Origin of the sequence: Pseudomonas grandcourensis, from assembly GCF_039909015.1 — a bacterium.
GTDB classification, from domain to species: Bacteria; Pseudomonadota; Gammaproteobacteria; order Pseudomonadales; family Pseudomonadaceae; genus Aquipseudomonas; species Aquipseudomonas grandcourensis.
Map to the genome: position 1 here is coordinate 3,306,741 of NZ_CP150919.1, position 461,373 is coordinate 3,768,113.

General features: G+C 57.9%; 400 protein-coding genes, 4 tRNA genes, 9 pseudogenes and 2 riboswitches (2 of these 415 running past the window's edge). Of the genes and pseudogenes, 243 read left to right on the plus strand and 170 right to left on the minus strand.

Annotation, left to right across the window (positions count from 1 at the left end; all coding sequences use genetic code 11):
• A protein-coding gene (locus AABM52_RS14735) for a sensor domain-containing diguanylate cyclase (RefSeq protein WP_347912631.1) crosses the window boundary here: on the plus strand, positions 1–280 show its final stretch. Its footprint begins 1,280 nt before the window's first position; 280 of the gene's 1,560 nt are visible here — the last part of the coding sequence; its start codon lies off the left edge, out of view; the stop codon is at positions 278–280.
• A gap of 209 nt (positions 281–489) precedes the next feature.
• Here AABM52_RS14735 and AABM52_RS14740 read toward each other — a convergent pair whose 3' ends face one another.
• The 6 genes from AABM52_RS14740 to AABM52_RS14765 form a co-directional block, all read right to left on the minus strand.
• Positions 490–1,470: a peptide ABC transporter ATP-binding protein gene (locus AABM52_RS14740; RefSeq protein WP_347910579.1), complete on the minus strand. Its 981-nt coding sequence runs from the start codon at positions 1,468–1,470 to the stop codon at positions 490–492.
• The gene (locus tag AABM52_RS14745; protein WP_347912519.1) at positions 1,470–2,438 is read right to left on the minus strand and encodes an oligopeptide/dipeptide ABC transporter ATP-binding protein; all 969 of its coding nucleotides are present in this window, start codon (positions 2,436–2,438) and stop codon (positions 1,470–1,472) included. Before AABM52_RS14745 ends, AABM52_RS14740 begins: the two co-directional genes overlap by 1 nt.
• Before the next feature lie 10 nt (positions 2,439–2,448).
• A complete protein-coding gene (locus tag AABM52_RS14750; RefSeq protein ID WP_223516079.1) occupies positions 2,449–3,360 on the minus strand; it encodes an ABC transporter permease subunit in 912 nt (303 codons plus the stop codon).
• A gap of 10 nt (positions 3,361–3,370) precedes the next feature.
• Positions 3,371–4,381 (minus strand): ABC transporter permease subunit, encoded by a 1,011-nt coding sequence (locus tag AABM52_RS14755; RefSeq protein ID WP_347912520.1) that lies wholly within the window; start codon positions 4,379–4,381, stop codon positions 3,371–3,373.
• A 207-nt stretch (positions 4,382–4,588) separates the two neighbouring features.
• Positions 4,589–6,190: an ABC transporter substrate-binding protein gene (locus AABM52_RS14760; RefSeq protein ID WP_347912521.1), complete on the minus strand. Its 1,602-nt coding sequence runs from the start codon at positions 6,188–6,190 to the stop codon at positions 4,589–4,591.
• A 261-nt stretch (positions 6,191–6,451) separates the two neighbouring features.
• Complete coding sequence (locus AABM52_RS14765; RefSeq protein ID WP_347912522.1) at positions 6,452–7,018, minus strand: cupin domain-containing protein; 567 nt, start codon at positions 7,016–7,018, stop codon at positions 6,452–6,454.
• Positions 7,019–7,178: 160 nt separating this feature from the next.
• Here AABM52_RS14765 and AABM52_RS14770 point away from each other — a divergent pair, with 160 nt between their 5' ends.
• Positions 7,179–8,396, plus strand: a complete 1,218-nt coding sequence (locus AABM52_RS14770) for a Xaa-Pro peptidase family protein (RefSeq protein WP_347912523.1) — start codon at positions 7,179–7,181, stop codon at positions 8,394–8,396.
• A 531-nt stretch (positions 8,397–8,927) separates the two neighbouring features.
• Here the strand turns inward: AABM52_RS14770 and AABM52_RS14775 are convergent.
• On the minus strand, positions 8,928–9,347 hold the full coding sequence (locus AABM52_RS14775; RefSeq protein WP_347912524.1) for a hypothetical protein: 420 nt from the start codon (positions 9,345–9,347) through the stop codon (positions 8,928–8,930).
• 1,237 nt (positions 9,348–10,584) lie between these two features.
• Between AABM52_RS14775 and AABM52_RS14780 the strand changes: the two genes are divergently transcribed.
• From AABM52_RS14780 to AABM52_RS30550, 5 genes are all read left to right on the plus strand, one after another.
• Positions 10,585–10,965, plus strand: coding sequence for a hypothetical protein (locus AABM52_RS14780; RefSeq protein ID WP_347912525.1), 381 nt, complete (start codon positions 10,585–10,587; stop codon positions 10,963–10,965).
• Positions 10,966–11,541: 576 nt separating this feature from the next.
• Positions 11,542–13,350 carry a transposase family protein gene (locus AABM52_RS14785; RefSeq protein WP_347912526.1) on the plus strand — a complete coding sequence of 603 codons (1,809 nt, stop codon included), beginning with the start codon at positions 11,542–11,544 and terminating at the stop codon, positions 13,348–13,350.
• A gap of 237 nt (positions 13,351–13,587) precedes the next feature.
• Positions 13,588–14,490: a TniB family NTP-binding protein gene (locus AABM52_RS14790; RefSeq protein ID WP_347912527.1), complete on the plus strand. Its 903-nt coding sequence runs from the start codon at positions 13,588–13,590 to the stop codon at positions 14,488–14,490.
• Complete coding sequence (locus AABM52_RS14795) at positions 14,487–15,287, plus strand: hypothetical protein (RefSeq protein ID WP_347912528.1); 801 nt, start codon at positions 14,487–14,489, stop codon at positions 15,285–15,287. The genes AABM52_RS14790 and AABM52_RS14795 overlap by 4 nt, the downstream gene beginning before the upstream one ends.
• On the plus strand, positions 15,271–16,263 hold the full coding sequence (locus tag AABM52_RS30550) for a TniQ family protein (protein ID WP_367576119.1): 993 nt from the start codon (positions 15,271–15,273) through the stop codon (positions 16,261–16,263). Before AABM52_RS14795 ends, AABM52_RS30550 begins: the two co-directional genes overlap by 17 nt.
• 795 nt (positions 16,264–17,058) lie before the next feature.
• Here the strand turns inward: AABM52_RS30550 and AABM52_RS14800 are convergent.
• Positions 17,059–17,532 carry an XRE family transcriptional regulator gene (locus tag AABM52_RS14800; RefSeq protein ID WP_347912529.1) on the minus strand — a complete coding sequence of 158 codons (474 nt, stop codon included), beginning with the start codon at positions 17,530–17,532 and terminating at the stop codon, positions 17,059–17,061.
• A gap of 235 nt (positions 17,533–17,767) precedes the next feature.
• Between AABM52_RS14800 and AABM52_RS14805 the strand changes: the two genes are divergently transcribed.
• Together AABM52_RS14805 and AABM52_RS14810 are read left to right on the plus strand one after the other, a co-directional pair.
• Positions 17,768–18,175, plus strand: a complete 408-nt coding sequence (locus tag AABM52_RS14805; protein WP_347912530.1) for a hypothetical protein — start codon at positions 17,768–17,770, stop codon at positions 18,173–18,175.
• Between the two features lie 36 nt (positions 18,176–18,211).
• Positions 18,212–18,634: a hypothetical protein gene (locus AABM52_RS14810; RefSeq protein WP_347912531.1), complete on the plus strand. Its 423-nt coding sequence runs from the start codon at positions 18,212–18,214 to the stop codon at positions 18,632–18,634.
• An 81-nt stretch (positions 18,635–18,715) separates the two neighbouring features.
• Here AABM52_RS14810 and AABM52_RS14815 read toward each other — a convergent pair whose 3' ends face one another.
• Entirely contained in the window at positions 18,716–18,853 is a 138-nt protein-coding gene (locus AABM52_RS14815; protein ID WP_347912532.1) for a hypothetical protein, read from the minus strand.
• Positions 18,854–19,068: 215 nt separating this feature from the next.
• Here AABM52_RS14815 and AABM52_RS14820 point away from each other — a divergent pair, with 215 nt between their 5' ends.
• The 3 genes from AABM52_RS14820 (at position 19,069) to AABM52_RS14830 (ending at position 20,525) form a co-directional block, all read left to right on the plus strand.
• Entirely contained in the window at positions 19,069–19,284 is a 216-nt protein-coding gene (locus tag AABM52_RS14820; RefSeq protein ID WP_347912533.1) for a hypothetical protein, read from the plus strand.
• A gap of 153 nt (positions 19,285–19,437) precedes the next feature.
• Positions 19,438–20,166, plus strand: a complete 729-nt coding sequence (locus tag AABM52_RS14825) for a metallophosphoesterase (protein ID WP_347912534.1) — start codon at positions 19,438–19,440, stop codon at positions 20,164–20,166.
• A gap of 23 nt (positions 20,167–20,189) precedes the next feature.
• Positions 20,190–20,525, plus strand: coding sequence for a hypothetical protein (locus tag AABM52_RS14830; protein WP_347912535.1), 336 nt, complete (start codon positions 20,190–20,192; stop codon positions 20,523–20,525).
• Between the two features lie 376 nt (positions 20,526–20,901).
• Here AABM52_RS14830 and AABM52_RS14835 read toward each other — a convergent pair whose 3' ends face one another.
• The 3 genes and pseudogenes from AABM52_RS14835 to AABM52_RS14845 form a co-directional block, all read right to left on the minus strand.
• On the minus strand, positions 20,902–21,075 hold the full coding sequence (locus AABM52_RS14835) for a type II toxin-antitoxin system CcdA family antitoxin (RefSeq protein WP_223545296.1): 174 nt from the start codon (positions 21,073–21,075) through the stop codon (positions 20,902–20,904).
• A gap of 281 nt (positions 21,076–21,356) precedes the next feature.
• A pseudogene (locus AABM52_RS14840) lies at positions 21,357–21,512 on the minus strand (NYN domain-containing protein); the annotation flags it as partial.
• Between the two features lie 214 nt (positions 21,513–21,726).
• Positions 21,727–23,076: a hypothetical protein gene (locus tag AABM52_RS14845; RefSeq protein ID WP_347912536.1), complete on the minus strand. Its 1,350-nt coding sequence runs from the start codon at positions 23,074–23,076 to the stop codon at positions 21,727–21,729.
• A gap of 257 nt (positions 23,077–23,333) precedes the next feature.
• Between AABM52_RS14845 and AABM52_RS14850 the strand changes: the two are divergent.
• Positions 23,334–23,510: pseudogene (locus tag AABM52_RS14850) on the plus strand (DUF4113 domain-containing protein); the annotation flags it as partial.
• Between the two features lie 144 nt (positions 23,511–23,654).
• Here AABM52_RS14850 and AABM52_RS14855 read toward each other — a convergent pair.
• The 3 genes from AABM52_RS14855 to AABM52_RS14865 are packed head-to-tail and all read right to left on the minus strand — an operon-like array spanning position 23,655 to position 26,250.
• Entirely contained in the window at positions 23,655–25,280 is a 1,626-nt protein-coding gene (locus AABM52_RS14855) for a DUF2326 domain-containing protein (RefSeq protein ID WP_347912537.1), read from the minus strand.
• Positions 25,274–25,495 (minus strand): ABC-three component system middle component 7, encoded by a 222-nt coding sequence (locus tag AABM52_RS14860; RefSeq protein ID WP_347912538.1) that lies wholly within the window; start codon positions 25,493–25,495, stop codon positions 25,274–25,276. Before AABM52_RS14860 ends, AABM52_RS14855 begins: the two co-directional genes overlap by 7 nt.
• Positions 25,492–26,250: an ABC-three component system protein gene (locus AABM52_RS14865; protein WP_347912539.1), complete on the minus strand. Its 759-nt coding sequence runs from the start codon at positions 26,248–26,250 to the stop codon at positions 25,492–25,494. Before AABM52_RS14865 ends, AABM52_RS14860 begins: the two co-directional genes overlap by 4 nt.
• Before the next feature lie 425 nt (positions 26,251–26,675).
• Here AABM52_RS14865 and AABM52_RS14870 point away from each other — a divergent pair, with 425 nt between their 5' ends.
• Positions 26,676–27,443 (plus strand): hypothetical protein, encoded by a 768-nt coding sequence (locus AABM52_RS14870; protein WP_347912540.1) that lies wholly within the window; start codon positions 26,676–26,678, stop codon positions 27,441–27,443.
• Positions 27,444–27,523: 80 nt separating this feature from the next.
• Positions 27,524–27,889, plus strand: a complete 366-nt coding sequence (locus AABM52_RS14875; RefSeq protein WP_347912541.1) for a histone-like nucleoid-structuring protein, MvaT/MvaU family — start codon at positions 27,524–27,526, stop codon at positions 27,887–27,889.
• Between the two features lie 174 nt (positions 27,890–28,063).
• On the opposite strand, the gene AABM52_RS14880 is transcribed toward AABM52_RS14875, so the two are convergent.
• From AABM52_RS14880 to AABM52_RS14890, 3 genes are all read right to left on the minus strand, one after another.
• Positions 28,064–29,056 carry an LLM class flavin-dependent oxidoreductase gene (locus tag AABM52_RS14880; RefSeq protein WP_347912542.1) on the minus strand — a complete coding sequence of 331 codons (993 nt, stop codon included), beginning with the start codon at positions 29,054–29,056 and terminating at the stop codon, positions 28,064–28,066.
• A gap of 159 nt (positions 29,057–29,215) precedes the next feature.
• Complete coding sequence (locus tag AABM52_RS14885) at positions 29,216–29,620, minus strand: nuclear transport factor 2 family protein (RefSeq protein WP_347912543.1); 405 nt, start codon at positions 29,618–29,620, stop codon at positions 29,216–29,218.
• A gap of 78 nt (positions 29,621–29,698) precedes the next feature.
• Positions 29,699–30,556, minus strand: coding sequence for a sugar phosphate isomerase/epimerase family protein (locus AABM52_RS14890; RefSeq protein ID WP_347912544.1), 858 nt, complete (start codon positions 30,554–30,556; stop codon positions 29,699–29,701).
• 109 nt (positions 30,557–30,665) lie between these two features.
• On the opposite strand from AABM52_RS14890, the gene AABM52_RS14895 reads away from it, so the two are divergent.
• Positions 30,666–31,580, plus strand: a complete 915-nt coding sequence (locus tag AABM52_RS14895; RefSeq protein ID WP_218432236.1) for a LysR family transcriptional regulator — start codon at positions 30,666–30,668, stop codon at positions 31,578–31,580.
• Between the two features lie 156 nt (positions 31,581–31,736).
• Here AABM52_RS14895 and AABM52_RS14900 read toward each other — a convergent pair whose 3' ends face one another.
• From AABM52_RS14900 to AABM52_RS14920, 5 genes are all read right to left on the minus strand, one after another.
• Positions 31,737–32,768, minus strand: a complete 1,032-nt coding sequence (locus AABM52_RS14900; protein ID WP_347912545.1) for an alcohol dehydrogenase catalytic domain-containing protein — start codon at positions 32,766–32,768, stop codon at positions 31,737–31,739.
• A 196-nt stretch (positions 32,769–32,964) separates the two neighbouring features.
• Positions 32,965–34,053 carry a Gfo/Idh/MocA family oxidoreductase gene (locus AABM52_RS14905; RefSeq protein WP_347912546.1) on the minus strand — a complete coding sequence of 363 codons (1,089 nt, stop codon included), beginning with the start codon at positions 34,051–34,053 and terminating at the stop codon, positions 32,965–32,967.
• 81 nt (positions 34,054–34,134) lie between these two features.
• Positions 34,135–34,938 (minus strand): SDR family oxidoreductase, encoded by an 804-nt coding sequence (locus AABM52_RS14910; RefSeq protein ID WP_347912547.1) that lies wholly within the window; start codon positions 34,936–34,938, stop codon positions 34,135–34,137.
• A 351-nt stretch (positions 34,939–35,289) separates the two neighbouring features.
• Entirely contained in the window at positions 35,290–35,595 is a 306-nt protein-coding gene (locus AABM52_RS14915) for a Dabb family protein (protein ID WP_347912548.1), read from the minus strand.
• Positions 35,596–35,684: 89 nt separating this feature from the next.
• The gene (locus AABM52_RS14920; RefSeq protein WP_347912549.1) at positions 35,685–36,545 is read right to left on the minus strand and encodes an intradiol ring-cleavage dioxygenase; all 861 of its coding nucleotides are present in this window, start codon (positions 36,543–36,545) and stop codon (positions 35,685–35,687) included.
• A gap of 207 nt (positions 36,546–36,752) precedes the next feature.
• Here AABM52_RS14920 and AABM52_RS14925 point away from each other — a divergent pair, with 207 nt between their 5' ends.
• Complete coding sequence (locus AABM52_RS14925; protein ID WP_347912550.1) at positions 36,753–37,667, plus strand: LysR family transcriptional regulator; 915 nt, start codon at positions 36,753–36,755, stop codon at positions 37,665–37,667.
• 50 nt (positions 37,668–37,717) lie between these two features.
• Here the strand turns inward: AABM52_RS14925 and AABM52_RS14930 are convergent, their stop codons facing one another.
• The gene (locus tag AABM52_RS14930; protein WP_347912551.1) at positions 37,718–38,782 is read right to left on the minus strand and encodes a maleylacetate reductase; all 1,065 of its coding nucleotides are present in this window, start codon (positions 38,780–38,782) and stop codon (positions 37,718–37,720) included.
• 94 nt (positions 38,783–38,876) lie between these two features.
• On the minus strand, positions 38,877–39,260 hold the full coding sequence (locus tag AABM52_RS14935; protein ID WP_218432265.1) for a nuclear transport factor 2 family protein: 384 nt from the start codon (positions 39,258–39,260) through the stop codon (positions 38,877–38,879).
• Between the two features lie 776 nt (positions 39,261–40,036).
• Between AABM52_RS14935 and AABM52_RS14940 the strand changes: the two genes are divergently transcribed.
• The 15 genes and pseudogenes from AABM52_RS14940 to AABM52_RS15010 all read left to right on the plus strand — a co-directional run.
• On the plus strand, positions 40,037–40,891 hold the full coding sequence (locus AABM52_RS14940) for a sugar phosphate isomerase/epimerase family protein (RefSeq protein ID WP_347912552.1): 855 nt from the start codon (positions 40,037–40,039) through the stop codon (positions 40,889–40,891).
• 96 nt (positions 40,892–40,987) lie between these two features.
• Entirely contained in the window at positions 40,988–41,989 is a 1,002-nt protein-coding gene (gene iolG / locus AABM52_RS14945) for an inositol 2-dehydrogenase (RefSeq protein ID WP_347912553.1), read from the plus strand.
• Positions 41,990–42,181: 192 nt separating this feature from the next.
• Positions 42,182–43,444 (plus strand): sugar MFS transporter, encoded by a 1,263-nt coding sequence (locus tag AABM52_RS14950; RefSeq protein WP_347912554.1) that lies wholly within the window; start codon positions 42,182–42,184, stop codon positions 43,442–43,444.
• A 121-nt stretch (positions 43,445–43,565) separates the two neighbouring features.
• Entirely contained in the window at positions 43,566–44,291 is a 726-nt protein-coding gene (locus tag AABM52_RS14955) for an SDR family NAD(P)-dependent oxidoreductase (protein ID WP_218432272.1), read from the plus strand.
• 81 nt (positions 44,292–44,372) lie between these two features.
• On the plus strand, positions 44,373–45,326 hold the full coding sequence (locus tag AABM52_RS14960; RefSeq protein WP_347912555.1) for a sugar ABC transporter substrate-binding protein: 954 nt from the start codon (positions 44,373–44,375) through the stop codon (positions 45,324–45,326).
• 65 nt (positions 45,327–45,391) lie between these two features.
• Positions 45,392–46,345: a substrate-binding domain-containing protein gene (locus AABM52_RS14965; protein ID WP_347912556.1), complete on the plus strand. Its 954-nt coding sequence runs from the start codon at positions 45,392–45,394 to the stop codon at positions 46,343–46,345.
• 86 nt (positions 46,346–46,431) lie between these two features.
• The gene (locus AABM52_RS14970) at positions 46,432–47,994 is read left to right on the plus strand and encodes a sugar ABC transporter ATP-binding protein (RefSeq protein WP_347912557.1); all 1,563 of its coding nucleotides are present in this window, start codon (positions 46,432–46,434) and stop codon (positions 47,992–47,994) included.
• A 37-nt stretch (positions 47,995–48,031) separates the two neighbouring features.
• On the plus strand, positions 48,032–49,033 hold the full coding sequence (locus tag AABM52_RS14975; protein ID WP_347912558.1) for an ABC transporter permease: 1,002 nt from the start codon (positions 48,032–48,034) through the stop codon (positions 49,031–49,033).
• A 220-nt stretch (positions 49,034–49,253) separates the two neighbouring features.
• Positions 49,254–50,483 (plus strand): carbohydrate porin, encoded by a 1,230-nt coding sequence (locus tag AABM52_RS14980; RefSeq protein WP_347912559.1) that lies wholly within the window; start codon positions 49,254–49,256, stop codon positions 50,481–50,483.
• 421 nt (positions 50,484–50,904) lie between these two features.
• On the plus strand, positions 50,905–51,330 hold the full coding sequence (locus AABM52_RS14985; RefSeq protein WP_347912560.1) for an Rrf2 family transcriptional regulator: 426 nt from the start codon (positions 50,905–50,907) through the stop codon (positions 51,328–51,330).
• A 61-nt stretch (positions 51,331–51,391) separates the two neighbouring features.
• Positions 51,392–52,267, plus strand: a complete 876-nt coding sequence (locus tag AABM52_RS14990; protein ID WP_347912561.1) for an SDR family NAD(P)-dependent oxidoreductase — start codon at positions 51,392–51,394, stop codon at positions 52,265–52,267.
• Between the two features lie 437 nt (positions 52,268–52,704).
• Entirely contained in the window at positions 52,705–53,544 is an 840-nt protein-coding gene (locus AABM52_RS14995; RefSeq protein ID WP_347912562.1) for an NADH:flavin oxidoreductase, read from the plus strand.
• A 43-nt stretch (positions 53,545–53,587) separates the two neighbouring features.
• A complete protein-coding gene (locus AABM52_RS15000) occupies positions 53,588–53,821 on the plus strand; it encodes a hypothetical protein (protein ID WP_347912563.1) in 234 nt (77 codons plus the stop codon).
• Positions 53,822–53,833: 12 nt separating this feature from the next.
• Positions 53,834–54,736 carry an NmrA family NAD(P)-binding protein gene (locus AABM52_RS15005; protein ID WP_347912564.1) on the plus strand — a complete coding sequence of 301 codons (903 nt, stop codon included), beginning with the start codon at positions 53,834–53,836 and terminating at the stop codon, positions 54,734–54,736.
• Positions 54,737–55,034: 298 nt separating this feature from the next.
• Positions 55,035–55,337 (plus strand): annotated as a pseudogene (locus AABM52_RS15010) (histone-like nucleoid-structuring protein, MvaT/MvaU family); the annotation flags it as partial.
• Positions 55,338–55,514: 177 nt separating this feature from the next.
• On the opposite strand, the gene AABM52_RS15015 reads toward AABM52_RS15010, so the two are convergent.
• Entirely contained in the window at positions 55,515–56,687 is a 1,173-nt protein-coding gene (locus AABM52_RS15015) for an MFS transporter (protein WP_347912565.1), read from the minus strand.
• A 179-nt stretch (positions 56,688–56,866) separates the two neighbouring features.
• Positions 56,867–57,793: an alpha/beta hydrolase gene (locus AABM52_RS15020; RefSeq protein WP_027620514.1), complete on the minus strand. Its 927-nt coding sequence runs from the start codon at positions 57,791–57,793 to the stop codon at positions 56,867–56,869.
• Between the two features lie 120 nt (positions 57,794–57,913).
• On the opposite strand from AABM52_RS15020, the gene AABM52_RS15025 reads away from it, so the two are divergent.
• The 5 genes from AABM52_RS15025 to AABM52_RS15045 all read left to right on the plus strand — a co-directional run bounded on the left by AABM52_RS15025 (position 57,914) and on the right by AABM52_RS15045 (position 63,631).
• On the plus strand, positions 57,914–58,852 hold the full coding sequence (locus AABM52_RS15025; RefSeq protein ID WP_347912566.1) for a LysR family transcriptional regulator: 939 nt from the start codon (positions 57,914–57,916) through the stop codon (positions 58,850–58,852).
• Between the two features lie 654 nt (positions 58,853–59,506).
• Entirely contained in the window at positions 59,507–60,277 is a 771-nt protein-coding gene (locus tag AABM52_RS15030; protein WP_347912567.1) for an SDR family NAD(P)-dependent oxidoreductase, read from the plus strand.
• 75 nt (positions 60,278–60,352) lie between these two features.
• The gene (locus AABM52_RS15035) at positions 60,353–61,444 is read left to right on the plus strand and encodes a glycerol dehydrogenase (RefSeq protein WP_347912568.1); all 1,092 of its coding nucleotides are present in this window, start codon (positions 60,353–60,355) and stop codon (positions 61,442–61,444) included.
• Between the two features lie 47 nt (positions 61,445–61,491).
• A complete protein-coding gene (locus AABM52_RS15040) occupies positions 61,492–62,454 on the plus strand; it encodes a cyclase family protein (RefSeq protein ID WP_027620510.1) in 963 nt (320 codons plus the stop codon).
• Between the two features lie 160 nt (positions 62,455–62,614).
• Positions 62,615–63,631: a substrate-binding domain-containing protein gene (locus tag AABM52_RS15045; RefSeq protein ID WP_347912569.1), complete on the plus strand. Its 1,017-nt coding sequence runs from the start codon at positions 62,615–62,617 to the stop codon at positions 63,629–63,631.
• 18 nt (positions 63,632–63,649) lie between these two features.
• On the opposite strand, the gene AABM52_RS15050 is transcribed toward AABM52_RS15045, so the two are convergent.
• The gene (locus tag AABM52_RS15050; RefSeq protein ID WP_347912570.1) at positions 63,650–64,597 is read right to left on the minus strand and encodes a nuclear transport factor 2 family protein; all 948 of its coding nucleotides are present in this window, start codon (positions 64,595–64,597) and stop codon (positions 63,650–63,652) included.
• Positions 64,594–65,598: an LLM class oxidoreductase gene (locus tag AABM52_RS15055; protein WP_347912571.1), complete on the minus strand. Its 1,005-nt coding sequence runs from the start codon at positions 65,596–65,598 to the stop codon at positions 64,594–64,596. Before AABM52_RS15055 ends, AABM52_RS15050 begins: the two co-directional genes overlap by 4 nt.
• Before the next feature lie 353 nt (positions 65,599–65,951).
• Between AABM52_RS15055 and AABM52_RS15060 the strand changes: the two genes are divergently transcribed.
• The 8 genes from AABM52_RS15060 to AABM52_RS15095 all read left to right on the plus strand — a co-directional run bounded on the left by AABM52_RS15060 (position 65,952) and on the right by AABM52_RS15095 (position 75,894).
• On the plus strand, positions 65,952–66,488 hold the full coding sequence (locus AABM52_RS15060) for a 2,4'-dihydroxyacetophenone dioxygenase family protein (RefSeq protein WP_154861856.1): 537 nt from the start codon (positions 65,952–65,954) through the stop codon (positions 66,486–66,488).
• 82 nt (positions 66,489–66,570) lie between these two features.
• Positions 66,571–67,497, plus strand: a complete 927-nt coding sequence (locus tag AABM52_RS15065; RefSeq protein WP_154861855.1) for a LysR family transcriptional regulator — start codon at positions 66,571–66,573, stop codon at positions 67,495–67,497.
• Between the two features lie 390 nt (positions 67,498–67,887).
• On the plus strand, positions 67,888–69,276 hold the full coding sequence (locus tag AABM52_RS15070; RefSeq protein WP_154861854.1) for an MFS transporter: 1,389 nt from the start codon (positions 67,888–67,890) through the stop codon (positions 69,274–69,276).
• Between the two features lie 65 nt (positions 69,277–69,341).
• Positions 69,342–70,562, plus strand: a complete 1,221-nt coding sequence (locus tag AABM52_RS15075; protein ID WP_347912572.1) for an alpha/beta fold hydrolase — start codon at positions 69,342–69,344, stop codon at positions 70,560–70,562.
• Positions 70,563–70,954: 392 nt separating this feature from the next.
• Positions 70,955–71,917: a 3-hydroxyacyl-CoA dehydrogenase gene (locus AABM52_RS15080; RefSeq protein ID WP_223441440.1), complete on the plus strand. Its 963-nt coding sequence runs from the start codon at positions 70,955–70,957 to the stop codon at positions 71,915–71,917.
• A 50-nt stretch (positions 71,918–71,967) separates the two neighbouring features.
• Entirely contained in the window at positions 71,968–72,894 is a 927-nt protein-coding gene (locus AABM52_RS15085; RefSeq protein ID WP_223441443.1) for a 3-keto-5-aminohexanoate cleavage protein, read from the plus strand.
• Between the two features lie 109 nt (positions 72,895–73,003).
• Positions 73,004–74,371, plus strand: coding sequence for an MFS transporter (locus AABM52_RS15090; protein ID WP_223441446.1), 1,368 nt, complete (start codon positions 73,004–73,006; stop codon positions 74,369–74,371).
• The gene (locus tag AABM52_RS15095) at positions 74,368–75,894 is read left to right on the plus strand and encodes an altronate dehydratase family protein (RefSeq protein WP_347912573.1); all 1,527 of its coding nucleotides are present in this window, start codon (positions 74,368–74,370) and stop codon (positions 75,892–75,894) included. The genes AABM52_RS15090 and AABM52_RS15095 overlap by 4 nt, the downstream gene beginning before the upstream one ends.
• A gap of 66 nt (positions 75,895–75,960) precedes the next feature.
• Here AABM52_RS15095 and AABM52_RS15100 read toward each other — a convergent pair whose 3' ends face one another.
• A complete protein-coding gene (locus AABM52_RS15100; protein WP_347906535.1) occupies positions 75,961–76,938 on the minus strand; it encodes a GntR family transcriptional regulator in 978 nt (325 codons plus the stop codon).
• A 472-nt stretch (positions 76,939–77,410) separates the two neighbouring features.
• Here AABM52_RS15100 and AABM52_RS15105 point away from each other — a divergent pair, with 472 nt between their 5' ends.
• A complete protein-coding gene (locus AABM52_RS15105) occupies positions 77,411–77,980 on the plus strand; it encodes a gamma carbonic anhydrase family protein (protein ID WP_347906537.1) in 570 nt (189 codons plus the stop codon).
• A gap of 358 nt (positions 77,981–78,338) precedes the next feature.
• Here AABM52_RS15105 and AABM52_RS15110 read toward each other — a convergent pair whose 3' ends face one another.
• Positions 78,339–79,127 carry an SDR family oxidoreductase gene (locus tag AABM52_RS15110; RefSeq protein ID WP_347906538.1) on the minus strand — a complete coding sequence of 263 codons (789 nt, stop codon included), beginning with the start codon at positions 79,125–79,127 and terminating at the stop codon, positions 78,339–78,341.
• Positions 79,128–79,652: 525 nt separating this feature from the next.
• On the opposite strand from AABM52_RS15110, the gene AABM52_RS15115 reads away from it, so the two are divergent.
• From AABM52_RS15115 to AABM52_RS15145, 7 genes and pseudogenes are all read left to right on the plus strand, one after another.
• The gene (locus AABM52_RS15115) at positions 79,653–80,384 is read left to right on the plus strand and encodes a GntR family transcriptional regulator (RefSeq protein WP_347906540.1); all 732 of its coding nucleotides are present in this window, start codon (positions 79,653–79,655) and stop codon (positions 80,382–80,384) included.
• A gap of 133 nt (positions 80,385–80,517) precedes the next feature.
• On the plus strand, positions 80,518–81,807 hold the full coding sequence (locus AABM52_RS15120; protein ID WP_347906541.1) for an MFS transporter: 1,290 nt from the start codon (positions 80,518–80,520) through the stop codon (positions 81,805–81,807).
• A gap of 28 nt (positions 81,808–81,835) precedes the next feature.
• On the plus strand, positions 81,836–82,681 hold the full coding sequence (locus AABM52_RS15125) for an amidohydrolase family protein (protein ID WP_347906543.1): 846 nt from the start codon (positions 81,836–81,838) through the stop codon (positions 82,679–82,681).
• 156 nt (positions 82,682–82,837) lie between these two features.
• The gene (locus tag AABM52_RS15130; RefSeq protein WP_347906544.1) at positions 82,838–82,981 is read left to right on the plus strand and encodes a hypothetical protein; all 144 of its coding nucleotides are present in this window, start codon (positions 82,838–82,840) and stop codon (positions 82,979–82,981) included.
• Entirely contained in the window at positions 82,978–84,363 is a 1,386-nt protein-coding gene (locus tag AABM52_RS15135; RefSeq protein ID WP_347906546.1) for a gluconate:H+ symporter, read from the plus strand. Before AABM52_RS15130 ends, AABM52_RS15135 begins: the two co-directional genes overlap by 4 nt.
• Before the next feature lie 156 nt (positions 84,364–84,519).
• Positions 84,520–84,666, plus strand: a pseudogene (locus AABM52_RS15140) (histone-like nucleoid-structuring protein, MvaT/MvaU family); the annotation flags it as partial.
• A 146-nt stretch (positions 84,667–84,812) separates the two neighbouring features.
• Complete coding sequence (locus tag AABM52_RS15145) at positions 84,813–85,589, plus strand: SDR family NAD(P)-dependent oxidoreductase (RefSeq protein WP_129445174.1); 777 nt, start codon at positions 84,813–84,815, stop codon at positions 85,587–85,589.
• Positions 85,590–85,732: 143 nt separating this feature from the next.
• Here AABM52_RS15145 and AABM52_RS15150 read toward each other — a convergent pair whose 3' ends face one another.
• The 4 genes from AABM52_RS15150 to AABM52_RS15165 form a co-directional block, all read right to left on the minus strand.
• Positions 85,733–86,290, minus strand: a complete 558-nt coding sequence (locus AABM52_RS15150) for an NADPH-dependent FMN reductase (protein ID WP_347906547.1) — start codon at positions 86,288–86,290, stop codon at positions 85,733–85,735.
• 33 nt (positions 86,291–86,323) lie between these two features.
• Positions 86,324–86,764, minus strand: a complete 441-nt coding sequence (locus AABM52_RS15155; protein WP_347906549.1) for a cupin domain-containing protein — start codon at positions 86,762–86,764, stop codon at positions 86,324–86,326.
• Positions 86,765–86,943: 179 nt separating this feature from the next.
• Positions 86,944–88,059, minus strand: a complete 1,116-nt coding sequence (locus AABM52_RS15160; RefSeq protein WP_347906551.1) for an alcohol dehydrogenase catalytic domain-containing protein — start codon at positions 88,057–88,059, stop codon at positions 86,944–86,946.
• Between the two features lie 69 nt (positions 88,060–88,128).
• Positions 88,129–88,710, minus strand: a complete 582-nt coding sequence (locus AABM52_RS15165) for an amino acid synthesis family protein (RefSeq protein WP_347906553.1) — start codon at positions 88,708–88,710, stop codon at positions 88,129–88,131.
• Between the two features lie 124 nt (positions 88,711–88,834).
• On the opposite strand from AABM52_RS15165, the gene AABM52_RS15170 reads away from it, so the two are divergent.
• From AABM52_RS15170 to AABM52_RS15180, 3 genes are all read left to right on the plus strand, one after another.
• Positions 88,835–89,686 (plus strand): fumarylacetoacetate hydrolase family protein, encoded by an 852-nt coding sequence (locus AABM52_RS15170; protein WP_347906555.1) that lies wholly within the window; start codon positions 88,835–88,837, stop codon positions 89,684–89,686.
• A 40-nt stretch (positions 89,687–89,726) separates the two neighbouring features.
• Positions 89,727–90,287, plus strand: a complete 561-nt coding sequence (locus AABM52_RS15175; RefSeq protein WP_218534764.1) for a VOC family protein — start codon at positions 89,727–89,729, stop codon at positions 90,285–90,287.
• Positions 90,288–90,412: 125 nt separating this feature from the next.
• A complete protein-coding gene (locus AABM52_RS15180) occupies positions 90,413–92,059 on the plus strand; it encodes a bifunctional 3-(3-hydroxy-phenyl)propionate/3-hydroxycinnamic acid hydroxylase (RefSeq protein WP_347906557.1) in 1,647 nt (548 codons plus the stop codon).
• A 145-nt stretch (positions 92,060–92,204) separates the two neighbouring features.
• On the opposite strand, the gene AABM52_RS15185 is transcribed toward AABM52_RS15180, so the two are convergent.
• Positions 92,205–92,888: a GntR family transcriptional regulator gene (locus AABM52_RS15185; protein ID WP_218534767.1), complete on the minus strand. Its 684-nt coding sequence runs from the start codon at positions 92,886–92,888 to the stop codon at positions 92,205–92,207.
• Between the two features lie 425 nt (positions 92,889–93,313).
• Here AABM52_RS15185 and AABM52_RS15190 point away from each other — a divergent pair, with 425 nt between their 5' ends.
• The 13 genes from AABM52_RS15190 to AABM52_RS15250 all read left to right on the plus strand — a co-directional run bounded on the left by AABM52_RS15190 (position 93,314) and on the right by AABM52_RS15250 (position 110,454).
• Positions 93,314–93,730, plus strand: coding sequence for a heme-binding protein (locus AABM52_RS15190; RefSeq protein ID WP_347906559.1), 417 nt, complete (start codon positions 93,314–93,316; stop codon positions 93,728–93,730).
• 107 nt (positions 93,731–93,837) lie between these two features.
• Positions 93,838–95,490, plus strand: a complete 1,653-nt coding sequence (locus AABM52_RS15195; RefSeq protein WP_347906561.1) for a DUF1302 domain-containing protein — start codon at positions 93,838–93,840, stop codon at positions 95,488–95,490.
• Positions 95,491–95,514: 24 nt separating this feature from the next.
• Positions 95,515–96,867: a DUF1329 domain-containing protein gene (locus AABM52_RS15200; RefSeq protein ID WP_347906563.1), complete on the plus strand. Its 1,353-nt coding sequence runs from the start codon at positions 95,515–95,517 to the stop codon at positions 96,865–96,867.
• 88 nt (positions 96,868–96,955) lie between these two features.
• A complete protein-coding gene (locus AABM52_RS15205) occupies positions 96,956–98,080 on the plus strand; it encodes a YCF48-related protein (protein ID WP_347906565.1) in 1,125 nt (374 codons plus the stop codon).
• The gene (locus AABM52_RS15210) at positions 98,077–100,479 is read left to right on the plus strand and encodes an MMPL family transporter (RefSeq protein WP_347906567.1); all 2,403 of its coding nucleotides are present in this window, start codon (positions 98,077–98,079) and stop codon (positions 100,477–100,479) included. Before AABM52_RS15205 ends, AABM52_RS15210 begins: the two co-directional genes overlap by 4 nt.
• Positions 100,480–100,560: 81 nt before the next feature.
• Entirely contained in the window at positions 100,561–101,361 is an 801-nt protein-coding gene (locus AABM52_RS15215) for a TIM barrel protein (RefSeq protein WP_347906568.1), read from the plus strand.
• Between the two features lie 600 nt (positions 101,362–101,961).
• A complete protein-coding gene (locus AABM52_RS15220; RefSeq protein ID WP_347906569.1) occupies positions 101,962–103,083 on the plus strand; it encodes a Re/Si-specific NAD(P)(+) transhydrogenase subunit alpha in 1,122 nt (373 codons plus the stop codon).
• A 15-nt stretch (positions 103,084–103,098) separates the two neighbouring features.
• On the plus strand, positions 103,099–103,452 hold the full coding sequence (locus AABM52_RS15225; protein WP_347906570.1) for an NAD(P) transhydrogenase subunit alpha: 354 nt from the start codon (positions 103,099–103,101) through the stop codon (positions 103,450–103,452).
• Positions 103,449–104,885: an NAD(P)(+) transhydrogenase (Re/Si-specific) subunit beta gene (locus tag AABM52_RS15230; protein ID WP_347906571.1), complete on the plus strand. Its 1,437-nt coding sequence runs from the start codon at positions 103,449–103,451 to the stop codon at positions 104,883–104,885. Before AABM52_RS15225 ends, AABM52_RS15230 begins: the two co-directional genes overlap by 4 nt.
• A 147-nt stretch (positions 104,886–105,032) precedes the next feature.
• Positions 105,033–107,141 carry a methyl-accepting chemotaxis protein gene (locus tag AABM52_RS15235; RefSeq protein ID WP_347906572.1) on the plus strand — a complete coding sequence of 703 codons (2,109 nt, stop codon included), beginning with the start codon at positions 105,033–105,035 and terminating at the stop codon, positions 107,139–107,141.
• Positions 107,142–107,785: 644 nt separating this feature from the next.
• A complete protein-coding gene (locus AABM52_RS15240; protein WP_347906573.1) occupies positions 107,786–108,898 on the plus strand; it encodes a zinc-binding dehydrogenase in 1,113 nt (370 codons plus the stop codon).
• Between the two features lie 54 nt (positions 108,899–108,952).
• Positions 108,953–109,489 (plus strand): cupin domain-containing protein, encoded by a 537-nt coding sequence (locus AABM52_RS15245; protein ID WP_347906574.1) that lies wholly within the window; start codon positions 108,953–108,955, stop codon positions 109,487–109,489.
• Between the two features lie 59 nt (positions 109,490–109,548).
• On the plus strand, positions 109,549–110,454 hold the full coding sequence (locus AABM52_RS15250) for a transporter (RefSeq protein ID WP_347906575.1): 906 nt from the start codon (positions 109,549–109,551) through the stop codon (positions 110,452–110,454).
• 22 nt (positions 110,455–110,476) lie between these two features.
• Here the strand turns inward: AABM52_RS15250 and AABM52_RS15255 are convergent, their stop codons facing one another.
• The gene (locus AABM52_RS15255) at positions 110,477–111,154 is read right to left on the minus strand and encodes a GntR family transcriptional regulator (protein ID WP_347906576.1); all 678 of its coding nucleotides are present in this window, start codon (positions 111,152–111,154) and stop codon (positions 110,477–110,479) included.
• Between the two features lie 472 nt (positions 111,155–111,626).
• Here AABM52_RS15255 and AABM52_RS15260 point away from each other — a divergent pair, with 472 nt between their 5' ends.
• The 8 genes from AABM52_RS15260 to AABM52_RS15295 all read left to right on the plus strand — a co-directional run bounded on the left by AABM52_RS15260 (position 111,627) and on the right by AABM52_RS15295 (position 121,515).
• A complete protein-coding gene (locus AABM52_RS15260; RefSeq protein WP_347906577.1) occupies positions 111,627–112,574 on the plus strand; it encodes a 3-carboxyethylcatechol 2,3-dioxygenase in 948 nt (315 codons plus the stop codon).
• 78 nt (positions 112,575–112,652) lie between these two features.
• Complete coding sequence (locus AABM52_RS15265; protein ID WP_347906578.1) at positions 112,653–113,522, plus strand: alpha/beta fold hydrolase; 870 nt, start codon at positions 112,653–112,655, stop codon at positions 113,520–113,522.
• A 118-nt stretch (positions 113,523–113,640) separates the two neighbouring features.
• Entirely contained in the window at positions 113,641–114,435 is a 795-nt protein-coding gene (gene mhpD / locus AABM52_RS15270) for a 2-keto-4-pentenoate hydratase (protein WP_347906579.1), read from the plus strand.
• A gap of 33 nt (positions 114,436–114,468) precedes the next feature.
• Entirely contained in the window at positions 114,469–115,404 is a 936-nt protein-coding gene (locus tag AABM52_RS15275) for an acetaldehyde dehydrogenase (acetylating) (RefSeq protein ID WP_347906580.1), read from the plus strand.
• An 11-nt stretch (positions 115,405–115,415) separates the two neighbouring features.
• A complete protein-coding gene (gene dmpG / locus AABM52_RS15280) occupies positions 115,416–116,435 on the plus strand; it encodes a 4-hydroxy-2-oxovalerate aldolase (protein ID WP_347906581.1) in 1,020 nt (339 codons plus the stop codon).
• Between the two features lie 185 nt (positions 116,436–116,620).
• Positions 116,621–117,871 (plus strand): 3-(3-hydroxy-phenyl)propionate transporter MhpT, encoded by a 1,251-nt coding sequence (mhpT, locus tag AABM52_RS15285; RefSeq protein WP_347906582.1) that lies wholly within the window; start codon positions 116,621–116,623, stop codon positions 117,869–117,871.
• Between the two features lie 171 nt (positions 117,872–118,042).
• Positions 118,043–119,800 (plus strand): FAD-dependent monooxygenase, encoded by a 1,758-nt coding sequence (locus tag AABM52_RS15290; RefSeq protein ID WP_347906583.1) that lies wholly within the window; start codon positions 118,043–118,045, stop codon positions 119,798–119,800.
• A gap of 131 nt (positions 119,801–119,931) precedes the next feature.
• Positions 119,932–121,515, plus strand: a complete 1,584-nt coding sequence (locus AABM52_RS15295) for an aldehyde dehydrogenase (NADP(+)) (RefSeq protein WP_347912632.1) — start codon at positions 119,932–119,934, stop codon at positions 121,513–121,515.
• 490 nt (positions 121,516–122,005) lie between these two features.
• Here the strand turns inward: AABM52_RS15295 and AABM52_RS15300 are convergent, their stop codons facing one another.
• Together AABM52_RS15300 and AABM52_RS15305 are read right to left on the minus strand one after the other, a co-directional pair.
• Positions 122,006–122,215 (minus strand): hypothetical protein, encoded by a 210-nt coding sequence (locus AABM52_RS15300; protein ID WP_347906584.1) that lies wholly within the window; start codon positions 122,213–122,215, stop codon positions 122,006–122,008.
• Positions 122,216–122,658: 443 nt separating this feature from the next.
• The gene (locus AABM52_RS15305) at positions 122,659–123,438 is read right to left on the minus strand and encodes an IclR family transcriptional regulator (protein WP_090455766.1); all 780 of its coding nucleotides are present in this window, start codon (positions 123,436–123,438) and stop codon (positions 122,659–122,661) included.
• A gap of 214 nt (positions 123,439–123,652) precedes the next feature.
• Here AABM52_RS15305 and AABM52_RS15310 point away from each other — a divergent pair, with 214 nt between their 5' ends.
• Genes AABM52_RS15310 through AABM52_RS15325 form a run of 4 tightly spaced genes read left to right on the plus strand, consistent with a single transcriptional unit; the run spans position 123,653 to position 127,114 of the window.
• Positions 123,653–124,435 (plus strand): ABC transporter substrate-binding protein, encoded by a 783-nt coding sequence (locus AABM52_RS15310; RefSeq protein ID WP_347906585.1) that lies wholly within the window; start codon positions 123,653–123,655, stop codon positions 124,433–124,435.
• Positions 124,432–125,100 (plus strand): amino acid ABC transporter permease, encoded by a 669-nt coding sequence (locus tag AABM52_RS15315; protein WP_090455762.1) that lies wholly within the window; start codon positions 124,432–124,434, stop codon positions 125,098–125,100. Before AABM52_RS15310 ends, AABM52_RS15315 begins: the two co-directional genes overlap by 4 nt.
• A complete protein-coding gene (locus AABM52_RS15320; RefSeq protein WP_090455760.1) occupies positions 125,097–125,849 on the plus strand; it encodes an amino acid ABC transporter ATP-binding protein in 753 nt (250 codons plus the stop codon). Before AABM52_RS15315 ends, AABM52_RS15320 begins: the two co-directional genes overlap by 4 nt.
• Positions 125,846–127,114 (plus strand): FAD-binding oxidoreductase, encoded by a 1,269-nt coding sequence (locus AABM52_RS15325; protein ID WP_347906587.1) that lies wholly within the window; start codon positions 125,846–125,848, stop codon positions 127,112–127,114. The genes AABM52_RS15320 and AABM52_RS15325 overlap by 4 nt, the downstream gene beginning before the upstream one ends.
• A gap of 760 nt (positions 127,115–127,874) precedes the next feature.
• Here AABM52_RS15325 and AABM52_RS15330 read toward each other — a convergent pair.
• Together AABM52_RS15330 and AABM52_RS15335 are read right to left on the minus strand one after the other, a co-directional pair.
• Positions 127,875–128,117 (minus strand): annotated as a pseudogene (locus tag AABM52_RS15330) (AbrB/MazE/SpoVT family DNA-binding domain-containing protein).
• A gap of 62 nt (positions 128,118–128,179) precedes the next feature.
• A complete protein-coding gene (locus AABM52_RS15335; RefSeq protein WP_347906588.1) occupies positions 128,180–128,461 on the minus strand; it encodes a hypothetical protein in 282 nt (93 codons plus the stop codon).
• Positions 128,462–129,340: 879 nt separating this feature from the next.
• Between AABM52_RS15335 and AABM52_RS15340 the strand changes: the two genes are divergently transcribed.
• The 6 genes from AABM52_RS15340 to AABM52_RS15365 all read left to right on the plus strand — a co-directional run bounded on the left by AABM52_RS15340 (position 129,341) and on the right by AABM52_RS15365 (position 138,653).
• On the plus strand, positions 129,341–130,402 hold the full coding sequence (locus AABM52_RS15340; RefSeq protein WP_347912633.1) for a hypothetical protein: 1,062 nt from the start codon (positions 129,341–129,343) through the stop codon (positions 130,400–130,402).
• 553 nt (positions 130,403–130,955) lie between these two features.
• Positions 130,956–133,727, plus strand: coding sequence for a UvrD-helicase domain-containing protein (locus tag AABM52_RS15345; protein WP_347906589.1), 2,772 nt, complete (start codon positions 130,956–130,958; stop codon positions 133,725–133,727).
• 585 nt (positions 133,728–134,312) lie between these two features.
• The gene (locus tag AABM52_RS15350) at positions 134,313–135,212 is read left to right on the plus strand and encodes a hypothetical protein (RefSeq protein ID WP_347906590.1); all 900 of its coding nucleotides are present in this window, start codon (positions 134,313–134,315) and stop codon (positions 135,210–135,212) included.
• 181 nt (positions 135,213–135,393) lie between these two features.
• Positions 135,394–137,982 (plus strand): hypothetical protein, encoded by a 2,589-nt coding sequence (locus tag AABM52_RS15355; RefSeq protein WP_347906591.1) that lies wholly within the window; start codon positions 135,394–135,396, stop codon positions 137,980–137,982.
• A 230-nt stretch (positions 137,983–138,212) separates the two neighbouring features.
• Positions 138,213–138,482, plus strand: coding sequence for an antitoxin Xre-like helix-turn-helix domain-containing protein (locus AABM52_RS15360; protein WP_347906592.1), 270 nt, complete (start codon positions 138,213–138,215; stop codon positions 138,480–138,482).
• Positions 138,483–138,491: 9 nt separating this feature from the next.
• On the plus strand, positions 138,492–138,653 hold the full coding sequence (locus AABM52_RS15365) for an antitoxin Xre/MbcA/ParS toxin-binding domain-containing protein (protein ID WP_347912634.1): 162 nt from the start codon (positions 138,492–138,494) through the stop codon (positions 138,651–138,653).
• A gap of 313 nt (positions 138,654–138,966) precedes the next feature.
• Here the strand turns inward: AABM52_RS15365 and AABM52_RS15370 are convergent, their stop codons facing one another.
• Complete coding sequence (locus tag AABM52_RS15370; RefSeq protein WP_347906593.1) at positions 138,967–139,173, minus strand: hypothetical protein; 207 nt, start codon at positions 139,171–139,173, stop codon at positions 138,967–138,969.
• A 1,241-nt stretch (positions 139,174–140,414) separates the two neighbouring features.
• On the opposite strand from AABM52_RS15370, the gene AABM52_RS15375 reads away from it, so the two are divergent.
• Together AABM52_RS15375 and AABM52_RS15380 are read left to right on the plus strand one after the other, a co-directional pair.
• The gene (locus AABM52_RS15375) at positions 140,415–140,738 is read left to right on the plus strand and encodes an antitoxin Xre-like helix-turn-helix domain-containing protein (protein WP_347906594.1); all 324 of its coding nucleotides are present in this window, start codon (positions 140,415–140,417) and stop codon (positions 140,736–140,738) included.
• Positions 140,735–140,827, plus strand: a complete 93-nt coding sequence (locus AABM52_RS15380; RefSeq protein ID WP_224791233.1) for a hypothetical protein — start codon at positions 140,735–140,737, stop codon at positions 140,825–140,827. The genes AABM52_RS15375 and AABM52_RS15380 overlap by 4 nt, the downstream gene beginning before the upstream one ends.
• Before the next feature lie 327 nt (positions 140,828–141,154).
• On the opposite strand, the gene AABM52_RS15385 is transcribed toward AABM52_RS15380, so the two are convergent.
• Complete coding sequence (locus tag AABM52_RS15385) at positions 141,155–141,361, minus strand: hypothetical protein (protein ID WP_347906595.1); 207 nt, start codon at positions 141,359–141,361, stop codon at positions 141,155–141,157.
• A gap of 213 nt (positions 141,362–141,574) precedes the next feature.
• Between AABM52_RS15385 and AABM52_RS15390 the strand changes: the two genes are divergently transcribed.
• Positions 141,575–141,877 (plus strand): nucleotidyltransferase domain-containing protein, encoded by a 303-nt coding sequence (locus AABM52_RS15390; RefSeq protein ID WP_347906596.1) that lies wholly within the window; start codon positions 141,575–141,577, stop codon positions 141,875–141,877.
• A 118-nt stretch (positions 141,878–141,995) separates the two neighbouring features.
• On the opposite strand, the gene AABM52_RS30555 is transcribed toward AABM52_RS15390, so the two are convergent.
• Positions 141,996–142,358 carry an antitoxin Xre/MbcA/ParS toxin-binding domain-containing protein gene (locus AABM52_RS30555; protein WP_367576086.1) on the minus strand — a complete coding sequence of 121 codons (363 nt, stop codon included), beginning with the start codon at positions 142,356–142,358 and terminating at the stop codon, positions 141,996–141,998.
• A 450-nt stretch (positions 142,359–142,808) separates the two neighbouring features.
• On the opposite strand from AABM52_RS30555, the gene AABM52_RS15395 reads away from it, so the two are divergent.
• Entirely contained in the window at positions 142,809–143,333 is a 525-nt protein-coding gene (locus AABM52_RS15395) for a hypothetical protein (protein WP_347906597.1), read from the plus strand.
• A 130-nt stretch (positions 143,334–143,463) separates the two neighbouring features.
• Here AABM52_RS15395 and AABM52_RS15400 read toward each other — a convergent pair whose 3' ends face one another.
• On the minus strand, positions 143,464–143,772 hold the full coding sequence (locus AABM52_RS15400; RefSeq protein WP_256364988.1) for a hypothetical protein: 309 nt from the start codon (positions 143,770–143,772) through the stop codon (positions 143,464–143,466).
• A gap of 86 nt (positions 143,773–143,858) precedes the next feature.
• Positions 143,859–144,806, minus strand: a complete 948-nt coding sequence (locus AABM52_RS15405) for a site-specific integrase (RefSeq protein WP_347906598.1) — start codon at positions 144,804–144,806, stop codon at positions 143,859–143,861.
• Between the two features lie 178 nt (positions 144,807–144,984).
• Between AABM52_RS15405 and AABM52_RS15410 the strand changes: the two genes are divergently transcribed.
• The 3 genes from AABM52_RS15410 (at position 144,985) to AABM52_RS15420 (ending at position 149,966) form a co-directional block, all read left to right on the plus strand.
• The gene (locus tag AABM52_RS15410; protein ID WP_347906599.1) at positions 144,985–146,019 is read left to right on the plus strand and encodes a DNA-binding protein; all 1,035 of its coding nucleotides are present in this window, start codon (positions 144,985–144,987) and stop codon (positions 146,017–146,019) included.
• Between the two features lie 291 nt (positions 146,020–146,310).
• Positions 146,311–148,215, plus strand: coding sequence for an AAA family ATPase (locus AABM52_RS15415; RefSeq protein ID WP_347906600.1), 1,905 nt, complete (start codon positions 146,311–146,313; stop codon positions 148,213–148,215).
• Complete coding sequence (locus tag AABM52_RS15420; protein WP_347906601.1) at positions 148,212–149,966, plus strand: UvrD-helicase domain-containing protein; 1,755 nt, start codon at positions 148,212–148,214, stop codon at positions 149,964–149,966. Before AABM52_RS15415 ends, AABM52_RS15420 begins: the two co-directional genes overlap by 4 nt.
• A gap of 58 nt (positions 149,967–150,024) precedes the next feature.
• On the opposite strand, the gene AABM52_RS15425 is transcribed toward AABM52_RS15420, so the two are convergent.
• Positions 150,025–151,305, minus strand: coding sequence for a site-specific integrase (locus AABM52_RS15425; RefSeq protein WP_347906602.1), 1,281 nt, complete (start codon positions 151,303–151,305; stop codon positions 150,025–150,027).
• A gap of 1,188 nt (positions 151,306–152,493) precedes the next feature.
• Positions 152,494–152,956 (minus strand): annotated as a pseudogene (locus AABM52_RS15430) (cupin domain-containing protein).
• 217 nt (positions 152,957–153,173) lie between these two features.
• Here AABM52_RS15430 and AABM52_RS15435 point away from each other — a divergent pair.
• From AABM52_RS15435 to AABM52_RS15465, 7 genes are all read left to right on the plus strand, one after another.
• Positions 153,174–153,938: a hypothetical protein gene (locus AABM52_RS15435; protein WP_347906603.1), complete on the plus strand. Its 765-nt coding sequence runs from the start codon at positions 153,174–153,176 to the stop codon at positions 153,936–153,938.
• A gap of 28 nt (positions 153,939–153,966) precedes the next feature.
• Entirely contained in the window at positions 153,967–154,401 is a 435-nt protein-coding gene (locus tag AABM52_RS15440) for a hypothetical protein (protein ID WP_347906604.1), read from the plus strand.
• An 85-nt stretch (positions 154,402–154,486) separates the two neighbouring features.
• Complete coding sequence (locus tag AABM52_RS15445; protein ID WP_347906605.1) at positions 154,487–155,152, plus strand: response regulator transcription factor; 666 nt, start codon at positions 154,487–154,489, stop codon at positions 155,150–155,152.
• Positions 155,128–156,486 (plus strand): ATP-binding protein, encoded by a 1,359-nt coding sequence (locus AABM52_RS15450; protein ID WP_347906606.1) that lies wholly within the window; start codon positions 155,128–155,130, stop codon positions 156,484–156,486. Before AABM52_RS15445 ends, AABM52_RS15450 begins: the two co-directional genes overlap by 25 nt.
• 163 nt (positions 156,487–156,649) lie before the next feature.
• Entirely contained in the window at positions 156,650–157,717 is a 1,068-nt protein-coding gene (locus AABM52_RS15455; protein ID WP_347906608.1) for an alpha/beta hydrolase, read from the plus strand.
• A gap of 109 nt (positions 157,718–157,826) precedes the next feature.
• Entirely contained in the window at positions 157,827–159,317 is a 1,491-nt protein-coding gene (locus AABM52_RS15460; protein ID WP_347906609.1) for a DUF1214 domain-containing protein, read from the plus strand.
• Between the two features lie 151 nt (positions 159,318–159,468).
• Positions 159,469–159,795 carry a DUF1329 domain-containing protein gene (locus AABM52_RS15465; protein ID WP_347906610.1) on the plus strand — a complete coding sequence of 109 codons (327 nt, stop codon included), beginning with the start codon at positions 159,469–159,471 and terminating at the stop codon, positions 159,793–159,795.
• A 37-nt stretch (positions 159,796–159,832) separates the two neighbouring features.
• Here the strand turns inward: AABM52_RS15465 and AABM52_RS30560 are convergent.
• Positions 159,833–160,033, minus strand: a pseudogene (locus tag AABM52_RS30560) (NAD-dependent epimerase/dehydratase family protein); the annotation flags it as partial.
• A gap of 285 nt (positions 160,034–160,318) precedes the next feature.
• Between AABM52_RS30560 and AABM52_RS15470 the strand changes: the two are divergent.
• A complete protein-coding gene (locus tag AABM52_RS15470) occupies positions 160,319–161,089 on the plus strand; it encodes a DUF3313 domain-containing protein (protein WP_347906611.1) in 771 nt (256 codons plus the stop codon).
• A 60-nt stretch (positions 161,090–161,149) separates the two neighbouring features.
• On the opposite strand, the gene AABM52_RS15475 is transcribed toward AABM52_RS15470, so the two are convergent.
• From AABM52_RS15475 to tssB, 8 genes are read right to left on the minus strand one after another with little or no spacing between them, the layout of a single operon-like run.
• Positions 161,150–162,310 (minus strand): OmpA family protein, encoded by a 1,161-nt coding sequence (locus AABM52_RS15475; RefSeq protein WP_347906612.1) that lies wholly within the window; start codon positions 162,308–162,310, stop codon positions 161,150–161,152.
• Positions 162,311–162,339: 29 nt separating this feature from the next.
• Entirely contained in the window at positions 162,340–162,780 is a 441-nt protein-coding gene (tssE, locus tag AABM52_RS15480; protein WP_347906613.1) for a type VI secretion system baseplate subunit TssE, read from the minus strand.
• 3 nt (positions 162,781–162,783) lie between these two features.
• Positions 162,784–163,320: a type VI secretion system lipoprotein TssJ gene (gene tssJ, locus AABM52_RS15485; RefSeq protein WP_347906614.1), complete on the minus strand. Its 537-nt coding sequence runs from the start codon at positions 163,318–163,320 to the stop codon at positions 162,784–162,786.
• On the minus strand, positions 163,301–164,398 hold the full coding sequence (gene tssG, locus AABM52_RS15490) for a type VI secretion system baseplate subunit TssG (RefSeq protein WP_347906615.1): 1,098 nt from the start codon (positions 164,396–164,398) through the stop codon (positions 163,301–163,303). The genes tssJ and tssG overlap by 20 nt, the downstream gene beginning before the upstream one ends.
• Positions 164,362–166,131, minus strand: coding sequence for a type VI secretion system baseplate subunit TssF (gene tssF / locus AABM52_RS15495; protein WP_347906616.1), 1,770 nt, complete (start codon positions 166,129–166,131; stop codon positions 164,362–164,364). The genes tssG and tssF overlap by 37 nt, the downstream gene beginning before the upstream one ends.
• 23 nt (positions 166,132–166,154) lie before the next feature.
• Entirely contained in the window at positions 166,155–168,104 is a 1,950-nt protein-coding gene (gene tssA, locus AABM52_RS15500; RefSeq protein WP_347906617.1) for a type VI secretion system protein TssA, read from the minus strand.
• Between the two features lie 40 nt (positions 168,105–168,144).
• Positions 168,145–169,683, minus strand: a complete 1,539-nt coding sequence (tssC, locus tag AABM52_RS15505; RefSeq protein ID WP_347906619.1) for a type VI secretion system contractile sheath large subunit — start codon at positions 169,681–169,683, stop codon at positions 168,145–168,147.
• Positions 169,684–169,717: 34 nt separating this feature from the next.
• Positions 169,718–170,221, minus strand: coding sequence for a type VI secretion system contractile sheath small subunit (tssB, locus tag AABM52_RS15510; protein ID WP_347906620.1), 504 nt, complete (start codon positions 170,219–170,221; stop codon positions 169,718–169,720).
• Between the two features lie 457 nt (positions 170,222–170,678).
• Between tssB and AABM52_RS15515 the strand changes: the two genes are divergently transcribed.
• Positions 170,679–171,332 carry a hydrolase gene (locus AABM52_RS15515; protein ID WP_046043338.1) on the plus strand — a complete coding sequence of 218 codons (654 nt, stop codon included), beginning with the start codon at positions 170,679–170,681 and terminating at the stop codon, positions 171,330–171,332.
• A 63-nt stretch (positions 171,333–171,395) separates the two neighbouring features.
• The gene (locus tag AABM52_RS15520) at positions 171,396–172,724 is read left to right on the plus strand and encodes an OprD family porin (RefSeq protein WP_347906621.1); all 1,329 of its coding nucleotides are present in this window, start codon (positions 171,396–171,398) and stop codon (positions 172,722–172,724) included.
• An 8-nt stretch (positions 172,725–172,732) separates the two neighbouring features.
• Here AABM52_RS15520 and AABM52_RS15525 read toward each other — a convergent pair.
• From AABM52_RS15525 to fdnG, 7 genes are all read right to left on the minus strand, one after another.
• Positions 172,733–172,828, minus strand: a tRNA-Sec gene (locus AABM52_RS15525).
• Positions 172,829–172,860: 32 nt separating this feature from the next.
• Complete coding sequence (gene selB, locus AABM52_RS15530) at positions 172,861–174,768, minus strand: selenocysteine-specific translation elongation factor (RefSeq protein WP_347906622.1); 1,908 nt, start codon at positions 174,766–174,768, stop codon at positions 172,861–172,863.
• On the minus strand, positions 174,765–176,195 hold the full coding sequence (gene selA, locus AABM52_RS15535; protein ID WP_347906623.1) for an L-seryl-tRNA(Sec) selenium transferase: 1,431 nt from the start codon (positions 176,193–176,195) through the stop codon (positions 174,765–174,767). Before selA ends, selB begins: the two co-directional genes overlap by 4 nt.
• Before the next feature lie 51 nt (positions 176,196–176,246).
• Positions 176,247–177,173 (minus strand): formate dehydrogenase accessory protein FdhE, encoded by a 927-nt coding sequence (gene fdhE / locus AABM52_RS15540; protein WP_347906624.1) that lies wholly within the window; start codon positions 177,171–177,173, stop codon positions 176,247–176,249.
• 3 nt (positions 177,174–177,176) lie between these two features.
• On the minus strand, positions 177,177–177,842 hold the full coding sequence (locus AABM52_RS15545; protein ID WP_347906625.1) for a formate dehydrogenase subunit gamma: 666 nt from the start codon (positions 177,840–177,842) through the stop codon (positions 177,177–177,179).
• Entirely contained in the window at positions 177,839–178,774 is a 936-nt protein-coding gene (gene fdxH / locus AABM52_RS15550; protein WP_347906626.1) for a formate dehydrogenase subunit beta, read from the minus strand. The genes AABM52_RS15545 and fdxH overlap by 4 nt, the downstream gene beginning before the upstream one ends.
• Positions 178,775–181,840: a formate dehydrogenase-N subunit alpha gene (fdnG, locus tag AABM52_RS15555; protein WP_347906627.1), complete on the minus strand. Its 3,066-nt coding sequence runs from the start codon at positions 181,838–181,840 to the stop codon at positions 178,775–178,777. It abuts the gene before it with no gap.
• Between the two features lie 311 nt (positions 181,841–182,151).
• On the opposite strand from fdnG, the gene AABM52_RS15560 reads away from it, so the two are divergent.
• The gene (locus tag AABM52_RS15560) at positions 182,152–183,306 is read left to right on the plus strand and encodes a PatB family C-S lyase (RefSeq protein ID WP_347906628.1); all 1,155 of its coding nucleotides are present in this window, start codon (positions 182,152–182,154) and stop codon (positions 183,304–183,306) included.
• A gap of 28 nt (positions 183,307–183,334) precedes the next feature.
• Here the strand turns inward: AABM52_RS15560 and AABM52_RS15565 are convergent, their stop codons facing one another.
• Genes AABM52_RS15565 through AABM52_RS15575 form a run of 3 tightly spaced genes read right to left on the minus strand, consistent with a single transcriptional unit; the run spans position 183,335 to position 189,220 of the window.
• Positions 183,335–185,254, minus strand: a complete 1,920-nt coding sequence (locus AABM52_RS15565; protein WP_347906629.1) for a PAS domain S-box protein — start codon at positions 185,252–185,254, stop codon at positions 183,335–183,337.
• Between the two features lie 13 nt (positions 185,255–185,267).
• Positions 185,268–187,556, minus strand: a complete 2,289-nt coding sequence (locus AABM52_RS15570; protein ID WP_347906630.1) for an ATP-dependent DNA helicase — start codon at positions 187,554–187,556, stop codon at positions 185,268–185,270.
• Positions 187,553–189,220, minus strand: coding sequence for a VRR-NUC domain-containing protein (locus AABM52_RS15575; RefSeq protein WP_347906631.1), 1,668 nt, complete (start codon positions 189,218–189,220; stop codon positions 187,553–187,555). The genes AABM52_RS15570 and AABM52_RS15575 overlap by 4 nt, the downstream gene beginning before the upstream one ends.
• A 195-nt stretch (positions 189,221–189,415) precedes the next feature.
• Between AABM52_RS15575 and AABM52_RS15580 the strand changes: the two genes are divergently transcribed.
• Together AABM52_RS15580 and AABM52_RS15585 are read left to right on the plus strand one after the other, a co-directional pair.
• The gene (locus AABM52_RS15580; RefSeq protein ID WP_347906632.1) at positions 189,416–189,643 is read left to right on the plus strand and encodes a YgdI/YgdR family lipoprotein; all 228 of its coding nucleotides are present in this window, start codon (positions 189,416–189,418) and stop codon (positions 189,641–189,643) included.
• Positions 189,644–189,780: 137 nt separating this feature from the next.
• On the plus strand, positions 189,781–190,458 hold the full coding sequence (locus AABM52_RS15585; protein ID WP_347906633.1) for an MliC family protein: 678 nt from the start codon (positions 189,781–189,783) through the stop codon (positions 190,456–190,458).
• Positions 190,459–190,504: 46 nt separating this feature from the next.
• Here AABM52_RS15585 and AABM52_RS15590 read toward each other — a convergent pair whose 3' ends face one another.
• The 4 genes from AABM52_RS15590 to AABM52_RS15605 form a co-directional block, all read right to left on the minus strand.
• The gene (locus tag AABM52_RS15590; RefSeq protein ID WP_347906634.1) at positions 190,505–191,590 is read right to left on the minus strand and encodes a polyamine ABC transporter substrate-binding protein; all 1,086 of its coding nucleotides are present in this window, start codon (positions 191,588–191,590) and stop codon (positions 190,505–190,507) included.
• Positions 191,591–191,665: 75 nt separating this feature from the next.
• On the minus strand, positions 191,666–192,007 hold the full coding sequence (locus AABM52_RS15595; RefSeq protein WP_347906635.1) for a cupin domain-containing protein: 342 nt from the start codon (positions 192,005–192,007) through the stop codon (positions 191,666–191,668).
• 43 nt (positions 192,008–192,050) lie between these two features.
• Positions 192,051–193,457 carry an FAD-dependent oxidoreductase gene (locus tag AABM52_RS15600; protein WP_347906636.1) on the minus strand — a complete coding sequence of 469 codons (1,407 nt, stop codon included), beginning with the start codon at positions 193,455–193,457 and terminating at the stop codon, positions 192,051–192,053.
• Positions 193,458–193,507: 50 nt separating this feature from the next.
• A complete protein-coding gene (locus AABM52_RS15605; protein ID WP_347906637.1) occupies positions 193,508–194,323 on the minus strand; it encodes a helix-turn-helix domain-containing protein in 816 nt (271 codons plus the stop codon).
• Positions 194,324–194,589: 266 nt separating this feature from the next.
• On the opposite strand from AABM52_RS15605, the gene AABM52_RS15610 reads away from it, so the two are divergent.
• On the plus strand, positions 194,590–194,862 hold the full coding sequence (locus tag AABM52_RS15610) for a DUF1652 domain-containing protein (RefSeq protein WP_347912635.1): 273 nt from the start codon (positions 194,590–194,592) through the stop codon (positions 194,860–194,862).
• Between the two features lie 112 nt (positions 194,863–194,974).
• Positions 194,975–196,000: an IS110 family transposase gene (locus AABM52_RS15615; RefSeq protein WP_347906638.1), complete on the plus strand. Its 1,026-nt coding sequence runs from the start codon at positions 194,975–194,977 to the stop codon at positions 195,998–196,000.
• 322 nt (positions 196,001–196,322) lie between these two features.
• Here AABM52_RS15615 and AABM52_RS15620 read toward each other — a convergent pair whose 3' ends face one another.
• Positions 196,323–196,754 (minus strand): delta-60 repeat domain-containing protein, encoded by a 432-nt coding sequence (locus AABM52_RS15620; protein WP_347906639.1) that lies wholly within the window; start codon positions 196,752–196,754, stop codon positions 196,323–196,325.
• Positions 196,755–196,863: 109 nt separating this feature from the next.
• Positions 196,864–199,338: a UvrD-helicase domain-containing protein gene (locus AABM52_RS15625; RefSeq protein WP_347906641.1), complete on the minus strand. Its 2,475-nt coding sequence runs from the start codon at positions 199,336–199,338 to the stop codon at positions 196,864–196,866.
• Positions 199,339–199,617: 279 nt separating this feature from the next.
• On the opposite strand from AABM52_RS15625, the gene AABM52_RS15630 reads away from it, so the two are divergent.
• Positions 199,618–200,313 (plus strand): pirin family protein, encoded by a 696-nt coding sequence (locus AABM52_RS15630; protein WP_347906642.1) that lies wholly within the window; start codon positions 199,618–199,620, stop codon positions 200,311–200,313.
• Positions 200,314–200,410: 97 nt separating this feature from the next.
• On the opposite strand, the gene pgm is transcribed toward AABM52_RS15630, so the two are convergent.
• The 4 genes from pgm to AABM52_RS15650 form a co-directional block, all read right to left on the minus strand.
• Positions 200,411–202,057: a phosphoglucomutase (alpha-D-glucose-1,6-bisphosphate-dependent) gene (pgm, locus tag AABM52_RS15635; RefSeq protein WP_347906643.1), complete on the minus strand. Its 1,647-nt coding sequence runs from the start codon at positions 202,055–202,057 to the stop codon at positions 200,411–200,413.
• Between the two features lie 113 nt (positions 202,058–202,170).
• Entirely contained in the window at positions 202,171–203,571 is a 1,401-nt protein-coding gene (locus AABM52_RS15640) for a PLP-dependent aminotransferase family protein (protein ID WP_347906644.1), read from the minus strand.
• A gap of 40 nt (positions 203,572–203,611) precedes the next feature.
• Complete coding sequence (locus AABM52_RS15645; protein WP_347906645.1) at positions 203,612–205,102, minus strand: hypothetical protein; 1,491 nt, start codon at positions 205,100–205,102, stop codon at positions 203,612–203,614.
• A 553-nt stretch (positions 205,103–205,655) separates the two neighbouring features.
• On the minus strand, positions 205,656–206,678 hold the full coding sequence (locus AABM52_RS15650; protein ID WP_347906646.1) for a zinc-dependent alcohol dehydrogenase family protein: 1,023 nt from the start codon (positions 206,676–206,678) through the stop codon (positions 205,656–205,658).
• A gap of 270 nt (positions 206,679–206,948) precedes the next feature.
• Here AABM52_RS15650 and AABM52_RS15655 point away from each other — a divergent pair, with 270 nt between their 5' ends.
• From AABM52_RS15655 to AABM52_RS15730, 16 genes are all read left to right on the plus strand, one after another.
• Positions 206,949–207,863: a LysR family transcriptional regulator gene (locus tag AABM52_RS15655; protein WP_154859968.1), complete on the plus strand. Its 915-nt coding sequence runs from the start codon at positions 206,949–206,951 to the stop codon at positions 207,861–207,863.
• Between the two features lie 150 nt (positions 207,864–208,013).
• Positions 208,014–208,697 carry a GntR family transcriptional regulator gene (locus AABM52_RS15660; protein WP_347906647.1) on the plus strand — a complete coding sequence of 228 codons (684 nt, stop codon included), beginning with the start codon at positions 208,014–208,016 and terminating at the stop codon, positions 208,695–208,697.
• Positions 208,698–208,811: 114 nt separating this feature from the next.
• On the plus strand, positions 208,812–209,744 hold the full coding sequence (locus tag AABM52_RS15665) for a 4-hydroxyproline epimerase (RefSeq protein ID WP_347906648.1): 933 nt from the start codon (positions 208,812–208,814) through the stop codon (positions 209,742–209,744).
• A complete protein-coding gene (locus tag AABM52_RS15670) occupies positions 209,741–210,856 on the plus strand; it encodes an FAD-dependent oxidoreductase (RefSeq protein WP_347906649.1) in 1,116 nt (371 codons plus the stop codon). Before AABM52_RS15665 ends, AABM52_RS15670 begins: the two co-directional genes overlap by 4 nt.
• A complete protein-coding gene (locus tag AABM52_RS15675; RefSeq protein WP_007994312.1) occupies positions 210,849–211,085 on the plus strand; it encodes a 2Fe-2S iron-sulfur cluster-binding protein in 237 nt (78 codons plus the stop codon). The genes AABM52_RS15670 and AABM52_RS15675 overlap by 8 nt, the downstream gene beginning before the upstream one ends.
• On the plus strand, positions 211,082–212,338 hold the full coding sequence (locus AABM52_RS15680; RefSeq protein ID WP_347906650.1) for an FAD/NAD(P)-binding oxidoreductase: 1,257 nt from the start codon (positions 211,082–211,084) through the stop codon (positions 212,336–212,338). The genes AABM52_RS15675 and AABM52_RS15680 overlap by 4 nt, the downstream gene beginning before the upstream one ends.
• Positions 212,339–212,412: 74 nt before the next feature.
• Positions 212,413–213,162, plus strand: a complete 750-nt coding sequence (locus tag AABM52_RS15685; protein ID WP_033052353.1) for an AraC family transcriptional regulator — start codon at positions 212,413–212,415, stop codon at positions 213,160–213,162.
• A 245-nt stretch (positions 213,163–213,407) separates the two neighbouring features.
• Complete coding sequence (locus tag AABM52_RS15690) at positions 213,408–214,226, plus strand: transporter substrate-binding domain-containing protein (RefSeq protein WP_347906651.1); 819 nt, start codon at positions 213,408–213,410, stop codon at positions 214,224–214,226.
• A gap of 10 nt (positions 214,227–214,236) precedes the next feature.
• Complete coding sequence (locus tag AABM52_RS15695; protein WP_347906652.1) at positions 214,237–216,015, plus strand: aconitase family protein; 1,779 nt, start codon at positions 214,237–214,239, stop codon at positions 216,013–216,015.
• The gene (locus tag AABM52_RS15700; protein ID WP_347906653.1) at positions 216,008–216,673 is read left to right on the plus strand and encodes an amino acid ABC transporter permease; all 666 of its coding nucleotides are present in this window, start codon (positions 216,008–216,010) and stop codon (positions 216,671–216,673) included. Before AABM52_RS15695 ends, AABM52_RS15700 begins: the two co-directional genes overlap by 8 nt.
• 10 nt (positions 216,674–216,683) lie before the next feature.
• The gene (locus tag AABM52_RS15705; protein WP_347906654.1) at positions 216,684–217,334 is read left to right on the plus strand and encodes an amino acid ABC transporter permease; all 651 of its coding nucleotides are present in this window, start codon (positions 216,684–216,686) and stop codon (positions 217,332–217,334) included.
• Complete coding sequence (locus AABM52_RS15710) at positions 217,327–218,049, plus strand: amino acid ABC transporter ATP-binding protein (RefSeq protein ID WP_047530195.1); 723 nt, start codon at positions 217,327–217,329, stop codon at positions 218,047–218,049. Before AABM52_RS15705 ends, AABM52_RS15710 begins: the two co-directional genes overlap by 8 nt.
• Positions 218,050–218,086: 37 nt before the next feature.
• Positions 218,087–219,115, plus strand: a complete 1,029-nt coding sequence (locus AABM52_RS15715; RefSeq protein WP_347906655.1) for a proline racemase family protein — start codon at positions 218,087–218,089, stop codon at positions 219,113–219,115.
• Positions 219,116–219,240: 125 nt separating this feature from the next.
• Positions 219,241–220,158, plus strand: coding sequence for a dihydrodipicolinate synthase family protein (locus AABM52_RS15720; protein WP_347906656.1), 918 nt, complete (start codon positions 219,241–219,243; stop codon positions 220,156–220,158).
• A gap of 72 nt (positions 220,159–220,230) precedes the next feature.
• A complete protein-coding gene (abaF, locus tag AABM52_RS15725) occupies positions 220,231–221,625 on the plus strand; it encodes a fosfomycin efflux MFS transporter AbaF (protein ID WP_347906657.1) in 1,395 nt (464 codons plus the stop codon).
• 56 nt (positions 221,626–221,681) lie between these two features.
• Positions 221,682–223,262, plus strand: coding sequence for an aldehyde dehydrogenase (NADP(+)) (locus AABM52_RS15730; protein WP_347906658.1), 1,581 nt, complete (start codon positions 221,682–221,684; stop codon positions 223,260–223,262).
• 61 nt (positions 223,263–223,323) lie between these two features.
• Here the strand turns inward: AABM52_RS15730 and AABM52_RS15735 are convergent, their stop codons facing one another.
• Positions 223,324–224,331 (minus strand): Ldh family oxidoreductase, encoded by a 1,008-nt coding sequence (locus AABM52_RS15735; protein WP_347906659.1) that lies wholly within the window; start codon positions 224,329–224,331, stop codon positions 223,324–223,326.
• A 375-nt stretch (positions 224,332–224,706) separates the two neighbouring features.
• On the opposite strand from AABM52_RS15735, the gene mexE reads away from it, so the two are divergent.
• Genes mexE through AABM52_RS15750 form a run of 3 tightly spaced genes read left to right on the plus strand, consistent with a single transcriptional unit; the run spans position 224,707 to position 230,573 of the window.
• Positions 224,707–225,960, plus strand: coding sequence for a multidrug efflux RND transporter periplasmic adaptor subunit MexE (gene mexE, locus AABM52_RS15740; protein ID WP_347906660.1), 1,254 nt, complete (start codon positions 224,707–224,709; stop codon positions 225,958–225,960).
• Between the two features lie 12 nt (positions 225,961–225,972).
• Positions 225,973–229,152 carry an efflux RND transporter permease subunit gene (locus AABM52_RS15745; protein WP_223453878.1) on the plus strand — a complete coding sequence of 1,060 codons (3,180 nt, stop codon included), beginning with the start codon at positions 225,973–225,975 and terminating at the stop codon, positions 229,150–229,152.
• Positions 229,152–230,573, plus strand: coding sequence for a TolC family protein (locus tag AABM52_RS15750; RefSeq protein ID WP_347906661.1), 1,422 nt, complete (start codon positions 229,152–229,154; stop codon positions 230,571–230,573). Before AABM52_RS15745 ends, AABM52_RS15750 begins: the two co-directional genes overlap by 1 nt.
• 197 nt (positions 230,574–230,770) lie before the next feature.
• On the opposite strand, the gene AABM52_RS15755 is transcribed toward AABM52_RS15750, so the two are convergent.
• The 3 genes from AABM52_RS15755 to AABM52_RS15765 are packed head-to-tail and all read right to left on the minus strand — an operon-like array spanning position 230,771 to position 234,066.
• The gene (locus AABM52_RS15755) at positions 230,771–231,736 is read right to left on the minus strand and encodes an HlyD family secretion protein (protein ID WP_347906662.1); all 966 of its coding nucleotides are present in this window, start codon (positions 231,734–231,736) and stop codon (positions 230,771–230,773) included.
• A 4-nt stretch (positions 231,737–231,740) separates the two neighbouring features.
• Positions 231,741–231,941 carry a DUF1656 domain-containing protein gene (locus tag AABM52_RS15760; RefSeq protein ID WP_347906663.1) on the minus strand — a complete coding sequence of 67 codons (201 nt, stop codon included), beginning with the start codon at positions 231,939–231,941 and terminating at the stop codon, positions 231,741–231,743.
• Entirely contained in the window at positions 231,931–234,066 is a 2,136-nt protein-coding gene (locus AABM52_RS15765) for an FUSC family protein (protein WP_347906664.1), read from the minus strand. Before AABM52_RS15765 ends, AABM52_RS15760 begins: the two co-directional genes overlap by 11 nt.
• Before the next feature lie 215 nt (positions 234,067–234,281).
• Here AABM52_RS15765 and AABM52_RS15770 point away from each other — a divergent pair, with 215 nt between their 5' ends.
• Positions 234,282–235,337 (plus strand): tetratricopeptide repeat protein, encoded by a 1,056-nt coding sequence (locus tag AABM52_RS15770; protein ID WP_347906665.1) that lies wholly within the window; start codon positions 234,282–234,284, stop codon positions 235,335–235,337.
• A gap of 75 nt (positions 235,338–235,412) precedes the next feature.
• On the opposite strand, the gene AABM52_RS15775 is transcribed toward AABM52_RS15770, so the two are convergent.
• From AABM52_RS15775 to AABM52_RS15795, 5 genes are all read right to left on the minus strand, one after another.
• Complete coding sequence (locus tag AABM52_RS15775) at positions 235,413–235,790, minus strand: response regulator (RefSeq protein ID WP_007970583.1); 378 nt, start codon at positions 235,788–235,790, stop codon at positions 235,413–235,415.
• A 77-nt stretch (positions 235,791–235,867) separates the two neighbouring features.
• On the minus strand, positions 235,868–237,049 hold the full coding sequence (locus tag AABM52_RS15780) for a hybrid sensor histidine kinase/response regulator (RefSeq protein WP_347906666.1): 1,182 nt from the start codon (positions 237,047–237,049) through the stop codon (positions 235,868–235,870).
• Positions 237,043–237,636, minus strand: coding sequence for a chemotaxis protein CheB (locus AABM52_RS15785; protein WP_347906667.1), 594 nt, complete (start codon positions 237,634–237,636; stop codon positions 237,043–237,045). Before AABM52_RS15785 ends, AABM52_RS15780 begins: the two co-directional genes overlap by 7 nt.
• Complete coding sequence (locus AABM52_RS15790) at positions 237,633–238,466, minus strand: protein-glutamate O-methyltransferase CheR (protein ID WP_347906668.1); 834 nt, start codon at positions 238,464–238,466, stop codon at positions 237,633–237,635. The genes AABM52_RS15785 and AABM52_RS15790 overlap by 4 nt, the downstream gene beginning before the upstream one ends.
• Positions 238,466–241,957, minus strand: coding sequence for a response regulator (locus tag AABM52_RS15795; protein ID WP_347906669.1), 3,492 nt, complete (start codon positions 241,955–241,957; stop codon positions 238,466–238,468). Before AABM52_RS15795 ends, AABM52_RS15790 begins: the two co-directional genes overlap by 1 nt.
• A 246-nt stretch (positions 241,958–242,203) precedes the next feature.
• Here AABM52_RS15795 and AABM52_RS15800 point away from each other — a divergent pair, with 246 nt between their 5' ends.
• The 13 genes from AABM52_RS15800 to AABM52_RS15860 all read left to right on the plus strand — a co-directional run bounded on the left by AABM52_RS15800 (position 242,204) and on the right by AABM52_RS15860 (position 255,576).
• Positions 242,204–242,566, plus strand: a complete 363-nt coding sequence (locus AABM52_RS15800; RefSeq protein ID WP_347906671.1) for a response regulator — start codon at positions 242,204–242,206, stop codon at positions 242,564–242,566.
• A 74-nt stretch (positions 242,567–242,640) separates the two neighbouring features.
• A complete protein-coding gene (locus AABM52_RS15805; RefSeq protein WP_347906673.1) occupies positions 242,641–243,939 on the plus strand; it encodes a glycosyltransferase in 1,299 nt (432 codons plus the stop codon).
• A gap of 105 nt (positions 243,940–244,044) precedes the next feature.
• Complete coding sequence (locus AABM52_RS15810; RefSeq protein WP_347906675.1) at positions 244,045–244,935, plus strand: phospholipase; 891 nt, start codon at positions 244,045–244,047, stop codon at positions 244,933–244,935.
• 61 nt (positions 244,936–244,996) lie between these two features.
• Positions 244,997–245,902 (plus strand): AraC family transcriptional regulator, encoded by a 906-nt coding sequence (locus AABM52_RS15815; RefSeq protein WP_347906677.1) that lies wholly within the window; start codon positions 244,997–244,999, stop codon positions 245,900–245,902.
• 245 nt (positions 245,903–246,147) lie between these two features.
• Positions 246,148–247,458 (plus strand): sugar ABC transporter substrate-binding protein, encoded by a 1,311-nt coding sequence (locus tag AABM52_RS15820; protein ID WP_347906679.1) that lies wholly within the window; start codon positions 246,148–246,150, stop codon positions 247,456–247,458.
• 178 nt (positions 247,459–247,636) lie between these two features.
• Positions 247,637–248,536 carry a sugar ABC transporter permease gene (locus AABM52_RS15825; RefSeq protein ID WP_347912636.1) on the plus strand — a complete coding sequence of 300 codons (900 nt, stop codon included), beginning with the start codon at positions 247,637–247,639 and terminating at the stop codon, positions 248,534–248,536.
• Between the two features lie 8 nt (positions 248,537–248,544).
• Positions 248,545–249,375: a carbohydrate ABC transporter permease gene (locus AABM52_RS15830; RefSeq protein WP_347906681.1), complete on the plus strand. Its 831-nt coding sequence runs from the start codon at positions 248,545–248,547 to the stop codon at positions 249,373–249,375.
• A gap of 33 nt (positions 249,376–249,408) precedes the next feature.
• Complete coding sequence (locus tag AABM52_RS15835) at positions 249,409–250,512, plus strand: sn-glycerol-3-phosphate ABC transporter ATP-binding protein UgpC (RefSeq protein ID WP_347906683.1); 1,104 nt, start codon at positions 249,409–249,411, stop codon at positions 250,510–250,512.
• Between the two features lie 16 nt (positions 250,513–250,528).
• Positions 250,529–252,001, plus strand: coding sequence for a mannitol dehydrogenase family protein (locus tag AABM52_RS15840; RefSeq protein WP_347906685.1), 1,473 nt, complete (start codon positions 250,529–250,531; stop codon positions 251,999–252,001).
• A 74-nt stretch (positions 252,002–252,075) separates the two neighbouring features.
• On the plus strand, positions 252,076–253,581 hold the full coding sequence (gene xylB / locus AABM52_RS15845; protein ID WP_347906687.1) for a xylulokinase: 1,506 nt from the start codon (positions 252,076–252,078) through the stop codon (positions 253,579–253,581).
• Between the two features lie 6 nt (positions 253,582–253,587).
• Positions 253,588–254,532, plus strand: a complete 945-nt coding sequence (locus tag AABM52_RS15850; protein WP_347906689.1) for a carbohydrate kinase — start codon at positions 253,588–253,590, stop codon at positions 254,530–254,532.
• Between the two features lie 290 nt (positions 254,533–254,822).
• Positions 254,823–255,089, plus strand: a complete 267-nt coding sequence (locus AABM52_RS15855) for a DUF2790 domain-containing protein (RefSeq protein ID WP_347906690.1) — start codon at positions 254,823–254,825, stop codon at positions 255,087–255,089.
• Positions 255,090–255,180: 91 nt separating this feature from the next.
• Positions 255,181–255,576, plus strand: coding sequence for a hypothetical protein (locus AABM52_RS15860; RefSeq protein WP_347906692.1), 396 nt, complete (start codon positions 255,181–255,183; stop codon positions 255,574–255,576).
• Here AABM52_RS15860 and AABM52_RS15865 read toward each other — a convergent pair.
• Entirely contained in the window at positions 255,573–255,839 is a 267-nt protein-coding gene (locus tag AABM52_RS15865; RefSeq protein ID WP_347906694.1) for a DUF1652 domain-containing protein, read from the minus strand. The genes AABM52_RS15860 and AABM52_RS15865 overlap by 4 nt on opposite strands.
• A 279-nt stretch (positions 255,840–256,118) precedes the next feature.
• Here AABM52_RS15865 and eco point away from each other — a divergent pair, with 279 nt between their 5' ends.
• A complete protein-coding gene (gene eco, locus AABM52_RS15870) occupies positions 256,119–256,601 on the plus strand; it encodes a serine protease inhibitor ecotin (RefSeq protein ID WP_347906696.1) in 483 nt (160 codons plus the stop codon).
• 51 nt (positions 256,602–256,652) lie between these two features.
• On the opposite strand, the gene ilvA is transcribed toward eco, so the two are convergent.
• Positions 256,653–257,666 carry a threonine ammonia-lyase, biosynthetic gene (gene ilvA / locus AABM52_RS15875; protein WP_347906698.1) on the minus strand — a complete coding sequence of 338 codons (1,014 nt, stop codon included), beginning with the start codon at positions 257,664–257,666 and terminating at the stop codon, positions 256,653–256,655.
• Positions 257,667–257,913: 247 nt separating this feature from the next.
• Between ilvA and AABM52_RS15880 the strand changes: the two genes are divergently transcribed.
• Positions 257,914–258,249: a DUF2834 domain-containing protein gene (locus tag AABM52_RS15880; RefSeq protein WP_347906700.1), complete on the plus strand. Its 336-nt coding sequence runs from the start codon at positions 257,914–257,916 to the stop codon at positions 258,247–258,249.
• Between the two features lie 60 nt (positions 258,250–258,309).
• Here AABM52_RS15880 and AABM52_RS15885 read toward each other — a convergent pair whose 3' ends face one another.
• The 3 genes from AABM52_RS15885 to lpxO form a co-directional block, all read right to left on the minus strand.
• Positions 258,310–259,461 carry a PQQ-dependent sugar dehydrogenase gene (locus tag AABM52_RS15885; protein ID WP_347906702.1) on the minus strand — a complete coding sequence of 384 codons (1,152 nt, stop codon included), beginning with the start codon at positions 259,459–259,461 and terminating at the stop codon, positions 258,310–258,312.
• Positions 259,462–259,526: 65 nt separating this feature from the next.
• Entirely contained in the window at positions 259,527–259,874 is a 348-nt protein-coding gene (locus AABM52_RS15890; RefSeq protein ID WP_347906704.1) for a hypothetical protein, read from the minus strand.
• Between the two features lie 241 nt (positions 259,875–260,115).
• The gene (gene lpxO / locus AABM52_RS15895; protein ID WP_347906706.1) at positions 260,116–261,015 is read right to left on the minus strand and encodes a lipid A hydroxylase LpxO; all 900 of its coding nucleotides are present in this window, start codon (positions 261,013–261,015) and stop codon (positions 260,116–260,118) included.
• Positions 261,016–261,459: 444 nt separating this feature from the next.
• Here lpxO and AABM52_RS15900 point away from each other — a divergent pair, with 444 nt between their 5' ends.
• The 4 genes and pseudogenes from AABM52_RS15900 (at position 261,460) to AABM52_RS15915 (ending at position 265,919) form a co-directional block, all read left to right on the plus strand.
• A complete protein-coding gene (locus AABM52_RS15900; protein WP_347906708.1) occupies positions 261,460–262,548 on the plus strand; it encodes an acyltransferase in 1,089 nt (362 codons plus the stop codon).
• Positions 262,549–262,740: 192 nt separating this feature from the next.
• A pseudogene (locus AABM52_RS15905) lies at positions 262,741–262,986 on the plus strand (hypothetical protein); the annotation flags it as partial.
• Complete coding sequence (locus tag AABM52_RS15910) at positions 262,970–264,556, plus strand: ABC-F family ATPase (protein WP_347906710.1); 1,587 nt, start codon at positions 262,970–262,972, stop codon at positions 264,554–264,556. The pseudogene AABM52_RS15905 and the gene AABM52_RS15910, both read left to right, overlap by 17 nt.
• A gap of 166 nt (positions 264,557–264,722) precedes the next feature.
• Positions 264,723–265,919 (plus strand): MFS transporter, encoded by a 1,197-nt coding sequence (locus tag AABM52_RS15915; RefSeq protein WP_347906711.1) that lies wholly within the window; start codon positions 264,723–264,725, stop codon positions 265,917–265,919.
• A 604-nt stretch (positions 265,920–266,523) separates the two neighbouring features.
• Here the strand turns inward: AABM52_RS15915 and AABM52_RS15920 are convergent.
• Both AABM52_RS15920 and AABM52_RS15925 read right to left on the minus strand, forming a co-directional pair.
• Positions 266,524–267,561, minus strand: a complete 1,038-nt coding sequence (locus tag AABM52_RS15920; RefSeq protein ID WP_347906713.1) for a dienelactone hydrolase — start codon at positions 267,559–267,561, stop codon at positions 266,524–266,526.
• A gap of 168 nt (positions 267,562–267,729) precedes the next feature.
• Positions 267,730–268,341, minus strand: coding sequence for an FMN-dependent NADH-azoreductase (locus AABM52_RS15925; RefSeq protein ID WP_150757071.1), 612 nt, complete (start codon positions 268,339–268,341; stop codon positions 267,730–267,732).
• Positions 268,342–268,472: 131 nt separating this feature from the next.
• On the opposite strand from AABM52_RS15925, the gene AABM52_RS15930 reads away from it, so the two are divergent.
• Positions 268,473–269,381 carry a LysR substrate-binding domain-containing protein gene (locus AABM52_RS15930; RefSeq protein WP_347906716.1) on the plus strand — a complete coding sequence of 303 codons (909 nt, stop codon included), beginning with the start codon at positions 268,473–268,475 and terminating at the stop codon, positions 269,379–269,381.
• Positions 269,378–269,737 (plus strand): MmcQ/YjbR family DNA-binding protein, encoded by a 360-nt coding sequence (locus AABM52_RS15935; protein ID WP_046042067.1) that lies wholly within the window; start codon positions 269,378–269,380, stop codon positions 269,735–269,737. The genes AABM52_RS15930 and AABM52_RS15935 overlap by 4 nt, the downstream gene beginning before the upstream one ends.
• Before the next feature lie 11 nt (positions 269,738–269,748).
• Here the strand turns inward: AABM52_RS15935 and AABM52_RS15940 are convergent, their stop codons facing one another.
• Together AABM52_RS15940 and AABM52_RS15945 are read right to left on the minus strand one after the other, a co-directional pair.
• Positions 269,749–270,177, minus strand: a complete 429-nt coding sequence (locus tag AABM52_RS15940) for a DUF1294 domain-containing protein (RefSeq protein WP_347906718.1) — start codon at positions 270,175–270,177, stop codon at positions 269,749–269,751.
• Positions 270,174–271,004, minus strand: a complete 831-nt coding sequence (locus AABM52_RS15945; protein ID WP_347906720.1) for an undecaprenyl-diphosphate phosphatase — start codon at positions 271,002–271,004, stop codon at positions 270,174–270,176. Before AABM52_RS15945 ends, AABM52_RS15940 begins: the two co-directional genes overlap by 4 nt.
• A 294-nt stretch (positions 271,005–271,298) precedes the next feature.
• On the opposite strand from AABM52_RS15945, the gene pnuC reads away from it, so the two are divergent.
• The 8 genes from pnuC to AABM52_RS15985 all read left to right on the plus strand — a co-directional run bounded on the left by pnuC (position 271,299) and on the right by AABM52_RS15985 (position 277,524).
• A complete protein-coding gene (gene pnuC, locus AABM52_RS15950) occupies positions 271,299–271,862 on the plus strand; it encodes a nicotinamide riboside transporter PnuC (protein WP_347906722.1) in 564 nt (187 codons plus the stop codon).
• The gene (locus tag AABM52_RS15955) at positions 271,859–272,383 is read left to right on the plus strand and encodes an AAA family ATPase (RefSeq protein ID WP_347906724.1); all 525 of its coding nucleotides are present in this window, start codon (positions 271,859–271,861) and stop codon (positions 272,381–272,383) included. The genes pnuC and AABM52_RS15955 overlap by 4 nt, the downstream gene beginning before the upstream one ends.
• Before the next feature lie 354 nt (positions 272,384–272,737).
• Positions 272,738–273,175 (plus strand): hypothetical protein, encoded by a 438-nt coding sequence (locus AABM52_RS15960; protein WP_347906725.1) that lies wholly within the window; start codon positions 272,738–272,740, stop codon positions 273,173–273,175.
• A 1-nt stretch (position 273,176) separates the two neighbouring features.
• Positions 273,177–273,755 (plus strand): adhesin, encoded by a 579-nt coding sequence (locus tag AABM52_RS15965; protein WP_347906727.1) that lies wholly within the window; start codon positions 273,177–273,179, stop codon positions 273,753–273,755.
• A gap of 64 nt (positions 273,756–273,819) precedes the next feature.
• On the plus strand, positions 273,820–274,674 hold the full coding sequence (locus AABM52_RS15970; RefSeq protein WP_347906729.1) for a heme utilization protein: 855 nt from the start codon (positions 273,820–273,822) through the stop codon (positions 274,672–274,674).
• A 62-nt stretch (positions 274,675–274,736) separates the two neighbouring features.
• Entirely contained in the window at positions 274,737–275,417 is a 681-nt protein-coding gene (locus tag AABM52_RS15975; protein ID WP_347906731.1) for a C39 family peptidase, read from the plus strand.
• Positions 275,418–275,462: 45 nt separating this feature from the next.
• On the plus strand, positions 275,463–276,206 hold the full coding sequence (locus tag AABM52_RS15980) for a hypothetical protein (RefSeq protein WP_347906732.1): 744 nt from the start codon (positions 275,463–275,465) through the stop codon (positions 276,204–276,206).
• 46 nt (positions 276,207–276,252) lie between these two features.
• Positions 276,253–277,524, plus strand: coding sequence for a hypothetical protein (locus tag AABM52_RS15985; protein ID WP_347906734.1), 1,272 nt, complete (start codon positions 276,253–276,255; stop codon positions 277,522–277,524).
• A 60-nt stretch (positions 277,525–277,584) separates the two neighbouring features.
• On the opposite strand, the gene AABM52_RS15990 is transcribed toward AABM52_RS15985, so the two are convergent.
• The gene (locus tag AABM52_RS15990; RefSeq protein WP_347906736.1) at positions 277,585–278,910 is read right to left on the minus strand and encodes a sigma-54 dependent transcriptional regulator; all 1,326 of its coding nucleotides are present in this window, start codon (positions 278,908–278,910) and stop codon (positions 277,585–277,587) included.
• 341 nt (positions 278,911–279,251) lie between these two features.
• Between AABM52_RS15990 and AABM52_RS15995 the strand changes: the two genes are divergently transcribed.
• The 3 genes from AABM52_RS15995 to nhaB all read left to right on the plus strand — a co-directional run bounded on the left by AABM52_RS15995 (position 279,252) and on the right by nhaB (position 282,675).
• On the plus strand, positions 279,252–279,518 hold the full coding sequence (locus tag AABM52_RS15995) for a hypothetical protein (RefSeq protein WP_347906738.1): 267 nt from the start codon (positions 279,252–279,254) through the stop codon (positions 279,516–279,518).
• Positions 279,519–279,804: 286 nt separating this feature from the next.
• Entirely contained in the window at positions 279,805–281,094 is a 1,290-nt protein-coding gene (locus tag AABM52_RS16000; protein WP_347906740.1) for a hypothetical protein, read from the plus strand.
• Between the two features lie 78 nt (positions 281,095–281,172).
• Positions 281,173–282,675 (plus strand): sodium/proton antiporter NhaB, encoded by a 1,503-nt coding sequence (gene nhaB / locus AABM52_RS16005; RefSeq protein ID WP_347906742.1) that lies wholly within the window; start codon positions 281,173–281,175, stop codon positions 282,673–282,675.
• Between the two features lie 49 nt (positions 282,676–282,724).
• On the opposite strand, the gene zwf is transcribed toward nhaB, so the two are convergent.
• Together zwf and gnd are read right to left on the minus strand one after the other, a co-directional pair.
• Positions 282,725–284,248 (minus strand): glucose-6-phosphate dehydrogenase, encoded by a 1,524-nt coding sequence (zwf, locus tag AABM52_RS16010; protein WP_347906744.1) that lies wholly within the window; start codon positions 284,246–284,248, stop codon positions 282,725–282,727.
• Positions 284,245–285,225: a phosphogluconate dehydrogenase (NAD(+)-dependent, decarboxylating) gene (gene gnd / locus AABM52_RS16015; protein ID WP_347906746.1), complete on the minus strand. Its 981-nt coding sequence runs from the start codon at positions 285,223–285,225 to the stop codon at positions 284,245–284,247. Before gnd ends, zwf begins: the two co-directional genes overlap by 4 nt.
• 272 nt (positions 285,226–285,497) lie before the next feature.
• Here gnd and AABM52_RS16020 point away from each other — a divergent pair, with 272 nt between their 5' ends.
• Entirely contained in the window at positions 285,498–285,680 is a 183-nt protein-coding gene (locus AABM52_RS16020; RefSeq protein ID WP_347906748.1) for a DUF6026 family protein, read from the plus strand.
• Between the two features lie 201 nt (positions 285,681–285,881).
• Complete coding sequence (locus tag AABM52_RS16025; protein WP_347906749.1) at positions 285,882–286,091, plus strand: hypothetical protein; 210 nt, start codon at positions 285,882–285,884, stop codon at positions 286,089–286,091.
• 81 nt (positions 286,092–286,172) lie between these two features.
• On the opposite strand, the gene AABM52_RS16030 is transcribed toward AABM52_RS16025, so the two are convergent.
• The 3 genes from AABM52_RS16030 to zapE form a co-directional block, all read right to left on the minus strand.
• Entirely contained in the window at positions 286,173–286,664 is a 492-nt protein-coding gene (locus AABM52_RS16030) for a GNAT family N-acetyltransferase (RefSeq protein ID WP_347906751.1), read from the minus strand.
• 116 nt (positions 286,665–286,780) lie between these two features.
• A complete protein-coding gene (locus AABM52_RS16035) occupies positions 286,781–287,362 on the minus strand; it encodes a DinB family protein (RefSeq protein ID WP_347906753.1) in 582 nt (193 codons plus the stop codon).
• A gap of 26 nt (positions 287,363–287,388) precedes the next feature.
• The gene (gene zapE, locus AABM52_RS16040) at positions 287,389–288,507 is read right to left on the minus strand and encodes a cell division protein ZapE (RefSeq protein WP_347906755.1); all 1,119 of its coding nucleotides are present in this window, start codon (positions 288,505–288,507) and stop codon (positions 287,389–287,391) included.
• A 159-nt stretch (positions 288,508–288,666) separates the two neighbouring features.
• Here zapE and AABM52_RS16045 point away from each other — a divergent pair, with 159 nt between their 5' ends.
• Entirely contained in the window at positions 288,667–289,719 is a 1,053-nt protein-coding gene (locus AABM52_RS16045) for an aldo/keto reductase (protein WP_347906757.1), read from the plus strand.
• A 115-nt stretch (positions 289,720–289,834) separates the two neighbouring features.
• On the opposite strand, the gene speB is transcribed toward AABM52_RS16045, so the two are convergent.
• Both speB and AABM52_RS16055 read right to left on the minus strand, forming a co-directional pair.
• Entirely contained in the window at positions 289,835–290,794 is a 960-nt protein-coding gene (gene speB, locus AABM52_RS16050) for an agmatinase (protein WP_347906759.1), read from the minus strand.
• Between the two features lie 20 nt (positions 290,795–290,814).
• Positions 290,815–291,906, minus strand: a complete 1,092-nt coding sequence (locus tag AABM52_RS16055) for a polyamine ABC transporter substrate-binding protein (protein WP_347906761.1) — start codon at positions 291,904–291,906, stop codon at positions 290,815–290,817.
• A gap of 101 nt (positions 291,907–292,007) precedes the next feature.
• On the opposite strand from AABM52_RS16055, the gene AABM52_RS16060 reads away from it, so the two are divergent.
• The 3 genes from AABM52_RS16060 (at position 292,008) to AABM52_RS16070 (ending at position 295,327) form a co-directional block, all read left to right on the plus strand.
• A complete protein-coding gene (locus AABM52_RS16060; RefSeq protein ID WP_347906762.1) occupies positions 292,008–292,901 on the plus strand; it encodes a LysR family transcriptional regulator in 894 nt (297 codons plus the stop codon).
• 164 nt (positions 292,902–293,065) lie between these two features.
• Positions 293,066–294,172, plus strand: a complete 1,107-nt coding sequence (locus tag AABM52_RS16065) for an enoyl-CoA hydratase/isomerase family protein (protein ID WP_347906763.1) — start codon at positions 293,066–293,068, stop codon at positions 294,170–294,172.
• Between the two features lie 3 nt (positions 294,173–294,175).
• Positions 294,176–295,327 (plus strand): acyl-CoA dehydrogenase family protein, encoded by a 1,152-nt coding sequence (locus AABM52_RS16070; RefSeq protein ID WP_347906765.1) that lies wholly within the window; start codon positions 294,176–294,178, stop codon positions 295,325–295,327.
• A gap of 124 nt (positions 295,328–295,451) precedes the next feature.
• On the opposite strand, the gene AABM52_RS16075 is transcribed toward AABM52_RS16070, so the two are convergent.
• From AABM52_RS16075 to AABM52_RS16100, 6 genes are all read right to left on the minus strand, one after another.
• Positions 295,452–296,225: an enoyl-CoA hydratase gene (locus AABM52_RS16075; RefSeq protein WP_347912637.1), complete on the minus strand. Its 774-nt coding sequence runs from the start codon at positions 296,223–296,225 to the stop codon at positions 295,452–295,454.
• A 30-nt stretch (positions 296,226–296,255) separates the two neighbouring features.
• Entirely contained in the window at positions 296,256–297,383 is a 1,128-nt protein-coding gene (locus AABM52_RS16080) for an acyl-CoA dehydrogenase (RefSeq protein ID WP_347906767.1), read from the minus strand.
• 139 nt (positions 297,384–297,522) lie between these two features.
• A complete protein-coding gene (locus AABM52_RS16085) occupies positions 297,523–298,716 on the minus strand; it encodes an acetyl-CoA C-acyltransferase (protein ID WP_347906769.1) in 1,194 nt (397 codons plus the stop codon).
• Positions 298,717–298,728: 12 nt separating this feature from the next.
• Positions 298,729–299,490: an SDR family NAD(P)-dependent oxidoreductase gene (locus AABM52_RS16090; protein ID WP_347906770.1), complete on the minus strand. Its 762-nt coding sequence runs from the start codon at positions 299,488–299,490 to the stop codon at positions 298,729–298,731.
• Positions 299,491–299,506: 16 nt separating this feature from the next.
• Entirely contained in the window at positions 299,507–301,171 is a 1,665-nt protein-coding gene (locus AABM52_RS16095; protein ID WP_347906772.1) for an AMP-binding protein, read from the minus strand.
• A gap of 136 nt (positions 301,172–301,307) precedes the next feature.
• Positions 301,308–302,231 carry a carbon-nitrogen hydrolase family protein gene (locus tag AABM52_RS16100; protein ID WP_347906774.1) on the minus strand — a complete coding sequence of 308 codons (924 nt, stop codon included), beginning with the start codon at positions 302,229–302,231 and terminating at the stop codon, positions 301,308–301,310.
• Between the two features lie 84 nt (positions 302,232–302,315).
• On the opposite strand from AABM52_RS16100, the gene AABM52_RS16105 reads away from it, so the two are divergent.
• A complete protein-coding gene (locus AABM52_RS16105) occupies positions 302,316–303,224 on the plus strand; it encodes a LysR substrate-binding domain-containing protein (protein WP_347906776.1) in 909 nt (302 codons plus the stop codon).
• 9 nt (positions 303,225–303,233) lie between these two features.
• On the opposite strand, the gene AABM52_RS16110 is transcribed toward AABM52_RS16105, so the two are convergent.
• The gene (locus AABM52_RS16110; protein ID WP_007970091.1) at positions 303,234–303,488 is read right to left on the minus strand and encodes a hypothetical protein; all 255 of its coding nucleotides are present in this window, start codon (positions 303,486–303,488) and stop codon (positions 303,234–303,236) included.
• Positions 303,489–303,652: 164 nt separating this feature from the next.
• Between AABM52_RS16110 and AABM52_RS16115 the strand changes: the two genes are divergently transcribed.
• On the plus strand, positions 303,653–303,970 hold the full coding sequence (locus tag AABM52_RS16115) for a DUF883 family protein (RefSeq protein ID WP_347906778.1): 318 nt from the start codon (positions 303,653–303,655) through the stop codon (positions 303,968–303,970).
• Between the two features lie 119 nt (positions 303,971–304,089).
• On the opposite strand, the gene AABM52_RS16120 is transcribed toward AABM52_RS16115, so the two are convergent.
• A complete protein-coding gene (locus tag AABM52_RS16120; protein WP_347906779.1) occupies positions 304,090–305,130 on the minus strand; it encodes an Ldh family oxidoreductase in 1,041 nt (346 codons plus the stop codon).
• Positions 305,131–305,364: 234 nt separating this feature from the next.
• Here AABM52_RS16120 and AABM52_RS16125 point away from each other — a divergent pair, with 234 nt between their 5' ends.
• Positions 305,365–310,197 carry a DUF6543 domain-containing protein gene (locus AABM52_RS16125; protein WP_347906781.1) on the plus strand — a complete coding sequence of 1,611 codons (4,833 nt, stop codon included), beginning with the start codon at positions 305,365–305,367 and terminating at the stop codon, positions 310,195–310,197.
• A 215-nt stretch (positions 310,198–310,412) separates the two neighbouring features.
• Complete coding sequence (locus AABM52_RS16130; RefSeq protein WP_347906782.1) at positions 310,413–311,414, plus strand: FecR family protein; 1,002 nt, start codon at positions 310,413–310,415, stop codon at positions 311,412–311,414.
• A 57-nt stretch (positions 311,415–311,471) separates the two neighbouring features.
• On the opposite strand, the gene AABM52_RS16135 is transcribed toward AABM52_RS16130, so the two are convergent.
• Entirely contained in the window at positions 311,472–313,811 is a 2,340-nt protein-coding gene (locus AABM52_RS16135) for an acylase (protein ID WP_347906784.1), read from the minus strand.
• Between the two features lie 248 nt (positions 313,812–314,059).
• Between AABM52_RS16135 and AABM52_RS16140 the strand changes: the two genes are divergently transcribed.
• On the plus strand, positions 314,060–314,431 hold the full coding sequence (locus AABM52_RS16140) for a fe2+ zn2+ uptake regulation protein (RefSeq protein WP_347906786.1): 372 nt from the start codon (positions 314,060–314,062) through the stop codon (positions 314,429–314,431).
• A gap of 8 nt (positions 314,432–314,439) precedes the next feature.
• On the opposite strand, the gene AABM52_RS16145 is transcribed toward AABM52_RS16140, so the two are convergent.
• Complete coding sequence (locus AABM52_RS16145) at positions 314,440–314,628, minus strand: hypothetical protein (RefSeq protein WP_347906787.1); 189 nt, start codon at positions 314,626–314,628, stop codon at positions 314,440–314,442.
• Positions 314,629–314,785: 157 nt separating this feature from the next.
• On the opposite strand from AABM52_RS16145, the gene AABM52_RS16150 reads away from it, so the two are divergent.
• On the plus strand, positions 314,786–314,923 hold the full coding sequence (locus AABM52_RS16150; RefSeq protein WP_347906788.1) for a hypothetical protein: 138 nt from the start codon (positions 314,786–314,788) through the stop codon (positions 314,921–314,923).
• 7 nt (positions 314,924–314,930) lie between these two features.
• On the opposite strand, the gene AABM52_RS16155 is transcribed toward AABM52_RS16150, so the two are convergent.
• Positions 314,931–315,857, minus strand: coding sequence for a LysR family transcriptional regulator (locus AABM52_RS16155; RefSeq protein ID WP_347906790.1), 927 nt, complete (start codon positions 315,855–315,857; stop codon positions 314,931–314,933).
• 117 nt (positions 315,858–315,974) lie between these two features.
• Here AABM52_RS16155 and AABM52_RS16160 point away from each other — a divergent pair, with 117 nt between their 5' ends.
• A complete protein-coding gene (locus AABM52_RS16160; RefSeq protein WP_347906792.1) occupies positions 315,975–316,970 on the plus strand; it encodes an aldo/keto reductase in 996 nt (331 codons plus the stop codon).
• Positions 316,971–317,017: 47 nt separating this feature from the next.
• Here the strand turns inward: AABM52_RS16160 and AABM52_RS16165 are convergent, their stop codons facing one another.
• Positions 317,018–317,548: a hypothetical protein gene (locus tag AABM52_RS16165; RefSeq protein ID WP_347906794.1), complete on the minus strand. Its 531-nt coding sequence runs from the start codon at positions 317,546–317,548 to the stop codon at positions 317,018–317,020.
• 385 nt (positions 317,549–317,933) lie between these two features.
• Between AABM52_RS16165 and AABM52_RS16170 the strand changes: the two genes are divergently transcribed.
• The 7 genes from AABM52_RS16170 to AABM52_RS16200 all read left to right on the plus strand — a co-directional run bounded on the left by AABM52_RS16170 (position 317,934) and on the right by AABM52_RS16200 (position 323,008).
• Entirely contained in the window at positions 317,934–318,380 is a 447-nt protein-coding gene (locus tag AABM52_RS16170; protein WP_347906796.1) for a DUF411 domain-containing protein, read from the plus strand.
• Positions 318,380–318,814, plus strand: coding sequence for a YqaA family protein (locus AABM52_RS16175; protein ID WP_347906797.1), 435 nt, complete (start codon positions 318,380–318,382; stop codon positions 318,812–318,814). The genes AABM52_RS16170 and AABM52_RS16175 overlap by 1 nt, the downstream gene beginning before the upstream one ends.
• 85 nt (positions 318,815–318,899) lie before the next feature.
• A complete protein-coding gene (locus tag AABM52_RS16180; RefSeq protein ID WP_347906798.1) occupies positions 318,900–319,925 on the plus strand; it encodes an alpha/beta hydrolase in 1,026 nt (341 codons plus the stop codon).
• Positions 319,926–319,938: 13 nt separating this feature from the next.
• Positions 319,939–320,892 carry a D-2-hydroxyacid dehydrogenase family protein gene (locus AABM52_RS16185; protein ID WP_347906800.1) on the plus strand — a complete coding sequence of 318 codons (954 nt, stop codon included), beginning with the start codon at positions 319,939–319,941 and terminating at the stop codon, positions 320,890–320,892.
• Positions 320,893–321,155: 263 nt separating this feature from the next.
• The gene (locus AABM52_RS16190) at positions 321,156–321,698 is read left to right on the plus strand and encodes a tetratricopeptide repeat protein (protein ID WP_347906802.1); all 543 of its coding nucleotides are present in this window, start codon (positions 321,156–321,158) and stop codon (positions 321,696–321,698) included.
• A gap of 54 nt (positions 321,699–321,752) precedes the next feature.
• Entirely contained in the window at positions 321,753–322,247 is a 495-nt protein-coding gene (locus tag AABM52_RS16195) for an RNA polymerase sigma factor (protein ID WP_347912638.1), read from the plus strand.
• The gene (locus tag AABM52_RS16200; RefSeq protein ID WP_347906803.1) at positions 322,247–323,008 is read left to right on the plus strand and encodes a transcriptional regulator; all 762 of its coding nucleotides are present in this window, start codon (positions 322,247–322,249) and stop codon (positions 323,006–323,008) included. The genes AABM52_RS16195 and AABM52_RS16200 overlap by 1 nt, the downstream gene beginning before the upstream one ends.
• 47 nt (positions 323,009–323,055) lie before the next feature.
• Here the strand turns inward: AABM52_RS16200 and AABM52_RS16205 are convergent, their stop codons facing one another.
• The gene (locus AABM52_RS16205) at positions 323,056–324,357 is read right to left on the minus strand and encodes an ATP-binding protein (protein WP_347906804.1); all 1,302 of its coding nucleotides are present in this window, start codon (positions 324,355–324,357) and stop codon (positions 323,056–323,058) included.
• 4 nt (positions 324,358–324,361) lie between these two features.
• A complete protein-coding gene (locus tag AABM52_RS16210) occupies positions 324,362–325,063 on the minus strand; it encodes a response regulator transcription factor (protein ID WP_347906806.1) in 702 nt (233 codons plus the stop codon).
• Between the two features lie 293 nt (positions 325,064–325,356).
• Between AABM52_RS16210 and AABM52_RS16215 the strand changes: the two genes are divergently transcribed.
• The 5 genes from AABM52_RS16215 to AABM52_RS16235 all read left to right on the plus strand — a co-directional run bounded on the left by AABM52_RS16215 (position 325,357) and on the right by AABM52_RS16235 (position 332,026).
• Positions 325,357–326,514 carry an efflux RND transporter periplasmic adaptor subunit gene (locus tag AABM52_RS16215; protein WP_347906808.1) on the plus strand — a complete coding sequence of 386 codons (1,158 nt, stop codon included), beginning with the start codon at positions 325,357–325,359 and terminating at the stop codon, positions 326,512–326,514.
• Positions 326,515–326,529: 15 nt separating this feature from the next.
• Positions 326,530–329,628 carry an efflux RND transporter permease subunit gene (locus AABM52_RS16220; protein WP_347906810.1) on the plus strand — a complete coding sequence of 1,033 codons (3,099 nt, stop codon included), beginning with the start codon at positions 326,530–326,532 and terminating at the stop codon, positions 329,626–329,628.
• A gap of 179 nt (positions 329,629–329,807) precedes the next feature.
• Complete coding sequence (locus AABM52_RS16225) at positions 329,808–330,449, plus strand: DUF1345 domain-containing protein (protein ID WP_347906812.1); 642 nt, start codon at positions 329,808–329,810, stop codon at positions 330,447–330,449.
• Positions 330,450–330,525: 76 nt separating this feature from the next.
• Complete coding sequence (locus AABM52_RS16230; RefSeq protein ID WP_347906814.1) at positions 330,526–331,365, plus strand: AraC family transcriptional regulator; 840 nt, start codon at positions 330,526–330,528, stop codon at positions 331,363–331,365.
• Positions 331,366–331,417: 52 nt separating this feature from the next.
• Positions 331,418–332,026 (plus strand): LysE family translocator, encoded by a 609-nt coding sequence (locus AABM52_RS16235; protein WP_347906816.1) that lies wholly within the window; start codon positions 331,418–331,420, stop codon positions 332,024–332,026.
• Between the two features lie 21 nt (positions 332,027–332,047).
• Here the strand turns inward: AABM52_RS16235 and AABM52_RS16240 are convergent, their stop codons facing one another.
• Positions 332,048–334,243, minus strand: coding sequence for a fibronectin type III domain-containing protein (locus tag AABM52_RS16240; RefSeq protein WP_347906818.1), 2,196 nt, complete (start codon positions 334,241–334,243; stop codon positions 332,048–332,050).
• Between the two features lie 558 nt (positions 334,244–334,801).
• Here AABM52_RS16240 and AABM52_RS16245 point away from each other — a divergent pair.
• Positions 334,802–335,086, plus strand: a complete 285-nt coding sequence (locus AABM52_RS16245; RefSeq protein WP_347906819.1) for a LuxR C-terminal-related transcriptional regulator — start codon at positions 334,802–334,804, stop codon at positions 335,084–335,086.
• Positions 335,087–335,138: 52 nt separating this feature from the next.
• The gene (locus tag AABM52_RS16250; RefSeq protein ID WP_347906821.1) at positions 335,139–335,885 is read left to right on the plus strand and encodes a response regulator transcription factor; all 747 of its coding nucleotides are present in this window, start codon (positions 335,139–335,141) and stop codon (positions 335,883–335,885) included.
• A gap of 129 nt (positions 335,886–336,014) precedes the next feature.
• On the opposite strand, the gene AABM52_RS16255 is transcribed toward AABM52_RS16250, so the two are convergent.
• From AABM52_RS16255 to AABM52_RS16275, 5 genes are all read right to left on the minus strand, one after another.
• Positions 336,015–338,882: an autotransporter outer membrane beta-barrel domain-containing protein gene (locus tag AABM52_RS16255; RefSeq protein WP_347906823.1), complete on the minus strand. Its 2,868-nt coding sequence runs from the start codon at positions 338,880–338,882 to the stop codon at positions 336,015–336,017.
• A gap of 184 nt (positions 338,883–339,066) precedes the next feature.
• On the minus strand, positions 339,067–341,067 hold the full coding sequence (locus AABM52_RS16260) for a hypothetical protein (RefSeq protein ID WP_347906824.1): 2,001 nt from the start codon (positions 341,065–341,067) through the stop codon (positions 339,067–339,069).
• Between the two features lie 263 nt (positions 341,068–341,330).
• Positions 341,331–342,518, minus strand: a complete 1,188-nt coding sequence (locus AABM52_RS16265; protein ID WP_347906825.1) for a pyridoxal phosphate-dependent aminotransferase — start codon at positions 342,516–342,518, stop codon at positions 341,331–341,333.
• Between the two features lie 207 nt (positions 342,519–342,725).
• The gene (locus AABM52_RS16270) at positions 342,726–343,862 is read right to left on the minus strand and encodes a glycerate kinase (RefSeq protein ID WP_347906827.1); all 1,137 of its coding nucleotides are present in this window, start codon (positions 343,860–343,862) and stop codon (positions 342,726–342,728) included.
• 140 nt (positions 343,863–344,002) lie between these two features.
• Positions 344,003–345,124: a sugar diacid recognition domain-containing protein gene (locus AABM52_RS16275; protein ID WP_347906829.1), complete on the minus strand. Its 1,122-nt coding sequence runs from the start codon at positions 345,122–345,124 to the stop codon at positions 344,003–344,005.
• 170 nt (positions 345,125–345,294) lie between these two features.
• Between AABM52_RS16275 and AABM52_RS16280 the strand changes: the two genes are divergently transcribed.
• The 3 genes from AABM52_RS16280 (at position 345,295) to rarD (ending at position 348,834) form a co-directional block, all read left to right on the plus strand.
• On the plus strand, positions 345,295–346,605 hold the full coding sequence (locus AABM52_RS16280; RefSeq protein ID WP_347906831.1) for an MFS transporter: 1,311 nt from the start codon (positions 345,295–345,297) through the stop codon (positions 346,603–346,605).
• Between the two features lie 198 nt (positions 346,606–346,803).
• Positions 346,804–347,817, plus strand: a complete 1,014-nt coding sequence (locus AABM52_RS16285; RefSeq protein ID WP_347906832.1) for an aldo/keto reductase — start codon at positions 346,804–346,806, stop codon at positions 347,815–347,817.
• A 135-nt stretch (positions 347,818–347,952) separates the two neighbouring features.
• A complete protein-coding gene (gene rarD / locus AABM52_RS16290; protein WP_347906834.1) occupies positions 347,953–348,834 on the plus strand; it encodes an EamA family transporter RarD in 882 nt (293 codons plus the stop codon).
• Positions 348,835–348,959: 125 nt separating this feature from the next.
• Here the strand turns inward: rarD and hppD are convergent, their stop codons facing one another.
• Both hppD and AABM52_RS16300 read right to left on the minus strand, forming a co-directional pair.
• The gene (hppD, locus tag AABM52_RS16295) at positions 348,960–350,036 is read right to left on the minus strand and encodes a 4-hydroxyphenylpyruvate dioxygenase (RefSeq protein WP_347906836.1); all 1,077 of its coding nucleotides are present in this window, start codon (positions 350,034–350,036) and stop codon (positions 348,960–348,962) included.
• A 251-nt stretch (positions 350,037–350,287) separates the two neighbouring features.
• Positions 350,288–351,244, minus strand: a complete 957-nt coding sequence (locus tag AABM52_RS16300) for an EamA family transporter (RefSeq protein ID WP_347906837.1) — start codon at positions 351,242–351,244, stop codon at positions 350,288–350,290.
• Positions 351,245–351,321: 77 nt separating this feature from the next.
• Between AABM52_RS16300 and AABM52_RS16305 the strand changes: the two genes are divergently transcribed.
• From AABM52_RS16305 to AABM52_RS16315, 3 genes are all read left to right on the plus strand, one after another.
• Complete coding sequence (locus AABM52_RS16305; RefSeq protein ID WP_347906838.1) at positions 351,322–352,194, plus strand: LysR family transcriptional regulator; 873 nt, start codon at positions 351,322–351,324, stop codon at positions 352,192–352,194.
• Positions 352,195–352,306: 112 nt separating this feature from the next.
• On the plus strand, positions 352,307–353,839 hold the full coding sequence (locus AABM52_RS16310; RefSeq protein ID WP_347906840.1) for an EAL domain-containing protein: 1,533 nt from the start codon (positions 352,307–352,309) through the stop codon (positions 353,837–353,839).
• 234 nt (positions 353,840–354,073) lie between these two features.
• Positions 354,074–354,439 (plus strand): histone-like nucleoid-structuring protein, MvaT/MvaU family, encoded by a 366-nt coding sequence (locus AABM52_RS16315; RefSeq protein ID WP_008051761.1) that lies wholly within the window; start codon positions 354,074–354,076, stop codon positions 354,437–354,439.
• A gap of 162 nt (positions 354,440–354,601) precedes the next feature.
• Here the strand turns inward: AABM52_RS16315 and AABM52_RS16320 are convergent, their stop codons facing one another.
• Complete coding sequence (locus AABM52_RS16320; RefSeq protein WP_347906842.1) at positions 354,602–355,120, minus strand: DUF4946 domain-containing protein; 519 nt, start codon at positions 355,118–355,120, stop codon at positions 354,602–354,604.
• Positions 355,121–355,264: 144 nt separating this feature from the next.
• Here AABM52_RS16320 and gloA point away from each other — a divergent pair, with 144 nt between their 5' ends.
• Positions 355,265–355,786, plus strand: coding sequence for a lactoylglutathione lyase (gene gloA, locus AABM52_RS16325; RefSeq protein WP_007985492.1), 522 nt, complete (start codon positions 355,265–355,267; stop codon positions 355,784–355,786).
• 163 nt (positions 355,787–355,949) lie between these two features.
• On the opposite strand, the gene ahpF is transcribed toward gloA, so the two are convergent.
• The 3 genes from ahpF to AABM52_RS16340 all read right to left on the minus strand — a co-directional run bounded on the left by ahpF (position 355,950) and on the right by AABM52_RS16340 (position 359,280).
• The gene (gene ahpF, locus AABM52_RS16330; RefSeq protein WP_347906844.1) at positions 355,950–357,512 is read right to left on the minus strand and encodes an alkyl hydroperoxide reductase subunit F; all 1,563 of its coding nucleotides are present in this window, start codon (positions 357,510–357,512) and stop codon (positions 355,950–355,952) included.
• A gap of 127 nt (positions 357,513–357,639) precedes the next feature.
• On the minus strand, positions 357,640–358,203 hold the full coding sequence (gene ahpC, locus AABM52_RS16335) for an alkyl hydroperoxide reductase subunit C (protein ID WP_007975937.1): 564 nt from the start codon (positions 358,201–358,203) through the stop codon (positions 357,640–357,642).
• A 138-nt stretch (positions 358,204–358,341) separates the two neighbouring features.
• A complete protein-coding gene (locus AABM52_RS16340) occupies positions 358,342–359,280 on the minus strand; it encodes a site-specific integrase (protein WP_347906846.1) in 939 nt (312 codons plus the stop codon).
• Positions 359,281–359,458: 178 nt separating this feature from the next.
• Here AABM52_RS16340 and AABM52_RS16345 point away from each other — a divergent pair, with 178 nt between their 5' ends.
• Positions 359,459–360,469: a DNA-binding protein gene (locus AABM52_RS16345; protein ID WP_347906848.1), complete on the plus strand. Its 1,011-nt coding sequence runs from the start codon at positions 359,459–359,461 to the stop codon at positions 360,467–360,469.
• On the opposite strand, the gene gorA is transcribed toward AABM52_RS16345, so the two are convergent.
• The 3 genes from gorA to galU form a co-directional block, all read right to left on the minus strand.
• Complete coding sequence (gene gorA / locus AABM52_RS16350; protein WP_347906849.1) at positions 360,466–361,824, minus strand: glutathione-disulfide reductase; 1,359 nt, start codon at positions 361,822–361,824, stop codon at positions 360,466–360,468. The two genes, AABM52_RS16345 and gorA, sit on opposite strands and share 4 nt — an antisense overlap.
• 107 nt (positions 361,825–361,931) lie before the next feature.
• A complete protein-coding gene (locus AABM52_RS16355; RefSeq protein ID WP_347906851.1) occupies positions 361,932–363,446 on the minus strand; it encodes an MFS transporter in 1,515 nt (504 codons plus the stop codon).
• A 335-nt stretch (positions 363,447–363,781) separates the two neighbouring features.
• A complete protein-coding gene (galU, locus tag AABM52_RS16360) occupies positions 363,782–364,621 on the minus strand; it encodes a UTP--glucose-1-phosphate uridylyltransferase GalU (protein ID WP_007975949.1) in 840 nt (279 codons plus the stop codon).
• A gap of 290 nt (positions 364,622–364,911) precedes the next feature.
• Here galU and AABM52_RS16365 point away from each other — a divergent pair, with 290 nt between their 5' ends.
• Both AABM52_RS16365 and AABM52_RS16370 read left to right on the plus strand, forming a co-directional pair.
• A complete protein-coding gene (locus AABM52_RS16365) occupies positions 364,912–365,100 on the plus strand; it encodes a hypothetical protein (RefSeq protein ID WP_007985505.1) in 189 nt (62 codons plus the stop codon).
• Positions 365,101–365,236: 136 nt separating this feature from the next.
• A complete protein-coding gene (locus AABM52_RS16370; RefSeq protein WP_347906853.1) occupies positions 365,237–365,518 on the plus strand; it encodes a hypothetical protein in 282 nt (93 codons plus the stop codon).
• An 11-nt stretch (positions 365,519–365,529) separates the two neighbouring features.
• Here the strand turns inward: AABM52_RS16370 and AABM52_RS16375 are convergent, their stop codons facing one another.
• Together AABM52_RS16375 and AABM52_RS16380 are read right to left on the minus strand one after the other, a co-directional pair.
• Positions 365,530–365,760, minus strand: a complete 231-nt coding sequence (locus AABM52_RS16375; RefSeq protein WP_008053025.1) for a hypothetical protein — start codon at positions 365,758–365,760, stop codon at positions 365,530–365,532.
• A 72-nt stretch (positions 365,761–365,832) separates the two neighbouring features.
• A complete protein-coding gene (locus AABM52_RS16380; protein WP_347906854.1) occupies positions 365,833–366,189 on the minus strand; it encodes a hypothetical protein in 357 nt (118 codons plus the stop codon).
• Positions 366,190–366,390: 201 nt separating this feature from the next.
• Here AABM52_RS16380 and AABM52_RS16385 point away from each other — a divergent pair, with 201 nt between their 5' ends.
• The 5 genes from AABM52_RS16385 to ada all read left to right on the plus strand — a co-directional run bounded on the left by AABM52_RS16385 (position 366,391) and on the right by ada (position 369,542).
• Positions 366,391–366,693, plus strand: coding sequence for a DUF1883 domain-containing protein (locus AABM52_RS16385; protein WP_046038396.1), 303 nt, complete (start codon positions 366,391–366,393; stop codon positions 366,691–366,693).
• 37 nt (positions 366,694–366,730) lie between these two features.
• A complete protein-coding gene (locus tag AABM52_RS16390) occupies positions 366,731–366,898 on the plus strand; it encodes a hypothetical protein (RefSeq protein ID WP_347906856.1) in 168 nt (55 codons plus the stop codon).
• Positions 366,899–367,015: 117 nt separating this feature from the next.
• Entirely contained in the window at positions 367,016–367,720 is a 705-nt protein-coding gene (locus AABM52_RS16395; RefSeq protein ID WP_347906859.1) for a 2OG-Fe(II) oxygenase, read from the plus strand.
• A complete protein-coding gene (alkB, locus tag AABM52_RS16400) occupies positions 367,710–368,390 on the plus strand; it encodes a DNA oxidative demethylase AlkB (RefSeq protein WP_347906861.1) in 681 nt (226 codons plus the stop codon). The genes AABM52_RS16395 and alkB overlap by 11 nt, the downstream gene beginning before the upstream one ends.
• A gap of 87 nt (positions 368,391–368,477) precedes the next feature.
• Positions 368,478–369,542, plus strand: a complete 1,065-nt coding sequence (gene ada / locus AABM52_RS16405) for a bifunctional DNA-binding transcriptional regulator/O6-methylguanine-DNA methyltransferase Ada (RefSeq protein ID WP_347906863.1) — start codon at positions 368,478–368,480, stop codon at positions 369,540–369,542.
• Here ada and AABM52_RS16410 read toward each other — a convergent pair whose 3' ends face one another.
• Entirely contained in the window at positions 369,543–370,526 is a 984-nt protein-coding gene (locus tag AABM52_RS16410; RefSeq protein WP_347906864.1) for an MDR family oxidoreductase, read from the minus strand.
• Between the two features lie 179 nt (positions 370,527–370,705).
• On the opposite strand from AABM52_RS16410, the gene AABM52_RS16415 reads away from it, so the two are divergent.
• The 8 genes from AABM52_RS16415 to AABM52_RS16450 all read left to right on the plus strand — a co-directional run bounded on the left by AABM52_RS16415 (position 370,706) and on the right by AABM52_RS16450 (position 378,173).
• Positions 370,706–373,150, plus strand: a complete 2,445-nt coding sequence (locus AABM52_RS16415) for an autotransporter (RefSeq protein WP_347906866.1) — start codon at positions 370,706–370,708, stop codon at positions 373,148–373,150.
• Between the two features lie 101 nt (positions 373,151–373,251).
• Positions 373,252–374,319 (plus strand): nitronate monooxygenase, encoded by a 1,068-nt coding sequence (locus AABM52_RS16420; protein WP_347906868.1) that lies wholly within the window; start codon positions 373,252–373,254, stop codon positions 374,317–374,319.
• 124 nt (positions 374,320–374,443) lie between these two features.
• Positions 374,444–375,211, plus strand: coding sequence for a molybdate ABC transporter substrate-binding protein (gene modA, locus AABM52_RS16425; RefSeq protein WP_347906870.1), 768 nt, complete (start codon positions 374,444–374,446; stop codon positions 375,209–375,211).
• Positions 375,212–375,892: a molybdate ABC transporter permease subunit gene (modB, locus tag AABM52_RS16430; protein WP_347906872.1), complete on the plus strand. Its 681-nt coding sequence runs from the start codon at positions 375,212–375,214 to the stop codon at positions 375,890–375,892.
• A 3-nt stretch (positions 375,893–375,895) separates the two neighbouring features.
• Positions 375,896–376,975, plus strand: a complete 1,080-nt coding sequence (gene modC / locus AABM52_RS16435; RefSeq protein ID WP_347906874.1) for a molybdenum ABC transporter ATP-binding protein — start codon at positions 375,896–375,898, stop codon at positions 376,973–376,975.
• Positions 376,976–377,101: 126 nt separating this feature from the next.
• A complete protein-coding gene (locus AABM52_RS16440) occupies positions 377,102–377,323 on the plus strand; it encodes a hypothetical protein (RefSeq protein WP_347906876.1) in 222 nt (73 codons plus the stop codon).
• A 128-nt stretch (positions 377,324–377,451) separates the two neighbouring features.
• Positions 377,452–377,682, plus strand: a complete 231-nt coding sequence (locus AABM52_RS16445; RefSeq protein ID WP_007975977.1) for a hypothetical protein — start codon at positions 377,452–377,454, stop codon at positions 377,680–377,682.
• Between the two features lie 206 nt (positions 377,683–377,888).
• Positions 377,889–378,173 (plus strand): hypothetical protein, encoded by a 285-nt coding sequence (locus tag AABM52_RS16450; protein WP_347906877.1) that lies wholly within the window; start codon positions 377,889–377,891, stop codon positions 378,171–378,173.
• A 25-nt stretch (positions 378,174–378,198) separates the two neighbouring features.
• On the opposite strand, the gene AABM52_RS16455 is transcribed toward AABM52_RS16450, so the two are convergent.
• Positions 378,199–378,864, minus strand: a complete 666-nt coding sequence (locus AABM52_RS16455) for a TetR family transcriptional regulator (protein ID WP_347906879.1) — start codon at positions 378,862–378,864, stop codon at positions 378,199–378,201.
• 178 nt (positions 378,865–379,042) lie between these two features.
• Here AABM52_RS16455 and AABM52_RS16460 point away from each other — a divergent pair, with 178 nt between their 5' ends.
• Together AABM52_RS16460 and AABM52_RS16465 are read left to right on the plus strand one after the other, a co-directional pair.
• Positions 379,043–379,885: an NAD(P)H-binding protein gene (locus tag AABM52_RS16460; protein WP_347906881.1), complete on the plus strand. Its 843-nt coding sequence runs from the start codon at positions 379,043–379,045 to the stop codon at positions 379,883–379,885.
• A 92-nt stretch (positions 379,886–379,977) separates the two neighbouring features.
• Positions 379,978–380,172, plus strand: a complete 195-nt coding sequence (locus AABM52_RS16465; protein WP_347906883.1) for a hypothetical protein — start codon at positions 379,978–379,980, stop codon at positions 380,170–380,172.
• Positions 380,173–380,273: 101 nt separating this feature from the next.
• Here AABM52_RS16465 and AABM52_RS16470 read toward each other — a convergent pair whose 3' ends face one another.
• Positions 380,274–380,879 (minus strand): hypothetical protein, encoded by a 606-nt coding sequence (locus AABM52_RS16470; RefSeq protein WP_347906885.1) that lies wholly within the window; start codon positions 380,877–380,879, stop codon positions 380,274–380,276.
• A gap of 229 nt (positions 380,880–381,108) precedes the next feature.
• Positions 381,109–382,656 carry a phospholipase D family protein gene (locus tag AABM52_RS16475; protein WP_347906887.1) on the minus strand — a complete coding sequence of 516 codons (1,548 nt, stop codon included), beginning with the start codon at positions 382,654–382,656 and terminating at the stop codon, positions 381,109–381,111.
• A 267-nt stretch (positions 382,657–382,923) separates the two neighbouring features.
• On the opposite strand from AABM52_RS16475, the gene AABM52_RS16480 reads away from it, so the two are divergent.
• Entirely contained in the window at positions 382,924–383,745 is an 822-nt protein-coding gene (locus AABM52_RS16480; protein ID WP_347906888.1) for a DeoR/GlpR family DNA-binding transcription regulator, read from the plus strand.
• Between the two features lie 44 nt (positions 383,746–383,789).
• Here the strand turns inward: AABM52_RS16480 and otnI are convergent, their stop codons facing one another.
• The 5 genes from otnI to ltnD form a co-directional block, all read right to left on the minus strand.
• On the minus strand, positions 383,790–384,578 hold the full coding sequence (gene otnI, locus AABM52_RS16485; RefSeq protein ID WP_347906889.1) for a 2-oxo-tetronate isomerase: 789 nt from the start codon (positions 384,576–384,578) through the stop codon (positions 383,790–383,792).
• A gap of 21 nt (positions 384,579–384,599) precedes the next feature.
• Positions 384,600–386,060 carry an SLC13 family permease gene (locus AABM52_RS16490; RefSeq protein ID WP_347906890.1) on the minus strand — a complete coding sequence of 487 codons (1,461 nt, stop codon included), beginning with the start codon at positions 386,058–386,060 and terminating at the stop codon, positions 384,600–384,602.
• Between the two features lie 189 nt (positions 386,061–386,249).
• Positions 386,250–386,888 (minus strand): aldolase, encoded by a 639-nt coding sequence (locus AABM52_RS16495; RefSeq protein WP_347906892.1) that lies wholly within the window; start codon positions 386,886–386,888, stop codon positions 386,250–386,252.
• Complete coding sequence (gene otnK / locus AABM52_RS16500; protein WP_347906894.1) at positions 386,885–388,177, minus strand: 3-oxo-tetronate kinase; 1,293 nt, start codon at positions 388,175–388,177, stop codon at positions 386,885–386,887. The genes AABM52_RS16495 and otnK overlap by 4 nt, the downstream gene beginning before the upstream one ends.
• Before the next feature lie 10 nt (positions 388,178–388,187).
• Positions 388,188–389,093, minus strand: a complete 906-nt coding sequence (ltnD, locus tag AABM52_RS16505; RefSeq protein WP_347906895.1) for an L-threonate dehydrogenase — start codon at positions 389,091–389,093, stop codon at positions 388,188–388,190.
• Positions 389,094–390,369: 1,276 nt separating this feature from the next.
• On the opposite strand from ltnD, the pseudogene AABM52_RS16510 reads away from it, so the two are divergent.
• Positions 390,370–390,483: pseudogene (locus AABM52_RS16510) on the plus strand (integrase); the annotation flags it as partial.
• Positions 390,484–390,549: 66 nt separating this feature from the next.
• On the opposite strand, the gene AABM52_RS16515 reads toward AABM52_RS16510, so the two are convergent.
• The 8 genes from AABM52_RS16515 to AABM52_RS16550 form a co-directional block, all read right to left on the minus strand.
• Positions 390,550–390,636 (minus strand) — tRNA-Leu (locus AABM52_RS16515).
• Between the two features lie 195 nt (positions 390,637–390,831).
• Positions 390,832–390,905, minus strand: a tRNA-Cys gene (locus AABM52_RS16520).
• A 46-nt stretch (positions 390,906–390,951) separates the two neighbouring features.
• Positions 390,952–391,027: transfer RNA gene (locus tag AABM52_RS16525), tRNA-Gly, on the minus strand.
• Positions 391,028–391,090: 63 nt separating this feature from the next.
• Positions 391,091–391,651: a CDP-diacylglycerol--glycerol-3-phosphate 3-phosphatidyltransferase gene (pgsA, locus tag AABM52_RS16530; protein WP_008051977.1), complete on the minus strand. Its 561-nt coding sequence runs from the start codon at positions 391,649–391,651 to the stop codon at positions 391,091–391,093.
• Positions 391,652–391,683: 32 nt separating this feature from the next.
• The gene (gene uvrC, locus AABM52_RS16535) at positions 391,684–393,507 is read right to left on the minus strand and encodes an excinuclease ABC subunit UvrC (protein ID WP_347906897.1); all 1,824 of its coding nucleotides are present in this window, start codon (positions 393,505–393,507) and stop codon (positions 391,684–391,686) included.
• A gap of 2 nt (positions 393,508–393,509) precedes the next feature.
• Positions 393,510–394,151: a UvrY/SirA/GacA family response regulator transcription factor gene (gene uvrY / locus AABM52_RS16540; RefSeq protein WP_008015884.1), complete on the minus strand. Its 642-nt coding sequence runs from the start codon at positions 394,149–394,151 to the stop codon at positions 393,510–393,512.
• Positions 394,152–394,248: 97 nt separating this feature from the next.
• Positions 394,249–394,722, minus strand: a complete 474-nt coding sequence (locus tag AABM52_RS16545; RefSeq protein ID WP_347912639.1) for a GNAT family N-acetyltransferase — start codon at positions 394,720–394,722, stop codon at positions 394,249–394,251.
• Positions 394,722–395,480, minus strand: a complete 759-nt coding sequence (locus tag AABM52_RS16550; protein WP_347906899.1) for a carbon-nitrogen hydrolase family protein — start codon at positions 395,478–395,480, stop codon at positions 394,722–394,724. The genes AABM52_RS16545 and AABM52_RS16550 overlap by 1 nt, the downstream gene beginning before the upstream one ends.
• Before the next feature lie 628 nt (positions 395,481–396,108).
• Here AABM52_RS16550 and AABM52_RS16555 point away from each other — a divergent pair.
• The gene (locus AABM52_RS16555) at positions 396,109–397,188 is read left to right on the plus strand and encodes a 3-deoxy-7-phosphoheptulonate synthase (protein WP_347906901.1); all 1,080 of its coding nucleotides are present in this window, start codon (positions 396,109–396,111) and stop codon (positions 397,186–397,188) included.
• A 57-nt stretch (positions 397,189–397,245) separates the two neighbouring features.
• On the opposite strand, the gene AABM52_RS16560 is transcribed toward AABM52_RS16555, so the two are convergent.
• Positions 397,246–398,310 carry a hypothetical protein gene (locus AABM52_RS16560; protein ID WP_347906903.1) on the minus strand — a complete coding sequence of 355 codons (1,065 nt, stop codon included), beginning with the start codon at positions 398,308–398,310 and terminating at the stop codon, positions 397,246–397,248.
• Positions 398,311–398,645: 335 nt separating this feature from the next.
• On the opposite strand from AABM52_RS16560, the gene AABM52_RS16565 reads away from it, so the two are divergent.
• The 12 genes from AABM52_RS16565 (at position 398,646) to AABM52_RS16620 (ending at position 414,669) form a co-directional block, all read left to right on the plus strand.
• A complete protein-coding gene (locus AABM52_RS16565) occupies positions 398,646–399,524 on the plus strand; it encodes a triacylglycerol lipase (RefSeq protein ID WP_347906905.1) in 879 nt (292 codons plus the stop codon).
• A 107-nt stretch (positions 399,525–399,631) separates the two neighbouring features.
• Positions 399,632–399,913 (plus strand): peptidylprolyl isomerase, encoded by a 282-nt coding sequence (locus tag AABM52_RS16570; RefSeq protein WP_008051985.1) that lies wholly within the window; start codon positions 399,632–399,634, stop codon positions 399,911–399,913.
• Positions 399,914–400,048: 135 nt separating this feature from the next.
• Positions 400,049–401,917, plus strand: a complete 1,869-nt coding sequence (locus tag AABM52_RS16575) for an extracellular solute-binding protein (RefSeq protein ID WP_347906907.1) — start codon at positions 400,049–400,051, stop codon at positions 401,915–401,917.
• Positions 401,917–402,978, plus strand: a complete 1,062-nt coding sequence (locus AABM52_RS16580; RefSeq protein WP_347906908.1) for a microcin C ABC transporter permease YejB — start codon at positions 401,917–401,919, stop codon at positions 402,976–402,978. The genes AABM52_RS16575 and AABM52_RS16580 overlap by 1 nt, the downstream gene beginning before the upstream one ends.
• Positions 402,978–404,000, plus strand: coding sequence for an ABC transporter permease (locus tag AABM52_RS16585; protein WP_347906910.1), 1,023 nt, complete (start codon positions 402,978–402,980; stop codon positions 403,998–404,000). Before AABM52_RS16580 ends, AABM52_RS16585 begins: the two co-directional genes overlap by 1 nt.
• A gap of 14 nt (positions 404,001–404,014) precedes the next feature.
• Positions 404,015–405,592, plus strand: a complete 1,578-nt coding sequence (locus AABM52_RS16590; RefSeq protein ID WP_347906912.1) for an ABC transporter ATP-binding protein — start codon at positions 404,015–404,017, stop codon at positions 405,590–405,592.
• 64 nt (positions 405,593–405,656) lie between these two features.
• On the plus strand, positions 405,657–407,072 hold the full coding sequence (locus tag AABM52_RS16595) for a sigma 54-interacting transcriptional regulator (RefSeq protein ID WP_347906914.1): 1,416 nt from the start codon (positions 405,657–405,659) through the stop codon (positions 407,070–407,072).
• A gap of 285 nt (positions 407,073–407,357) precedes the next feature.
• On the plus strand, positions 407,358–408,749 hold the full coding sequence (locus AABM52_RS16600; protein ID WP_007974692.1) for a GntP family permease: 1,392 nt from the start codon (positions 407,358–407,360) through the stop codon (positions 408,747–408,749).
• Positions 408,750–408,756: 7 nt separating this feature from the next.
• Positions 408,757–409,530 carry a 3-hydroxybutyrate dehydrogenase gene (locus tag AABM52_RS16605; RefSeq protein ID WP_347906915.1) on the plus strand — a complete coding sequence of 258 codons (774 nt, stop codon included), beginning with the start codon at positions 408,757–408,759 and terminating at the stop codon, positions 409,528–409,530.
• 98 nt (positions 409,531–409,628) lie between these two features.
• The gene (locus AABM52_RS16610) at positions 409,629–411,584 is read left to right on the plus strand and encodes an acetoacetate--CoA ligase (protein ID WP_347906916.1); all 1,956 of its coding nucleotides are present in this window, start codon (positions 409,629–409,631) and stop codon (positions 411,582–411,584) included.
• 203 nt (positions 411,585–411,787) lie between these two features.
• Positions 411,788–414,325 (plus strand): PAS domain S-box protein, encoded by a 2,538-nt coding sequence (locus AABM52_RS16615; protein ID WP_347906918.1) that lies wholly within the window; start codon positions 411,788–411,790, stop codon positions 414,323–414,325.
• A 68-nt stretch (positions 414,326–414,393) separates the two neighbouring features.
• Positions 414,394–414,669, plus strand: coding sequence for a peptidylprolyl isomerase (locus AABM52_RS16620; protein WP_007898282.1), 276 nt, complete (start codon positions 414,394–414,396; stop codon positions 414,667–414,669).
• 178 nt (positions 414,670–414,847) lie between these two features.
• On the opposite strand, the gene AABM52_RS16625 is transcribed toward AABM52_RS16620, so the two are convergent.
• From AABM52_RS16625 to AABM52_RS16660, 8 genes are all read right to left on the minus strand, one after another.
• On the minus strand, positions 414,848–415,783 hold the full coding sequence (locus AABM52_RS16625) for a sugar kinase (protein ID WP_347906919.1): 936 nt from the start codon (positions 415,781–415,783) through the stop codon (positions 414,848–414,850).
• 126 nt (positions 415,784–415,909) lie between these two features.
• Entirely contained in the window at positions 415,910–417,127 is a 1,218-nt protein-coding gene (locus tag AABM52_RS16630) for an amino acid deaminase (RefSeq protein WP_347906921.1), read from the minus strand.
• 39 nt (positions 417,128–417,166) lie between these two features.
• Entirely contained in the window at positions 417,167–417,931 is a 765-nt protein-coding gene (locus AABM52_RS16635) for an IclR family transcriptional regulator (protein ID WP_347906923.1), read from the minus strand.
• Between the two features lie 133 nt (positions 417,932–418,064).
• Complete coding sequence (locus AABM52_RS16640) at positions 418,065–418,454, minus strand: RidA family protein (RefSeq protein ID WP_223443001.1); 390 nt, start codon at positions 418,452–418,454, stop codon at positions 418,065–418,067.
• A 29-nt stretch (positions 418,455–418,483) separates the two neighbouring features.
• Complete coding sequence (locus AABM52_RS16645; protein ID WP_347906925.1) at positions 418,484–419,278, minus strand: amino acid ABC transporter ATP-binding protein; 795 nt, start codon at positions 419,276–419,278, stop codon at positions 418,484–418,486.
• On the minus strand, positions 419,275–419,937 hold the full coding sequence (locus AABM52_RS16650) for an amino acid ABC transporter permease (protein ID WP_347906927.1): 663 nt from the start codon (positions 419,935–419,937) through the stop codon (positions 419,275–419,277). Before AABM52_RS16650 ends, AABM52_RS16645 begins: the two co-directional genes overlap by 4 nt.
• Positions 419,938–419,946: 9 nt before the next feature.
• Entirely contained in the window at positions 419,947–420,609 is a 663-nt protein-coding gene (locus AABM52_RS16655) for an amino acid ABC transporter permease (protein ID WP_032829783.1), read from the minus strand.
• 51 nt (positions 420,610–420,660) lie between these two features.
• A complete protein-coding gene (locus AABM52_RS16660) occupies positions 420,661–421,509 on the minus strand; it encodes a transporter substrate-binding domain-containing protein (protein WP_347906929.1) in 849 nt (282 codons plus the stop codon).
• Positions 421,510–421,881: 372 nt separating this feature from the next.
• Here AABM52_RS16660 and wecB point away from each other — a divergent pair, with 372 nt between their 5' ends.
• The 5 genes from wecB to AABM52_RS16685 are packed head-to-tail and all read left to right on the plus strand — an operon-like array spanning position 421,882 to position 430,309.
• Positions 421,882–423,033, plus strand: coding sequence for a non-hydrolyzing UDP-N-acetylglucosamine 2-epimerase (gene wecB, locus AABM52_RS16665; protein ID WP_347906930.1), 1,152 nt, complete (start codon positions 421,882–421,884; stop codon positions 423,031–423,033).
• A complete protein-coding gene (gene nrfB / locus AABM52_RS16670) occupies positions 423,030–425,204 on the plus strand; it encodes a cyclic di-3',5'-guanylate-activated glycosyltransferase NrfB (RefSeq protein WP_347906932.1) in 2,175 nt (724 codons plus the stop codon). Before wecB ends, nrfB begins: the two co-directional genes overlap by 4 nt.
• Complete coding sequence (locus tag AABM52_RS16675; protein ID WP_347906934.1) at positions 425,201–428,365, plus strand: phage receptor; 3,165 nt, start codon at positions 425,201–425,203, stop codon at positions 428,363–428,365. The genes nrfB and AABM52_RS16675 overlap by 4 nt, the downstream gene beginning before the upstream one ends.
• Positions 428,365–429,243 carry a DUF4434 family protein gene (locus tag AABM52_RS16680; protein WP_347906935.1) on the plus strand — a complete coding sequence of 293 codons (879 nt, stop codon included), beginning with the start codon at positions 428,365–428,367 and terminating at the stop codon, positions 429,241–429,243. Before AABM52_RS16675 ends, AABM52_RS16680 begins: the two co-directional genes overlap by 1 nt.
• Positions 429,227–430,309: a GGDEF domain-containing protein gene (locus tag AABM52_RS16685; protein ID WP_347906937.1), complete on the plus strand. Its 1,083-nt coding sequence runs from the start codon at positions 429,227–429,229 to the stop codon at positions 430,307–430,309. The genes AABM52_RS16680 and AABM52_RS16685 overlap by 17 nt, the downstream gene beginning before the upstream one ends.
• A gap of 73 nt (positions 430,310–430,382) precedes the next feature.
• On the opposite strand, the gene AABM52_RS16690 is transcribed toward AABM52_RS16685, so the two are convergent.
• The gene (locus AABM52_RS16690; protein ID WP_347906939.1) at positions 430,383–430,787 is read right to left on the minus strand and encodes a MerR family transcriptional regulator; all 405 of its coding nucleotides are present in this window, start codon (positions 430,785–430,787) and stop codon (positions 430,383–430,385) included.
• A gap of 76 nt (positions 430,788–430,863) precedes the next feature.
• Here AABM52_RS16690 and AABM52_RS16695 point away from each other — a divergent pair, with 76 nt between their 5' ends.
• Entirely contained in the window at positions 430,864–432,087 is a 1,224-nt protein-coding gene (locus tag AABM52_RS16695; protein ID WP_347906940.1) for an NADH:flavin oxidoreductase/NADH oxidase family protein, read from the plus strand.
• A gap of 146 nt (positions 432,088–432,233) precedes the next feature.
• Here AABM52_RS16695 and AABM52_RS16700 read toward each other — a convergent pair whose 3' ends face one another.
• From AABM52_RS16700 to cobW, 4 genes are all read right to left on the minus strand, one after another.
• Positions 432,234–432,779, minus strand: a complete 546-nt coding sequence (locus tag AABM52_RS16700; RefSeq protein ID WP_347906943.1) for a VWA domain-containing protein — start codon at positions 432,777–432,779, stop codon at positions 432,234–432,236.
• Between the two features lie 119 nt (positions 432,780–432,898).
• Positions 432,899–433,906, minus strand: a complete 1,008-nt coding sequence (locus AABM52_RS16705; protein ID WP_347906945.1) for an AAA family ATPase — start codon at positions 433,904–433,906, stop codon at positions 432,899–432,901.
• Positions 433,907–434,054: 148 nt separating this feature from the next.
• Positions 434,055–437,897, minus strand: a complete 3,843-nt coding sequence (cobN, locus tag AABM52_RS16710) for a cobaltochelatase subunit CobN (protein WP_347906947.1) — start codon at positions 437,895–437,897, stop codon at positions 434,055–434,057.
• A 3-nt stretch (positions 437,898–437,900) separates the two neighbouring features.
• The gene (cobW, locus tag AABM52_RS16715; RefSeq protein WP_347906949.1) at positions 437,901–438,971 is read right to left on the minus strand and encodes a cobalamin biosynthesis protein CobW; all 1,071 of its coding nucleotides are present in this window, start codon (positions 438,969–438,971) and stop codon (positions 437,901–437,903) included.
• A 102-nt stretch (positions 438,972–439,073) separates the two neighbouring features.
• Positions 439,074–439,287: riboswitch (cobalamin riboswitch) on the minus strand.
• A gap of 233 nt (positions 439,288–439,520) precedes the next feature.
• A riboswitch (cobalamin riboswitch) is annotated at positions 439,521–439,747 on the plus strand.
• A 120-nt stretch (positions 439,748–439,867) separates the two neighbouring features.
• On the opposite strand from cobW, the gene AABM52_RS16720 reads away from it, so the two are divergent.
• The 4 genes from AABM52_RS16720 (at position 439,868) to cobM (ending at position 442,018) form a co-directional block, all read left to right on the plus strand.
• Positions 439,868–440,059 carry a CbtB-domain containing protein gene (locus AABM52_RS16720; RefSeq protein WP_095941889.1) on the plus strand — a complete coding sequence of 64 codons (192 nt, stop codon included), beginning with the start codon at positions 439,868–439,870 and terminating at the stop codon, positions 440,057–440,059.
• A gap of 11 nt (positions 440,060–440,070) precedes the next feature.
• On the plus strand, positions 440,071–440,778 hold the full coding sequence (locus AABM52_RS16725; RefSeq protein WP_347906952.1) for a CbtA family protein: 708 nt from the start codon (positions 440,071–440,073) through the stop codon (positions 440,776–440,778).
• Positions 440,775–441,188 (plus strand): cobalamin biosynthesis protein, encoded by a 414-nt coding sequence (locus AABM52_RS16730; protein WP_347906953.1) that lies wholly within the window; start codon positions 440,775–440,777, stop codon positions 441,186–441,188. The genes AABM52_RS16725 and AABM52_RS16730 overlap by 4 nt, the downstream gene beginning before the upstream one ends.
• Before the next feature lie 83 nt (positions 441,189–441,271).
• A complete protein-coding gene (cobM, locus tag AABM52_RS16735) occupies positions 441,272–442,018 on the plus strand; it encodes a precorrin-4 C(11)-methyltransferase (protein WP_347906954.1) in 747 nt (248 codons plus the stop codon).
• Between the two features lie 70 nt (positions 442,019–442,088).
• Here cobM and nfuA read toward each other — a convergent pair whose 3' ends face one another.
• Entirely contained in the window at positions 442,089–442,673 is a 585-nt protein-coding gene (gene nfuA, locus AABM52_RS16740; protein ID WP_007912592.1) for a Fe-S biogenesis protein NfuA, read from the minus strand.
• A gap of 104 nt (positions 442,674–442,777) precedes the next feature.
• Complete coding sequence (locus tag AABM52_RS16745; protein WP_347906956.1) at positions 442,778–445,087, minus strand: fatty acid cis/trans isomerase; 2,310 nt, start codon at positions 445,085–445,087, stop codon at positions 442,778–442,780.
• A gap of 156 nt (positions 445,088–445,243) precedes the next feature.
• Between AABM52_RS16745 and metH the strand changes: the two genes are divergently transcribed.
• A complete protein-coding gene (metH, locus tag AABM52_RS16750) occupies positions 445,244–448,954 on the plus strand; it encodes a methionine synthase (protein ID WP_347906958.1) in 3,711 nt (1,236 codons plus the stop codon).
• Between the two features lie 150 nt (positions 448,955–449,104).
• On the opposite strand, the gene AABM52_RS16755 is transcribed toward metH, so the two are convergent.
• A complete protein-coding gene (locus tag AABM52_RS16755) occupies positions 449,105–455,755 on the minus strand; it encodes an NEL-type E3 ubiquitin ligase domain-containing protein (protein ID WP_347906960.1) in 6,651 nt (2,216 codons plus the stop codon).
• Positions 455,756–455,922: 167 nt separating this feature from the next.
• Between AABM52_RS16755 and AABM52_RS16760 the strand changes: the two genes are divergently transcribed.
• Complete coding sequence (locus tag AABM52_RS16760; protein ID WP_347906962.1) at positions 455,923–456,141, plus strand: DUF2970 domain-containing protein; 219 nt, start codon at positions 455,923–455,925, stop codon at positions 456,139–456,141.
• Between the two features lie 6 nt (positions 456,142–456,147).
• On the opposite strand, the gene AABM52_RS16765 is transcribed toward AABM52_RS16760, so the two are convergent.
• Complete coding sequence (locus AABM52_RS16765; protein WP_347906964.1) at positions 456,148–457,233, minus strand: ABC transporter substrate-binding protein; 1,086 nt, start codon at positions 457,231–457,233, stop codon at positions 456,148–456,150.
• Positions 457,234–457,756: 523 nt separating this feature from the next.
• Here AABM52_RS16765 and AABM52_RS16770 point away from each other — a divergent pair.
• Both AABM52_RS16770 and AABM52_RS16775 read left to right on the plus strand, forming a co-directional pair.
• On the plus strand, positions 457,757–459,415 hold the full coding sequence (locus AABM52_RS16770) for a nitrite/sulfite reductase (protein ID WP_347906965.1): 1,659 nt from the start codon (positions 457,757–457,759) through the stop codon (positions 459,413–459,415).
• A complete protein-coding gene (locus AABM52_RS16775) occupies positions 459,399–459,893 on the plus strand; it encodes a DUF934 domain-containing protein (RefSeq protein ID WP_150700630.1) in 495 nt (164 codons plus the stop codon). Before AABM52_RS16770 ends, AABM52_RS16775 begins: the two co-directional genes overlap by 17 nt.
• Before the next feature lie 52 nt (positions 459,894–459,945).
• On the opposite strand, the gene AABM52_RS16780 is transcribed toward AABM52_RS16775, so the two are convergent.
• Positions 459,946–461,373: the 3' end of a DUF6543 domain-containing protein gene (locus AABM52_RS16780; protein WP_347906967.1), read on the minus strand. The gene runs 2,460 nt beyond the window's last position; only the last 1,428 of its 3,888 coding nucleotides appear in the window; its start codon lies off the right edge, out of view; it ends in the stop codon at positions 459,946–459,948.

Here is a 461,373-nt window from a genome sequence, read left to right on the forward strand (position 1 = left end):
AGTCGCACGCTATGGAGGGGATGAATTCGTCATTCTGCTCACGGACATTACCAGCGCCGAGAGTGCTGAAAAAAAGGCGGAGAGGTTGTTTGAAGCCATCGCACAGCCAGTCATGACAACCGCTGGAGAGCGAACGCTCTCGTGCAGTATCGGGGTTTCGCTGTTTCCGGTTCACGGCCAGAGTCTCGACACTTTGCTCAAGGCGGCGGATCAGTCCATGTATGGCGTCAAACAATTAGGTCGCAAAGGCATTGCAATGACTGAAACGTTAGAGACCTGATCTGACGAAGAGATGATGGAATGCTTGCCGGCTGGTCTCGGGGTGCGGCAGGCGTTGATCACGCTGGAGGTACCGCATACATGATTGAAATTATGGGTTATGTCATATGTTCATAAGCGGGCCGTCTTCTTGCTCTGGGAGAGTACCGGCCGAATCGTTGGGCTTTGCGGCCAGTTACTGAGGGAGCGAGCAAGCCCGCTCCCACATTTTTATGCCGCGCCGTCGAGGAATTGCTCGGCGTAGTGGCAAGCCACCTGGCGGTTGTCGAGCAGGCGCAGGGCCGGCTCTTCAGTGCTGCAACGCTCGGTGGCGTACGGGCAGCGCTTGTGGAAGGCGCAGCCGGACGGCGGGTTCAGTGGGTTGGGCAATTCGCCGACGATCTTGATTTTCGGCTTGTTCGGATCCGGGTGGATGGCCGGTGTCGCCGACAGCAGTGCCTGGGTGTAGGGGTGAAGGGGACGGGAGTAAATGTCCTCTTTCGTGCCCATTTCCACCGGGCGACCGAGGTACATCACCATCACGTGGTCGGCCACGTGGCGAACTACTGCCAGGTTGTGGGAGATGAACACGTAGGCGGTGTTGAACTCTTGCTGCAAATCCATGAACAGGTTGAGCACCTGCGCCTGAATCGACACGTCCAGCGCCGAGGTCGGTTCGTCCGCCACCAGCACTTTCGGTTGCAGCATCATCGCCCGGGCCAGGGCGATCCGCTGGCGCTGACCGCCGGAGAACATGTGCGGATAACGCTGGTAGTGTTCGGGACGCAAGCCCACCTGCTTCATCATCGCCTGGACTTTCTCACGACGTTCCGCGGCGCTCAGATTGGTGTTGATCAATAGTGGCTCTGCCAGCTGATCACCGACTTTCTGCCGTGGGTTCAACGAGGCGTACGGGCTCTGGAACACCATCTGCACGTCTTTGCGCAGTTGCTTGCGCTGGGCCTTGTCGGCGCCGGCAACTTCCTGGCCGGCGATTTTCAAGGAGCCGGAGGACGGCTCTTCGATCAGGGTCAGGGCACGGGCCAGGGTGGATTTGCCGCAACCCGACTCGCCTACGACAGCGAGGGTCTTGCCGGCTTCCAGTTCGAACGACACGCCGTTGAGGGCGCGTACGGTGGCGTGACCCTTGAACAGGCCTCGGGACACCTCGTAGTGACGGGTCAGGTCGCGGGCGGTAAGAACGACGGCCATTACGCCACCTCCTGGTTCAGCGGGTAGAAGCAGCGAGCGAGGCTGTTGCTTTTCTGGTCAAGGGCCGGACGTTGTTGACGGCAGTTGTCTTTCACGTACGGGCAGCGCGGCGACAGCAGGCAACCCTGCGGACGGTCGTAGCGACCGGGAACGATGCCCAGCAGGGTCGACAGGCGCGCGGCACCCAGGCTGTGTTCCGGAATCGCCTTGAGCAGCGCTTCGCTGTACGGGTGTGCCGGGATGTCGAACAGTTGCGGCACCTGACCGACTTCGACCGCCTGGCCGGCGTACATCACGCACACGCGCTGGGCGGTTTCGGCCACGACGGCGAGGTCGTGGGTGATCAGCACCAGGCCCATGTTCTGCTCTTTCTGCAACGCCAGCAGCAGGTCCATGATCTGCGCCTGAATGGTCACGTCGAGTGCCGTGGTCGGTTCGTCGGCGATCAGCAGTTTCGGTTCGCCAGCGATCGCCATGGCAATCGCGACGCGCTGGCTCATACCACCGGACAGTTGGTGCGGGTAGGCGTCCATACGGCTGGCGGCACCCGGGATTTCAACTTTTTCCAGCAGTTCGATGGCGCGCTTGCGGGCGGCCTTGCCGGACATTTTCAGGTGCAGGCGTAGCACTTCTTCAATCTGGAAGCCGACGGTGTAGCTCGGGTTCAGCGCGGTCATCGGATCCTGGAAGACCATGGACAGGTCTTTACCGACGATCTGTCGACGCTGGCGATTGTTGAGCTTGAGCATGTTCTTGCCGTCGAAATTCAGGGCGTCGGCGGTGACGATCCCCGGATGCTCGATCAGGCCCATCAGCGCCATCATGGTCACGGACTTGCCGGAACCGGATTCGCCAACGATGGCCAGCACTTCGCCCTTGTCCACTTTCAGGTCGAGGCCATCGACCACTGGCGTGGCGGTTTTGTCGCCGAAGCGGACGTTGAGATTCTTGATTTCTAGCAGTGACATGGGAATCTCCTCAGGCGGCGTTCTTGAGTTTCGGGTCCAGCGCATCGCGCAGGCCGTCGCCCATCAGGTTGATTGCCAGCACGCTGAGCAAAATGGTCAAACCAGGCAGGCTCACCACCCACCAGGCGCGTTCGATGTAGTCGCGGGCCGAAGCCAGCATGGTGCCCCACTCAGGGGTTGGCGGTTGTACGCCAAGGCCGAGGAAGCCCAGTGCGGCGGCATCGAGGATCGCCGAGGAGAAGCTCAGGGTGGCCTGAACGATCAGTGGCGCCATGCAGTTGGGCAGCACGGTAACGAACATCAGGCGTGGCAGGCCGGCACCGGCCAGGCGCGCGGCGGTCACGTAGTCGCGGTTCAGCTCGCCCATCACCGCCGCGCGGGTCAGGCGAACGTAGGACGGCAGGGAGACCACGGCGATGGCAATGATGGTGTTGATCAGGCCAGGGCCGAGGATGGCGACAATCGCCACGGCCAGCAGCAGCGATGGCAGGGCCAGCATGATGTCCATCAGACGCATGATGGTCGGGCCGAGAATCCGCGGGTAGAACCCGGCGAACAGGCCCAGGAGAATCCCCGGGATCAGCGACATCACCACCGACGACAAACCGATCAGCAACGACAGGCGCGAACCATTGATCAGGCGCGACAGCAGGTCGCGGCCCAGTTCGTCGGTACCGAGCAGGAATTGCAGTTGCCCGCCTTCCAGCCAGGCCGGCGGGGTCAGCAGGAAATCGCGGTATTGCTCGCTCGGGTCGTGGGGGGCAACCCACGGGGCGAAGATCGCGCAGAAAATCACCAGCAGCATGAACATCAGGCCGGCGACGGCGCCTTTGTTCTTGGAGAACGCTTGCCAGAATTCTTTGTACGGAGACGGGTACAGCAGGCTTTGATCGACTGCTACCGATGGAATTGGAGTGGTCATGGTCATGATCTCAGCGCTGGTGACGGATGCGTGGGTTGGCAAAGCCGTAGAGGATGTCCACTACGAAATTGACCACAATCACCAGGCAGGCGATTAACAGGATGCCGTTTTGCACGACGGGGTAATCCCGGGCGCCAATGGCTTCGATCAGCCATTTGCCGATGCCGGGCCACGAGAAGATGGTTTCAGTCAGGACCGCACCGGCCAGCAGGGTGCCGACTTGCAGGCCGACCACCGTCAGTACCGGAATCAGCGCGTTACGCAGACCGTGCACGAACACCACGCGCGATGGCGACAGGCCCTTGGCCTTGGCGGTGCGAATGTAGTCTTCACGCAGCACTTCGAGCATCGAAGAACGGGTCATCCGCGCGATCACCGCCAGCGGGATGGTGCCGAGCACGATGGCCGGCAGGATCAGGTGATGCAGGGCATCGAGGAACGCGCCGACGTCATCGGCCAGCAGCGTATCGATCAGCATGAAGCCGGTACGCGGCTCGATGTCGTAGAGCAGGTCGATCCGCCCGGATACCGGGGTCCAGCCCAGGCTTACCGAGAAGAACATGATCAGGATCAGGCCCCACCAGAAGATCGGCATCGAGTATCCCGCCAGGGAGACACCCATCACCCCATGGTCGAACAGGGACCCTCGCTTGAGTGCCGCGATCACCCCGGCCAGAAGGCCCAGGATGCCGGCGAACAACAGGGCGGCCATGGACAGTTCCAGGGTCGCGGGGAACAGGGAAGTGAATTCGCTCCAAACGCTTTCACGGGTCCGCAGGGATTCCCCGAGATCGCCGTGGGCCAGCTTGCCGATGTAATCCAGGTACTGGGCATACAGGGGTTTGTTCAGACCTAGGCGTTCCATTGCCTGAGCGTGCATTTCGGGATCGACCCTACGTTCTCCCATCATGACTTCTACGGGGTCGCCCGGGATCATGCGAATCAACGCGAAAGTCAGCAGGGTGATGCCGAAGAACGTGGGGATCAACAACCCCAGTCGGCGGGTAATGAAACTCAGCATTTGGGTTAATCACTCCTTATTATTTTTCTAATGCCGGTCAGCGTGCTGGCCGTACCCAACAGTTCAGGCCTGCACGGGTAGAGGCTCCGGCTCGACGTTTCCCGGCGTGGCGATTGATTGTTTTGGTTGTCGCTGGTGAGGAAGTCCTCGCCGGTCTCGCGCCGGCTCGAGGAAGGCGAAGGGGGCCGCTTGGCCGGCCCCTGTCGCTCACTGATCGTTGTAGACGCCGTAGAAGCTGCTGAGTCCGAAGGGACTGATCTGGAAGTCCTGCACACTGGTGCGCATCGGCTGGTAGACCGTGGAGTGGGCGATCGGGGTCATCGGTACCTGCGCTTTGAGGACATGCTGCGCTTCTTTGTACAGCGCGGTGCGCTTTTCCACATCGGCGGTGGCCTCGGCGGCCTTCACCAGTTTGTCGTAGCCAGCATCGCACCACTTGGAGAAGTTGTTGCCGTTGACCGCGTTACAGGTGTAGAGGGTGCCCAGCCAATTGTCCGGGTCACCGTTGTCGCCAGTGAAGCCGATCAGCATGGCGTCGTGTTCGCCGGCGTGGCCGCGCTTGATGTACTCGCCCCATTCGTAGCTGACGATGTTGGCCTTGATGCCGATTTTGGCCCAGTCGGCCTGGAGCATTTCGGCCATCAGCTTGGCGTTGGGGTTGTAGGGGCGCTGCACCGGCATGGCCCAGAGGGTGATTTCTGTGCCTTCTTTTACGCCTGCAGCCTTCAGCAGCGCCTTGGCTTTTTCCGGGTTGTAGCCGGCGTCCTTGATGGTCTCGTCGTAGGACCATTGGGTCGGCGGCAGGCCGTTGACGGCCAACTGGCCGGCGCCCTGGTAAACGGCGTCGATGATGGCTTTCTTGTTTACCGCCATGTCTAGCGCCTGGCGTACTTCGAGCTTGTCGAACGGCTTGCGGGTGAAGTTGTAGGCGATGTAGCCAAGGTTGAAGCCTGGTTGACTGGGCATCTTGATGTTCTTGTCTTCCTGCAGCGGCTTGATATCGGCCGGGCGCGGGAAGGAGGTGATCTGGCATTCGTTCTTTTTCAGCTTTTGCATGCGCACCGAGGCGTCGGTGGTGATGGCGAAGATCAGATTGTCGATCTTCACGTCTTCAGGCTTCCAGTAATCCTTGTTGCCCTTGTAGCGAATCTGGGCGTCTTTCTGGTACTTGCTGAACACGAACGGGCCAGTGCCGATCGGCTTTTGGTTGATGTCCTGGGCCTTGCCTTCCTTGAGCAACTGGTCGGTGTATTCGGCCGACTGGATCGAGGCGAAGCTCATGGCCAGGTTCTGGATGAAGGCTGCGTCGACACCCTTGAGGGTGAACTTGACGGTATGGTCGTCGACTTTTTCGACCTTGGTGATGTTTTCGTTCATCCCCATGTCGGTGAAGTAGGGGAATTCGGTGGGGTAGGCCTTGCGGAACGGCATGTCCTTGTCGAGCATGCGGTTGAAGGTGAACAGCACGTCGTCGGCGTTGAAGTCGCGGGTCGGATTGAAGTAGTCGGTGGTGTGGAACTTTACCCCGTCCCGCAGGTGGAAGGTGTAGGTCAGGCCATCGGGAGAAACGTCCCAGCTGGTTGCCAGGCCCGGGATGACCTTGGTGCCGCCACGTTCGAACTGCGAGAGACGGTTGAATACGGTTTCGGCTGAGGCGTCGAAGTCGGTCCCCGTGGTGTATTGGCCTGGGTCGAAGCCAGCCGGGCTGCCTTCGGAGCAGAACACCAGGTTGCTGGCGGCGTGGGTGAAGCCGGAACCGAGGATCAGGCCGGCGGCGATCATGGTCTTGAGCGTGGTCTTTTTGCGCATGCGAACCTCATTGTTGTTATTTTTGAGGGCGGCAGATCAGGTAATCCATTCCTGGGGGGATGCACCTGACCCTGCGGCTTTACGGGCTGTAGGCTGCCTGTCATTTGCGAACAGGCAGCCGAAGGCCGACGTCCTGGCTCGGGCGGTAGCGCTGAAAGGGGGAGAGATGCTCGTGCCACCACCGGCCGAGGCAAAAATTAAGTCAATCTAAAATTAAATTCAACTTAAATTCAGTGATACTTACTTTTTTGAGGCGACCGGTCAGGCCGTGGGGTGATCGTCGAGCAGGCCCCCCATGGTGGTGACGACCAGGACTTCGGCAACATCGTCGCCAGAATTAGCGATGGAATGCTGCTTGGTGGAGTCGAAATGCACTGATCCCCCCGGGCCGAGCGGGTAGGTGTGGCCTTCGATGGTGTAGACGATTTGCCCGGAGAGCACATAGGTAAACTCTGCGCCTTCGTGGGAGATGAGCTCGGACTGGTAGCCCACCGCCATGGTCATCTTCATCGCGTTGATCAGGTTGCCGGGGAAGTTGCTGGACAGGCGCTCGTAGACCAGCGGCTGGCTGCCGATGGAGTACCGCACGCGCTGGCCCTGGTGGGAGTCGGGCTGGGGCTGGGCGGGCTGGTCGAACAGGGTGTTGAGCGGAACGCCCAAGGCATTTGCGATTCTCGCCAGCGAGGAGATGGACACGCCAGTGAGGTTACGCTCCGCCTGGGACAGGAAACTGGCTGTGAGGCCTGTTTCAGTGGCGACTTGGTTCAGGGTCTTGTTAGCGGCGCGACGGTGGCGGCGCAGCCGTTCCCCGATCTGTTCTGCGGTCATTGGCGTGGCTCGTGTTCTGAAAGGCGCCAGTATAGCGGGCAGCGCATTGTCGAAAAGGCTTTTCGCCTGATTGAAATTAAGTAGCACTGAAAATACGCATTGACGCGAGTTTAAGTCAGGCTTAAATTTTGAGCGCTGCAACATAACTCAGGAGAATGAGATGACAGTGGGTGTAGGTGGCAAAACTCCGGAACAGGCGCTGGCCGGCCTGGCGAAGATGACCGAGGGCATGCAGCCCATCGGCCTCGACGAATACCAGTCACGCATTGCCAAGGCCCAGGGCCTGATGCGAGAGCAGGGCATCGCCGCCCTCTACCTGAACGCTGGCAGCAACCTGTGCTACTTCACCGGAGTGAAGTGGAGCCCGAGCGAACGCATGGTCGGCGCCGTGCTGCCCGCCAACGGCCCACTGGCCTATATCGCCCCGGCCTTCGAAGAGGGCACCATCCGCGACTTCCGCGAAGTGGATGGGGTTATCCATGGTTGGCATGAGCACGAGAGTCCGTACCGCCTGCTGCTCGACATGCTCGCAGGAATGGGCATCGCCGCCGACGCAGTGGTGGGCCTGTGTCCGTCCCTGGCGTTCTTCATGTTCGACGCAATCCGCCGCCTCGGATCGGGCTTCGAGTTCGTAGACGCTTCTTGCGTGATAAGCCTGTGTCGCTATCACAAGTCCGCTACAGAATTGGCGCTGATGCAGCGCGCCAAAGACATGACCTTGCAAGTGCACAAGGCTGCCGCCAGCATCCTGCGCGCAGGCATCAGCACCACCGAGGTTGCCGAGTTCATCCGCGAGGCGCACCGCAAGGTGGGCGCGCCGGGCTCGACCTTCTGCATTGTGCTATTCGGCGAGGCCAGCGCCTTCCCCCATGGGGTGAAGCACGCGCAGGTGCTCAAGGACGGCGACATGGTGCTGATCGACACGGGCTGCCTGCTCCACGGCTACCAGTCGGATATCACTCGCAGTTACGTGTTCGGCACCCCGAGCGACCGCCAGCGCGCCATGTGGAACCTGGAAAAGGCCGCCCAGCAGGCCGCCTTCGACGCCGCGCGCCTGGGCGAACCCTGCCAGGTGGTGGATGCCGCCGCGCGGCTTAGCCTGGAAGCCGCCGGCCTCGGCCCGGACTACCAGTTACCCGGCTTGCCGCACCGCACCGGACATGGCATCGGCCTGGACATTCACGAAGGGCCCTACCTGGTGCGTGGTGACCAGACACCGCTGGCCGAGGGCATGTGCTTCTCCAATGAGCCGATGATTTGCGTGCCGGGCGAGTTCGGCATTCGCCTGGAGGATCATTTCTACATGACCGCCACTGGCCCGCGCTGGTTTACCCAGCCGAGCCATTCCTTAGACGACCCGTTCGGGTTGGAGGCCTGAGGGCAGGCGATTGTCCGAGGTGGCCAGCCATTGAGGAGGACTTGAGGTGGATTGCACACAGCCTTTTTAGAACAACCGCATGCGAAGCAAATGTCCTACGAATCTGTGTGCCGGTGAGGCAGGTATGCCAAACGACGGAGTTATCTGTCAGGGTCCGGTAGCAATCGCGATCGGGCCTGGCATCGATGATAGGGCTCTCAAACCGTCGCTCAATGACATCGGCGACGTCAGCAAAAACAATCTCAATGTTGGCCCGAGCGACTGAGTTCTGACGGGCTCGGGGAATGTATCGGGTGGCACACCAGGACAGGTACTGCTTCAACAGCCGCAGGTACTGAGAGCGGAGTAAGTTCGGGGTCATTCCTGGGCGCTTGATTCGTAGCATATGGTCGGACTCGGTACGATTGGTTCCAGACTGGAGGGAGCAGGGCAGTGCCCCCGCAATCCGCTGGCAGCGCGAGCGATTGCCGTTGCTGATGACAACGCTGGAAATGGTCGCTCCAAGTTTGCAGGCATTAGGGGAGATTTACTTTAGCTGGGTTCATCCTTGCAGGACGCGTCTATCTTTCCGGGCACCCACCGTGGGTACATCCAGTTGGCAATAAACCAGTCCTGCTGAAGGCTACCGTCTTTGGCAAAAATGTCTTTTCCTTCAGCCAGCTTGAAATCGAATGTTTGTAGCTCTTTACTATTTCCTGAGTACAGCGTTAGCTCGATGGCTGAGTGGGGACCAAAAAGCTTCGAAAAACTTTTATTCACTTCATCGACGAAGAAGTTTTCGGTGATGGTGAACGGGTCTTCAGGCGTCGGAACATGAATGTCTTTTAGTGCACCGCCTTCGAGCCACGCAGCCAAGCCAGGTAAATGAACGCTGTCTGATACCCTCAGCCAGACCGTTTCGCCAGGATCAATTTTGATGGGTGTATTCGCGTTGGGATCGTCCGTAAGCACGCACTGACCAAACACACCAGGGCGGCCAAGCGTAGCGGTGTCACTTTTGACTATTTTGATCTTCGCCGACGTTAGGTCCCATAGTTTCTGAGTTGGAACTGTACAAACACATCGTCTTGGCCTTCAGTGTTGACAGGGCTGATTCGGTAAGGCTTGAGCCTCGCTCGAACAACGCTCAACGAGCTGGTGTCATCTCCCCGTAGTTGGCTGATGAATGAGATCACGCTGGTGCTGTCACTGAGGAAGCCAACAACCGCTACCAGCACACCTACCGAGCAGAGCCTCTTCGCAGTCAAACTGGTTCTTATAGATCGCACCATGAATTTGAGTTTCTGAAGCAAAAGAATTTCCTTTCATTCTCTCGATTATTGGTTCGTAAGCCTCCGCCGAAGTCACCTTGCGTGACTCAGGTCGGCTTCCACCGGTACAGCAGCAGTTGGTTAATCTCGATTGCCCGCTGCGTCGGCAGACTTCGACGATTTACTCCCAACTAATCGCAGCACCTCCAGCGCTACGGACAATCCGCCTTTATCAGTACCGTGATTCCGAACCTGACGGTGGCAAGCCCCCACGAGGATCAGTTTTTTGGCTCGACGCCCTAGGGTGTCTCCGCATACCTCATATTCTGCGGTGTGGGTGATGCCTTCATTGAGTAAAGAGAGTTGTTGCACAATTCGACTCCTGATGGAAAAAAGAGCTGTGCGCAGGCACGATTAATTATGGCTCGAAAGAGGGGCCAAGCAGGCCGGTATTGAAGCACGGTTCAAGACATTTTGAATCGACGGAAACCATCTCCTGGTTAGTTTTCCAGAGGCATAGGGGAGGGGCGCTGGGGCAGCCGGTTGAATCTACAGCCAACAGCAGACATTCATCAATTTCGCTATCAAAGCAAGAGGGCCTAAGCCATCAAAACCCCCGCTTTGCTTAGTTCTCTGCTTGAAGCTGTTCCAGGATGAACCTTAGCCTTCGCAGCAGTTCGTCGCGCCGCTCAATGACGTCGGCGACATCTGCTTCAGCTTTGCCGATTCGGGCGACAAGGTTGTCGGCTTGACGGCCGCTTTGGAGCCGGATGGCGTCATTAATATTGAGGCCACGGCTTTTGATAGATATAGAAAGCCTGGATCGCACGCAGATGTGCCGCAGCCGTGTTGTGAGCGCAGCACCTTAGTGACGTCCAATCTCTCAATGGGCCATGTCCTTCGTGTTCATGGCGAGTCCTTGAATGAGGTGGCTGCAGATGAAGCTGATTCAGTGCCGTTTCTCTTCAGGTCAGCGTGTACCGCTGCTCGTGCAGATGCGGCAATCGATAATTAATGCGATCGACTGTAACCGACTGATATTTTTGGCTTTTTTTGTTTCGGAGAGTAAAAATGCGACTTTGTATGTTGAAAGTCGCATTTTTACTTCAGAAACATTAGGGGGAAGTGCATTTTTATTTGACGTGGATTGTATGAAAGTCGCATTTTGTTTTACAGAACCGCAGTTCGCATTGCTGAAACTAGCTATCGAGTCATTAACGTCTGTCGCTTTCATGGAAGTGTCAGCGTTTGTTAATCAATCGAGCTTCTATGACGATGCCCGGTACGTTCGGATAGGCGGTACGGACGAAACCGGATAGCTGAGGGCGAGTTGAGCGTGGAATTTTAGCGAGCAAACCGTACATTTAGTACTGCATGCACCTTCAGCGCTTAGCAACAACGCATATAAGCCCCAAAAATCAGGCAAAAAAACAATCATTTATTCGATTGCTTGAGGGCTTTTAAATCGAAATTTTCGATGTTTTTATGCGTAGGGCATGTGACTCTCAATAATTCCTCCCGCGATTATGCCAATATTTTCAAAAATATCAATCTAACCGATGCGTATCTCGCCGGACTCTCTACTAGGGCGGGGGATGTTTTGGCGTTCAATCAAGATATTTAACGATATATTGACCGGCCTTCACAATATATGGAAATTTAATGGAAAAAGTCGAAAATGCAACTTTTAGTGTGTTTGCCTGCTTTGACAGTTTTCAGTTTTGAGGTTTAACTGCGCCACCCAAACGATATTTGGGGACAAGGATTGACGGAATCGACTTAAGGCAACAAACGCTCTTTAAAAACTTGCGACGACAGACACCTATGCATGAATAAAAATTTTGATAGGAAGACATGCCGGGCCTAGATAACTAAAGTCAGAATAGGACGGTAGTATGACTGAGGCGACTGGTTTGGAAACTGATGCGCACACCACGACGATTTCAGTTCAAGCGCTCACGGAAGCGAGCGACCTTACAGAAGTCCAGCGGCACGCATTGGGAAGTGATCGTTTTGAAGTCGTTAAGAGATACTGGGACGGCGACCTGACCCCTGAAGAGGGAAGTGAAGCTCTAGGAATAAGCCGTTCCCAGTTTTTTCGCATTTGTGCTAAAGCCCGGGGAGCCCTGAACTACCTACAGGTGGTTCCAGGGAAGAGGGGACGAAAGGCTGACAAAATTGTGTTGCCTTATGAAGTAGAGAGAATGATCGAGGAGATGTATATCGAGCATTATCCCCAAGGCAAGACTTTTTCGGCAGTATGGGAAGCATGTCAAGTTGAAGGCGATCGTCGGAGGATTACACGACCGAGTTATTACTCTGTCTGTCGGTGGATTAAACAACGGCCTGAGAGAGAGCGGTATGAAATGGTCAACGGCGAAGAAGCTGCTGCCCAAAGATACGATTACCGACCAGGGTACAAAGAAACAAATCGTCCGCTGGAGTGGGTTCAAATTGACCATACGCCTGCAGATCTGCTGGTAGTCGACTCACTTGATAGAACCACCATTATTGGTCGGCCTTATTTAAGTTTTGCGATCTGTATCCATACAAGGGTGGTATTGGGATTTTATATCTCGTTTCTTCACCCTAGTGCAGTAACGGTAGCGAAGCTACTTGAGACTTGTGTCCTACCGAAGAATCGACTACTCGAAGCATGGAAATTACGTTCCGACTTATGGCCGATGCATGGCCTTCCAGAAGTTATCCACACGGACAACGCCAAAGAGTTTGTGTCTCAGGTATTTCAGTTGAACGCTAAAGACTTTGATATTGACGTTCAACAGCGCCCGATCGGCCAGAAGCACTTCGGTGGACATATTGAAAGCCTTATTGGCAAGCAGTCAATGAAATTACTTCATGCTCTGCCAGGAACTACAGGTGCAAATACAGTTGCGCGTAAAAAGCTAAAGAGTGAAAAGAGTGCTTGTGTAACAATTGAGCGTCTCAGGCGTTTAGTTGTCTTAGGGATTCATTCTTATCATGAAACAAAACATTCTGAGCTAAATGATCGCCCCGCAAGGATCTGGGAGAAATTCCAAGCTACGAAAAATGCACCCAGGATGTTATTGGAGTCAAAGCATGATAGTTTTCGTTATTGTTTCTATCCTGAAGTTCCAAGAAAGAAAATCACTACTGGAGGTATAGAGCTATTCAGAAGGTTTTATGATCATGCGGGCTTCGAAAGCTCTGTGCTGGAAGAAGTATTAGTTAAATATGACCCCTACGATATCAGTTACATAATGGTGTTTTTACACGGTAAGTGGATCAAAGCAACATGCAAACGAAACATTTTCGAACGCAGCAATGACTATGAATTATACCGTTGGGAGCGCCAACAAAAAGGTGAACGAAATGGGACAATGAGCGCCGCTGGTGCTGAGTCGAAAGGGCAGATATTTGATGAGGTAAAAGAAGAAAAAAGCCTAACTGCTCAAGCTAAAAGAAAGAGAAAACGCGTAAAAGGGGAAGAGGACTACCGAAAAGAGAATGAGCTGCTCGATAAAGCTGGCAATAAGCCGGAAAGCCATGCTCCTGGAAATAAAAAAACCTCTTCTGAGTTGAAACCAAAAGCTAAGAAAGAAATAGCGAAATATAAAAGCGACGTGAAAAGTAACGTCATAGATCTTAAAGCGATAATGAGTAAAAAACTTACGAACGAAACAGATGATGAAATTGTTATATACAATATGGACAGATTCTGAAACTGTTGTTGATTGGTGATTGAAGTAGACTCCATTAAGCACGAGCATTCTTGTGCGTCATTGTTTTTCATTCTCGAAATGTATTTTGGCCTGTCTGTCGTTGCAGTTGTTTTTTTGGTGCTCATTTATAAAGTCACCCGACATTAAGAAAAGCGATACTCATGTTGCTAATTTGGATTCCGGTATGGAATTCAAAGAGGGCACGGCGATTGATATTGACCAACAAAAGGTGAAATTTTGGAAGTTACAAATTATACACATGTGCACCATAGTCGACACCATCTTTTTGAACTTGATGATGAGGAGCGAATGTTCGCCTGTGCAATCGATTTCTGGGTTCCCCACCCTGATGGTGAGAAGATTATTTCCAGGGTAAAAATTGCAATGCGAATGAATAAAAAGACTGTAGCGCCTTGTATGTTGGTCACCGCGCCCGGAGGGGGTGGTAAAACTGCATTGATAGATGAACTGAAACACCGCAATCTCCAATTCGATGATAAGCTCCTATTTGTTACTATGCACCAAAGTCCGAACGGATACGCGTTGCGAGATTTAATCCTCCTAGAAATGGGATTGGGTGTAGGTCGTCGAGCGCGTCAAGGGGACAATATCACCCCTCTCATGCAACATATGATTAAAACTCAGAATATTCGCGGAATTGTTATTGACGAAGTGCATGATGCATTGACGTTGACTGAAGTTCAGCAACGAATCAACTTATCTTTGTTGAAAAATCTTTCTGGTTCGACCTACGGTCTTTCAGTTTTTGCATTCGGGGTACCGGCAGCGGCAGCTGTTCTCAGGCGCGACCCGCAACTGGCTCGACGGTACGCAGTGCACTCAATGACCGAATGGAAAAACGGCAAGGATTTCCGAAGCTTTGTGGGGACATATATCACGATGCTCCCCTTAAAAAAGCCAACGAATTTTAAAGACCAAAACCTGTTTCTCAAAATCATGCATGCAGGGCAGGGCATAACTGACAACATTGTAAAGATTCTTCAAGCATCTGCGATGATGGCGATCATGGACGGTAGCGAGTGCATTACACATCGACACATTGATGATATCGAAAAAATCATGAGTGAATTTAACTTTGCTTTGCGCGACGCAGAACCTGAAGGCATTGAAAGTGAATGACTAATACTAAGAAGGCTCGCATTGTGCTGGAGGGCCGACACGGCTTCCAGCACAGCTTATTAACTCAAAAAAAAGCACTTGATGAGCTTAATGTAGCAAGCCGAAGAAATAAGTGTGGAGGACTCGTTATTTTTTTTGGGGCTCCAGGATGTGGCGTCACGACAGTACTCAAACAGTTTAAATCAACATTAGAGCAAGAGCCGTTCTGGCCTCGATGTGAGCAGTTCAGTTCACGGGTAAGCCTGATAGATCATGTTCTGGATTGTGCAGGGTTGCGGAATGATTTTGATTATACATCCAGTGTCCCAAAATCTCTTATAGAGTTTTCATTTATTACTGGGCGGAGAACGATAATAATTGACGGGCTAGAAGATTATCTGTCTTCTAAATATAGCTATCCACAGCTACTTCCACACATCCATCGATTCGCGACCTGTTCAAATGGGTTTTTAGTAGTGGCTACCACTCAAGATAAAAAGCTATTTCAGAAATGCCGCGACTTAAATATTGATTTTAAGCAAGAAATTATCTTGGATGATGAGATTGGTCGGGAAGAATCTGAGCAATTTATAAATAATTTTTGGCGAAGTTGTAATGAATTTTTAGGTGAGAACTTATATTTAAGCAACGAACTCAGAACTTTCGCTTTGGGTGGTAATAATGGCACTTTGTCTTCGCTAATCGCACGCCTAGAAATACTCTACGCCGCAAAGACGATTGGTTTTGAGTTGAATTTTCATAGTTTCGCCGATTTTGAGACTTTTGAGTTGGGTGTGTGGAATGAGCTGTATTCCTGAGCCGGTAGTTGGCGAAAGCCTTAGCTCATGGATATTTCGTGTGCAACTTATAAAGCGCGAATACTTAGATTTAAGCTCATTCGATAAGTCGAATCCATTCACTGAGTTAGGGTCGAAGTCGGCTGAAAATGTAGACCCAGATGTCAATAGCTTAGACGCTTTGATTAATGATTTTAGCAGTACGTACGACGTGCCAAAATCATATTTGTTGGACAAATTTCAGCGTAGTACACAACCAATCATGGCGAAACACTACAGTTCCGCTTATTGCTATGAGTGTATAGCTAGCTCAATCCGCACTATTGGAGCTCCTCATATGAAGGTGGCATGGTGCTTTGCTCTAGCTCCAGTTTGCACAGTGCACGGAAAGGTATTAAACGATAGGCCAAGCTATAGTTCCAGTGTGGAGAGCTCACCTCGTCAGGTGTTTCTTTGGCATACTGAAAATTTATTCAGCAGCAAATTGAAATGGAGGGAGCGGGCTTCTTACGACGTGGTATCTGCATTGGCCTTGCGGGTTCAGAACTTGCATGAAAGTATTAGAGCGAGCGCTATTAACACAAAACGACAATGCATGATAGATAATTTTATACTCACGATAGTTCGTGCGTTACTGATGCCGTCCGTAAGTTGTTTTTATTCCAACAGATTTCAAAGTGAGACGCGTCTAGGAAACAATAATTCGTTTTCCGATAGCTGGTTTCGAAGCTTTTTCCATAATGTGTTTCTTGCTTCAGCCTCGGAAAGGGCTATAGCAATGTGTCTTACGGGCGTGTTACTGGGGTGGATAACCAACGAAGAGGCGGAGCTATTGCAACCTGTATACGATCGAGAACAAAATATAACGCAAAATATTTGGACGGTCTTTAAGAGTGATGCGAATATGCTGCACTGGCTCAAATTCGAACTATTACGAAATGAAACAGACTTGTTGAGCTTAGCGCAGCTTTCCAACAAGCCCGGAAGCTGGAAGTAATATGTATACATATCTAGTGCCTTATTATTTTAGGCCGGGCTGCCTAATACAAAAAAGCAATGAGCGATTTCCCAGTCCAGTAACTTTATGCCTTATTTTGGACTCGAAAACTGGAAGCATACTGAGTTGGTCATGCTCCTTAGATCACCCTAGTGTAAACTTATACATGCGCGCCTTATTATTGCTAAGAGGCGAGTACTCAGCTCTAGATTTGTCGTGCGAGGAAAAGAATGGACGCGCCTCTTTTTTTGAATCCGTAATGAGCTCAACCATGAAACGCACTCGTGGTATTGAAATGGATAAGATGCTTCCCTCGTTGGAATGGAAGAAATCGCGTAGAGTTTTAACATTTATAAGTGATATTAAATTTCAGGATTTATTTTTGCATCATTTCTACAATTGGCCAATTGACATGGTGAAAAGTCCTCAGTGCCTTGAGGAATTCTTATTTAAGTCTTTGGTCGCGCGGGCAGTTAGACGAACGAATGATGAGTGTGGTAGGGCGGGAAATGACTTGATTAGGCTTAATATATAAGCGCTGTGCGTCGTCTACTGGTATTTAAGCGATGTTGCGGAAGGCGGATATTTATTTAAGTGTTCAATAAGGCGCATTGATACTCCATGCAGATGGGGAAATGCTTGCAGTGAAATAATTCTGTGCTTCTACGCTTAACTTAAATATCAATATTCAAATTCAATTTAACTGTAAATTTGATGACTTAAGCGGCCGCTTTCAAACCGATCAAAGGAAAACGTAGACCATTTGGCTCACCGCGATTGCCCTCCCTGAAACTTCTACGACTTCCTCCAATACTCCCTCACCGACGTCAACGCCAGCCCCAACTGGGTCGCTGCCTCTTGCTGCGTCGCACCTTCCGCTTTGAGTGCCAGTACCGCTCTCTCATTATCTGCGTTTAGCGGTTTACCGCGTCCTCGTTTTATGAGGTTACCGTCAGCATCGAACTGGTCGCTGAGCACCTTCATGCCCCCTTCAGCTTCGAAGGCCGCCACGTCGATTAATGCACGACCAATTACGGTGAGTGGTTGCTCACCCTGGCGATGGGCAATGCACAGAGTAAGCATTGCGATGGGATCGAGACCAAGGGATTGCGCGAGCTCGTCAAATTGCTCGACGGTGATGCTGGTCTGCGCGTTCTCAAGCGCACTGACTTTGCGTCGGTGGGTCGCATCCGAGACGTCAGCGTACCTGGCGCGCCGAATGAGGCGGAGCGCCCGAAGCACAGCTGCAAATGCGGTTCTCAGTTCCATGACTTTCTCAAAAGTCAGGATATAGCCATAACTGAGGTTTACGAATAAACGTCAATATAGTGTATTATCCGTTTCGGCGGCGCCCCGGTGGGCCGCAAGCAGTGGTTTGAAGGCAGTAGGGCAGACCCCGCTATGAGCGTTGAGCCCGCGACACCCGTGGTGGCCCCCCCAGTTCAAGATCACCTTCGGGCCATCACTCGACGAAGCCAGCAGATGCATTTACGGAGATTTGAGATTGAGCGCAGATAAAAACGAAGGTTCTGAGGAGTTACTTGATGGCGACCCTGGCGTACCTCGCCAAGGAGTCGTGGATTCAGATGAAATTGTGATGGGGCTAGTGCAGGCACTCTATCCGCGCAAACCGTATTGCCTGGTTGAAGCTTGGACAATTTTCAAAGTCGACGTCAGCGAAGATGAGCTCAACAAAATCCACGCAGCAGGGCAGCTACCTCTAGTTTTGTTTGCTCACAATGTGCGCTTCGACAGCCAGCGTCGTTTTGATGTCGGGGACTGGATGCGCAGCACTTTTGCGACTTCGTTTGAGGAGGGATTCCTCTTTGAAACGAGGAACACTGTCTACGTGTTGTGCGGCCCGGGTCACGAAAAGTCAGCGAGCCTCAATTCAGTTCTTTCTTTTTTCTAGTGAGTAATGGCTCACCAATGGAAGCGGATGGTTTAGATGTTTGGCACAGATTTAATTGATAGGGCAGGGATCGTGGGTATGTTCGGCGAAGGCCATGCCCATTGGGTCAAAATTTCTCGATTGATCCGGACTCACTGGTATCACGTGGATGTGAAAATCCGCAATGAAGGCCGAATGACCTCTTTAGTTTTGATGGCGGGTGATGAAGCCGCGTTTGTAGACATCCTCAAGAAGCGTGGGCCTGATTTCGAGTTGACACAAGTGCAGGCAGTAATCCCAAAGTGGATGAACAAAACCAACACATGGAGCATGGAAGAGTTAACCGGATTATCGCTAGGTCAGGATAAGCACGGGATCCCTGTGTGCCTTTTGGAAGTGGCTAGCGGAGAAGTGTACACAGACGTTCATGATCCTCTGTTTCGTATCGACTCCTTAGTTGAAGTAAAAAAAATCTACTGAATCGGGGCTGGAACAATGTCAGGAAATACAGAGATCGAGTTTCATTCCAGACGCCTGACGGATTTCCATTTGCGCAGAATCCTACGTGCGTGCCAGCACCATTACGAACTTCCCATCACGGCTTACTTGAGCGACGTTTTCGTCTTCGGCAGCATGGCGGTCGGAGTCGTTTACGGTCACAGGGAAATCGGTCAATTCGGGCGTTTTGATGACGGGCATTTTTTGCGTACCTCCTCCATACGTTTTGTTAAGAAGGAAGGGCGGTTCTGGGTGCTTACAACGTTGGATGCCAGATACGTGATCGCGTCATTCAAGCGCTTGGATGGACGGCCAAGCTTCCGAGGCTTACTGGCGGGTATGAATGGGTCTCCTTTGCCACCAACTGTTCAGTGAGCTCAGGTCAGGCTCATGCAGCATGAAAAGCTGGATTTGCTATGGCTCAAGAAGACGACGATACCGTGTATTGCAATGTGCAAATGTCCCTGGCTCGTGGCAAAGAGCTGCTTCAGCTAGTAACAACGCTACGCGAATCAGGATCTCATCCGAACCTCGATTCTGTTTTCCATCGTATGCAATTTGAGCTGTCGATGACGATCGATATTGTTGAGCACCCACCGACATGGGGTGCTGGTGAACCTACGAAGCACTGATTAGCCCAGCCCATTGTTCGCTGCTTGTGGGAGATCCGGTGAAGCTAGGCGCTTACGCGAAGGGGCGATTTAATCGTAGCGGCGCATCTTGATCACGTGCCGCGGGCTTACATGTTTTCTGTCGCACCTCGCAAAAAGCCTAAGGACTCACAAATGAAGATTCACGTGCTCTCAGATCTACACCTCGAGTTTTCTGATTTCGTACCGCCTCCGAACGTCGCAGACGTGGTGATCTTGGCGGGTGACATACACACCAAGTGTCGTGGCGTGGAATGGGCAAATGAAACCTTCACATGTGAGGTTGTTTATGTCTGTGGAAACCATGAATTTTACGGCGGCCACATCGATCACACCCTGCGCAAAATGCGAGATGCCGCCGCACCCCACGTCCATGTCCTGGAAAACCAGGTGTGGATTCACAGCGAAATACGGTTTTTGGTCACAACGGGGTGGACTGATTTCACATCTACAGGCGACAAACTTGCAGCGTCGATGACGTGTGCAGCGTTTATGAATGATTTCAAGTTGATCAGGGCGAAAGAGAGTTTCCGCCGGCTGCGCCCAGCAGATGTGATTGAGCGAAATCGCGTCGCTTTCGACTTCTTGAAGCGCGAGCTCAGCAAGCCATTCAACGGAACAACCGTCGTCGTTACGCATCATTGTCCCGTCCCCGAAGTCGGCGGTGAAAAACATGATGGCCATCTCAGTGCAGCGTATTTCAACCGCTGGCATTCGCTTCTGCCATTAGCGGATGTTTGGATTTTCGGTCACACGCATCGAGCAGTGGATATTGAGTTAGGCGAATGCCGGATCATTTCGAATCCCCGTGGTTATCCAGGGGAAGAAACCGGATTTATTCCCGATTTGACCATAGAAATCTGATTGCTGAACGGGGGATAGACCAGATGCACTGGATCAAAACTTACGGCGCAGAGCTGTCTGACTTTAGGTTTTTCAAGCTGCCGAAGATCATAGAGCAAGCACGTGCAGCTATCGCTGATCCAGGCGTCGTTGGCTATTTGTTATGCGCATTGGAGCGTCCTCCACGGATGACTGGGCTTCTGTTTTGTGATCACGCTAGGGGCTTCCCGGAAGGGTTGCCAATCCATACGCAACCCATCGCTAATCGGCACAAGCGTGCTGGCTATGAAGTCGTGATTACAGTCGATGGCGGTATGTATGTCGTAGCCCACTGGCTTTATGAGAATGGCGCGTTAGACCGGTTTGATCGAGTTCACTGACGTCGATATCGAATGCCAAGAGGGTTGAGAGTTGGGATTCCCAAAGAGTGTGCTAGAGGCACAGAAAATTAATTTCGGTGTTCCGATCACCGGGTACCTTTGCTGTGCCGAAACTCAGTCTCCGTGCATGACTGGAGTCGTTTTTTCAGAAACGCGGGGTCGATTTGTAGACGGCGGGAGAATCCGCACTTCCAGGATCGAAAGGGTGTTCGAGCTCAAGGGATATCGGGTTTGCGAGACACGTAATGGTAGTAGGTACGTGATCTGCCACTGGTGGTACCAAAACGGTGCCTTGCCCCTGGTCGATATCATCCACTGACTTGATGCAGTCATGCCCTCGATGATGTGAGTGAGATCCGCTAGTGAAGCGATTGCTTCAAAAGCTCCGCACATTGTCGCTGAACACTCCAAGGGCTTCAACGTGTTGGTTGTAGGCGTCTAATTCCTCCCTGTTCTCTGCCAGCCATTGCTCTTGCCGCTCCGTACGCAGCGCCTCCGCTCGATTCCGCTCCATCATCGCAGAGAGGATAATGTCTTCCTGTTGGTGCATGGCCATCGCCTCTTCTGAATCGCTATGAACAAGATACCGGAAGCCGTGTTGCCGCAAACTGCTAACCCCCGGCGTTAGATTTTGGGCTCTGGTTTGTACTCGTCAAGCACGAAAACATGATGACTACCACGCATCCTCGTCCTGCATCACCTCTTGGTTAAGCTACTGCGTGACAAGGGCAGCAGCTTTCCGAAGGGGGAGTGTCCTTAGGCGCATATGGGCCTGAGCCGATGGAAGCAGCTCGCGCACGACGCATCAGTTTAAAATTCTGAGTCGGGATGGGGGCCAGTCCAGTCGCCGTAGATGCGCTTGACGCTGGCGACGCCGTACTTAGCAATTTCTTCAAACAGGCCTTCGACGATTGCTGCTGGGGCATTGTCGGCGTCGATCAACACTGCGAGGCGCTTCTGAGCGTTATTGGATGTATGCGTGGCCATGGTTCATCCTTGAGTGAAAGCCGTCACCTACCTGTAAACGAGGGGCTAATCTTGGCTTCGGTCGCTCGTATTCCCACCCACTAAGGGCCCGGATTAGCGCCGTAGCTGCCAGATTTAAAGTGTTCCAACTCGTCCCTCGGGTAACCTGTAATCCTCGCAGTAATCCAAGGTGTCGCGAGTCATTGAAAGGCGTAAGCATCTACAGCTCTTAACCTTACTTCCAGTCCAGGCCATCGACCGCGAACTCCAGCGTGCGATTGCCTTCCTGATAGAAGCTGGCCTCGATGTAAACCTTGTCTACCTTGCGCAACTCGCTTACGAAGTTGCTGTAACCCCGGATGAAAATGGACGTGCTGCTGTTGTCGTTGGGCTCTCCAGCTGAAAATTTCTTCGGTTTGCCGTTCCCGAACCGAACGGACACACTACAACCGTCGTAACTGTTGCACAGAAATTGCCCCTTTTGGATTTGCAGGATGACGTCCTGCCCCCATCGTGGGTGTTTGCGCAGCTGAAGCTGGGCCTGTTGCGTTCCACGATAGGGAAAGCCAAACGAAAGTCTATTTGTCGAGCCCAGGAGCGCTATGTTGATTGTCTTTTGGGTCATCGAATCTTGCACGTTCTCGTATGTCCAAGCCTCGCCACTCATCTTGCGTTGCTGAAACCCCTGAGCCTTCTTGACCTCATAAGAAGCTGCCGCGAGTTTATCCGTGTACTCCTTGTTGCCTGGGTATAGCGCCAGCAGGGCCTTATAGATCGTCTCCTGGCCGGCGTAGTCATCCTTTCCCAGTTGCGCGAGCTTGGCTTTTAGAGAGGCGGTCTGCTCGTCTCTGGCGATGTCCTTAACCTTTGCATCGACTTTAGCGAACATGGCGTCCACGTCGGCATCACCCAGACCCTTGTATTTTTGCAGCAGATTCCTAGCTTCAACGATTTTCTTCGCATCCAGTAACTGCTGAAACTGGGTAGTGATGGCTGGCTTGTTTGCAACCAAATAGTCCGTATCCACCTTCTTCTGCTCGACCTTCTTTTGAGCCGCTGCCGTCTCCGCCGCCTTACTTTCTGCGGTGATTTCATTCCTCACGTGATTGGAGAACAGGAGCATCCCTGCGACCCCAAGCACAACGGCGCCGATCACACGAACAGAGGGCTGGAGATCAAACTGAAACTTCGCCATGAGCATGTTACATAACGGTGGCAGCAACAAAATGGTCGCGATCATGAGTGGAATGGCAGCCACCGGAGCCTGGAAGATGACCGTAAGCGTCCAACCAGCGAAAAGTAGACCGAAGATCCAGTAGAGCAATGTGCCAATGAACGACTTGGCCTTATCAGCCAATGGCATAGGTTTAGGGCCAGCCGGTTGCACCGGAATATTGATCTTCGCCACGCCATCAGCCCGGGAGATCGGCTTCTCCTCAGGGGCATCCGTCTCGTCGATTTCGAAAAACATTGGGGTCGGCACTATCAATGGCGATGCGCAATGCGGACATTTGCCTTGCATGCCGGCCATCTCTTTCGAGACCTGAATTGGCTTGCCGCACTCATCGCATTTGAAATTGATCATGTTCATCCTTGAAAGGCACTAAACCTAGTACTTCAGACTAGGTGATGGCCATATGTCGGTCAATTGGAGCTGTTTTTGAGTCCGTTCCGAAGTGCTTACCCCCTCGGGCTTATGTATATGGTTCAGTAGGCGCTTACGCGAAGAAGCGACTGCTTTTCTGCCGGTGGCACACCGAAATCGGACTTGATACAGCGCTCACGGCCTCACGGCCTCACGGCTTCGTGGGCAACCTTCAGGATTTGCTCCCAAAGAATCCATCGGTCGCAATTGAGAAAGTCATGGGTGTGTTGGATTCCATCAATGAGCGATGGGGTAGGGGAACACTGCGCTTGGCTAGCGTGCCAACCAATCCTGATTGGGGGATGCGCCGGGAGATGATAAGCCAGAGCTACACCACACGTGTCGATCAGCTCTGGACGGTTTATTGCCGATAGCTCCCAGCGTGGGCTTGTGTCATGACAGCACATGGTGCCCATATCACTATAAGTCTCCCTGACCAGCGCATTCCGTTCCTAGAAGATACGAATGGTAGGGGCGTAGGGCTACTACCATTATTATTGTAGTAGGATGTTTCAGAACTACTCTGCTTGCACCTTGTTTTCCTGGGCACGCCAATCCTTCGTATAAAGAAGTTTCTCGGCGTTTAAATACACTACGGCACATGATTCAATAAGTAACTTTGCTGGTTTAGACTCTACGATCTCACCATCAAGCGAAATGAAGCTTTGCTGGGTCAAAGATTGATACACGTGCAGGACGTTCTCAATCGCTTTGTTCTCGACATTTTTGAATAGAATAGAGTCATGAACCAAGAATGGAATGGTCGTGTGCCTAAGTAGCGACGTATCTAGCAATATGAGGTTTGAATAGGCTTTGCCCGTGCCCGTATCTTTGGGTATTTCATAGCTATACTTTTCTGGTTTGAGCTCAAGTTTTGGTGAGGCTCGCATTTCGCCGTAAATGAAGTTAACTAAGGTCGCAATGTCTGTGTTTAAGCTGTCTTCTATTTTTCGCAGTATGCCAAGTTTGATTTCTTTGAGTTTGGCTTTGAGTTCTCTGGCGTCTTTCGTTAATTCGGCAAATTTATCGTACAGTTCATTCTCCTTGGAAAGTTTGGATAGCTCCAAGGAAATGTCGATTACTGAGTCTACGATGAACGCTGGGTTGCCAGAGTTCTTCAAGGCTTTTGCGATTGCTGCATTGCATTCGGCAATCTGAATATCGATCAAGCTTAATTGTTCGGTTAGCTCTTGTTCTTTAGCTTTGATCTCTTTTCGAAGAATGCGAGTCAGGCCGTTGTGGAATGACTCGATGGTATCCAGCTTTTCTAGATTGAGGGAGGGAATAATTTCAAGCAAGGGCTGGAAGCTTCGCTTGGAAATATTCTTGTTGTTCTCAAAATTGGCCTTGACCCGCTCATGCTCGCTTGCGAGGGACATCTTAATTTCGAGCAGTTGGTTTTTTTGTGTTTTCTGTTCCAGTACAGCTTCATCAATCAATTCGTTGATCGACACAGCCAGGCTGGAGATCTCATTTCTAATATTATCTAGGCGAATCTCGTGGTTCGCGATGTCTTCCTGATTCTTATTATATTTGGTTTTGGTAATCTTCGGGATGATGCTCTGTTTTGCAGCGGCGTTAAGTGATTTTTGCTCAGTAAGCAGTTTGGACTGACGGATCGACAGGTCTTCCAGCGGGCCGAACTGCTTAAAGACCTTGATCAGCCACTCGATACACTGAGATCCGCTCTCCTGAGTGAAGTTATGAAGCGGCCTCCTGACATCCAGGTTGTCTCGTCCCCAAACGCGCGTTACCAAGGACACGACGGATCTAAAGCTCAGATCTTCGATTTCGTTGGTGTAATGAAGCTGCAGGAATGCCAGATACTCAGAGGTACTCATCTCTCTTCTAGAGCCATCGGCTCCATGAACATGCAGCAGAGTCGGGGTGCCAGTATTTCTTTCAAAGATGTACTCTTTATCCAGACGCAGCTTGAAGATGTAGCTATGATGTCCCAATGCTTCAGGCACGTCTTTGCCGTGCGTTATAAGCGTATCTCCTCCATAGATGAAGTCGATAATTTTGAGAAGGGTCGATTTGCCGATCGAGTTGGAATTGACGCGATCTCCTACGACAATATTGAGCTTCTCTTTGAAAGTAATGCGTTTCTCGGTGAACCACTCGCACTCGATGTAGATCAGCATCTGGAAACAATCCCTGTCGTAAGGTTTACCTGAAGAACATTGCTCAGGTGCAAAACTTCAATGGCATAGAGGAAAAGTTCAATCGAGCCAATGGTTGAAGAGGTTTTTTTGTACAGCTCCCCAAGCGGGATAGGCTCCTGTACAGCGGCGTGAACTTTTTCCGCATGGCCTAGAGAGGATTCTGCAAACGGTATGAATTTATTCGGCGTGATCATTCGAAGATCTCGCAATTTTGGATGAAGAAGGAAGCGATGATTTCCGAGGCTTCGCTCGACTCAGATCCTGATCGGTGGCGTATCCATTCAACTATATTTTTGAATATTACTTGTTGGTTCTGGGTTTGCTTTTTCTGAAGCAGATAGTACGTCTTGACCTGAAGGGAAATCATGGTGGATGAGTCGGGCGACTCCGCCTCGACGAGCTGTAATTTCCTCCGAACGAAGGAAAAGTAATTGCTAACATTTTCCTTTATACGGTTTCTGGTCAGCCGAGTCATGGTGTCGTTGATTTTTGAGCTTAATTCTTTTGGCTCAAGGCTAAGCTCAATATCCGCATCGGAGACGTGTTCCAAGGCATCGATGATTTTTGCGATTTCATTCTCAATCGCATAGTCGTCCATCAGCTTTGATTGACGGTTTCGTTCCATGATTGAATGCTTGAGCGCGACCATTTCCCTATAGCCTTCGACTGTTCTCGGGTTGTCGAATTCAGTATGGCAAAGAATGCAAAGTGCTATGAGGTTGTCCGGATGATCCACGTTTTCGTGGAGTCTGAACTCATCTTTGAGAAGCTCTAGCTCTTTAGGTTTAGGATTCAGAGGATAAATATGCGCAAGCTCGTACTTTTTGTTTGATGTCTTGGCCTTCTCATACATCAGCGGTTTTCGACATTTTGGGCATTTGGCCGAAACCTCACCTACCAACATAATGTTGACGTTCCCGGAGAAACTTTTGCGATTGTTCGTGGACATGCTCTGTTCCTTGAGACCGAGGCGAGCAAAAATGAGCTTGAGTGGATGATAGCGTAATGAGATCGTTGCTAGAAGTGCCTGTCTGGCGAGCCTGGGGCGGTAGGAGGATGGATACTATTTGGCGAGCAGGCTTGGGCTAAGCGAAAGGCGGCCTTCGAGGCACGTTTACGAGAGAAGGATCTCGCGGCTCTTCATGCAGGCAGATGATGTCATCGACTGGTACATCCTGGCTTGTGAGTTTGGTTACGATATCCAACAGAGCGACTCCAGCAGCAAGCGGTTCTATCCCTAACCATCAAAGCGGCGATCATGCTGAGAATGGTCATTGATCCTCTATACCCTCGGTGATTCAAATTTTGCGAGTCCATGCTCACGCAGATGATGTTGTTTTGATACCGTGCTTGATTACCGACATGGAGCATCGAATGGACAAGCTTGTTGCTGATTATCTGCGGCCTTGGAAGGATGCACTTCCGGCCCTTTATGACTGGAGCTTTGACCACAACCGAGCAGCAATGGAGTTTGGTTTAAGCTTCGAAGGCGCCAACTCCTTCGAGAGAACACTGGAGCTGAAATCCGGGTTGCGTCAACTGATTAAGGAAACCGATTGCCATGCCGTGCACGGCCGGGTCGCGACCTATTTCATCAAGGTCTGGGGAGGGATCACCCGCTTCTCTAAGGTTGATGAAACACTGAGTCTTTTCGCCAATGTGAAAGGCAGTGCGGCTCCTCCGGCGGCCTACAATCCGTCATTTCAAATGATCAGCAGTTGGTCAAAGTGGGCTTCCATCGTTTGCCCTGATTGGGCGTGTATTTATGATGCTCGAGTCGCCTACTCCTTGAATGCCATCAATTATCTAGGCGGCGCCGAGTACCCTATTTTTCCTATGCCCGAAGGGCGTAATTCACGTCTGAAAATGTTGGATATCTCGACGCTGTTATTAAGCAAAGCGTTGCGGTGTTCGGCGCCTTCGGTTCATGGCGCTAGCGATCCAAAAGCAATTCGAAAAAAACATTTTATCTCGGAGCGCAATACCTACTCGACCTATCTGTCGTTGGTCAGCAACGTGAGTCAGGATCTCTGGGGTGATTCCAACCACATCCATGAGGTTGAAATGCTACTTTTTTCGCTGGCGGATGCAGACATTTATGCGGATGTTTTTAGCAGCCTCGTGAGCTCTACGGTAAAGTAATAAAAAAACGTCTTGTATCGTTTTCGCAAAACGCTATCAACTTGGTTCGAATGCACCATCAGCTATCCATCGGAGTCCCTATGTCAAAACTCGCAGAATTCCGCCAGCTCGAAAAACACCTAGCCGAACAGCTCGAAGCTCTCGAAGCCCTGAAAGGTGACGCTGGCCTGAAGAAAGAAATTGAATTCGAGACCAAGCTGCGCGCTTTGCTTGCTGAGTACGGTTACAGCCTGAAAGACGTGATCAACCTGCTTGATCCGAAGTCTGGTCGTCGCGCACCAGCAGCCGAGTCCAAGACCGGCACTCGTAAACCACGCCAAGTGAAGATCTACAAAAATCCGAACACAGGCGAAGTCGTCGAAACCAAAGGCGGCAATCACAAAACCCTGAAGGAATGGAAAGCGAAATACGGCTCTGACACCGTCGAGTCTTGGCTGACCAAGTGACTTTGGTTTGAGTACAAACAAGGGCCCATTAGAGGCCCTTTGTTGTAATTGAGCAGGACTCTTTGAATGAGGGAGGAGCGATTAGTCACTTAGTCGAGCCATTGCTAGCTGGCATATGACAGCTGCGACTGCGGCGCATATTTCAAGCTGTCCGTGCGTGAGGTCTTCATCGATTTAGCTTAAAAGATCGGCTATGGACTCTGCTGCAAGTTGGTAGGAGCGACAGCGGGCTTGTGGATCATAGATCCGGGCGTCGATCATGAGCTCGTCAGCCTTAGTGAATTCTAAGAACTGCACAAGGCCGCTACGGACGTCATCCGAGGTGCCTATTGCCGTGAATGTGAGCTCTTGCTCCAAGCTCCGGCGTAAATTCGGCGATATCCGTTCCATGAAGCCTTCTTCAGGTGCCGGTAATAGCGTTGGCTGACCTGTGTGAACCCCAGCCACCCATTTACGGTGGGAGCTCGCGATCATTTCAGCCTCTGCCCGAGTGTCTGCGGCGAACACGTTGATCCCTGCCATGACGTAAGGTTTGGAAAGATGGCGAGAGGGTTTGAATTTTTTGCGGTAGACCGATAGCGCTTCTTCAATCATCCTCGGTGCGAAGTGTGAAGCGAACGCATAGGGTAAGCCGAGCTCCGCTGCAAGGCTGGCGCCGTATGTGCTCGATCCCAGAATCCAGACTGGGATATTTTGGCCGGCACCTGGGACAGCTTGTACACCTTGATAACCTTTTCCTTCGAAGTAGTTGAGAATCTCTACAACGTCGTTTGGGAACTGATTCGGGTGCGCGTCTAATGATCTTCTAAGCGCTCGGATAGTAGCTTGGTCTGCCCCCGGTGCCCGACCTACCCCAAGGTCAATCCTGCCTGGGTAGAGCGTCTCCAAGGTACCGAATTGCTCGGCGACCATGAGTGGAGCGTGATTGGGAAGCATGATCCCACCCGAACCAATCCGAATTGACTTTGTCTGGGCTGCCAAGTGGCTCATCAGCAAGGTCGTCGACGAGGAACCTATCCCGGGCATGTTGTGGTGTTCGGCCAGCCAATATCTACGGAAGCCACATTGCTCGACATGCTGAGCCAGCTTTACCGAGTTCGCGTAGGTCTGCGCAAGGGTACTGCCGGTGTTAATAGGTACGAGGTCAAGAATGGAGAGAGCTGTCATGGTTTTCCCGATGTCTGAATGCTTACTTCAGTGTTGCAGTTGCTCTACCTGAGCAGCTACCTGTCCCAGCATGTGGGTGCTCGCAGCAGAGCTGCACCCGGCGTGGTTGGGAACGGCGAGTGCAAAATCCAAAAGTGCGAACCAATTCGATGGCGACAGTCATTGGGCCGCCGCTGCAACGCCGTAGGAGTCTTCGAAGAAGCGATAGCGAGTGATCAGATCGTCGATGACCTCAAACTCGATCGCAAACTCACTTGTGATCGTCTTACCGGTGCGCAGCACCTTGCACTCCAGCGAGCCGAGAGCGACGCCGCGCTCATGCTCGGCCATCACCGTGGTGATATCGAAGCTGATTGGCTGAAGGTATTGGCCGAAGTCTCGGTAAAACGCGGCTACCGCCTGACGACCTTTACGCTCTCCAACCCAAGGGGCGATATCTGGCGCGCCGGGGATGCTCCAATCCACGTCTTGGCTGAAACTCTCTGAAATCGATTCCGGGGTCTGACCAGCGGAAATTTTTGCGAACAAACCACGGATTGCTTCGAGGGTTTTTTCTGTGCTCATGGTTTCAGACTCCAATGATGGGAAGGCAAATGGCTTTCAGCTCTCGCAGAGCTGAAAGCCTGGCGTCACGACTCGGATTTACATATCGAACTGGCTGATGGTCGCCTGGAAGGCACGATTGGCCATGGTTTCCAGGGGCAGCTTGCGCTCGACGTCGGAAAGAATCTCCAGACCCCATGGGCCTTGGTAACCCGCCGCCTGGACTGCTTTGATGAACGCTGGTAAGTCGAATACGCCTTCACCTGGCAAGCAGCGTTTGTGAATGGTGTCCATCCACAGCGGTTCCACGGCATATTTGTGGGCATCGTTGAGTTCGATCGACTTGATAAAGCGTGCAGGGATTTTGGCTATTTCGCTGAAATCGACGCCGCCTCGGCTGAGGTGCCAGATGTCCAACAGAATTCCGCCGTTAGGCTGATTCGCGCCTTCCACAATGGCCAGGGCGGTCTCTACCGTGCGGACGTTACTGAAAGGCATGATCTCCAGCACGATGTTCACACCGACCTCTGCTGCTTGTTGGCAGAGCAAGGTGAACTCTTTGACCATCAACTTGATGTCTGCGACGTCTTCGCCAATGCCAGGGCCAATCTTGATGGAGCGAGCGCCCAGTTCTTTAGCTGCGTGAATCAGCTCTTGGCGCACCTTGTCCGACTGACGACGGCGCTCACCGCTGTGGTACCAGTCAACAAGGAACTCCAGCTCAACGTGTTTGATACCGTTGTCTTGAAGGATCTGCTTCATGGCCGGGAAGCCGATCTTGTCGACCGTATCCATCATCCCATTGTGAACTAGGCCGATACCTTTGAAGCCTGCGTTCGCGGCAGCCTCCATACGATCCTTGAAGGAAAATGGGCTGACTTCGCTTGGGCCCATCGGGTAAATATCGCCGGCAATTGTCCAGTAGGCTGCCAACAGTTCAATGTTTTGAGTAGTCATCTCGAATCCTCTGTATCTAGGTTGTGAATCAACGTGGGATCAGATTAAGGTAGAGATTCGGTGTGATAAACTACATAAAACTCCTTATAGAGTTGACTAAAGGTGGACAATGGCACAGGTCGAACAAGCCCTCAGTGGTGTCATGATTTTTGTTGCGGCAGCCCGTGCGGGAAGTTTTACCGTTGCGGCTGATCGCCTTGGCATCACTAAATCGGCGGTGGGGAAAAGCATCGCGAAATTGGAAGAGCGGCTCGGTTGCAAGCTGTTCCACCGCACCACTCGTAGCCTCGGACTCACGGTGGATGGCGAGGCTTACTTTGCTAGCTGCTCAGTGGCTTTGGACGAGATTCTGGCAGCGGAAGCGTTCTTGACCAGCCATCAGCAAACGCCCAGCGGACGCCTCAGGATCGATCTTCCTGCAGCCTATGGGCGAAGTATTGTCCTTCCAGTATTGCTGGACATCATCGACACCAATCCCGAGCTCAAGCTGACAGTGACCTTCACAGACCATGTGATCGATCTGATTGAAGAGGGCATTGATCTGAGCATTCGATTCGGAACGCTGAAGGACTCCAGCGGCCTCGTAGCGCGCCGTTTAACGGTTCAAAAGCAGATCATTTGTGCTGCGCCACGGTATCTTGAAAAGCGCGGCTGTCCTGAGTCACTGGAGGACTTGCAGAACCACAGCTGCATCGTGAATTACCGGAAAGGGCAGCGGCTGAGCTGGAGTGTTCTTGATAATGCTGGACAACTCACGAGGATCATTCCTCCGGGTACCCATGAAGTGGGTGACGGTGACGCGATCGTTGCCATGACAGTCGCTGGTCACGGCATCTGTCAGATGCCCAGCTCTCTGGTACGCGACCATCTCCAGGCTGGACGTCTGGTGCCAGTTTTAGAGCAATACAGCCCTGGAGATGTAGAAATTCATGCAGTCTGGCCACAGACGCGTCACCTGCTGCCCAAGGTTCGGCGGGTGGTGGACGAACTGGTGGTTCGAGCTGAACGAGGCGCGTTGGATTGATGTTTCGCGTCGATTGAATTGAAGGGCAATGAAGTTGGGATTTGTCGTGCGTTCAATGAAAGCCGACGGAATGGGATAGTGAGCTAACGGCCAGGTGATCGAGTGACGTACGCAAACGGATTTTTCGTACGACGTCGATAACAATCCAGTTCTACTTTACTCACCAGCAAACTGGATCAGGAACTTCGGAGCTGTTTGGCCTGACTCATTCATGCGTTCGAGCAGCGTCACCGCTGACTCAGGGGGAGCTATTTGCGCGATTAGCCGTTCCGGATCGATTTTCCCTCTGGCAAAAAGGCTGAGCGTTTCGCCATAACAATCAATGCCGTGCAAAATGCCATGAATTGTCAGATCTTTTAACGCAATGTCTGCCTGGTTCACATTCTTCGAAGGGGCGCTTGCAAGCCCTATAAGCGCGAGCCGAGCGCCCATATCAGCGATGTCGCACGCCAGGCTCATAGCCGACCCTGTGCCGGAGGTTTCGATGACAACGTCGTAGTTATTACGCTGAGCTTTTTTCGGGGACAGAACATGTGTTGCCCCCAGTTCAAGTGCAAACTGGAGTTCTGACTCAGCAAGACCAATCACATCGACTGTGAGGGCGGTCTGTTTTGCCACGAGCAGGCTCATAAGGCCCAAGGTGCCTGAGCCGATCACGGCGACTCTGTCAGCCATGTTGATCTGAGTGCGAGCACACGCGCTGTATGCGCTGACCATCGGTTCGGTAAGGGTGGCTGATTTCAACGAGACGTTACCGGGAACGACTGTTACCGCATAATCCGGGACTGCGATGTAGTCAGCAGCAGCTCCGGACATAAAACGCTGGCCAACTTCCTTGAGGTTTCGGCATTGTTGTCGTTTTCCTCGCTGACATCGGTCACATTTTAGGCATGGAACCATGCTGTGGCCGACCACGCGGGCACCAATTTGCGGGTGTTTGACGCCTTCGCCAACTGCAACCACTATGCCGGTGTATTCGTGTCCGAAGATAAACGGATATTGAATGTAGCCCTTTTCAATATAGAAACTGTTTCCCGAATACAGATGGGAGTCAGTGCCGCAAATGCCAACATACGCAGTTTTGACGATGATCTCTCCGGGCTTGGTTACCGGCGCGTCGACCTCACCCAAGTTGAGTTGAGAAGGGCCACTCATCAAGAGCGCTTTCATCTTGTGTTTGTTACACATAGCTACTCCATGTGTCGCGCATGCCTCTACTCCTCAAAGCGAGAGATTACGGATGCGCGAACCAGACTCGGGTGCGCACGCGACTTTTTTGCTTGAGCCTGCTGAGCTCAGCAGAGAAAAATACTGTTGTGCTCTCAATGAAAATAACCAGCATCTCCCTAGTCGTTACGAGCACGACAGGGAGTGAGGGGCTGATCTAACTGAGCAATACTTCTTGTCCGTGTTGGGCTGCCGACTCGAAAAGTGCTTCGAGGATCACGTTGATGTTGTGGGCCTGCGTGGCGGGGACTTGCGATGGCAATCCGTTTCTCAGAGAGTTGACGAAGGCTGCGGCCTCTCGATCGAAATACACCGGATTGCCAATCTCAGCGATCTCGGGCGAATACACTGTTTTGCGCACGGCCCATATCTCCGGGAAGCTTGTTTCGTTCCAGTGTGTCCATCCCTGCGGATGTCCGATTTTTCCGTCATGGTAGAGCTTGTAGGACGCAGGCATGGGCGTTGAGTGCATCACGCCATGTGTGCCATAAGCGGTGATATCCCAGCTCTCCGTCCATGGCATGGGATCCCAGGATGTGAAGTCGATCGTTACGATCTTGTCGTCATAGTTGAGCACTGCTGCGGCGGCGTCCTCACGCGCAGAGTCGCTCATCTGTCCTTCGAATTTGGTGATACGAGCGTTGACCGACTTGGGCATGCCAAAGTGGAGGAGAATGCGGTCAATCGTATGGCATCCGATTACGTAAAAAGCGCCACCAAGGTCACCTGGCTGCTTCATGTGATTCGTATCGGCCTCTTCATGTGAGCACCCGGCATGAGCACGCACCTGGAGAACCTTGCCTATTTCTCCGCTCTGCAAAACCTGCTGCATCTTCTCCACTGAAGGTGTGAACCTCCAGCAATACCCAACCTGGAACAGGTTGCCGGTGCGCTGCACCGCTTCTACGACCCGGGCGGTGTCTTCTGAGCGGCGCCCTGCTGGTTTCTCGCAGAGTACGGCTTTTCCTGCTTCTAGTGCTTCGATCGCCCAGTCAGCCATCAGATAGCTTTTCGGATGCACCAAGATGACGTGTACATTCGGATCGTTCAGGATTTCCTCTTTGCTGCGCGCTTGTAAACCGAGTGCGTCCACGAACGGTTCTAGCAGGGGGCTGTCATCATACGCGCCAAGAAATTGCACATTGGGCATGCGCTGAAAAGCCTTCACGCGCCCGGACGTATGGGGGTGGGTAATGCCTAGACACGCTACGCCTAGCTTGGTTTCGCTGGTGACTTTCTGTGACATTTTGGACTCCTCGTTGTATGCAATTACTGCCCCACCCTCTACCGGTGGGGCGATTCACTCCGTTGAGCTTGGAGGGTGAGGTCAAATCACCGAGCGGATGCTGCCGCCATCCACGCCCCAGACGCTCGAAGTCACGAAAGAGGCGAGGTCGGATGCCATGAAGACAATGACGTTTGCAACTTCTTCAGGCGTACCGAGACGGTCGAGCGGGAGTTGGCGAAGGGAGAGTTCGTGCTCGACGGCCAGTTGGGGTTCCATGCCATGAACTTTGCCCATGGTTTCGGCAAAGCCGCCTGACTTTGTCCAGAACGGTGTCCAGATTGGGCCTGGAGCTACCGCGTTTACACGGATGTGTGGGCCTTCACTGCGAGCCAGCCCCTTTGTGACCGCCAAGACAGCTGCTTTCGAGGCGGCATAGTCCAGTGGGCAGGGCTCTGGCTGTCTGGCGAGGTCGGATGCGTTATTGATGATCACGCCACTTTTTTGGGCTCGCATGATTGGTAGGACTTTGCGGCAAGCACGGACGTAGCTCATGAAGTTGAGTTGCATGGTTGCTTCCCAATCTTCATCGGTGAGGTCATCGAACATTCGCACCGCGCCCGATCCGACGTTGTTCACCAGGACGTCGACTTTTCCGCCATAGGTAGCGAGCACATGATCGATGCCCTCGTTCACGCCAGTCAGGGTGCTGAGATCGGCTTTCGCAACCGATACCGTAACACCCAGCGCTTCAGTGTCTGCTTTCAGCTCTGCGAGAGCGTCAGCGTCCCAATCCAGCAGGGCCAGATGGCTGCCTTCTGCGGCGAATGCGAGCGCGGTTGAGCGGCCGATTCCTTTTGCCGCACCGGTAATCAGAACGACTTTGCCAGCAAGGTTTGTTTTCATAATTGGATACCTTTTTAAGCCGGGAAATTGAGTGCAACGTGTTTACCAGATAGGAGTGCAAGCGTCAGTCAGGCTCCGGTAGCTCTAAGACAGAAATCCAGAGCGTGTATTCGGAAGCTGAGAAAGGCAGCGCTGTACTACCTCTGGTTGTCGACACCCTTCATGCTGCAACTTGACTGCGGCGCTGGTGGGGCATCGCTCCACCAAGTGCACAGCGCGGCACTAAAGAATCGGGCAGAGGGAGGTGCTCGTAGGGGGAGCGGTGTGTTCACGCGACTGTTCCAGATTCTTTTTATTTGATGGAGAAACTGAGTGGAAAGGCGTTGCCGCTGCACAAGGCAGCGTGAGCGCCTAGATGTAGTAATCCACTTGATGCCTTGTAATGCGCAAATTTCCGAGTTCCTCACGAACTCGAAGGTGAGCCGGATGACTTGCGTATCCCTCCAGTGCTTCCGCCGAGTCAAACTCGGAGTAAAGAACCACATCGCACGCATAGTCGATCTTGCTGATATCAACTCCGATTTCTAAGGTTCTCAAACCGGGGATTTCCGTCCGGATGCTTTCAAACGCAGACTTCAGTTTCTCGATATTGGTGGAGCGCTCCTGCTCATTTTCGCCACGCAGATTCCACATGACGATGTGTTTGATCCGTTGCATAGTCCTCTCCGAGGTGAATTAGATACTTAGAGCAAGGGCGGCCTGCAAAGCCGTGCAGGCCTGTGTCGGTTTGAAGTCGTTTAGCGTGGCTATGCGTGGTGCAGGATGAAATCGAAATCCAGGGTGTAATACTGAGAGTCGATTTGTTTGCCGTAAGGGTCTAGGCCGCTTTCGTGTGGAACCCATTCGGCAATAAGCGAAGAGCGCACGCCAAAAACAGCATCCGAGTCGAGGTAGTCGCCGCCTTCACGAAACACATGAGTGACGAGTCTCTGGAAACCTGGAGCGGTGATCATGAAATGCAGGTGGGCTGGACGCCATGGATGACGGTTCAACGCCTCCAGCATCTTGCCGACAGGGCCGTCGTGGGGAATTGGATAACACTCGGGCACGATCGACTTGAAGTGGTAGAGACCCTGTGCGTCCGCCTGGATGATTGCCCGGCCTTGGTAGTTATCCAGATCAGGCTTCTGGACGTCATAGAAACCAGCTTCGTCTGCTTGCCAGACTTCAATCGTGGCGTTGGGAATCGGGGTGCCATCGGTGGTTCGTACTTTGCCTTTGACGAACCAGGGTGTACCAGGCAGGCCACCACTGATGTCCTCCCCCAAATCGTAGTGAGGGGCATCGGCCACGTGAAAGGGGCCGAACACGGTCGCTTCGGTACACCCAGCAGGCTTCTTGTGGTTCTGTGCGGTGACAAGCGTGGACAACCCCAAGGTGTCCGAGAGCAAAATGAATTCCTGGCGAGTTGGGGTGCATATTTGACCGACTGCTGTCAGGAACTCGATACCCTTTTCCCACTCTTCCTCTGTCAGCTTGGTCTCGCGGGCGAACGCGTGAAGGTGCTGTACGAGAGACGTCATGATTTCGTGAAGTCGACGGTCTTCTGTGCCGCAGTTTCGCTCCAGAACGGCTCGGGTGATTGTCTGCTCATCTAGGTTTCGCATGGGAGTGCTCCCTGTATTTTTATTTGTGGTGGGAGAAGGAGGTGCTGCCAGCCTTCGCCTTTGGGAAACAGCCACGTGCTATGGGCAGAAGCTTGTTCCCGAATTCATTGGACTACGCTAAAGTGCTGAAAGGTGGAATAAAATACTCAAAATGAAAATCTTTATTTCACCTATGAAAAACCCAGCCACCTTTCGGGATATGTGCTGATGGATCGATTCACAGAGCTAGAGCTGTTTGTCCACACTGCGGAACTGGGTACGCTGAGCAAGGCGGCTGAGAAGCTTGATATTTCAAATGCCGCTGCAAGTCGGCATCTGGCGGCCTTGGAAAACAGGCTGAAGGTTCGTTTGGTCGAGCGAAACACACGGCGCTTATCGCTTACGAATGCCGGTCATGATTTCTATGCGCGGTGCAAAAACCTGCTCGCTGAACTTGGCGAGGCTGAGGCCACGGTGAGTGCGGCACTGGTTGAACCCACGGGCACACTGACTATAACCGCCACCATTTCTTTTTCCATGTTGCACCTCGCGCCTTTGGTTCCCGAATTCCAGCGCCTGTACCCGGGAATAAAGGTCAAGATCGTCGGGGCCAACCGTTACTACGACATTATCGACAGTGAAATCGACCTGGCGATTCGTGCACGGGAATTCGAGGCTGACTCCAGCATCACCATCCGCAAATTGGCAGATACAAGAAGGGTACTGGCGGCGTCACCCAAATACCTCAAGCGCAAGGGCGTGCCTGCCTCAGTGCAAGACCTCGCGAACCATGATGTGCTGATCTACAGCCTTGCTAACCATCCGAACACGATGGAGTTCAGCAAGGGGACTGAGCGAGAGACCATCAAGGTGCAACCTGCGCTGGAAACAAACGATGGGCAGATTGTGCGTGCTGCGGCCCTGGCGGGAGCCGGGATTCTTGTGCAGCCCAAATACATCGTTTATGACGACTTGGTGGCGGGCAGGCTGGTGTCTGTCCTAGATGATTGGGATCTCCCCCGGCTTACCATCAACGTGGCATTTCAGGATCGACGTTACATGCCGGCCAAGACGAGGCTCTTCATCGATTTTCTGTTGGATAACTTCAAGCGAAACGATTATGAGCGTTACTGGACTAGCTAAAAAAAACCTCGGCCCGCACCCAGCGACCCAGCCGAGGTTAAGGTCAACTTTTATTCGGGGCGTTTGCCCTCGTAAGCGTTCTGAAGCAACTGACGGATACCCTCACGCTCGATAGGGCGGGGGTTCCAGTAAGGATTGGACAGGGCGATTTCAGTTGCCCGGTCAAGGTCTTCTTCTGTCAGCCCCAGTTCGCGAAGAGTCATTGGGGCGCCGAGCCTCTCAGCCAGGTCGTACAGCGCTCCCCCCGCAGAGTTGTGCTTGACTCGCAGTGCTCGAACGATACGTGCGGCCGCATCCGGTGCTGCGCTGGCGTTGTACGAAATCGCATGGGGCAACACGACGGTGTGTGTTTGGGCATGAGGCAAGTTGAAGCTGCCGCCCAGTGTGTGACACAACTTATGGTGCAGTGCCATTCCCACGTTCCCCAACACGGTGCTGCACAACCAGGCGCCGTAGAGACAGTCGCTGCGGGCATCCAGATCATCTGGTGCTTTGGTCACTTGCTCCAAACCTTCAGCCATCGCCCGAATACCTTCCTCGGCGATGAGTGACATGACTGGATTGCCATCCTGTGCATAAAGGCCTTCAGCTGCGTGGGCAATCGCGTTCATGCCGCTCATTACCGACAGGCCAACAGGCAACGTTGCGGACAGTTCAGGGTCGTAAATCACTGTCCTTGGAAGGACGCGGGGATCCTTGCCGGTTTTCTTGATACCGTTTTCAGTGAGCCCATAAACGGGTGTCATTTCTGATCCAGCGTAAGTTGTTGGAATCGCCAGAATGGGTAACCCAGACTCAAGCGCAATGGCTTTGCCCAGACCTGTGGTCGATCCGCCACCGATTGCAACTGCGCAATCGGCTCCCAGCTCCCTGGCAATCTCTCTGGCTTCGCGTGCAGTCTCGATCGGCACGTGCATGACTGCTTTATCGAAAATGCCTGCGGCACGTTCGCCGAGGATTTTCGCAATGCGTTCAGCCTGATCACGCTGTTCCGGCGTGGAGAGTACGAGTGCACGACGAGAGCCCAAGCGATCGATTTCGGCCTCAAGTTGCTGTAAGGATCCTTTGCCAAAAATGACTCGGGCGGGCAAACCGGTATAGGTGAAATTCTTCATGATGGTGAATGGGTTCCTATCGATGGAAGGGGGGGGGCAGAAGCAGGTGGTGTGCGTGGCACCTATCGCTTTGTTTTCGCCGATGGGGCTGGCTTCAGCTCGGGATAGGGGTTGGCTGATAGGCAATCAGCTTCCACTCACCTTTACGCTGCTCCCAGACGGCGAGAGCCTTGTTACGTAGGGTTTTTGCGATGCCGCCCGATGTGATCTCGCCATTCATTTCACCGAATACGAGTGCGATGTCCCCGACCACCTTGATGCTTTGAATTGGGTGTTCGATGCGGTGGTAGACGTAGAATCCGTTCAGGCACTTGTTGAGGTAGCTCTCAAGCGTATCGACGACGCCGTTGGAGTGGGCATAGCTCAGGTCAGGATGTGCGAACGCACGGAATGCCTCGAAATCACCAGCCAGGATGGCGTCATAGCGTTTGTCTTCGAGTGCACGAATCAGATTTTCAACTTCATTATGGTTCTTCATGCTCGGCCTCTTTTGTATGGCGGGGCATTGAGCGAGTACTTGGAATGCCCCGCGTTGCGTTGCCGTCGGATAACCGTTGTCCTTCGGTCGACGCTCACAATCAAGCCTATATTTACAATCTTGGATATAAAACCTCTTGAATGGAATTCTTTATTTCATGGGTGAAATAATGCTTGTTCAATAAAGCAGTGTGTTCTCTATATCCGACTTACCGCCTATGTCAGAGGTGATTGTGGAAGGATAGGTGAGCTGCCCAGCAAGATTCACCAAGCAGATTCTTCCACTAGGTGGAAAAGAGATTTCTCTTTCTGGTCTTTTATACCTGAAAACGCATGTCTAAGATCGTTCCAAAATGACAGCCACCTAGGCTGCACAGAACAAGAACGGAGACTTAGCTATGCACTTTCTCCTTGCCCTATTTACGCACTGTCTCGCTGCTGCTTCGCTCTCCCTGAGCCGTTCGTACCGAGATCAGCAGATTCCGTTTGCAATCAAAAGCATGTCAATCGTGTTGACCGAGTGTTGCTCGACAGAGGGCGATTGTTCCCGCTTGCCAGCGCCTGATCGTAGCTCCTCTCCAATAGTCCCTTCATTTCTTTCGCAATCGCAGCGCTGGCGGCTAGCGATCGCTATGTCACCGCGCTTCGGTTGCGGTTTTTTCTCTGGAGTTTTGCCGACCTGGAGTTTGGCAGCTGCCAAGCACTCTGCCGGTACTGAATCCGCCCTTTGGTAGTGCAACTACCTAAAACACAGTAACTGCGTATCAGGAGATTTAAATGAGCAATCAAAATGTAGAACTGCTGGCGGCGTACTTCACGCTCTCGGGTGACGTGTACCCATTTGGCCCTACTGAGATCAGCCCGTTTGCATTCCGCGACCGTGTAGAGGCCGCTGCTGAGGCTGGTTACAAAGGTGTAGGCCTCATCCATGTCGATTTGATGTCCACCATCGATCGGATTGGCTTCCGGGAAATGCGTCATATCCTCGAAGCTAACGGCATCAAGCATGTTGAATTCGAATTCCTCACGGACTGGTACAAGGATGGCGAGCTGCGTCGTGCTTCCAACAAAATGCGTGCGGAGCTATTCAATGCCGCTCAGGAGTTGGGTGCACGCGCTGTTAAAACCGCGCCTGGCCTGAATGAAGAGCATGCCGATATTCCTCTGATGGTCGAACACTTCGCTCAGCTCAGTGAAGAAGCGAAGTCCTATGGCACTAACATCGTTTTGGAAATCATGCCATTCAGTAACGTGCGCACCATCGACACCGCACTGGCATTGGTGCAAGGCGCTAACCACGACAACGGCAAACTGCTGCTGGACATCTGGCACCTCGCTCGCGGCGGCGTTGACTTTGCCGACATCGCCCGTATCCCCGGCAAGTTCATCGGCTCTATCGAGCTGGACGACGCCGATAAATATGCCGTAGAGCCTCTGTGGCAAGACACCATCCATCGCCGCCGCTTGCCAGGCGAAGGTGTGTTGGACATTCCTGGTTTCATTAAGGCAGTCCAGGCCACTGGTTACACCGGCCCGTGGGGTGTGGAAGTGCTTTCCGAAGTGGTGCGCAAGTTGCCTCTCCAAGAAATGGCTCAGCGTACCTACGAAACCACCATTTCTCAGTTCAAGTAACGCGAGCAGATCTGCGTGTTGCTGCGCGGGGGAAAATGTCTCCCGCGTCCCTACCTAAAAATAACAGGCAGCCAGGCTGTCGAGGGAAGAACCATCATGTTACGTATTGCTGTTTTGGGTGCTGGACGTATCGGAAAAATCCACGCCGCCAACGTCGCTACCAATCCTCGCACCAAACTTGTTGTGGTAGCTGACCCGTGGAAAGAAGGTGTCGACGCGCTGGCTAAGCAACTGGGTTGCGAAGCAGCCTACGACTATGCCACGGCCGTTGATCGTGAAGACGTCGATGCAGTGTTTATCGGCACGCCTACAGAATTTCATATCGAGTTGATGCTCCGCGCTGTAAAGCTCGGCAAGCCAGTGATCTGCGAAAAGCCGATCGACATGGATTACGAACGCGCGAAGGCTGCTGTCGAAGAGCTCGAACGCCTCAATGGTCGTGTGATGCTGGCGTTCAATCGTCGATTCGACCCCGACTACCTGCGTCTTCGTCGTGCAATCGACGATGGTGAAATCGGGGTGGTTCGACAAGTCATCATCACCAGTCGTGACCCGGCGCTGGCTGCGAGGGCATACCTGGAATCGTCCGGAGGAATATTCCGTGACATGACCATTCACGACTTCGACATGGCTCGGAGCCTGCTTGGCGAGGAGCCAGTTGAGGTTTTTGCGGTCGGAAGCCGACTGGTCGATCCGTCGCTCGAATCTATTCCGGACTATGACAGTGTGATGGTGCTGATGCGTACCGCTTCTGGTCGCCAATGCCACATCAACTGTTGCCGTGAGGCCGTGTATGGCTTTGATCAGCGCCTGGAAGTTTCTGGTTCCAAGGGCATGCTGCTGAACGAGAACCATCGTTCGAACAGCGTCCGCCGTTTCGGCGCCGAGGCCACTGACGTGGCTGATCCTCTCCTCAATTTCTTCCTGGAGCGTCACGCCGACTCTTACAAGATCGAGCTCAACAGCTTCCTGGATGCGCTCGAAAGCAACAGTCCGATGCCAGCAACACCACGCGATGGTCTCTTGGCGCTTCGCTTGGCGAACTGCGCCACTGAGTCGGCTGAGACGGGCAAGGTTGTGCGGGTAGGGAACCACTAATCGTTCCAAGGCGTGAGCCCCAAACCCTGTACGGGGCTCCGCCTTACGGTGTACCAGGAACACAAAAGGATGCTTGAAGTTGACGTAGCAAAACGTAGTTGCAAGGGCTGTGGCATTTGGCCCTAGACCAGGATTTCAACATCGCCTGGCGTGCACTGATGACGGTTAACAAAACATATAAAGGTACCGGTCATGAACACAGATACTAAAGCCCTAACTGGGCTGGCCCATAACCACGAAAAGCTTTCCTCGACCAGACTAGCGTTTATTTTCGTGACAAGTTTATTTTTCATGTGGGGCCTCTCACATGGGCTTCTCGACGTGCTGAACAAGCACTTCCAAGACACCCTCCATATTTCTCGTGCGCAGTCAGGATTGGTTCAAACAGCTTACTTCGGGGCGTACTTCATCATTGCCCTGCCGGTCGGCCTGTTCATGGAGCGTTTTGGCTACAAAGCAGGGATTCTGGCAGGGCTTGCATTATTCGCCTTCGGAGCACTGCTGTTCATTCCGGCTTCGATGGTGGGAACATTTACGCCATTTCTGATTGCGCTGTTTGTGCTGGCCTGCGGTTTAGGCTGCCTGGAGACTGCCGCAAACCTATATGCGGCAGCGCTTGGCGATCCTGCAAAATCAGAACAACGTCTGACATTCGCTCAGTCCTTCAACGGTCTGGGTGCCTTCATCGGGCCGGTCATTGGTGGCGCGGTCTTCTTCGCCCCACCCGTTGAATTCAACGGCAGCCGCGTTGATCTGGTTTCGGTGACGTATGCGGTGTTGGCGATCATCGTGATGTTGATGTTCGTCGCCTTTGCTCGAATTAAACTTCCGGAAATTCGCAGCGAAAAAACCTCTGATGTACTGATCCCAAATGGGGGTGAAGTAAGCCTCTGGAAGAAGAGCAACTTTACTGGTGCGCTGGTCGCCCAGTTCTGCAACGTCGGTGCTTACGTCGGAATTGGTGCGTTCTTCATCAACTACGCGATTGATCACTGGCACGGAATCTCCGTTCAGAAAGCATCCTTCCTGCTTTCGCTCGGGATGCTCGCCTACATGATCGGCCGATTCGCCGGGACATGGGTAATGCGTTATGTCCCTGCACGTTCAATACTGATCCTCAACAGCTTGGTGAGCATGATCCTGTGCATCGTTGCCATCGCCGGAATTGAGCGGATCTCGATCTTCGCGGTCACCGCCATCTATCTCTTCATGTCGGTGATGTATCCAACGATCTTCGCGATGGGCATTCGGGGGCTCGGTACACAAACCAAGAAAGCCGGTTCGTGCCTAGTGATGACACTTGTGGGTGGTGCTTTCGTTCCACTGCTGATGGGGGCACTTGCTGATCACTTTGGGATTGCTACGGCGTTCTATGTACCGCTGGCATGTTTCGCTGTCATCGCGTGGTATGGGCAGAGCCAGAAACCCGTGACGGCGACCGGCAAAGCTCACTAACTCATATCTCCAGCAACGACGTGTAGTAGGCCCTGCATTGCAAGGCCTGCTGCAACGGATTCGGCTTGCCCGAAATTCTTGCAAGCTGGTGATTGGCAAGTTTCAGATTAGGAAAATCAACATGAAACGACTACACAGCAAAGTTGCGTTGGTGACTGGCGGTGGAATGGGTATCGGACGTGCGATCGCCGAGCTTTTCGCCGATGAAGGAGCCACCGTTATCGTTGGCGATGTGCACCAACCTGAGCCATACAAAAATGCAAGCGTCGTTGCCAAGCACTTGGATGTGTCAAAGCTGGAGGACTGGGAACGTCTCGTCGAAGAGGTAGTTCGTGAGCACGGTAAGGTTGATGTGCTCGTGAACAACGCGGGCTTGGTAGGTTCCTACCTTCCCATCGATGAGATCACCCTCGATGACTGGAATCGGGTCATCGATATCAATCAAAACGGTGTGTTCTATGGGATGAGAACCGTCATCCCGGTCATGAAGCGACAGCAAGCAGGCTCCATCGTTAACGTGTCTTCGATCTGGGGCATCGTCGGCGCCAGTGGTGTGTCGGCGTACCAGGCTAGCAAAGCTGCAGTGCGCATGATGAGCAAGAACGCAGCTCTGTCTTACGTGGCCAATGGTATCCGCGTCAACTCGCTGCATCCGGGGTTGGTCGAAACACCGATGATTGCTCGCCAAGCGGCTGATACCACCGCAGCCGTCGTCGCAGCGACGCCGATGGGGCGTGCGGCGGATCCCAAAGAAATTGCCTACGCGGCTTTGTTCCTCGCCAGTGATGAAGCGAGCTTCATCACGGGAGCAGAGCTCGTGGTTGATGGAGGATACACAACGCCCTGAGCGTTCTATTGACGTGCGCGTACTGCGACACGGGCAACTCCGTGCCGCAACTTTGATACCCATCTGAGGAGAACAAAAATAATGAAAACGCAGAAAGGTGGTTTGTTGTGCAGCGCTGTTTTGGCAGTAGGTTTGATGTTACAGCTTTCGCCGACAATGGCAGCCGGTGAGAAAATCGTCGTCAATTTCCAAACGTTATCCATTCCCTATTTTATCTACATGCATGAGCAAGCCTCTCAGGAAGCCAAGGCTCTCAATGTAGAGCTGCTTGTGCAGGATGCTCAGTCCTCCTCCACCAAGCAGTCCTCCGATGTCGAAAACGCCCTGACTCAAGGCGTCGATGCAATGGTCGTCGCACCCAATGATGTGACCGCCTTGGCACCTGCCTTGAACGAAGTACTGTCTGAAAAAGTACCCCTCGTGACAGTCGACCGCCGTGTCGAAGGAACTGATGCGCCAGTGCCCTACGTCACTGCGGACAGTGTCGCAGGTGGTCGTCTCATGGCCGAGTTGGTCACCTCCAACATGAAAGACGGCGCTCGTGTGGCGTTCATCGGCGGTACCGCTGGCTCATCGACAGCCATTGATCGCGCTAAGGGCGTCCATGAAGGACTCAAAGCTGGCGGGAAAAAATTTCAACTCGTGGCTGAGCAGTCAGGGGAGTGGGAGCGTGCCAAGGCCATGTCGGTGGCTGAAAACATCCTGACATCGCTGAGTGCAAACCCTCCAGATGCAATCATCTGTGCGAGCGGCGACATGGCGCTCGGGGCTGCGGAAGCCGTGCGGGCCATGGGGTTGAAAGGCAAGATCAAAGTCATCGGGTTTGACGCGTACCCAGAGGTGCTGCGTGCCATCCGAGACGGAGATATCGCCGGCATCGTGGAGCAAAGCCCGAGCAAACAAATCAGGACGGCCCTTCGCATGGCGGTGAAGAAAGTACGCGGCGAAGCAGAGCTCGAAACGATCATCGTTCAGCCATTCATGGTCACCCAGGAAAACCTGAGTCAGGCAGAACAATACAGCGCCATTCAATAACTGGCGGTTCTTCCTCCGGTAAATCCGACTGTTTGATGTACCTATGCAATTTAAGGAAATCGAGAATGAAAACGAACAATAAACGTCGAGTGCTGACTGCTGCATTGGCCACAGCTATTTTGATGTCGAACGCACCCGTTTTCGCCGCTGGCGAGAAGATTGCGGTGAGCTTCCAAACCCTATCAATTCCCTTCTTCATCTTCATGCATGAGCAGGCAGTGCAGGAAGCTAAAGCATTGGATATCAACCTCCTTGTCCAAGATGCCCAGGCTTCATCTTCCAAGCAAAGTTCCGATATCGAGAACTCGCTCACTCAAGGTGTTAAGGCTGTTGTATTGACTCCGAACGATGTCTCCGCGCTCGCACCGGCTATCAATGATGTGCTGGATGAGAGGGTGCCAGTTATCGCAGTTGACCGCCGTGTGGAGGGCACTTCCTCAACTGTGCCATTCGTAACAGCAGACAACGTGGCGGGTGGTCGAATCATGGGTGAGTGGGTTGTGAAGAACATGCCCAAGGGTGCCAATGTGGTACTGATCACCGGTCAGATCGGCTCCACCACCGCAATGGATCGAGCGAAAGGGGTACATCAATCGCTGAACGCAGCTGGTAGCAAGTTCAAGCTCGTAGCCGAACAATCCGGGGAGGCTGATCGTGCGAAGGCAATGTCGGTGGTAGAGAACATTCTCACCGCTTCGGCGGGCACTCCACCTGATGTGATCATCTGTTCCACCGGCGATATGACGCTTGGAGCAGTCGAAGCCGTGCGAGGTATGGGGCTTAGCAACAAGATCAAAATCATTGGCTATGACGCTTACCCTGAAGTGCTGAAAAGCATTAAGGCAGGTGAGATTACAGGCATCGTCGAGCAGAGCCCAAGCAAACAGATCCGCACTGCTCTACGTCTGGCTGTAGACAACATTCGTAATGGTACCAAGATCGAGTCAGTTACCGTCCAGCCGTTCATGGTCACTCAGGACAACCTGGATCAGGCCGAGCAGTTCAGCGCCATCAAGTAATCGACGAATAGTTTTTTTGTAGTCGATGCGGGAGGGAGCAAAGCTTCCTCCCAAGTTTGACGGATCTAGGTTCGGGAGGTATCTGCATGAACGATGTGCTGCTGCAAGTTCGCAATATCAAGAAAACCTTTCCGGGGGTTGTCGCGCTCAATGGCGTACAACTCGAAGTCGGAAAAGGTGAAGCACATGCTTTGCTCGGCGAAAACGGGGCCGGCAAGTCGACCATCCTAAAGATCCTGGCCGGAGCTCAGCCTGCGGATGCTGGCCAAGGTTCACTTGAATTCAATGGCCATGTGCTTGGGGAGCATGACACCCCCATGCGCCGCCAGGAGGTCGGCATCATTACGATCTACCAGGAATTCAATCTTATCGCCGACATGTCAGTTGCCGAGAACATGTACCTCGGTCGTGAACCGTTACGACGTGGCCTTGTTGACTGGAAGCAGATGTTCAGTGATGCGCAGCATGTTCTGGACGATCTTGGTCTGCACATTACGCCAAGGACAATGGTTCGGAAGTTGAGTGTGGCAGAGCAGCAAATGGTCGAGATCGCCAAGGCGCTCACCATGAATGCAAAGCTCATCATCATGGATGAACCAACGGCTGCGCTCAGTGGCCGTGAAGTAGACAAGCTGCACGGAATCATTGCAGATCTGAAGGCCAAAGGAATCAGCATCATCTATGTATCGCACAAGCTCAACGAAGTGAAGGCTTGCTGTGACCGCTACACCATTTTTCGTGACGGAGCCTACATCACCTCTGGCGACGTCGCCGACGTTAGTGTCGATGACATTGTTCGACTGATGGTTGGCCGGGATGTGGAGTTTGTGCGCAAACCGCTCACTGGAGCACCAGGCGAGGTGATGCTGAAGGTGCAAAGTGTTTCCAGAGCAGCAGGTGGTGGAGGTCACAGTCTTCATGCAACGCCATTGCACGACATGTCCATCGATGTGCGGGCAGGGGAAATTGTTGGCTTCGCTGGACTGGTGGGAGCAGGTCGCACCGAGTTGGCTCGTGTGATTTTCGGTGCCGACGGATGCGATGAAGGGATCATCTACGTCAACGGGCGCCAGGTCTCTCCGTTTCGATCTCCCCGAGAAGGTATCGCCGCTGGTGTCGCGCTAGTTCCTGAGGACAGGAAGCAGCAGGCCTGCTTTTTAGGTCACTCAATCCGTTGGAACATGAGCCTGCCGAGTTTGGGCGGATTACAACGCTGGGGCATGTTTATCGATGACCGGGCTGAAACCCAACTCATCCAGAACTACCAGAAGAAACTGCGAATCAAGATGGCTAACGACAGCGTGGCCATTGGAACGTTGTCTGGGGGGAACCAGCAGAAAGTGATCCTAGCCCGATGCATGGCGCTCAAGCCAAAGGTTCTCATCGTCGACGAGCCAACGCGCGGCATTGATGTAGGTGCCAAAGCTGAAGTTCACCAAGTTCTGTTCGACATGGCCCGCGCCGGCATCGCCGTGATCGTGATCTCCTCCGAACTACCTGAAGTCATGGCAGTGAGCGACCAGATTGTCACTTTCCGGGAAGGAAAAATAACCGGAGTTGTCTCGGCTGATGAGGCAACTGAAGAGCTACTTATGCAGCGCATGGCTCAAGGAGTGAGCTCATCGTTTTCGCACCAAGGCGTGGCCTGAACTGGTCGCACCGGCATCATCTATCGAGTAAACAAAAATGATCAAGCCAGCATCTAGTGAAACAGTCGTGGAACGCCGGAAAAAAATTGAGATGGTCGGATTCTTCGAGAAGTATGGAGTGCTGTTGTTCCTCATCGCACTTATTGTCATTTTCACCATCTACAACCCAATGTTCCTGTCTGCGCGGAACATCAAGAACATCCTTACCGAGGTCTCAATCTACGGGATCATCGGAGTGGGAATGACCTACGTGATTCTCACAGGGGGAATCGATCTCGCAGTGGGATCGCTGCTCGCATTCGCCGCTATTAGCGGTGCATTTCTAATGCAGGCATTGGGTGGCGACTTCTTCATGGGGTGGCTTGTTGCGATGCTGGCAGCGTGTGCTGTCGGCACGATGGCGGGCTACCTCCATGGCAAGGTCGTGACTCGGTTCGGCGTACCCGCATTCATCGTGACGCTTGGCGGTTTGACCGTGTGGCGCGGTGCGACACTCATTGTGAATGATGGCGCGCCGGTGAGCGGTTTCAATGAAGCCTTCCGCTGGTGGGGGAGAGGGGACGTACTGGGCGTACCAGTACCTGTCCTGGTCTTTATGGTTGTTGCTCTAGTGGGATACATCGCTCTGCGATACACCCGTTATGGCCGGCAGGTTTATGCGGTTGGCGGTAACCCTGAGGCAGCACGACTCTCAGGCTTGAGTGTTCAATCAGTTGTTCTGAGTGTTTACGTAATCACCGGCTTCCTCGCAGGGCTTGCGGGATTCTTACTCTCTGCCCGGCTTGGATCGGCTGAGGCAGTTGCCGGCTCAGGTTACGAACTGCGCGTTATCGCTTCTGTGGTAATCGGTGGTACCAGCCTGTTTGGTGGGTTAGGCGGTGTAGGTGGCACGATTGTCGGAGCTTTGCTCATCGGCGTGCTCATCAATGGACTCGTGATCATGAACGTGTCCGCGTATTACCAGCAAGTGGTGATTGGGATCATCATCGTGCTGGCGGTTGGCTTCGATACCTACGCCAAATCCAGAGGCAAATCCTAATTAGAGCAGTTCGCTGAGACTGCCAATTTGTATGCTCTAACTGGAGCTATTCGAGTGCCTCACTGACTGTCGGTGCCCGCGCTGACAGTTTCGGTTTCAAGCTCTCGTTCTATTACTGCAACTCAATAAAAAAGCCCACAACGCCGGAAGAGAAATCTTCCGGAGTGGGTTCGGCTGTCCCAAAAAAATCCATAAAAAAACAACAAGTGGAGAAAATAGCATGTCGTTCAACACCAAGGGAGCTGTCTGGTCTGTACTTGCAGTAGCGGTATTGCCGCTGTCTGCGCATGCGTTAGATTTCAGCGGCTATTTCCGCACCGGTGTCGGGAACTCTTTAGAGGGAGGCAATCAGTCTTGCTTTCAGCTCCCAGGGGCGCAATCCAAGTACCGGTTGGGTAACGAATGCGAGCAATACTTTGAATTCGATCTTCGGCAAGACCTGCTTAAGCTCGACGACGGTTCCGCTATTAGCGTCGAAGGTATGGCCCAGTTGTTCAACGAGTACGGCCATACACCGAGATTTACGGGGGACTATGGCTTTGCGCGAATGAACCAGATGTATGCCGAGTGGAGCAAAATGCCCGCTCTTAACGGAGGATCCTTTTGGGCGGGCCGCCGTTACTACAATCGAAACAGCATCGAAATGAGTGACTTCTTCTACTGGAACCAGAGCGCGAATGGCTTTGGGTTCGACCAGGTAGGCATCGGTGATCTCAAGTACAGCTACGTTTTCTCGCGCAAAGACAACCTGTTCCAAAAGGACTTCACCAACCGCCACGACTTCACAGTCGGTGGCTTCGAAACAAACCCAGGGGGTGGTGTGGAGCTGGGCGTGAGCTTCCTCGACAAGCCAAACAGCAGGGACGACTCTCACACTGGCTGGTCGGCTATCGCACAACACAAGCAGAAAGGGTTCCTGGGAGGGTTGAATACCTTTGCAGTGCAGTACGGACAAGGCCCGGGAACTGCATTGAGCTACACCGGCGACCCAACACTAGACAGCAGCAACCATAGTTGGCGTTTCGTGGAGTACTTTGACTGGCAAATGACCCAGCGATTTAGTGGGCAATTCCAAATCGTTTACCAAAAGGATACCCATCCTAATGAGGACGATGACCAGAGTTGGTTGTCGATCGGCGTTCGTCCTGTCTATGCGTTCACTGAGCAATTCAAGCTGAGCACCGAGGTTGGTCGAGATCAAGTGGATGCGCCCGGGGGGACGCGAAAATTGACGAAGTTCACCATTGCTCCAACCTGGTCGCCGGCCGGCCCAGGCTTCTGGTCTCGCCCGGAACTTCGCCTGTATTACACCTATGCCTCTTGGAACAAGGCAGCCCAACGTGCCGCGAGCGAAATGGCTGCTGGCTCAGCGCTCTCGGATAGTGGCGCCTTCGGTAATGCCCTTCATGGTTCGAACGTCGGCCTCCAGCTTGAGTACTGGTGGAAATGATGTGTCGTTCGCCCGCATTGCGTAGCTGACCGGAAGAAGTCCCACTAGGTCGATACCTCGGTGGGGCTTCGATTAAAGGGCTTATTTCGATTTGATGTCCTCCATGGCTACCGGATCTAGGCCTATCTAGGCGACATGTACGGTGACTTGGTTGCGGGTCTGACGGAGCGAACGGGCAGCGCCTCGTGCCAAAGGATTTTTTGGCCCAGCTCAATCAGGCGATACCCACCCAGGCGATTGAGAAGGGGGTATCCCTAAGCCGTCGGACATCGTGCGCTTGGAACCCGATACCGTGGTCGTGAGGCGGGCGAAGGCGCCTTTCTCGACCGTCAACACCTTAGCCGCTCCTCGTTTATCAATTCCTTCTCCTCGCCGCCGCGCGGATCTTGCTTCAATATGGATACTAATATAGTATCCGTCAATGGCTTCAGTAAATACTCAATTTTCGATTGCCGTCCACGTAATGGCGGCAATCGCACATCACGACGGGGTTTTCGCTTCGGAGATTCTTGCGGGCAGTGTGAATGCGAACCCGGTCTTCGTTAAAAGAATCCTCGTTAAGCTCTCGAAGGCGAAGCTGGCTAAGACGACTGTTGGCAAGTCGGGTGGTTACGGCCTGGCACGAAGCCCAGAAAATATTTCACTTTTAGATATCTACTCTGCGGTGAGCCCTCCAGATGCTTTTGCCATCCATAAGTATCCCGTAAGAAAGGAGTGTGTCATAAGCTCTAACATCAAAGAAGTTATGAGCGACGTCCTCGTCTGTACTCAAGAGGCCGTTTACCGGGAGCTGAGACAGACGACGTTGGCGGATGTGGTGTCCAAAATCAGAGCTAAGTCCGCTTAGCTTTTTTTTGCTCTAAACAGATACTTTAATAGTTTCCAATAAGCATAAAAAGGTACCCGAAATGACGCAATCGAACGAAGAGTCCCCTGTGATTACCAGCAGCGCAACCGAAACCGGAACCGGGCCCGCGATTGCAAGGCATGACAAAAATACGCCCACCGCGGTTCTCATCGGGGTGACCGGAGGGCTTGGTAACGCGCTGGCCAAGCTCCTCGCCGCCGAGGGCTTTCGATTGGTGCTCGCTGCACGACGAGAGCACGACGCCGCCGAGATAGCCGGCAAAAGCGACGGTTCGGCGATTTACGTGCGCGCGGACGTAACCGATCCAGCTAGCCTCGAGAAGCTGGCTGTAACAGCCTTTGAACACCTCGGCCGGATCGATGCAGTGGTTAACCTTGCAGGCATCTCGCCCCGCAAACCTATTGAAGACTACACGCTATCCGACGTCGACGATCTGCTCGCTATCAACGTGAAGGGGCCCATCTTCGTGACTCAGGCATTCCTGCCTGGGCTGCGCAAGCAAGCCAGCGACGGAGTGATTGTCCACATCGGTGGCGCCATGGATGGCCGGGTGGCGCTGCCGTTTATGAGCGCCTATGCGGCGACCCGCGGCGCACTGGCGAGCTACGTGCAAGGCGCCAATCGCGAGCTTGAAGGGACAAACGTATCCCTGTCGTTCTTCGGGCCCGCCCCCTCCAACACCGAGTCGGAGTCCCCGTTTTTCGACATGTGGAAAAAGATGGGCGTCGACCTATGCGAGCCTGATGAAGTTGCACGCGATATCCTCGCCACGATCCGCCAGCGACGTAAGGAGCATGTTATGGGTGGCGCGCTGCTCAAGATGATGACGCTCATGAACGCCATCTCTCCATCCGCTGCTGATGCGATAGGTCTGCGGAAATTTGGGAAGCTCATCAAGCAATATAGCCCGCGTTGATGATGAGCTTCGAACTTTATTCGGGGCGGGCAGAAGGGCTACGCTTCTCAGCCGTCCCTTATAACATGGCTTACCGCATGCAGTGCGGGTGTGCAAATTGTGGCTGCTTCTTACCGGCAAAGTCTAGGAAGGCACCTTTATGGGCGAAGAACTTTTGATCCATGAGATCAGGCGTGTGATTTCACCGAGAGCCAACTGCAATAATTCGCCCGCCTAAGATGCCTGAGCTTGCGACGATTGCAATAGCTCAACCGCCTTAAGCAGTTCCTTCCCGTTACAACCCGATACGCTAAAGCGCGAAAATCATTCTCGGCATTCCACAGCCTGGTCGCAGCCAACATATGGCTCCTATACAACTACAAGAGCCAAATGCCGAACAGGTGGGAATCTCGCATACGACCGATAACTCAATCGCTGACAAACGAATAGGATCCCAGGTGAACGAACAGTTTTTCCAGCCCTACACTTTCAACAACGGAGCGACGGTAAAAAATCGGCTCTTTATGGCGCCGATGACCAATGGGCAAAGTCATCCCGACGGACGCTTTAGCGAAGAAGAATTGAACTGGTTAACGACGCGTGCCCAAGGTGGATTCGGCGCGGTCATCACAGCCGGAGCTTCGCCCTACGAAGACGACCTTTACATAGAAGGGCAGATCGGAGCTTTCTCAGATTCTCACGAATATGGACTACGCCGCTTTGCCGACATGGTTAAGCGCGAGCAGGCGCTGTCGATTATTCAACTCATGCCCTCCGGAATGCGAGCAAAAGCCAAACTGAATAGAGGCAAACAGCCGGCGGGCCCAAGTGTCGTTCAACTTCCGATTCCTGATTTTGAGCAGCCTCGGGAGCTCAGCGAAGAACAAATCCACGCCATCCTTGATGCTTTAGTGGATAGCGCGCGGCGAGTGCATCGGGCTGGCGCCTCCGGAATCGAGCTACACGGTGCCAACGGCTACCTTTTTACCCAGTTTTTTAGCAAGGCCACGAACCTGCGAAAAGATAAATGGGGAGGCTCGGTGGAAAATCGCGCACGATTTCTACTCGAAGCCATGCGGAGAATCCGGGCCGACTTACCCAGCGACTTCACCATCGGAGTTAAGATTCTCGTCGAAGACTGGAACAACGGGCGAGGTTTCGACATTGACGATGGCTTGGAAATGATCCGGATAATGAACGATGTGGGGTTTACTTACCTGAATCTTTCGGCCATGAACGCTAAGGAAGTATCCTGGAAATATCCCAATCAAAAAGCAAACAAATCTCTCACGGGTTAGGAACGTTTTACGCAGCGACATTCCCGTGGTGGCAAGTGGATCGTTGTTAACGCCGCAAGAAGTTCAAGATGCGCTCAACGATGGTGCCGATATGGTTGCTTTGGGCCGTGCAGCGATATTAGCTCCGGACTGGCCGAAAAGGGCTGCTAGCCCTGACTTCGAAATTAAAAGTTTTCCTCTCACGCTTGAAGAGCTCTATGCGCTCGGAGTGTCACCGAAGTTTGTGCATGCGCTGCGAAATGGGCTTTCCATGTGGAAATTCATAAAAGAAAATTAGGAAGAGAAATCCATGAATATAAAGCAAAGTAAACCGCGAGTCTTGGTTATAGGTTCCAGTGGGCAAATAGGTAAGAAAGTTGTTTCCAATCTAGAAGGCAACCTTGACGTTGACGTTAGGATTACTTCCCGCAGGCTTGAGGATGTTCATCGTTTAAGCGGCGAGGGAAAGGACATCGTTCACCTTGATCTGGACGATCCCCGAACTTTCGGAGCCGCGCTCGCAGGCGTGGATCGAGTTTTCCTTTTAACCGGCTATACCGTAGCCATGCTTGCGCAGAGCAAGACGCTGGTGGACGCCGCCAGCAAAGCCGGTGTTGAGCATATCGTGCACCTCGGTGTTTTTGGGGAATGGGATTGCACGGGGCCAGCCTTTGCCTGGCATCAATTGGTTGAGGCCTATATTAAAACCAGCGGAATTTCTTGGACATTCCTTCATCCCAATATGTTTATGGAAAACATACTTACCCTTTGCTTAAAGGGTGACACCCTGACCACTTACTGGAACGAATATCGAACCGGCTGGGTTGCGGCGGCGGATATCGCTCTGGTTGCAGCTACCGCGCTCCAGGAGGGGCCGGCGAAGCACGCTGGAAAAGAGTACTGGCTTAGCAGCGATGTTGCTACTGGGCCTGAGCTCGCCAAACTTCTAAGCGAACTACTCGGAAAAGAGATTACCGCCAACGTCCTTGGCCCCGCAGAATTTCAGGCTATTTTCACATCGGCAAGTATCCCGGTGGAGTCGTGGTATGCAGATGGCGGCGTCGAGATCATGCGACAGGTAGTGGATGGGCGGATGGGATATCTCGGAAGCGTTCGGGATGATGTTCCGCATGTCACCGGAGAGCACGCTTTAACACTTAAGCAATGGATTCTTGAGCATCGGCAGGAGCTAATTTCGATCGTCGGGCACTAGGGATGTTGCAATCAACTTGCCGCTTGAGGAGAGCAAGTCGAAATTTTCTCGAACGCAGCGCTTAGGGATGCTCTGAAATAAACGGATGTTTCCGGCTAGGGAAGGGCACGTAGCGAATCTTGCGTCTCACTCAAGTTGCCTTGCATCATAATCACCCTACGACGCCCAAGCTGCATTTGGATATCGAGTAACAAACGCTCCTAGCTCCTGGCCAGCCTCACATATCTGCGAGATCCCATTGTGAACAAAATCGCCATTTTCTTTAAAGGGTGAGCAGCAGTGACATTTCGCTACAACGGAAGCGCTGAGCCTTAATGCTGGCTTGAAGAAAGAAATTGAATTTGAGACCAAGCTGAGTGCACTGCTGGGTGAATACAGCTACAGCCTAAAAGACGTGATCAACCTGCTTGATCCGAAGTCTGATCGACGTGCACCAGTTGCCGAGCCCCAAGCCAGTACTCGGACACCACGCCAGGTGAAGGTCTACAAAAACCCGAACACCGGCGACGTCGTCGAAACTAAAGGCGGCAACCACAAAAAGCTGAAAGAGTGGAAAGCTGAGCACGGCTCCGACACCGTAGAGTCCTGGCTGACCAAGTGAGTTTGGTTTGAGTACAAAAAAAGGCCCGTCGAGGGCCCTTTTCATTAGTGCTTTACCAGGGTGTTAGTTTCAGCAGTCAGCCCGCTGAGCCCCTGAAGCTTGTATATCGAAGCGGCATATTCCGCGCTGGCCGGCGTTCCCTTAAGGCTCAAGGCAATTGTAAGCCTCGGTCTACACTCAGCCATTATGCTGTTCGTGGCTGTGTTCGATTTTCCATCGAACACACAGCGCCAGAGCAATGAAGCATGCACCGATCCAACCTACGGCACTTACGCCTACGCGATCTATCAACAACCCAGTGGTGGCTGCACCGAGGCCGATGCCTAGATTTATCATTGATACGTTGATGGCGTTGATCAACTGACCAGCGTTCCCAGCCCTTTTTAGCACGTCGATTCCGATTAGCAGGCTGACACCAGCGTGGCTGCTGGCAACGACAATGACGGCGAGTGGTACAGCCCATGTGAGATTGCCAAACACTGACAGGGCGCACATGCCGACGGCCATGGTCACCAACGCCCGTCTGAACAGGGGCTCAAGATCGTCTTTCACACGTTTGGATAGGATCAAATTGCTCCCAATGTCTGCGACGCCGTAGAGACATAGGATCAGGGTGACGTTCATCTCACCGAAGCCGGTCTCCCGTTCCAAAAAGGTAGCCAGGAAGTTGAATACCGAGGCTACGCCAGCAAACATTAAGCATGAGCTGACCAAGGTCATTGAGACGTCAGGCTTGAAGGCTACACGCACGGTGTCGCGCAGGTTTTCTTTCTGTCGTGATTCCTCTGAGGGCCTGACCCAAATCCAGACGGCTAGCAAAGCCGCGCTGCTCAGCACCGTCATCATCCACATCGCCATCCGCCAGTTGGTAGCGTCTGCGAGGAGCTTGCCGACAGGGACGCCTATAACAGATGCGATTGAGATCCCCACCAGGACTCTACCAATCGCCATGCTTTCATTACGGCCTTGTGACAGTGACTTCGCGGCCAGTGCAGCGTTCGTCCAGAAAACAGCGACACCGATCCCACCCAGCACGCGACCAGCCAGAATTACGTAGTAATCGTTGAACGCTGCGGACATCCCATTCCCGAGAACCAATGCCAAGCAAGCAGATATGAGAAGGGATCGTTTCGAGGCCCGGTGTGCTAGCACACCAATGATTGGCGCGCTGATGCCCATGCCTAAAGCAAAAGCTGTCACGAGCCCACTCGCCTCACCGATAGTGATGGCCAGCGATGTTGCAATTTCAGGCAGTAAACCTGCGACGATAAATTCAGAGGAGAGCATTACAAATGCAGTGAAGGTCAGCGCATAGACCCTGGGGTTGATCGTGCTGCGGTCTTGTGTCATCGGAAAAACCATCTGCTGAGTTCAGTGGACACGACCTGCCAAGAAGGGGCGTTTGGTGAAATTTGCTCGGGTTGGGCAGGGCGCTTGCTCAGGTTCTCTGAATAGCCTGATGAAGCTTTTGTAGAAACAGGATGAGCAAAACCGCAACAGCCAGAAAGCTATCGCGGTTGTTCTGCGTTTTAGCGGTTAGCGTCGGCCAAGCCAGCCTCGATGAAGCGAACGGAACTCTCCATAGCCTGCTGACCTTCTGGCAGCATGGTGGCGTAGAAGTGCCAGGCGTGGAACATCGCAGGCCATACTTCCAGGTTGACGCGAACGCGGTTATCAGCCAGGTGAGTTGCAAGGCGCATTGCATCACTCAACATCAGCTCGTTCTCGCCGATCTGCACCAAGATTGGTGGAAGACCGGTGACGTCCGCGAACACAGGTGAGGCCAGAGGATGATTGGCCAATGTGTCGCCTAGGAATGCTCTGGCGAGGATGTCCAAGACAGGCTTGGAGTTCAGAGGATCCAGACCTTCACGGTTGCTCATGGAAGCACCGGTGTGTTCAAGGTTCGCCCATGGTGAGATGGAGGAGCCAACCGCAGGCAATGGAAGCCCTTTCGATTTAGCCGCGACCATGACGCTGACAACCATTGCGCCGCCAGCCGACTCGCCAGAGAACGCAATTTTGTTAGCCGGGATTTTCTGCTCAAGCAACCATTCGTAAGCGCGCAACGTGTCGTCGATAGATGCTGGAAACTTGTGCTCAGGAGCGAGGCGGTAGTCCGGCATGTACACACGAGCACCGAGCATTTTCGCGTAGTTGCCGCCGATACCGTGGTAGCCGTCTGGACGTCCTACAATGTAGGCGCCGCCGTGGATGTACATCACGACCGCGTCGGTTTTGATCTCGTCCGGAGTAACCAGTGTGCCGGGTACGCCACCCATGTCGACTGCTTCGAATTTAACGCCAGCTGGCGCTGGATTTTGCGCGAGCATTTTGGCGTAAGAGTCGCGGATGTCGCTCATTTTTGTGGTGGTATCGATTCCCTTAAGAACGGGTACCAGATCGCTAAGGCTATTGGCCCAGGTTTGGACGGCTGCTTGGACTTTAGTGTTCATAATGACCTCAATTGATCGTGGGAGTGGATTAGCTAATTGAGATACTATGCTTAGTATTGGGGAATAGGGTTCCCCATAACAGGTGCTAAGCCGCCCGAACGTTGAGACCACCGAGGCCGTATGGAACTCCATAACCTGAATGATATCGCCGCGTTTGTGAGCTCGGTAAACGCTGGAAGCTTCACTGCGGCGGCAAAACAGCTTGGCCTTACCCGCTCTGCGGTGGGGAAGTCGATAGTCAGGCTCGAGGCTCGTTTACAGGTACGTTTACTGAATCGCACCACTCGTAGTTTGAGCATGACCGATGACGGCCAGGTTCTTTATGAGCGCTGTGTGGGCGTTCTTCAGGATCTGGATGACGTGGAGGATGCCCTTGCGTTTCGTCGTTCGACACCCAGTGGGCGATTGCGGATGAGTCTGCCGGTTGCGCTGGGCAGACTTCATGTCCTTCAGCACATTGAGTGCTGTCTTAAGGATTGGCCCTCCCTGAGCGTGGATATCACCTTTTCTGACAGGCTGGTCGATCTGATTGATGAGGGATTTGATTTGGCCATGCGCATCGGGCCACCGAAGGAAGATTCTCGGTTGTTAACGCGCACTGTGGCCTACCAACAAATGATTACCTGCGCTTCCCCCAAATATTTGGCTGAGCATGCCGAGCCTAAAACGCCTGAGGATTTATCCGAGCACCAGTGCCTGCATTTCGTGAGCGGTGGGAGATTGCTTCCTTGGAATTTTCGCGTGAATGGTAGCTCTGTGTCCGTTACTCATGGTGGAAGGCTACAGATGGACAGTGCTGAGTCATTACACCAGTCAGCTGTAGCTGGCCTGGGTATCGCGACTCTTCCTTCCTACGTGGTGAACGACGATTTGAGGAGCGGCAAGCTAGTTCAATTGCTCGCTGGGTATGCAGAGGCCGCAGAGCCTATTCGGGTGATCTACCCTAGCAAGCGGCACCTATCTCCAAAAATTCGACTCTTCATCGATAAGCTCGTGGAGGCTTGGTCACCATGCCCACCATGGGAGCAGCATTCTGCGGAAGACATTCACTCTGCCTGAACCGTGAGCAAGGCCCGCGCGGCCAGTCGATACCTAGCATATTCATCGCGTATTCATCCCACTTGAGCATCGACTTCCAGGCGTGGGCACTGCGCCCGTATTCCGTGCACCTGCCAAAGGAGCCAGTGCCTCAGAGGCTTAGTGCGCCGGTGTTTTCCACATCCTCAGTATGATTGGCGCAGATGCTCATGACTGCGTTTCGTTGGAGCTATTGGCGCTCCTTGCGGGGGAAGTGACGGTGCAGACGCTTGACAGCGGTCAAATATCCGAATAAAAATGAAGCGCTTCATAAATATCTCTTTCGAGAATAAATACAAAAAATAGAGTCGTGAACAGATAATTGATTTTGTTGGCTTGTGGCCGCAGGCTATGATCATGAAACGATTCATATTTGCCGTTTTCCTAGGCAAGCCTGGAGATCATGATGGTCACTGCATCATTAGTCTGCGCTCGGTCAAGCACGCGGGCAGCCCTCGCCACTCTCTTATCTAAAGTCACCGACCGCTCCGGCACGGGGGCACTGGCTTCGCCACGCAAATCTCCTAACACCACCCGCTTACATGAGTCCGAAATTTTCGGTCAGCCAGTGCGGCATTGGACGCGTGTGAGCATCACCGCGTCTTGTTTCTGTTTTTTTAGCGCGGGGAATTTGGCATGACGAATCTTCGACATTCAGGACGCACAGTTCTCATTACCGGGGCGGGGGGAGGTATCGGTGCTGCGATCGCCCGGCTGTACTGCGAGGAGGGCGCGCGGGTTGCCTTGGTAGATTTCGACGAACAGTCAGTTTCGGAGCTTTTCCGGCAACTCATTGCTGCCGGACATGTGGTGGCCTGGGCGAAAGCTGACGTGTCAGATTTCGCTCAATGCAGTCGAGCCTGTGTTGAGCTTACCGAGCAGATCGGCCCGATCGACACCTTGATTAACAATGCAGGTATTTCACCCAAACACGAGGGCGCACCAGCGCCGATTTGGGAAATGGATCCTCAGGAATGGGATCGCGTCGTTGGCATCAACCTGACAGGCTCATTCAACTTGGTCAGAGCTCTCGCGCCAGCGATGGTCAAACACCGTTTTGGAAGAATAGTGAATATGTCTTCCGTTGCTGGCAGCGCTTATCTCCCTATCGTCGCGGCGCATTACAGCGCCACGAAAGCCGCAGTTATCGGTTTTACCCGTCACCTGGCAGGTGAGCTCGGGCCCTATGGCATTACGGCAAACGCGCTGGCTCCGGGACGCATCGAAACGCCGCTGCTAAAAACCGTTTCTGCGCAAGCGAACCAGGCAGTCGTTAATGAGACACCGTTGGGCCGTCTTGGAACGCCACTTGAGGTAGCTAAAGCAGCATGCTTTTTGACTTCAAACGACAGCGACTTCATCACGGGCCAAGTTGTGGATGTGGCGGGTGGCTGGTTGATGCGCTGATCCATCCGGGCTCGTATTCAACGTAACGATTTATCTCACAGTTTTTCAGCAGCGGGTGATGGCATGGTTCGAACAATGGGTTTTCCTGGCCGATACGAGCAAGGGCCAGGCGCACTAAAGCAGCTTGGCAGAATCCTTTCCGATATGGGGCAATCGCGCCCTTTGGTCTTGTGCGACGAGTTCGTCTCGAAGCATCTGTGGCCTGAGGTAGGGAATGCATTGTCAGAGCATGGCTTCGAGGCGAACAGTATCGTTTTTCCCGGTGAATGCACTAAAGCTGCAATTGCGTCTCTCTGTGAGCGATCAGCAGATTACAGGCCAGACACCATCATCGCTTTGGGCGGGGGTAAGACAATTGACACGGCTAAAGGGATGGCTGCTCAGCTTAACGTCCCCATTGTCGTATGCCCGACCATTGCTTCCAGCGACGCCCCAACCAGCCGTTTGATTGTGCTTTACGACCAAGCGCACAAGGTCGTTGGTGTCGAGTACCTGAACATGAACCCCTCTGCAGTAGTCGTGGACACCGAAGTGATTGTCCGTGCGCCTGCAAGGTTTTTCGCCGCAGGCATCGGCGACGCCATCAGCAAAAAGTTTGAGGCGCAACAATGTCAGTCTGCCGGAGGCAATAACTCATTTGGTACTCCAGCGTTGAACACTGCATTGCTGCTAACAGAGGCAGTGTTTAAGACGCTTATGACCTACGGGTACAGCGCTTACCAAGCAGTAGGCCGGCACGAGGTTAATGATGATGTCGAGCGGGTTGTTGAAGGAACCGTCCTTATCAGTGGCGTTGGGTTTGAGAGTGGCGGCTTGTCGCTAGCTCATGCGCTTGTGCGAGGTCTTACGGCAATTCCTGCGATTACTTCCATGCTGCATGGTGAGCTTGTCGCATTCGGGACGCTGGTGCAGATGTCCGTCGAAGAGCGCCCAGACTCAGAGATCCTAGAGGTCGCTCAGCTTCTGAATGATGTGAATCTTCCCGTCACCCTCGACGGCCTTGGCCAGACGTCTCCGTTTACCTCTGAGGAACTGGACATTGTCGTCCAGGCAACACTGGGTGCGGTGTACGCAAAAAATATGTCGCCAGCCCTTACGGCTGAACGACTCGTCCGAGGACTCGCTCGTGCTGACGAGCTGGGACAACGATTCGAACGTTTCAACTAACCGCTAAATGCAGCACAGCTAATCCAAGAATAAAAGAGGCTCAGAAAATGACAGACAAGACCGTTCCGCATATTCATGACTTGCTCAAAGACTCCCCTAAGAACTGGGGTAAGTGGGGCCCCGATGATGAGGTAGGCTCACTCAACTACCTTACAGGTATCGAAGTTCTCCAAGGGGTCAAAGAGGTCAAGCAAGGCAAGACATTTACTTTGCAGGTGCGGATGGCAGATCCTGCTGGTGACCCGGTCTGGCCTGGTCGCTCCCAGTCAAAACGCATGAATATCATGGATCGTGGTCACTACAACTGTGGCAAAGGCCCACATTTTCCGGGCTCTTACGAGTTCGCCGACGACGTGATGTTTTTTCATCTTCAAGGGTCAACTCAGTACGACGCCCTTGGGCATGTCTGGTACGACGATCAGATTTGGAATGGCTACAGCGCCGATACCACTATCGGTTCCCTGGCCAAGGCGAGCGTTGCTCCATTGGGTGAAAAAGGCATTGTTGGCCGAGGCATTCTGATCGACATAGCGCGCCACCGTGGTAAAGACGTGCTGGATGCAGGTGAAACGTTCAACCATGAGGATTTAATGGCTGCGGCCCGCGCTCAAGGCGTCTCTATCAACAAGCGTGACATTCTCATCATCCGCACTGGATGGATTGGCTCGTTTTATAAACGCGACCCGGAAGAGTTCTACAAAGACTTTATCGAGCCAGGCCTGACCTACAGCCCTGAGCTGGTGAAGTGGTTTCAGGAGATGGAAATTCCGAACATTGTCACCGACACCATCGCTAACGAAGTCACCGTCGATCCCGTGTCAGGGGTTGCGTTGCCGTTGCACAACGCACTCATGAGGAACTTGGGCATCACACTCACTGAGATCGCTCAGCTTGATCCTCTCGCTGAGGACTGCGCTGAGGATGGTCAGTGGACGTTTCTGTACACCGCAGCCCCTCTAAAGGTCGTTGGCGGAACCGGCGCTCCTGTGAATCCGATCGTCATTAAATAAGTGTCTTGCCTGAGGGCAGCAGAAACTCTGCTCTCAGGTTTTTCTCTCCAATTAACGGCTCCCGAACGGCAGGCTGTTGGCTTATCATCCTCTGCGCAAATCGAGGGCGTTCTTCTGATCGTCCTGTCTCCGCGCTACGATCGAGGATGCTGAATCTCCAATGAAAAAAATCGAGAAACCGAAGCTCAAGGATGTGGCTGAATTGGCGGGCGTCTCGATGGGGAGTGCTTCAAGAGCATTGGCTGTCCCGCACTTAGTGAAACCTGCAACGCTCGCCAAAGTACAAGCAGCTGTTCAAGAGCTCGGGTACGTGCGAGACGGGGCCGCGCGTGCTTTGGCATCCAGGCGTACGCACAGCATCGGAGCCGTTTTTCCTACTTTTAACAACCCAGCGTTCGCTGAAGCTGTCCAGGCCCTTCAGTTAAGGCTAACGGAGCTTGGGTATCACCTGATCATTTCTTCCCATGAATACGACCAGGCGCAAGAACTGGTAAACGTAAGGAACATGATTGAGCGGGGCGTCGAAGGCCTACTGTTGGTGGGTACTGAACATAGTCCTGAAATTTATGAAGCACTAACTGCCGCCCAATGCCCATTCATTCTCATGTGGTCACTTGATGGTGCTCACGACCATCACTGCGTGGGGTTCAGCAATGAGGAGGGTGGTCGATTGATAGCCAGGCACTTGCTTAGCCTTGGTCATCAAAGTATCGCCATGATCAGTGGAGTTGTTTCTAACAACGAACGGGCAAAATACCGTCTGAAAGGAATCACCGCTCAGCTACTCGAGTCAGGGATAGAGCTTTCAAGTGAACGGATTATTGAGCAGCCATTCACGATTGAGGGAGGGCGCGCCGGGCTGCGGATTGCTATGGAGCTTAACCCCAAGCCTACAGCCATTGTCTGCAGCACTGACCTCACCTGTATCGGAGCGTTGGCGGAAGCGCGCTCCATTGGGATCGACGTCCCCAAAGAACTATCAGTCAGCGGGTTCGATGATATCGAGTTCGCGGCTGCCTACGTACCAGCCCTGACGACCGTCAGGGTGCCGACTTCGAAAATTGGTATCAGCAGCGCCAACAACATCGTTGCGCTGATCGAGGGACGCCCACTTGCACGCCGCGAGCGCATACAAATCGAACTCGTCGTCCGAGATAGTACGGCGCCACGGCCTTAGAGCGTTTTCAGGAAGGGACTAAACTCTTGGTGCTTCATTGGCATTGAACCAGCCTGGGCGGTACTCGCTCCAGGTCAGTTGCCAGAATCCCTCATGCTTGCGACGAAGCCGCATCCGGTAATGCGCGCCATAGAGAGGCGTGCCATCTTGCGCGTGTGAGTTTCCCGGAATGATTCTGCCGACAATCATTTCCGCTATACCCTTTTCCTCGTCGGACTTGATCTCCAGCACGTCCGCGAAATGCTGCATCCACGGCCAGGGCCGACGAAACTCTTTGAAGGAGCCGATGATCGCGTGGCGCCCTTCAATAAGGCCCATCGGTTGAAAATCACCAGCGGCGTCGTTGGTAAAGCAATGAGCAAGCTGCTGCATGTCAGCCTGATCCAGCGCCCATGAGTAACGAGCGTAGGTTTCAGCAATACACTCCGCACTGGTCACCGAAGCCGTTGAGTCAGGGAAAGCAAGCCATGGCGAATTCAGCTCGCTAACGATGGTCGGGGCTGGGTCGCCAATCCTCCATCCGTCGTCACCTGGTGGAAGCTGCCAGTGAATTGCAAGCGAGTAGTCCCCGGTTACCCAATTCAAGGCAATCAGCACGCTGTCGAGGCGCCAGGTGCCTGCTGTCTTTTTCAGAGAGCCTGTGACAGTCATACCAAATCCGAGCGTGGCCGACTTTGTGGCTTTGCTGATATGGCCATAGGCGTAGAGACTGAAAGTGGCGTCGGTTTCTCCACCACCCACATAGTGATTGGTTGCCTTCACTGAAAAGCCATCAGCCTTGGCACGGTCTTGCTGGAAGGCTCTGACAATCTTGCGTCCACCCTCATGAGCGGACATGTGGCTTGTTACCAGCTGGCAATTGTCAGTGAACATATCCCCAGCAGATTCCCAATAACCGCTCTCCCAGGCTTCCAGAAAGGTGGCTATAACGCCCTTAATGTCGGTGCGATCACTTGAGCCGGTCACTGGGTCACCTGCGAGACAGGTTGGCCTATGGGAAAGTGTGGCAGGACATACTCAGCCATCTCCTCCAGGACATCAGCGGCTGGTCGCTGCAGAGGTTTGATATTCAGTGCGACGTGTGAAACACCTTCATCCTGTTGCCGTTTCCAGAGCTCTATCAGGGCATTACGTCCAATCCTGATGCCGTTGTAGCCGCGTTCCAAAGGAGTGGTTGGGTCTTTTGCCAGATCGAAAAAGGTAGCATAACCATAGGGTTTGAACGCACCACTCCGATTGGCTGATCGGAACTCCTGAATCAGAGCAGGGAGTCGACCAAAGTCACTCAGATGCCATATCCAGGCATCGGCATTATTTGCGATCCACTCAAGTGTTTGGCGGGCTCTGCCCACCACAATCATGGGGAGACGCGGGCCGACTGGCTTCGGCACCATATCCAGGAGGCCTTCCAATTGCCCGAAAAGTCGGGTCGAGGCAGTGGGGAAACTGTTCTCCGTCACTGTGCGTATGAGCTGAAAGCCTTCCCTGTATCGCTCTTCTCTCGTTTCAAAATCAATGCCGAAGGCAGGATATTCGATGGGGCGATCTCCGCTTGAGAGCCCCAGCATGAAGCGTCCACCGGTGAGCTGGTCAACCGACACAGACTGTTTAGCAACGATCAACGGCTCGCGCAGTGGAAGAACGATTCCTGTCGTTCCTAGAGCAATTTGTTTAGTTACGGCTGCCAAATATCCAAGGTAGACGAAGGGGTCGATCATCTGCCCGGTGTCACCAAAGCTTGGATCGTAGAAGGGCACGTCCCTCATCCATAAACTTGCAAAACCAGCCTCATCCGCGATTCGAGCAAGGCGCTGATGATCCTGCAAAGTAGGGAACGGCGAATTTGGGTAGCCTTCCAGAGGCATGATGTATCCGAAGGTGAGGCCTTCGGGCTGGAACACTCGCGAATAGGCCGGGTGAGCTGCAAGCTCGGGACTGAGCTCAAGGGAGGGGCTGAGAGAAGTCATTGCTAAACCTCATGATTTCAAGCCGATTACTAATGCATAAGCGGCTTTCAGATGAACAGGTCTGCATGGTAGTGAAGGTATTGGGGAAAATGTGTCCCCTCTGTTGGGGCGCGACCCACTGATGGCCTCTAGCCGTTGAATTAAATATCTGATGGGACAATCACTTGAACCCGTACGTAGAAGACGGTCTGGGATGAGTCGCAGCGTTCAACGGGATGAGCCTAATGCGCTGTGACGAGTGGTCACAGATGGTGTGAATTTCTGAGTATTCTCCTGTACGAGAGCATCACCTACTCTCACTCAGCGATTGAAATCCTGGCTCGCTCGCCAGTCACACGTTGAGAGAAATTATAATGAATACGCCCGTTAAACCTGATGAACTTGCCATTCCTTATGCTTTGCCGCAGGTGCCTTTCATGTCTCCAGACATGGTGCATCCAGGCGTTATGACCACTTGGCTCGAAGACGATAATCTCTGGGTGCCTGTCACCAAGTCAGTATCTTTCAAACCACTGCTGCTGAGCGTTAGCGGCGGGTACTACATCAACTTGCTCCGAGTGCGGCAGAGCGGGGTTTTGTCACGTCACCGCCACTCAGGTGCAGTGCATGCGATCGTGTTGAAGGGGCGTTGGTACTACCTCGAACACGATTGGGTTGCTGACGAAGGCTCCTTTGCATTCGAGCCGCCAGGGGAGACTCACACTCTGTTCGTCCCAGAAGATGTCGAAGAAATGATTACCTGGTTCCACGTTCAGGGTGGCTACACTTACGTCGACCCACAGGGTGTCGCGGTTGGCTATGAAGACGTTTTCACCAAGCTGGAATCTGCCCGCAGCCATTACAAAAATTTGGGCTTGCCGGACGATTATATCGAGCAGTTCATTCGCTGATTTTGGTTCAAAAAAACGCGCTACGGCGCGTTTTTTTGTGTAGATAAACAGGTGGATTCAGTCGCGTAAGGAGCGTACCGAAATGGATCAATACTCTCAAATGCTAGCCTTCATCTGGTCGACAGAGTGCGGAAGTTTTTCTGCTGCCGCCAGGGCGCACGAGATGACGCCTTCAGCCATCAGCAAACTAATTGCGAGGCTGGAAGATCGACTTCGAGTTCGTCTTTTCCAGAGAGGTTCTCGAGTCCTCACGCTGACGGAGGAGGGTGCTGCTTACCTACGCAGTGCGAAGGCGGTGGTCGAAGCGATGAGTGAGGCTGACTCCCTGGCAGAGGGACTTCCTTCAAGGGTCAGTGGCACGCTTCGCATCCACACGATGACCTCTTTTGCGAAGCAACAAATTGTGCCCTGGTTACCAGAATTTCTGGATACCTATCCGGGTCTTGATGTGGAAATTCAGTTAGGCGCTCAGTTCGTTGACCAGTTCGAACAAGGATTGGACATAGCCATACATAGCGGGATTCTTCCGAGCTCTTCCAGAATCGCGAAGAAGATCGGCGAGTGTGAGTGGTTGCTGTGTGCTTCGCCTGACTACCTGGAAAAGTATGGAACACCGCAGCAGCCACAAGACCTGATGAATCATCGATGCTTTACTTTCAGTTTTGCCAGCCCTTGGAACAAATGGGCCTTTATCCAGGACGGTCTGGGTGTTACGACCCCTGTGAAGCCCCGAGGATCGTTTACCCAAGGCGAACTGCTGAGGGACATGGCCAAATCAGGCGCGGGTATAGTCCGCCTTGCAGATTTCCACATAGGAAAAGACGTTCAGGACGGATCGCTGGTGCTCCTGCTTGACGAGTACAAAGCGGAGATCTTAGAGCCTATTTACCTGCTCTACTCAGATAGAAAGCATCTAAGTCCTCGCATCCGAGTTTTCATCGAGTTTTTTCAGGAAAAATGGATTAAGCATCCATGGAAGGTCGTGAGAGGACTACCCGAAGCGACTTGATAGCCACTACGGCCCCGCGCTTATCTTCACTCTACCTCCGCGCTAGCGTGCAACGTTGGCTCCTGCACAAGGGAGCCACTAATCCACCTCTCTGGTAATTTTCCCTCCTGCTCTGTGCCCAACAAATCTCTCAAAATCTGAGACCTATTCCCAAGTAATTACTTAGCCAAATGCTTCGCTGTTGCCTCTTTCATTTTGTGCCACTGACCTGTTCCTGGCGGTCACAGCAGGTGTGCTCTGCCAGCTATATTCAGCACTGAAATTGAGCCATAACCTCTGTCCATGGTGAGCAGTATGACGAGTGCTGATTCATCTCAGATGTTGGGGCTTACGTGTGAAAAACACCGATCCTCAGCCGGAGAATAAAAATAAATACCCGGAGATATCCCCATGGGATTTGCTCAAGACAAAATCGAAGCATTACCTGCGGTCAATCGTGTGCCAAAAGGAGCAGGTGCAGCCTCGTGGGGCGCGATGGCTCTTTTGTGGCTCGTGTATGCCATGGATGCCAACTCCCGCCAGATGTTCTTTATGGTATTGCCCTCCATCACCAGCGAGTTCAAAACAAGCGCTGAGCTGACTGGACTGCTTGCCGCGTTCATCACTATCGCTACATCTTTGATAGCCGTGCCTTGCATGATTTGGGCTGATAAAGGTGGTCAGGGATGGATGCGAAAATACCGCCACCTGCCAATCGTGATTGCTTACACGCTATTCACCTTTCTGACCGGCCTCAATTTCTTGACCGGCTCGCTTGGAGTGCTTGTCGCGCTGCAAGTGATGTCTCACGCATTTGGCGGTGCTGGCGAAGCCATCGAAGTCACCTCCTTGTCCGAGTGGTGGTCGAAGGAGCGCCGTGGTTTCGCCCTAGGACTTCATCACACCGGATACCCTTGGGGCACATTGATCGGTGGCTTGGCTATCAGTGCTCTACTCCACGCTTACGGCCCGGAAAATTGGCGCTTGGCATTCCTGCTGTTCCCTGTACCGATGATCATCATCTTTTCGGTCTACTGGTGGTTCAGTACGAAGAAGCGTTACGAGTCCTTTGTCGAACACGCTCAAGCCGTGGGTGAGACCCCTCCATCAATGGAAGCGGTACAGGGTGTGGTGGAGGTGCCCAAAGGCGCGTTCAAGTCTGCAATGAAAAATCCGAACATCTCCGCTATCGCTCTAATCTCGATGTTCGCAATCGTTGGCTACTTCGGCATCAGCTTCTGGCTACCTCAGTACCTGGCCTTTGTTGCCCATTACAACTTCGCAGAGGCGGCTGCTTACTCGGTGCTCTTCACGATCACCGGTGGTATCGGCCAGATCGTTTGGGGATGGATTTCAGACCGAGCAGGCAGAAAACTTTGCTTGGTGCTTGTTTTTGCATGGCTTGCGGTGGGCATGTACCTCTTCAAATACTCATCCGTCAGCCTCACTTGGCTTATTGCGATTCAGTTGTTTGCCGGGTTCGCGATGAACGCGCCCTACACGCTGCTGTACGCCATTGCGTTCGACTCTGCAAAGCAAGGCACGACCGGCCTGGCAGGCTCAATCGTCAACGTCGGTATTTACGCTGGTGGCTTCGGGCCTTTCGTGATTGGGATGTTCATCGGCGCAGGTGGTGGCTTTGAGCAGGCTGCGGGCTACAACTACGCGCTCTACTTTATCTCCGGCCTCATGGTACTGGCGGCCATCATCACCATTTTCTTCACCCGTGAAACTACCGGCTGGTTCCTCAAGTACGACAAGGCGCTGGTCTCGAAGCACTCTTGCAACATGGGTTTGTAACAAACCTGTTGCACCTGCACTTACAAGAAAATCCCCTTGGGGATAGCTAAAGCTAGGAGAAAGTCATGACCCTTATTAATGATGCCAAATGGTTGAGCCAGTTCGCCGACGAGTTAAACGGTGATGCTGATTGGACTGCAGCTGCTCGCTATTTCGATGGACGCATTCAATTCAAGCACAGCACAGGTTTCTCAACGCTTGCGGTTCTCGCCGGTAAAGTCGTTGCGGTTTACCCGGAAGGAAGCCCCTTGGGCGCGGACATCATCGTGTCTGGTTCTGATGATGAGTGGCAGCGCGTTCTTGACGGAAAGATCGACTGGTTTGAAGCGTTGTCCCCAGGATTGGGAAAACTTGAGCTTGAGGGCAACGTGGTCGCCGCATGGCAGTACGTAGATGTGATGGCTCGCGCGTTCGACGCAATGAAGCGAGTAGGAAAAACTGATACTAACCCACCAGTCTCCTATTCTCCCGGGCCGAAGCCGTCCGGCAAAGAGACGGTAGGACGGTATATTACCGTGGACGGAATTCGCGTTTACTACGAAGAGTCAGGGGAGGGGCGTCCACTCGTTTGCTTCCATGCAGCATCACAAGATTCTCTAATGTACAGGCACGTACTGGACGGTCTCTCAGATGAGTTCCGCGTCATTGCAATTGACGCCCCCGGGCACAGCAAATCAGAGCTACCCGAATCAGGCCCATTCCACAGTCTTACTCGCCATGCGGAGTTTAACGAGCATCTGATGGAGGCCTTAGGACTTGAAAGGCCAGCGATCATGGGATGCTCCATGGGCGGCAACCTAGTGCTGGAGTTGGGGGCACGTCGCCCCGATGCGTACAGCGCGATCATTTCAGCCGAGGGGGCAGATTTCACTCCAACGGTTTCCGAGTTCTTTCTTGATATGTTGCTCATGAACGGGCCAGAGATCATCGGTGCCTGGTCTCGTTCGATGACGGGAAATCGCACTCCACCAGATCGCGCGAGGGAGGTGGTGTGGCAGATCTCGCGCACCACGCCGCAGGTGATGAAAGGCGACCTGACAGGCTATGCGAACTTTGATCAGCGGCAACAAGTTGGAAAGATCAAAGCGCCTGTTTTACTTCTGCGCGGTGACGCCGATTGGTTGGTGTACCAAGAGAAGGTTGAGGAAACGGCATCTCGAATTCCTGGAAGTAAGATCGCCGTGCTCGCAGGTACTGGCCACTATCCAATGACTGAAAACCCGTTGGAGTTCTGTGACACGGTACGCGCGTTCCTTCAGGAAGCCGGACACGGTCACAAAAACTGAAAGACATGATTGAAAGGCCCGCTTGGAAGGCGGGCTTTCTGGCGTGTATTCAGCCTGCAGGTTGAGGGTCGAAAGAGACCTTCGCCAACCTGGGCGCAAGATACTTGGTCTTGCGCCAACCCTTGAGGCTCTTGCTTTCTTTGCTTAGCCGCTACCGCTACGCGCGCACTCAGCTGCCGCTGCTCAATTTCACCTAGATCCCTCTCAACTATTACCTCAGCGACCTCGCATTGCTCGTGAGGCCGATTGTCCGACACTCGCGAAAATTTCCTTGTGATCTGTGATCACACCGGATAGCATCAATTTCAGAGCGTACATCTGAGCGGCGGCAATATGTAAAACCTCGCTCGAACGATCACTCCTAACCATAAATACAAAAGTTGGAGAACATCATGCGAAGTACAACTACCTCTGCGACTGAGCGTGGCCCCGTTGCAATCGTTGGCGCTGGCCTGATTGGCAGAGCGTGGGCGATCGTTTTTGCTCGCGCAGGGCATCCGGTACGTCTGCACGACATGGATCTGCAGACGATGCAGAACAGCCATGCCTACATCGAAGCGAGACTCAATGAGCTCGCAGAATTCGATCTTCTCAATGACGCCCCCCTCACCGTACTTGCGCGCATTACGTGTGTTCCCGACTTGGCGGAAGCGCTACGTGACGTGGTGCTCGTGCAAGAAAACGTTCGGGAAACGGTGGAGGCAAAAATCGACATCTTCAGTCGAATGGATGCGCTGGCTCCCAAGGACGCGATTCTTGCGAGTTCAACCTCATGGCTACCGGCCTCTGAGTTCACCAGGGATCTGCCAGGTCGGGGTCGCTGCGTAGTTGCTCACCCTACCAACCCGCCTTACCTGGTTCCGCTGGTAGAACTGTGCCCTGCGCCGTGGACAAACTCCGAGGTCATGGTTCGAGCGCATGAGATCTACACCGCAGCCGGACAGAGCCCTGTCGTCCTGTCGAGGGAGATACACGGTTTCTTGCTCAATCGAGTTCAAGCCGCAGTCCTGAACGAATGCTTCAAATTGCACGAGGACGGTCTGGCCAGCTCGGAGGATATTGATCGGGTGCTGAAAGATGGACTCGCCCTTCGATGGTCGTTTATGGGCCCCTTCGAAACCATCGATCTCAACGCCCCTGCCGGCGTATCCGACTATGCCAAGCGCTATGGCCAACAAAACCGCGAGACGATCGGTTCTGAAAATGCTTTTGACTGGTCGGAATCAGCAGTTGCCCGAGTACATGACGAGCGTCGCCAAAAGCTTGAGCTCGAAGGAATTGCATTGCGTTCCGCCTGGCGTGACCGCCGCCTGATGGCCCTCGCTGCTCATAAGCGTCAAGCCCCAAATTCTTGACAGTTTTTCTTCATCCTGAACACCAAAATAAAAGTACCCAGGAGATCACCATGGCTCGTAAAGTCATTATCACTTGCGCGGTTACCGGCGCAATTCACACACCTTCCATGTCCCGTTACCTGCCGGTCACGCCAGGCCAAATTGCCGAAGCGGCGATTGGTGCTGCTGAGGCTGGCGCCTCAATTGTTCACCTACATGCTCGTAATCCAATTGATGGCAGCCCCTCTCAGGATCCTGAACTGTTCAAACAATTCCTCCCTGCTATCAAAGAGGCTAGCGATGTGGTGATCAACCTGACGACAGGTGGTGCACCGACAATGTCTCTTGAGGATCGACTTCGCCCGGCACATCAATTCAAACCGGAAGTGGCCTCACTAAATATGGGCACGATGAACATGGGTCTTTACCCAATGCTCAATCGGTTTAAGGAGTTCAAACATGCCTGGGAGGAACCTTACCTCGCTGGCAGCCATGATCGTATTTTCAAAAACACATTTACCGACATTGCTCACATCCTTGAGTCATGCAGTGAAAACGGTACCCGTTTCGAAATCGAATGCTATGACATTGGGCATCTCTATACCGCTGCACACTTCATTGATCGCGGCCTCATCAAACCCCCATTTTTGATCCAGTCGGTTTTCGGCATCCTGGGCGGTATCGGCGGTCACCCTGAGGACGTTCTACATATGCGGCGCACAGCTGATCGGCTTTTCGGGGATGACTATCAATGGTCGGTTCTTCCTGCAGGTAAGCAGCAGATGAGCATTGGCGCTCAATCAGCGACCCTAGGAGGACACGTGCGTGTAGGTCTCGAAGACTCGCTTTGGGACGGCCCAGGTCAATTGGCAAAAAGCAACGCCGATCAAGTCTTGCGCATGCGTAAGATTATCGAAGGTCTTTCTCTTGAAGTTGCGACACCCGATGACGCCAGGGAAATCCTGAAACTCAAAGGTGGCGATAACGTCAACTTCTAAGCGCGGGTACTCACCCCCTAAAGTCTATCTAGAGGATATTTTGATAATTAAAGGTCGCGGCACAACACCAGCGCCCTAGCAATTTATCCTCATGAGGAGAACATGAACCATGTTAGCTACGACCCATACAAAAACACAAAAGGGACAGTCGCTGAACGCTTTAATGTTTCGCAAGCTAATGCCGATGTTGGTCTTTGCTTACGTCATAAGCTTTCTGGATAGAACTAACATTTCACTTGCCAAAACCCACATGGCAGTCGACTTGGGTATTTCCGCTGCCGCCTACGGGTTTGGTGCAGGGCTCTTCTTCCTCAGCTATGCACTCATGGAAGTACCCAGCAACCTGATCATGCACCGGGTCGGTGCCCGACTCTGGATAACCAGGATCATGATCACCTGGGGGTTATTGTCCGCAGGCATGGCCTTCATCACCGATGAGACGACGTTCTACATCGCCCGTGCACTACTGGGGGCTGCTGAAGCGGGACTATTCCCGGGCGTAATGCTCTATCTGACCTATTGGTTTGGTCGGGAGCAAAGAGCACGAGCCAGCGGCTATTTCCTCATCGGAGTGTGTCTGGCAAACATCATCAGCGGCCCTGTTGGTGGGCTGTTGCTGCAGATGGACGGAATCCTGGGGTGGCACGGCTGGCAATGGCTATTCTTCATAGAAGGCATTCCAGCGGTACTCTTCTCCGTCGTCATCTGGCGCAAGCTTCCGGACGGGCCATCAACTGCAAGTTGGCTGTCCAGGGAGCAAGCCACTGAGGTAGAGCAAAACCTGAAGAAAGAACATGATGAAGAAATGGCGTCCGGCAATGTTGGCCATTCTTTCAAGGGCGTTCTTAAAATCCCTCAACTGTGGCTCGCCATCGCGGTTTACTTCCTCCATCAGATCAGTGTCTATTCGGTAATTTTCTTTTTGCCGGGCATCATTGGTACCTACGGAGGTTTGACGTCCGTACAAATAGGACTGTTGAATTCGATCCCCTGGATAGCTGCAGCACTTGGCGCAGCCTTCCTTCCAAAATATGCAACAACGCCGAAGTTATCTCGCAAGATCATGTTTGGAGGCCTGCTCCTGATGTCGGCCGGCTTGACCCTCGCCGCTTACACCTCGCCCTTGATCGCACTGATTGGATTTACGCTGACAGCGTCGATGTTCTTTGTTGTTCAGCCGGTGATCTTCCTCTTCGCCAGTTCAAGGTTGGCGGGCGCCGGTATGGCGGCGGGACTTGCGTTAGTCAATACCTTCGGAATTACCGGTGGTTTCTTCGGCCCTTCCTTGTTGGGTTTTGTAGAGCAGACAACAGGAAGTACCAAGAACGGACTCATCATTGTTGCAGCTCTCTTGACCCTCGCTGCATTCCTCAGCCTGAGGTTGCGTCAAGCACAGGAAACAACCACTAAAACTCGGGACAACATCGTATTGCCCCACGTGGCACCGTGCATTACTGAAAATTCGAGGATGAAATGAAGACCATCTCCCTGGCACTTAAACTCCACCCCAACGACAACGTTGCAATCGCACGCGCTCCTGTCTCCCAAGGAACGGTGGTCAGCGAATTCGGCAATATCGTGGTGCGCACCGATGTACCCGCAGCGCACAAGATTGCCCTTGCACATGTGAACGCAGGCGAAGCTGTTCTGCGTTACGGGCAAATTATCGGCTTTGCCACGCAAGCCATTGAGCCAGGCGATTACGTGCACACGCACAATCTTGAGATGGCGACGTTCGAGCGGGACTACGCGTTCGGCGAGGACGCCAAAATCGCCTCACCTGCCGCCGCTCCCGTCATGTTTCAGGGGTTCGTCCGAGCGGACGGTCGGGTTGCTACTCGAAACTACATCGGTGTCGTGAGCACAGTGAACTGCTCCGCGACAGTGACCAAAATGGTGGTTGAACACTTCTCGCGAAACGGTGCACTGGATGCTTATCCGAATGTGGACGGCGTGGTGCCGATCACCCACAGCTTCGGTTGCTGCATTGAACACAATGGCGAGGGGGTGAACCAACTGCGGCGCACGCTTGGTGGGTTCATCAAGCACGCCAACTTCGCTGGGGTGGTGGTCATCGGCCTTGGCTGTGAAGCCAATCAGATGGGTGCGCTGTTCATGGCCCAGGGCATCGAGACTGGCAAGCTTATCGCTCCCGTGGTTATCCAGGATGTTGGCGGAACCCGCAATGCAGCGGATGCCGCCATTGCCGCTGTGGAATCGATGCTGCCGGTTGCCAACGAGTGCCGGCGCGAGCCGGTCTCGGCCAGACACCTCACCGTGGCGCTCCAGTGCGGCGGTTCGGACGGGTATTCAGGCATCACGGCCAACCCCGCCCTTGGTGTTGCTGTCGATATGCTTGTAGCGCAAGGCGGAACGGCCATTCTGAGCGAAACGCCCGAGATCTACGGCGCTGAACACCTCCTCACTCGCCGTGCGGCAACCCGTGAGGTTGGCCAGGGTATCGTCGACCTTATCAAATGGTGGGAAAGCTACGCAGACCGCGAAAAAGGCAGTATCGATAACAACCCCACGCCTGGTAACAAGGCCGGCGGCCTGACGACCATTCTCGAAAAGTCTTTAGGCGCAGTTGCCAAAAGTGGCTCCTCAGCACTCATGGGCGTTTATCGTTACGCCGAGCCCATTACAGTCCGAGGCTTGGTGTTCATGGATGCGCCTGGCTATGACCCGATGGGAGCCACTGGCCAAATCGCCAGCGGCGCAAACCTCGTTGCGTTCACTACGGGCCGTGGCTCGTGCTTTGGTGCCAAACCTGCTCCATCGATCAAGCTCGCAACCAACACGAAGATGTACACCCGGATGAAGGATGACATGGATATTAATTGCGGGGACGTCATGGATGGCGATGCCACCCTTGAAACCAAGGGCAAGGAAATCTTCGACATGCTTATTCGCGTGGCGTCTGGAGAAAAATCTAAAAGCGAAGCGCTGGGCGTTGGCAACGAAGAAACAGTACCCTGGATGATCGGCGCTCAGATGTAAGAAACGAGCAAAAAAAGAGGCGCCCTGTAAACCAGAGCGCCTCGTTTTTATAGCTTGTCGGTAAAGTTAATGAGTTTCGACAGGCTTGATTGCATCGGCCACGATCAGCGCCCCGGTATTCAGGATAAATTCGGCGGCACTTTTAATGTCATTCTGCAGTGACTCGCAAGCAGCAACAGGGTCGCGCTTCTTTAAAGCATCAACCATCGCAGCGTGATGACTGGCTTGTACTCGCTGTACCACGCGTTCATTGCCTGATCGCAGATCATAATTGAGGATAGGCCCGATTCTTAACCACAGGGACTCAACGATCTGGAGCAGGATGGGCATTTCCGCCTGATTATAGATTGCGAAATGCAATTCTTTATTCAGTGCGATGAGTCGTGATTCATCGGGAGCGCTTTGTGCAAACTCTTTGCAAAATGCTTCGTGTATATCCTCTATTTCACGCAGCGCCTCTGCGCCAACCAGTTCCGCAGCGCGTGCCGCAGCCTGCCCTTCCAAATTCAACCGAATACTGGTGATTTCGCGGAACTGGCTGACCGTTAGTACAGGAACGCGAATATATCGATTTGCCGCCATTTCAAGCGCCTGCTCAGCGACCAACCTGTGTACCGCTTCGCGAACAGGCATAACGCTAACGCCAAAAGCATCCGCAATGGATCTGAGTGAAAGCTTCTCCCCGGGCATCACACGTCCACTTATCAGCAGATCACGCAGCTGGGAGTAAACGTCTGCACTGAGGGTCTGATGGATCGAGGGCGTTACAAGTGTGGATATGTTCATGGCGAGAATTATAGGCAGATTCACCCGGCCGGTATAGAAAAATAAGACATATGTGATCACAGTTTTAGAGAGCGCTAGAAAATCCGTAACAGACCGAATTTGGGCATCAGAACACTCACATTGCACCAGGAGTCCCGAAGCCTTCAAGTTTTCGACAGCGAGATCGGTTTGCGTCGTTTTTTCGGGTGGGTGAGTACGGAGCAGCATGTAATAGCTTGGTCGGCCTTTCTCCATACCGTCGAAAAGAATCTTGCGCACGATCATAAACCGTGATCACATATCACTAATAGCCCGGACTAAGTTTGAAAGCCGACTAGCATCGATCTACATAAAAATAAGACTGGAGAACGGTCATGAGCGCACTACGACAACCGGGGATTCACTTGCGCGGGCCCCGCCCGTTAAGTCCTATTGCCACATTGCTACGAAATTTTCTTCGAAGAATGCGCTCGCTCGACACCTCACTCCGATGCGTAACGTACTTGCACGGTTGCTATCTAGGAGAACTATCCCAATGGTCTCCAGGCTGGGGTGTGCACCAGGCAGAGCCCAGCCTCAAATGCAGCTGTCTCCCGGCTGTCTATTTGGAGCAGCAAAGGTTCGTGCAGCAGGACATGCCTGGAGCTGAAAAAGACCTAGCACCTAAAAAACTCGCAGCTGCTCATAAATCTACCGGCTCCGATATAACGGGTAAGCGTTTCATCCACATAGTTGAAAGGAGTGATCAGCAATGAAATACCGCTTGGAAGACCTAAAAGTTGACGCTCACCCAAAGAGTTGGGTGGCACCTACAGCTTCTGTCATAGGTCGGGTGCTCTTGGAGGAAGATTCCAGTGAGTGGTTCGGTGCTGTAATTCGCGGAGATAACGAGTTGATCACGATTGGTCAAGGATCGAATGTCCAGGACGGTGCCATCCTTCATACGGATCCGGGGTTTCCATTGACCTTGGGGAAGGATGTCACCATCGGTCATCAAGCCATGCTTCATGGATGTGAAGTCGGTGATGGCAGCCTGATTGGTATTCAGGCGGTCGTACTCAACGGTGCTCGAATTGGCACGAACTGCCTCATTGGCGCTAAAGCTCTCGTTACAGAAAAAATGGTTATCCCGGATGGGTCATTAGTGCTGGGCTCGCCTGCCAAGGTGGTTCGCGTACTCAATGAAGAGCAGCAAGCAGGACTACGCGCCAACGCACAGGGGTACGTTGTTAATGCAAGTCGTTTTTTGACAGAGCTTACAGAAGACGCCAGCGATTCGTTAACGATCGAAGCCCGCAGTCTTTATGGTGCGCGCGGATAATCAACACGGCGCGAAGTGCCAGACATTTTTCAGCACAAGGAACGGAGTGAGCAACTAAACTATGCTTCCCCGAAGTGGCTCTTGACGTAATTATCTATAACGACATTACGTTGGTAGTAGGTGTATTTGGTCTTTGTGGTATTCCAGAAGTTCTCATTGCCACCCTAGTGCCACGGGTACTGCGTTGTTCCTGGGCTCGGGCACGTACTGGATTATCGAACTGGTTAATCGGGTGGGATCCGGCGTTGTGGTTCAGTTTGGGTACGAAAGCAATATGCCATTCCCGATACACACGCTAAATAAACGGCTCGCCAGCAAGACTGCTGGCGAGCCGTTGTAGATCTATCGCGAAACTTGATCAGAGGTACTCGACATTACCGTCGATGCTGATCGCTTGACCTGTCACGTTGTGAGCGGCAGGAGAGCAGAGAAATAAGGCCATTGCTGCCACATCCTCGGGTGGAGTCATCCGGCGCAATGAGATTTTCTTCAACGTCTGTTGGAGCATCTCCGGCTCTGAAATTCCTAATTGCTTGGCGCGATCACTGATGACGCGATCCTGGCGAGGGCCTTCGACGATACCCGGTAGGAGTGCGTTGACTCGAATGTCTCTTTCGCCCAACTCCGCAGCCAGGGACTTCATCAACCCTACAATTGCCCATTTGGTCGCCGCGTAAGGAGTCCGCCAAGCATAACCTAAGCGTCCTGCGACGGATGAGATGTGAATAATGTGAGCATGTTCTGACTCAACCAACAGGGGAATAGCATGATGGGCGAAGCGGTACTGTGCATTGAGGTTTATGTCTATCGTCTGTTCCCACTCGACATCACTGATCCTTTCTATCCCGGCTGTCGGCCCTGCGATGCCAGCATTGTTTATCAGAACATCCAGCCCATTCGCCCACTCTCGTTGTATCTCAAAGACACGCTTAACCTCATCTGAATTAGAAACATCGGCCAGCGTAGCTAGCGCCTCAGGGTAGCGTTCACGAAATGCTGAGACTGCCCGCTCGCTGACATCACAAACATGCACTTTCGCCCCGATCTCGAGATAGGCAGCGGCAATTACTTCTCCGATACCAGCTGCTCCCCCAGAAATCAGAACCTTCAATCCGGAGTAGGGGGTGAGTCGTTTCAAAACGTTCATAGCTTCGTATCCTGTCTTATTTTTGTGTCGGACGTCCTTCCAAGTCACAAAGTATGACTCAAAAATGTATACATAGTGATATGTGATCACAGCAGGCTTGTCAAGGCAGGATCTATTTTGGCGAAGAGTGCTTGATTCCACTTTGGGATGTGGAGCGTCACTTAGGTTTTCAGTTGACGCAGACCTATGCACACGACGCTTAAAGAGTGGAAAGCAGAACACGGCTCCGCCACGGTTGAGTCCTGGCTGAGGAAGTGATTTTGGATTGAGTACAAAAAGGCCCATCAGGGCCTTTTTTGTTGCCTGGGTAAGGGCAGTTAAACGGCTTAATCTGCTTCGAGTTTTTGAAGGTATTGGTGCGGTAAGCATTGAAAATCACAGAGCTGGCTAGATGTGAGGTTGCCTGGGCAATGGCTCACCATTCGTCAGCACGGTGGCATGACCCTTCTTGACAGCCGAGTCGTCTGGGGAAATACTCGCTTTAAGATTCATATAGATGACTATATAACAAGGTGAATAAAGTCGATGAGTACTCTCCCAAGTGATACTCGCCTGCCGCTCTATCAACGCCTGCGCGACCAATTGGCTGAGCAGATCGCCAAAAATCGCTGGCGTCCTGGCGAGGCGATTCCTACCGAGGCTGCGCTTTCAGCGGAGTACGAACTTTCTACCGGCACGGTGCGCAAAGCGATTGATGCGTTAGTCAGTGAGGGCATTCTGGAGCGTCAGCAGGGGCGAGGGACTTTCATTCGTCGTCCACAATTTCAATCCTCTCTGTTCCGCTTCTTTCGATTTCAGTCTGCTTCTGGTGAGCGCCAGGTACCGGAGAGCCGCATCCTGTCAATCGAGCCCGTTGCCGCGCCCTCGGCCGTAGCCCAAGCGCTTGGGCTGCCCTCCGATGCACCGGTGATTCGCATTGTTCGTTTGCGTTTGCTGGAGGTTCAGCCAGTACTTGCCGAAGAAATCTGGTTGCCGCGCAGCCGTTTCCAACCCTTGCTTGAGACCGACCTCAGCCTGAAAGGGCCATTGCTGTATCCAATCTACGAAGACCTCTGCGGCCAGGTCGTTGCCTATGCCGAAGAGACCCTCACCGCCGAGTCGGTCAACGACGTACACGCACGCCTGTTGCAGGTGCCGATTAACAGTCCGGTGGTAGTGATCGAACGGCTGGCCCGTGATTACGCCGGTACGCCACTGGAGTGGCGTCGTTCTCGTGGCCACGCAGAGCATTTCCGTTACAGCGTGGATATTCGCTAGCGCCTGCCCGTGTAGTGAGTTGTTCAGCGGCGAATAAGTCGTCGCTGGTTTCCTGTTTGTTTGCCAAAACTGGCCCTGTAGCGGTGCGGTTCGCTCTCGGCTGCCTTACGTTCCACTTATAAGGATAAGAACCATGTTCAGCTGGTATCGCCAAGTCACTCCTCGGGAGCGCAAAACGTTTTGGGCCTGCTTCGGCGGATGGTCGCTCGACGCACTGGAAGTACAAATGTTTGGCCTGGCGATTCCGGCTTTGATCGGCGCCTTTGCCCTGACCAAGGGCGACGCGGGGCTGATCAGCGGAGTGACTCTGGTCACTTCAGCCATCGGTGGCTGGGTAGGGGGGACGTTGTCCGACCGCTACGGCCGGGTGCGTACGCTGCAGTGGATGATTTTGTGGTTCTCCTTTTTTACCTTTCTCTCCGCGTTTGTGAGCGGCTTCAACCAGCTCTTGATCGTCAAGGCGCTCCAGGGTTTCGGCATCGGCGGCGAGTGGGCAGCAGGTGCAGTATTGATGGCCGAAACCATCAATCCGCAGTATCGCGGCAAAGTGATGGGCACCGTACAAAGTGCCTGGGCCGTGGGTTGGGGGCTGGCCGTCGGAGTGTTCACACTGATTTATTCCTTCGTGCCGCAGGACATGGCGTGGCGCGTGATGTTCCTGGTCGGGCTGCTACCGTCGTTCCTGATTATCTGGGTGCGTCGTAATGTCGAGGAGCCCGACAGCTTCCAGCGTCTGCAAAAAGAAAACGCCATCCCGCAAAGTTTCTTCAAATCCTTGGCCGGCATCTTCCGCCCCGATTTGATCCGCGTAACGCTGTTCGGTGGTCTGTTGGGTTTGGGCGCGCACGGTGGTTACCACGCGGTGATGACCTGGCTGCCGACGTTCCTCAAGACTGAGCGCAATCTGTCCGTACTGAACTCTGGCGGCTACCTGGCGGTGATCATCTTCGCGTTCTGGTGTGGGTGTGTAGTCAGCGGCTTTTTGATCGACCGTATTGGCCGACGCAAAAACATCGTGCTGTTCGCGCTTTGCTGTGTCGTCACTGTGCAGAGTTATGTGTTCCTGCCGCTGACCAATACCCAGATGCTGTTCCTGGGGTTCCCGCTCGGCTTTTTCGCGGCCGGTATTCCCGCGAGCCTTGGAGCACTGTTCAACGAGCTGTACCCGGCGGATGTACGCGGTGCCGGTGTGGGCTTCTGCTACAACTTTGGCCGAGTGCTTTCAGCTGTGTTCCCGTTCCTGGTCGGTCACATGAGCGACTCCATGTCCCTTGGGTCTGCGATTGGTATCGACGCCGGGATTGCCTACGGCGTTGCGGTGATCGCGGCACTTTGTCTGCCGGAAACCCGTGGACGCAGCCTCGAAGCTTCGAGTGCATCGATGCCAGCAACGGTCAACGGCAACGAGAGTGCGCGGGCCTGATGCCCTTTACCTTCTATAGATGAACGCTATGACTGACACCTGTTCTACGCCGATCACCGGCATCGACTCCCATGCTCATGTGTTTAGCCGTGATCTAAATCTGGTCGGTGCACGGCGCTATACCCCTGATTACGACGCCACGCTTGAGCAGTATCTGACGCACTTGCACGCTCATGGTCTGAGTCATGGCGTATTGGTGCAACCGAGCTTTCTCGGCACCGACAATAGCTACTTGCTGGCGGCGTTGAGGCAAGCGCCGGATAAGTTGCGAGGCGTGGTTGTGCTGGAACCAGGCGTCAGTCGCGCCATATTGAATGACATGGATCACCTGGGCGTGGTCGGCGTTCGCTTGAACCTGATGGGTAAGGCGTTACCTGATTTTCGTAACAGTGCCTGGAGAGAGTTTTTCAGCCACATTGCTGATCTTGACTGGCATGTCGAGTTGCATCGGGAGGTAAAGGATCTGCCGGGACTGATCCATCAATTGACGCCGTTCGGTTTGAAGTTGGTGATTGATCACTTTGGTCGGCCGGATGCCAATTCGGGCGTCGATCAGCCCGGGTTTTGCGAGTTACTGGAGTTGGGATCGAAAGGTTCGATCTGGATGAAGGTATCGGGAATCTATCGTTTGGGAGGTACGCCGCAACAGAACATCAATTTCGCTCGAATGGCATTACCGCTGTTCGAACAAAGTTTCGGCCTTCGTCAGTTGGTGTGGGGCAGCGACTGGCCGCATACGCAGCATGAGCAAAGCATCGGTTTCGGCACCGTAGTCGATCAGTTGCAAGCCCTGGAGTGTTCGACGCAGGTTAGCTATTCGTTGCTGGTGCAAGCACCTCGAAGGTTATTCGGTTTTGCAAAAGGCGAAAGCTGAGACTTACGCCTGCATTTGCAGATGACCATTCATCTCACCCATTTAAACGAATACATACAGAACGTTCGAAGTGCGACGTTGCAGTAAAACCTACCGTGCCTCATCGAGAAGTTCTGTGTAATAGCAGCATATTCCAATTACAAGAGAGTAGATTCCATGAATACGTCACCCAATGCCGAAGTTGAAAGCATCCACACGACGTTTGGTTTATCGCGTGCGCTGACAGGCGTTACGGTTTCAAACTTCTCTTTCAAATCTGAGTTCAGTTTGAGCGCCAGCCCAACCGAGATCCTTTCATGACTCCTTTAGATATAGACCTCTTACTGACCGCATTGGTGAGCGTCCTGGTGCTGGTGGCGCTCATCGTGTCGCGTCTCAAAATGCACCCGCTCCTGGCCTTGCTAGTAGTTTCCGTTGGCGTTGGCTTTGCAACCAGTATGGAGCCAGAAACCATCGTCTCCCACTTGATCACCGGCGCCGGAAAGACACTGGGGGCAGTAGGGGTCGTAATCGCGCTTGGAGCGATGCTAGGCAAAATTCTTGCTGACGCAGGCGTCACAGAGCAGGTCGCCGAGGTCATCCTCAAGCGAACATCGGATCGGATGATACCTTGGGCCATGATGATGGTTGCATTTGTAATTGGCATTCCCATGTTTTTCGAGGTGGGCTTGGTGATCATGCTGCCACTGATATTCAGCGTGGCGCGAAAGCTGGAAAGCCAGGCTCGCTTCAAAGGTTCAGCGTATGTGTATGTGGGTGTTCCGGTGATTGCGGCACTTGCAGCCATGCACGGGATGGTACCGCCGCACCCTGGCCCCTTGACGGCCATCGCCGCGCTCAAAACCTCGGTTGGGCCCACAATGCTCTATGGCTTCCTTGCGGCTATTCCTGCAATGATTTTAGGCGGCCCGCTTTATGGCGCATTCATTTCGCCGCGCATGAGCACTCGGCCCGATCAGGTTTTGCTAGATCAGTTCACCCTAGCTGAAAAAGCCGACGGTCAACCAAGCACCAGCGTATGCCTTGGCGTGCTGGCAGCCTTGCTACCGGCGATCCTGATGCTGATTCATGCCGTCGCTGAGATGGTATTACCCAAGGGCAATGCGATCCTGAAAATGGCAAGTTTCTTGGGCAATCCCCTGATAGCCATGCTCCTAGGCGTGCTGTTCGCAGGGGCAAGTCTGGTACTCGTGCGGGGCGGCGATGCGGGGCAGTTGCGCGAATCCCTGGGCAAGAGCCTCAAGCCAATCGCCTCAATCATCATGATCATCGCCGGCGGTGGTGCCTTTCAGGAGCTGCTGACCAGCGCCAAGGTGGGCGATGCCATTGTGCACCTGACTCAGCAGTCTGCGTTCCCTCCGCTGATCTTGGGTTGGTTGATCGCGATGTTGCTCTCGGTATCTACCGGTTCTGCCACTGTAGGTATCGTTGGTGCTGCGGGCTTGCTGGCGCCGCTTGCAGGTGCTGATCCCAGCCTCAACCTGCCTCTGCTTGCCTTGTCCATAGGCTGCGGCTCGCTGTTCTTCAACTATGCGAACCATGCGGGCTTCTGGATGGTGAAGGAATCCTTCGGCATGACTATGGGCGAAGCCACCAAGACCATTTCGGTGGTTCAATCCATCGTAGCCGTGGTCGGTTTGATTGTGGTGTTGATGTTGAATGCGGCTGTCACGGTGATTTGAGTCAGGATCTGTTCGCAGGTAGTGACCCTGCCCGAGCGAGTTAGCCGAGGGTGGGAGATAGAGTTACGTTCCACAGGGTGTTTACCATCGAACTTGAATGCTCAGTGTTCGCTGGTAAGCATGGAGCGTTTTACTCGGCTCTAACCCTAAAGTGTCGGCACCCGTAAGCCACGCATGTTTAAGGTCTATAAAACCCCTCACACTGGCGAAGTCGTCGAAACCAAAGGTGGCAACCACAATCAACTGAAGGAATGGAAAGCAGAGCACGGTTCCGCGACCGTTGAGTCCTGGCTGACCAAGTGAGTTCGATTTGAGTACAACAGGGCCTCCGAAGGCCCTTTTTATTTGCAGTTTGTCGAAGTCAGCGACCAAATCCTCAACCGACGTTTCCGGCTATCTGCTAAACCTCCATTCGTGTGCTTCGAAAACCTTCAACAGAGGCAAGGATGATGAATTCAAGCTGGGCAGATCAGGTGGCGCTTGTGAGTGGAGCGGGCAGTGAGCTTGGAATTGGTATGGCAATTGCCCATCGTCTTGGGGCTCAAGGGGCCAAGCTGATCGTCACGGCAAGCAGCGCACGCATCAATGAGCGGGTTGCGGAGTTACGCGCCGCCGGCTTCGAAGCAGAGGGTCGACCGGTAGACTTAACTCAGGAAACTCAGGTTAGTGAATTCGTCGCTTGGGCTGAGGCCGTCTGGGGCCGCATCGATATTCTTGTAAATAATGCCGGTATGGCGATGCAAGGGAGTCCAGAACCGTTCGCCGAGTTCACGAATACGAGCCTCGAAACCTGGAATCTTTCCATCGCTAGAAATCTGACAACTGCGTTCCTGTTAACTCAAGGGGTGTTGCCTGGGATGCGGGCTAGAGGCTATGGCCGCATAGTAAACATCAGCTCAACCACAGGCACACGAGCCAGTAATCCAGGAGAGGCTGCTTATAGTGCAGCAAAGGCCGGAATGGTAGGGATGAACATGAGTCTCGCTCTTGAGGTTGCTCATCTAGGTATCACGGTGAATTCAGTTGCCCCTGGTTGGATAGCTACAGGGTCGAGCACTCCTGATGAAGTCAAAGCAGCACGCTCTACACCTCTTGGGAGAGCGGGTCGGCCAGAGGAAGTGGCCGCTGCCGTTGTATTCTTGGCTTCACCTGAAGCGAGTTACATCACAGGTGAGTTGCTCGTGGTGGATGGGGGCAATTGCTTGGTTGAGAACAAAGCTTATTAAGACTTTTTTAATCCCTTCTGCGACCGTTGAGTCCTGGCTGAGCAAGTGATTTTGGTTGGAGTACAAAAAGGCCCGAGAGGGCCTTTTTTGTTAAACACGACGAGTGAATAGACTTAGGTATTGGTATCGTCTCGGATAGCCTTCTACGAGGCTGCTTTGATTTCACTAATCAAGTCATCAACGGCGGCAAGCATGAACTCAATCGTTTTTTCATCAATGAATCTGCCGTCCTGGATCTTTTCATTGACGCCCGGAATGACTATCTGAGGGCCGCGAATGACTCTGGAAAGGGTCGCTGATAGCGTCTCTCTCAATTGTGCCTGGGCGCGCACCCCGCCAAGCACGCCTGGTGAAGACGTCATGATGAGCACGGGTTTATTTTTCAACGATGAGTTGAAGCCCGGGCGAGATGCCCAATCCAGTGCATTTTTCAGCACGCCGGAAGTACCGTAGTTGTATTCAGGCGAGCAGATGATCAAGCCATCGGCTTGTTCGATAGCATCTTTCAGCACCGCCACTGATGCAGGCAGCATCTGCGCTTCGAGATCTGAGTTGTAAAGGGGGATCTCATTCAGTGCGAAGAGACTCATGTCTACCTGATGGCCCAACCGATTGGAGAGGGTCTTGAGTACCGCTGTATTGGTTGATTGTGAACGCAGGCTACCTGAAATACCGAGTAGACGATGAGCGACGGTGGCCATAAAAATCCTTCAGAGAGATGGATAATCAAAAAACTACACGACCTGTTTCTTTGGAGATGACACGCCGATCATCACAAACAGTGCTCGGGCAATCCCCTCACTTTTGTTGCGCCATGCGTGTCGTGTGCCATTTTGTATAACGATGTCTCCCGCCTTTACGAGACGGCTTTGACCGTTATCCAGCTCCAGCCACATCTCGCCCTCCAGAATGATTCCGTAATCAATGGTGGCGGTGGTGTGCATGCCCGGATTTTCCGGTTCAAAGCTTTCGATCAAGCCAGGCAAAGCCGCCCCCAACTCTTCATAGGCCCGCACACCATCGACGGGGTTCTGCATCACCGAGTCCGGTGGGAAATCGAACATGGCGATGCTGGTGCCGCCCTGAGGAGGAATCAGTGAAGGGTTGCCTAGCGTGGGATCACGTTCCTGTTCGAGGCGTACCGGATTTGCTGGGGTCACCCACAACTGCGCCATGGCATGTCCAGGGATTGAGGCAAAAGATTGAGCTCTTGGGGCGTAGTCATCTGAAACGAACACGGAGTTCCCTTGTTCGTCGTGACCGGTCACGATTCTTCTTATCTTCATTTGGATTACTCAACGAGCAGTCAAAGAGGCAGCGAGGGAAGGGCGAACCGCTCCACTCGCTGCGTGCATCAAGGACAAATGACGTAGTTGCTGAAGCCGCCATGGCGGTTTTCGATACCGGTAATCGCGTTGTTGACGTCTTCTAGCTTGAAAGCCGTATTTTCAAAAAATGAAAGATCCAGCACACCGGACTCAACCATGTCAGCCATGGCTTGTCCTTGACCAGTGGTGAACCAGGCAGATCCACTGATCTGGATGTCGTTGTCCATGATCCAATGCAGGTCTATAGGGACTTCACCGGCGATAGCGCCAATGTTCACTAAGTGTCCGCCTCGATGCAGAGATTTGAGAGCTTGGGTCAGGCTTTCGTGCGGTGCGCCTGGGCCCAAGGCATCAATAACCACATCCACGCCCTCGCCATGCGTAACCTCATGGGCCCATTCGTTGGTAGGAATAGTACCGAGCGTGTGAATTTCAATTCGCCCAGGAGCTGCGAGGTCTTTCACCTTCTGGAACAAATCTTGATTGCGGGCAGTGCCGAGAATTTTACGAGCACCTAGAGCAAGCGCCAGGACGACGGCACCGAGACCAAGCGTCCCACTAATCCCGTTGATGAGCACGGTACTGCCAGGGCCAACATTCGCCTTGAGAAGCGCCTTGTAAGCGGTGCCCATGTAACCCAAGCGTGCAGCCGTTTCAAAACTGATATTGTCAGGCAGCTTGACCAAGCTGTATTGGGGCGCAGGGATGTACTCGCAGAGGCCGCCGTAAGGGTAATCCTCGAACATGCGGGGACTTTTTGGCGTGAAACCGAAGTAGCCGTTGAAGGTATAGGCAGTGCACGCAATGGTGTTGCCCGCACGGCATGCCCGGCAGGAACCGCAGTATCTGCCAGGGTTAACGTACACCCGCTCACCCACCTTGAAGTCGTAGACCTGAGCACCTACTGCTTCGACGACACCTGATGGGTCGAGCCCGAAAATGGCAGGAAGTTTCGGCAGCGGATTTTGAGGGAACCACTTAACCCAATTTGTCAGAATGTTGTGCAGGTTTGGGACGATCCCACATGCCTTCACCTTGACCAGCACCTCAGTAGGGCGGATTTCGGGTACAGAAACTTGCTCGATGACCATGGGTTTGCCGCCTTCGTACAGGCGTGCAGCGCGCATTGTTTTTGCAGTCATGATGTTCTCCAACACATATTGTTTTTGTAGTGGTACCTAACCTTTGGAGCACGCTTCAAATCTAAGGCACTAACGCAGTCCGTCTTCGCCCTTTACGTCGGAGGCAGCGAGACCGCCCAATCGTGCATGTATTCGTCCGCCTGTAGCCATGGCTAGGCCAAAGGCAATTTCGCCACGGCGAGGGCCATCCCATACAGTCATTTCAGCAACGCCGAAATGGCTACGAACGTATGCAGCTTGGATATGCCCTAGTGGGATCATCACTCGGCAGCCTGGGCCGCCAATAGTTTTGGCCGCAGGAACTATCGCCTTCGGGTTGCCTAGCGCTTCGCGCATTGCCCAGCCACCTGCTTCGTGCCATACGGCGCCGTGCTCTAACTCACCGTCTTCACCAACGATTGCGCCCTTGCCATAGGCCTGTACGTGTTTAGCTCCGCCCAGGGTTTGGATCAGTTGCTCCGACAGCTCTGCGCCTAAAGCTCGCAGTTCCTGCATAAACGGCAGCAAGTCTTCTACATACTTACCTGCGTAAGGATTGGCGACCACCGCGGTGGCTACTGCAATCCGCAGCGGGGCTGACAAACGAGGCCCGCCCTCGTGGAATACCTCTTCAACGTCCAGCTTGACCTTACGAACCATCACAAGCGACATGCGTAACCTCCAGAACCGAGAGCCTCATGGGCTCGCTATTTTTTAAACCGGCCTTTTGCATTATGCATTTAATGATGTATGGTGCAAGAAGTTAGTTTTTATGCACAAAAATAGGAGAGGCAAGATGAAGCTGATTTCGTACCGTAAAGAAGGAGAAGCCCATTTCGGTGCCGTGTCCGGTGACGGAGTGGTTGAACTGACCAACCGTTTCTCGGAAGTGCCAGATCTCGCGACTTTTCTGAGCAACCCGTCCTTGCTTCAGGAGGCGCGCAAGATTATTGATGCTGCGCAGCCTGACTACCCATTCTCGAGTATCCAGTTGGAATCAGTGATACCCAATCCTGGAAAGGTGATTTGCGTAGGCATTAACTATGTTGCTCACGCTGAAGAGGCGGGCCGAAAGGTCGGCGAGTTTCCAGTGATTTTTCAGCGTTTCGCCGAAACTCTTTTGCCCCACGGCGAACCACTGGTTAGACCTCAAGTCTCAGAGCAATTTGATTTCGAGGCCGAATTGGCGGTTGTGATCGGGAAAGGTGGTGCACATATCGATCCGGCGGACGCGATGGATCACGTTGCGGGTTACACCTGCTTCAACGATGCCAGCGTCCGCGATTGGCAGTTCCATACGCACCAGTACGGTATGGGTAAGACCTTCAGAAAAACGGGTGCTCTGGGGCCTTGGCTCGTTCCGGCATCGGAAATTTCAGACTACCGAAAGCTAGTTGTGCGGGGGGTACTTAACGGCGAGCAACTGCAGGAAGGCAGCCTTTCGGAGCTGGCATTCGACATTCCTCATTTGATTTCGTATGTATCGAAAGCGCTTTCATGGAACCCTGGAGATATTCTGGCAACTGGTACTCCGAGCGGCATTGGCTTCAAACGCAATCCACCGATTTTTCTGAAGCCAGGTGATGTTTTTGAAGTGGTGATTACTGAGATTGGCACGCTGTCGAATGGTGTTATTGACGAAGTCTAAGCGTTGCCCTCTACACAATCATAAAAACTGGAGGTTCCAAATGTCCGCATTACCTAAAATCAATTTCACCCACTCTGGTGTGTTTTGCGAAGACCTCGACCGGATGGTTGATTTTTACTGCCGCACCTTGGGTTTCATCGTAAGTGACAAGGGGGTCGCTTCTACAGGTCACCGTTTGTTCTTCATGACTCAGAACCCTGAGTTACATCATCAGGTCGTTCTCTTTGACGGAAAACCAGTCGACCTACCGTTCAACCCGATCAATCAGCTTTCGTTTCTCCTGGACTCCCTCGACGACCTGAAAACGTACTATCAATTCGCCAAGAAAAGCGGAATTGAAGGGATTGCACAGGTGGATCACGGCAACGCTTGGTCGATGTACTTCAAAGATCCTGAAGGCAATCCCATCGAAATGTATGTCGATGCGCCGTTCTACACCGCACAACCTTGCAAGGAACCGCTGGATCTCGAGATGCCGACTGAGGCTATCCTCGCCCAGACCGAGGCTATGTGTAAGCGCCGTCCCGGTTTCCAGACTCGCGAGCAATGGAAGGAATCCATACGGGCGAAGATCGAAGAGCAGCGCGTTCGTATCGGCTAATGACATTTGGAAGGGCTATATAGCCTGCTCCAATCAGTGGTCGTTGAAGCCTGGTTGATGGGGGCGCAAAAGTCTGCTCATCAACCAGAAGTCGCAGTAGAGAAAAACAAAAAGCGGAGTTGACGATGGACTACGATGTCATCATTGTTGGAATGGGGCCAGTGGGTGCTCTGTGCGCAAATCTCGCCGGCATGTGGGGGCTAAGCGCTCTCGTCGTGGATAAGTCCGAGACGGTGTACACCAACCCTAGGGCTATGGGTTTTGATCACGAAGTGATGCGTGTGTTCGGCAACATTGGGTTGGCCGATGACATTGCTGAGCATGTCATGCCGTATCGTCCTTCGGAGTACCGTACCACCGGTTCTCAGTTGATCAAACGCATTGACGCCGCCAAACCTCCCTATCCGCTGGGTTGGGCGCCTAACTATGTCTTCTCACAGCCCCCCGTCGAGCGCGCCCTACGCAGTAAAATTGCGGATATGAAGTCCGTCACCGTGGAACTCGGTTCAGAGGTTCTGTCGGTAGATTCCAAAGGTTCACAGGCGGTTGTTCGCATCCAGGCCAAGGATGGAACCGAGCGCACAGTCACTGCGGACTATGTGTTGGCGTGTGACGGAGGCACCAGTCCAATCCGTACCCGTCTAGGGTTGAAAATGGAGGATCTAGCCTTCGACGAGCCATGGCTCGTGGTTGACGTAATCCTCAACGAAGGGGCGGGCGAGCATCTACCAAAGACCAACGTGCAATTTTGCGAGTTGGCCAGGCCATGTACCTTTGTCGTCGGGCCGGGTCAGCATCGACGTTGGGAATTCATGATTAACCCTGACGAACAGCCGACGGAAATCTCACAACCCGAAGCGATCAAAAAGCTGATCGCCCGTTGGTTGCCTGAGGGCGACTATCAGCTGTGGCGTGCCTCTGCCTACCGATTCCATGCACTGATTCTGGAGCAGTGGAAGTCCGACCGGGTGTTTTTCCTCGGGGATGCAGCGCACATGACACCCCCCTTTCTGGCACAAGGCATGTGCCAAGGGATTCGCGACGCATTGAATCTGGTCTGGAAACTGGCGCTTGTTAAAGGAGGCCTAGCTTCTCCGGCGTTCCTGAATACCTACCAGACCGAGCGTATTCCCCATGTCCGCCAAACTACGATGGCGGCAAAAGAATTCGGTGGTGTCATTTGCGAGCGTGACAGCGAGAAAGCCGCTATCCGCGATGCGCGCTTGATTCAGCAGATGAAGGAAAACCCGGGAGGCACCATCAGGCAATCGCTGATTCCTGGCTTGAACCAAGGCTTCGTCGCCAATGTTCCACCTGCCGGCGAGCTGTTTCCGCAACCGATGGTCATCAACCATGCCGGCAAGAAGGCACTGCTGGATGAGTTTACCGGACAGTCCTTTCGAGTGGTCATTGCGCCAGGGTTCGACGCCAGCGCGCTATTAAGATGTCTGCGAAGTAGCCAATCGCTGAAAGGTCTGCCTATCCAGGTCGTTCGGTTAGTCAGTTCCCAACAGTCTGGCACACGCGCTGTTGATGATTACGAAGAGGTTGACGGCGTGCTGGCCGAATGGCTGGAGCGTCGTGGCTGCAATGTGGTCATCGTGCGGCCGGATCACTACGTTTACGGCGGGGCAGTCACTGTCGCCTGGGCGATGGAGATGCTTGAGGGCATGGAGCTTGCGTTGTGGTGCAAAGAACCTGAGCAGGCTCTGCAGAGTAGTGGCGGCGCTTGCGATAAGACTATCAGGTTTGCGCAAGCGATACCCTTGTAAGGAGCAGTACGCCCTTTGCTTCGTACTGCCCACGAAAGCAGTTGCGAGGTGAAGGGTTTTTTGTGGGATACGTTAAATGCAGCTGTCGATGACGCGTGGCAACGTCATCGAGCCGGAAACCCGAAACCAGTGGCAGGTCGATGATTTACTGAAGCGTAGCTTGTTGACGCTCGATGGCTTCTACGGTTCGACCCAAGGTGTTTTGGATGTGATCGCGTAAGAGCGTCACAGCTTTTGAGTCTCGTGCCAGAGCAGCATCCATCAACTCTTGATGCTCATTTCCCTTATGTCTTGGAGTGATCCGCTGCTTGGCGGAAAAGCGCCTGTAGCGCTCTGCTCTGTCGAATAGAGAGTCGATCATCTTTAGCATCAGCGGTGATGGACATGCCGCAAACAGCGCGAAGTGGAAGGCCTTATGCCGGGTAGACCACTCATCGTCGAGTGCGAGTACGCCACTTCCCAGTTTTTTCTCAATCAGATTCAAACGGTGAAACGCACCCAGTACATCGGCTTCCCAGGCATCGTCGCCAAACTGGATGGCATCACTTAGCGCTTCGCACTCGAGCAGGCAGCGCATCCGCGTAATGTCACGGAAGTCGGTAGTGGAGATCGGTGCGACCCTGAACCCCTTGTTGTCGCTGGCTTCTACGACACCGTCCTGGGTCAGTCGATTAAGCGCTTCACGAATGGGGGAGCTGCTGAGCCCATAGGTTTTGGACAGTTCGGCAACCTTGAGTTTTTCGCCCGGGGCCAGTTCGCAGCAAACAATCGCTTTTTTCATCTTCGTCAGCGCGACATCGATTAGCGGACTGCCGGGGGAGGTGATCATGGTCGGAGCTTCCTGGAATTTGCACTAAACGGATTTTATGCGCAAAACGCCATTTAGTGCAAATGGCTAATGCCTGAATTGCGCATAAATTTCCCCGCGCCGCAAGCATAAAATAGTTAGCGACTCTGCCGGACGCTCTAATTCGCCTTCTATCTCTACAGCGCCCACCTGTATCCCCTCCCGATTCTTTCCTTACCTCCTGAACGTTCCGTCGTTTGAGCCCCCAACCGGGTGGCACCGTATGCCGCCTCCACATCTCGCCCGTATCTACGCAACGAATACTTGCCCTCGAGAATCTTCTTGACTTTAAATTTGCCCAGGATTACGTTTTGTGCACAAAGACACATTAAGTGCATTAAACACGTTAATACGCATAGTTGTCTTGGCTTACATCGATCCCGAACCCAAGGTTCAAGAGGCGTGTGATGAAAACGAAGCGGGTTCTCGAGTTGGCGGACGCTGAATTGATGCTCTTGGCTGCCATGGAAAAAGCCACCAAGGAGAGCTGGAAGGTATCCATGGCCGTGGTCGATGAGGCGGGTTGCTTAATGACGTTCAGAAGACTTGATGGCGCATCCGTCTCGTCTGTCCAAACGGCCATTGATAAAGCCCGCAGCGCTGCAGTCACGCGCCGGCCAACCAAGTTTTTTGAGGAGATGGTCGCTGAAGGCCGATCCGGCGCTTCGAGGATTCACGGCGTCTTTGCCATCGAAGGCGGCCTTCCAATCGTTGTTGAGGGTGAAGTCGTAGGCGGGTTTGCCGTCAGCGGGTTGAAGTCGCAACTGGATATCGTCCTCGTGGAGGCCGGCTTGCAAGCATTGGCCGCGCATCTGGAACGATAAGGCGGGAAACAAAGGCGCTCGGAGCGTTATGCAGCACCCCGATGTATTCGCAGCCAATGCTGCGAGTGGATGACCTTTTACAAAAACAAAAAAACAGGAACATCTCCATGAAAACAGCCAACCAGCGGCTCTGCCCGTTGCCGGTTTCCAGCATCGCCTGCGCGATTAGCGCAACGGTACTGTTGGGCCTTTCAACGCCATCGCAAGCCTTCCAGATCGACACCGGCAATCCCGATCTTTCGGCGACCTGGGATAACACGATCAAGTACAGCAATGCGTGGCGGGTGAACAAGCTCGATAGCAAGGTTGCGGCCGGCCCTGGCACTTCCAACAGCAATCCCAACCTGGACGATGGCGACCGAAATTTCAGTCGAGGCCTCATCTCCAATCGTCTGGATGTCTTGTCCGAATTAGACATCAAATACAAGGACGTCGGGGCCCGCCTCAGCGCAGCGTCCTGGTACGACAACGTCTACAGCCATGACAATGATAACAACTCACCGGCCACCGCCAACTCCGTGAGCGTCGATCACGATCAGTTCACCAGTGACACTCGTCGCGTCCATGAAACGAGTACTGAAATCCTCGATGCCTTCGTCTATGGCTCGAAGGAAATCGGCAGTACCTCGTTGTCCGGGCGGTTGGGGCAGTTCACGCAAATCTACGGTGAAAGCCTGTTCTTTGGTGCCAACGGTATTGCCAATGCGCAGTCCACGGTTGATCTCGTAAAGCTGCAATCGGTGCCGGGGTCTCAGTTTAAAGAGATTCTGATGCCGACCAAGCAGGTGTCCGGTAACTGGCAGTTGAGCGATACGGTCAGTGTCGGTGCCTATTACCAATTTGAGTGGAATAAAACTCGTCTTCCTGCAGCAGGAAGCTATTTCAGCGGCGCGGATTTCGTCGGCGAGGGGGGCGAACGGGTATTTTTTCCTACTGGCCCGCTACTTCACGGCAAGGACATCGATGCCAAGGACTCAGGCCAATTTGGCGCTCAGGTGAAATTCGCTATCGAGGACTGGGAGTTCGGTTTATACGCCGCGAAGTATCACGAAAAAACCCCTGTATTTTACTTCCGGCCGGCTGCGCTTGTCCCCGGTGCAGATGACACGTTCATCAACGTTTATCCCGAGGATATCAAGGTGTTCGGGGCGAGTTTCAGCACCTTGGTCGGCGAAGCTAATATAGCCGGCGAAACGTCTATTCGCGTCGACACCCCATTGGCGGGAGTCGGCGGAACAATCATTACCGGACTGGATTCTGATAATGATTCCAACCCGGCGTACCCGATTGGCCGGTCGTGGCATGCCCAAGTGTCGATGGTCAATGTCTACGGCGGATCAGCACTCTGGGACGGCGCTTCTTTGATCGGTGAGCTTGCGTTTAACCGCCGGCTGAGTGTGACCAAAAATGCCGATCAGCTGGATCCCAACACAACGCGCGACGCCTTCGCGCTGCGGTTCACCTTTGAGCCTCAGTACTTCCAAGTCTTCCCCGGGGTCGACATTCAAGCGCCAGTCACCATCGGCTACAACCCATCCGGGCGTTCTTCAGTCACACCTCAGGCATTTGGCCCTGAGCACGGCGGGGATCTGACGCTAGGTCTCAAGGCGGATTACAAGAAGCAATGGTATGCCTCTCTGAGCTACACCAATTTCTTTGGTGAGGCAGGCCCGGTCATCAACTCATCCAACTCATACACCTTCCAGCAAAACATGAAAGACAGAGATTTCGTGGCGTTTTCGATCCAGCGAACCTTTTAAGCAAAATAAAGGCGGGCCCTGATAATGACAAAAATTAAACTGCTGCTGCTTTCCACCCTGTCTATCTCAATGTTTGCCAGCACCGCATTTGCGGCAGTGAGCCCTGAAGAGGCGGCGAAGCTAAAGACCACATTGACCCCAATGGGCGCCGAAAAAGCAGGCAATGCTGAAGGCTCCATTCCCGCCTGGACAGGCGGGTTGACGAAAGAAGTGGCAGGGGCGAAGTTGGGCGATATGCCGGCGGATCCATTCCCAGGCGAGAAGCCGGTGCTGCAAATTACCGCCAAGAACGCTGCACAGTACGCGGACAAGTTGAGTGAAGGCACGAAAGCCTTGCTGGCGAAATATCCCGACACCTTCCATCTGGATATTTACCCGACTCACCGTACAGCCGCGGCACCTGACAGCGTTTATCAAAACACCTTCGCCAATGCGACCCGTTGTAAGACGACCAGCAACGGAATGTCGGTGGAGGGGTGCTTTGGCGGCATTCCATTCCCGATCCCTAAAACCGGCAACGAAGTCATCTGGAATTTCCTGCTTCGGGTAGAAGCGGAATCCATTCAGATGGGGTATGCCAACGTCATTGGCAATGCTGACGGAACTCGAACGCTGGCCAGCCGTGGCGTCGAGAACTGGCAGTACCCGTATTACTACAAGGACGGCGCCGCCGATAAATGGTCGGGGCAATACGCGCTGCTGCGTTTCTTGACCAACGAACCACCGTTCAAAGCCGGCGAGTCGTTAGTTACACACGACAGCATCAACGCCCAAGAACCACGTGAAGCCTGGCAATACCTGGTTGGCCAGCGTCGCGTGCGTCGTGCCCCGACCGTGGGTTACGACACGCCAGACTTCGTGGCTTCCGGTGCTAACTACTTCGATGAGGTGCATGGCTTCATCGGTCACCCGGATCGCTATGACTGGAAGCTGGTCGGCAAGAAAGAGTTGTACATCCCATACAACGACAACAAATTCAACGCAGAAAAACGAGACGACGCCTTCGTGGCTAACCACCTCAATCCAGACAAAGTGCGGTGGGAACTCCATCGTGTCTGGGAGCTTGAGGCCACTGTTGCACCGGGCAAGCGCCATGCAGTGCCTAAACGCAAATTCTTCATCGATGAAGACAGTTGGACGGTCTCGCTGGTGGATGGTTACGACGCCGAAGGCAAACTGTGGCGTGTGTCCCAGGTGCTTCCATTCGTGGTGCCTTCCATACCGGCGGTGGTGGTGAAACCGGTTGTGATCTACAACCTGCAAGCCAAGACGTACAGCGTCGTACAGAGTCTGAACGGCGAAACCTATAGCGTCATATCACGCAAACCCGAGAACTTCTTTACCGGTAATTCGGTAGCGTCTGGGTCGGTGCGCTGAGCCTCGCAACAACTTTTTCAAACTTGTGTTCCATGGACGCGGTGTCACTGGCGCGGCGTCCACTGAACCGCATCATCGAGGCTCGCAAATGCGTAATCAAACACCAGGATTTATCGTTGGTCATCCGCTCAAGGCACTGCTGTTGAGCGCGTCGTTCGTGGCGGTGTTCCTGTGCACTTCAGCATCCGCACAAACCGATGGTTTGCCAATGCAACCATCGATCATCAGTTCAATGGCAGCCCAATCAGTCATGCTCAGCGTTGCGCGGGCCGGGCATCGCTTGGTAGCTGTCGGCGAACGTGGGTTCATCATTGTCTCCGATGACAATGGTACTAGCTGGTCGCAAGTCGGTTCCCCCGTCAGCGTGACGCTGGTCAAGGTTAGGTTCATCGACGATGTCGAAGGATGGGCCGTCGGACATGCCGGGATCGTCTTACACACCCGGGATGGCGGACTGAGCTGGAACAAGCAGTTGGATGGCGTCCAGGCGGCCGAAATCGAGTTACAGGAAGCCAAGCAGGCCACTGGAGGCTCCGACGACGCTGAAAAGGCGCAGGAGCGTTTAGCTCAAGCACAGCAACTCGTGGACGATGGCCCCGACAAGCCGCTGCTTGATCTTCTCTTCCTGGACGCCAAAAACGGACTGGTGGTGGGCGCTTACGGTCTGGCGTTTGTCACCCATGATGGCGGGTTTAGCTGGCAATCGATCCGTTCCCGTATCGATAACCCAAACGGATTGCATCTCTACAGCATCGAACGGGTGGGTGGGGATCTCTTCATCGCCGGCGAACAGGGCACTCTGTTGCGCTCAAGTGACGATGGGAAAACCTTCGAGCCGCTGGCGTCACCTTACGAGGGCACGACCTTCGGGCTACAGGCGACAAACAGCAGTTCCATTTTGGCATTTGGGCTTCGCGGAAAAGCGTTTGAGTCCAAGGATCGCGGCGATACCTGGCAGCCCCTCGACACCTTGCAGCCCGTCACATTGACCAGTGGATTGCGTCTTGCCGATGGATCGATGCTGCTCTCCGATGAGTCGGGAAGGGTGTTGCGCTTCGCGAATGGCGATAGCAAAGCGGCTGTCCTTCAGATTGCTCAACCCAGTTATTTCACAGGCATGGCGCAAGCTGCGAACGGCAACCTGATCATCAGTAGTGCACGCGGCATGCTGTCGTCCGCAGTTGCAGTGGACTCGCCGGAGCACGATCAATGAATAGCTATACACGTTCTGCGCAGCATCACACTATCCCTCAGCCGGATGCTTTCGACCCGTCCTCTGGCACCTTGGTTGAACGGCTTCTGTTCAATCATCGCAGCATCATTTTGGGCATTTGCGTATTGCTCAGTCTGATACTTGGCTACCAGGCATTGAGTTTGAAACTTAATGCCGCCTTCGAAAAAATGATCCCGACAGATCACCCTTATGTGCAGAACTACCTGAAAAACCGGGGCCAGTTGGGGGAGGGTGGAAACACCTTGAGGATTGCGATAGAGGCCAAACAGGGCAGCATTTTTGATGCTGCCTACCTTGAGACGGTCAAGAAAATCAACGATGAGGTATTTCTACTTCCCGGCGTCGACCGCTCATATATGAAGTCCCTGTGGACTCCGGCGACCCGTTGGATCGGCGTGACTGAGGAGGGGTTCGATGGTGGGCCAGTCATACCTGACGATTACGATGGTTCTGCCAAGAGTCTTGATCAGGTTCGTCAGAACGTTGATCGGTCGGGCGAAGTAGGTCGGCTCGTAGCCTCCAATTTCAAATCCAGCATCGTACTGTTGCCTCTTCAGGACACTACGTCGGACGACGGCAAACCTCTGGACTACAACGCGCTTTCCGGCCAGCTCGAACAGATCCGGGCCAAGTACGAAACCGACAACATCAAAATCCACATCACTGGCTTTGCCAAAGTGGTGGGCGATCTGATTGACGGCATGCGGCAGATGCAGCTGTTCTTCGCTGCGACATTGGTAATTTGCGGCATCGTGCTGTTCTGGTACACCCGTTGCGTACGCAGCACATTGTTGGTGTTGCTATGCTCGATTATCGCGGTTGTCTGGTTACTGGGATTACTGCCCACCTTGGGGTTTGATCTCGATCCATACTCGATCCTCGTCCCGTTCCTGGTGTTTGCGATTGGGTTGAGTCATGGCGCCCAGAAAATGAACGGCATCATGCAGGACATCGGGCGTGGAGCCGACAAGCTCGTGGCGGCACGCTTCACCTTTCGCCGGTTGTTTCTGACCGGGCTGATGGCATTGGTGGCTGACGCCGTAGGTTTCGCTGTGCTGATGATCATCAAGATTCCGGTCATCCAGGATCTGGCTATCGCCGCGACGATCGGCGTGCTGACGTTGATTTTCACCAACCTGATTCTGCTACCGATTCTGTTGTCGTACACCGGGGTCAGCAAAGCAGCTGCACAACGAGAAGCGGCGAACGACAAGTTCTCTCAGTTGGATGCGCATCATACCCGCCATCCATTTTGGGCATTTCTGGATAGATTTACTGAACGTAAATGGGCGAGCGGAGCAATCATCGTCGCCGTGATTCTAGGCGTCGCAGGCTTTGCGGTGAGCCTTCATGTGAAGATCGGCGATCTGAATCCCGGTGCACCGGAATTGCGTCCTGAATCGCGTTACAACAGCGATAACCGCTTCATGGTCAGTAACTTTTCCGCCAGTAGCGACAAGTATGTAGTGATGGTGAAAACGCCCCAATACTACTGCGCCAATTACCAGACCCTGGTGTCAGTCGATGCGCTGGAAGCGCAGCTTCAGCAGTTGCCGGGTGTTGTGTCCACGACGTCTTTAGCGGCACTGAGTAAGCAGGCGGCGGCCGGCATGAATGAAGGCAGCATGAGCTGGTACGAGATACCCCGTAACCAGGGACTGTTGAACGCGATTATCACCCGCGCCCCGCGAGAACTGTTCAACCAGAATTGCGATCTGCTGACGGTGTATGTCTATCTGAAGGATCACAAGGCGGACACGCTCACCAGCGTGGTTCAGACAGTCGAACAGTTCGCGGCGACCCATAACTCGGATCAGATCCAGTTCCTCAATGCGGCGGGCAATGCCGGCATCGAAGCGGCCACCAATATCGTGGTGAAGCGTTCGAACGTGCAGATGCTGTTCATGGTGTACGCGGCTGTCATCGCGCTGTGCTTCATTACGTTCAGATCCTGGCGTGCGGTCGTGTGCACGGTGCTGCCGCTGATGCTGACCTCCATTTTGTGCGAAGCCTTGATGGTCGGGCTTAACATCGGCGTCAAGGTCGCGACGCTGCCCGTGATCGCATTGGGGGTGGGTATTGGTGTGGACTACGCGTTGTACATCCTCAGCGTAACACTCACCAATTTGCGAAATGGCAGAAGCCTGTCAGAGGCTTACTACCTTGCGTTGCTGTCTACCGGGAAGGTCGTGGTGATGACAGGTATTACACTGGGCATTGCAGTGCTCACCTGGGTGCTGTCACCTATCAAGTTCCAAGCTGACATGGGCATCTTGCTCGGGTTCATGTTCATCTGGAACATGGTGGGCGCGCTGGTACTGGTTCCGGCACTGGCGCACTTTCTGCTCAAGCCAAAATCTTTTCCTGTAACAGCGTAATTTCCAAGCACGAGTGCGGATTCAGTAACGCTGAATCCGCTTTTCGTGGTGCAACTCAAACACAATGGCTTGATTAATTGAATGATCAAATATGCAGCAAACCTCACCTTGCTCTTCACCGAATGGTCTTTCGAGGATCGATTTAGCGCCGCGCGGGACGCAGGCTTTGAAGCCGTTGAGTTCAGTTTTCCACGAGACATGGCGGCAGCAAAAATAGCCGAACAGTTACGTCGCACAGGCCTTCAACAGGTACTGGCAACAATGCCATTGCAACCTGGCAGTAAGGGGCTGGCTGCTCAGTCTGGAAAGGCTGGGGACTTCCGTAAGGATTTTAACCTGGGACTCGAATATGCCGTGGAAGGAGGCAGTCCACTGCTTCACGTGTTATCCGGTGTGGTCGAGCAGACAAATTACGCTGCATCGAGTGGGCAATTTGTCGACAACATGAACTGGGCCATCGAGGAGGCCGCCCGTCATGACGTAAAGGTTGTGATTGAAGCCATCAATCAAATTTCAGTGCCTGGGTATTTTATTCGAACACTGGCGGGAGCCGTCGGTTGGACGCAAAGATTAGAAGGGCTAGGCCTGATTCTGGATCTTTATCATGCTGCGATGGAACGGCTGGATCCTCTTACTTGCCTCGATCTCTATCTTCCTCAATCCGTCTATTTACAGATCGCCGGATACCCAGGACGGCACGAGCCTAATATAGGTAATTTGAACCTACCTAGAGTTCTTGATTCGATAAATGCACATTCTTATACAGGCTGGGTTGGGTGTGAGTATCAGCCTGCTATTGGCACACTCGAAGGTATGAGCTGGCTTGATCGTTGTTTTGCGATTGAAGAAGGAACTGAGTCGCACAGTGATTTGATTCAGTGAGCGTCATCTCATGGTGAAAGGTCGAGCGCGGCAAAGCCTAAGGAGGGCCTAAGGAAATCCAGAGAGGGCTATCAAGAGAAATATCCTCAATGTGATATCGGCATGCTTGCATGCTAGCATTTATGTGATGCATCATCACAGCGCATAAAAATAATAGATCGTATGAGAGCTGCGCGGTTTCTGATCCTATTTAGCTGTATCAGCAAGGATTGTCTCACTCGCGAGACAACGGACTCGGCTAGCCACTCCTCACAAATTGTGTGAGTGGATCGTCTCTTCATGCGTTTCAGAGAGAACCTAAAGCGCTCCCATTGCGCCGTACAAGGTGTCTACAGATGACGTCTCACAAAGCTCGCTGCTTCACGACATTGATCAAGTCCTTACTGCATATTCCTCAGGGCGGAACGCTGAACCAGCATTGCATTGCCTCAGCAGTTCGCAATACCGCTCCAGCGTTCTACCCCCGTGGACTCCGGGGAATATTTGCCTAGCCAGGCCTGCTACTTCTCTCTGCTCCAGCTCACCTAAACCAGAAGGTATCTACGCAGCTGCTGTTAATCCGGCTGCATGGTGGATTCTTATATTAGTACGGAGATATACGTGAAAATCGGTGTTCCTCTCGAAACCCTGACGGGTGAAACACGGGTCGCTGCAACCCCGGAAACGATCAAGAAGCTGATAGGCCTGGGTCATAAGGTCACTGTACAAAGCGGCGCCGGCATTAAAGCCAGTGTTGTTGACAGTGCCTATGAAGCGGCAGGCGCAACCATTGGCAGCGCCAACGATGCGTTTGGTGCCGAGCTGATTCTCAAGGTAGTCGCTCCCAGCGATAGCGAGCTGACGCTGATTAAAAGCGGCACCGTTGTGGTCGGCATGCTCAACCCGTTCAGCAATGAAACCATTGCCAAGCTGGCCGAGTGCGGTATTACCGCGTTCGCGCTGGAAGCTGCGTCACGCACCTCCCGTGCGCAGAGCCTGGATGTGCTGTCCTCCCAAGCGAACATTGCCGGCTATAAAGCCGTGCTGTTGGCCGCTCACTACTATCCACGCTTCATGCCGATGCTGATGACCGCTGCCGGTACCGTGAAAGCCGCTCGCGTGCTGATCCTCGGTGCCGGTGTGGCCGGTTTGCAGGCCATTGCCACGGCCAAGCGCCTGGGTGCAGTGATCGAAGCCTCGGACGTACGCCCTGCGGTGAAGGAGCAGATCGAATCCCTCGGCGCCAAGTTCGTCGACGTGCCCTACGAGACCGATGAAGAGCGTGAATGCGCCGTCGGTGTCGGCGGTTACGCGCGACCCATGCCGGCCAGCTGGATGCAGCGTCAGGCCCTGGCCGTGCACGAACGCGCCAAACAGGCCGACATCGTCATCACCACCGCCCTGATCCCGGGCCGCAAGGCTCCGACACTGTTGAGCGCCGAAACCGTGGCGCAGATGAAGCCTGGCTCGGTGGTCATTGACCTCGCGGCAGCCCAAGGCGGCAACTGCCCGCTGACCGTGGCTGATCAGGTGGTCGTCGAGAGTGGCGTGACCATTTGCGGCCCGACCAACCTGGCCGGCACAGTCGCGGCAGACGCTTCGGCCCTGTACGCCCGCAACCTGCTGGACTTCCTGAAGCTGGTCTTCAACAAAGAAGGCCAGTTCGAAGTGAACCTCGAAGACGACATCGTCGCCGCGTGCCTGATGTGCCGCGACGGCCAAGTCATCCGCAAAAACGCCTAAGCAAGGATTCTGACTATGGAAGAGCTTATCTCCCCCGGTATCAACAACCTGATCATCTTCGTGCTGGCGATTTATGTCGGTTATCACGTGGTCTGGAACGTTACACCTGCACTGCACACGCCATTGATGGCCGTGACCAACGCCATCTCGGCGATCGTCATCGTCGGCGCCATGCTGGCTGCGGCGCTGACCGTCACGCCACTGGGCAAAACAATGGGCACCCTCGCGGTCGCCCTGGCAGCCGTCAACGTGTTTGGCGGCTTCCTGGTGACCCGGCGGATGCTGGAAATGTTCAAGAAGAAAGCGGCTTCAGCAAAAGCGCCGGCAGCCAAGGCCGCCGCAGTCAACGCTGAGGTGCAGCAAGCATGAGCATGAACCTGGTTACTTCCCTGTATTTGATCGCCTCGGTCTGCTTCATCCAGGCGCTCAAGGGCCTTTCGCACCCCACCACGTCGCGTCGCGGCAACCTGTTCGGCATGCTCGGCATGGGCCTGGCGATTCTCACCACGGTCGGCCTGATCTACAAGTTGGGTGCCGAACTTGCCCACGACGGTATCGTCTACGTGATCGTCGGCCTGCTGATCGGCGGCACCGCCGGTTCGATCATGGCCAAACGTGTTGAAATGACCAAGATGCCCGAACTGGTCGCCTTCATGCACAGTATGATCGGCCTGGCCGCGGTGTTCATCGCCATTGCGGCGGTCGTCGAGCCGCAGTCGCTGGGTATCGTTGCGCAACTGGGTAACGCGATCCCGGCCGGTAACCGCCTGGAACTGTTCCTCGGTGCCGCCATTGGTGCGATCACCTTCTCCGGTTCGGTCATCGCCTTCGGCAAGCTGTCGGGCAAGTACAAGTTCCGCCTGTTCCAGGGCGCACCGGTACAGTTCACCGGCCAACACAAACTGAACCTGTTGCTGGGCGTGGCCACACTGGCGCTGGGCATCACCTTCATGCTGACCGGCGACCTCAACGCCTTCGCCTTGATGCTGGCCCTGGCCTTCGTCATGGGTATGCTGATCATCATCCCGATCGGTGGCGCGGACATGCCGGTGGTGGTGTCGATGCTTAACAGCTACTCCGGCTGGGCGGCGGCAGGTATCGGCTTCTCGCTAAACAACTCGATGCTCATCATCGCGGGTTCGCTGGTGGGCTCAAGCGGTGCGATCCTCTCGTACATTATGTGCAAGGCGATGAACCGTTCGTTCTTCAACGTACTGCTCGGTGGTTTCGGCAACACGGCGGACGCGGCCGGCCCTGCTGGCTCGAAAGAAGCCCGCCCGGTGAAATCCGGTTCAGCTGACGACGCGACCTTCCTGCTGACCAACGCCGACACTGTGATCATCGTTCCGGGCTACGGCCTGGCCGTGGCACGGGCGCAGCACGCGCTGAAAGAACTGACCGAGAAACTGACCCATCGCGGCGTGACGGTGAAGTATGCGATCCACCCGGTTGCCGGTCGCATGCCTGGCCACATGAACGTGTTGCTGGCGGAGGCAGAAGTGCCTTACGACCAAGTGTTCGAGATGGAAGACATCAACTCCGAGTTCGGTCAGGCCGACGTGGTTTTGGTGCTTGGCGCCAACGATGTGGTCAACCCGGCCGCGAAGAATGACCCGAAATCGCCGATTGCCGGCATGCCGATTCTCGAAGCGTTCAAAGCCAAAACCATCATCGTCAACAAGCGCTCGATGGCCAGCGGCTATGCCGGTCTGGACAACGAACTGTTCTACCTCGACAAAACCATGATGGTCTTCGGCGACGCCAAGAAAGTCATCGAAGACATGGTTAAGGCGGTCGATTAAATCTATTGGCTAGGGATGGCCATCTATCTACTGCTCGCGCGCAAAAAAAGCGCGCGGCGGCCGAAACCTTCAGTGTTCAGGTCGTGTGCTCTAGTAGTTGTGAAAAACAATAGCTTCTTCAGACTCGTAAGCGAGCATGAGAAAATAATGAAAATAAAATCTCTTCAGTTGAGCATTATGTTCTACGCAGGATCCGCCATTCTCTCAGTAGTGGCTGCATTAGTGCTTTATGCGCTGATCTCTGGAGAGAAAACCCAGAACTGGGTTGGTGAGAAAACTAGAGAGATTTTGGGGCTTGAAGTTAAAGAGCACTTGCTAGGCCTTTCAAAGTATCAAGTTAGCCAAATTCAGAGGCAGTTAGATCAGCCAATTGAGGTTGCAAAAAATCTTGCAAGGGCCAATGTTCTGGCTGTATCCAAGCCTAGCGGTGATCGTGATGCAGAAGGAAAGTTGCTCAGTGATCTTGCTCTTGATGCACTCGTTCAAAACCCGCAGCTAGTGACCACCTACATAGCTTGGGAACCAAAAGGTATTTTTCAGCCAAATGCTAATAGTGGATTGAGCGAGCAAGAGCGTTTCTTGCCCTTGTGGTCTCGCGCGGAAGCCGGGAAATATAATCTTTCAAAGCTGTATTCTATGGAGAGTGAGGCGTTTCTGCCCACGGGCGTAAGAGAGGGTGAGTTTTATTTGTGCCCAAAGGAAAGTCGCTCTGCCTGTGCAACCGACCCGGTAATTTATACAATTAACGGAAAGTCGGTGCAATTGACTGCGTTTACCGCTCCAATCCTTATAAAGGATAAATTTAAAGGCATTGCTGGTGCATCGTTAGATCTGGAGTTCGTCCAAAAAATCCTTGAAAAAGCAAATCGTGAGTTGTATGGAGGGGTTGGTGAAATGGCCCTAATTTCCGGCAACGGCCGTTTCGTAGCTTACACAGCAGAGGCAAGTAAAGTAGGGAAATCTGCCAGCGAAACTTTTGGAGCAGAACTGGTTAGCTCATTTTCAAAGCTAAGCACTACAGATGAGAATTATAGCCTTGATAAAAGAGGAATGATTCAACTTGCACTTCGTTTTACCGTAGCTAACACCGCTACGAAATGGACGCTTTTGGTTCGGCTCCCAGAAGATGTCGTTTTCAAAAGCGTTAGCGATTTGAAAGGTCTCTTGGAGCAGCACTACGTTTCTGAAGCACGCTCGATGGGATTAGTCGGCTTGCTGGTGAGTGGCTTCGGAATTCTGATTGTTGGATTCGTGGCCCGTGGAATCGTTCGTCCACTTCAAAGCATGCTTGCGATGATAAAAAATATCGCTAAAGGGGAGGGGGATCTAACTCAACGGCTGAGTAGTTCGCGTGCGGACGAGTTAGGGCTTATTGCTCAAGAGTTTAATGTCTTTTTAGAGCAGTTGCAGAGCTTAATTATTAAGGTCATACGCTCAACTAGGATGATTGCTGACACAACTTCCGACGGTGCCGCTATAGCTGCGCAAACACATCAAGGGATGCTGAGTCAACAGAGTGATGTTGAGCAGATTGCAACAGCAATTAACGAGATGACCGCATCCTCGCAGGATGTCGCAGCAAATGCCATGAATGCTGCAAAAGCAGCGGGGCGTGCAGAACAAGCGGTAGGCGATGGAAAAGTTGCGATGGAGGATGCCGTCGCCGCTATTAACGCTCTCGCTATACGCATGGAGGACTCTGTTAAGACGGTGAAAGTACTCGAAGAAAGCAGCAATGATATAGGGGCTGTTGTGACTGCTATCCGTACTATCGCCGAACAAACCAATTTGCTTGCACTCAACGCTGCCATTGAAGCCGCACGAGCGGGTGATCACGGTCGTGGTTTCGCTGTTGTGGCTGATGAAGTTAGAAGCCTGGCGCAAAAAACCCAGCTTGCGACCGAGGAGGTTAGATTACTCATCGAGCGTTTGCAGGGTGGCAGTCAGTCGGTTACCCATTCAATGCTTGAAAGTCATACCCACACTCAATCATGTTTACAGCAAGCGCAGGTGGCCGCGCATTATTTCTTGGGCATCACGGCGTCCGTAAACATCATCAATGAGATGAATAATCAAATTGCTGCAGCAGCAGAGCAGCAAAGCCAGGTAGCTGAAGAGATCAATTACACGATAACTGGGATGGGGCAAATTACAGATCAAGTCGCCACAGCAGCTAAGAAGGCGTTGGAGTCAGGTTCAACCCTGCGTTCACTCTCCGAACAACAGTGCGACTTGGTTGCTCAATTCAGGGTTTGATTCGTCATTGCCCTCATTGCCCTCATTGCCCTCATTGCGGATGCTGACGGCTATTTTGTGCAATTCTAGTCCCCTGTGAGTTTCCAAAAAGGTTTCGACAACCGTGTGCCAGGCTCCGTCTGGCACGCTAGAACAGGGGCCGATTAAGTGTACGTCTCGCCATTTCAGATCCCCGTTGAACGTGATGTACACCACCCCGATGCCGTCGAGATGCTTGGGCTCGATTACCTCTCAGGATGTGCGCGGTTACGGCAATCTTGAGGCGGTTGAGCTGATAGACGAGGCTCGTCGCAAGGTAAGGTGAGACAAGGGGTGAGCGGTGAATTCATTCAAGAAAAAACACTTGCATGCTAGTATTTAAGTGGGCAAGATGATTCCAACAACAAAAAAATGGTGCAGCATGAAAATGTCTCCCGCAGCCCTGTTTTCCACTCCTGTCTTTCGCTCTGTTGGCCCTTTAGGGCTCAATCCCAAGAGCTCGACTTTCCACTGTTTGCTACCCCCCTGATATGCCTTTCAGAAGCACTCAGCGATGCGCATCTCCTTGCGAATCACCTAGCTGATCAACCCGAACATAAGTCAAATCCATTACATCTGCCGGTGGCGGGTGTCTCCGTGCACGCTCTCCTAATAAGGATAAAACCATGAGCAAAATGCAAGCTGCTCGACTTCACGAAGTCGGCCCAACCTTCACAATTGACCAGATTGACATTCCGTCCTGTGGCCCGACAGACGTCCTTGTTGAGGTGAAGGCCTGCAATGTCGTTCCAAACCTACGCAACGTCACTGCCCATTATCCAACCTGGTTTCCATACCTGCCTTTGCCGAAGCTTCCGGCCATCTATGGCCTGGATGCTGCTGGTGTAGTCAAATCAGTCGGTAGTCAGGTGCACAACGTCAAACCTGGGGACAGGGTTTATGTAAATCCGGGGCGTGGCTGTGGCTCTTGTCATTCGTGTCTACGTGGGCAGCATTTGAATTGCACCGCGTTCACGTTCCAAGGCTATTTTGGTTTTGGGCCAGGATCTCAACGAGTCTTCGAGGACTATCCATATGGTGGATTCTGCGAATACATGACTGTGCCTGTTAATAGCTTGGTCAAACTTCCTGAGGCTATTAGCTTTGAGCAGGGTTGCCGATTTGGCTACCTGGGCACTGCTTATTCCGCTCTTCGTAAGGCGAATGTCGGTGCTGGTCAAACCGTTTTGATCAGCGGTGCTTCAGGCACGCTGGGGCTTGGCGCGGTCATGCTTGCGCTCGCAATGGGCGCAACGAAAGTACTCGCCATGGCACGTAACCCTCAACTGCTGGAACGCGTCCGCCAGCTTGATCCCACTCGTGTCCACATACACTCAATAGGTGAAGAGTCCATCGAATCTTGGGTGCATGGGCATACCGATGATTTAGGGGCAGATGTATTTATCGACGCTATCGGGCCGGGTGCGCCGCATCAAATCAGCGTCGCTGGTATCCAGGCATTGCGTCGTGGTGGCCGGATGGTCGACATCGGTGGGATGTCGGAAGACCTTCCAGTGCCAATGTTCAAGCTAATGTGCTACCAGATCAGCGTAATTGGTTCGTTGTGGTTTTCTGTGGCGGAAGGTCAGGACATGGCTGAAATGGCGGCTGCTGGAACATTGGATCTAACGGTTTTTGATCAGGAAGTTTTCCCGCTGTCTCGTGTCAACGAGGCACTGGATGCGTTGGAAGATCGAAAGGGCGGTTTTACCAACGTCGTTGTCACTCCAGGGCACTAAAACTTTTCGGCGCCACGATTCAGTGGCGCCTCTTCTAAAGAAAGGCTGATCAACATGACTATCAGACGTCTAGTGACTGGAACTGTCGATGGCCGCTCAGTGATCCTGAGTGATGGAGCAGTACCTCGTCATCATCAATACCAGAGCATCCCAGGTTTTTCCACGGCGTTAGTATGGGCAACTTCCCCATCGAGTTCACATTTGGAAGCGGTTGATGATCCGATCACACCAGCTTCTTCTTATGTCCCTGCACCGGGTGAATCGCGTCTGTTGATCGTGACGTTCCCCCCAGACTCGGTATTTATGTCTGAGGATTTTGACCCGGCGGCCGCCTATGCAGAGCAACAGAAACAGCTGACAGGTTTGGTTGAGCATTTTGACCCTGAGAACCCCGGTATGCATACCACACCTACCATCGACTACGGCATTGTGCTCGAAGGCACTGTTTGGTTGGAGTTAGATGGTGGTGTTGTCGAAAAACTTGAGAAACATAACGTGATTATCCAACAGGGTAATGTTCATGCTTGGCGAAATCGCAGCGAACAACCAGCCACACTTGCCTTCATTCTAATCGGGTCTCGGCGAGACTGACTTAAAGAGCCAGCTTCTTCCGAAGAATCCACATAAAGAAAACAAAAATGAGATTGCTTATGAAAGCTCATGCTAGCGTGTGCCTGCTAATCGCTGCTGCCTCTTATATGGAGGTGGGTTTTGCTACTGAGAATGGCGACACTACGTGGCCGCTAGGGGTGCAAACCGTTGTTCCTGCTCTGATGCCTCCGCCTGGAGTTACCGAGTTCTATAGCTATACCGTGTATTATCACGCTGATAGCTTTAAGGATAATTCCGGAAAGTCGGTGGTGCCAAACTTCAAATTGGAAAACTTCGTTCAGGCGTTGAGGCTGGTTCATACTTGGGATTATCAGACTGACTCTGGGGTGCAATTTTCTAGCGGTATTATTGCTTCTGGCGGGCATATAAAAGTTAAGGCGGGCGGGCAGTCGGACGAGAAAACAGGAATGCGGCAAGCTTACATTACGCCGCTCAATGTTCTCTACTCACCTACGCCTGAACTGCATCTGTTAGGTGGTTTAAGCGTATTTGCGCCGCTGGGTGGCTATGATAAAGATGAACTGGCGAATACAACGCCTAACTACCTGACGTATATGTCAGAGTTTGCGCTAACATGGTTTCCACACCCTAACTGGGAGGTGTCGCTCGCACCAACGTACTCATTCAATCAGCGAAACAGAGACACAGACTATCGCTCGGGTGAAGTTTTTAATGTGGATTACATGGTTGGATATCGGTTTGAGTCTATGCCGAAGCTACAGCTGGGGCTCGCGGGTTACTACACCAAGCAAACCACAGATGACGACATCAATGGTGACCGAGTACCTGGAGGGAACCGCCTGGAAAAGTTTGCCGTAGGCCCTCAGCTGTTTTACTCCTTCGACCAAGCAACCGGTGTCGTATTGAAATGGTTGCATGAGACGAATGTTAAGAATGGCCCAATGGGCGACTCGATTTGGCTGGAAGCTGCTCTACCACTTTGAGTGATAATGACCGTCACTGCCCTCAGGCGGTGGCGGTCATTTCAATATTCTCAGGCGCTTGTAAGGCTTCGACGACGTGCCGTGAGACACTTTCTATATGTTTCATCGCGGCAATTTTAGAAATTTCACTATTGCGTGTCGTCAGCGCAGCAATAATTTCATCATGCTCATCTGTAACATCGTGCAGGTGGGCACCAAAACCGCAGCTTTGGACGATAAAAAAGTCGGAAAGCTCGAAGTTGGCCATTTGGCGTGTCGATACGATCGGTGATCGTGCCATAGCATGTAGAAGCCTATGAAAATCTACATTAAGGCGGCGGTAGCTATCTGATGCATCGCTGTGCGTAGGATTAATCTGCGCGATTTTCTCATTAAGCTCCTTCATCCTGGCAACCTCGGCAGGTGTTCCCCGCTCTGCTGCCAGACTGGCGATAAGCCCCTCTGTGTTCGCGAACATCTTATAAAAATCCGCTACCTCGTCGGCACTGGGCTGAACGACTTGGCAACCTACCTGCGCGATGATCTGCACAAAACCCCGCTCCTGGAGGCTGTTCAGCGCAGTCATGATGGGTTGCCGGCTTACCCCCGTAGACTCACTTATTTCTTTGACAAAGATTTTTTCGCCGAAGAGATACCGCCGGGTCAAAAGGCGTTGGAGAATTTCCTGATAGATCGCGACTTTCTTATTAGACGTATTCATAGGTCTTCGGAATATGTGGTGGTTTTTCGCCGAAACGGACTTCAGACGAGTCACTTTAGTAGGCAGAGCATTGATCTACAAGGATGAATTAGTCTTGAAGCATGACTGCAGAATTGACCAGTTGGCTACATAGAGATTGACATCTTGCATGCTAGCATGTGTTGCCAGTTTGCGACAGCATTGAGCTGGATGGTTTTGCTATCGGGTCGAGGCTATGCAGAAACCGTAGGTCGGAATGCAGAGTGAGTTGAGATCACTGCTGAAAATGCACTTGCATGCTAGCATGTGAGAGTGCATGATGATTTCACCAACAACAAAAGCGTACGCATAACGACGTGCTTCACTCCTAGGCCATGCCTGGGAATGGCAGGCCGCTGCAGCCAGCAAGCGCCGCATTGAATCCGAAGCCGTCGTTAATGTGCCCCGGGAGTGTTTTCACACCGCTCTCCAGCGCAGAACAAGGTGTATGGGTATGAGTGTTCTTTTGCATTGTCTGTCGCACACCCCTTTGGTCGGCCTGGTCGATCCAGCTCCTGCAGTGCTTGCAGAGATCGACGCCGATGTCGCTGCGGCCCGAGACCGAATCGCGCAGTTTGACCCAGAGCTGGTCATCCTCTTTGCCCCAGACCACTACAACGGTTTCTTCTACGACGTGATGCCATCTTTCTGCATCGGCACCGCCGCTGAAGCAGTAGGTGATTTCGGGTCTGTTGCTGGCACCCTCACGGTACCTATGGACTTGGCTGAGCAGTGCGCCAGTGCTGTTCTGGATTCAGGAATCGACGCTGCTGTGTCCTACCGGATGCAAGTCGACCATGGTTTTGCCCAACCTCTCGAGCTTCTGCTAGGGGGGCTAGATCGCTGCCCTGTCATTCCGATATTCATCAATTGTCTTGCTAAGCCCATGCCGAACTTCAAGCGTGTTCGGCTAATGGGCGAAGCGGTTGGTCGGTTCGCGTTGAGCTTGAACAAACGAGTATTGCTACTGGGCTCTGGCGGGCTATCCCATCAACCTCCCGTACCTGAGTTGGCTACGGCGAACCCGCGCATGAAAGATCGGCTGCTGGGTAGTGGGCGCAACTTGCCGCCAGACGAGCGTGAGGCTCGGACGCAGCGAGTGATCGAAGCCGCGTATCGATTTGTTGAGGATCAAAATTCCCTCCATCCATTAAACCCGGAATGGGATCAATACTTTCTCGACACCCTTGAGGCCGGGCGCATCGAGGAACTGGATGCGCTAGTGAATGACGAGCTATCGGCAGTTGCGGGCAAATCGACGCATGAGGTCAAAGCCTGGGTAGCTGCTTTTGGAGCGCTTTCAAGTTATGGGCGCTACCAAACAACTAATCGTTATTACCGAGAGATCCCGGAGTGGATTGCAGGCTTTGGTGCGCTTAGCGCTCACCCGACCAATCGCTGAACTACGTGTTGTAGCTCACGGAACCGGACTTTCATCAACGGGATTTTCCTGTCTTCTAATTAAATGAAGGAATACGAGATGACATCTACCAGCCAGACTTTTACCGAAGCCAACACCAGCAAGCTCGTTCGAATTAAAGAGGGCGATCTCGAATTTCAATTGCACTACAACGACGCAGGTGAGGGGAATGAGACCGTCATCATGCTTCACGGCTCGGGGCCGGGTGCCAGTGGCTGGGCCAACTTCAACCGGAACATCGACACCTTTGTCGATGCAGGTTATCGCGTCATCCTTATGGACTGCCCCGGCTGGAGTAAAAGCGATCCGGTCGTGTGCACGGGTTCACGCTCACACTTGAATGCGGTCGCTTTGAAGGGCTTCGTTAATGCGCTAGGGCTGGATCGCGTCCACCTCGTAGGTAACTCCATGGGTGGCCACACCGCTGTGGCCTTCGCATTGGACAACCCTGAGCGGGTAGGGAAGTTGGTCTTGATGGGTGGTGGTACCGGCGGGGCCAGTTCTTTTGTGCCAATGCCAACTGAAGGCATCAAACTGATCCAGGGCGTTTATCGCGAGCCAAACATTGAAAACCTCAAAAAGATGATGAAGGTTTTCGTCTATGACAGCAGCGCTCTGACCGATGAGCTTTTCCAGGGGCGTCTGGACAATATGCTGAGCCAGCGCGAACACCTGGAAAACTTCGTCAAAAGTATCGATGCCAACCCTAAGCAGTTCCCTGACTTCGGGCATCGGCTCTCAGAGATCAAGGCGCAGACGTTGGTTATCTGGGGGCGCAACGATCGCTTCGTGCCGATGGACACTGGTCTGCGGTTGATCGCTGGCATTCCAAACTCCGAGCTGCATGTTTTCAACGCTTGCGGACACTGGGCTCAGTGGGAGCATGCCGACAAATTCAATCGAATGGTGCTTGATTTCCTAACCCACTGATCGGGCTCCTGGCGCCGGCGGACTTCGGTTCCTCCCACTCCGGCGTTAGGCATGCCCGATACCCTCCAGGCAGGGTTTCGGGCTGAGCTTGTGCAGCGTGCAACTTTAGAGGTGAGTTATGAGTGTGACACAACAGACCTTGGAACAACTGGCCGGAGCCTTGCGCCAGGCCCAGATTAGCGGTGAGCCGATCGAGCCATTGCGCGACCGGATCGGTGAAGACAATGCCCAGGCTGCTTACAGCATCCAGCGCCTAAATGTCGCTCACGCGTGCGCCGAGGGACGACGAGTAGTCGGCAGGAAGATCGGCCTGACAAATAAGAAGGTTCAACAGCAACTAGGGGTAGACCAGCCCGATTTCGGCACTCTGTTTGCTGATATGTGTTTCGGCGACAACGAGACAGTCCCGGTCAAAAGTATTTTGCAGCCAAAGATCGAAGCTGAGATTGCTCTAATTTTGGAGTCAGATTTGCCTCGCATCGATACCAGTTTTGCCGATGTTATGGCTGCAACTGGTTGGGTGGTTCCAGCGTTGGAGGTGGTGGGTAGCCGCGTGCAGGGTTGGAACATTCGGTTTGTCGATACCGTTGCTGACAATGCATCCAGTGGATGCTTTGTACTGGGTGGGCCGGCTCGCCGCTTGGATGGCGTCGATTTGCGCGAAGCGACGATGCAGATGACCCGGAATGGTGAAGAGGTTTCCGCTGGTAGTGGAGCTCAATGCCTAGGGCACCCGCTCAACGCCGCGGTCTGGTTGGCGCGCACCATGGCTAGCTTGGGTGAACCGCTCAAAGCGGGAGACATAATTTTGACCGGGGCACTGGGGCCAATGGCGCCAGTTGCGGCAGGCGATCGCTTCGAAGCAACTATTAGTGGAATAGGCACAGTTGCGGTGGAGTTCAGTGCCGAGTGATCGGTCAGTTGCGAGCACACAGAGAATAAAACCATGAAAAAATTAAAAGTCGCAATCATTGGCCCAGGTAATATCGGCACTGACCTGATGATTAAGATCATGCGCAATTCCAAACACTTGGAAATGGGCGCGATGGTCGGTATCGATCCAAACTCTGACGGTTTGGCTCGAGCCGCTCGCCTAGGTATTGCGATTACTCATGAAGGTGTAGAAGGGCTGACGAAGCTGCCGATTTTTTCAGAAATCGATTTCGTATTCGATGCGACCAGTGCAGGTGCCCACGTAAAAAATGATGCCTTTCTTCGCAGTGTCAAACCAGGCATTCGTTTGATTGACCTGACACCAGCGGCAATTGGCCCGTACTGCATTCCCGTAGTGAATCTTGAGGCCAACCTGAAGGCCTTAAATGTCAATATGGTCACCTGCGGTGGCCAGGCGACGATACCAATGGTGGCGGCAGTATCGCGCGTGGCGAAAGTCCATTACGCAGAAATCATCGCATCTATCGCTAGTAAATCAGCGGGCCCTGGCACTCGTGCGAACATTGATGAATTTACCGAAACCACCTCTAAAGCAATTGAGGTCGTTGGTGGCGCTGCTCGTGGTAAGGCGATCATTGTGATGAATCCTGCTGAGCCGCCTTTGATGATGCGAGATACCGTATTTGTTCTGTCCGAAGCGGTTGATCAGGCACAAGTCGAAGCGTCTGTCGAGGAAATGGCTGCGGCGGTAAATGCCTATGTGCCTGGGTACCGTTTGAAGCAAAAAGTTCAGTTTGACGTTATTCCTGAAAATGCTCCGCTGAACATCCCTGGCCTTGGCAAATTCTCTGGTTTGAAAACCTCGATCTTTCTTGAAGTTGAAGGTGCCGCCCATTATTTGCCGGCGTATGCCGGCAATCTCGACATCATGACGTCTGCTGCGCTGGCTACTGCAGATCGCATGGCACAGTCGATGCTGAACGCTTGAGGAGAACCGTCATGACCATCGATTTGACAAAAAAACTCTACATCTCTGATGTGACCCTACGTGACGGTAGCCACGCTATCCGCCACCAGTACTCCATCCAAAATGTTCAGGACATTGCACGTGCGCTTGATCTTGCCAAGGTCGATTCGATCGAGGTTGCTCATGGTGATGGCCTTCAGGGCTCCAGCTTCAACTACGGATTTGCTGCGCATACAGACCTCGAGTGGATCGAGGCGGCGGCCGATGTGATCAAACACGCCAAGATCGCTACCCTGCTGCTGCCAGGTATCGGCACGGTGCATGATTTGAAGGCTGCTTATAATGCTGGGGCACGTGTAGTTCGGGTGGCGACACACTGCACGGAGGCAGACGTCTCTAAGCAGCATATTGAATATGCCCGCGAGCTGGGGATGGACACTGTGGGCTTTCTAATGATGAGCCACATGGTCGCGCCGGAGAAACTCGCCGAGCAAGCGAAGCTGATGGAAAGCTACGGCGCGACTTGCGTGTATATGGCTGACTCCGGTGGAGCCATGAACATGCAGGACATCCGTGATCGATTCCAAGCGTTCAAGGCTGTGCTTAAGCCTGAGACTCAGACTGGTATGCATGCACATCACAATCTGAGCCTCGGAGTTGCTAACTCCATCACTGCAGTAGAGGAAGGTTGTGATCGAATCGACGCCAGCTTAGCAGGCATGGGCGCAGGGGCAGGTAACGCGCCTCTTGAGGTTTTCATCGCGGCGGCAGAGCGACTCGGCTGGAATCATGGGACAGACCTCTACACCCTGATGGATGCTGCAGACGACATTGTGCGTCCACTGCAGGATCGACCTGTGCGCGTTGACCGTGAAACGCTCGCATTGGGTTATGCCGGTGTCTACTCGAGCTTTCTACGTCACTCCGAAATTGCAGCAGAAAAATACGGACTCAAAACCATCGATATCTTGGTCGAGCTTGGTAAGCGCCGAATGGTGGGTGGCCAAGAAGACATGATTGTCGATGTCGCGCTCGATCTTCTTAAACGATGAGTTTCTGGCCGCTTTTCACAGCGGCCATTCGATTCACCACATAGAACAATAACAATGGGTCAACACCATGAAAACGCTCCACGACTTTTTGGTGGGTGAGGATTCGCTCGTCCGCGATTTTCCTTGTAAAAAATTCTTGTCTCCCTGCAGCCTACTTGTTCGGTACTTAAACTGGAGGAGGCTCGATGAACATTTCCTCTGTCACCCATTCGCGGGTTCGACTTGTTACTACGATCATTCTTTGTTTCATGGTTGCACTTATGGAGGGTTTGGATCTCCAGGCTCCAGGTATCGCAGCTCAAGGAATGATGGCGGCATTTGAGATCGACAAGCTGCACATGGGCTGGATTTTCAGTGCCGGTATATTGGGCATGCTCCCGGGCGCGTTCATCGGTGGCCGTTTGGCGGATCATCTTGGCCGCAAGCGCGTATTGATGGGATCTGTTGCACTTTTTGGCATTTTCTCGTTGGTCACAGCAGTCGCCTGGGATTTCAACAGCCTTGTTGTTGCTCGCTTCCTGACCGGTGCTGGATTGGGAGCATCCTTACCAAACCTGATTGCTCTCACCTCCGAGGTTGCTGGTGCAAAGCTTCGTGGGACGGCAGTAAGCATGATGTATTGCGGTGTACCTCTTGGTGCTGCATGCGCCGCAATGATAGGTGTGAACGATTTTGGTGTGGGCTGGCAGTTGGTCTTTTACGTAGGTGGATTTGTACCGCTTTTGATCGTGCCGTTACTCGGTTTTTACCTGCCAGAATCTCAGGCCTATGAAAAAGCCACAGGGGAGGGCTTCACCTTACCTGCGCTGTTGTTCAAGGAAGGACGGGGCAAACCAACGACATTGTTGTGGGTTAGTTTCTTTTTCACTCTGATGGTTACCTACATTCTAATTAACTGGCTGCCCAGCCTACTTATCGCGCAAGGCTTCACCAGCAAGGAAGCGAGTTGGGTGGTGCTTTCTATGCAAATTGGAGCAGCAGTTGGAACACTTTTGCTTGGCGCGCTAATGGACAGGCTGCCGACCTGGGTGATGTCTGTGGTCATTTACCTAGGTATTTTGAGTGCGTTGGCTGCACTTTACTTTTCAGTATCGTTGGCGGCGATGGTGGTTGCTGGATTTATAGCAGGAATGTTTACCACCGGCGGGCAGAGCGTGCTCTACGCGTTGGCCCCGATGTTCTACCCAGCGCTTGGGCGAGTTACAGGTGTAGGTAGCGCGGTGGCTATTGGTCGCCTAGGAGCCATGAGTGGCCCTCTGGTGGTAGGGAAAATGTTGGCGATGGGCACCGGTACGGCAGGTGTGATGCTTGCTTGTGCACCAGGCATTGTCGTTGCCGCAATTTCTCTGTGCTTCCTGTCTGGCGCGAGGAAAAGTGCCGAAGATCAGCCCAAATTTGGCTCTGCAGCTAAGGCAGTTGTGCTCGGCGAAAGCTGATGAGAGGGGGGCAAACAATATTTACTGTGAATCACCTGCATGCTAGCATGCAAGATAATGGTTCAGCAGCGACAAGTTGACGCACCTGCCTGACGCTTGCCGAGGTGCAAGCGAGCAAATAGCTAAAGCCAGAAAATAACTACAAATCTGCGTTTGATGGAGATAACAAAAATGAACGATTCCAAGCAGTTCGATACCGACGTACTTGTGGTTGGCACTGGGCCTGCAGGCGCCACCACAGCCCTGGCATTAGCTACGTACGGGGTACGTGTTCGGGTCATCACAATGTTCAACTATCTAGCGAACTCCCCGCGGGCCCACATCACGAACCAGCGTGCTATGGAAGCCATGCGGGATCTCGGGGTGGAAGATGTCGTGCTAAAGCATGCGACCCCTTGGGAGCAGATGGGCGATACCCTAATCACTACAAGTCTCGCGGGTGAAGAAATCGCTCGTATGAGAACTTGGGGTTCCGGTGAAGCGCGAAAAGGTGACTACATTCTGGGCAGTCCATGCCCTATGGTAGATATTACTCAGCCGCTTATGGAACCGATTTTGGTGCAGCACGCGGCGGAAAGGGGAGCGCAGTTCTCTTTCAATACCGAGTACATGAGTCACGTCCAAGACGACGACGGCGTTACTGTCACGCTCAAGGATGTACTGAGTGGGCGCGAATATACCGTGCGGACTCAATATCTGGTTGGAGCTGACGGTGCCCGCTCCAAAATTGCCGAACACATTGGTCTCCCAATCGAAGGTGAGATGGCGCGCGCGGGGACAGCTTATGTGATTTTCAACGCTGACTTGAGCCGCTATGTTGCTCATCGCCCAAGCGTACTCCAGTGGATCGCAAATCCTGTGGCTGGTTTCGGCGAAATCGGCTTAGGTTTACTGCGGGCAGTACGGCCTTGGGATCAGTGGATCGCTGGCTGGGGCTTCGATATGTCCAAGGGCGAACCCGACTTCTCTCCAGCGCACGTGCTGGAACGCATTCGCACTCTTGTCGGCGATCCAGAGCTCGAAGTTGAAGTTGAGAAAAACTCGACTTGGTACGTGAATCAGGCGTATGCCACTTACTACTCAAAAGGACGCGTGCATTGTGGTGGTGATGCGGTGCATCGCCATCCACCTTCCAGCGGCCTGGGATCTAATACCTCTCTCCAAGATGGATTCAACCTAGCTTGGAAGCTTGCTTACGTAATTAAAGGCTACGCGGGTGAGGCACTGTTGGACTCATATTCACTGGAGCGAGCGCCGGTTGGTAAACAAATCGTGACGAGGGCCAATCAGTCTCGCGCCGACTACGCACCATTCAAAGAATGCTTCCGCATGAATCAGGAAACCGACACTGTCGAGAAGCTGCTGCAGCGGATGCGTGACCCTTCTGCCGAGGGTGTTCAAACTCGCGAGCTGCTACAAAAAGCCCTTGAACTCAAAAACTATGAATTCAATGCCCAAGGGGTTGAGCTCAACCAACGCTATGAATCCAATGCCGTAGTAGTAGATGAAAAGGCAGGTGAAGAACGCTGGTCACGTGACAAGCAGCTCTATCTGCAAGCCACTACACGCCCTGGTGCCAAAATCCCTCACGTGTGGCTGGTCGACAAAAATGGATTGCGTACCTCAACACTTGATGTGACGGGTAAAGGGAAGTTCTCCCTGGTTACAGGCTTGGCTGGTCAGGCATGGGTGGAAGCTGTTCGGGAGCTGAATTTGCCATTCCTCCGTACCGTGGTTACAGGTGCCAAGGGAACAGCCGATCCGTATTTCGATTGGCAGCGTGTCCGGGAAATCCATGAAGCCGGGGCCATCCTTGTTCGGCCTGACGGTTATATCGCATGGAGACAATCAGAAGCGGTATGGAGCGAGAGCGAAGCCTTGAATCAGTTGCGGAGTGCATTGGAAGGGATCCTCGACACTAGCCTCTGAATAAGGGTGGGGGCGTTCAAGCGTGACGCTCCCTTTCCCCATGGGGCTCAACTCCTATCTTCCGTGAAGGCGATATGCCTAGTCACATTCGCGTGACGGCTTTCGAGATCTTCAACCGCAGGAAAATATTGATGCCTATAGTTCTTGGTCAGCATTTCATTGGAGGCGGTCGCAGCGGTTTTGGCCAACCTCTGCATAAGAGTATCGATGCCACCACTGGTGAAGTCTTGCCTTACAGCTTCTACCAGGCGATCGACGCTGAAATCAATGCTGCTGCTCAGGCTGCAAAGGCAGCATTTTGTGAATTTCGCCAGATAAGTACGGTTCGCCGCGCGGAGTTCCTTGACGCCATTGCTGACGAGTTGGATCAGTTAGGTGATGATTTCGTTGCGATTGTATGTCAGGAAACTGCGCTACCAATTGCGCGCATCCAAGGCGAGCGAGCGCGTACGAGTGGCCAGATGCGGTTATTCGCTAAAGTCGTCCGCTATGGAGATTTCCTTGGTGTTCGCATTGACCAGAGCCTTCCAGACCGCAAGCCGATGCCCCGTGTCGACTTGCGCCAGTACCGAATCGGTATTGGCCCAGTAGCCGTGTTCGGTGCCAGTAACTTTCCGTTGGCTTTCTCCACCGCAGGAGGGGACACCGCCGCTGCATTGGCTGCCGGCTGCCCAGTTGTATTGAAGGCCCACAGTGGTCATATGGCCACAGCGGATATGGTGGGCTGCGCAATTGTCCGGGCTGCTGAGCGCTCCGGCATGCCGAAGGGCGTGTTCAATATGATCTTTGGTTCCGGCGTCGGAGAGGGGCTGGTGAAACATCCGGCTATACAAGCAGTAGGTTTTACCGGCTCTTTGGCCGGTGGCACTGCCCTATGTAAGATCGCCAGCGAACGTCCACAACCAATCCCGGTGTTCGCTGAAATGTCGAGCATCAATCCGGTGGTTTTACTCCCAGGTGCGTTGGCCGCTCGCGGTGTAACGATCGCGAGGGAGCTTGCTGCTTCGGTGGTGATGGGAGCCGGCCAGTTTTGTACCAATCCGGGCTTGGTTATCGGTATTCGCTCGGTTGAACTGGATGCCTTCACCGATATTCTAAAAGAGCATCTAGGTGCTCAGGCACCACAAACCATGCTTAATTCAGGTGGTCTGCGCAGCTACCGTCAGGGCGTGGAGCATCTGCTGTCGCACCCAGGTGTGACCCATCTTGCAGGCAAGACTCAGGAAGGTAAACAGGCCGAGGCTCAGCTATTCAAAGCCGACGTGAGTTTGCTGCTTAATGGTGATCTGTTGTTGCAAGAGGAGGTATTTGGCCCTACCACCTTGCTGATCGAAGTCGCTGATGACACCGAGTTGGAGGGCGCATTGCGGGCCTTGCGCGGCCAGCTAACGGCCACACTAATCGGTGAGCCGACCGACCTGAAGCGGTACCAGTGGCTGGTTCCTTTACTTGAAGAAAAAGTCGGCCGCATCTTGGTCAACGGTTACCCGACTGGCGTTGAAGTCTGCGATGCGATGGTTCATGGCGGCCCGTACCCGGCGACCTCCGATGCTCGCGGTACTTCAGTGGGTACTCTGGCGATCGACCGATTCCTGCGCCCTGTTTGCCATCAAAATTTTCCGGACGCTTTACTGCCTAAGGCCTTGCAGAACGCCAACCCACTCGGACTTAAACGTCTGGTAAATGGCATCTGGACTAGCGATCCCATCTTCTGAAACGGACGGGAGCTGACCTCGGATTTGGCATCAAAAATCAATAAGCCATCGCGTTGGTAAGTGCTGGATCTGCTGCCGACACCAAAAGCTGAAGCTACTAAGAAATTCAGAACAGAACTTTTCGCAGCCATCGACGCAATAGCTGCTGTAGACATTCAGCACCTTTATCGGTGCTGCGTGTACGTGACGTATAACCCATCACGGCGTGTTCCTTTGTGAAGTTAAACTTCCCTTCAATGGGGTCGGGCGGCAAGGTGATCCTTTGCTGCCTTTTTTTTCGGCTTCAGTAGCAAATCTCTGCAACCGAACTGGAGCCAGTTTTCGGAACAAGTTTTTAAGTATACCAGGAGAGTTTGTTTTTTCGGTGGCTGCCCTTTTTCTTCAAAGAGACGCGACCCGTGGTCAGCACTCTGCTCTCTCCACATCCGCTCGACTGGTCGGTAGTTAAGGGGGCGAACCAGTTGCTGTTCGACCTCACTGGCGATTGGCTTCACTCAGACGTCATAAGCACAGCAAGCGTCATGTTGATGAACACCTCATTCTTGCTGATTGTGTCCAAAGCACCACGAACGTTGCCGGCGACTTCCGCTGATCCACGCTGCTCAACCCAAAGCGTCAGCTCCATGATTGCGGCTTCGAGGGCGAGTTGGTTCTGATTGATCTTGAAGAGTAGGGAAGGGAGTAGGTCTGAATCCGACATGGGGATACCTCCATGGAAAGAGGTCAGCGTAGCAGGCTGGTGCTATTCCCGTTCTAGCTACCGGGCGATTAAGATCACCGCTTCCATTTTAGAAATCAGCTCTCTAAGCATCTGCATAAGGGCGAGCGAGATGCTCTGTCGGCAAAGTAGGAACATCCACGCACCAACGGTATCGAGTGTTCAGCACTGAGGAAACAGCATCCACCTCTGTCCTGACCCGGAACACATCATGCTTTCTAGCTGAACCTCCCTCTACAAAATCAACGACCTCTATCGCGTGGTGTCATCGCCTAGTGTGGTGGTCAATCACCTTAAATCTTGACTGTGTGGTGCGATCTCTGCTGAAAGCGCAGTTTTAAAGAAGCCGGCAACACGTACCGACTTAAACTTCGTAACTGGCTTCATTAAAAGCGCAGAAACGATCCCTCCCTGCCGCTTTGAGATCAATCTAAATTCCGCGCGGAGTTGGTCAACGCACGAGAGCATTGCAACAGCGCCGGTGCCAGTTGCCGCTCGGCATCCGCGCGGCTCCAGCGACTGGTAGGTGCTACCACATGCACCGCAGCTACCGGTCGGCCATTAGCGCCCAGCACAGGTGCACCGATGGTCATATCACCGAGAAAAAGTTCTTGGGTATTGACCGCATAACCTTGCTCGCGCACTTCCTCAAGAGACTCCAGGATCTTGTCGACCTGCGTCAACGTATGGCTGGTGTGAGCGATTCGCTGGCTATTTTCAATCAACACCAACGCTTCATCCTGTGGCAGCGCGCTTAAGTAAGCCCTGCCGGACGCAGTGCAATACATCGGCACGCGCGACCCAATCGGCATATGCACCGGCACAAAACCTGAGCTGACAAATCGCGCAATGTAGGTCATGTCGTAGCCCGCTGGCTCAGTAAGGCAGGAGGTCTCCCCGGTCAGGCGCGTCAGTTCGGAAAGGAACGGGTTGGCCACTTCAATCAGCGAATGGGCATCCAGGTAACTGAAGCCGAGTTCCAGCACACGTGGTGTCAGTTGGTAATGGCGTGTGCGGGAGTGTTTCCGAAGGTAACCAAGGCTTTCCAGAGTAAACACCATGCGTTGCGCGGAGCTTTTGGTCATGCCAGCGGCGTCAGCCACCTCTGCAAGGCTCATGCTACGGCGCTGTGCGCTGAATGCCTTGAGTACCGACAGGCCTTTTTCCAGGGATTGATTATGCAAACTGTTGCGTTCTTCGGTCATGGCCCACTCGTTGTCAGTTGGATCAACTCTCAGGAGATTTCTACACCACAAAGCAAAAATTGACCATTAAATATCGCATATCGATACGAATGATTCATTTAGCGCAATTTATCAATCGATATGCACTCCTGATTAATCGGAATGGCATGAGGCTTGCGATTGTTCTCTTGCCGCTAGCGGTACTGACAATCCGTTTTCCTTCTGGAGTAACCCGATGAACAGTCTTTCACACGTGTTTCGCCGCATTGCCTTCGGCCTATGCGCCACCCTTTGCGTGTCCACCGTGCACGCGGCCAGTGCGACCTCGTACAAAGTTGGTGCAACCGCCAGCGGTTCGCCGTTTACATTCCTTGATATCAAGAGCAACAGCATTCAGGGGGTGATGGTCGATGTTGCGCAGGCGGTAGGCAAGGCTGGGGGCTTCACCAGCCAGATCGAACAGACCAACTTCGCCGCGCTTATTCCTTCGCTAACGTCCGAAAAGCTCGACTTCATTTCCGCCGGCATGCTGAAAACCGAAGAGCGTAAAAAAGTCGTCGACTTCAGTAGCCCGGTCTACGCCTACGGTGAAGGCCTGATCATCAGCGCCGATGACAATGCCGCATACCCCGACCTAAGCCCGCTCAAAGATCAGGTCGTTGGTGTACAGGCCGGCACCATTTTTTACGACCAGCTCAACAAGCTCGGCATCTTCAAGGAGATCCGCACCTACGACTCCATTGGCGAAATGATCCGTGACCTGTCCCTGGGTCGCATCAAGGCTGCCGTGGGTGACCAGCCGGTGGTGGCCTACCAGATCCGGCAGAACCTGTTCAAAGGCGTGAAACTAGCCGCCGACTACAAACCCACCAATGTCGGCGAGGTTTGCCTAGTGGTGCGCAAGGGCGATACCGAAACCCTCGAGCGATTGAATCAGGCCATCGCCAGTATCAAGGCTGACGGAACCCTGGCAAATATCCTCAAGAAGTGGGGGCTTGATGCCCAGGTGAACCTATGAGCCCCACTGAATTCCTGCAAAGCGCCGTGGATTTTTTACCCATCCTGCTTCAGGGCGCCTGGGTGACTATCCAGATCACCGTGCTGTCGTTCCTCCTCAGCAGCGCGATCGGCCTGGTGTTGGCGCTGCTCAAGCTGTCACCGATCCGTGTGCTGTCGGTAACGGCGAGTACGGTGATCAACGTGATTCGCGGCCTGCCGATCATCGTGCAGCTGTTTTACATTTACTTCGTACTGCCGGACATGGGCGTTCACCTGACCGCCTTCCAAGCTGGGGTGATCGGCATGGGCATCGCCTATTCCGCCTATCAGGCCGAGAACTTTCGCACCGGCATCATCGCCGTGGAGCAAGGACAGCGCGAAGCCGCCGAAGCCTTGGGCATGCGCTCGGTACTGATGATGCGCCGCGTGATTCTGCCCCAGGCATTCCGTATCGCCTTGCCACCCTATGGCAACACCTTGGTGATGATGCTCAAGGACTCCTCACTGGTATCCACCATTACCGTCGCCGAGATGACGCGCCAAGGGCAATTGATTGCCTCATCCACCTTTCAGAACATGACTGTTTATACCCTGGTGGCTTTGCTCTACCTGCTGATGAGCCTGCCGTTGGTGTATGGCCTGCGCCGCATGGAACAGCATCTGAGCCGGAGGAAAAAAGCATGATCGAGATTCGCCAGCTGCAAAAACAATACGGCAGCCACCGGGTGCTGCACGGCGTAGACCTTGACGTCGCCAAAGGGGAGGTGGTGTGCCTGATCGGCCCCTCCGGCTCGGGCAAGTCCACGTTGCTGCGCTGCATCAATGCACTGGAAACCTACGAAGGCGGTGTTATCACCGCGTTCGGCGAAACCGTGCAACGGGGCAGTAAAACCGTGCACGCGCTGCGAAGCCGCATGGGCATGGTGTTCCAGCGTTTCAACCTGTTTCCCCATCGCACTGTGTTGGAAAACGTCATGGAAGGCCCGGTATACGTCAAGGGTGAGTCACCCAATCAAGCGCGTGCAGAAGCCTTGGCCTTACTGGAAAAGGTTGGTCTCTCGGCAAAGGCGGACGCCTATCCGGAACAACTTTCCGGTGGCCAGCAACAGCGGGTGGCCATCGCGCGCGCCTTGGCGATGAAGCCCGAAGCCATGCTGTTCGACGAACCTACCTCGGCCCTCGACCCTGAACTGGTGGGTGATGTACTGGCAGTCATGCGTACCCTCGCGGATGAGGGCATGACCATGATCGTGGTCACCCATGAAATGGGTTTTGCCCGCGAAGTGGCTGACCGCGTGTGCTTCCTCCATGGCGGTTACATCGTTGAAAGCGGCCCGGCGGAGCAAGTCCTGGGCAATCCGCAGCAGCCGCGAACCCAAGACTTTTTGCGCCGGGTACTGCATCCGACCGCCAGCACCCGGAGCCTGTCATGAAGTCACTATGGGCAGCGACGGCACCACCTGCCGTACCAACACCAGCATTGAGCGAGTCGTTGAAGGTGGATGTGGCGATTGTGGGGGCGGGGTATACCGGTTTGTCGACGGCCCTGCATCTGGCGGAGAAGGGTGTAAGGGTCTGCGTCTTGGAAGCTAACGAACCTGGTTGGGGTGCTTCGGGCCGTAATGGTGGGCAGGTCAACCCGACGTTGAAATACGATCCGGATCAACTGGTGCAAATGTACGGCGCTGAGCGCGCTGAACCATTGATCGACACCGTGTCGAGTTCTGCTGACCTGGTGTTCGATCTGATCAAGCGGCATGAGATTGATTGCGCGCCGATACGAAAGGGCTGGATGCAGGTTTCCTACTCGGACAAAGGCGTGGCCGGGCTGCATGCCCGGGCGGATCAGTGGGCCCGTCGTGGTGTGCCGGTGCAGTATCTGGATGCCAGCGCAGTGGCTACGCGCATGGGCAGTGAAGCCTTTGCCGGCGGTTGGCTGGATGGTCGAGCGGGGGCGATTCAGCCTTTGGCCTACGCACGCGGATTAGTACGCGCGGCGCTGGCAGCAGGTGTGCGGATTCACGGCCAGAGTGCCGTGACTGAGTTGCAGCGCCAGGGCTCTGGGTGGCAAGTGCAGACTGCCTGCGGCGCACAAGTCACGGCGGATCAGGTGGTACTGGCAACCAACGGCTACAGCAGCAACCTGTGGCCGGGGATGGCGCAGAGCATATTGGCCGCCAATAGTTTTATCGTCGCCACCAAACCGTTGAGCGGGTCGGTAGCCGAAAGTATTTTGCCAGGGCAGGAAACGGTTTCTACGTCGCAACGACTGCTGCTGTATTTCCGTAAGGATGCCTACGGTCGCCTGTTGATGGGCGGGCGTGGGTTGTTCAACGATCCCGCCGGGCCGACGGACTTTGCTCACCTTGAACGCTCGCTGGCATTGCTGTTTCCGCAGTTGGGGCCACTGGAGTTTGAGTATCACTGGGCTGGACGGATCGCGATCACTAGAGATTTCATGCCCCATGTTCATGAGCCGGCGCCAGGGCTGACTTTGGCGCTTGGATGTAATGGTCGTGGGATCGCTTTATGTACCAGCCTTGGTCAGCAGTTGGCTGGGCGCTTGTGTGATAACCGCGCGGCGTTTGCGTATCCGGTGTCGCCATTGCAGCGGTTACCATTACATGGACTGCAGCGCTTCTACATTGGCGCTGGGGTGGCTTGGTATAGCTTGTTGGATCGATTAAATGGGAGCTGAAGGAATCTCATTTATCAAGCTAAAAAACCGCGCCGATCTTGCCGTGCGGTGTGCGACGATCGGTAGGCGGAGCACGCGAAAAGCTAAGAAGCAAAAACCAATGTAGCCTGTGTCGTGGGAGTGCCTATGGAAGAGCTCCCACTGCTCAAATTTGAATGATTGGCGTCAGCATCGTTTTTCAAATTTGGCGGAAAATAAGTAATTGCATATGAGATGCCGTAGCTGTTCACACTAGGTGCTATGCAATGCCCGCGTTGCCAACTGCATCGGATGATCAGCATTCAATGTCGAGCAAACAGCGTCTGCCTCTGTCCTGACCCTGAAGACACCATGTTTGCTTGCTGAGCCGCCTTCTACGAGATCAACGACCCTGTATCGCTTGCTGCCATCCTCCAGTGTGGTGGTCTCAATCACTCTGAATCTAAGGTGCATGGTTGCTTTCCCTGCATGAGATTGATGTCCTACAAGTACCGGCAAAAGGAGACGAATTCAAGAACGGAACGGGCTTAAGCTGAGACAATTTATGACGGTGCACCATACCTCTCATCTCACGAAGTACGGCTTGGCAGTAGGTGCCGTGTTGAGCCATTTTTCTCTAGTCGATGCTTCGGGCCAGCAGGGCCCGGCTATCGCATCTTCGGGTAGGGCCCCGCTGAAGCGGAGTGTTAGAGATGGACACACCCTTGATCGAGTCAGCTCTCTCCATCACTGGCCGCAGGCGGCCTTCCGTGAGTGCCTAAAGGAAGCGCGTATTGCTGTCTCATTTCTCCTGGGCATCACCAGCCTGTCCGCTATCCCAGGCTTCAGTGAGCTCGACTATTCGATCCGCAATCTGAGGCGTTTTTGATAGGACTAGGCATCAAGTGTTGCCGACAAATTCTTCAATCAGATACACAGCGTCGCCGACATCCAGTTCCAGCTCTTGCAGTGCCTCATCGGGAATCCGGATTGCACCGTCACCATCCCAATCTTCGATGGTGATTTTCATAGGTGGATTTTTCACGTGCGATCTCCGTTGCTATGAGCCGGCAAGCCATTCCCGTCTGTAGATTCTCGGTGGCCCGTTTACAGATCCGAATAATCATCAAGCTTAAGGCTAGGAGCGCCTCCGTCCTCCGGTTCGCGCTCAGGCGTATGTATCACTCCAGCTTCGGCATCTACGCGCATCTGCTCAAGCTCTTTGTGAAAAGCTTTGTCCTGAACCGTGGGTTTGCTGGTGTACGGTTTTCGGTCAGGTACAGGCTGGGCTGCATAAGTCGTTACCGCGTCTGGGTCGTGCTGTAGTTTTTCTTGAACTTGCGATTCCAGCATTGCACGGAGCGCGTCTTTATCGGGACGGTTAAGCAATTTGTTACTCCTATTCGGAAGCCAGGCACTAGCTATTCGATTCGTACATTGAGCAGTTGGTGAGGGCAGGGCCGTTTTTATTTGTGGTTGCATCGCAGATTGGCAGTTATCTGGATTGCAGGTTAAGAATCCAGTAAGCCTACCAAGGCTTGGCGGCAACCGTTTGTGATGAAAATGATGTCATAGCTACAGTTTAGGAAGCAGTTTTCGAGATGACTGAAGTGGCCAAACATTCATCTGCCATTTTGCATGCATGCTCAGAGCCCAGCGAGCAGTCGCTCAAGCTGTTCTCGCTCCCAGGCGCTCAATAGCTCGACAGGATCAGCTCCGTCGCGCTGCCAGAGCTCAAGTGTCCCGACTCGGTCATCAGGTGACCTGCAGTACTCGCAGTAGTCCACGGTGTCACAGCCATTGAAGAGGGTGAGACCCCAGCCATCAGTGCTCACGGGCATGAGGCCATGATAGATCTCATTCCGTGAATGGATGGAGCTTCAATTCATAATTCGTTTGCCGAGCACGACGTCCGTCAGCAGTTGGCTAACCTCGCCGACCGGGAGGAGATGGGGGATTGTTCAAAGTGTTCTGCGCTCGGGTTATCGCACGCCCATAGCTGAGTTGCGGTGTGAAGTGGCGTTAACGAGGAGGTCGAACCTGCGGGCTGGGGTACATTTTGTGCTCCTGTGATCGGATAGATCAGTTGAGTGCAATTGCAGATACCGACTTCAACTGGCATCTCTAAGGTCGTCCAGATGTCACTCGCAATAGTAAGGACGCCCTAGACCAGATGGCATATCGAAGTGCTACCATCGTGCGTTTTGTCGCCATTGAATCCTTCGAAGATCCCGATGGCTTCCTAGGTCAACAAGGAGGTGCAAGTTGGTGCAGGTCATTACAGTGAATGCCCGGCTTCGTAGGGGCGTTCGTTCTTTTCAACAGGCTCTCATCGACCTGGCGGAGTATCGTGGAAACATAGAGTGGGCGTTTCCGAGTGGGGATAGGGCTCCATGCCGTACCTATGCCTTGGATACCGATCTCGGCGAAATGCTCTTCGCTGTTCCTCCTCCCTGGGATGGACGACAAGCGCACTTGTTCAAGTTAGGCTTCGAGGGCGGCACTCTCTCCCCCGATGCTGAGATCAACATTCCGGATGGCCTAAACCGCAAGGTCTCAGGTGTGTTGGTAGCAGATCCTGGCGGTGAAACTTTGATATGCCATCGTGGCACCTTCACAGCATTTCGTGGCCGGGTGCCTCGCGCGGACGCTTTCGAGCATTTCCAAGATTGGTTGATGCAGGTTGATGATAACGGCAGATCGGCAGAGGTAATTGCCGTTTCTTCAGCGAGCTCTCCCAGCATCGCGAATGACATTGCCGAGTTCCTGTTCAAGGTGAAGCAACTAAAGGAGCGGAGGAAGGCTGAGCTTGCAGATGCCGTTGACGATTCAACAGAGGTTATCGACGAAGACGACGAATCGGACGCGAAGTGGCGGGAGCAGGAAGAGTTCGAGGGCAGTAAGTCGTATACCCCAAACCAAGATAAATGCGAGTACCAGTATCTCCACGGCCCGCTTTGCAACGCTCTTCACCGCAAGCTAAATGAGCTTGTTGAAGGTCATGCCGAGCTCAGGGTTGGTAAGCATCGTGTCGACCTGGCGCTAGTAGATAGGGCTTCTGATAAGGCCAAGGCGATTTTTGAGGTCAAGACCAGCAGCTCGATGTCGGCACAGCTCTACACTGCTTTCGGCCAGCTTGCGTATTACCAACATCGCTTCGGTAATGCTGATACCAAGCTCTTCCTAGTGCTGCCAGCGAACACTGCATCCGACTTCGCAGCAGCGGAGTTCTTCACGCAGGCCAACATTCAGGTGCTATTCGGGGAAGGCGGGGCTTTTGAGAGCGCTGATGGCTCAAGGCTGGAAGTTATGCTGAGCAGCATCCTGTAACTGCATATGAGGCCGATCAGTCCCAGAAGGCCAGCTCGGTCTGCATCGAGCATGGCACAGTGGTGTTCTCGGAAGCTAGAGGTCTTCGTTGGGCGGCGGGAATGTAGATACCTCGAGCGTCATTCACCGTACCTCCAAGACGAGGTGCTTCGTCAGCGGTTGCTCAACATGATTCACCGGCTTAATTAGGACTCCAATGAATTGCGAATGGCGCGGGACGATATCCAAGGTGGTGCCATAAAGCTCGCGTGATCGGTCTCGCAGGATTTCTGTGTTCGCTCCTTCGGGCCAACGCGGCCCGGCTAAAACCTTGTTTTCTGGCACAACAGAAAACCGGCACGCGGCAATCCCACGCGGGAGTTGGAGCATCTCAGCCGTGTCGCAGAGGTGTTCAATATTTAGTGGCCAGACCGAAACCGTCATCGATCCTATGCGGAGATCAAGGCATCTTAACCGGAGGTTTTTTGCTTGAGCTAAAGGGCGAATTGGTAGCCGGTCATCGGAAGGATTTGGGCTCTGGTAAGCTGGCTTCTTTTAGACCGTGATCACCAGCATGACAACGCAATGGAAGCCATCTTGGTTAGGACGACTACTCACACGCTCGCAGCCGTGGCAGCTGACCCTCGAGGGCGACCGATTAATACTTCGTATCGGCGATCGGATTTATCCTCTCACGGCTGAAAATTTCGCCAGAGGCGGAATTAAACGTGGTCTGGTCTGGACGAATGTGACGGTGTTCGTCGGGCATAAGCTCAGGCTAGAGGGCCTTTCCAACTCTGAACAGCCAACCCTGAGCCAGGCGTTTATCCACCTGGAACAACTCAAGCATCAACGACTGTTCGAAGCGTACTACGCGAAAGTGACCCAGTGGCTTGAGGAGGTCGCTTGTGCGATAAAAACCGTAGATGCTGAGTGTCGTTGGCTCACTCACGACCTGCAGCAGGTGTTATTGGAATCTAGGGCATCGTTGGGTGTTAATGACGCAACGTTAGGTACGCTTTTCGCCCTTCCTGAGGTTCAGTCACTACTGGGAAGTAAAGCTTTCCGAGTGAAGTCCCATCTAGACGACTGGGCATCAAATTGGTCAGAGCGGTGGGATGCGCGCAATAAGCTGCATTTGGAGCGCGAGCTCGAAGCATGCGCGACCTTGTTACAGAAGGTCGAAAGCAGACCGCTCACCGATGAACAATCTCGCGCCGTCCTTTGTTTCGACAATCGTGTTCAGGTCATTGCCTCGGCAGGATCCGGAAAGACCTCGACCATGGTGGCCAAAGCTATCTACGCGGTTCACCGGAAGCTGGTCGCTCCCGCCGCTATCATCATGTTGGCGTTTAATAAACACGCAGCCACTGAGCTGAAAGCACGTGCTGCTGAGTCGCTTGTTCGCTTGGGAAAGGAAAACATCGTAATCAACGCGATGACCTTCCATTCTCTGGGGCTGAATATTATTGGAGGCGCAACCGGGAAGAAGCCTCACGTACCGGACTGGGCCTGTGAAACGCTTCCTGGACTCGAAAAGCTGGCGGAACTGATAGATGCCTTGAAGGATCAATCAGAAGCCTTCCGCACCAATTGGGATCTCTTTCGCCTTGTCTTCGGCCGCGATTATTCTTCAATGTCGATTGAAGATTTGTTTGAGGCCTTTGATAGCGAAGGGAATGCGCGCCTTGTCAGCCTGAATGGCGATCGTGTGGCCAGCCAAGAAGAACGCCTGATCGCCAACTGGCTGTTCTACAACGGCGTGGAGTATGCCTACGAGAGGCCTTACGAACACGACACTGCTACTGCGGAGCGCAGACAATATTTCCCTGACTTTTACTACCCGAAGATCAATCTATATCACGAGCATTTTGCGTTCGATGCCAACGGTCAGGCACCGGCACATTTCGAAGGCTACCTAGAAGACGCCAACTGGAAGCGAGCGCTTCACAAATCTAAAGGCACCCAGCTGATGGAGACCACGTCTCACCAGCTGAACTCAGGCCAGATATTCAATCATCTGAAGTTCGAGCTGACTTCACGTGGGATTACTCTCGACCCCAACCCTGATCGACCCCTACCTGATTCAGGGTTGGCGCCGATGGAGCACGTGGAACTTATAAAAGTGCTGCGATCGTTCATCACTCACTTCAAGAGCAACAGTCTCAACGAAAAGACGTTGTATGAGCGCCTCAATACCCTCCCGGTGAATGCATTCAAGTACCGCTACCAGATGTTTTTAGAGCTCGCTATTCCAGTCATCAGGGCCTGGAATAAGGCACTGCACATGGAGCGGGGCATCGATTTTGAAGACATGATCAATCTGGCTGCGGAACACCTCGAGCGTGGACACAAATCCCCTTATCAGCTTGTTATGGCCGATGAATACCAAGATGCCTCGCGTGCTCGTGCTCGCCTATGTCGAGCATTGGTCGCAGCGCCGCATCGCTTCCTGTTCGCGGTAGGGGATGACTGGCAGTCAATCAATCGCTTCGCCGGCGCTGACGTCTCTGTCATGACAGGCTTTCGTGAGTGGTATGGGCATGGCCAGGTTCTGCATTTAGAAACAACGTTTCGATGTCCGCAGGCAATTTGCGACGCCTCCAGTCGTTTTGTGTCCAAGAATCCTGCACAGCTGAGGAAGAATGTTGTTTCTGTAACACCCGCAGTTGGCCCGGCACTTCAGGCATTCCAGGTGTCAAGTCAGGGTGACGTGCGTGACGCAATCAGCCAGTACCTTGAGACCTTGTATACCGGTCTCTGCGATGGCTCAGTCCCGCAAAATCGTAACGGGAAGATCACTGTCTTCGTTCTAGGTCGCTACAAGAACGACAGGCAATACGTCCCTGAAGGATGGAGTCATCGGTACGGCGATCGGTTGGAGCTGCGGTTCAAATCGATCCATACATCCAAAGGTGACCAAGCGGATTACGTGATCCTTCCGGGAATGGTGGCTAAAGGTTTCCCTAACCTCAAAGGTGATGACCCAGTGTTTGGCTTGGTCATGCCTGAAGGGGACACCTTTAAGCACGGCGAGGAGCGCCGTCTGTTTTATGTGGCACTGACTCGGGCTCGTCGATCAGTCGCTATGTTCACCGTGTCCGGACGGTGCTCGCCATTTCTGGATGAATTGGTGAAAGATGGCGCAGTGACAATCACCGATATCAAGGGAGAAGCTGTCCAGGAGGATCGATGTCCGGTGTGCAAAGTTGGAGTCATCGTGGAGCGCAACGGAAAATATGGAGACTTCAAGTCCTGTTCAAATTTTCCACGATGCAAATTCAAGCCAAGACAAAATGCGTCTCCTCAACCTAAGCGGAGTGCCTACCGGTCTCGTAAGTTTTGAGGTTGATTGCCGTTCTAGTGATAGCCGTCTCCAATTCGTTCACTCGCTTTCGTGCCTGAGGTGACTGGTCAATTCTCGGCCGCGTGATGCGCCTTGCTGATCGAACATGTTTATCCAAAGTCATAGTGAATTATCAAAACGACACTGGTAATGTCCCGGCCACGTTCGTCAAACCATTAAGGGATGGAGGCGAAAATAGAAGCCCTAGAGGCGCGAACCTCCGAGGCTTCGTTTTTTCTACTCTGCTTGCACGCAGTCAATCAACAGATCACTTCACAGCGTGCTGACGTGACTGGCTTTCGGCGCAAATCGGCATTCGAATCGTCATCCTTGTTATGAGGTGACTGTGGTGGTGACGAGATAAAAACCCTGTCGATTCCACAATGAAACCCTCTGGCGCTTAAGTCGGCACACTGAGGAGCGAGATGCATCAAGTCATATGGATCAAAAAGTTCCTCAGATGCCTTGATGTCTAACTGCTATCATTGTATTCATGGGCAGCGTGTGGCCTTAAGCGGGTTTGTACGTTTCGGTAAGGCGTATGTTCTTTATCCTTAATATAATGCTTGTAAGTCAGGTTGATAGATGAAAGCAGTTCAGTGGACAGTATTTATTGATATGCTGGGGTTTTCTGAGATGAATTCCAAAGTTATATCGGATGTGCAGGCTCAAGATTTAATACAGTTCATGAGTTCTAATCTTTCTTTTATGGGGAACTACGAGAAGGAGGTAAAGACAAGATACGAGGGAGATCAAGGGTTCAATCTCTACGAATGGTATGATGTGAAGACAGCTTTTATCTCTGATTCTTTGGTCTTGACCTTTAAGCCGCGTCAGGTCGAAAGGAAGGAGCCTAGGGAGAAGGTTTTAATGCACTCGGCTAATGCCCTTATTCTCATCTGCTGGCGTTTAATGGAGTTAATGCAGAAATGTCTTGCAGAGAAGCGGATAATATTTAGGGGAGGAATTTCAACTGAGTTTTGTGACATAGACGGAAGCTTCGCGGTAGGGAAGGGATTGTCTTTGGCTCATCACGCGGAATCGAAAAAGGCCGTGTACCCTCGGTTAGCATTGGCTGATGATGTACTAGAGAATCAAGCTCTTGTTGAAAAAATAAAATGGCTTTATAGAAAAATGTATGGCCGTAATGGATTTATTCAGCGTGATGGTAGTGTGTGGAGTGTGAATATTCTACAGCTAATGTTAGCAAGTGCTGACCCTTCTACCCCTAGCGCGAAGTGGCAGATGAGAGATTATCATATTAGGGCTACAATAATTGAAAGTAGAAGAAAGGTTGAGGCGATGCTTCAGCATCAAAAAGAATTAGTTAGAGATTCTATTTCAGAAAATTTTTTACGATACAGGTCTAGTTACCAAAATCAATCCAAGCGGGAGCTTTATCGGAAAATACTTAAGAAGTATTTTTGGCTAAGACGTCACCATAATAAAGAAATACTTGGCAGTTTCAGTAGGTTCAAGATTTAGCTGATTCTAAGTCTGGTTGGTTTTTCGATGTCAGCAGACCAGCTATATTAAGTTATATTCGAAGCCCCGTGTCTTTTGGTCTTTGCGAGAAATAATCCCTTTCGAAAGGGGGGGATGGTTCGCAGGAACTGAACTCTGGAACTACGCTGTGGGCCACAGTGTTGCAGAGGGGGTTTTGTAAATGCCGAATGAGTCTGGCGCAGAACTGACGGGTCGATTGAGATCTAGGCCTTTACGGATAGCCTTTCTCGTCGAGCTAGGCGAGCATGCTGATCTGATGCTGGATGGAATATTCGCTGATTGCTATTCACGATGGGGCGGGCGGTTCAGTCTCATCGCTCCGTGCGCGGATGGCCAAATTGTTGCTGGTTACTGGCAGTGGTTGGAGACGTTTGATCCGGACATTGTCTACTCCTATATCGTTTTGAACGCTGAGGCTGTTCTTGAAGTTCACGAGCGCTTGGTTCCAGCTGACTACATCGTTCACCGGTTGGGCGACCAACCGAGATTAGATGTGCACGGCTTTCGGCCACAGTACCCGCCGGCGCTTTCCTCACTCTCAACCGTGTTTCGTCTTGCCCGGCATAGTCCATTGGCCGCCGGCCCAAAAGTCAAAATCATCGACACTTGGCATACGGAAAAGCCGAGCAGATTTTTGACAGACAATTTTGGTACCTATCACACGAGCGCGGCTACGGGGGTTTATCCAAATGACGCTCGTTCAACAGCTGGTCTACTGACGATTGTATCGGATGATTATTTTCATAACCGTGAATACGGGGTACCACGGGATCTTGATCGAGTCATATCCGAGGACATGGCCTTTTTTGAGTTTGTGAGTCGGCGTGTCACGAGCATGAGTATGTTGTCGTCGTTGTATGCAGCGCGCCTTCAGATCCGTGACGGTCGATGGAGTGATGGATTCAATTTAGTGATTGGTGACTCATTTGAGGACAGGCTCATGTTCTGGAATGCGAGGTTGCTGACTCCCGCATGGCTCGATGGTGACTTATGCTGCTTCCGACTGACACTCGATCAGTTAAAAGATGAGGACACACTGAGCCAGGTCGCCCATATGATCAACTCGCGGAATCATGTGAATGGTGGCGGCGGGGGGCAGTCGCAGCTTCGGGTACGTTCGGTGTCACATAGTATCGAAGAGCTTAATGAAGTCGTTAATTTGCTCCGGGCTGCAAAGGTTTGGAGTGCCCATGGGGCAGCTGAGGTCATCCCAGGCGGGCATGTTATTCCAAGCAATGAATCTCTCGAACATGCTCGTGAGTTGGCTCAATTTACAGACGGATCTCGAGGCGGAGGCTGGTATGAATTTCGGTGGAGACCGCCGGTTGCTCACCCTCCTGAAAGAGAACCAGAGCATTTGAGAGATGCGCCGCCGGGACAATTGTTTACTCTTGGCCTGTGGTCGCTCGATTTCAGCTTTGAGTTTGAGCTTGATAAGCCAAGATTGGCCCAAGACAACATGTGGATGCTCCCGAAACGATGGCGCATGGCGGACGCTTTTGTTGCCAAATTCGCAAGTCGTGGTTCAGCCCAGAACCACATTTCTCTTATGCCGCGTACGAGTAGGCACGGTCTTTTGACTGTATTTGCGGGATTCAACCGAGTGCTCGAGTCTGTGAGTGTGCCCTCTATAGGTAACGCTATGCGGAAAGCGTTGTGCTGGGATTCAGCGATGAGGCGTGTTGGCCCTAAGGATCCGCCTTGGCCTGCACAGAAAATTGCGTGGATGCGAAAGTCAAATGAGAGTCCCCATTTAGCTGGAGTCCTAGGGATGGCCGGAGGGCTGGCTGGCGCCAAAAGTCTTCTTCTGCATCCCTTTCTTCGGGATGTATTCGCCAGCATAGGGGGAACTCCGAATCTCGCGGATGGGGACTTCCTGGCAACTGCAAACTCCCTCGCGAAGCGCGCTCGGGGACGGCCGGTGTTCGATCTCCAACTTGAAAGTGAGCGTACGGCTTTAGCAGGGTTGATAGTGAAAGCTGCGCAATCAGTCAAAGCCCCCAGAATGTATTTGTCACTCGATTATCTGCGCAGTCATTGGAAAGCTCATAGAGAACGCTATTGGGCGGAAAATCCGTTACAACACAAAGGGGATGAAGAGGAAGCAGCAGAATGGGATGCTCGAGAGCAACAGGCCTTAGAGGATCGACTTGGTGAAATGCGAACACGTCGCATGCTTTTTCAAGGATACCCTTGGGTTTGTGGTACCTGTCAGCATCGTAACTGGACAGACTTCCAAGCTCTAACGCCGTCTCTTGAGTGTGATGTCTGTCGCACGGAAACGGATCTGCCTGTCGGGATACCATGGTACTTCAGGCCAAATGAATTCCTCATCGAAAGCCTTCGCTCTCATAGCGTGTTGTCGCTTGTTTGGACTCTTTCAGCCCTCCGTGAACGAGCGCACTCGTCATTCATGTATTTGGGGCCAACCTGTTTTGGCTACGAGAACGACTCCAAGAATTCTGATGCGGAAGCAGATCTTCTGGCTATCGTCGATGGCCAAGCAGTTCTTTGTGAGGTGAAGTCGGCATGGCGCAGTCTTCGGGCCGTGCACATCGAAGATTTTATCCTTCAGGCAAAGCGTCTCAGGCCAAATCTAGCAATCCTCGCCGTTATGGAGATTGGCAGTCGATTCGAAAAGGAGCTGAAAGCGGCAAGTGAGTTACTGAAGTTGGAAGGCATAAAGTTTGAGCTACTGACACCAGATAAATATGATGTCCAAGACGATCCGTATCTTGCTGGATACTGACCGTGAGGCAGCTACGTCACCTGGGAATTTCATTTCTGACTGCAAGTTAAAGAGGCAATGTCGTAACTTCGCGCAGTGAAGGTGGACTGAACAGACCTGCGGCCGCGATACGCTGCTTAGCTATCATTTCCGTGGTGTCGTAAAGGTAATTTCAATGCTTACTCAGCGCGCGAGTTCCTGTATCGACTGAAACTTTTCACCGTTCCGCCTGGCGCCTATGGATATGAGCAATGAAAATTGAATACCAGCCTGCTCCGTCCCTCTCGGATAGTATTTGGGAGACCGTGGGTTTGCCTGCGCGCGGAACAAGGTTGTATGGCCTTGTACACAAGGGCCTTCAATTCGAGTTACTAGATCAGGTGGCGAGCCTGCTCCAGGTGCAACGGACGGATATCTCCAAGGCGATCTGCATATCGCCCACAACGTTGGCACGAAGGATGAAATCTGGTCGCTTGAACACTGCTGAAAGCGATCGCCTGGTCGCATTAATAGCTCTGTAGGAAGAGGCCATTTCCCTATTCGAGAGGGATACGGTCGCTGCCGTAAAATGGATGAGCTCGCCAGTGCAAGGTCTGGGGCTGAAGCGGCCAATAGACATGTTAGGGACGAGGGCGGAAGTGAACGCTGTTTTGGATCTGATTGGTAGGCTCGAAAGGAGAGTACTGGTCTGAGGCGATCCGATATCGTATTCCGGATTTAGGTAATCCCAAAAAATGCGCTTGACGTAAGCTATAGAAATAAAGCAATTCTCAATTGCATAGAAGGCGAATCCAGATCGTAGCGTTTGAGGACGACAGCACGGATCGTAATGCATGCAAAAAAGTCCCTTAATTGGGACTTTTTTTGCCTTAAATTCGAGAATGAATTTGGCGCGGCCCTTGCGCAACGCACCTTAAGGTTGCTGAGCACGATGCCATTGCTGTCTTGCCATCGCTCCTTCGAGCCATAGGCTCGGCTGCTTGGACACTGAATGAACCGTAATGGTCATCGCACGAATCGCTTGAGTGACTGTCGATTCGCTATCACTTTCTCTCGAATCTCGTTGGGATCAATCGACATGCCGCCGTCTGGCGTAACGCGAAGAGATTTCAGATTGTTGAGAGAGACTATGAACGCGCGATCTCCCGCTTGCTCTGAGCTTGGTCTTTTGTCCTTGAAGAAAAGAGCCATGCATCGCTCGAACATTTTCATACCGCGCTCCGTTGTCCATGAACCATGGAACGCATCTTCAGCGATGGGCCGTAAAATGTCCTGGCTTTTTTCGGCCAGTCACTCGTGTGGCCTCAGCAGTCGAGCCCTTGTGCGCCTCGTGAGTGAGTCATTGGCGGTGGATGAAGAGCTCGCCATCGTCGACCAGGGCGGAGCACATGTGACGTCTTACTCACTCTCTTGCCGTGTGATACATGCGGCTCCAGCAGCCATGCTATTGATGGTCTGTAACGTAACTTTGTGCTTTGTAACGCTGCTTACGTTACAGCGCACAAATATACGTTACAGGCCCAGAAGGCGAGGGCACAGGCAAGCGGAGCGCGTGGGCGTGGTGATGGAAGCCCGAAGGGCCAAGACCGCCGCCTCGCGCCGGGCTTGGTTCACGACAGCCATCCCCCGAAGGGACACGCCACAACACAAAGCATCAGGAGCTTATCGAGCCGCGCGTTGATCATGCGTCCGAGGCGTCACACCTGAAGCGCAAAGATCATAAGTCCTACGCAGCGCCCTCTCGTCGTCGGAGCTGACACTTGAATGCGCGAAGATCGTTGACAGGAACCGCTTGCGCTCGACATTACCGAGCTCCGACCATACTCGTGGCTGACTTTGTATGTCCGGGACTGCAAGGCGATCCAGAAAATACTCTTCCAAGCTGTGCAGTCGTTGATGCCCATCGAGGAGGATTTCACTGTTCTCCGCCGCAGCTCCCCCCCGCGTAATCGCACCACTCATTGGTGAGATAGCTCCCCAGATCTGTGCCTGACCAGGCAGCAGCAATGAAGCGAGCCTTTTGCCCAACATTCCATACAAGCTCACGTTGCCAAGACGTAACGGGAATACCCATTACGAAGCGTGCTGCCCACGGGTACTTATCGTGAACAGATGAGGGGTCAGGGGCGCCGAGACATCCGCAGTACCGCTCAAATGTTCGCGTCGTAAGCCTTGATCGCTGCCGCCACTGACGGGTGGCTGCCCACGCAGGCTGCTTTTTCCGCAAAGAGCTCTGCCAACCGTCTCAACCAACCTACCTTCAATCTCACTACGTCATGCTCCACCTATCCGAGGGCGATTACCTTTTCCCATCCCCCAAGAGATCCGCAGCGCCCAATGTCGAGGCCCGCGTTGGCCGTGCTGTTATCCTCCTGGTCTCACGAAGAGAGCATCGAAGCGGGGCTTGTCACTCCGCATGGAGTTCGCACCACGAATAGATATGGATTTGAGAAGTGAATTTCGAATACCAACCTGGCCCATCAGTCTCTGGGAGTATTTGGGAAGCCCTAGGATTGCCTTCACGCGGAACAAGACTCCATGACCTCATTCACGAGGGTCTATCTTTTGAGCTACTTGATCAGGTATCGAGCCTACTGCAGATGCGGCGAGCGGATATCTCCAAGGCGATCTGCATGTCTCTCACAATGTTGGCGCGTAGGGCGAAAACAGGTCACTTGAACACAGCTAAAAGCGATCGTCTGGTCGCATTGATAGCTGTGTTTGAGCAAGCCCGTTTCCTATTTGAGAGCGTGCCGCCGCTGCGAAGAAATGGATGAATTCTTCAGTTCGTGGTCTTGGCTTGAGGCGTCCGCTCGACATGTTGGGGACTAGGGTGGAAACGAACGCGGTGTTCGATCTCATGTGACTATTAGAGATGAGAGTGCTTGTGTGAGAGTGTCCGTGCTCGTTTTTTGCGGCTAATCCTGAAATATGCGCTTAACGTAAATCATGTATGGATATACAGTTTTCTCAATGGCATAGACGGTGCCAATCCTGGTCGTAGCCTCTGGGGGACGCCAGCACGGATCGTGATGCAAATCGAAAAATGGGGCTTTTTTTTGCCTGAAAATCGAGTATGAATTTGGTGGCCCCTGCGCAATGCACCATAAGGTCGCTGAGCACGATGTAAGCTGTCCCGCCATCGCTCCTTCGAGCCAACGGCTCGGCCCAGCACACCAAATGAATCAAACGGTCATCGCACGAATCGTTTGAGTGACTGCCGATTCGCTATTACTTTTTCTCGAATCTCGTCGGGATCAATCGACATGCCACCCTCAGGTGTCACGCGCAGAGATTTCAGATTGTTGAGAGCAGCTATGAACGCGCGATCTCTCGCTTGCTCTGAGCTTGGTCTTTTGTCTTTCAAGAAAAGAGCCATGCATCGTTCGAACATTTTCATACCGCGCTCCGTTGCACATGAACCATGGAACGAATCTTCATCGAAGGGGTGGAAAATGTCCTGGCTTTTTTCGACCAGTCTCTAGTGTGACCTTGGCAGTTGAGCACGTGCGCTCCTCGTGTATGAGTAACGGAGGTGCCAGCGCTGATAAGCTGAATACCACACACGCAGGGTGAACTATGTCGGCTGCATTACTACACGAGAGCTCCTCAAATGAAGCCATCTGATGCCATTAAAGGTAAGGCAGATGAGATCAGAAAGATCATAGAGTCATACGGATTTGTGGCGCCCGGGATTTTTGGATCGACAGCGCGTGGAGAGGATCTCGAGGGAAGTGATCTCGACCTGCTAGCGACCATCCCAGAGGGCATGGCCGGTCTGATTTCGCTGTTTGACATCGCCGATATGCAAGATGAGTTCGAGCAGATGCTCGGAGTGGTTGTAGATTTCAATGTCGAAAACAACATGCCAGAAAGCTACAGGGCATCGATTGAGCCTGAGGTGATCAAGCTGTAGTGGGGCGTCATTGGCGTTCGATAAGAGCGAACCCTCGTCAACTCGAGACAGTCGTAGAGTTGAAAGCGTTGCGGTTGGTCGTTCTGCATTGAGCACCCGGCTGGCTCAACCGGACGCATTAAATGAGTGAGCGAGTAGCAGCCAAGTATTGGATAACTTGCTCGAGTCCTGTTCGGCATGTGATGAGATCACGCGGTCGACTACTCAGACCACGATTCCTGCTACTTAGCCAGATCTTTGCATTTTGCTCGGTTCCTACGAGCGCGAGCAATGACTGATACAACTCAACCAAAAGCAAGGCCCGGCTCCATGCTTCAGTGTTGGGTTGCGGTTCCTGTCCATGGCGTAGAAGCATTACCGGGGAAACATGCTCACCCAGGACGGCTGATAGCTCATCGTCATCAAGCCCCAGCCCTTCGCCAGCGCGGATAAATGCTTTGCCAGGCACACCGTTTTTAGCGCTCGATGTGACTGATTTCATGCTCCACCATATGGCCTGTGATCTGGTTTGTGATGACCGAATTTATTAACCCAACTCCATCGACCAGTATGGCCGCTTCTGACCCAAAATCGCACCATCGACAATAAGCATCTTGGCACCAGCAGCTAGGCGATCAATGGCCTGTAACGTAGTTTTGTGCGCTGCAACACTGCTTACGTTACAGCGCAAAAAGTTTCGTTACAGAGCGCGTCGGAAAGCAAGCGGAGCGCGCAGGCCGACGGCCGTAGGCGTGCGGATGGACGCCCGGAGGGCCAAGACCAGCGCCTTGCGCAAGGGCTTGGTTCACGACAGCCCACCCCTGAAAGGGGGACGCACAAACCACAACGATTAAAGCCCTTTTGATAAGCCACCAAAAATATTTCACTCTTTCGCTAAAGGTTTTCTTCAAAGCATCCGTTGTTATCTTTAACAGCAACGAAATGGTGATTTGTGAGCAAAACTGAAATGCAACCGGCAGTGTTTTTTGCGGAGCGCGAATTTACGTGCTGGCGAGAACGTGAGTGTAAAGACGTGTACCCGTGTCAGGTGTCCAGGCAGGGTAGTGATGGTGTGAGGCTGAAGCTAGATGATGTATCCATTAGGTTTTCAAAGGGCGTAGCGCAGGAAATTGCGCATTGCCTTAAAGATGCTTTTTTGGTGAATCTTGGTAACCAGGTGAACGTGTTATTTACGTCAAAGAAGCGTAAAAGTAAGTTGGAGAGAAAATTCCACAAAGACGTATCGGGTTGCTGGAGTTATAGGGCTGACGGACGATTCAAATATCAGCAGACGGAGAATGAAGTTTATTTCAGCAAGCTAGCCAAGATTCCGGGCGATACGATGGAGGAATTAGGAGTTTACACAGTTGAAGATGGGGGAATAGAACTCGTTTTTGACTTCATGTGCTATTCGTTCAGTATACAGGATGCTTTTTGGCTTGCTGAGAGTTTAATGGACGCCAACAGGTATGAGTGACCGGGTACCTTGGAAGCCATTTTCATCAGGGCAGATCGATAGCGGTATTGATCCTAACGGATCACTCCTGTGCCAGTGAAGGCTCGATACGCAGGTCTCGCAGCGTGTTCGATCAATGTCTGATGGTGGATCAGATACGACGAAGCAGTTCTTCTAACTGTCGATGCTCGTCAGGTAAAAGAAGCTCGACAGGATCTATGGCATCCCGTGAGCTAAAGTCGTACTTTCGGCCGTCAGGGCTGTAGCAGCTATCGCAATAGTCAAGCTCACCGCAATCTTCGAAAAACGTGATCACCCACCTATCTACTTCGACGGTCATCAATCCACAGTAAATCTCGTTCCATGTGATCTCTGTGATTCGGCGCATTGAGCGTGAACCGACAGTAACATCACGGAGTACCTGGTGAACCTCTTGAGCGGTGAGCAATCTTGTATCCATGGTGGGATAGCCTGAAAACTGTGACGATTGAAAACTCAAGTGTCTAGCCTAGACGGACTGTGCCAAACCGATATTGAAAGGCGACTTTAAAGGATTTCCACTTTGGGCGCTGATGGCTTCAATGCAAGGCCGCCAAAAGAGGAGCCCGCATCAACGTACCTCAGCGCTGACTTGATGTCCTTCCAGCCGACGTAGCCCATCAGCGACTTGATATCCCAACCATTAGCGGAAGCCCAAGTGGCAAACCCGCGCCGCATTGAGTGACTACTGTAGATGTCCGATGGCACACCCGCCTGCGCAAAGATACGACGCAGCATTGGGATCAGGCTGTTGGAGTTGATGCCCCCATCAGCAAGGTTGCCCCAGCGATCGATCTTTCTGAACACAGGCCCATGGGCAATGCCAGCCACGGTGATCCAGTTGATGTAAGCCTGGACTGGACACAGTTTCTTAAGGGCAGGAGTGTGGAAGGTCGTCCCCTGATGCTGTCGATCGCCTTTGGTGTAAGGCAAATAGAAGGTGATGCCGGCACCGGCTTCTGCTTGAGTATGCTCGACTTGTAGTCGTGCCAGTTCGTCCCCGCGAAACCCTCGCCAAAAACCAATCAACACCAAGGCTATGTCGCGTCGACATTTCATCACGCTTCGGTAGTCACTCCGCTCAGCCGCAAGACTCGCTTCGCGCTCAAGCCAGCTCACTGCCAGCTCTAGGTGGGTCAGGAGGAGAGGGGCCGCCTGTTTCTCCTGGGCCGGATGCAATGTCCGGATGCCCTTGAGCACCTGCCTCACGTTCGGCGTTTTTGTTGGATCAGGAAATCCCTGAGTGATGTGCCACTGAGCCAGTGCGGCCAGGCGCTGCTTTAGTGTGCTGATGGTGTGCTTGTCCGCGAACTCGGCCAGGTAGCGAACGATGCCATCGCCAGTCGCCGGCAGAAATCCTCCCCAGGTCACTTCGAAGTGTTCCACCGCGGCGCGGTAACTACGCCGGGTGTTTTCCCGCGTACCGGCCTGCAGGTACCGATCAGCCTTATTCATCTCGACCCTTCTACGCGAAACGTAAATTTTCCAGCGATGGAAATACGAAAATCTGCTTTATGATGCGATAAGCCCCCATTATTTGATCATATAAAAATGATTTTCGTGACTGTTTTTTCATCTAGATGTAACATGTAATTACACATTACGTTTACACTACGAAATCGTAGGAGAGGTCATGGCACGCGGCGGTATTAACAGAGCAATCGTCCAGATAGCACGAGATGCGCTGATTGCTAAGGGTGTAAATCCCAGTATCAACGCTGTGCGGGTCGAGCTTGGAAATACTGGTTCGATGACGACCATTGCCCGCTATCTAGGCGAACTCGAAAAAGTAGAGCCCCGGCCGAACGAGCGCCGCGAACGCTTGAGTGATGAGCTCAGCGGGCTGGTTGGCCAATTGTTAGATCGCTTGCTTGAGGAGGGCGCCGAGGAAGTAGCGAAAGCGCGAACTGAGCTCGATAAGCACCGAGTGTCAGTCAATGAACAGCTTGCGCAGGCACAAGCTGCCTTGGCGGATTTGCAGCGCCAGAACGATAGCCTTCAAGCAGCGCTCGACGTCCAGGCTGGCGAATTGAGTACGTGCCAAAGCAGCTTGCAATCCGAGCTCACGCGCAACGCTCGCCTAAGTCAAAGTTGTGCCGACCTGGAAGTGCGGGCGCACGAGAAAGATGAGCAGATTCGCTCGCTGGAAGAAAAGCACCTGCATGCTCGTGATGCACTTGAGCACTACCGCACGGCCGTGAAAGATCAGCGAGAGCAAGAACAGCGCCGCCATGAAGGCCAGCTCCAACAAATCCAGGTTGAGCACCGTCAGTTGCAACAGACACTTTCGATGAAACAAGACGAGCTTAGCCGCTTGAATCGAGACAACGAGCGCCTCCTTACCGACTCCCGCCAGCAGACCAAGCTTGTGACCACCCAAGGCGAGACCATCACGCGACTCACTGGTGAGCTCAATGCATTGGCCATCGCATCTGCTAGAGAGGAGGGGGCCAAAGAACAGCTTATCGAACAGCTTGCTCATTCCCGTGAAGAATCAGCCTCCCTGCGCGATTCCGTCACTCAGGTCGATACACGAGCCAAGAATGCACAGGCGCTGCTGGAAACGACTCAGCATGAGGTCGACCAGCTGCGGCAAAAGCTGAAGCAACTTCAACATGAAAAGAGTCCATCACGGAGTGAGCAAGCAGATGATCAGCGCCAAGAGTGATATGCATCGAGATGAACCACGTGCATCCGGATTCCGGGACACCCTTCAAAGGCTCAGGGAGCATGCGATTGCTGGACATCTGCAATTGCGAGCGGACAGGCCCTCGGGCGATAACTATTCGAAGGGTAGGGCTGTGGCGAGCTTGCGCGCGAGATGAACCAAAAAATAGTCTTGCGTGGTGAGAAAATTGTTCGCGAGGACGGCGGCTAGTTCATGTCGCCAGCATATTTGCGTCGTTGATCGCGTTGCGACGAGCACACCTCCAAATTTTAAGGTTAAGAAAGGATTCTCATGTATTTACGTACCTTAGACATTCATGGCTTCAAGTGCTTTGGCGAGCCTTTCACGATCGAATTCCACGACGGTCTCAATGTTCTCGTGGGCGAGAATGGAGCGGGCAAGACAGGCGTCATTGCTGCCGTCCGCCAGCTCTTCAATGACTCGGAATCCGGCAAACGTTTGATCAACGAACGAGATTTTCATCGTGGATTTCACCTGGCAGCTGTAGCGGCACCACGGATCGATATCCAAGCTACCTTTTCTGACCTGGATGAGAATGACACCATCGCTTTCAGGGATTGGTGTGGCAATCAAGAGGAAGCGAAACTCACGTTCACCGCGCTCAATCTCGAATCGCGGGGCCGATTCAAAAGCCAACTTTACGGCGGTTATGCACGGGCTACAGCGCTGGAAACTGAGACCCTTGATCTCATTCATTGCATTTACTTACCGCCTCTGCGTGATGCAGAAACAAAACTCCGAGATGGGCGCCAGTCCAGGCTAGCCCGACTTTTGAAGGCGCTCTGCCGCAAGGAGCTTGAAACAGCTCGTAAGGGTGGGAAACTTCATCCCTTGGAGGAACGAGTTGGCGCGTTCAACCAGGAGCTCTCCGAGAGCGACGAGTACGCCATCAAGCAAGCCAATGAACGAATTGGCAAAAGCCTGAAGGCAGCATTAGGAATGCACCTGTCCCAGAACACACTCATTCAGTTCTCGGAGGTGAGCTTCTCTCGTATCGTTGAAGGCCTGCGATTGCTCTACTTCCCGAACCTGGCCGCGGCCGAGGCTACCCAGTTTCGGTCTTTGGAAGAAAATAGCCTTGGCTACAACAACCTGCTCTACATTGCCTCCATTCTGGCTGAACTTACGTTGGAAGTGGAGGAGGAGCGGGGGGAGGAAACCTACCTGCGCCTTCTGCTGATTGAAGAGCCCGAGGCTCATCTACATCCCCAGCTTCAGATACGTCTCTTGAAGCACCTCAGCGCCGTGGCCAAAGAGAAAGGGATCCAGGTGATCATCACCACCCACTCGACGGTCATCTCATCAGCAGTATCGGTGGATCAGATCATCCACCTCTCTAACACGGATACTCCAATTGCGATTCCTCTGAGGACATGCGGCCTTCCAGAGCCCAGTCGGAAATTCATCGACCGGTGGCTCGATGTCACTAAATCCAATCTGCTTTTCTCCAAGGGTTCTATCCTGGTTGAGGGCATAGCTGAGGCGATGGTTATCCCGGAGCTGGCGCGCAGGGTGCTCGCTCAGTACGGCGACGGCAAGAACACACTTGAGGATTACGGCGTATCAGTAATCAACCTGGGTGGCATCTACTTCAAGCACTTCATGCAGCTGTTCTGCGACGTGACCGAGGAGAGCACAGGTGAAAACGTTCCGGTGCGCTGCGCCGGCTTGACCGACAAAGATCCACCCAAAACGATCAAAGTCGACGTTGAGGGTGGAGAGCGAGTGTCAGTTGATTACACGCCGCATGACGACGACTTAAGGGATGGCGAGAACCATGCTCTTGCCTACATCGCCAAAATTAGCCAGTCGCAGTTCGGACGTCTCTACGCAGGTAATTACAAAACCTTCGAGTACGATATCGCGATGGAAGGAGCGAACCTGCGGATGATGCTCTCCGTAGCCGCCGAGCTCTGGCCCGCTCAGGACGGAACCGTGGCTCCCGAGCTACGAGAAAGAGCGAAGCTGGCTTTTGACGAAATGAAAAGTCCCGAACGAGCAGGCCACGCGGCTGAGCTTCTATACCGCATCGACTCCACCAGTATTGGAAAAGGTATGTATGCGCAGGCATTTGCCGAGGAGCTGGAGAAGCAGGAAAGTGAGTTAGTCGTCCCGGCCTACATCCGTGAAGCTATCCTCTGGGCTTGCGGACTTGAGGAAGTCCCTGCCCAATGATTAAGCTGACTGACCAGCAGAAAGCCTATATTGGCGCACCTCTCGACCAGCATGTGTATCTCAACGCCTGCCCAGGCAGTGGCAAAACAGAGGTCGTCGCGGCCATGATGGCCAAGGTCGTTGAGGAGTGGACTGGCTTCCCTGCTGGGATAGCGGTTTTGACCTTCTCCAACAGCGCTACGGACGAGCTTAAGGATAGACTGGTACGGCACCTGGGAGAGCCGCTGGGCTTTCCTCATGTGGTGTCAACCTTCGACAGCTTTGTCCACTCGCGAATGGTCGCAAGCATCGCAAGCGAGGTTACTCAGTATCCAGGGAAGGAGGGGGATAGTCGGATCAGGATCGTGGAGAACAAGGCAGACATCTTCCACGCTCGCACCAAGATCTGTGGCCGTTCGATCTCCGCCTGTAAGTATAACTACGACTTGGAGACCAAAGGATTCACGTTCTCGACCGGCGAGCGGACTAGAGATACACAGCTCAACGCCGCTGCAATCACTAAGGTTGCTCGCGAAGACCTGATCGATACGAAGAAGCGTTTCTGGGCGGCAGGGTTCGCGACTTACAAAGATGTAGACATGATTGCCTTGGCGGCACTTCAGAGGCCCGCTCTTGCCAGCTATTTCCAGCGCCTGGCGAAGCGATTTCCGCTGGTCATTGTCGACGAGTGCCAAGACCTGTCAGCAGAGCAACTGGCGATGGTACGGAAGCTCCATGGGCTTGGCATTAAATTCCATTTCGTAGGCGATCTGAACCAATCGATCTACGGATTCAGAAAATCTAATCCGGACAATGTGAAGGCGCTCCTTGCCGAGCTCGGCTTCGCGCAGCTGCCACTTACAGCGAATTGGAGAAGCGGGCAATCCATCGTGGATCTCTGCAGTGACTTGCTGCAGATCGATCGCATCTCGGGTAACCCCGAAATCGCTCCAGTTAAGCCCCTTCTGCTCCAATATGCGAAATGTCCTTCAGAGCTTCTTCCGAGAATAATCGAGCTCACCAGTGGTTACAAAGAGGTTGTCGTTGTCGCTCGCGGGCACAGCACGCTGCAACGCTTCCGCAAGGGCGACAATTTCAAGGGCGTTGAAGTGCTGGCGCTGGCATGCGTCGCTGCCGGAAGCGGGAGCAAAGGGGAGTTGAACGTTGCGGTAGCGCTATTTGCCGAATGGTTCGCAGATAAGCTCTCCCTGCAAGTAACGAGATCAGGCCCCCATTGCCCGGTAGCGATCGAATCCAAGCTTGTCTGGCGGAAATTCATTCACAAATGCTTGAATCACTTGGTGGCCGCTGGCGCTGGTAACCTGGAACTGACTTGGAAACAGTGGGCAGTCGTCGCTAAACAAGCCATGCGATCACTCCCAGATCAGTCCTTCGTGTTAGCCGAAATCACAACACAGCTTTTGCCATTGAGAGATCTAGTCCTCAGGGCCCCCAAAAAACAAGGAGACACCTCACTCAGTTTACGTCTGAGCGAAGGTGTCGCTCAGCAAGCCTCTATAGACAGTTTGCGCTACGAGACCATCCACCAAGTTAAGGGCGAAACTCATGATGCAACAGTGGTCGTGTCGTCACTTCAAAAAGGGGTTCACCTTTCCCATTGGAAGGAGTGGCTCGCCGACCCGACATCCGAAGGAGCGAGGTTTGCTTACGTGGCGAGCTCACGTCCACGGCATATGCTCATCTGGGCGGTGAAGAAGTTGAAAGCGACGGAGAAAGAAACACTGGCTGGTTTGGGGTTCGAGTTCGTCTGAGAACCGGTGCCAGTTAACGCAAACGCAATGCATGACTGCATGCTTAGCGATTGAGGATTTAACCTCTCTCTTTCATTCCCAAACGCTTAATAGAGTGCATCCGCTCTTGGTCATGAGAGTGGTAATAAGTGTCTTGGGTAGTACTCAGGTTACTGTGGCGTAGATCTAGCTGCAGATCCTTGGCTTTGCGAAAGGGCGCATCGAAGGTCGCAGAGGTGTGTCTAAGCCAATGGGCTGACGCCGATCGCAGGCTGTTCATCTCATACGCCTCACGATCTTCTGATTTCATTTTGGCTAACGCATTGTCGAAGACGGATTGGAGGAGGGTACGCACTTGCCGTCCAGAAAGGCCCGACCTTCCATTTAGGGTCGTTAGCAAAGGTGTCTGCTCGTTTTCCTCAGGCAACTCCGACAATCCGAGGAATACACGGTAGCGTTTCAGGTGCTGATTGATGTATTCGTCCCGAACCGCAACTTTCCCAGCTTTATTTCCTTTGCCGATGACGTGGTACCACCAGTTACCCTCTGGATCCTGACGAAAATCTCCCATGCAGGGCTCCCAGTTAGCTCGTCCAACGAGATCGGAGATACGGAGGTACATAGCGAAAAGCGTGGCCAAGACGAAGAGGGTGCGTTCATGTCTCAATGGCTCGTCTTCTGCCATTGCCTCAGCCGTTTCAATAACGTAGTCCCACTGCAGAGGAGTCAGCGCCCGGTTCTGGCCATCTCCTACAAGGTTGCCTGTGTAATCTTGCCTGTTTTTAACCAACCTAAAAGGGTTGAGGCTAACCAGGCCATCCTCCGCTAGGAACTCATAGAAGGAGCTGCAAACCGAAAAGATCTGGCTCATGGTTCCTTTCGATGCTGCATAGGCTGGGATAGGGTCGATCTGCCGGCTATCTTTCTGATTCTTTTGGCTAAAGGGTTTCCAGTTAGGATTCGGTACTTCTGGAAACTCCACTGCGGTCTCAGGATCCTTGTTGGTGATGAAGCGGCCACGTGTCACATGGCCAATCCACTCTGAAGGTGGGTTTCGGCAAAATTTCAAATAGGCTTCGGCGTCTTGCCGCTTGAGCTGGAAGATTGATTTTTTTCTTACAATCAAAGCCCACAGAAGCAATCGTTCAACGTGAGTCCTATACGAGTTAAATGTTTGGTCGCTACTTTCATAGGTGCGTAAAAAAGAACGTACAGTCTGATAACCGGCAACTGCATCCAGGCCGCTATCGAAACTGCTTACATAGTTTCTCACGAATCTGATAGACGAACCTTCGCATGTAAAGTCCTGATCCAAGAAAGACTCAAAAGTTTCAAATAACGGTTTTGGCTCAGAAGGCATTTTGGTTACCGATTTCGACGTTTGAGAACTTCCAGTTCTGACAGTTACTGGAAGTTTGCAACTCCCCTCGCACGATGGGCTCGGAAGGTTGCGAGCAACGTAGACCCTAGCCCCTCGATCCAATTTTTTCAACACCATGTAGAAGCAAAAATATTTACTCGCCAGATTGACACTTTTGGACTTTTACATTAGCGCTCCTGAGAGTGTGTGTAATTATCTATATATTGCCACGAAAGTTTTCCGTCAAATTATTTTAGGTTTATTGCCACACCACCCAAACATATGGCATAAATTTAACAACTATATATTTATATGTGAATTGACAGCGCACGAATCAAGTCACCGGAAAGTCGCATCTTTATCTTCAAAGAAAGGTTCTGCGGATAGTCGCTTTTTTATTTGAAGATCACCGTAAGCCCCACTTTTAATGGGTTACGGAGTCGACGGTGGCAAATACCTGCCTGGAAAGTCGCGTTTTTATTTAATGGATCACCGAAATGTTTTCTTCTGAATAAAGTCTGCCTGGGACTAGGCTGCGCAATCAGAAGCAGTACGAATGCCAACGGATTCGGGCGTCTATGCGTTATTTGCGCGCCGGATGGGCGTTGCCGCGAGTAGCCCACTGGGCGGTGCGCCGCCGGGAAAGGCGCATCAAAGGCTTTAAAATAACGGTGCTGGGAAGTCGCAATATTTCGTTGAGCAAGCGGTATACCATTGTTTTACATAGATTTTTATACGTGCGTCCAGATCTGTTCGTCTAAGAGCTGTCGCACAATTCCTCGTCAGAGGTTTTGCTATTCCCTGAATGGAAGAATCATGAAAGTCTTTTAATTTCAGTAGGTTATAATTTTCACTCTTAGTGAGCAGTCGCATCATATCGTCAGAAAAAAGCGATCTCACAACTAGCAATCCTTACGCAGCCCAATGAAATCAATGGGTTCGGCGAAGAGACGTCTGGAGTCGCATCAAATAGCGATTGCCGCAGCAGACCGGAGATGCGGCGCAGTTGCCCATGCTTGTCCTTTTCATCTACGTTCAACTGTCAGAAGCGAGCTTGTCGAATCAAGGGGTTACGACGCTCATGAACATATCTAACATAGCCTCTGGTTTAACATAATATACATTACACGTAATACGATATTGCCAGATTGACCCCGACACACACAGATCTTGAAGCACGCAACCACCTCATCCTCGCGTCAGCTTTTCGATCAATGCCCAATGCTCGGGAAACTGCTGTCCGAGCTTTTGCCGGTCGCCCATTTCCATATCCTGCTGCGCCGTGCATCACCTGTGAAGCTTTCCAGATGCCGCCGGGCACGTGCAGCTGCAAGCATTGTGCGGCGAGAACATCGTGGCCCATCACGACGGTTTTCAATGTGCCGTCCGGAAAAATCAGCGTGTACTGAATCGGATCGCCCAGATGATAGTAATGAACGATGTCTGACTGGTTGAGATGGAAATGGCCTATCGGAGAATTCTGGGTCAATAGATAGAAAATCGACGTCATGCAATGCCGTTGACCACCCGCAGTTACAACCATGTTCTGGTCGTCCGATTGGTAGGTTCTGCGAAAGAATCCGCCTTCGATATGGGGCTCAAGGCCCAGGGCTTTGATAATTTCTCCAATTTTCAGGGTGCATTGAGTCATTTGTCGTGCGCCTCTCACTTGTGATTTTGGTAACACATTTGCAGTATTTGACGACATAACTCGACTAAATAGTGCTTTAGTCGAGTTAGCTTTTACTCTGGCTCGAAGCCGTACCAGAAATCCGGTCGACTTCCCTTCCCCTCAGTCTCAGCTAAGTTTCGATCCGTATCGTCTCCCTTGCGCAACTTCGGCGCTGCTCAGGAGAGGCAACCCGCCCATGAAACCCGTTACAGCCGGATGGCTCAACAAAGTACCCGAGGTGACGCTGTCATTCTGGGTGATCAAGATCCTGTCCACGACCGTGGGTGAAACCGGCGCGGACTTCCTCGCCGTCGATGCCGGCCTTGGCCTGGGCTGGACCAGCCTCGGCATGGCGACATTGCTGGCCATCGCCCTGTTCATACAGATGCGCAAAAGCGCCTGTTCGCCCTGGATCTACTGGCTGACCGTGGTGCTGGTAAGCATCGTCGGGACCCAGCTCACCGACATCCTGACCGACGTTCTCGATGTCAGCCTGTACACCAGCACGGCGGTGTTTTCTGTGTTGCTGGCACTGAATTTTCTGGTCTGGTACCGGATGGAGCACAACCTGTCGATCCGCGAGATCGTCACCCCGCGCCGGGAATGGTTCTACTGGACGACCGTGCTCTGCACCTTTGCCCTCGGCACGGCCGGCGGTGACCTGGCCACCGAGGCACTGGGCCTGGGTTTCACCCTCGGCGCCGTGATTTTCGCCGCGCTGCTCGCCGCGACCCTGGTGGCCTGGCGCCTGGGCGCCAATGTGGTACTGGCCTTCTGGATCGCCTACATCCTGACCCGTCCGTTCGGTGCTTCTCTGGGCGACTTGCTGACCCAGTCCAAGACCTACGGAGGCCTCGGCATGGGCGCCACCTGGACCAGCGCGATCTTCCTGTGCGTCATCGTCCTGTTGGTTGCTGTCGCGCAGATGAGCGTCGGCAACCGCAATTCCGTTACTGAGTAACCTTTAAATAGCCCATCAAGGAAACGTCATGCGCCCTTTTCAAAACATCATTCGACACGTCGCCATTGTCTCGTCGATCTTCCTCCTCAGCATTGCTGCCGGCTGCTCGAAGCCTGCCGACAAGCCTGCTGCGGGCACCCAGTCCGGTGCAATGAATGCACAAACCCAATCCGGTTCAAAACTGGGTGACCTGTCCGAGTTCCGCACCATCGCCGCCGACGTTGCCACGATCGTCGATAAAAATGACTTGCCGGGCGCGAAAGCCCGCATCAAGGACCTGGAGAGCGCCTGGGACTCCGCCGAAGCCGGTATCAAGCCGCGCGCCGCCAGCGACTGGCATGTAGTGGACAAGGCCATTGACCGCGCGCTCGACGCCTTGCGTGCCGGCAATCCGCAACAGAGCGATTGCAAAGCCCGCATGGACGAGCTGATGAAGGCCTTCGATTCGATGAAAGGCGCGTAATAACCGGGCGGACAAACGCCGGGACAGGTGCTTCAATACAGGCGCGACGGTCATGACCGCCGCGCCTTTTTTTTCGGAGCGGGACATGCGCATATTACTGGTCGAAGATGACCCGATGATCGGGGACGCCATCCAGGGCGCGCTGAGTGATGCGAGCTATGCGACCGACTGGGTGAAAAACGGCCTTACCGCACTCTCGGCACTGGAGACCCAGCCCTACGACCTGGTGCTGCTGGACCTCGGGCTTCCAGGCAAGGACGGGCTCGATGTACTCGACAGCATTCGCGCCCGCAACAACCCGGTGCCCCTGCTGATCATCACCGCCCGGGACAGTCTTGACGACCGCCTGCGCGGCCTTGACGGTGGCGCGGACGACTACTTGCTCAAACCCTTCGACATGGCCGAACTGTTGGCCCGTATGCGCGCCGTGCTGCGCCGCAAAGGCGGTAGCGCCCAGTCATTGCTGGACAACGGCGTGGTGGCACTGGACCTGGTGTCGAAACAGGCGAGCACTGCCGAAAACCCCGACGTGCAACTGTCCAGCCGCGAGTTCGCCCTGTTACAGGCCCTGTTGATCCGCCCGGGGGCGATCCTCTCGCGCAGCGAACTCGAGGACCGTCTCTACGGTTGGGGCAATGAAGTGGAAAGCAATGCCGTGGAGTTTCTGATTCATTCGCTGCGACGCAAGTTGGGCAACCATGTCATCAAGAACGTCAGGGGTATGGGATGGATGGTTTCAAAAAGCGCTTGAGCGACTCGGTGCAGGTACGGCTGTCGGTCGCACTGTCGCTGGCCATCCTGATCGTGGCGGTGCTGGCCGGGATATTCGCGTTCGTCTCCGCCCTCGACGAGGTCCACGAAATGCAGGACGAAACCCTGCGTCATGTGGCGGTCCTGTTCGATCGGCAACAGATGACACTGCACTACCCCGCCGCTGAAAAATTCGCCGGCGACGACGAAGAGTCCAGGGTCATCGTTCAATACTTGGCTGACAGCAGCAAAGCCGTCGGCAACAACGACGACAGCGTCCTGCCACTGCCCTTCCCCACGACGCTGGCCGATGGTTTGTCGACCTTGAGTATCGCCGGCGAAGACTTTCGCGCGCTGGTCAGGACCACTGCCCGTGGCGAGCGGATCGTTGTCGCGCAGGAGACGGGGGTTCGCGACAAGGAGGCACGCGAGAGTGCCCTGCGCAGCTTGCTGCCGTTTCTGATTCTGTTTCCGGTGCTGTTGCTGGTGGTCAGTGATCTGGTGCGCAAGCTGTTTCGCCCGATTGCCATTCTCTCCGGAGAAATAGATCGACGGGACAAACAGGCCCTGCACCCGATCAACGAACAACACCTGCCCACCGAGATCCGCCCTTTCGTCGTGGCCATCAATCGCTTGCTGGCGCGGGTTGCGCAGTCCATGGAAACCCAGCGTCGCTTCATCGCCGACGCCGCCCACGAACTGCGCTCGCCCTTGACAGCCCTGTCGCTGCAAGCCGAACGACTGAAAGCCACGCCCATGCCGACGCAAGCCGTCGAGCGCCTGCTGCCGCTGTCCCGCGGCATCGATCGCAGCAGAAAACTGATCGACCAGTTGCTGGCCCTGGCCGCCGCACAATCGAACGCCGAGCGACCGCAGGCCACGGTTTCGGTGCATGAGATCTATCGACAGGTACTGGAGGATCTGTTGCCACTGGCGGAGCGCAAGCACATCGACATCGGTGTTGAAAGCACCGAAGACGTGCAGGTCGTCATCAACGAAATGGACCTGCTGATTCTGGTGAAGAACCTGGCGGACAACGCGATCCGCTACACCCCAAGTGGCGGACGCGTCGACCTGTCGGTGGAGCAGGTGCAAGGCACCGTGATCTTTCAGGTCAAGGATTCCGGCCCTGGTATTACGGCCGATGAGCAGATGCGCGTGTTTGACCCGTTCTATCGCAGCGTGGGAACAGAGGAAGCAGGCTCCGGGTTGGGCTTGTCCATCGTCAGGGCCATTGCCGAGCGTACGGGCGCTCGGGTGCGCCTGGGTTTCTCGGATGAGACGAACAAGCGCGGCTTATGTGTCTCGATCGAGTTGAAAAGAAGCTCAGGTTAAATATCTATGTATCACCGTGTGTCAATGCGAGATCTTGATACACAGACTTTCAACCGGCCGACGATTGGACACAGGCCAGATACGTTGCCGCGTTTCAATGCAAGCAAGGTTTGAAGGGGCACAGACCGGACCCCTGACCCATGGCTGGTAATGGAGACATCCCATGAAGATGGCACTGCGCAACAGCAACACCGGCAAGACTCGCCGCCACCTGGTCGGCCCTTCGATTCTCGCGCTCACCCTGTTTGGCGTGCTCGGCGCGGCCCAAGCGCAAACGGCCGCCACCGCGCAGCCAGCGGCGACCCCTGCCGCCACCACGCAGGCGGCGCCCTCGCCGTTCGGCCCGCTCAAGCATGTCAACGCCGGGCTGCTGAACGTGGCGTACGCCGAAACTGGCCCGGCCAACGGGCCAGTGGTGATCCTGCTGCACGGCTGGCCGTACGACATTCACAGCTATGACGAAGTCGCGCCGTTGCTCGCCGCCAAGGGCTATCGGGTGCTGATGCCTTATGCGCGCGGCTATGGCGATACGCGTTTCCTGTCCGTAGAAACCGAGCGCAATGGTCAGCCGGCTGCGCTGGCCAGTGATGTCATCGACTTCATGGATGCCCTGAATATCAAACAAGCGGTGCTCGGTGGCTATGACTGGGGTGCGCGTTCGGCCGACATCGTCTCGGCGCTGTGGCCGGAACGGGTCAAGGCGTTGGTCTCGGTCAGCGGTTATCTGATCGGCAACCAGGCGGCCGGCAAGAACCCGCTGCCCCCCAAGGCGGAATTGCAGTGGTGGTATCAGTTCTACTTCGCCACTGACCGCGGACGCGCCGGTTACGAGAGAAACACCCATGACTTCGCCAAGCTGATCTGGCAACTGGCTTCGCCGAAATGGGCGTTCGATGACGCCACCTTCGACCGCAGCGCCAGGGCACTGGATAACCCGGACCATGTCGACATCACCGTGTTCAACTACCGCTGGCGCCTGGGCCTGGTCCAGGGTGAAAGCCGATACGAAGCGCTGGAACAGAAACTGGCCACGGCGCCGTCCATCAGCGTGCCGACCATCACCCTTGAAGGCGATGCCAACGGCGCACCGCACCCTGCCCCCGAGGACTATGCCAAGCGCTTTACCGGCAAGTACGAATTCCGGCTGATCAACGGCGGCATCGGCCACAACCTGCCGCAAGAAGCTCCGCAGGCGTTCGCCAAGGCGGTGATTGATGCGGATCATCTTTGAGGTCGATCTGACGTCCAAGCGCCTGCGCTGAGCAGCACCGGGGTAAAGATGAGCTATCTTGAAAGCGACTCACCTGCATCAGGTGACTGCCAACCAGTAAGGACGCTTCATGAATCGTTTACCCCGGCGCCATGCCCTCTTCGCCTTGACTTTCGTCAGTACGCTCACAGCCGCAGCGTTGTGGGGCACTCCGGCTTACGCAGCGCAAGCCACTGTCGCCGCTACGGCCGCCAGCCCAGTCTCGGGGCCTGTTGCCGGTACCCAAGTAACTGAACCATACGTACGCATGATGGCGCGCGAGGCGTATTTCTGGGGCTGGCCGATGGCCAATATTTTCAATCGGCGACAGGCGTTCAAAGACCTCCGTGAACCTGGCTTGATGGGCGGCATCGTACCCGTGGCCCCGATCAATCGGTTGTCGATGCTCAGCGACTACATCGACCCGGCCGAACGGCTGGTGGCCTGCCCGAACCAGGACGTGGTGTACGGTGCCGGCAGCATCGCCCTGGACATTGAACCGGTGGTGCTGCAAGTGCCGGACTTCGACGGCCGTTTCTGGGTGTATCAGGTGGTGGACCTGCGTTCGGACAGCTTCGCCGAACTGGGCAAAATGTATAACACCCAACCGGGTTTCTACCTGTTGGTCGGCCCGGACTGGAACGGCAAGGTGCCGCCCGGTATTACCCGGGTGTACCGGGCGCGCACGAACACCGGGTTCGTGATCCCGCGGGTATTCCAGGACGACACCGGCACCGACCGCCTGGCCGTGCAGGCGGCACTGGCCGGCATCGACATGTACCCACTGTCGCAATACGACGGCAAGGTCAAGAAACGCAACTGGAAGCAACTGCCGACATTCCCGGCCCAGGCTTCTGATGGCAGCGCCGAAACCAAATGGGTGGTCCCAGAGAAGTTCTTCGACGAACTGCCGGCCCTACTCAAGGACGCCAAGCCATTGCCGGGCGAAGAAGCCCGCTACGCACAAATGGCTGCCCTCGCGGCGATCGCCAAGGCCGACCCGCAACTTCGCGCCGCGATGATCGACGAGGCGAAAAAGGCCGACAAAGAAGTGATCGACCCGCTGTTGCAGTTCCGCAACTACGGCCTGCAATTGCCGAATCACTGGAGCACCGTGAGCAACGGTGCAGCGTTCGGCACCGACTATTTCACCCGTACCGCCGTCGCGCGCTCGAACATATTCGTCAATCAGCAAAAAGAGACCAAATACTTCTACCAGGACCTGGATGAGAACGGCCTGCGCCTCAACGGCCAGTACGGCTACAGCGTGACGTTCGCCAAAGGCAAGCTGCCGCCGGTCAAGGGGTTCTGGTCGCTGACGCTGTACAACGACCAGCACTTCTTCTCGCCCAACGAGCTCAAGCGCTATTCAATCGGCACAAAGAACAAATCCCTGCAAACCAACCCTGACGGCTCGCTGACTATCTACGTGCAAAGCGAATCACCGGGCAAGGACAAGGAAAGCAACTGGCTGCCCTCGCCTAAAGGCGCCGAATTCTCGCTGTACATCCGCGCCTACTGGCCGCAAGCCGATGCCCTCGACGGCGACTGGACTCCACCGGCGGTGGTGAAAACCAATTGAACAGGATCTGAAAAAAATGAGCGCCCAGGTGGCGCTCATTTCATTTGGGCTGCATGAAAACCCCATGACCCTGTGGGAGCGAGGGTGTCCCCCGGATTTTGCGTCCGACACAAATCAACTGTGGGAGCGAGCCTGCTCGCGATGGCGGAGGGTGAGTCGCTACCGTGCCGGTGGTTATCACTACTACCCCACGAAAATGGTGGTGCAGGCCAACGGCGAGTTCACCCCGGTGCGCCGTGACGTTTCGGTGATGATGGCGTCGGCAATGGGCAACCCGGAACCGAACCGCCTGTATTACTACCTGGGCAAGGTCACCTCGCCGGAAAGCGTGGCGGGCAGCCAGAACCTGGTGCATGAGCCGATCGACCAGACCACCGAGACGCACCTGGCCTGGACCTACAACCCGGGTCAGCGCCGGGTGCTGCGCGCACCGGAAATCTCCTATGACTCGCCAGCGACACCACCGCGGCCGTGTTGATGAACAATTCGCAACCCCTGGCATGTTCGGCCCATACCTGAGGCAGGGTCAGGTCACCCGCCACCACATCGTTCGCGGGGTCGGCAAACAGGTCCATGCCACGCACTTGCGCGCCCAGGGCCTTGTAGCGTTTGAGCAGTGCCTTGCCGATAAATCCGTTGGCCCCTGTGATGAATACCGAACGGGGAACCTCCGGTGTTTGCCCGCCCGAGCCAACGGGTATGTTTGCTTTCGTCATACGAGATCCTTGCGACGTGCCCAGGGCCGTCACGCTGATGGCTGTTATTAGAGTGAGGGATCAAGCAGATCCATGCCTAGCTTGATGCACCTTGGCCATGTGGATTGTCCATTTCGCGCCAATTTTCCATCAGTTCATGCCAGCGTGGTAATCCCGGCCCCCCCAATGTGCAAAGGTACGGCGTCGTTGCGAAAATAAACGCTGGTTTTCAGCGCATCTGGCCTACGCTTGAACCTGGAATTCGAACCCGCCAGGCCATCCATGATGGAACTAAGGAAGAACTGCATGAAAACACGCTTGAGTACCTTGACCCTCGGTGTCGCACTGATCGCATTGGCCGGTTGTTCCTCGACCTCGCAACCCGGCAGAAGCACTGACCTTGGAAAAGACCTGACCGGCTCCGGCTTCATGGAAGACGCCTACCCGAAACTCAAGGATGGCAGCGACGGCGAAGCACTGCGCCTGTACCGCAACCCGAAATACGCAGACCAGGCACTCTTTGCCCGATACAACAAAGTGATACTGGACCCGATCAAGCTGTATGGCGGGCCCAAGTCCAAACTCAAGGACGCACCGGCGAGCGACACCGCCGCGATTTCGCAGAACTTCCAAAAACTGGTGAGCGACCAACTGGGCAAGGACTACAAGATTGTCGAACAACCGGGGCCGGATACCTTGCGAATTTCGGTAGCGATCGTCGACGCCGAAGCGTCCGACTCCTCGATGAAAGCGGCGTCCTACATTCCCATTCCCCTTGGCCTGCCAGGCGCCAAGGCCGCGGCGATGCAAACGATGGTCCATACCACCGGCAAACCGCCGTTTTCCGGGCAAGTGACCATCGAGGGCAAACTCACCGATGCACAAACCGGCGAACTCATCGCCGCCGAGATCGACCGGCGCGTGGGTGCCCGCAAGCCGATCATCGGCCTGTTTGAAAGCAGCACCTACGACTCGTGGAGCGATGTCAACGAAGCTGGCCGCTACTGGGCCGAGCGCGTGCGCTTCCGGCTTTGTGAGCGACGTGGTGCGAGTAATTGTGTAGAGGCGACCGAATAGGTTCGCCAGGTACTGTGAATCGGATGTCGGCCTCCCCGACATCCGCTCCCGATGCAGGCTTCAGGTCGACGACAGACAGGCGCCCTTTTCCGGTACCAGACGAATATCGACACGACGGTTGGCTTCTCGCCCCGCCTCGGTGTCATTGCTGGCTATCGGTTGACTGGCGGCAGCCCCCCGAACGGCAAAGCAACTGGCCGGGATGTCACCCATGCGTTGCATCCAGTCGTGCACGCTGGCGGCACGGGCCTGGGACAGTCTGATGTTCTCTTCAGGATCGCCCGTGGCGTCACTGTGCCCGGTGATGACAATCAACAGGTCTGGCTGAGCCTTGATGTCGACCAAAGCATTGATCAGTACCTTGGTCGAGCCGGGCTTGAGCGTGGCACTGCCTGCCTCGAACAGTGACAGACTGCGCAGATGCACGGGTTCGCCGATGTCCTGCTTGTGCTGGAAAAAGGCCAGATGACGGGCCCCGCTCTCGGTAACCGAAATTGTCACCCAGCCCTGCCACCACAACCCATAAAACAGAGCCAAGGTGGTGGCCACAGCAGACACCCACAGACTGATACGCCGCGTTTTTTTCCTCTGCTTTGAACCCGACAAATCGGGCAGCGGCGGACTGGGGATGATCATCACCGGCATGAGATATTCAGGCACGTACTCCCTGATCGAAGGCAGCCCCGGTGCGCTCGACAAACGCCTTGCCTGCGTCCGCAGCAGAAGATTGCCGACTTGTTGACCCAATGCCTGTAGCGTTTGCGGAGCAATCAGCCCCCTGCATTCCAGGCGCGCGTTCAATCGGTCAAGCTCGGTGCCCAGCTGGACAAGCGCCGGCAAACTCCGTGAACTGATGTCCACACTCCGCAGCAAGGCCTGCAGTTGACCAAATAGCCAGGCCAGAATGTCCAGGCGCGCAGACTCCAGGGGTGGCCACACACCCGCCCAATCGCCGAGCAATGCCTCGATCAGTGACACCCCTTGCACTATGCCATCCAGCCCATGGCGTTGACCGTTTGCCAGCGCGAAAGCCGCAGCGCTTTGCAGATCCGCGCCATTTTTCTGGAACAACGCCAGGCACAACTGCTCTATCCGGCCCCAATCCACGTCCGGACACGCCGGATGGCTCAGATGGGCGAGTTCATTGCGAAGTGCGACAAACTCGTCAAAGTCCCGTGGATCACCACCTGCCCGCACATGAAGCCCAAACAATCCGGTCATTTCCTTTCCTTCTTTTTGCCTGTCCGATGTCACGGCGTCGACAGGTAGCTCTGCCGTTTGAGGTGACGCATGAGTACTCTGCCTTCAGGTGCCAGAGTGGTACCGAAGGTCACCCGTTTGCCGCCCTTGAGTTGCATGTCGAGGGCATACTCCAGATGGCCCGGCAGCACCTGTGCCAACAACTCGATGCTGACTGCGGCCAAACGCGGTTCGTACTTGAGCAGGGTCTTGCTCATCGTTTTCATCAGGTCATGGGCCGTGGCGGGCAATCCCTGCAGGATCACGCCCATGTCCGGCAAGCCGTAGTCCGGCAGGTGGCTGAGCGTGCCGGCGCGGCTATTGAGGATGCGTTGCAGATTGTCCAGCACCGAAAGGATTTGCTGGTCTTCTTCGCCGACTCGATACAGCTCCAGTTCGCCATCAAAATTCTGCAGGAGCATTTCGTACAGCGAAGGGTTGAGATCGGTCATTGCCTACTCCTTCGCCAATGGCCGTAATGCCAATCGGTTATCACCCAACTCGATCACCCGAGGCTGGTCGGGTTCAAGGTCATTGCGGGCCAGGGTCAGGCGCCAGGTGTTCATTCGGGTGTCCGGTTGACGGAACAGACCGACCACCGTGACGAACTTTGCGTCCCTGTTCATGGGCACGCTCAGTAACGCACCCTCGCCGGGCTTGATCACCACGGCATGCGCGTCCAGTAGATCGGCACTGAGTTTGCTGTCGCCATGGTTGAGCAGGCTGTCATAGCTGGCCTGGTCCACGGCTTTGCTGTCGCGCAATTGGTACACCCGCACCAGGGTCGGAACCGACAACGCACTCATGTCCGTTTCATCGGTGTTGTTCGCCGCTCGACCGGAAAAATCCAGATGCAGCGTCGTGACTTGCTTGTAGAACACAGCCCGTGCCGTCGAGGCGGTGCTGTCCGAGACGGCCTGGGTCAACCCGCAACCGCCGAGCAAGGTGCCCTGCGTCACCCATGCCAATGAATTACCCAGCGTACGCAACATGCTGTACCTCCCTGTTCCGTGGATTCTGCAAAAGGCCTTGGTAGCGACCAAGGTTGATGGTGATGGTGTCGGGCTGCGCGGTTTGACAGGTATCACTGCCCTGCGCCAATACGCCGGTCATGCCAAGCAATACCTGCGCATGGCCCAATACCGGTGCTGGCAGGCTGCGCATCGGTAGCTGCAACTGCAGCTGCGCAGTGCAGCGCCAGCCCAGGTACACGCGCAGCAACACCAGCAGGTCACTGTGCAACTGTCCCCCCGGCAACCAGCCGCTGGCCTCCCGGGTGTCCTCGGTGAAAAGCCCAAGGAGCAACTGGCTGTTGGCGTCGTGTCCGGTATGGCCCAGTGGCGTGCCTTGGGACAGGCTGACGGGGTGGCTTGTGGACAGACCGGCCGGTTGCAGCAAAGGGACTTTGCGAGGCCAGTGTGGAGTCACCCGCGCTCGTGTGTTCGGTGCCAGCAGCCTGACCAATGCGCTGATGCCTTCGGCGTTTCGGGTTGGCAGACGCATGACACTGAGCAACGCGAGAAAACGCGAAATCGGCGTGGCAATCCGCCCGGCGGTGCCGGGTATGCCGAGGCCGATCAGGCCGAGCAAACACTGCGAGGTCTTGTCGGTCGCGCCGGATTCGAATGAGGCCGGGTACGAGTACTTGCGCCAGATCCGGTAGAACTGGGTGAAGATCCGATGGTTGAAGATGTCGAGGAACGCTTCCAGTGCCTCGTGCCCTTCCCGGCGCTGGGCAATGTCGTCGACGAACGCCGTGGGCATTGGTGAATCGACACCGTACAGACCCAGCAAGCGGGTACGCACCGAGGCCGGGCGTTGCGGATGTTCCTCATCGATCTCGATGGACTTCAATTCGCCAGCCGGAAACCCCATGCCGGGATCCGGCCGAAACCGTACCGGATCATCCGCCACACGCGCGGTACTCCCCAACGGCGGATGCCCGGGCAACGACTGTTCCAGCAACTGACAGAAACGATAAAGACTGGCCTCGGCCACCCGCCCCTGCAGCGTTTGCAGCAAACCGCCGGCTTTCAACCGGGAATACGCTGACTGTGGTTCTCGTTCCATCGCAGGCACTTCCCGGTCGGTTGAAGGATCAGCGTGAGCTGGTTGAACAGATGAATGTCGGCATACAGGCCGAAGAAGCGATTGAGCATCTCGCCGAACAGGCTGATATCGCCTTCACCGCAGAAGCCGTTGGCGTCCAGGGTGACTTCGATATCCACCCCTCGCAGCAGAAAACCCTTCTCGAAACGCTGGATCAGGTGATGCCTGACCTCGACGATCGCTTCCAGGCGCCGCCGGTTCAGTTCACTGCCCGTCCAGTCATACAGCGCCAGAGTGCCCCGCAACACCTCGGCACTGTCGAGCATCGGCAGGAAGTTCGAACCCAGGTGGCTGAGCACCCGCCAATGGAAGCGGTCACGGTTCGGCGGATAGCACGGCAAGGTGGGTGCACACAGGTTGCGTACCCGCAAGCGGGACTGAGCATTCTGTGCGACGGTATCGAGCAGCGTGCTTTGCAGGGCCTTGCGCGGCAGTTGCCCGTTGGTACCCGTCAGTCGCAACGACAGGCCTTCACGCTGAAACAGCCGGTCCTGATCGAAGCCCTCGCCGCCCAGAATCAGCCAGGTGTCATGCAAACCATTGGCGCCCTGGCGCAAACGCGTATGGAAATAACGCTCTGGTGCCTCGTCGCGCAGCATGCCGCCCTTGTGGCGAAAACTGCTGAATGGCACATAGTCATGCCGCTCGGCGTTCTTCGAAGACGTGACCTGATCCACCGAATAAATCTCGGTGTGACCGTCCTGCAGGCGCATGGGGCGCAGCAGGTAGTCCGTTTGCAAGGGGGCGAGTTCCAGTGGGTCGGCTTCCAGCGCAAACAGATTGATCACCGGCACGGCATGCAGGCGAATGTGCTCGACACTCAGATCGAAGCCAAGGGGCCATGCCTCGCCAAGGACCACGTCCAGCTCGAACCAGGGTGTACCCGGCTGCAGCTTCAGGTGCTGCAGTCCGCAAAGGGTCACGAACATGAATTTTTCGCGGAACGTGAAGTACTCCAGCAACAACTGATAGCCGCTGAACGCGCTGTCGCCCTTGGGCCACAGACGATCTTCGTCGGCAAATCCCTTGGGCGCAAAATGGCCCTCCAGCGCCTGGCGATCCGACTCCCCCGCACATCGCACGTACAGCGCCTGAGCCTTGAGGGTCAGCGCCTGATGCAACGCGCTGGCCAACGCTGCATCGGCATTGAGGTACAGCGGCAGGTGGCTCAGATCGACCTGGCTCCAGTCGGTCATTGTTCCGCAGGCAAAGCGCAGGCGCAGCACCGAGCGCCCGTCCGGCTCCTGGGCATATCGTACAGACGCCATGGCCAGCGGGTGCAATGTCAGGTCCTGAGTGGTGGTGTAACTGCACCGGGTGCGTTGCGGTCCGATGGGCTGCGACAGCACTTCAAAGCCCTTGCCGATTCGTTCGCTGAGCTTCATCTGCGCGAAGTCCGGCGCCAGTTCGACAATCGACAACGAAGCGATGGTGCGCAGGTAATGGGGCCACAGCAGGCTGACCAGGCCTTCGGTCAACTCCGGCAAATCATCGTCGAGCTTTTCACGCAGTCGCCCCATGAGGAAGGCAAAACCTTCGAACAGACGCTCCACATAAGGGTCCTGCGCCCCTGGTTTATCCAGGTTCAGTTGCGCGGCCCGATCGGGGAACGCCTCTGCGAATTCCTTGCCGGCCTCGCGCAGGTAACGCATCTCCGCGTCGAAATACCGTAGCGTCAGATTTTCCGTGTTCACAAATACATCCTGATAAATGAGGTTCAGCCGCAGAGCACTGCGGCGCGTACCGGATCGATGGCTACCAGCGCCGCCAGCAACGCGTCCATGCGCCGGGCCAGAGCGGGTTTATCCGCGTCATTGCGTTGTGCTTTGAGGCGCAGCAATTTGAGCAGGCGGGCCTTGACCTCAAAGTTCAGGTCCGGCTCCCACTCCGCCAGGGCCTGGCGCTGGGCGATGGCATCCAGTTCACCCAGCAGGTGAATGGCCAGGTTGCTCTTGCCGTACTGCTCGGCCACCCGCGTCATCAACAGGCGCAGCAGCCAGCGCTGTCGGCCTGTGTGCACATCGGGCCGTGCGGCCAGCCAGGCCAGCGCCGCCTCCACCCCATCGCTGTCGGCTTGCGCCAGAGCCTGGGCTTCCAGGGACAGGATTTCGGTATCCGCATCGATGGCTGTCGTTGCCGGAACAGGCAACCACTGTTGGGACTGATTACCGCTGACATGCTGAGCGATCCACTCGCGAGTGGTCTCGTCGGCGAACGGTGTGCCGTCGCTCCAGCACAGGGCCTCCAGGCCCGGGAGACGCTCAAGGAACATCCCCAGGTCGCGCTTGGCCACATCGGCCCAGCTGTCCAGCGGCGCGGGTTGCTTTCTCAACGCCTGGTACACATACCACTGCAGATCCAGCCAGAAATGATTCACGCCCTCGGCGAACATTCCTTCAACCTGATCCAGCAGTTCCTGCCAGTTCTGCTGCAGGTGCAGTCGCTTGAGTTGTACCTTGTAGTCGCCACGTGGGGGGGCCAGACGGGTATTGCCATTGATGTCCTGAGGCGGCGGCTGATGCAGCGTGTCCCAGCGCATGCTTGTCATCAGCCGATGGGCCGCCAGCCAGCCCTGGGGTTGTTCACGCAGATAGCCCGCCAGGGCCCGGCCACTGTCCAACAGATCGCGCCCGGACTTGATGGCTGTGACACCCGGCACATCCGATGGGGTGTTTACTTCATGGCTGGCACTGTTCTGCGGCACCAGGGCATCCACCCCACCGGACTGCGCCAACCGTGCAGACAGCGCGGCATACAGCGCGCCCAGGGCCGGGCGCTGGTCCTGCGGCCAGGCGCCAAGACCCTGCTCCAGCCAGGCCAGCGCCGAGACCGTGCGCTCAGCTTCGCTGCGCACAACCTCCGGATACAGCGACAGGCTGTCCAGCACCTTGCTGCCGGCCAGCCACTCCAGGGCCATCTTGCGGCTGTTGGGCCGCACAGGCAGCACCTGCTGCGCGTAATGCCCGACCAGCGCGGCCAGCAGGCCAAGGCCATCGGCGAGCCCGACCTCGCCGTCTTTGTGCAAGCGGGCCCACAACTGGGTCAACAGGTTGTCCAGTTGGGTCAGCAAACCCGGGTGAGCAGCAAAGCTGAGAAGCGGCGGTACATAGCCCGGGTCGAGCATCCAGGCCCCCTGCCCGTCACGTGTCAGACGGGCAATCGGGCAAGTCAGGTAATCGGCGTTGTCATCGTTTTCCAGGCGCAAGCTCAAGGCATGCTCCAGCACCCCGATCGATTGCACCTCATCGCCGAACACGTCTTGAACCTGGCGCCAGTCCTGACGATAACGCATCGGTCGATCGGCCCTGCCCCCGTCGAACAGGCAGTTATTGCCATTGCCCTGTTCCAGCGGCAAGGCCAGCAACAGCGTGACGTTCTGACTGTCATCAGGCAGCTGCCGGGCCAACTCCAGCGCTGGAGGCAGGCGATCGACATGATCGGTATCGACCAGGGTACCGTCGGCCATGCGCAAGTGCAGCCTGGTCAGTTTGAGCTTGCCCAGGCGCAGCGCCTGCAGATCTACTTCCACTGTTTGTACACCCCAGGGATGTACCAACGACAGGTGCGCAAGGCACTCATTGGTCCAGGCTTCCCAGCGCGCCTGCTGCTGGAATTGCTGCGGAGACAGCAACGCCCCCGCGGCCCACAGGGGGCGGTCGATCTTCATGACATTCGTTCCCTACGAAATGACTCGGGTTTGAACAGGCTCAGGTTTTGGCCTTGGGCATCTGCGAAACCAGTGACAGGTTGACGTCCATGCCTTCCACCTGAAAGTGCGGCACGGCGTACAACTTGACGCGGAAAAAGCCGGGGTTGTCCTCGATGTCTTCCACCGTCACCTGCGCCTCACTCAGCGGGTGCGAAGCCTGCAAATCATCGCCGGGGTCGGTCATTTCGGTGACCAGCCCACCGATCCACTTGTTGAGCTCAAGCTCCAGCAAGCGACGATCCTTGGTGGTTCCGATGTTCTCGCGCTGGATCATTTTCAAGTAATGAGCGATGCGGGACAGGAGGAATATGTACGGCAAACGCGAGTTGATACGGCTGTTTGCGGTGGCGTCGGCGGTGTCGTACAGAGCGGGTTTCTGGCTGGAGTTGGCGGAGAAGAAACACGCGTAGTCGCGATTCTTGTAGTACGACAATGGAATGAAACCGAGGTTGGCGAATTCAAACTCACGTGTCTCGGGAATCATCACCTCCGAGGGGATTTTCACCTGATTGCCGGTGCCCAGGTCGTACAGATGAATCGGCAGGCCGGTGACCGCGCCACCCGACTGCGGGCCGCGGATCTGCACGCACCAGCCGTTGCTGATGAAACTCTTGACCATGTTCGCGGCAAACGCGAACGAGGCGTTGGTCCACAGATACTTGTCGTGGTCCGGCCCCTTGACGCTTTCGATGTAGTTGAAACTGCGCACGGCTATGGTGTCAGGACCGTAGGGCAGACGACCGAGCACCCGCGGCATGGTCAGGCCGATGTAGCGGGCATCGTCACTGTCGCGAAAGGCTTTCCACTTGATGTATTCCGCGCGGTCGAAGTAGTTGCCGATGTCCTTGATCGCAGCGACTTCTTCCATCGATTCCTTGCCGAAAAAAGCCGGACCGACAGAACCAATGAACGGCATGTGTGCCGCCGCCGCCACCTTGGAAACATTGCGCAGCAAGGCAATATCCCGAGGGCTGCGGTCGAATTCGTAATTGGAAATGGCCGCAGCAATCGGTTCGCCACCCGGCGTGTCGTATTCCCGGGTGTAGGTATGGAAATACAACCCGCTCTGGGCGATCTCCGGTGCGTCTTCGAAATCCTGGATCAAATGATCCTTGCTGACATCCAGCAACTCGATGCGAACGTTGCGGCGAAAATCGGTTTGGTCGATCAGCGATTTCACACCGCGCCAGGTCGACTCGACGCGCTGGAAGTCTGGATGGTGCATGACGGCATCGAGCTGGCGACTGATCTGCTCGTCCAACGATGCAATGTGCTCATCGAGCAGTGCTTTATCCAGACGCTCGACTTTTTGTGAAGACTGCTTGAGCAAGTTCAGGAAAACGCTGACGGCAGCGGTCACGCGCTCATCGGCAGAGGCCTCGGACAATGCTTCGTTATCCTGAAAGGAGTCGAAACCGGCCAACTCTTCTACTGGACTCAGATTGATCTTGCTGAACAAAGCGCTATATATACCCTGGCTTTCTTCAGACAACACTGTATCGCCACGCGATTGCGCGGAAGAATGTTCAACGGACATTTTTAGTATTCCTGTGAAGCGAACCGAAGGGAAATTAACGAACTTCTTTGGGAGCCAGGGCAGCCAGTTCGGCACGCAGTTCATCACTGAGCGCATCATCTTTGAGGATGCGCTCCAACTCGTGCCGAAAGGTCGCGTTGTCCAGCAGGTTCGACTTGAGATCGCGCAGCAGGTTGCGCATGGCCAACAGTGCGCGTAGCTGTGGAATCTGCCGCGCCACCTGTTCCGGCTCAAAGTCTTTCATGGCCCGGAAACTCAATTCCACAGTGGTGTCGCAGTGGTCATTGACCAGCGTGTTTTCCACCGCCAGCTTCAGGCTTGGGGAATACTCGGACAAAACGCTGTCGAAATTATTCTTGTCAATGTTCATTTTGTTTCTTGCGGACAGCGGACGCTGTTCCTTACCGTTGCTGTAGTCGCCCATCACCATCAACTTCAGTGGCAACTCGACTTTTTTCTGTGTGCCACCCGTGTGCAAATCGAGCTTGATATTGACTCGAGCCTTGGGCACTTCGTTTTGAAAACTACTTGCAGTCATCATTCCTCCTGACACCCGCGCAACAGTAAAAACCATCACGAAGATAAATAAGACTGGAATCCAGAACGGCGACCAACTCTATTCGCAGAGTTGCCATCCACAGCCCTTAAATTCCTTTTAATGCATAGAAGCCGTAACCCCGAGAGACAATTTTCGTCTCTCCGTCTATAAACGATGAAGCATCCGAAGTTAATTCTCCATCCCCTTGTGGCACTTTCGGACATTTCCCACAGGGTCAATCAACAAAAGAGAAGTTAATTTGTAGGACGAGAGCGAGATATTCAAATCTGGTCATGCCAACACACAATTTTTGCTATGAGTAATGGATCTCACTCCAGTCGATCTAGTCATAACCCAGCGGTGCACCTGTCATCAAAGACAGCACACCGATTCAATATTCCCGTCCCGATCTACGCAACCATGACGTCCTCACTCACACACCCGTAAGGACAGTGTCATGGCCATTGCAAAGGCAGTACCCGGCAAAACCCTGCTGACCCCGACCGATCACACCCTGATCATGATCGACCACCAGTCGCAGATGTCCTTCGCGACCAAGTCGATCGACGCCGTCACCCTGCGCAACAACGCCGCACTGGTGGCCAAGGCAGCGCGGGGCTTCAAGGTCTCGACCATTCTCACTACCGTCGCCGAGAAGAGCTTTTCCGGGCCGATCTTCGACGAAATCAAGGCCGTGTTCCCGGAACACAACGTGATCGACCGCACCAGCATGAACACCTGGGAAGACGAGCGCATTGCCGTGGAAGTCAACGCCATCGGCAAGCAAAAGATTGTCCTGGCCGGGCTGTGGACCTCCGTTTGCATTGTTGGCCCGGCGTTGTCGGCGATTGACCAGGGTTTCGAGGTGTATGTGATTGCCGACGCCTGCGGCGATGTCAGCACCGAGGCCCATGAAATGGCCATGCAGCGCATGATCCAGATCGGTGCCCGGCCGATGACGTCGCTGCAATACCTGCTGGAACTGCAACGTGACTGGGCCCGCAGCGAGACCTACGACGAAACGGTGAAAACCTCGATTGCCAACGGTGGTGCCTACGGTCTGGGCCTTATCTACGCCAAGACCATGTTTGGTGCATCCGAAGGCCATTAAGGTCCGTTGAAAAACCGGCGACTGCGTTCCCGACGCAGTCGCTGCCCCGGTGGTGACCCATTGATGATCCTTTCCCCACAAGACTCCAGGGCGGCCATTGCCCTGTGCTTCTGCCTATTGACTACCCACGCACTGGCCGAAGAATCGGCGAAAGAATCCGTAGGATTTTTCGAGGGTGCGACCCTCGGCGTGCTCAGCCGAAACTTCTATCTGAACAGCGACTATCGATCCCCCTCGCCGACCGGCAAAAGCTACAAGGCCGAATGGGCTCAAGGTTTCATCAGCGCATTTGAATCCGGTTTCACGCCGGGCACTGTTGGCTTCGGCCTCGATGCCCATGCCTTTGTCGGACTCAAGCTCGATGGCGGCAAGGGCCATTCCGGGACCGGATTGCTGCCGGTGGGCAGTGACGGTCGTAGCGAAAGCAACTACTCCAGCGGTGGCGGCGCGATCAAGCTCAAGGCATCGAACACCACCCTGGCGTTTGGCGAGATGGAGGTTGAATCCCCAGTGTTCGACACCGCGGACAAACGACTGCAACCGGAGTACGCCACCGGTTTTCTGCTCAACAGCCGCGAAATCGACGGCATGAACCTGCAGGCCGGCCACTTCACGGCATTCAAGAATCAGGACAGTGCTTCAGGCAAGGGCGACTTTTTCGGTTATGGCGCCAACACCGAGGCCGGCGGCATTTCGTTTGTCGGCGCCGACTTGTTTACCCAAAGCCCGGTCGGCGGCGCCCTGTATGCCTCGGATCTGACCGACACCTGGCATCAGTACTACGGCAACCTGCACTTCAAGCAGTCAGAAGTGTTCCTCGACGCCAACCTCTATCACACCCGGGACACTGGCCAGGCACTGGCCGGCGCCATCGACAACACCGCGTACAGCCTGTCCGGCAGATACACGCTGGGCGCTCACGGCTTCACCCTGGCGTACCAGAAAGTCGATGGTGATACGCCGTTCGATTTTGTCGGTGGCGACTCCATTTACCTCGCCAACTCGATCAAGTACGCCGACTTCAACGGCGCCCATGAACGTTCCTGGCAGGTTCGTTATGACCTGGACTTGGCCAACTTCGGGATACCCGGCCTGAAGTTCATGACCCGCTACGTCACCGGCGACCAGATCGACGGCACCCATGCACCGCAAGGCGGCGCCTATAACCCGTTCGACCCGGCGACCGGCACCTACGTGCCGCAACAAGGTGATGGGGGCAAGCACTGGGAGCGAGACATCGACCTGCACTACGTCGTGCAGTCCGGGGCGGCCAAGGGTTTGTCGTTGCAACTGTCCCATGTGTCGCACCGGGCCAACGCGGCGCAGGCAGGCGACGACATCGACCGGGTGTACGTGGTCATCCAGTACCCGTTGGACTTCGGGCCGTTCTGACCGGAAAATGGCGGAAGGCAGCCGGAGTCGAACCTGCCCGGGAACGGATGCCGTCCCCAACCGGGTTTGAAGCCCGGCCGCGCCACCGGGCGCGATTGCCTTCCTTGAAACCATGCCTTTGAATCATGTCCCTGAATCAGTGCTCTGTGCGCTGGGCCAACGCACTGTCCAGGCGAATCTGCCGACGATCTCCAAAGCGTCGGGTCAGGCCGATACGGTCGAAGTATTCCAATATCTGGATACTGCGCTTGCGCCCCAGACCCACCGCATCACGAAACGCCGCCACCTGGATCACCGGGTTGGCGTTCGCCAGTTGCAACAGCATAGCCGCCAATCGGTGAATCACGCTGTCGGTGTAAAACAGGTCGCGCACCACCTGGTGCATCAAGCCCAGGCGCGCCATTTTGCGCAGCAATGCGCGGACGGTTGCTTCGTCATGTCCCAGGTTGCGCACCCAGGGCGGGTCGAATCCAGCCTGTTCGAATAGCGGCTGCAATTGTAGCCACAGGGCTTCATCCTCTTCGCTCAAGCGCACCTGGTGCCCGGGCAGGTGCAACCACGGACCGCTGCTGGTGATGTCGCCGCTGGCCAACAACTCATCGAGCAGACTGATGAACGTCGGGCGTTCCAGCGTGCTGCCGGTGAATCGACGCAGGCGATCCCGGTCCGGGCCCATCTGATCCGGTTCGAGTTCATGGAAACGCGCGAGCTGGTCCACTAAAGGCGCCTTCAAGGCTTCCCAACGGCTGGCACTGAACAGCAACGCGCCCTGGCGGGTGTCGATCAGGCGCACATCAGCGGGCAACACCCAACTGCTGCGCGGTCGGTTGAATTGCCGCTCCAGGCGCTGCGGATCGAGCCCTGTGTCGCTATGGGCCAGCAATGCCGGCAAAACATTTTCCAGCCCGGCACTGTTCGCTAGCGCCCCCAGTTGAGCCAGACGTTCGGGGCTGCGGCGTTGCCGGGTGGGGGCAAACGGGTCGAGCACCCGACCGCCGCCAAGGGTGCGTTGAGCACTCTGGTCACGCAGGATCAACGGATCGCCCTTCACCGCATGCACCGCTGTATTGAGCAGCAGTTGCGCAAACATCCGTCCACCCGGCGCCAGGCAGGTGCCTTCCAGCAAGGCGACGCGCCCGGTCACATCCTGAGTGCCGAGGTGCACGTGCACCGGTTGAAAGTGTTCGAAGGCCCGGGGTTCGCCGGCAAGCAACTGCATGTCGATGTCCAGGCGCTGGGTGGGCGCATACAGGCCTTCGGCGAGTAACCAGTGGCCGCGATGGATGTGTTCCAGGGCCAGCCGTTCGGCACTCAGGTTCAACGCCACGCGCTGGCCGGCAAAGGCGTGGTCGGTGGCCTGGTTTTGCGCGTGCAGGCCACGGATGCGCACCGGTTTGCCTTGTGGCCCCAACAGCAGGGTATCGCCCACCGCGACCTGGCCGGACAGCGCCGTGCCAGTCACCACGATACCGGCCCCGGCCACGCTGAAGGCCCGGTCGATCGCCAGGCGAAAACCTCCTTCGGTGCTGCGTTGCTGAACTTCACGCTGGGCTTGCAGCAATTGTTGACGCAGGGTTTCGATGCCCTCGCCGGTCACGCTCGACAGCGCAATCAGCGGTGCATCGGCATACGGCCCGGGCGCCAGCAAGGTACGGATCTGCTCGCGCACGTCCTGTACCCGGGCGCTGTCGACCCGGTCGCACTTGCTGATCGCCACCAGTGCCCGAGGGATGCCCAGCAACTGGACAATCGCCAGGTGCTCGCGGGTCTGCGGCATCACCCCGTCATCGGCGGCCACCACCAGCAACACCAGATCGATACCCTGCGCCCCGGCCAGCATGTTGTGGGTGAAGCGCTCATGGCCGGGAACGTCGATGAATCCGGTTAGCTGCGCATCTGCCTCCAGCGCGGCATACAGGTAGCCGAGGTCGATGGTCATGCCGCGCTCGCGCTCTTCGCGGCGCCGGTCACCTGCCTGACCGGTCAACGCCTGGAGCAGCGCCGTCTTGCCATGGTCGATGTGCCCTGCGGTGCCGACAATCACCCTGCCCGGCCCTCCACCTGTAATTGATCAAGCTGCGCCAGCCATGCCGGTTCGTCGTCCAGTTGCCGCAGGTCCAGCCACAGGGCGTCATCGTCAATTCGCCCCAGGACCGCAATCGGCAAGCGGCGAAAGGCCTCTTCCAGCGTCAACAGCGAGCGCCCGCGCAAGCGCTTGGACGTAAGAGGACGCAGACACAGTGCTGCACTGGCCAGCCGCGCCACCGGTTGGCTGCCGCTGCCGATCATGCCCAGCGCCGGCATGGCGCTGATGCTCCAGCCGTCACCCAGCACTTGGGCCAGCGCTGGCAGCAAACGCTCGGCTTGGGCGAGGATATCGGCCTGTGGTCGGGTCAACAGGCGCAGGCTCGGCAAACGCTCGGCCAGTCGGTCCGGGTTGCGGTACAAAACCAACACCGCTTCCAGGGCGGCCAGGGTCATTTTGTCGACCCGCAGCGCACGCTTGAGCGGATTTTTCTTGATCCTGGCGATCAGTTCCTTGCGGCCGACAATCACCCCGGCCTGTGGTCCGCCGAGCAGTTTGTCGCCACTGAAGGTAACGATGTCCGCGCCATCGAGCAGTGCCTGACGCACCGTCGGCTCAGCCGGCAAGCCCCAGCGGGTCAAGTCCAGCAGACTGCCGCTGCCGAGGTCTTCGAGCAGCGGCAAACCGTGCTGGTGGGCCAGTTGCGCCAGTTCGGCGGTCGGCACGCTGGTGGTGAAGCCTTGGATGCTGTAGTTGCTCGCATGCACGCGCATGATCAAGCCGCTACGCGGGCCGATGGCCGCCTCGTAGTCGCGGGCATGGGTGCGGTTGGTGGTGCCGACCTCAACCAGCTTCACCCCGGCACGGGCCATGATGTCGGGGATGCGGAAGGCGCCGCCGATTTCAATCAGTTCGCCCCGGGAAATAATCCCTTCCTTGCGCGCGCCCAGGCTGTTGAGGGTCAAGAGGACGGCTGCGGCATTGTTGTTGACCACGGTCACCGCTTCGGCGCCGGTCAGTTCGCGGATCAAGTCTTCGATCAGGTCGTCGCGGTCTCCGCGCTTGCCGCTGCGCAGGTCGAATTCCAGGTTGAGCGGATAACGCGCGGCCATTTGCACCGCCTCGATCGCTTCCTCGGGCAACAGCGCCCGGCCGAGGTTGGTGTGCAAGACCGTGCCGGTGAGGTTGAACACCCGGCACACATGGCTGCGATGCTGGATGGCCAATCGCTCGCCGACCCTGCCCGCCAGCACCTCGGAGCTGACTTCCACAGCTTCGAGCAAACCCTGCCGTACCCCTTCGCGCAGCTCATCCAGCAATAGCCGCAAGGCGCCCAGCAAGGCGTGGCGCCCATAGCGCTCGGCCAACGGCCGACACGCCGGGTGACGCAACAGACTGTCGATGGAAGGTAGACGCAGGGGTTGGCTGGCACTGCGTGCAGACATCTGGCGCTCCTGAAAACGAATGACCCTCGCGCCAGAGTGTAGACGCTGCGGTTATTCGTCTCCCGGCGCCAGCAACAGATTGGGTGCCAGACGCTGATAACCGTCCTGGCTCAGGCGCATGTCGAGCATCAGGCTGGACAGGTCGGTCGATAACGCTTCGGCGTCCGCATCGTTCTCCAGATAGAGCAACTTCAGATAACAGTTACAACCGGGGCAGATTTCAGCGCGCAACGGCGCCTGGTTGGCGGCATGGCGATCATCTTCAAGGCTGAGGTATTCCAGGCCCTTGCTCTGCTCGCAATACACGCACTTGACCCGCACCACATGCCACTCGCAGGCGCACAGCGAACAGACCAGGTAACGCAAGCCGTTGTGCTTGCCACGATGGCGGATGACCCCGGCCATGGCCGGTGAGCCACAGGCCGGGCACTGGCTGAGACTGTCGCCGGCGGTCAGTGCCAGGTTCGGCGTACTCAACAGCCAGTGGCTCCAGGCTGTTTGCAGCGCCGCGCCGAGAAACGGCACCAACGCGGCCGGCAGCAGCGAATACTGGCCGCTGACCAAGGCTACCGCCCAGCTACGACGTTGCCCGGCACCAGCCATGCGCAAGGTGTCCACGGCGTCGGCCACGGCGGATTGCGGCGGTGCGTTATAGCGCTGCAACAAAGCATCGAGGTAAAGCTGCCAATCGTCTTCGCGCGCCAGGCTGTCGGCCGCGAACGGCGGCAAGCCGTGTTGCTGGCACAATTCGATGCGTTGTCGGTCGAGGGGTGCGCTTGAGGGCGGGTCGTCCAGCACCTGTTGCTGCACCCGGCACAACCCGGCGATCAGGCGCAGGTAATCGGCCAGCGGGTGCCCTTCGGCCAGGGTTTCCAGGCGCTGGGCGCGCAGGCTGAATAGGTTATGCGGTGGCATGTACAGAAACGGCGGCGAACTGGCCGCCGCTTCGATTTCTCCAGGTTCGAGGATGGTTGGCAAATGTCAGCCCTTTTTAGTGATCGGTCGCTCGGGAGCTTCGTCGCGGGTCTCATCTTGAGTCACTTGGCGATACCAGAGTTCGTGATGTTTCCTGGCCCAGCCGCGGCTGACCCTGCCGTGCAACATGGCGCTGACCGAGCCCTTGATCCAGATGCCGGCGTAGATGTGCACGATGATGCTCAGGATCAGCACGAAACCGGCCAGCGCATGCAGCAACATCGCCCAGCGTATCGTGGTGATGCCGAAATACTCGCTGAAGTACGCACGCCAGATCACCAGCCCGCTGAACAACAGCACCAGCATGCACAGCAGTAAAGTCCAGAACAGCAGCTTCTGCCCGGGGTTGTATTTGCCGATGGGCGGGACGCCCTCCTCTTCATTTTTCATCACCCGGTCGATGCGCTTGAGCCACAGGCGATCATTGGCGATGAAGTAGTTGGCGCGCCAGAAGCGCAGCACCAGGCCGAGGAACAGCAGGAACATCAGCACGCCCATGAACGGATGCAGGATGCGTGTCCATGGCCCGCCGCCGAACAGGTTGCTCAGCCAGAACAGCGCCGGATGGAACAGCGCCAACCCGGACAGCCCGGCCATGAGGAACAGAATCGCCACCAGCCAGTGATTGGTGCGCTGATTGCTGGTGTAGCGCAGGATCGTCTTGTTGCTCATGGCCTGCCCTCCCCACGGGGATCGAAGGTATGCACCGACGGATCGACTTCATGCACGGCGGTGTCCGGCGGCTGCGGATGTTCATCCTCTTCGACGATTTGCGGGCCGACGCGCACGTAGTGGAAGAACCCGGCCAGCACCGCCGCGCCCATGGCCAGCAGCGCTAGGGGTTTGCTGATGCCTTTCCACAACCCCACCAACGGACTGATCGCCGGGTGATCGGGCAAGCCGGCGTACAGCCTTGGTGTATCGGCGTGGTGCAGCACGTACATCACGTGGGTGCCGCCGACGCCTTCGGGGTCGTACAGGCCGGCGTTTTCAAAGCCCCGGCTCTTGAGGTCGACGATGCGCTCGGCCGCATGCTCCTTCATGTCGTCCTTGGAGCCGAACACGATGGCACCGGTCGGGCAGGTTTTCACGCAGGCCGGTTCCAGCCCTACCGCCACCCGGTCCGAGCACAAGGTGCATTTGTAGGCCTTGTGATCCTTTTGCGAGATGCGCGGGATGTTGAACGGACACCCGGTGATGCAATAGCCGCAACCGATGCAATGATCCTGATCGAAATCGACGATGCCGTTGACGTGCTTGATGATTGCCCCCGGGCTGGGGCATGCCGCCAGGCAGCCGGGCTCGGCGCAATGCATGCAGCCGTCCTTGCGGATCAGCCATTCCAGGTTGCCGGCGTCGGTCTCGTGCTCGGTGAAGCGCATCAACGTCCAGGTTTCTGCGGTTAGGTCTTGCGGGTTGTCGTAGGTGCCATGGTTATGGCCGACCTCGTCACGCAACTCGTTCCATTCCGAACAGGCGACCTGGCAGGCCTTGCAGCCGATGCATTTGGTGGTGTCGATCAGCTTGGCGACTTCCTCCATGCCGCGCACCGAGGGTGCGGGTGTGGTGGTGGCCGAGCGGGCAATGATGTCTTGGCTGGCCATTTAGACTTTCTCCACGTTGACCAGGAATGACTTGGATTCCGGGGTCTGGGTGTTGCCATCGCCGAGGAACGGCACCAGGGTGTTGGTCAGGTAACCGTGGCGCGTAAGGCCGGTAAAGCCCCAGTGCAACGGAATGCCGATCTGGTGCACCACCTGATTGTTGACCTGCAGCGGACGAATCCGCTTGGTCACCACGGCCACCGCTTCGATGAAGCCACGCTTGCTGCTGACCCGTACCTTATCGCCTGCGACGATGCCTTTTTCCTTGGCCAGCACTTCGCCGATTTCCACGAACTGCTCCGGCTGGGCAATCGCGTTGAGCTTGCAATGCTTGCTCCAGAAGTGGAAATGCTCGGTCAGCCGGTAACTGGTGGCGGCGTACGGGTAATCCTTGGCCACGCCGAGGGAGTCCCACACCGAATCGAAGATCCGCGCCGCCGGGTTGCTGGTGGCTTTCTTGTTTTGCGGGTGCAGCGGGTTGATGCCGATCGGCGTCTCGAACGGCTCGTAGTGTTCGGGGAACGGGCCTTCGTTCATCTTGTCGACGGCGAAGAATCGGGCCACGCCCTCGGGGTTCATGATGAACGGGTTCATTCCCGCTTCCGGCGGTACGTCGGCCTTGTAGTCCGGCACGTCGGTGCCGCCCCAGGTTTTGCCGTTCCACCACACCAGGCGTTTTTTCGGATCCCACGGCTTGCCTTGCGGGTCCGCCGAGGCGCGGTTGTAGAGAATCCGCCGATTGGCCGGCCAGGCCCAGGCCCAGCCTTGATGCTGGTGCATGCCGTACGGGTCATTGTTGTCGCGGCGGGCCATCTGGTTGCCCAGTTCGGTCCAGCTGCCGCAGAAAATCCAGCAACCGGACGCCGTGCTGCCGTCATCCTTGAGTTGACCAAACCCGGCCAGTTGTGAATTGCCCTTGATTGCCGCGCCCGTCGCGTCGGTGAAGTCCGTGGTGGCGTAGCCGTTGATTTCCTTGGCCAGTTCTTCAGGCGAAGGCTCGTCGGGGATTTTGTACGCCCACGACAATTTGAGCATCGGATCGGGGTATTTGCCGCCATTGGCCTGATAGCGCTGGCGCAAACGCAGGAACAGCTCGCTCATGATGCGGATGTCGGTGCGCGCTTCGCCGGGGCCGTCCGCGCCCTTCCAGTGCCATTGCAGCCAGCGGCTGCTGTTGACCAGCGAGCCGTCTTCTTCGGCAAAGCAGGTGGTGGGCAGGCGAATGACTTCGGTCTGGATCTCGGCGCTGTTCACGTCATTGTACGGCCCGACCTTTTGCCAGAACTCCGAGGTTTCGGTGGCCAGCGGATCCATCACCACCAGCCACTTCAACTTCACCAACGCCAGCATCACCCGGTTTTTGTCCGGCAGCGCCGCGATAGGGTTGAAGCCCTGGCACATGTAGCCGTTGACCTTGCCCTGGCCCATCAGGTCGAACACCTTAAGGATGTCGTACTGGGGAATGTCCAGTTTCGGCAGGTAGTCGTAGGCCCAGTTGTTCTCGGCCGTGGCGTTGGCGCCGTACCAGGCTTTCATCAAGCTGACGTGGAATTTGCCGTAGTTCTGCCAGTAGGACAGTTGCCCCGGGCGCAACGGTTTTTGCGTGCGTTTGACGATGTAGGCGTTGTAGTCCTGTTCGGCATCGCCGGGTAACGTGAGGTAGCCCGGCAGTGAGTTGGACAACAAGCCCAGGTCTGTCAGCCCCTGGATGTTGGAGTGCCCGCGCAAGGCATTCACGCCCCCGCCCGGCATGCCGACGTTGCCCAGCAGCAGTTGAACCATCGCCGCGCTGCGGATCATCTGCGCGCCAGTCGAGTGCTGGGTCCAGCCCAGTGCATAGAGAATGGTCATGGTCTTGCCCGGCGTCGAGCAAGTGGCGATCTCCTCCCAGATTTTCTGCATGGCATCGACCGGCATGCCGCAGATCTGGCTCGCCAGGTCGATGTTGTAGCGGCTGTAATGCTGCTTCATCAATTGATAGACGCAGCGTGGGTCCTGCAGGGTCGGGTCGACTTTGGCAAAACCGTCTTCACCGAGCTCATAGCCCCAACCGGATTTATCGGTATAGAGACGCTTGGCCGCGTCGTAGCCGCTGAAGATCCCGTCCTCGAAGCCATAGCCGGCTCTGACGATGAACGACACGTCGGTGTAGTTGCGCACGTACTCGTGCTGGATCTTGTCCTCGGTCAGCAGGTAATTGATCAGCCCGCCCATGAAGGCGATGTCGGTACCGGTGCGGATCGGCGCGTAATAGTCGGCCACCGAGGCGGTCCGGGTAAAACGCGGATCGACCACGATCAGCCGCGCCTTGTTGTGCGCCTTGGCTTCGGTCACCCATTTGAAGCCGCACGGGTGCGCTTCTGCTGCGTTGCCGCCCATCACCAGGACCAGATTCGCGTTGGCGATATCGGTCCAGGTATTGGTCATGGCACCACGGCCGTACGTCGGGGCAAGACTTGCCACCGTCGGGCCGTGTCAGACACGCGCCTGGTTATCGAACCCCAGCATGCCGAGACTGCGAACCACCTTGTGGGTGATGTAGCCGGCTTCGTTGGACGCCGCCGATGCCGCGAGGAAACCGGTGGTCAGCCAGCGGTTCACCGTTTGGCCCTGGGCGTTCTTCTCGACGAAGTTGGCGTCGCGGTCGGCCTTCATCAGGTCGGCGATGCGATCGAGGGCTTCATCCCAGGAGACGCGGGTCCACTCGGTGCTGCCGGGTTTGCGCACCTGCGGGTATTGCAGGCGGCCGGGGCTGTGAATGAAGTCCAGCAGGCCTGCGCCTTTGGGGCACAGGGTGCCGCGGTTGACCGGGTGGTCGGCGTCACCTTCGATGTGGATGATGTTTTGCGCGACATTCTTCGACGTATCGCCCTGGCTGTACATGATCAAGCCGCAACCGACCGAGCAATACGGGCAGGTGTTGCGGGTTTCATGGGTGTGGGCGAGCTTGAAGTGACGCACCTGTTCGGCAAAGGCAACCGTCGGGGCCATGCCCAACGCGCCCAGGCTAGAGCCTGCAAGGCCGATACCGGCGACCTTGAAGAACTGACGACGGCTGAGATCCATCGTGCACTCCTGATCAGGTGGAACCCGGAACATGGCCGGGCTTTTTTGAACAACCACGGTCGGGGCAGTCTGGCTGCCGACACTACAAACTGTAGTCAATGCTGTCGAATTCACCATGACAGCCGACTGTCGGGCGATTCCCCGATGCGAGCCAGGGCATCCAACCTGTGGGAGCGAGCCTGCTCGCGAAGAGGCCGGCAAATCCGGCATTAATGTCGACTGACACTACGCCTCGCGAGCAGGCTCGCTCCTACAGGGATTGGCGCTTATCATGGCAGCCATGTTTAACCCGGCCTTTATGAGATTTGCGCATGACTTTCGATTTTGATCAGGTGTTCGACCGCCATAACACCGGCAGTACCAAGTGGAGCCGCTACCCGGCCGACGTGTTGCCGATGTGGGTCGCCGACATGGATTTCGCCGCGCCGCCGGTGATCATCCAGGCCCTGCAAAAGCGACTGGAACACCCGATGGTCGGCTACAGCGTGGCCCAGGATGACCTGCGCGAGGCAATCGTTGCCGACCTCTGGAACAAGTACGCCTGGCGCGTCGAGCCCCAGGAGCTGATTTTCCTGCCGGGTGTCGAGTCCGGTTTCAACATGGCGTTGAAGGCACTGGTGCAGGCGCCACAGAACGTCGTGGTCCAGGTTCCAAACTACCCGCCGCTGCGCCATGCGCCGGGCCACTGGGGTCTGAACAAGGTCGAACTGAATTTCGATGGGCAAGCCGACGGCACCTACACCACGCCGCTCGATACCCTCAGTCAGTCGCTGCAAGGCGGTGGCGCACTGCTGCTGAGCAACCCGCACAACCCGCTGGGCAAGGCCTTCCCCCGCGCAGAACTGCAAGCCATTGCCGACATTTGCCTTGAGCACGATGCCTGGATCATTTCCGACGAGATCCACGCCGAGTTGTGCTTCGACGGTCGCCAGCACATTCCCATGGCGACCCTGAGCCCGCAAGTCGCCCAGCGCACCATCACGCTGATGTCGGCGAGCAAGGCCTACAACATCGCCGGCCTGAAGACCTCGTTCATGATCATCCAGGACCGTCACCTGCGCGAGAAGGTCAACCACGCGCGTTGCGGCATGGTCGACAGCGTCAATCCGCTGGGCATGGAAGCCACCCGCGTCGCCTACAGCGAAGCCGCGCCATGGCTGGCCGAGTTGAAGGTCTACCTGCAAGGCAACCGCGACTTCCTCGCCGAGGCCGTGCGCACCCGCCTGCCGGGCATCACCATGAACCTGCCGCAAAGCACCTACCTGGCATGGCTCGACTGCACGGCACTGGGGCTGGACGACCCGCAGCAGTTCTTCCTCGAACAGGCCAAGGTGGGTTTGAGCGCCGGCCTGGACTTCGGCGATGACTGCAAACAGTTCGTACGCCTGAACTTCGGCTGCCCACGCTCGCTGCTGGAAGAAGGCATTGCGCGGATGGAGCGCAGCTTGCGCCATCTCAAGGCCTGACCCGCCTCTGGCCCGCGCAACCGCCGCCTCACTTCATTGCCAGGGCAATGATTTCCACCAGGTTGAGTTGGGTAAAAGGTTTCGACAAACGTGGCAGACGCGCGGCAAAGCCTTCCAGCCGTTCGGCATAACCGGTGGCGAGGATGATCGGCACGCTCGGTCGCAAGAGACTGATGGCATTGGCCAGTTGCGCGCCACTCATCTGTGGCATGGCCATGTCGGTGATCACCAGATCGATCTCCGGTTCACAGCTGAACAGCTCCAGCGCCCTGGCGCCGGAAGCCGCGCTGATGACCCGGTGCCCAAGGTCCTCGAGCAGCAGGCTGGTGCTGGTCAACACCAGGCTGTCATCGTCCACCACCAGTACGCACAGCCCAGGCACTGTCACGGCCACCGCTTCGGCGACCGGTTGCACCGCTGCACCACGGGTCGCGACCGGCAACCAGAGTTCGGCGCTCGTGCCATGGTCCTTCCGGCTCTTGAGGATGAAGCGTCCGCCCAGTTGTTCAATCAAACCGTGAACCATCGACAACCCCAGGCCCGTGCCTTTGCCGACGCCCTTGGTGGTAAAGAACGGGTCCATCGCCGAGGCCAGCGTGGCTTCATCCATGCCCTCGCCGGTATCGGCAATGCTCAGGCAGACATAACGCCCCGCGGCCAGGGATGAGGCACCGTTGTCGGATAATTCCTCGGTCCTGGCATTGAAGGTGATGGTGCCGCCGTGGGGCATGGCGTCACGGGCATTGGTTGCCAGGTTCAGTACGGCCAGCTCCAGTTGATTGACGTCTGCCATCACCGGTTCAAGATCCTCGGGAAAGCGCGTTTCGATTTTCACCGAAGGCCCCAGGGAACTACGCAACAGCCCGGAAATGCCGTCCACCAAGGTCGGTATCCGCACCGGTTCCGACTTGAGCTCCTGGCGTCGGGCAAACGCCAGCATGCGCTGGGTCAGGGAAACCCCGCGCAAGGCACCCTGGGTGGCGTTGTCGATCAGGCGGGTTACTTTGGGATCGTCCGTCACACGTTTGCGCACGATTTCCAGATTGCCGAGGATCACCGTCAGCAGGTTGTTGAAGTCGTGGGCGATCCCGCCGCTGAGCTGGCCGATGGCCTGCATTTTCTGCGCCTGGAACAGGGCCTCACGGGTTTGCTCCAGCGCCTGCTGCGCCTGGGTGACTTCAGTGATGTCCCGGGTGATCTTGGCAAAACCGAGCAAGGTGCCGGTGTCACCCCGGATCGGATCGACAATGACATGGGCGAGGAACCGCGTACCGTCCTTGCGCACCCTCCAGCCCTTGTTTTCAAAGCGCCCTTCACGAACGGCGATGTCCAGCGTCCGTTGTGGCTCGCAGGCATCGCGATCCTCCGGGGTGTAGAACATCGAAAAATGCTGGCCAATGACCTCTTCCGGCAAGTAACCCTTGATGCGCTGGGCGCCCGGGTTCCAGTTGCTCACCCGTCCGTCCGGGGAAAGCATGTAGATCGCATAGTCAGTGACACTCTGCACCAGCAGGCGGAACTGCTGCTCGCTTTGCTTGAGGATTTCCTCGGCCATTTTGCGATCGGTCAGGTCCCGGGTGATCTTGGCGAAACCCAGCAAGGTACCCGACGGGTCGAAGATCGGATCGATGACCACATGGGACCAGAAATGCGTGCCGTCCTTGCGCACCCGCCAACCTTCGCCCTCGAAACGCCCTTCACGAATCGCCGTGTCCAGTGCCCGCTGGGGCAAGCCGGCTCGCCGATCGTCATCGGTGTAGAAGCGCGAGAAATGCTGACCGAGGATTTCCGCCTCCTCATAGCCCTTGAATCGCCTGGCGCCGGCATTCCAGCTGGTAATGACGCCGTCGGGATCAAGCATGTAGATCGCATAGTCAATCACCGCGTCGATCAATAGCCGAAAACGACCGTCTTCGATGGCACTGACCCTGGTTCGATCTTCGCTCATTGATCCCACCGCCTCATGGTTTCACTGGAGTATGGGTCATACCGGGATTTTGGAAAGCCCACCAACGCGGCAGCAACTGCCTGACCTTGCTCTCGCCAAAACGGTCGTCGATCAACATCACCACCCCTTGATCCTGTTGCGTACGGATCACCCGCCCAGCGGCCTGCACGACTTTCTGCACACCGGGATAAAGGTAGGTGTAGTCATAACCGGCACCGAAAATCGCGGCCATGCGCCGTTTCAGTTGCTCGTTCACCGGATTGAGCTGCGCCAGCCCCAGCGTGGCGATAAACGCGCCGATCAACCTGGCGCCGGGCAAATCGATGCCTTCACCGAAGGCCCCGCCCAGCACCGCAAAGCCGATACCCTGGCCGTCGGCGTGAAACTGATCGAGAAACTGCTGACGCTGCGCTTCGGCCATGCCTCGGGACTGCGACCACAGACTGATGTGCGGATGCTTCTCGGCCAGTAACTGCGCCACCTGCTGCAAATAATCGAAGCTGCTGAAAAACGCCAGGTAATTGCCGGGGCGCTCACTGAACTGCCTGGCGATCAAGTCCACGATCGGTTCCAGAGACGCCTGGCGATGTACGAACCGTGTGGAGATCTGGTCGACGATGTGCACTTGCAGTTGATCGGCGTGAAACGGCGACTCGACGTCGATGCATACGGTGTCCGCCGGTGTGCCCAGCAAATCGGCGTAATAGTGCCGGGGGCTGAGGGTCGCGGAGAACAGCACCGTGCTACGCGCGGCGGTCAGGCGCGGGCGGATGAACCCGGCAGGGACCACATTGCGCAGGCACAGCTGCGAGAGGTTGCGCTGGCGCTCGAGGTCGCGCTTGCTGATGTCGAACAGGAACTGCTCATCGAACAGTTCGGCCACCCGGCAAAAGTGCAGCATGTCGAAGTAAAACCCCTGCAATGCGCTGTCCATGCCTTGAGGGTGATCGTTGAGGTAGTCACCGATGCCGGCGCTGCACGATGACAGTGCCTGAAGCAGCTTTTCCGGCGCCTTGTCATAGGCTTGATAGGCGCCGGTTTGCGCATTATTCAGGGCGTTCCACTCGCGATTGACCCGCTGCAGCAGTTTTTTCAGCACTTCGGGTGCGGTTTTGCGCACGCCGTTGAAGGTCGCCTGATCGAGGCTGGCGCTGTACATCTGCCGGCCGCGCTCCACCAGGTTATGGGCTTCGTCGACCAGTACCGCGACCTTCCAGTTGTTGCCCTGGGCCAGGCCGAACAGCAGCGCGCTGAAGTCGAAGTAATAGTTGTAGTCGGCAACCACCACGTCGGCCCAACGCGCCATTTCCTGGCTCAGGTAATACGGGCAGACATCGTGCGCCAGGGCGACCTCGCGCAAGGCGCTCTGGTTCAACAGGCTCAGTTGGCTGGCCGCTTGCCGTGCGGCGGGCAGGCGATCGTAGAAACCCCGGGCCAGTGGACAGGACTCGCCGTGGCAGGCTTTGTCCGGGTGTTCGCAGGCCTTGTCCCGGGCGATCATCTCCAGCACCCGCAACGGTGGCGCATCGGCGCTGGCGAGTATCACTTGCGCGGCGTCCAGGGCCAGTTGGCGCCCCGGGGTCTTCGCCGTGAGGAAAAACACCTTGTCCAATTGCTGTGGCGCCAGGGCCTTGAGCATGGGGAACAAGGTGCCCAGGGTTTTACCGATGCCCGTGGGCGCCTGGGCCATCAGGCAGCGCCCCGTGCTGACGGCCTTGAACACCGACTCGGCCAGATGGCGCTGCCCCGGTCGAAAACCGGCATGGGGAAAGGCCAGGCCCTGGGCGGCCAGATTGCGCCCTTCTCGATGGGCGACTTCCTGTTCGGCCCATTGCAGGAACAACGCACAATGCCGTTCGAAGAATTGTTGCAGCTCGCTGGCATCGAAAGATTCGACCAGGCAGGTCTCCTTTTCGCTGACGATGTCGAAGTACACCAGCGCGAGGTTGATCTGTGGCAGATCCAGCTTCCGGCACATCAACCAGCCGTAGATTTTCACCTGAGCCCAATGCAATTGGCGGTGGTTGGCCGGTTGTTTGCTCAAGTCGCCGCGGTAGGTCTTGACCTCTTCCAGGCAGTTTTGCCCGGGGTCATAGCCATCCGCCCTGCCCTTGACCGTCAAGGTCTGATACTGGCCCTCAAGGGCGACTTCGCTTTGATAGCCCTCGCTGCGCCGCGAGGCCACCGTACGGTGCCCGACGATACCTTCCAGCGCGGTCGGTGACGGTGTGAAGCGCAGATCGAGGTCGCCGACCTTGGCGGTGAACTCGCACAGCGCCCGCACCGCAATGCTGTAGCTCAATCGTCCTGCTCCGCCCATTGCACGTAGCACACGGCGATCGGCATCTGGTGTTCATGGCAGAACTCCAGCCAGCGCAACTGGTTGTCCTGCAGGCGATCGCCCGGGCCCTTGACCTCAATCATGCGGTAGGTCTTTTGCTCCGGCCAGAACTGGATCAGGTCCGGCATGCCGGCGCGATTGGCCTTGATGTCCAGCAGGAGGCGGTTGAACCAGTGCTTGAGGTGCTCGGCCGGGAGGCAATCGAGGGCTTGCTCCAGCAACTCTTCGCTGAGCACGCTCCAGAACACGAACGGCGACTGCACGCCCCACTTGGCGGCATAACGTTCGCGGATGGTCTGCCGATAGCGCCCGTCGTCGAGCTCGGCCAGGCACTCCTGAAACAGTTCGGCCCGGCGGACCTGGAAGTCTTCGCTGAGCAGATCTACCGGCCCGCGCTGGAACGGGTGAAAAAACGCCCCCGGCAAAGGCGCGAAAATCGCCGGCCAACACAGCAGGCCAAACAGTGAATTGACCAGGCTGTTTTCCACGTAGTGCACCGGCGCCGACTCTTGCGCCAGATGCGCCTGAACGTAGTACTCCACCGATAACGCCGGGTCTGTCCTGGGCAATTGCAGGTCCAGGCGTAGCATTTCCCGGGGCGTTGCCCGCTTGATGGGCGGCCCGCCGAGCTTGCGCCGCAGGCGTGGCAGCACGCGGAGCAACTGCTGGTGTTCGGCGGCGCTTTCCGGTGCCTGCTCGGCCTGTACGGCCAGGTCCATGGCCTGCTCGAACTGGCTGCTGCGTTCCAGAACGCGAATGAGCCGCGCCCGCGCGCCGGGATAAGCGCATTCGCGGTACAGGTTCAGGGCCATGGAGAAATCCGCGATGCGTTCGCAGTACTGGGCCATCTGGAACAGCAGCTTGCCGCGCCGGCGTTGCAACCACGGATTATCCAGCGCCAGGCCCTTGATCCGTTCGGCCACCTCTTCCAGCGCTTCACCGGCCTCGAATTGTTGCTGATACGCGTGCAGGAGGACGCAGGCATCTACGTCTTCGCGACTGCGCAAGCCACGGGACTCGGTGCAGAACTCGACTTTTTCGTAGGTGTAGATACCCAGGTCGGCCAACACGAACTCCGACCAGTCCTGATACAGGTTGCCGAAAAACATCAGGCGCAGGCGATCGCACAATTGCATGATGGTCAGGCTGAACAGACGCTCGTCCAGGGTCGGGCACCAGTCGTTGAAGCTTTGCGCCTGGGGAAATTGCTCGCACAGCGCCAGCAACCAATCGGCTTTCTTGCCTTTGGGTTGATCGATTGCCGGACCAAAGGCCTGGAGGATTTCACCCTTGAGCAGCACCTCGAACAGCGCTTCGACCGTCAACGGCATTCGCTCATCGACCCAACCGAGCGCTAACAGCGGCTCGACGGCACAGCCGGTATCGCCAATTTCCTGGTAATGCAGTTTGCTCGCCCTGAAATGAACGCCCTTGCGCATGACCATTCTGACCAGCAACGCCTGCGATTCACGGGGCAACCGCTTAAACTCATTAATGAAGCGCTGCTCGTCGACGCTCAGCACATCGGCAAAGCGCTGTTCAAGCCAATCAAGCACTTGCATGAAGTTGTTCAAGTAATAGAACGGATCGTCGAGGGGATTTACGGTCACTGGAAAATGGGCCATGGCGATTGATACTGGTTATGCATACAGATACCAGTTCCACGCCGCGTGGCGCAATCGGAAAAGGATAAATGGCGGCGCTGTCCGGTATTTTCCCAACTCAGTAGAACTTTCTGCCCCCTGGCGGCACCAACCGCCATAGAAGTGCAGTGACAGCCTCGAGCTGATGGCGCTGCTTTAAACGTAAGGGAGGTGATCATGGACATCAAGACATTGGGCTTGCCCCTGGCTGCAGCGGCCCTGCTGGCGCTGGCAGGTTGCTCGACACCAACGGTGGTGACGCTGCAGAACGGTACTCAATACCTGACCAAAGACATGCCGAAAACCAAAACCAAGGACGGGTTCTTTGAGTTTGAGGACATTTCCGGTGCGATGGTGAAGGTCAGGGCCGATGAAGTGGCGACGATTCGCGAAGAAGAAGACTGACGTTTCTCCTGGCACGATGTGGCAGGTTTCGAGCACTGCTTTACACTCGATAGACCCCGTGCGACCGAATGACTGTGCAACGCTTCGACACAGGCGTTGCAATACGGGCATCACGCAAAGACTCAGGTGACGCCGAAATGAAAATGGTCATGCCACTTCTGGCCTCTGTGCTCGCCGTCAGCGCGTGCGTGACGGCGAACCTGTGTGACGCCGCCACAAAGGCAAAACCCAAGCCAAAGCCCTTGCCAACGTACAAAACCAGTTTCGATTGCGCCAACCCCCAGGCATCCGCCGAAAAGCTTGTCTGTCACGACGCTCAACTGGCGAGCATGGACCTGGAACTCAATCGTCTTTATCTGCTGGCGCTCACCGACGAACACTCAGTGCCGCGCCCGAATAAAGTCGAAATTGATCAGCGGTTCTGGACTGAGTCCCGTAACCAGTGTGATGGCGGGACTCAAGCAAAAGCGTGCGTCATCCGAAGTTATGCCGAACGTGCGTTCCAACTGCGCCAGGGTTCGGCCATTGCGAGAACCAAGGACCCAAGCCGGCTCACCGAAGGCCCGTTGGCTTATCGTTGCGCGGGGTTTAACGCATTGGTTGCCGCGACCTTCTTTAAGGTCGAGCCGGGCGTGGTGTTCCTGAAATGGGCGAACACCTCGGTGACGCTGAACCAGGTGCCCGACAATTCCGGAACCCGGTACACGGGAAAGGATTACAAAGGCAGCTTCAGCTTCTGGCAACTCGGCGATGACGTGTTTTTCCAGATACCCGGCTCCGGCCAGATGAGTTGCGCAGCCGAGCCGGCCGGCTGATAAGGATGGCAACGGGACGTCCTGTCCCGAATGCCTGACCAGGTTTTCAGCTACCGGTGCGAATCTTGTTCCACACTCGCGTGCGAATCCGGTCGATGTTCAATGGCATGGCTTCCAGGGCAAACAGCTTGCCCATCATTTCCGGGCTTGGGTAAACCTTGGTGTCGTTCTTGATGGCCGGGTCGATCAGGTTGTCGGCCTGTTCATTGCCATTGGCGTAATGCACATAATTGCTGATGCCGGCCATGACGTCCGGGCGCAGCAGGTAGTTCATGAAGGCGTAACCGGCCTTTTCATCCAGGGCATCGACCGGCATGGCAACCATGTCGAACCAGATCGCCGCGCCCTCCTTGGGAATCGAGTAGCCGATTTCGATGCCGTTCTTGGCTTCCCTGGCGCGGTTTTCTGCCTGCAGGATGTCACCGGAGAAGCCGACCGCGACGCAGATATCGCCGTTGGCCAGGTCGCTGGTGTACTTGGACGAGTGGAAATAGCTGACATACGGCCGCACTTTCATCAGCAGGGCTTCGGCCTTTTTGTAGTCTTCCGGGTTCTTGCTGTGATGCGGCAGCCCGAGGTAGTTCAACGCCGCCGGCAGCAATTCGGGGCCATTGTCGAGGATGGCCACCCCGCACTTCTGCAACTTCTGCATGTTCTCGGGCTTGAAGATCAGGTCCCAGGAGTCCACCGGGGCGTTGTCCCCCAGCACGGCCTTGACCTTGGCAATGTTGTAGCCGATGCCGGTGCTGCCCCACAGGTACGGAAAGCCGTGCTCGTTGCCCGGATCATTGGTCTGCAACGCCTTGAGCAACACAGGGTTGAGGTTCTTCCAGTTCGGCAGCTGACTCTTGTCGAGTTTCTTCAGCGCGCCGCCTTCAATCTGCCGGGCCATGAAGTGGTTGGACGGGAACACCACGTCGTAGCCGGATTTGCCGGTCATCAACTTGCCATCGAGGGTTTCGTTGCTGTCATAGACGTCATAGGTAACGTCGATGTCGGTTTCTTTCTGGAAGTTTTTCGTGGTGTCTGGCGCGATGTAGTCCGACCAGTTGTAGATCTTGACGGTTTCGGCGGCCTGACTGATCGATGCAACCAGCATCAGCGGGGCCAGAGTCAGTGTCTTTCGCAGCATGAGTCGATTCCTGTAGGTTTTTTTTGTTGGCAGGCAATCAAAGGATCAGCTTTCAAATTTCAAAGAATTGAAAACTCAGAAAATCAGAACGTAGGTCTTGCGCACGGTTTCCTGGATGTCCCAGATGCCGAGGCTGTTGGCCGGCAACATCAGTGCATCACCGGCTTCTATGTGCAGGGGCTCGGCGCCGTCCGGGGTGAAGGTGCAGCGGCCCTGGATGAAGTGACAGAATTCCTGGGCGACGATCTGCCGCCGCCAGCGCCCGGGGGTGCATTCCCAGACACCGGTCTCGACACCGTCGTCGCGTTCGACGCTGGTGGTCGACGCCACGGCCACGGGGGTACCCAGGGGCACGGCGACCGGATTGGATTCGTCCAGTTTCAGGGTTGCGGTGTTCTTGAATTGCGTGATGCTCATGGGAATACCTGTCGATGTAGCCTGTAGATGAAGAACGCGCCGTTTAGTGCATGAAACCTTCCATGAAACCGGCGACCCCGCTGGCCAGCTTGCGCCGCCAGGGCGCAGTGGCCGGGTTGGCCAGGGTCTGGTCCTCATGGACAAAGCTGCGGATGATCGCGTTGTAGCCGAGCCAGCGGATCGGCTCCGGCTCCCAGGCCCGCAGTGCGTCGAGGCCGCGCTGGGGGATGACCCACGGCTGGCGCACCAGATCGGTGTCGCGCCCCAGGATCAGGTCGGCCAGCGTGCGGCCCCCCAGGTTGCTGGCGCCAACGCCCTCCCCGCCATAACCGCCCGACAGGGCAATGCCGTTGGCCTGGTCGCAAAGCATGTGCGGCTGGAAGTGCCGGGACATGCCCAGGTTGCCGCCCCAGGAATGGGTGATCTGCACGTTCTTCAACTGCGGGAACAGCTCACCGAACAGATAGCGCCGCAGCTGTATTTCATCAGTGGTCAGATCGAAGTCGTGGCGCAGTTTGCCGGCGAACTGGTACCCGCCACGGGCGCCAAAGATCAATCGGTTGTCAGCGGTGCGCTGGCCGTAGGTGACCTGGCGACTGGCCTCGCTGAACGCCTGGCCACGACTCAGTCCGATTTCGTCCCAAGTGGCCGCCGACAAGGGCTCGGTCGCGACGATCAGGCTCTGCACCGGCATCTGGTAACGCCCCAATGGCGGCAGCGTGACGGAGTAGCCTTCCACCGCCGGCACCACCCAGCGACTACGCACCGAAGCTTTCGCCGTGCGCAGGCTGCCGGACTGCCAATGGGTGATCGGGCTGTTTTCGTAGATTCTGACGCCCAGGCGCTCCACCGCCCGGGCCAGCCCCCGTACCAGCTTGGCCGGGTGGATGGTTGCCACGTGCGGCGCGTAGATGCCGCCATAGGGTTTGGCGACGCGGATCTGTTGCGCCAGTTGTTCCGGGGTCAGCCAGCGATAGTGGCTGTCGTTGAGGCCCTGGCGGTGGAGATCGTCCAAGTAGTGACGCAGGCTGGCCTCCTGCTCCGGATAGCGTGCGGCGCAATACAGCACCCCGCCTTTACGGTAATCGCAGTCGATCCCCTCGCGTTCGAGGACAATCTCCACTTCATCCGGAATGCTGTGCAACAAATCGTAGGAGGCACGGCGATCTTCAGCCGACAGCTTGGCCAGCAGGCGATCTTCACCCAGCAAATTGCCCATCAGCCAGCCACCATTGCGCCCCGACGCGCCGAAACCGGCGGTTTGCGCTTCGACGATGGCAATGTTCAGGTCTGGTTTGTGCTGCTTGAGGTAGTACGCGGTCCAGAGCCCGGTGTAGCCCGCGCCGATGATCGCCACGTCGACATCCAGGTCCCGCTCCAGCGCCGGACGCGCCAACAGCGGCTCGTCGAGCTGGTCCATCCACAAACTGATAGTGCGCCATGCTGGCATGCAAGACTCCGCCACTCAAACTTCGATGGCGTCGATCCTAGTGCGTGGGCTCAGGTGCTGTCTTGCGCGCGTGCACGCAAAGAAATTTGTTTGACATAGGCCTTGGGGGACTGGCCGGTATGCTGGCGGAAACAGCTGTAGAACGCCGACAGCGAATTGAATCCGGCAGCGAAGGCCAGTTCATCGATGCGCAGTGGCGGTGTGGCGGCATCCAGCGCTGCCAGCAGATGTTGCAGGCGCGCCTGGTTGACGTAGCGGTAGAAGCTCTGGCCCAGCACCTGATTCAACAGGTAGGAAATCTGGTTGCGGCTGTAGCCACACTCCTTCGCCACCCGCTGCAGATCGAGTTCCGGGTCCAGATAAGGTTGTTGACCCTGGAAATACTGCTGCAGGTCATCGGCCATGAAGCTCAATTGGCGCGGCGACAGGCCGAGCCGGCTGACCGCCGGGCGCTGGTTGCTGGAAGCTTTGCTGCCGGGTTGTTCGTGCACCAATGACGCATATTCATTGACCCGCCAGATCAGCCCGTCCTTGACGGTGATCGCTTCGCTGGCGCGAAACGACGCAAGCCCTTCACCGCCACGCAGGGTGATGCGGTACTGAATGAACGCCGTGTTGCCGTCCAGTCGAATGCGGTCGGAATGCTCCAGCGCTTCATCCGGATCCCGGGGCATGCTGCTGCGCACGTACTCGCGCAATTCGGCCAGGCCCATGACCTTGTTCTGGAAGAAATCGTTGTACTGGACTTCGGGGTGATAAAGCGCCATGACGCCGTCCAGATCCCGGTGCTTCCAGCGCAAGTGATAGCGCATGACCGTCTCGCCCGTGGCCTGGGTTTGCAGCGGGCCATCATCATCGGCGTGCATTGAACATCTCGACGGGAAAACACCGAGCTTGCCTAACTTCCGTTTTGTCTTCAACGACTAAACCGATAATGGCGGGTGCCAGCAAATGGTCGATAATCGTGAGCTGGATCAAAAAAAACGCCGGCAATCGCCAAACGACCTGAAAACTCCACATTCTTTTCACATCCGGATGCTACTTTTAAAAACTGTCACTGGTTGAACCAATGAAGGTTCTTCCCTCCTACCATGAGCTAACGGACGCGCTCGATAATGAAGGCGGGCAACACATGAATAAAGGGTTTAGCAAGGTTACGTTTCCAAACGCCTGCCAGCTGATGCGCTGGCATTTTCATCCCATGGGTTTCGAGGCGAGCATGGACGCGCCGGGCAGCATGATTGCCCGTCTGTTTGATCGTGCCACTGGCGAGACCATGATCGCCGTTGCCGGTATTCCGTGCGCCACCGTCATGAATGCTGCGGATGTAGAACTAATAATCGAAGCGGTGGAGGATGAACTTGAAGCCTTCGTACCACCACGAGCCCTCAGGGTTTATGCCTGAAGGCTGAACGGCCACAAAAAAGCCCACGTCAGGTGGGCTAATGAGATGGTCACCCCCACACCCTGCGAGGGCTACGCTTTCGCAGGGTGTTTTGTTTTCGGAGGCCATCATCATGATCCAGTCAGCACTGATCGGTATCGATCTCGGTAAACATAATTTCCACCTTCACGGCCAGGATAAATCAGGCCACGAGGTGTTTCGCAAGAAGCTCTCTCGGACGCAGATGATGCAGCTTTTCGGCAACGTGCCGAGTTGTATCGTGGTGATGGAAGCCTGTGCGGGGGCGCATTTTGTTGCTCGTCAGCTAGCGGCAATGGGACACACGGCCAAGCTGATTTCCCCGCAGTTCGTTAAGCCCTTCGTCAAGGGCAACAAAAATGATTTCGTTGATGCTGAAGCGATCTGTGAAGCGGCTTCCCGTCCATCTATGCGCTTTGTGACGCCTAAAACCGAGTCCCAGCAAACCCTGTCTGTTCTGCATCGGATGCGCGAATCGTTGGTGCATGACCGCACAAAAACGGCTAATCAGATGCACGGTTTTCTACTGGAATTTGGCGTCAGCCTGCCCAGAGGCCTGGCAATCATGAAGCGTTTGACAAATGTCTTGGCCGAGCACGAATTGCCCATTCGTTTGACGGTGTTGCTGCAACGTCTGCACGATCACTTCGTTTACCTGGATGAGCAAATCAGGGCGCTGGATAAAGAGCTGGCGAGCCAACTGGCCGACGATGATCTGGGTAGTCGCTTACTGAGCATGCCATGTGTCGGCCCGATCACCGCCAGCCTGCTGGCTGTGGAAATGGGCGATGCCAAGCAGTACCGGCGCAGTCGCGATTTTGCCGCCTCAGTGGGACTGGTGCCCAGGCAGTACAGCACAGGCGGTAAGGCAAATTTGCTGGGGATCAGCAAGCGGGGTGACAAGCACCTGCGACAACTGTTGGTGCAATGCTCCAGGGTCTATATGCAGAGGCTGGAGCACCAGAAAGGGGCCTTGGCTGACTGGGTACGAGCCTTGCTCAGTCGACGACATTCGAATGTCGTGGCCTGTGCCCTCGCTAACAAACTGGCGCGTATCGCCTGGGCGATCGCGACTCACCATACGCAATATGAAGCAGGGCCAGACGCCTTGAACGCCTGACCCTGAGGTTGTTGCAGTACCACGACTCACCCTTCAGGTTTTGCGATAGCTGAACAACAGATGACGTGAACGGCCTACCGGCCTGGCGAAGATCCTGGCATAAAAATCGGCTTTAGAAGCCGATGGGCTTTTTAGGATCGTCAGGCGCGATTCTCATCGTGGCGCTGGGGCATGCCCCAAACAGACGCCGGATAGATTTAAGCAAGCCAACCACACCACCCGTTAATCAGTATTGCAAAAATGGGGGCGACCATAGATTTTTGTGGGTAATGTCAGGTGGGCGCACACGGGAACAAGCCGCTCACGCTTTAAATGGATGGTTTCAGCTGTGGTAGCGAACTACAACGCCCGAGTCATGCGATACACCTCCGATGACAATTTTGTCGTTTTGCAGTGTAACCGCAGTCGCACCGTCGGATTGAGTGCTCAAACGCGTCCGAGCCCATCCCAGGCCGTCATTGAAATCCGCATCCAGTTCGCCTGATTGATCAAAACGGGCAACGACGATGTCAAACATGTGCGAGTTCTTGTCTTTGTCTATTGCCCCGGCTACTACAAGTTTGCCGTCGGTTTGATGCAGGAACGCTCTCCAGACCGTGCTGCTTTTGGCCAACTGTGTGTTGAGTGGTTCTCCGGAGTTAAAGACAGGATCCAGATCACCCCTGTCGTTCAGCATCAGCAATTGGCCAATGTAGGGATCATGAATGGAACGCTCCCACAGTAGCCGGTGTTGTTGATAAATCCTGACCAGCACCAAGTCCAGTGGGAGCGAGCTTGCTCGCGTCAAGGCCGCATTGGGAGTACCAGGTTGAACTCAGCATGTTCGCTATCTGGCGAATGCCCATCTTGTCGAAGTATTGGGCTCAAGCAGAAACCTTGCCCTGCCGATGGTCGACAAAGAACGCCTTGCCCTTGCTGATCCGGTCGGAGGCCTTGGGCATGTTCGCGGCTTGGGTGTCTTGGGCATCGACGTACCAGTAGCAATGGCTGACGGCGCGGGTAATACCCACGTAGGCCAGCCGCAGGATCTCGTCCTTCTGGGCGTTGTCGTAGGGTTCACTGTCACCGGCCTTGCCCAGGCCCGCCATCCGGTAAACCTGATTCTTGTAGGGTGAACTGGTCAGGTGCTGGCAGTCGCCGAGCAAAAACACCGCATCGGCCTGGAGGCCCTTGGCGCTGTGATAGGTCAGTTGTTTGAGTCTGCGAGACTCATACGGCAAGCTAGAATCAACATTAACTACAGGCTTAATATGCTCTTCTATCAATGACTTATCGCTGCCTTTTCGATAAAGCATCAAGATCGAATCGCCCTTACGGTAATGCTCCATCAAGCGCTGGGCCATGCCTAGGTCATCACGATCGAGGACGTTCACCGGCAGCAACGCCTTGGGTTCTCCGCCGGCCTTGGCTTTCTTCCCGGCAATGGCCGGTGCTGCACGCACGATGTGCTCGGCAGCATCGATGATGTGCTGGTGGCTGCGGTAGTTGTCGCTGAGCATGACCTTGGTGGTGCTCGGCGACGGGAACTCCTTGTTGAACTCCATGAAGTAGGTCGGCGAACTGCCGCGCCACCCATAGATGGATTGCCAGTCATCGCCCACACACAGCAGCGAGGAACGCTGGGCTCCGCGCCCGACGTGCATGGCCGGCCCGCGACTGCGGATCTCTGCCAGGCTGGCCCTGATCCAGGAGACGATCTGCGGCGAGACATCCTGGAATTCGTCGATCATCAGGTGCGACAGCGGCCGCAGCAGCTCATCGCTGAGCAGCTTGAGATTCTCCGGCGAATGCTCGCTGAACAGGGCGAACATCCGGTTGTAGGTCATGATCGGCGGTTTTTGATCCAGCAAGTGATCCTCCAGCGCCCGCCAGTAAAGGCTCAAGGCTTCGAAGAAGAATCGGTCGGGATCGTCCTTGGCGAAACTCATCTGCCCCACGGCGCTTGGCACATCCAGGCCAAGGTTTTCGATAAACCCGGCGGCGGCGACAAAGCAATCGAGCAGCGGCGCTGAAGCGAGCTCGCCCTTGACCTTGTAATCGAAGCCCGGCCCGGCACTGGCATCGCCAGCGAGCGAGGCCAGGACACGTTTTGACGATTCGTAACTATCAAGCCATATCAATGGCTTACGGCAGAAAGCTTGAAACAGGGTGCGCTTTACTGCCCACTCTGCGCGCACCGTCAGCTTGGCGTTCGGTCGCGTGACCTGCGGGTTTTCCCGGGGATCGAACCCCAGCACCACCCAGGCATCCAGGGACGGGATGTAGCCGTGACAATGGAATGTCGAACCATTGATATCGAACGCCTGGCGACTCGGTTCGATGCCCTTGATGGGCCAGGCACCGGCGCGAATCCACAGGTCCTCAATGGTGTCGCACAGTTCTTCATCGCGTTTGGAGGCGAGCTCGGTCACACCCATGCGTTTCTGCACATCCGGGTGATCGCGCTCCAGCTCCTTGAGTTGCAGGGCATGCCGGGACAATGGCTTGATCAGCTCGCGAAAACGCTCATCGCTACTGTGCAGGCGGTGATAGCAAGCGTTGAGTTGCTGGCGTTGAGCGTCGTTGATGCGCAGATCGAACGGATTGCTGTCGGCCTCCTCGTCACCCTGTGCGGCCCGCAGGCTGAGGTTCTCGAAAGCCTGCAGGCGCTCGAAACCCGGAAGACTGCGCACCATCGGCAGGATCCGCGAGTGAAAGGTGCGCACCAGGTCCCGAGCCTCCTTGAAGCTGATCGCGCGGCCCCAGAGCGCAAACAGTTCGATCAGCTTGTTGATGAAGTCCTTGCGCGACTCACGGGTGAAGGTCACCACCGTCATCGAACTCAGCTCGAAGCCCAGGTACTGGGTCAACAGCAAGATACGCAACACCAGCGTGGTCGATTTGCCTGCACCGGCACCCGCTATCACCGAGGTGGATGGCGTATCGCTGAAGATCATTTTCCACTGTGCTGCGCTGGGTTGGGCATGGGCCGGCAACAAGCGGGCGACATCGGCCTTCATGCGCTTCTTCACCTCGGCGCTCAATGGCAAGCGCCAGTCGTCGAACAGCAGGTCATCGACATTCGGCGGTCGGTGTTCAGTGCTGCGCGAGTCGCGGATCAGCAGGACCTGCCGCCCCTCCTCCAGCCCTTCGAGCTTGCCCTCCTTGTAACCGTAGTCGACCCCGGCGCTGTGACCGCTGCGAAAGCCGTCCGCCTGGCCATGCAACCACGACGCACGATGCTGTGCGTGCAGGCGGGTCAGGCTGTAGCCGAAGAATCGGGCGAGCAATCGCTTGATCAGCGGCATCTCGGCCAGGGGGCGAAGTTCAGGCGGAAGATCGGGGGTGTGTTGCGGCACGCGGACTGACTCCAGGGTGTGAGGCTGTTGAGCGCTATGGTGTCTGCATTTGCCGTCGAGTTCTAGTCAATTGCTTATGACTCATTGGCTTATGCGATGAAGTGAAAGCTGGATGAGAAACTTTCGAGCTCGTTTTATATCAATCTATTCGATGGGAATGCTGCATTTTTTACGCTTTTTATCGATTGTTGCCTGCTGGATGATGGCCGTCATCACTCACCGGTCTCGCTTCGTGGCTCAGGCACCTGGCCCCATGACGAACCTTTTCTGGAGACGATCATGCTTGAACTCAAACCTTTCAACTCCCTCGGCGGTGCTCACCACGGCTGGTTGGATGCTCACCACCATTTTTCGTTCGCCGAATACTACGATCCCAAGCGCATGAACTGGGGCAACCTGCGGGTCTGGAATGACGACGTGATCGCTCCCGGCACCGGTTTCCCGCAGCACCCGCACCGTGACATGGAAATCATCACCTATGTCCGTGAAGGCGCCATTACCCACCAGGACAACCTTGGCAACAAGGGCCGCACCGAAGCCGGTGACGTCCAGGTCATGAGTGCCGGCACCGGGATCGCCCACAGCGAGTACAACCTGGAAGCGACGCCGACCCGGATTTTCCAGATATGGATCATCCCGAACGAGTCCGGCCTGGCCCCGTCCTGGGGCGCCAAACCGTTCCCGAAAGGCAACCGCGAAGGCTTTGTCACCCTGGCCAGCGGCAAGGAAGGCGACGATCAGAGCCTGCGCATCCGCGCCGATGCCCGGCTGGTAGCGGCCAACCTGAAAGCCGGCGAGTCTGCCGAATACCCGCTGGACAAGGGTCGTCGTGCGTACCTGGTACCGGCCACCGGGGTCATTGAAGTCAATGGGTTGCGTGCACAAGCTCGAGATGGTGTCGCGGTTGCCGAGGAGCACGTGCTGCGGGTGACGGCCATTGAGGACAGCGAGATTGTATTGGTGGATCTGGCTTGATCCGTTGAGCGCAATCGAATCGCAAAAAAAGGGGCGACCGTGAATGGTCGCCCCTTTTTTTGTGGCTTGCAGCGAACCCCTGTGGGAGTTACGTCGATTACTTCGCGGAAATGGCACCATCCACCAGCGTTTGCGCCTCGGCCACCAGTTGCTTGAGGTGGTCGTCGCTGACAAAACTTTCGGCGTAGATCTTGTAAATGTCTTCCGTGCCCGACGGACGCGCCGCGAACCAGCCGTTCTCGGTCATGACCTTGAGGCCGCCAATGGCCTGGTCATTGCCCGGTGCGTGGCTGAGGATGCTCTGGATCGGCTCGCCGGCCAATTGGGTCGAGGTGACCTGTTGCGGCGACAGCTTGCTCAACAGCGCTTTCTGCTCCGGATTGGCCTTGGCGTCGACCCGTACCGAGAACGGCTCACCCAGTTCATCGGTCAACGCACGGTATGCCTGGCTCGGGTCGCGGCCGGTGCGGGCGGTCATCTCGGCGGCCAGCAGGGCCGGAATCAAACCGTCCTTGTCGGTGCTCCAGACGCCGCCGTCCTTGCGCAGGAACGAGGCGCCGGCGCTTTCTTCGCCGCCGAAACCCAGGGAGCCATCGAACAGGCCGTCGGCAAACCATTTGAAACCGACCGGCACTTCGTACAGTCGACGGCCCAGGCGCTTGGCCACGCGATCGATCAGGCCGCTGCTGACCACGGTTTTACCTACGGCGGCATCGGCGCGCCATTGCGGACGGTTCTGGAACAGGTAGTCGATGGCCACGGCGAGGTAATTGTTCGGCGCCAGCAAGCCACCGGACGGCGTGACGATGCCATGGCGGTCGTGGTCCGGATCGCAGGCAAACGCCACGTCGAAGCGTTCTTTCAGACCGATCAGGCCTTGCATGGCGTGGCTGGACGAGGGGTCCATGCGGATCTGGCCGTCCCAGTCGACGGTCATGAAGCGGAAAGTCGGGTCGACCTCTTTGTTCACCACGTCCAGGTCCAGGCGGTAATGTTCGGCAATCGCCGACCAGTAGCGCACCCCTGCTCCACCCAGCGGATCGACACCCAGGCGCAGCTTGGCGTCGCGGATGGCGTCGAAGTCGATCACGTTGATCAGGTCGGCGACATAGGTGTTGAGGTAATCGTGACGATGGGTGGTGCCGGCCTTCAGCGCCTGTTCGTAGCTGATGCGCTTGACGCCAGCGAGCTTGTTGGCCAGCAGTTCGTTGGCCTTGGCTTCGATCCACTTGGTGATGTGGGTATCGGCTGGACCACCATTGGTTGGGTTGTACTTGTAGCCACCGCTTTGCGGCGGGTTGTGGGACGGCGTGATGACAATGCCGTCGGCCAAGCCGCTGGTGCGACCGCGGTTGTAGCAGAGAATCGCATGGGAAATGGCCGGCGTCGGCGTGTACTCGTCACCTTCGGCGATCATCACGGTCACGCCGTTGGCCGCCAGTACTTCCAGAGCGCTGGCGCCGGCCGGCGTGGACAGCGCGTGGGTGTCGATGCCGACAAACAGCGGGCCATTGATGCCTTGAGCCTCGCGGTACAGGCAGATCGCCTGGCTGATCGCCAGCACGTGCCATTCGTTGAAACTCAAGTCGAACGAGCTGCCCCGGTGCCCGGACGTGCCGAAGGCAACGCGCTGGGTCGAAATCGCGGCATCAGGCTGGCCGGTGTAATAGGCCGTTACCAGTCGCGGGATGTCGACCAACAGTTGTGCCGGTGCCGGTTTACCCGCAAAAGGACTGAGTGTCATGCAAAACCTCTGGAATAGAGTGGTTCAGGAATTGGGTCGCAGTTTACTGGCAGTTTGACCGCAACGCGATGGGATCGATCCAACACAGTGGAGGTTGTTATTTTTTGTCTCAGTCACTCGATTGATTCAAGGCGCAGTGCATCCCCCAGCAATCCCAGTGCGGCCGCCAGGTTGTGATCGCCGCCGAAGGTATGACTCAGGCGCAAATGCTGCCCGTGCAGACCATGGAGGCTGAACAGCTCGCCAGGCGCGATGACCACCTGATGCGCCAGCAGGCGCTGGAACACACGACGGACATTGACCCGTCGCAACGAACGCACCCAGACCGTTGCACCACCTTGGGGCTCGACGAAATGCAAGGCATCGCCCAATCGCTCCTGCAACAACAGGGTCATTTGATTCTTGCGTTCCTTGAGCAGCCGTCGCAGCACCAGCAGGTGCTGATCGATGCGACCGCTGCTGTACAAACGGGCGATGGCTTTCTGGCGAATCGGTGAAAGACGAAAGGAGCGCAGTAGAAAGTGCCGTTGCAGTTCAGCGCTCAAATGCCTTGAAAGCAGATAACCATAGGGCGCCTCAGGCCCGATGATTTTCTCGAAGGTGGAAAACACCATCAGCCGTTCAGGGTCCAGCAAGTCTCGAAAGCGCACGCCGCCCAGGTCGAATCCGAGCTCGCCATAACAATCGTTTTCCAGCACCCAACTGTCATGCGCGGCCAACAGCCGGGCAATGACCTGCCTGTTTTCGTCAGGCGCCAGGCTGCCACGGGGCATGTTCAGGGCCGATGACAGCATCACCAGCCTTACCGGTTCGGTATCGAGCAGCATTTCAAGGCGTTCCGGATCCAGGCAGGCATCGGCCTGCACAGGCAACTCGATCACCCGCACGCAGGCGGCTTGAAACAGACGCAGGATCGTCCAGTCGCACGGCGATTCGACCACCACCGTGGCGTCCTTCAAGCCCAGCACGGCAATCAGGATTTCCAGTACACCGCGCAGGTCGGCACCGATGTAGACATCGTCGGCATGCCAGTAACGCATGGGAGACGTGGTGTAGCGTGCTGCCAGAGCTGCGCGCAACTCCAGTTCGCCACAGGGTTGCGAAGGCGACTGCGGCTGGCGGGGATACTGGCGCAGCAACTCCCGCTCCAGCAGCAGCAACGGGCTGTCGAGCGGCTGCAACAACGCCGGTTCATCAGCACTCAGGACCAGCACCCCCGGGCGCCTGGCATTCACGTAGACCGCTTCGAGCAAGTCGCTGCCGCTGTCTTGCAGGTTGATCGAGGACACTGGCAATGCGTAGTAGCCGGACTTGGCCACCGAATAGACCCGCCCTTCTTTCTCCAGCAGCGAATAAGCGTACTGGATGGTCGAGATCGATACATTGAGGCGCTCCGCCAGATGCCGCAGCGATGGCAAGCGGATGCGCGAATCCCCTTCAGACTCGTTGATCAGGCTGACCAGGTATCGATAAACCGCCTGATAGGCGAAATCCGTTTCTCGTGGACCTTTCATGGGCGAAGGCCGTTTGCACTGACTGAAAATCCGTCCACGTTCAGTGACCCGCCGACCATTCATCCTCCAGCGTGATGCCGGCGTCAGGATCGTCCGGCGTATTTTGCGTCGCAGCCCTTTGGATAATTGCATCAGGCGCCCCACCTTCGCCTGCGGGCGTCCACTCCATGCGGTACAGCTGACCGATCAGGCTGACGGGCAATCCGCTGACATCAGTCATCCATTGCATGATCTGTTCGGCGACCGGGTGCCCCTGCATGGCCTTGTGCAACTCGGGCATGGCCACCAGCATGCCCGGATGGCACTGACGTAGAAAACGCTCGAGCCCCGCACCTTTTTCGATAAAGGGTGCAAACAACAGGCACACCAGTTGTGCTTCGCTCAGGCCCAGGTTCTTTTGTGCCTCGGCCGCCGCTCGTGCATGCAGTTCGGCCAGTGCCGCCGGATTGCCGAAGACTTCGATGGCCTGCTCGCACAATCGCTCGGGCAAGCGCTTGCGGCGCATCATCACCAACGCGCGTTGCAGGTATAGCTCAACACCGGATTCGTAATTGCGATTCTGCACGAAGCACGCATGCAACCCTCGGACGTGCGCCGAGATCGACGGGCTGACGAATTCGTTGTCGCTGATCTGCGCGGACAGTTCGTCTGGCTGGAAGCCGAGAAATTCAGTCAGCAATGGCCAGCGCTCTTCCAGGTTGCTGACCAGCAGGTCGTGAATGTCGATGCAGGCCGTACGACGACAGGTCTCAAAACGCTCTTGCGGACGCCACGGGGCCTGACCGTAATCGGCGTAGAACCCGTGATAACAGTCGCTGCCCAGTTCATCGAGCAATGTAAACAACCCCGCATAACCCGGCTCGCCCGCAGGCGAAGGCTTGAGTCCGGCATTGGTGGCGGCGCGTCTCAACCCGCCGATGAACACCTTCTGCTGACGCGGCGTGTCACTGATGAGCAAGGCGTCGACACCACCGTCCCAGCGAGCGATTTGTCCGTAGAACTCTCCCGTGGCCAGATAACCGTCATCCCACAGGTCGAACCCGTCGCGCCATTCCCGCCGATGGCCGATCATCAACAGATTCAGGCGGCTGGACTCGCGACCGGCGTCGGAGATCGGCGTCAGGTGGTTGAACGGCAAGACCTCACGATCATCGACCATCAACACCTCGACCCGGGGATCGTCATAGACAAACAACGCGCTGTTGGTCCGGTGCATGTTTTCCACGGCCGCGCAGTTTGCTCCGCTCAACCGTAACGAGGCGATGCGCAACTGGAATGTCGCCGGCGTCCGGGTGGCGATGGTCAACTGCGCAGCACGCAACAGCGCCAGGGTGTAGCAGTTGTCACGGGCTCCGGACTGGATCGCCAACACCTTGTAGTCGCCAATGCGCTCCATGCCCCCCGCCGCTACCGCCAGGCGCTGAATCAACAATTGCAATGCAGTGCGTTCGGCACGGGAGAAAAAACCCAGCAATCGCTGCAGCACTTGTTGATAGACATAGTTCATCGCTTGGTCATGGATGCTGGTCATCTTTATTTACCTGATACTCGTAAGTTCAATATCGTGCAGACAGCAAATCCCGTTGGACTGTCTGCGCGAATGGAGTCATGGACTTTATTGCCAAATGCTAACACTTGAATTTTCTTGAAATCATTTGAAACGATCGCAACACCCCCTCGACTTAACGACCAAGGTGAGGCTGAAATGCCCGGCTGGCATGGGTTTGTTCGTTTTAAACGGGAGTCCTAGGAAATATCCGACAACGTCCCACAGACACTTAATACAAAAAATAAGGAAGGAAGTTGTCGCCGCCTTTTTGGCAACTAAACAACAACCAACTAATTTGAAGATTTGCACCGATGGCGCACATTGAAAAGTTTCAGCCTGACACCCAGCCATGACTCATTCCTTGAGATGAAAGTAATCATTCAATTATCAGGGCTTAGTGGCTGATTAGAAGCTACAGATTACGGGCAAAAACCAGTTCAGTTGCTGGACCGGTCTGCGGATCGACGGGTTTCGGGGGGCGCAAACGAAAGAGTCCGTGTGGGCACGGACTCTTGGACAGGCTATTGAGTAACTATCAGGCCGGTTCGACCTGCAGCGCGACCCGTTCGCGACACGGGCATTCGTCCATGTAGCGATGCGCTTCGACAAACTCGGCAAACGGGAAGACCCGAGTCTTGAGCGGCAGCAGAACGCGGTCGGCGGTCAGTTGATTGATATCGCGCAAGGCACGTTGCAGTGCGGCCTGGTCCTGGGTGATGCCCAGTTCCGGTTTGCCCGTGAAGTTGCCGATGCAGTGCACGAAGAACTGAATGTTCTTCTGGAACGCTGCGCAGGCCGGGAAAGGCGTCTGGTTGCCACCTTGCAGGCCGTACAGCACCAGGCTGCCGCGAGGGGCCAGCACATCGCCCAGCAACGACATCTGCGGACCGCCCAAACCATCGAACACCACGTCCACGCCACGGTTATCGGTGATCTTGTTGATCCGCATCAGCAGATCTTCTTCCTCGGTGACGATCACTTTATCGGCACCCAACGACAGCAGGTATTCACGTTCCTCCGCTGTCTTGGTCGCGGCGATCACTCGAACACCCAAGGCCTTGCCCAGTTGTACGAACGAAGGTCCGGCGCAATGACTCGCGTCAGTCACCAGGGCGAATTGCCCGGGCTTGACCCGTGCCAGATCGGCATAGGCGAAATAGGCAATCAACAACGGCGTGTAGTGCACGCTGGCTTCAATCGGGCTGAGCACATCCGGATAACGGGTGACTGACGAGCGCGGCAGCACGATCTGCTCACCGTAGACCGGGTAGTCATTCGGGCTTTGGGCCGGAAAGCTGGCGACCTTGTCACCGACTGCCAGGTCATCGACGCCATCACCGACAGCGGTGACGATACCGGCCATCTCCTGGCCAAGGCCCGAAGGCAGACGGGCATGGGACGGGGCCAGGTTCTGGCGCCACAGAGTGTCAAACCAGCTGATGCCGATCGCCTCGACGCGCACCTGCACTTCGCCCGGTGCAGGCAGAGCCGTCGCATGCTCTTCGCATTTGAGCACCTCGGCTGGACCAAACTTGTGAAAACGGATCGTGCGGGACATCGCAAACCTCGCCAAATGAACCTCTAATGCCTTGAACTCTAGCTGGGCTTTCAACCCAACACTATCAGTGGCTATTAATAGTCGACATGCCTGTCATTGATTCCGCAGCGGCGGCAACATCGTCAAATGTCGTAAGAAACCGAAGCAGCCTATGTAGGAAAAACTGAATTACCCGGTGCAGAGTACCAGCCTTTCCCCGTAATATTCCTGCTGGCCATTGTTCTCATGTGGCCGCCCACGTCAAGTTTGCTGACTCTGCCAGGACTCCAGATGAATCGTAATGACCTGCGTCGTGTCGACCTGAACCTGTTGATCGTTTTCGAAACATTGATGCACGAACGCAGCGTGACCCGTGCTGCGGAAAAACTGTTCCTCGGCCAGCCAGCCATCAGCGCGGCGCTCTCGCGCCTGCGCGGCTTGTTCGATGATCCTTTGTTCGTGCGCACCGGCCGCAGCATGGAGCCGTCTGCCAGGGCGGTCGAGATCTTCGCCCTGCTCTCCCCGGCGCTGGATTCGATTTCCACCGCTGTCAGCCGTGCGGCCGAGTTCGATCCTGCCACAAGTACCGCCGTGTTCCGCATCGGCCTTTCGGACGACGTCGAGTTCGCCCTGCTGCCCATGCTGCTCAAGCGCCTGCGTGCCGAATCGCCGGGGATCGTGCTGGTGATACGTCGAGTCAACTACATCCTGATGCCGGGGTTGCTGGCCTCCGGCGAGATATCCATCGGTGTCAGCTACACCACCGACCTGCCGGCCAACGCCAAGCGCAAGGTGCTGCGCCGCAGCCAGCCGAAGCTGTTGCGCGCCGACACCGTGCCGGGGCCGTTGAGCCTGGATGATTACTGCGCTCGCCCCCATGCGCTGGTGTCATTCGCTGGTGACCTCAGCGGCTTTATTGACGAAGAACTGGAGAAACTCGGGCGCAAACGGCATGTGGTGCTGGCCGTGCCGCAGTTCAACGGGTTGAGTACCCTGCTCGCCGGAACCGACATCGTGGCTACGGTGCCGGACTACACCGCCGATGCGCTGACTGCCGCTGGCGGCGTGCGGGCTGAAGATCCGCCGTTGCCGGTGCGCAGTTTCGAACTGCATATGGCTTGGCGCGGGTCCCAGGATAACGATCCGGGGGAGCGCTGGTTACGGTCGCGGATTCAGATGTTCTTCGGGGATCCGGATAGCCTCTGAGAAGGCGGCGCAGGCCTGAATGAAAACGGGCGCCCTTACAGGCGCCCGTTTTGTTGTAGCGGGTTGCATGACCGTCATCGGGTACATCGACGTCGAACCGGGGAGGATCAGCAAAAGAATTTCGTATACCCTAGCGTTATCTCACTCCAAATGACCGCCGCCGTGAACCTACCCAAACTCAACGCACCCGACCTTGGTAACACGCCTTCGACTTCGGAAATCATCACCCGCCATCTGCGGGATGCCATTGTCGCCGGGCATTTTGCCGAGGATGAGCCGATCCGCCAGGACGACATCGCCCGCCAGTTCAATGTCAGCAAGATTCCGGTGCGCGAAGCCCTCAAGCGGCTGGAGGCCGAAGGGTTGGTGATGTTCCAGCGCAATCGCGGGGCGATGGTCACGCGGGTTTCCGATGCGGAGCTGGCGCAGATGTTCGAAGTGCGGATGTTGCTGGAGGACAAGATTCTGCGCCTGGCCATTCCGAACATGACCGAAGAGACCTTCGCCCGTGCCGAGCGCATCTGTCAGGAGTTCATCGGCGAGGACGACGTGGGGCGCTGGGCCGAGCTCAACTGGGAGCTGCATTCCTGCCTGTACGAGCCGGCGCAGCGACCGTTTCTGGTGAGTCTGATCCGTTCGGTCAACGACAAGCTGGAGCGTTATCTACGCATGCAGATGAGCTTGTCGGCCGGTAAGGAACGGGCCGATCACGAACACCGCGAGATCCTGGCGGCGTGCCGCGCCGGGGATGTGGACCTGGCGGTGAAGCTTCTGGACGAGCACATTGCCGGCGTCTGCAAGACACTGTTCGAGCACCTGCCCCACACCCACTGACCGCTGCGGATGCTGTGCCGATTTCGTCATCGACACAGACTAAATCCATCAAGCCGACACCCCGCCGCACGGGCCACTCTTGCGTTCACTCAACCGAATGGACGTGGCCCTCCCATGAAACGCATCTCTGTGATCGACTCCCACACCGGCGGCGAACCGACCCGCCTGGTGACCGCCGGCTTTCCTGACCTGGGCACCGGGAGCATGGCCGAACGGCGCAAGGTATTAGCCGAACAGCATGATCAATGGCGCGCCGCCTGTATGCTGGAACCACGGGGCAGTGACGTACTGGTGGGCGCCCTGCTCTGCACGCCGGTGGACCCCGGCGCCTGTGCCGGGGTGATTTTCTTCAACAACACCGGTTATCTGGGCATGTGCGGCCACGGCACCATCGGCCTGGTCGCGTCGTTGGCGCACCTGGGCAAGATCGGCCCCGGCGTGCACAGCATCGAAACGCCAGTGGGCACGGTGCAGGCAACCCTGCACGAAGACCACTCGGTGAGCGTGCGCAACGTACCGGCCTACCGTTATCGCAAGGCGCTGGCGGTGCAGGTGCCGGGTATCGGCCAAGTGGTCGGTGATATCGCTTGGGGCGGCAACTGGTTTTTCCTGATCGCCGAGCATGGCCTGCGGGTGGCCGGCGACAACCTCGAAGCGCTGACCGCTTACACCTTCGCCGTGCAGCAAGCATTGGAAGCCCAAGGCATTCGCGGTGAAGACGGCGGCTTGATCGATCACGTCGAGTTGTTCGCCGATGACGATCACGCCGACAGCCGCAACTTCGTGCTCTGCCCCGGCAAAGCCTATGACCGTTCGCCCTGCGGCACCGGCACCAGTGCCAAACTGGCATGCCTGGCGGCCGACGACAAGTTGCAACCGGGGCAGATCTGGCGTCAGGCCAGCGTCATCGGCAGCGAGTTCGAGGGTTCCTACGAACTGCAGGGTGAGCGCATCGTGCCGACCATTCGTGGTCGCGCGTTCATCAGTGCCGAGGCGAGCCTGATCATCGAACAGGACGACCCGTTCGCCTGGGGCATTCGTCCATGAACGAGGGTCAGGTGGCCGATGTGATCGTGATCGGCGCCGGCATTATCGGCGCTGCCTGTGCCCAGGCGCTGGCCCGTCGCGGCTTGCAGGTGCTGGTGCTGGATGCCGGCCTGCACGGCGCCACGGCCGCCGGCATGGGCCACTTGCTGGTACTCGACGACAACCCCGCCGAACTGGCCCTGAGTCAATATTCGTTGCAGCGCTGGCGTGAACTGGGCGCGGACCTGCCCGACAGCTGTGCCTACCGCTGCAATGGCACGCTGTGGTTGGCGGCGAATGCCGAAGAAATGGCGGTGGCCCACAGCAAATTCCTGAACCTGCAAGCCCAGGGCGTGGCTTGCGAACTGATCGGCGCCAATGCCCTGCGCCAGCGCGAACCGGAACTGAGCGAAGGACTGGAAGGCGGCTTGCTGATCAATGGCGACGGCATTCTATACGCCCCGGCGACGGCCAGATGGATGCTCGAAACACCGAACATCCGCCAGCGCCGGGCACGGGTCAGTGCGGTCGAAGGCAACCGCGTCTGTCTCGATGATGGTCACTGGTTGAGTGCCGATGCCGTGGTGTTGGCCAACGGTATTCAAGCCAACGAGCTGTGCCCGGAATTGCCCATCGAGCCGAAAAAAGGCCACTTGCTGATCACTGACCGCTACCCCGGCAGCGTCACCCATACGCTGGTGGAACTGGGTTACGTCACCAGTGCCCACAACGCCACGGGGCCGTCGACCGCCTGCAATATCCAGCCGCGCCCCACCGGGCAACTGTTCATTGGCGCCTCGCGGCAATTCGGCACCACCGACCCGCAGGTCGAAGGCTGGATGCTCGCGAAAATGCTCAAGCGTGCCGCCGAGTACATGCCGGGGCTGGCCCGGCTCAATGGCATCCGTGCATGGACCGGTTTGCGCGCCGCCAGCCCCGACGGCTTGCCGCTGGTGGGCCAACATCCTCAACGTCAAGGCCTGTGGCTGGCAGTCGGTCACGAAGGACTGGGCGTAACCACCGCCCCCGGCTCCGCCGATTTACTGGTGGCGCAACTGTTCAACGAAACCCCGCCACTGGCCGCACAACCTTATCTGCCCCAGCGTTTTCTCGGAGAACCGGTCTATGCCTGAATTGTTGCTGGACGGCCACGCCCTGAAAGTCGCCGAAGGCACCAGCGTCGCCGCGGCTCTGGCGCTGGCCAGCGACGGCTGCACGCGCACCTCAGTCAGCGGTCAGCGCCGTGCGCCGCTGTGCGGCATGGGCATTTGTCAGGAATGCCGGGTGACCATCGATGGCCGGCGTCGCCTGGCTTGCCAGACCCTGTGCCGTGACGGCATGCAGGTGGAGACCCGCCCATGAATGAATATGCTGATCTGTTGATCATTGGCGCTGGCCCTGCCGGGATGAGCGCCGCCCTTGCCGCCGCCCCCAGCGGCGCCCGCATTGTCATGCTCGACGACAACCCGCTGCCGGGCGGGCAAATCTGGCGCGACGGCCCTCAAGCCAACGTGCCCGGTCAGGCCCGGCGCCTGCACGAGCGTGTGGCGTCGTGCAACAACATCCGCCATCACGCCGGTACCCGGGTGATCGCCAACCCCGGCGCGAAGCAACTGCTGGTGGAAGATGACGCTCATGGCTGGTTGATCAGCTACGACAAACTGATTCTGTGCACCGGCGCCCGTGAATTGCTGCTGCCCTTCCCCGGCTGGACCCTGCCGGGTGTCACCGGAGCCGGTGGTTTGCAGGCGCTGATCAAGGCCGGTTTGCCGGTGCAGAACGAGCGCGTGGTGATCGCCGGCAGCGGCCCGCTGTTACTGGCCAGTGCCGCCACCGCCAAACAGCATGGCGCGCAAGTGCAACGCATCGCCGAACAAGCCAGCCGCAGGGCCGTCGCCGGTTTCGCCGCGCAACTGCCACGCTGGCCCGGCAAATGGCTGCAATCGTTCAGCCTGTTCGACCACCACTACCGCACCGCCACCCACGTATTGGCGGCGCTCGGCACCGACCGAGTGGAAGGCGTGCGCCTGCAACAACAAGGCAACATCGTCGAACTGGAATGTGATCGGCTGGCCTGTGGTTTCGGGCTGATTCCGAATATTCAGTTGGGTCAGGCACTGGGTTGCGCCATCGAAGATCAAGCCATCGCGGTGGATGCCTGGCAGGCCAGCAACCGCGCTGATCATTATGCGGCGGGCGAATGCACAGGGTTCGGCGGCAGTGAGCTGGCCTTGGTGGAAGGAGCAATCGCCGGCCATGCAGCGGTCGGCAATCTGGAAGCCGCCCAGCAATTGTGGCCGCGCCGGGCGCGCTGGCAGGGTTTCGCCAAGGCGCTGAACAGCGCGTTCGCCCTCGACCCGCGACTCAAGTCCCTGGCCCAACCCGACACCCTGGTTTGCCGCTGCGAAGACGTGCCCTACGCGGCATTGACCGGTCACTCTGACTGGCGCGAAGCCAAACTCGCCAGTCGCTGCGGCATGGGCGCCTGCCAGGGCCGGGTGTGTGGCGGCGCAGTGCAGCATTTGTTTGGTTGGCAGCCCTCAGCACCGCGCCCCCCCTTCAGCCCGGCGCGGATCGAAACCTTGATGTCCCTGGACGATACCCCGCCAGCGTGATGACCACGCCAGGGGTTTCGGCCACGCTGCCGAGTCTCTATGATCCCGGGGGTCACCCTCAGACCCTCAGCGCCATGTATCCCTCGCTCACCACCTTTAAACCTTGCGATCTGCCGACGCTGCTGAACAGCCTTCAGCCCATCGCGCCGTTGCTCGACACCCTGTCGGACGTGGTGTTTTTCATCAAGGACTGCGAGGCCCGCTACGCCTTCGTCAACCAGACCCTGGCCCGGCGCTGTGGTTTCAAACACAGGGACGAGCTGCTGGGGCGCACCGCCGAAATGGTCTTCCCGGAACGCTTCGGTCCGCTGTACACCGAGCAGGATCGACGAGTGCTGTCCAGCGGTCGCGAACTGGCCGATCAGCTGGAGCTGCATTTGTATTATGGCAATCAGCCGATCTGGTGCCTGACCCACAAACTCGCCTTGAAGGATGAACAGGGTCGAATCGTGGGCCTGGCCGGTATCTCCCGCGACCTGCAATCGCCGCAGTCGAACCATCCGGCGTTCCAGAAACTCGCCGCCGTGGATGCCCATATCCGCCGCCACTTCGCCCGCTCCATCAGCCTCGCCGAACTGACCGCCATCGCTGGCTATTCCGTGGCGCAATTGGAGCGGCACTGCAAACGGGTGTTCCAGCTCACCCCACGGCAAATGATTCACAAGGCGCGCCTGGAAGAAGGTTCGCGGTTGTTACTGCACACCGAGTTGCCGATCACCGAGATTGCCTTGCGCTGTGGTTACACCGACCACAGTGCGTTTAGCCGGCAGTTTCGGGCGTTGACCAGTTTGTCGCCGAGTCAGTATCGCGATAATCAGCGTTAGGCGGGAGATGAAGAGTGTTCCTTAAAGGTGCGCCCACACACCCATTGCTCCCATCTGTAACACTGCCATCGTTTGCCCAGGCTTCCACTCTCCCGCCCGTTGCTCCCCCGCAAGACCTCTACTTCGAGGCCTGACGATTTATTCACCGTCAGAACTGGAATCGGGCACGTTGATTGCTATTGTTAATATCGTATACGAAATCCCCAATACGATATTCAACAGCACTTCACATCAACGAGGCCTCTATGAAAAACCCCGCATTTGCCGTAGCCCTCAGCGCTGTTCTCAGTACTTCCTTTATCGCCACTGCCCAGGCCGACAAGCTCGACGACATCATTGGTTCGGGCAAGCTGCGCTGCGCCGTGACCCTGGACTTCCCGCCCATGGGCTTTCGCGATGCCAGCAACTCGCCGGCCGGCTTCGATGTGGACTATTGCCGCGACCTGGCGAAGATCCTCGGGGTCGAGGCCGAAGTGGTGGAAACGCCGTTCCCGGATCGCATTCCGGCACTGGTCTCCGGGCGAGCTGACGTGATCGTCGCGTCCACCTCCGACACCCTCGAACGCGCCAAGACCGTTGGCCTCACCGTGCCCTACTTTGCCTTCCAGATGGTGGTGCTGACCCGCGACGACACCGGCATCAACGGCTTCGACGACCTCAAGGGCAAAGCAGTGGGCAACACCAGCGGCACCTATGAGGCCATCGCCCTGGAGAAAGACGTGAAGAACTGGGGCTCGGGCAGTTTCCGAGCTTACCAGTCGCAGAGCGATACCCTGCTAGCCGTCGCCCAAGGCCACATCGATGCCACCGTGGTCACCAACACCGTGGCCGCCGCCACCCTCAAGTCGGGCAAATACAAAACCCTGAAAGTCGCCGGTAACGCCCCGTACGTCATCGACTACGTGTCCCTGGGTGCCAAGCGCAGCGAGTACGGCCTGCTCAACTACCTCAACCTGTTCGTCAACCAACAGGTGCGCACCGGTCGCTACAAGGAGCTGTTCGTTAAATGGGTCGGCACCGAGATCCCGCCGACCAACCTGACCGTGCCTCAGGTCTACTACTGAGATGTCCGGCATGCCTGGGCCAATTTCTCTGACCGGACGCAGCCTGGTGGCGGGCGCCGCGCAAGGCGCCCTGCTGTTCGCCGATGTCGGCTTGAGTTTCTGGGGCGGAGTCGATCCCTGCACGGGTGAAGTCATCGACCGCCATCACCCGCTCAGCGGCCAACACCTGGCCGGCCGCGTGCTGGCGATTCCCAGTGGTCGCGGCTCGTGCACCGGCAGCAGTGTGTTGATGGAACTGATCAGCAACGGCCATGCACCGGCGGCATTGGTGCTGGCCGAAGCCGACGAGATCCTGACCTTGGGCGTGCTGGTGGCGCAAACCATTTTTGCCCGTTCCCTGCCGGTGCTGTGCATCGGTCGGGAGGCCTTCGCCGCCTTGCGCGGCCAGGCCTTCGCCCGGGTCGAAAATACAACGCTGAGCCTGTTCGATCACCTGCCGGGCGACGCCTGGCAGGCGCTCGACAGCCCATTACCAAACTCTGACAGCACCGCCTCGATCAGTCTCACCCAGCACGATCGGGCCCTGCTCGATGGCCGGCATGGCAAGGCCGCGCAAATGGCCATGCAGATCGTCCTGCGTATGGCCGAACTGCAGGGTGCCGAGCACTTGGTGGATGTCACTCAAGCACACATCGACGGCTGCATTTACACGGGACCTGCGAGCCTGCGCTTTGCCGAGCAACTGGTGCAATGGGGAGCAAAAGTGCGAGTGCCCACCACCCTCAATTCAATTTCCGTCGACCAGCGCCGTTGGCGCGAACTGGGTATCGACCCGGCACTGGGTGAACCGGCCAGTGCCTTGGGCGATGCCTATATGGCGATGGGCGCACAGCTCAGTTTCACCTGCGCGCCGTACCTGCTCGACACTGCACCGAAGGCTGGCGAGCAAATCGTCTGGGCGGAATCCAACGCCGTGGTCTACGCCAACAGCGTGCTCGGTGCGCGCACCCTGAAATACCCGGATTACCTGGACATCTGCATCGCCCTCACCGGTCGCGCCCCGCTGATCGGCTGCCACCAGGACGCGCAACGCAAGGCCCGGTTGCAGATCGAATTGCCTGTCCTCGGTGAACTGGACGATGCCTTCTACCCGCTGCTGGGTTACCACATTGGTGCCCTGGCCGGCAGTCGCGTGCCGCTGGTGCTGGGACTCGAAAAACGCAAGCCGAGCCTGGACGACCTCAAAGCCTTTGGCGCGGCCTTCGCAACCACCTCTGCGGCGCCACTGTTCCACATCGCCGGGGTCACCCCGGAGGCCATTGACCCGGCGCATGTGCTGGATGCGGACACTTCCCTTCCCGTGGAAAAAATCCGTCTGAAGGACCTGCTACTGAGTTGGCGCGAACTCAACAGTGCTCGCGATAACCAGGTGGATGTGGTGTCGCTGGGTAACCCGCACTTTTCCCTCAGCGAGTTCGCTCACCTGGCGCGACTGTGCCAGGGACGACAAAGACACCCGGATGTGGTGCTTGCCATCACCTGCGGCCGTGCCGTGTTGGAGCAGGCCCGCGAGGCCGGGCACATCGCCGTGATCGAAGCGTTTGGCGCGACCCTGGTCACCGACACCTGCTGGTGCATGCTCGGCGAACCCGTCATCCCCCTGGCGGCTAAAACCCTGATGACCAACTCGGGCAAATACGCTCACTACGCACCGGGCCTGGTCGGCCGCAAGGTGCACTTCGCCAGCCTTGCCGAATGCGTCGACGCGGCCTGCACCGCAACGGCCAGCAGACGTTTGCCGGCCTGGTTACAACCTGCTGCCCTACTGGAGAGCCCTGCGCATGTTTGACTACAGTTTCCAATGGCGCTCCACCCTGCGCGCCCTGCCGGACATGCTTGCCGGTGCCATCGTCACCTTCGAGACCGCCGCGCTGTCGATGATCTTCGGCGTGCTGATCGCCTTGGCCCTGACGGTGATGCGCGAGGCCAAACACCCATTACTGCGCGGGTTCGGCAACGGTTGGGTATCGATTGCCCGCAACACCCCGTCGCTGTTCCAGATCTACATCCTCTACTTCGGCCTCGGTTCGCTGAACCTGCACGTCAGTTCCTGGTTCGCCCTGCTGGCCGGGATCACCTTCAACAATGCCGGGTATCTGGCGGAGAACTTTCGCGGCGGCCTCAAGGCCGTGCCTGACACGCAGGTGCGTGCGGCGCGTTCCCTCGGCATGAGTGCCTTCCAGGCCTACCGCATGATCATCGTCCCGCAACTGCTGCGGATCGTGTTCTACCCGCTGACCAATCAGATGGTCTGGGCAGTGTTGATGACGTCGCTGGGGGTGATCGTCGGGCTAAACAATGACCTGACCGGTGTGACCCAGGAATACAACGTCAAAACCTTCCGCACCTTCGAGTATTTCGCCATCGCAGCGGTGCTGTATTACTTGATTGCCAAGGCGATCGTCGCGGCAGCCCGGCTGATGGCCTGGCGGTTGTTCCGTTACTGAGGAGCTGTCCATGTTTTCCACCGATTTTTCCTCGAATGACCTGATGTTCCTGCTCAACGGTGCGTGGGTCACGATGCAACTGACGTTCTGGTCGATCATTCTCGGCTCCTTGGCCGGGTTGTTCTTCGGCCTGCTGCGGGCCTTGTTGCCACGGGCCAGCCTGCCGTTGGCCTGGGTGCTGGACGTGTTTCGCAGCGTGCCGCTGCTGATCCAGTTCGTGCTGTTCAACTCGCTCAAAAGCATCGTCGGTTTGAACATCAGCGCCTTTAGCGTCGGCTGCATTGTGTTGGGGGTTTACGCTGCGGCGTACTTCACCGAGATCGTGCGTGCCGGTGTGCTGGCGGTGCCGTTCACCGTGCGCCGGGCCAGCCGTTCGTTGGGGCTGAACTTCTTGCAGGACTTGCGCTGGATCGTCCTGCCGATGGCCACCCGAGTGGCGTTCCCCGGCTGGCTGAACCTGGTGCTCGGTGTAATGAAAGACACCGCGCTGGTGATGTGGATCGGCATCGTCGAACTGCTGCGCGCCTCGCAAACCATCGTCACCCGCATCCAGGAACCGTTGCTGGTGCTGTGCATCGCGGGCCTTATCTACTACGTCATGAGCCTGGTGGTCGCACGCCTGGGCGCTCGTCTGGAAAGAAGGTGGCAAGAAAATGATTGAGATCGACAACGTACATAAATCCTTCGGCAACCTCGAAGTGGTCAAGGGCGTCAACCTGACGGTGAACAAGGGCGAAGTGGTGTCGATCATCGGCGGCTCCGGCTCCGGCAAATCGACCTTGCTGATGTGCATCAACGGCCTGGAACCGATCCAGAAAGGCAACATCCGCGTTGACGGCGTCGAGGTCCATCACAGCGCCACCGACCTCAATCGCCTGCGGCAGAAAATCGGCATTGTGTTCCAGCAATGGAATGCCTTCCCGCACCTGACGGTGCTGGAAAACGTCATGCTCGCGCCGCGCAAGGTGCTGGGCAAAAGCAAGGCTGAAGCTGAAGAGCTGGCGGTCAAGCAACTGACCCACGTCGGTCTGGGCGACAAGCTCAAGACCTTCCCTGGCAAGCTGTCCGGTGGACAGCAACAGCGCATGGCCATCGCCCGCGCCCTGGCCATGTCACCGGACTACATGCTGTTTGACGAAGCCACCTCGGCCCTCGACCCGCAACTGGTCGGTGAAGTGCTGGACACCATGCGCATGCTCGCCGAAGACGGCATGACCATGGTGTTGGTGACCCACGAAATCCGCTTTGCCCGGGACGTGTCCGACCGTGTGGCGTTTTTCCGCAATGGGCTGGTACATGAGATTGGTTCGCCGGATCAGGTGATTGGCAATCCGGTGCATGCGGAGACTGCAGCGTTTCTGAAATCAGTGAAATAGCGACTGAGGCCTTCACAGGCGAAACAAGGAGCAAACCATGCGTTCATCAAAAGTCATTCATGTAGTCAGCTGCCACGCCGAAGGCGAAGTCGGCGACGTGATCGTGGGTGGTGTCGCCCCGCCGCCCGGCGCCACCGTGTGGGAACAGTCGCGCTGGATCGCCCGGGACGAAACCCTGCGCAACTTCGTCCTCAACGAACCCCGCGGCGGCGTGTTCCGCCACGTCAACCTGCTGGTCCCGGCCAAGGACCCACGGGCGCAGATGGCCTGGATCATCATGGAACCGGCGGACACCCCGCCGATGTCCGGCTCCAACTCGTTGTGCGTCGCCACCGTATTGCTCGACAGCGGCATCCTGCCCATGACCGAGCCGCAAACCCGCCTGGTGCTGGAAGCGCCCGGCGGCCTGATCGAAGCGGTGGCCGACTGCCGGGATGGCAAGGTGCAACGGGTGGAAGTGAAAAACGTGCCGTCCTTCGCTGATCGACTGGATGCGTGGATTGAAGTCGAAGGCATCGGCTCGCTGAAGGTTGACACCGCTTATGGTGGCGACAGTTTTGTGATTGCCGATGCCAAAGGCCTGGGTTTCTCCATCCGCCCGGATGAAGCGGCCGATCTGGTGGCGGTCGGGTTGAAAATCACTCGAGCGGCCAACGAACAACTGGGCTTCGTGCATCCGCTGAATCCCGAGTGGTCGCACATTTCCTTCTGCCAGATCGCCGCGCCCATCGTCAATGAGAACGGCATCGCCACCGGCGCCAATGCGGTGGTGATTCAACCGGGCAAGATCGACCGCTCCCCCACCGGCACTGGTTGCTCGGCGCGCATGGCGGTGTTGCACGCCAAAGGCTTGATGCAGGTTGGCGAGCGTTTTGTCGGCCGTTCGATTATCGGCTCCGAGTTCCACTGCCGCATTGATTCGCTGACCGAAGTCGCCGGCCGCGCCGCGATTTACCCGTGCATTTCCGGCCGGGCGTGGATCACCGGCACCCATCAATTGCTGCTCGACCCTAGCGATCCGTGGCCACAAGGCTATCGCCTGTCCGACACTTGGCCCGGCGCCTGATCACGCAATCCCTGAACCCCAGACCAACGGCCAGTAAAAACCCCTGAAAACCCAAAAAAGCACTAGCCGAGCATTGTCATTTTTAATATCGTATACGAAATACAATTAACGAACCGGAGGCAACAATGAGCAAGCGCATTAACTGGAGTGGCGTCTTCCCCGCAGTGACCACTCAATTCAACGATGACTTCTCCATCAACCTGGAAAAAACCCATCAGGTGATTTCCAACGTGATCCGCGACGGCGTGTCCGGCCTGGTGGTGTGTGGCTCGGTAGGTGAAAACACCTCGCTGAGCGCTGAAGAAAAAATCGCCGTGACTGAGGTCGCTGTCGATGCCGCCCGTGGTCGCGTACCGGTGATTTGCGGTGTGGCCGAGTTCACCAGCATACAAGCGGCCAAGGTCGCCAATGCCGTACGCCGGGTCGGCGTCGATGGCGTGATGCTGATGCCGGCGCTGGTCTACGGTTCCAAGCCGTTCGAGACCGCCGAGCATTACCGCTACGTGGCGAAAAACGCCGACGTGCCGCTGATGGTCTACAACAACCCGCCTATCTATAAGAACGACGTCACCCCGGACATCCTGATTTCCCTGGCCGACTGCGACAACGTGGTGTGCTTCAAGGATTCTTCCGGCGACACCCGCCGCTTCATCGACGTGCGCAACGAAGTCGGTGACCGTTTCGTGCTGTTCGCCGGCCTCGACGACGTGGTGCTGGAGAGCATCGCCGTGGGTGCCGAAGGTTGGGTCTCGGGCATGTCCAACGTGTTCCCGAAAGAAGGCGAAACCATCTTCCGCCTGGCCAAGGCCGGTCGTTTCGCCGAAGCCATGCCGATCTACGAATGGCTGATGCCGATCCTCCACCTCGATGCCCGTGCCGACCTGGTGCAGTGCATCAAGCTGTGTGAAGCCATCGCCGGTCGCGGCAGCGCCTTGACCCGTCCGCCACGCCTGGCCCTGCCGGAAGCCGACCGCGTATTCGTCGAGCAGATCATGGCCAAGGCGTTGGCCAACCGCCCGGAACTGCCGGACGTCGGTCTCTGAGTGATTGTCGGGCGGGCCTTTACTGGCCCGGCCCGGCTGCCCGTTTTTTGCGCCTAAACAAGGTACGTCAGCATGTCGAATCCTCAACACACGCAAAGCGCAACCACACCCTCGGGACTCAAACGCGTAGTGGCCGCAGCCATGGCTGGCACCGTCGCCGAATGGTATGAATTCTTTCTCTACGGCACCGCCTCGGCATTGGTTTTCGGCAAGCTGTTCTTCCGCCAGACCGACAACCCCATCGACGGCATCATCGCCGCCTTCGCCTTGTACGCGGTCGGCTTTCTCGCCCGGCCGTTGGGCGGTTTGGTATTCGGTCACTACGGTGACAAATTCGGCCGCAAACGCCTGCTGCAACTGAGCCTGGTAGTGGTCGGCATCACCACCTTCCTGATGGGTTGCCTGCCTGGCTTCGAGCAGATCGGTTACGCAGCGCCGGTGCTACTGGTGCTGCTGCGGTTGATCCAGGGCTTCGCTTTCGGTGGCGAATGGGGTGGCGCGATTCTGCTGGTCTCCGAACACTGCCCGGACAATCGAAGGGGCTTCTGGGCCAGTTGGCCGCAAGCCGGTGTGCCGGCCGGCAACCTCGTGGCTACGGTCGCCCTGCTGCTGTTGTCGTCGAACCTGTCAGAACAACAGTTCCTTGCCTGGGGCTGGCGCGTGGCGTTCTGGTTCTCGGCGGTCGTCGTGTTGATCGGTTACTGGATTCGCACCAGCGTCGATGACGCGCCGATCTTCAAGGAAGCCCAGGCCCGTCAGGCACAGACCAAACAGCAACAGCTCGGCGTGGTGGAGGTGCTGCGTCATCACTGGCGTTCGGTGCTGGTGGGAATCGGCGCACGCTTTGCCGAGAACATCCTCTACTACACCGTGGTGACGTTCTCGATTACCTATCTGAAACTGGTGGTGCACAAGGACACTTCGCAAATTCTGCTGCTGATGTTCGGCGCGCACCTGGTGCACTTTTTCCTGATCCCGCTGATGGGCTACCTGTCGGACATCGTCGGGCGCAAGCCGGTGTACCTGACCGGCGCGGTGCTCACAGCGTTCTGGGGCTTCATCGGTTTCCCGATGATGGACACCGGCAACAACTGGCTGATCATGGCCGCCATCACCCTGGGCCTGGCCATCGAGTCGATGACTTATGCGCCTTACTCGGCGCTGATGGCTGAACTGTTCCCGACCCACGTACGCTACACCGCCCTGTCCCTGTGCTACCAGGTGGCGCCGATCTTCGCCGGTTCCCTGGCACCGCTGATCGCCATCACCTTGCTCAACAAGTACCAGAGCTCGACTCCGATCGCCTGGTATCTGGTGGGCGCCGCGCTGATTTCCGTAGTGGCTGTCGGCCTGACCCGCGAGACCCGTGGCAAGTCATTGCGCCAGGTGGATGCCGAGTCGGCGGCGCGGGTTGCTGCGCTGGACCCAGCCCCGACTAGCCCACGCCGGGCCGATTCTCTGGCCTGAGTAAATCCCACAGAGGTTTTGTGTTGCTACCCCATTTTTCGACAGGAGCTTTTTTGATGTCTGAGATCCTTGGCCACAACTACATCGGCGGAGCGCGCAGCGCCGTCGGCGGCATCATCCTGAACAGCCACGACGCCAGCACCGGCGAAGCACTGCCCTACGCTTTCGTGCAAGCCACCGCGCAAGAAGTCGACGCGGCCGCTCAGGCCGCTGCGGCCGCTTACCCTACGTTTCGCAACTTGCCGGCGACGCGCCGGGCGGACTTCCTTGAAGCCATCGCCGCGCAACTGGATGCCCTGGATAACCAGTTCGTTGCCCTGGTGACCCGTGAGACCGCCCTGCCCAGCGCCCGGATTCAGGGCGAGCGCGGCCGCACCAGCAGCCAGATGCGTCTGTTCGCTCAGGTCCTGCGTCGTGGCGATTTCTACGGCGCGCGCATCGACCGTGCCCTGCCGGAGCGTCAGCCGCTGCCACGGGTTGACCTGCGCCAGTACCGGATCGGCGTCGGCCCGGTGGCAGTGTTCGGCGCCAGCAATTTCCCGTTGGCCTTTTCGACTGCCGGCGGCGATACCGCAGCGGCCCTGGCCGCCGGTTGCCCGGTGGTGTTCAAGGCCCATAGCGGGCACATGGCAACCGCCGAATGCGTGGCCAATGCGATTCTGCGCGCCGCCGAGCAGACCGACATGCCCAAGGGTGTGTTCAACATGATCTACGGCGCTGGTGTCGGAGAAGCGCTGGTCAAGCACCCGGCGATTCAGGCCGTCGGTTTCACCGGCTCGCTCAAAGGTGGCCGTGCCCTTTGCGACATGGCCGCCGCACGGCAACAACCCATCCCGGTGTTCGCCGAGATGAGCAGCATCAATCCAGTGGTGGTATTGCCCGAAGCCTTGCGTGCGCGCGGCGAGAAAATCGCCGGTGAACTGGTGGCATCGGTGGTCCAGGGTTGCGGACAGTTCTGCACCAATCCGGGGTTGGTCATTGGTATTCGCGGCCCTGAATGGACGGTGTTCACTGCGCGACTCAGCAACCTGATGGCCGAACAACCGGCGCAAACCATGCTCAATGCCGGCACCCTCGACAGCTATGAAAAAGGGTTGCGGGCCTTGCTCGAGCATCCGGGCGTGACGCACCTGGCGGGCCACGACCAGCAGGGCAATCAGGCGCGGCCGCAACTGTTCAAGGCCGACGTCAGCCTGCTGCTCAATGGGGATCCGCTGCTACAGGAAGAAGTGTTCGGTCCGACCACCATCATCGTTGAAGTGGCGGACAAGGTTGAGCTGCGCCAGGCGTTGAACAGCTTGCACGGGCAACTGACTGCGACATTGATTGGCGAAGCATCGGATCTTCAGTCCCATGCGGACCTGCTGATACTGCTGGAACAAAAAGTCGGCCGGGTACTGTTCAACGGTTACCCCACCGGGGTCGAAGTCTGCGATGCCATGGTCCATGGCGGGCCTTACCCTGCAACCTCCGACGCCCGTGGCACGTCGGTTGGCAGCCTGGCCATCGAGCGATTCCTGCGGCCGGTGTGCTACCAGAACTGCCCGGACGCCTTGCTACCCGATGCCTTGAAAAACGCCAACCCGCTGGGGATTGCACAGCTGGTGGATGGCTGCAGCCAACGCGACTCAATCTAAAAAACGCGCAAAGAACTGTGGGAGCGAGCCTGCTCCCACAGGATTGAGCACTTTGATTCAATCAGGCGAGCAAGGCCGTGAGGTCGTTGTACAGCGCCTCGGGAATTTGCACGCCTTCCACCTGGCTGCGTACCCGCGCCGCGTAACGTCGTTGCGACGGTAAGCGTGCGCCCTGCCCCTCAATGCCCTGGAACAACGTTTCGGCCCGGGCCAAATGTTCTTCAGTGGCGTCCCCCAGAAAGCGCCGAGGGTCCAGGGCGATGATCAACTCGCCATGGTACGGCGACGACTTGCTGCCCCCGTCGTAAGCCAACGACTCGGCACTGGTCAGGTCACCGATCAGCGGCCCGGCAATCAACTCCACCATCGCCGCCAGCGCCGAACCCTTGTGCCCGCCGAACGTCAGCATCGCGCCGCTGTCGAGCACCACGTTGGCGTCGGTGCTCGGCTGGCCGTGAGCGTCGACGCCCCAACCTTCGGGAATCGCCTTGCCGGCACGCCGGTGCAGTTCGATATCACCACGGGCAATCGCGCTGGTGGCGAAGTCGAACACAAACGGATCTTGCCCCGCACGCGGCCAACCGAAGGCAATGGGATTGGTGCCGAACACCGGCAGTCGTCCTCCAGCCGGCGCTACCCAGGCGTGGCTCGGATTACACGCCAGTGCCACCAGACCGGCAGCCGTCAGCTGCTCGATCTCCACCCACAGCGCCGAGAAATGTACACAGCGGTTGATGGCCAACGCCGCGATGCCGTTGGCCCGGGTTTTCTGCGCCAGCAACGGCAACCCCGCCTGAAACGCCAACTGCGAAAACCCACCGCCGGCATCCACCCGCACAATCGACGGCGCCTGGTCGATCACCTGTGGCTCGGCATCGGCTGACACCTTGCCGGCCCGCAGGGAATTCACACACCCCAGAATCCGGTACAAACCGTGGGAGGCACAGCCATCACGTTCGCCAGCAATCACCGTCGCCGCCACCGCTTGTGCATGGGCCAGATTAAAACCGTTGTGCAACAAGATCGATTCGGCCAACTCACGGGCTTCGATCAGGGTCAGTCGGATCATGGTCATCTCCTTGGACAGACCGGTCAGAGTGGTCTATCCGAGGTGTTATGGCTTGATGGGTTTGGGCATTGGCGGTGACGAAATCGGCACAGCGCAGGCAGTTTGACCCCGTTAAATCAGTGGCTGATGAGATCCAGTGTGGGAGCGAGCCTGCTCGCGAAGGCCGCACCTCTGTTTCAAGACTGATTGATGCTTTTGCGGCAACACAGAATTGCCATCGACCTGATTGATAGACCTCTGCGCAAGGCGCAAGCTAGAGGGCTGGCTTGGGCCTTATATCATTCCGAATGATAGTTACCTTCGCCCCATTCGATTCGTGAGATACAAACCCGCCGCGCATCATTCGCCAATCTCAACACATTGGCGGATGCATCCATGGAACAGTCACTCAAACATTTGCGCTTCCCGTTGGCTTTGTTGGCCGTAGTGGTGATCAGCGCTTGCGGCAAGGCCCCGGAAACCGCCGCCAGCATGCCAGCGGCCAAGGTCAGCGTGGCCAAGGTGCTGGAACAACCGGTCAACGAATGGGACGAGTTCACCGGCCGCCTCGAAGCGCCGGAAACCGTCCAGATTCGCCCACGGGTCTCCGGCCAGATCGATGAAGTGGCCTTCACTGAAGGCGCCTTGGTCAAGAAAGGCGACCTGCTGTTCCAGATCGACCCGCGTCCGTTCCAGGCTGAGGTCCGCCGCCTCGAAGCCCTGGTTGCACAATCGCGCGCCAACGCCACCCGCAGCGAAAACGAAGCCCAGCGCGGTGAGCGCCTGCGCACCAGCAACGCCATTTCCGCCGAGCTGGCCGATTCGCGCACCAGCGCCGCCCAGGAAGCCCGCGCCGCGGTCGGTGCCCTGCAAGCGCAACTGGACCTGGCCAAGCTGAACCTGAGCTTCACTCGTGTGACGGCGCCAATCAGCGGCCGCGTCAGCCGTGCCGAAATCACCGCCGGTAACCTGGTGACCGCCGACACCACCCCGCTGACCAGCGTGGTCTCCACCGACAAGGTGTACGCCTACTTCGACGCGGACGAGCGTGTGTTCCTCAAGTACACCGAACTCGCCCGCCAGGGCAAGCGCGGCGCCACCACCCCGGTCTACATGGGCCTGTCCAACGAGGACGGCAACCCGCACCAGGGCGTCATGAACTTCGTCGACAACCAGGTCAACCCGAAAACCGGCACCATCCGTGGTCGCGCCGTGTTCGACAACAGCGATGGCAGCTACACCCCGGGCCTGTATGCACGCCTGAAACTGGTGGGCAGCGGCACCTACAGCGCCATGCTGATCAATGATGAAGCCGTCGGCACTGACCTTGGCAAGAAGTTCGTACTGGTGATGGATGCCGACAACAAGACCGCCTACCGCGCGGTGGAACTGGGTCCGAAGATCGAAGGTCTGCGCATCGTGCGCAACGGCCTGAACAAGGACGACACCATCATCGTCAAGGGCTTGCAACGGGTACGCCCTGGCTCTCCGGTCACCCCTGAAGTGATTCCGATGGCCAGTGAACAGACCCTCGCGGCACTCGCACAACAACGCCAAGCGCTGGAAGCCAGCAACCTGCCCCAAGTCGCGCCTGCCAAGGTTGCAACGGGTACGGCTGTGAAACTGGCCGCCACGACCCCACGCGGTTAAGGGATTTTTACGATGAATTTTTCCCAATTCTTCATTTCGCGGCCGATCTTCGCAGCGGTTCTATCGCTGCTGATCCTGATCGCCGGTGCGATCTCGCTGTTCCAGCTGCCGATCAGCGAATACCCGGAAGTGGTGCCGCCGACCGTGGTGGTCCGCGCCAACTTCCCGGGTGCCAACCCGAAAGTCATCGGCGAAACCGTTGCCGCTCCGCTGGAGCAAGCCATCACCGGCGTCGAGAACATGCTGTACATGTCCTCGCAGTCCACCGCTGACGGCAAGATCACCCTGACCATCACCTTTGCCCTGGGTACTGACCTGGACAACGCGCAGGTGCAGGTGCAGAACCGTGTGACCCGGACCGAGCCAAAACTTCCCGAGGAAGTGACGCGCATCGGTATCACCGTGGACAAGGCGTCGCCCGACCTCACGATGGTGGTGCACTTGACCTCGCCGGACAAACGCTACGACATGCTGTACCTGTCCAACTACGCCCTGCTCAACATCAAGGATGAGCTGGCGCGCCTGGGCGGTGTCGGTGATGTGCAGTTGTTTGGCATGGGCGATTACTCGCTGCGTGTGTGGCTCGATCCGAACAAAACCGCTTCGCGCAACCTGACCGCGACCGATGTGGTCACAGCGATTCGTGAACAGAACCGTCAAGTGGCGGCCGGTGCACTGGGTGCGCCTCCTGCACCGAATGCCACGGCCTTCCAGTTGTCGGTCAACACTCAGGGCCGTCTGGTGTCCGAGGAAGAGTTCGAGAACATCATCATTCGCTCTGGCGACAACGGTGAAATCACTCGCCTCAAGGACATCGCTCGCGTCGAACTGGGCTCCAGCCAGTACGCCCTGCGTTCGTTGTTGAACAACCAGCCGGCGGTGGCGATCCCGATCTTCCAGCGTCCCGGTTCCAATGCCATCGAAATCTCCAACGAAGTTCGGGCAAAAATGGCCGAGCTGAAGAAGAGCTTCCCCGAAGGCATGGACTTCAGCATCGTCTATGACCCGACGATCTTCGTGCGCGGTTCCATCGAGGCGGTGGTTCACACCCTCTTCGAAGCGTTGATCCTCGTGGTGTTGGTGGTGATCCTGTTCCTGCAAACCTGGCGCGCCTCGATCATTCCATTGGTCGCTGTGCCGGTATCGCTGATCGGTACTTTTGCCGTGATGCATTTGTTTGGCTTCTCGCTCAACGCCTTGTCGCTGTTCGGCCTGGTATTGGCGATCGGTATCGTGGTGGACGACGCCATCGTGGTGGTGGAGAACGTCGAGCGGAACATCGAACTCGGATTGACCCCGGTCGAAGCCACCAAGCGCGCCATGCGTGAAGTGACCGGCCCCATCATTGCGACGGCGCTGGTGCTGTGTGCGGTATTCGTTCCGGCGGCGTTCATCTCCGGCTTGACCGGCCAGTTCTACAAGCAGTTCGCCCTGACCATCGCGATTTCGACGGTGATCTCGGCTTTCAACTCCCTGACCCTGTCGCCGGCCCTGGCCGCGGTATTGCTCAAGGGCCACGACGCGCCGAAAGACCGTTTCTCCAAGGTACTGGACAAGATTTTCGGTGGCTGGTTGTTCCGTCCGTTCAACCGCTTCTTCGAAAAGGCCAGCCATGGTTATGTCGGCACCGTTGCCCGCGTGATCCGCTCCAGCGGCATCGCCCTGCTGCTGTACGCCGGCCTGATGGTCCTGACCTTCTTCGGTTTCTCCAGCACCCCGACCGGTTTCGTACCCGGCCAGGACAAGCAATACCTGGTGGCCTTCGCGCAACTGCCGGATGCCTCGAGCCTGGACCGTACCGAAGACGTGATCAAGCGCATGTCCGACCTCGCCCTGAAACAGCCTGGCGTGGAAAGTGCGGTGGCCTTCCCTGGCCTGTCGATCAACGGTTTCACCAACAGCCCGAACGCCGGCATCGTGTTCGTGACCTTGAAACCGTTCGACGAACGTAAAGACCCGAGCATGTCCGCCGGTGCGATTGCCGGTGCCTTGAACGGCCAATACGCGAACATCCAGGAAGCCTACATGGCGATCTTCCCGCCGCCGCCGGTACAAGGCCTGGGCACCATCGGTGGTTTCCGCCTGCAGATCGAAGACCGGGGCAACCTGGGCTACGAAGAGCTGTACAAGGAAACCATGAACATCATCAACAAGAGCCACAACGTGCCGGAACTGGCTGGCCTGTTCACCAGCTACACGGTGAACGTGCCCCAGGTCGATGCCGCCATCGACCGTGAAAAAGCCAAGACCCACGGCGTCGCCGTCAGTGACATCTTCGACACCCTGCAGATCTACCTGGGTTCGCTGTATGCCAACGACTTCAACCGCTTCGGTCGCACCTACCAGGTCAACGTCCAGGCCGAACAACAGTTCCGCCTCGAATCCGACCAGATCGGCCAACTGAAAGTGCGCAACAACAAGGGCGAGATGATCCCTCTGGCGACCTTCATCAAGGTCAGCGACACCTCAGGTCCCGACCGCGTGATGCACTACAACGGCTTCATCACCGCTGAAATCAACGGTGCGGCAGCGCCCGGCTACAGCTCCGGCCAGGCCGAAAAAGCCATCGAGAAACTGCTCAAGGAAGAACTGCCCAACGGCATGACCTACGAATGGACCGACCTGACCTACCAGCAGATCCTGTCCGGCAACACCGCGTTGTTCGTGTTCCCGCTCTGTGTGCTGCTGGCGTTCCTGGTGCTGGCAGCCCAGTACGAAAGCTGGAGCCTGCCACTGGCGGTGATCCTGATCGTACCGATGACCCTGCTGTCGGCCATCACGGGGGTGATTGCTTCCGGTGGCGACAACAACATCTTTACCCAGATCGGTTTGATCGTATTGGTGGGGCTTGCCTGTAAGAACGCGATTCTGATCGTCGAGTTCGCCAAGGACAAACAGCTGGAAGGCCTCAACCCGCTGGCTGCGGTCCTGGAAGCTTGCCGCCTGCGTCTGCGGCCGATCCTGATGACCTCCTTCGCGTTCATCATGGGTGTCGTGCCTCTGGTGTTCTCCAGCGGCGCCGGTGCTGAAATGCGCCACGCCATGGGTGTGGCGGTGTTCTCCGGGATGCTCGGGGTGACCTTCTTCGGTCTGTTGCTGACGCCAGTGTTCTACGTATTGATCCGTAACTTTGTCGAGCGCGGCCAGGCACGCAAAGCCGCCAAGGCCGCCCTGAAGCTGGAGTCGCATTGATGAGTTTGAAAGCCTTCCTGCCGAGCCTGCTGGTACTGGCCCTGAGTGCCTGTGCCGTGGGCCCGGACTACAAGACGCCAACCACCGAGGCGGCCAACATCACGGCCGCCACCGATGGCGCCGCTGGCCAGAAGAACTTTGACCGCTCGCGTTTCGAAGGTATCTGGTGGCAACAGTTCGAAGACCCGACCCTCAATCAACTGGTGACTAAATCCCTGCAAGGCAACCGCGATTTGCGCGTCGCCTTCGCCCGCTGGAAAGCGGCGCGGGCGATCCGCGATGACGTCAGCAACGACGCCATGCCAACCATCACCAGCCGCGTCAGCAGTGACCTGGGCAAAGGCCAGATTCCGGGCCAGACCACCGACCGGGTCAACAGCGAACGCTATGACCTGGGCCTGGACATGGCCTGGGAAATTGATCTGTTCGGCCGCATCCAGCGCAACCTGGAGTCGGCCAACGCCGAGCAACAGGCATTCGAGGCCGATCTGTACCAGCTGCAAGTCACCATGATTGCCGAACTGGTGGATTCCTACGGTCAACTGCGCGGCGCGCAACTGCGGGAGAAAATCGCCCTGGCCAACCTGGAGAACCAGCAGGAGTCACGCAAGATCACCATCAGCCTGCGTGATGCCGGCGTCGGTGACCAGCTCGATGTGGAGCGCGCCGATGCGCGACTGGCGTCGGTCGAAGCCAGCGTGCCGCAATTGCAGGCCGAACAGATCCGGCAGAAAAACCGCATTGCCACCCTGCTGGGTGAGCGTCCGGACAAGCTGAGCGTGGACCTGAGCCCGAAAGACTTGCCGGCGATCGCCAAGGCCCTTCCGATCGGTGATCCGGGTGAACTGCTGCAACGCCGTCCGGACATTCTCAGTGCCGAACGCAAACTGGCCTCGGCCACGGCTCGAATCGGCGTGGCCAAGGCGGATCTGTTCCCTCGGGTCAGCCTCAGCGGCTTCCTTGGTTTTACGGCCGGGCGCGGTTCGCAGATCGGCTCCTCGGCGGCCAACGCCTGGGCACTGGGCCCGAGCATCACCTGGGCGGCGTTTGACCTGGGCAGCGTCAAGGCCCGTTTGCGCGGCGCCGACGCCGATGCTGAAGGCGCCCTGGCGACCTACGAGCAGCAAGTGTTGCTGGCCCTGGAAGAATCGGAAAACGCTTTCAGCGACTACGGCAAACGCCAACAGCGCCTGATCTCGTTGATTCGCCAGAGCGAGTCCAGCCGCTCGGCTGCCGACCTGGCGGAGATCCGCTACCGCGAAGGCACCGCCGATTTCCTCGTGCTGCTCGATGCCCAGCGTGAACGCCTGGCGGCCGAAGACACCCAGGCCCAGGCTGAAGTCGACCTGTATCGCGGCATCGTCGCGATCTACAAGGCCCTCGGTGGCGGCTGGCAGCCGGAGACGGTCGCGAGCAAGTAATACGGTTTTAAAGCGCTCCTTTGGTTGGCCGCAACCAACCAATTCCTTAGCCCTGCGTCTCATTCGGTCGCGGGGCTTTTTTTTGAATTCGCCACCAACCCATGTAGGAGCGAGCCTGCTCGCGATAGCGGTGTGTCAGTCGACATCATCTTCAAATGTGAGTCCGTCATCGCGAGCAGGCTCGCTCCTACAGGGGGTCAGTGCTGGTCCTTGGATTTGTGGTTTTCCTGGACGGTCACGGTAGCGGTAGTACCTGCACGCAAGTTGTTTTTACCGGCATAGTCGGCATCAATCTCGATCCGCACCGGCACCCGCTGCGCCAGTTTGATCCAGGTGTAACTGGGGTTGATGCTGGCCAGCAGCCGGCCGCCCGGCAGGTTTTCCCGGTCGGCGATGGCGAAGGCAATGCTCTGCACCTTGCCGCCGAAGGTTTCGCCACTCATCAACTCAATCTTGACCCGGTCACCCTCCCCGATCCGCGGCAACTTGGTTTCTTCGAAGTAACCGCTGACATAGAACGATTCACTGTCCACCAGCGCCAGCAACGGGCCGCCGGCCGAGGCGTAGTCGCCCTCCCGGGTCAGCAGATTGGTGACATAGCCGGTCACCGGGGAGACGACATGGGTACGCTGCAAGTCGAGTTCGGACTGGGTCAAGGCGGCAATGGCCAGTTGCACGTTGGCCTGGGCCAATACCAGGTTGGCCTGGTTACGCAGCAAGTCGGCCTGGGCCACCGACACATCGGTGTTGGCCTTTTCCCACTCTTCGCCGGAAATCGCCGAACGATCCTTGAGCGTGCGCCGCCGCTGCTCTTCGCTCTGACGTTGTTTGAGCAATGCTTCGCTGGCGCTAATCGCCGCCTGTGCCTGCCCGAGCGAGGCTTTCGCCACCTCCACCGCACGCTTGGAATGCTCCACCGCCAGGGTGTAACGCGCCGGATCGATCTCCAGCAGAGCCTGGCCTTTGTTCACATGCTGGTTGTCCTGCACGGCCAGGCTGACGATTCGTCCCGAAACGTCTGCGGACAAGGTCACCACATCGGCACGCACCCGGGCATCCCGGGTCCAGGGTGCGCGGGTGTAATGCTCCCAGGCGAACCAGCCGAGGATGAAGGCCAGCAGTACCACCGCCAGCGTCGTGAGTCGGGAAAGGATGTTCTTCAAGGCATCAGGCTCCCATGACCAGAATCAACGTGGCGCAGACGCAGGCGTACAGCGCGCCTTCGAACAACGCCTCGTGCCAGACAAACTGCAGAACGCCGAGGCGCCGCAATGTCCAGTCCAGCAACAGGAAAATCGGTATGCCCAGCAACAGTGCCTGAGCAATCGGGGGCAGGTAGGCACCTCCCACTTCCAGATCAATGGGCAAGGACTGGGTCTCCTTCAGGGCCTGAGGGTTGAAAGTAGCCGCGATAGCGTTCGACGAACGAGACCACGATCAACAGCGCCACGCGCATGCGGAACACCGACCACAAGCGCTCATGGACATCGGTATGCAGCGCATCCAGGTCGTCACCCAGGGTGTGCAGACTATCAAGTACCCGCGCCACTTCGACCCCGGGCCGGCCGGCGACCAGCCTGCCCGTTTCCCGGACCGTCGAAAACAGGCGACTTTGCAGATCCGGACTCAGCAGTGCGTTGTTCTGCCCCTGCTGCCTGAGCTGATTCAAGGCAATACCCAGCGCCATGCAGGCCAGGCTGACTTGAAACAGCTCGCGCGATTGTGGCTCCCGGGTTGCCGGCAGCAGCCCCAGCATCATGGTCAGGCGATCAACCATGCGGCTCTCGAAGGCAAACTGCTGCTCATCGGTCGCCGAGGTTTTCAGCAAGGCGTACACCTGCTCGCCGTTCTCTTTGTGGAGCCGGCGCATGCGCAAATCCGGCATGTACGGAAAGATCAGCGCATAGACACTCAAGGCCAGTACGGTCGCGCAGGTATAGGCCCCGGCAAACTCGAACCACTGGATGGCGGTGTTTTGCCCGATCCCTACGTTCAACGGGCCAAGCAACAAAAACGTCGTGAGCCCCAGGCCAATGCCCGTACCCGTGGTGGGGGGGCTGGCCAATCCCACTGCTACGGCGTAGAGCAAGGGCACCAGCAGCAAGGCAAGCATCTCGAAATTGCTGATCATCGGCACAAACAGGAACTGAAGGAGCGCCGAGGCCACCAGTGCCAGCCCGAATCCCCTGGCATAGCTTTGCACCGCCAGCAGCGGCCGGGGAAACGTCGACATCAGCGAGCACAGGATGCCCAGCAGCACCATCCCGCCTCGGGCACCGTCCCAGCCGGTTTCGATCCAGATCAGGCCTGCGATCAACAGTGCGGAAAAGGCCCGGATGGCGTTCATGGTCGCCAGGGTGAAGTCCAGGTGCAGCGGGTTTTCCCGCCCGCGATACATGCTGCTGGCCGGTCGCCCGCTCTGGATGGCGTCGCTCAATTCCAGAATCTGCTCAAGCTGCTGCAACAGACGCGCCTGTTCCCAGCGCAGCGACCATGCCAGCGAGCGCAAGGTGGCCGGCAGCGGCTCGGTCAACTGTTCGGCCCTGTAGGCCAGTTCATCAAAGCGTTGTTGCAGCGAGGTGAAATGGTGGCGCTTTTCACTGGACAGCGAACGCCCCTCTTGTGCCAGCTCATCGAGAAAGGCCAGTTCTTCGGCGCGCAGCCGTTGAATCTCTTCAGGCAACTCGCCCTCCCAGCGCTCGGTCAACAACAGCCGTTGGTGGCGCAAGGCGGTCAGCCGCGCGGTCAATAGCACCAGTTGGTTGCCCAACAGTTGCACCAGACCGTTGGCGCTGCGTAACCGTGGTGCATCGAAGTACATGTGTCGGCGCACGCCCTCCAGGCCGCTGATCTGGCCCAGCAACTGCATTTGCCGCTGCTGGAAGTCGGCTTCGCTCTCTTCGGTGCGGATGACGGCGCTGGCATGGGTGGCCAGCAACCGGGTGATTTGATCGATCCTGGCGAAGTAATCCCGGGCCACGGCCTCCGGCCTGGCGGTGAGCAGGCTGACCACGCACACGCAGGCAACCGCCAGCAAGGTTTCGGTGAGGCGGGTCACCGCCAGCAAAAAGGTGCCGTCCTGATCGGGGATCGCCAGCAACGCGATGACCACGGCGGTGTAGCCACTGAGCACGAATGCCCCGGAACTGGTGTAGCGCAGCAGCGTGCCACCAGCGGTGCACAGCGCCAGCCACAAGGCCAGGGTGGTGATGAACGGCAACGGTGCCTGGGGAAATATCGCCATGATTGCCACCGCTACGACCGCCCCCATGGTGGTACCGATGACTTGGCCAAAACTGCGGGCCAGCACCATGCCACCCAGTGGCTGGCTGATGATGACCACGGCCATGATCGACCACTTGGGCTGGTCCAGGTCGAACAAAAACGCCAGGTACAGGGTCAACAACCCGGCCGCGATGGTTCGCAGGGCAAACAGCAGCACCCCGGGCCCGGGGTTGAGCATGGCCTTGAAGTATTGCAACAACCCTTGCATGGGAACACTCGTCGAGACACCTCCAGCAAGCGTAGTCACTGCTGCGTGGCCTCGACAGGTTTTGCTGTCGACACCGCTTGCAGGCCCGTTGTTTGTCGGCTGAAGGGCTGTTCAACGGTTTGAATCGCGAGAGCACGTCGTCAAGGTTTGACTCAAGGCCGTGCCTGACCGAAGCTGGCGCCTTTGCAAAAGCTTGCCAGCTTCCGGATTCCTGCATGCCCAAGTCCCGCCGCATTCTGTTTATCAGCGTCTTCGCGCTGCTCGTCATCGGTTTTGCGTGGTTTTCCCTGCGCGATACCACCCCGGTGGTTCCCGAAGCCATCCAGCATGGCTACAGCGAAGCGCTGGCGGCTGCCCGTGCCGGTCAACCGGGTGCCGCGCGGGTGCTCTATCAGCAATTGGCCCGTCCGGACCTGTCCCCCAAGCGTCGTATCTGGTTGCATGCCGAACTGCCCAACTACCCAAGCTCGGTGGCCCTGAAGCTGGCGGATGCCGACTTGCAGAACGAGTCGCCCGACGTACGTATCGCGGCGATCAGGAGCATCAGCGGCCTGGTCCCGAACGGCCAGCGCAGTCTGCTGCTGGGACCATTGCTCGAAGACAGCGAACAAAGCGTGCGGCTGGAAGCCATCAACGCGCTGCTGGGGTTGTCCCCGGATGACCTGGGTTTGTATTTCGGGCCGCTGGAACAAGCCATCGATGCCTGGGAGCAAGTGCTCAGGAGCGAGCCGCAAAGCGCTGATAACCAATACCAGCTGGCCCGACTGCATTTGCACAACGCCGAACTCAAGGAAGCGCAACAGGCGCTGGACAACACCCTGCGCCTGGCGCCGGACAACCTGCCGGCGCTGGTGCTGCAAATCGAGGTACTGGATAAACAGGGCCAGAACGACGCCGCCCGGCAACTGTTGGCCAGGCAACTGCAGGCACAGCCCAACTCGGCCTACCTGCAACATGCCCTGGGGCTCTGGCTGCTGCATCACGAGCAAAGCGAATTCGCCCTGCTCGGCCTGTCCAAAGCCGTTGAACTTGAGCCAAACAACCGCGATTACCGCTACGACCTGGCCACCACGCTGCACGGTGAGCAGGAGCTCGAAGCGGCACAGAAACAGTTGCAGGAAGTCGTTCAGCGCCATCCCAACGATCGCAAGGCTCGGGTCCTGCTGATCAATTACTGGAAGGAAAGCGGGCAGCTGCAAAACGTGCAGATCCTGTTGGCCCAGCTCGAACAGATGAACCCCGATGATCCGGCGTTGCAACAAGGGCTTTAAGCCCGACTGAAATTTCGTTGAACCGTCGCGACCTGTTGACGGCGAAGGTCAGGGAGATGATCAGCGCCTGAATGCTCAGGAAAGCATGTCCTGCATCAGTTCCTGCAACTTGTCCAGATCGAAGGGTTTGTCCAGGATCGGCGCCTTGCGCGTGATCGGGCTGTCGGTCTCACGGATTTCCTGGGCATAGCCGCTGATGAAAATCACCTTGAGCTCTGGTCGCAGCTTCACGGCGGGCTCGGCGATCTGCACGCCGGAGATTCCTCCGGGCAGGCGGAAGTCGGTGATCATCATGTCCAGGTGCGGCTTGCTCGCCAGGATCTCGAAAGCCTGTTCGCCGTTTTCGGCCTGCAACACGCGATAACCCTCGCCCGACAGATAAGCGGACAGCACCATCAGAATCGAGGGGTCGTCCTCGACGACGAGTACTACATCTTGTGCATCTTCGCTCATGGGAAGCCTTTGTTCGGTCAATTGCTGCTGATACGACCGTGGGGTCGTTCAGAGGTTGCGTTTACCTGGCTGTTTTCCTACAGCGGCAGACAAACGCGAAACAAGGCGCCTTCGCCAATCCTGCTCTGGACGGTAATAGTACCGCCATGGGCGGCCACAATCTGTTCTGAAATAAACAATCCCAGGCCCAGCCCGGCGACGGCGTGTTTGGCCGATACCCGCTCGAACTGCTGGAAGATCCGTTTCTGGTTTGCCTCGCTGATGCCGATCCCTTGATCCTGCACATCCACCAGCGCCTGACCACCTTCACTGTAGACCCTCACCGAGATCGGGCTCTTGGCCCCGTAGCGCAAGGCGTTGGTCAACAGGTTGGAAATGACCTGTTCAATACGAAACTCGTCCCAGTTTCCGATCACCGGTTGCGCGGCGTCGAGCGAAACCGAGGCCTCGGCGGCGTCGAACTGCCGGGAAAAGTTGTGCAACACGTCATGAACCAGCGTCGAAAGGTCAACACGCTTCGGCCGAATCGACAACTTGCCGGTGCGAATGCGCGAGACGTCGAGCATGTCTTCGATCAAGCGAATGAGGCTTTTGATCTGCCGTTCGTCGCGGTCGACCATGGCATGCATCTTGTCCAGAGTGAAGGCGGCGGCGTTGTCCCGGGCCAGGTGCATCTTGCGCAGCTGGGTTTCAAGGATCAGGCCGTTGAGCGGCGTGCGCACCTCGTGGGCGACGATGGACATGAAGTCATCGCGCGTGCGCACCGCCTGCTCCAGTTCCAGCTGGGTATTTTGCAGTTGCTTGAGCAGGGTCTCCTGTTCGCGGCGACTTTGCTCAAGGGCCAGCACTTGCTCCTTCATCGCCTTGCTCTGGCGATACAGGTCGACGAACACACTGACCTTGCTCTTGACCGCCTGAATGTCCAGCGGTTTGTGCAGGAAGTCCACGGCTCCGCTTTCATAGCCCTTGAACGCATAGTTGAGCTCACGCCCGGCGGCGCTGACGAAAACGATCGGGATGTTCCTGGTTTTTTCCGTACCACGCATCAACTCGGCCAGCTCGAAGCCATTCATGCCGGGCATCTGTACATCGAGGATGGCCAAGGCGAATTCGTGTTGCAGCAGCAGGGACAAGGCTTCGTCGGCGGACAGCGCCTTGTAGACGATGCGGTCTTCACGCTTGATCAACGCTTCGAGCGCCAGCAGATTCTCCGGCAGATCGTCCACGATCAGCAGTTTGGCCTTGATATGACTCAACATGCGATTCGTTCCAGTTCGACAAGCAAACGGCCGATGCCGCGTACAGGAAGTATGTGATCCGGCTGATGCATCTCCAGCGCGGCCTGGGGCATGGTGGCGACCTGAGCCTCATGCGGGTCTTGCACGATGGTCATGCCGCCGCGCTGTTTGACCAGGGCCAGGCCGCGCGCGCCATCGCGGTTGGCGCCGGTGAGCAATACCGCAGCCAGATTGGCGCCGTACGCATCGGCGGCCGATTCGAACAGGTAGTCGATGGCGGGTCGCGAATGATGCACACGAGGCTCCAGGCTCAGGGAAAAGCTGCGATCCTGCTCCACCGACAGGTGATAACCGGGCGCGGCGAAATACAGCGTGCCGGCCTCGACCGGGGTCTTGTCGCACGCCTCCCGCACCGGCAGCGCAACCCGGCGGGAAAACACGTCCGCCAGATGGCTGCGGCGCTCGTCCGGCATGTGCAGCACGACAATGATCGGCAACGCGAAGCCTTCGCGCAGCGGGCCGAGGATGTTCAACAGCGCCTCGACGCCACCGGCGGAGGCGCCGATCACGATCGCTTCGATCGCCGGCAGGTTCGTTGCACTTTTCATGATTTTCGATAAATCCGTTCTTGTTTGACCAACGGCTCGAACTGATCGCCGAAGGCTGAGAAATCCGGGGTTTCCTTACTGCCCAGCACCAAAAAACCGCGATGGCAGAGGGACTCATGAAACAGTCCGAATGCCCGATCCTGAAGCTTTTTATTAAAGTAAATCAGTACGTTACGACATGAAATTAATTGAGTTTCCGAGAATACGCTGTCCGTCGCCAGGCTGTGATCGGCGAAGGTCACGTTCTCGCGCAGTGTCTTGTCGAAAATCGCGTAGCCATAGGCCGCCGTATAGTAGTCGGCAAACGAACTCTGGCCACCGGCCTGCTGGTAATTAGCAGTGTAGGCGCGGACGTTCTCCATCGAGAAAATCCCTTGCTTGGCCTTTTCCAGCGAGCGCGGATTGATGTCGGTGGCGTAGATGATCGTGCGGTCGAGCAGGCCCTCTTCGCGTAGCAGAATGGCCATCGAATACACCTCTTCACCGGTGCTGCATCCGGCAATCCAGACCTTGATCGAGGGGTAGGTTCGCAACAGCGGCACCACTTCCTTGCGGATGGCGAGGAAGTGCGAGGGGTCGCGGAACATCTCGCTGACCGGAATGGTCAGCAATTGCAGCAGTTGCATGAACGCAGCGGGATCGTGCAGGACCTTTTCCTGCAACGCCGAGATGGTACTGCACTCGAACTGGCTCAACGCATGGTTGACCCGGCGCTTGATCGAAGCGCCGGAGTAATCGCGAAAATCGTAGCTGTACTTGAGGTAGATCGCCTCGATCAACAACCGCAACTCGATTTCGCTGTTTCGCTCCCCTGAAAAATTGCGCTCCACTAGATCCGTTCCATCTTCGGCAGCCACACACGAATCAGCGAAAACAGACGATCCAGATCGATGGGCTTGGCCAGGTAATCGTTGGCGCCAGCCTGCAGGCAGCGCTCCTGATCGTCCTTCATGGCCTTGGCCGTCACCGCGATGATCGGCAGCTTGCGCCAGCGTGGGTCCTTGCGGATTTCAACGGTGGCTTCAAAACCATCCATCAGCGGCATCATCACGTCCATCAACACCAGATCGATGTCTTGCACCTCATTGAGTCGTTCAATCGCTTCGCGGCCGTTGCGGCCAATGACCACGACTGCGCCCTTATGCTCCAGTGCGCTGGTGAGGGCGAAAATGTTGCGCACATCGTCATCCACCAGCAGCACCTTGCGGCCCTCGAAGACCTTGTCGCGGCTGCGGGCGACCTTGAGCATCTTCTGCCGTTCATGGGACAACCGTGATTCGACTTTGTGCAGAAAAAGCGTCACCTCATCCAGCAACCGCTCCGGCGAGCGTGCGCCCTTGATGATGATCGAACGCGAATACTTGCGCAGTTCGGCCTCTTCATCGCGGGTCAGGTTACGCCCGGTATAGACGATGACCGGCGGAAAGGAACAGATGTCTTCGGTAGACATGCGCTTGAGCAGGTCATTGCCGAGCATGTCCGGCAGCTTGAGGTCGATGATCATGCAATCGAAGACCGACGTGCGCAGCAGGTCCAGCGCCTCCTGTGCCAGGCCAACGGCGGTGATCTCGATGTCATCGTCGCCGATCAGGCGGGCAATGCTGTCGCGTTGCAAGTCGTCGTCCTCGACCAGCAGCACGCGCTTGACCTTCTGGGTCAGCTTGGCCTCGAGGCGTGCAAACACGTCCTTGAGTTCCTCCCGGGTGGTTGGTTTGACCGCATAGCCAATGGCGCCCATGTGCATCGCCGCCTCGACCCGGTCCTCGACTGAAATCACATGCACCGGGATGTGCCGGGTTTCGGCGTGTTCCTTCAGGCGTTGCAGCACGGTCAGGCCGGAATGATCCGGCAGGCGCATGTCCAGCAGGATCGCATCGGGGATGAACGCCTTCGCCAGCTCGTAGCCTTCATCGGCGCCGTGGGCCACCAGGCACTGATAACCCAGTTCATGGGCCAGGTCGTAGAGGATATGCGCAAAGTTCAGCTCATCCTCCACCACCAGAATGCAGCGGCTGGTGAACGGCCCCTTGTTGCGATCGTCGTCGAAACGCGGAATGTCGACGTCGGCCACCAATGGCGACAACGTGGGCGGCAGTACACTTGGCACAGCCGCCACAGAAGCGATTCGCATCGGTTCGACAGGCTCTTCGCCCGGCTCCACGTACTGCTGCGGCAGGACCAGGGTAAACACACTGCCCTGCCCCGGTGTGCTGGTCACGCTGATGGAGCCGCCGAGCAAGGCCGCCAGGTCACGGGAGATCGACAAGCCCAGCCCGGTGCCGCCGTAACGCCGGTTGGTGGTGCCATCAGCCTGACGGAACGCTTCGAAGATGCTTTCGTGCTGATCCACTTCGATGCCGATCCCGGAATCGCGGATGGTGAACGCGATGCCGTCATTCGGCGCCGTGGCGACGGACAGGCCAACGCTACCGCTTTCAGTGAACTTCACGGCGTTGGACAACAGGTTCTTGAGCACCTGCTCCAGGCGCTGGCGGTCGGTGAACAGCATCGGCGGCGCACCGTCCTGCAAATCCACCTGGAAATCCAGCTGCTTGTCCGTGGCCAATGGCTGGAACAGACCGCGCAGGCCATCCACCAGCCGCGCCACGCTGGTGTTCTCCGGATGGATCTCCAGCTTGCCGGCCTCGACTTTGGAAATATCCAGAATGTCGTTGATCAGGTGGAGCAAGTCATTGCCAGCGGAGTAGATCGACTCGGCGAACTTGACCTGCTCGGCAGTGAGGTTTTCTTCCGGGTTTTCCGCCAGCAGCTTGGCCAGGATCAACGAGCTATTGAGCGGCGTGCGCAGTTCATGGGACATGTTGGCGAGGAATTCGGACTTGTACTTGCTCGAACGCTGCAGTTCTAGCGCGCGCTCTTCCAGCTGGATCTGGGCCTGATTGAGCTCGGTATTCTTCAGGTCCATGGCGTCGCGTTGCTCGGCCAATATTTCTGCCTGCTCGGCGAGTTGTTCGTTGGTCTGCTCCAGTTCCACCTGCTGGGTTTCCAGGTGCGCCTGGGACTCCTTTAGAATCCGCGACTGCTCTTCGAGCTCTTCGTTGGCGGTCTTGAGTTCTTCCTGCTGAACCTGCAATTCTTCGTTGAGTTGCTGGGTTTCAGCCAACACCTCCTGCAAACGCTGGCGATAGCGTGCCGCCTCGATCGAGGTGCCGATGTTGCCGGCCACCAGCTCAAGCAATTCAACGTCACGGTCCGTCAATGGACGCAGAAAGCCCAACTCGATAACGCCGTTGACCCGCTCGTCGTCACTGGTTGGCACCACCAGTACACTGCGGGGCAAACCGTCACCGAGACCGGAGCTGACCTTGAAGTAATCTCCCGGCACCTCATCCAGGCGAATCAGCCGTGCCTGCTGCGCCACCTGGCCGACAATGCCTTCATCGCTGTAGATCTGCTGTTCACGCTGCTCCTGTTCGCGAGAGAAACCGTAGGTGGCGATGCGCTTGAGGGCGCCGTGGTCTTCACGCACATAAATGGCCCCCACGGCGGTGCCCAGGTACTGCGCGCAGAATTGCAGGATGTTGCGACCGAGCATGTTCAGGCTCAATTGCCCCAGCACCTGCTCGGCCAGTTCGGTCTGGCCGTTGCGCAGCCAGGCCTGCTGCTCCAGGCGATGGGCACTGGCCTGTTGGGTTGCAAGGTTGGCGCTGTAGTTCTGCGACAGGGTCAACAAATCGCGGCGCCCGACATACGCCAGCAGCCCGCTGACCCCGGCGATGAACAACAGGTAGAGGCTGATGCTCATGATCGTGGTACGGCGCACGTCATCATTGCGCGATGCGCGCAACTGTTGCTCGGTGTCGATCACCGCCTCGAACTGCTTGCGAATTTCATCGGTCAGGCGTTTGCCGCGTCCGGCCTTGACCACGGCCCGATAATCGCCGCCACTGCGCTGCAAATCGATCATCGATTGCGCGTAGTTGGTCCACTCCTGCTGCAAGGCCTGCAACCGTAGCAAGCGATCGGTCTGCACCGGGTTGTCGGCGGTCAGTTCGAGCAAGGAGTTGAGCTCCACGGCGATGCGCGGCTTGGCGGTTTCGTAGGGATCGAGGAAATGTTCATCGCCACTGAGCAGGAAACCGCGCATCCCGGTTTCCAGATCCACGGTCAGCTTGACCGCTTCATTGGCGTTATTGATCACCCGGTCGGTGTGTTCCACCCACTGGATCGTCGACAGTAAATAGGTGATCAGCGACACGAAGAACACGGCGCTGATGAGACCCAGACCCAAAGGCAGGCTGATGTTGCGGCTCAGCAGTTTACGAAATCGTTGCTCATCAACCGAGGACGCTGGGGTCATGGGGCAGGCCTTGTCGAACTGTCGGAATGCAAGGAGTTTGCCCCAAAACTGGCACATTGATCCAATTATCTGACATGTTTGCGCGCAAGGTCCTAATTGCACTGCGCCCGCGTTATCCTTGCCTGGCCTGCGCCGACAATCCTTTTTCCATCGCGCAGGGAACTTGTCGGGATCCGCCACTTACTCATGCAAGTGGCCGGTGATTTCCAGCGCCCGGTAATGCCAATCTTTTTCGGGAATTCGACCATGTCATCTGCCAACGCCTCCACCATCCTCATCGTCGAAGACGATGCCATCGTGCGCATGCTGATCGTCGACGTACTCGAAGAACTGGAATTCAAGGTGCTGGAAGCCGATGGCAGCGAACAGGCGCTGGAGAAGCTCAAGGACAAGAACCAACACATTGACCTGATGATGACTGATGTCGGCCTGCCGGTCATGGACGGCCGCGAACTGGCCACCCTCGCCCGCACGTTACGCCCCGACCTGCCCATCCTGTTCGCCAGCGGTTATGCCGAAAGCATTGAAGTGCCTCAAGACATGCACGTGATCGGCAAACCCTTCTCCATTGATCAGTTGCGCGACAAGGTCAAAAGCATTCTCGAGTGACCCTGGACTGCGCTGTGGTTTAATGCGCGCCTTTTTCGCCTCCGCCCTGTCTTTGCTTCAAGGAATTTCCATACATGATTGAGCCCCGCGCAACCAAAGTCCTGGTCATTGGTTACGTCTGGCCCGAGCCCCGCTCTTCAGCGGCCAGCGGGCATGTCATGCAGATTCTCGAGGTTTTCCTGGAACAAGGCTGGGACATCACGTTCAGCAGCCCGGCAGGCTTCGGCGAGCAACGCGCAGACCTGACGGCGCTGGGTATCGGCGAAGTCCCCATCGAACTGAACAACAGCAGTTTCGACGCATTCATCAGCGAACTGGCGCCGGACATCGTGTTGTTCGATCAATTCATGATGGAGGAACAGTTCGGCTGGCGGGTCGAGAAGTATTGCCCAGATGCCTTGCGCGTGCTCGAAAGCTGCGACCTGCAAAGCCTCAGGCTGGGTCGGCACCTAAGCCTCAAGGAGCGCTTGAAGGCCAGTGACGACAACAATGACTTCAGCGACCTGTTCGCCCAGGCTTCGCGCGAAGAGTTCGAACACATGGCCGATACCGATCTGGCGAAGCGCGAAATCGCCTCCTTTTATCGTTGTGATCTGACGCTGATGGTTTCCGAAGTGGAAATCGAATTGCTGGTCGAGCAGTTCAGGTTTCCCCGCAATCTGTTGCATTGGTGCCCGTTGATGGTCGACCTGCCGACCCAACCGCCCGTGCCGTTTGAAGATCGCGCGCACTTTCTGCACATCGGCAACTTTCGCCATGCACCCAACTGGGATGCCGTGCTCTGGCTGAAAACCGCTATCTGGCCGCTGATTCGCGAGCAGATTCCCGGCGCTCAATTGCACATCTATGGTGCCTACACACCACCGAAAGCGACTGCCCTGCATAACCCGGCCCAGGGCTTTCATGTCATGAACTGGGCAGAAGACGCCCTGCAAGTCATGTCAGCAGCACGGGTCTGCATGGCGCCTCTGCGTTTTGGCGCGGGAATCAAAGGCAAGATTGTCGATGCGATGCTCTGTGGCACACCGAATGTGACGACGCCAGTGGGTGCCGAGGCGATGCATGGCGAAGAGGCATGGCCCGGTGCGGTGACCCGTTCGGCACGGGAGTTCGCCGATCATGCCGTGCAACTGCACAACGACAAGACGCGCTGGCTGGACGCCCAGGCGCACGGGCAAACCCTGCTTGCCAGCCGCTTCCGCAAATCCGTTCACGGCCCGGCCCTGATCCAGCGGCTGGTCGATTGCCAACGGGATCTGGCAAACATCAGGCGAGATAACTTTACCGGCAGCATGCTGCGTCATCACCAGCACAAGAGCACTCAATACATGGCGCAATGGATCGAGGCGAAGAACCGGCTTAATCAGGAGTAGCCCGCTCTCCTTGTGCAATACATAGTTACCACCGTAGCTGCGCCCAAGGGGGTAACCTGAGCGCTTCACACCCAATGGACGGGGTGTTTCGCACAAGGAATGGCCATGACCGGCAACACACGTGGTTTGCTCGACAAGCAAACCTGGATGAGCAACACCCTCGAGATCAATCAACTCAAACTCACCGATATCGTCTGGCCTGGCGTGCATAACGCCGGCATGGACAAGAAAGCGCCGAACTACGACGTCGTGACCGGCAACTGGACCGCCTGTCAGAACGACACGTTCTCCTGGCAACTGGCCAACGGCGCCCGCGCCTTCGACATCCGTCTGGGCTACACGGCCGGTGCGGCTCGATCGGGCTTCTACTTTCACCACAACGGCTATCGCTCGCATCGCGCCCTGGACGATCTGGTCGACGCGGTGCTGCTGTTCCTTGATCGAAACCCGGACGAATTCATCGTGCTGGACTTCCATCAACTGGCCGACGGCAAAAAACCTTTCGATCATGAACGACTCAATGACTGGCTCGTGCGTCGTCTCGGGCTGCGAGCCGTCCTTCCCGGTGACGGACTCAAAACAGTGGGAGAACTGAAAGCTGCGAGCCGGCATCGCCGGGTGATCATGGCGGCACCCGCCAGGCCTGAACTCGATGGCGAGTATTTCTGGCCACGCATCCCGCACAAATGGCGCGACAACACGTTCTCCGACCCCGTCGAACTGCAACGCTACATCGCGCAGACCCTGGAAGATGCGCCCTACGAAACCTTCCTCTGGTCACTGTCCGCGACCACCTACTCACTGCTGGGCGGCCCCGGGAATATCAAGCGGCAGATCAACGACTGGTTCAACACCACGGGAAACTGGGTGACCCGTTGCAGCATCATCAGCAGCGATTTTTTCGACGAGTCCGACATCGTCCGTTATTGCTGGAGCGCCACCAGCATGAAAGCGGTTTACGGCCGTGCCTTGCACGAACAGACGAACCGACGGTAGTAGCCTTAGCCCTGCGGCAAGAGGCATGATCCGGGCGGGATAACTACAAAAGCGCCCTGACATGACCCGCACCACCAGAGTCACCGATCCTTCCTACGAGTTGATGGACGACCACAACGGCTTGTCCATCATCTATCGCCAGCATGGTTTCCCCTGCCCGCTGGTGCGCTGGCATTTCCACAAGGAATACGAACTGCACCTGATCGTCGCCAGTTCCGGCAAGGTGTTCATCGGCGACTACATCGGCAACTTCTATCCCCAGACACTGTTTCTCACTGGCCCCAACCTGCCCCACAACTGGATCAGCCAGGTCGCCGAGGATGAAGTGGTGCCCAAGCGCGACATGCTGGTCAACTTCACCGACGAGTTGTTCGACAGCGGCTATCAGGTGTTCGCCGAACTCAAGGCCCTGGCACCGCTGCTCGAGCGCGCGCAGTACGGTATCGAGTTTCGCTGCAAGCACACCATCGCCAAGGCGATGGATCTGATGCAGCGCATCGCCGATACCACTGGTGTGACCCGTCTCGGGCACTTTTTCATTCTGCTGGAATTGCTTGCGGCCACCGACGACTACCAATTGCTCTCCGGCGCCACGACCCCGCAACTGGCGGACGAGCACAACATCGACCGCACCAACCGCGCGGTGGATTACATCTTCGCCCATTACGCACGGGACTTGACGCTGGAGGAAGTCGCCGAGCACCTGGGCATGAAACCGACTTATTTCAGCCGGGTTTTCAAGCAGGCCACCGGGCGCAATTTCATCGAATTCGTCAATCGCCTGCGCATCAGCAAGTCCTGCGAGTTGCTGGCTGATGGCGACAAGCCGGTGACTGATGTCTGCTTCGAATCGGGCTTCAACAATATTTCCAACTTCAACCGGCGCTTCCAGCAGCTCAAGGGCATGACCCCTTCGCATTACCGGCGGCTGGTGGTGCAGCGGTTGACAGAGCAAAACCTGGGTTAAAAATCAAATTCTGCTAAAAGCTATAAAACCTGTACGGATTCAATACCCCTCCCTCGCTGAAAAGCCCTGCCCTGCGTCCTCCATCCAAATATTCAGTGCAAAAAAGTATCGATCAAAGTGCGATGGATGATTTGTCTCGCCTGCCATTGAAGGATGTAATCAGCACAGATTCTTCCCTCCGCAGGAAGACACAAAAACAATAACTGTCCTTCTGTTTCCCGCCGGATGCAGAAAAGGAGTGCACGATGCAACCTTCGGTAAAAGCTCTGCTTGCCCTCACCTGCATGACCCTCAGCAGCGTCAGCCTTGGCGCGCAGACCCTGACCATCGCCACCGTCAACAACAGCGACATGATCCGCATGCAAAAGCTCTCTAGAACCTTCGAGGCCGAGCATCCGGACATCAAGCTCAATTGGGTGGTCCTCGAAGAAAACGTCCTGCGCCAGCGCCTGACCACCGACATCGCCACCCAGGGCGGGCAGTTCGATGTACTGACCATCGGCATGTACGAAGCCGCACTCTGGGGCGCCAAGGGCTGGTTGGAACCAATGACAGATTTGCCGACCAGCTATGCCCTCGACGACGTGTTCCCGTCGGTGCGTGAAGGCCTGTCGGTCAAAGGCTCGCTGTACGCCCTGCCGTTCTACGCCGAAAGCTCCATCACCTATTACCGCACCGACCTGTTCAAGGACGCTGGCCTGACCATGCCCGAGCGTCCGACCTGGGAGCAGATCGGTGAGTTCGCCGCCAAACTGAACAAACCCGAGCAGGAACAGTACGGCATCTGCCTGCGGGGCAAGGCTGGCTGGGGCGAGAACATCGCGCTGATCAGCACGGTGGCCAACGCCTATGGCGCGCGCTGGTTCGATGAAAAGTGGCAGCCGGAATTCAACGGTCCCGAATGGAAAAACGCGCTGAACTTCTATGTCGACACCATGAAGAAATCCGGCCCGCCGGGGGCATCGAGCAACGGATTCAACGAAAACCTGGCGTTGTTCAACAGCGGTAAATGCGCGATCTGGGTCGATGCCAGCGTCGCCGGCTCGTTCGTCACCGACAAGACCCAGAGCAAGGTCACCGATCACGTCGGCTTCACCTATGCGCCGCACCAGGTCACTGACAAGGGCTCGGCCTGGTTGTACTCCTGGGCGCTGGCCATTCCGACCAGTTCTAAGGCCAAGGACGCGGCGAAATCCTTCAGTGCCTGGGCCACGTCAAAAGAATACGGCGCACTGGTCGCGGAAAAGGACGGCATCGCCAACGTGCCGCCGGGCACCCGGGCCTCGACCTACAGCGAGGCGTACATGAGCGCCGCGCCGTTCGCCAGGGTCACGCTGGAGTCGCTCAAGGCCGCGGACCCGAGCAAGCCGGGCGCCAGGCCTGTGCCGTACATCGGCATCCAGTTGGTGACCATTCCCGAGTTCCAGGGCATTGGTACCCAGGTCGGCAAATCCTTCTCGGCGGCGCTGATCGGCCAGACCACGGTCGACCAGGCGTTGGCAGCGGCCCAGCAAACCACCGAACGCGAGATGAAGCGCGCGGGTTATCCCAAGTAACCCAAATCTCGCTCTCGCCTTCTGTGGGAGCGAGCCTGCTCGCGAAGAGGCCGGTACAACCGACGCATTTTCGTGACTGATAGAGCGCTTTCGCAAGCAGGCTCGCTCCCACAGTTGATCTTCATAGCCTGTACCCAATCGGTTCAACACCATGAATACATCAACTGCCAAAGCTCACATGGACATTGCCCAACCCCAGCGCAAAAGCCGCGTGACCAATCCCGGCTGGTTCCTGGTCAGCCCTTCGGTGGCCTTGCTGCTGTTGTGGATGATCGTACCGCTGGGTATGACCGTCTACTTCTCGACAATTCGCTACAACTTGCTCAACCCCGGCGAGAACGAGTTCGTCGGGTTGGAAAACTTCACCTACTTCCTCACCGACTCGGGCTTCCTGCCCGGCGCCACCAACACGCTGTTGCTGGTAGGCAGCGTGCTGCTGATCAGTGTGGTGTTCGGTGTGCTGATCAGTGCGTTGCTTGAGGCCAGTGAGTTTTTCGGTCGCGGCATCGTGCGGGTGATGCTGATCTCTCCCTTCTTCATCATGCCCACCGTCGGCGCGCTTATCTGGAAAAACCTGATTTTCCATCCGGTGTCGGGGATCCTCGCTTACGTCTGGAAGCTGTTCGGCGCGCAACCGGTGGACTGGCTGGCGCACTACCCGCTGCTGTCGATCATCATCATTGTTTCGTGGCAATGGCTACCCTTCGCGATCCTGATCCTGATGACCGCCATGCAGTCCCTCGACCAGGAACAGAAGGAAGCCGCGCGCCTGGACGGCGCCGGGCCCATCGCGATTTTCTGGCACCTGACCCTGCCACACCTGGCGCGGCCGATCGCGGTGGTGGTGATGATCGAAACCATCTTCCTGCTCTCGGTGTTTGCCGAAATCTTCACCACCACCAACGGCGGCCCCGGCTACGCCTCGACCAACCTCGCCTACCTGATCTACAACCAGGCGCTGGTGCAGTTCGACGTCGGCATGGCCTCGGCGGGCGGCCTGATCGCCGTGGTCATCGCCAACATCGCCGCGATCATCCTGGTGCGGATGATCGGCAAAAACCTGACCGACAAAGCCTGAGGCCTGCCATGACTCTTCAACAATACCGTCGCCTGCAAAGCCTGCTGCTCGGTACGCTGGCCTGGGCCATCGCGATCGTGATTTTCTTCCCGATCTTCTGGATGGTACTGACCAGTTTCAAAACCGAAATCGACGCGTTCGCCACGCCACCGCAGTTCATCTTCATGCCGACGCTGGAGAACTACCTGCACATCAACGAGCGCAGCGACTATTTCAGCTTTGCCTGGAACTCGGTGGTGATTTCCTTCAGCGCCACGGCCCTGTGCCTGCTGATCGCGGTGCCGGCCGCCTACTCCATGGCGTTCTACGAAACCCAGCGCACCAGAGGCACGCTGCTGTGGATGCTCTCGACCAAAATGCTGCCGCCAGTGGGCGTGCTGATGCCGATCTACCTGCTGGCCAAGAGTTTCGGCCTGCTCGATACGCGGATCGCGCTGATCGTGATCTACACGCTGATCAACCTGCCGATCGTGGTCTGGATGATTTACACCTACTTCAAGGACATCCCCAGGGACATCCTCGAGGCCGCGCGACTGGACGGCGCAACGCTGGCCCAGGAGATGCTGCGGGTGTTGCTGCCCATCGCCAAGGGCGGCCTGGCATCCACGGTGCTGCTGTCGCTGATCCTGTGCTGGAACGAGGCCTTCTGGTCGCTGAACCTGACCTCGTCGAAAGCCGCGCCATTGACCGCCTTGATCGCCTCGTACTCAAGCCCCGAAGGGCTGTTCTGGGCCAAGTTGTCGGCCGTCTCGACCCTGGCCTGTGCGCCGATCCTGATCTTCGGCTGGATCAGCCAGAAACAACTGGTGCGCGGCCTGTCGTTCGGCGCCGTGAAATAGCCCCCAAAGAATAAGCACAAAAGGAGCGCCACCATGGCCAACCTGAAAATCAAGAATCTGCAAAAAGGCTTCGAAGGCTTTTCCATCATCAAGGGCATCGACCTGGAAGTGAACGACAAGGAGTTCGTGGTTTTCGTCGGCCCGTCGGGCTGCGGTAAATCCACGCTGCTGCGGTTGATCGCGGGGCTTGAGGAAGTCAGCGACGGCACCATCGAGCTCGATGGCCGCGACATCACCGAAGTGAGCCCGGCCAAGCGCGACCTCGCAATGGTGTTCCAGACGTACGCCCTGTACCCGCACATGAGCGTGCGCAAGAACATGTCGTTCGCCCTCGACCTGGCCGGCGTGGCGAAAGCCGAAGTGGAGAAAAAGGTCGGCGAAGCGGCGCGCATCCTCGAACTGGGGCCGATGCTGGAGCGCAAGCCCAAACAACTGTCCGGCGGTCAGCGCCAACGCGTGGCGATTGGCCGGGCCATCGTGCGCAACCCGAAAGTCTTCCTGTTCGACGAGCCGTTGTCCAACCTCGATGCGGCCCTGCGGGTGCAGATGCGCCTGGAACTGTTGCGCCTGCACAAAGAACTGCAAGCCACGATGATCTACGTGACTCACGATCAGGTCGAAGCGATGACCATGGCCGACAAAGTGGTCGTACTCAATGGCGGCAAGATCGAGCAAGTCGGTTCGCCGCTGGATCTCTATCACCAGCCTGCCAATCTGTTCGTCGCCGGTTTCCTGGGGACGCCGAAAATGGGCTTCCTCAAGGGCAAGGTCACCCGCGTCGACAACCAGGGTTGCGAAGTGCAACTGGACGCCGGAACCCGCATCAACCTGCCCTTGAGCGGCAGGAATCTGAGCGTCGGCAGTGCGGTGACGCTGGGCATTCGCCCGGAGCATCTGGAGTTGGCCAAACCCGGCGACTGCACCTTGCAGGTCACCGCCGATGTCAGCGAACGCCTGGGCAGCGACACCTTCTGCCACGTCCGGACGGCATCCGGCGAAGCCCTGACCCTGCGCGTTCGCGGCGATCTGGCCAGCCGCTACGGTGAATCCCTGAGCCTGCATCTGGATGCGCAACACTGCCATTTATTCGATGCCGACGGCGTGGCGTTGACCCGCCCGCTGCGCGTCGCTGCCTGATTTCAGAGAGCCTGCGATGAAACTGAACAAACTCAACCTCAACCGCCTGGCCCCTGAAGTGGTCCTGCCCGCCTACGCCTTGGGCGAGACCCGCCAAGGCATCGCGCACATCGGCGTCGGCGGTTTCCACCGTGCCCATCAGGCGTACTACACCGACGCCTTGATGAATACCGGTGAAGGCCTGGACTGGGCCATCTGCGGTGTCGGCCTGCGCGCTGAAGACCGCCGTGCCCGTGACGATCTCAAGGATCAGGATTATCTGTTCACCCTGTTCGAACTTGGCGATCGCGACGACACCGAAGTGCGGGTGATCGGCGCCATCCGCGACATGCTGCTGGCCGAAGACGACGCCCAGGCATTGATCGACAAACTGGCCAGCCCCGAGATCCGCATCGTCTCGCTGACCATCACCGAAGGCGGTTACTGCATCGACGACAGCACCGGCGAGTTCATGGCGCACTTGCCGCAGATCCAGCATGACCTGGCGCACCCTGGCACCCCGATAACCGTGTTCGGTTTCCTCTGTGCGGCACTGGCCAGGCGCCGCGCCGCCGGCACAGTGGCCTTCACCCTGATGTCCTGCGATAACCTGCCCCACAACGGCGCCGTCACCCGCAAGGCTCTGCTGGCCTTCGCCGCCTTGCGCGACAGCCAGTTGCGCGACTGGATCGACACCAACGTCAGTTTCCCCAACGCGATGGTCGACCGCATCACGCCGATGACCAGCACCCTTCATCGCCTGCAACTGGCGGACCGGCATGGCGTGGACGATGCCTGGCCGGTGGTTTGCGAACCCTTCGCGCAATGGGTGCTGGAAGACCGGTTCGTCAACGGTCGACCGGCCTGGGAAAAGGTCGGCGTGCAATTCACCGACGACGTCACGCCCTACGAAGAAATGAAGATCAAGCTGCTCAACGGCAGTCATCTGGCGTTGACGTACCTGGGGTTCCTGAAGGGTTACCGCTTCGTCCACGAGGCCATGAACGACCCGCTGTTCGTGCGTTACATGCGCGCCTACATGGACCTGGACGTGACGCCACAGCTGCCGGCGGTGCCGGGAATCGACTTGAGCGAATACAAGAACACCCTGATGGCGCGGTTTTCCAATCAGGCGATTGCCGATCAGCTTGAACGGGTGTGTTCGGACGGCTCGTCGAAGTTTCCGAAATTCACCGTACCAACCATCAACCGCTTGATCGCCGATGGCCGCGAGACCAAGCGCGCGGCTTTGGTGGTGGCGGCGTGGGCGCTGTACCTCAAGGGCGTGGATGAACAAGGCGAGACCTACACGATTGCGGATCCGCGGGCGGCGTTCTGCCAGGCACTGGTGGCCGATGATGTGCTGATTACCCAGCGCTTGCTGGCGGTCGAGGAGATTTTCGGCACGCAGATTGCGCGCTCGCCGGAGTTTGTCGCGGCGTTCGAGTGGTGCTGCAACAGTTTGCGCGAGGTTGGGGTGTCGCGGACGTTGGAGCGGGTGCTGGCTTGAGGTCGGTGGTGTAGCAACTGCCGTCATCGCGAGCCTGCTCGCGATGAGGGTTTACTGATTTCCAAGGATCTTGCATGACAACCCGACAACTCTTCCTCGGCATCGATTGCGGCACCCAGGGCACCAAAGCCATCATCCTCGATGCAGCCAATGGTGAAGTGCTAGGCCTGGGAGCCGCCAGCCACAGCCTGATCAGCGGCCCCAATGGCCGTCGCGAACAGGACACCCGGCAGTGGCTGGAAGCCTTCGCCACCGCCACCCGTCGCGCCCTCCTCGCGGCCAAAGTCGATGGTCAGTCGATTCTCGGCATTGGCGTCTCCGGTCAGCAACACGGCCTGGTGCTGCTCGACGATCAGGGCAAGGTGTTGCGTGCGGCCAAACTCTGGTGCGATACCGAAACCACCCCGGAAAATGATCGACTGCTGGCCCACCTCGGTGGCGAAAAGGGTTCGCTGGAGCGCCTCGGCGTGGTCATCGCGCCGGGCTACACCGTCTCCAAGCTGTTATGGACCAAAGAGCAGCATCCCGAGGTGTTCTCCCGGATCGCCCGCATCTTGCTGCCCCACGATTACCTCAACCACTGGCTCACGGGCCGCAGTTGCAGCGAATACGGTGATGCCTCGGGCACCGGGTATTTCAATGTGCGAACGCGCCAGTGGGATGTGCAATTGTTGCGTGACATCGACCCCAGCGGGCGCCTGCAAGCCGCGCTGCCGGAAGTGATCGATGCCCACCAGGCGGTCGGTACCATTCTCCCGGACATCGCCGAACATCTGGGTATAAACCCGAAGGCCCTGGTCTCTTGCGGCGGCGGTGACAACATGATGGGCGCCATCGGCACCGGCAACATCCAGCCCGGTGCAATCACCATGAGCCTCGGCTCGTCGGGCACGGTGTACGCCTACGCCGATCAGCCGAACGTCGCCGCGGATGCCGCGGTAGCCACCTTCTGTTCTTCGAGCGGCGGCTGGTTGCCTTTGATCTGCACCATGAACCTGACCAATGCCACCGGCCTGATTCGTGACCTGCTGGAGCTCGACATCGATCAGTTCAACGAGCTGGTTGCCCAGGCGCCGATCGGTGCCGACGGTGTTTGCATGCTGCCGTTCTTCAATGGCGAGCGGGTGCCCGCCCTGCCCCATGCCAGCGCCGGCCTGTCGGGCCTGACCATGACTAACCTGACCCGGGCCAATCTGTGCCGCGCAGTGGTTGAGGGCACGACGTTCGGTTTGCGCTACGGACTGGACCTGCTACGCCACAATGGCTTACAAAACCGCAGCATTCGGCTGATCGGCGGTGGCTCGAAAAGTGCGATCTGGCGGCAAATCGTCGCCGACACCATGAATACACCGGTGATCTGCACCGAACAAAGCGAGGCCGCTGCCTTGGGTGCGGCGATTCAGGCGGCCTGGTGCGTCTCCCGGGCGAACGGGCGCGAAGACAACCTGGCGGATTTGTGCGAGCGCTGCGTAAAACTCGACCCGGCCAGTAAAACCCTGCCGGTCGCCGACAATGTACAAGCCTGTCAGCTGGCGTATGAACGCTATCAACAGCAAGTCGCAACCCTAATTAAAGAGTGAACAACTATGTACCTGGTGTGTGGCGAAGCGCTGTTCGATTTTTTCAGTGAAAACGACGCCAGTGGGCTGGCGTCCAAAGTGAACTTCAAGGCCATTGCCGGTGGCTCGCCGTTCAACGTGGCGGTGGGCTTGCGCCGCTTGGGCGTGGACGCGGCGCTGTTGGCCGGGTTGTCCACCGACTACCTGGGCCGGCGCCTGCTGCAAGTGTTGCAGGATGAGGGCGTGTGCCAGGACTACCTGCTGGATTTTGCCGCGCCGACCACCCTGGCAATGGTCGCCGTGGGGGCCAATGGCTCGCCGCAGTACAGCTTCCGTGGCGAAGGCTGCGCGGATCGACAGTTGCAACCGGAACACCTGCCGGCACTCGGGCCTGAAGTGCGCGGCCTGCATATCGGCTCGTTTTCCGTGGTGGTGCAGCCGATTGCCGACACGCTATTGGCATTGGTGCGCCGGGAGAGCGGCAAGCGCCTGATCAGCCTCGATCCGAACGTGCGCCTGAACCCGGAGCCGGACATCGACTTGTGGCGTAACCGGATCGCGACGCTGGTGGAGTTGGCCGACCTGATCAAGGTCAGCGACGAGGACCTGCATCTGTTGTACCCAGGCAAGGACCCGGCGCAGGTGATCGAAGGCTGGTTGCAGCACCGCTGTCAGCTGGTCTTCCTGACCCGGGGTGGCGCTGGCGCTAGCGTGTTCAGCCGGGCTCACGGTTCGTGGTCGACTCCCGCCTCTGCGGTAAAAATAGTCGACACCGTGGGCGCGGGCGATACCTTTCAGGCGGCGCTGATTACCTGGTTGACCGAACAGCAACTGGACTCGGTAGAGGGTGTGAAACAACTTGGCCGCGAGCAGATCGACCGCATGCTGAAGTTCGCGGTTCAGGCGGCGGCGCTGACGTGCAGCAAGACCGGGCCGGACTTGCCTTATCGCAAGCAACTGGATTTGCGCTGAGTGCGAGGGCCTCATCGCGAGCAGGCTCGCTGCCACAGGGTTGCGGGTGGTTCAAAGCATTTGTGTCCACCCTTGTTCGCAATGACTTTCCATCAGGCGCCCTATGGTCTTAACTGATACACAGGATCGCGCATCCGCGACAGGCGGTGTTCAGCCGGGTTAACCCTCGCTTAACCGTGCGATCCGACACTTCACTGGACCGCACGCCCTCAGACTGTTCTGACGCCCAGTGCGGCAAGTTCGACAAGCGACACATCGAACTGACATTCCGTCCGCACCGGAGATCGCTGATGAACACTCGCACCCTGCTGGTTACCGCCGCCCTCGCCTGCACCGCGTTTTCCGGTCTGGCTCAGGCCGATGACACCACCACCTCGCAAGCCGTGCCCTATCACTACGGCATGCCATTGCATGTCAGCAAAGTGATTTCACTGACCGAGCCAGACACCCTGGAGTGCAAAGTGGTGAAGGCCGAGATGAAGTACATCGATGACACGGGGAAACCCGCAGAAATTTCCTACCGCAAACTGTCCGACGCTTGCGAGAACCAGAGCTGACAGAAAAGTCTGATTTGGTACCTGGCGGTATTCCTTTGAGGGTTGCGGCGCTATGCTCTAGCGCCTCCCTCTCTGCCCGCAAGGATTGGCCATGCAGTTGTCGTTTCGCACGCTGTCGACGTTTACCGCCGCCTTATGTCTTTTGCTGAGCCTGGTTTGGGGCTTTGCACCGCAATGGTTATTATCGTTCTGGGATATCGAGTTTTCATTCGCGGCGGGATTGGTCGCGCGACGTACCGCCGTGCTGTTTGGGGCGTTGAGCGTGATCTCTTTTCTGGTTCGCAACGAGCCCCCTTGCGCAACCCGCAATGCGCTGAGCCTCGGCTTCGTCGTCGGCTGTTGGGGATTGGCTGTGCTGGGTTTTGTCGAATGGCTCGACGGCCATGTCGGGCCGGGCATTTTGCTGGCGGTCGGGGTTGAACTGGCGCTGGGCCTGGCGTTCTTCCAGACCCGGCGCGTGTCCGTCGAACTCGAAACAGCAGGCTAGAGCGCTTTGCCCAGCATGGAGTGCGGTTCGACCTCGCCGTGATGTTGTCTGGAACGCAGTTGGGCAATCAACTCGTTGATTTCCCGACAACCATTGAGCCCGGAGGCATCGATGCCTGTGACCAATAGATCGAGCTGATCGGTTTGCCCGTCTGCATAGACCTTGACGGTCATCGACAGGTCCGGTGACAGGGTGCACTGGCAGCGCTTGGGTAGAAAACTGCTTTCGATGATATTGCGAATTTCCAAGGCAGAAAGAAACATGGCGACTCCCTCCTTTGTGAGACTGCTCGACGATCTTTGCTTGCTCATTTGAAATCCCGGCAAGCTTCAAGGACAGCTACAGCATAAAACATACCCTGAACTTCGTTGTGCAGTTCATCGGCAATTCAAGAGTCCGGACGAGTTACCTGTAAAGCCTGTCATGCAATTTGCAATTATAGACCCTGGCGTCCCTGCAATTTGCGCACCGGGCATCCCGGGTTTGCATTCACTGCACATGACAGTGAAAATGCCGCCCTTCACTTCAAGCAAGGAGGCATCATGAATTCGTTGACCGTTAACGCTTGCACAGCGCTGTTCGCACTGGGGCTTGCCGGCGTAGCGCACGCCACCAAACTCGAAGACACCGCACCCTATCCGAAAGCAGAAAGCGGGTTTACCCGCCAGGTGATCCACCTCGCGCCACAGACTCGGGAGAACGACTTCCAGGTCGAGATCCTGGCTGGCAAGACCATGACTGTCGACTGCAACAACCCGCGTCTGGGCGGCATTCTCGAGGAGAAGAACCTCGAGGGTTGGGGGTATCCGTTCTATCGCCTGGAAAAAGTCATTGGCCCGATGAGCACGCTGATGGCCTGCCCGGCGGGCACCAGCAAGCAGGGTTTTGTACCGGTGGTCGGTGACGGTTTCCTGCTGCGTTACAACAGCAAGTTGCCGCTTGTGCTGTACGTGCCCAAGGACATCGAAGTGCGCTATCGGATCTGGTCGGCCTCGACCAAGGTCGAGAAAGCCGTGCAGGAATAACCCGGCCATCCGGCGGACGCTCGCGGTGCCCGCTGTCGACCGGCCCATGCATCATGCCGGGGTGCCACTCAACGCGGCGCGCTCGGCCACGTGCCCCAGGCTGTCGAAGTTGATATTGGCACCCGAGTCGATCGCCACCAGTGTCTGCCCCAAGGCACCGGTCTGTGCGACGTACTTCTTGATCCCGGCAACGGCCAACGCGCCGGAAGGTTCGGTGATCGAGCGGGTATCGTCGTAGATATTCTTGATCGCAGCGCAAAGCTCATCGTTGCTGACCGTCATTACCTCATCGACGCAAAACCGGCAGACCTCGAAACCGTAAGCGCCGATCTGCGCCACCGCCACCCCATCGGCGAAGGTGCCGACGCTCGGCAGCACGACCCGTTCGCCGGCATGCATCGCCGCTTGCAGGCACGCGGAATGTTCTGACTCGACGCCAATGATGCGAACTTCCGGCCGCAGGTATTTGACGTAAGCGGCGATACCCGCGATCAGCCCGCCGCCGCCCACCGGCACGAAGATCGCGTCCAGCGGCCCCTGATACTGGCGCAGGATCTCCATGGCCACAGTGCCTTGCCCCGCGATCACCTCCGGGTCGTCGAAGGGCGATACAAAGGTGCGACCGGTTTCCCCGGCCAGATCCAGTGCATAGGCCAGTGCAAACGGAAAACTTTCGCCGTGCAACACCGCATCGGCGCCGCGACTGCGTACCCCGATGACCTTGAGTTGCGGCGTCGTGCAGGGCATGACGATGGTGGCGTTGATCCCCAGTTCCCGCGCCGCCAGCGCCACACCCTGCGCATGATTGCCGGCAGAAGCCGTGACCACGCCACGAGCCTTTTGCGTCTCGCTCAGTTGCACCAGCTTGTTGTAGGCACCGCGGATCTTGAAGGAAAAGGTCGGTTGCAGGTCTTCGCGCTTGAGCAGGATCTGGTTGCCCAAGGCTTCGGACAAGGCCGGCGCCGGTTGCAACGGCGTGCGCACGGCTAGTTCATAGACCGGCGCGGCAAGGATTTTTTTGACGTAGTGTTCAAGCAGGCTTTGCTGGTCGGTCGTAAAACTCATGGTCGTCTCCTGACATTATTCGGGGATCGGGAGACAGAAAGTAAAAACCCGCCTCCAGGGCGGGTTGGGTGCTGCAGTCGTGAGCTAGCCCGCCAAATGAGGAATGGCGGTAATAATGCTTGGCTGGCAGCGCAATACGGTAGAAGTCATGGCTCGAAATTAGCCGTACGTTGATGGCAAGTCAATGGCAAGTTTGCGGTGGTCGCTATAGGCTACTGGTTCTATTCATTGCCCAAGGAAGGAAAACATGAAGGCCATCGCCCTGCCCCTTATCGCCTTGATCGCTTTTACCGGCTACACGGTTTCAGTGATGCTCCAGGCCGAACAATCGCTGATCGACTTCGGCATCAGCCTGATGTCACGCCCCAATACCGCGCAGGTGGTGATCGATCTTTACCTGCTGGCAACACTGGCGGGGCTCTGGATGTATCAGGATGCGCGAAAACGCGGGCAGTCGGTGGTTTCTGTGGTGCCTTATCTGCTGATCACCGCAGTGTTTGTTTCGATTGGGCCATTGTTGTATCTGGTGGTACGCGGGTTTCAGGATCAGAAGAGATCGGTTGCCGCGACTCGGCAGGTCTGACCCGTCCCAATGATGGGGCTTGACATTGCTATCGCGGCTGCAGAACTCGCCAACGGCAGGTTATTTCAAACCCACCTTGTATAACCCGCCGTTTTCCTCATCGGTCAATACATACAAGTAGCCGTCCGGCCCCTGCCGCACATCGCGGATGCGTTGTTTCAACTCCCCAAGCAAGCGCTCCTCGTGGATCACCTTGTCGCCATCGAACTCCAGGCGGATCAGCTCCTGACTGACCAACGCGCCGATAAACACGTTGCGCTGCCAGGCCTTGAAACGATCGGCATCGTAGAACGCCATGCCACTCAGGCCCGGGGATTTTTCCCAGACGTGGTTCGGGGCAACGGTGCCTTCGGCGGTTTCACCTTTGGCTTCGGGAATCGGTTGACCTGAGTAGTTGATGCCATGGGTCGCCAGCGGCCAACCGTAATTCTTGCCGCGCTCGATGATGTTGATTTCATCGCCGCCCAGAGGGCCGTGTTCGTTTTCCCACAGCGTGCCGTTCCACGGGTTGAGCGCTGCGCCTTGCGGGTTGCGTTGCCCGTAGGACCAGATCTCCGGGCGTACGTTGGCCTGGCCGACAAAGGGGTTGTCCTTGGGCACCGTACCGTCCGGGTAGATGCGAACCACTTTGCCTTGCAGCTTGTCGAGGTCCTGGGCGGTCAGGCGGTCGTTGTTTTCCCCCAGGGTCACGAACAGATAGCCGTCGCGATCAAACACCAGTCGCGAGCCAAAATGGTTGCCGACCGAGAGTTTGGGTTCCTGACGCAGGATCACCTGGAAATCCTTGAGCGCCGTCATATCGTCGGAGAGCCGGCCGCGGCCCACCGCAGTGCCGGCCTTGTCTCCCTTACCATCACCTTCTGCATAGGACAGATAGACCATCCGGTCCTGTTTGAAATCGGGCGACAACGCCACATCGAGCAATCCACCCTGCCCCTTGGCCCAGACTGTGGGGACGCCATTGAGCGGTGCCGACAGTTTGCCGTCGGCGGTCACCACCCGCAGGTTGCCGGGCCGTTCGGTCACCAGCATGTTTTTACGATCCGGCAAGAATGCCAGGGCCCAGGGGTGCTCAAGCCCCGTCACAACGGGCGTGACCTCAAGGGTGCCTTCTTCGCTTTTCATCGTCTGGGCCGGCGCTGCAAGCACAGGGACTGTGATGCTGATCAATGCGCCGGCACAGAGGGTTGCCAACAGGTTTTTACGCAACATGCAGGATTCCTTTTCTGATGAAAAAAGCTTGCTGAAAAGTAGCTGTCATACGTCATGCCTGCCACTCATCGGTTGCTGGTACCGGTCTCTCGTGGGGGTGGATTGGGAATGAATGTCGGTGGGCTGGCGGGCGCTGTCCGGTCGGGGTAGCGATTACCGATGCCTCCGTTGTCCAGCGTCGGCGGGCGCGGAACCGGCACGGTATTGGGCCCGCGTATGGCCGGGGCACTGGGTTGGGTGCCTTGCATGCTGTTGGGATTGGCCCGGTGAATCGGACTGTTGTAAGGATTGTTTCGGGTACTGCCCGGCAGGTTCTGGGCCAACTGCAACGAAGCAGAGACATCGGCCTGGACCAAAGGGCCTAGTACGCCACTCAAGGCCAGTGCAATGACGCCAAACACGTATCGGTTCATGGGGTGCCTCTCTGCGTCCGCGTGGATAAGGACTTCGATACCACGCTACGCCCGAGGTTCGGATTTGTTAACCAAAAACTCCCCGGCACAATGTAATACGACGTTGACCGGGCCTCTTCACGAGCAGGCTCGCTTGTATGTTTAGACTTGAAGGGGTGGGCATTCATGACATTTGTGGTTGGCTCAAAACCTGTGGGAGCGTGACTTGCCCGCGATGAGGCCTGCCGCCCGAACACCCGGCTCAGATCAGAATGAACACCACCAGCAACCCGGCAAAGATCGACCACTTTTCAAGGTAGTAAAGCTTGCGGTTGCGCTTTTTCAGGTCCTTGGCACGCAGGCGTACCTTGTAGACCTTGCTGAACAGTCGGTTGAGCCCGCCGGTCCGGTCCCCGTCCTCGTTCGGTGCGCCTGCCGCCGACATGACAGTGCGGCTGAACCAGCGATTGAATGCCGCAGCCCACTGATGCTTCATCGGCCGCTCGACGTCGCAGAACAAAATGATGCGGTTGTGCGGCGTGGTGTTCTCTGCGTAATGAATGTAGGTCTCATCGAACATCACCGCTTCACCATCGCGCCAATGGTAGTCCTGGCCATCGACATTGATATAGCAACCTTCAGCGTTGGGTGTGTCCAGTCCGAGGTGATAACGGTACGAACCTGCATACGGGTCGCGATGGCGCACCAGTCTGGAGCCCGGTGGCAACTCGGCGAACATCGCCGCCTTGATCGAGCCAATGCCCTGTACCAGTTCGGTGGTGCGCGGGCAGAGTTTCATGGCCGACGGATGGCTATCGCCGTACCACTTCAGATAGAAGCGCTTCCAGCCGGTCTTGAAAAACGAGTTGAAACCGACGTCATCGTATTGGTTCGAACGCTTGATCTCGCCGGCGCGAAGCAAGTTCTGGCCTTCGGCACGAATTTCTTCCCAGTGCGCCTGCAGCGGGCTCAGGTCGGGAAAGTCAGCCGGATCGAGATACGGTTTGTTAGGGATTTTCGAAAACAGGTAAAGAAAGCAATTGATCGGTGCCAGGAACGTCGAATGATCACTCAACTGGCGACCCAGCTTGTGGCGCACTCGGCCACGCAGGTGGACATACGCAATAGAGACAACGTAGATAACGGCAATGATCAGTTTCACGGAAATCGTCACACATCAGAAGTGAACAAATTGCTCTACCCTGCAGGTCAACGGTCCAGGGCCTTGTGTAGCGCATGAAAACGATACAGCGGTCCGGCGCCCGTCCTTGAGCACTGCCGAATGTCGGCAAAGGTGAAAGATGGCATTTTAGCCACCATCTGTAACCAATTGTTAGCTATCATCTGTGAAAATTTGCCCCTGCCGCGGTCACCCCGTCGCAGTGGCCTCGCTGCCTGATCGTAAAGGATCGAGATGAACTGGAAAATCTCGGCTCTCGCTCGGCTCGCAACACGCAACTCCCCAAGATTTATTTAGAGTTAACGGAAAACTCGATGAAAACATCTAACTTGAACTCCACCCGTCATACAAAGAAGTAGCAATATCATTCAAAATGCATAAAATCTCGAAAAAAATCGACCAACAGCGTGAAGCAGGACAAAAAAAATGAAGCTCTCTACCTTGCTGAGCAGGGACAATAATAATCTCGATATTTTCCGTGTTATAGCCGCGTGCATGGTTATTTATGGTCACGCCTATGCGCTCGTTCCGCACAGTAGTGCAGACACAGACTTCATTGCCCGACTTCTTAAATTCGATTACTCAGGATCACTCGCGGTAAATGTATTTTTCTTTCTTAGTGGATTGGTCGTCACTAACAGCCTCCTTTCAAAGCGGTCCCCCATAGACTTTATTATAGCCAGAGCGTTCCGCATCTGGCCGGCCTTGATATTCACAGTAGTGGTAACCGCTACGATAATAGGGCCAATAGTTACCACACTACCAATCGATCAATATTTTCAAGACCCCGCCACGCTTAAATATGTAACCAACAATATTACAATGTCTATTACTCATTCACTTCCAGGGGTGTTTGAATCAAATTTTTTCAAGTCTGCGGTCAATGGTTCACTATGGACAATACCCTATGAAATAGCGGCTTATACGACTCTTCTCGCGTTCTTCATGCTGGGAGCGTCCAAAAGCAAATGGATTGCAATTTCAATATTTTTGATTATTGCCGCCACTCCTTTTCTGCCAGAGTACCTTAAACTTTCATTTCTTCCATCTTCCAAATTAGCCGTCATGCTAGCTCCGTGCTTTGCTGCCGGTGCAATCCTTGCCTTACTTAAAGACCATATACATATAAATCTTCACGTCGCCTCGGGACTGTGGATCCTCTATTTCCTGATAAACAACTCCTCAATTGTTCCCTACCTGTTTTATTCCGCACTATTTGTTTCAATACTTTATCTTTCAAGCCTCACCCTCATAATCAAACTAAAAATGAAATCTGATATATCCTACGGGATCTATCTTTGGGGTTTCCCCGTCCAACAGCTTCTTGCAGCCTATTTTTCAGCGCAAGGCATTATATTCAACCAGATAAGTGCAATGATCATCTGCTGTATATTGGGTTACGCTTCGTGGATGCTGATTGAAAAAAACTGCTCGAAATACGGCTCAACGCTTGCGAAAAAACTCCATCGACTATCCACTCCCAAGACAGCAACTTGTACCACGCAGGAGCTTTAAAAAGGGTCCTATCAGGTCCGCCAATTGCCAACCAGTAAATCAGGGTGGAACCGATTTTCACTATGCTGCGCAACGAATGCATGCCAATGGTCTGATGAATCGCCAGGTTGACATCCGTTGCTCGTTGCTGCGCGTGTCGTCGAGGAGCGCCCCAATACCGGCGCTACCTCTAAACGGGCTGAGTTGCCTTATCGAGCGCCGTACAACTGCCGTCATACTTATGCGACAATATGCTCAAAGTCCAACCTGAACCCCGCATTCATCGCTCAGCAGCTTGGCCACAGCGTCCAAATGTTGCTGACGACCTATGCGCGTTGGCTCAACTCAAGCTCAGACTGGGGGAGCTGGAAACGCTCCAGAGTGGTATCGAATCGATATCAGGCAAAAAACACCAGCTCTAAATCATTGATAGGTAAGGTAATTGATCTCCACAGCTAACATCACTATGCAGTTCGGCGCCAAGCCGCTCTTCGAAAACGTTTCGGTCAAGTTCAACGGTGGCAACCGTTACGGCCTGATCGGCGCCAACGGTTGCGGCAAGTCGACCTTCATGAAGATCCTCGGCGACGACCTCGAGCCGTCCGGTGGCCAGGTCATGCTGGAGCCGAACGTGCGCCTGGGTAAATTGCGCCAGGACCAGTTCGCCTACGAAGAATTCACCGTGATCGACACCGTGATCATGGGTCACGAAGAGCTGTGGAAGGTCAAGGCCGAGCGCGACCGCATCTATTCGCTGCCGGAAATGAGCGAAGAAGACGGCATGGCCGTGGCCGAACTGGAAACCGAATTCGCCGAAATGGACGGCTACACCGCCGAATCCCGCGCCGGCGAACTGCTGCTGGGCCTGGGTATTCCCCTGGAACAGCATTTCGGCCCGATGTCCGAAGTGGCTCCAGGCTGGAAACTGCGGGTATTGCTGGCCCAGGCATTGTTCTCCGATCCTGAAGTGCTGTTGCTCGACGAACCGACCAACCACCTGGACATCAACACCATTCGCTGGCTGGAAACGATCCTCAAGGCGCGCAACAGCACCATGATCATCATTTCCCACGACCGTCACTTCCTCAACAGCGTCTGCACCCACATGGCCGACCTGGACTACGGCGAGCTGCGTCTGTTCCCGGGCAACTACGACGAGTACATGACCGCGGCGACCCAGTCCCGCGAGCAACTGCTGTCGGATAACGCCAAGAAGAAAGCCCAGATCTCCGAACTGCAAACCTTCGTCAGCCGCTTCTCGGCAAACGCCTCGAAAGCCAAGCAGGCCACTTCCCGCGCCAAGCAGATCGACAAGATCCAGCTGGCCGAAGTCAAGCCTTCGAGCCGCGTGAGCCCGTTCATCCGCTTCGAACAGACCAAGAAGCTGCACCGCCAGGCCGTGACCATCGAGCAGATGTCCAAGGGCTTCGACGGCAAGACCCTGTTCAAGAACTTCAGTTTCACCGTCGAAGCCGGTGAGCGCGTGGCGATCATCGGCCCGAACGGTATCGGCAAGACCACCCTGCTGCGCACCCTGATGAGCGAGCTGGCCCCGGACGCCGGTTCCGTGAAGTGGACCGAAAGCGCGGAGCTGGGCTACTACGCCCAGGACCACTCCCATGACTTCGAAGACGACATCAGCCTGTTCGACTGGATGGGCCAGTGGACTCAGGGCGAGCAGATCATCCGTGGCACCCTGGGCCGCATGCTGTTCTCCAACGACGAGATCCTCAAGTCGGTCAAGGTCATCTCCGGTGGTGAGCAAGGCCGTATGCTGTTCGGCAAGCTGATCCTGCAAAAGCCGAACGTTCTGGTGATGGACGAACCGACCAACCACCTGGACATGGAATCCATCGAGGCGCTGAACCTGGCGTTGGAAAACTACCCGGGCACGCTGATCTTCGTCAGCCACGACCGTGAGTTCGTATCGTCCCTGGCCACCCGCATCATCGAGTTGAGCCCTAACGGCGTGACCGACTTCAGCGGCACCTATGACGACTACCTGCGCAGCCAGGGTGTGGTGTTCTAAGGCAGCTACAGGCCTTTAGCTGCAAGCTTCAAATGAAAAGCCCTGTCCGTGTGACGGGGCTTTTTGCATTTAGAGGCTGCGATCTTTTAATCGTTAGCCTGCTTTCTTTTATCCCTACGCCGCGCCATGATGCAGATCTCCCACCGCCGCCCGCGAACGAGCTCTCATGTCTGCGCAGCAAGCCGCCCCCCAAAGCTCCATGGCGATCACCCTGCAGATCGTCTCCATCGTTTTCTATACCTTCATTGCGTTCCTCTGCATAGGTTTGCCGATCGCGGTATTGCCGGGTTATGTCCACGAACAACTCGGGTTCAGCGCTATCGTGGCCGGGCTGACCATCGGCTCGCAATACCTCGCCACCCTGCTCAGCCGGCCCATGGCCGGGCGGATGTCCGACAGCGTCGGCACCAAGCGCGCAATCATCTATGGCTTGTCGGGAATTGTGCTCAGCGGCGTGCTGACCTGGCTGTCTTCCCTGCTGCAAGGCTTTCCCTTGCTCAGCCTGCTGATCCTGATCGCCGGGCGCCTGCTGCTGGGGATCGCCCAAGGGCTGATCGGCGTCGGCACCATCAGTTGGTGCATGGGCCAGGTGGGCGCCGAGCATACCGCGCGGTCGATTTCCTGGAACGGCATCGCGTCCTATGGCGCGATTGCCATTGGTGCGCCGCTGGGTGTGGTCATGGTGCAACAACTCGGCTTCGCCAGCCTGGGCATTGCCCTGTCGCTGCTGGCCTTGGCTGCACTGGTGCTGATTCGCAACAAGCCTTCGGTGCCGGTGGTGCGCGGTGAGCGTTTACCGTTCTGGGCGGTGTTCGGGCGCATTGCGCCGTTTGGCGCAAGCCTGAGCCTGGCGTCTATCGGCTACGGCACCCTGACGACCTTTATCACCCTGTATTACGGCAATCGCGGCTGGACTGGTGCGGCCTACTGCCTGACGGTGTTCGGCGTGTGTTTTATTCTGTCGCGACTGCTGTTCATATCCGCCATCAGTCGTTTCGGCGGGTTCACGTCGGCCATTGCCTGCATGTGCATTGAGACGGTTGGCCTTGTACTGCTGTGGCTGGCACCGTCGACCGGGTACGCGCTTATTGGCGCCGGCCTGACTGGCTTCGGCCTTTCCCTGGTGTACCCGGCGCTGGGTGTCGAGGCCATCAAGCAGGTGCCCAACTCCAGCCGCGGTGCGGGCCTGAGTGCTTATGCGGTATTTTTCGACCTGGCGCTGGCCATCGCCGGCCCGTTGATGGGCGCAGTGGCGTTGAACCTGGGCTATGCGTGGATTTTCTTCAGTGCCGCGTTGTTGTCGGTGACGGGCCTGGGGCTGACTTTATTGCTGGCACGTAAATCCGCGAGCGCAACGAATTAAAGACACATCAAAAAGAAACAACAACCAATGCGTTTCAACTTACAACAAAGATTAAACACTCCGAACAGATTAATTCAAAGTGCTATCGTTGTTTAAATTATTGATAGAGGCAGAATCGCATGCGCTGAACTCACTTTAATTATAAAAGCAGGAGAACTAACATGCGTCTATTACCGCTGCCCCTTCTCGTTCCGCCTCTGTTGATTTCCCTTTACTCCAACGCACATGCGCAAGAGTCAGTACAGCAAATCTGTCACAACGGTGTCTGCTATGACATCAGCGGCCCCGGCGATGAGTGCTGCCCGTTCAGTATCGAGCAACTGAAGAGCAACACTCAGCGTCCGGAAAACCCGACAGAAGACCTTGCGAACAGTAAGGTATCACATTCAATTACAAACAAGACGACCACCCCGCTATAGGTTTGACCGTCCAAAAATCAGAAGTCCTATCCATATAAAGTGCCTGCTGAGCGCAGGTACTTTCCAGCTTTGAAAAAATCAGTCTCATTGTTTTTAAATCGGTTTTCGAACCATCTTCCCGAATTCAAACATGGGAAGATATTTTGCCGACAAGTCATTGAAAGCAGTGATCGCCGATCACAAGTTTACTGATCGGCAGTCTGCATCCCGGCCCGGGTCGCCCTGCCCAGGGTGCGCGAGAAGAACCTTCCGGCTTCAGAGCTCAGATTGCGGTGTATGTCTTGCCGATCGACACCGTCGGCATCGGTGCACAGCGCCGGCATGATCACGATCTGCTCGTCATTGCACGGTGCCATGAAAACGAAGTGCCCTGCCCCGGCCAGTAGCTTGAAGTCAGGCGCTGTCGGCAGTTTGCGCGCCAGTGCCGCGGCGTTCTTGTCGACAGCCACCAGCTTGTCGCCATCACCGCTGTAAAGCAGCACCGGCACATGCACATCAGCCAGGGTGTGGCGGCCGAACTTCAGGCTCAACGGCGCCATCAGCATCAAGGCGTGGACGCGAGGATCGGCCACCGGCTGCAAGTCGTCGCGGTCGACAATCAATTCGCCCTGGGTGTTGCAGGCATCGCGGTCATCCGGGCGCTCCTGACAGTATCGGCGCAGGCGATCCAGGTCCGGGGTCGCACCGGACAGAATCAATGCGGTCTCGCCACCGGCCGAATAGCCAATGACCCCCACCTGGTCGGCATTGACGAACGGCGACAGCATACGGTCGCCCAAGGTCGCGGTAATGGCTTCGGAAATCTGGATCGGCCGGCCGTACAGGTTACTCAAAGTACCGAGTCGGCTGTGGTCCCTGGAGTTGTCACCGGGGTGAATCACCGCCACCACGACAAAGCCTTTGCGCGCCAGTGACGTGGCAAGGTCGTGCAGGGCCAGGGGGGTGCCGGTGTTGCCGTGGGACAGCATCAGCATCGGGAACCGGCCGATGGCGACCTTGATGTCCTCCCCGGCTTCGACGGTGTAACCCTCGAGCTTGCTGGTGTGCTCCCGATCACTGGAAGGATAGAAGGCGATGGCGCGCATCGGCTGCAGGTCCAGCGGGTCGAGAAAAGTCATCTCATGGAAGCCGACGCTCCAGTGAGGATGCGGCGCAGGCGCGGCGTGCACTGTATTCAGGCTGCAGAGCAGGCAAATCAGTAAAGTTGCACAAAGACGCACCATGGGATGCCCCACCTTGTTACCGGACTTGAGACGTACACCCTGGACTGCATAAGTCGGGCCACAATCTGAAACGACCAGAAACAAAAAACTCCGTAGCTGGTACTTGCGTAACCAGAATACAGAGTTTTTTGGGCTTTACCTGAACGGTTGCTTACTTTTACGCAAGCCTTACGCAGCGGCGAACAACTGCTCGCTGATTTGTGCGTGGGCAGCACTCATGGCCTTGTTGCGCACGTCGTCACCGTAAGCCAGGCCTTCAGCGCGGACGATTTCGATGTCGGTGATGCCGATAAAACCGAACAGCAACTTCAAATACTCTTCGTGGGCAACACCGGTTGCCTGACCGGCGTGCATGCCGCCGGAGGTCGAAACGATCACGACTTTCTTGCCACCGCACAGGCCTTCAGGGCCGGCTTCGGTGTAACGGAAGGTCTGGCCGGCCACCGCGATGCGGTCGATCCAGGCTTTGAGTTGAGTCGGGATGGTGAAGTTGTACATCGGTGCGGCAATCACTACGGCATCGGCAGCCAGGAATTCGGCCAGGGTCGAGGCGCTCAGTTCGGCTTCGTGCTGTTGTGCGGCGTTGCGCAGTTCAGCGGTGGTGCCGGCGGCGACCAGGGTGGTAGCGGAGAAGTGGCTGATGGCGTCGGCGGCGAGGTCGCGGTAGGTCACCACGGCGGTTGGCTCGGCGGCTTGCCAGGCTTTGACGACTTCACCGCTCAACTGACGGGAAGCCGAGTTGTCGCCCAGGATGCTCGAATCGATATGCAGCAGTTTCATGTGGGATCTCCAAGTGAGGATCGCCCACAAGGGCGATCTGATGGGACTAATCCTACACACGAAACCAATAGCTGATTAGACAGTAACAATGCGATAGTTCGTCCCACAGATAGAACAATCGGACTCACATCATGCAAGACCTCAACGACCTGTATTACTTCGCCAAAGTCGTGGAAGCCGGGGGATTCGCGGCAGCCGGGCGTTTGCTGGGCATTCCCAAGTCCCGATTGTCACGGCGCATCGCCGAGCTGGAAGAACGCCTTGGCGCACGATTGCTGCAACGCACCACCCGACAGCTGAAGCTGACTGCCGTCGGCGAACGTTACCTCAGGCACTGCCAGGCGATGCTACTGGAGGCGGAAATGGCCGACGAGGCCGTGGCCAGCATGTCCAGCGAGCCCCGCGGGCGTTTACGAGTGTCCTGCCCGGTCGGGCTGGCCCACGAAATATTGCCGGGGGTGATCAGCGACTTTCTGGAACGCTTTCCGCAGGTCCAGCTGGAGGTGATGTTGCTCAACCGGCGGGTCGACCTGGTGAACGAAGGCATTGACGTGGCCCTGCGGGTACGGGAACTCGGCGACGAAGACCCGCTGCTGGTCACCCGCCGCCTGCGTCAGGCGCAGATGCTGATGGTCGCCAGTCCAGGCTTCCTCGTTGGCCGTGAGATCAACCATCCCGAGGACCTGAAAAGCCTGCCGGTGCTCGGCGCCCTGGAAGCCGACCGCATGGTGCACATCCGCATGCTGGATCAAAAAGGCAAAAGTTGTGAACTCGCGCTCGAAGCCCGGCTGGGCATCGATGACTTTATCGTGCGCAAGGCCAGCACCCTCTCGGGTCTCGGCTTTACGATGCTGCCCATGATGTATTGCGAACAGGAACTGGATAACGGCTCACTGGTGCAGTTGTTGCCCGACTGGTCGTTGCCCGGTGGCTGGCTGCAAGCGGTCTATCCTCATCGACGCGGAGTGATGCCGGCGGTACGTGCCTGGATTGATCATCTGGTCGAGTCATTCAATGCCTGTGGAGAACGAGTGTTATGAAAGCCGGACGGATGAGCGAAGAGGATGTCGCGAAATTCTGCCTTACCCTGCCCGGAGCGCGGGAAGACTATAAATGGGGAGGCGTGCGGGTATTTTCGATTGCCGGGAACAAGATGTTCGCCTTGCAGGGCCTGCGGGGTGATTCCCTGGCCTTCAAGGTCGACAAGGATCTGTTTCTCGGTCATTGCGACCGCCCGGGGATTCATCCGGCGCCTTATCTGGCGCGCGCCCAGTGGATCATCATGGAAACGCCCTACCCGCTCGGCAGCGAAGAACTACAGGGATTGCTGCGCCGTTCCCACCAATTGGTGGTCAGCAGACTGCCAAAGCGCACTCAAGTCGGATTGTTGCTTTAGGGCGTTCTTTATCAGAACAAGGCGAACAGGTGTGCGCCGAGGAACAGGTGATCGATCCAGAACACCTGGTGCATGAGCACGATGATCCAGAACACCAACTGGTACGAGACTTTGCGGGTTTTGTGCCGAAACGCTTGCTGGGCCAGCAAGGCACCAGGCCAGCCACCGGCGAACTCCAGCGCATGCAGGACATTCTCCGGCGTCCGCCATTGCTCGGCGCGGGCCTTGCGCTTGTCGCTCCAGTACAGAAAAAACGTCACGACGCTGCCGATGCCGTAGGCCGCCAGGGGAATCAACGACACCCCGTGCAGCCATGACGACACCGAACCCGACAGCGGCAACGCGCACAGGATTGCGAACACCAGCCACTTCAGCCGAGGATGGCGGATCTGTCCCCCGGGCTGGCGCCCGGGGTTATTGCGCGAGCTTGAGTCACTCACGGCTTGGCCGCGCTCCAGTCGACCCAGCCGAATTGCCAGGTCGCCAGGATGATCAGGCCGAACACAATGCGATACCAGGCAAACGCCGCATAGCTGTGGTTGGCGATGAACTTGAGCAGCCCACGGACCGCGATCATCGCGAAGACGAACGCTGTGATGAAGCCGATCGCGAACACCGGGAAATCCGCCGGGACAAACAGGTGGCGGTATTTATAGCCCGAGTACACCGCCGCGCCGACCATGGTCGGCATCGCCAGGAAGAACGAAAATTCGGTAGCGGTCTTGCGCGACAGGCCGAACAGTAACCCGCCGATAATCGTCGAGCCCGAACGCGAAGTGCCCGGAATCATCGCCAGGCACTGGGCGAAGCCGACTTTCAGGGCATCTTTCCAAGTGATGTCATCCACCGTTTCGGCGTGAACTTCATGCTGCCGGCGCTCGGCCCACAACATGATGAACCCGCCCACGACCAGCGCCGTTGCCACGGTGATCGGATTGAACAGGTACTTGTGGATCAGGTCGGCGAAGATCACGCCCAACACCACGGCCGGCAAGAACGCGATCAACAGGTTCGCGGTAAACCGCCGAGCGCCCGGCTGGGTCGGCAGGCCGATGACCACGTCGAAGATCTTGCGTCGAAACTCCCATACCACCGCCAGGATGGCACCCAACTGGATAATGATGTTGAACGCCATCGCCCGCTCGCCCCCGAAGTCGAGCAGGTCGGCCACGATGATCTGGTGGCCGGTACTGGAAATGGGCAGGAACTCGGTCAGTCCTTCTACAACCCCAAGAATCAATGCCTGAAAGGCGGTCCAAAGATCCATCAATCCCCCAAAAGGCTATGCGCGCCGGCATGCCCCGTCAGTATTTTTCAAAAGCTTGAATTGCGATCAGCGTAGCTGATTCCCCGCGCATCAAGGATCACCACAGAACCGTCAAAATCCTGTGAAAAAACAATCCTGATCCGGGTTTATCCGTGCGGGGCCGAAATCCTATCAGACAAGTCCGGTTGGCGCTGCCGCGTTTCGCGCGCCAATGAAGCACAGCCTGCTCCACGGGATTCCCGACGCCAATCCGGTTACAATCCGCCCCCTTTTCGCTTTTCCCAAGGAGCCTCCATGTCCGGGCTTGAACTGTTTGCCGCCGCCCTCGGTGTCATTGCCGTCTGGCTGACGGTCAAACAGAACCCCTGGTGCTGGCCCATCGGCCTGGTCATGGTGCTGCTCTATAGCTGGATCTTTTTTGAGGTGAAGCTGTATTCGGACATGTTGCTGCAAGTTGTCTATGCCGCCTTGCAGCTTTACGGCTGGTGGCAGTGGACGCGTGTTGGCGAAACGACCCATGGCCGCGATGTCAGTCGGCTCGATACCCGCTCCATGGCGTTGAGCCTCGCCATTGGCGCACTCGGCAGTCTGTTGCTGGGGGCGGCCATGGCCCACTGGACCGACGCGGCACAACCCTGGCTCGATGCAGCGCTCACCGGATTCAGCCTGGTGGCGCAGGTCTGGATGGCGCAAAAGCGTCTTCAGTGCTGGCCGCTGTGGATCGCGCTCGATATCATTTTCGTCGGGTTGTTCATCTATAAAGGCCTGTACCTGACCGCCACCCTGTACGGGTTGTTCACCGTTATTGCCGTGCTCGGCTGGCGTGAATGGCGCACCGATCCGGCGTTGCGCGCATGAAAATCCTGGTACTCACAGGCCCTGAATCCAGCGGTAAAAGCTGGCTGGCGGCCGAGCTGCAACAGCGTTTCGGCGGGGTTCTGGTCGAAGAATATGTACGCTGGTTCATCGAGCAGAATCCGCGGGACACCACCTTGGCCGACATTCCGGACATCGCCCGCGGTCAATTGGCATGGGAGGACGAAGCACGGGCGCAACGACCGTCTTTGCTCATCCTCGACACACACCTGCTGAGCAATATCCTCTGGAGCCAAACCCTGTTTGGCGACTGCCCCGCCTGGATCGAACAAGCGCTACTGGCCCGGCACTACGATCTACACTTACTGCTGTCGCCCGAAGACGTCGAATGGACGGATGACGGCCAGCGTTGCCAGCCCCGATTGAGCGAGCGCCAGGCATTTTTCGACCAGACCCTGGCCTGGCTGGAGCGCCACGCACAACCGGTTCAAGTACTGCACGGAGATTGGGCCGAACGCCGATTCCAGGCACTGGACGCCGTGACTCGATTGCTCGGTGCCTGACCGGCCTTTGGGGCAATTTCCCCACCTTCCCCCCTACCCCGAGGGAAAAGTGTCCGGTCCTGAAACACTCTCCCTGCCTTAAACCGCCCATTTCAGCGCCCCTCACCGTTTGATCATCGGATTGTTAAGGCATTGATACAACATCGCTGAAACCCTCGTTCCAGAGCGCTTTATCCGCATTTACGGTCTGCCTGCGCAGGGTTTCGTCTCACTTTTGAAACATTCTCGGCAAAGGGAATCCGGCCAGCATTCATAAGCCATTGAATTTACTAGACATTCAAAAACCGGCACAGCTTTCGCTCTCACCTTCATAAAGCCGACAAGGGTCAGCCCACATGAGAAGGTAACACCGTCGTGGGGATACTCAATAAACATGCCTTGACGTGCCTGCTGCTGATCGCGAGCGCTGCAGGCATGGTTTTCAGTTACGACGCTCTTGCCGAAGGCAACGGCGTCATCGTGCTTGATCGCTCCATTCACCCTACCCCAATCGGTCGCAGCGGCGGCAGAGATCCTAACCCCAACACCCTCAATACCAACCCATCGGCCCGCGTCATCGGCGAACTCAGCGACGCCGACATCGCCGGGGTCACCACCGGAACGGCCCTTAGCCACAGCAACGGGCAAAGCCTGGGTGGCCTGCAAGGCCTCAACGCCGTCACCAACCCCAACGGTATGCCCGGCATGTCCGTCGGCCACGGTGGTGGCAGTGGCAGCGCGATTTCCGGAACCATCAACCGCGCCATGAGCAGCGGCCTCGGCTCATTGGGCAAAATGGCGGGAGGTCAATGAGATGAGTCGATCCCTGCTGTTACTAGCCCTGCTCGGCTGCACCGGCGTGATGGCCGATTCGGGCGTCAGTTCGGTGAACACCGCCACCCTCCAGGATTCCGGTACTCAATACCGCGGCAACTTCAACATCAACCAGGCGGCTGGCGATCAACACCAGCAGGCCAACGTCCGCGCGATCGCCATTGACACCCAGGCCGGTGCGATCACCAGCGTCCAGCAGAAAATCACCACGCCTGCCAATCCGTCGATGGACGCGACGGCCACTATCGGCGGCGGCGCCTTCAGTAATGGCAACGGCGTACTGGGCGTCAACCAGGGCGCCGGGGCGAACAACCAGATGGCCAACGCCATGCGCGTCAGCATCAGCGCTGCACCGCAAGCCATCGACGATAGTGCCCTGTCTCAACAGAACGTGGCGTTGTTACCGAACTCGGGAGCAACTGGCACCCCAAATGGCAGTCGCCAGGTCGTGACAAGCGATCAGGCCTTCACCGGCAGCCTGGGCGTGATCCAAGTGAACCAGAGTGCCGGGGTGGGGAACCGAATGGCTAACACCCTTAGCATCCGGGTCGCTGACTGACCCCGATACAGTGCGATCAGGGAAGTCCCAACACTTGATCAACCAATGAGCACGGAGAAACACCATGAACCCGACAACTGCTCTCAAACCACTGGCTTTCGCTCTGGCAGCAGTGATGGCATTCGCGGCACAAGCAGCCGGTCTGGATGATCACGGGCAGGGCAGCGGCCAGGACAATGGACAAGGCAACAACCATCAGCCCAAAGGCCCGACGCTGGAGCAAATCATGCAGATAACAGCAGGTGCCGGGGCCGCCGTGCTGGACTCGCAGAAAAGCAAAGGCAGCAGCGCATTGAATCGGGACACCATGAACGACGCCAGAATCGACAACTCCCTCAACAACTCAAACGGCAACATGGGCGCCAACGTTGCAGCCGGTAACGGCAACCAGCAAGACAACGCCGCCGCCCTTGCCACGGCTGACGAAAGCTTCATCTTCGGCACTGCGGTCGCCGTCTCCAGCGCGACTCAGAAGAGCAACGGCAACACCGCCAGGAACTACTCAAACACCAACAACACAACGCTCAATAACGCAGGCAACAGCGGTTCCGGCAACATCGGCATCAACCTGACCACCGGCGACTTCAACCAACAGAAAAACAACCTGGCGATTGCCGTTTCAGGCGGTCGTGTAGCAGTAGCGGCGGCGGCAGCCAACCAAAGCACGTCCGGGCTGAACGTCGCCAACAACGCCCAAACGACAGATTTCGTAGCCGTGGGTGTATTGGGTCTGTCTGGCGTAACCACTCAACAAGTGATAACGCCAGAGGGCTGGAAACCCCCTGTCACCAACAATGCTTCGATAACGGGTTCGATGAACAGCTTCTCCGGCAACGGCGGAGCCAACGTATCGTCTGGTGTGGGCAACCAGCAAAGCAACTCGCTGTCCATCGCCGCGGGCTGCAAGTCTTGTCAGTAATCGCGATTGCAATGAAAGCCCCGGCGACGAGGCTTTCATTGCAGTCCCAAGGCGTATCGATCATGCGTAAGACTGTCCTTTTCGCCCTGCTCTGCCTGTCCGGCCTGACCCAGGCTGCACAGATGCCGGTTGCCGCCTTGCCGGGCGGCGTGCTGGTGTACAAGCACGTACAGAGTTTGCGCGAGCGCAAGTTCAGCGACATCGTCGAACAAAAGACCGATTTCAGCTGCGGCGCCGCCGCGCTGGCAACGATACTGCGCCAGGCCTATTGGCTCGACGTCGATGAGGAGCACATCATCAAGGGCATGCTGGCCACCGCAGACCAGGAGCTTGTGCGTACGCAGGGTTTTTCCATGCTGGACATGAAGCGCTACATTGAACGTATCGGCATGCGTGCCCGGGGCTACAGGATCCCGCCGGAAAGGCTCGAAGCCGTGACGATTCCGGTGGTGGTACTGATGGAAATTCGCGGCTACAAGCACTTCGTGGTGTTGCAGCGGGCGGACAAGAACTGGGTCTATATCGGCGACCCGGTACTCGGACACAAACGCTACTCTCATGATGACTTTGTCAAAGGCTGGAATGGCATTATCTTCGCTATCGTCGGTCCCGGTTACGACAAAACCAATGCGTTACGCAGTCCACCGGAACCGCTGACAGCCAAGAACAAGATGGATAACTTCAACCCGGTCAAAGATGCTGAATTGATGGATTTTGGCTTCATACAGAGCGACTTCTTTTAATCGCCAACAAGATGATCAGGGGGCAGGATGCTCCGGGAGCAGCAAATGAAAACCTCGTATTGGGTGGTCGCTGCCTGTCTGGCAGCGACCACTTCAGGTTTTGCTGAAGACTTCAGACCCATCGAAATCAAGGACCAGGAACTGGCCGAATTGCGTGGCCGGTATGTAATGCCGGGGCGGGTCATCAGCTTCGGTGTTGTCATGAGCAGTACCTGGCGCAATGCCAGTGGTGACCTGATCGGAGCCTCCAGCTCGATGCAGCTTCAAGCCGCAACGGTCAAACCCGAGTTCTATGTTTCAACCATCAAGCAATCCGGTCATGGCGGTTCGCCCAAATCGGGTAGCGGTCACGTGTCGGGGGGCGATGCGCTGAACACTTCCCGGGGCATAACCCAGGTCACACGGGCCGCAGGCGATGGCAACAGCGCAAACAACAACATCGCCATCAACGTCAAGGAGGCCAGCACGGCCCCTGCACTGGTGCCGAGCCAGGGCCAGGCGCTGATAGCCGGTCAAACCATTACCGGCAGCAATGCCGCAGGCAGTGTCGCCGTATCCGCGACCAGCGGTGGCGTTCAGATGGCCATTACCGCCAACAACAACCAGGGCACAAGCCTGCAACAAGTCGCCCAGGGCGGGTTGCTGCAAAACACCCGGTTGCTGGGCAGCAGCAATGTGGTCGACAACATGACTCAACTCAACGTAGTGCTCAACAATAATGGCCCGAGTGCAGGTGCATTGGACTTCAACCTCAATCAACTCGCTGCATTACGGACCATGGGGTATTGAACTACGCTGAGACTGGACCATTGGGCACAAATGGACGGTTTATTTCATGTACCGATCAGTAACACTGCGTGCAGTTGCATGCTTGAGTGCTCTACTACCAGCGGCTATGTTGCAGGCAGCAACTGACCCGGAAATGGAGGCTCTCAAGCAAGAGCTTCTGGAATTGAAACAACGATACGAAGTCCAGCAAAAAGCTCTGGCGGTGCTCGAACAACGGGTTCGCCAGGTCGAAGAGCAGCCCGCCTCGCCCCCTCCCAAACGACTGGCCAAGTCGCCCGCGGATCTCAAAGGCAATCCAGGGGTAGCCGCCGGGGGCAGCGGCAGTTCTTATGGACAATCGCTGGCCAGTGACTCGCAACCGGCGCAAAGCGTTTCGAACCTGTATGACGAGGCCAGCGGGTTCTTCGGCGGTGGCAAGTTCAGCGTCGAAACCGGGATAACCTACTCCCGATACGATACTCGCCAACTTGTCCTCAACGGTTTTCTCGCCCTGGACTCGATCTTCCTGGGCGCCATCAACCTGGACCGGATCAAGGCCGACACCTGGACGCTTGACCTCACCGGCCGCTACAACTTCAACAATCGCTGGCAGTTCGACCTGAACGTGCCAGTGGTCTACCGTCAGTCCACGTACCAGTCCGGCGGCGGCAATAACGGTACCGCAAACGTCACGACCGAAGACTCCGTCAAGCAAGACCCGACCATAGGCGACGTCAACTTCGGTATCGCCTACAAATTCCTCGACGAGTCGGTCAACACGCCGGATGCCGTGGTGACCTTGCGCGTCAAGGCCCCTACCGGTAAAGACCCGTTCGGCATCAAGCTGGTTCGGGTGGCCGATAACTCAAACCTGGCCGTGCCTGAATCCTTGCCTACCGGTAACGGTGTCTGGTCGGTTACGCCGGGGATCTCGCTGGTCAAGACGTTCGATCCGGCAGTGCTGTTCGGCAGCCTGTCCTACACCTACAACATGGAAGAGTCTTTCGACGACATCAGCTCCAACCCGGCGGTCAAGACACCGGGCAAAGTGCGCATTGGCGACAGCTTCCAGATTGGCGCCGGTATCGCGTTCGCCTTGAACGAAAAGATGAGCATGTCGTTTTCGGTCTCTGACCTTGTGCAACGTAAAAGCAAACTCAAGGAAGATGGCGGGGATTGGCAATCGGTGATCTCCAGCGATGCCAACGCCGGTTACTTCAACATCGGCATGACCATTGCGGCCACCGACAACCTGACCATCGTGCCCAACCTGTCCATCGGCATGACGGACGATGCCCCCGACTTCCAGTTCAGCCTGAAACTCCCTTACTACTTCTGATCCGAACAAAAACACCGCTGCAATTGCAATCGCAACGGTGTTTTGGATTGTGGCCGGGGTTCAGCGAATCTGGTGCTTGTGCAACAACCGGTAGAAGGTCGGTCGCGACACACCCAGTACTTTGGCGGCGACACTCAGGTTATCGCTGTGGCGATTCAATACATCGCACAACGCCTGGCGTTCGGCCCGGGACTTGTATTCTTCGAGGGTGCCCATCGGCGCGGCGATCCCATGCTGACTGATCAACCCCAGATCACGGGCCTCGATCTGCCGGCCTTCGGCCAACACCAACCCGCGACGAACGCGGTTGGCCAGTTCGCGAACATTACCTGGCCAGTCGTGTTTGCCCATGGCAATCAACGCGTCGTCGCTGAAACTGCGAGGGCGACGCCCGGTTTCATGGCTGTAGAAATGGGAGAAGTGGTTGGCCAGCACCGCCAGGTCGCCATGGCGCTCGCGCAGCGGAACGGTCGCCACTTGCAGTACGTTCAAGCGGTAATACAAGTCTTCGCGAAAGCGTTTCTTCTCGATGGCGGCTTCCAGGTCGACGTTCGTCGCCGCCAGTACCCGCACATCCACTGCAATCGGCTGACTGCCGCCGACCCGCTCGATGTGTTTTTCCTGGAGGAAGCGCAACAGGTTGGCCTGCAACTCCAGTGGCAGGTCACCGATCTCGTCGAGAAACAGCGTGCCACCGTTGGCGGCTTCAAACCGTCCGATCTTGCGTTGGTGCGCGCCGGTAAAGGCGCCTTTCTCATGGCCAAACAATTCGGACTGGATCAAGTGTTCAGGGATCGCCCCACAATTGATCGCGATAAAGGGTTTGCTGTGACGCTGGGACAGACGATGCAGGGTTCGTGCGACCAGTTCCTTGCCAGTGCCGCTTTCACCGCGAATCAATACAGGCGATTCGGTCGGAGCCAGTTTGCTCAGGAGTTTTCGCAGTTCACGGACAGGTTTGCTGTCGCCCAGCAATTCGTGCTCGGGCTGGTCAACATGCACGGTACCCTGCCCGCGCAACCGCGCCATGCCAAACGCCCGACCCAGTGTTACCTGAACCCGGTGCACGTCGAACGGCAAGGTATGAAAGTCAAAAAACCATTCACAGACGAAGTCACCGACATTTTGCAGTCGCAGTACTTCCTGATTGAGTACGGCTATCCACTCGGTGCCGCTGCGGCTGATCAGTTCCTTGACAGCCTCCGGGTGCTCAAGGTGCGAGGGCTGTAAGCGCAGCAAGCCTACGTCACAGGTTCGGTCAACGGCGTTCTCCAGCGTGCAGCTGTCAACGTCCCACCCGATATCGCGCAATCCAGGGAGCAGGCGATAGCAATCGTCACAGGGGTCAACCACTAACAAACGTCGTAAGGCAGGCGCATCGCTCATGACTGTTCCTTGGCGCCAAATTTACGAAATTTTATTAAAAACAGTCATTTGGCAGACCTGACTGTAACATTAGCAAGAATTTGACAGGCCCTTGTACTGTTTGACTATAGGGATGCGATAAAACCAGTTATAAGTTTCGATTATGTTAGTCACCTAACGACTCTTTCCTTTCATTCAGCTTTCAATGTCAGGCTCATTCTTGAGCCCGTGAAATAAAGTGGAAATTTCTTTTGATTGTGTGTGACCCGAACCCCGGTTGCGGGCATCAGTACAAGTAACCAGCTGAACGGTAAGCCCGACCGTCGGTCTATCACTTGATTGGGCATAAGAGAGAAAACCCTATGAACGCCCCGCTCCGTATCAACGAAGCACTTCTGATTGCCGACCGCGCATTTAAACCATTCAAATGCGTGGCCTGGGCTCCACAAGACGGTAATGGCGAACTTAGCCTGACCGTCATCGATCGCACCAGCACCAGCATTGGCCGCAAGCAGATCCCAAGCAGCGCCTATTCCGATCCCGCGCAACTCGAACAGCTGCTGGAACAGGCTCGCGCCGAATTGAGCGAGGAAGGTTACGCACTGCAATCGTGGTCGATGCCGCACTAATCGTTTTGCGGATTACTCCGGGGTAATCCGCGCCCTTTTCCTGTCTTTAGTTCGCAGATTTTTCTGGCCGTGCGCACTACTTGACACTGCTTAATTCGAACTTCGCATGCGCCTGATACTTTGCAGGCTCGCCATTGGTTCGAAAAGACACTGTTGTGGCACACAGCGACTCTCCGTCTGTGAGTTCTTGCAGTTGTGCATCTCCCCATTCAGGGATTGAATATTCTCCTTATCAAGTCGCCACCCAAACCTCTGGATCAGGACGACTCGCAAGGAGATGCGGTGCATGTCGAGCCAGTCCGCTTTTGCCTACCCCGCCACCCGGAACAACGCCGGGGCCCTCGACACTACGTTTGCCGCCAACGGCAAAACCCAGGTCTATTTCGCCGACAGCCTCTTCAGCCTGGCCCATAGCGTTGCGATCGATGCGCAAGGTCGCTTGCTGGTAGCCGCAAAAGTCGGCACGGCCGATGGCAACCGCTTTGGCCTGGCCCGCTTGCTCGCGGATGGTTGCGCAGACCTGACGTTCGGCAAACAAGGCAGTGTCATCGGGCAATTCGAACCGGGGTTCGAAGCCATGGCCACCAAGGTCCTGATCCTGCCTGACGGCAATATCCTGTTGGCCGGCCTGCAATACGAAAACGCGCACCGCACACTCCCGGCCCTGGCATTGCTGGATCAAGACGGTCGCCTGGTTCGAAGCTTTGGTGATAATGGCCGTCGTGTCGTGCGATTGCCTGGCGGTTTGTCCCTGGGCATGCGCGATAAATGGCTCCCTCCCGGTGTGCCAGGCGCTGAAGCCTGCGACATCGACGTACAACAAGACGGCCGGATCCTGATCCTGGCCAACCACCACTTCGAACTGGCCGATCACGTCGGCATGTTGATACGACTGGATGTCGAAGGCTCGCTGGACTGCTCGTTCAACGGCCGCGGCTTCGTGATGGTCAGGCATCTGCTGATGAATACCTGGCTCAGCAGCCTGACGGTACAACGTGATGGCCGAATCCTGGTCGGTGGATCGATCAACTTTCCCGAAGAAGGCTTGCTGGCACGCTATCACCCGGATGGGCGCCTCGACGACCGTTTTGCCGTGGATGGTTTCATGACTTTCAAGGCGCAAGGGCATGGCGCCCGGGTCAGCCGGGTGGTCCAGCAGAACGAAGGCGAAATCCTGTGTTTTGGCAGCAGTCGCGAGCCGATGCACTGCCTGACATTCAAATTGCACAGCAACGGCCGAGCCGACAGTCATTGCAACGGAGGACACCCCCAGCGGCGGGCAATCGGTTACAGCGGATGCCAGTGGACCGCCGCGCAGTTGCAGCCCGATGGCAGTGTGCTCACGGCGGGTGCCACCATCGGCGGCGTCGAAGCAGACTTCATTCTTGGGCGATGCCTGCCCAACGGCCTTCCCGATCGCCGTTTTGGCAAAGGCAGCGGCTATACACGCACCCGCCTCGGTCCCAGCCTGGATACAGCCACCTGTGTCGCCGCGCAAGCCGATGGAAACATCGTCGTGGGAGGCTATTCGCTGCACGGTAACTACAAGGCGGTCATCGCTCGCTTCCAGGGATAAAAACCGGCATTTTTCCTGTGCTTGATCTTCTGGCGCGCTTACGGCAAGTTGCGCGCTTCTCAAGACAAGGAGCAGCCGATGTCCGGTTCAATGGCCCAGGCGTTCGCGCACAACTTTCTCGGGCACTCGCCCCGTTGGTACAAGGCCTGCATCGTCGGCTTTCTGATTCTCAATGCCCTGGTGCTGTGGACCGCAGGCCCGGTGGCTGCCGGCTGGCTCCTGGTGCTGGAGTTCATCTTCACCCTGGCCATGGCGCTCAAATGCTACCCGCTGATGCCCGGCGGCCTGCTGATGATTGAAGCCCTGCTGCTGAAGATGACCACGCCCCAGGCGCTGTATGACGAGTTGCTGCACAACTTCCCGGTGATCCTGCTGCTGATGTTCATGGTGGCCGGTATCTATTTCATGAAGGACCTGTTGCTGTACCTGTTCTCGCGCCTGCTGCTCGGGGTCCGCTCCAAGGCCCTGCTGGCCCTGATGTTCTGCTTTCTGTCGGCCTTTCTGTCGGCGTTCCTCGATGCCCTGACCGTGACCGCCGTCATCATCAGTGCCGCCGTAGGCTTCTACTCGGTGTATCACCGCGTCGCCTCGGGTAACGATCCGCGTCAGGACAGCGAGTTCAGCGACGACCAACATCTGCCCACCCTGCATCAGGGTGATCTGGAACAGTTCCGCGCCTTCCTGCGCAGCCTGCTGATGCACGGTGCCGTGGGCACCGCGCTGGGTGGCGTCTGTACGCTGGTCGGTGAACCGCAGAACCTGCTGATCGGCCATGAAATGGGCTGGCACTTCTCCGAGTTCTTTACCCAGGTTGCGCCGGTATCCCTGCCGGTACTGGTTGCCGGGCTGGCAACCTGCGTCTTGCTGGAAAAGCTGCGCTGGTTCGGATACGGCACACTGCTGCCGGATAACGTCCGTGCCGTGCTGGCCAACTACGCCGCCGAAGACGATGCTGAGCGCACCACGCGCCAACGTGCAGCGTTACTGGTGCAAGGCTTTGCCGCATTGATTCTGATTGCCGGGCTGGCGTTCCACATCGCCGAAGTGGGTTTGATCGGCTTGATGGTGATCGTGCTGATCACCGCCTTTACCGGCATCACCGACGAACACCGCCTGGGCACCGCGTTCAAGGACGCCATGCCGTTCACCTCATTGCTGGTGGTGTTTTTCGCCGTGGTCGCGGTGATTCACGACCAGCAACTGTTCACCCCGCTGATCCACTGGGTGCTGACGCTGCCGGCAGACCAACAACCGGGCATGCTGTTCATTGCCAATGGCCTGCTGTCCGCCATCAGCGACAACGTGTTCGTGGCGACCATCTACATCACCGAAGTGAAGCGCGCCTTCATGGCGGGTGAGATGACCCGTGAGCATTTCGAATCCCTGGCCATCGCGATCAATACCGGCACCAACCTGCCGAGCGTGGCGACGCCCAACGGTCAGGCGGCGTTCCTGTTCCTGCTGACCTCGGCGATTGCACCGCTGGTGCGCCTGTCTTACGGACGGATGGTGTGGATGGCGTTGCCGTACACCGTGGTGATGGGGACATTGGGCTGGTATGCGGTGAGTTACTGGTTGTAACCCCCAACTCTGTGGGAGCGAGCTTGCTCGCTCCCACAGGAGATACGTGTTATCCGAGGCGGTGCCAGACGCGGCCGTCACGGGTGAGCAGCTCTTCGCCGGCCTTTGGGCCGTTTTCCCCGGCGGCATAGCGCTGCACGGTGGAATCCTGCTGCCAGGCATCCAGGAACGGCTGCACCGCGCGCCAGCCGTTTTCGATGTTGTCGGCGCGCTGGAACAGCGTCTGATCGCCCGTCAGGCAATCGTAGATCAGGGTCTCGTAGCCGGTGGACGGCTGCATCTCGAAGAAATCCTTGTAGGCGAACCCCAGCTCGATGTTGTCCATTTTCAGGGCCTGACCGGGACGCTTGGCCAGCAGGTCGAACCACATGCCTTCGTTCGGCTGGATCTGAATGCGCAGATAGGTCGGCTGCAGCTCATCGACCTCGGTATCGCGGAACTGCGCATAGGGCGCCGGCTTGAAACAGATCACGATCTCGGTGTCACGCACGCTCATGCGCTTGCCGGTCCGCAGGTAGAACGGCACGCCGACCCAACGCCAGTTATCGATCATGACCTTGAGGGCCACATAGGTTTCGGTATTGCTGTCCGGGGCAACGTTGTTTTCCTGGCGATAGCCCGGCAGTGCCTTGCCGTCGATCTCACCGGCGGCGTATTGGCCGCGCACCGAGTTGGCGCGGGCCTCCTCGACTGTCCATGGACGAATCGCGCCAACGACCTTGGCCTTCTCGCCGCGCACCGCATCGGCGCCAAACGCCGCGGGTGGCTCCATCGCCACCATCGCCAGCAACTGGAACAGGTGATTGGGCACCATGTCCCGCAGCGCGCCGGTGTGCTCATAGAAACTGCCACGGGTTTCCACGCCGACGGTCTCGGCAGCGGTGATCTGCACGTGGTCGATGTAGTGATTGTTCCAGAACGCTTCGAACAGGCTGTTGGAGAACCGGCTGACCAGGATGTTCTGCACGGTCTCCTTACCCAGGTAATGGTCGATGCGATAGATCTGCTTTTCAGTCATCACCTTGAGCAGGCAAGCGTTCAAGGCTTCGGCCGTATGCAGGTCGGAGCCGAAGGGTTTTTCGATCACCACCCTTCTGAAGGCCTCGGGGGTTTCTTCCAGCAAGCCGGCCGAGCCGAGACGGCGCACCACTTCACTGAAGAAACGCGGCGCGGTGGCCAGATAGAACACCGCATTACCGGTACCGCTGTCGGCGATTTTCGCCGCCAGCGCTTGATAAGTGCTGTCGTCCAGGAAATCGCCCTGGACGTAGCTGATGCCTTGGGCGAGTTTGGCCCACAGCGCCGGGTCAAGGGCTTGATCGCCCTTGCCGGTCCTGGTGGCCACCTCGTTACGGATGAAGTCTTCGAGTTTTTTCGCGAAGCCTTCATCGCTGATGGCGTTGTGGTCAACGCCGATGATCCGCAGTCCATTGCCGAGTAAACCGTCACGGCTGAGGTTGTACAGCGCCGGCATCAGCAGGCGCTTGACCAGATCGCCGTGGGCGCCGAACAGGAACAGCGTGGTTGGCGGCGCGGGTTCAGCCTTGGATTTTCTGCGGATCGCGTGGGTCATTTTTTCGAGGTCTCCACATGGCCGCCGAAGCCGAAGCGCTGGGCCGAGAGAACCTTGTCGCCAAAGGTACCTTGCCCACGGGAACGGTAGCGAGAGAACAGCGAGTTCGACAGCACCGGCACCGGCACCGCTTGCTCCATGGCAGCTTCGATGGTCCATTGACCTTCACCGCTGTCGGCCACGGACCCGGAGAAACCGTCGAGCTTCGGATCGCTGGCCAGGGCGTCGGCCGTCAGGTCCAGCAACCACGAGGACACCACGCTGCCACGGCGCCACACTTCGGCGATGTCGGCCACGTTCAGGTCGAAACGCTGGTCTTGCGGCAGGCTCTCGCTGTTTTTGGTCTTGAGAATGTCGAAGCCTTCTGCAAACGCCTGCATCATTCCGTATTCGATGCCGTTGTGGATCATCTTCACGAAGTGCCCGGAACCGGCCGGACCTGCGTGAATGTAGCCACGCTCGGCGCGATCGTCGTCGGACTTGCGGTCCTTGGTGCGCGGGATGTCGCCCAGGCCCGGAGCCAGGGTTGCGAACAGCGGGTCGAGGCGTTTAACGGTCTCGGCGTCGCCGCCGATCATCATGCAGTAACCGCGCTCCAGGCCCCAGACACCGCCGGACGTACCGACGTCGATGTAGTGCAGGCCTTTTTCCGACAAGGTCTTGGCCCGGCGGATATCGTCCTTATAGAAGGTGTTGCCGCCGTCGATGATGGTGTCGCCGGCTTCGAGCAAGGTGCTCAGGGTGTCGATGGTTTCTTCGGTCGGCGCGCCGGCCGGCAGCATGACCCAGACCGCTCGCGGTTTGGCCAGGCCGGCGACCAGCGCCGGCAGATCGGTGACGCCGGTGGAGCCCTCTGCGGCCAGGGCTTCGACAAAGGCGGTATTGCGATCGTAAACAACGGTGGTGTGCCCGTTGAGCATCAGGCGCCGCGCAATATTGCCGCCCATGCGGCCCAGTCCAATAATCCCGAGTTGCATGTGCTGATGCTCCCTACTACAAATAAATGTGTGTCAAAGGTTATAGCCCAACGCGACTCATGAGGTTAGTCCAGAGCGTTGGCGTGAAGTTTCCGGGCATTGTGCCCGATCCTGATGGATAACGTCGGGAATCAAACCGAAGACACAACGACCATGAAAAATAAAAAAGTTCCCTTCAGGGGCAAAAGAAATCAAAATTGGCGCCGATAGTAGGTCAGCCCCGGATTTCGAGGCGTACCTACAGTTGAGACACGCCATTTGCGAGGTGAGCAATGGGCACAGTACATACCGCACTGCCAGCACAAACTCTTTATGTCACTATCCGTCGCGATGAATTGCGCCAGTTGAAAGACGAACGCGATCAATTGAAACAGGAACTGGCGCAGCTGCGGCTGTTGCTGCAAGCCAATCAAGTGCAGCCCCTGGCTGTGGTGCAACGCGCCCCACTCGCCTGATTCCCTCCTTTGAAGCGGGAGCAGTCTGCACTGCTTCCGCGCCGGCTCGCGACCTTCTCCGAGCAGGCTTCCCGCGCTAGCCATGAAGGCCGTTGGTGAAGTTCATTCCCATTTAACGGATTCGGCGGATAATGCCATTTCGACACTGCTTCATTGATTCATGGACGAAAGGCATCCGACATCTGTAGTGGGAGGCAAACCATGAAACGCACCGCAATGATTCTCGCCGGCCTGATGGCCTTGGGCTCAACCAGCGCTTTTGCCGAAGGTGGAGCCGAACGCATGCGCTATTACTTCGAAAGCCTGCGACTGGCCCAGCAAGAAGCTCTGGGCCACCCTATCCAGAGCACTGAGCTGCGGGTTCCGGACGATCAAACCGCACAAATGACTGAAACCTACAGACCGAAATGATCCATGGTCTTTTGACTGCGACGCCAGCGTCGCACAAGACTGTCGGGCGTCCTGATGGGCGCCCTTTTTTTGCCTGTTGAATCAGAGACTCTTGATCCAGAACAGCATCTGTCCATGGGCCGGGTCGAACATGCCGGGGGCGAAACCGGCTTTTTCATAGGCCCCCTGGGCCACAGCGTTGCCTTCCAGCACTTCCAGGGTGAGCTTGCAGCAGCCGCGCTGACGGGCGATGTCCTCGACCTTTTGCAGCATCTTCTGGCTCAAGCCCAGGCCGCGAAATTTTTTCACCACCGCCACATCGTGCACATTGACCAGCGGTCGGCAGGCAAAGGTCGAGAACCCCTCGAAGCAATTGACCAGCCCGGCCGGCTCGCCACCGACAAAAGCCAGCACACTGAAAGCGTGGGGACGCCGGGCAAGTTCTGCCGGGAGTTGCTCCAGTACATTGGCCGGCAATGGCTGGCCGCCTCCCATCGGGTCCTCGGCGTAGTGGTTCAACACCAGACAAATAGCCTCGGCATGCACCGGATTGGTGTAACTGGCCTGAAGCACAAGAATTTCTGCGGAGTCCATTTCCATCCTCGATCACACATGAAGTAGCCCCCAGCATGCAGTCACGCTGAAGTGCCGGCAGACCATAGCGCGAGCACTGTGCCAACGACAATCGCAACCGCGTAAATCTTTGGCGCTCAGGCGCCCCAGATCAAGGCTTCAGTCCATCCCAACTCGGCATAATCCTCAGCCCGCAAGTGCGACTCACCGGCGCAGAAAAACTCGTCGAGTTGCGGTGGCTGGACCGAAGTACCGCTGAGCATGGCGTGAACCTGACCGCGGTGATGGATCTGGTGTTCAAACAAATGGGACAGCAGGCGCAAGCGACTGTCGTGTTGCGGGGTGTCCCGGGCGATGGTCACGATTTTGCCGAGGTCGGCGTCGCGCATCTGCTCGCAGTAGGCGATCAGCCGGCGGTCGACGTGGGCCTGCTCGCCAACCAGGTCCGACGCCATGAGACAGGGTTCGTCCTCCTTGAAAAACACCCGGCAATCGGGATGCGGGTCGTCGCCGCGCAGTTCGCGCTCCAGGGCGTCCACATAAAACCAGTCACAGGTCAGGATGTGGTTGAGGGTGGCGCGGATCGTGGGGAAGAAGCTGACCCGGGGTGCGCTCAGTTCCTGCGGGCTCAACTGACGCCAGGCCTTGGCCAGTCGGTGATTGGCCCAGGCATTCTGATAGGCCATGGTCAGCAAATGGTGCGACAGGGGCTGATTCATCTTCGCTGCTCCCGATCAAATCCCGATCAAACTTCGGCAAACCGCTGCAGTTGCATTTCCTGCAATCGACTGAGGGTGCGGCGGAACGGGAATTCCAGATAACCCTCGGTGTAAAGCGACGCCATTGGCACTTGCGCTTCAAGGTACAGCGGCACCTTGCGGTCGTAGCACTCGTCCACCAGGGCAATGAACCGTCGCACGCCGTCGTCATGCACCGACAACTGCGGCAACTCGCGATCCCCCGCGTCCACCCGCTCGACACCGTCCTCGGTGCCACGGGCAATGCGCCCGGCGCGCTTCTGTGCGCTGAGGTTGGGCACGTCACTCAACAGAATAGCGCCGTAGGTATCGCACAGGGCGATGAAATCCATGGCCGCGAAGGGTTGCTCGCACAGCGCGGCGTAACGGGTCCAGAGCACCGTCGGGCTGGCCTTGACCACCCCGAGGGAGCGGTAGCCGACCTCTATCGGCTCGCTCGATACCGACTGGCCGACGCTCAACACCTGGAACACTTCACCCAGCGCGCCCGGCCTGCCGGGCTCGGCCACCCAGTAGCGTTGCGTACCGGCCCCCGGATGCAGGCGATGGTCTTCCCCGCCATCCACCGCAATCACCTGCATGTGCTGCTTGATCGCCGCGATGGCGGGCATGAAACGGTCGCGATTGAAGCCGTCGGCGTACAACTGATCCGGCGGCAGATTGGACGTGCAGACCACCACCACGCCCTGTTCGAACATCACCTGGAACAGGCGACCGAGGATGATCGCGTCGCCGATGTCATTGACGAACAGTTCGTCGAAGCACAGCACCCGTACTTCTTCGGCCAGCTCACGGGCCAACGCCTTGAGCGGGTCGGCAGTGCCGGTCAGTTGAAACGAACGCTGGTGCACCCAGCCCATGAAGTGGTGAAAGTGCTGGCGCCGCGCCGGTACCCGCAGGCTTTGGTAGAACTGGTCCATCAACCAGGTCTTGCCCCGCCCCACCGGCCCCCACAGGTACACGCCGGAAATGGGCGAACGGCCTTCATGCAGCGCTTCGTGGCACTTTTGCAGGGCCCACACGGCATGTTCCTGGGCCTCGTCCTGGACGAAGCCCTTTTGTTCGATGGCATGCTGCCAGGCGCTTAAGGGGGAATCGATAGTCATGGGCGGCAGTATGCCATTGCGCATGGATAACGCGACCAGTGATCGGCGCTTTTATGCAGAAAGGAAAAGCGCCTTGACGCATTAAATTACTAGCATCATATTTGATAGATGTTATTGAAAATCTATTAATCCTTGTCGCCATCCCTCTGGAGTCATCCCATGCATTACAAAGTTTTCGGTCGTAAAACCGGCTTGCGTGTTTCCGAACTGGCGCTGGGCGCCGGTAACTTCGGTACCGGCTGGGGCCATGGCGCCGAGCGTGACGAAGCCAAGCGGATTTTTGATGGCTACCTGGAAGCCGGTGGAAATTTCATCGATACCGCCAACGGTTATCAGGGCGGGCAGTCCGAGGCCATGCTCAGCGAATTCATTGCCGCAGAACGGGACCGCCTGGTCATCGCCACCAAATACACCCTCGGGACTACACCGGCGGCCGGTATTTCCCACACCGGTAACAGCCGCAAGAACATGGTGCGCGCCGTCGAAGAAAGCCTCAAACGGCTGAAGACCGAACATATCGACCTGTTCTGGGCGCACATGAGTGATGGCGTCACGCCGATGGAAGAGATCCTGCGTGGTTTCGACGATCTGGTCAGTGCAGGCAAGATTCATTACGCCGGGCTGTCGAACTTCCCCGCGTGGCGCATCGCCCGTGCCGACCTGCTGGCCGAGGTGCGCGGTTTTGCACCGATTGTTGCGATCCAGGTCGAGTACAGCCTCGCCGAACGCACCGCCGAGCGTGAACAACTGCCGATGGCCGAAGCCCTGGGCCTGGCCGCGACTTTGTGGTCGCCACTGGGTGGTGGCTTCCTGACTGGCAAGTATCGCAACAGTGAGGGCGACAATCGCGCGAACAAACTCGGCGTGTTGATCCACGCCGAAAAAAGCGCCCGCGAAACCGCCCTGCTCGACACCTTGATCGATGTCGCCGCAGAACTGGACGCCAGCCCGACCCACGTGGCCATTGCCTGGTTGCGGGAAAAGGCCAAACGCTCGGCCACAACACTGATTCCGATCCTCGGTTCCCGGACCCGGGAGCAACTGGACGCCACATTGGGCGCGCTGAATGTGCAGTTGAGCACCGAGCAACTGGCACGACTGGACGGTGTCAGTGATGTGGCCAAAGGCGTGCCGCACGAATCCATTTCCGGTTCGTCCGCACGGTTCAGCGGGGGGCAGATCCTCGACCTGCCAATCGTTCCGGTGGCGTGACACCCATTAAAACTGTGGGAGCGAGCTTGCTCGCGATGGCGGTCTTGCATTCAACATCTCTGTTGGCTGGCAGGGCCTCATCGCGAGCAAGCTCGCTCCCACAGGGTTGGGTGTTTTACTTATCGACCTTATGTTTTGCCGCATACAGACACAGCATCTCCATCGCCAGCGTCGCCGCCGCCAGTGACGTGATCTCCGCGCTGTCATAGGCCGGTGCCACTTCCACCACGTCCATGCCCACCAGGTTGATCCCGCGCAGACCGCCGAGAATCTCTAGCGCCTGCACTGTGCTCAAGCCGCCGCACACCGGTGTTCCGGTACCCGGTGCGAACGCTGGATCAAGGCAGTCGATGTCGAAGGTCAGGTACACCGGGTTGTCGCCGACCCGCGCGCGAATCGCTTCGACAATCGCCTCGCAGCCACGGCGATGCACCTGCCGCGCGTCCAGCACCTGAAAGCCCTGGTGATCATCGTTGGTGGTGCGCAAGCCGATTTGCACCGAGCGCGACGGATCCACCAGCCCTTCTTTGGCCGCGTGCCAAAACATGGTGCCGTGGTCGATGCGCTTGCCCTCTTCGTCCGGCCAGGTGTCGCTGTGGGCGTCGAAATGGATCAGCGACAGCGCCCCGTGCTTGCGGGCATGGGCCTTGAGCAGCGGATAGGTGATGAAATGGTCGCCGCCAAAGGTCAGCATCGCCGTGCCGGCATTGAGGATGTGCTCGGCGTGGGCCTCTATCAATTCGGGCGTCGACTGCGGCGAACCGTAGTCGAAATCACAATCGCCGTAATCGATGACCGCCAGGTGATCGAACGGATCAAACGTCCACGGCCAGTGCCGTTCCCAGGCGATCCCGGCAGAGGCGGCGCGAATGCCCCGAGGTCCGAAGCGTGCGCCGGGGCGGTTGCTGGTGGCTGTGTCGAACGGCACGCCACTGACGGCCACATCAACGCCACGCAAGTCACGACTGTAGCGTCGACGCATGAAACTGGTGATACCGGCGTAGGTACTTTCGGCGGCCGTGCCGTACAGGCTGTCACGGGTAAGGGCTTGATCGTTCTGCATCGGGACGTCCATTGAAGGCTCCTTCTCTTTTCTTATTGGCGGCTACGGAAAGTGGTCCACAAGCGGGTGCGCTGGCGCATGTCCTTGAGGCTCATGCTGCGGTCGGCGTACAGCCGTTCCCGCACGTCGGCCAGCGGGTAGATGTCCGGATCGGTGCGCACCGCTTCATCCACCAGCGGCGTGGCGGCCTGGTTGGCGGTGGCGAAGAACAAGGTGTTGGTCAGTGCCGCGACGGACTCGGGGCGCAACATGAACTCGATAAAGGCGCGGGCGGCTTCGGGGTGCGGCGCATCCTTGGGAATCGCCAGGTTGTCCTGCCACACGAGGGTGCCTTCCCTGGGAATCCGGTAGGCGATTTCATAGGGTTTTTCGGCCTTGCGTGCCTGGTCGGCGGCCATGCTCGCGTCGCCGTTATAGGTCAGCGCCAGGCACACGCTGCCATTGGCCAGATCGCTGATCTGCCGCCCGGTGGCGACGTACAGTACGTTCGGCTGTAGCTGATGCAGCAACGCCTCGGCGGCTGACAGATCGTTCTTGTCCGTGCTGTAGGGATCTTTACCCAGATAATGCAGCGCCAGCCCGATCACCTCCTGGGGCGAGTCGAGAATGGCGATGCCGCAGTCCTTCAACTTGCTCGCGTACTCGGGTTTGAACAGCAGGTCCAAGCTGTTGAGCGGCACGTCCGGCAAGCGCTGCTTGACCGCCTCGACGTTCATGCCCAAACCCAGGGTGCCCCAGGTGTAAGGCACGCCATAGCGGTTACCCGGGTCGACAGCGGCGAGTTTTTCCAGCAAGTCCGGATCGAGGTTGGCGTAACCCTTGAGTCCTTCGTGGGGAATCGGTTTCAACGCCCCCGCCGCAAGACCCCGGGCCAGCACGCTGGAGGACGGCACCACCACGTCATAACCGCTGCCGCCGGTGAGCAACTTGGTCTCCAGTACTTCCGAAGAGTCGAAGGTGTCGTAGCGCACGTGGATCCCCGTCTCCTGCTCGAACCGTTGCAGGGTTTCGGGGGCCACGTAATCGGCCCAACTGTACAGATTGACCACCTTGTCCTCGGCCTGGGCCGAAATGGCGACGGCGAGCAACAGCGCGGGTAAACACAGCTTGAACATGGGAGCCATGACGAACACCTGACCAGAGGAAGTGGTGGCAGGATGCGTCGTCGGATACATTGGTGAAATATCAAGTTAATTAACCTGACTTTATGAAGGATTAATGTTTAATGCTCGGCCAACTCCACGATCTGGATCTGCAATTGTTGCGTCTGTTTGTCAGCGTGGTGGAGTGCGGCGGCTTCAGCGCCGCCCAGGGCGAGTTGGGGTTGAGCCAGTCGAGCATCAGCCAGCAAATGGCCAAACTGGAAACCCGCCTGGGCTATCGGCTATGCAGTCGCGGCAAAGGTGGGTTCAGGGTCACGCCCAAGGGCGAACAACTGCTCAGCGCCACCCGTGGATTGTTCCAGTCCATCGAAGCCTTCCGTCATCAATCCAACGGCGTGGCCGGGCGCTTGATCGGCGAAGTGCGCCTGGGCCTGTCCGAAGCCCTGGATCAATCGGTGCTGCAACGGGTGGCCGAGGCGATCCGGCGCTTCCGTGAACGGGACGAGTCAGTGCGCATCGAACTGATCAGCGCCATGCCCGGCGAAATGGAACGACTGCTGCTGCAACAGCGGCTGGACCTGGCCATCGGCTACTTCTCGCAAGTGCAAAGCGCGTTTGACTACCGCCAACTGTTCATTGAAACCCAGCATCTGTATTGCGCCCCCGGCCATCCACTGTTCACCAACCCGGCCCCCGACAATCAGGATCTGCAGACCTGCGACCGGGTCGATCACCCCTACCGTTTCCTGCGCAGTGACGAACCCTTCCAGGGCAAGTTGTGTTCGGCGCGCTCCGAACAAGTGGAAGGCACCCTCGCCTTCATCCTTTCCGGCAAGCATGTCGGTTACTTGCCCAGCCACTTCGCCCGTGGCTGGGAAGACAAGGGTCTGCTCAGGGCCGTGCGCCGAGGCGACATGAGTTTCGATGTCGCGTTTCATCTGGCCCGGCACCGGGCTCAGGTGGCCGGCGATGCACAAAAGGCGTTCGAAGAGGATCTGCTCGCAGCGTTTGCCTGAATTTGCCTTGGTCTAAGCTGTAACAATACCGGACACCGACATGCAAAAATGCACAGACAACCTGCACTTATCTAGGTTGTACAAGGCAAATTTGCACTGATACGATCCGCCATCGCTCGCGCGCGAGCATCTCGATAAAGAACAATAAAAGCAGGGAGTTAGTGATGACTGCTCAGGTTTTTTCTCCCGGGACTCAGTCCATGGATGCCATGCAGAACGAAGTGCTGGCCGAGGTTCGCAACCACATTGGTCACCTGACCCTCAACCGCCCCGCCGGCCTCAATGCCCTCACCCTGGACATGGTGCGCAACCTGCACCGCCAGCTCGACGCCTGGGCCCAGGATCCGCACGTCCATGCCGTGGTCTTGCGCGGTGCCGGGGAAAAAGCCTTCTGCGCCGGCGGCGACATTCGCTCGCTGCATGACAGCTTCAAAAGCGGCGACACCTTGCACGAAGATTTCTTCGTCGAGGAATACGCCCTCGACCTCGCGATCCACCACTACCGCAAACCGGTGCTGGCCCTGATGGACGGTTTTGTCCTCGGCGGCGGCATGGGCCTGGTGCAAGGCGCAGACTTGCGCGTGGTCACTGAGAAGAGCCGCCTGGCCATGCCGGAAGTCGGCATCGGCTACTTCCCGGACGTCGGCGGCAGTTACTTCCTGCCGCGCATTCCCGGTGAACTGGGGATCTACCTCGGCGTCAGCGGCGTGCAGATACGCGCCGCCGATGCGTTGTATTGCGGCCTGGCCGACTGGTACCTCGAAAGCGACAAGCTGGGCACGCTGGACGAAAAACTCGACCAGCTCGAATGGCACGACACGCCGCTCAAGGACCTGCAAGGCCTGCTGGCGAAAGTCGCCGTGCAGCAACTGCCCGATGCTCCGTTGAGCACACTGCGTCCGGCCATCGACCACTTCTTCGCCCAAGCCGACGTGCCGAGTATTGTGGAACAACTGCGCCAGGTAACGGTCGCCGACAGCCATGAGTGGGCCGTCACCACCGCCGACCTGCTGGAAACCCGCTCGCCGCTGGCCATGGCCGTGACCCTGGAAATGCTCCGTCGCGGACGCGAGCTGCCACTGGAACAATGTTTCGCCCTTGAGCTGCACCTGGACCGCCAGTGGTTCGAGCGCGGCGACCTGATCGAAGGCGTGCGCGCCTTGCTGATCGACAAAGACAAGACACCACGCTGGAACCCGCCCACCCTCCAGGCGCTGGACGCCGAACACGTGGCGAGCTTCTTCAGCGGTTTCGACGAAAGCGAGAGTTGAGCCATGCACGATATCGAATTGAGCGAAGAACAAGTCATGATCCGCGACATGGCCCGGGATTTTGCCCGCGGCGAAATCGCGCCCCATGCCCAGGCCTGGGAAAAGGCCGGCTGGATCGACGACGGTCTGGTGGCGAAGATGGGCGAACTGGGTTTGCTGGGCATGGTGGTCCCCGAGGAATGGGGCGGCACCTATGTCGACTACGTGGCCTACGCGTTGGCGGTAGAAGAGATTTCCGCCGGCGACGGTGCTACCGGCGCCTTCATGAGCATCCACAACTCCGTGGGCTGCGGGCCGGTGCTTAACTACGGCAGCGAAGAACAGAAACAGACCTGGCTGGCGGACCTGGCCAGCGGTCAGGTCATCGGCTGTTTCTGCCTGACCGAACCCCAGGCCGGTTCCGAGGCGCACAACCTGCGCACACGCGCCGAACTGCGCGACGGCCAGTGGGTGATCAATGGCGCCAAACAGTTCGTCAGCAACGGCAAGCGCGCCAAACTGGCGATTGTGTTTGCCGTGACCGATCCGGACCTGGGCAAACGTGGCATCTCGGCGTTCCTGGTGCCGACCGACACTGCCGGTTTTATCGTCGACCGCACTGAACACAAGATGGGCATCCGTGCATCCGACACCTGCGCGGTGACCCTGAACAACTGCACCATCCCCGAAGCCAATCTGCTGGGCGAACGCGGCAAGGGCCTGGCCATCGCCTTGTCCAACCTCGAAGGCGGCCGCATCGGCATTGCCGCCCAGGCGCTGGGCATTGCACGTGCGGCGTTTGAAGCGGCACTGGCTTATTCCCGTGATCGTGTGCAGTTTGGCAAAACGATCAATGAGCACCAGAGCATCGCCAACCTGCTGGCGGACATGCACATGCAGTTGAATGCCGCGCGACTGATGATCCTGCACGCCGCACGCCTGCGCACGGCCGGCAAACCCTGCCTGTCGGAGGCGTCACAAGCCAAGCTGTTTGCGTCGGAAATGGCGGAAAAGGTCTGCTCGTCCGCCATTCAGATTCATGGCGGGTATGGGTATCTGGAAGACTATCCGGTGGAGAAGTACTACCGGGATGCGCGGATCACGCAGATCTACGAAGGGTCGAGCGAGATACAGCGGATTGTGATTGCCCGCGAACTGAAGAACTACTTGGTGTGAAGGCCTAAAAGCATCGCGAGCAAGCTCGCTCCCACAGGTTCCGAGGGTGTACACAATATGTGTGAACGACCGAGAACACTGTGGGAGCGAGCTTGCTCGCGATAGCGTCAGCAGGAACGCCGCATTACTTACCTTGGAATTCAGCCTCACGTTTGGCAATAAACGCAGCCATCCCTTCCTTCTGATCCTGCGTCGCAAACGCCGCATGGAACACCCGGCGCTCAAAGCGCACGCCTTCGGCCAGGCTCACTTCAAAGGCACGGTTGACGCTTTCCTTGACCATCATCGCAATCGGCAACGATTTTTTGGCGATCAATGCCGCGACTTTCAGCGCTTCATCCAGCAGTTCATCGCTCGGCACGATCCGCGCGACAATCCCGCAACGCTCCGCTTCCACGGCATCGATAAGGCGACCGCTCAGGCACATTTCCATGGCCTTGGCCTTGCCCACGGCACGGGTCAGGCGCTGGGTGCCGCCCATGCCCGGCAACACGCCGAGGTTGATTTCCGGCTGACCGAATCTGGCGTTGTCACCGGCCAAGATGAAGTCGCACATCAATGCCAGCTCACAGCCGCCACCCAGGGCGAAACCATTGACCGCCGCGATCATCGGCTTGCGGCGGTTGGCCACGCGATCGCTGTCGCTGAACAGGTCGTCGATGTAGATCTGCGGATAGGTCAGCTCGGCCATTTCCTTGATGTCGGCACCGGCGGCGAAGGCTTTTTTCGAACCGGTCAGGACGATGCAGCCGATGTTCGAGTCCGCCTCGAAGCCATCGAGGGCCTGGTTCAGCTCGCTGACGATCTGCGCGTTCAATGCGTTCAGCGCTTGTGGACGGTTGAGGGTGATCAGGCCAACGCGGCCGTGGGTTTCCAGCAAAATCGTTTCGTAGCTCAGTTCTTTGTCGCTCACAGGGGGCACTCCTTCTTATAAATTGCGCGAAATGACCATGCGCTGAATATCGCTGGTGCCTTCGTAGATCTGGCAGACCCGCACGTCGCGGTAGATCCGCTCCACTGGGAAGTCGTTGAGGTAACCGTAGCCGCCAAGGGTTTGCAGCGCCGAGGAGCATACCTTTTCGGCCATTTCCGAGGCGAACAGTTTGGCCATCGACGCTTCTACCAGGGCCGGCTTGCCGCTGTCACGCAGGGCGGCGGCGTAGTGCACCATTTGTCGCGCCACGGCGATCTGGGTCGCCATGTCCGCCAGGCGGAAGGCCACGGCCTGGTGCTCGATGATCGGCTTGCCGAAGCTCTGGCGCTCACGGGCGTAGTCTCGCGCCGCTTCGAATGCGGCGCGGGCCATGCCCACCGATTGCGAAGCGATACCGACGCGGCCGCCTTCAAGGTTGGCCAGGGCAATCCTGTAGCCTTCGCCCTCCTCGCCCAAACGGTTGGCCAGCGGCACCTTCACGTCTTCGAAGAGGATCTGGCAGGTGTCGGACGCATGCTGGCCGAGCTTGTCCTCGACCCGCGCAACGCTGTAGCCCGGCGAATCGGTTGGCACGATAAAGGCGCTGATGCCGCGTTTGCCAGCGCTCGGATCGGTCACCGCAAACACGATCACCACCCCGGCATTCTGCCCGGAGGTGATGAACTGCTTGCAGCCGTTGAGTACGTAGTGATCGCCTTCCAGGCGGGCACGGGTTTTCAGGCCGCTGGCGTCGGAACCGGCCTGGGGTTCGGTCAGGGCGAAAGCGCCGAGCATCGCACCGCTGGCCAGCGGTTTGAGAAAGCGCTCTTTCTGCTCATCGGTGCCGTAGTTGAGAATCGGCACACAGCCCACGGAGTTGTGCACGCTCATGATGGTCGAGCAGGCGCCATCGCCGGCGGCGATTTCTTCCAGCGCCATGGCGTAGGCCAGGTAACCGGTGTCGCATCCGCCCCACTGCTCCGGCACCAGCATGCCGAAGAAGCCCAGTGCGGCCATCTCGCCGATGGCTTCCTTGGGAAAGCGATGCTCACGGTCCCATTCGGCGGCGAAAGGCTTCAGCCGTTCCTGGGCAAAGTCCCGGGCCATGTCGCGGATTTGTTGTTGGTCGTCATTGGGGATCATGGTGAATCCTTTGTTTGGTTCAAACGCAAAACCTGTAGGAGTGAGCCTGCTCGCGATGGCGGACTCACATTCAACATTTATGTGAGCTGATACACCGCAATCGCGAGCAGGCTCACTCCTACATGGGAAAGCGTCAGTTTCAGTAGAGGCATTCCACGGCCATGGCCGTCGCTTCACCGCCGCCGATACAAATCGCTGCAACGCCACGCTTCAGGCCTTTCTGGCGCAGGGCCGAAAGCAGGGTCACCAGAATCCGCGCACCGGATGCCCCGATCGGGTGACCGAGAGCGCAAGCACCGCCGTGCACGTTGAGCTTTTCGTGGGGAATTTCCAGATGAGTCATCGCCGCCATGCCGACCACGGCGAAGGCTTCGTTGACTTCCACCAGATCGACGTCATTGAGCGACCAGCCGGTTTTCTTCATCAATTTCTTGATTGCACCGATTGGCGCCACCGGGAACAGGCCCGGAGTGTCGGCGAACGCGGCGTGACCATGAATCACCGCCAAGGGTTTCAGGCCTTGTTTCTGTGCCTGGGACTGGCGCATCAGCACCAGCGCGGCGGCACCGTCGGAGATGGAACTGGAGTTGGCTGCGGTTACCGTGCCACCTTCGCGGAACGCCGGCTTCAACGAAGCGATCTTGTCCAGCCGGGCTTTTGGCGGCTGCTCGTCATTGCTGATCACCACCTGCTCTTTGCCGACCATCACCGTCAATGGCACGATTTCATCCTTGAAGCTGCCGTCCTTGATCGCCTGCTGCGCGCGGGTGGTCGAGGCAACGGCAAAGGCGTCCTGGGCCTCACGGCTGAAACTGTTGGTTTCGGCGCATTCTTCGGCGAAGGTGCCCATCAGGCGGCCCTTGTCGTAGGCGTCTTCGAGGCCGTCGAGGAACATCGAGTCCTGCACCCGGCCATGGCCCATGCGGTAGCCGGCACGGGCACGGTCCAGCAGGTAAGGTGCGTTGGACATGCTTTCCATGCCGCCGGCGACCACCACGTCGGCACTGCCCGCCACCAGCATGTCATGGGCCAGGATCGCCGCTTCCATGCCGGAACCGCACATCTTGTTCAGGGTGGTGCAGCGGGTCGATTTATCCAGCCCCGCGCCCAGCGCCGCCTGACGTGCAGGGGCCTGGCCAAGGCCTGCCGGCAGTACGCAGCCGAACAGCACTTCGTCGACAGAATCGCTGGCAACGCCAGCGCGTTCCACCGCTGCTTTGATGGCCGCCGCGCCGAGTTGCGGCGCGGTCAGGCTTTTCAGTTCACCCTGGAAACCACCCATCGGGGTGCGAACGGCGCTGACGATAACAATTGGATCGTTGGAGATAGTCATGACAAATCCTCCTTACTTGGCGGCCATGCGCAAGGCACCGTCGAGACGGATCACCTCGCCATTGAGCATGCTGTTTTCAATGATATGCCTGACCAGCCCGGCGTACTCGGCGGGTTTGCCCAGACGCGGCGGGAACGGCACGCCGGCGGCCAGGGAATCGCGGACTTCCTGGGTCATGCCGGCCATCATCGGCGTTTCGAAAATACCCGGGGCGATGGTCATCACGCGGATACCGAAACGCGCCAGCTCACGGGCCGCCGGCAAGGTCAGGCTGACAATCGCGCCCTTGGACGCCGAGTAAGCCGCCTGGCCGATCTGGCCGTCGTAAGCCGCGGCAGATGCGGTGTTGATGATCACGCCGCGCTCGCCGTCGGCATCCGCTTCGGTCTCGGCAATCGCCGCTGCCGCCAGGCGCAGCATGTTGAAGCTGCCGATCAGGTTGACGTTGATCACCTGGCTGAAACTGGCCAGCGCGTGTGGACCATTCTTGCCGAGAATCTTCTCGCCACGCACGATGCCGGCGCAATTGACCAGGCCATTGAGGCCGCCAAAGGCTTTGACCGTCGCCTGCACGGCGGCTTCGGCCGCCGCTTCGTTGCTGATGTCCGCCACCACGCTGTGCGCGCCAAGGCGCTGGGCCTGGGCTGCAACGGCTTCGGCGTTCATGTCCACCAGCATCACTTTCGCGCCAGCGGCGACCAGCACCTCGGCGGTGGCGGCACCTAGGCCGGAAGCGCCACCGGTGACGATAAAAATCTTGTTCTCGATCTGCATCATTGTTTCCCTGGATTCAAGCTGGAAGGTTCTTCGCCGCGGCCTCTTGAGCCTTGGCGATTTCCTGGTTGCGCAAGATAAAGCGCTGCAATTTGCCGCTTGGGGTTTTCGGCAATTCGCTGACAAATTCGATTTCACGGGGGTACGAGTGCGCCGCCAGACGCTTGCGTACGTGCTGGCGCAGTTCTTCGGCCAACTCGGGGGCGGCGCGGTATTGCGGGCTGAGCACGACGAACGCCTTGACCAGCTCGGTGCGCTCCGGATCGGGCTTGCCGACCACGGCGGCCTCGACCACGGCCGGGTGTTCGATCAACGCACTTTCCACATCGAAGGGACCGACCCGGTAGCCGGAGGTGGTGATCACGTCATCACTGCGACCGACGAAGCTGATGCTGCCGTCCGGGTTCCACTCGACGGTGTCGCCACTCAGGTAATAGTTGCCGACAAAAGCCTTGGTCGGCCCGCCTTCGTAGCCGGCGAACCAGCACATCGGCGACTGGCTGCGGTCGATGGCGAGGATGCCCGGCTGGCCAACGTCGAGTTCCTTGTAGTCGTCATCCAGCACCACGATGCGGTGGCCCGGCGAGGCAAAACCGGCGGCGCCCATGTGAATCGGGTGCTCAAGGCCGTGGTGGTTGCACAGCACCATGCCCAGTTCGGTCTGGCCGTAGTGGTCGTGGATGACCACGTCGAGGTTATCGGCGAACCAGCGGATCACTTCCGGGTTCAGCGGCTCGCCGGCGCTGCTGACGATACGCAGCCTGCCTTTGATCGACTTGGCGAATTCATCGCCGCCGGCAATCAGCAAACGGTAGGCCGTCGGCGAACCGGTGAGGTTGGTAATCCCGTATTTGTTGATCACACGGCAGGTGCTTTCGAGGGTGAACGGGCCATCGTAAAAAGTGATCGGATGTCCCATGGCCATCGGCCCGGTGACACCAAAATAAATGCCATAGGCCCAACCCGGGTCGGCGACGTTCCAGAAGGCGTCTTCCGGGCGCAGATCCACCGCGTCGCGGGTGTAGCTCTGGAATGCAACGATGGCCTTGAGCGGCACTGACAGCGCTTTCGACGGGCCGGTGGTGCCCGAGGTGAACATCAGCAGGAACGGATCTTCGCCGGTCATCAGCACCGGTTCACAGTCGGCGGAATAATTGGCCAGTTCGGCCCAGAAACTGAAGTCGCCATGCACCAGGCCCTGCCCTTTGGGGCCGGTGACGGTCACCGTGGTCGGGCAATCGGCGACTTCGGCAAGTTTCGGCCGGTTCACCGCATCGGTCACCACAACCTTGGCGCCAGAGCAGCTCAGACGGTGCTCGATGGCCTTGGGGCCGAACGCGGTAAACAGCGGTTGATACACCGCGCCGATGCGCCAGGTGGCGAACACGGTGATCAGCAGTTCGATATTGCGTGGCAACAGGCCGGCGACCTTGTCGCCTTTCTTCACGCCCTGGGCCAGCAGGTAGTTGGCGAAACGCGCGGCCTTGTCCTGCAAGTCGGTGAAGGTGTACGTCGCTCCGTTGCCGTCGCGTCCTTCCCAGAACAGCGCGATGCGACCCGGCAAGGCATGCCGGTCACAGCATTCGACACAGGCGTTGAGGGCCGTCAGATCGCCCGCGAGTGCGGCATCGACGGTGTGCTGATAATTGAACTGAGCAGTAGCAGACAAATAATCGCGCATTGCCAGAATCCCTCTGTGTTTTTTATTAGGTTGGGGGAACCGTAATCAACAGGGAAATACTCGCTCTGTGCGGGTTAGCGGGCAATGGTCAAAGTTATCAAGTTGCATGACTGCTTTGGCCAAAGCCCGCAGGGCATCAGGAGGTGAAGCGCACTCCGGGTTTGGCGCGCTCGTCCACGGTCAGTTCGAACACATCCGGCCGGGCGTAGTGCCCAACCACGTCATAGTCGTAGCGGGCGCGTACCAGGTCGTCGGTGTCGATTTGCGCGGTGAGCAACCCGGCGCTGTCGCGCAACGGTCCGGCGAGGATGTCGCCCATGGGGCCGACGATCACGCTGCCGCCGGCAATCAACGGCCGATCCGCCGGCCAGTTGGCGATGTCCAGGCCCAGGGTCTGTGGCGATTCCTGGACCTGACAGGCGCTGACCACGAAGCAGCGCCCCTCATGGGCAATGTGACGCATGCTGACCTGCCACATCTCCCGCTCGTCCACGGTCGGCGCGCACCACACCTCCACGCCCTTGGCGTACATCGCCGTGCGCAGCAGCGGCATCATGTTTTCCCAGCACACCAGCGCACCGACGCGCCCGACCTGAGAGTCGATCACCGGCAAGGTCGAGCCATCGCCCTTGCCCCAGATCAGCCGTTCGGTGCCGGTGGGCATCAGCTTGCGGTGCTTGGCCACCAGCCCGGCCGCCGGATCGAAGTACAGCGCAGTGCAGTACAAGGTGCTGCCGGCGCGCTCGATCACGCCGATCACCAGATTGGCGCCAGTGCGTGCCGACAGCGCCGCCAGCGCGTCGGTTTCCGCGCCGGGTACATCGATGGCATTGGCAAAGTAACGGGCAAAGGCTTCGCGCCCTTGCGGCAGGCGATAGCCCAATTGGGTGCCAAAACCCTCGCCTTTGGGATAACCGCCCAGCAGCGCTTCCGGCATCACCACTAACCCGGCGCCGGATTCGATGATCGCGTGTTCATAGGACAGGATCTGTTCCAGGGTTTCAGCCTTGCCACCGGGCAAGGCGCCGATCTGCAGGGCCGCAACGATTGATTTGGGCATCTTGGAAACTCCATTCGCATCAGGTGTTGCTCATTCTCCGGCGTCAGGCAATCATCAATAAAGACCGATTCACTGCTGAATGATATGAGCCAAATGAATATCACCGACGTCGACCTCAACCTGCTCAAAGTCTTCGAAGCACTGCACGAAGAGTCCAGTGCCAGCCGTGCCGCATTGCGCCTGGGTGTGACGCAATCAGCAGTCAGTGCGGCCTTGCGTCGGTTGCGCGAGGTGTATGGCGATCAGTTGTTCGTGCGCACCGGGCGCGGCCTGGCGCCCTCGCTCAAGGCCAATCAGCTCAAACCGGTGGTCAGCGATGCCCTGAACAAATGCCGGCAGAGCCTGGCGATGGTCGATCCGGCCGCGCAACAGTACGAAGGTCGCTCGGTCACTGTGGGAATGTCGGACGATTTCGAAATTGCCTACGGCCGGCGGCTGATCGAAGAAATCGCCCGGTGCGCGCCGAAACTGCGGCTGATTTTCCGCCAGACCCACAGCCAGATCGTCGCCCAGGCACTGATGGAGCGCAGCATTGACCTGGCGGTCACTGCGGGCGGGTTTGCCGAGCGGCTGCTCAGCCGTCAGGTGTTGGGGGAAGGTGGTTATCTGTGCCTGGTGGACCCGTCGAGCCTGGTCGAGGGCCAGCAGAGCATCGATCTTGAGGAGTTTGTGGCCCGCGAACACATTCTGGTGTCGTCCGGCGGTTTTATCGGGATTACCGACGAGGGATTGGCTGCACTGGGGCTTAGTCGAAGGGTGTGCGCCTCGACCACGCATTTTGCCGCGTTGCCCCATTTGCTAAAAGGCAGCCGGGCGGTGGCGACCATTCCGGCCCATGCCGCCCAATGCATCGCAACGCTCAGCGGGCTGGCGCTGCTGCCCTGCCCCTTGGCCCTGCCGCGCTACCCGATCGAACTGGGCTGGCGGACCAGCACCCAACTCGACCCGGTGCTATTGAAAGTGCGCGAGGCGATAGTCGCGAGCTTCGCCTGACGGCCGATGTTATTTGTTGGCCGCCATCAGGCGATTGACTTCACTGCGCACCATATTGGCGTATTCCGGCGGCGACATGCCGTCCAGCTCAGCGCGTACCCATTCCGCCCACTTGCCTTTGCGCTTGGCCCGTTCGCCAAACAACCGCGCGGCCTCACCCTTGGCCTTGCCCAGGTTGTTTTGCCAGAGTTCGAACAGACGGGATTTCTCGTCTTCAAGCGCAGCGCGCTCGGCGAGGGGTTTGTCGGCCAGATTGAAGCTCATGGGAATTTCCTGCTGCGTAAAATAGGCGACATCTTACACTGTAGGACGAAAGGTCCTGCGCCGGTTTTTCAGCAAGATGACCTCCCCGGGCAAAATAGCTGCAACTTTTCCGACGACGGCAGACTCCATTGTTCACTGTCCACCTACCTGCAAGGAGTACTTCAATGGCCCGCAAAACCGCCGCGCAAGCCGCCGAAGATCAAATCAAGGATCAAGCCTTCAGCGAACTTCAAACGCTGATCGAAGAGTCGGAAAAACTGCTGAAAAGCAGTGCCTCGCTGGTTGGAGAAGAAGCGGAGACCCTTCGCGGACAAATCGCCCTGAAACTCCAGCAGGCCAGGGATTCGGTGAGCAGCGTACGCGACCGCACCCTGCCCGCGGTCGAGGCCACTGAAACCTATATCGGCGGGCATCCATGGCAAACCGTGGCGATTTCCGCCGGGTTTGGTTTGGTGGTGGGGTTGTTGTTGGGGCGTCGCTAGGCATTCCGATCAAACACCGCAAACCCCTAGGGAGCGAGCTTGCTCGCGATGACGTCAGCCTGTTCAACTCAGATGTTGACTGGACTGCCGCTATCGCGAGCAAGCTCGCTCCTACAGGATCAGCCCCCCGCCAGCTCCCGCAAGTTCGCCAGCGTCCGGGCATCCAGTTCAATGCCGTTGACTTGCGACTTGGCGCGCTGATGATGACGCCGATCCCCCGGCAAACGCTTCAGGCCGACACCGTGCATTTGCCGCACCAGTTCCTGGCTGCGCTCGGCAAAACTCTGCCCCGCCGCTTTGTCCGGATCGATCACGATAAGCAACTGGCCAGTCCAGGGTGTCTTGGCGCCAGGGTGGTTCTTCCAGTCGAATTCGAAGGAAAAATTGCCGCCGGTCAGTGCCGCCGCGAGCAACTCGACCATCATCGACAACGCCGAGCCCTTGTGCCCGCCGAAAGGCAGCAACGCGCCGCCCTCGAGAATCGCCTTCGGATCCGTGGTCGGCTGGCCGAGGCTGTCCACGCCCATCCCTGCCGGCAAGCGTTCACCCTCGCGGGCGGCAATTTGCACGTCGCCATGGGCAATGGCACTGGTCGCCAGGTCGAAGACAATCGGTGCGCCATCGGCCCGCGGCGCAGCGAAGGCAATCGGGTTGGTGCCGAACAGCGGCCGGTCGGCACCGTGGGGCACCACGCAGGTCATGCTGTTGACCACGCTCAATGCCACCAGGCCTTCATCGGCGAAGGGTTCGACATCCGGCCACAAGGCCGCGAAATGGTGCGAGTTACGGATCGCCAGCACCGCGATGCCGGCACTTCGGGCCTTCTGCACCAATAACTCGCGTGCCGCCGCCAGGGCCGGCTGCGCAAAACCGTTATCGGCGTCGACCCGCACAAACCCTGAAGCCACATCTTCGACCACCGGAACGGCCTGGCCATTGACCCAGCCGCTTTGCAGCGTCGAAACATAACCTGGAATGCGGAATACCCCGTGACTGTGCGCGCCGTCGCGCTCGGCACCGGCGCAGTTTTGCGCCAGCACCCGGGCAACTTCGGCCGACGTGCCGTGACGCAGAAAAATCTTCTCCAGCAAAGCGCTCAGCGCTTCGAATGACAGGTGTGACGGGACCGCGGTAGTGGCGTGATCGTGTGGCGCAGACATCTGAAGCTCCAGACTAATTATTGGAGGGAACAACAGCGTAGAAAGACCCGCCGATTAACAACGCGCGGCGTGCGACCTGTCAACCTTTCGCTCAGGGACTGTGAGATATATCCCTGTCACGAACGCCCACGCCCCGTGCGTTATCTATTTACCACCCGCGTCAACGCACCGGCTTTTAGTCTCGATGCTCAATCCACAGGCGCCGTTAAGTGGCACCTTGAACGAGACTCGACGATGTCTACACCAGTAATTCCGCTGTTTTTCCCCGAGGCGCTGACGTCGCGCGGCCTCTGGAGAGAACTTGGCCAAACCCACGGGCTGACGCAAAGGGACTTCGAATGGTTCAGCCATATCGAACTGGCCACCCAGGCACTGCGCGATGAGCAGACGCCGCCCATGCTGGCTAAAAGAATCCTGCTGAAAATCCCCGGCCAGGAACCCATGGAGCTGGCCGGCTGCTTTGTGCTGACCGCGACGCCCGATGACAATGGCTTGATTTTCTACACCCCGTACGCCGGAATAAAAAAGTTCGCCAACCGTACGGACCTGACCGAACAGCTGGTGACGCAACTCAAGGCGGCCAGCGAAGACGACGACTTGTTGGCCTTCATAGCACTGTCTCGACGCAAGGCCGTGGTGGACGCCGCCGACATCGAACCGGTCTTTCAGAATATTGAAGGCGACGTGTTCGATGACCAGCGCAACACCCTCTCCAGCCAGCAGCGACTCAACGACCAGGCCGTGCTCGACGAATTGAAAGCGCTGCCGTCCCTGACCTCGATGCTCGACACATTGCTGAGTCAACAGCTGACGGCGTCGTTTCCCGGTCTGGATCAGCGCCAGGCCCACGTGAACTTCTACCTGGCAACAACACCAGAGAATGCAGACGAAAGTCATGCTGCGCGACCCTGGGTCAACTCCCTTTCCCTGAGTGAGGCCGTCCTGCTGCACTATCGCCATCAGTGTTGGCCCGCCGGACAGTCCCACGAATTTTCCCATCCGAAAAAGCCCCCGGCGACAGGCGACCAGTCACTCTGGGAAACCGCCGTTACGACAATCTCGCGCCACCTGGTCAGCTTGCTGGTCGGTCAACTCGAAGGTTACTGGGCTGCGCCTAGCGCCGATGGCGCATCCCGTCGCCAGTTCTTCGGCCAGGCAATCGCCGATCAGGCGCGAGTGCAACTGCTGCTCAGGCGCGAAGCCGGGATCATCACCCCGGAGCAAAGCCAGGATTTGCACGCGTTGGTCTCGACGGCCAGCCGGACGAACGAATCGATGACTGTCGAAACCGTGCGCCTGTGGGAGTACCAGGCCAATTATGTGGAGTTGGCCGGCTCGCTGATGGTCAGCGCCGGCAATGCGTTTCTCTACACGCCCACCGCAGGCCTGCAGGTGCTCGAGGACTATAAGGACTTGCTCGATACAGTGCTGAGCAAGTTCAGCGCGGCCGGTCACGAGGATGAGCTCTATGGCCTGCTGAGCCTGGAGGAGCGCCAGCGTTTCATTGGTTTTGACCGACCGAATGTGAGCGGCGAAGTGATTTCCGGTGCGATCTTCCCCAGGCTCTTCGACCGGATCATCAGCAAGCAGCTGCAAAACATGGAATATGCCCTGGAGGTGTTCCGTCACAGTGACGGCACCGTGGACATCCACGCCCTGTTCGACAAGGCGCTGGATATCCGCTCGATGATCAGCGAGCGACTGCTGACACTGACTACCGACGAACGCTGGAGCACTCGCCCCGTGTTATCCGGCGATCAGCATCCCTCCACCGTGCTGGCCGATACGGTGGAAGCTTTCGTCAAGACCTTCGACGACATCGAAACACAGATCAACGCAGATTTCTCGGCGCAACCGGTTGCTACGCTGGCCTTGCAGCGGGTCTATCTGGAAAACATGAAACCCCGCCTGGCCAATGCTCTGTCCGTTGGCCTGCGTGGCGAGGCCAGCCTGCGGGTACTCGGCGCGACACTGCGGGAGGCGGATCGGGCCATTGTCGAAACGGTCTTCAACTCGGACCAGCCCGACCGGCAAAACCGCCTGTCACTCAAGGGTTTCCGCCCCGATGCCTACTCGTTGACGCTGGAGCGCTCCGGTCAGAGCGATGTCCTGCCCCTGGCCCATTGTCTGCTGTTGACCGAGCGTGGCGGACTCGATCCCTCGCATTCCGGCCGGACGATCCTGTGGACACCCGCCAAGGGCCTGGAGGTCTTTGACACCATCGGTCGTGCAAGGCTGGAGCTGAACCGACGCCTGCTCGAACCACAACAACGCCTGGCGTTGCTGGAAAACCTCACTCCGGCCCAGCGCGTCTTTCACCAGCGCTACTCACTGGGACCGTTGCGACTGATTGAAGGGCCTGTATTGGAGTGGGTCGCGCAATCGTCCATCGAGCACTTTTTGGCCCGCTGCGAACACGTACGCACTTTCGATCTGAGCGACACGAAGCAGAAAAAAGCCCTTAAAGCCCTGACCACAACGGTGCTCAACACCAATTTGCGAAGAGCCACGTCGATTGCCCGGGCGATCAGCCAGCAGCAATCCCTGCCCGCCTGGCTGGGAATGGCTCCGCTGCAAGAGCAGCGACTGCACCTTGAACTGCTGGAGCAATACCGCAACAGCGTTGATGAGGACAAAGACTATTTACACGGAATCAACCCCCTCAAGTCGTATGTGCATGAAACACTGAAATCGTTGCTCGCCAGCCGCTTCCCCGCAACAGCACTAGACCCTGACACTATCGAAATCACCCCGAACCTGGCCTTGGTCGGCCCCGCCCAGAGCCTCACCGAGTTCGCCTTGCACCACGTCAACATTGCGCAAGGCACTGGGTTCAAAATCAGCTCGGCAACCACACAAGCCCTGCCCGAGGGGCTGGACCAGGCGGCTGTCCGCCAACTGTTGCTGTCATTGGACATCGCGCGAAACTACGCCAGACAGGTCACGGACAGCCTGTCGAATCAAGCGACCGATGTGGAAAGCAGGATGTTGCGCTTCGTCAAACAACTGCCCTGGCAACTTCTGCAACACGCCCACGAACTCAAACTGCAGCAACGGCTGTCCGACAGCGCTTTCGATTTGCTTCGGCAAGTGTTCAACATGCCGGACGCCATCGCCCGGGCGACTGTAGAAGGCGCGCACGCCATTGCCCGACCATTGGAACTGATCAAGACCAGCGGTGCCACCGCCGTCAAAGCGCTGGGCCTTTACCTGGTGGGGCCCGGCGAAGGCAAGGCAGGCCTGCAAATCCTCTATGCCCCTTACCATCCCGACGGTTCACCGTTCGTTGAGTTCGACAATGAGGCCGGCGTTGTCTCGGCGCTCAACACACCGGGGCCATTGCAGGACATGTTGCTGCGTCGCCTGCCGGACACTGAGCAAACAGTGTTTCGCAACCTGTTCAAGTCCACCGTCGGCCAGTCGAGCGAAATCACCCTCGCGTCCAACCCCATCGACGGCAACCTGCTCACTCATTTGTTCCATGACAACACCAGACTGCTGGTGAAGATGCTCGGCAGCCAGGCAAACGCTACCGCGCAGTCTGACTGGGAGGCTGTCAAGCACCTGTTCGGCTCCGGCATCGAGCTCGTTTCAGGCCTGCTGCCGGGCAAACTCGCGTATGTGCAGTTTCTGTGGAAGGCCTACAAGGATGCCCTGAACTCAGCCGAAGCCCTGCAGGACCATCACTGGACAACCGCATTGCGCGACTTTATTGCCGGCGCGGCACAAATCGCATCATTGGGCCGGTTATCGCTTGAAGGATGGGCCGAAAGCGCCCAGGCAACCGGCGAAGTTGTTGCTGAACCGGTTGCCACCCCCGTGATCGCGCAACCCTGGTCGCAGGTCCGGTCGACAGCGGTAATGCGTACCCGGCTGCAACCGTTCGAAACCACAGTTGAACTCAAGGACCTGGCGAAAAACAGCACCGACGGCACCTATGTCGAATCGGGCAGCCGGAAAACCTTCGCCGCCATTGCCGGCAAGGTGTACGGCGTGAACAAGACCGGAGCGGTCTGGAGAACGCTCAAAGGCAAGGAAGAAGGCCCCGTGTTGACGACTACGCCTGACAACCAACTGGTCATCGACCCGGATTCCCACACCATTCACTTCGGCAAAGTCGTCTCGAAAATGCACAATCGATATGCCAACGCCTATGTTGCCAGGGAGGTACTGAATATCGAGGCCCGGGGGATGGCTGAAATCCGGGCCAAACATCCCGATAAAGCCCGCATGATCGTGCAGGCCATCGACATGGCTCGTTATTACGCGTTCAACAGCCTGCACAACCTGGTGCAACTCAAGCAACTCGCCCCGGGCACACGGCTCGATACCTTCCTCAAACAGTTCTTTGATGTTGGTCAGGTCGACAAAGCACTGCTCGAAAAAATCAAACAGGCCATCGTCCCCATCTGCAATGCGCTGGTCGATCCCGATGAAGACTGGATGAACTCGCAACGCTTTATCGTGGGTTCAAGCCGGGACCCGGAGGACAACCTCGTCGCGTTTGTCGTGGACAAGGATCTACAGCGCAATGTGCATTTCACGGAAAAATTTTTCGATCAACAACTCGACTGGTACAAATCTTCTCTGACACAACCCTTCGATGTCGACGGCCACAGCCAGGCCGTGACCCTGATACACGAGTTCGCTCATTTGTTTTCCGGGGCCGTGGACATTGCCTACCTTGAGGCCAGGCTGCCGTTCAGCGATCTGGTAGCGTCGGTCACCGGGTATGGCGCAGCAAGGAAACAGTCTCAGCTGGACTTCCAGCGAGAAGCCTTGTCGATGGATACCCCAGAGGAGGAACTGTTCGCACGCTGGAACAGTGGACTGCAATCGTGGATCAGCCTGGATTCCATACCGAGCACTTACCACATCGGCAAGCACATTCTGCGACTGACGGGCAGCGAGACCATGGATAAGGCACGGGAAGCTTTTTTTAACGTGCAGGATTCGACGTTCCGAATCGACGTCATTTTGCACAATGCCGACTCGATCGCCTTCTTGATCTGCGAAATGGGCCGGCAACTGGACCCGGTACCGGTCGCTACGCCCCCTCAACCCTGATCCCGGCGTAACAACGCGTAGATCCCCGGATCTGCGCGCTACAGCGGTGTTTGATTTGATCTTTTTTTCACGCCCCCTGTGGATACTGCTTCCCGATAGCAGGTGCTCCAGAGGCGAGGCGTTGAAAAAAAACCACACATTGATGGTTAAATGCCATGACTGATGTTCTCGCAGACTTCCCCCAAGGTTAGAATGCAGGAAATCAGGAAGGGCCAATGACCGATCACACGCTCTCGGAAGCCGAATACGACGCCATCACCGATGCCGCTGCGCATTGGTGCATGCGTCTGCACGCCAGTGACTGCACCGAGCAAGAGCGCCAGGCGTTCGAGCAATGGCGTGATGCGCATCCGCTCCATGCCTTCGAGTACGAAGCGATGCTGGAGATCTGGGATGTCGCCGGCGACTTGCCCCGTCCCGAAGCTGTCGTGCCGCTGGTTCGCACTCAAGCCGAAAACCCGTGGCGCCGTCTGGCTATTGCAGCAACGGTGTGTGCCCTGGCACTGCCCTTGGCCGGTTATGGCGGCTGGCACCTGGGCTGGGTACCGAACGCGTACCAGCATTTCGAAGCGACCGACAATGTTCGAACGGTCACCTTGAAAGACGGCAGCCAGGTGGAACTGAACCTGGGCAGCGAGTTGACGTACAGCAACTACAAGGATCAGCGGCAAGTCACGCTGGAAAAAGGCGAAGCCTTCTTCAGGGTCAGCCATGACACCCGCCACCCCTTCGTGGTCAAGGCCGCCGAAGGCCGGATTCGCGTGACCGGCACCCAATTCAACGTCTGGATGTATGAAGACCAGGTCAAGGTCAACCTGATCGAGGGTTCGGTACTGGTCAGCAGCAACGCCGACCTGCAAGGCGACGGTTTGCGCCTTGACCCGGCGATGCAGGCCAATTATCGCCACGGCGACTTCATCCCCCGCATCAGCCAGACCTATGACAATGACAGCTCGCTGGCCTGGCGCCAGGGCAAGCTGGTGCTCGACGATCTGGCCCTGAGCGATGCGCTGCCCTTGATCAATCGCTATCTGGACAAACCGTTGATGGTGGCTGACAACAGCACCGGCTCGATCCACATCGGCGGCATCTACAACATCAAAGAGATCAACGGTCTGGTGAAATCCTTGCCGCGGGTGCTGCCGGTCTACCTGACCCGCAACCAGAACGGCAATCTGGTGGTCAACGCGATTCCGCAGTCATCCCCGAAAAGCTGAAAAGGCCGCGACCCTTGCGGGTAGCAGCCTTCAGCGTTCATGCAAAACTCCACTTCCTTACTGCGCGGCCACCTTGGCACCCTGCTGGCGGATCGTCTGCACCTGATAGTCCGGATCGGACAGGATCTGTTGCTCGGTGAAAGGCAGCACGCTCCATTGCTTCCTGGAAAATGCCTGCGTCTGGTCCCGTGAATACTTCGAGGCCGGGTCGCTGGACAACGAGAACGCCAGCAGCCCTTTGGCCTGCGGTCCGTTTTCATCGAAAGTCACCACTTGCAGGTAACTCGTGCCACTGACTACTTCGCGCTTACCGTCGCTGCGCGGCACGCTCTGGATGGCGTTGTAGACCCCCAGCGCGCCCGGCCCGCCGTGGATTGGCGTCTGTTGTCCGCCGCTGCTGACCACCTGGATATCGCCCCAACGACTGTCCGGCTTGAGGCCTGCCGCCTTGACCTGTTCAGCCGAAGCCAGCATCGCTGCCCTTAGCGCCTTTGCCACCTGCGGGTGATCGACTGCGATTCCACGCGGGGTACGTTGCGGATCCTGCGGATCGAATGCCACACGCCATACGTCCGGCACTGGCTCCAGTGCCTCCATGACATTCTGGAAGTGCACAAAACCCAGACCGCTGCCCAGGTTGGCGTTGCGGTCCCAGGCCTTGAGGCTGGCGCACAGTGGCGTGAGGGTTTTGGCATCGGCACCGAGATCCGCCGCGCAGAATTGCAGCAGGTCCGGCATCACTTGATTCGCCTGATAAACCTGATCGTCCATGACCATGTGTTGTAAATCCGCCGCCCCGACCTGGGTCAGCGTACTCAATCGGTCCAGGGCAAAGCGTGAACGCAGCCCCAATGGCTGGCTGTCCTGGCTGATCAACGGCGAATAGCCGGTCAGCGGTTGCGCCGGGTTGGCCATCCATGCCGAGTCGTTGGAATGCTGGACAAAATCCTTGCGCAGCAACTGCGGCAACTTGTCCGACGCATAGATCCCCTGTTGTGGCGCCTGCGGGTCGATGTCCCAGGCGCAGGCGCTGTTGGAGCCGTCGAGAATGATCATCTGCACGCCCACTCGCGGATCGCTGCATTGCGCCAGCTTGTCGACGCTGACGTTGGGCACCACCGAGAGGTTCATGTACAGCGTCTGCCCCTGGTCGTCCGCCGCCAGCGTGTTGACCCACGGAATGCCCTGGATCTTGTGCACCGAGGCCTGGAAGTCCTTGAGGTTTTCAGCGCGGTTCATCGCGTACCACTGCTGCAGAACGCGGTCGTTATCCAGATTGGCATCGCGCAGGCTGTAGGCGTACTGAGGATCCCAATCCAGTTTTCCCGGCCATTGCACCACCGGACCGAATTTCGAGCTGTAGACCTCGTGGGAAATCGCCCGGGCCTGCCCGTCCGCCTGCCTGACGTTGACGGTCACGGTCTGCTTGTCCATCGGCAAGGACTGGCCGTCGAGCAGGTAACGGGTCGAATCCTTGGGGTCCAGTTGCAGGCGATACAGCGTGAAATGCCTGGACGAGTCCACGGTGTGGGTCCAGGCCAGATGTTGATTGAAACCGATGTTGATCACCGGCAGGCCGGGTAACGCCGCGCCCATCACGTCCAGTTTGCCGGGAATGGTCAGGTGCATCTGGTAAAAGCGCATGCCGCCCACCCACGGAAAGTGCGGATTGGCTAGCAACATGCCGCGTCCGTTGAAGGAACGCTCGCTGCCGACCGCGACGGCGTTGCTGCCCCGATCCAGGGCAAAGCGCTGCATCCGTGTGGCGGCCATCTGGAACGCTGACTGTGTGTTCGACGCCTGGACCACGGCCTGAGGTGGCGTGGCACCGGCCAGGGCTTCGGCAAACTGGCCGACGCCACCTTCGACCAACAGGCGCCGGGTCAGCTTGACCAGGTCCGACGTCGTGATGTCGCGCACCCAATCGCCCTGGCACTGCGGCGGCAAACCCTGGGCGCGACGCTCGCTCAAGGAGCGGTTGTACCCCGCCACATAGCCTTCGACCAGCTCACGCACTTCGGGGGTCTGGGCCTGCCAGAAACCGGCGACGGCTTGCGGGGTGTTCAGCCAGGTGAAGAACACATCGCTGACCAGGTTCTCCCGCTCTTCGATGGTGAACTGATCCGGCCCGAAGTACCGCGAACGTTCGCCGTTGACCGTAGTGATTTCGTTGGCCAGCAGGCACAGGTTGTCCTGGGCATAGGCATAGCCGATGCCATAGCCGAGTCCACGCTCGTTGTCGGCGCGGATGTGCGGCACACCGAAACCGGTCCGGCGGATGTCCGCGCTCGTTGGCGCAGGCGTACCGCTCGCGCTTGCCGCAAGGCTCAGCCCCAGGCTCAACCCCAGAGTCACACCCGCCAGGCTCAACCTGGCTAACTGGCTGGAAATAATCACGCTCGCTCCTGATCGAAAATTCGATGGCCACGGCTGCGCATACCCACGCGCGCCGGGCCTCCCTGTAGGGACGAAGCTCACCACAAAAATTTAGGGATTTACTGCGCAGCGGACCACGGACTGACAGGTTGATCACGCGATGGCGACAAATTTTCTACATTCGAGCCTTCATGATTCGGACTGCTCATACGTTCAGTCCTGTAAGAGCGCCCATTTTTTCCTGATCAGGCTCTGAAAGGAGTTTTGCAATGTACAACTCGCAACTGCCAACGGACGGTAGCAACGCGCCAAAGGGTACTTCCATGGAAGTCGGCGTATTCGAGCCGCGTATCGATCGCCACGGCAACGAGCGGATCCGGGTCCTGCTCAAAAGCTTTGGCCTGCGAACCAGTCTGATCCGCCTGAAAGTCATCGACGCCCTGCTGACGGCCGCCGAAAACGACCGCAGCCTTGGCGTGCGTGGCGTGCACAGCCAATTGCTGGACCTGGATATTCCCTTGTCCTTTCTCAGCGTGCGTGAAGTGCTAAAGCGCTTGTGCAGCGAAGGCGTGATTGTCCTCAACCCCGACAAGAGCTACAGCCTGCATCCACAGGCTGCTGCCATCCTGCGCAACCGATGATCGAATGATCAGGGCTTGACCTTGCGGCGCATCACGCCATTGATGACTACCACGATCACCGCCACGCCAATGGCGATGTACTGGAACAGTTTTTCGCTGATGACGCCGGTGTTCTGCAACCAGGAAAGGCCAAACATGATCCCCAGCACCACCAGGGAGATCAGAATCGAGTATTTCAAACGTTGCGACTGAGTCATTGCGGGTTTCCTGAATCTGTAAATGTATCCGGTTTGTATCGACGCCCATGCCAAGTGCTTACCCTGTTTCGGGAATAAGCGGCTACAAGCGGGGTCTCATGTTACAGCCGATGAAGAGTTTTAGCTTCATTGCGGCGATAACCATGAGGACTTTCACATGTTGCGTCGAATCACATTGCTGATTCCCCTGCTTGCCATCCTGACCCTGAGCGGTTGCATTGTTTTCCCCCACGGGGGCTGGCATCACGATCACTATGACAACCACGGCAGACCGGGTTACTACCAGCATCGCTAACCGCTGCTCAATGTCCTGAATCCTTTCGGTAAAAGTCATTGCCCGGCTGGGCACACAGCTCCACCAGCCAATCGACGAACACACGCACCCGCCGGGACAACTGGCGGTGCGGCGGATAAAGCGCCGTCATCGGCATGCCCGGTGGCGGCACTTCCTTCAGCACTTCACACAAACGCCCCTCCTCCAGCTGCCGCGCCACGTGATAGTACGGCGTCTGCACCAGGCCATATCCCGCCTCGCACGCTGCCAGATAGCCATCGGCACTGTTGACCGCCACCTGCTTGGGCAGGTCGACCGACCGCACCTGGCCATCCACGACAAACTCCAGCCCAAAGCGTTTGCCACTGTTGCTGGAGACGTACTCGACCATCCGGTGCCCGCGCAAGTCATCGAGCGTATGGGGGGCTGCATGTCGCTGCAGGTAGTCGGGGCTGGCACAGGTCACCTGATCCAACACCACCAGCGGCCGCGCCACAAGCGAATCGTCCAGCGGCGCACCTCCGCGCAACACACAATCGACACCTTCGCGAATCAGGTCCACCGGCCGGTCATTCAGGCCGATTTCCAGCTCGATCAAAGGATAGCGGGCGGTGAATTGCGGCAGTGCCGGAATCACAATCAAACGCCCCACGCCCGCCGGCATGTCCACCCGCAGCAACCCCTTGGGATTATGGCGTGCGGCACTGAACACCGCTTCGGTCTCTTCCAGGTCCGCCAGCAAGCGCACGCAACGTGGGTAATAGGCCGCGCCATCGAGCGTCAGGCTGATCTGCCGCGTGGTGCGTTGCAGCAGTTGCACCCCCAGGTGCGCCTCCAGTTGCTTGATCAGGATGGTGACCGAGGCCCGGGGCAATTGCAGGCTGTCGGCGGCCTTGGCAAAGCCGCCCAACTCGACGATTCGGGTAAAGACGCGCATGGCGTTGAAACGGTCCATTGCTGGCTCCACCGGCTGATTATTTAGATTTAACGAATAGTGATAGCTGTTTTAGCCGGTTTATCTTGTTTCTGTCGAGACGAACAATGGTGATTCATTTCACAGGGAGCTGATTTCATGCACATACGTCAATTGGGAAAAAACGGTCCGCAGGTGTCGGCTATCGGCCTGGGCTGCATGGGCATGACCGACTTCTACACCACCGGCACGGATACCCGCGAAGCCACGGCCACCTTGCATCGCGCGCTGGAACTGGGCGTCAACCTGCTCGATACCGCCGACATGTACGGCCCGCACTCCAATGAAGAACTGATCGGCAAAGCCATTGCCGGCAAGCGCGACCAGGTGTTCCTGGCCAGCAAGTTCGGAATCGTCCGCGACCCGGCCAACCCCACCGCCCGGGGCGTCAACGGTCGGCCGGAATACATTCGCCAGTCCATCGACGGCAGCTTGAAGCGCCTGGGCGTGGACACCCTCGATCTGTATTACCAGCACCGAATCGACCCGCAGGTGGCCATCGAAGAAACCGTCGGCGCCATGGCCGAACTGGTCAGTGCCGGCAAGGTGCGATACCTGGGATTGAGCGAGGCCTCGGCGGCGACCCTGGAGCGGGCGCACAAGGTTCACCCGATCAGTGCATTGCAAAGTGAGTATTCGTTGTGGAGTCGCGATCAGGAAGAAAACGGTTGCCTGGCGGCCTGCCAGCGCCTGGGCGTAGCCTTTGTGCCTTATAGCCCGTTGGGCCGGGGGTTTCTGACCGGCGCATTGAAAAGCCCGGATGATTTCGCGGCCGACGATTACCGCCGCTTCAGCCCGCGTTTCCAGGGCGAGAACTTCGCGAAAAACCTGCTGCTGGTGCAACAGGTACAAGCGCTGGCGACAGAAAAAGGCGTGACGGCAGGCCAACTGGCGCTGGCGTGGGTGCTGGCCCAGGGTGACTACCTGATTCCGATTCCGGGTACCAAGCAACGTAAATACCTGGAAGAAAACGTGGCCGCTCTGGAGGTGACGCTGAGCGCCGAAGAACTGCACGCGCTGGAAGCGATCTTTCCGGAAAATGCCACCGCTGGCCTGCGTTATCCGGAAGAAGTCATGAAACTGCTCGACCGGTAAGGGGCACCGGCCCGCTCTATGAACTGAGTGGGCCGAGCAACATGGCGTCAGGCCTCTTCCGTGAGAACACTGTCTGGCCTCACCATGGGGCCGTTGCTCTTGCCGTAAATTTCCAGATTTTGCAGTACGTAAATCGCTCTTTTGAACTCTGGAACCAAGTAGTTGGCGTACTTGTTACCCTTCACATTGTTGTGCTGAATATTCTCCAGTTGAGTCGCGAAATATTCCAGCGCATTGAACTTCGCGTCAGGATCCTTGATGCCAAACCGGTCGAACTTGTCACCGGCATTGCTCAGCGTGACCGCCGTAACATCGCTGATCAGGCCACGCTCTTTCAAAAAGACACTGATACTACCCATGGATTTGACTGAAATATTAGTAGGATCAAAACCCTTCATCTGCTTGCGCAACTTCATCTTGTCCATCTTGACTGTATCCAGCTCAACTGGATTGTTGCCCACCAGGTCAAGCATCTGCCTGACCTTGACGTTCTGGTGAACAGGGTTTGACCTGCTGGCGGTATCTCGAACCAGCAGGCCCGCTTTCGCGGTCCAGGCGCCGGTATATCCGATAGTCATTGAAAACTCCTTGTTTGACCAAGTTAGGAGGTCAGGAGTATCGGCCGAAGTACTTGAGGCGACCAAACCTTTATTCAGAGCTTTAACAAATTTCGTACAATTAAGATACATATTGTAAAACTTCTTGTTTATTGGGCATTGGCACATCAAAGAATGGTCTTTCAGACTTTTCTTACATGGCGACTAGTTGGCTTTCATCAACACCGATACTTACCCTCGGCATTTCAACCTGACGATTTTGTAATGTGCCCTTCATCTGCCTGACAGCGTTGGTCAACTATCATCGAATGGCACACCTTTGTAGCAATTAGAAACACTCCTTGAATGCCTGATCCATTAAAATGGTCAAAATGCGTTTTTTTGCCCGTTAGCCGAGACAAATCCCATGCGAAACCCTCTGCGTCTGATCGCCCTGAGCGCCCTGTTCTTGTCCTCCCTGGCCCAGGCCGCCGACCTCATTCCGATCGAGGTTCATCGCGACGCCAATTGTGGCTGCTGCAAAAAATGGATCACTCATCTGGAGGCCAATGGCTTCAAGGTCGAAGACCACGTCGAAGCCAACATGAGCGAGTTCAAGCAACAGCACGGCGTGCCGCCGCGCCTGTCGTCGTGCCACACCGCGTTGATCAACGGCAAATTCGTTGAAGGTCATGTCCCGGCCGACCAGGTCCTGGCCTTGAGCAAGCGCGACGATCTGCTGGGCGTCGCGGCCCCTGGCATGCCCATGGGTTCGCCCGGCATGGAAATGGACGGCATGAGCGATGCCTATCAGGTCATCGGCCTGAAAAAGGACGGCACTGACGTGGTGGTTGCGGACTACCCCGCCCATTGATGTCCGGCGCGTACTTCGGGCTGTTTTTCGCGGCATTCGGTGCTGCCACGCTGCTGCCGTTGCAATCCGAAGCGGTGCTGGTCGGATTGCTGCTCAGCGATCGTTATTGGCTCTGGGCACTGCTGGCGGTGGCAACGTTCGGCAACGTTCTGGGCTCGCTGCTTAACTGGTGGCTGGGACGCGGGATCGAGCGGTTCCGCGACCGACGCTGGTTTCCGATGAGCCCCCGGCACCTGGAGAAAGCCCGGCTTCATTACCAGCGCTACGGCCATTGGTCGTTGCTGCTCAGTTGGCTGCCGGTGATCGGCGATCCGCTGACGCTGGTCGCCGGGGTCATGCGCGAGCCGCTGGGACGCTTCCTGCTGATCGTCACCCTGGCCAAAGGCGCCCGCTACGGCGTGCTGGCCATGGCGACTTTGGGCTGGATGGGTTGAACCATCGAGGGCGGCGGTTGCCTGTGTTTAATGCCGCCCTAATCGAGTCGATCCAGCATCGGCGGATTTTCCACGGAGCCCTCTCATGTCGCGCCCCTTCTCCCGCTGGTTACCCAGCCTTTTACTGACCGCCGCCCTGCCCGTCATCGCCCTCGCCGAAGGACCGGCATACGGCCCTGAGTTGCAGGGTTTCGACTACCCCTACACCCTCAAGCACTTCGCCTTTGAGTCCCAGGGCCAATCCCTGCAAATGGGTTACATGGACGTCGCCGCCCACGGCAAGGCCAATGGTCGCAGTGTGGTGCTGATGCACGGCAAGAATTTCTGCGGCGCCACCTGGGACGGCTCGATCAAAGCCCTCAGCGACGCCGGCTATCGGGTCATCGCCCCGGACCAGATCGGCTTCTGCACCTCCAGCAAACCGGCGCACTACCAGTACAGCTTCCAGCAACTGGCGACGAATACCCAGCAATTGCTCAAGGCCCTGGGTATCCAGAAAGCCACCCTGCTGGGGCATTCCACCGGCGGCATGGTCGCCACTCGCTATGCCTTGCAATACCCCGAACAGGTCGAGCAACTGGCGCTGGTCAACCCCATCGGCCTGGAAGACTGGAAAGCCCTCGGCGTGCCCTATCGCACGGTGGATCAATGGTACGAGCGCGAACTCAAGCTCAGCGCCGAGGGTATCCGCAACTATGAACGCAGCACCTATTACGGCGGGCGCTGGAAACCGGAGTTCGATCGCTGGGTCGACATGCTCGCCGGCCTGAACAAAGGCCCGGGGCACACGCAAGTCGCGTGGAACTCGGCGCTGATCTACGACATGATCTTCACCCAACCGGTGTACTACGAATTCCAGAACCTGAAGATGCCGACCCTGCTGTTGATCGGTACGTCCGACACCACCGCCATCGGCAGTGACATCGCCCCGCCCGAAGTCAAGGCGAAGATCGGGCACTACGATGTCCTTGGCAAACAGGTGGCCCAGTTGATTCCCCAGTCCACACTGGTCGAATTCCCGGGCATGGGCCATGCGCCACAGATGGAAGAACCGGCACAATTCCACCAGGCCCTGCTCGCCTGGCTGAACAAGACCAACCCCGTGCGTTGAAGAGGAAAGGCTGATGCCTGTGCAGATTGCAGTGCTTGATGATTGGCAGGATGTGGCGCGGGACGTGGTGGACTGGTCGGCGCTGGATGGCGTCGGGCAGGTGAGTTTTCTCCATGACTACCCCGCCGACAACCAGACCCTGGCCGAGCGCCTTGCCGGGTTCGAGGTGATCTGCGTGATGCGCGAGCGCACCCGGTTCGATGAAGACCTGCTGCGGCGCCTGCCGAAGCTCAAACTGCTGGTGACCGGCGGCATGCGCAATGCGGCCCTGGACCTGAAAGCCGCCGCCGCGCTGGGCATTCAGGTCAGCGGCACCGACAGCTACAAACACGCCGCGCCGGAACTGACCTGGGCGCTGATCATGGCTGCGACCCGCAACCTGGTAGTCGAAGCCAATGCCCTGTGCGCCGGCCAATGGCAACAAGGCCTGGGTGGCGACCTGCATGGCAAGACACTGGCCATCCTCGGTCTGGGCAGCATCGGCCAGCGTGTCGCGCAGTTCGGTCAGGTGTTCGGCATGCGCGTCATCGCCTGGAGTGAAAACCTCACCGCCGAACGTGCGGCGCAAGTCGGTGTGACCTGTGTCAGCAAGCAGGAACTGTTCGAACAGGCCGATGTGCTGTCGGTGCACCTGGTGCTCAGCGAGCGCAGTCGCGGTCTGGTGGACGCCCAGGCACTGGGCTGGATGAAACCCACGGCGCTGCTGGTGAACACCGCTCGCGGCCCCATTGTCGATGAAGCGGCGCTGATCAAGGCCCTGCAGAAACAACGGCTGGCCGGTGCCGCCCTGGACGTCTTCGAGCAGGAACCGCTGCCCGCCCACCATCCGTTCCGGACCCTGGACAATGTATTGGCGACACCCCATGTCGGCTACGTGAGCCGGCAGAACTACCAGCTGTTTTTCTCGCAAATGATCGAGGACATTCAGGCCTGGTCGGAAGGCGCTCCGATTCGTCTGCTGGGTTGATACTCCAATGTGGGAGCGAGCCTGCTCGCGATAGCGGTGTATCAGCCGACATCAAAGTTGAATGACACTCCGCATCGCGAGCAGGCTCGCTCCCACAGGGATCTTCAGTGCACACAACGCTGCGCTATGTGCTTTCCTTGAAAACACCGCCAGTACGTAACGAATAATTGTTCATGCTGCGGTGTTCTCATCACATCAACCTTACGCTGCGTCTGGCGAGGCGCGACTTGATCCGAAACCCATGAACCTGTGGAGCAAAGCCCATGAATATTCGTTTTGCTGTTCTGATGACCCCAGTGTTGCTGAGCGTTGCGTTGTCCGGCTCCCTCGCCATGGCCAACGGTGGTGGTGGCGGTGATGATATGCCCACCAGGCCCAGCTGCCCGAAAGGTCAGGTGCTGGATACCCGATCGCAGCGGTGCGTCAAGCAGACCAGCAACCTGGTGCCGGACGAAGACCGCACCAACTATGCCTATCAACTGGCCAAGGACGGGCGTTATGAAGAAGCCCTGGCCCTGCTCGACACGCTGAAACAGCCAAATACCGCAAAAGCGTTGAACTATCGCGGCTACGCCACGCGTAAACTGGGACGTACCGATGAAGGCATCGGCTATTACCTGCAATCGGTGAAACTCGACCCGCAGTACGCGCAGGTCCGCGAATACCTCGGCGAAGCCTATGTGGTCAAAGGCCGGCTGGATCTTGCACAGGAGCAACTGCAGCAGATCAAATCCATCTGTGGCAGTACTCAATGCGAGGAGTACCAGGACCTGGCCGAAGCCATCAACGGTTCATCGAAAACCTGACAACACGACCGGACGGAGGTCGCCATCGCCAGCGATCAGGCTATACGAACGGAACTGAACCAGCATCTGGCGCGTTTATGGCGCTACGGCCTGCTGTTGTCCCGGCAACGGCATGTCGCCGATGACCTGGTGCAAGCCACGTGCGTGCGGGCGCTGGAACGGGCCGCGCAATACGTGCAGGGCACGCGCATGGACCATTGGCTGCTGAGCATTCTGCATTCGATCTGGCTCAACGAAGTCCGCGCCCGGCGGGTGCGCCAGGGTCAGGGTCAGGTAGACGCCGATCAGGCCTTGTCGTTCGATGGTGAATCCGTGGCCCAGACCCACGTGTTGGCGGCACAGGTCATCCGCCGCGTCGATGCCTTGCCCGAGGCCCAGCGCGAAACGGTGTTTCTCGCCTATGTCGAAGGCTTGTCCTACCGCGAAGTCGCCGAGGTGTTGCAAGTGCCCATCGGCACGGTCATGAGTCGCCTGGCCGCCGCTCGGGCGAAACTGGCCGAATACCCACCGTTGCACACGGTGCCCACCCCTAACCGAGGAGAACATTGATGAACGCGATACCCTCGGACGAACAACTGGTAGCTTACCTCGACAACCAACTCGATACCGAGCAGCGAGCGCGCGTCGACGCGGCCGTCAGTGCCGACCCGATGCTCGGCCTGCGCCTGCAGTGGCTGGATCGCAGCAGCTTGCCGTTCAAGGACGCCTACGATGAACTGGCCCGGCAGGCGCCGGTCGATCGCCTGCAAGCCATGCTCGCCACGATGCCCTCACCCGCCCGCCCCGGGCTCAGTCGACGCTGGTTCCTCGCCGCCGCGGCCGGGCTATTGGCCGGCGGCGTGCTGGCGGACCGCTTGTTCCTCGGCTGGCAAGCGAGCCGGCAGACACATAACTGGCGCGGCCTGGTGGCCGATTACATGGCGCTCTACGTGCCGGAAACCCTGGATCACTTGCCCGGCGATGAAGCCGCGCAACGGGCACAACTGCGCACCATCGATGCGCGTCTGGGCCTCAACCTCGCACCGGCAAAACTGAGCCTGCCCCGTGCCGAGTTCAAGCGCGCGCAAATCCTCGAGTACGACGGTGCGCCCATCGCCCAGATCACCTACCTCGATCCGGCGCACGGCCCCATGGCGCTGTGCGTCACCCGCTCCAACAGCGGCAGCCGCCATTTCGCCCGGGAACAGCGGCGCGAGCTGAATATCGTCTATTGGGCCGACATGGAACACGCCTGGATGCTGATCGGGCATCAGCCGATGGCGGATCTGGAGGAGATGGCGAAGCTGTTGCGCAGTCGCCTCAGTACCTGAGAAACCTTGGCTCAACGCAGGCGCTGCACCAGCGCCTGCAAAGCGCGTCAGGCCGAAGCCGGCAACCACAAGCGAAACCGCGCTCCGCCCAGCGGCGAGGCTTCCACCGTCAGCGTGCCGCCCTGGGCCTCCAGTGCCCGGCGGCTGATCGCCAGTCCCAGGCCGAAACCACCCGTGGCGCGATCGCGGCTGCGGTCGAGGCGGTAGAAGGGTTCGAAGATCCGCTCGCGCTCGTCGTCCGGAATGCCAATGCCGTCATCGTCGACCCAGATCTCACAACCGCCGGCATAGACCTGCACCCCGATCTGAATGCGCTTTTCGCAGTAGCGCATGGCGTTGCGCAGCAGGTTCTGCAAGGCGCGGGCGGTCAGGCGCGGGTCCAGGCTGAAGCGTTCGAACTGGCCGTGGAGCAGCACGTCGATGACGATTTCCGGGGATTCCTGTTCTTCGTCGACGCTGCCGAGAATGCTGTCGATGAACTCATCCAGCGACACTCCGACCTGCTCCGGTAGCCGTGCCGGGTTTTGCAGGCGGCTGTAGGACAGCAGCTCCAGCACCAACTCATCGAGTTCCCGAATGTGCGCCACCAGGCTCTGCAGGCGTTCGCGGCTGGCCGCCGGCAAGTCGTCGGACAGGGCCAGCGCCAGGCCGAAGTCCAGGCGCGTCAGCGGCGTGCGCAATTCGTGGGACACCGCATTGAGCAAGTCCCGCTGCTGGTTGAGCAGGTTCTCGATGTCGCCGGCCATGGTGTCGAACACACTGGCCAGGCTGCCGATGTTGGAATTCGGGGAGATTTGCGTGCGCTCGCCCAAGTGACCCTTGCCAAAGCGTTCGGCCGCGCCCTTGAGGCGCTCCAGGTCACGCCAGTGCGGGCGCAGCCACAGCAACAGGCACGCGAGCATGGTCGCGCCGATCAGGACGTTGATGCTCCAGTACAACAGGTTGACGTCCAGCGGGTCCGGTGGCACGACCATTTGCACCACGGTGCGCTCATTCAGCGGCGCGACCGCCAGCGTGCGCCAGCCCCAGTCGCCCACGTGCACGACGTTCTCGCCGCGGCGCAAGCGCTGCTGTTCATCAGGGGTCAGGCTGCTGTCGTCATTGCTGCTGAGCACGATGTGCAGAGGAGAGAAGTCCTTGTCCATTTCAGCGGCCAGGGCCGGCCACTGTTCGGCTGGGACCCCGTGAAACTGTTTGACGATCAGCGTTTGCAGTCCTCGCGAGTAATCGAGGTTGTAGGTGACAAAGCGCTCGTGGAACACCTTGACCACCAGATCCGGCACCAGGTAAATCGCGGCGCTGAACGAGACGATGGTCACCAGGTACAAACGAAAGAGGATTCTGAACATCGGCTCAGCATTCCCACTCGGAACGGCTGAACAGGTAACCCTTGCCCCACACGGTCTTGATCTTGCGCGCCTCGCCGGCGTGGTCGTCGAACTTGCGTCGCAGCTTGGAAATCGCCACGTCCACCGAACGGTCGGTGCCATTGAATTCGATGCCGCGCAGGCGTTGCAGGATCTGGTCGCGGCTCAGTACTTCGCCAGCATGCCGGGCCAGCACCACCAGCAGGTTGTACTCGCCGCTGGACAGTTCCACCAGCTGATCGCGCCAGGTCACGGTGCGCTCGGACAAGTCGATGCACAGGTTGCCCATCAGAATGCGGTCGTTGGCGGTCTGCGGCTCGCTGAGGCTGCTGCGGCGCAGCAAGGTCCGCACCCGGGCCAGCAGCACCCGTGGCTCGCAGGGCTTGGTGACGTAGTCGTCGGCACCCATTTCCAGGCCCAGGACCTGGTCATGGCTGTCGTCGCGGGCGGTGAGCATCAGGATCGGCAAGCTCGCCGAATCGGCGCGCAGCAGGCGACAGACTTGCAGGCCGTCGAGGCCGGGCAGCATCAGGTCGAGGATCACCAGGTCCGGCGGATTGAGCCGCGCACGTTCGCGCACATGGTCACCTCGACCGATCACGCTGACGGAATAACCGTTGCGTTCCAGGTAGCTGGCAATCAGTTCGGCGAGGGCGGTGTCGTCTTCGACCAGGAGGATGTTGGGCATGGGGTGTTTCCAGAAAGTGCTTTAGCGTCTGTTCCGGCCTCTTCGCGGGCAAGCCCGCTCCCACAGGGATTTGAGGTGAACACAAATGATATGAACACCACCGACCACTGTGGGAGCGGGCTTGCCCGCGAAAGCAATCTGTCAGGCGCAATAGAAATCAAGGACTGCAGGATATACGCCCTGACCCACACCTGAGTAAAACCCTTACACAATTTCACACAGCACCAACAAAGCTTCACCGCTACCCTCGCCTTCGCCCAGTAGGATGCTGGGGGTCTTTATTGGGGTATGACATGTCGAAGAATCTGCTTGCCAGGCTCAGCCTGATTGCACTGGCGTTGGCACTGGCCGCGTGTGACAAGTCCTCGAATGCCGAGGAACAGGCGCCGCTGGCCACGGTTCGCATCGAAACCATCGAAGCGCGGCCACTGACCATCAGCAGCGAACTGAGCGGGCGCATTGCCGCACCGCGCATGGCCGAAGTGCGTGCCCGCGTGGCTGGCGTGGTGTTGCAGCGCACCTTCCGTGAAGGCAGCGACGTGAAACAGGGCGATGTGTTGTTCCGCATCGACCCGGCGCCGTTCAAGGCTGACCTGGACAGCGCCGAAGCGGCGTTGCGCAAGGCCGAAGCCAACGCGTTCCAGGCCCGGCTGCAGGAGCAGCGCTACGCCCGGTTGATCGACGACAAGGCCATTAGTGGCCAGGACTACGACAACGCCCGGGCCAACGCCCGGCAGAGTGCCGCCGATGTTGCCGGCAACAAGGCCGCAGTGGAACGCGCCCGCTTGAACCTCGGTTACGCCACCGTCACCGCGCCTATTTCCGGGCGTATCGGTCGCGCGCTGGTCACCGAAGGCGCGCTGGTCGGGCAGAACGAAACCACGCCGCTGGCATTGATTCAGCAACTGAACCCGATTCATGCCGACCTGACCCAGTCCACCCGCGAACTCAATGAACTGCGCCGCGCCTTCCGTTCCGGTCAGTTGCAGCAGGTCGGCCAGGACCAGGCCAAGGCCACGCTGATCCAGGATGACGGCAGCCTCTACCCGCTGCCGGGCAAGATGCTGTTCAGCGACATCACCGTCGACCCGGGCACCGGCCAGATCATCCTGCGCAGCGAGTTCCCCAACCCCGACCTCGACTTGTTGCCCGGCAGCTTCGTGCGCGTACGCCTGGAACAAGCGGTCAACCAGCAGGGTATCAGCGTGCCGCAACGGGCCATCCAGCGCGACAGCGCTGGCATCGCCCAGGTGCTGCTGCTCGACGCCGAACAGCGGGTCGGCCAGCAACCGGTCGAACTGGGCGCCGTGCAGAACGATCGCTGGATCGTCACCAGCGGCCTGAAGGCAGGCGACCGCATCGTCATCGAGGGCCTGCAGCACGTCCGCCCCGGCGAGAAAGTGCAGATCGACGACACCCCTCTTCCACTTGCCCAGGCGACTGGTCAGTAAGCAGGACGCTTTTTTATGCCGCAGTTCTTTATCGACCGCCCGGTGTTCGCCTGGGTGGTTGCCTTGTTCATCCTGCTGGCCGGTGCGCTGGCCATTCCGCAACTACCGGTGGCGCAATACCCGGATGTTGCGCCGCCACAAATCGAAATCTACGCCGTGTACCCGGGCGCTTCGGCGCAAACCGTGGACGAGAGCGTGGTCAGCCTGATCGAGGAAGAGCTCAACGGCGCCGATCACCTGTTGTATTTCGAATCCCAGAGCAGCCTGGGCAGCGCCACCGTCAAGGCCACCTTCCAGCCGGGCACCAACCCGGAACTGGCCCAGGTGGATGTGCAGAACCGCCTGAAAGCCGTTGAGTCTCGCCTGCCGCAAGCGGTCATCCAGCAAGGTTTGCAGGTGGAGAAAGTCTCCTCCGGTTTCCTGCTGCTGATCACCCTGACCTCCAGCGACGGCAAGCTCGACGACGTGGCGCTCAGCGATTACCTGGCGCGCAACGTGATGAACGAGGTCAAGCGTCTGGACGGCGTCGGCAAGGCGCAGCTGTACGGCGCCGAGCGGGCGATGCGGATCTGGATCGACCCGCAGAAACTGCTCGCCTTCAACCTGACGCCGGCGGACGTCAACACCGCCATCGTCGCGCAAAACGCCCAGGTATCAGCGGGCAGCATCGGCGATCTGCCGACCCGCACCACCCAGGAAATCACCGCGACCATTCTGGTCAAGGGCCAGTTGTCGACCCCCGAAGAGTTTGCCGACATCGTCCTCAAGGCCAACCCGGACGGCTCGACCGTGCGCATCAGTGATGTGGCGCGGGTCGAAATCGGTAGCCAGGAATACCAGTTTTCCACGCGCCTGAACGGCAAGCCGTCCACCGCCGTCGCGGTGCAGTTGTCACCCGGCGCCAACGCCCTGAACACCGCGACCCTGGTACGGGCGAAGATGGATGAGCTCAAGCGCTACTTCCCGGCGAACGTCGAGTACTCGATCCCGTACGACACCTCGCCTTTCGTCAAGGTCTCGATCACCAAGGTGGTTTACACCCTCGGCGAGGCGATGCTGCTGGTGTTCGCGGTGATGTTCCTGTTCCTGCAAAACATCCGCTACACGCTGATCCCGACGCTGGTGGTGCCGGTGGCGTTGATGGGCACCTTTGCGACCATGCTGGCGCTGGGGTTTTCGATCAACGTGCTGACCATGTTCGGCATGGTACTGGCGATCGGCATTCTGGTGGACGACGCCATCGTGGTGGTGGAGAACGTCGAGCGCATCATGGCCACCGAGGGCCTGTCGCCCAAGGAAGCCACGCGCAAGGCCATGAAGCAGATTACCGGGGCCATCATCGGCATCACCCTGGTGCTGGTCGCGGTGTTCATTCCGATGGCGTTCATGCAGGGCTCGGTCGGGGTGATCTACCAGCAGTTCTCGCTGTCGATGGCCACCTCGATCCTGTTCTCGGCCTTCCTCGCCCTGACCTTGACCCCAGCCCTGTGCGCGACGCTGCTCAAGCCGATTGCCAAAGGCGAGCGCCATGAAAAGTCCGGATTCTTCGGCTGGTTCAACCGTCGCTTCGAACAACTGACCGACCGTTATCAGGGCTGGGTCGCCTACGCGTTGAAACGTACCGGGCGCTACCTGCTGATCTACGGTGTGCTGCTGATCGGTCTGGGCCTGGCCTTCAGTCGCCTGCCCTCCTCGTTCCTGCCGGTGGAAGACCAGGGTTACACCATCACCGACATCCAGTTGCCGCCGGGGGCGAGCAAGAATCGCACGGTGCAGGTGGCCGAGCAGGTTGAAGCGCACAACGCCGGCGAGCCGGGTATTCGCGACAGAGTGGTGATTCTCGGATTCAGCTTCTCCGGCAGCGGGCAGAATGCGGCGCTGGCGTTCAGCACACTCAAGGACTGGTCCGAGCGTGGCAGCGACGACTCGGCGGCTTCGATTGCCGACCGGGCCAACGTCGCCCTCAGCCAGATCAAGGACGCAGTGACCTTCGCCGTGCTGCCGCCGCCCGTGGATGGCCTGGGTACGTCCAGCGGCTTCGAGTTCCGCCTGCAGGATCGCGGTGGTCTCGGCCATGAGAAGTTGATGGAAGCCCGCACCGGGTTACTCGCGGCGGCGGAAAAAAGCCCGATCCTGATGAACGTGCGCGAAAGCGCCCTGGCCGAGGCACCGCAGGTGCAATTGGTGGTCGACCGCAAGCAGGCCAACGCGCTGGGGGTGTCCTTTGCCGACGTCGGCAACGTGCTGTCCACGGCCGTGGGCTCTGCCTACATCAACGACTTCCCCAATCAGGGGCGGATGCAGCGTGTCGTGGTGCAGGCCGAGGGCGACCAGCGCAGCCAGGTGGAAGACCTGCTGAAAATTCACGTGCGCAACACCCACGGAAAAATGGTGCCCTTGTCGGCCTTCGTGCAGGCCAAGTGGACCCAGGGCCCTGCGCAGTTGACCCGCTACAACGGCTACCCGGCGATCAGTATTTCCGGTGAACCGACCCCGGGCCACAGCACCGGTGAGGCCATGGCCGAGATCGAGCGGCTGGTGGCGCAAGGCCCGGCGGGCCTGGGCCAGGAATGGACCGGGCTGTCGTTGCAGGAGCGTTTGTCCGGCAGCCAGGCGCCGATCCTGCTGGGGCTGTCGCTGCTGATTGTGTTCCTGTGTCTGGCGGCGTTGTACGAGAGCTGGTCGATCCCGACCTCGGTGCTGCTGGTGGTGCCGCTGGGCGTGCTCGGCGCGGTGCTGGCGGTGACCTTGCGCGGGATGCCCAACGACGTGTTCTTCAAGGTCGGACTGATCACCATCATCGGCCTGTCGGCGAAGAACGCCATCCTGATCATCGAATTCGCCAAAAGCCTGTACGACGAAGGCCACGACCTGATCGACGCCACCCTGCAAGCGGCACGCCTGCGGTTGCGGCCGATTGTCATGACCTCCCTGGCGTTCATCCTTGGCGTGGTGCCGCTGGCGATCGCGACTGGCGCCAGTTCGGCGAGCCAGCAGGCCATCGGCACCGGGGTGATCGGCGGGATGATCACGGCGACACTGGCCGTGGTGTTCGTGCCGGTGTTTTTTGTGGTGGTGATGAAGCTGGTGCGCAAACGCCACAAAGCCCATTAACCAACACCACAAACCTTGTGGGAGCGAGCTCGCTCGCGATGGCTGACTATCAGTTACATCATCGTCGACTGACACACAGCCATCGCGAGCAAGCTCGCTCCCACAGGAGGCCTCATTGATTTCAAGATCGGGGTCACCTGGGCTAAGGTGATTGCACAGCCCCAATCCATCGAGCCTCCATGATCTTCCTCGCACGCACCCACCCTCGCCTGTCCGCCGCCATCCTCATTGGCATCGCGATAGGCTTTCTGGTTCCGGCCGATTCGCCCATCAACAAGATCCTCATCGGCTGGAATGCCGGCGTCTGGATCTACCTGCTGCTGATGCTCTGGCTCACCGTGCGTTCGAAAGCGCCTGACGTGAAACGCATCGCCGAAATCGAAGACGAAAACGCCGGGCTGGTGCTGGCGCTGGTGTGCATTGCCGCACTGGCCAGCCTGGCGGCCATCACCTTCGAACTGGCCGGCAGCAAAGACCTGGAAACCACGCGCAAGCTTTTGCATTACGGCTTCACCGCCCTGACCGTCATCGGTTCATGGCTGTTGATCGGGGTCATCTTCAGCCTGCATTACGCCCGGCTGTATTACATCTGGGACGGCAAGGAACCGGCGCTGCGTTTTGCCGAAGGGCTGACGACCCCCAACTACTGGGACTTCCTGTACTTCTCGTTCACCATCGGTGTGGCGGTGCAAACCTCGGATGTCGGCGTCGCCACCCGGGGCATGCGCAAGATCGTGTTGGCCCAGTCGTTGATCGGTTTTGTGTTCAACACCGCCATTCTCGGGTTCTCGATCAACATCGCCGCCGGACTGTTCGGCTGAAGACTGCACAAACGTTCTAGGCATCACCCTCGGTGCGGGCGTTAAATAGTTCGGCAATCCGCCCCACAGGTGCAGCATGACGTCTCACAACTGGATCGACCTGGCCCAGGATGCCGACACCGGCATCGAGACCCTGCGCGCGCATTTCGAAGGTCACGCCTATGACCCGCACTGGCATGACAGCTATCTGGTGGGCGTCACCGAGCAAGGCGTACAGCAATTCAATTGCCGACGGGCCAAGCACCAGAGCACGCCGGGCAAGGTGTTTCTGCTGGAGCCCGGTGACATCCATGACGGCGAAGCGCCGAACGCTGACGGTTTCACCTATCGCATGCTGTACCTCGACCCGCAGTGGTTGCAGCGCGAACTCAGTGCCGTGTTCGATCACGCCCCCGACAACAGCCAGCTGAGCTTCGCCGCCACCCTGGCCAGCGATGCGCGTCTGGCACAGGCCACCAGCCTGGCGTTTGAAACCCTGCATCGCGGTGAACTGAAGATCGTCCGCCAGACCGCCCTCGACGGCTTGCTCGAACGCCTGACCAGCCACTTGCACTGGCGCGCCCGCGATGGCCAGGACCCGCGTCTGCCGCGGGTGGCGCAGAAAGCCCGGGAATACCTGCATGCCAACGCGCAATACGACATCGGCCTCGATCAACTGGCCGCCGTCACCGGCGTCGACCGCTTCCGCCTGACCCGCGCGTTCAAGGCGGCCTATGGCATGGCGCCCCACGCGTATCTGGTGCAATTGCGCCTGGCCACGGCGCGGCGGATGCTGGCCCGTGGCGAACAACCGGCGGCGGTGGCGATGGCGCTGGGCTTTGCCGATCAAAGCCATCTGGGGCGCTGGTTCATGCGCGCCTACGGCCTGACGCCCGCGTTGTACCGCAAGCGATGCTCAAATCTTCCAGACAGGTAATACCGGCAATTGTGAAGATCAGCGTACTGATCTTCACCGGAGTCTGCCTGCGATGCCTTCCACTTTCCCGACCTTGCTGCCCTTTCTGCTATTCGCCTTTGTCGCTTCGATCACTCCCGGCCCGACCAATATTCTGGTGCTGAGCAACAGCGCCCGATTCGGTCTGGCCGCTGCGGTTCCGATCATCCTTGGCGCCTGCGCCAGCGCCGCGATACTTGTGTTTTTGGTGGGTACAGGTGCCGGTGCTTCATTGACTCAATGGCCCCTGCTGCAAACGATCATGCAGTGGGCTGGCGTGGCATGGCTAAGTTATCTGGCCTGGCAAATCTATCGCGCCCCTGCCGTTGCCATTGCCACTGCGCAGGCCGAGCAGCGCCTTGGCTTGCTCGGCGCGGCCGGCCTGCAATGGATCAACCCGAAAACCTGGATGATGGCGCTGGCGGTGGTCAGTGTGTTCGCCGGGGTGGGTGAACACCGGTTTGCGCATGTGCTGTACCTGTCCCTGGCGTTTTTCCTGGTCTCGCTGCCCTGTCTCGGGGTTTGGGCATTGCTCGGCGCGGGTTCCAGTCGTTGGTTGCGTTCACCCCGCGCGATGCAAGGGTTCAATGGCCTCATGGCGCTGTTGCTGCTGGGTTCGGCGTGGTTGAGTGTAATGTTGTGATCTGGGAGGCCAGGCCTCACTCTAGGGTTTCGGCAAGACCATGACGTACACCCAATCCGACACAACACCTGCTGCAAAACGACTGCACACGGCGATGTTGAGTGGCAATCCGGGGATCAGGTTGAACAGAGTATGTTCCGGCTGGGTAACGTCGGTTGGCTTCCAGAGCACGCTGACCCGGTAGCCAATCGGCGAAGGGCCCGATGGCGCGTCCCAGGCAATGGAGACCCTGCGGCTTTCATTCGCCGTGACGTGTAGATTGCGTGGTGAATTTGATGTATCGCCTGTGGCGAATGTCGCGGTCGCCGGGGCAGACACCCCTCCTGCTCCACTGCGCGCCCGGACCTCTACGCGGTAAGTCTTTCCGGGCTCCAACGACGAGAATGTGTATTTCATTTCACGGGTTGCACCAACGAACGAACCATCGCAGGCAACCAGGTAATCGGCCACGGCCACGTTGCCGGCCGGGATCGACCATGCCAGCGTTGCACCGGTGCCCGTTATGCCGCTAACTTGCAAAGAGGATGGCGTGTCCGGACACGCACCGATCATACAATCGACTGGCGATGAAACGTTGTTCCCGCCTGCACGTGCCCGAACCGAAAACCGGTACTGGCGAACGGCGCTCAAGCCGGATATTTCACACGGCGGTCGCGCCACGTTGATGGTCGCGATGCCAGCACCGGATACCTCATAGCCCACGGCATTGGGACACAAATCGCACCTTTCGTAGGAATCGTCCCAACTGAGCAATACGGTTGTGGCGGTGTCGCGAGTGCCCCTCAAGTTTCCGGGCGCGCAGATGCGGACGCCATCGTAGGCCGGCGTGTTGAATCGCTTCGACACGAACCCGGAGAAATAGTCGCCCAAGCCGTATTGCCCGATGCCTTTGGCCCGCACCTTGGCTTCATACCCGCTCTGCTCGATCAGCCCGGTGATCAGGCAGGTGCTTTCGGTTTGCGTCATCAGAAGCTGATTGCCCAGATAAATCTCATATTGCGTCTGTGTCGTGTAATCGGCATTCGCACGCCAGCTCAAGCGCGCTGAATCATCAGTGAGTTCTTCGACAGACAGGTCTTGAGGGGCCTGAAAAGTTGGGGTCGACGCACTGGCCAGGGAGGGTTCGGATTCACCACTGGCATTGGTTGCACGCACCTCAATGAAATAACGAGTTTCAGGACGCAGGCCTTGAAAGCGATGGTTCATGTACGGCGTGGCTTGCGTAGCGAAAACCTCGCGTTGCGCAGTTTCGATTCCGATGCTGACCAGGTAACCGGCCGATTGCGGCGGGCCCCAAACGATAGTGACAGCATCATGGGTGGTGACGACGTACAGGCTGCCAGGTTTGGGAGGCAGTGGCGGGCCATCAAGGGTCTTCTGGGTGATACGTGCCGGGGATGACTCCCCGTTGTGGTTACGAGCGCTGACCTCGATAAAATAAAGCGTGTCTTTGATCAGGTTTTCCAGCGGATGCCGCAATAGCTGCGTGGTCAGCGTCGTCACGGGACCACCGGGTTCTACGCCGAAACGGATCACATAGTCGACCGCACCGATGGAGGCAGACCACTCTACGGCCATCGCTGAAATGGAGGGAGTCGCTCGCAGCCCTCCTGGCACTGTGGGCACCTGCAACGTCTGTTGGGTTATGCGCGCCGGAGCCGAGTCGCCGACATTGTTGGATGAACGAACTTCAAAGTAATACAAGGTGCCCGCGCTCAATCCATTGAACGTGTACGCCATGCTCATGGTTGTTTCGTTGCGAATCACCGGTCCGCTGGGTGCATGGCCGTAGCTGAGTTTGTAGATGGAAGCGTTCGCGGGGCCGGACCAGGTCAATGTGATGGTGTCCTTCGTAGGCGCAGCGGCGAGATTCGTCGGGCTGGCCGGCAACGAGGATGCGGGTTTGGTGGTGGCTTGCACATCCTTGCTGCCGGGAGAGACCTCGCTACCCTTGAGCCCGAAGGCTTTTATCGTGTATCGAGTATCAGGATTGAGGCCGGTGATGACATAGCGTAATGAACTGATCGGGACATCGAACCCGCCGACCATCCCCCCTTCTGTCTCCCACAGCAATCGAGTACCGATGTGCCCGCCGCCGGCCATGTAACCCCAAATGACACTGATGGACGACTCTGATTGCGGGGTCGCAGCAATAATGACCGGAAGAGCAACATATGTCAGTTGCGGCAAGGCGGATGGGTGTTCACGGTCGACCACAGCACAGTCCTCAGGCAATGGTTGTCATGCCTGCCATTAGTTACTGTTTGCCGTTACGGCACCACTGACAGAACTGTTAGTGCAACGCCTGGGTTTTTCTACTATTGGCAACCCGAAGCCGCTGCAGATCAATCGCAACAAACCAGCACGCACCTGACAGACGTTCAATTCGACGGACGGGCATTACACCGCAGGCGGGGTCGGACTGTGCCCAAGCGCTTTTTTTGCCCATGCTTTTTTCGGCTCACCCGCTGGTGTCCACGACAAAAAAGCCCGTCCAATCAAAAAATTACCACCAGATACGTAGGCTTCATGAGGACGGCGATGTCTCCTACAAATCAGGATGCATTAGCCGACAGTGTTTTCGCCGGATCTCGACTAAAGTCGACCACCTGTAATTTCTGACAGGTTCCATGAGGGTTTTATCGCGCTATAAGGGGGTCGTGCCTACAGCCCTTTATCGGTGGTTGTAGGACGGCCGCGCGAACCACACCTTCATGCAGTAGGAGGATTCCGCCGCGCCCACGCCGTCAATGATGATGAATGGGAGATTCAATTATGTATCGCACCAATTCCGTGTCAGTTCGATCATCGCCAACTGCTGTCAACCTCTTGCCCCGGGAGAGCAAGCCACCGCAAGCGATCAAACTCACCACCCGGGAAAAGGAAATCCTGCAGTGGAGCGCCGCCGGCAAGTCGTCATGGGAGATCGGCCAGATCGTCAGTTGTACCGAGGCCGGTGTGAATTATCACTTTTGCAACATTCGCCGAAAATTCGGTGTGAGATCGCGCTGGATCGCCATGGCCATGGCGCTGGAGCAGGGTTTGATTCATATGCCTTGAACCGGTGTCTCCACAGCGGTCCGCGTGCCATCGCCCTCTGTTGAGACATTTCATGAACCCGCATCAAACGCCTCATTGCTCAACGCCTTCTCCCCCCAGCGACAGTGCCTGTGACGATACACCCGTATCGTACGGGCACCGCCACGGCAGCCCGCTACGCATCATCCTCGCGGACGATCACCCGGTGGTGCTGGCGGGAGCCGAACTCGCCCTGTCCACACCGACGCCACCAGCGCTCTCGATTGTGGCCAAAGCCCATAACGCCAAAGAGCTGATCGGGCTTTTGCAGCACACCCCCTGCGACCTGCTGATCAGCGACTACTCGATGCCCTACGCAGGCTTGCCCGATGGACTGGCCTTGATGGGTTACCTCAAGCGCCACTTCAGCCATATCCCGATGATCGTGATGACCACGCTGCGTAACCCTTCACTGTTGCAAGCGCTGCTCAACACAGGCGTTGGTGGTTTGTTCGACAAGCGCAGCCCCCTGAGTGAACTGAAGCGGGCGGTGCAAACGGTGGTCAAAGGGCGTCTGTATGTGTGTCCAACCTTTGCCACTTTACTGGAAACCCACGCCTTGCCCGCCAGTGGCACACGCCTGCCGCTGGCCAGCCTTTCCGAGCGCGAACTGGAGGTGGTGAGGTTGTTTGTCCAGGGCTTCTCCGGACGGCAGATTGCCGCGCAGTTGAATCGCAGCGAAAAGACCATCAGCCGCCAAAAAAGAACCGCCATGGACAAGTTGGGACTTGACCATGACGGTGGGTTGGTTGAGTTTGCGCGGGTGAGTGGGTTGGGGTGAGGGTTTGTTATTAATCAGCCTGACAATTTGCCATGGTTAATATGTAATGGCTGGCAAAAAACTGGATGGCTGCCAGCACTTTCGGTGCCATCCAGTTTAGTCGGACATATAAATACGCGTTGTTGCTTATCATCTATAGCCAGGCGCCTGATGAGCTCGCTTATTAGATTTTGATTTACCTCCGGCATTAGCATTCGTCCGATTAGCCAAAAACATCTGATTTTGTCGATATTGATAATACTCTTGAGCTCCTTTTCCCCGGATAGCGCCAACAATTACGTCGTACTCGAGCGCTTCAATTTTTATATCCATTGACGACTCTTTGGTAATGCCCAGTTTTCCGACATTATTTCGCGCGAAGTCATACAAACTCCGAGCATTATTCACATCAGAGTCCGCATTTGCTAAATGGCCGCGCATATCAGCTACAAAGTCACTATCAACATGTTTTTCATTGTAGCTCGCTACATACACTGGATCTTTGGACCGCTGCTGCACATCCCATTTAACTATTTCTTGCTGCCTTGCACGCAACCTGACCATCTTTTCCAACCGAACAACATCTTTGCTGCCGAGCGGGCGAACCGATGCTGCACGATCTTTATTGTTTTTCAACAAATCTGTTGGCACACCTTTTTTGACAGCCTGCGTAGTAGTAGGTCTAAGCACCCGAAGAAAATTGCCAAACGCTGAATGCCCATCCGGATCCGCACTCAAAACCGGCTCCCCCTCACAATACGTATACGCATTCACCCCACCCTCCCCAAACGGACTGAAACTGTCCGGGCTATGAAACTTCATCAGCCGAGGGTTATAGGCACGGTACCCATTACCCAACAGTTGCCAGCCCGTTTGCGGCTCGCTGAATTCGCCGTTGTAACCCAAACCCGCGCTCACCGGCTGTTGCGCACTGGGGTGACCATAGGGCGTAAACGTAACGTGACTGGCCCCGCCGCTGGCGACCTCACTCAGTAACGTATTTTTCTGATCAGCGACCAGCATCAACGACTTTGGGTCAGCACCTGCCTGGTGCTCGGCGAGCACAACTCCATCGCCGCGCAGGAAGCTTGTGCTGTTGCCACCCTGTTTAAGACTGGTCAGTTCACCGTCTGCAGTCAGGCCATTGTCCAGGTCATAACTCTGGCCCTGGATCACCACGCCCGACAATTGCGTGTACGGCTCGACAAAGTAGTCATCCGCCAATTTGATATGCCGCCCGAACTCCAGGGACGCGCCGACACCATTGGTGTCGTAACTGCCCTTGGTTTTGCTGCCGTCACTCAGATGCACATCGGATTCGTTCTGGAACCGGTTGAATTTCAGCACGCCGTCAAAGTAGTAACCGGTAGGTTCATCCAGCCAGGTGGTGTAAGCACCGAGGTAGTAGCTGTCGACCGTACCGCTGGAACCACGAGTGAGGTTGAGATCGGATTTACTGTAGCCACCCAGCAATCCCACCAGCCATTGCCCGTCGCCCGCCGGCAACGGCGCATCGGCACCGAAGGAAAGACCGTGCTGGGTTTGCTGGTAAGCCGCACCGTTCCCGCTGTCGACATCAAACTTGTTGCCGTAGGCGCGCACCCAACCTCCGGCCTTGCCTCCGTCCATTCGCACTTCACCCATGCGACTGCGCAAAGTGGTGAGCTCGCCATACCAGACGGTGGGTGCGGTGTTGAACAGCGCCAGTACCGACGCGGTCCCCGGGCTGATCGTCCGAGTCAGGGTGTTCAAGTACCAGTCGTTAGTGCCTTGCTTGATCAGGTCATAGGAGAACGCCCCCAGGTCCACCGGCCCGCCCAGAAGGGAGAAACTGGCATCACCGCCACCGATATGAACGACCGGCATGGCACCGGCGGCCACGGGCTCAAAGCCACTGGCATCAATGCTGACGCTGTGGTTGCCGGTGGCAGTGCCAGTGACGGTCAGGGTATCGACCTGGCCAAAATTGGTGTGCATGTAGAACGTACCGCCCTCACCCGACAGACTGCCCACCGACAATTTGAAGAATTCGCCAGGGTTACCGAACTGTACACCACCGCCATTGAGCGCCAGGTTTTCAACGCTGCCGTCCCCGACCATCACCCAGCGGGCATTGCTGTTGACAGTCAGTTGGTTGACGTTCTCGAGCCTGCCGGTCAGGGTCGATTGGTTTTGCAGGGTGATGTTGGCCGTTGCGCCTGCACCTGCGACGACATCGCCCACCAGATGGCTGTTGTCCACGGTCATGTTGGCGGTGGATGTGCCTTTGATTTCCAGGATGCGCCCGTTGCCACCGACCAGGGTGGAGCCGTTGTTCACCTCGATCGTGGCCAGGATCGGCGCCAGGCCAAAGTCATTGACGACAATCGCCGCGCCGGTTTGACCTTCCACGCGGGTGCCGTCGAGTGCCAGGCGACTGGGCGCTCCGGCAACACCACCGGGTAAAAAGAGTACCCCTTGGGCACCTCCGCGGATCGTGCTGGCCGTTGCCGAAACATTGCCGGTGGAAAGCTGAACACCCGAACCGACGGCACTAATACCGGTGACCACGGTTCGTGTCAGGGTCAGATCCCCCTTGGCCCCAACCTCAATGCCAGTGGTGCCTCCGGTGATGACGCTGTCCGCAACCGTAGCCCTGGATCCCACAGGTGCCGCAGCGAGAGAGCCCAATGACAGACCTGCCCTGCTTCCGGTAACGGTGCTGCCGTTGATCGTTGCGCTGCTATTGACCAACTCGACACCAATGCTGCTGCCAGCCGACGTCACCGTCGAACCGTTCAGGATCAAGGAGGAGCCTGATTCGGCCCGAATTTCTTTGGTCGTTGCACCGTCGGCGATCAGGCTTGCCTGATTTCGCAGCAGGTATTGGTCGGCGGCAACGCTGCCATCAATCGCCTGCGCCTCTCCATCAATGATTTTTGCCCATGAGTGTGTGCTAGCCAGCAACAAGGGCAGGAGTGTCATCCACTTCAGTGAGGCCGAAAGAGGATGTAGGGCAAAGATACGTTTAGGATTCATAAGCACCGCAAAATAAAGGCGTTGATTTGAGTCCGTCAGGGTCGATGGTTTAGCCCTACAGACAGTGGCGGCGAATTTACCCAGAGCGTTCGGATGCGTCTGTAGGATTAATCCCAAGCATCGACTCACTCAATAACAGGCAGCAGGAAAACCGCCTCCTCCTGCTACCTGTTATTGAATGATTTCAAGGTCTGGGAATTTTGCAGTGGTCGTTACCCGGGCCACCGGCAGATTCAAATACGGCAACGATAACGCTGACCGGGTCGGATGACACGGGCGTGCCGCGAACGTCGATGGAGTACTTCACAGTGCCCTTCCCCCCACTGATGGGGGGTCTAAAGGTAGGTTTCAGGCATTTTTCATAAGGAACATACCAATCGATGCCGTTCGCTTGCTGTTGATCAGAAACGGTCACCGTCTCCTCGTGGTCGGTGTCGGCTATTACCGTGGTGCCGTCGTATTCGTAGGTCTGCCACTCCAGTTCGACATCTACGCCGGCTTTCAGGTAAGTCGACGCAGGTATATGTACGAAGATCCCATATTCAGTACTTCCCGGAGCTTTCAACCTCAGGCTGTTGCAATTGGCTACCCCGAAAGGAAAAACTGCATCGGGAAACTCTGGTTCGGGCAGATCGACGATCTCCACAAGAACGTCAATGGTGGTGCGCTTTGACTCCTGAGGGTTGGCAAAACCGGCGCGCGTCAGCGTGTAATGCAACGGTAAGTCATTCATGACTGGGATGGGCTCGATGTCACCCCACGGAATGACGAACTCGATATCTTCATTGGGGCCTTCAGTCCCGTCGACAACATAAGGGTTTTCGGACGAGGTGACGGCAACACCATTGTAAAAAAGCGTCAGGGTATCGCCGACTTCAGGGTCGTCGAACAATTCGATGGACGCTGTTGCATCCTTGCCGATATCGCCCACAGTCAATTCGGTACTGCTACCACTTGAACTCAAGAAGGCGATTAAATTCAGATTCGGATTGATCGGGTCCGGATCCGGGTTGACCGGCCCTGGGATCGCGAAGTCCGTATTGACTGCAATGGCCCCTGGCGAAGCGTAGGGGTAGTCGCCCCTCAAAATCTTGTAGTCCACATTGACCGGTTGCACATGAGTGGCCGAGTTGAAGTCATACTCCTGCGCCATATGGGACCAGGGCACCGTGATAGTCAGAGGAAATGGCAAATGTACGCCGACAGAAGTCCGGGCGAGTTCCCTCGTCCCCCACTTCACCAGGATGCCGTCATCGTTGTTGTACCCGGTGTACGACTCGATATGGACCTTGGTTGGAAAAGCGGCGTCGGCCCGATCAATTACGCCATCGACGGCTAAAGGCACTGTGCAAGGCTTCAAGGCACTGGGCAGCGTGCCCAATGCAACCTGCACCGTAGCCGGTAGCGACAGTTCACCACGGTTGCCTGCCTTGTCTACCAGAATGGCCACTGCATATTGGGTTTTCGAGCCATAGGCCCTGACAGCAGCCGCAGGTACCAGCACCTTGCGATCTGCAGGCATCGCCTGCGAAAGCACGATAAAATCCGTAATATCGTCCGTCGGCAACGGCACTCTATCCAGCCAGGCGACGTGAACCTGAACTTCGGCCCTTTTCGTCTCGATAAAATCCGGGATCACACAAAAGACGCCGTTATCGCGCGTTAAAACAGCATCGGTGATCACCGGTTTTTCAACGATATCGATCACTGCGTGTGGCGGGTCCGCCCAGAGCGGTCCGGTTCTGTCGACGGTTACCGGGGCCGATGGGGATTCTCTGTCATTCAGGTCATTCCAGTTCTTTACCCGGTAACGAAATTGAAACTTACCCTCATAGTCTTTGAAAATATCAAGAGGGATCTCCCTTGGCAGGGGAAAGGCGCTATCAGGCAGATCATCAGGCCCGGGAACATCTTCTGGAGTACCGACACGCACCCACTCGGGGGAACTTGAAAGCTGACATTCCAGTGTCAAAACATTTACCAGCCCTGAAACAGGAGGCCGTTCACTCCACAATGGAATTGAAACTTTCAACGGTGCGCCAAGTTTGTCTTTGTGGATCAACCCGTCAAGATCCCCGGACATGACGTCTACAACAGTGGGGACTATTAGATCCGCGACAAAGAACTGCTCACGATAATTGGCCCGCACCTGCTCAGCCGTTGGTTTTTCAAATGAACTTGCCATGCTTATCTCTCCAAAATCGTTTCAGTTCGGCCATGAACCGACTCATGACCTTCAAAACTTTTCTGGCAGTCCAACGCATGGCTCAATCACTGCAAAGCACTCTGTCGTTCTGCCCGGTCATGAGACCTGGGCAAATTAAGCGCCGGTTATCTAAAACGCGATACTGTCAAAGTTGACAGGTACAGGCCGGTTTACGCTACCGTCTGGCGGAAACTTGCAAGAACTGGCACGACCCTGATGCCCCCAAAAACTGAACGACTGCGCTACGCCCGCAACCCCTCGAGCAAGTCCGTCACACACAGGGAAATACGTCGGCAGGCGTCCGCCAGCTTCTGCCGGTCCACCACCAGACCGATGCGAATGTGCCCCGCCGCACTCGGCCCAAACGCTTCGCCTGCCAGCACCGACACGCCATAGCCGTCCAGCAACCGCTCGGCAAAATGCTGGGCCGACAACCCGGTCTGGCGCACGTCGACCATCACGAACATGCCGCCATCGGGGCGAATCGCCCGGATGCCAGGGCACAGATCCAGACTGGCGCACACCAGATCGCGACGCTGGCGATATTCCTCTCGCATCTGCGCCACGTGCGGCAGGTTTTCATCCAGCGCCAGTTGCGCGGCGTTCTGGATGAAGTCCGGAATGCCGAACAGCATGCACAACGACAGATTCACCAAATGTTCACACAGCGATTGCGGCCCGATCACCCAGCCCACCCGCCAGCCACTCATGGCGTGGGATTTCGACAGGCTGTTGATGGTCGCCGTGCGTTCGGCCATGCCCGGTAAACTCGCGGGGCTGATGTGTTCTCCCTCAAACAGCAGTTCGCTGTAGACCTCGTCGCTGATCAACCACAGGTCATGGCGAATGCACAATTCGGCCAGCGCTTTCCAGGCCTTCATTGGCAGGCTGGCGCCGGAGGGGTTGTTCGGGCTGTTGAGCAACATCGCGCGGGTGTTCGGCGTGATCAGTGCCGCGACATCGGCCGGATCGACCCGAAAGCCGTTCTGCGAACGCACCGGCACCGGCACCACTTTCGCCCCGCAGGCACCGAATACGCCTTCGTAGGTCACGTACATCGGCTCGGCGACGAGCACTTCGTCCCCCGGGTCGAGCAGGCATTGCACGACCGAATACACCGCGCACTGCGCCCCGGGGAAGACGATTACGTGCTGCGCATCCACTGCCTGGCCGCTGCGTTGGCGATGATGCCGGGCGATGCTGTCGCGCAAACCCTGGCTGCCGCGCACCGCCGGGTAGTGGGTGTCGCCGGCCAGCAAACTGTCGATGGCCGCGTGCACGATGGGTTGTGGGGTGTCGAAATCCGGGTCGCCGATCGACAGCAGCAAGACATCGACACCCTGCTCGCGTAGCACCAGCGCTCGATCGTGAATCTGCCAGGCCGCCGCTCCGTCACCGGCGATTCGTTGGGTCAAGGCTGAGTAGCGCATGGCGTTCTCCTGTCGCGCGTATTCCTGGCCACAACCCTATCTCAAATCGCGCAATACGGCACCTCGATCGCCGACATAGTAGGAATGGATGAACCTGCAGGAGCGAGCTTGCTCGCGATAGCGGTATGTCAGTCAGCATTGAAGTCGCTGACACGCCGTCATCGCGAGCAAGCTCGCTCCCACAGGGATTGGGGGGTGTTCGAAGAGTCAGCGACTAGCCACCCGCCAGACCCGCGCCACATCGGTCGCCCGCTCACGCAGCAAACGTGGCGCCTCGGCACAGGCCTGCTCCAGAGTCATCGGCCCGCTCGCCAGGGCAAACGCAGCGTCGATGCCATGCTCGTACAGTGCCTGATAGCCCTCGCCCAACGTGCCGGCGATGACGATGACCGGCACGCCATGTTCCCGGGCGACCCGCGCCACACCAAAGGGCGTCTTGCCGCGCAGGGTTTGCGCATCGAAACGCCCTTCACCGGTGATCACCAGGTCGGCGCCTGCAACGGCGTCGGCCAGACCCACCAGTTCGGCGACCACTTCAACACCCGCCTTGAATTGCGCACCAAGGAACGCCTTGGCGGCAAACCCCAGGCCGCCCGCCGCGCCACTGCCCGGTTCGTCGCGCACGTCGTGGTTCAAGGCTTGCGCGCAATGGTCGGCAAAGTGCCCCAGTGCGCGGTCGAGCTGCTCAACCTGCACGGGCGAGGCGCCTTTTTGCGGGCCGAAGATCGCCGAGGCACCGTGGGGGCCGCACAGCGGGTTGTTGACGTCGGCGGCGATGTCGAAGCGCACCTGGGCCAGACGCGGATCGATGTCGCTCAGGTCGACGCGGGCCAATTGCGCCAGGGCGAGGCCGCCTGGTGAGAGCGTCTGCCCCTGGGCGTCGAGCAATTTCACGCCCAAGGCCTGCATGGCACCGGCGCCGCCGTCATTGGTCGCACTGCCGCCAATCGCCAGGATCACCCGCTGCGCACCGGCATCCAGTGCGGCGCGGATCAATTGCCCGGTCCCGAAGGTGCTGCTGATGCACGCATCCCGCTGCGCCACCGGAACCAATTGCAAACCGCTGGCCTCGGCCATTTCGATGATCGCGGTGTGGCTCTGCGGCAACCAGCCCCAGGTGGCTTCCACCGTGGCGCCCAGCGGCCCGCGCACCAGGGTGCGGCGCTGCTCGCCTTCGCACGCGGCGAGGATCGACTCGACAGTCCCTTCCCCACCGTCGGCCATCGGGCATTTGATCAGTTGGGCATCAGGCCAGACCTGGGCCAATCCCAATGCAATGGCATCGGCCACGCCTTGGGCGCTGAGGCTGTCCTTGAACGAGTCGGGGGCGATCACGATTTTCATGGGAATTCTCCAGTTCCAATGCCCACATGCTGCCAGCCGCCATGAACAATAACGCCGGGCCGCTGCACAAGCGGTTGTGAGGATTATTGTTCATTTCCACAAAGCCCGTGGCAGACGCGTTACCTGTGGGATTTTGTCGCTCACGAAATTGAGTCTGACTCGGGCAGCAGTTGCACGCCCAGATACAACGCCAGCATGCCGTCCAGTCGCAACGGGTCAACCCCGCTCAGCTCGGCAATCCGCTCCATGCGATAGCGCAGGCTGTTGCGATGGATGCCCAGTGCATCGGCGCAGGCCTGGCTCTGGCCGTCGTGTTCGCACCAGCTGCGCAGGGTTGCCAGCAACTGGCCGTTGTTGTCCTTGGCAATGACCTTGCGCAGCGGATTGAGCAGTTCGTCGAGGGCGTCGTCGTTGCGGTGGCGCCAGAGCATCACCGGCAGCCGATAGCGATTGAGCGTCAGCAATCGGGAACGCGGCAATACTTCGCGCCCGTAGGCCAGCAAGTCACCGACCCGGCGATAGCAGCGGCGCAAGCCCGAAAGTCCATCGGCCTGCCCACCCACGGCAATGCGCAGGATGTTCCAGCCCAGGCCGTCGAGTTTGTCCAGCAAGCGCTCGTTCTCGACCGTCTGGCTCGCCGGCCGGCACCAGAGCAACGAGGTCTTGGCCGAGCTCACGCACCAACTGTCGGGGTGACGCGACGTCAACCAGGCGCTGAGTGCCTCGACGGTTTGCCCTGGCGCGTGCTCAAGGCCCAGTTCGAACAGGTACGGCACCCGGGTCATCTGGGGCTTGAGGCCCAACTGCTGCGCTTCATCGACCAGTCGCGGAGCATCCCCGGCTTCGCTGAGCAACAACGCCAGCAGATCATCGCAGCGCTGGCGTCGCCATTGTTGTTCGGCCTGCTGATTGCGCTGGCCCACCAGCATTTCGGCGGTCATGCGCACCAGCTCGCCGTAGGTGCGCAGTTGCTCGGGTTCCCCGGTGATGCCCAGTACGCCGATCAGGCGCTGGTCGAGCATCAGCGGCAGGTTGATACCCGGCTGCACGCCCTTGAGATGAATCGCCGTCTGCGCATCGATCTCCACCACCCGGCCATTGGCCAGGACCAGTTGCGCGCCTTCATGCCGGGTGTTGACCCGCTCCGGCTCACCGCTGCCCAGGATCAAGCCCTGGCTGTCCATGACGTTGACGTTGTACGGCAGGATGGCCATCGCCCGGTCGACGATGTCCTGGGCCAGGTCGTGATCGAGTTCGAACATGCAAGTGATCCTTGAAGACAGTGATGGAACGGGTTGTTCACCCGCACAGGCCTTGGTAACAAACCCTGTGCTCAGGCACAAAGACAGCCACCCTGAGGGTGGTCGAGACTCTCTGGGCGATCAACGTTACCCTTTGCATCGCAAAAAATCATAATAAAGAGAGAGCCGCCATGACACAGAGCGCCGTAGCGTCCGACGCCATCGCTGACGACAAAAACGCCGTCTACAAGCGCATTACCCTGCGCTTGATCCCCTTCATTTTCATCTGCTACCTGTTCAACTACCTCGACCGGGTAAACGTTGGATTTGCCAAACTGCAGATGCTCGACGCGCTGAAATTCAGCGAAACCGTGTACGGCCTCGGCGCCGGCATCTTCTTTATCGGTTACGTGTTGTGTGGCGTGCCAAGCAACCTGGCGTTGACCAAATTCGGCCCGCGGCGCTGGATCGCGCTGATGATGATTACCTGGGGAAGCCTGTCGACCTGCCTGCTGTTCGTCACCACGCCGACCGAGTTCTATACCCTGCGCCTGTTCACCGGCGCGGCCGAAGCCGGGTTCTTCCCCGGCGTGGTGTTGTATCTCTCGCAGTGGTTCCCGACCTTCCGCCGTGGTCGCATCATGGCGCTGTTCATGTCGGCGATCCCGGTCTCCGGCCTGCTCGGCAGTCCGTTCTCCGGCTGGATTCTCAATCACTTCGCGGCAGGCCATGGCGGTCTCGCCGGCTGGCAGTGGATGTTCCTGCTGCAAGGCATTCCCACCGTCATCCTCGGCGCACTGGCTTACTTCCTGCTCAGCGACAGCTACGCCAACGCCAAGTGGCTGACCCCCTTCGAGCGCTCGGTGCTGGAAGCCGACCACGCCGAAGATCTGGCGAACAAGCCGAAAACCACCACCGATTCGCTGCTGGCGGTATTCAAGAACCCGGCGATCTGGGCCTTCGGCCTGATCTACTTCTGCATCCAGAGTGGCGTGTACGCGATCAACTTCTGGCTGCCGTCGATCATCAAGAACCTGGGCTTCAGCGATAACCTGATGATCGGCTGGCTCAGTGCGATTCCGTACCTGCTGGCCGCGGTGTTCATGTTGATGGTTGGCCGTTCGGCGGACCTGCGCCAGGAACGTCGCTGGCATTTGGTGGTGCCGATGCTGATGGGCGCGCTGGGGCTGCTGATCGCGGTGAACTTCGCCGCCAACCCGGCGATCGCGATTCTCGGTCTGACCATCGCCACCATGGGCGCTCTCACCGGCCTGCCGATGTTCTGGCCGGTGCCGACCGCCCTGCTCAGTGCGGGTGCTGCGGCCGGCGGCCTGGCGCTGATCAACTCCATGGGGCAGATGGCCGGCTTCCTCAGCCCGTACCTGGTGGGTTGGGTCAAGGACAGCACCGGTTCGACCGATGCGGCGTTGTATTTGCTGGCGGGCGTGATTGTCTGCGGCAGTTTGCTGGCGTTGCGCATGACCCGTACCCTGCGTGCCTGATCAACACCCATTTCCCCTGTAGGAGTGAGCCTGCTCGCGATAGCGGTTTCACAGTCAACATGGATGTTGGCTGATACTCCGTCATCGCGAGCAGGCTCACTCCTACAGTTGATTGGAGTGTGTCTGAGATTTGCGTTTGCTCCCGGCAATCGTTCTGGTATCTGATTGAGCCTTTCCCACTGGTAAAAGGATTTGCTCATGAGCTACCGCACGCTGGGTCATTCGGGTCTGCAGGTGTCCACCCTGACCCTGGGCACCATGATGTTCGGCGAACAGACCAGCGCCGAAGATTCCCTGCGAATCATCGACAAGGCCTGGGACCAGGGCATCAATTTCATCGACACCGCCGACGTCTACACCAACGGCCGTTCCGAGGAAATCGTCGGCGAGGCCATCGCCAGCCGCCGCCATGAATGGGTGCTGGCCACCAAGGTCGGCTTCGGTCCCGTGGACGGCGTCCCCAACCGCAGCGGCCTGAGCCGCAAGCACCTGTTCAACGGCATCGATGCCAGCCTGACGCGCCTGGGCACCGACTACCTCGACATCTATTACCTGCATCGCGAAGACCACAATACGCCGCTGGAGGTCACGATCTCGGCCATCGGCGATCTGATTCGCCAAGGCAAAATCCGCTATTGGGGCCTGTCCAACTACCGTGGCTGGCGCATCGCCGAAGTCATTCGCGTGGCCGACAAACTGGGCATTGACCGGCCGGTGATCAGCCAACCGCTGTACAACATCGTCAACCGCCAGGCTGAAATCGAGCAGATCACCGCGGCGCAAAACTACGGCCTGGGCGTGGTGCCCTACAGCCCGTTGGCGCGCGGGGTGCTCAGCGGCAAATACGCACCGGATGTGAAACCTGATGCCAACAGCCGAGCCGGACGCCAGGACAAACGCATCCTGGAAACCGAATGGCGCGTCGAGTCCCTGCGCATCGCCCAGCAGATCCAGCAATACACTCAGGAGCGCGGCGTCGGCATCGTCGAGTTCGCGATTGCGTGGGTGCTGAACAACAGCGCCGTGACCTCGGCCATTGTCGGGCCGCGTACCGAAGCGCAGTGGGACGCCTACACTAAGGCGCAGGCGGTGAAGATCACGGCCGAGGACGAGGCGTTCATTGATTCGCTGGTGACACCGGGGCATGCGTCGACACCGGGGTTCAATGATGCGAGCCATTTTGTGTCGGGGCGTAAACCGCGCACTCCTTGAATCAACACATAACCCATTGTAGGAGCGAGCCTGCTCGCTCCTACAGTTGAGCCGTGTTGATTGATTGGTCAATATTCGACGCGAAAACCACGTATCCTCCGCCCCCCGTTTCACCTTCAACCTCGCGAGGACAGCTTGTCTAAAGGTATCGCTCTATCGGTTTCAGCCTCGGTGCTGTTTGCCGTCATGTATTACTACACGTCGCTGCTCACCCCCTTGAGCGGCGTGGAAATCTTCGGTTGGCGCATGCTGCTGACCGTCCCGTGCATGACCGTGTTCATGGTGGTGTCCGGGGAGTGGAAGCGCGTGCTGGAGATCGTTCGGCGCGCCATGGCCAATCCGAAACTGATAGGCGCGCTGATCGCCTCTTCTGCCCTGCTCGGTGTGCAGCTGTGGCTGTTCATGTGGGCACCGTTGAACGGCTACAGCCTCGACGTATCACTCGGCTATTTCCTGCTGCCGCTGACCATGGTCCTGACCGGGCGCCTGGCCTACGGCGAACGCCTGTCCTATCTGCAAAAAGTCGCCGTGGTGTTCGCCTGCCTGGGGGTGGTCAACGAGGTGTATCAGATCGGTGGTTTTTCCTGGGCGACCTTGCTGGTCTGCATTGGCTATCCGACCTACTTCGTCCTGCGCAAACGGCTGGCGGCAGACAACCTCGGCGGTTTGTGGCTGGACATGGCCCTGACCCTGCCGGTGGCGTTCTGGTTCGTCCAGAGCGGTGCGCAAGGTTTCGGTGTGTTTGAACAGCATCCATGGTTGTCGCTGTTGATCCCGATGCTCGGCGTGATCAGCGCGTCGGCACTGGTGGTCTACATCATTGCCAGTCGCCTGTTGCCGTTCAGCCTGTTCGGCTTGTTGAGCTACGTCGAACCGGTGCTGTTGCTGGGCGTGGCGCTGCTGCTGGGAGAAAGCATCAAGGCCGGCGAATGGCTGACCTACATCCCGATCTGGATGGCGGTGCTGGTGCTGGTGTTCGAAGGGTTCAAGCATCTGGTGCGGCAACGGCGACCTTAAGCACACCCAAAACAAATGTGGGAGCGAGCTTGCTCGCGATTGCAGTGTGTCAGTCAACATTAATGTTGAATGTACAACCGCTATCGCGAGCAAGCTCGCTCCCACAGGTTTAGCGTTTAGATCAGTTAGTCGGTGGAGAGAACACCACGACGAACCTGGTCACGCTCGATGGATTCGAACAGCGCCTTGAAGTTGCCTTCGCCGAAACCGTCGTCGCCCTTGCGCTGGATGAACTCGAAGAACACCGGCCCCATCAGGGTTTCCGAGAAGATCTGCAGCAGCAGACGCTTGTCGCCCGACTCGGACGAACCGTCCAGCAAAATGCCCCGCGCCTGCAGTTGATCCACCGGCTCGCCGTGGTTCGGCAAACGGCCTTCGAGCATTTCGTAGTAGGTCTCCGGTGGCGCGGTCATGAAGCGCATGCCGATGCTTTTCAGGTGGTCCCAGGTCTTGATCAGGTCATCGGACAGGAACGCAACGTGCTGGATGCCCTCGCCGTTGAACTGCATCAGGAACTCTTCGATCTGCCCGGCGCCCTTGGACGACTCCTCGTTCAGCGGGATGCGGATCATGCCATCGGGTGCGGTCATGGCCTTGGAGGTCAGGCCTGTGTATTCGCCCTTGATGTCGAAGTAGCGGATTTCGCGGAAGTTGAACAGCTTCTCGTAGAAGTTGGCCCAGTAGGCCATGCGACCGCGATACACGTTGTGGGTCAGGTGATCGATGATCTTCAGGCCGGCACCGACCGGATGGCGGTCGACGCCTTCGATGAACACGAAGTCGATGTCATAGATCGAGCTGCCTTCGCCGAAACGGTCGATCAGGTACAGCGGCGCACCACCGATGCCTTTGATCGCCGGCAGGTTCAGTTCCATCGGGCCGGTTTCGATGTGGATCGGCTGGGCGCCGATTTCCAGGGCACGCTTGTAGGCTTTTTGCGAATCCTTGACGCGAAACGCCATGCCGCACACCGACGGACCGTGCTCGGCCGCGAAGTACGAGGCGACGCTGTGGGGTTCGTTGTTGAGGATCAGGTTGATCGCGCCCTGGCGATACAGGTGCACGTCTTTGGAACGGTGGGTGGCCACCTTGGTGAAGCCCATGATCTCGAAGATCGGCTCCAGGGTGTTCGGGGTCGGCGATGCGAGCTCGATGAATTCAAAGCCCATCAGGCCCATTGGGTTTTCGTATAAATCTGCCATGGTCGGCGCCTCATCATTTTTTTATCAATTAACAAAGGTTAGTTGTAAGCAATGCTGAGACCGGTGGGTGGCGCACAGGAGATGCCCCGCACACTGCGGGCGAGAAAGTCACCGTAGATCAGTTGAAACCCGAATATCTTCATTTTCGACCCAAGGCTCTTGCGGGCGAGGCTTCTGCTGCCAGAAGACGATTATTATTGTATGCGTAACCCGATTCTACACAGCGTAAATCAGTTTGTCCGCCTTCTGTATCAAATCCCCTTTTTCCATGCCCGCGCAAGGGGTTTGTTGCAGAGGAAAATCCCCGCCAGTATCAGCCCGCCACCCAGGCACATGGCCAGCGTCAGCGGCTCATCCAGCAGCAGCGCGCCAAGGATCACCGCTGTCAACGGGTTCAAGGCAATGAACACCCCGGAACGGGTCGCGCCGATTTTGCGAATGCCGTCGTAGTAGCCGATGTACGCCAGCGCCGAACCCAGCACGCCGAGGTACAAAAGGCTCATCCATTGCTGCGCACCAAGCTGGGCGATCGCGGCGACACTCACCTCGCCGCGCACGATGCAGGTGATCCAGAGCATGCCGGTGCCCAACAGGATCGACCAGGTCACCGTTTGCACCGGTCCCAGGCTGTGGTTCAGCTCTTTGGAGCACAGCGAGTAGACACCCCAGCCGAGGACGCAACCGAAAATCAGCAGGTCGCCGAGCCAGGCACTGGTACCGGCATCGACACCGCCGGCCAGTAGTTGCGGGTCGCGACTGACGATCACCATGCTCGCCCCCGCCATGCCGATCGCAATGCCGACGACTTTGGCCCGGTTCAAACGCTCCTTGAACAGCAGCCAGGAAGCCAGGCCGATCACCGCCGGATTCAGCGCCACGATCAAGGACGCCCGTGAAGCGTTGATGTAGTGCAGACCGTAAAAGAAGCACAGGTTGTAGAAATAGATCCCGAAAAAGCCAAGCAAAAGCAATTGCAGCCATTGCCGGGGGCTGGGCCGGACCAGCGGTGTCCGCGCCATGCGTATAAACAGCAGCAACGCCACGCTGGCCAGCAGAAACCGCAGGCTGGCCGCCAGTAACGGGCTGAGGCTACCGGCCAGATAACGCCCGGCGACGAAGGTACCACCCCACACCATGGTGACCGCCGCCAGTTTCAGATACACCGGCAGATCCGAGGGTTTTGCCAGGCTTTGCTCACAGATCGTCATGGATTCCAGGACCGGATGTTCGATAGATGCCTTATCATTCGGCTAATACCCAGTCATCGTAAAATGAGCAAAAACTCATGACCCTCACCCAACTGGAGATTTTCTCCCTGGTCGCCGAACTCCAAGGCTTCACGGCAGCGGCCAATCGCCTGGGCATTTCCCAATCGGCGGTGTCCCATGCCTTGAAGTCCCTGGAACTGGAGTTGGGTGTCGAACTGTTGCGTCGGCATCATTCCCAGGTCGAATTGAGCGACATTGGCCAGCAGTTGTTGCTGCGCGCCCGGGCGATGCTCGGCCTGGCCAATACCCTGCGCCAGGAAGCGGCCGATGCGAGAGGCATGAAACGCGGCACGCTGCGCATCGGCTCCTTCGGCCCGACCTCATCGATCAAATTGTTGCCGTTGATTCTGCAGCAGTACCGCGCCGCCCATCCCGGCATCGAAGTGCATATCGACGAAGGCCCCGACCGCCAGGTGCTCCAGTGGCTGGAGGAACGGCGGATCGACATAGGCTTTGTGGTGTTGCCCGAGGAGCGTTTCGACACGGTCGCGCTGATCGAAGACCAGATGGTCGCGCTGCTGCCCGCCGGCCACCCGCTGGCGGTTCACGACAGCCTGAGCCTGAAGGACCTGTGCGATTTCCCGTTCGTGCTGACCGAGGCCGGTTCTTCGGAGCTGGTTTCACGCCTGTTCACAGCGGCCCGACTGACGCCCAACATCCGTTATCGCTGCTCGCAGCTGATCAGCACTCTGGATGTCGTCGCTCGCGGCGACGCAGTGACAGTGGTTGCCGAAGGCTCATTGCCCGATCAGGTTGACCGCCGCTGGGTGAAAAAACCGCTGTCGCCGGTGGTGTTGCGCCAGGTCGGCCTGGCGGTGCTCGATCGACGCCAGGCATCACCCGCGACGCTGGCCTTTATCAAACTGGCCGAAAGCCTTGACTTGCGTTGAGCGGCATAACCGCCAACGGCCAACTATCATGGCCCATACCCGAACTCTTCATGGGAGGCGTTTTGCCCTGCCATCAATTGAGCGCCTTACTTCTTCGTGACAGGACTCGCGAATGCCGCTGAAAGCCAAAACCCGCAGTTTTAGAAAAAGAATTGCGGTCACCCTGATCAGTGGCTTGCTCCCGGTACTCCTGGGGGCCGCCATTCTTTACATGCAAGCAGGGCATGCGCTCAAACAGGAGACCGAACAAACCGCCGAAGAAGCCATTCGCCAGTTCGACCTGATGCTCGACAACACCGCCCAGGCCGCCCGTGAATTGCTACCGCTGGCGGGGCAAAGTTGCAGTGACGTCAAACTGGCGCTGCGCGAGCAGGTCACCCGCCGCCCCTTCGTGCGCTCAACCAATCTGGTGTGGGACAACAACCTCTATTGCAGCTCTCTGTTCGGCGACTACCAGGAGGCGGTCAACCCCGGTGACTACACCCAGGGCGCCTTATGGCTCATGAGCGGCAATCCGGTAACGCCCAACACTGCCTTGCTGGTGTACCGCCTGAGCGAAGGAAAAAAAGGCGCGCTGACGACCCTCGATGGTTATCACTTGAGCAATATCCTGCGCCTGATCGGCCGCAAGACCTTGCTGTTGCTGCAAGTTGGCCCTGACTGGTTGTCCGCCGACGGCAAGTTTCATACCGGCGCTGTGCCTGAGTTGCCCGTTGCGCAAAGTCGCTTGACCTCCGGGCACTATGCGTTTGCCGTGGAAGCCGGTTTCCCCGAAGGCGAAACCTGGCGATACATGAGCAGCGAGTATCCGCCGCTGTTCAGCCTGCTGATTTTCTTCGGTGTGATTGCCGGGGCAATCGGTCACTTCCTGCAAAAGCGCTCATCGTCACCCTCCCATGAAATGCAGCGGGCACTGGAAGCTAAAGAGTTCATTCCGTATTTCCAGCCCGTGGTGCAGGGCGACAGCAAAAGCTGGTCCGGTGCTGAAGTGCTGATGCGCTGGCAACATCCGAAGGAAGGCCTGGTGCGTCCGGACCTGTTCATTCCGTTTGCCGAGCACTCCGGGCTGATCGTACCGATGACCCGCTCGCTGATGCGACAAACCGCCGCCCTGCTCGCTCCGCAATCGGCCAGCTTCAACAAGCCGTTTCACATTGGCATCAACATCACCGCCAGCCATTGCCAGGACCTGGAACTGGTCAAGGATTGCCGCGAGTTCCTCGATGCGTTCGAACCGGATTCGATCCATCTGGTACTGGAACTGACCGAGCGTGAACTGATCGAGCCCACGGCCATTACCCTGCAACTGTTCGAGCAACTTCGCGAACTGGGCGTGAAAATCGCAATCGACGACTTCGGCACGGGCCACTCAAGCCTTGGCTACCTGCGGCAGTTCAATGTCGATTTTCTGAAAATCGACCAGAGTTTTGTCGCCATGATCGGCGTCGACACACTGTCGAGCCACATCCTCGACAGCATCATCGAACTGGCGGTCAAACTCGACCTTGCCCTGGTGGCCGAAGGTGTCGAAACCCGCGAGCAGAGTGATTACCTGAGCGCTCACCAGGTCAACTTCCTGCAAGGTTATCTGTTCGGCAAACCCATGCCCGGCGCGGAATTCATTAGTGCATTAAGCGACCATTAACTCGCGAATTTAATCGCCAAAACAAACGATTAGCCGCACCAATTTGAATCAAAACACTACTGACGTTACATGAAGAAAAAGACAGGATTTACTCTTGGCCAATTAACTACTACAATTTTTCATGCCTGCGCTAAATTGGCAGGTGAGCCACTATCACCGAGTCGCTTCAAGGCTCTTGGCTTATAGCTTTGTTTGCGGTTGGTATCAGCCAAACACACTATTGGAGTAAAGATATTGTCCAGACTCGCTGAATTTCGTGCAGCCGAAAAGGCCCTTCAAGAACAGCTCAAGCAGTTGGAATCCCTGAAGAACGATGCCGGGCTCAAGAAAGAAATCGAATTCGAAGAAAAGCTCCAGGGCTTGATGAAAACCTATGGCAAGAGCCTGCGCGACATCATCGCCATTCTCGACCCTAACCCGGCAAAATCCGGCCTGCTGCAGGCAGCAGCCCCTAAAACCCGCCGCGCTCGTGTGGTCAAGGTTTATCAGAACCCGCACACCGGCGAGCTGATTGAAACCAAGGGCGGCAACCACCGCGGCCTGAAAGCCTGGAAAGAACAGTACGGTGCAGCCACCGTTGATTCCTGGCTGCGCGGCTAACTCTCGCGGCGAAAAAAAGCCCTGCTCATGCAGGGCTTTTTCATGGGCCATCTAAAAACCGAAGGCGGACACTGCACAATTATCTGACTGACACCAACTTTGTGCTTAATCCATTTGGATATCTAAAATTTTCTTCATGCATCGAAAAAGCACTGTCGCTTACTAAAGTTTCAAGCTGTTACGGGCTGCGTCTATTTCACCTTGGCTCGCCTTATAAGCCTCGGCCTGCCCGGCGTAGGAAAGAACATAGGCCTTATCGGCATCCACTGCGGCCACCAATGTTTGCGAAAGCACATGCCTGCCGTTTTGCGTGATGGTGCAGGTTGTTTCCAGCGCGGCCAATCGACTCAAGGTAGTCGAATGAATGCGCGTGCAGACACTTTGATACCCGCCCTGAAAGAAGTCTTTTTGAACCGACTTGCGCATCTCCAGCAATACGCCTTCGAGGTTGACCTGGTGATCGCTTTGCACCGGGCTCATGGTCAGTTCCATCACCATAAGCGGCAATCCATTCTGATCATTTTTCACCGCCCGCTGGCGACTGACCCCCGACGTCGATTCGGGCACTTCCTCGACTTGCCAGCCTTGCGGCCAGCTGACTGCTGGCGCATCGGCACGAGCAACGCCAGCCAGCGAAAACACACTCAGCAGGATGAACAGCAGGTTACGGAATCGAATCATTGCAATGGGCGCTCAAGGATCAAGCCGTAAAGTCTGGGCCCAGGCCGGCTGTCAGGCAATAGCGGACTGTTTGGGTTTGGCGATGTCCGAACCCTTGCGTATCATTGTCGCCATTCGTTAGCCCACATATTTCCCGGAGGGCCCATGAGCCTGCACGAATTGAACACCTTCCCCGGCGTCACCGCCCAACCGGACGCCGCTACACAGAAATTCGTCTTCAACCACACCATGCTGCGGGTGAAGGACATCACCAAGTCCCTGGACTTCTACACACGCATCCTGGGTTTTACCCTGGTGGAAAAACGCGACTTCCCGGAAGCCGAGTTCAGCCTGTATTTCCTGGCGTTGGTGGACAAGAACCAGATCCCGGCCGATGCCGCCGCGCGCACCGAGTGGATGAAATCGATCCCCGGCATTCTGGAGTTGACCCACAACCACGGCACCGAAAACGATGCGGATTTCGCCTACCACAATGGCAACACCGACCCCCGCGGTTTCGGCCACATCTGCATCTCGGTACCGGACATCGTCGCCGCCTGCGCACGCTTTGAAGCACTGGGCTGCGATTTCCAGAAACGCCTGAGCGATGGCCGCATGAAGAGCCTGGCGTTCATCAAGGACCCGGACGCCTACTGGGTCGAGATCATTCAGCCAGCTCCACTGTAGGAGCGAGCTTGCTCGCGATAAACGCGAGAACACCGCGGGGCACTTGCCAACCAGCGTTATCGTTGACGACCATCGCGAGCAAGCTCGCTCCTACATAAGTAATGTGCAAGACACAAAAAACCCCACGATCACTCATGGGGTTTTGTGTTTTCAGCGCCAGGATTTATGCCGGGGCGGAAGTCCGGATCAAGTGATCGAAAGCGCTCAGGGAAGCCTTGGCACCCTCACCCACTGCGATCACGATCTGTTTGTACGGCACCGTGGTCACGTCGCCCGCGGCAAACACACCCGGCACCGACGTTTCACCACGCGCGTCGACGATGATCTCGCCACGGGGCGACAACTCGATGGTGCCTTTGAGCCAATCGGTGTTGGGCAACAGACCGATCTGCACAAAGATCCCTTCCAGTTCCACGCTGCGCAATTCGTCGCTCTGACGATCCTTGTAGCGCAGGCCGTTGACCTTCTGGCCGTCGCCGGTGACTTCAGTGGTTTGCGCACGGGTGATCACGGTGACGTTCGGCAGGCTGAGCAACTTGCGCTGCAATACCGCATCGGCACGCAACTGCACATCGAACTCCAACAGCGTGACATGGGACACGATACCGGCCAGGTCGATGGCCGCTTCGACGCCAGAGTTGCCGCCGCCAATCACCGCCACGCGCTTGCCCTTGAACAGCGGGCCGTCGCAGTGCGGGCAGTACGCCACGCCTTTGTTGCGGTATTGCTGCTCACCCGGCACGTTCATTTCACGCCACCTTGCGCCGGTTGCGAGGATCACGGTCCTGGCCTTGAGCTTCGCGCCGCTGGCGAAGTGGACTTCGTGCAACTCACCCGCTTTGCCAGTGATCAATTTGTCGGCACGTTGCAGATTCATGATGTCCACGTCGTACTGCTTGACGTGTTCTACCAGGGCCACGGCCAGTTTCGGACCTTCGGTTTCCTGCACCGAGATAAAGTTCTCGATGGCCATGGTGTCCAGCACCTGCCCACCAAAACGTTCGGCCGCAACACCGGTGAGAATGCCTTTACGGGCCGCATAGATCGCCGCCGAAGCACCGGCCGGACCGCCACCGACCACCAGCACATCAAAGGCATCCTTGGCGCTGATTTTTTCGGCCTGGCGTTCGATACCGCTGGTGTCGATCCTGGCGAGAATTTCTTCCAGGCCCATGCGGCCCTGGCCGAAGTTCACACCGTTGAGGTAGATGCTGGGGACCGCCATGATCTGGCGCTCATCGACTTCAGCCTGGAATAGTGCACCGTCGATGGCGACGTGGCGAATGTTCGGGTTCAGTACCGCCATCAGGTTCAACGCCTGGATCACGTCCGGGCAGTTCTGGCAGGACAGCGAGAAGTAAGTCTCGAAGTTGAACTCGCCCTTGAGCGAGCGGATCTGTTCGATCACTTCGACACTGGCCTTGGACGGGTGACCACCGACTTGCAGCAGCGCCAGCACCAAGGACGTGAATTCGTGGCCCATCGGGATGCCGGCGAAACGCAGGCTGATATCGGCGCCCGGGCGATTGATCGAGAACGACGGCTTGCGTGCATCTTCGCCGTTGTCGAGCAAAGTAATCTGGGTGGAAAGACTGGCAACGTCTTTCAACAGTTCGAGCATTTCCCGGGATTTCGCACCGTCGTCGAGAGAAGCAACGATCTCGATCGGCTGGGTGACCCGTTCCAGGTACGATTTCAACTGGGCTTTAAGATTGGTGTCCAACATACGGGCGATTTCCTTGAATTCTTGAGACAAAAAAACGCCCGAGCGAATCTCGCCCGGGCGTTTTTATTGGGCGGTGCAGCTTGCTTAGAAGGTGCGGAAGTCCGCCCTGATGAAGCGCGTCACAGACTTAGATCTTGCCGACCAGGTCCAGGGACGGCGCCAGAGTGGCCTCGCCTTCTTTCCACTTGGCCGGGCAAACCTGGCCTGGGTGAGCGGCGACGTACTGGGCAGCCTTGATCTTGCGCAGCAGCTCGGAAGCGTCACGGCCTACACCGCCATCGTTCAGTTCAACGATCTTGATCTGGCCTTCAGGGTTGATCACGAAGGTGCCACGGTCAGCCAGGCCTGCTTCTTCGATCAGCACGTCGAAGTTGCGGGAAATGGCGTGGGTCGGGTCGCCGATCATGGTGTACTGGATCTTGCCGATGGCTGGCGAAGTGTTGTGCCAGGCAGCGTGGGCGAAATGGGTGTCGGTGGAAACGCTGTAGATCTCGACGCCCAGCTTCTGGAACGCGTCGTAGTTGTCGGCCAGGTCTTCCAGCTCGGTCGGGCAGACAAAGGTGAAGTCGGCCGGGTAGAAGAACACCACAGACCACTTGCCTTTGAGGTCAGCGTCCGAGACTTTTACGAAGTCGCCATTTTTGAATGCGTCAGCTTTGAACGGTTTAACTTGGCTGTTGATGATAGGCATCGTTGACTCTCCGTCAGGGGTTAAGAAGTTGATGGAGAGAACTTTACCCACTCGACGGACGGTTGGCTCATTGGCAAACCTGATGCTGCTGATTGGCTTTCGCTATTAGCCAGCAGTATTAATAGAAGAAAACGATATCTAGGGTGAAACGGGCTTTTCCGTGATGCGCGCCATGCCGAGGAACGGACTGGCTTCGATGTAACGCATGGCCGACTTCATGTCCTTCCATCCCACATAACTCATCAGCGACTTCAGATCCCAGCCACTTTGATGCGCCCAAGTGGCAAATCCGCGACGCAAGGAGTGACTGGTGTAAAGCTCACCGGCGATACCTGCTCGCGCCAACGCCTGACGCAATAACGGAATCACGCTGTTGGCGTGCAACCCCTCCTCGCCCACATGCCCCCAGCGATCGATGCCACGGAACACCGGCCCGCGCACCAGCGCCGCCTCGGTAATCCAGTCGATATAAGCCTGCACCGGACACAAGCGTTGCAAGGCCGGTGTCTGATAGGTCTTGCCGAGGTTGTCGCGATCACTCTTGCTGCGCGGCAGATAGAGGCTGATACCAGAACCGGCGCTGGCCCGCACATGTTCCACCTGAAGCCGGCACAACTCATCACTGCGAAAGCCGCGCCAGAAGCCCAGCAGAATCAAGGCCATGTCGCGCCGGGCCCGCAGTAGACCCGGTCGGTCGCCTGCAGCCCTGGCGACTTGCACTTCTTGCTCCAGGCAACTGACCACCTGCTCCAGATGTTGAAGCTGCAAGGGCTCAGCTTGTTTTTCCTGGGCCGGGTGCAGCGCGCGAATGCCCTTGAACACCTTGCGCACCACCGGCGCCTTGGTGGGATCGGCAAAGCCTTGGCTGTTGTGCCACTGCGCCAATGCCGACAAGCGCAGTTTCAACGTATTGATCGACAACACTCCGGCATGGGCCACCAGGTAACGCGCCACGCTGTCGCCTGTGGCCGGCAGAAAACCGCCCCACGTGACTTCGAAGTGCTCGATGGCAGCCCGATAACTACGACGGGTGTTATCGCGCGTCGCCGCTTGCAGGTAACGATCCAGCTCAGTCATGGGGTCAACTCTTGAATTCATACCGCTTTGACGGGTCAAAAACCGGTACTGGGTGTATCACACGGGGTAATACCAGTATATCCCGTGTCAGTTACATCAAGCATTTAACTTTATAAATTGAATGGTACAATGTGTATTTACGTGGTACGTACCACATCATCAAAACCCGGGAGATCTCATGGCACGCGGCGGTGTAAATAAAGCGGTGGTTCAAGCCGCTCGGTTGGCGATCCTCGCCCGCGGCGAAAACCCCAGCATCGATGCCGTACGCATCGAGATGGGCAATACCGGCTCGAAAACCACGATTCATCGCTACCTCAAGGAACTCGACGACAGGGTCGAACCTGTCGAAGCGCCGTCGGAACCGATCGACGACGAACTGATGGCGCTGGTGGCGCGGCTTGCACAAAGACTCAAGGAACAGGCGCAGGAACCCATCGACCAGGCGCGCACACAGTACGAGGACCAACGCAAGGCGCTGGATAACCAGCTCAGTGAAGCGCAGGAGGCCAACAGCGAACTGCACCAGCAATACGAATTTCAAAGCCTGGCGCTGACTCAGGAATCCGAGGCCCTGCAAGAAACCCGCGCCATGCTGCAAACGGAGCAGACCCGCAACGCCGGGTTGAACCAGGCACTGGCCGATTTCGAATTGCGCTTGAAAGACAAGGACGAGCAGATCCGCTCCCTTGAAGAAAAACACCTGCACACTCGCGACGCCCTGGAGCACTACCGCAATGCGGTCAAGGAACAGCGCGAACAGGAAATGAGTCGCCACGAAGGCCAGGTGCAACAGCTACAGATGGAACTGCGCCAGGCACAACAAAGCGCACTGGTACGCCAGGATGAAATCACCCAGTTGCACCGCGACAACGAACGCTTGCTGACTGAAAACCGCGGCACTCTGCGCGAGCTGAGCCTGCTGCAAGAACAGCTAAAGCAAAGCAATACCCGTCAGGATCAGTTGCTGGAACAGGCCACCCGCGTCGACGGCGAGCGCACCCTCCTCCAGGAACGCCTGCGCGTCGCCTTGTTGGAAAGCCAGGCACTCAAACAGAACGTCGACGAGCAGTCGCAGCTCAACAGGTCACTGGAAATGGATCTGGCCAAGACCCGAACGGATCTGGAAGAACGCGTGCGTCTGGCCGCAACCCTTGCGGCAGCGGCAGACGCAACGAAGGACGCTTAACCGGCGACCGGCGTACGCATGGTGACGAACTCTTCGGCGGCCGTCGGGTGCACCCCGATGGTTTCGTCGAAGTCGCGCTTGGTGGCGCCGGCCTTCAAGGCAATCGCCAGGCCCTGGACGATTTCACCGGCTTCCGGGCCGACCATGTGGCAACCCAGGACCTTGTCGGTCCTGGCGTCCACCACCAGTTTCATCAACGTGCGCTCCTGGCATTCGGTCAGGGTCAGCTTCATCGGCCGGAAACGGCTTTCGAAAATCTGCACCTCGTGGCCGGCTTCGCGAGCCTCTTCCTCGGTCAACCCGACGGTGCCGATGTTCGGCAGGCTGAACACCGCCGTCGGGATCATCTTGTAATCCACCGGACGATACTGCTCTGGCTTGAACAGGCGTCGTGCAACCGCCATGCCTTCAGCCAGGGCCACCGGAGTCAGCTGAACACGGCCGATCACATCGCCCAGCGCCAGGATCGACGGTTCGGCGGTTTGATAAAGCTCATCGACTTCGACAAAGCCTTTCCTGTCGAGTTTGACCCCGGTGTTTTCCAGCCCCAGATTGTCCAGCATCGGACGACGCCCCGTGGCGTAGAACACGCAATCGGCTTCCAGCTGGCGACCATCCTTGAGCGTGACCTTCAAGCTGCCATCGGCCTGCTTGTCGATGCGCTCGATGTCGGCGTTGAATTGCAGGTCCATGCCGCGCTTGGTCAATTCTTCCTGCAAATGCTTGCGCACGGAACCGTCGAAGCCGCGCAGGAACAACTCGCCGCGATACAGCAGCGTGGTCTTGGCACCCAAGCCGTGGAAAATCCCGGCAAACTCGACCGCAATGTAACCACCGCCCACCACCAGCACACGCTTGGGCAGCTCTTTGAGGAAGAACGCCTGGTTGGAACTGATGGCATGCTCGTGCCCCGGAATCTCCGGAATCTGCGGCCAGCCGCCGGTGGCGATCAGGATGTTTTTGGCGGTAAAGCGCTCGCCATTGATCTCGACCTGATGCGGGTCGACGATCTTCGCGTGCCCTTCATGCAAAGTCACACCGCTGTTGACCAGCAGGTTGCGATAAATGCCATTGAGGCGATTGATCTCGCGATCCTTGTTGGCGATCAGCGTCGGCCAGTCGAACTGCGCTTCATCCAGGCCCCAGCCAAAACCGGAAGCCTGCTCGAAGTCTTCGGCGAAGTGCGCACCGTAGACCAGCAATTTTTTCGGCACGCAGCCGACGTTCACACAGGTCCCGCCCAGGTAGCGGCTCTCGGCCACGGCCACTTTCGCGCCGAACCCGGCGGCAAACCGCGCAGCCCGCACACCGCCGGAACCGGCACCAATCACATATAGGTCAAAATCGTAGGCCATTTTCAATCTCCTCGGCAGGCCAACAGCATACCTGCGGACGGCCGCTGAGCAAGCATTGTGCTGAAATGCTCGGGCCGTGCGATGCGCTGCCCAATCTTCGTTTTCGATCAATGCCCCTCTGCAGATAGCGCTTTCGATGTCCGCAGAGTGCGCCAAGCAATCAAAATCGCCATGAGTGCCAAGCCGAATGTCACCCACGAAACCAAACCGATTCCACCTTCGAATGCCCTTCCCGCCTGCGCCATCAATTCCCTTGCTTGATCACCCGACAAGTCTGCCGCCACATGATAGGCGCCAGACAGCGTCTCACTCGCCAGCATCATCTGCACTTCGCTCAGGAACCCCGGAAGCTGCAATGCACCGCGATAGTAGGCAGTGACGACACCGCCGAGCACTGTCGTCCCCAAAACCACACCCACTTCATAGGCCGTTTCGCTAATGGCAGACGCGGCGCCCGCCTTTGCCGGTGGTGCGGCTGACAAAATCACATCATTGGATACCGTCGCGATCGCGCCCACGCCAATGTTCAGCAAGGCAAAAGCCACCACTAGAACGGTCAGGCTACTGCCCATGCTGGCGACCAGCAAAAACGCCGCTCCAGCAAACGCCATCAAAATCGGTATCAGCACATGTACCTGTAATCGCTGTGCGACAGGCACGACCGCCATCCCCACTACAATCGCCATGACCTGACCAGGAATCAACGCGAGGCTAGCACTCAAGGGCGACATCTGAAGAACGATCTGCAGGAACTGAGTGGTAAAGAATACGAAGCCGACGAGAAACGCGAGACTCATCAAATTGATCGCGACAGAGCCGCTAAAGGTGCCACTGCGGAACAGAGTCAGGTCCATCAGCGGCACTGGCAGACGTAACTGTCGACGCACAAACATCCAGCCCGCAACTGCGCCTACTGCAAACGCTGTCAGCGTCATCCAGTCGATACCATAACTTGCGCTGTGTTTAATGCCATAAACGATGGCACCAAGGGCAACCATCGATTGCAGGATGCTAAGTGGATCCAGCGGCCCTGAAGCATCTCGCTCGGATTCGGGCAACAACATTGGGCCCAATATCAGCAGCGGCACCAACACGGGCACCGCCAACAGGAAAATCGCCCCCCAACTGAAGAACTCCAGCAATACACCGCCCACCAAAGGACCGAGTGCCGAACCTACTGTCAATGTCGTTGCCCAGATCGCGACTGCCAACCTGCGTTCTTCTCGGTCCTCGAACACCGAACGTATCAACGCCAATGTCGAGGGCATCAGCATTGCACCGAAAACGCCCATACAAGCTCGCCCGGCAATCAGTTGCGCGGCGGTATCGGAATACGCGGTTAGCACCGAAATAATGGCGAAACCCAAAGACCCGACCAGTAACAACTTACGATGACCGACTCGATCTCCCAGACTACCCATCGACACCAGCAACCCCGCCAATACCAGCGAATAAGCATCAATCATCCACAACTGCTGGCTAGCGCTCGGACGCAGGGCCTCAGCGATCTTTGGCAACGCGAATCCAAGTACCGTATTGTCAATTGTTACCAGCAGTACCGGTAGCATCAGTACGCTTAGAGCCAACCACCGTTTTAGGGTCACGCTTCCTGTTAACGCCATTCACGAAACTCCATTTCCTCATAAACCCCAGCGACTTTAAGCGCGCCCTTGACGTGACATGAGTCACGCCGAGCGAACCGGCTCTGGTACATCCCACTTAATACAGAGGTTTTTAGCCGCAACAATCATCGTTTGCGCCGGCAATTAACAAATCAGGATTTTCTTTCGCAAATCCTACCGATGGATGTCAGGCGATACCTACCTTTCGTTCCCCTGCATAACTGAGTCCGCACAAAAGCAAACGCCCCGAACGAAGTCGGGGCGTTTGCTTGATCCCTCACCTGTGTTTTTTACACAGAACGAAGTTCGATTTCCAACACGAGCAACTCAGGCGATCAGTACGCCTTGCCCGTCTTGTAGAAGTTCTCGAAGCAGAAGTTGGTCGCGTCGATGTAGCCTTCGGCGCCGCCGCAGTCGAAACGCTTGCCCTTGAACTTGTAGGCAATCACGCAACCATCCTGCGCCTGTTTCATCAGGGCGTCAGTGATCTGGATCTCGCCGCCTTTGCCTGGCTCGGTTTGTTCGATCAGGCTGAAGATGTCCGGCGTCATGATGTAACGACCGATGATCGCCAGGTTCGACGGGGCATCTTCCGGCTTTGGCTTCTCGACCATGTTACGCACGCGGTACAGGTCGTCACCAATCAGGTCGCCGGCAATCACACCGTACTTGCTGGTTTCTTGCGGGTCGACTTCCATGATCGCGACGATGGTGCAGCGATACTGCTTGTACAGCTTGACCATCTGCTTCAGTACGCCGTCACCTTCCAGGTTGACGCACAGGTCATCCGCCAACACCACGGCGAACGGCTCGTCGCCGATCAGTGGACGGCCGGTCAGGATCGCATGACCCAAACCTTTCATTTCAGTCTGGCGAGTGTAGGAGAACGAGCACTCATCCAACAGGCGGCGGATGCCGACCAGGTATTTCTCCTTGTCGGTGCCCTTGATCTGGTTTTCCAGCTCGTAGCTGATGTCGAAGTGGTCTTCCAGGGCGCGCTTGCCGCGACCGGTGACAATGGAGATTTCGTTCAAGCCGGCATCCAGTGCTTCTTCGACGCCGTACTGGATCAGTGGCTTGTTCACCACCGGCAGCATTTCTTTGGGCATGGCTTTAGTCGCTGGCAGGAAGCGAGTACCGTAACCGGCTGCTGGGAACAAGCATTTCTTGATCATAAAAGTCCTTGAAAGGGCTGTGTGTACGAGTTTCGGCGCAGTCTAATCAGGCGGCGTGCACCTTACAATGCCCCCGCGCTGGCTAACTGATGCCAACATAGAGAATTATTCTGGCCGATAGTTCCCTGCGGGGTTGAACAGCTGATTGCGCAGCCTCTTATGCATAGCAGAGACTTGCGTAAATGCACGGCTTTCGACTGCCCGCAACGGACCACCATACGCCCATCGGCACCCCTTGAGTGCGTTTGGCGGTATCATGGCGCGATTGAACCAGACAACGAGGCAAGTAGATGTCGGCAGTAAAAAGCGTCAACGGATTCCTGATCAACCAGGAGAAGGACGGTCAATGGTGGGTGGCCAGTGTCGCCGGTGAAAATATCGCCGGGCCTTTCCCTTCCGAAGCCCTGGCAATCGAAGTGGCCTCGGTGCTGGAGCTTGAGCACCCGGAACCCAAGCGACGCGGCAAGGACAAGAGCTGATCGACGCCCGATCCGAAAGCCCTGCCACAGCGTAGGGCTTTTTTATGAAAAATGAAAAAGAAGTGGCCTTTGGCTATAACCTTTTGCATGGAACGCTGTCTCAGCCTTAGCCCACCCCCCTGACGATGATCAAGCCATGAATAAAATTTTGCCTTTGCTAACGGTATTGGCCCTGAGCGGCTGCGCAACGTCGGAACCAACCTACCTGGCCAACGGAGAGCAAGGTCTGTCGATCGACTGCTCCGGGGAAGCCAACTCCTGGGCTGCGTGCTACGAAAAGGCCGATGCGTCCTGCGCGGGCACCGGCTACAAGATTGTCGGGACCGATGGCACCCCCGCGCTCAAGGAGAGCGAAAAGACCCTCGGCGCCGACGTCGGCAACTACAAGAGCCGCAGCGTTGTGGTGATCTGCAGGTAAGGCACCGCGCCCTACATGTGGATTTCGGCGAATTTGATTCCGAGCCCGCGCACGGTATCGATCAGATCATCAAGGCGGCTGAAGGACTCGACTTCATCATTGTCATCCACCAGGAAATAGCTGCGCCCGGCGCTTTTCTTGAAAAACACGATCCATTCCCCCAGCTCCGCCGGGTTCTGAATCACGTGGGTGGCAGAGATCAAACCCTCTGCATGGCGCTCCCGGACCTGCTCTCGCTTCATGTTCGACTCCAGAAATGACGATGCCGCCAAAGCAGGGCTTGGGCGGCATCGGTGCTGATGGTCGATAGTCTATCAGCCGGAAATGCACTCGTTGGCGGCATTCTGTACGTCCTTTGGCCGCACCGGGACATTGGACATGCTCTCGTGCAGCTTGATGCTGCTGCCGCCGGAGCGTTCTTCAATGTCAAACACGGCGGACGGGCCGGAGGAGAACTTGAGCGGTACGATCACACGCACGCCATCCTTGTGCGGCTGGATTTGCAAGGCGCCACGGCTGGCGGCCAGCTTTTCGCTCAGGCATTGCGCGTATTCATGGGGCTTTTTGCCGGAAATCACGTTCATCGTTGGCAAGGACTCGTTGATTTGCGAGACGTTCGCGCAACCACTGATCGACAATGCCATCGGCAACAACCACAAACCCCACTTCATACCAAACCTCCGATAAAGAAGCTCGGACAGCGCAACTGCGATTTTTCTCCGAGACAAACTGCTTTATCGCTCATCAAATGTGAAATAAGCGTTTTTAATTGTCGAAGCGGCCGGATAATAAGGTGTTCGGGCTGATAAACTGCGCCATTCGCCCATGCTATCGTTTTGATTTTGTAGAAAAAGCCCTTCTGGAGGCGCCTCATGAAATTTATCCATCAGCGCGAGCACCTCAATGAAGACGACATCGTCGTCATTCAATGCTCCCAAATGTGCAACATCCGCTTGATGAACGACGCCAACTTCCGCAGCTTCAAGAATGGCGGCCGTCACACCTATCACGGCGGTGCATTCGACACGTTTCCGGCCCGCATCACGGCCCCTAGCACCGGTTTCTGGAACATCACGATCGACACCGTCAACCACCGCGCTATCAGCGTGACGCGCAAACCCACCCTGACGCACTCGATCAAAATCATTCGCCGCTCCAGCACGAAACTGAGCTGATCAGCGAACCCGATACACAAGACAGGCAGATACAACCGTGGCCCAAACGACCAAGTACGTCATCAAATACAAACTCAACGGTGAGCGCCGCTTCGAGTTTGCCCAGCTTGAAAACGGCACCCCGGAAGAAGCCAAAGCGGCGCTGGATGCCATTCATGGGCAGGACGACGTCATCAGCGACATCAGCGTCAGCAAAGCGCTGTAACCCGATCCGGAGCGACAATCGACGTCGCCTCCCGTTCGCAGTTCGACCGCAAGCACCGGAGTGCCGGCTTAATCCTTGCCTTGCAGACTGGCCACCTCAACAACAAGAGGCCCGGCAATGAGCGAGCAATATCTGGACAGGCTGGACTGGCCCCGGCTGGAGCAGCAACTTGATCAGGACGGTTACGCCGTCATCCCGTCACTGCTGAGCCACAAGGCTTGCGGGCAGGTCAGCGCCTTGTACCCTCGAACCGAACTGTTTCGCTCCCACGTGGTGATGGCTCGCCACGGGTTCGGCCGAGGCGAATACAAGTATTTCAGCTACCCGTTGCCGGAACTGGTGGCCCGCTTGCGCAGCGCGCTCTACCCACGACTGGTGCCCATCGCCAATCGCTGGCATGAACAGATGGGCTTGCCGGTGCGCTTTCCTGAAGCCCATCCCGCCTTCCTCGAACGCTGCCATGCCGCCGGTCAGAACCGTCCGACACCCTTGTTGCTGCAATACGGTCCGCAGGACTACAACTGTTTGCATCAGGATCTATACGGTGAGCACGTGTTCCCGCTGCAAGTGGCGATTCTGCTGTCAGACCCGGATCAAGACTTCACCGGCGGCGAATTTGTCCTGACCGAGCAGCGCCCGCGCATGCAGTCACGCCCGATGGTCATCGGCCTGAAGCAAGGTGACGGGTTGATCTTTGCGGTCAACCAGCGGCCGGTCAAAGGGACGCGCGGTTACTACCGTGTGACCCTGCGTCACGGCGTGAGTCGCCTGCACAGCGGCAAACGACATACCCTTGGAATCATCTTTCACGATGCGTCATGAGCCCATGAATCCGCTGACTTTCGATCTGTTTGCCGATACGGAGCCCGAGCAACAGCCCAGGCGCGAGCAGATCGCCGAACAGTCCTACGTGCTCAGAGGCTTCGCCCTGCCCTGGCTGGAGCGTTTTCTGCCTGCCCTGGAAGAAGTGCTGGCGGCCGCGCCGTTTCGGCAAATGGTCACACCCGGCGGTTTCACCATGTCGGTCGCCCTGAGCAGTTGTGGCACATTCGGCTGGACCACGGACCGCAGCGGTTATCGGTACACCCGCGACGATCCACAAACCGGTCGGCCCTGGCCAATGATGCCCGAGGTGTTTTTCCAACTGGCACAAGCGGCGGCACTGGCAGCGGGTTTCGCCGATTTTGCACCGGACTCCTGCCTGATCAACCGCTACATTCCCGGGGCAAAAATGTCATTGCATCAGGACAAGGACGAACATTCCTACGCCGCCCCCATCGTTTCGGTATCCCTGGGTTTGCCGGCGACGTTCCTGTTCGGCGGATTTGTACGCAGCGACAAAAGTCAGCGCGTTCCCCTGCTCCATGGCGACATCGTGGTCTGGGGTGGCGTGGATCGCCTGCGTTATCACGGTGTGCTGCCGATCAAGGACGGCCATCATGCGAAACTCGGTGAACAACGCATCAACTTCACCTTCCGTACCGCCGGATAAACACTTCGAGTTTGACCGCAAGCGCCGGAGTGTGTGGCAATTGCCCCATGGTTAATGTGCAGGCAACCCCTCAATGGACGTGACGCCATGACAACCCAATCGACCAAGATCACCATCGAAAACGATCCGCGCTGGGCCGCCGTGGTCGCCCGCGATCCCAAGGCTGACGGGCAGTTTGTCTATGCCGTGAAGACCACAGGTATCTACTGTAATCCCAGCAGTCACGCGCGCTTGCCCAAGCCCCACAATGTCGAATTCTTCGAAAGCGCCGAACAGGCCCGGGCCGCGGGTTATCGTCCGAGCAAGCGTGCGACGAAGGATCAGAGCGAACTCGCCGCGCAGCATGCCGCCACCGTGGCCGCCGCGTGCCGCCAGATCGAAAGCGCCGAAACGCTGCCTGCGCTGGGCGAATTGGCCGATGCAGCAGGCCTGAGCAGCTTCCACTTCCATCGCGTGTTCAAAGCCGTCACCGGCCTGACGCCCAAGGGCTACGCCGATGCCCATCGCTCACGCAAGGTACGCGAACGGCTGGCGGACGGCGGCTCGGTGACCGATGCCCTGTATGACGCCGGCTTCAACTCCAACAGCCGTTTTTATGAAGCGGCAGACCAACTGCTGGGAATGAAACCCGGGGACTACCGAGCGGCCGGTCAAAACAATGACATTCGTTTTGCCGTCGGCCAGTGTTCGCTGGGCGCGATTCTGGTGGCGCAGAGTGAGCGCGGAGTCTGCGCGATCCTGCTGGGCGATGATCCGCACCAACTGGTCTGTGATCTGCAAGACAAATTCCGCCGCGCCAACCTGATAGGTGCCGATCACGAGTTCGAGCAATTGATTGCCAGGGTCGTCGGCTTTATCGAGGCGCCGGCCATTGGCCTGGATTTACCGCTGGACGTACGCGGTACGGCGTTTCAGGAGCGTGTCTGGCAAGCGCTGCGGGAGATTCCCGTGGGCAGCACTGCCAGCTACGCCGATGTCGCCCAGCGCATCGGTCAACCAAAAGCCGTTCGCGCCGTGGCACAGGCCTGCGGGGCGAACAGCCTGGCCGTGGCCATCCCTTGCCATCGCGTTGTGCGCAGCGATGGCAATCTGTCGGGCTATCGCTGGGGTGTCGAGCGCAAACGGCAGTTGCTGGAGCGTGAGTCGCAGTGATCAGCGGTTCACATCCACCACCACGCGCCCGCGCAACTGCCCGGCCAGCAAGCGCGGCGCGGCGTCGATGGCTTCGCTCAAGCCGATTTCGTGACTGATCAGCGGCAACAGGTTGAAGTCCAGATCCTTGGCCAGGCGATTCCAGGCCTCCACGCGCTTGGCTTTGGGCTGGGTCACGCTGTTGATGCCGGCCAGGGTCACGCCGCGCAAAATGAACGGCGCAACGGATGCCGGAAAGTCCATGCCTTGGGCCAGACCGCAGGCCGCGACGGTGCCATTGGCCTTGGTGCTGGCGCACGCGTTGGCCAGGGTGTGGCTGCCGACCGAGTCGATGACAGCCGCCCAGCGCTCCTTGGCCAACGGCTTGCCCGGCTCGGACAAGGTCGCGCGATTGATGATTTCGCTGGCGCCCAGTTGCTTCAGGTAGTCGTGCTCCGAAGTCCGTCCGGTGGACGCGACCACCCGGTAGCCGAGCCTGCTCAGCAAGGCAATGGCGAAACTGCCGACGCCGCCGTTGGCGCCGGTCACCAGAATGTCGCCCTGCTCGGGCGTCACGCCGTTGTGCTCCAGCGCCAGAATGCACAGCATGGCCGTGTAGCCCGCCGTACCGATGGCCATCGCCTGGGCAGCGGTAAACGCCTTGGGCAGTGGAATCAGCCAGTCACCGTTCAGGCGAGCCTTCTGCGCCAATCCGCCCCAATGCCCTTCGCCCACACCCCAGCCATTGAGCAGGACCGGGTCACCGACCTTGTAGTCCGGATGCCCGCTGGCTTCGACGACACCGGCCAGGTCGATGCCCGGCACCATCGGGAATTTGCGCACCACCGGACTGCTGCCGGTAATCGCCAGGCCATCCTTGAAGTTCAGCGTGCTGTAGGCAACACGCACCGTGACATCGCCCTCGGGCAGCTGATCGTCCTGGATCTCTTGCAGTGTGGCCCGGTAACCGCTGTCGTCTTTGTCGATCAAAATACCTTTGAACATTACGGCCTCTCAATGGAATCAGTCTGGTGGTGGAGCCATTGAAATAACACATGGCAACGGATTGCCGTACCCGACTTTAAGCCAATCAGGCAAACCGCCGAGCGTTTTGATTGACGGCGGCTATGCTTTTTCGCAACCTTGAAATGCCGCAACAAACTGTCTTGTCGATGGAGCTGACAATGCCTAAACTGCGTTTATTCACCGTATTACTGATGCTTTGTCTGGTTCCGCTTGCCGGCGTCCAGGCAGCAGAACAACCCGTCCAACCTCCCGCGAATCAGGCCCCGACCGCCCCTAGCTGGCCACAGGTGCTGGCTGCCGGCGACACCAAATTGACCATCTACCAGCCACAACTCGACAGTTGGGACGGTTACACCCTGCACGCGCGGGCCGCCGTGGAGGCCACGGGTACCGATGGCAAATCCACCTACGGCATCGTGCAGTTCAGCGCCCACACTCTCGTCGACAAGGCCACTCGCTGGGTGGCGCTCGATCAGTACACCATCACCAAGGCCGATTTCCCCGATAGCGCAAGCAAGGCTGACAGCTGGGTCGCCGCGGTGAAGCAAGACGCCGAGAACCGCACGAAATCCATTTCCCTCGACCAGCTCGAGGCCGCGCTCGGCGTCATCGCCGCCGAAAAGAAGTCCAGCAGCGAGCCGCTGGAAAATACCCCGCCGACCATTATTTCGTCCGAGGTACCCGCGCTGCTGGTGTACATCGATGGCGAACCGGCCTATCGCCCCGTTGACGGCACCTCGCTGCAGCGGGTGATCAACACCCGGCCGTTGCTGCTCAAGGACGCACAGGGCAAGCATTACCTGCATGTGTTCGATGGCTGGATGGTGGCGGACAACCTGGGCGGACAATATGCGCCACTGCCCTCGCCTTCGGCCGAGCTGGAGAAGGCCAAGAAAGCTGCGATCCAGGGCCGACAGGTAGACCTGCTGACCGGCCAGAGCGATCCGAAGGACAAGATACCGACGCTGGCCAAACCGCCGATTCCGCAGATCCATATCGCCACGGTGCCAACCGAGCTGATCGTCACTGACGGCGCGCCGCAATGGCAGCCGATCCAGAACACCAAGCTGCTGTATGTGACCAACACCACCGGGCATATTTTCAAGGAGATCGGTGACCAGGACAGTTACGTGCTGATCTCGGGGCGCTGGTTCCGCGCCGGTGACATGAAAGGCCCCTGGACCTTTGTGGGGGCAGACAAGTTGCCGGCGGACTTCGCCAACATTCCCGATGACAGCCCCAAGGAAAACGTAAAGGCCTCGGTGGCCGGCACGCCCCAGGCCAAGGAAGCGGCCATTGCAGCGACCATTCCGCAGACCTCGGCGATCAAGAAGAGCGAAGTGAAAATGAGCAAGCCGACATTCGACGGCGAGCCGCAACTCAAGGCCATCAAAGGCACGCCTTTGCAATACGTGGTCAACAGCCCGATGCCGATCATCATGGTCGATGCACAAAGCTGGTACGCGGTGGAGAACGGTATCTGGTTCGTGGCCACCTCGGTGCAAGGCCCCTGGACGGCCGCCTCGTCAGTGCCGGCGGTGATCTATTCGATTCCGCCCAGCTCACCGATGCACTACGTCACTTACGTGAAAGTCTACGAAGCCAGTGGCGATACGGTCGTCGTCGGTTACACGCCGGGGTACCAGGGTTCGACGCTGGACCCTGACAGCGGCGTGGTGGTGTATGGCACCGGTTATCCCTATACGCCGTGGGTAGGCACTGTTTGGTATGGCCCACCGGTGACTTATGGCTTTGGCGTGGCGATTCGCTACACACCCTGGACAGGCTGGACGTTTGGCTTCGGTTTCGGCTGGAGTTGGGGCGGCAGCACGGTCGCCGTGGGTTGGGGCTGGGGCGCCTATCCGTGGTGGGGCAATTACGGCTGGGGTTACGCCTGGGGGCCGCATCTGTACCCTGCGCCAATGCCTTGGGGCGGTGCCGCTTACGGCTATCATGGCGGCGCCGTCGCCTGGGGCCCCGGTGGCTGGGCCGGCACGACCGGCAACATCTACCGTCAGTGGGGCGACCGCGCTTCGGTCAGCCGCTACGGCGGCGGTTACAACGCCTGGACCGGCAATCGCTGGGCCGGCCAGGTCGGCGCCTCCTACAACTCGCGCACCGGCATCGCCGCGGCAGGCCAGCGCGGCGCGGTACATAACGTCTACAACGGCAACTATGCCGCCGGCCGCAGCGGTGTGGCCGTCGGCCCCGACGGCGGTGCCATCGCCGGCCAGCATGTGACCGCCGGCAACGTTCGCACCGGCACCCAGGTCACCGCCAATCGCGGGGCCGTCTACAACCCCAATACCGGCAACACCACCCAGTACGGCGGTATCCATGATCGCAACGGCGGCGTGGCGCATGTCGGCGACAACGTGTACGCCGGCCACGATGGCAACGTTTACAAGAGGACCGACAGCGGCTGGCAATCGATGGTCCAGGGCGGTGCAACCCGCCTCGATTCCGCCAACACCGCCCAGGTCCAGAATCTCAACCGGGAATACGATGCGCGCTCCTCCGGTAATGATCGCTTCAACAGTTATCACGACTCGTCCCGGTTCATGAATCACTCCTTCGGGGGTGGCGGCTTCCACCGACGCTAAAGCCTTATCCGCTGAAAAGACGACTGGCCTTGCGCCAGTCGTTGCGTTACAAATTCTGTTCTACCGTCCCTGCCCGGATCCAACGTCGGAGAACACAGCACATGAACCAATGGCCAGATACCCGCATTCTTGACCTGCTCGGGATCGAACTGCCGATCATTCAGGGGCCCATGGCCGGTGCCACCAACTCGTCCATGGTGATTGCCGCCTGCAAAGCCGGCGGCCTGGGCTCGATGCCAGCGGCGATGCTCAGCACGGATCAACTGCGCGAAGAGCTCAAAACCATCCGCCAACACACCCGGCGCCCGATCAACGTCAACTTCTTCTGTCATCAGCCGCCTGCTCCGGATGAGCAACGCGCACAGGACTGGAAAAACCTGCTGCAACCCTACTACCAGGAGCTCGGCATCGACTTCGATGCGCCGACGCCAGTGTCCAACCGGGCGCCGTTCGATAACGCGGCCTGCGAAGTGGTCGAAGCGTTTCGCCCGGAAGTGGTGAGCTTTCACTTTGGCCTGCCGGAAAAATCCCTGCTCGACCGGGTCAAGGCCACCGGTGCGAAAGTGCTGTCCTCGGCCACCACCGTCGCGGAAGCCGTGTGGCTTGAGCAGCACGGCTGCGATGCAATCATTGCCATGGGCTACGAAGCCGGGGGCCATCGCGGGATGTTTCTCAGCGATGACCTGAGCAGTCAGGTGGGGACTTTCGCCCTGGTGCCCCAAGTCGTCGATGCGGTGAAAGTGCCGGTGATTGCCGCCGGCGGCATCGCTGACGCCCGAGGCGTCGCCGCCGCCTTCATGCTCGGCGCTTCGGCGGTACAGGTGGGTACGGCGTACCTGTTCACGCCTGAAGCCAAGGTCAGCCCCTCCCATCACAAAGCCTTGCGCACTGCCAGGGAAAGCGAGACGGCCGTCACCAACGTGTTCACCGGTCGACCGGCCCGGGGCATCCTCAATCGGGTGATGCGTGAACTGGGCCCCATGAGCGCCAAGGCTCCGGCCTTCCCCCTTGCCGGTGGCGCGCTGATGCCGTTGCGGGCCAAAGGTGAAGCGGACTTCAGCAACCTCTGGGCCGGCCAGGCCTTTACCCTCGGCGTCGATTTGACCAGCGAGGCACTGACTCGAAAACTGGCTGAAGAAGGATTAGCGAGGCTGCTAGGTCGCTCCTGAGCATCAGTTTCGTTAAAATTGTATACAATTCAGCGACAACACATTCAGTTCAAAGGCATTTCGCTATATATTTAAGTACATAACGATTCACCCCTGCCGCAATTGCCTTTGACGGAGCCGTTTCATGACCATTCGTGCCTCACGCTTTGCCCCGACCTGCCTGGCGAGCCTTCTCGCCGTATTCGCCTTGGGCTCAGCCCAGGCGGACGAAGTCCAGGTTGCTGTCGCCGCCAACTTCACCGCGCCTATCCAGGCCATCGCCGCTGATTTCGAAAAAGACACCGGCCATAAACTGGTCACATCCTTTGGTGCCACCGGCCAGTTCTACACCCAGATCAAAAACGGCGCGCCGTTCGAAGTGTTCCTCTCGGCAGACGACAGCACCCCGAAAAAGCTTGAAGCCGAAGGCGACGCCGTCAAGGGTTCGCGCTTCACCTACGCCGTCGGCACCCTGGCGCTGTGGTCGGCCAAGGAAGGCTACGTCGATGCCAAGGGCGATGTGCTGAAAAAGAACGAGTTCCAGCACCTGTCCATCGCCAACCCGAAAGCCGCGCCTTATGGCCTGGCGGCGACCCAGGTGCTGGCCAAGCAAGGCCTGACCGACAAGGTCAAGGACAAGATCGTTGAAGGCCAGAACATCACCCAGGCCTACCAGTTCGTCTCCACCGGTAACGCCGAGCTGGGTTTTGTCGCCCTGTCGCAGATCTACAAGGACGGCAAGATCACCAGCGGTTCGGCCTGGATCGTTCCCGCCAGCCTGCACGACCCGATCAAGCAGGACGCGGTGATTCTCAACAAGGGCAAGGACAACCCGGCCGCCAAGGCACTGGTTGACTACCTCAAGGGGCCGAAAGCGGCAGCTGTCATCAAGTCCTACGGTTACGAAATCTAAATGTCGCTATCGAGTGCCGATTTTTCCGCCGTCTGGCTGACCCTGAAACTGGCGTCCCTGACGACCGTCATCCTGCTGATTGTCGGCACTCCGATTGCGTTATGGCTGTCGCGCACCCGCTCCTGGTTGCGCGGCCCGGTCGGGGCGATTGTCGCCCTGCCCCTGGTACTGCCACCGACGGTGATTGGCTTCTATCTGTTGCTGGCCCTCGGCCCTCACGGGTTCCTGGGCCAGTTCACCCAATCACTGGGCCTTGGCACCCTCACATTCAGTTTTGCGGGGCTGGTCATTGGTTCGGTGTTGTATTCGATGCCGTTTGTGGTCCAGCCGCTGCAAAACGCTTTTTCCGCGATTGGCACGCGCCCGCTCGAAGTGGCCGCGACCTTGCGGGCCAACCCCTGGGACACCTTCTTCAGCGTGACGCTGCCCCTGGCCCGCCCGGGTTTCATTACCGCGGCCATTCTCGGTTTCGCCCACACCGTCGGCGAGTTCGGCGTGGTGCTGATGATCGGCGGCAACATTCCCGAGAAGACCCGCGTGGTCTCGGTGCAGATCTACGATCACGTCGAAGCCATGGAATACGCCCAGGCCCATTGGCTGGCCGGGGCGATGCTGGTGTTCTCGTTTGCCGTCCTGCTGGCGCTGTATTCCAGCCGTAAAACCAAAGCGGGCTGGAGCTGATCGATGATTCAAATGCGTCTGAAATTACATTATTCGGGCTTCGCCCTGGACGTCGATCTGCAACTGCCGGGCCGTGGCGTCACGGCGCTTTACGGCCACTCCGGCTCGGGCAAGACCACTTGCCTGCGCTGCATCGCCGGCCTGGAACGGGCCGATCAAGGTTTTATTCAGGTCAATGATGAAGTCTGGCAAGACAGCGACAACAGTATCTTCATCGCTCCGCACAAACGCGCACTGGGCTACGTGTTCCAGGAAGCCAGCCTGTTTCCTCATCTGTCGGTGCTGGCCAACCTGGAATTCGGCCTCAAGCGCATTCCCAAGCCGCAGCGTCGGGTCGACATGGCCCACGCCACCGAGTTGCTGGGTATCGGCCATTTGCTGGACCGGCACCCGCAACACCTTTCAGGCGGTGAGCGACAGCGCGTCGGCATCGCCCGCGCCTTGCTCACCAGCCCGAAACTGCTGCTGATGGACGAACCCCTGGCGGCGCTGGATGCCCAACGCAAAGGTGAAATCCTGCCCTACTTGCAACGCCTGCACGACGAACTCGACATCCCGGTGCTGTACGTCAGCCACTCCCAGGATGAAGTCGCGCGGCTGGCCGACCATATCGTGTTGCTCAGCAACGGCAAGGCACTGGCCAGCGGCCCGATCGGCCAGACCCTGGCACGCCTCGACTTGCCGCTGGCAATGGGGGATGACGCCGGTGTGGTGATCGAAGGTCGCGTCAGCGCCTATGACGCCGACTATCAATTGCTCAGCCTGCAACTGCCCGGCACCACCCTCGACATTCGCGTGCCGCATACGCCAATGGACGTGGGCCAGGCACTGCGCTGCAAGGTTCAGGCGCGGGATGTGAGCCTGAGCCTGGACAATGCCGGGCACAGCAGCATTCTCAATCGCCTGCCGGTCACCGTGGTCAGTGAAATGAACGCCGACAACGCCGCCCATGTGCTGATTCGCCTGGACGCTGCGGGCACGCCGCTGCTTGCGCGGATCACGCGTTATTCCCGTGATCAACTGAACGTCCATCCTGGCCAGCCACTCTGGGCGCAAATAAAAGCGGTCGCGGTGCTGGCGTAAACCCGAACGCACGGCTGCACCGGGCAGAGGTCAGCGCCTGAACCGACGAATTGACCTGGCTATTTTTTGCACGATCAGCAATGGCTTCTATAGTTGAACTGAACACGAATCCGCTGCGGAGACGCCATGGAAGACATTTTCGTCGTGAAGCGTTGCAACAAGATCATCATTCATGGCCGCCGCGAGGGTGAATATGAGCACCTGCCGCCGGATGCCACGGTCTGGTATCGCATTGCCGATACCCGCACCCAAGGCTTCATCGGCGATGGCTACGAGGTTGAAGAGGACGCCGTGCGTGTTTGCCGTCAGTTGAACGCTAAATCACAAGTGACAGCCCGACAAAGTTGAGGAGTGTCACCCTTTTTTAACGGGTCTATACTGAAATGGCTGAAGGATCAGTAACCCATTCGGCAGAAAGCTCGCTCCCGGCGGGCTTTTTGCTGCCACACCAGGTTTCTTGAACGGAGGTGTCTCCCATGTCCGAAAAAGAGTCCATCACCACCCTGCTCACCTTGCTGGACTCCCGTCAGGCCCGCCTGGCCGCCGCCTGCAAGGAAATCGCCGACTGGGTCGATCATCAAGGCGGACACCCCACCGCCCTCAGAATTCGTGATCGCCTGAACGACATCGAAAAGGACACGCCGCTGATCCGACACACGCTGTCGTCTCTCCAGCCTGTCGATCGACCTCTGCCTCGGTTCAGATGATCCGTCACGGATTCGCGGTGCGAGGACAGGCCCGATTCGGGCAGCATGATCGGTGACACTGACGTCTCCGAACCTTTGGCTGCCTGCTGGATTTCCATCCTTTCTCACAACCCGGCCTGGTGTCGGGATTTTTGTTGCGCAAAACCAATCGAACGTCCCCGCTCACGTGGAGTCAACCGCTCACACGTCGCGAAGGAGACGTTCCAATGGTCACTCATTTCAAAGTCAGCGGGCACCTGGCCTGCGGTCACCATGGCAACAACCTCGTATCGACCCGCGAACTCAATCGGGTGAAATGCAGAAGTTGCCGAAACACCGACGCCTATAAAGAAGCCCGCAAGGCTGAACGCAACGCCGCCCGCCGCGCAGCACGCAAAGCCAAAGCCATGCACACCGCCAATGACTGGCGTTCAGCCTGGACCGAGCGACTGACAGTGATGGCCGGCCTGCAACGACTGCCCCGTGGCTTTGGCGGCCAACCCTTCGTTTAGGGAAACAGAACCAACCGCCAGGCTTTTACAGCGAGTCGATGTTCCTGCGCGCGGGCTCCATGATCTCGCGCAGGGACATGCGCTTGAACGCCTCGACCAGCGCTCGTCCCTCCTCGGGAGCACAAGTGACAGCCAACCGCATGGTCGCCTCCCCCAGGTGCCAGATCAAAAACGCGGACTCCTCGACCTGCTGTTCGTCGCAATCGGGATACACGCGAAGCATCGCCTGGGCCAGCAGCGCTCCGGCAACCCGACTCTCCCCCAGTTCCAACTGTAACAACTGCTTGTCGGCCTGCATGCCGGACCAGATGTCCCGCATCACCGGTGTCGCCATCACGATCTCGTAATACAGATCCAGCAACTGCGAATAGGCAGCCTGCAAACCCCGGGCGTCCTGGACGGCCTCCATTGCCTCTGCAATGCAACGACGGCTTTCAGTGTTGTAGCGCTCGGCCAGCGTACGAATGACAGAACTCTTGTCGGGGAAATACTGATAAAGGGAACCGATCGAGATCTCGGAGCGCTCGGCGATTTCACTCATCTTGAGTTGGTCGCTGCCCTTGTCCGCGATCAATTGAGTCGCCATCGCCAGAATCCGCTCCTGACGATCGCGGCTGCGCTGTTGCGTGGGATTGCGTCGAACCGCTTCTGCAGCAGGCTGTTCGAGGGTATCAGGGGGCTTTTTGCGCACGAGTGAATTTCCCGACCAATAACGTGACATGTACTCACCTTAGCATCGCCACTCCCTACGCCCAACAACAGATACCACACGTCGGGGAATTCGCTTTGACGGGTTGACGATAAAACATGAGCATCTATCATTTTTTAAACGTGAGCATCACTCACATTAACCGATGGAGATGAACGCGATGAAAACTGCCCAACCAATCACGCTGGTCCTCGGCGCTACCGGCAAAACCGGACGGCGCATCACACAACGGCTCGAGGCCGCCGGCCTGCCCGTTCGCCGGGGTTCCCGCGACGCCAATCCACCCTTCGATTGGGAGGATCGATCAACCTGGGATGCCGTGATCGATGGCGTTCAATCCGTCTACATTTCCTTTCAGCCGGATCTTGCCGTTCCAGGCGCCCTTGAAACCATCCAGGCATTCACCGACCTGGCGGTGAAAAGCCGCGTCCGCAAACTGGTCTTGTTATCCGGGCGTGGCGAAGTAGAAGCGCAACAGGCCGAACGCGTCGTACAGGACAGCGGGATCGACTGGACGATTCTGCGGGCCAGTTGGTTTTGCCAGAACTTCAGCGAGGCACACTTTCTTGAACCCCTTCTGCAAGGTGAACTCGCACTCCCCGTCGGCCAGGTCGCGGAACCCTTTGTCGATGCAGAAGACATCGCCGAGTGTGCCGTCGCGGCACTGACCCAACCCGGGCACATTGGCCAGCTCTATGAACTGACCGGCCCTCGGGCGCTGACCTTTGCTCAGGCCGTGACCGAGATTGCCGGCGCCACCGGTCGCGACATCGAATTCGTCGCCGTACCGCCAGACGCCTATCGACAGGCAATGGAACAGGAACAACTTCCCCCGGCGTTGATCGATCTGGTGTTGTATCTCTTCACGACTGTGCTGGACGGTCGCAACACCCCCGTGGCCGATGGCGTACAGCGCGCACTGGGACGCCCGGCGCGCGACTTTGGCGACTACGTACAGCGCACTGGCGCTACGGGCATCTGGGGCAATGGCCGTCCGACGTAAAGCAGTGGCGGGAACCCGCTTCGTCGACTAGGGTTTTGGGCGTATCGAAGTGCGGTGCCTTTATTGGCAGGAGCCTGATCAAGGAGGAACCCATGTCACTCAATCGTAGTGCCGAACAAACCTACCGCCAGTGGTCGACCCCGATCCTGTTGGAACTCAAGGAGCGAGAACATCAGATGGACCCGTCAGACCGCCAGGCATTGAAAAACGTACTGTTGGAAAGAAGGCAGATCGATACCGGCAACCCGGCCGGCAGCGATCGCCGCAAGGCAGACCCAGCGTCCTGAAAAGCATCAGGCAACCACGATCAAGATAGAAATGAAGCAGAAACAAACAAGGGCTTGCATCCGCGTTCGCTTGCAAGCCCTTGATCCTCGATAACGCCGCGCTAGAACCACCCGCTACGATCATCATCCAGTTCCTGGCGACATTGCTTGAGCTGGGCGCTGTAGATCTCTGACTGCTTTTGTACTTTCTCGGCAACCTGCATCAGCCAAGGTTTGTTTCGATAGGTATTGCGGCTAAAGCCCCCACGCCCCTCGTGATACGCCAGGTACTGATTGTAGGTGTCCCATTTGGAGATTCCGAGCTGACGCTGGGTGCCAGTGGTGTACCAACCGATAAACATGATCGCGTCGTCGAAGCTGTCACGCGAACCACCGTTGCCCGTATTGTCCCTGTACTCACCCCACACTGGGTCTTGAGCCTGCGCATAACCGTAGGCCGAACTGACTCGCCCCCAGGGGATGACCCAGAGCAGGTAGTCACGAGGTGGCAATGCGTCCGCCACGTAGCTGCTTTCCTGCTTCATGATCGCCATGGCCACATGCAGAGGTGTCCCATATTCACTCTGCATTTGCAGCGAGTCCTCATACCAGTCGGGATACTCACGGTAGATACTGCAAAGATTGCCTTGGTCTTTTGGCGTCGTAGTCGTGCAACCCGTTAAAAACATAATCAACAAAGCCAACAGCAGAACTTGTCCTTGTTTCATTCATTACCCTCAAGAATAAGGGCATAGGTACCCTCCATTTACTGCAAGGAGCCTGAGTCAGGCAGGTGCAGGCAAAAACGTCAGAAGACATCCGGCTTGACCGCGTCACCCTTATCGAGAGGCTTCTTTGTAAGTCCCTGTTGCACGGCAACCTGACGCAAGCCCTGAGCTCTGATTGAATGCTCACAGCCGTGGGCGTGAGAACAGAGGCTGTACGCCAGATTTCGATCTAGAGCATTTTCTCCAGGCCGATCTTGTCACTGAGCCAGGCCTTGAAGCTGCGCCATATGCCGCCGGGCTCCTTACGCAAGGTATGCAGGCGATCGTCGTCCTCGGTGAGCCAGACGATTTCGCCGTTTTCCAGTCGGGCCTGGTAACTCATGGCCGGCGCCATGCCCTCAAGCGCCAGTTGGCGCACCTGGCCGGCCAGTTCGGGGCTATCGACCAGCACCCCGACTTCAGTGTTCCAGAATACTGAACGCGGGTCGAAATTGAACGAGCCGATGAACACTTTCTGCTTGTCCAGGATCATGGCCTTGGTGTGCAGGCTGGAATCCGAGCCACCACTGAAGCCAAACGAAGAGCTGCGGCCGGGATCGTCCGGCTGGCGCCGCAGCTCATAGAGTTTCACGTCATGTTCGAGCAGAGTCTTGCGATACGGTGCATAGCCGCCATGCACCGCCGGCACATCGGTGGCTTCCAGTGAGTTGGTCAGCAGGCGCACATCGACGCCGGCATCGGCACGCCCCAGCAGATAGTCCATGCCCGGCTTTTGCGGGACGAAATAAGCCGAGATCATGATCAACTCGTTATTGACGCCATCGAGTTCAGGCCGCAGTTGTGTGGCCATCAACAGCCCGCGGTCCGGTTCGCCGTCGGCCAGGACCTTGCTCGGAGCGTCCCACATAGCCTTGTTATGGGCCCAGATCAGTTGCTTGCGCCAGGTCTCGAATTGCGGTTGAGTCTGGTAGGTCATGAGATGGTTGTACAACACCTTGCTCTCGATGCGTGAAGTCTGGAGCGATTGCTCCAGGCGTTGACGGCTCTCGAGCAAGTCTTGTGCTGTTGGCTTGTGGAGCAGGAAGTCACTGATCGGCTGGCTCAAGGCACTGTTCCAGTACTGATCGAAGCTGTGCCCCAACTGCTCGGCGACTGGGCCGATGCACAGCAGGTCCATGTCGGTGAAGTTCAGATCCGGCTTGGCGTCGAAATATTCATCCCCCAGGTTACGTCCGCCGACGATGGCTGCACTGTTGTCGGCCAGCCACAGTTTGTTGTGCATGCGTCGGTGTTGTTGGGAAAGATCAAGCAGACGCCCCATGGTTCGAGTGACCACAGTGCTGCGCCCCAGCTGCAAAGGGTTGAAGACGCGGATATGGATGTTCGGGTGCACCGCCAGGGTAGCGATGACTTCTTCCTGGCCGTCGCTGGCCGTGTCATCGAGCAAGATGCGTATCCGTACGCCGCGATCTGCTGCCAGCAGCATTTCACGCACCAGCGCCCGGGTGCTCAGACCGTTATGCACGATGTAGTACTGCAGATCGACGGATTTCTGCGCATGGCGGATCAACTCGGCGCGCGCCCGGAATGCTTCACTGCTGTTGGGCAGCAAGCGAAAACCCGAGCGCCCCTCGTGCGCGGCGGCCTGAGCCTGGATCGAGCGCCCGAACGCCGAATCGCTGGCGGGTATCGCCTCGCTGAATTCGTGGGGCAAGCGCGTGGTGGCGCAGCCGACGAGCAGCAGCGCGAACAGCATGGCGCAGAGGAACCGGGACATGGGCAAGGACTGCTCCTCAACCTCGACGGGTGTGGTTTTGCACTCGGCATCCAGCCAGTACTGGCTGCCGAGAACATGCTGCCCTCGGTAATCTGCACGACTTGTTCCAGTAAAGCCCGTTTCAGGCAGCGTGTCGAAATTTCCCGGCAACTGCGCCCGGAGCATGAAACCGCCCCGGTGCCTCGTCGCGCTACTGATCCGACGGCAGATTCGCTACTATGTTTACCCGCCTTCCCTGTCTGCGGATTTATTCATTCTGGAGCCCGAATGCCTAGTCAAAAGGACATCGCCACCGAAAGCGGCGCACCGATGATCCCTGAACAGCGCCGTGAGTTGATGCTGCGACAGTTGCGCAAGCACCAGGTGCTGAGCGTTCATCAATTGATGGAAATGTTCGACTGCTCGCACATGACCATACGCCGCGACATCGCGTTGCTGGAGCAGGAAGGTCGTGCTTACTCGGTAACTGGTGGGGTGCGGATCGCCAGCCAGTTGCACAGTGAGCCCAGCCATCAGATCAAGGCGGTGGTCGAGTTACCGCAGAAGCAGGCCATGGCCAGGCTCGCTGCCCGGCTGCTGCATGCCGACATGACGATTTACCTGGATGCGGGAACCAGCACGCTGGAAATCGTCCCCTATATCAAGGCGCTGTCCGGCATGACCGTGGTGACCAATGACTTCGGCATTGTCCAGGCACTGATCGAAGCCCCCCATGTCACGGTGATTCATACCGGCGGGCAGCTGGATCACTCCAATCAATCGTGCGTGGGCGGCCTGGCGGTTGCCACCTTGCGTCAGGTGGTCACCGACATCGCGTTCATATCCACCAGCTCATGGGATTTGCGTCGCGGCCTCACCACGCCTTCGGCGCTGAAGGTGGAGGTCAAGCAAGCCGCGATGCAATCGGCTTCGCAAGTGGTGCTGGTGGCCAGCAGTTCGAAATATGGCACCTTCAGCATGTACAGGATTGCCGGGCTCGAGCAGTTCGACATCATCCTCAGCGACGACGCATTGACCGCTGCTGCGGCCGACGGCATCCGCAAGCAGGGTGTCGAACTGTTGCTGCCGGCTGACAACACACCGGCGTGAAACGACGGGCTCCTGCATCCAGTGGAGCCCGTCGCTACCCTCCCCTATAGCGCCCGCGCTTTCCAGTCGCGCAACCACTGCAAGCCGGCGGACGTATTGCCTCGCGGCCGATATTCGCACCCTACCCAGCCGTCATAACCCAACTGGTCGATCAGCTCGAACAGATAGGGATAATTGACTTCCCCCAAGTCCGGCTCATGCCGATCCGGCACGCCGGCGATCTGGATATGACCGATACCCTCGAAGTCGCGACGCAGTTTAGTCGCCAGGTCGCCCTCGACGATTTGGCAGTGGTAGCAGTCGAACTGAACCTTCAGGTTACTGGCGCCCACTTCCTTGCAGATGGCCTGGGCCTGATCCTGGCGGTTGAGGAAAAAGCCAGGCATGTCTCGCGTATTGATCGGTTCGAGCAATACGGTGACACCTGCCTTGGCCGCCTGGGCGGTGGCGTAGGCGAGGTTCTCCAGGTACACGCCGTGATGCCGCGGGCGATCGCTCTCCGACGGCAACAGCCCGGCCATCACATGGATGCGTGAATTGCCCAATACGCCGGCGTAATCCAGGGCACGATCAAAACCGCTACGAAATTCACTCTCCCGACCCGGCAACGACACCGTGCCCCGCTCCCCCTCAGCCCAATCACCGGGCGGCGCGTTGAACAGTGCCTGCACCAGGCCGTTGTCGCTCAAGCGTTGCTTGAGCTCTTCAGCGCGGTAGTCGTAGGGAAACAGATACTCCACCGCTTCGAAACCGTCAGCGGCCGCGGCGGCGAAGCGATCCAGAAACTCATGTTCCGGGTAGAGCATGCTGAGATTGGCAGCAAAACGAGGCATGGTAGCTCCTGAGATAAAGGGTTAGACAAAGGGCCAGATCAGCAGGGTAATACAGAAACCCAAGGTGCCGAGCAAGGTGGTCATCACTGTCCAGGTGCGCAGACCGTCGGCCACATTCAGGCCTGACAGCTTGGTGAAGATCCAGTAACCGGCATCATTGATATGGGACATGGCCAACCCGCCACCGCCCATGGCCAGGCACAGCAGGGCCATGTGGTTCGGGGTGAGGTTGAGGGTCGCAATCAGCGGGCTGATGATGCCGGCAGTGGTCACCAGCGCCACCGTGGTCGAGCCCTGCACCGCGCGCAACAGCATGGTCAGCACAAAGCCCAGGGCCAGCACCGGCAGACCGGTGGTGCGCAGCATGTCGGAGACCACGGCACCGATTCCGGTATCCACCAGCACCTTGCCGAATACGCCACCGGCACCGGCAATCAGGATCACCATGGCGACACCCGGCAAGGCCGACCCGATCACGTCAGACACCTGAGTGCGGCTCCAGCCCCGGCGCGAACCCAGCAGCCAGGCACACAGCAAGGTGTCGATCAGCAGCGCCACCAGCGGCGCACCGAGCACGGTCATGACGCCGCGAAGAGTCGATTCGGCAGGCAGCAACGAGGTAGACAGCGTCCCCAGCAGAATCAGAATGATCGGCAGCAGGATCAGGCTGACGATCAGGCCAAAACCCGGTGCGGGTGCCTGCGGCAGTTTGGAAACGATGCTGCTGACGGACTCTTCCAGGCCCATGTGTGATACGGCTTCAGCCGCTCGCTCAACGCTCTTGTCGTTGCCATTGGACCAGGCCGCCAGATCCTCGTTGGTGACATGCGGGCCATAGACCTCGGCACGAATGTCGTCGGTCATCGGGTAGGCCCGACGGGTCATGCGCCCGGCCACGCGGTAGCCGACATAGCAAAGGAACGCGGTGAGCGGCAACCCGAACATCAGCACGCGGCCCAGGTCCGCGCCCAATTGGCTGGCAGCGGCCACTGCACCCGGGTGCGGCGGCAGAAAGGCGTGCACGGTCAACAACGCAGCACACATCGGCAACGCAAACACCAGCAGCGGCTTGCGCGCACGCCGGGCAATACCATAGGCCAACGGCATGAGGATGATCACGCCGACCTCGAAGAATACCGGCACCCCGACCATGAAGCCGGCAATCGTCAACGCCAGGGGCGTACGCCGATTGCCGAAACGGGTGATCAGCGTCTTGGCCAGCGCCTCGGCACCGCCGGAAAGCTCGATGATCCGCCCGATCATCGCGCCCAGGGCAATGATGATTGCGATATGACCCAGGGTCTTGCCCATGCCGCCTTCGATGGTGGCAACCAGATCGGCCGGTTTCACCCCGGCCACCAGCGCCACCAGAATGCTCACCAGCATCAAGGCCACGAAGGGCTGGAACTTGTACTTGAGCACCAGGAACAACAACAGCGCGATGCCTGCCCCGGCGGTAATCATCAGGATTAACGGGCTCATTTCACAAACCCTCCACGCCGGGTAAATGAAAGGGTGCTGCCACTGGATCTGAACATGCCGCAGTGAAGGTGAGTCATGCTTGGATTTCCTGTTGTTATTGTTTTTTCAGGCATGCCGGGGCAGTCGAGAGTCCCTGTGCGTCTCCCGGGTAGTGCCTGTGTTATCGATCTGTCGTGTTAAGACAATGCGTTACCAGTGCGCACCAAAGGTTGTTCGCAGTTCGTCCAGCGCCACCTGATCCAGCGGTTCAGGCTTGGGATTGCTCATCAGCCAGAGCCGTGCGGTTTCCTCGAGTTCTTCCAGGGCGTAGCTGGCCCTGGAGACCGAACTCTCCCAGACCACCGGCCCCAGCCGTTCGAGCATCACGCCGCGAACGCTGTTGGCCAACAGGGCGACCTGTTCGGCAACCTTCGGCGAACCGGGTCGCTGGTAGGCAATCAACGGGATATGCCCGACTTTCATGACCTGATACGGCGTCAGTGGCGGCAGAATGTCGTCCGCCTGCCAGACACCGGCCAGCGTCAACGCCACCAGATGGGTGGAGTGGGTATGCACCACGCCGCCGACACTCGGGTTGCGGTCGTAGACCTGGCGATGCAACGCCAGCGTCTTTGAAGGCTTGTCACCGGACACCCATTCACCCGCCAGATTGACCTTGGCGATGGTTGCCGGATCGAGACGCCCGAGACACACATCCGTCGGCGTGATCAACCAGCCGTCATCCAGGCGTGCGCTGATATTGCCGGCGCTGCCGACGGTGTATCCGCGCTGGTAAAGGCTGCGGCCAACCTCGCAGATTTCTTCGCGCAGGGCGTTTTCGTTACTCACTGAGCACCTCCCGCGAGTTGGTTCAAGGCTTTGCTGAAGAAGTCGCGGCCACCGAAGTTGCCCGATTTGAGTGCCAGCGCCAAAGGTTCCTCGGTACTGCTGACGGTCGCCGGTACACCCGGATCAATCTGCGAGCCGATCTGCAACAGCTGTACACCCAGCGCCTGAACCACAGCACCCGAAGTTTCTCCGCCGGCGATCACGAAGCGGCGCACGCCACTCTGGCGCAAGCCCTGTGCAATTTCGCCAAAGGCGTTTTCCACCAGGCTACCGGCCTGCTCGACGCCCAGTTGCTGTTGCACCAACTTGACCACTTGCGGTGAGCTGGTGGCGTAGATCAATACGGTTTTCTCGTTATCACGGGCGAAGGCCAAGGCTTGCGCCACCACCGGTTCCCCTGCCGCCAAGGCCAACGGATCAATCCGCAAAGCCGGACGGCCGGCTTCGAGCCAGGCCGCAACCTGCCCATTGGTGGCGATCGAAGCACTACCGGCCAACACCACTTCCCCGCCGGACACCGCCGGAAGTTTCGAGGCGTCGAGGTCGCGCAACTTGCCTGCGCGACGGAAGTTTTCCGGCAGGCCGAGGGCCAGCCCCGAACCACCCGTCAACAACGGCAGATCGGCGCAGGCGGTACCCAGGGTGTACAGATCACTGTCCGACAACGCATCGGCGATGGCCATGCCGACACCTTGAGCCCTCAGCTCGGCGATTCGCGCCCGCACCTGCTCAGCGCCCAGGGCAATCGTGTCGTAGCGCAACAGGCCGACATTCAGACGGGTCTGCGATTGCAGGACGCGCACCAGATTGGCATCGGTCATTGGCGTCAGCGGATGGTTCTGCATGCCCGACTCGCTGAGCAATTGATCCTGCACAAACAAGTGACCGCGAAAGATCGTCCGGCCATTCTCCGGGAATGCCGGGCACGCAAGGGTAAAGTCGCTACCCAGTGCGGCCAGCAGTGCTTCGCTGACCTGGCCGATATTGCCGGCCGCGGTGGAGTCGAACGTCGAGCAATATTTGAAAAAGATTTGCTCGCAACCTTGTTCGCGTAACCAGGCCAGCGCGGCAAGTGACTGCTCGACGGCTTCGGCGACCGGCGTGGTACGCGACTTCAGGGCAATGACGATCGCATCAGCATCAAGCCCGGCCGCCACTTCCGCGCTCGGGATGCCAATGCTTTGCACGGTGCGCATACCGCCGCGTACCAGCATGTTGGCAAGGTCCGTGGCGCCGGTGAAATCGTCGGCGATGCAGCCCAGCAACGGGCGTGCGGTGGAGGTAGTCATGGGGTGTTCCTCAAACAGGCTCAGGCTTGGCAGTCGGCAATTCGATGCCCGGGAAAATCTTGATCACCGCCGAGTCGTCCTCACGGCCGAAGCCGGCACTGGACGCCTGCATGAACATCTGGTGAGCGGTGGCCGACAGCGGCAACGGGAATTTACTGGCCCGGGCGGTATCCAGCACCAGGCCCAGGTCCTTGACGAAAATATCCACGGCGGACAACGGCGTGTAGTCAGCCTTGAGAATGTGCGGCACGCGGTTTTCGAACATCCAGGAATTACCGGCGCTGTGGGTGATCACCTCATACAGCGCATCGGCATCGACCCCTTCACGCAGGCCCAGCGCCATGGCTTCGGCAGAAGCGGCAATATGCACCCCGGCGAGAAGCTGGTTGATGATCTTGACCTTCGAACCCAGGCCATGGACGTCACCCAGGCGATACACCTTGCCGGCCATGCCAGCCAGGATCGCCTCAGCCTTGGCGTAGGCGTCGGCCGGGCCCGAGGTCATCATGGTCATCTCGCCAGCGGCAGCCTTGGCCGCGCCACCGGAAATAGGTGCATCCAGATACTGCAGGCCCAACGCAGCCAGGCGCTGACCAAGGTCCACGGCGTAAGTCGGAGCAACTGTGGCGCAGCCGATCACCAGGCTGCCCGGCCGCAGAGAGGCCACGGCACCACCCTCACCAAACAATACGGTCTCGGTCTGCTCGGCGTTGACCACCACAGTGATGATCACGTCACACTCAGCGGCCATATGCGACGGTGACAGGCAAGCCACACCACCCTCCCCGGCGAACTGTTCTGTTACGGCAGTGCGCACATCACAGGCATGCACATTAAAACCGCTGCGCAACAATGAGCGGGCAATGCCCAGCCCCATCGCACCCAGACCGACTACACCGACATTCTTGTTATTCATGGGGTACTCCAGTGGAAAGCAGCGACTGCCGCCTGCGAGGCACAGACGTTGGCCGCGTTGTGAATAGGGCTAGACAGAATCAGCACCGTGCGGACCAACCAGCTGAGGGGCGCTGTGATTCAGGACGCGAGTCGGGTTCTCATTGAACATCAAGGCCATCCTGTTTTTGTCGTGTTATCAGGTTGTCATACCGGCTGGTACAGATCATCTACCAGTGATCCGATTATGTGAAGTATTTTTTATTAATAACATTTTTTAACATCGCTTTGTCGCGCAGGAACGCGATACGGCCTCCCTGCGGATTACAAGCGGTCGGGGCGCAAAGCGTGGCTCGTGCTGAGTGATGCGGGACTGGCTCGGGAGACCGGGAACAGGATTAGATCGACGCGCATGGTGGTCATGGATGCCGGGCAGCCGAAGACCACTGGCGTGCTCAGGAACAGGTTTTATGACGCTAGGGAGGAAGCCGTTAGCGGATTGCGGAAAGGATTTTTTGATTGCGGAAAAAACTAAGGGCCTGCATGAGGTATCTCACGCAAGCCCTTGATATTCATGGTGCCCGAAGTCGGAATCGAACCGGCACGCCCTTACGAGCGGGGGATTTTAAGTCCGCTCAATATCTTCATATAACTCAATAACTTAAACGAATATTCCTGCCTCAATTCTTTCCGAGGCACGCCGCCATAAGCCTTATACCTAGTGGTTTGAGATTTTTTTGCGGCATCTTCTCGAGGTCGTGTCGAGATATGGCAAAAATCAGGACATACGTTCTGTAACACGATGAATTACAGGTTGATTTTCAGGTTCTTACTTTCTGGTCATCCACCGTCTGGCTAGATGTCTACTTCAGCGCCAAGTCCAGGCCGGGGTCCATGACGCTCTATAATTTAGTGTAGGGGGACCGTCGGAGGTGGCGCTATGCGTATCTTCAAGCAGCCCTGCTCCTGATCGCAGGGCTTTTGGCAAGCAGCCTCTCCCTGGAGGCAACCAGCGGTGGCAGCCCAGGTCAAAATCCTCACCCGGCTTTTATGGTCAGTGGGCAGCCACAGCAATGCGGGCAATTCCACCATTCCCACACGGGCCCGTTTCATATGGGAAACCGGCATTTCGTACCAATGAACAACCAGCATTTCGTACCAATGGATAACCGACACTTCATACCGATCCACCGGATGGACAGCTTCAAGGTGATCAGGGGGCCCGGGGTCAGCGATCAGCCCTTCGGTTCCAGGCACGTTCACTTTGTGCGCCACTTCGATCCGCGGACGGGGCAGTTTCTGAGTCAACCGGCAACATCCGGGAGGTAATGGACCAACTTGGTCACACCACCGTAGTGATGACTGAGCAATACATCCGCAACCGCAAAGGGAAGAAGGTGACGTCTACAAAACAGGAATTGCGGCAAGAAAAAACTAAGGGCCTGCATGAGGTATCTCATGCAAGCCCTTGATATTCGTGGTGCCCGAAGCCGGAATCGAACCGGCACGCCCTTACGAGCGGGGGATTTTAAGTCCCATGCGTCTACCAGTTTCGCCATTCGGGCGGTAGCGCGGTGAAGCGTCCAGGTTTTGCCAGACAACGATCCGGCAGTTCTGACGCTTGTGCAGCAGAGGTGGAAATATATACATCCCGCCCCGGTGAAGCAAGTTCGCAAATACCCTTTTCAAGACTAAATCTTGCAGGCCATTGCAAATAAAAAAGCTCCGTAAATCATAGATCTACGGAGCTTGTTTATTAGTGGAGGCCGAGGTCGGAATCGAACCGGCGTAGGCGGATTTGCAATCCGCTGCATAACCATTTTGCTACTCGGCCTCAAAACATTTGCTGTCAGTAGCTCGACATCAAATGCGTACAAACTTGGAGCGGGAAACGAGACTCGAACTCGCGACCCCGACCTTGGCAAGGTCGTGCTCTACCAACTGAGCTATTCCCGCGTCTTGGTGTGGCGCATTCTATAGAATCCAGAAGCCCCGTCAACCCCTTGATTCAAAAAAGTTTTATTTCTTTTCAACGTCGGTCTTCAGATGTGGCCAGGCAGCCCGCAGGTACTGGACCATCGACCACAAAGTCAGGCCAGCCGACACCATCAGCAAGGTGTAGCCCAGCAAGACCCAGAAACTGAAATCCTTGGGATTGGCCAGCAGGATCACCAGCGCCAGCATTTGCGCGGCGGTTTTCCATTTGCCCAGGTTCGATACGGCGACGTGGGCACGAGCGCCCAGTTCGGCCATCCATTCGCGCAGTGCCGAGACGACAATCTCACGACCGATGATCACGGCGGCTGGCAGCGTGAGCCACAGGTTTCCGTGTTCCTGCACCAACAGGACCAATGCAACCGCAACCATCAGCTTGTCGGCAACCGGATCGAGGAAAGCCCCGAACGGTGTGCTTTGTTCCAGGCGGCGGGCCAGATACCCGTCCAGCCAGTCGGTCGCGGCAGCGAATGCGAAGACCGAGGCGGAGGCCATGTAGCTCCACTGGTAAGGCAGGTAGAACAGCAAAATGAAGATCGGTATGAGCAGAACGCGTAGAACGGTAATCAGATTAGGGATATTCATCGGCACAACTGGCTACGAGGTGAGGGGGCATTCTACTCGCTGTGCAGATTTGCATAAATCAACTCTGCGAGCTTTTTACTGATCCCGGGGGCTTTGGCAATTTCTTCGATGCTTGCACGAGACAGCTCCTGCAATCCACCAAAATGTTTCAACAAATCACGCCGACGTGTGGGTCCGACGCCAGCGACGCCTTCCAGTGTAGACGTCCGGCGGGTTTTTCCACGCCGGGCGCGGTGCCCGGTAATGGCAAACCGGTGGGCTTCGTCGCGAATCTGCTGGATCAGGTGCAGCGCGGGCGAATCGCCGCGCAAGGTGAACTCATGTGCAGCGTCGTTCAGGTACAGGGTTTCGAAACCGGCCTTGCGCGTTGCACCTTTCGCCACACCCAGCAGAATCAGGTCAGGCACGGCCAGTTCATCGAGCACGTCGCGGGCCATGGACAACTGACCTTTACCGCCGTCCACCAGCAGGATATCCGGCAGCTTGCCCTCCCCGTCCTTCAGTTTGCTGAAGCGTCGGGTCAGCGCCTGGTGCATCGCCGCGTAATCATCGCCGGGCGTAACGCCCTCGATGTTGTACCGGCGGTAATCGGCCTTGATCGGACCTTCGGGGCCGAAGACCACGCAGGACGCCACCGTCGCCTCGCCGCTGGAGTGACTGATGTCGTAGCACTCAAGTCTCTGTGGAGGCTCATCCAGCTTCAGCACCTCGGCCAGCGCATCGAAACGCGCCGTAATGTGCTGACGATTCGCCAGGCGCGCACTCAGTGCCTGCTCGGCATTGGTCACCGCCAATTGCTGCCAGCGCGCCCGCGTACCCCGCACGCGATGGCTGATGGTCAGTTCACGACCGCGCAACTCGTCGATGGCGGCGATCAGTGTAGGAAAGTCATCGTGGACCACATTGACGATCAGTTCGCTGGGCAAGTCGCGTTCAGGGCTGCTGATGAAGTACTGACCGAGAAACGCGGCCATGACTTCAGAAACGTCTTCCTCAATACCGACCTGAGGAAAGAAGTTCTTGCTTCCCAGTACCCGCCCGCCCCGCACGCTGATCAAGTGAACACAGGCGCCACCCGGGTTGACGAAAGCGGCAATCACATCGACGTCCCCGGTCCCGCCTTCCATGCTCTGTTGATCCTGGACCCGGCGCAGTAACGCAATCTGGTCCCGCAACTCGGCTGCTCGTTCGAATTCGAGATTGATCGCCGCCTCTTCCATCCCGGCGGATAACTCGTCGGTCAGTGCATTGCTGCGACCTTCAAGAAACATCACCGAATGGCGCACGTCTTCGGCGTACACCTGGGGCTCCACCAGCCCGACACAGGGCGCCTTGCAGCGTTTGATCTGGTATTGCAGGCAAGGGCGCGTGCGGTTCTTGTAATAACTGTCTTCGCATTGCCGAACGAAAAACGTCTTTTGCAGCAGGCTCAGGCTTTCGCGGATCGCACCGGCGCTCGGGTAAGGCCCGAAGTACTTGCCCTTGGCCTTTTTCGCGCCGCGATGAATGCTCAGGCGCGGAAACTCTCCGTCGGAGAGAAAGACGTAGGGGTAGGATTTATCGTCGCGCAGCAGGATGTTATAGGGCGGGCGCCATTCCTTGATCAGCGTCTGCTCAAGCAACAAGGCTTCGGTTTCGTTGGCGGTGATCGTCGTCTCGACCTGGGCGATACGCGCTACCAGTGCGGCGGTCTTGGGGGCAAGCCCGGTCTTGCGAAAGTAACTCGACAGGCGATTTTTGAGGTTCTTCGCCTTGCCGACATAGAGCAACCGCGCTTCGCTGTCGAACATGCGGTACACGCCAGGGCGCCCGCTAACGGTCGACAGAAAGGCGCTCGGATCAAAGGTGTCGTTCATTTTCAGAGGCTGGCGTCGACCATGCCATGACGAACCGCCAACAGCGTCAACTCGACATCACTGCTGATCGAAAGCTTTTCGAAGATGCGGTAACGGTAGGTGTTCACGGTTTTCGGGGACAGGCACAATTTGTCGGAAATGATCTGTACTTTCTGGCAGCCGACGATCATCAGCGCGATCTGGATTTCCCGCTCCGACAAGGCATCGAAAGGCGAATCGTTGGTGGGCTGGAAGGACTTGATCGCCAGTTGCTGGGCAATTTGCGGGCTGATGTAGCGTTGCCCGGCGAACACCAGGCGGATGGCCTGGACCATTTCCGGCAAACCTGCCCCCTTGGTCAGGTACCCGGCCGCACCGGCCTGCAACAACCGCGTCGGAAACGGGTCCTCCTCACACACGGTCACCGCGACGACCTTGATATCCGGATGACTGCGCAATAATTTGCGAGTGGCTTCAAGGCCGCCGATACCCGGCATCTTGACGTCCATCAGCACCACATCGGGTTTCAGCTCACGCGCCTTGAGCAGGGATTCCTCACCTGACTCGGCCTGGCCGACTACTTGCAGGCCATCGATGTCAGCCAGCATTCGTGTAATGCCTGTACGAACGAGATCATGGTCATCGACTACTAGCACCCTAATCAAGCAGACACCTCGCGATATGGTCTTATTGGGTTGCCAGACACCTTAGCAAAAAGCATCTGGCAGACCTAGCGGAAAGCGTCAGATTAAAAGTTTCAATTCATCTTGAAAGGCTTGTCGCAAGCGTGTTGCAGCGATCCAGGCCGGGGATATCCAGCTGCATCCTCAGGAAACACTCGTCCTTGCCTACCACCCTCAATCCCTTGCGCTCGTACAACGTTCGCGCCGGGTTGTTTTCGAAAACCGTCAGGCGCAACGCCGGGCGCCGCTCCTGGCGCGCCAGTGCCAGTACCTGATCGATCGCCCAGGATCCGGCGCCCTGCCCACGAAACGCTTCGACGATATGCAATTCGCGGATATACAAGGCTCTGGCGTCACGGCTCAGGCTGACATAACCCAGCACGTTGTCGCCCGATGCAATCACGCGGTTGTCCCGCCCGGCCCAGGCCACGTCAAACGCTTCGTCCTGCCACAACAGGTCATGCTGTATGTAGTATCGCAGCATGCCTCTACAGGTCAGTTCGCGGACGAATTCGAGGTTATCCTGTGTTGCCGGGCGCCATTGGCGCTCCATCATTCCAGCTCCACCGCCAATACCTCCCCGGTCCAGCCCAAGGGATTACGCCGGGCAACCACCATCAGGTTGCCAGTACCGGAGGCGGCCGCAATCAGCGAACCGTCCGGCGCCCACACTGCGCTACGTCCTGCCGACTCCCAACCGCCCGTTGCACCGCCATGGTTGGCCATCAACACCACCATCGAATGGCCAGCAGCGTAGCCCTGCAACAAGGCGGTATCCGGGTCGTAACCTTTTGCCGTGATCAGCACACCAGCGGCATATATGCCAGCGCCTTTCAGTGCAGCCATGGCCGCATGATCGGCATGGTTGAAATCGGCGCACACTGCCAACGCAATCGTGTCGGCACCAATTGTCAGCGGCTCGCCCCCCGTTCCCGGCGCAAACGCCTCCTCCTCCCCCGGATGCAGATGCTGTTTGCTGTAGACCCCGAGAGAGCCATCGGCGCCGAGTATCAGCGCGCCAATCAGCACCGGCGATGTGTCCGTCAGCCGAATCGGCATGCCGACGACGGCCGTCACGCCGACTTCCCGGGCAAAATCACGTAGCGGCTGAAGTACGGCCGCGTCCGGCGCAATCGCCAATTGCGCCGCAAGCCCCCGTTCGTAGCCGGTCAGCGACAATTCAGGGAACACCAGCAATTGCACGCCCTGCTCCGCAGCCGCCTGCATGAAACGTTGATGTCGGGCGATATTGCCGGCGAGATCTCCAGCGATGGAGATCGATTGGGCAGCGGCGAGGGTGAGTGCCGTCATGGTGCGTCCTTGTGACGATGTGTTTTTTATTGAGGCGCAGAGTGTGTCACAACCTTCCGAGCGCTCAAGCGATAGAAAGCGCCGTCGTTAGCCGATAGCATTTTCTGATTGAATGTGCGTACCGGCCTCTAGTAAGCTCGGACCATCCATCGGAGACAGACCATGTTCAACGCCCTCTTACAGCTTCGTACCGCCAGCGCCCCGCGCTCGGTTGCGGCTGCCCGGGTGAACGACGGTTGTGCTCCGGTCAGCTTTTATTTTGGGTATTGGTTTAGCCACTGGCGCGCCTGATACCCACACGGCGCCCACTTTAAACGGGTCGCCACCAGAGAATTCTCAACCCCCGGTCGGCCTCCCGACCGGGGGTTTTGTTTTTTCAGCCCCAACACTTTTAGCGACACACCAGACATTCAGAGGATTCAACACATGAACTACGCCACTTATTACCGTTACGACAGTTTTACCGCCTGGCGATTTACCACCCTCCGCTCGGGACAGCCTGCCGCCTCCGATCGGTCACCCACAGGTGGCAAGCACACACGCGCAGCCAATCCGGCCAATTGTCGAACACCCCAGTAGGGCCGAGCGCGCGGGCACGAACCCGCCGCCAGCCCAGGAAGCCTTGAATATGAACTCGTCCGTCTCTGCACTGCCGCTGTCCACCTTGAGCCCTGCCAATGAAGCGCTGACCCTGCGCCTGCCCAGTTCATCGCAACTTAAACAGCAATTGCCCCTCAGCAACGCCCTGACCCGGCAAGTCGCCGACCACCGCCAGGCGGTTCGCGCGATCCTCAACGGTGAAGATTCCCGCCTGCTGGTCATCGTCGGCCCCTGCTCGATACACGATCCGAAATCGGCCCTCGAATACGCCGGCAACCTTGCCCGCCTCGCCGCCGAAGTCAGCGACGAAATGCTGCTGGTGATGCGCGCCTACGTCGAAAAACCCCGCACCACGGTTGGCTGGAAAGGCCTGGCCTACGACCCGCACCTCGATGGCAGCGATGACATGGCCGCTGGCCTGACGCTGTCCCGCGAGCTGATGCGCGAAATGCTCCGCCTGGGTCTTCCTGTTGCCACTGAACTGCTGCAACCGATGGCCGCCGGCTACTTCGACGATCTGTTGAGCTGGGTGGCGATCGGCGCCCGGACCACGGAGTCGCAGATCCACCGGGAAATGGCCAGCGGCCTGGGCATGCCGGTAGGGTTCAAGAACGGGACAGACGGCGGTGTCGGCGTCGCCAGCGACGCCATGCGTTCCGCCGCCCATCCCCATCGCCATTTCGGTGTCGATAGCCAGGGACATCCAGCGATCATCCAAACCCCAGGTAATGCGGACACCCACCTGGTATTGCGCGGCGGCCATCGCGGGCCGAACTACGACAGCGCCAGCGTCGCCCAGGTGAACAGCGACCTGACCAGACTGAGGATTCCGGCTCGAATCATGGTCGATTGCAATCACGCCAACAGCGGCAAAGACCCGTTGCGCCAGCCAGCCGTGTTCCAGGATGTACTTGAACAGCGTCTGCAAGGTGATCGTTCGCTGATCGGCATGATGATCGAGAGTCATTTGTTCGAAGGCTGCCAGCCGTTGAGCTCGTCATTGAAGTACGGTGTGTCGGTAACCGATGGTTGCCTCGGTTGGGCCGGGACAGAACAACTGTTGCTTGAAGCGGCAGACCGGCTGCGAGCGTCAAACAACGCCCGATAATCGGCATCATCCGTGCGCCCTCCGGTCTTCATGGAAGGACTGGAGGGCAAATGGCAGTCAATGCCCCATCAGGGACTGCACTTGAACCAGTGTCACCCCCGATTGCTGGCGGGTGCCGTCAAGGCGCTCGGCTAAACAGGAAACACGAATCGCGGAATCTCGATGTTCCCTCCAGAACGGGTAGGGAACGATGAACACCAACGGCTCGCCCGCGTTGTCCCGGGTTACTTCACGGTCGTCACCGTGATTGAAATTCTCCCCCTCGCATGTCAGGTAAATCCGTTCTCCTTTTTCAGCGCTGACGTTTTCGATGATGACAGTCACGCCATCCTGCGCATCATGCAGATCCACCCAACCTTCGTTGGCTTCCAGTACAGTGGGTGCTCGCAATGGTCGCCGCTCCAGGATGCCGATCATCAGTGCCGTTACTTCAGAGTAACGAGGCCCCTGCCCTGCTTGCTTGACGCAATAGTCGACGGACACGGAGGAGCCCAGATTGAGCGCAATGCACTCCGGGCTGACCCAAAACGACAGTTCCTCCCCCACCGCGAAGGACTCGACCTTGAGTGCATCACTGTAACTTGCTTCGGCCGAAACGCCGGCCCAGGTCAGCAACACCCAGTCGCCCGCCGCCATGCGCGCATAGGGCTTGATCGTAACGATCGCCCCTTCCTTCACCCAATCCGGATCAAGCGTTCTGCCCACCGCATCGTTCACCGTCGCGGGCAACAGCTCGCATTGAACGTCACCGACACTCAGTTGCAATCGCTGAGAATGCACAGGCTCGGCCAATCGGACGCTCGTGAGTGAGTAACCGATTTCCAGTGAACCACCCTCAAGCGCCGCGATATGTGCGCTACCTACGGCAAAGATTATCTCCTCGCCGACCCGGTCCTCACTGACAAAACGCGCCACATGGTGATTGCAGGCGAGGCCATCGGCATCCAGCCCCGTCCAATTCAATACCAGTTTGTCGCCGCAGGTCATGCCTGGATAAGGCTGGATCCTGATGACGGCTTTTTTGTCAGAGGGGTTCAGAACGCCGTTTTGCGCCTGCTCAAGCATGGGAGGTGGTAATGGTTGCTGCACGAGATTCAAGGTGTCGGGTTCATAAACAGTCATTCATTCGCTCCATTCCCTGGAATACACACCGGTCGGTTGGCCGGCTCCGGACGGCTATTTAACCTCAAGGCAAACAGTTGTGATGTCGGCCTCTCACTCTGGCCCGCTCGGAAAATCGATACATGCAAAGTAGGTCTTTGATCAGCAGCAAGCTGATTGCAGCGAAAACTCCACGAATTATTCCGACTAAGGCTTCAGCCACTCTTGAGCATTCGCACTTGTTCTATTCCGTTTTCCGCAAGTTTCGGCGGACTTTTCATACATCGCGCCAACCTCGAGTGTTTTAGAGTGAAGCGCCATGCAGTCCCAATGAACTTCTGCGTAAAGGTATGAACATGCAAAGGAATGCAAGCACTCGTTACCCAATACTGCTGGTCCACGGCCTTTTCGGCTTCGAAAAAATCGGCAAGTTCGAACTCTTTCACGACATCAGGCAGGCGCTGAGGAACGCCGGAGCCCGGGTGTTCGTTCCCCACTTGTCGGCCATCCATGACAACGAAGTACGCGGCGACCAATTGCTCGCACAGATCGAGCGGGTACTGGAAGGAACCGGTGCACGCAAAGTCAACCTCATAGGTCATAGCCAGGGCGCACTGACCGCACGTTATGCCGCAGCGATTGCGCCACACAGCGTGGCGTCGGTCACCTCCGTCAGCGGGCCGAACCATGGTTCGGAACTGGCCGATTTCCTGCGCAAGGCATTGACACCGGGCAGCCTGCCGGAACATGTGGCCGAGACGGTGGTGACCCTGTTCGCCGACTTCCTCGCGACCTTGAGCGGCAATCAGTATCAACCGCGGAACGCCATTTCCGCGCTCAATGCCCTGACCACCGAAGGCGTAGGCGCATTCAACGACAAATACCCCCAAGGACTGCCCACCACCTGGGGCGGCAAGGGCTGCGAACAGGTCAACGGTGTTCGTTACTACTCGTGGAGCGGCGTGCTGGCGTCGAATGTTCTCGAAGAAGGGCTCTACGCGCTCGATCCGCTCAACGCCTTTTGCCGGGCCCTTTCCGGTTATTTCGTCACGGAAAGCGAGAACGACGGTCTGGTCGGTCGCTTCAGTTCCCACCTGGGCACGGTTATCCGGTCCGACTATGCGCTGGATCATCTGGACGCCATTGGCCAGCCGGCCGGTCAACTGCGCACAGGTGTCGACCCGATTGATCTGTATGTCCAGCATGCCAGGCGCTTGAGGGGCGCCGGCCTTTGAGGTGTCACCTGCCGTGGATCCCGCGCGGAACGGAACTTTGAGGAGAAATCGCTCACTGAATCCGGTAGGCTCAGCACTTTATCGAGTATTGAAAGGAGTATTTTCCCATGGCTAAAGCCACTGCCCGTCACATCCTTGTTGCCTCCGAAGCCAAGTGCAACGAACTCAAGGCCCAAATCGAGGCTGGCGCCGATTTCGCCGAAGTTGCCAAGGCAAACTCCACTTGCCCATCCAGCCGCCAGGGCGGTGACCTGGGTTCGTTCGGTCCGGGCCAGATGGTCAAGGAATTCGACACCGTGGTCTTCAGCGCACCGCTCAACGTGGTCCAGGGCCCGGTCAAGACCCAGTTCGGTTTCCACCTGCTGGAAGTGACCAGCCGTCAGGACTGATCGACGCCTGAGCTATTCACACGACGGCCCGCCTATTGGTGGGCCGTTGTGTTTGTGATGCGCAATACGGCTGGCGAGGGACGCGCCGCTAGCGTACAAATTGTCGTTAACGACCACCCGGCTCTAAGGCTGACAATGCGACTGGCTTTCCCTACCTTGCTGTTCACGGCCGTGGCCCTGCTGATGGGTGTCTCGGGGGTGCATGCGGCACCGCAACCGGCAATGACCGTGTACGGCGAACCGGCGAAATACCCTGCCGGTTTCAGTCATTTCGCCTACACCAACCCGCAGGCCCCCAAGGGAGGCACGATGCGGCGCTCAGCGATCGAAATCGGTCAGTTCGACCATGTCTTGCCCTACATCGACAAAGGCATCGGCGTCACACAGATCGACGGCTTGCTCTACTCACCACTGGCCCAGCGTTCGCTGGACGAGCCTTACACCGTGTACGGTCTGGTGGCGGAGAAGATGGAGCGCTCCGAGGACGGCCTGTCCCTGCGCTTTTACCTCAACCCCAAGGCGCGTTTTGCCGATGGCAAACCCATTACCGCCGAAGACGTGCGCTACACCTTCGACCTGCTGATGACCCAGGGCAGCCTGCGCTACCGCACCCAGTTCGCCGACGTCAAAGGCGTCGAAGTGGAATCGCCACTGACCATCCGCTTTGATTTCAAGAACAACGAAAACCGCACCCTGCCTCTGGATATCGCAACCTTGCCGGTGTTTCCCGAACACTGGTGGAAGAGCCGCGATTTCGCCGGTGGCGGCGGCTATGAAGCGCCGTTGGGCAGCGGCCCCTACAAAGTCGGCAAGATCGATTCGGGGCGTAGCATCACCTTCGAGCGCAATCCCGACTGGTGGGGCAAGGACCTGCCGGTCAGCCGTGGCCTGTACAACTTCGATCATTTCAGCATCGAGTACTTTGGCGATACCGACGTGGCGCGCCAGGTCCTGCGCGGTGGCGCCTTTGACTACAATCGCGAATTTTCCGCCACCGGCTATTCCATCGGCTACGACAGCCCGGCCCTGAGCGACGGGCGCCTGCAAAAGGCCCACCTCGCCACCGAGGCGCCGCAGCCAGCCCAAGGTTTTGTGTTCAATCTGCAAAAGCCCATGTTCCAGGACCGTCGTGTGCGCCAGGCGCTGGTGATGCTGTGGGACTTCGAGTGGAGCAACCGGCAGATGATGCGCGACATGTACATCCGCCAGCAGAGCTTCTTTTCCAACACCGACCTCGCGGCCCGGCAACTGCCGGATTCCGGTGAGCTGGCGATTCTCGAACCGCTGCGCGGGCAGATTCCCGACGAAGTCTTCACCCAGGTGTTCGAAGCGCCGAAGACCGATGGCAGCGGCGTGATTCGCGACAAGCAGTTGCAAGCCCTGGACCTGCTCGAACAGGCCGGCTGGAAACCCGATGGCGACCAACTGGTCAATGCCGATGGCGAGCCGTTGAGCTTCACCTTCCTGGTCAGCCAGAACGGCATGGACCGCCTGCTGTTGCCCTATAAACGCACGTTGAAACAGATCGGCATCGACCTGAACATCCGCCGCATCGACTCGTCCCAGTACGTCAACCGCCTGATGAGCCGCGACTACGACATGATCGTCACCGGCTACCCGGTCACCACCTCTCCGGGGGGCGAACTGGTCAATTACTTCGGTTCGGCGGCGGCCACCGACCCAGGTTCCAACAACTACATGGTGTTGAAGAACCCGGCGGTGGACACCCTGATCACCGGGCTGATCCGCGCCAATACCCAGGCTGACATGCTGCATTACGCCCATGCCCTGGACCGGGTGCTGCAATGGAACTACTACTGGATTCCCAACTATTACCCACCGGGCACCTCGACGGTGTGGTGGAACCGCTTCGGTATCCCGAACGTGCAAGCGAGCAATGACGAAGCCGTCGAGAGCTGGTGGGAGATGAGCACCACGCCATTGACCAACCAACAGATGACGGCCGAGCGTATCAGCCGTGGCAAACCCGGAGGGCCGCACTGATGTGGGCTTACATATTGCGGCGCCTGCTGCTGATCATTCCGACGCTGGTGATCATTCTCCTGGTCAACTTTGTCATCGTCCAGGCGGCGCCAGGCGGGCCGGTCGAACAGGCCATCGCGCACCTGCAAGGCATTGGCGGCGCCGCGGTTGGCGGCAGTTCCAGCGAAGCCATGAGCGGCAAGTCCCGGTCCAGTCGCGGGCTCGATCCGCAACTGATCAAGGACATTGAAAAACAGTACGGCTTCGACAAGCCGGCACACGAACGCCTCTGGCTGATGCTCACCAGCTACGCGCGCCTGGACTTCGGCAAGAGCTTCTTCCGCGGCGCCACTGTCACCGACCTGATCCTCGAAAAAATGCCCGTGACCATATCCCTCGGGCTCTGGGCGACGCTGATCACTTACCTGGTGTCGATTCCCCTGGGTATCCGCAAGGCCGTGCACCATGGCAGCCATTTCGACATCTGGAGCAGTACCGCGATCATCATCGGCTACGCCATGCCGGCGTTCCTGTTTGCGATGTTCCTGATCGTGGTCTTTGCCGGCGGTACTTCGCTGAACTGGTTTCCGGTTCGCGGGCTGGTCTCGGACAACTTCGAATCACTGTCGACCCTTGGCAAAGTGGCCGACTATTTCTGGCATCTGGTGTTGCCGGTGACTTCGCTGGTGATCGGTGGTTTCGCCACACTGACCATCCTGACCAAGAACTCGTTCCTCAATGAAATCACGCGCCAGTACGTGGTCACCGCCCGGGCCAAGGGCTTGAGTGAACGACGGGTGCTCTATGGACACGTGTTCCGCAACGCCATGCTACTGGTGGTGTCGGGCATTCCCCAGGCCTTTATCAGCGTGTTTTTTGCCGGCTCCCTGCTGATCGAGGTGATCTTCTCCCTCGACGGCCTGAGCCGCATGAGCTACGAAGCGGCGGTATCCCGAGACTATCCGGTGGTGTTCGGCTCGCTGTTCATCTTCACCCTGTTCGGCCTTCTGATAAAACTGGTCGGCGACCTCTGCTACACCCTGGTCGACCCGCGTATCGACTTCGCCGCGAGGAACGCCTGATGCTCAAGCTTTCACCGCTGGCCCGTCGCCGCTTCGAACGCTTCAAGAAAAACCGTCGAGGCTGGTGGTCGCTCTGGCTGTTTATCGGCCTGTTCCTGATGACCCTGGGCGGAGAACTGATCGCCAACGACAAACCGCTGATGGTCAGCTATCAGGGCCAGTGGTACTTCCCGGTCTTCAAGCGCCACACCGAACAGGCGTTCGGCGGGCAACTGCCGTTCCAGGCCGACTACCGCAGCGACTACGTGCAGAAACTGATCAAGAAGGACGGCGGCTGGCTGCTGTTCCCACCGATTCCGTTCAGTGACGACACACCCAACTACGACCTGAACACACCCGCCCCCAGCCCGCCCACCAGCGTCAATTGGCTGGGCACCGACGACCAGGCGCGGGACGTTCTGGCCCGGGTGATCTTCGGTGCCCGGGTATCGATCCTGTTTGCCCTGATGCTGACCTTTGTCAGTGCCCTGATCGGCATCGCCGCCGGGGCCCTGCAAGGCTATTACGGTGGCTGGGTGGATTTGCTCGGCCAGCGTCTGCTGGAGGTGTGGTCCGGGTTGCCGGTGCTGTACCTGCTGATCATCCTGTCAGGCTTCGTCGAGCCGAATTTCTGGTGGCTGCTGGGGATCATGGCGCTGTTTACCTGGCTGGCCCTGGTGGACGTGGTGCGCGCCGAGTTCCTGCGCGGGCGCAACCTGGAATACGTCAAGGCCGCCCGCGCGTTGGGCCTGACCGACCGCAAGGTCATCGTGCGGCACATTCTGCCCAACGCCATGAACGCGACCTTGAGCTACCTGCCGTTCATTCTCACCGGGGCGATTTCCACCCTGACGGCGCTGGACTTCCTCGGCTTCGGCATGCCTGCGGGCAGCGCTTCCCTGGGCGAACTGATCGGCCAGGGCAAGCAGAACCTGCAAGCGCCGTGGCTGGGGCTGACGGCGTTTTTCACCCTGGCGCTGATTCTTTCTTTACTGGTGTTCATTGGCGAAGCCTTGCGCGACGCCTTTGATCCGCGCTCTTGATTCGGAATGTAGAGATGACCAACCTGATCGAAATCCGTGACCTCAGCGTGGCCTTCAGCGGCCAGACCGTGGTGCGCAATCTGTGCCTGGACATCCGCCCCGGCGAGTGCCTGGCGCTGGTGGGCGAATCGGGCTCGGGCAAGTCGGTGACGGCCCACTCGATCCTGCAACTGCTGCCGCAAACCGATACACAAACGACGGGCAGCATCCGCTATCGCGGCCAGGAACTGGTGGGCGCCGATACCGGCAAGTTGCGACAACTGCGCGGCAATCGCATCGCGATGATCTTCCAGGAGCCGATGACCTCCCTCAACCCGCTGCACAGCATCGAAAAACAGATCGGCGAAACGCTGCTGGTGCACAAAGGCCTGGCGGGCAAGGCGGCACAAGCGCGGATCCTCGAACTGCTGCACCTGGTGGGCATCCAGAAACCCGAGGAACGCCTCAAGGCCTATCCCCATCAATTGTCCGGCGGGCAGCGCCAGCGGGTGATGATCGCCATGGCCCTGGCGTGCGAGCCGGAGCTGTTGATTGCCGACGAACCGACCACCGCACTGGATGTGACGGTGCAGCGCAAGATCCTGCTGCTACTCAAATCCCTGCAACAGCGACTGGGTATGTCGCTGCTACTGATCAGCCATGACCTCAATCTGGTGCGCAGCATCGCCCAGCGGGTGTGCGTGATGAAGGCCGGGGAAATCGTCGAGCAGGCGGCTTGCGAAACCCTGTTCACCGAACCCAAGCACCCTTACAGCTGCGTATTGCTGCACGCCGAACCCGAGGGCGAAGCCTTGCCCCGGGACGAGCGCGAAAACGTACTGGAGGTGGACAACCTGCAGGTGCGGTTTCCCGTCGGTGGCGGCTTGTTTCAGCGCAAGACCTGGCTGCGTGCCGTCGATGGCATCAGCCTGAATATTCAGCGCGGCAAGACGCTGGGCATCGTCGGTGAGTCCGGTTCCGGCAAGTCCACGCTCGGCCAGGCGATCCTGCGTTTGCTCGACTCCGAAGGCGGTATTCGCTTTCAAGGCCAGGCCCTGGACGGCCTGACGCAAAAACAGCTACGGCCGTGGCGCAAGAAGATGCAGGTGGTGTTCCAGGACCCCTTCGGCAGCCTCAGCCCGCGAATGTCGGTCGCACAGATCATCAGCGAAGGCCTGGAAGTGCACAGCCAGTTGAGCACTGAAGAGTGCAACGCCGAAGTGATCCGGGCACTGACCGAAGTCGGCCTTGACCCACAAAGTCGCCATCGCTATCCCCACGAATTTTCTGGCGGCCAGCGTCAACGCATCGCCATCGCCCGGGCACTGGTGCTGAAACCGGCGTTGATCCTGCTCGACGAACCGACCTCGGCGCTGGATCGCACGGTGCAGAAACAGGTGGTCGCCCTGCTCCGCCAGCTTCAGGAAAAACACGGGCTGACCTATCTGTTCATCAGCCATGACCTGGCGGTGGTGCGCGCCCTGGCCCACGACATGATCGTGATCAAGGACGGCAAAGTGGTGGAACGCGGCGCCAGCCATGAGGTGTTTGACTCACCGCAGCATCCGTACACCAAGGAGTTGTTGGCGGCGGCGATGTTGGGGCAGGCATAATCTGGCCGTTGGACCGCATCGCGAAGAGGCCGGCACAGACAAAACATAATCAGGATCAGCCCCCATGAACACCACCGAAAGCCTCAAGGACTACCAGCGCGTTCGCTTGCTGGCGATCCGTTCGTTGTTCGAAATCATCGAGCAATCGAGTGAAGGCACGGTGATTGTCGACCGCGATGCCAACATCGTCTGGATGAATGAGCGCTATGCCCGGCGCTTCGGACTGCAATCGGCCGAAGGCGCGATCGGCAAGCCCTGCGAAAGCGTAATCCCCGGCAGCCTGCTGCGTGAGGTGGTGCGCACCGGTCGGCCGATTCTGCTGGATATGCAAGACACCCCCAAAGAGCCGCTGGTGGTGATGCGCTTGCCGATTCACGACGATGCCGGTGTAGTCATCGGCGCCATCGGGTTCGCCCTGTTCGACGAATTGCGCAGCCTGTCGCCGATGCTCAAGCGCTACATGAGCATGCAGGAAGAACTGGCCTCCACCCGCTCGCTGCTGCGCGCGCGGCAGACCAAGTACAACTTCGCCCACTTCATCGGCACCAGCGCCGCCAGCCTGGAAGTCAAACGCCGCGCCCGGCGCAGTGCGAGTACCGAATCGCCAGTATTGCTGCTCGGCGAAACCGGCACTGGCAAGGAGTTGCTGGCCCAGGCGATCCACAATGCCTCGCCCCGTGCGCACAAGGCGTTTGTCAGCATCAACAGCGCGGCGATTCCCGAGTCGTTGCTGGAGGCCGAATTCTTCGGCACCGCCCCCGGCGCGTTTACCGGTGCCGACCGCAAGGGCCGCGCCGGCAAATTGCAGATCGCCCAGGGCGGCACGCTGTTCCTCGACGAAATCGGCGACATGCCTCTGCCACTACAAAGCAAACTGTTACGGGTGCTTCAGGAAAAGGAATTCGAGCCGGTGGGCTCCAACGAGGTGATCCAGAGCGATGTGCGGGTGATTGCCGCGACCTCCACGGACCTGGAAGCAGCCATCAAGCGCGGCGAATTCCGCGCCGACTTGTACTACCGGCTCAACGTGCTGCCGATCCAGGTTCCGCCCCTGCGCGACCGCCTCGATGACGTGCCGGCGCTCAGCGAAGCCATTCTCGAAGAACTGCGCAGCCAGCATGAACTGCACCACGAAGCCCTGGAACTGTTGGGCCAACACGCCTGGCCGGGGAACATCCGGGAACTGCGCAATGTGCTGGAACGGGCCGCGCTGCTCAGTGATGACTTGCGCCTGACGACAGCGGATATCCGCGCGGCGATTGGTACGTTCACGCCGGTGGAGCGCGTGGCACCCTTGACCATCGAACCGCTTGCCCATGAGACGTTCAGTGCAGCGCGGGAGCGATTTGACCGGCAACTGATCGAAACCACCCTCGCGCAATGCGGGGGCAAGGTGGTTGATGCGGCGGCGCGACTGGGGCTTGGCCGGTCGACCTTGTACAAGAAGATGGTGGCGTTGGGGATTGTCGAGTCTCAATAAGGAGACATGCATCTCCATTGTTAGACAGACCTTCGCGAGCAGGCTCGCTCCTACAAGAGACGACACTCTACTGATCAACTCGGTCAACTGTAGGAGCGAGCCTGCTCGCGAAGAGGCCAGCACTGCCAAAGAAAGTCTCAAACCAGAGACAGAAACACCCGGCAAACTCACAGAACTTAAAATATATTCTTATATTTCAATAACTTAACCATCTGGCACAAAACTCGCTATACGCCTCTCCCACCAGGCTTCACCCAACAAAAATAACAACCCAGGAGACACACCATGAGTGTGATCATTGCCTTGGCAGCCCTCGCGCTGCTGATGCTGGCTGCCTATCGTGGCTACAGCGTTATCCTTTTTGCCCCGATTGCCGCCCTCGGCGCTGTCCTGCTGACTGACCCGTCTGCCGTCGCCCCCGCTTTCACCGGGGTGTTCATGGAAAAAATGGTCGGCTTCATCAAACTGTATTTCCCGGTGTTCCTGCTCGGCGCGGTGTTCGGCAAGCTGATCGAACTGTCCGGTTTCTCGCGCTCCATCGTCGCGGCGGCCATTCGCCTGCTCGGCACCCGCCAGGCGATGCTGGTGATTGTGCTGGTCTGCGCCCTGCTGACCTACGGCGGCGTATCGTTGTTCGTGGTGGTGTTCGCGGTCTATCCGTTTGCCGCTGAAATGTTCCGCCAGAGCAACATCCCCAAGCGGCTGATCCCGGCGACCATTGCCTTGGGCGCATTCTCGTTCACCATGGACGCCCTGCCCGGCACGCCACAAATCCAGAACATCATCCCCAGCACCTTCTTCAACACCACCGCCTGGGCGGCGCCGTGGCTGGGGGTGATCGGCACGATCTTTGTGTTCTGTGCCGGCATGCTGTTTCTCCAGCGCCAGCGCAACAAGGCCCAGCGTGCCGGTGAAGGCTATGGTTCGGACCTGCGCAACGAGCCGGAAACCGCCGCCGACCTCAAGTTGCCCAACCCGTGGCTGGCGCTCTCGCCCCTTTTGGCGGTGGGCATCATGAACCTGCTGTTCACCCACTGGATTCCGCAGGTGTACGGCAAGACCCACAGCCTCGCGCTGCCGGGCATGGCCGCGCCGGTGACCACGGAAATCGCCAAGCTCACGGCGATCTGGGCGGTACAGGCCGCCTTGCTGGTCGGCATTCTCATGGTGCTGGTGTTTGGCTTCCAGGCGATCCGCAGCAAACTCGCCGAAGGCAGTAAAAGTGCGGTCAGCGGTGCGTTGCTGGCGGCGATGAACACGGCCTCGGAATATGGTTTCGGTGCCGTGATCGCGTCCTTGCCCGGCTTTCTGGTATTGGCCGACTGGCTCAAGAGCATTCCCAACCCACTGGTCAACGAAGCGATTACCGTGACCCTGCTGGCCGGCATCACCGGCTCCGCCTCGGGCGGCATGAGCATCGCGCTGGCGGCGATGTCCGAGCAGTTCATCAGCGCCGCCCATGCGGCGAACATTCCGCTGGAAGTGCTGCACCGGGTCGCCGCGATGGCCAGCGGCGGCATGGACACTCTGCCGCACAACGGCGCGGTGATTACCCTGCTGGCGGTCACCGGGCTGACCCACCGCGAAGCCTATAAAGACATTTTCTGTATTACGCTGATCAAGACCCTGGCGGTTTTCGTGGTGATCGGCACTTTCTACGCCACTGGCATTGTGTGAGGTATTCATGACGACTCTTTCGGGCAAGACCGCACTGGTCACCGGCTCCACCAGCGGCATCGGCCTGGGGATCGCCCTAAGCCTGGCCAAGGCCGGGGCCGACCTGATCCTCAACGGCTTCGGCGATGCCTCCCAAGTGATCGCCCAGGTGCAACAGTTTGGTGGCAAGGTCGGCCATCACCCGGCCGATGTCAGCGATCCGGCACAGATTGCCGACATGATCGCCTACGCCGAGCGCGAGTTTGGCGGCGTCGACATCCTGGTCAACAACGCAGGCATTCAACACGTGGCTGCGGTGGATGAGTTCCCTGTTGAACGCTGGGATTCGATCATTGCCATTAACCTGTCGTCGGTGTTCCACAGCATTCGATTGAGCCTGCCGGGCATGCGTGCCAAGGGCTGGGGCCGGGTGATCAACATTGCCTCGGTGCATGGCCTGGTGGGCTCGGTGGGCAAGTCAGCCTATGTCGCCGCCAAGCACGGGGTGATCGGCTTGACCAAGGTGGTCGCGCTGGAAACCGCGACCACCCAGGTCACCTGCAACGCGATTTGCCCAGGCTGGGTATTGACGCCGCTGGTGCAGAAGCAGATTGATGATCGTGCCGCCAGTGGGGTTGACCCGCAGCAGGCGCAACACGATTTGCTCGCGGAAAAGCAGCCATCGCTGGAGTTCGTGACACCGCCGCAATTGGGTGAACTGGTGCTGTTCTTGTGCAGCGAGGCCGGCAGCCAGGTGCGGGGTGCGGCATGGAATGTTGATGGTGGGTGGTTGGCGCAGTGACTGTCGTTTGCTTTTGTGGCGAGGGAGCTTGCTCCCTCGCCACAAAAGCCTGCTCCACATCAGCCTGTGTGAAGGCATAAAAAAAGAAGAGGCAAACCATGTCCGACATCCTCTGGCAACCCGACGCCAAACGCATTGGCAAGACCCGCATGGAGGCCTTTCGGCGCTTCGTCAATCAGCGGCATCATCTCAAGATCGACGACTACCCTGCCCTGCACCAGTGGTCCATCGATCAACGCGCGGACTTCTGGCAAGCCATCGTCGATTTCTTCGACATCCGCTTCCACGAACAACCCGACGCCGTGCTGCTCGAAGGCCCCCGGATGCCCAGCGCCCAGTGGTTCCCCGGCGCAACGCTGAACTTTGCCGAACACCTGCTACAGCGTCGCGACGATGCGATTGCCGTGATAGCCGTTGGCGAAAACGGCCGGCGTGAACATTTGACCTGGGCCGAACTGGCCGAACAGGTCGCCGGTTTCCAGAATGGCTTGATCGCCGCCGGCGTCAGTGTGGGTGACCGGGTCGCCGCGTGCATGCCCAACACCTGGCAAACCCTGGTGGCCATGCTCGCCACCACCAGCCTTGGCGCCATCTGGTCATGCTCTTCGCCGGACTTTGGCACCCAAGGGGTGGTTGACCGTTTCGGCCAGATCGAACCGAAAGTGCTGGTGACCTGCGCCGGCTATCGCTATGCCGGCAAAGAGATCGACCAGACCGCCAAGGTCAACGAAATCCTCGAACGCCTGCCGTCATTGCAGCAGTTGATCGTCGTGCCTTACACACGTCCACACGCACACATCGAAGAATTCCGCACCCAGGCCAACGTGACGCTGTGGGACGATTTCTACGAACCCGGCGGCGAACCGGATTTCGTCCCGGTGCCCTTCGCCCATCCGCTGTACATCCTCTACTCCAGCGGCACCACCGGCGTGCCCAAATGCATCATCCACAGCACCGGAGGCGTGCTGCTGCAACACGTCAAGGAACACGGCCTGCATGGCGATCTCGGCCCCGGTGAACGGCTGTTCTACTACACGACCTGTGGCTGGATGATGTGGAACTGGCTGGTGTCGGCGCTGGCGACAGGCAGCTCCGTGGTGCTGTACGACGGCTCGCCGTTCCACCCCGAGCCGCAACGCTTGATCGACCTGCTCGACGACGAACGCATCTGCGTCTTCGGCACCAGCCCCAAATACCTCGCGACCCTGGAAAGCTGCGGTATCAAGCCGCGAGAAAGTCACGACCTGGGCAGCCTCAAGACATTGCTCTGCACCGGCTCGGCGCTGTCGCCGAACAGTTACGACTACGTCTATCGCGACTTCAAGGCTGACGTGTGCCTGGCCTCGATGTCCGGCGGCACCGACATCGTCTCGTGCTTCGTCAACGGCAACCCGATGTCGCCCGTGCGGCGCGGCGAAATCATGGGCAAGAGCCTGGGCATGGCCGTCGAAGTGTGGAACGACGAAGGCCACCCGGTGATCGGCGAAAAAGGCGAGCTGGTCTGCACCCGGCATTTCCCGGCGATGCCCATTGGCCTGTGGAACGACCCCGATGGCGAGAAACTGCGCCAATCCTATTTCAGCCTGTTCCCCGGCGTCTGGGCCCAGGGTGATTACGCCGAACAACTGCCCCATGGCGGGATGATGATCCATGGTCGCTCCGATGCCGTGCTCAACCCCGGCGGCGTGCGCATCGGCACGGCGGAAATCTATCGTCAGGTGGAGAAAGTCCCCCAGGTGCTCGACAGCGTGGCCATTGGTCAGCATTGGCAGGATGACGTGCGGGTGGTGCTGTTCGTACGCTTGCGCGACGGGCTTGAACTGGACGAGGCTCTGCAACAGCAGATCCGCGAGACGATTCGCGCCAACACCACGCCGCGTCATGTGCCGGCTAAGATTGTCGCGGTGACCGACATTCCCCGGACCATCAGCGGCAAGGTCGTCGAGTTGGCGGTGCGCAACGTGGTGCATGGGCAGAAGGTGAAGAACACCGATGCCCTGGCCAATCCCGAAGCGCTGGAACAGTACCGAAACAGGCCCGAACTCCTGGATTGAAACAAGGCAACTTGTAGGAGCGAGCCTGCTCGCGATAGCGGAGTGTCAGTTGACATCAATGCAAATTGACCCGACGCCATCGCGAGCAAGCTCGCTCCTACAGGGTACTGTGTCGCCTACCGCTCACCCTGACGGGGCCTTCACAATCGACCACCTGTGCAAGAATAGACGCCAGCTATAGCGAATTGGCGCAGGACACCCAGATGAACGCAACACCAACCGCCAGCGATGCCCAGGCCTTGATCGCCCGAATCGACTGGGCAAGCAGCCCGCTGGGCGCTGCCAGCACTTGGCCACAAAGCCTGCGAACCGCCGTGGATATCGTCATCCACTCACCGATGCCGATGCTGCTGCTATGGGGCCCGCAACTGACGCAGATCTACAACGACGGCTTCGCCCTGCTCGCCGGGAGCAAACATCCACACGCCTTCGGCCAACCGACGCACCTGATCTGGCCAGAGTTGCAAGACTTTACCGACCCGATCTACAGCGCCGTCCTTCAAGGTCAGGTGCGAACCTACAGCGAGCAGCGCTTTACCCTGCAACGCGGGGGCCGGGAGTCTGACGTCTGGCTCGACCTGACCTACAGCCCGATCCGCGACGAAAGTGCCGAGGTGTCCGGGATCCTGGTCACCGCCATCGAAACCAACGAACGCCGACGCATCGCCCTCGAACTCGAACAGCGCTCGGCGGCCAGCCTCAAGGCCCAGCGTGAAACCGAGGAGCGCCTGCAACTGGCCCTCGCCGCCACCGATGCGGTCGGCACCTGGGACTGGGACATCAGCGAGGACCGTTTCATCGCCGATGCGCATTTTGCCCAGTTGCACGGCATCGACCCGGCCATGGCCAGTCAGTTGCCGATCACTGAATACCTGCACGGTGTACACCCCGAAGACCGCGCCCTGATCGCCCGCAGCATCAAGCATTGCATCACCCACGGCAGCGAATACGCCGAGGAATATCGCCTGTTGCAAACCGACGGCCACATGCGCTGGGTGTTTGCCCGCGGTCGCTGCTACAAAGATCACCACGGCCGGCCGATGCGTTTCCTCGGCGCCGCCCTGGACCTGACCGAACGCAAACACACCGAACAGGCCCTGCGCCAGAGCCAGACCGAGCTGCAACTGATCATCAATGCCATGCCGATCCTGATCAGCTACGTCGACCGCGAAGAACGCTTTCGCCTGAACAATGCGGCGTACCTCGACTGGTACGGGCTGACGCCGCAAGAGCTTTACGGGCGAACCATTCTTGAAGTGATTGGCGAAGAAGCCTATGCACTGCGCGCGCCGTACATCACTGAGGCACTGTCCGGCCGGCCCTGCTGCTTCAGCATCAGCACACCGCACCGCGACGGCAGCATCCGCCAGGCCTTGATGAATTACCTGCCACGCCACGGCGCGGATGGCGCGGTGAACGGTTTCTACATCTTTGTGATCGACGAAACCGAACGCAAAAAGACCGAAGAAGCCCTGCGCAACCTCAACGAAACCCTTGAAGAACGGGTTGGCGCCCGCACCCGACAGCTGGCCGAGGCCAACGAGCGCCTGCAAAACGAGATGTTCGAGCGCGAACGTGCCGAAGACGCCCTGCGCCATGCGCAGAAAATGGAAGCGGTCGGCCAGCTGACCGGCGGCATCGCCCATGACTTCAACAACATGCTCACCGGCATCATCGGCAGCCTCGACCTGATGCAACGCTACATTGCCGACGGCCGCGCCAGCGAGATCGGCCGGTTCACCGAGGCGGCCGTGTCCTCGGCCAACCGTGCCGCCGCCCTCACCCATCGCTTGCTGGCGTTCTCCCGGCGTCAGTCGCTCAACCGCAAGCCGCTGAACCCCAACGAGTTGATTCATTCGCTCGAAGACTTGTTCAGGCGTACCAAGGGCGACCACATCGAACTCAAACTGCAACTGGCCGAGGACATCTGGCGGGTCAGCACCGATGTCAGCCAGCTGGAAAACGCCTTGCTCAACCTGGTGATCAACGCCCGGGACGCCATGCCCGAAGGCGGCGAGTTGCAGATCGAAACCGCCAACCTGTACCTCGACGGCAACGACATCACCACCCTGGAACCGGTCAAGGCCGGTGACTACGTGATGATTGCCGTCAGCGACAACGGCACCGGCATGACGCCCTCGGTGCTGGCCAAGGCATTCGACCCGTTCTTCACCACCAAGCCCATCGGCCAGGGCACCGGTTTGGGCTTGTCGATGATTTACGGTTTTGCCCAACAAACTGGGGGCCACGTCAGCCTGTTCAGCCTGCCCGGACGGGGCACCAGCGTGCGTTTGTACCTGCCGCGCCTGCATTCGAACGAGCCGGAACAAGTCCTGTCGCCCCTCATCGGCGAGGCACCGGCGGCGATTGCCGGCGAAACCGTGATGCTGGTCGAGGACGATGCAGCGGTGCGCATGCTGGTGCTGGACCTGCTCAAGGAGCTCGGTTACCGCGCCCATGAAGCCAAAGATGCCAAGGGCGCCCTGCCGGTACTCGAGTCGGACCTGCGGGTGGACCTGCTGGTGACCGACGTGGGGTTGCCGGGCATGAACGGCCGCCAACTGGCGGAAATCGCCCGCCAGCACCGTCCCGAACTGAAGGTGCTGTTCATGACTGGTTACGCCGAAATCGCCGCTGAACGCCAGGGCTTCCTCGAAGAAGGCATGGACATGGTGGCCAAGCCGTTTTCCATCGACCTGCTGGCCAACAAGATTCGCACGATGATCAGTCAACCGGACTGAGTTGAGGCATAATCGCGCGCCCCCCGCTGCCACCCACATAGCCACCACCGTTGCAAGGTAACCGCCACATGAAAGCTCAAGCCCGCCATATCCTGGTGAAAACCTCGGAAGAAGCCGAGCAGCTCAAACAACGCATCGCCAAGGGCGAAGCGTTCGACGTGCTGGCCAAGAAGTATTCGACCTGCCCATCGGGCAAGCGCGGCGGCGATCTCGGTGAAGTGCGGCCAGGGCAGATGGTCGGCGTGATCGATGCAGTGATCTTCAAGAAACCGCTGCGGGTGGTGCACGGGCCGATCAAGAGCAAGTTCGGGTATCACCTGGTGCAGGTGTTTTACCGGGATTGAGTGGCTGATCAGGCCCCTGTGGCGAGGGGGCTTGCCCCCGTTCGAGTGCGCAGCAGTCGCAAACCCTGCACACTCGGTGTGTCATCAAAATCAGATCCAGCAGGTTTTGGGGCTGCTTCGCAACCCAACGGGGGCAAGCCCCCTCGCCACAAAAGCTCCCTCTCCACAGATAATGGATTCAATCCCTTGGAATCAGCGCCCCCGGCACCTGAATCACCCGGCTCGCCAACAGATGCCCGGCCTCGGCGGCGTCCGCCGGGCTGCCGCCCTTGAGCCGCGAAGCCAGATACGCGGCGCTGAAGGAATCCCCCGCCGCCGTGGTGTCGACCACCCGCTCGACCTTCTGCGCCGGCACCTCGAATGACTCGCCATCACAACGAATCAGGCACGCTTGGGCACCGCGCTTGAGCACCACTTCCGGCGTACCGATCTGCTCGTACGCGGCAAACACCGCGTCACAATCGGCATAGCCAAACAATGCCTGTTCGTCCTCCACCGTCAGCAACGCCAGGTCGACATGTGGCAGCACACGGCGATACGCCGCCTGTGCCTCCTCGACCGATGCCCACAGCCGTGGCCGGTAGTTGTTGTCGAATACGATCCGCGCATCGCGCTGGCGGGCTTCGATCAGGGTTTCCAGCAGTTTTTCCCGGCCTTGCGCGCCGAGTACCGCCAGAGTGATGCCGCTGAAGTACAGCACGTCGTAATCCGGCAGCGCAGCGAGGATCGGCGCGGCGGCCGGGGTGGTGAAGCAATCGCGGACTGCGGCTTCGTTGCGCCAGTACAGAAAGCGCCGCTCACCGGCGGCGTCAGTCTGGATGCAATACAAACCCGGCAGGCGCCCAGGCAGACGCTGGACCATGCCGAGCCCGATATTTTCCGCCGCCCAGCTCTGGCACATCGCATCGCTGAAACTGTCATCGCCCAGGGCGGTGACGTAGTCCACGGAGCCGTCCTCTCCCAGTTCCCGGGACAGGTACACGGCCGTATTCAAGGTGTCGCCGCCGAAGCTTTGTTGCAGGCTGCCGTCGGCGCGATGCTGCAACTCGATCATGCATTCGCCGATCAGGGCGATGCGTGGAGTGTTGGGGCCCAGGGTGTTGATGGTGTTCATACGCGGTTTCTCTTTTGTCTGGTAGGGCCTCTTCGCGAGCAAGCCCGCTCCCACATTGGATCTTCGGTGTACACAAAACCCTGTGGGAGCGGGCGTGCTCGCGAAAGCCGCGCCGCGGTTTCAGTCTTAGAAACAGGTTTCCATGGTCTCGATGACGTTCAGTTGCTCATCCACCAGGCAACCGACACGCCACTTGTCGAACGTCAGGCACGGGTGCGAAGTCCCGAACGAAATGATGTCGCCCACCCGCAGATCAACCCCCGGCGCGACGGTCATGAACGCATGCTGGTCCATCACAGCAGTCACTTTGCAGGCGCTCACATCATCGCCTTTGGCCGGCACGGCGCCCGCCTTATAACGCAGCAATGGCACCGGCAAACCGGCGTCGTAGGCCACATCGCGCTTGCCCAGGGCAATCACCGCAAACCCCGGCTCCGGCAATGACTGCACGTGCGCCCACACTTCCAGCGCCGGACGCAGGCCTTCGTGCAGGTCGCTGCGACGGTCGAGCACGCAGCACTGCGCTTCCTTGTAGATGCCATGGTCATGGGCCACGTAACTGCCGGGACGCAGCACACTGAGGAAACGCCCGGCGGCGTTCTGCGCTTCGAAGGACTCGGCAATCAGGTCATACCAGGCCGACCCCGACGCGGTGATGATCGGCTTGGCAATGGCGAAGGCTCCGCTGTCCTGCAACTGCACCGCCAGGCGCACCAGTGACGCGGCGAAATCGCGAATGCCGGTCACCGCGTGATCGCCATGGATCACCCCTTCGTAGCCTTCGATCCCGGTCAGGGCCAGCGCCGGTTGCGCGGCGATGGCCTTGGCCAGATCGAGCACTTCCTGCTCGCTGCGGCAACCGCAACGACCACCAACCACGCCGTATTCGATCATGACGTTCAGGCGCACGCCGCGGGAGGCGAAATAGGCGCCGAGGTCGGCGACGTTGTCCGGGTGATCGACCATGCAATAGAAGTCGAACGTCGGGTCAGCCAGCAGGTCGGCGATCAATGCCATGTTCGGCGTACCGACCAGCTGGTTGGCCATCAGCACCCGGCGCACGCCATGGGCGTAGGCCGCTCGGGTTTGCGTGGCGCTGGCCAGGGTGATGCCCCAGGCACCGGCGTCCAGTTGGCGGCGGAACAACGCCGGGGTCATGCTGGTTTTGCCATGGGGTGCAAGTTCGGCGCCGCTGTCGCTGACGAACGCCTGCATCCAGCGGATGTTGTGTTCCAGCGCCTCGCGGTGCAATACCAGCGCAGGCAGGCTGACGTCACGCACCAGGCTCGCTCCGATCGCGGCGGTGCCTTTGTCCACGTTGGCAGTATGGGGGGCAGAAGACATGGTCGAACTCCTCGTTCACGCGGCCGCGGGCAGCCGCTGTTATTCGTTGATGCGACGGGCCAGGCTGTTGGCGCTGTCGATCAGCACCCGGCGGTAGTCGTTGTAGTTTTTCTTCGCATCGGCCCGTGGCGCGACGATGCAAAGGGTCGCGATGGCCACGCCGTTGGGGTCTTTGACCGGCGCGGCGAAGCAATGGGTAAAGGTGTCGGCGACGCTATCGAAGGAAAAGAAACCATCGATACCGGCCTGGCGGATTTCCTTGAGAAACTGCGCAAGTTCCAAGCGTTCGCCATCGGGCAGGATGAAGTCGTCGTGGTCGATCAGGTCAACGATTGCCTGGTCGCTCAGGTGCGCCAGCAGCAGGCGTCCGGAGGCGGTCCAGGGGATGGGCGCGTTTTCGCCGATGTCCGAGGAAATGCGGAAATGCCGCTCACCTTCCTTCATCAGCGCCACGGTGTACTTGCGCCCGTTGAGCAGGCACATCTGTGCGGTTTCATGGGTCTGGCTGACGATGTCCTGCAAGGCGTGATCGGCCTCGCGGGTCAGGTCGAAATGGCGCAGGTGTGCCTGCCCGAGAAAATACAACTGGCGACCGAGGTAGACATGACCGTCCTTGCCCACCGGCTCCAGGATCCGTCGCTCCAGCAGCGAGGCCACCAGTTCGTAGACCGTGGATTTGGGGCTGCCGATGCCGTTGGCGATGTCGTTCGGGCGCAGGGGCTGGCCGATCTCCTTGAGGAAATCGAGGATATCGAACGCCCGGTCCAGCCCGCGTGCCCGGCGCTTGATGGTGTCTTCGGTCATTTCAGTGGTTCCCATTCAAAGTCGCCCGTAGGAGCTGCCGCAGGCTGCGATCTTTTGATCTTGCCTTGGCAGCACCCATAAAAAACGCCAGAAGATCGCAGCCTTCGGCAGCTCCTACAAGAGCAACCGCCGATCAAGCCTTTTTCTTGTACGCAATACAGTCGATCTCGACCTTGCAGTCGACCATCATGTTCGCCTGCACGCAGGCCCGCGCCGGGGCGTGTTCAGGTTTGAAATACTCGGAGAACACCTTGTTGAAACTCGTGAAATCCCGCGGATCCTCCAGCCACACGCCGGCACGCACCACGTCTTCCAGGCCGAAACCTGCCTCTTCGAGAATCGCGATCAGGTTCTTCATGGTCTGGTGAGTCTGTTCGACAATGCCACCGACAATGATCTCGCCATCCAGCGCCGGCACCTGACCAGACACGTGCAGCCAGCCGTCGGCTTCGACAGCGCGGGCGAATGGACGAGGCTGACCGCCAGCGGCGGTGCTGCCGGTGCCGTAACGAGTAATGCTCATGAGTGTTTCTCCTGATTGAAAATTGAAGGTTAAAAACGGGTGCTTTTGAGAAATTCCGCCAGTCGTGGCGATTGCGGACGTTCGAACAGGTCCTTGGGCGGCCCCTGCTCTTCGATACGCCCCTGATTCATGAATACGATCTTGTCCGAAACCTCGAACGCAAAGCGCATTTCGTGGGTCACCAGCAGCATGGTCATGCCGTCTTCGGCCAGGCCCTTGATCACGCTCAACACTTCGCCCACCAGTTCCGGGTCGAGGGCCGAGGTCACTTCGTCGAACAGCATCAGGCTCGGGTTCATCGCAATCGCCCGGGCGATCGCCACGCGCTGCTGCTGACCGCCAGACAATTGACCGGGAAAGTGATCGCGTCGTTCCAGCAGGCCAACGCGCTCCAGCCATTTCTCGGCCAGGGCCACGGCCTCGTTCTTGTGCAGCTTCTTGACCTTGAGCAGGCCCAGGGTGACGTTCTGCAATGCGGTCAGGTGTGGAAACAGGTTGAACTGCTGGAACGCCATGCCGGTCATGGCGCGATGGCGGGCAATGACTCTTTCCGGGTGGCGAATGCGTTTGCCGTTGACCTCGTCATAACCGATGGATTCACCGTCGAGCAGGATCTGCCCGCCCTGGAACTCCTCGAGCATGTTCACGCAGCGCAGCAGCGTGGTCTTGCCCGAGCCGCTGGAACCGATCAGCGTCACCACGTTGCCGCGCAGCATGCTCAGGTCGACGCCCTTGAGCACTTCGAGCTGGTCGTAACGCTTGTGCAGGCCGCGAATGTCCAGCAGAGGTTGGCCGTTTTGTGCATTGGTTTGAGTCTGAGTCATGGCAAAGCCACCCGCTTTTCAATGTGCCGGCCGAGTAACTCGATGCCGTAGTTGATGACGAAGAACAGGAATCCGGCGAACAGGTAAAACTCCAGGGTCATGAACGTCCGGGCAATGATCTGCTGGGTACTGAGCAGCAATTCCGCCACGCCGATCACCGACAACAGGGTCGAGGCCTTGACGATCTCGGTGGACGAGTTGACCCAGGTCGGCAGGATCTGCCGCAACGCCTGGGGCAACAGCACGTAGCCGAGAGCCTGGTAGAACGTCAGGCCGATGGCCTTGCTCGCCTCCATCTGCCCGCGCGGCAATGCCTGCAACGCACCGCGCACGATCTCGGCAACGTGGGAGCCGCAGAACAGCGTCAAACCCAGCGCACCGGCCTGGAAGGCGCTGATCTGCCAGCCAAGTGCCGGCGCCATGTAGAAGCACGCCAGCACCAACACAAACACCGGCGTGCCGCGAATCACATCGACATAAAAACGAAACGGCGCGCGCATCCAGAATTTGCCGTAAGTCAGCACCAGACCGGTGACGACGCCAACGAGCGTGCCGAACAAAATCGCCAGCACCGACACCTGGACACTGGTCAGAAAGCCGTGCCACAACACTTCCCGCGCCACCCACAACTCATGCAACCAACTGGGGGATTCGTACATGGGGGCCTCCTATCGGCGAATTGCCAGACGCTGTTCGAGGTAACGCAGCATCATGGCAATGAGGTAACAGGCCGCGACATACAACGCCGTGGTCACCAGCCAGGTTTCAATCACCCGGTAGCTCTCGACATTGATCTTGCGCGCGTAATAGGTCAGCTCGGGTACCGCAATCGCGGCCGCCAGCGAGGTGTCCTTGAACAGCGAAATGAAGTTGTTCGACAGCGCCGGCAACACATTGCGCAGCATCACCGGCACGGTGACGTAGGCCTTGACCTGCCACTCGCCCAGGCCAATGGCCAACCCTGCTTCACGCAGGCCCTTGGGAATGCTCAGCAAACCGCCACGGAACACTTCGGTCAGGTACGCCCCGGCATACAGCGACAGCGTGATGATGAACGAGGGGATCTTGTCCAGCCGGATCCCCAGGCTCGGCAACGCAAAGTAGATCAACAGGATCAACACCAGGATCGGCGTGTTACGGATCACCGTGACATACACCGACGCCAGCACCCGCAATGCGCGGTGCTTCGACAGCAAAGCGAACGCCATCATCAGGCCGATCACGCAGCCGATGGCGATCGACACCAGGGCCAGCTCAAGGCCCATGCCGAGCCCCGCCAGCAAGGTGTCGAAATCGCGCCACACGGCGGCAAAGTTCAACTGATAGTTCATGGTCAGCAGTACCTTGAGCGGGGCGCACTTCGGCGCCCCACTCTCACGGGATCATTTGAATTCGACGGGGAAACCGATGGCCGGGGTAGGCAGGTCCACACCAAACCATTGCTTGAACGATGCGGCATAAGCCGGGAACTCAACGCCGGTCATGGCTTCATGCAGGGTGGTGTTGACGAAGTTCAGCCAGTCCTGGTCGCCGCGCTTGACCGCGCAGGCATAGGTCTGCGGACTCCAGGCGTAGGCCGGGCTGCGGTAACGGCCAGGGTTCTGCACCATCAGGTACTTCACCGAAGACTGGTCGGTGGCTGCCGCGTCGGCGCGGCCGGAGTTCACGGCCTGGTACATCAGGTCCACGCTGTCGTACTGATCGACCTTGGCCTTGGGCAATGCCTGGTGCACCAGTTCTTCGGCATAGACGTTTTGCAGCACCGCCACGGTGAGACTGTCACCGGCGGCCTGCATGTCATCGATTTCCTGGTACTTGCTGTTCGCCGGCAGCAGCAGGCCGACACCTTCGCGGTAGTACGGCAGCGTGAACGCCACTTGCTGGGCGCGGCTGGCGGTCACGGTGATGAACTGGCAGCTGATGTCGACCTTGTCGGTCAGCAGGTTGGGAATCCGCGCATCGGACGACTGCACCACGTACTCGACCTTGGTCGGGTCGTTGAACAAACCCTTGGCGATCATGTGTCCGATATCGATATCGAACCCCTGCAACTTGCCGTCCGCGCCCTGGAAATGCCACGGCGCGTTGGTGCTGCCGGTACCTACAATCAATTTGCCACGGGCCAGAACGCTATCGAGCTTGCTGTCCGCCGCCTGGGCCACGCCCACGGCAGCGGCGGTAGCCGCGAATAGAAAAACACACGCTTTGAACAAGGAAGGACGGCGATGCATGGCAAGCACTCCAGGGTGATGTTTATTCCGCTATACCGGAACATGGTATGTAACAACGGAATAGACAGCAGAAAGTGTGCCATAGGATGTGGAGGGAATGTGAGGGAGATTGAAATTTGTTTTGAATCAGGGGGATGCGTACAAACAGGAAAAAACGTTACCAAACGCACGGGCAGACTGGCGCTACCGTTGGCTACAGGGGACGGGTATCAGATTCTCAATTGGGTGCACTTGAACCCATTCGAAGCAAAACCCGCGACTCAGAGCCGCATCATTGGACAACCGCCCGTCCGACTGCTTTATTGTATGTCCAAGAAATTACCGGTTTTAGCAGCCGCGACGTATTCGGCGTGTGCGGTCCCAGGAGGGTTGATGTCATTTAAAGTCATGATGGTTTTCGGCACGCGTCCGGAGGCCATCAAGATGGCCCCCCTGGCTCGAGTCCTGCGCAATTGGCCGGGTATCACCCTGAACATCTGCTCCACCGGCCAGCATCGGGAAATGCTCAAGCAGGTCCTCGACTCGTTCGAACTGACGGTCGATGAAGACTTGCAGGTGATGACCCAGGGACAGACCCTCAATGGTCTCTCCGAACAATTGCTGGGGCATCTCGACAAAGCCTACGAGCGGGTGCATCCGGATATCGTGCTGGTACACGGCGACACCACCACCAGCTTCATTGCCGCCCTCGCCGCCTTCAATCGCCAGATACCCATCGGCCACGTCGAAGCCGGCTTGCGTACCGGCAACTTGCGCGCACCCTGGCCGGAGGAAGCCAACCGACACCTGACCGGTGTCATCGCCGACCTGCATTTCGCGCCGACCCTCATCAACCAGGACAATCTGCTGCGCGAAGGTGTGTCCAAGGCCAACATCGAGATCACCGGTAACACGGTGATCGACGCACTGGTATGGATGCGCAAACACCAACAGGAAGTCCATTGGCACCCTGCCGCCGATTCGCCGCTGGCCGTGCTCGACGACAACCGGCGCATGGTGCTGATCACCGGGCATCGCCGGGAGAACTTCGGCGGCGGTTTTCGCAACATCTGCCAGGCCCTGGCCACCCTCGCCGAACGTTATCCCGATGTGCAATTCGTCTACCCGGTGCACCTCAATCCGCAGGTGCAAAAGGCGGTCTACAGCGTTCTCTCGGACAAACCCAATATCTATCTGGTGGCGCCGCAGGATTACCAGCACTTCGTCTGGCTGATGGACCGCGCATATTTCATTCTCACCGATTCCGGTGGCATCCAGGAGGAAGCCCCGGCCATTGGCAAGCCGTTGTTGGTACTGCGCGATGTCACGGAGCGGCCATCGGCGCTCGAAGGCGGAACGGTGGTGCTGGTGGGCACTGACACCGACCGCATCGTCAATGAATCGAGCCTGCTGTTCGATGATGAAGCCACCTTTGAGCGCATGAGCCGGGTCCACAGTCCGTATGGCGACGGACACGCCAGCGAACGCATCGCCAACCGCCTCGGCATCTGGCTGAAACACCGTACGGCTGGTAAAGCCGTATGAGCCTGGTGTTTGTCGACTTCTTTGCCTATGTGTTGTTCGGACTCAAATACCTCGCAATTACCCTGGCCCTGCTGATGTTCATACTCGGGCTCGATGACCTGTTCATCGACCTCGTGTACTGGAGCCGCAAACTGATCCGGCGCTGGCGGATCTATGAAAAATTCGACCGTGCCGATGAGCAACGGCTGTACTCCATCAGCGAAAAACCCCTGGCGATCATGGTGCCTGCGTGGAACGAAGTCGGCGTGGTCGGCGAAATGGCGCGCCTGGCCGCCTCGACCATCGACTACGAGAACTATCAGATTTTCGTCGGCACCTACCCCAACGACGCCGAGACCCAGGCCGACGTCGATGCGGTGTGCCGGCATTATCCCAACGTGCACAAAGTGGTGTGTGCCCGCCCCGGCCCGACCAGCAAGGCTGACTGCCTGAACAACGTGATCGACGCCATCCTGCGTTTTGAAAACGATGCAAAGATCCAGTTCGCCGGCTTCATCCTGCACGATGCCGAGGACGTGATTTCGCCCATGGAGTTGCGTCTGTTCAACTACCTGCTGCCGGCCAAGGACCTGATCCAGATTCCGGTCTATCCCTACGCGCCGGAATGGAATGGCTTCACCGCCGGGCACTACGTCGACGAGTTCGCCGAGAACCATGGCAAGGACGTCATCGTGCGTGAAGCACTGACCGGGCAAGTGCCCAGCGCCGGGGTCGGCACCTGCTTCAGCCGTAAAGCCATCAGTGCCCTGCTCGAGGACGGTGACGGTATCGCCTTCGACGTGCAGAGCCTGACCGAAGACTACGACATCGGTTTCCGCCTCAAGCAAAAAGGCATGAAGTGCATCTTTGCCCGCTATTCGGTGACCGATCCGAAACTGGCACTGGAGCAACCCTGGGCGTTCGGCATGGACCGCGCATTTTCCCAGGTGATCTGCGTGCGCGAGCACTTTCCCCGAGACTTGCAGTACGCGATCCGGCAGAAGTCGCGCTGGATCGTCGGCATTGTGTTCCAGGGCACCAAGAATCTTGGCTGGAGCAGCAAAGGCATGCTCAATTATTTTCTTTGGCGCGACCGCCGTGGCCTGATTGCGTACCTGTTGAGCTTCCTGGTGAACATACTGCTGGTGGTGTTGCTGGCGATGTGGCTGGTCACCGTGATCGCACCGAATGCCTGGCGGTTCCCGTCGATCCTCTCTGACAGCACGTTATTGGCGGGCCTGCTGTGGCTCAATGGTTTCATGCTGCTCAATCGGCTATTCCAGCGCGGTTGGTTTGTCACCCGCTTTTACGGACTGGGCGAAGGACTGCTGTCGGCCCCCCGGATGGTGTGGAGCAATTTCGTCAATTTCTTCGCCAACCTTCGGGCGTTGCGCCAGGTGATGGAAATGGGCGATTCGCGTCGCGTCGCCTGGGACAAGACCACTCATGAGTTTCCGGCCCTGGCCGAGGCCCAGCGCACCCCGCTGGGCCATCGCCTGGTGGAAAAAGGTCTGCTCTCTGAAGATCAACTCGAAGCCGCGATCACCAACCCGGTACGCCGACGCCTGGGTCAGGAGCTGCTGCTGCGCGGGCACATCGACACCACGCAACTGGTACAGGCCCTGGCCGAACAAATGGACCTGGAATGGGCGCCACTCAATCCGTTCAAGCTCGACAAGCGCCTGATCGACGCCGTTCCACGCAAAATCGCCACACACTACGGCGTGCTGCCGGTCGGCGAGGAAAACGAAACCCTGGTGCTGGCCTCCGAAGGTCCGGTGAGCCAGGTGTCCCTGGGAGCCATCAGCCGCCAACTGAAACGCAAGGTGCGTTGCCGCCTTGCCCCACAAGGCCGGGTGACGCTGGGGATCCGCTACTGGTACGCCAGCCCTCGTCAAACCGAGGAAGTACATCAAATGCTTGAGGTGCTTGAGAAAAATCAGGACGACGAAGACCTGATCGAGCGCGTCAGCCATCACCAGGTGTTGCTGGGCAATCTGTTGCAAGTACGCGGCATGGTGCCGCCTACCCTGTTCAATCAGGCGCTGATCGATTTCGATGCGGAAAAAATGTCTCTAGGTGAACACTTGATTGAACGCGGCATGATCACACAGGAAATCCTCGAACAGGCCTTGGTCGATCAGGCGAGCGAGCAGCACGCTGCCTACTGCATTGCCCGGGAGGCCGCATGAAGCCTGTCCATCGTCAGACCTTGATGGCCGGTAGCCTGTTGCTCTGCCTGAACACGACGGCGTGGGTGCAAGCCGAACCCTTGACCGATTTCGATCAGTTCCGCAGTTATCCCTATATGGACCGCAGTTACCGCGAAGCGAAAAACGGCAACTGGAAGGAAGTCGAACGGCTGATGTGTCACCTGCTGGGCCAAGTGCCAGGAAACGATGAAGCACGGGCACTGCTGGTGCAATCGCTGGTCAAGCAGCAACGCTACGAAGACGCCGTGCAAGCGCTGCAGGATACCCCGGCCAACAGCGAAGCCCTGCTTAACCTGCGCCTGGCCTGGATCGAACAGGATCCGCCGGACAGAAAACAGGTGGAGCAATGGATAGCCTCCAGCAATCTGGAGCATCGCGTGCGCCTGTGGCAGGCCTACAGCGCGAGCCTGGCCAAGCGCGGTGGCGCTGCCTCGGCCCATGACTGGCTGGCGCAACTGCCACCCAAGGGTGATGAGCAAGCGCTGCAACAGGCCCGGGCCAACTGGTCCGAGCAATTGCGCGATTGGGATGGCACCATCAAGGAGCTGGCGCCCCTGGCCGCGAAACAACAACTCGACGCCCAAAGCTGGCAGCGCCTGGCCAACGCCTACGTGCAACGCCTCGACGAGCAACCCTTGCAGCAATTGCTGCAAACAGCGCCCAGCCCCGAGGCGGCGCGCAAGGCTCGACTGGCCATGGTCGACCGGGCGATCGCCATGGGCCACATCCAGTTGGCGCAGCGCTGGATGCAATCGCTGCCGCCTGCCGATCTTGCCGATCCGGCGCAACGCCAGCGTCTGTGGGAACTGGCCCGGCAAACCGGCGACAGCGCCACGGTACAACGCCTGAGCGGTGAGTTGCAGCGGCCCTGCCTTGAGACCGCCGACTGGCTGTCGCGTCGTGATCCGCAAGCGGCGCTGACCCAGTTGAAAGGTTGCCAACCCGAAGAAAATCCGCAGGCCTGGCTGGTACTCGCCCAGCGCCTGCAAGCCACCGACCTGCTGCAAACGACCCATCTGCCGGAACCCTGGGACACGCGACGCCGCGAACAGCTGCTCGACGTCTGGCAGGTTGAAGGCCGTAGCGACAAAGTCATGGCCTACCTCGCCAGCCAGCCGCAGACCGCCGACGTGGTCAAACGTCGCGCTGAACTGCTCCAGGCATCGGATCACGATACCGAAGCGGCGACCTTCTGGGAGCGGCATTACCAGCAGACCGGCAACCTCAACTCGCTGAATCAGGCGACCTACCTGGCACTGAAAGCCGGCCAGCGGGAGCATGCGCAACAGTTGATCGAGAGCGCCTTCGACCGCCACGGCGGCAAGCTGCCGACGCCCCTGCTGCAACGTTTGGCAGGGTTGTATGCCGCATCGACACCGACCGCGGCACAACAACAACGCATCGTTTCATTGCTCAACCGCGTCGACTCCGCCACTCGCGGGCAACTGCTGGCGCAACTGGCGGAAAACGGCCAGTGCAGCGCGGTTCAACAGACGATTGGCGATCACCCGCAAGTCGCAGGCGACTACCGCGCCCTCGGCCGCTGTGCAATGCCCGAGCGCCCCGGCGAAGCGGTGGTGTACTACCAGACCACGGAAAAAATGGGGGACCGTAACAGTCGCCTGCCACTCGCCTACGCCATGGAAGCCTCCGGAGACTCGGCGGGTGCCCTGGCCATCTGGCGCAGCATTCCGGACGCTGAACTCAGCGACAATGCCCGCCTAACTGCCAGCCGCGGCGCCCTGAATATCGGCGACACGCAAACGGCCGAACGCTACTGGCAACTAAGCCGCACCCGTGGCGCCAATGAGTGGACGTTGGGCGCGGCGATTGCCGATGCCCGGGGCGATCACGCGCTCGCGCTGCAACGCCAGCGTTCCGCCCTGCAGTTGGTACCGGATGCCGAGCATTACTATGCGGCTTCGGTCACGGCACAAAAGGCCGGCGACCTGCAGCAAAGTAACGAATGGCTTGCCGAAGTGGTGCGCCGAGAACCGGACAATCCCCGTTATCGTGCCGACTACGGCGTGCGCCTGGCCGGCGCCGAGACCAAGGCAGAACGCGCCCGCTCCATCCCGTATTTGCAACGCGCCACCCAGGATTTCCCGGAAGACTATCGTCTCGGCGAAACACTGGCCTGGCGTTACGACGAGGTCGAGGACAGCGCCTCGGCGCGCAAGGAACTGGAACGCGTGATCGACCTGGAGCAGAACCCGGTGGCCGCCGATGACGAGGAAGGCAGCATGGAGGCACGGCGCTATCGCCAGCGTCGCGCTCACGAAAGCCTGTCCCGTCGCGACTCGGTCACCATCGCCAGCACCTGGTCGCCGGCCGGGATATCGACCAACGACTTCGTGCGCCCTGACCAGAGCACCGGCACGCAGCGACGCTCCAGCTCGCAGAACGTGCAACTGGCCATGTGGGACCACGCATTGGGCGATGAACCCAGTCGCGCAGGCAGTTCGCTGTCGGTCTATGGCCGTGTATTGCTTGGCGGCGTGGGCAGGTCGAGCTATGCCGAATCCCTCGGCACCGGCGTCGGCCTGCGCTACAAGCCCTGGGGCACCGCCAACATCAACTTCTACGGTGAGATCTACAAGCAAAGCCAGTTCGATGATCAGGACAATCACGGCTTGAGCCTGGGCCAGATGCTGATCCCCGAGAAGCTCTCCGATCAAGTCAACGACCATCGTGACGATGGACACACCACCACCGACTACCTGCTGCGGTCAACGGCGTCGTTCCTTGATCAGGGTCGATTCCGCAACGATTGGCGGGTCGATGAAAGCGATTGGGAGGAGCGCTTCCTCTACCTCGACGCGGCGTGGTGGACCAAGGCCGGCGACCATCAATGGCTGTCGCGCTTCCAGCAAGGTCACACCTGGAAGCTGCCGTTCAACGGCGCGCAAACGATCATGCCGTACGGTTTCCTCGAATTCGCCAGCCAGGACCCGAGCAACGACTGGCGCCAGGATCTGCGCACCGGTCTGGGCCTGCGTTGGCAATGGTGGTTCAACGATGACATTTACAACGCCTATCGCGCGCACCTGACGGTGCGCACCGAGTATCAACAAGCGTTGGGCGGCAATCTGTATGACGGCGGCAACGGCGTGCTGGTGGGCGTGGAGTTGAATTTCTGATGAAGCGACTTCTTTTGGCTTTGTGCCTGTTGCTGGGCGCCACGGCGCCCCATGCCGACGAACGGATTTTCTATCAGCCGCTCAATGTTGATGCCAACCTGAGCCAGGCGCAATGGCAGCGGATCTGGCAGGACAGCGCCCGCCAAGGCGTGCACACGGTGATCGTACAGTGGACGGCCTACGGCGACTCGGACTTCGGCGGCGCCGACGGCTGGCTCGCCGCAAGCCTGAAACAGGCCCAGGCCCAGGGCCTGAAGCTGGTGCTGGGCCTGTACATGGACCCGGCCTATTACCAGCGCATCAATGAGCTGGACAGTGCCGGGCTGGCAACCTACTGGCAGACGCAACTGGGGCAGTCGCTGGCCCGGCAGCAAAAGCTGCGCAAGGACTGGAAACTCCCGGTCAGCGGCTGGTATCTGCCCATGGAGCTGGATGACCTACACTTTCTACCACTGGATCGCCGGCAACGGTTGCAACGCCAGCTCAAGGACTTTTCCGCCAAGCTCGACGCGCCGTTGCACATCAGTGTGTTCAACGTCGGCAAACTCGCGCCGCAAGTGAATGGCCAATGGCTGGGGGACTTGGCGAACGCCGGAATCCAGGTGTGGTGGCAGGACGGCGCCGGCACTGGTCGCTTGCCACCATTGATTCGCAATGGCTACGCCAATGCACTGCCCTGCTCCATCGGTATCGTCAGGGAAGCCTTCCGGCAAGTCAGCGCTGCCGGGCAACCCTTCCGTGCCGAAGCGATGGCCCCGCAAACTTCTTCGCCGGGTTGCCATCCGACGTCGGTTTTCTCCCTGCGCTACCGACCCTGGGGCAAGGTGATTCTCGACAACCAGCACAACGGCAAGGTCGGCGATGTACAAAACCATTGAAGACGACGTGTTGAAAAAATCGGTGCCAGCTGAGCTTAAGGCCGAGTTTCTCCAGCATGAATTCGATCGGCTACACACCTTTTGCGTACTGATCTACATCGCCAGCATCGTGGTCTGGATTACTTACGACCTGATCCTGAGCTTCATCGGCGGGCAGCCATTCACCTGGCGTTCGCTGGTGTTCTTCGGTGTCTTCACGATTCTCGTCATCATTTTGCTGCTTATCCGCGACGCCCGGCATTTCCAGAAGCTCAACCTGCTGTTTGTGCTCACCATTGCCTTCGGCACGCGGTTGCTCACCGAAGGGCTGCCCAACGATCACCAACCCGCCTGGCTGTTGCTGGCGGCTTCGACCACCCTGTTTACCGCCTCGGTATTACCGCTGAGCCGCTGGTCATTCTTTGCCGCGCAAATCATTGCCTGGTCGTTTCTCAACCCGTTCTACAACACAGGTATCGAACACATGGAGTTGAGGGGGGTGATGGCCATCAGTTACTCGGCATTCATCTGCGGCCTGACCCTCTACAGCTTCCTGACACTGCGCAAGGCCAAGCTTTACAACTTCATCATGTCCAAGCTGCTGCTGGACCAGGCCTACATCGACACGCTCACCGAAATCCCCAATCGCCGCTCGTTCATGACCCGCGCCAACCAGCAGTTGAACAAAGTGCCGCGAGAAAACGACCACTACCTGGCGATGGTCGATATCGACAATTTCAAGAAGGTCAACGACGTCTACGGCCACGACATCGGCGATGAAGTGCTCAATCGCATAGCGCAGGACATCAAGTCGGTGATGGCCCACTTCGAATACGCGCGGTTGGGTGGCGAGGAGTTCGCGATTTACCTGACCGGGGTACGTCGCGAAGACGTCGATACGCTGGCAGGTGAGTTGTGTCGGGTGGTGCGCGAGCGACCCACTCAACACCCGGTGACCATCAGCATCGGCCTGGCCCGGGTGCTCGACGGGGACACACTGAACCAGGCACTGGTCAAGGCCGATGATGCCTTGTATGAGTCAAAACATACCGGGAAGGATCGGTATACCTTTCATAGTCAGACTTGAGTTATCTGGCGTCCATTACGCCGCCATCGCGAGCAGGCTCGCTCCCACCCAGGGTGTCGTGTCCCTGGCTGACCTAGTGCTTGAATGACGTCATCACCCGCTCGGCATTTTCATCGCAGTTCATGCCCTCGGGCCGGGCCTGGATGGTGTCGATCCAGCCCAGCAACTGCGCCTTGCTGTGGGCCAGGTGCCGTTGCATCTCTTCGATCTGCTCGATTTTGCGATGCAGGCCGGCCATCAACTCATCGTGCTTGAACGCGCCCGTCACATTATCCGGCAGTAACTGCTTGAGCTCTTCCAGGCTGAAACCCGCTTGCTGCGCGCACTGGATGATTTGCAGGGTCTGCAGCGCCTGTTCCGAGTAACGCCGATAACCGTTGGCAGAGCGCTCGACCTGGCGGATCAAGCCCTGAGACTCGTAAAAACGGATCCGCGATGCGGTCAACCCGCTCAACTGCGCCAATTCACCAATCTTCATTGCGGCCTCGTTTACCTGCTTGACATTAAAGTTAACTTTAAGCTTAGCCTCTGCTCATCACTTCGAGGAGTCAAGCATGTCGCCCTTCCAAATACTGAAATTGCCCAACGGCCAGACCATCGGCAATCGTATTGCCAAAGCCGCGATGGAAGAGAACCTCGCCAACACCGATCAGGTGCCCGACCAGGCGCTGTTGCGCCTGTATCAGGCCTGGGCCGAGGGTGAGGCCGGCTTGCTGCTGACCGGCAATGTGATGATCGACAGCCGCGCCATGACCGGCCCCGGCGGTGTAGCGCTGGAAGACGAGCGCCACCTGGAGCGTTTCCGCCAGTGGGCCAGCGTCGGCCGGGCCGGCGGTGCGCATTTCTGGGCGCAGCTCAACCATCCTGGCCGCCAGACCATGGCCAACCTCGGCCAGCAAGCGCTGGCGCCGTCGGCGGTTGCGCTGGATCTGGGTCAGTTCTCGAAGATGTTCGCCGAACCCAAGCCCATGACCGAGGACGATATCCGGGAGGTGATCCGACGCTTCGCCACCAGCGCCGCACTGGCCGAGAAAGCCGGTTTTACCGGGGTGCAGGTCCACGCCGCCCACGGCTACCTGATCAGCCAGTTCCTTTCGCCGCTCACCAATCGGCGCACCGATCAATGGGGCGGCGCCCTGGAAAATCGTGCGCGCCTGCTGTTGTCCGTTGTCGAGGCGGTTCGCCAAGCGGTGTCGCCGCAATTTTGTGTGTCGGTGAAACTCAACTCAGCGGATTTCCAGCGCGGTGGTTTCGATGCCGATGATGCACGGCAAGTGATCCAGTGGCTGAACGAACAACCGATCGACCTGCTGGAACTCTCCGGCGGCAGTTACGAAGCACCGGCCATGCAAGGCGAAGCGCGCGACGGCCGGACCCTGGCGCGGGAGGCGTACTTTCTGGAAATGGCCGGTGAACTGGCCAGCGTTGCGCGGATGCCGGTGATGGTGACCGGCGGGATCCGCCGTTTGGCGATCGTCGAACAGGTCCTCGACAGCGGCCTTGCCATGGCCGGCATCGGCACCGCGCTGGCCGTGGAGCCGCACCTGGTCAAGCACTGGCGCGAAGGCCGGGACAGTCATCCGCAACTGCCGCCGATCCGCTGGAAGCGCAAACCCCTGGCGGCGCTGGCGGGCATGGCGGTGGTCAAATTCCAGCTGCATCGCTTGAGCCGTGGGCGCAAAACCCGACCTGAAGTCTCGGCGTTGTGGGCGTTGATTCTCGACCGGTTATACATTGGCAAGCGCACCCGGCAGTATCGGCAGGCGATGGGTAAGTAATCCGGAATTGATGGTGGCTGACACGCCGCTATCGCGAGCAAGCTCGCTCCCACAGGGGTCATTCGGTGTTCACAGACGCTGTGTTCACCCGGACCAATGTGGGAGCGAGCTTGCTCGCGATGAGGTCCGTGTAGACAAAGTAAACTTCAGCCAGAAAGCAGTTCGTCAATGTGCCGATACTCGGCCTGCAACTGCGCCGCCAACACCCTGCTGCGCCCAAGCCGAATCGGCCCGCGCTCGATGTCGATCAACAGCCCCGGGCACTCCAGCACAGGCAACAACGGCCAGTCCTTCAGCCGGCCATCGGTCACCAGCAACAACCGCTGCTGCTCTGCCGGAAAACGCTTTTGCCGTGCCGCGAGCCACTGCTCCGCTTCACCCAATGCTGCCAGCAACGGCGTGCCGCCACCGGCGCCAAGGCCATCGAGCCACTGGCGCAACCCGGTCGAGGCCTTCAATCCCTGCACCTGCCACTTGGGTGCAGCACCGCTGGCTGTGAGCAGAGCCAGACGCGCACGCTGGCGATAGGCATCGTCGAACAACTGCGCCAGCAAGCCCTTGGCATCACTCAATGCCTGATGACGGCGGGTCGAAGCGGAGGCATCCACGATCACCAGCCACAGTTCATGAGGGGAGCGAGTACGCAGCTGAAACAACAGGTCGTCGCGCTGACGCGGTCGGCCATTGAGCAAAGTGCCGGGCCAGTTGACCGTGCCGCTGCGGGCTACGTGACGCTTGCCCTGTCTGCCGTGGTCCAGCCGCCCGGCTCGGGGTCTGGCATTCGCCCCCGCGTCGCAGCGAGGGCGAATGCCTAGGGCTTTTTTGGCCAGCTCGGCACTTCACGTCGTGCGCCGACCGCCAGCGTCTGGGCAGGCAACTCGCCCCACTGGCCCTGCCCTTCGCCCGGGTTGGCGTTCTGTGGCTCGGAGGATTGCGCCGCTTGGGATTGCGGAGGAACCGGTGGTGAGTGCTCGCGACGACGATGGCGCAAGGCGAACTCGGCGACGGCGTCGATATCTTCCTCGGCGATGGCGTTCGCCCCGCGCCAGGCGGCGTGCGCCCGGGCGGCACGCAGCCAGACCAGATCGGCGCGCAAGCCATCGACACCGGCGGCAAAGCAGCGTTCGGTGATGTGTGCCAACGCCTGGTCGTCGAGGGGAATGTTTGCCAGCGCATTGCGTGCGTTCTGGCAACGTTCGCGCAGAGACGCCTGCGCGGATTCCCATTCGGCGCAGAAACCTTGCGGATCGCTGTCGAAATCCAGGCGACGGCGAATGATCTGGCCGCGCTCGGCCGGCGCGGTGTGGCCACCGAGGGCGACGTTCAAGCCGAAACGGTCAAGCAATTGCGGACGCAGTTCACCCTCTTCCGGATTCATGGTGCCGATCAGCACAAACTTCGCCGAATGCCGATGGGAAATGCCGTCACGCTCCACCAGATTGGTGCCGCTGGCGGCCACATCGAGCAACAGGTCAACGAGGTGATCGGGCAACAGATTGACCTCGTCGACATAGAGCACGCCACCATCAGCCTTGGCCAGTACGCCGGGGGAAAACTGCGCGCGACCTTCGCCCAGCGCCGCGTCGAGATCAAGGGTGCCGACCAGGCGCTCCTCGGTGGCGCCCAGCGGCAAGGTGACGAACTGACCGCTGGCCAGCAGGTCCGCCAGACCGCGGGCCAGGGTCGACTTGGCCATGCCCCGTGGGCCTTCGATCAGCACGCCGCCGATTTTCGGGTCGATGGCGGTCAGGCACAGGGCCAGCTTCAAATCGTCGGCACCGACCACGGCGGAGAGCGGGAAATGCGGGGTGTCGGTCATTGTTTTATCTCGGTCATGGTCGGTGATCTCACAGGCGCCGCTATCCGTGTGGGAGCGAGCTTGCTCGCGATGGCGGAATGTCAGGCAACATTTTTGTCGACTGAGCGAATGTCATCGCGAGCAGGCTCGCTCCTACAGGGGGAACAGGTCAGCCGTCTTCTTCTATATCCAGCAAAAGATTCTCCAGCGCCTCGCGGTATTCGCCGGGGTCCTTCCACATCCCCCGCTGTTGCGCCTCAAGCATGCGCTCGGTCATGTCGCGCAAGGCATGGGGATTGTGTTCGCGAACAAAATCCCGGGTGTCCGGATCAAGCAAGTAGGCATCGGCCAACAACGCGTACTGGTGATCGTCGATCAACTGCGTGGTGGCGTCGAAGGCGAACAGGTTGTCGACCGTCGCGGCCATTTCGAACGCACCTTTGTAGCCGTGACGTTTAACGCCTTCGAGCCACTTCGGGTTGGCCGCCCGGGAGCGGATCACCCGGTTCAGCTCTTCCTTCAAGGTGCGAATCTTCGGCAGGTCCGGCTGGCTGTGGTCGCCATGATAACTGGCCGCCGCCTCGCCTTTCAGGCTTTCCACCGCTGCGAGCATACCGCCCTGGAACTGGTAGTAATCGTTGGAGTCGAGCAGATCGTGCTCGCGGTTATCCTGGTTTTGCAGCACCGCCTGTACCTGGCTCAGGCGCTGGCTGAACTGTTCGCGAGCGGCGGTGCCTTCGTCAGAACCGCCGTAAGCGTAGCCGCCCCAGTTGAGGTAAACCTCGGCCAAGTCCTCGCGGCTCTGCCACAGGCGACCGTCGATGGCGCCCTGCACTCCCGCACCGTAGGCACCGGGTTTGGCCCCGAAAATCCGCCAGCCGGCCTGGCGTCGCGCAGCGTCTTCATCGAGCCCTGACTGCAGCAAGGCTGCACGCTCGGCGCGGACCTTGGCCGCCAATGGGTTGAGGTCGTCCGGCTCATCGAGGTCGGCCACCGCTTGCACTGCCGCGTCGAACAAGCGAATCAGATTGGCAAAGGCATCACGGAAGAAACCGGACACACGCAAGGTCACGTCCACCCTCGGGCGGTCGAGCAAACTCAACGGCAGAATCTCGAAATCATCGACCCGCTGGCTGCCGGTGGCCCACACCGGACGCACGCCCATCAGCGCCATCGCCTGGGCGATGTCATCGCCGCCGGTGCGCATGGTCGCGGTGCCCCACACCGACAGGCCGAGCTGGCGCAAATGATCGCCGTGGTCTTGCAGGTGCCGTTCGAGAATCAGGTTGGCCGACTGGAAACCGATGCGCCACGCCGTGGTGGTCGGCAGGTTGCGCACGTCCACGGAATAGAAGTTGCGACCGGTGGGCAGCACGTCCAGGCGACCACGACTCGGCGCGCCGCTGGGACCGGCCGGGACGAAGCGACCGCTCAGGGCGTCGAGCAATCCGCACATTTCCGCCGGACCGCAGGCGTCCAGACGCGGAGCGACCACCTCGCGCAGGTTGTCGATGATGGCTTGCACCTCGATCCAGTCCACATCCTGTAGGAGCGAGCCTGCTCGCGATGGTGTGTCAGTTGACATCAATGTGGCTGACACACCATCGCGAGCAGGCTCGCTCCTACAGGGGCTATTCAAAGCGTCCGAAATCAACTGCGCGGCGAACAATTCCAGGCGCTCGCGGGTATCACCCGCCGTGCGCCATGTCTCATTGCTGATAAGCAAAAGTGAATCGGGACGCGGCCCGGTCCACGGCTCGGCCAGCGCACAATCCAGCGGATCGAACCCCAGCCTGAAAGCCTTGGCCAGTGCCCGCAGCAAACTCGACTGCCCGCCCCGCCCATCGCCCCGTGGAATGCGCAACAACGCCAGCAAGGTATCGATACGCAAACGCCCGGTGGGAGATTCGCCGAACACATGCAGGCCGTCGCGGATCTGCGACTCCTTCAAATCGCACAGATAGGTGTCGAGTCGCGGCAACCAGATCGCTGCGTCGGCATCACTGTCGAGTTGTTCGTCCAGTTGCAGTTCACGGTCGATGTGGGTGTCACGCACCAGTTGCAGGATGTCACGCTGCAACTCTCGGGCGCGACGCGGATCGAGCAACTGCGCTTCGTAATATTCGTCGGCCAACAGTTCGAGGTTGCGCAGCGGGCCGTAGGTTTCGGCGCGGGTCAGCGGCGGCATCAGGTGATCGATGATCACGGCCTGGGTACGCCGTTTGGCCTGGGCACCCTCGCCCGGGTCGTTGACGATGAACGGATAGATGTTCGGCAGCGGCCCGAGCAGTGCGTCCGGCCAGCAGTTTTCCGAAAGTCCCACGCCTTTGCCCGGCAGCCATTCGAGGTTGCCGTGCTTGCCGACGTGGATCACACCGTGGGCGCCGTAGGTGTTGCGCAGCCAGAAGTAGAACGCCAGGTAGCCGTGGGGCGGCACCAGGTCCGGGTCGTGATACACCGAGCTCGGGTCGACCTGATAACCCCTGGCCGGCTGAATGCCGACGAAGGTCAGGCCAAAACGCAGGCCAGCGATCATCATCCGTCCGCTGCGGCACATCGGGTCGCTTTCCGGCGCACCCCAACGTTCGAGCACCGCCGCACGGTTGGCTTCGGGCAGTGCGTTGAACATCACCAGATAATCATCCATGCCCAGGCTTTGCTGGCACGGACGCAGGTCGAGGGTCTCGAGGTCGTTGCTGACGCCGCCCAGTAACTGCTGGATCAATGCGGTGCCGCTGTCCGGCAACTCAGCCGGCAATGGATAACCTTCGGCATGCAGCGCCCGCAGGATATTCAGCGCAGCCGCCGGGGTATCGAGGCCAACGCCGTTGCCGATGCGACCGTCGCGCGTCGGGTAATTGGCGAGAATCAAGGCAATGCGTTTTTCCGCATTGGGCACCCGCGCCAGTTCGACCCAACGCCGCGCCAGTTCGGCAACGAAATCCATGCGTTCCGGTTGTGGCCGGTAGCAGACCACATCCGACTGACTGCGCTCACTGCGCCACGCCAGGTCCTTGAAACTGATCGGGCGGCTGATGATGCGTCCGTCCAGCTCCGGCAAGGCGATGTGCATCGCCAGGTCTCGGGGGCCAAGCCCCTGTTCGCTGGCGCGCCAGCCGGGTTCGTTGTCTTGGGCGCAAATGGCCTGGATCACCGGAATATTGCGGCGAAACGGGCGCAGATGCGGTGCTTCTGGACTGGATTGGGCGAAGCCGGTGGTGTTCAAAATCACCGAGACGCTGCCCTCATCCAGCCAGTCCTCGACCACGCAAAGACAACCGGGCTCCTTCAGGCTGGCCAGCGCTATCGGCAACGGATTCAACCCCGCAGCCTGCAAGCGCTGGCAAAAAACATCAATGAACGCGGTGTTCGCCGCCTGCAAATGCGAGCGGTAGAACAGCACCGCCGCCACCGGTTGATCGGCGTGCCAGTCGGCCTGCCAGTCGCTCAGTGCAGCGGAGTGTTTGTGCGGATGGTAAATCGCCGTGCGTGGCAGGGTTTGCGGCTCGCCCCAGGTGTAATCACGGGCCAGCCAGCGGTTGGCCAGGCAGCGGAAGAAATCGAGGGCGTTGCCCATACCGCCCTGGCGCAGAAACTGCCAGAGACGGTCGCGATCCTCGGCGCCGACGGTGCTCAGGTCACTGAGCTCCGGGTCCGGGCGATCATCACCCGGCACCAGAATCACCTGCACGCCGCGCTGAGACAGTTCGACCAGGCGCTCGATGCCGTAACGCCAATAGGCGATGCCGCCGTGCAGCGAAATCAGGATCACCTTGGCGTGACGCAGCACTTCATCGACGTACAAGTCGACCGAGGCATGGTTCTGCACCTGCATCGGGTTGGCCAGGCGCACGCTCGGGTAATCGTCGGGCAACTGCTGCGCCGCTTCGGCGAGCAGTGCCAGGCTGGAATCGCCGCTGCACAGGACCACCAGTTCGGCGGGGGTTTGTCCAAGGTCGGCAATGTTGTCATCCGACACGAAACCGCCGGGCTGGGTCCTGAGCAGGTGCATGGCTTACACGCTGAGCGCGGCGCGCAATTGCGCTTCGAGAACAGTGGCGTCCAGTTCCTGGCCGATCAGCACCAGACGGGTGACTCGTGCTTCTTCAGCGCCCCACTGGCGGTCGAAATGCTTGTCGAAACGCGTGCCCACGCCCTGGATCAGCAGGCGCATCGGTTTGTTCGGGATCGCCGCAAAACCCTTGACCCGCAGGATGCCGTGTTGGACCACCAGTTGGGTCAGCGCGTCCAGCAGCAGGCTTTCGTCGGCTTGCGGCAGCTCGATGGAGATCGAGTCGAAGGCGTCGTGATCGTGGTCATCATGATCGTCGTCGCCATCGTGATGGTGGTCGTGGTGGCTGTGACGGCTGTCGATGTGTTCTTCGGAGCCGGCCCCCAGGCCGATCAGCACGTCCAGCGGCAGGCGACCGCTGCTGGCTTCGACGATTTTCACCGCTGGTGGCAATTCCTCGGCGACTTCCATGCGCACACGGGCCAAGTCCGCCGGGTTGATCAGGTCGGTTTTGTTGAGGATCACCAGATCAGCGCTGGCCAGTTGGTCGGCGAACAGTTCGTGCAGCGGCGATTCGTGGTCCAGGTTCGGGTCGAGTTTGCGCTGGGCGTCGACCTGATCCGGGAACGCGGCGAAGGTGCCGGCGGCCACGGCCGGGCTGTCGACCACGGTGATCACCGCATCCACCGTGCAGGCACTGCGGATTTCCGGCCACTGGAAGGCCTGCACCAGCGGCTTGGGCAGGGCCAGACCGGAAGTTTCGATCAGAATGTGGTCAAGATCACCGCGACGGGCCACCAGTTCGCGCATCACCGGGAAGAATTCTTCCTGGACGGTGCAGCACAGGCAGCCGTTTGCCAGCTCATAGACACGGCCGTTGGCTTCTTCTTCGGTGCAACCGATGGAGCACTGCTTGAGGATTTCGCCATCGATGCCCAACTCACCAAATTCGTTGACGATCACCGCGATGCGGCGACCCTGGGCGTTGTCGAGCATGTGCCGCAACAGCGTGGTCTTGCCCGAGCCGAGAAAGCCGGTGACGATGGTGACGGGGAGTTTGGCCAGTGTTTTCATCGGATGCCCTATGGCTAATGTGGCGGGCATACGGGACGACGACCGGCAACGCGGACGCGCGTGCCTGAAGAGTTCGCCACCGGATCACCCCGCCCGGTTGAAATTGAGAATCTGTGACGAGGCAGGTCTCCTGGCTGACGGTGTGCCGGCCTTGAGCCTGGCATTCGCTGCGCCTTCCCGCCGGCCTCATGGATTGAGCCTGCAGTGGCGTGGCAACGAACATCACCGTTCACAGTTGCGGGGGCAGCCGCGGCATCGACCGCGTTCCCTTCTTAGCTTCGGCAAACACCGAAGAACCTCGAAAGCGCAAGGCTACGCATGGTATTGGGGCGGGTCAATGTTCATGCTGAGAATGCGATCACTTGTGGCGAGGGGGCTTGCCCCCGTTCGGCGGCGCAGCCGTCGCAAGACCTGAGTGCAGGATTTATCAGTAAGATTGCCGGGGGCCGCTTCGCAGCCCAACGGGGGCAAGCCCCCTCGCCACAATGTGCTGTGCGAACCTTAAATGCGAACCCTTGCCAATTGACGCCCAACCCCCGCCCATGCTCTCCTACACACCTTGTTACGGGTGCCCTTCACAGGGTGAAACGGGAAACCGGTGAATCATGTGCTTTACTCTTAAGCCATGTCAGTCCGGTGCTGCCCCCGCAACGGTAAGCGAGCGAAGCATCAGATCCACTGTGCCACTACGGCATGGGAAGGTGATGTTTTCAGGTTCAGGCCCAAGCCTTTACCCCTCGTGAGCCCGGAGACCGGCCCGCAACACAAAGTGACCAGTACGATCACTGAACCAACAAACCCGCGGTGGGCGGGCGCTGTTTGAAACCTTGCGCGCCTGGTCGTGCGGGTTTTTGCATGCGCTCTTATTCCCCGCTGACAGACCAGAGGGAAACGCCATGTCGATCATCAGCAGCGCCGAACACACAGCCGCGAGCACCACCTCAACCCTGACTCAACGTCTGACCGCCGCCGTCTGCGCGTCGATTCTGGGCGCCTGCCTTGTTTATTTCGCCGGTTTCTCGCACATCGAAGCGGTGCACAACGCCGCCCACGATACCCGCCACAGCTCCGCGTTCCCGTGCCATTGAGAGCTGTCGACATGATCAAGCGTATTGCGCAAACCGCAGGTTTCACCGGGCTGCTGGCCGCCCTGTTGCTGACCCTGCTGCAAAGCTTCTGGGTCGCTCCGCTGATTTTGCAGGCCGAGACCTACGAAAAATCCGAACCGGCCGCTGTTGAAATGCATGAGCACGCCGACGGTGCGATGGCTGCCCACACTCACGATGCCGAGGCCTGGGAGCCGGAAGACGGCTGGCAGCGCGTGCTGTCGACCACCGGCGGTAACCTGGTGGTGGCCGTCGGTTTCGCCCTGATGCTGGCCGGCCTGTACACCTTGCGTGCGCCGACCAAAACCTCCCAGGGCCTGCTCTGGGGCCTGGCCGGTTACGCGACCTTCGTGCTCGCGCCGACCCTCGGCCTGCCTCCTGAATTGCCTGGCACTGCCGCCGCCGACCTGGCACAGCGGCAACTGTGGTGGATCGGTACGGCCGCCTCCACTGCCGTCGGTATCGCCCTGATCGTATTCAGCCGTCACTGGCTGATGAAAGTCCTCGGTGTGGCAATCCTTGCCGTTCCCCATGTGATTGGCGCGCCGCAACCGGAAGTGCATTCGATGCTCGCTCCGGAGGCGCTGGAAGCCCAGTTCAAAATCGCTTCGCAACTGACCAACGTGGCGTTCTGGCTGGCCCTGGGCCTGATCAGCGCCTGGTTGTTCCGTCGCAAAAGCGATGGTCAATACCACGCATGACTGACGTCAGCACAGCGCCGACCCTGGTGGTCGGCCTGGGCTGCCAACGGGGCTGCCCCGTCAGCACGTTGCTGGCGCTGCTCGATCAGGCGCTGGAGGCACACCAGATTGCTCGCCATGAAATCAAGGCGCTGGCCAGCATCGATTCGAAGCGCGACGAACCTGCGTTAATCGAACTGGCTCAGCAGCTTGGCCTGGAAATGATGTATTTCAGCAGTGAACAACTGGCCGCTTATGAACCGCAACTCAGTCATCAATCGCAGATAGCGTTTGAACGCACCGGTTGCTACGGCGTGGCGGAAAGCGCCGCACTGGCCCTGGCGGAACAACTGGCCCAGGCTCCGGCAAAACTGCTGATTCCACGACAAAAATACGCCCAGGCAACCCTGGCATTGGCTGGCGCTGCGTAAAAAACCGATAATCCCCGCCTTCGATCATGAACATTCTTCATCTGAAGCCCTGTTCAGTCCCTTTTTCCCCACAGGAACCGACGATGACCGTCTACTTCATTGGCGCAGGTCCCGGCGACCCCGAACTGATTACCGTCAAGGGCCAGCGGCTGATTCGCAACTGCCCGGTGATCATTTATGCCGGTTCTCTGGTACCTGCCGCCGTACTGGAAGGTCACCGTGCCGAACAGGTGGTCAACAGTGCCGAACTGCATCTGGAACAGATCATCGACCTGATCAAGAGCGCCCACGCCAAGGGCCAGGATGTGGCCCGGGTGCACTCCGGCGATCCGAGCCTGTATGGCGCCATTGGCGAGCAGATTCGCTATCTGCGTGAGCTGGGCATTGCGTTCGAAATCGTACCTGGCGTCACTGCGACAGCCGCTTGCGCAGCGCTTTTGGGTGCGGAACTGACGCTGCCGGACATTTCGCAGAGCGTGATCCTGACGCGCTACGCCGACAAGACCGCCATGCCACCGGGAGAGGAATTCTCCAGCCTGGCGCAACACGGCGCGACCATGGCGATTCACTTGGGGGTCAGTCACCTGGCGAAGATAGTTGAGGAACTGCTGCCCCATTACGGCGCCGATTGCCCGATTGCGGTGGTTCACCGCGCGAGTTGGCCGGATCAGGATTGGGTGGTGGGCACGCTTGAGGATATTGCCGGGAAGGTTGAAGCCAAGGGCTTTCGCCGTACGGCGTTGATTCTGGTGGGTCGGGTGTTGGGCAGCGATCACTTTAGCGAGTCATCGCTGTATCGCGCAGGGCATGCGCACCTCTATCGCCCTTAAAATCTTTTATGCTTCACCCACAAAAAACGGCGCTCACGGGGCGCCGTTTTTTCATTTCGCAGCGAACACCTTAGTAGTAGGCGTTTTCTTTCTGCGTGTGGTCGGTCACGTCGCGAACGCCCTTGAGCTCGGGAATACGCTCGAGCAAGGTGCGCTCGATGCCTTCCTTCAGCGTCACGTCGGCCTGGCCGCAGCCCTGGCAACCACCGCCGAACTGCAGAACGGCGATGCCGTCTTCGACCACGTCAATCAGGCTGACCTGACCGCCGTGGCTGGCCAGCCCCGGGTTGATCTCGGTTTGCAGGTAGTAGTTGATGCGCTCGTTGACCGGGCTGTCGGCGTTGACCATCGGTACCTTGGCGTTTGGCGCCTTGATGGTCAGTTGGCCGCCCATGCGGTCGGTGGCGTAGTCGACAACGGCATCGTCCAGGAAGGCTTCGCTGAAGTGGTCGATGTACGCGGTGAAGCTTTTGAGCCCCAGCGCGGTGTCTTCGGGTTTTTCTTCGCCCGGCTTGCAGTAGGCAATGCAGGTTTCGGCGTACTGGGTGCCAGGCTGGGTGATGAAGACGCGGATGCCGATGCCCGGGGTGTTCTGCTTGGAGAGCAGATCAGCCAGGTAATCGTGGGCGGCGTCGGTAATGGTAATAGCGGTCATGGAAACTCCTCGCAGGCTTGGGCGCAGTTTACGCCAATCGACGCGCCGGACAAAGTCCTAGTATTTTTGTCGGGAAAGATTCCGACAATTCCCCCTGTGGGGTTTCAGAGGTTCTCGTAGCGATTCATGTCCAGCACGCCCTCTTCCACCGGATCGTTTTCGTGAATGTAACGGCTCAGGTCATGGAAATAGAACCAGAATTGCGGATGACTGCGACGTACTCCCCAACGTTCGACGATTTTCTCGAAGCTGTCGGTGTCCTTGGCGCTTTCCATCGCATCCACAAAGGCCGGCACTTGCCCGGCCGGGATGTTGAACATGAAGTTCGGGTAGCTGCTGAGTACACCCGGGAAAATCGTCAGGGTATCTAGCCCTGGCTGGTAGCGCAGTGATTCACCGAGCAAAAACGCCACGTTGCTATGGGCCCGGTTACGCAACAGGCTGTAGACCTCACGCTTGCCGCTGCTGGTTTCGATCCGCAGCAGGGTGGCCTCCGGCAACTGATCGATGACCTTCAGCCCCGCTGCCGGACGCGCAGTCAGACGACTCAGCGCCTGCTCGGCACTTTGCAGGTCCGGATCGATGTTCGGCCGCGAACAGTAGGCGCCGTCGCAGCGATTGATCGGGTCGGGCCTGGCATTGAGGTCGCCGTATCGGGCCAGCAGCTGATTGGCGAAGTCACGCTTGGGATCAGCCGGGTTGAGTTTCAGCGCGGTCGGCGTGTCGTCGTCGATGGTTTCGTAGTCGAGCCACATCTTGAATTTGCCACTGTTCTGATACCAGTCGTCGAGGTAGCCATCCCGGGAGTCGGCGGGCATCAGGCGCAGGAAGTTCTGCTCGGCGCCGTTGCGGATCAGGTCGAAATACAGGCGCGTCTGGGCCTGGTGGGACACGTTACCGAACACATCGAAGTTCACTGCCAGTTGATAGTAGGTGCGCTCCAGCAGCGGATAGTCGAACAGCCACATCGTTTGTGGCACCTCGCCGATCAGGCCTTTGGTCACCGAAGCACTGTCGAAATGGCGGAATATACTCAGCAACGCATTGTCGTTGCCGGCCCACAGGGTCGACCAACTCGGCGCCGGCTGATCGGCGTAGCTGTCCCGGCGCAAGGCTTCGTATTCATTGCGTTTGTCGCGGTAGTCGTGCCACAGGCTGAGCACGCTGCCGACATCATCGTTCTGCCCCGGCATGGCCAGCAACGGCGTGGCCTGCCCGCGATAGTTCGGATCGGTGACATACAGGTCGTGCTCGGGCGCCTGGAACAGCGCCCAGAAATTATCGCGGATCACGTCCGTGGCGATCTGACCCCGACACACCGGCCCACGGATAAAGGTGCGCACGAAGTACTCGGCGTTATCGAGCATGAACTGATAGCGCGCCTGGGCCGGAATCGCTTCGAAGGTAGCAAACGGGTTGGCCCGGCTCTGCGGCCCATAGCCCGGCAATGCGTCAACCTGCCAGTTGCCGCTGTAGAACAGGCTCTTGACCCGCGCCAGCTTCGCCGAACTCAGCGGATAGGTGATGTGGGTCTTGTGCACGATCACGCCCTGCACCGGCCACAAGCGATAGTAGAACTGTGTGCCCGGATCATCGTTTGGGCGACGGGTGTTGATCAGGTCAATCGGCTGGCCGGTCGGGGTGCGTGAGCGTACCCACTGGAAGAAATGCCCCGGCTCGCCATCCTTGAAGTAGAGATGGGCGAGAAACCAGTGCTCGTACAGCCAGCGCCCCACCAGGCTTTCCCGGGCGCCCGGCGAATTGAGCAGGTTTTCCCATTGCACCACCTCCAGGGCCTCACTGGCGCTGGGCGCCAGCGCCTGCTGATCGATCGGTGCGCCCGCCGCCAGCCAGCGTTGCAGCGTCTGGTACTGCTGGTCGGTCAGGCCGGTCACTGCCAGCGGCATACCCTCCTTCGGATGCCTGGCGGCGTAGCCGTCGAACTCCGCGGGCATCGCACACATGTTTTCCCGGTTCAGGCCCAGGACGATGTCTTCCGGCAGCTTCGCGTTGGGTTGCAACGGAGTCTTGTGGCCAAGCTCCAGCATCCGCGCCATCAGTGCAGCCTGGCTGCCCTGGGCATCGAGCACCGAAAAGAAACCCTTTTGCTGCCAGGCCTGTTTGCCGGAAGCGTCATAGAACAGTCGGGTCGGAGCAACCGCCTGGCGACGATCACCGTCGTAGACCGGGACTTTGGTTGCGCCACGTGCCGCGCCCTCACCGCTGCCCAGGTTGAGCTGACAGGCGGCGTCGTTGCAGGCGTGGCAGGCCACGCACTTTTCAGTGAAGATCGGTTGGATGTCGCGGCTGTAGGAAATAGCAGGTGAATTGGCAGAGGAAATCGCCGGACTTTGCGCCAGAGCGCCCCAGCTTAAAAACAACAACAATGTGCCGATGACGAAGCGATACGACATGTCCCTGGTCCCGAATCCTGAAAAAACGCCGCGATTCTACCGGTCTGTCATCCTTACCAACATGAACGATATTCATGCAAATTCGAGTCATGCTCCAAAAGCGCACAGGTTTGCTATCATCCCGGCCCTTCGTCATGGTCTTACCGAGTAGTCCAAATGTCCGATCGCAGCGTTCGCCTTCAAGCTCTCAAGCACGCCCTCAAAGAGCGCATCCTGATTCTCGATGGCGGTATGGGCACGATGATCCAGAGCTACAAGCTCGAAGAGCAGGATTACCGTGGCAAACGCTTCGCTGACTGGCCAAGCGATGTCAAAGGCAACAACGACCTGTTGGTACTGACTCGCCCGGACGTGATTGGCGGCATTGAAAAAGCCTACCTGGACGCCGGCGCCGACATTCTGGAAACCAACACCTTCAACGCCACCCAGATTTCCCTGGCTGATTACGGCATGCAAGGCCTGGCGTATGAGTTAAACGTAGAGGGCGCACGCCTGGCGCGCAAGGTCGCCGACGCCAAGACTCTGGAAACCCCGGACAAGCCGCGCTTCGTTGCCGGCGTGCTCGGTCCTACAAGTCGCACCTGCTCGTTGTCCCCGGATGTGAACAACCCCGGCTACCGCAACGTGACCTTCGATGAACTGGTGGAGAACTACACCGAGTCCACCAAAGGCCTGATTGAAGGCGGCGCCGACCTGATCCTGATCGAAACCATTTTCGACACCCTCAACGCCAAGGCCGCGATCTTCGCCGTACAAGGCGTGTTCGAGGAATTGGGCATTGAATTGCCGATCATGATTTCCGGCACCATCACCGACGCCTCGGGCCGCACCCTGTCGGGCCAGACCACCGAAGCGTTCTGGAACTCCGTGGCCCACGCCAAGCCGATTTCCGTCGGCCTGAACTGCGCCCTCGGCGCCAGCGAGTTGCGCCCATACCTCGAAGAGCTGTCGAACAAGGCCAACACCCACGTTTCCGCGCACCCGAACGCCGGCCTGCCGAACGAGTTCGGCGAGTACGACGAATTGCCGTCGGAAACCGCCAAGGTCATCGAAGAGTTCGCCCAGAGCGGCTTCCTCAACATCGTCGGCGGCTGCTGCGGCACCACGCCGGGTCACATCGAAGCCATCGCCAAGGCCGTGGCCGGTTATGCGCCGCGCGAGATTCCGGACATTCCGAAAGCTTGCCGCCTCTCGGGCCTTGAGCCGTTCACCATCGATCGCAACTCGCTGTTCGTCAACGTCGGCGAGCGCACCAACATCACCGGTTCCGCCAAGTTCGCCCGCCTGATCCGTGAAGACAACTACACCGAAGCCCTGGAAGTCGCCCTGCAGCAGGTCGAAGCCGGCGCCCAGGTGATCGACATCAACATGGACGAAGGGATGCTCGATTCGAAGAAGGCCATGGTGACCTTCCTCAATCTGATTGCCGGCGAACCGGACATCTCCCGCGTACCGATCATGATCGACTCCTCCAAGTGGGAAGTGATCGAAGCCGGCCTCAAGTGCATCCAGGGCAAGGGCATCGTCAACTCGATCAGCATGAAAGAAGGCGTCGAGCAGTTCATCCATCACGCCAAGCTGTGCAAGCGCTACGGCGCCGCCGTGGTGGTGATGGCCTTCGACGAAGCCGGCCAGGCCGACACCGAAGCGCGCAAGAAGGAAATCTGCAAACGCTCCTACGACATCCTGGTCAACGAAGTCGGCTTCCCGCCAGAAGACATCATCTTCGACCCGAACATCTTCGCCGTCGCCACTGGTATCGAAGAACACAACAACTACGCCGTCGATTTCATCAATGCGTGCGCCTACATCCGTGATGAGCTGCCGTATGCGCTGACCTCCGGTGGCGTGTCCAACGTGTCGTTCTCGTTCCGTGGCAACAACCCGGTGCGCGAGGCGATCCACTCGGTGTTCCTGCTGTACGCGATCCGCGCCGGGCTGACCATGGGTATCGTCAACGCCGGGCAACTGGAGATCTACGACCAGATCCCGGTGGAACTGCGCGATGCCGTTGAAGACGTTGTTCTCAACCGCACCCCGGAAGGCACTGACGCCCTCCTCGCCATCGCCGACAAATACAAGGGCGACGGCAGCGTCAAGGAAGCCGAGACCGAAGAGTGGCGCAACTGGGACGTCAACAAGCGTCTGGAGCACGCTCTGGTCAAGGGCATCACCACCCACATCGTCGAAGACACCGAAGAGTCGCGCCAGTCCTTCGCTCGCCCGATCGAAGTGATCGAAGGCCCGCTGATGTCCGGCATGAACATCGTCGGCGACCTGTTCGGCGCCGGCAAAATGTTCCTGCCGCAGGTGGTGAAATCCGCCCGCGTCATGAAACAGGCCGTGGCCCACTTGATCCCGTTCATCGAACTTGAAAAAGGCGACAAACCGCAAGCCAAGGGCAAGATTCTGATGGCCACGGTGAAAGGCGATGTGCACGACATCGGCAAGAACATCGTTGGCGTGGTGTTGGGTTGCAACGGCTATGACATCGTCGACCTCGGCGTGATGGTGCCGGCGGAAAAAATCCTGCAAGTGGCCAAGGAACAGAAGTGCGACATCATTGGCCTGTCCGGTCTGATCACCCCGTCGCTGGATGAGATGGTCCACGTTGCCCGCGAAATGCAGCGCCAGGACTTCCACCTGCCGTTGATGATCGGTGGTGCCACCACCTCCAAGGCGCACACGGCGGTGAAGATCGAGCCCAAGTACAGCAACGATGCGGTGATCTACGTCACCGACGCCTCCCGCGCCGTGGGCGTGGCGACGCAGCTGCTGTCCAAGGAGCTCAAGGCCGGTTTCGTCGAGAAAACCCGCCAGGACTACATCGAAGTTCGCGAGCGCACCGCCAACCGCAGCGCCCGCACCGAGCGCCTGAGCTATGGCGCGGCCATCGCCAAGAAGCCGCAATTCGACTGGGCGGGCTACACGCCGGTCACGCCGACCTTCACCGGCACCCGGGTGCTGGACAACATCGACCTCAACGTTCTGGCCGAGTACATCGACTGGACGCCGTTCTTCATTTCCTGGGACCTGGCCGGCAAGTTCCCGCGCATCCTCCAGGACGAAGTGGTCGGTGAAGCCGCCACCTCGCTGTACAACGATGCCCGGGAAATGCTGACCAAACTGATCGACGAGAAGCTGATCAGCGCCCGCGCGGTATTCGGTTTCTGGCCGGCCAACCAGGTGCATGACGACGACATTGAGCTCTACGGCGATGACGGCAAGCCAATGGCCAAGCTGCATCACCTGCGCCAGCAGATCATCAAGACCGACGGCAAGCCGAACTTCTCCCTGGCCGACTTTGTTGCGCCAAAGGACAGCGAAGTGACTGACTACGTGGGTGGCTTCATCACCACCGCGGGGATCGGCGCCGAAGAAGTGGCCAAGGCCTACCAGGACGCCGGCGACGATTACAACTCGATCATGGTCAAGGCCCTGGCCGACCGTCTGGCCGAGGCCTGCGCCGAGTGGCTGCACCAGCAGGTGCGTAAGGACTACTGGGGTTACGCCAGGGATGAGGCGCTGGATAACGAAGCGCTGATCAAGGAGCAGTACAGCGGTATTCGTCCGGCACCGGGCTACCCGGCTTGCCCGGACCACACCGAGAAAGCCCAGCTGTTCGCCCTGCTCGACCCAGAAGCCCAGGAAATGCGCGCAGGCCGCAGCGGCGTGTTCCTCACTGAACACTACGCGATGTTCCCGGCGGCAGCGGTCAGCGGCTGGTACTTCGCTCACCCGCAAGCGCAATACTTTGCCGTGGGCAAAGTCGACAAGGACCAGGTGCAGAGCTACACCTCGCGTAAAGGCCAGGAATTGAGCGTGACCGAACGCTGGCTGGCGCCGAACCTGGGTTACGACAACTAAACAGCATTGCCAACCACTGCATTGTGGTTGGCAAGGCTTCTGTGGGAGCGAACCTGCTCGCGAAAGTGGTCTATCAGTCAACATCGATGTTGAATGTTATTCCGCAATCGCGAGCAGGCTCGCTCCTACAATAGTTAACCAGGGGCTGATTCAGCTGTTCCTTGCCAATGTCCCCGGCTGTGGCTCCCCACCCGCTACCTCCTTGCGGGACAACTCGATCATCTTCGCGTTGCGCGCCGCCGTCTGTTCGAACATCTGAGTCAAAAGAGCAGCGTCATCAACACCGTCATCCTCCGCCGCCTGACTTTCCGCCTCATCAAGTGCCGCGAACTCTTCAGGGTATTTCTCCTTGAGATAACTCACCCAATAGTCGCGCTGGATCAAGTCTTCGAAAAACCCGTCGGACCGTTCCGCATTGACGATTTCCACGCGCGCGTCCGCCAATTGTTGCCGCGTAACGCCCGAGGCATAGGTCATGTGCTTCGGCTGCCCCGGCAGGACAAGGCCGTCATCCCAGCCCTCCGTCAGGCCGATTCGATAACCCAGGCGCACCTCGGCCTCATCCTCACCGGTTTGCGCCGCGGCCTTGGTCGCCAGATCATCGATCTTGTCCAGTCGAAACAGCTGCCTGGAGAGTTTCAGCAGTGCCTGGCCCTTCACACTCAGGCCCCCAGGCGGAATGTCGAGCAAGGCATTGTGGGTGAACACCTTGCTTTCCAGCCCGCTGAACGTGAGGATTCGCCCGTCGACACAGGTGCCATGGGTACTCGAACTGGCGAACAGCACTTCCCGAAGTTCGCTGTTGCCGGCCGCGGCTTCCATCACGGTCCAGACCCGTCGCGTCAAATCGGCACTGGCCACCCGAAACTCCTGAGTGTCCTGCAATCGCGAGAGCAAATGAAAGAACGCCGCATTGTCCGGCTCGGCCGCCAGCTGATTCCAGATTTCGCTTTTACCGGCCAGTTCCTCCGGGGGCACATTGGCCAGCCAAGGGGCCTGTTGTGTGGAATCAGGCTCAACGTCAGGGAGCTCTTCATCCGACTCGACGCTGTCACTGTCGTCCTGGTCGTGAGCGTCATCCAGCAATTCGTCGAGTTCAGCCCGCGAGAGCCCAAGCACCGTATCCCGCGCTCCTGAATCACGGTAAGCCCTCAAGCGCTCGAGACTCTCAAGCGCCAGGTTGTTGTCGCTCAGATCGATGCCGATCATCAGGACGTTGTGATCGCCATCCAGAGCCTGCGCCGGAACCGATGTGATCTCGTTACCACTCAGATTCAGGACTCTGAGGCGGGAGGTCTCCAGCACGCCGCCCGGCCATTGCGTCAGATTGTTATTGCGCAGATCGAGTGTCACCAGTGCTTCGAAAACGTCGAGATCGAAGGACTCCAGTTCGTTGTAGCCCAGGTCAAGCCGGTTCAGGCGCTCCAGATTGCTCAACGAAGCGTACAGGTGTTCGGCATCGCTCAGCCGGTTCGAAGACAGTTCCAGGCGCTCGAGCATCCCCATGTGCGGGACCGGCTCGGGTATGGCCTCCAGCTCATTGCCATTGAGTTCCAGGGTCTTGAGCCGGGTAAAAGCGCTGAGGAACCCGTCGGAGCCTGTCCGGGTCAGTTTTACACCGGTCAGATTCAGCCTGCCGACGTGCTCGAACGTTGCCGGCATCTCCGGGAGATCGCCCAGTTGCAGACCGCTCAGATCCAAAACGGCATTGGCAACGCCCTGCACACCGGTCAGGCCCTGGCGCCAGCATTCGAGGATGCGCAAGGCGCCCAGCCTGCGAATGCTTGAAGACATCATCCAACCTGTGCCGCGGGCTCCTCGTGTGAAGATCCAGCCGTTCAACTGACGCGTAAGCGCTTCGTAGGTCTGTTCCCAACCAGCAAGACGCGCGCTGATTTGCACCTCGCTTGCCCCGCCCTCGCGCATCTGTTCCAGCGCTTGCAAGGCTTCATCATCCGCCAGTGTCGGCTTCAAACGTTGCAGACGCCTTGTGAAAACCTCGGCCCCTTCTCCCGCCGGAATCTCAGGCAGCGCCAGCAAATGCTGCGCAATGGAAAGCCCACTCTCGGACGGCGGGAACCCGAGCGGTATCGGCTCCATGGCGAACTGCTGCAGGGCACCCTCTGGCAGCACCCTGGCAACTTCTATTTGGTGCCAGGCGGTCCGGAGCATTGCACCGGCCTGAGGGGTCAAGGGCGAGCCGCCGAGATTGGTTTTGAGCAACACCTCATTTTCCAGCACCGCCGCCGGCAGCTCGGAAATCTTGCTGTCGCGCAAATCCAGCCAGGTCAACTCCGGCAAATCCTGGGCACCTGCCGGCCACTCCCGCAGCCCTGTCGCGCGCAGGTTCAAGGCCTTGAGGTGAGTCATTGCGCTGACGTCCAGGGTGTTCAGGGGGTTGCTGCTCAGGTCCAGATGTTCAAGCGTTTGCAACCCATCGAGACCTTGCTGTACTCCCGGATCGACAACAATCCCGTTACTGGAGAGATCCAGCTGGGTCAACTTTCCGAGATCGTCGGGACCGATGGGAATTTCGCTCAGGCTGCAACTGCGCAAGTCGAGTGTTTGAAGTCCGGTAAACCCGCGGATGAAACCGCGAATCTGTGCTGCCGGTGCCTTGCTTCCCCTCAAATACAGCGTTTGCACCTCCGGGAAAGCACCGGCCGGCAGCTCGGGAAAATCACTCAGCCCCAGATTGGGCAAGTCCAGCACCGAAGCATTGACCGTAGCGCCGTAGCGTTTGAATACGCCGTTGCGCCAGCAGGCTCTCAGGGAATTTGCCGCTAATGTCCGACCTGTCATTTCGTTGATCGCTGTCGGCATTTCGCGCACACGATAGGACCAGTCATTGAGGTTGCGGTTGAGTGCATGGTGCTGATCACTCAAGGCTTCGATCGCCCCGTACCTCGCCTCGGCATCCTGCCACTGCTCGACAAAACGATTGAACAAGGCCTCGTGATTCTCGTTGAGACCCTCGCCAAGTCGTCTCAACTCACCCTTGCTGTAATCCCTGACCATTTCCTCGAGATCGACAAGGTGTGGAGATTGCATTTTGGCGTACTCATATGCCGGCCTGAAATTTTCACGAAGGACATTCGACCAGTCCAGCGACAGTCCGGACCAGAGCTTTTCATGTCCGTTGAAAATGCCCTCGGGCAAGGTCCTGATCCCCGTGCCCTTGAGGTTCAATCGCTCAAGTCGCGGCAGTTCGAGAACTCCGGCGGGCCATTCAAACAACGAAGGTGCCAGCACTTCCAGCCGACGCAGATTGCGCAACTGGCTGACATCCAGCGCAATCGGCGTGAACCCCGAACAATAGACATTAAGGTCCTCAAGCCTGGTCAACGCGCTCAGCCTCGATGGCATGTCGGCAGCGTAGGGAGCCGCTGAATACAGGCTCAGATCAGTGAGTTCCGGCATCCTGCCGATGACCTCGGGCACATTGCTGAACTGGTTGCCCGTGGCGTTGATACGCAGCTTTCTCAACCTGGGGAAATTCGCCAACAGTGCATCGGCATTGGCATCGGTGATGCACTTGCCCCGGACGTACAGATCCCGCACATGGGAAAAATCCGCCGACAACGAAGGCAGCGCCTCGTCGCAGGTCAGGTCAAGCAATGTGAAGCGCGCTTGCTCCGCGGCCAACGGCGAGTTGCGCCAGCTATCCTTGAGACTCTGCGCGACCGAGGCCTTGCCGCCCAGCATGCGCTCCAGGGCAGAGCTCGGTGATGGCTCGCCTACCCAATGATCGAGTGTCGCCTCCAGCGTCTGCCACTCGCGCAGGCGGGCCTGCAACAAACCGTAAATCTGCGCATCGGTTTTTCCTGCACGCAAATGCGCCAGGATAAATCCGTCGGCCTGCTGTTCAGTCAGCGCCGGATAGACATCCCGAACCCGTATCGCCAGCGAAGGGTTGATCCCTTGCCCGCGCCCGCTGGCGTAGTAACCCACCAACCGTTCGTTGACCCGAACCGGAGGCTTGAACGTCGCCTGCTTGCCGATGCGTGTCTCCAAACGTTGTGCCAGCTCGGCACGATGGGTGGTGGCATAGTCGATGATTGCCGTGCGCAACTGGCTGCCCTGAGCCACATGGGGAACACCCAGCGCCTGGCGCGCCGAGTCGGGCAAGGCATGCATGATCGACGGGTAAAAGTTGTCGCCATTTCGAGGAATGCTGTTGAGCTCCTCGCCGCGCTCATCAAACGCCTGGTAAGCCGGTCCTTTCTTGACCACGTATTTGCGCGTGACGGCAGTCTGACTGCCAATGCCATCGATCAGCGGCCCCTCGACGTGACCGTCGCGCACTTCCAGGCGCACGCCGTCGGACCAGCCCGGCAGTTTTTCCAGGGAATGCAGTGCCAGCCATCGGCTGTCCGCCGACGCCATACGGTCTAGATGCAAGCCGGCAAAGGCTCGATTGACACGCCCTTGTCGTGCATACCAGCGGCCCTCCTCAAGCATGTTCAAGGGAATCCGCCGCGTCGTTTGCCACCGCGCCAGTTCTTCGGCATTGGCATCGAGCAACACCCTGTTGGCAGCGGATTCACTGAGCCCCGGGCAAGCACGCTGCAGCATCGCCACCGGTCCCTTGACCGCCTCGGTGTTCCCCGGGCCAGCCTCGAACGCCGACAACAACTCAGCCAGCCCGGGAGGTGGAGGCAGATGATCGAGGTGCATCTTGCGCAGGGCACTGTCACGGGTACCGCTGGCATCGGCGATGGTGAGCAGTTGTTCGTCGGTCAGGCCCTCGGTTCCATGGCCCATGCGCCGCAACAGGGTCAGGCGATCCCACTCAAGAGGACGTTCCAGTGTATGGCGCCAGGCACCGTGGCCGTTGTGTTCGAGAATCGGTCGCCAGGCCCCGGTATCGGACGGATGCTCGATTCGCCACTTTTTCAGCGAGGAATCAAAGGTGATCTCATATACCTTGCCCGCCTGTCGAATGTAGGTGCTGCGGTTCGCACGAAACTGCCCCAGGGCATTGGGGACGATGTCATCACCCAGCTCAACCTTGCACTCATAGGTTTTCAGGTCGGGTTTCCACAACCGTGTCGCGCCATCGGGGCGCTCAATGGCGTCCAGCCCTTCGATCACGGGGTCCGGTGCGACTGGCACGATCTTCCCCAGCACCTTGCCGCCCCCGGCCATCAGTGCGATCAACGCCAGGTTTTCCGCGACATCGATCAAGTGCGCCTTGGCAGCAACGCGATCCCCCTCACTCCATTCGATAACTCCTTCGAACGACTCGTACAACATTTGTCCTGCCATCACCGTCAGCATGATCTCGCCGAGCACCGGTACGAACATCGACACCATGTTCAAGCCCAGCATGCCGATTTCCAGCAGGTGATTGAGCTTTTGCGCCCGAACCTTCGCATCGACTTCGGCGGTCGGGACCGCATGGCTGCGCGCATCGGCGATGACCTTGGCGCGGTTTTGCTCGTAGAGATACGTCCACAGATCGGTGTTGGCGGACCAGATTCCGGCTACGCCATTACGCGTTGTACCCATTGGGTCGAGATACGGATCTTCCTCCGGTTCGCGTTTACCCTGAACTTCGGGGGGCAGCTCCTTGATACCAACGAACGTGGAGATCGGCGGAATGTACCGGGTGACCTTGACCCAGAAGGAGTGCATCGGATCGCTCGGAGCGTCCTCCGCCTTGCGGGTGAACTGGCTGAAATAGTAAGGGCGGTCGGCGTAAGCCACGAACTGACTGAAAAAACGCTGGTGTGCGGTCGGCCTGCCATCGTCAGCAGACCGTGAATTGCCGGCCGTGAACTGGCGCTTGAATTCGTCATGCCACTGCGCCGAGGTGTAGCGCTTGAGCGGATGCTCGGGATCATGGGGAATGTAGACGATGAAATCGCTGGTGTAGCGATACTGCTCGCTGATGCTGAACACCACACAGCCGGTCATCCGGCGCTTCATCAAGCTGAGGTCGCGGAACCAGACCTGTCTGTCGCCCAGCCGGGGATGGACTTCCCCGCCAATGACCGAAAGAATCATCGAGTAGTCTTGCGGCTCGATATCCTTTTTCAACAACGCCAGGTCGGCGGCGGCCCTCATCGCGGTTTTCTGACTGTCGATGAATTGCTCGCGCAGGTTGGCTTCCACCTGCGTATCGGCTGGCTGGAAAAACCCGTTCACGCAGGTTTGATACTGGGCTCCGATGTCCAGCGTTCGGCACAGCGACAAAAACTGCCTGACCGTCATGCCCAGCGCAACATTCTGGAATATACCGGGGGTTTGCGTTTCGACGACGAACCCTGAATCACGGTGAAAGGCCCCTTCTTCACACTCCGAGGCCTCGAAGTTGTGCAATGCCGCCTGGAGCAAGGACAGTTTCAACACCTCGAACGACGAGACTTCGATATCGAGCACGCCAACCTCCAGGGGGCGCCTCAGGCACACCCAGGTCTTGTTGACGTCGACGTCGATCGAGAACCTGTCCTTGAGAGCCTTGGCCAGTATCGGCCCGGCGAATGTTTCGGCGTCGCGCAGCGCGGACATTGTCTGGTCCAGCCGGGTCTGCGCGATAAAACTGGCGTTGAAACTTGCCCTCAATGCCTGCTGTTGCGTGCCGGATGCCTGCACGTACCAGTCAGGCAGGCGTGTTGCGCTGTCTTTGATCGCCGCGCGCCTTGGGGATGTCGCCTTGATCAACCAATCGGGGGTCATGCGTTCAAGCGCTTCACTGTGCATGCTGCTTTTTCCTGGCAGCAACGCCTTCGACACTGAACCTTCAGTAGGTGACTGCGCACTCGACGTCGGGGACGAGGTGCGGGTTGAAATGCTCATACTGTCTCTCCTGGTAAATGGAGCGACAGCACACCACCCCAGGCCTGGACACCTGCGGTACATAGTTACCGCAAGTTCGAAAAGGCGAGACAAAGCGTTTCAGGCAACCACGGCACGAATCGGCAGATTGGCTATGCTGTGGGGACCAACCATCAGGCGAGGGATTTATGGACGATCCGGCCGACAACAAACCGCCAACCTTCTGGCAAATGCTGCACAGCGTCATGGCGGCGGCGTTCGGGGTGCAGAGCGGGAAAAACCGGGCCCGTGATTTCACTCACGGCAAGCCGAGTCATTTCGTGATTCTGGGGATTGTGTTCACGGCGGTGTTTGCATTGACGTTGTTCGGCATCGTCAAGCTGGTGCTGCTGCTGGCCGGTGTTTGATGCAAGTCAGTGCATCAGGGTTTGCAGGGTGAACGGGTATCGCCAGGTCGCGGGACGCCCCTTGGCCGAGAGTTTGTGGAAATCCACGCCGAAGTCCTGCGCGGTGCCCATTGCCAGCAGCCGCTTGGCCTGGGTCCGATCGATCAGCTGCAACAACGGAATCTGGCGGTCACGGCCACCGTACTGGCTGATGTCCACGCCTTCATCGTAGTCATGCAATTGCACCAGTGCCCAGCCACCGAGGCTGAAGTGCCCGCCCAGCAAGACACTCAGACGACGGTCCAGCAGCGCCTGCAACGCGGCGGGCGAATTGTTGATCGCGCCGAACAGCACGCCCTTGCCTGGCACACCTCCTGCCTCGACATACGCCTGCATCACGCCGAACACCATTTCATCATTGGCGGCCCAGACCAGCGACGTCTGCGGATAGCGCTTGAACAGCAACCTGGCCTGCTCACAGGCACGTTGCCGGGTCCAGCCGCCGTACACCAACTGGCGCAAACGCACTTCGGGGTGCTCGGCCAAGGCACGCCGCATGCCCTTCTCGCGAAATTGCGCGGACGGAGTGATCTTCAGACCGGAAAAGGCCAGTAGCTCGATGGTCTGGCCGGGGGCCACCGGGCCGTGCTGTCGGATCAACTCCTTGAGCATCAGGTAGCCGCCCTCCTCGTCGTTGGGCACCAGGCTGCCGAGCAAATCGGGATATTTGTCAGGCCGGGCTTCGACCAGCTTCATCTGATCCGGGGTCAGGGCGTTGTTGACCATGAACAGCTTTACCCCACTGCCCTTGGCCAGCCGCAGGATTTCGGGGGCGATGTATTGCTCGTTGACGAAGACCAGGTAGTCGGGACGATGGTGGCCCTGCAGGGCTTCGCGAGCCTGGCGGAGGGTGTTTTCGGAAACGCGGTCGGAATACTGGATGCGCAAGTCCATCCCCAGGTCGGTCGCCGCGGCCTGCATGAACTGGGAATAACTCACCCAAAAAGCTTCCGTGGGGGTTCCCGGGTTCAGGAACAGCACTGACGCCGCCTGGGCACAGGGTCCCAAGACCATGCCCAGCGTCAGCAATACGCCACACAGAAACTTCAACATTAGTCGTCCGAACCCCCGGAAATTCGCCGCGCATTATAGCCAGCGAACGTCCGTAAAACGGCGATTTTTCCGGTTTTTGTCAGACAATCGTCGGAACCGGGCCCGGACGGTGTCGCTTACTGATGACTGACCCAGAATACCGCCGTCCCCACGACCAGAATAATCAGGAACAAAATTGCCCATGCATCAACGGTGCTATCGCTTTTCCGTGCTTTGGTTGGGTTGCTCATTGCATCGCCTCTTGTCGGTTTTATCGGTGATTGCATAAAGACTCGAGCAGAGTAAAGACGACGATTGCCCGCATCACAAACAGGGTCTTTGCAACAACGATTCTCATTAGGCGATTTGGTTCTTTACATATGCTCAAACATCACTTTTACGCATAACTGCAAACTGGTATCGTGCCCCGGCTCCGTAGGGAGTGCGCGGCCGTGCGCGCAGAATTGCCGAGGTTTTATCGGACGCCAGCAAGCCAAAAAACGCCGCTGTTTCCGACCGGCCCAAGCCTGAGAACAGGACTTATATGTACGTATACGACGAATACGATCAGCGGATCATCGAGGACCGCGTCAAGCAGTTCCGTGATCAGACCCGACGCTATCTGGCAGGCGAGCTGAGCGAAGAAGAATTCCGCCCCCTGCGCCTGCAAAATGGCCTTTATATCCAGCGATTCGCGCCGATGTTGCGAGTGGCGGTGCCTTACGGCCAACTGACTTCGCGTCAGATCCGCATGATGGCCAAGATTGCCCGCGACTACGACAAGGGCTACGCCCACATCAGTACCCGGCAGAACGTGCAGTTCAACTGGCCGGCCGTGGAAGACATTCCGGACATTCTCGCTGAACTGGCCACCGTGCAGATGCACGCGATCCAGACCAGCGGCAACTGCCTGCGCAACGTCACCACCGACCAGTTTGCCGGCGTCGCTGCCGACGAACTGATCGACCCGCGCCCATGGTGCGAGATCGTCCGCCAGTGGACCACGTTCCACCCGGAATTCGCCTACCTGCCGCGCAAATTCAAGATCGCTGTCAACGGTTCGACTTCCGACCGTGCCGCCATCGAAGTCCATGACATCGGCCTTGAGCCGGTGCACAACGCCGCCGGCGAACTGGGCTTCCGTGTGCTGGTCGGCGGCGGCCTGGGCCGTACACCGGTGGTGGGTGCATTCATCAATGAATTCCTGCCGTGGCAAGACCTGTTGAGCTACCTCGACGCCATCCTGCGGGTCTACAACCGCTATGGCCGTCGCGACAACAAGTACAAGGCGCGGATCAAGATCCTGGTCAAGGCGCTGACGCCTGAAGTCTTCGCACAGAAAGTCGATGCGGAAATGGAGCACCTGCGCGGTGGCCAGACCACGCTGACCGAAGCCGAAGTGCAGCGCGTCGCCAAGCACTTCGTCGACCCCGACTACAAGGCCCTGGAAAACCAGGCCGCCGCACTGGCCGAGCTCGACCAGCAGCACCCGGGCTTCGCCCGCTGGCGCGTGCGCAACACCCTGGCCCACAAGAAGCCGGGTTATGTGGCCGTGACCTTGTCCCTGAAACCGACCGGCGTTGCACCGGGCGACATCACCGACAAACAGCTCGACGCCGTGGCCGACCTGGCCGACCGCTACAGCTTCGGTCAACTGCGCACCTCCCACGAGCAGAACATCATCCTGGCCGACGTCGAGCAGGACAAGCTGTTCGCCATGTGGGGCGAGTTGCGCGAGCAAGGCTTCGCCACACCGAACATCGGCCTGCTGACCGACATCATCTGCTGCCCGGGCGGCGATTTCTGCTCCCTGGCCAACGCCAAGTCGATCCCGATCGCCGAATCGATCCAGCGCCGTTTCGACGACCTGGACTACCTGTTCGACATCGGCGAACTGGACCTGAATATCTCCGGCTGCATGAACGCCTGTGGTCACCACCACGTCGGCCACATCGGCATCCTGGGGGTGGACAAGAAAGGCGAAGAGTTCTATCAGGTTTCCCTCGGCGGCAGCGCCAGCCGTGACGCCAGCCTGGGCAAGATCCTCGGCCCGTCCTTTGCCCAGGAAGCCATGCCTGACGTGATCGAAAAGCTGATCGACGTGTACATCGAACAACGTACCGAAGACGAACGCTTCATCGACACCTATCAGCGTATTGGTATCGACCTCTTCAAGGAGCGTGTCTATGCAGCGAATCATTAAGAACAACGAGGTCGTCGACGAGACCTGGCACCTGCTGCCCAAGGATTTCAGCATCGACGAAATCACCAACTGCGACGACTACATCGTTCCGTTGCAGTTGTGGCGCGAACACAGTCGCATGCTCCTGGCCCGCGACGGCGGCCTGGGCATCTGGCTGGACGCCGATGAAGAAGCCGAGGAAATCGGTGAAGACGTGGCGAGTTTCCAGGTCATTGCCCTGAACTTCCCGGCATTCACCGACGGCCGCAACTACTCCAACGCCCGCCTGCTGCGTGACCGTTACGGTTTCAAGGGCGAATTGCGGGCCATTGGCGACGTGCTGCGTGACCAGCTGTTCTACATGCATCGCTGTGGTTTCGACGCGTTTGCTGTGCGCCCCGACAAAGATCCGTATGAAGCCCTTGAAGGTCTCAAGGACTTCTCGGTGACCTACCAGGCCGCAACCGACGAACCGCTGCCGCTGTTCCGTCGTCGCTGACCGTCACGCCTTGAACCCCGGCCCAGGGTTCAAGGCGTTTTCACCCTCCCCGCTAAAACAGCGGATAATCGGCCAGCGGCATCGGCCGCCCCAAGGCGACCCAATCGCGGTACAGCCGGACTCGATCCTCCAGCACCACGAACAACCGGAACGGATTCTGCGCGTCACCCGTCCGAGTTTCGACACACTGCCGCAACCAGCCCCACAACTCTTCCGACGCATCCGCTTCCTGCAGCAAGCGCCACACACGTGCCTGCAGCGACACATAGCCGACCTGGAAATCTGCGGTCAGGCTCAATCCGTCCATGATCCGCAGCAACGTACTGCCCGATGGCTTGACGGCCAATCGTTGCCAGATCTGTTGCCGCGTCAGGCGCACGCTTTCATCACCCTCATGCAGCCAGCGCGTAGCACTGCCGTAATCGGCACCCGGCTCACTCAGCCACAGATTGATACCGGTGCGTTCGCGATGATCGACCAGGCGCAACAACGTCTCTTCATCCGTCAGCGGATTACCCCACAGTTTCACCCGGTCCCGGGACACCGCCTGAATCAGGATCGCGTAGGGAACCCTGCTGATCCGGTTGCCTCGCAAGTCGAGCGAGGTGAGGTACGGCTGATCGGCGATGCCAATCGGGCAACGGCTGATCCCGGTGTTTCTCAGGTTCAACACACGCAACTCGGCCATCCCCAATACCACGGGCGGGACAGTCAACGGGTTGTCACTCAGGTCCAGCGTTTGCAAGCCCACCAGATCACAAAACTGCGAAGCCGTGCTCTCCTTAAGCTGAAAAAAGGTGGACCTAAGATTGAGCGTTGTGAGTCGGGGCATTTGCCGAACCGGTGGAGGCAATACCCCCTCCAGCACATTGTCTGCATTGAGCCGACGCAGATCCATGCGCTCCAGGTTCAAAGAGTGCAGATTGGGGAAACTTTCGAGAAAAGCGTTCAGGCTTTCGCGTTCGACAAGGTGCAGGCCCTGCATCGATAGCTCGACGACTTCATTGAAGCGAACGTTCATTGTCGGCAAGCGATGGTAATCCTCGTACCCCAGGTCCAGCCTGTAACCGCGCAAGACCTCGCCGGACATGACTCGATTACTCTGGGGCGGGCATTTTTGCCAGATGCTCATCAACTCGTCGCCCAGTTCATTTCGCGCTTCACGCTCGCAGTCGATCACGGTTTGCAGCAGTTCGACATTGTGCGCCGCCACCTGCTGAGGATTCATGCCCGCGGCGTCATCATCGTCCACGGCCAGAAAATCCACATCCATGTCATCGACATCCAGCACGGACTGGTCGACCCAATGACGCAGATCGGCATGCAACTGCTGCGCTTCGAGCGTCAGGCGATCCAACAGCGCCTGCGCCCGCTCACCTGCCGTCAGGAGTAACTCATCCACCTGGGCATCGGTGAATTGCGGATACAGATCCTTGACCTGCAAACGCATGATTTCGTGACTCAGCGCAGCAGCCTGTGG

What these genes read in the sequence shown, in the direction of transcription:
- AABM52_RS15215 (WP_347906568.1), top strand. Translation starts at nt 100,561, where the DNA reads ATGATCAAATATGCAGCAAACCTCACCTTGCTCTTCACCGAATGGTCT.
- AABM52_RS15600 (WP_347906636.1), bottom strand. Translation starts at nt 193,457, where the DNA reads ATGCCAGCATGGCGCACTATCAGTTTGTGGATGGACCAGCTCGACGAG.
- AABM52_RS15130 (WP_347906544.1), top strand. Translation starts at nt 82,838, where the DNA reads ATGAATACGTCACCCAATGCCGAAGTTGAAAGCATCCACACGACGTTT.
- AABM52_RS16340 (WP_347906846.1), bottom strand. Translation starts at nt 359,280, where the DNA reads ATGACTGAGCTGGATCGTTACCTGCAAGCGGCGACGCGCGATAACACC.
- AABM52_RS16235 (WP_347906816.1), top strand. Translation starts at nt 331,418, where the DNA reads ATGCCTTCCACTTTCCCGACCTTGCTGCCCTTTCTGCTATTCGCCTTT.
- AABM52_RS16070 (WP_347906765.1), top strand. Translation starts at nt 294,176, where the DNA reads ATGCACGATATCGAATTGAGCGAAGAACAAGTCATGATCCGCGACATG.
- AABM52_RS14760 (WP_347912521.1), bottom strand. Translation starts at nt 6,190, where the DNA reads ATGCGCAAAAAGACCACGCTCAAGACCATGATCGCCGCCGGCCTGATC.
- tssE (WP_347906613.1), bottom strand. Translation starts at nt 162,780, where the DNA reads ATGACCGATCTCAACCCTTCGCTGTACGAAATGCTCCTGCAGAATTTT.
- AABM52_RS16385 (WP_046038396.1), top strand. Translation starts at nt 366,391, where the DNA reads ATGAAATTTATCCATCAGCGCGAGCACCTCAATGAAGACGACATCGTC.
- AABM52_RS16320 (WP_347906842.1), bottom strand. Translation starts at nt 355,120, where the DNA reads ATGATTCGATTCCGTAACCTGCTGTTCATCCTGCTGAGTGTGTTTTCG.
- AABM52_RS15935 (WP_046042067.1), top strand. Translation starts at nt 269,378, where the DNA reads ATGAAAGCCGGACGGATGAGCGAAGAGGATGTCGCGAAATTCTGCCTT.
- AABM52_RS16090 (WP_347906770.1), bottom strand. Translation starts at nt 299,490, where the DNA reads ATGCAGATCGAGAACAAGATTTTTATCGTCACCGGTGGCGCTTCCGGC.
- AABM52_RS15020 (WP_027620514.1), bottom strand. Translation starts at nt 57,793, where the DNA reads ATGAACACTAAAGTCCAAGCAGCCGTCCAAACCTGGGCCAATAGCCTT.
- AABM52_RS14880 (WP_347912542.1), bottom strand. Translation starts at nt 29,056, where the DNA reads ATGACAGCTCTCTCCATTCTTGACCTCGTACCTATTAACACCGGCAGT.
- AABM52_RS14920 (WP_347912549.1), bottom strand. Translation starts at nt 36,545, where the DNA reads ATGCGAAACCTAGATGAGCAGACAATCACCCGAGCCGTTCTGGAGCGA.
- AABM52_RS15855 (WP_347906690.1), top strand. Translation starts at nt 254,823, where the DNA reads ATGAACACTCGCACCCTGCTGGTTACCGCCGCCCTCGCCTGCACCGCG.
- AABM52_RS15245 (WP_347906574.1), top strand. Translation starts at nt 108,953, where the DNA reads ATGACTATCAGACGTCTAGTGACTGGAACTGTCGATGGCCGCTCAGTG.
- AABM52_RS16775 (WP_150700630.1), top strand. Translation starts at nt 459,399, where the DNA reads ATGCAGCGAATCATTAAGAACAACGAGGTCGTCGACGAGACCTGGCAC.
- AABM52_RS16730 (WP_347906953.1), top strand. Translation starts at nt 440,775, where the DNA reads ATGACTGACGTCAGCACAGCGCCGACCCTGGTGGTCGGCCTGGGCTGC.
- AABM52_RS15385 (WP_347906595.1), bottom strand. Translation starts at nt 141,361, where the DNA reads ATGAAAATGTTCGAACGATGCATGGCTCTTTTCTTGAAAGACAAAAGA.
- AABM52_RS14895 (WP_218432236.1), top strand. Translation starts at nt 30,666, where the DNA reads ATGGCACAGGTCGAACAAGCCCTCAGTGGTGTCATGATTTTTGTTGCG.
- AABM52_RS16105 (WP_347906776.1), top strand. Translation starts at nt 302,316, where the DNA reads ATGAGCCAAATGAATATCACCGACGTCGACCTCAACCTGCTCAAAGTC.
- AABM52_RS14815 (WP_347912532.1), bottom strand. Translation starts at nt 18,853, where the DNA reads ATGCCCGTCATCAAAACGCCCGAATTGACCGATTTCCCTGTGACCGTA.
- AABM52_RS14780 (WP_347912525.1), top strand. Translation starts at nt 10,585, where the DNA reads ATGAAGCTGATTCAGTGCCGTTTCTCTTCAGGTCAGCGTGTACCGCTG.
- ltnD (WP_347906895.1), bottom strand. Translation starts at nt 389,093, where the DNA reads ATGAATAACAAGAATGTCGGTGTAGTCGGTCTGGGTGCGATGGGGCTG.
- AABM52_RS16585 (WP_347906910.1), top strand. Translation starts at nt 402,978, where the DNA reads ATGCTCAAGCTTTCACCGCTGGCCCGTCGCCGCTTCGAACGCTTCAAG.
- AABM52_RS15440 (WP_347906604.1), top strand. Translation starts at nt 153,967, where the DNA reads ATGCGCCCTTTTCAAAACATCATTCGACACGTCGCCATTGTCTCGTCG.
- AABM52_RS16065 (WP_347906763.1), top strand. Translation starts at nt 293,066, where the DNA reads ATGACTGCTCAGGTTTTTTCTCCCGGGACTCAGTCCATGGATGCCATG.
- ada (WP_347906863.1), top strand. Translation starts at nt 368,478, where the DNA reads ATGACAACCCAATCGACCAAGATCACCATCGAAAACGATCCGCGCTGG.
- tssA (WP_347906617.1), bottom strand. Translation starts at nt 168,104, where the DNA reads ATGAAGATCGACCGCCCCCTGTGGGCCGCGGGGGCGTTGCTGTCTCCG.
- AABM52_RS15675 (WP_007994312.1), top strand. Translation starts at nt 210,849, where the DNA reads ATGCCTGAATTGTTGCTGGACGGCCACGCCCTGAAAGTCGCCGAAGGC.
- AABM52_RS14745 (WP_347912519.1), bottom strand. Translation starts at nt 2,438, where the DNA reads ATGTCACTGCTAGAAATCAAGAATCTCAACGTCCGCTTCGGCGACAAA.
- AABM52_RS15470 (WP_347906611.1), top strand. Translation starts at nt 160,319, where the DNA reads ATGAAAACACGCTTGAGTACCTTGACCCTCGGTGTCGCACTGATCGCA.
- AABM52_RS15310 (WP_347906585.1), top strand. Translation starts at nt 123,653, where the DNA reads ATGAACAGTCTTTCACACGTGTTTCGCCGCATTGCCTTCGGCCTATGC.
- dmpG (WP_347906581.1), top strand. Translation starts at nt 115,416, where the DNA reads ATGACCATCGATTTGACAAAAAAACTCTACATCTCTGATGTGACCCTA.
- AABM52_RS15275 (WP_347906580.1), top strand. Translation starts at nt 114,469, where the DNA reads ATGAAAAAATTAAAAGTCGCAATCATTGGCCCAGGTAATATCGGCACT.
- AABM52_RS15265 (WP_347906578.1), top strand. Translation starts at nt 112,653, where the DNA reads ATGACATCTACCAGCCAGACTTTTACCGAAGCCAACACCAGCAAGCTC.
- AABM52_RS14875 (WP_347912541.1), top strand. Translation starts at nt 27,524, where the DNA reads ATGTCAAAACTCGCAGAATTCCGCCAGCTCGAAAAACACCTAGCCGAA.
- eco (WP_347906696.1), top strand. Translation starts at nt 256,119, where the DNA reads ATGAATTCGTTGACCGTTAACGCTTGCACAGCGCTGTTCGCACTGGGG.
- AABM52_RS14905 (WP_347912546.1), bottom strand. Translation starts at nt 34,053, where the DNA reads ATGTCACAGAAAGTCACCAGCGAAACCAAGCTAGGCGTAGCGTGTCTA.
- AABM52_RS15125 (WP_347906543.1), top strand. Translation starts at nt 81,836, where the DNA reads ATGACTGACACCTGTTCTACGCCGATCACCGGCATCGACTCCCATGCT.
- AABM52_RS16055 (WP_347906761.1), bottom strand. Translation starts at nt 291,906, where the DNA reads ATGGCTCCCATGTTCAAGCTGTGTTTACCCGCGCTGTTGCTCGCCGTC.
- AABM52_RS14835 (WP_223545296.1), bottom strand. Translation starts at nt 21,075, where the DNA reads ATGCACCAACAGGAAGACATTATCCTCTCTGCGATGATGGAGCGGAAT.
- AABM52_RS16225 (WP_347906812.1), top strand. Translation starts at nt 329,808, where the DNA reads ATGATCTTCCTCGCACGCACCCACCCTCGCCTGTCCGCCGCCATCCTC.
- AABM52_RS15025 (WP_347912566.1), top strand. Translation starts at nt 57,914, where the DNA reads ATGGAACTCCATAACCTGAATGATATCGCCGCGTTTGTGAGCTCGGTA.
- AABM52_RS15015 (WP_347912565.1), bottom strand. Translation starts at nt 56,687, where the DNA reads ATGACACAAGACCGCAGCACGATCAACCCCAGGGTCTATGCGCTGACC.
- AABM52_RS16655 (WP_032829783.1), bottom strand. Translation starts at nt 420,609, where the DNA reads ATGAACTATCAGTTGAACTTTGCCGCCGTGTGGCGCGATTTCGACACC.
- AABM52_RS15575 (WP_347906631.1), bottom strand. Translation starts at nt 189,220, where the DNA reads ATGGCCCATTTTCCAGTGACCGTAAATCCCCTCGACGATCCGTTCTAT.
- AABM52_RS15305 (WP_090455766.1), bottom strand. Translation starts at nt 123,438, where the DNA reads ATGACCGAAGAACGCAACAGTTTGCATAATCAATCCCTGGAAAAAGGC.
- AABM52_RS15995 (WP_347906738.1), top strand. Translation starts at nt 279,252, where the DNA reads ATGAACGCCCCGCTCCGTATCAACGAAGCACTTCTGATTGCCGACCGC.
- AABM52_RS15205 (WP_347906565.1), top strand. Translation starts at nt 96,956, where the DNA reads ATGCGTAATCAAACACCAGGATTTATCGTTGGTCATCCGCTCAAGGCA.
- selA (WP_347906623.1), bottom strand. Translation starts at nt 176,195, where the DNA reads ATGTCTGCACGCAGTGCCAGCCAACCCCTGCGTCTACCTTCCATCGAC.
- AABM52_RS15700 (WP_347906653.1), top strand. Translation starts at nt 216,008, where the DNA reads ATGTTTGACTACAGTTTCCAATGGCGCTCCACCCTGCGCGCCCTGCCG.
- AABM52_RS15180 (WP_347906557.1), top strand. Translation starts at nt 90,413, where the DNA reads ATGGACTACGATGTCATCATTGTTGGAATGGGGCCAGTGGGTGCTCTG.
- AABM52_RS14925 (WP_347912550.1), top strand. Translation starts at nt 36,753, where the DNA reads ATGGATCGATTCACAGAGCTAGAGCTGTTTGTCCACACTGCGGAACTG.
- AABM52_RS15075 (WP_347912572.1), top strand. Translation starts at nt 69,342, where the DNA reads ATGACCCTTATTAATGATGCCAAATGGTTGAGCCAGTTCGCCGACGAG.
- AABM52_RS16190 (WP_347906802.1), top strand. Translation starts at nt 321,156, where the DNA reads ATGAATATTCGTTTTGCTGTTCTGATGACCCCAGTGTTGCTGAGCGTT.
- AABM52_RS15195 (WP_347906561.1), top strand. Translation starts at nt 93,838, where the DNA reads ATGAAAACAGCCAACCAGCGGCTCTGCCCGTTGCCGGTTTCCAGCATC.
- AABM52_RS14830 (WP_347912535.1), top strand. Translation starts at nt 20,190, where the DNA reads ATGCACTGGATCAAAACTTACGGCGCAGAGCTGTCTGACTTTAGGTTT.
- AABM52_RS16745 (WP_347906956.1), bottom strand. Translation starts at nt 445,087, where the DNA reads ATGTCGTATCGCTTCGTCATCGGCACATTGTTGTTGTTTTTAAGCTGG.
- AABM52_RS15780 (WP_347906666.1), bottom strand. Translation starts at nt 237,049, where the DNA reads ATGTTGAGTCATATCAAGGCCAAACTGCTGATCGTGGACGATCTGCCG.
- xylB (WP_347906687.1), top strand. Translation starts at nt 252,076, where the DNA reads ATGACAACCCGACAACTCTTCCTCGGCATCGATTGCGGCACCCAGGGC.
- AABM52_RS15595 (WP_347906635.1), bottom strand. Translation starts at nt 192,007, where the DNA reads ATGAGCATCACGCAATTCAAGAACACCGCAACCCTGAAACTGGACGAA.
- AABM52_RS16120 (WP_347906779.1), bottom strand. Translation starts at nt 305,130, where the DNA reads ATGTCTGCGCCACACGATCACGCCACTACCGCGGTCCCGTCACACCTG.
- AABM52_RS15415 (WP_347906600.1), top strand. Translation starts at nt 146,311, where the DNA reads ATGTATTTACGTACCTTAGACATTCATGGCTTCAAGTGCTTTGGCGAG.
- AABM52_RS15770 (WP_347906665.1), top strand. Translation starts at nt 234,282, where the DNA reads ATGCCCAAGTCCCGCCGCATTCTGTTTATCAGCGTCTTCGCGCTGCTC.
- AABM52_RS15150 (WP_347906547.1), bottom strand. Translation starts at nt 86,290, where the DNA reads ATGGCCACCGTCGCTCATCGTCTACTCGGTATTTCAGGTAGCCTGCGT.
- AABM52_RS15925 (WP_150757071.1), bottom strand. Translation starts at nt 268,341, where the DNA reads ATGAAACTGCTGCATATCGATTCGAGCATCCTGGGCGACAACTCGGCT.
- AABM52_RS15750 (WP_347906661.1), top strand. Translation starts at nt 229,152, where the DNA reads ATGAGTTTGAAAGCCTTCCTGCCGAGCCTGCTGGTACTGGCCCTGAGT.
- AABM52_RS16030 (WP_347906751.1), bottom strand. Translation starts at nt 286,664, where the DNA reads ATGGACTCCGCAGAAATTCTTGTGCTTCAGGCCAGTTACACCAATCCG.
- AABM52_RS15210 (WP_347906567.1), top strand. Translation starts at nt 98,077, where the DNA reads ATGAATAGCTATACACGTTCTGCGCAGCATCACACTATCCCTCAGCCG.
- AABM52_RS16565 (WP_347906905.1), top strand. Translation starts at nt 398,646, where the DNA reads ATGCAAAGGAATGCAAGCACTCGTTACCCAATACTGCTGGTCCACGGC.
- AABM52_RS16085 (WP_347906769.1), bottom strand. Translation starts at nt 298,716, where the DNA reads ATGACTATCTCCAACGATCCAATTGTTATCGTCAGCGCCGTTCGCACC.
- AABM52_RS15070 (WP_154861854.1), top strand. Translation starts at nt 67,888, where the DNA reads ATGGGATTTGCTCAAGACAAAATCGAAGCATTACCTGCGGTCAATCGT.
- otnK (WP_347906894.1), bottom strand. Translation starts at nt 388,177, where the DNA reads ATGACTACCTCCACCGCACGCCCGTTGCTGGGCTGCATCGCCGACGAT.
- AABM52_RS15035 (WP_347912568.1), top strand. Translation starts at nt 60,353, where the DNA reads ATGGGTTTTCCTGGCCGATACGAGCAAGGGCCAGGCGCACTAAAGCAG.
- AABM52_RS14940 (WP_347912552.1), top strand. Translation starts at nt 40,037, where the DNA reads ATGAGCAATCAAAATGTAGAACTGCTGGCGGCGTACTTCACGCTCTCG.
- AABM52_RS15145 (WP_129445174.1), top strand. Translation starts at nt 84,813, where the DNA reads ATGAATTCAAGCTGGGCAGATCAGGTGGCGCTTGTGAGTGGAGCGGGC.
- AABM52_RS16625 (WP_347906919.1), bottom strand. Translation starts at nt 415,783, where the DNA reads ATGAACACCATCAACACCCTGGGCCCCAACACTCCACGCATCGCCCTG.
- cobM (WP_347906954.1), top strand. Translation starts at nt 441,272, where the DNA reads ATGACCGTCTACTTCATTGGCGCAGGTCCCGGCGACCCCGAACTGATT.
- gorA (WP_347906849.1), bottom strand. Translation starts at nt 361,824, where the DNA reads ATGGCCTACGATTTTGACCTATATGTGATTGGTGCCGGTTCCGGCGGT.
- AABM52_RS15420 (WP_347906601.1), top strand. Translation starts at nt 148,212, where the DNA reads ATGATTAAGCTGACTGACCAGCAGAAAGCCTATATTGGCGCACCTCTC.
- AABM52_RS16755 (WP_347906960.1), bottom strand. Translation starts at nt 455,755, where the DNA reads ATGAGCATTTCAACCCGCACCTCGTCCCCGACGTCGAGTGCGCAGTCA.
- tssB (WP_347906620.1), bottom strand. Translation starts at nt 170,221, where the DNA reads ATGACTGCAAGTAGTTTTCAAAACGAAGTGCCCAAGGCTCGAGTCAAT.
- AABM52_RS16760 (WP_347906962.1), top strand. Translation starts at nt 455,923, where the DNA reads ATGGACGATCCGGCCGACAACAAACCGCCAACCTTCTGGCAAATGCTG.
- AABM52_RS15160 (WP_347906551.1), bottom strand. Translation starts at nt 88,059, where the DNA reads ATGACTGCAAAAACAATGCGCGCTGCACGCCTGTACGAAGGCGGCAAA.
- AABM52_RS15825 (WP_347912636.1), top strand. Translation starts at nt 247,637, where the DNA reads ATGGACATTGCCCAACCCCAGCGCAAAAGCCGCGTGACCAATCCCGGC.
- zwf (WP_347906744.1), bottom strand. Translation starts at nt 284,248, where the DNA reads ATGACCCACGCGATCCGCAGAAAATCCAAGGCTGAACCCGCGCCGCCA.
- AABM52_RS15290 (WP_347906583.1), top strand. Translation starts at nt 118,043, where the DNA reads ATGAACGATTCCAAGCAGTTCGATACCGACGTACTTGTGGTTGGCACT.
- AABM52_RS16475 (WP_347906887.1), bottom strand. Translation starts at nt 382,656, where the DNA reads ATGTCCCGGTTCCTCTGCGCCATGCTGTTCGCGCTGCTGCTCGTCGGC.
- AABM52_RS16020 (WP_347906748.1), top strand. Translation starts at nt 285,498, where the DNA reads ATGGGCACAGTACATACCGCACTGCCAGCACAAACTCTTTATGTCACT.
- AABM52_RS16260 (WP_347906824.1), bottom strand. Translation starts at nt 341,067, where the DNA reads ATGGCAAGTTCATTTGAAAAACCAACGGCTGAGCAGGTGCGGGCCAAT.
- AABM52_RS15890 (WP_347906704.1), bottom strand. Translation starts at nt 259,874, where the DNA reads ATGAACCGATACGTGTTTGGCGTCATTGCACTGGCCTTGAGTGGCGTA.
- AABM52_RS15715 (WP_347906655.1), top strand. Translation starts at nt 218,087, where the DNA reads ATGCGTTCATCAAAAGTCATTCATGTAGTCAGCTGCCACGCCGAAGGC.
- modB (WP_347906872.1), top strand. Translation starts at nt 375,212, where the DNA reads ATGTCGCTATCGAGTGCCGATTTTTCCGCCGTCTGGCTGACCCTGAAA.
- AABM52_RS14825 (WP_347912534.1), top strand. Translation starts at nt 19,438, where the DNA reads ATGAAGATTCACGTGCTCTCAGATCTACACCTCGAGTTTTCTGATTTC.
- AABM52_RS15460 (WP_347906609.1), top strand. Translation starts at nt 157,827, where the DNA reads ATGAATCGTTTACCCCGGCGCCATGCCCTCTTCGCCTTGACTTTCGTC.
- AABM52_RS16570 (WP_008051985.1), top strand. Translation starts at nt 399,632, where the DNA reads ATGGCTAAAGCCACTGCCCGTCACATCCTTGTTGCCTCCGAAGCCAAG.
- AABM52_RS16270 (WP_347906827.1), bottom strand. Translation starts at nt 343,862, where the DNA reads ATGAAAATCGTGATCGCCCCCGACTCGTTCAAGGACAGCCTCAGCGCC.
- AABM52_RS14965 (WP_347912556.1), top strand. Translation starts at nt 45,392, where the DNA reads ATGAAAACGAACAATAAACGTCGAGTGCTGACTGCTGCATTGGCCACA.
- AABM52_RS14865 (WP_347912539.1), bottom strand. Translation starts at nt 26,250, where the DNA reads ATGTCCACGAACAATCGCAAAAGTTTCTCCGGGAACGTCAACATTATG.
- AABM52_RS15560 (WP_347906628.1), top strand. Translation starts at nt 182,152, where the DNA reads ATGACTTTCGATTTTGATCAGGTGTTCGACCGCCATAACACCGGCAGT.
- nfuA (WP_007912592.1), bottom strand. Translation starts at nt 442,673, where the DNA reads ATGACCGCTATTACCATTACCGACGCCGCCCACGATTACCTGGCTGAT.
- pnuC (WP_347906722.1), top strand. Translation starts at nt 271,299, where the DNA reads ATGTCCGGGCTTGAACTGTTTGCCGCCGCCCTCGGTGTCATTGCCGTC.
- AABM52_RS15850 (WP_347906689.1), top strand. Translation starts at nt 253,588, where the DNA reads ATGTACCTGGTGTGTGGCGAAGCGCTGTTCGATTTTTTCAGTGAAAAC.
- AABM52_RS16545 (WP_347912639.1), bottom strand. Translation starts at nt 394,722, where the DNA reads ATGGAGCGCCAATGGCGCCCGGCAACACAGGATAACCTCGAATTCGTC.
- AABM52_RS16140 (WP_347906786.1), top strand. Translation starts at nt 314,060, where the DNA reads ATGTACAACTCGCAACTGCCAACGGACGGTAGCAACGCGCCAAAGGGT.
- AABM52_RS16215 (WP_347906808.1), top strand. Translation starts at nt 325,357, where the DNA reads ATGTCGAAGAATCTGCTTGCCAGGCTCAGCCTGATTGCACTGGCGTTG.
- AABM52_RS15475 (WP_347906612.1), bottom strand. Translation starts at nt 162,310, where the DNA reads ATGACCGGATTGTTTGGGCTTCATGTGCGGGCAGGTGGTGATCCACGG.
- AABM52_RS16705 (WP_347906945.1), bottom strand. Translation starts at nt 433,906, where the DNA reads ATGACCGACACCCCGCATTTCCCGCTCTCCGCCGTGGTCGGTGCCGAC.
- AABM52_RS16275 (WP_347906829.1), bottom strand. Translation starts at nt 345,124, where the DNA reads ATGTTCGAACTCGATCACGACCTGGCCCAGGACATCGTCGACCGGGCG.
- AABM52_RS16575 (WP_347906907.1), top strand. Translation starts at nt 400,049, where the DNA reads ATGCGACTGGCTTTCCCTACCTTGCTGTTCACGGCCGTGGCCCTGCTG.
- AABM52_RS16420 (WP_347906868.1), top strand. Translation starts at nt 373,252, where the DNA reads ATGAACCAATGGCCAGATACCCGCATTCTTGACCTGCTCGGGATCGAA.
- AABM52_RS15735 (WP_347906659.1), bottom strand. Translation starts at nt 224,331, where the DNA reads ATGATCCGACTGACCCTGATCGAAGCCCGTGAGTTGGCCGAATCGATC.
- AABM52_RS16210 (WP_347906806.1), bottom strand. Translation starts at nt 325,063, where the DNA reads ATGCCCAACATCCTCCTGGTCGAAGACGACACCGCCCTCGCCGAACTG.
- AABM52_RS14750 (WP_223516079.1), bottom strand. Translation starts at nt 3,360, where the DNA reads ATGACCACTCCAATTCCATCGGTAGCAGTCGATCAAAGCCTGCTGTAC.
- AABM52_RS15685 (WP_033052353.1), top strand. Translation starts at nt 212,413, where the DNA reads ATGTATCCCTCGCTCACCACCTTTAAACCTTGCGATCTGCCGACGCTG.
- AABM52_RS16170 (WP_347906796.1), top strand. Translation starts at nt 317,934, where the DNA reads ATGCGAAACCCTCTGCGTCTGATCGCCCTGAGCGCCCTGTTCTTGTCC.
- AABM52_RS16725 (WP_347906952.1), top strand. Translation starts at nt 440,071, where the DNA reads ATGATCAAGCGTATTGCGCAAACCGCAGGTTTCACCGGGCTGCTGGCC.
- AABM52_RS15640 (WP_347906644.1), bottom strand. Translation starts at nt 203,571, where the DNA reads ATGAAAGGTCCACGAGAAACGGATTTCGCCTATCAGGCGGTTTATCGA.
- AABM52_RS16480 (WP_347906888.1), top strand. Translation starts at nt 382,924, where the DNA reads ATGCCTAGTCAAAAGGACATCGCCACCGAAAGCGGCGCACCGATGATC.
- modC (WP_347906874.1), top strand. Translation starts at nt 375,896, where the DNA reads ATGATTCAAATGCGTCTGAAATTACATTATTCGGGCTTCGCCCTGGAC.
- ahpF (WP_347906844.1), bottom strand. Translation starts at nt 357,512, where the DNA reads ATGTTGGACACCAATCTTAAAGCCCAGTTGAAATCGTACCTGGAACGG.
- AABM52_RS14860 (WP_347912538.1), bottom strand. Translation starts at nt 25,495, where the DNA reads ATGATCACGCCGAATAAATTCATACCGTTTGCAGAATCCTCTCTAGGC.
- AABM52_RS16155 (WP_347906790.1), bottom strand. Translation starts at nt 315,857, where the DNA reads ATGGACCGTTTCAACGCCATGCGCGTCTTTACCCGAATCGTCGAGTTG.
- modA (WP_347906870.1), top strand. Translation starts at nt 374,444, where the DNA reads ATGACCATTCGTGCCTCACGCTTTGCCCCGACCTGCCTGGCGAGCCTT.
- AABM52_RS16035 (WP_347906753.1), bottom strand. Translation starts at nt 287,362, where the DNA reads ATGAATCAGCCCCTGTCGCACCATTTGCTGACCATGGCCTATCAGAAT.
- AABM52_RS14785 (WP_347912526.1), top strand. Translation starts at nt 11,542, where the DNA reads ATGACTGAGGCGACTGGTTTGGAAACTGATGCGCACACCACGACGATT.
- AABM52_RS16100 (WP_347906774.1), bottom strand. Translation starts at nt 302,231, where the DNA reads ATGCCCAAATCAATCGTTGCGGCCCTGCAGATCGGCGCCTTGCCCGGT.
- AABM52_RS15915 (WP_347906711.1), top strand. Translation starts at nt 264,723, where the DNA reads ATGTCTGCGCAGCAAGCCGCCCCCCAAAGCTCCATGGCGATCACCCTG.
- AABM52_RS15710 (WP_047530195.1), top strand. Translation starts at nt 217,327, where the DNA reads ATGATTGAGATCGACAACGTACATAAATCCTTCGGCAACCTCGAAGTG.
- AABM52_RS16150 (WP_347906788.1), top strand. Translation starts at nt 314,786, where the DNA reads ATGTTGCGTCGAATCACATTGCTGATTCCCCTGCTTGCCATCCTGACC.
- AABM52_RS16605 (WP_347906915.1), top strand. Translation starts at nt 408,757, where the DNA reads ATGACGACTCTTTCGGGCAAGACCGCACTGGTCACCGGCTCCACCAGC.
- hppD (WP_347906836.1), bottom strand. Translation starts at nt 350,036, where the DNA reads ATGGCAGATTTATACGAAAACCCAATGGGCCTGATGGGCTTTGAATTC.
- AABM52_RS15315 (WP_090455762.1), top strand. Translation starts at nt 124,432, where the DNA reads ATGAGCCCCACTGAATTCCTGCAAAGCGCCGTGGATTTTTTACCCATC.
- AABM52_RS15615 (WP_347906638.1), top strand. Translation starts at nt 194,975, where the DNA reads ATGATCCAGTCAGCACTGATCGGTATCGATCTCGGTAAACATAATTTC.
- AABM52_RS14810 (WP_347912531.1), top strand. Translation starts at nt 18,212, where the DNA reads ATGTTTGGCACAGATTTAATTGATAGGGCAGGGATCGTGGGTATGTTC.
- AABM52_RS15090 (WP_223441446.1), top strand. Translation starts at nt 73,004, where the DNA reads ATGTTAGCTACGACCCATACAAAAACACAAAAGGGACAGTCGCTGAAC.
- AABM52_RS16130 (WP_347906782.1), top strand. Translation starts at nt 310,413, where the DNA reads ATGACCGATCACACGCTCTCGGAAGCCGAATACGACGCCATCACCGAT.
- AABM52_RS15820 (WP_347906679.1), top strand. Translation starts at nt 246,148, where the DNA reads ATGCAACCTTCGGTAAAAGCTCTGCTTGCCCTCACCTGCATGACCCTC.
- AABM52_RS15435 (WP_347906603.1), top strand. Translation starts at nt 153,174, where the DNA reads ATGAAACCCGTTACAGCCGGATGGCTCAACAAAGTACCCGAGGTGACG.
- AABM52_RS15805 (WP_347906673.1), top strand. Translation starts at nt 242,641, where the DNA reads ATGATTGAGCCCCGCGCAACCAAAGTCCTGGTCATTGGTTACGTCTGG.
- AABM52_RS15040 (WP_027620510.1), top strand. Translation starts at nt 61,492, where the DNA reads ATGACAGACAAGACCGTTCCGCATATTCATGACTTGCTCAAAGACTCC.
- AABM52_RS16610 (WP_347906916.1), top strand. Translation starts at nt 409,629, where the DNA reads ATGTCCGACATCCTCTGGCAACCCGACGCCAAACGCATTGGCAAGACC.
- AABM52_RS16460 (WP_347906881.1), top strand. Translation starts at nt 379,043, where the DNA reads ATGAAAACTGCCCAACCAATCACGCTGGTCCTCGGCGCTACCGGCAAA.
- AABM52_RS16095 (WP_347906772.1), bottom strand. Translation starts at nt 301,171, where the DNA reads ATGCGCGATTATTTGTCTGCTACTGCTCAGTTCAATTATCAGCACACC.
- AABM52_RS16125 (WP_347906781.1), top strand. Translation starts at nt 305,365, where the DNA reads ATGTCTACACCAGTAATTCCGCTGTTTTTCCCCGAGGCGCTGACGTCG.
- AABM52_RS15580 (WP_347906632.1), top strand. Translation starts at nt 189,416, where the DNA reads ATGGACATCAAGACATTGGGCTTGCCCCTGGCTGCAGCGGCCCTGCTG.
- AABM52_RS15695 (WP_347906652.1), top strand. Translation starts at nt 214,237, where the DNA reads ATGCCTGGGCCAATTTCTCTGACCGGACGCAGCCTGGTGGCGGGCGCC.
- AABM52_RS15185 (WP_218534767.1), bottom strand. Translation starts at nt 92,888, where the DNA reads ATGATCACCTCCCCCGGCAGTCCGCTAATCGATGTCGCGCTGACGAAG.
- AABM52_RS14890 (WP_347912544.1), bottom strand. Translation starts at nt 30,556, where the DNA reads ATGACTACTCAAAACATTGAACTGTTGGCAGCCTACTGGACAATTGCC.
- metH (WP_347906958.1), top strand. Translation starts at nt 445,244, where the DNA reads ATGTCCGATCGCAGCGTTCGCCTTCAAGCTCTCAAGCACGCCCTCAAA.
- AABM52_RS14820 (WP_347912533.1), top strand. Translation starts at nt 19,069, where the DNA reads ATGGCTCAAGAAGACGACGATACCGTGTATTGCAATGTGCAAATGTCC.
- AABM52_RS15865 (WP_347906694.1), bottom strand. Translation starts at nt 255,839, where the DNA reads ATGTTTCTTTCTGCCTTGGAAATTCGCAATATCATCGAAAGCAGTTTT.
- AABM52_RS16370 (WP_347906853.1), top strand. Translation starts at nt 365,237, where the DNA reads ATGAATAAAATTTTGCCTTTGCTAACGGTATTGGCCCTGAGCGGCTGC.
- alkB (WP_347906861.1), top strand. Translation starts at nt 367,710, where the DNA reads ATGCGTCATGAGCCCATGAATCCGCTGACTTTCGATCTGTTTGCCGAT.
- AABM52_RS16300 (WP_347906837.1), bottom strand. Translation starts at nt 351,244, where the DNA reads ATGACGATCTGTGAGCAAAGCCTGGCAAAACCCTCGGATCTGCCGGTG.
- AABM52_RS15045 (WP_347912569.1), top strand. Translation starts at nt 62,615, where the DNA reads ATGAAAAAAATCGAGAAACCGAAGCTCAAGGATGTGGCTGAATTGGCG.
- AABM52_RS16060 (WP_347906762.1), top strand. Translation starts at nt 292,008, where the DNA reads ATGCTCGGCCAACTCCACGATCTGGATCTGCAATTGTTGCGTCTGTTT.
- AABM52_RS15065 (WP_154861855.1), top strand. Translation starts at nt 66,571, where the DNA reads ATGGATCAATACTCTCAAATGCTAGCCTTCATCTGGTCGACAGAGTGC.
- AABM52_RS14960 (WP_347912555.1), top strand. Translation starts at nt 44,373, where the DNA reads ATGAAAACGCAGAAAGGTGGTTTGTTGTGCAGCGCTGTTTTGGCAGTA.
- AABM52_RS15390 (WP_347906596.1), top strand. Translation starts at nt 141,575, where the DNA reads ATGAAGCCATCTGATGCCATTAAAGGTAAGGCAGATGAGATCAGAAAG.
- AABM52_RS15155 (WP_347906549.1), bottom strand. Translation starts at nt 86,764, where the DNA reads ATGGCGCAGTTGTGGGTGACCCCAGCAAATCCGGTACGCCTCGAACAG.
- AABM52_RS15445 (WP_347906605.1), top strand. Translation starts at nt 154,487, where the DNA reads ATGCGCATATTACTGGTCGAAGATGACCCGATGATCGGGGACGCCATC.
- AABM52_RS16165 (WP_347906794.1), bottom strand. Translation starts at nt 317,548, where the DNA reads ATGACTATCGGATATACCGGCGCCTGGACCGCGAAAGCGGGCCTGCTG.
- AABM52_RS15665 (WP_347906648.1), top strand. Translation starts at nt 208,812, where the DNA reads ATGAAACGCATCTCTGTGATCGACTCCCACACCGGCGGCGAACCGACC.
- tssJ (WP_347906614.1), bottom strand. Translation starts at nt 163,320, where the DNA reads ATGTTGCGTACGCTGGGTAATTCATTGGCATGGGTGACGCAGGGCACC.
- iolG (WP_347912553.1), top strand. Translation starts at nt 40,988, where the DNA reads ATGTTACGTATTGCTGTTTTGGGTGCTGGACGTATCGGAAAAATCCAC.
- cobW (WP_347906949.1), bottom strand. Translation starts at nt 438,971, where the DNA reads ATGAAAACACTGGCCAAACTCCCCGTCACCATCGTCACCGGCTTTCTC.
- AABM52_RS16410 (WP_347906864.1), bottom strand. Translation starts at nt 370,526, where the DNA reads ATGTTCAAAGGTATTTTGATCGACAAAGACGACAGCGGTTACCGGGCC.
- AABM52_RS15345 (WP_347906589.1), top strand. Translation starts at nt 130,956, where the DNA reads ATGACAACGCAATGGAAGCCATCTTGGTTAGGACGACTACTCACACGC.
- AABM52_RS14870 (WP_347912540.1), top strand. Translation starts at nt 26,676, where the DNA reads ATGGACAAGCTTGTTGCTGATTATCTGCGGCCTTGGAAGGATGCACTT.
- AABM52_RS16595 (WP_347906914.1), top strand. Translation starts at nt 405,657, where the DNA reads ATGAACACCACCGAAAGCCTCAAGGACTACCAGCGCGTTCGCTTGCTG.
- AABM52_RS14770 (WP_347912523.1), top strand. Translation starts at nt 7,179, where the DNA reads ATGACAGTGGGTGTAGGTGGCAAAACTCCGGAACAGGCGCTGGCCGGC.
- AABM52_RS15945 (WP_347906720.1), bottom strand. Translation starts at nt 271,004, where the DNA reads ATGGATCTTTGGACCGCCTTTCAGGCATTGATTCTTGGGGTTGTAGAA.
- AABM52_RS15765 (WP_347906664.1), bottom strand. Translation starts at nt 234,066, where the DNA reads ATGCAAGGGTTGTTGCAATACTTCAAGGCCATGCTCAACCCCGGGCCC.
- AABM52_RS15900 (WP_347906708.1), top strand. Translation starts at nt 261,460, where the DNA reads ATGAAGCTCTCTACCTTGCTGAGCAGGGACAATAATAATCTCGATATT.
- ilvA (WP_347906698.1), bottom strand. Translation starts at nt 257,666, where the DNA reads ATGAGTTTTACGACCGACCAGCAAAGCCTGCTTGAACACTACGTCAAA.
- AABM52_RS16770 (WP_347906965.1), top strand. Translation starts at nt 457,757, where the DNA reads ATGTACGTATACGACGAATACGATCAGCGGATCATCGAGGACCGCGTC.
- AABM52_RS14795 (WP_347912528.1), top strand. Translation starts at nt 14,487, where the DNA reads ATGACTAATACTAAGAAGGCTCGCATTGTGCTGGAGGGCCGACACGGC.
- AABM52_RS14900 (WP_347912545.1), bottom strand. Translation starts at nt 32,768, where the DNA reads ATGTGTAACAAACACAAGATGAAAGCGCTCTTGATGAGTGGCCCTTCT.
- AABM52_RS14765 (WP_347912522.1), bottom strand. Translation starts at nt 7,018, where the DNA reads ATGACCGCAGAACAGATCGGGGAACGGCTGCGCCGCCACCGTCGCGCC.
- AABM52_RS15360 (WP_347906592.1), top strand. Translation starts at nt 138,213, where the DNA reads ATGAAAATTGAATACCAGCCTGCTCCGTCCCTCTCGGATAGTATTTGG.
- AABM52_RS15450 (WP_347906606.1), top strand. Translation starts at nt 155,128, where the DNA reads ATGGATGGTTTCAAAAAGCGCTTGAGCGACTCGGTGCAGGTACGGCTG.
- AABM52_RS16395 (WP_347906859.1), top strand. Translation starts at nt 367,016, where the DNA reads ATGAGCGAGCAATATCTGGACAGGCTGGACTGGCCCCGGCTGGAGCAG.
- AABM52_RS15830 (WP_347906681.1), top strand. Translation starts at nt 248,545, where the DNA reads ATGACTCTTCAACAATACCGTCGCCTGCAAAGCCTGCTGCTCGGTACG.
- AABM52_RS14985 (WP_347912560.1), top strand. Translation starts at nt 50,905, where the DNA reads ATGGCTTCAGTAAATACTCAATTTTCGATTGCCGTCCACGTAATGGCG.
- AABM52_RS15085 (WP_223441443.1), top strand. Translation starts at nt 71,968, where the DNA reads ATGGCTCGTAAAGTCATTATCACTTGCGCGGTTACCGGCGCAATTCAC.
- AABM52_RS15655 (WP_154859968.1), top strand. Translation starts at nt 206,949, where the DNA reads ATGAATCGTAATGACCTGCGTCGTGTCGACCTGAACCTGTTGATCGTT.
- AABM52_RS15545 (WP_347906625.1), bottom strand. Translation starts at nt 177,842, where the DNA reads ATGAGCAACAAGACGATCCTGCGCTACACCAGCAATCAGCGCACCAAT.
- AABM52_RS14935 (WP_218432265.1), bottom strand. Translation starts at nt 39,260, where the DNA reads ATGAAGAACCATAATGAAGTTGAAAATCTGATTCGTGCACTCGAAGAC.
- AABM52_RS16280 (WP_347906831.1), top strand. Translation starts at nt 345,295, where the DNA reads ATGACACAGAGCGCCGTAGCGTCCGACGCCATCGCTGACGACAAAAAC.
- AABM52_RS15120 (WP_347906541.1), top strand. Translation starts at nt 80,518, where the DNA reads ATGTTCAGCTGGTATCGCCAAGTCACTCCTCGGGAGCGCAAAACGTTT.
- AABM52_RS15970 (WP_347906729.1), top strand. Translation starts at nt 273,820, where the DNA reads ATGAACCCGACAACTGCTCTCAAACCACTGGCTTTCGCTCTGGCAGCA.
- AABM52_RS14740 (WP_347910579.1), bottom strand. Translation starts at nt 1,470, where the DNA reads ATGGCCGTCGTTCTTACCGCCCGCGACCTGACCCGTCACTACGAGGTG.
- ahpC (WP_007975937.1), bottom strand. Translation starts at nt 358,203, where the DNA reads ATGCCTATCATCAACAGCCAAGTTAAACCGTTCAAAGCTGACGCATTC.
- AABM52_RS16025 (WP_347906749.1), top strand. Translation starts at nt 285,882, where the DNA reads ATGAAACGCACCGCAATGATTCTCGCCGGCCTGATGGCCTTGGGCTCA.
- AABM52_RS15400 (WP_256364988.1), bottom strand. Translation starts at nt 143,772, where the DNA reads ATGGATACAAGATTGCTCACCGCTCAAGAGGTTCACCAGGTACTCCGT.
- AABM52_RS16365 (WP_007985505.1), top strand. Translation starts at nt 364,912, where the DNA reads ATGTCGGCAGTAAAAAGCGTCAACGGATTCCTGATCAACCAGGAGAAG.
- AABM52_RS16680 (WP_347906935.1), top strand. Translation starts at nt 428,365, where the DNA reads ATGAAGCGACTTCTTTTGGCTTTGTGCCTGTTGCTGGGCGCCACGGCG.
- AABM52_RS15880 (WP_347906700.1), top strand. Translation starts at nt 257,914, where the DNA reads ATGAAGGCCATCGCCCTGCCCCTTATCGCCTTGATCGCTTTTACCGGC.
- AABM52_RS16490 (WP_347906890.1), bottom strand. Translation starts at nt 386,060, where the DNA reads ATGAGCCCGTTAATCCTGATGATTACCGCCGGGGCAGGCATCGCGCTG.
- AABM52_RS15930 (WP_347906716.1), top strand. Translation starts at nt 268,473, where the DNA reads ATGCAAGACCTCAACGACCTGTATTACTTCGCCAAAGTCGTGGAAGCC.
- AABM52_RS16200 (WP_347906803.1), top strand. Translation starts at nt 322,247, where the DNA reads ATGAACGCGATACCCTCGGACGAACAACTGGTAGCTTACCTCGACAAC.
- AABM52_RS15300 (WP_347906584.1), bottom strand. Translation starts at nt 122,215, where the DNA reads ATGTCGGATTCAGACCTACTCCCTTCCCTACTCTTCAAGATCAATCAG.
- AABM52_RS15255 (WP_347906576.1), bottom strand. Translation starts at nt 111,154, where the DNA reads ATGAATACGTCTAATAAGAAAGTCGCGATCTATCAGGAAATTCTCCAA.
- AABM52_RS14855 (WP_347912537.1), bottom strand. Translation starts at nt 25,280, where the DNA reads ATGCTGATCTACATCGAGTGCGAGTGGTTCACCGAGAAACGCATTACT.
- AABM52_RS14970 (WP_347912557.1), top strand. Translation starts at nt 46,432, where the DNA reads ATGAACGATGTGCTGCTGCAAGTTCGCAATATCAAGAAAACCTTTCCG.
- AABM52_RS16285 (WP_347906832.1), top strand. Translation starts at nt 346,804, where the DNA reads ATGAGCTACCGCACGCTGGGTCATTCGGGTCTGCAGGTGTCCACCCTG.
- AABM52_RS15860 (WP_347906692.1), top strand. Translation starts at nt 255,181, where the DNA reads ATGCAGTTGTCGTTTCGCACGCTGTCGACGTTTACCGCCGCCTTATGT.
- AABM52_RS15680 (WP_347906650.1), top strand. Translation starts at nt 211,082, where the DNA reads ATGAATGAATATGCTGATCTGTTGATCATTGGCGCTGGCCCTGCCGGG.
- pgsA (WP_008051977.1), bottom strand. Translation starts at nt 391,651, where the DNA reads ATGAATATCCCTAATCTGATTACCGTTCTACGCGTTCTGCTCATACCG.
- AABM52_RS15955 (WP_347906724.1), top strand. Translation starts at nt 271,859, where the DNA reads ATGAAAATCCTGGTACTCACAGGCCCTGAATCCAGCGGTAAAAGCTGG.
- AABM52_RS15980 (WP_347906732.1), top strand. Translation starts at nt 275,463, where the DNA reads ATGAAAACCTCGTATTGGGTGGTCGCTGCCTGTCTGGCAGCGACCACT.
- AABM52_RS16175 (WP_347906797.1), top strand. Translation starts at nt 318,380, where the DNA reads ATGTCCGGCGCGTACTTCGGGCTGTTTTTCGCGGCATTCGGTGCTGCC.
- AABM52_RS30550 (WP_367576119.1), top strand. Translation starts at nt 15,271, where the DNA reads ATGAGCTGTATTCCTGAGCCGGTAGTTGGCGAAAGCCTTAGCTCATGG.
- AABM52_RS16600 (WP_007974692.1), top strand. Translation starts at nt 407,358, where the DNA reads ATGAGTGTGATCATTGCCTTGGCAGCCCTCGCGCTGCTGATGCTGGCT.
- AABM52_RS15105 (WP_347906537.1), top strand. Translation starts at nt 77,411, where the DNA reads ATGAAATACCGCTTGGAAGACCTAAAAGTTGACGCTCACCCAAAGAGT.
- AABM52_RS15745 (WP_223453878.1), top strand. Translation starts at nt 225,973, where the DNA reads ATGAATTTTTCCCAATTCTTCATTTCGCGGCCGATCTTCGCAGCGGTT.
- AABM52_RS15230 (WP_347906571.1), top strand. Translation starts at nt 103,449, where the DNA reads ATGAGCATGAACCTGGTTACTTCCCTGTATTTGATCGCCTCGGTCTGC.
- AABM52_RS15030 (WP_347912567.1), top strand. Translation starts at nt 59,507, where the DNA reads ATGACGAATCTTCGACATTCAGGACGCACAGTTCTCATTACCGGGGCG.
- AABM52_RS15170 (WP_347906555.1), top strand. Translation starts at nt 88,835, where the DNA reads ATGAAGCTGATTTCGTACCGTAAAGAAGGAGAAGCCCATTTCGGTGCC.
- speB (WP_347906759.1), bottom strand. Translation starts at nt 290,794, where the DNA reads ATGGACGTCCCGATGCAGAACGATCAAGCCCTTACCCGTGACAGCCTG.
- nhaB (WP_347906742.1), top strand. Translation starts at nt 281,173, where the DNA reads ATGTCCGGTTCAATGGCCCAGGCGTTCGCGCACAACTTTCTCGGGCAC.
- AABM52_RS16245 (WP_347906819.1), top strand. Translation starts at nt 334,802, where the DNA reads ATGTATCGCACCAATTCCGTGTCAGTTCGATCATCGCCAACTGCTGTC.
- AABM52_RS16720 (WP_095941889.1), top strand. Translation starts at nt 439,868, where the DNA reads ATGTCGATCATCAGCAGCGCCGAACACACAGCCGCGAGCACCACCTCA.
- AABM52_RS16250 (WP_347906821.1), top strand. Translation starts at nt 335,139, where the DNA reads ATGAACCCGCATCAAACGCCTCATTGCTCAACGCCTTCTCCCCCCAGC.
- AABM52_RS15135 (WP_347906546.1), top strand. Translation starts at nt 82,978, where the DNA reads ATGACTCCTTTAGATATAGACCTCTTACTGACCGCATTGGTGAGCGTC.
- AABM52_RS16230 (WP_347906814.1), top strand. Translation starts at nt 330,526, where the DNA reads ATGACGTCTCACAACTGGATCGACCTGGCCCAGGATGCCGACACCGGC.
- AABM52_RS15380 (WP_224791233.1), top strand. Translation starts at nt 140,735, where the DNA reads ATGAATTCTTCAGTTCGTGGTCTTGGCTTGAGGCGTCCGCTCGACATG.
- AABM52_RS15795 (WP_347906669.1), bottom strand. Translation starts at nt 241,957, where the DNA reads ATGACCCCAGCGTCCTCGGTTGATGAGCAACGATTTCGTAAACTGCTG.
- AABM52_RS16555 (WP_347906901.1), top strand. Translation starts at nt 396,109, where the DNA reads ATGAACTCGTCCGTCTCTGCACTGCCGCTGTCCACCTTGAGCCCTGCC.
- AABM52_RS15985 (WP_347906734.1), top strand. Translation starts at nt 276,253, where the DNA reads ATGTACCGATCAGTAACACTGCGTGCAGTTGCATGCTTGAGTGCTCTA.
- AABM52_RS14800 (WP_347912529.1), bottom strand. Translation starts at nt 17,532, where the DNA reads ATGGAACTGAGAACCGCATTTGCAGCTGTGCTTCGGGCGCTCCGCCTC.
- zapE (WP_347906755.1), bottom strand. Translation starts at nt 288,507, where the DNA reads ATGACTATCGATTCCCCCTTAAGCGCCTGGCAGCATGCCATCGAACAA.
- AABM52_RS30555 (WP_367576086.1), bottom strand. Translation starts at nt 142,358, where the DNA reads ATGAAATCAGTCACATCGAGCGCTAAAAACGGTGTGCCTGGCAAAGCA.
- gloA (WP_007985492.1), top strand. Translation starts at nt 355,265, where the DNA reads ATGAGCCTGCACGAATTGAACACCTTCCCCGGCGTCACCGCCCAACCG.
- AABM52_RS15730 (WP_347906658.1), top strand. Translation starts at nt 221,682, where the DNA reads ATGTCTGAGATCCTTGGCCACAACTACATCGGCGGAGCGCGCAGCGCC.
- AABM52_RS14845 (WP_347912536.1), bottom strand. Translation starts at nt 23,076, where the DNA reads ATGATCAATTTCAAATGCGATGAGTGCGGCAAGCCAATTCAGGTCTCG.
- AABM52_RS16640 (WP_223443001.1), bottom strand. Translation starts at nt 418,454, where the DNA reads ATGAGCATTACTCGTTACGGCACCGGCAGCACCGCCGCTGGCGGTCAG.
- tssG (WP_347906615.1), bottom strand. Translation starts at nt 164,398, where the DNA reads ATGGAACGAGAACCACAGTCAGCGTATTCCCGGTTGAAAGCCGGCGGT.
- AABM52_RS15720 (WP_347906656.1), top strand. Translation starts at nt 219,241, where the DNA reads ATGAGCAAGCGCATTAACTGGAGTGGCGTCTTCCCCGCAGTGACCACT.
- AABM52_RS16110 (WP_007970091.1), bottom strand. Translation starts at nt 303,488, where the DNA reads ATGAGCTTCAATCTGGCCGACAAACCCCTCGCCGAGCGCGCTGCGCTT.
- AABM52_RS16685 (WP_347906937.1), top strand. Translation starts at nt 429,227, where the DNA reads ATGTACAAAACCATTGAAGACGACGTGTTGAAAAAATCGGTGCCAGCT.
- AABM52_RS15810 (WP_347906675.1), top strand. Translation starts at nt 244,045, where the DNA reads ATGACCGGCAACACACGTGGTTTGCTCGACAAGCAAACCTGGATGAGC.
- nrfB (WP_347906932.1), top strand. Translation starts at nt 423,030, where the DNA reads ATGAGCCTGGTGTTTGTCGACTTCTTTGCCTATGTGTTGTTCGGACTC.
- AABM52_RS14975 (WP_347912558.1), top strand. Translation starts at nt 48,032, where the DNA reads ATGATCAAGCCAGCATCTAGTGAAACAGTCGTGGAACGCCGGAAAAAA.
- AABM52_RS16465 (WP_347906883.1), top strand. Translation starts at nt 379,978, where the DNA reads ATGTCACTCAATCGTAGTGCCGAACAAACCTACCGCCAGTGGTCGACC.
- fdxH (WP_347906626.1), bottom strand. Translation starts at nt 178,774, where the DNA reads ATGGCCAGCCAAGACATCATTGCCCGCTCGGCCACCACCACACCCGCA.
- AABM52_RS16470 (WP_347906885.1), bottom strand. Translation starts at nt 380,879, where the DNA reads ATGAAACAAGGACAAGTTCTGCTGTTGGCTTTGTTGATTATGTTTTTA.
- AABM52_RS15425 (WP_347906602.1), bottom strand. Translation starts at nt 151,305, where the DNA reads ATGCCTTCTGAGCCAAAACCGTTATTTGAAACTTTTGAGTCTTTCTTG.
- AABM52_RS16675 (WP_347906934.1), top strand. Translation starts at nt 425,201, where the DNA reads ATGAAGCCTGTCCATCGTCAGACCTTGATGGCCGGTAGCCTGTTGCTC.
- AABM52_RS16560 (WP_347906903.1), bottom strand. Translation starts at nt 398,310, where the DNA reads ATGACTGTTTATGAACCCGACACCTTGAATCTCGTGCAGCAACCATTA.
- AABM52_RS16630 (WP_347906921.1), bottom strand. Translation starts at nt 417,127, where the DNA reads ATGTCTTCTGCCCCCCATACTGCCAACGTGGACAAAGGCACCGCCGCG.
- AABM52_RS15610 (WP_347912635.1), top strand. Translation starts at nt 194,590, where the DNA reads ATGAATAAAGGGTTTAGCAAGGTTACGTTTCCAAACGCCTGCCAGCTG.
- AABM52_RS15650 (WP_347906646.1), bottom strand. Translation starts at nt 206,678, where the DNA reads ATGTCCCGCACGATCCGTTTTCACAAGTTTGGTCCAGCCGAGGTGCTC.
- AABM52_RS15455 (WP_347906608.1), top strand. Translation starts at nt 156,650, where the DNA reads ATGAAGATGGCACTGCGCAACAGCAACACCGGCAAGACTCGCCGCCAC.
- AABM52_RS16380 (WP_347906854.1), bottom strand. Translation starts at nt 366,189, where the DNA reads ATGAAGTGGGGTTTGTGGTTGTTGCCGATGGCATTGTCGATCAGTGGT.
- AABM52_RS16445 (WP_007975977.1), top strand. Translation starts at nt 377,452, where the DNA reads ATGTCCGAAAAAGAGTCCATCACCACCCTGCTCACCTTGCTGGACTCC.
- gnd (WP_347906746.1), bottom strand. Translation starts at nt 285,225, where the DNA reads ATGCAACTCGGGATTATTGGACTGGGCCGCATGGGCGGCAATATTGCG.
- AABM52_RS15990 (WP_347906736.1), bottom strand. Translation starts at nt 278,910, where the DNA reads ATGAGCGATGCGCCTGCCTTACGACGTTTGTTAGTGGTTGACCCCTGT.
- AABM52_RS15660 (WP_347906647.1), top strand. Translation starts at nt 208,014, where the DNA reads ATGACCGCCGCCGTGAACCTACCCAAACTCAACGCACCCGACCTTGGT.
- AABM52_RS15690 (WP_347906651.1), top strand. Translation starts at nt 213,408, where the DNA reads ATGAAAAACCCCGCATTTGCCGTAGCCCTCAGCGCTGTTCTCAGTACT.
- AABM52_RS15920 (WP_347906713.1), bottom strand. Translation starts at nt 267,561, where the DNA reads ATGGTGCGTCTTTGTGCAACTTTACTGATTTGCCTGCTCTGCAGCCTG.
- AABM52_RS15815 (WP_347906677.1), top strand. Translation starts at nt 244,997, where the DNA reads ATGACCCGCACCACCAGAGTCACCGATCCTTCCTACGAGTTGATGGAC.
- AABM52_RS16180 (WP_347906798.1), top strand. Translation starts at nt 318,900, where the DNA reads ATGTCGCGCCCCTTCTCCCGCTGGTTACCCAGCCTTTTACTGACCGCC.
- AABM52_RS15055 (WP_347912571.1), bottom strand. Translation starts at nt 65,598, where the DNA reads ATGACTTCTCTCAGCCCCTCCCTTGAGCTCAGTCCCGAGCTTGCAGCT.
- AABM52_RS15250 (WP_347906575.1), top strand. Translation starts at nt 109,549, where the DNA reads ATGAAAGCTCATGCTAGCGTGTGCCTGCTAATCGCTGCTGCCTCTTAT.
- AABM52_RS15965 (WP_347906727.1), top strand. Translation starts at nt 273,177, where the DNA reads ATGAGTCGATCCCTGCTGTTACTAGCCCTGCTCGGCTGCACCGGCGTG.
- AABM52_RS16620 (WP_007898282.1), top strand. Translation starts at nt 414,394, where the DNA reads ATGAAAGCTCAAGCCCGCCATATCCTGGTGAAAACCTCGGAAGAAGCC.
- AABM52_RS15095 (WP_347912573.1), top strand. Translation starts at nt 74,368, where the DNA reads ATGAAGACCATCTCCCTGGCACTTAAACTCCACCCCAACGACAACGTT.
- AABM52_RS15520 (WP_347906621.1), top strand. Translation starts at nt 171,396, where the DNA reads ATGATCCTTTCCCCACAAGACTCCAGGGCGGCCATTGCCCTGTGCTTC.
- AABM52_RS16590 (WP_347906912.1), top strand. Translation starts at nt 404,015, where the DNA reads ATGACCAACCTGATCGAAATCCGTGACCTCAGCGTGGCCTTCAGCGGC.
- AABM52_RS16650 (WP_347906927.1), bottom strand. Translation starts at nt 419,937, where the DNA reads ATGTACGAATCCCCCAGTTGGTTGCATGAGTTGTGGGTGGCGCGGGAA.
- AABM52_RS16115 (WP_347906778.1), top strand. Translation starts at nt 303,653, where the DNA reads ATGGCCCGCAAAACCGCCGCGCAAGCCGCCGAAGATCAAATCAAGGAT.
- AABM52_RS15630 (WP_347906642.1), top strand. Translation starts at nt 199,618, where the DNA reads ATGCTTGAACTCAAACCTTTCAACTCCCTCGGCGGTGCTCACCACGGC.
- AABM52_RS15590 (WP_347906634.1), bottom strand. Translation starts at nt 191,590, where the DNA reads ATGCTGCGAAAGACACTGACTCTGGCCCCGCTGATGCTGGTTGCATCG.
- mhpD (WP_347906579.1), top strand. Translation starts at nt 113,641, where the DNA reads ATGAGTGTGACACAACAGACCTTGGAACAACTGGCCGGAGCCTTGCGC.
- AABM52_RS15645 (WP_347906645.1), bottom strand. Translation starts at nt 205,102, where the DNA reads ATGACCAGCATCCATGACCAAGCGATGAACTATGTCTATCAACAAGTG.
- AABM52_RS14930 (WP_347912551.1), bottom strand. Translation starts at nt 38,782, where the DNA reads ATGAAGAATTTCACCTATACCGGTTTGCCCGCCCGAGTCATTTTTGGC.
- AABM52_RS15260 (WP_347906577.1), top strand. Translation starts at nt 111,627, where the DNA reads ATGAGTGTTCTTTTGCATTGTCTGTCGCACACCCCTTTGGTCGGCCTG.
- AABM52_RS15115 (WP_347906540.1), top strand. Translation starts at nt 79,653, where the DNA reads ATGAGTACTCTCCCAAGTGATACTCGCCTGCCGCTCTATCAACGCCTG.
- AABM52_RS15515 (WP_046043338.1), top strand. Translation starts at nt 170,679, where the DNA reads ATGGCCATTGCAAAGGCAGTACCCGGCAAAACCCTGCTGACCCCGACC.
- AABM52_RS15060 (WP_154861856.1), top strand. Translation starts at nt 65,952, where the DNA reads ATGAATACGCCCGTTAAACCTGATGAACTTGCCATTCCTTATGCTTTG.
- AABM52_RS16220 (WP_347906810.1), top strand. Translation starts at nt 326,530, where the DNA reads ATGCCGCAGTTCTTTATCGACCGCCCGGTGTTCGCCTGGGTGGTTGCC.
- AABM52_RS16415 (WP_347906866.1), top strand. Translation starts at nt 370,706, where the DNA reads ATGCCTAAACTGCGTTTATTCACCGTATTACTGATGCTTTGTCTGGTT.
- AABM52_RS16550 (WP_347906899.1), bottom strand. Translation starts at nt 395,480, where the DNA reads ATGACGGCACTCACCCTCGCCGCTGCCCAATCGATCTCCATCGCTGGA.
- abaF (WP_347906657.1), top strand. Translation starts at nt 220,231, where the DNA reads ATGTCGAATCCTCAACACACGCAAAGCGCAACCACACCCTCGGGACTC.
- tssC (WP_347906619.1), bottom strand. Translation starts at nt 169,683, where the DNA reads ATGTCCGTTGAACATTCTTCCGCGCAATCGCGTGGCGATACAGTGTTG.
- wecB (WP_347906930.1), top strand. Translation starts at nt 421,882, where the DNA reads ATGTCATTTAAAGTCATGATGGTTTTCGGCACGCGTCCGGAGGCCATC.
- AABM52_RS15225 (WP_347906570.1), top strand. Translation starts at nt 103,099, where the DNA reads ATGGAAGAGCTTATCTCCCCCGGTATCAACAACCTGATCATCTTCGTG.
- AABM52_RS15350 (WP_347906590.1), top strand. Translation starts at nt 134,313, where the DNA reads ATGAAAGCAGTTCAGTGGACAGTATTTATTGATATGCTGGGGTTTTCT.
- AABM52_RS14885 (WP_347912543.1), bottom strand. Translation starts at nt 29,620, where the DNA reads ATGAGCACAGAAAAAACCCTCGAAGCAATCCGTGGTTTGTTCGCAAAA.
- AABM52_RS15670 (WP_347906649.1), top strand. Translation starts at nt 209,741, where the DNA reads ATGAACGAGGGTCAGGTGGCCGATGTGATCGTGATCGGCGCCGGCATT.
- otnI (WP_347906889.1), bottom strand. Translation starts at nt 384,578, where the DNA reads ATGCCTCGTTTTGCTGCCAATCTCAGCATGCTCTACCCGGAACATGAG.
- AABM52_RS14910 (WP_347912547.1), bottom strand. Translation starts at nt 34,938, where the DNA reads ATGAAAACAAACCTTGCTGGCAAAGTCGTTCTGATTACCGGTGCGGCA.
- AABM52_RS15320 (WP_090455760.1), top strand. Translation starts at nt 125,097, where the DNA reads ATGATCGAGATTCGCCAGCTGCAAAAACAATACGGCAGCCACCGGGTG.
- AABM52_RS15370 (WP_347906593.1), bottom strand. Translation starts at nt 139,173, where the DNA reads ATGAAAATGTTCGAGCGATGCATGGCTCTTTTCTTCAAGGACAAAAGA.
- AABM52_RS15295 (WP_347912632.1), top strand. Translation starts at nt 119,932, where the DNA reads ATGCCTATAGTTCTTGGTCAGCATTTCATTGGAGGCGGTCGCAGCGGT.
- AABM52_RS15200 (WP_347906563.1), top strand. Translation starts at nt 95,515, where the DNA reads ATGACAAAAATTAAACTGCTGCTGCTTTCCACCCTGTCTATCTCAATG.
- AABM52_RS14980 (WP_347912559.1), top strand. Translation starts at nt 49,254, where the DNA reads ATGTCGTTCAACACCAAGGGAGCTGTCTGGTCTGTACTTGCAGTAGCG.
- AABM52_RS15565 (WP_347906629.1), bottom strand. Translation starts at nt 185,254, where the DNA reads ATGAGCGAAGATCGAACCAGGGTCAGTGCCATCGAAGACGGTCGTTTT.
- AABM52_RS16635 (WP_347906923.1), bottom strand. Translation starts at nt 417,931, where the DNA reads ATGACCGAAGACACCATCAAGCGCCGGGCACGCGGGCTGGACCGGGCG.
- AABM52_RS16355 (WP_347906851.1), bottom strand. Translation starts at nt 363,446, where the DNA reads ATGGCGTTAACAGGAAGCGTGACCCTAAAACGGTGGTTGGCTCTAAGC.
- AABM52_RS15240 (WP_347906573.1), top strand. Translation starts at nt 107,786, where the DNA reads ATGAGCAAAATGCAAGCTGCTCGACTTCACGAAGTCGGCCCAACCTTC.
- AABM52_RS15190 (WP_347906559.1), top strand. Translation starts at nt 93,314, where the DNA reads ATGAAAACGAAGCGGGTTCTCGAGTTGGCGGACGCTGAATTGATGCTC.
- AABM52_RS15835 (WP_347906683.1), top strand. Translation starts at nt 249,409, where the DNA reads ATGGCCAACCTGAAAATCAAGAATCTGCAAAAAGGCTTCGAAGGCTTT.
- AABM52_RS16580 (WP_347906908.1), top strand. Translation starts at nt 401,917, where the DNA reads ATGTGGGCTTACATATTGCGGCGCCTGCTGCTGATCATTCCGACGCTG.
- AABM52_RS16615 (WP_347906918.1), top strand. Translation starts at nt 411,788, where the DNA reads ATGAACGCAACACCAACCGCCAGCGATGCCCAGGCCTTGATCGCCCGA.
- AABM52_RS16045 (WP_347906757.1), top strand. Translation starts at nt 288,667, where the DNA reads ATGCATTACAAAGTTTTCGGTCGTAAAACCGGCTTGCGTGTTTCCGAA.
- AABM52_RS15975 (WP_347906731.1), top strand. Translation starts at nt 274,737, where the DNA reads ATGCGTAAGACTGTCCTTTTCGCCCTGCTCTGCCTGTCCGGCCTGACC.
- AABM52_RS15785 (WP_347906667.1), bottom strand. Translation starts at nt 237,636, where the DNA reads ATGAAAAGTGCAACGAACCTGCCGGCGATCGAAGCGATCGTGATCGGC.
- AABM52_RS14990 (WP_347912561.1), top strand. Translation starts at nt 51,392, where the DNA reads ATGACGCAATCGAACGAAGAGTCCCCTGTGATTACCAGCAGCGCAACC.
- AABM52_RS15885 (WP_347906702.1), bottom strand. Translation starts at nt 259,461, where the DNA reads ATGTTGCGTAAAAACCTGTTGGCAACCCTCTGTGCCGGCGCATTGATC.
- AABM52_RS15605 (WP_347906637.1), bottom strand. Translation starts at nt 194,323, where the DNA reads ATGCACGCCGATGATGATGGCCCGCTGCAAACCCAGGCCACGGGCGAG.
- AABM52_RS16450 (WP_347906877.1), top strand. Translation starts at nt 377,889, where the DNA reads ATGGTCACTCATTTCAAAGTCAGCGGGCACCTGGCCTGCGGTCACCAT.
- AABM52_RS14915 (WP_347912548.1), bottom strand. Translation starts at nt 35,595, where the DNA reads ATGCAACGGATCAAACACATCGTCATGTGGAATCTGCGTGGCGAAAAT.
- AABM52_RS15410 (WP_347906599.1), top strand. Translation starts at nt 144,985, where the DNA reads ATGGCACGCGGCGGTATTAACAGAGCAATCGTCCAGATAGCACGAGAT.
- mhpT (WP_347906582.1), top strand. Translation starts at nt 116,621, where the DNA reads ATGAACATTTCCTCTGTCACCCATTCGCGGGTTCGACTTGTTACTACG.
- AABM52_RS16145 (WP_347906787.1), bottom strand. Translation starts at nt 314,628, where the DNA reads ATGACTCAGTCGCAACGTTTGAAATACTCGATTCTGATCTCCCTGGTG.
- AABM52_RS15800 (WP_347906671.1), top strand. Translation starts at nt 242,204, where the DNA reads ATGTCATCTGCCAACGCCTCCACCATCCTCATCGTCGAAGACGATGCC.
- AABM52_RS14955 (WP_218432272.1), top strand. Translation starts at nt 43,566, where the DNA reads ATGAAACGACTACACAGCAAAGTTGCGTTGGTGACTGGCGGTGGAATG.
- AABM52_RS16305 (WP_347906838.1), top strand. Translation starts at nt 351,322, where the DNA reads ATGACCCTCACCCAACTGGAGATTTTCTCCCTGGTCGCCGAACTCCAA.
- AABM52_RS15355 (WP_347906591.1), top strand. Translation starts at nt 135,394, where the DNA reads ATGCCGAATGAGTCTGGCGCAGAACTGACGGGTCGATTGAGATCTAGG.
- AABM52_RS16765 (WP_347906964.1), bottom strand. Translation starts at nt 457,233, where the DNA reads ATGTTGAAGTTTCTGTGTGGCGTATTGCTGACGCTGGGCATGGTCTTG.
- AABM52_RS16310 (WP_347906840.1), top strand. Translation starts at nt 352,307, where the DNA reads ATGCCGCTGAAAGCCAAAACCCGCAGTTTTAGAAAAAGAATTGCGGTC.
- AABM52_RS15405 (WP_347906598.1), bottom strand. Translation starts at nt 144,806, where the DNA reads ATGAATAAGGCTGATCGGTACCTGCAGGCCGGTACGCGGGAAAACACC.
- AABM52_RS15235 (WP_347906572.1), top strand. Translation starts at nt 105,033, where the DNA reads ATGAAAATAAAATCTCTTCAGTTGAGCATTATGTTCTACGCAGGATCC.
- AABM52_RS15165 (WP_347906553.1), bottom strand. Translation starts at nt 88,710, where the DNA reads ATGTCGCTTGTGATGGTTCGTAAGGTCAAGCTGGACGTTGAAGAGGTA.
- uvrC (WP_347906897.1), bottom strand. Translation starts at nt 393,507, where the DNA reads ATGAACGACACCTTTGATCCGAGCGCCTTTCTGTCGACCGTTAGCGGG.
- AABM52_RS15840 (WP_347906685.1), top strand. Translation starts at nt 250,529, where the DNA reads ATGAAACTGAACAAACTCAACCTCAACCGCCTGGCCCCTGAAGTGGTC.
- AABM52_RS16160 (WP_347906792.1), top strand. Translation starts at nt 315,975, where the DNA reads ATGCACATACGTCAATTGGGAAAAAACGGTCCGCAGGTGTCGGCTATC.
- AABM52_RS14950 (WP_347912554.1), top strand. Translation starts at nt 42,182, where the DNA reads ATGAACACAGATACTAAAGCCCTAACTGGGCTGGCCCATAACCACGAA.
- AABM52_RS16255 (WP_347906823.1), bottom strand. Translation starts at nt 338,882, where the DNA reads ATGAATCCTAAACGTATCTTTGCCCTACATCCTCTTTCGGCCTCACTG.
- galU (WP_007975949.1), bottom strand. Translation starts at nt 364,621, where the DNA reads ATGATCAAGAAATGCTTGTTCCCAGCAGCCGGTTACGGTACTCGCTTC.
- AABM52_RS16375 (WP_008053025.1), bottom strand. Translation starts at nt 365,760, where the DNA reads ATGAAGCGAGAGCAGGTCCGGGAGCGCCATGCAGAGGGTTTGATCTCT.
- AABM52_RS15110 (WP_347906538.1), bottom strand. Translation starts at nt 79,127, where the DNA reads ATGAACGTTTTGAAACGACTCACCCCCTACTCCGGATTGAAGGTTCTG.
- AABM52_RS16695 (WP_347906940.1), top strand. Translation starts at nt 430,864, where the DNA reads ATGTCGCCCTTCCAAATACTGAAATTGCCCAACGGCCAGACCATCGGC.
- AABM52_RS15175 (WP_218534764.1), top strand. Translation starts at nt 89,727, where the DNA reads ATGTCCGCATTACCTAAAATCAATTTCACCCACTCTGGTGTGTTTTGC.
- AABM52_RS16000 (WP_347906740.1), top strand. Translation starts at nt 279,805, where the DNA reads ATGTCGAGCCAGTCCGCTTTTGCCTACCCCGCCACCCGGAACAACGCC.
- AABM52_RS16440 (WP_347906876.1), top strand. Translation starts at nt 377,102, where the DNA reads ATGGAAGACATTTTCGTCGTGAAGCGTTGCAACAAGATCATCATTCAT.
- pgm (WP_347906643.1), bottom strand. Translation starts at nt 202,057, where the DNA reads ATGACACTCAGTCCTTTTGCGGGTAAACCGGCACCGGCACAACTGTTG.
- AABM52_RS16185 (WP_347906800.1), top strand. Translation starts at nt 319,939, where the DNA reads ATGCCTGTGCAGATTGCAGTGCTTGATGATTGGCAGGATGTGGCGCGG.
- AABM52_RS15325 (WP_347906587.1), top strand. Translation starts at nt 125,846, where the DNA reads ATGAAGTCACTATGGGCAGCGACGGCACCACCTGCCGTACCAACACCA.
- mexE (WP_347906660.1), top strand. Translation starts at nt 224,707, where the DNA reads ATGGAACAGTCACTCAAACATTTGCGCTTCCCGTTGGCTTTGTTGGCC.
- AABM52_RS15585 (WP_347906633.1), top strand. Translation starts at nt 189,781, where the DNA reads ATGAAAATGGTCATGCCACTTCTGGCCTCTGTGCTCGCCGTCAGCGCG.
- AABM52_RS16690 (WP_347906939.1), bottom strand. Translation starts at nt 430,787, where the DNA reads ATGAAGATTGGTGAATTGGCGCAGTTGAGCGGGTTGACCGCATCGCGG.
- AABM52_RS16660 (WP_347906929.1), bottom strand. Translation starts at nt 421,509, where the DNA reads ATGCATCGCCGTCCTTCCTTGTTCAAAGCGTGTGTTTTTCTATTCGCG.
- AABM52_RS16265 (WP_347906825.1), bottom strand. Translation starts at nt 342,518, where the DNA reads ATGCGCTACTCAGCCTTGACCCAACGAATCGCCGGTGACGGAGCGGCG.
- cobN (WP_347906947.1), bottom strand. Translation starts at nt 437,897, where the DNA reads ATGCACCTGCTCAGGACCCAGCCCGGCGGTTTCGTGTCGGATGACAAC.
- AABM52_RS16645 (WP_347906925.1), bottom strand. Translation starts at nt 419,278, where the DNA reads ATGACTCAGACTCAAACCAATGCACAAAACGGCCAACCTCTGCTGGAC.
- AABM52_RS15080 (WP_223441440.1), top strand. Translation starts at nt 70,955, where the DNA reads ATGCGAAGTACAACTACCTCTGCGACTGAGCGTGGCCCCGTTGCAATC.
- AABM52_RS15005 (WP_347912564.1), top strand. Translation starts at nt 53,834, where the DNA reads ATGAATATAAAGCAAAGTAAACCGCGAGTCTTGGTTATAGGTTCCAGT.
- AABM52_RS15775 (WP_007970583.1), bottom strand. Translation starts at nt 235,790, where the DNA reads ATGAGCGAAGATGCACAAGATGTAGTACTCGTCGTCGAGGACGACCCC.
- AABM52_RS16080 (WP_347906767.1), bottom strand. Translation starts at nt 297,383, where the DNA reads ATGATCCCCAATGACGACCAACAACAAATCCGCGACATGGCCCGGGAC.
- AABM52_RS16205 (WP_347906804.1), bottom strand. Translation starts at nt 324,357, where the DNA reads ATGTTCAGAATCCTCTTTCGTTTGTACCTGGTGACCATCGTCTCGTTC.
- AABM52_RS16345 (WP_347906848.1), top strand. Translation starts at nt 359,459, where the DNA reads ATGGCACGCGGCGGTGTAAATAAAGCGGTGGTTCAAGCCGCTCGGTTG.
- AABM52_RS15705 (WP_347906654.1), top strand. Translation starts at nt 216,684, where the DNA reads ATGTTTTCCACCGATTTTTCCTCGAATGACCTGATGTTCCTGCTCAAC.
- AABM52_RS14755 (WP_347912520.1), bottom strand. Translation starts at nt 4,381, where the DNA reads ATGCTGAGTTTCATTACCCGCCGACTGGGGTTGTTGATCCCCACGTTC.